At 63.6% G+C, this 334,719-nt stretch carries 299 protein-coding genes, 2 tRNA genes, 2 other RNA genes, 10 pseudogenes and 1 riboswitch; of the genes and pseudogenes, 196 read left to right on the top strand and 117 right to left on the bottom strand.

Annotated features, from left to right (window positions below):
- Positions 1–153: 153 nt before the first annotated feature.
- The 3 genes from FJ434_RS13685 to FJ434_RS13675 all read left to right on the top strand — a co-directional run bounded on the left by FJ434_RS13685 (position 154) and on the right by FJ434_RS13675 (position 2,564).
- Positions 154–1,401, top strand: coding sequence for an aconitase X (locus FJ434_RS13685; protein WP_140747741.1), 1,248 nt, complete (start codon positions 154–156; stop codon positions 1,399–1,401).
- Positions 1,398–1,838, top strand: coding sequence for a DUF126 domain-containing protein (locus tag FJ434_RS13680; RefSeq protein WP_140502271.1), 441 nt, complete (start codon positions 1,398–1,400; stop codon positions 1,836–1,838). The genes FJ434_RS13685 and FJ434_RS13680 overlap by 4 nt, the downstream gene beginning before the upstream one ends.
- Positions 1,839–2,000: 162 nt before the next feature.
- Entirely contained in the window at positions 2,001–2,564 is a 564-nt protein-coding gene (locus FJ434_RS13675; protein ID WP_246678284.1) for a hypothetical protein, read from the top strand.
- 54 nt (positions 2,565–2,618) lie between these two features.
- Here the strand turns inward: FJ434_RS13675 and FJ434_RS13670 are convergent, their stop codons facing one another.
- Positions 2,619–3,647 carry a LacI family DNA-binding transcriptional regulator gene (locus tag FJ434_RS13670; RefSeq protein WP_140747738.1) on the bottom strand — a complete coding sequence of 343 codons (1,029 nt, stop codon included), beginning with the start codon at positions 3,645–3,647 and terminating at the stop codon, positions 2,619–2,621.
- Between the two features lie 355 nt (positions 3,648–4,002).
- On the opposite strand from FJ434_RS13670, the gene FJ434_RS13665 reads away from it, so the two are divergent.
- The 15 genes from FJ434_RS13665 to FJ434_RS13595 all read left to right on the top strand — a co-directional run bounded on the left by FJ434_RS13665 (position 4,003) and on the right by FJ434_RS13595 (position 18,577).
- Positions 4,003–5,616 carry an extracellular solute-binding protein gene (locus tag FJ434_RS13665; RefSeq protein ID WP_140747736.1) on the top strand — a complete coding sequence of 538 codons (1,614 nt, stop codon included), beginning with the start codon at positions 4,003–4,005 and terminating at the stop codon, positions 5,614–5,616.
- Between the two features lie 81 nt (positions 5,617–5,697).
- Entirely contained in the window at positions 5,698–6,558 is an 861-nt protein-coding gene (locus tag FJ434_RS13660; RefSeq protein ID WP_140502275.1) for a carbohydrate ABC transporter permease, read from the top strand.
- Positions 6,555–7,514: a sugar ABC transporter permease gene (locus FJ434_RS13655; protein ID WP_140747734.1), complete on the top strand. Its 960-nt coding sequence runs from the start codon at positions 6,555–6,557 to the stop codon at positions 7,512–7,514. The genes FJ434_RS13660 and FJ434_RS13655 overlap by 4 nt, the downstream gene beginning before the upstream one ends.
- Positions 7,511–8,602 (top strand): ABC transporter ATP-binding protein, encoded by a 1,092-nt coding sequence (locus FJ434_RS13650; RefSeq protein ID WP_140502278.1) that lies wholly within the window; start codon positions 7,511–7,513, stop codon positions 8,600–8,602. Before FJ434_RS13655 ends, FJ434_RS13650 begins: the two co-directional genes overlap by 4 nt.
- Positions 8,603–8,605: 3 nt before the next feature.
- On the top strand, positions 8,606–9,676 hold the full coding sequence (locus FJ434_RS13645; RefSeq protein WP_140502279.1) for an ABC transporter ATP-binding protein: 1,071 nt from the start codon (positions 8,606–8,608) through the stop codon (positions 9,674–9,676).
- A gap of 34 nt (positions 9,677–9,710) precedes the next feature.
- The gene (locus FJ434_RS13640; RefSeq protein ID WP_140747732.1) at positions 9,711–10,808 is read left to right on the top strand and encodes a Gfo/Idh/MocA family oxidoreductase; all 1,098 of its coding nucleotides are present in this window, start codon (positions 9,711–9,713) and stop codon (positions 10,806–10,808) included.
- Between the two features lie 90 nt (positions 10,809–10,898).
- Positions 10,899–11,813, top strand: a complete 915-nt coding sequence (locus FJ434_RS13635) for a sugar phosphate isomerase/epimerase (RefSeq protein ID WP_140502282.1) — start codon at positions 10,899–10,901, stop codon at positions 11,811–11,813.
- Positions 11,814–11,869: 56 nt separating this feature from the next.
- Complete coding sequence (locus FJ434_RS13630) at positions 11,870–12,814, top strand: substrate-binding domain-containing protein (RefSeq protein ID WP_140747729.1); 945 nt, start codon at positions 11,870–11,872, stop codon at positions 12,812–12,814.
- 58 nt (positions 12,815–12,872) lie between these two features.
- Positions 12,873–13,877, top strand: coding sequence for an ABC transporter permease (locus FJ434_RS13625; RefSeq protein ID WP_246678283.1), 1,005 nt, complete (start codon positions 12,873–12,875; stop codon positions 13,875–13,877).
- 2 nt (positions 13,878–13,879) lie between these two features.
- Entirely contained in the window at positions 13,880–14,662 is a 783-nt protein-coding gene (locus FJ434_RS13620) for an ATP-binding cassette domain-containing protein (protein ID WP_140747723.1), read from the top strand.
- Between the two features lie 10 nt (positions 14,663–14,672).
- A complete protein-coding gene (locus FJ434_RS13615) occupies positions 14,673–15,854 on the top strand; it encodes an aldose 1-epimerase family protein (RefSeq protein WP_140747721.1) in 1,182 nt (393 codons plus the stop codon).
- 85 nt (positions 15,855–15,939) lie between these two features.
- The gene (locus FJ434_RS13610) at positions 15,940–17,022 is read left to right on the top strand and encodes a fatty acid desaturase family protein (protein ID WP_140747767.1); all 1,083 of its coding nucleotides are present in this window, start codon (positions 15,940–15,942) and stop codon (positions 17,020–17,022) included.
- 28 nt (positions 17,023–17,050) lie between these two features.
- Positions 17,051–17,362 (top strand): MocE family 2Fe-2S type ferredoxin, encoded by a 312-nt coding sequence (locus FJ434_RS13605; protein WP_140747718.1) that lies wholly within the window; start codon positions 17,051–17,053, stop codon positions 17,360–17,362.
- A gap of 58 nt (positions 17,363–17,420) precedes the next feature.
- Positions 17,421–18,221, top strand: coding sequence for a 3-methyl-2-oxobutanoate hydroxymethyltransferase (locus tag FJ434_RS13600; protein WP_140747715.1), 801 nt, complete (start codon positions 17,421–17,423; stop codon positions 18,219–18,221).
- Positions 18,222–18,277: 56 nt separating this feature from the next.
- Positions 18,278–18,577: a hypothetical protein gene (locus FJ434_RS13595; RefSeq protein ID WP_140725492.1), complete on the top strand. Its 300-nt coding sequence runs from the start codon at positions 18,278–18,280 to the stop codon at positions 18,575–18,577.
- Between the two features lie 7 nt (positions 18,578–18,584).
- Here the strand turns inward: FJ434_RS13595 and hutH are convergent, their stop codons facing one another.
- Positions 18,585–20,078: a histidine ammonia-lyase gene (gene hutH / locus FJ434_RS13590; protein ID WP_140747712.1), complete on the bottom strand. Its 1,494-nt coding sequence runs from the start codon at positions 20,076–20,078 to the stop codon at positions 18,585–18,587.
- A complete protein-coding gene (locus tag FJ434_RS13585; protein WP_140747709.1) occupies positions 20,075–21,076 on the bottom strand; it encodes an ornithine cyclodeaminase family protein in 1,002 nt (333 codons plus the stop codon). Before FJ434_RS13585 ends, hutH begins: the two co-directional genes overlap by 4 nt.
- A gap of 115 nt (positions 21,077–21,191) precedes the next feature.
- Between FJ434_RS13585 and FJ434_RS13580 the strand changes: the two genes are divergently transcribed.
- The 12 genes from FJ434_RS13580 to FJ434_RS13520 all read left to right on the top strand — a co-directional run bounded on the left by FJ434_RS13580 (position 21,192) and on the right by FJ434_RS13520 (position 35,734).
- Positions 21,192–22,655, top strand: a complete 1,464-nt coding sequence (locus tag FJ434_RS13580; protein ID WP_140747706.1) for a DHA2 family efflux MFS transporter permease subunit — start codon at positions 21,192–21,194, stop codon at positions 22,653–22,655.
- 240 nt (positions 22,656–22,895) lie between these two features.
- Complete coding sequence (locus tag FJ434_RS13575) at positions 22,896–23,882, top strand: ABC transporter permease (protein WP_140747703.1); 987 nt, start codon at positions 22,896–22,898, stop codon at positions 23,880–23,882.
- A gap of 88 nt (positions 23,883–23,970) precedes the next feature.
- The gene (locus FJ434_RS13570) at positions 23,971–24,996 is read left to right on the top strand and encodes a sugar ABC transporter substrate-binding protein (protein WP_140747699.1); all 1,026 of its coding nucleotides are present in this window, start codon (positions 23,971–23,973) and stop codon (positions 24,994–24,996) included.
- A gap of 91 nt (positions 24,997–25,087) precedes the next feature.
- The gene (locus FJ434_RS13565; protein WP_140747696.1) at positions 25,088–27,211 is read left to right on the top strand and encodes an SMP-30/gluconolactonase/LRE family protein; all 2,124 of its coding nucleotides are present in this window, start codon (positions 25,088–25,090) and stop codon (positions 27,209–27,211) included.
- Positions 27,208–28,260, top strand: coding sequence for an SMP-30/gluconolactonase/LRE family protein (locus tag FJ434_RS13560; protein WP_140747693.1), 1,053 nt, complete (start codon positions 27,208–27,210; stop codon positions 28,258–28,260). Before FJ434_RS13565 ends, FJ434_RS13560 begins: the two co-directional genes overlap by 4 nt.
- Entirely contained in the window at positions 28,260–29,756 is a 1,497-nt protein-coding gene (locus FJ434_RS13555; protein WP_140713639.1) for a sugar ABC transporter ATP-binding protein, read from the top strand. The genes FJ434_RS13560 and FJ434_RS13555 overlap by 1 nt, the downstream gene beginning before the upstream one ends.
- 397 nt (positions 29,757–30,153) lie before the next feature.
- Positions 30,154–30,564 (top strand): carboxymuconolactone decarboxylase family protein, encoded by a 411-nt coding sequence (locus FJ434_RS13545; protein WP_140747690.1) that lies wholly within the window; start codon positions 30,154–30,156, stop codon positions 30,562–30,564.
- A gap of 145 nt (positions 30,565–30,709) precedes the next feature.
- Positions 30,710–31,546, top strand: a complete 837-nt coding sequence (locus FJ434_RS13540; RefSeq protein WP_140747687.1) for a metallophosphoesterase — start codon at positions 30,710–30,712, stop codon at positions 31,544–31,546.
- The gene (locus FJ434_RS13535; protein ID WP_140747684.1) at positions 31,543–32,700 is read left to right on the top strand and encodes an ABC transporter ATP-binding protein; all 1,158 of its coding nucleotides are present in this window, start codon (positions 31,543–31,545) and stop codon (positions 32,698–32,700) included. Before FJ434_RS13540 ends, FJ434_RS13535 begins: the two co-directional genes overlap by 4 nt.
- Positions 32,693–33,616 carry a sugar ABC transporter permease gene (locus tag FJ434_RS13530; protein WP_140747681.1) on the top strand — a complete coding sequence of 308 codons (924 nt, stop codon included), beginning with the start codon at positions 32,693–32,695 and terminating at the stop codon, positions 33,614–33,616. Before FJ434_RS13535 ends, FJ434_RS13530 begins: the two co-directional genes overlap by 8 nt.
- Entirely contained in the window at positions 33,613–34,443 is an 831-nt protein-coding gene (locus FJ434_RS13525) for a carbohydrate ABC transporter permease (RefSeq protein WP_140747678.1), read from the top strand. Before FJ434_RS13530 ends, FJ434_RS13525 begins: the two co-directional genes overlap by 4 nt.
- 25 nt (positions 34,444–34,468) lie before the next feature.
- Complete coding sequence (locus tag FJ434_RS13520) at positions 34,469–35,734, top strand: ABC transporter substrate-binding protein (RefSeq protein ID WP_140502302.1); 1,266 nt, start codon at positions 34,469–34,471, stop codon at positions 35,732–35,734.
- Positions 35,735–35,782: 48 nt separating this feature from the next.
- Here the strand turns inward: FJ434_RS13520 and FJ434_RS13515 are convergent, their stop codons facing one another.
- The 11 genes from FJ434_RS13515 to FJ434_RS13465 all read right to left on the bottom strand — a co-directional run bounded on the left by FJ434_RS13515 (position 35,783) and on the right by FJ434_RS13465 (position 45,946).
- Positions 35,783–36,670, bottom strand: a complete 888-nt coding sequence (locus FJ434_RS13515; protein WP_181165916.1) for an amidohydrolase — start codon at positions 36,668–36,670, stop codon at positions 35,783–35,785.
- Positions 36,670–37,806 carry a VWA domain-containing protein gene (locus FJ434_RS13510; protein WP_140747672.1) on the bottom strand — a complete coding sequence of 379 codons (1,137 nt, stop codon included), beginning with the start codon at positions 37,804–37,806 and terminating at the stop codon, positions 36,670–36,672. The genes FJ434_RS13515 and FJ434_RS13510 overlap by 1 nt, the downstream gene beginning before the upstream one ends.
- 73 nt (positions 37,807–37,879) lie before the next feature.
- The gene (locus FJ434_RS13505) at positions 37,880–38,761 is read right to left on the bottom strand and encodes a MoxR family ATPase (protein ID WP_140713622.1); all 882 of its coding nucleotides are present in this window, start codon (positions 38,759–38,761) and stop codon (positions 37,880–37,882) included.
- A gap of 9 nt (positions 38,762–38,770) precedes the next feature.
- Complete coding sequence (locus tag FJ434_RS30490; RefSeq protein ID WP_140747669.1) at positions 38,771–39,775, bottom strand: molybdopterin cofactor-binding domain-containing protein; 1,005 nt, start codon at positions 39,773–39,775, stop codon at positions 38,771–38,773.
- Between the two features lies 1 nt (position 39,776).
- Entirely contained in the window at positions 39,777–41,144 is a 1,368-nt protein-coding gene (locus FJ434_RS30485; RefSeq protein WP_140747666.1) for a xanthine dehydrogenase family protein molybdopterin-binding subunit, read from the bottom strand.
- A gap of 11 nt (positions 41,145–41,155) precedes the next feature.
- A complete protein-coding gene (locus FJ434_RS13490; protein WP_140502308.1) occupies positions 41,156–41,638 on the bottom strand; it encodes a (2Fe-2S)-binding protein in 483 nt (160 codons plus the stop codon).
- A gap of 53 nt (positions 41,639–41,691) precedes the next feature.
- Complete coding sequence (locus FJ434_RS13485) at positions 41,692–42,480, bottom strand: FAD binding domain-containing protein (protein ID WP_140747663.1); 789 nt, start codon at positions 42,478–42,480, stop codon at positions 41,692–41,694.
- Positions 42,481–42,491: 11 nt separating this feature from the next.
- Positions 42,492–42,935 (bottom strand): SRPBCC family protein, encoded by a 444-nt coding sequence (locus tag FJ434_RS13480; RefSeq protein ID WP_140747660.1) that lies wholly within the window; start codon positions 42,933–42,935, stop codon positions 42,492–42,494.
- A gap of 115 nt (positions 42,936–43,050) precedes the next feature.
- Complete coding sequence (locus FJ434_RS13475; RefSeq protein ID WP_140747657.1) at positions 43,051–43,878, bottom strand: AraC family transcriptional regulator; 828 nt, start codon at positions 43,876–43,878, stop codon at positions 43,051–43,053.
- 273 nt (positions 43,879–44,151) lie between these two features.
- On the bottom strand, positions 44,152–45,150 hold the full coding sequence (locus tag FJ434_RS13470) for an ABC transporter permease (RefSeq protein ID WP_140502312.1): 999 nt from the start codon (positions 45,148–45,150) through the stop codon (positions 44,152–44,154).
- A gap of 52 nt (positions 45,151–45,202) precedes the next feature.
- Complete coding sequence (locus FJ434_RS13465) at positions 45,203–45,946, bottom strand: ATP-binding cassette domain-containing protein (protein WP_140502313.1); 744 nt, start codon at positions 45,944–45,946, stop codon at positions 45,203–45,205.
- 449 nt (positions 45,947–46,395) lie between these two features.
- Here FJ434_RS13465 and FJ434_RS13460 point away from each other — a divergent pair, with 449 nt between their 5' ends.
- Both FJ434_RS13460 and FJ434_RS13455 read left to right on the top strand, forming a co-directional pair.
- Complete coding sequence (locus FJ434_RS13460; RefSeq protein ID WP_140502314.1) at positions 46,396–47,385, top strand: sugar-binding protein; 990 nt, start codon at positions 46,396–46,398, stop codon at positions 47,383–47,385.
- Positions 47,386–47,571: 186 nt separating this feature from the next.
- A complete protein-coding gene (locus FJ434_RS13455) occupies positions 47,572–48,354 on the top strand; it encodes a FadR/GntR family transcriptional regulator (protein ID WP_140713611.1) in 783 nt (260 codons plus the stop codon).
- Positions 48,355–48,375: 21 nt separating this feature from the next.
- Here FJ434_RS13455 and FJ434_RS13450 read toward each other — a convergent pair whose 3' ends face one another.
- Positions 48,376–49,365 carry an NAD(P)-dependent oxidoreductase gene (locus FJ434_RS13450; protein ID WP_348640969.1) on the bottom strand — a complete coding sequence of 330 codons (990 nt, stop codon included), beginning with the start codon at positions 49,363–49,365 and terminating at the stop codon, positions 48,376–48,378.
- 68 nt (positions 49,366–49,433) lie between these two features.
- On the opposite strand from FJ434_RS13450, the gene FJ434_RS13445 reads away from it, so the two are divergent.
- The 3 genes from FJ434_RS13445 to FJ434_RS13435 all read left to right on the top strand — a co-directional run bounded on the left by FJ434_RS13445 (position 49,434) and on the right by FJ434_RS13435 (position 51,814).
- Positions 49,434–50,330 carry an NAD(P)-dependent oxidoreductase gene (locus tag FJ434_RS13445; RefSeq protein ID WP_140747651.1) on the top strand — a complete coding sequence of 299 codons (897 nt, stop codon included), beginning with the start codon at positions 49,434–49,436 and terminating at the stop codon, positions 50,328–50,330.
- 101 nt (positions 50,331–50,431) lie between these two features.
- Entirely contained in the window at positions 50,432–51,208 is a 777-nt protein-coding gene (locus FJ434_RS13440; protein ID WP_027141552.1) for a FadR/GntR family transcriptional regulator, read from the top strand.
- Between the two features lie 162 nt (positions 51,209–51,370).
- Positions 51,371–51,814 (top strand): SRPBCC family protein, encoded by a 444-nt coding sequence (locus FJ434_RS13435; RefSeq protein ID WP_027141553.1) that lies wholly within the window; start codon positions 51,371–51,373, stop codon positions 51,812–51,814.
- A 41-nt stretch (positions 51,815–51,855) separates the two neighbouring features.
- On the opposite strand, the gene FJ434_RS13430 is transcribed toward FJ434_RS13435, so the two are convergent.
- Positions 51,856–52,146 (bottom strand): DUF3175 domain-containing protein, encoded by a 291-nt coding sequence (locus tag FJ434_RS13430; protein WP_140747648.1) that lies wholly within the window; start codon positions 52,144–52,146, stop codon positions 51,856–51,858.
- Between the two features lie 174 nt (positions 52,147–52,320).
- Between FJ434_RS13430 and FJ434_RS13425 the strand changes: the two genes are divergently transcribed.
- The 7 genes from FJ434_RS13425 to FJ434_RS13395 all read left to right on the top strand — a co-directional run bounded on the left by FJ434_RS13425 (position 52,321) and on the right by FJ434_RS13395 (position 60,286).
- Positions 52,321–53,550 carry an MFS transporter gene (locus FJ434_RS13425; RefSeq protein ID WP_140747645.1) on the top strand — a complete coding sequence of 410 codons (1,230 nt, stop codon included), beginning with the start codon at positions 52,321–52,323 and terminating at the stop codon, positions 53,548–53,550.
- A gap of 160 nt (positions 53,551–53,710) precedes the next feature.
- On the top strand, positions 53,711–54,739 hold the full coding sequence (locus FJ434_RS13420; RefSeq protein WP_140747764.1) for a LacI family DNA-binding transcriptional regulator: 1,029 nt from the start codon (positions 53,711–53,713) through the stop codon (positions 54,737–54,739).
- Between the two features lie 284 nt (positions 54,740–55,023).
- On the top strand, positions 55,024–56,151 hold the full coding sequence (locus tag FJ434_RS13415) for a sugar ABC transporter substrate-binding protein (protein ID WP_027141557.1): 1,128 nt from the start codon (positions 55,024–55,026) through the stop codon (positions 56,149–56,151).
- 76 nt (positions 56,152–56,227) lie between these two features.
- Positions 56,228–57,775 (top strand): sugar ABC transporter ATP-binding protein, encoded by a 1,548-nt coding sequence (locus FJ434_RS13410; protein WP_140747642.1) that lies wholly within the window; start codon positions 56,228–56,230, stop codon positions 57,773–57,775.
- Complete coding sequence (locus tag FJ434_RS13405) at positions 57,772–58,752, top strand: ABC transporter permease (RefSeq protein WP_140747639.1); 981 nt, start codon at positions 57,772–57,774, stop codon at positions 58,750–58,752. The genes FJ434_RS13410 and FJ434_RS13405 overlap by 4 nt, the downstream gene beginning before the upstream one ends.
- Positions 58,749–59,735: an ABC transporter permease gene (locus tag FJ434_RS13400; RefSeq protein WP_140502324.1), complete on the top strand. Its 987-nt coding sequence runs from the start codon at positions 58,749–58,751 to the stop codon at positions 59,733–59,735. Before FJ434_RS13405 ends, FJ434_RS13400 begins: the two co-directional genes overlap by 4 nt.
- A 2-nt stretch (positions 59,736–59,737) precedes the next feature.
- Positions 59,738–60,286, top strand: a complete 549-nt coding sequence (locus FJ434_RS13395) for a gluconokinase (RefSeq protein ID WP_140717668.1) — start codon at positions 59,738–59,740, stop codon at positions 60,284–60,286.
- Here the strand turns inward: FJ434_RS13395 and FJ434_RS13390 are convergent.
- The 3 genes from FJ434_RS13390 to FJ434_RS13380 form a co-directional block, all read right to left on the bottom strand.
- On the bottom strand, positions 60,281–61,432 hold the full coding sequence (locus tag FJ434_RS13390; protein WP_140747636.1) for a hypothetical protein: 1,152 nt from the start codon (positions 61,430–61,432) through the stop codon (positions 60,281–60,283). The genes FJ434_RS13395 and FJ434_RS13390 overlap by 6 nt on opposite strands.
- A gap of 9 nt (positions 61,433–61,441) precedes the next feature.
- On the bottom strand, positions 61,442–61,891 hold the full coding sequence (locus FJ434_RS13385) for an Rrf2 family transcriptional regulator (protein ID WP_140502327.1): 450 nt from the start codon (positions 61,889–61,891) through the stop codon (positions 61,442–61,444).
- Positions 61,892–62,143: 252 nt separating this feature from the next.
- Complete coding sequence (locus FJ434_RS13380; RefSeq protein ID WP_140502328.1) at positions 62,144–63,130, bottom strand: sulfate ABC transporter substrate-binding protein; 987 nt, start codon at positions 63,128–63,130, stop codon at positions 62,144–62,146.
- A gap of 244 nt (positions 63,131–63,374) precedes the next feature.
- On the opposite strand from FJ434_RS13380, the gene FJ434_RS13375 reads away from it, so the two are divergent.
- Complete coding sequence (locus FJ434_RS13375; RefSeq protein ID WP_140747633.1) at positions 63,375–63,656, top strand: DUF1778 domain-containing protein; 282 nt, start codon at positions 63,375–63,377, stop codon at positions 63,654–63,656.
- Positions 63,656–64,135, top strand: coding sequence for a GNAT family N-acetyltransferase (locus tag FJ434_RS13370; RefSeq protein WP_140747630.1), 480 nt, complete (start codon positions 63,656–63,658; stop codon positions 64,133–64,135). Before FJ434_RS13375 ends, FJ434_RS13370 begins: the two co-directional genes overlap by 1 nt.
- Before the next feature lie 57 nt (positions 64,136–64,192).
- Here FJ434_RS13370 and FJ434_RS13365 read toward each other — a convergent pair whose 3' ends face one another.
- The 7 genes from FJ434_RS13365 to FJ434_RS13335 all read right to left on the bottom strand — a co-directional run bounded on the left by FJ434_RS13365 (position 64,193) and on the right by FJ434_RS13335 (position 76,721).
- Entirely contained in the window at positions 64,193–65,233 is a 1,041-nt protein-coding gene (locus FJ434_RS13365; protein ID WP_027141566.1) for a sulfate/molybdate ABC transporter ATP-binding protein, read from the bottom strand.
- 12 nt (positions 65,234–65,245) lie between these two features.
- Positions 65,246–66,130: a sulfate ABC transporter permease subunit CysW gene (cysW, locus tag FJ434_RS13360; protein WP_140502329.1), complete on the bottom strand. Its 885-nt coding sequence runs from the start codon at positions 66,128–66,130 to the stop codon at positions 65,246–65,248.
- A complete protein-coding gene (gene cysT / locus FJ434_RS13355; protein WP_027141568.1) occupies positions 66,123–66,974 on the bottom strand; it encodes a sulfate ABC transporter permease subunit CysT in 852 nt (283 codons plus the stop codon). Before cysT ends, cysW begins: the two co-directional genes overlap by 8 nt.
- Before the next feature lie 22 nt (positions 66,975–66,996).
- Positions 66,997–68,025 carry a sulfate ABC transporter substrate-binding protein gene (locus FJ434_RS13350; protein WP_027141569.1) on the bottom strand — a complete coding sequence of 343 codons (1,029 nt, stop codon included), beginning with the start codon at positions 68,023–68,025 and terminating at the stop codon, positions 66,997–66,999.
- A 214-nt stretch (positions 68,026–68,239) separates the two neighbouring features.
- On the bottom strand, positions 68,240–68,917 hold the full coding sequence (locus tag FJ434_RS13345) for a M15 family metallopeptidase (RefSeq protein WP_246678282.1): 678 nt from the start codon (positions 68,915–68,917) through the stop codon (positions 68,240–68,242).
- Positions 68,918–69,041: 124 nt separating this feature from the next.
- The gene (pbpC, locus tag FJ434_RS13340) at positions 69,042–71,132 is read right to left on the bottom strand and encodes a penicillin-binding protein 1C (RefSeq protein ID WP_246672946.1); all 2,091 of its coding nucleotides are present in this window, start codon (positions 71,130–71,132) and stop codon (positions 69,042–69,044) included.
- Between the two features lie 108 nt (positions 71,133–71,240).
- Entirely contained in the window at positions 71,241–76,721 is a 5,481-nt protein-coding gene (locus FJ434_RS13335) for an alpha-2-macroglobulin family protein (RefSeq protein ID WP_140747624.1), read from the bottom strand.
- 280 nt (positions 76,722–77,001) lie between these two features.
- Here FJ434_RS13335 and FJ434_RS13330 point away from each other — a divergent pair, with 280 nt between their 5' ends.
- The 6 genes and pseudogenes from FJ434_RS13330 to FJ434_RS13305 form a co-directional block, all read left to right on the top strand.
- Positions 77,002–78,930 carry an autotransporter assembly complex family protein gene (locus FJ434_RS13330; protein WP_140747621.1) on the top strand — a complete coding sequence of 643 codons (1,929 nt, stop codon included), beginning with the start codon at positions 77,002–77,004 and terminating at the stop codon, positions 78,928–78,930.
- Between the two features lie 2 nt (positions 78,931–78,932).
- Positions 78,933–84,989, top strand: a complete 6,057-nt coding sequence (locus tag FJ434_RS13325; protein ID WP_140747618.1) for a translocation/assembly module TamB domain-containing protein — start codon at positions 78,933–78,935, stop codon at positions 84,987–84,989.
- 252 nt (positions 84,990–85,241) lie between these two features.
- Entirely contained in the window at positions 85,242–86,900 is a 1,659-nt protein-coding gene (locus tag FJ434_RS13320) for an ABC transporter substrate-binding protein (protein ID WP_140502334.1), read from the top strand.
- Between the two features lie 149 nt (positions 86,901–87,049).
- Positions 87,050–88,084 carry an ABC transporter permease gene (locus FJ434_RS13315; protein ID WP_140502335.1) on the top strand — a complete coding sequence of 345 codons (1,035 nt, stop codon included), beginning with the start codon at positions 87,050–87,052 and terminating at the stop codon, positions 88,082–88,084.
- Between the two features lie 11 nt (positions 88,085–88,095).
- Positions 88,096–89,253, top strand: coding sequence for an ABC transporter permease (locus FJ434_RS13310; RefSeq protein WP_140747615.1), 1,158 nt, complete (start codon positions 88,096–88,098; stop codon positions 89,251–89,253).
- A gap of 48 nt (positions 89,254–89,301) precedes the next feature.
- Positions 89,302–91,515, top strand: a pseudogene (locus FJ434_RS13305) (ABC transporter ATP-binding protein); the annotation flags it as partial.
- A gap of 593 nt (positions 91,516–92,108) precedes the next feature.
- Here the strand turns inward: FJ434_RS13305 and FJ434_RS13300 are convergent.
- Positions 92,109–92,699, bottom strand: coding sequence for a transglycosylase SLT domain-containing protein (locus tag FJ434_RS13300; protein ID WP_140717642.1), 591 nt, complete (start codon positions 92,697–92,699; stop codon positions 92,109–92,111).
- Between the two features lie 216 nt (positions 92,700–92,915).
- On the opposite strand from FJ434_RS13300, the gene FJ434_RS13295 reads away from it, so the two are divergent.
- Together FJ434_RS13295 and FJ434_RS13290 are read left to right on the top strand one after the other, a co-directional pair.
- Positions 92,916–94,454 carry a trimethylamine methyltransferase family protein gene (locus tag FJ434_RS13295; protein ID WP_140747609.1) on the top strand — a complete coding sequence of 513 codons (1,539 nt, stop codon included), beginning with the start codon at positions 92,916–92,918 and terminating at the stop codon, positions 94,452–94,454.
- 79 nt (positions 94,455–94,533) lie between these two features.
- On the top strand, positions 94,534–96,975 hold the full coding sequence (locus tag FJ434_RS13290; protein ID WP_140747606.1) for an FAD-dependent oxidoreductase: 2,442 nt from the start codon (positions 94,534–94,536) through the stop codon (positions 96,973–96,975).
- Positions 96,976–96,995: 20 nt separating this feature from the next.
- Here FJ434_RS13290 and FJ434_RS13285 read toward each other — a convergent pair whose 3' ends face one another.
- Complete coding sequence (locus tag FJ434_RS13285; RefSeq protein ID WP_140502341.1) at positions 96,996–97,391, bottom strand: DoxX family protein; 396 nt, start codon at positions 97,389–97,391, stop codon at positions 96,996–96,998.
- A 202-nt stretch (positions 97,392–97,593) separates the two neighbouring features.
- Between FJ434_RS13285 and FJ434_RS13280 the strand changes: the two genes are divergently transcribed.
- Positions 97,594–98,085, top strand: coding sequence for a hypothetical protein (locus FJ434_RS13280; protein ID WP_181165915.1), 492 nt, complete (start codon positions 97,594–97,596; stop codon positions 98,083–98,085).
- Between the two features lie 45 nt (positions 98,086–98,130).
- Here the strand turns inward: FJ434_RS13280 and FJ434_RS13275 are convergent, their stop codons facing one another.
- On the bottom strand, positions 98,131–98,907 hold the full coding sequence (locus FJ434_RS13275) for a VOC family protein (protein ID WP_140502343.1): 777 nt from the start codon (positions 98,905–98,907) through the stop codon (positions 98,131–98,133).
- A 175-nt stretch (positions 98,908–99,082) separates the two neighbouring features.
- Between FJ434_RS13275 and FJ434_RS13270 the strand changes: the two are divergent.
- The 7 genes and pseudogenes from FJ434_RS13270 (at position 99,083) to FJ434_RS13240 (ending at position 104,997) form a co-directional block, all read left to right on the top strand.
- A pseudogene (locus FJ434_RS13270) lies at positions 99,083–99,729 on the top strand (gamma-glutamylcyclotransferase).
- Positions 99,730–99,928: 199 nt separating this feature from the next.
- Complete coding sequence (locus FJ434_RS13265) at positions 99,929–101,284, top strand: NAD(P)-dependent oxidoreductase (RefSeq protein WP_140717634.1); 1,356 nt, start codon at positions 99,929–99,931, stop codon at positions 101,282–101,284.
- Positions 101,285–101,289: 5 nt separating this feature from the next.
- Positions 101,290–102,132 (top strand): methyltransferase domain-containing protein, encoded by an 843-nt coding sequence (locus FJ434_RS13260; protein WP_140747600.1) that lies wholly within the window; start codon positions 101,290–101,292, stop codon positions 102,130–102,132.
- Between the two features lie 12 nt (positions 102,133–102,144).
- Positions 102,145–103,458, top strand: a complete 1,314-nt coding sequence (gene preA, locus FJ434_RS13255; RefSeq protein WP_140747597.1) for an NAD-dependent dihydropyrimidine dehydrogenase subunit PreA — start codon at positions 102,145–102,147, stop codon at positions 103,456–103,458.
- A gap of 113 nt (positions 103,459–103,571) precedes the next feature.
- Positions 103,572–104,090, top strand: coding sequence for an Rrf2 family transcriptional regulator (locus tag FJ434_RS13250; RefSeq protein WP_140502348.1), 519 nt, complete (start codon positions 103,572–103,574; stop codon positions 104,088–104,090).
- Positions 104,091–104,118: 28 nt separating this feature from the next.
- Positions 104,119–104,577 (top strand): carboxymuconolactone decarboxylase family protein, encoded by a 459-nt coding sequence (locus tag FJ434_RS13245; protein ID WP_140747594.1) that lies wholly within the window; start codon positions 104,119–104,121, stop codon positions 104,575–104,577.
- Positions 104,578–104,643: 66 nt separating this feature from the next.
- Positions 104,644–104,997: a DoxX family protein gene (locus FJ434_RS13240; RefSeq protein ID WP_140747591.1), complete on the top strand. Its 354-nt coding sequence runs from the start codon at positions 104,644–104,646 to the stop codon at positions 104,995–104,997.
- A 678-nt stretch (positions 104,998–105,675) separates the two neighbouring features.
- Here the strand turns inward: FJ434_RS13240 and FJ434_RS13235 are convergent.
- On the bottom strand, positions 105,676–106,398 hold the full coding sequence (locus FJ434_RS13235) for an SDR family oxidoreductase (RefSeq protein WP_140747588.1): 723 nt from the start codon (positions 106,396–106,398) through the stop codon (positions 105,676–105,678).
- Positions 106,395–107,234 (bottom strand): SDR family NAD(P)-dependent oxidoreductase, encoded by an 840-nt coding sequence (locus tag FJ434_RS13230; protein WP_140747585.1) that lies wholly within the window; start codon positions 107,232–107,234, stop codon positions 106,395–106,397. The genes FJ434_RS13235 and FJ434_RS13230 overlap by 4 nt, the downstream gene beginning before the upstream one ends.
- Positions 107,235–107,337: 103 nt before the next feature.
- Between FJ434_RS13230 and FJ434_RS13225 the strand changes: the two genes are divergently transcribed.
- Positions 107,338–108,219, top strand: a complete 882-nt coding sequence (locus FJ434_RS13225; RefSeq protein ID WP_140747582.1) for a helix-turn-helix transcriptional regulator — start codon at positions 107,338–107,340, stop codon at positions 108,217–108,219.
- 134 nt (positions 108,220–108,353) lie between these two features.
- Here FJ434_RS13225 and FJ434_RS13220 read toward each other — a convergent pair whose 3' ends face one another.
- Complete coding sequence (locus tag FJ434_RS13220) at positions 108,354–108,989, bottom strand: TetR family transcriptional regulator C-terminal domain-containing protein (RefSeq protein WP_140502355.1); 636 nt, start codon at positions 108,987–108,989, stop codon at positions 108,354–108,356.
- A 226-nt stretch (positions 108,990–109,215) separates the two neighbouring features.
- Between FJ434_RS13220 and FJ434_RS13215 the strand changes: the two genes are divergently transcribed.
- The 4 genes from FJ434_RS13215 (at position 109,216) to FJ434_RS13200 (ending at position 113,763) form a co-directional block, all read left to right on the top strand.
- Positions 109,216–110,544: an aspartate aminotransferase family protein gene (locus FJ434_RS13215; protein WP_140502356.1), complete on the top strand. Its 1,329-nt coding sequence runs from the start codon at positions 109,216–109,218 to the stop codon at positions 110,542–110,544.
- 70 nt (positions 110,545–110,614) lie between these two features.
- Positions 110,615–111,865, top strand: a complete 1,251-nt coding sequence (locus FJ434_RS13210; protein WP_140747579.1) for a Zn-dependent hydrolase — start codon at positions 110,615–110,617, stop codon at positions 111,863–111,865.
- A gap of 66 nt (positions 111,866–111,931) precedes the next feature.
- Complete coding sequence (gene hydA, locus FJ434_RS13205) at positions 111,932–113,383, top strand: dihydropyrimidinase (RefSeq protein WP_140747576.1); 1,452 nt, start codon at positions 111,932–111,934, stop codon at positions 113,381–113,383.
- A 2-nt stretch (positions 113,384–113,385) separates the two neighbouring features.
- Positions 113,386–113,763, top strand: coding sequence for a hypothetical protein (locus tag FJ434_RS13200; RefSeq protein ID WP_181165917.1), 378 nt, complete (start codon positions 113,386–113,388; stop codon positions 113,761–113,763).
- A gap of 26 nt (positions 113,764–113,789) precedes the next feature.
- On the opposite strand, the gene FJ434_RS13195 is transcribed toward FJ434_RS13200, so the two are convergent.
- Positions 113,790–114,194, bottom strand: coding sequence for a cupin domain-containing protein (locus FJ434_RS13195; protein WP_015317160.1), 405 nt, complete (start codon positions 114,192–114,194; stop codon positions 113,790–113,792).
- A gap of 139 nt (positions 114,195–114,333) precedes the next feature.
- Here FJ434_RS13195 and FJ434_RS13190 point away from each other — a divergent pair, with 139 nt between their 5' ends.
- The 5 genes from FJ434_RS13190 (at position 114,334) to FJ434_RS13165 (ending at position 119,097) form a co-directional block, all read left to right on the top strand.
- Entirely contained in the window at positions 114,334–115,125 is a 792-nt protein-coding gene (locus FJ434_RS13190) for an ABC transporter ATP-binding protein (RefSeq protein WP_140502361.1), read from the top strand.
- Positions 115,126–115,418: 293 nt separating this feature from the next.
- Entirely contained in the window at positions 115,419–116,297 is an 879-nt protein-coding gene (locus tag FJ434_RS13180) for an ABC transporter permease (RefSeq protein WP_140747572.1), read from the top strand.
- Positions 116,294–117,448 (top strand): ABC transporter permease, encoded by a 1,155-nt coding sequence (locus FJ434_RS13175; protein ID WP_140747569.1) that lies wholly within the window; start codon positions 116,294–116,296, stop codon positions 117,446–117,448. The genes FJ434_RS13180 and FJ434_RS13175 overlap by 4 nt, the downstream gene beginning before the upstream one ends.
- A 40-nt stretch (positions 117,449–117,488) precedes the next feature.
- Positions 117,489–118,460: an ABC transporter substrate-binding protein gene (locus FJ434_RS13170; RefSeq protein WP_140747566.1), complete on the top strand. Its 972-nt coding sequence runs from the start codon at positions 117,489–117,491 to the stop codon at positions 118,458–118,460.
- 193 nt (positions 118,461–118,653) lie between these two features.
- Entirely contained in the window at positions 118,654–119,097 is a 444-nt protein-coding gene (locus FJ434_RS13165; RefSeq protein WP_140502367.1) for a CHRD domain-containing protein, read from the top strand.
- Positions 119,098–119,151: 54 nt separating this feature from the next.
- On the opposite strand, the gene FJ434_RS13160 is transcribed toward FJ434_RS13165, so the two are convergent.
- The 3 genes from FJ434_RS13160 to FJ434_RS13150 all read right to left on the bottom strand — a co-directional run bounded on the left by FJ434_RS13160 (position 119,152) and on the right by FJ434_RS13150 (position 123,005).
- Positions 119,152–120,801 carry a thiamine pyrophosphate-binding protein gene (locus FJ434_RS13160; protein WP_140747563.1) on the bottom strand — a complete coding sequence of 550 codons (1,650 nt, stop codon included), beginning with the start codon at positions 120,799–120,801 and terminating at the stop codon, positions 119,152–119,154.
- On the bottom strand, positions 120,798–121,973 hold the full coding sequence (locus FJ434_RS13155; RefSeq protein WP_140747560.1) for a CaiB/BaiF CoA-transferase family protein: 1,176 nt from the start codon (positions 121,971–121,973) through the stop codon (positions 120,798–120,800). Before FJ434_RS13155 ends, FJ434_RS13160 begins: the two co-directional genes overlap by 4 nt.
- 99 nt (positions 121,974–122,072) lie before the next feature.
- Entirely contained in the window at positions 122,073–123,005 is a 933-nt protein-coding gene (locus tag FJ434_RS13150; protein WP_140747557.1) for an alpha/beta hydrolase, read from the bottom strand.
- 186 nt (positions 123,006–123,191) lie between these two features.
- Between FJ434_RS13150 and FJ434_RS13145 the strand changes: the two genes are divergently transcribed.
- A complete protein-coding gene (locus FJ434_RS13145; protein WP_140747554.1) occupies positions 123,192–124,199 on the top strand; it encodes a ribonuclease in 1,008 nt (335 codons plus the stop codon).
- A 49-nt stretch (positions 124,200–124,248) separates the two neighbouring features.
- Here FJ434_RS13145 and FJ434_RS13140 read toward each other — a convergent pair whose 3' ends face one another.
- The gene (locus FJ434_RS13140) at positions 124,249–125,535 is read right to left on the bottom strand and encodes a GGDEF domain-containing protein (protein WP_140747551.1); all 1,287 of its coding nucleotides are present in this window, start codon (positions 125,533–125,535) and stop codon (positions 124,249–124,251) included.
- Positions 125,536–125,784: 249 nt separating this feature from the next.
- Between FJ434_RS13140 and ettA the strand changes: the two genes are divergently transcribed.
- The 3 genes from ettA (at position 125,785) to FJ434_RS13125 (ending at position 129,490) form a co-directional block, all read left to right on the top strand.
- On the top strand, positions 125,785–127,434 hold the full coding sequence (gene ettA / locus FJ434_RS13135) for an energy-dependent translational throttle protein EttA (protein ID WP_140747548.1): 1,650 nt from the start codon (positions 125,785–125,787) through the stop codon (positions 127,432–127,434).
- 45 nt (positions 127,435–127,479) lie between these two features.
- Positions 127,480–128,250 carry a trans-aconitate 2-methyltransferase gene (gene tam / locus FJ434_RS13130; RefSeq protein ID WP_140747545.1) on the top strand — a complete coding sequence of 257 codons (771 nt, stop codon included), beginning with the start codon at positions 127,480–127,482 and terminating at the stop codon, positions 128,248–128,250.
- Positions 128,251–128,368: 118 nt separating this feature from the next.
- Positions 128,369–129,490 carry a beta-ketoacyl-ACP synthase III gene (locus FJ434_RS13125; RefSeq protein WP_140747542.1) on the top strand — a complete coding sequence of 374 codons (1,122 nt, stop codon included), beginning with the start codon at positions 128,369–128,371 and terminating at the stop codon, positions 129,488–129,490.
- 11 nt (positions 129,491–129,501) lie between these two features.
- On the opposite strand, the gene FJ434_RS13120 is transcribed toward FJ434_RS13125, so the two are convergent.
- The 3 genes from FJ434_RS13120 to FJ434_RS13110 all read right to left on the bottom strand — a co-directional run bounded on the left by FJ434_RS13120 (position 129,502) and on the right by FJ434_RS13110 (position 131,035).
- Positions 129,502–130,068 carry an isoprenylcysteine carboxylmethyltransferase family protein gene (locus tag FJ434_RS13120; protein WP_140747539.1) on the bottom strand — a complete coding sequence of 189 codons (567 nt, stop codon included), beginning with the start codon at positions 130,066–130,068 and terminating at the stop codon, positions 129,502–129,504.
- A 116-nt stretch (positions 130,069–130,184) separates the two neighbouring features.
- Positions 130,185–130,601, bottom strand: a complete 417-nt coding sequence (locus FJ434_RS13115; RefSeq protein ID WP_140747758.1) for a glyoxalase/bleomycin resistance/extradiol dioxygenase family protein — start codon at positions 130,599–130,601, stop codon at positions 130,185–130,187.
- Between the two features lie 11 nt (positions 130,602–130,612).
- Entirely contained in the window at positions 130,613–131,035 is a 423-nt protein-coding gene (locus FJ434_RS13110; protein ID WP_140717598.1) for a hypothetical protein, read from the bottom strand.
- 119 nt (positions 131,036–131,154) lie between these two features.
- Here FJ434_RS13110 and FJ434_RS13105 point away from each other — a divergent pair, with 119 nt between their 5' ends.
- Both FJ434_RS13105 and FJ434_RS13100 read left to right on the top strand, forming a co-directional pair.
- Positions 131,155–131,796, top strand: a complete 642-nt coding sequence (locus FJ434_RS13105; RefSeq protein ID WP_140747536.1) for a TetR/AcrR family transcriptional regulator — start codon at positions 131,155–131,157, stop codon at positions 131,794–131,796.
- Positions 131,797–131,800: 4 nt separating this feature from the next.
- A complete protein-coding gene (locus FJ434_RS13100) occupies positions 131,801–132,418 on the top strand; it encodes an MOSC domain-containing protein (protein ID WP_140502382.1) in 618 nt (205 codons plus the stop codon).
- A 74-nt stretch (positions 132,419–132,492) separates the two neighbouring features.
- Here FJ434_RS13100 and FJ434_RS13095 read toward each other — a convergent pair whose 3' ends face one another.
- From FJ434_RS13095 to tsaA, 4 genes are all read right to left on the bottom strand, one after another.
- The gene (locus FJ434_RS13095; protein WP_140747533.1) at positions 132,493–133,332 is read right to left on the bottom strand and encodes an SDR family oxidoreductase; all 840 of its coding nucleotides are present in this window, start codon (positions 133,330–133,332) and stop codon (positions 132,493–132,495) included.
- A gap of 154 nt (positions 133,333–133,486) precedes the next feature.
- The gene (locus tag FJ434_RS13090; protein ID WP_140747530.1) at positions 133,487–134,443 is read right to left on the bottom strand and encodes a D-amino acid aminotransferase; all 957 of its coding nucleotides are present in this window, start codon (positions 134,441–134,443) and stop codon (positions 133,487–133,489) included.
- A 133-nt stretch (positions 134,444–134,576) separates the two neighbouring features.
- Positions 134,577–134,891, bottom strand: a complete 315-nt coding sequence (locus FJ434_RS13085) for a DUF2293 domain-containing protein (protein WP_140747527.1) — start codon at positions 134,889–134,891, stop codon at positions 134,577–134,579.
- Positions 134,888–135,412, bottom strand: coding sequence for a tRNA (N6-threonylcarbamoyladenosine(37)-N6)-methyltransferase TrmO (gene tsaA / locus FJ434_RS13080; protein ID WP_140747524.1), 525 nt, complete (start codon positions 135,410–135,412; stop codon positions 134,888–134,890). The genes FJ434_RS13085 and tsaA overlap by 4 nt, the downstream gene beginning before the upstream one ends.
- A 242-nt stretch (positions 135,413–135,654) precedes the next feature.
- Between tsaA and FJ434_RS13075 the strand changes: the two genes are divergently transcribed.
- Together FJ434_RS13075 and metF are read left to right on the top strand one after the other, a co-directional pair.
- Positions 135,655–136,677 (top strand): metalloregulator ArsR/SmtB family transcription factor, encoded by a 1,023-nt coding sequence (locus tag FJ434_RS13075; RefSeq protein WP_027141621.1) that lies wholly within the window; start codon positions 135,655–135,657, stop codon positions 136,675–136,677.
- A complete protein-coding gene (gene metF, locus FJ434_RS13070) occupies positions 136,677–137,594 on the top strand; it encodes a methylenetetrahydrofolate reductase [NAD(P)H] (protein ID WP_140747521.1) in 918 nt (305 codons plus the stop codon). Before FJ434_RS13075 ends, metF begins: the two co-directional genes overlap by 1 nt.
- Positions 137,595–138,033: 439 nt before the next feature.
- Here metF and FJ434_RS13065 read toward each other — a convergent pair whose 3' ends face one another.
- Positions 138,034–138,951, bottom strand: a complete 918-nt coding sequence (locus FJ434_RS13065) for a DMT family transporter (RefSeq protein ID WP_140747518.1) — start codon at positions 138,949–138,951, stop codon at positions 138,034–138,036.
- Positions 138,952–139,260: 309 nt separating this feature from the next.
- Here FJ434_RS13065 and FJ434_RS13060 point away from each other — a divergent pair, with 309 nt between their 5' ends.
- Positions 139,261–140,481: an alanine racemase gene (locus tag FJ434_RS13060; RefSeq protein WP_140747515.1), complete on the top strand. Its 1,221-nt coding sequence runs from the start codon at positions 139,261–139,263 to the stop codon at positions 140,479–140,481.
- Here FJ434_RS13060 and FJ434_RS13055 read toward each other — a convergent pair.
- Positions 140,478–141,209 carry an SDR family oxidoreductase gene (locus FJ434_RS13055; RefSeq protein WP_140747512.1) on the bottom strand — a complete coding sequence of 244 codons (732 nt, stop codon included), beginning with the start codon at positions 141,207–141,209 and terminating at the stop codon, positions 140,478–140,480. The genes FJ434_RS13060 and FJ434_RS13055 overlap by 4 nt on opposite strands.
- 121 nt (positions 141,210–141,330) lie before the next feature.
- Here FJ434_RS13055 and FJ434_RS13050 point away from each other — a divergent pair, with 121 nt between their 5' ends.
- Entirely contained in the window at positions 141,331–142,239 is a 909-nt protein-coding gene (locus FJ434_RS13050) for a LysR family transcriptional regulator (protein ID WP_140717576.1), read from the top strand.
- 19 nt (positions 142,240–142,258) lie between these two features.
- Here FJ434_RS13050 and FJ434_RS13045 read toward each other — a convergent pair whose 3' ends face one another.
- Positions 142,259–143,437 carry a lytic murein transglycosylase gene (locus tag FJ434_RS13045; protein WP_140747509.1) on the bottom strand — a complete coding sequence of 393 codons (1,179 nt, stop codon included), beginning with the start codon at positions 143,435–143,437 and terminating at the stop codon, positions 142,259–142,261.
- Positions 143,438–143,854: 417 nt separating this feature from the next.
- A complete protein-coding gene (locus FJ434_RS13040; RefSeq protein WP_140502396.1) occupies positions 143,855–144,655 on the bottom strand; it encodes a GH25 family lysozyme in 801 nt (266 codons plus the stop codon).
- A gap of 287 nt (positions 144,656–144,942) precedes the next feature.
- On the opposite strand from FJ434_RS13040, the gene FJ434_RS13035 reads away from it, so the two are divergent.
- Entirely contained in the window at positions 144,943–146,448 is a 1,506-nt protein-coding gene (locus FJ434_RS13035; RefSeq protein WP_348640968.1) for a serine hydrolase, read from the top strand.
- Here FJ434_RS13035 and FJ434_RS13030 read toward each other — a convergent pair.
- The 3 genes and pseudogenes from FJ434_RS13030 to FJ434_RS13020 form a co-directional block, all read right to left on the bottom strand.
- Positions 146,336–146,989 (bottom strand): annotated as a pseudogene (locus FJ434_RS13030) (class I SAM-dependent methyltransferase); the annotation flags it as partial. The gene FJ434_RS13035 and the pseudogene FJ434_RS13030 sit on opposite strands and share 113 nt — an antisense overlap.
- Positions 146,986–148,284 carry a DUF3419 family protein gene (locus FJ434_RS13025; protein ID WP_140747503.1) on the bottom strand — a complete coding sequence of 433 codons (1,299 nt, stop codon included), beginning with the start codon at positions 148,282–148,284 and terminating at the stop codon, positions 146,986–146,988. The gene FJ434_RS13025 and the pseudogene FJ434_RS13030, both read right to left, overlap by 4 nt.
- Positions 148,285–148,316: 32 nt before the next feature.
- Positions 148,317–151,949: a hydantoinase B/oxoprolinase family protein gene (locus tag FJ434_RS13020; RefSeq protein ID WP_140747500.1), complete on the bottom strand. Its 3,633-nt coding sequence runs from the start codon at positions 151,947–151,949 to the stop codon at positions 148,317–148,319.
- A 184-nt stretch (positions 151,950–152,133) separates the two neighbouring features.
- On the opposite strand from FJ434_RS13020, the gene FJ434_RS13015 reads away from it, so the two are divergent.
- The 3 genes from FJ434_RS13015 to FJ434_RS13005 all read left to right on the top strand — a co-directional run bounded on the left by FJ434_RS13015 (position 152,134) and on the right by FJ434_RS13005 (position 153,967).
- Complete coding sequence (locus FJ434_RS13015; RefSeq protein ID WP_140502402.1) at positions 152,134–152,346, top strand: hypothetical protein; 213 nt, start codon at positions 152,134–152,136, stop codon at positions 152,344–152,346.
- Positions 152,347–152,495: 149 nt separating this feature from the next.
- Positions 152,496–153,215, top strand: a complete 720-nt coding sequence (locus FJ434_RS13010) for a DnaJ family molecular chaperone (protein ID WP_140502403.1) — start codon at positions 152,496–152,498, stop codon at positions 153,213–153,215.
- Positions 153,212–153,967, top strand: coding sequence for an N-acetylmuramoyl-L-alanine amidase (locus FJ434_RS13005; protein WP_140502405.1), 756 nt, complete (start codon positions 153,212–153,214; stop codon positions 153,965–153,967). Before FJ434_RS13010 ends, FJ434_RS13005 begins: the two co-directional genes overlap by 4 nt.
- Positions 153,968–154,175: 208 nt before the next feature.
- On the opposite strand, the gene FJ434_RS30220 is transcribed toward FJ434_RS13005, so the two are convergent.
- Entirely contained in the window at positions 154,176–154,394 is a 219-nt protein-coding gene (locus FJ434_RS30220) for a hypothetical protein (RefSeq protein WP_246673665.1), read from the bottom strand.
- Here FJ434_RS30220 and FJ434_RS13000 point away from each other — a divergent pair.
- Complete coding sequence (locus tag FJ434_RS13000) at positions 154,315–154,899, top strand: transglycosylase SLT domain-containing protein (protein ID WP_246673663.1); 585 nt, start codon at positions 154,315–154,317, stop codon at positions 154,897–154,899. The genes FJ434_RS30220 and FJ434_RS13000 overlap by 80 nt on opposite strands.
- A 65-nt stretch (positions 154,900–154,964) precedes the next feature.
- Positions 154,965–155,364, top strand: an RNA gene (rnpB, locus tag FJ434_RS12995) — RNase P RNA component class A.
- Positions 155,365–155,774: 410 nt separating this feature from the next.
- Here the strand turns inward: rnpB and FJ434_RS12985 are convergent.
- Positions 155,775–156,890, bottom strand: a complete 1,116-nt coding sequence (locus tag FJ434_RS12985) for a cystathionine gamma-lyase (RefSeq protein WP_140747497.1) — start codon at positions 156,888–156,890, stop codon at positions 155,775–155,777.
- Between the two features lie 407 nt (positions 156,891–157,297).
- On the opposite strand from FJ434_RS12985, the gene mraZ reads away from it, so the two are divergent.
- The 23 genes from mraZ (at position 157,298) to FJ434_RS12870 (ending at position 184,681) form a co-directional block, all read left to right on the top strand.
- A complete protein-coding gene (gene mraZ, locus FJ434_RS12980; protein WP_140747494.1) occupies positions 157,298–157,771 on the top strand; it encodes a division/cell wall cluster transcriptional repressor MraZ in 474 nt (157 codons plus the stop codon).
- Positions 157,768–158,784: a 16S rRNA (cytosine(1402)-N(4))-methyltransferase RsmH gene (gene rsmH, locus FJ434_RS12975; RefSeq protein ID WP_140747491.1), complete on the top strand. Its 1,017-nt coding sequence runs from the start codon at positions 157,768–157,770 to the stop codon at positions 158,782–158,784. Before mraZ ends, rsmH begins: the two co-directional genes overlap by 4 nt.
- Before the next feature lie 4 nt (positions 158,785–158,788).
- Positions 158,789–159,184, top strand: a complete 396-nt coding sequence (locus tag FJ434_RS12970) for a hypothetical protein (protein ID WP_140502412.1) — start codon at positions 158,789–158,791, stop codon at positions 159,182–159,184.
- Positions 159,181–160,905, top strand: a complete 1,725-nt coding sequence (locus tag FJ434_RS12965) for a penicillin-binding protein 2 (RefSeq protein ID WP_140502413.1) — start codon at positions 159,181–159,183, stop codon at positions 160,903–160,905. Before FJ434_RS12970 ends, FJ434_RS12965 begins: the two co-directional genes overlap by 4 nt.
- Before the next feature lie 54 nt (positions 160,906–160,959).
- Positions 160,960–162,408, top strand: a complete 1,449-nt coding sequence (locus FJ434_RS12960) for a UDP-N-acetylmuramoyl-L-alanyl-D-glutamate--2,6-diaminopimelate ligase (RefSeq protein WP_140747488.1) — start codon at positions 160,960–160,962, stop codon at positions 162,406–162,408.
- Complete coding sequence (locus tag FJ434_RS12955; RefSeq protein ID WP_140747485.1) at positions 162,405–163,886, top strand: UDP-N-acetylmuramoylalanyl-D-glutamyl-2,6-diaminopimelate--D-alanyl-D-alanine ligase; 1,482 nt, start codon at positions 162,405–162,407, stop codon at positions 163,884–163,886. The genes FJ434_RS12960 and FJ434_RS12955 overlap by 4 nt, the downstream gene beginning before the upstream one ends.
- A 17-nt stretch (positions 163,887–163,903) precedes the next feature.
- Positions 163,904–164,986 carry a phospho-N-acetylmuramoyl-pentapeptide-transferase gene (mraY, locus tag FJ434_RS12950; RefSeq protein WP_140502418.1) on the top strand — a complete coding sequence of 361 codons (1,083 nt, stop codon included), beginning with the start codon at positions 163,904–163,906 and terminating at the stop codon, positions 164,984–164,986.
- Between the two features lie 8 nt (positions 164,987–164,994).
- Positions 164,995–166,395, top strand: a complete 1,401-nt coding sequence (gene murD, locus FJ434_RS12945; RefSeq protein ID WP_140747482.1) for a UDP-N-acetylmuramoyl-L-alanine--D-glutamate ligase — start codon at positions 164,995–164,997, stop codon at positions 166,393–166,395.
- Positions 166,395–167,546 (top strand): putative lipid II flippase FtsW, encoded by a 1,152-nt coding sequence (ftsW, locus tag FJ434_RS12940; protein WP_140715825.1) that lies wholly within the window; start codon positions 166,395–166,397, stop codon positions 167,544–167,546. The genes murD and ftsW overlap by 1 nt, the downstream gene beginning before the upstream one ends.
- A gap of 1 nt (position 167,547) precedes the next feature.
- Positions 167,548–168,675, top strand: coding sequence for an undecaprenyldiphospho-muramoylpentapeptide beta-N-acetylglucosaminyltransferase (gene murG, locus FJ434_RS12935; protein WP_140747479.1), 1,128 nt, complete (start codon positions 167,548–167,550; stop codon positions 168,673–168,675).
- Positions 168,672–170,072 (top strand): UDP-N-acetylmuramate--L-alanine ligase, encoded by a 1,401-nt coding sequence (gene murC, locus FJ434_RS12930; protein ID WP_140747475.1) that lies wholly within the window; start codon positions 168,672–168,674, stop codon positions 170,070–170,072. Before murG ends, murC begins: the two co-directional genes overlap by 4 nt.
- The gene (gene murB, locus FJ434_RS12925) at positions 170,069–171,034 is read left to right on the top strand and encodes a UDP-N-acetylmuramate dehydrogenase (protein ID WP_140747471.1); all 966 of its coding nucleotides are present in this window, start codon (positions 170,069–170,071) and stop codon (positions 171,032–171,034) included. Before murC ends, murB begins: the two co-directional genes overlap by 4 nt.
- Positions 171,035–171,334: 300 nt before the next feature.
- Positions 171,335–172,261 carry a D-alanine--D-alanine ligase gene (locus FJ434_RS12920; RefSeq protein ID WP_140747468.1) on the top strand — a complete coding sequence of 309 codons (927 nt, stop codon included), beginning with the start codon at positions 171,335–171,337 and terminating at the stop codon, positions 172,259–172,261.
- A complete protein-coding gene (locus FJ434_RS12915; RefSeq protein ID WP_140715834.1) occupies positions 172,249–173,190 on the top strand; it encodes a cell division protein FtsQ/DivIB in 942 nt (313 codons plus the stop codon). Before FJ434_RS12920 ends, FJ434_RS12915 begins: the two co-directional genes overlap by 13 nt.
- Positions 173,187–174,494 carry a cell division protein FtsA gene (ftsA, locus tag FJ434_RS12910; RefSeq protein WP_140747465.1) on the top strand — a complete coding sequence of 436 codons (1,308 nt, stop codon included), beginning with the start codon at positions 173,187–173,189 and terminating at the stop codon, positions 174,492–174,494. Before FJ434_RS12915 ends, ftsA begins: the two co-directional genes overlap by 4 nt.
- Positions 174,495–174,560: 66 nt before the next feature.
- A complete protein-coding gene (gene ftsZ / locus FJ434_RS12905) occupies positions 174,561–176,246 on the top strand; it encodes a cell division protein FtsZ (protein WP_140502428.1) in 1,686 nt (561 codons plus the stop codon).
- Positions 176,247–176,526: 280 nt separating this feature from the next.
- The gene (gene lpxC / locus FJ434_RS12900; RefSeq protein WP_140747462.1) at positions 176,527–177,477 is read left to right on the top strand and encodes a UDP-3-O-acyl-N-acetylglucosamine deacetylase; all 951 of its coding nucleotides are present in this window, start codon (positions 176,527–176,529) and stop codon (positions 177,475–177,477) included.
- A gap of 261 nt (positions 177,478–177,738) precedes the next feature.
- Complete coding sequence (locus FJ434_RS12895) at positions 177,739–178,608, top strand: outer membrane protein assembly factor BamD (protein ID WP_140747755.1); 870 nt, start codon at positions 177,739–177,741, stop codon at positions 178,606–178,608.
- A gap of 178 nt (positions 178,609–178,786) precedes the next feature.
- Entirely contained in the window at positions 178,787–180,460 is a 1,674-nt protein-coding gene (gene recN / locus FJ434_RS12890) for a DNA repair protein RecN (RefSeq protein WP_140747459.1), read from the top strand.
- A 134-nt stretch (positions 180,461–180,594) separates the two neighbouring features.
- The gene (ligA, locus tag FJ434_RS12885; protein WP_140747456.1) at positions 180,595–182,799 is read left to right on the top strand and encodes an NAD-dependent DNA ligase LigA; all 2,205 of its coding nucleotides are present in this window, start codon (positions 180,595–180,597) and stop codon (positions 182,797–182,799) included.
- Positions 182,796–183,491: a TIGR02453 family protein gene (locus FJ434_RS12880; protein ID WP_140747453.1), complete on the top strand. Its 696-nt coding sequence runs from the start codon at positions 182,796–182,798 to the stop codon at positions 183,489–183,491. Before ligA ends, FJ434_RS12880 begins: the two co-directional genes overlap by 4 nt.
- A 168-nt stretch (positions 183,492–183,659) precedes the next feature.
- On the top strand, positions 183,660–184,388 hold the full coding sequence (locus tag FJ434_RS12875; RefSeq protein ID WP_140502434.1) for an AzlC family ABC transporter permease: 729 nt from the start codon (positions 183,660–183,662) through the stop codon (positions 184,386–184,388).
- On the top strand, positions 184,385–184,681 hold the full coding sequence (locus tag FJ434_RS12870) for an AzlD family protein (protein ID WP_140747450.1): 297 nt from the start codon (positions 184,385–184,387) through the stop codon (positions 184,679–184,681). The genes FJ434_RS12875 and FJ434_RS12870 overlap by 4 nt, the downstream gene beginning before the upstream one ends.
- A 29-nt stretch (positions 184,682–184,710) precedes the next feature.
- Here the strand turns inward: FJ434_RS12870 and FJ434_RS12865 are convergent, their stop codons facing one another.
- The 3 genes from FJ434_RS12865 to FJ434_RS12855 form a co-directional block, all read right to left on the bottom strand.
- Positions 184,711–186,555: an aminopeptidase P family protein gene (locus FJ434_RS12865; RefSeq protein WP_140747447.1), complete on the bottom strand. Its 1,845-nt coding sequence runs from the start codon at positions 186,553–186,555 to the stop codon at positions 184,711–184,713.
- 195 nt (positions 186,556–186,750) lie between these two features.
- A complete protein-coding gene (locus FJ434_RS12860; RefSeq protein ID WP_140502438.1) occupies positions 186,751–187,623 on the bottom strand; it encodes a 50S ribosomal protein L11 methyltransferase in 873 nt (290 codons plus the stop codon).
- 11 nt (positions 187,624–187,634) lie between these two features.
- The gene (locus FJ434_RS12855) at positions 187,635–188,213 is read right to left on the bottom strand and encodes an SCO family protein (RefSeq protein WP_140502440.1); all 579 of its coding nucleotides are present in this window, start codon (positions 188,211–188,213) and stop codon (positions 187,635–187,637) included.
- 195 nt (positions 188,214–188,408) lie between these two features.
- On the opposite strand from FJ434_RS12855, the gene FJ434_RS12850 reads away from it, so the two are divergent.
- From FJ434_RS12850 to FJ434_RS12840, 3 genes are all read left to right on the top strand, one after another.
- Entirely contained in the window at positions 188,409–188,927 is a 519-nt protein-coding gene (locus tag FJ434_RS12850; protein ID WP_140747444.1) for a CreA family protein, read from the top strand.
- Between the two features lie 83 nt (positions 188,928–189,010).
- Entirely contained in the window at positions 189,011–189,652 is a 642-nt protein-coding gene (locus FJ434_RS12845) for a DapH/DapD/GlmU-related protein (RefSeq protein WP_140747442.1), read from the top strand.
- A 320-nt stretch (positions 189,653–189,972) separates the two neighbouring features.
- A complete protein-coding gene (locus FJ434_RS12840; protein WP_181165913.1) occupies positions 189,973–190,401 on the top strand; it encodes a low affinity iron permease family protein in 429 nt (142 codons plus the stop codon).
- A gap of 3 nt (positions 190,402–190,404) precedes the next feature.
- Here the strand turns inward: FJ434_RS12840 and FJ434_RS12835 are convergent, their stop codons facing one another.
- On the bottom strand, positions 190,405–191,271 hold the full coding sequence (locus FJ434_RS12835; protein WP_140747439.1) for an SDR family NAD(P)-dependent oxidoreductase: 867 nt from the start codon (positions 191,269–191,271) through the stop codon (positions 190,405–190,407).
- Positions 191,272–191,405: 134 nt separating this feature from the next.
- Here FJ434_RS12835 and FJ434_RS12830 point away from each other — a divergent pair, with 134 nt between their 5' ends.
- Positions 191,406–191,687, top strand: a complete 282-nt coding sequence (locus FJ434_RS12830; RefSeq protein ID WP_023792142.1) for a hypothetical protein — start codon at positions 191,406–191,408, stop codon at positions 191,685–191,687.
- Positions 191,688–191,768: 81 nt separating this feature from the next.
- Here FJ434_RS12830 and FJ434_RS12825 read toward each other — a convergent pair whose 3' ends face one another.
- Positions 191,769–192,344, bottom strand: coding sequence for a TMEM175 family protein (locus FJ434_RS12825; RefSeq protein ID WP_140747436.1), 576 nt, complete (start codon positions 192,342–192,344; stop codon positions 191,769–191,771).
- 238 nt (positions 192,345–192,582) lie between these two features.
- Here FJ434_RS12825 and FJ434_RS12820 point away from each other — a divergent pair, with 238 nt between their 5' ends.
- Together FJ434_RS12820 and FJ434_RS12815 are read left to right on the top strand one after the other, a co-directional pair.
- Entirely contained in the window at positions 192,583–192,990 is a 408-nt protein-coding gene (locus FJ434_RS12820) for an SH3 domain-containing protein (protein ID WP_140747433.1), read from the top strand.
- Between the two features lie 212 nt (positions 192,991–193,202).
- Positions 193,203–194,408, top strand: a complete 1,206-nt coding sequence (locus FJ434_RS12815; protein ID WP_140747430.1) for an MFS transporter — start codon at positions 193,203–193,205, stop codon at positions 194,406–194,408.
- A 24-nt stretch (positions 194,409–194,432) separates the two neighbouring features.
- Here FJ434_RS12815 and FJ434_RS12810 read toward each other — a convergent pair whose 3' ends face one another.
- On the bottom strand, positions 194,433–195,905 hold the full coding sequence (locus FJ434_RS12810; protein ID WP_140747427.1) for an MATE family efflux transporter: 1,473 nt from the start codon (positions 195,903–195,905) through the stop codon (positions 194,433–194,435).
- A gap of 177 nt (positions 195,906–196,082) precedes the next feature.
- Here FJ434_RS12810 and FJ434_RS12805 point away from each other — a divergent pair.
- Positions 196,083–196,836 (top strand): annotated as a pseudogene (locus FJ434_RS12805) (L,D-transpeptidase).
- A 56-nt stretch (positions 196,837–196,892) separates the two neighbouring features.
- On the opposite strand, the gene FJ434_RS12800 reads toward FJ434_RS12805, so the two are convergent.
- Positions 196,893–198,362 carry an esterase-like activity of phytase family protein gene (locus FJ434_RS12800; protein ID WP_140747424.1) on the bottom strand — a complete coding sequence of 490 codons (1,470 nt, stop codon included), beginning with the start codon at positions 198,360–198,362 and terminating at the stop codon, positions 196,893–196,895.
- Positions 198,363–198,593: 231 nt separating this feature from the next.
- On the opposite strand from FJ434_RS12800, the pseudogene FJ434_RS12795 reads away from it, so the two are divergent.
- The 3 genes and pseudogenes from FJ434_RS12795 to FJ434_RS12785 form a co-directional block, all read left to right on the top strand.
- Positions 198,594–198,773: pseudogene (locus FJ434_RS12795) on the top strand (glycine cleavage T C-terminal barrel domain-containing protein); the annotation flags it as partial.
- A gap of 13 nt (positions 198,774–198,786) precedes the next feature.
- On the top strand, positions 198,787–200,340 hold the full coding sequence (locus tag FJ434_RS12790) for a trimethylamine methyltransferase family protein (protein ID WP_140747421.1): 1,554 nt from the start codon (positions 198,787–198,789) through the stop codon (positions 200,338–200,340).
- Positions 200,341–200,464: 124 nt separating this feature from the next.
- Positions 200,465–200,779 (top strand): hypothetical protein, encoded by a 315-nt coding sequence (locus FJ434_RS12785; protein WP_015317239.1) that lies wholly within the window; start codon positions 200,465–200,467, stop codon positions 200,777–200,779.
- Between the two features lie 31 nt (positions 200,780–200,810).
- Here FJ434_RS12785 and FJ434_RS12780 read toward each other — a convergent pair whose 3' ends face one another.
- Positions 200,811–203,600, bottom strand: a complete 2,790-nt coding sequence (locus FJ434_RS12780; RefSeq protein ID WP_140747418.1) for a UvrD-helicase domain-containing protein — start codon at positions 203,598–203,600, stop codon at positions 200,811–200,813.
- A gap of 258 nt (positions 203,601–203,858) precedes the next feature.
- Here FJ434_RS12780 and FJ434_RS12775 point away from each other — a divergent pair, with 258 nt between their 5' ends.
- Complete coding sequence (locus FJ434_RS12775; protein WP_140747415.1) at positions 203,859–206,174, top strand: glucose/quinate/shikimate family membrane-bound PQQ-dependent dehydrogenase; 2,316 nt, start codon at positions 203,859–203,861, stop codon at positions 206,172–206,174.
- Between the two features lie 27 nt (positions 206,175–206,201).
- On the opposite strand, the gene FJ434_RS12770 is transcribed toward FJ434_RS12775, so the two are convergent.
- Positions 206,202–206,636 carry a hypothetical protein gene (locus tag FJ434_RS12770; RefSeq protein WP_140502457.1) on the bottom strand — a complete coding sequence of 145 codons (435 nt, stop codon included), beginning with the start codon at positions 206,634–206,636 and terminating at the stop codon, positions 206,202–206,204.
- A 9-nt stretch (positions 206,637–206,645) separates the two neighbouring features.
- The gene (locus FJ434_RS29775) at positions 206,646–206,798 is read right to left on the bottom strand and encodes a hypothetical protein (protein WP_181165911.1); all 153 of its coding nucleotides are present in this window, start codon (positions 206,796–206,798) and stop codon (positions 206,646–206,648) included.
- 255 nt (positions 206,799–207,053) lie between these two features.
- Between FJ434_RS29775 and FJ434_RS12765 the strand changes: the two genes are divergently transcribed.
- Complete coding sequence (locus FJ434_RS12765) at positions 207,054–207,941, top strand: dienelactone hydrolase family protein (RefSeq protein WP_140747412.1); 888 nt, start codon at positions 207,054–207,056, stop codon at positions 207,939–207,941.
- Here FJ434_RS12765 and FJ434_RS12760 read toward each other — a convergent pair.
- Positions 207,938–208,891, bottom strand: a complete 954-nt coding sequence (locus tag FJ434_RS12760) for a DMT family transporter (protein WP_246678280.1) — start codon at positions 208,889–208,891, stop codon at positions 207,938–207,940. The two genes, FJ434_RS12765 and FJ434_RS12760, sit on opposite strands and share 4 nt — an antisense overlap.
- An 89-nt stretch (positions 208,892–208,980) precedes the next feature.
- Between FJ434_RS12760 and FJ434_RS12755 the strand changes: the two genes are divergently transcribed.
- Positions 208,981–209,460 (top strand): Lrp/AsnC family transcriptional regulator, encoded by a 480-nt coding sequence (locus FJ434_RS12755; protein ID WP_140747409.1) that lies wholly within the window; start codon positions 208,981–208,983, stop codon positions 209,458–209,460.
- A gap of 27 nt (positions 209,461–209,487) precedes the next feature.
- On the opposite strand, the gene FJ434_RS12750 is transcribed toward FJ434_RS12755, so the two are convergent.
- Both FJ434_RS12750 and FJ434_RS12745 read right to left on the bottom strand, forming a co-directional pair.
- On the bottom strand, positions 209,488–209,685 hold the full coding sequence (locus FJ434_RS12750; protein ID WP_015317249.1) for a hypothetical protein: 198 nt from the start codon (positions 209,683–209,685) through the stop codon (positions 209,488–209,490).
- A gap of 259 nt (positions 209,686–209,944) precedes the next feature.
- Complete coding sequence (locus FJ434_RS12745) at positions 209,945–210,424, bottom strand: thioesterase family protein (protein WP_140502461.1); 480 nt, start codon at positions 210,422–210,424, stop codon at positions 209,945–209,947.
- Positions 210,425–210,526: 102 nt separating this feature from the next.
- Here FJ434_RS12745 and FJ434_RS12740 point away from each other — a divergent pair, with 102 nt between their 5' ends.
- Positions 210,527–211,942, top strand: coding sequence for an FAD-linked oxidase C-terminal domain-containing protein (locus FJ434_RS12740; protein ID WP_140715871.1), 1,416 nt, complete (start codon positions 210,527–210,529; stop codon positions 211,940–211,942).
- A gap of 100 nt (positions 211,943–212,042) precedes the next feature.
- Positions 212,043–212,561 carry a hypothetical protein gene (locus FJ434_RS12735; protein WP_140747406.1) on the top strand — a complete coding sequence of 173 codons (519 nt, stop codon included), beginning with the start codon at positions 212,043–212,045 and terminating at the stop codon, positions 212,559–212,561.
- 57 nt (positions 212,562–212,618) lie between these two features.
- Here the strand turns inward: FJ434_RS12735 and FJ434_RS12730 are convergent, their stop codons facing one another.
- Complete coding sequence (locus FJ434_RS12730; protein ID WP_140747403.1) at positions 212,619–213,581, bottom strand: Dyp-type peroxidase; 963 nt, start codon at positions 213,579–213,581, stop codon at positions 212,619–212,621.
- A 133-nt stretch (positions 213,582–213,714) separates the two neighbouring features.
- Between FJ434_RS12730 and FJ434_RS12725 the strand changes: the two genes are divergently transcribed.
- Positions 213,715–217,713 carry an AsmA-like C-terminal region-containing protein gene (locus tag FJ434_RS12725; protein WP_140747400.1) on the top strand — a complete coding sequence of 1,333 codons (3,999 nt, stop codon included), beginning with the start codon at positions 213,715–213,717 and terminating at the stop codon, positions 217,711–217,713.
- A gap of 45 nt (positions 217,714–217,758) precedes the next feature.
- On the opposite strand, the gene FJ434_RS12720 is transcribed toward FJ434_RS12725, so the two are convergent.
- From FJ434_RS12720 to FJ434_RS12710, 3 genes are all read right to left on the bottom strand, one after another.
- Positions 217,759–218,640: an RNA polymerase sigma factor gene (locus tag FJ434_RS12720; protein WP_140747397.1), complete on the bottom strand. Its 882-nt coding sequence runs from the start codon at positions 218,638–218,640 to the stop codon at positions 217,759–217,761.
- Positions 218,641–218,671: 31 nt separating this feature from the next.
- Entirely contained in the window at positions 218,672–218,977 is a 306-nt protein-coding gene (locus FJ434_RS12715) for a hypothetical protein (protein WP_140502469.1), read from the bottom strand.
- A gap of 104 nt (positions 218,978–219,081) precedes the next feature.
- Positions 219,082–219,513 carry a helix-turn-helix domain-containing protein gene (locus FJ434_RS12710; protein ID WP_181165910.1) on the bottom strand — a complete coding sequence of 144 codons (432 nt, stop codon included), beginning with the start codon at positions 219,511–219,513 and terminating at the stop codon, positions 219,082–219,084.
- 164 nt (positions 219,514–219,677) lie between these two features.
- Between FJ434_RS12710 and FJ434_RS12705 the strand changes: the two genes are divergently transcribed.
- Complete coding sequence (locus FJ434_RS12705) at positions 219,678–221,480, top strand: chloride channel protein (RefSeq protein ID WP_140502470.1); 1,803 nt, start codon at positions 219,678–219,680, stop codon at positions 221,478–221,480.
- Between the two features lies 1 nt (position 221,481).
- Here FJ434_RS12705 and FJ434_RS12700 read toward each other — a convergent pair whose 3' ends face one another.
- The 4 genes from FJ434_RS12700 to FJ434_RS12685 form a co-directional block, all read right to left on the bottom strand.
- Complete coding sequence (locus tag FJ434_RS12700; protein ID WP_140502472.1) at positions 221,482–221,706, bottom strand: ribbon-helix-helix domain-containing protein; 225 nt, start codon at positions 221,704–221,706, stop codon at positions 221,482–221,484.
- A complete protein-coding gene (locus tag FJ434_RS12695; protein ID WP_140747394.1) occupies positions 221,703–221,954 on the bottom strand; it encodes a DUF4169 family protein in 252 nt (83 codons plus the stop codon). Before FJ434_RS12695 ends, FJ434_RS12700 begins: the two co-directional genes overlap by 4 nt.
- An 11-nt stretch (positions 221,955–221,965) precedes the next feature.
- Complete coding sequence (locus tag FJ434_RS12690) at positions 221,966–222,502, bottom strand: SspB family protein (RefSeq protein WP_140747391.1); 537 nt, start codon at positions 222,500–222,502, stop codon at positions 221,966–221,968.
- A 146-nt stretch (positions 222,503–222,648) separates the two neighbouring features.
- A complete protein-coding gene (locus tag FJ434_RS12685) occupies positions 222,649–223,338 on the bottom strand; it encodes a TetR/AcrR family transcriptional regulator (RefSeq protein WP_140747388.1) in 690 nt (229 codons plus the stop codon).
- A gap of 184 nt (positions 223,339–223,522) precedes the next feature.
- Between FJ434_RS12685 and FJ434_RS12680 the strand changes: the two genes are divergently transcribed.
- On the top strand, positions 223,523–224,728 hold the full coding sequence (locus FJ434_RS12680; RefSeq protein WP_140747385.1) for a multidrug effflux MFS transporter: 1,206 nt from the start codon (positions 223,523–223,525) through the stop codon (positions 224,726–224,728).
- Between the two features lie 142 nt (positions 224,729–224,870).
- Here FJ434_RS12680 and FJ434_RS12675 read toward each other — a convergent pair whose 3' ends face one another.
- Positions 224,871–225,308 carry a VOC family protein gene (locus tag FJ434_RS12675; RefSeq protein WP_140502479.1) on the bottom strand — a complete coding sequence of 146 codons (438 nt, stop codon included), beginning with the start codon at positions 225,306–225,308 and terminating at the stop codon, positions 224,871–224,873.
- A 328-nt stretch (positions 225,309–225,636) separates the two neighbouring features.
- Positions 225,637–225,997, bottom strand: a transfer-messenger RNA (tmRNA) gene (ssrA, locus tag FJ434_RS12665).
- A gap of 167 nt (positions 225,998–226,164) precedes the next feature.
- On the opposite strand from ssrA, the gene FJ434_RS12660 reads away from it, so the two are divergent.
- The 6 genes from FJ434_RS12660 (at position 226,165) to FJ434_RS12635 (ending at position 230,734) form a co-directional block, all read left to right on the top strand.
- The gene (locus FJ434_RS12660; protein WP_140502480.1) at positions 226,165–226,476 is read left to right on the top strand and encodes a DUF2853 family protein; all 312 of its coding nucleotides are present in this window, start codon (positions 226,165–226,167) and stop codon (positions 226,474–226,476) included.
- Between the two features lie 173 nt (positions 226,477–226,649).
- The gene (locus FJ434_RS12655; protein WP_140747746.1) at positions 226,650–227,444 is read left to right on the top strand and encodes a thymidylate synthase; all 795 of its coding nucleotides are present in this window, start codon (positions 226,650–226,652) and stop codon (positions 227,442–227,444) included.
- Between the two features lie 240 nt (positions 227,445–227,684).
- Positions 227,685–228,479 (top strand): molybdate ABC transporter substrate-binding protein, encoded by a 795-nt coding sequence (gene modA / locus FJ434_RS12650; protein ID WP_140502481.1) that lies wholly within the window; start codon positions 227,685–227,687, stop codon positions 228,477–228,479.
- A gap of 26 nt (positions 228,480–228,505) precedes the next feature.
- Entirely contained in the window at positions 228,506–229,210 is a 705-nt protein-coding gene (modB, locus tag FJ434_RS12645; protein ID WP_027141703.1) for a molybdate ABC transporter permease subunit, read from the top strand.
- Positions 229,207–230,319 carry a molybdenum ABC transporter ATP-binding protein gene (gene modC, locus FJ434_RS12640; protein ID WP_140747382.1) on the top strand — a complete coding sequence of 371 codons (1,113 nt, stop codon included), beginning with the start codon at positions 229,207–229,209 and terminating at the stop codon, positions 230,317–230,319. Before modB ends, modC begins: the two co-directional genes overlap by 4 nt.
- Positions 230,320–230,392: 73 nt before the next feature.
- Entirely contained in the window at positions 230,393–230,734 is a 342-nt protein-coding gene (locus FJ434_RS12635; RefSeq protein ID WP_127279684.1) for a winged helix-turn-helix domain-containing protein, read from the top strand.
- A gap of 58 nt (positions 230,735–230,792) precedes the next feature.
- Here FJ434_RS12635 and cobF read toward each other — a convergent pair whose 3' ends face one another.
- Positions 230,793–231,554, bottom strand: coding sequence for a precorrin-6A synthase (deacetylating) (gene cobF / locus FJ434_RS12630; RefSeq protein ID WP_140747379.1), 762 nt, complete (start codon positions 231,552–231,554; stop codon positions 230,793–230,795).
- Between the two features lie 180 nt (positions 231,555–231,734).
- Between cobF and FJ434_RS12625 the strand changes: the two genes are divergently transcribed.
- The 5 genes from FJ434_RS12625 to FJ434_RS12605 all read left to right on the top strand — a co-directional run bounded on the left by FJ434_RS12625 (position 231,735) and on the right by FJ434_RS12605 (position 235,714).
- Entirely contained in the window at positions 231,735–232,748 is a 1,014-nt protein-coding gene (locus tag FJ434_RS12625; RefSeq protein WP_140747376.1) for a DUF4424 domain-containing protein, read from the top strand.
- The gene (locus tag FJ434_RS12620) at positions 232,748–233,266 is read left to right on the top strand and encodes a dihydrofolate reductase (RefSeq protein WP_140747373.1); all 519 of its coding nucleotides are present in this window, start codon (positions 232,748–232,750) and stop codon (positions 233,264–233,266) included. Before FJ434_RS12625 ends, FJ434_RS12620 begins: the two co-directional genes overlap by 1 nt.
- 166 nt (positions 233,267–233,432) lie before the next feature.
- Positions 233,433–234,548 carry an FtsH protease activity modulator HflK gene (hflK, locus tag FJ434_RS12615; protein ID WP_140502488.1) on the top strand — a complete coding sequence of 372 codons (1,116 nt, stop codon included), beginning with the start codon at positions 233,433–233,435 and terminating at the stop codon, positions 234,546–234,548.
- A 2-nt stretch (positions 234,549–234,550) separates the two neighbouring features.
- A complete protein-coding gene (locus FJ434_RS12610) occupies positions 234,551–235,519 on the top strand; it encodes a protease modulator HflC (protein ID WP_140502769.1) in 969 nt (322 codons plus the stop codon).
- Positions 235,520–235,525: 6 nt separating this feature from the next.
- Positions 235,526–235,714, top strand: a complete 189-nt coding sequence (locus tag FJ434_RS12605) for a DUF2065 domain-containing protein (RefSeq protein WP_027141711.1) — start codon at positions 235,526–235,528, stop codon at positions 235,712–235,714.
- Between the two features lie 30 nt (positions 235,715–235,744).
- Here the strand turns inward: FJ434_RS12605 and FJ434_RS30480 are convergent, their stop codons facing one another.
- Positions 235,745–235,870: a hypothetical protein gene (locus FJ434_RS30480; RefSeq protein WP_281406446.1), complete on the bottom strand. Its 126-nt coding sequence runs from the start codon at positions 235,868–235,870 to the stop codon at positions 235,745–235,747.
- Between FJ434_RS30480 and FJ434_RS12600 the strand changes: the two genes are divergently transcribed.
- On the top strand, positions 235,860–237,377 hold the full coding sequence (locus FJ434_RS12600) for a DegQ family serine endoprotease (RefSeq protein ID WP_140747370.1): 1,518 nt from the start codon (positions 235,860–235,862) through the stop codon (positions 237,375–237,377). The genes FJ434_RS30480 and FJ434_RS12600 overlap by 11 nt on opposite strands.
- Before the next feature lie 44 nt (positions 237,378–237,421).
- Here the strand turns inward: FJ434_RS12600 and FJ434_RS12595 are convergent, their stop codons facing one another.
- Positions 237,422–237,994, bottom strand: a complete 573-nt coding sequence (locus tag FJ434_RS12595; protein WP_140747367.1) for a GNAT family N-acetyltransferase — start codon at positions 237,992–237,994, stop codon at positions 237,422–237,424.
- Positions 237,991–238,878, bottom strand: a complete 888-nt coding sequence (gene serB / locus FJ434_RS12590) for a phosphoserine phosphatase SerB (protein WP_140747364.1) — start codon at positions 238,876–238,878, stop codon at positions 237,991–237,993. Before serB ends, FJ434_RS12595 begins: the two co-directional genes overlap by 4 nt.
- Between serB and miaA the strand changes: the two genes are divergently transcribed.
- Both miaA and FJ434_RS12580 read left to right on the top strand, forming a co-directional pair.
- Complete coding sequence (gene miaA / locus FJ434_RS12585) at positions 238,868–239,833, top strand: tRNA (adenosine(37)-N6)-dimethylallyltransferase MiaA (protein ID WP_140747361.1); 966 nt, start codon at positions 238,868–238,870, stop codon at positions 239,831–239,833. The two genes, serB and miaA, sit on opposite strands and share 11 nt — an antisense overlap.
- A 105-nt stretch (positions 239,834–239,938) precedes the next feature.
- Entirely contained in the window at positions 239,939–240,733 is a 795-nt protein-coding gene (locus FJ434_RS12580) for a GGDEF domain-containing protein (protein WP_027141716.1), read from the top strand.
- Positions 240,734–240,934: 201 nt separating this feature from the next.
- Here the strand turns inward: FJ434_RS12580 and FJ434_RS12575 are convergent, their stop codons facing one another.
- Entirely contained in the window at positions 240,935–242,767 is a 1,833-nt protein-coding gene (locus FJ434_RS12575; RefSeq protein WP_140502770.1) for an ATP-binding protein, read from the bottom strand.
- Between the two features lie 154 nt (positions 242,768–242,921).
- Between FJ434_RS12575 and FJ434_RS12570 the strand changes: the two genes are divergently transcribed.
- From FJ434_RS12570 to FJ434_RS12560, 3 genes are read left to right on the top strand one after another with little or no spacing between them, the layout of a single operon-like run.
- Positions 242,922–243,485, top strand: a complete 564-nt coding sequence (locus FJ434_RS12570; RefSeq protein WP_140747358.1) for an XRE family transcriptional regulator — start codon at positions 242,922–242,924, stop codon at positions 243,483–243,485.
- Positions 243,486–243,489: 4 nt separating this feature from the next.
- Entirely contained in the window at positions 243,490–243,798 is a 309-nt protein-coding gene (locus FJ434_RS12565) for a hypothetical protein (protein ID WP_140715913.1), read from the top strand.
- A 42-nt stretch (positions 243,799–243,840) separates the two neighbouring features.
- Positions 243,841–244,371 (top strand): GNAT family N-acetyltransferase, encoded by a 531-nt coding sequence (locus FJ434_RS12560; RefSeq protein ID WP_140715915.1) that lies wholly within the window; start codon positions 243,841–243,843, stop codon positions 244,369–244,371.
- 6 nt (positions 244,372–244,377) lie between these two features.
- Here FJ434_RS12560 and FJ434_RS12555 read toward each other — a convergent pair whose 3' ends face one another.
- Positions 244,378–245,265, bottom strand: coding sequence for a LysR substrate-binding domain-containing protein (locus FJ434_RS12555; protein ID WP_140747355.1), 888 nt, complete (start codon positions 245,263–245,265; stop codon positions 244,378–244,380).
- A gap of 118 nt (positions 245,266–245,383) precedes the next feature.
- Between FJ434_RS12555 and FJ434_RS12550 the strand changes: the two genes are divergently transcribed.
- Together FJ434_RS12550 and FJ434_RS12545 are read left to right on the top strand one after the other, a co-directional pair.
- Entirely contained in the window at positions 245,384–246,535 is a 1,152-nt protein-coding gene (locus FJ434_RS12550) for a gamma-butyrobetaine dioxygenase (RefSeq protein WP_140747352.1), read from the top strand.
- A complete protein-coding gene (locus FJ434_RS12545) occupies positions 246,532–247,116 on the top strand; it encodes an HD domain-containing protein (RefSeq protein ID WP_140747349.1) in 585 nt (194 codons plus the stop codon). The genes FJ434_RS12550 and FJ434_RS12545 overlap by 4 nt, the downstream gene beginning before the upstream one ends.
- Before the next feature lie 188 nt (positions 247,117–247,304).
- Here FJ434_RS12545 and FJ434_RS12540 read toward each other — a convergent pair.
- The 3 genes and pseudogenes from FJ434_RS12540 to FJ434_RS30475 form a co-directional block, all read right to left on the bottom strand.
- A pseudogene (locus FJ434_RS12540) lies at positions 247,305–249,106 on the bottom strand (NAD(P)/FAD-dependent oxidoreductase).
- 281 nt (positions 249,107–249,387) lie between these two features.
- Positions 249,388–250,272: an AraC family transcriptional regulator gene (locus tag FJ434_RS12535; RefSeq protein WP_140747346.1), complete on the bottom strand. Its 885-nt coding sequence runs from the start codon at positions 250,270–250,272 to the stop codon at positions 249,388–249,390.
- 122 nt (positions 250,273–250,394) lie between these two features.
- The gene (locus tag FJ434_RS30475; RefSeq protein WP_140747343.1) at positions 250,395–250,511 is read right to left on the bottom strand and encodes a helix-turn-helix domain-containing protein; all 117 of its coding nucleotides are present in this window, start codon (positions 250,509–250,511) and stop codon (positions 250,395–250,397) included.
- A gap of 376 nt (positions 250,512–250,887) precedes the next feature.
- Between FJ434_RS30475 and FJ434_RS12525 the strand changes: the two genes are divergently transcribed.
- The 9 genes from FJ434_RS12525 to FJ434_RS12485 all read left to right on the top strand — a co-directional run bounded on the left by FJ434_RS12525 (position 250,888) and on the right by FJ434_RS12485 (position 261,662).
- The gene (locus FJ434_RS12525; protein ID WP_140502505.1) at positions 250,888–252,684 is read left to right on the top strand and encodes an acetolactate synthase 3 large subunit; all 1,797 of its coding nucleotides are present in this window, start codon (positions 250,888–250,890) and stop codon (positions 252,682–252,684) included.
- A gap of 76 nt (positions 252,685–252,760) precedes the next feature.
- Complete coding sequence (ilvN, locus tag FJ434_RS12520) at positions 252,761–253,336, top strand: acetolactate synthase small subunit (protein ID WP_013894763.1); 576 nt, start codon at positions 252,761–252,763, stop codon at positions 253,334–253,336.
- 120 nt (positions 253,337–253,456) lie between these two features.
- Positions 253,457–254,053: a LysE family translocator gene (locus tag FJ434_RS12515; protein WP_140747340.1), complete on the top strand. Its 597-nt coding sequence runs from the start codon at positions 253,457–253,459 to the stop codon at positions 254,051–254,053.
- Between the two features lie 239 nt (positions 254,054–254,292).
- Positions 254,293–255,546, top strand: coding sequence for an efflux RND transporter periplasmic adaptor subunit (locus FJ434_RS12510; protein WP_140747337.1), 1,254 nt, complete (start codon positions 254,293–254,295; stop codon positions 255,544–255,546).
- On the top strand, positions 255,543–258,704 hold the full coding sequence (locus FJ434_RS12505) for an efflux RND transporter permease subunit (RefSeq protein WP_140747335.1): 3,162 nt from the start codon (positions 255,543–255,545) through the stop codon (positions 258,702–258,704). Before FJ434_RS12510 ends, FJ434_RS12505 begins: the two co-directional genes overlap by 4 nt.
- A 79-nt stretch (positions 258,705–258,783) precedes the next feature.
- Positions 258,784–259,389, top strand: coding sequence for a nitrile hydratase subunit alpha (gene nthA / locus FJ434_RS12500; RefSeq protein ID WP_140747333.1), 606 nt, complete (start codon positions 258,784–258,786; stop codon positions 259,387–259,389).
- The gene (nthB, locus tag FJ434_RS12495; protein WP_140502513.1) at positions 259,386–260,045 is read left to right on the top strand and encodes a nitrile hydratase subunit beta; all 660 of its coding nucleotides are present in this window, start codon (positions 259,386–259,388) and stop codon (positions 260,043–260,045) included. Before nthA ends, nthB begins: the two co-directional genes overlap by 4 nt.
- Positions 260,032–260,397: a nitrile hydratase accessory protein gene (locus tag FJ434_RS12490; protein WP_181165909.1), complete on the top strand. Its 366-nt coding sequence runs from the start codon at positions 260,032–260,034 to the stop codon at positions 260,395–260,397. The genes nthB and FJ434_RS12490 overlap by 14 nt, the downstream gene beginning before the upstream one ends.
- A gap of 137 nt (positions 260,398–260,534) precedes the next feature.
- Positions 260,535–261,662: an ATP-dependent RecD-like DNA helicase gene (locus tag FJ434_RS12485; RefSeq protein ID WP_140747331.1), complete on the top strand. Its 1,128-nt coding sequence runs from the start codon at positions 260,535–260,537 to the stop codon at positions 261,660–261,662.
- Between the two features lie 30 nt (positions 261,663–261,692).
- Here FJ434_RS12485 and FJ434_RS12480 read toward each other — a convergent pair whose 3' ends face one another.
- Entirely contained in the window at positions 261,693–262,121 is a 429-nt protein-coding gene (locus tag FJ434_RS12480; RefSeq protein ID WP_140747328.1) for an STAS/SEC14 domain-containing protein, read from the bottom strand.
- 160 nt (positions 262,122–262,281) lie between these two features.
- Here FJ434_RS12480 and FJ434_RS12475 point away from each other — a divergent pair, with 160 nt between their 5' ends.
- From FJ434_RS12475 to FJ434_RS12460, 4 genes and pseudogenes are all read left to right on the top strand, one after another.
- Positions 262,282–263,022 (top strand): pyridoxine 5'-phosphate synthase, encoded by a 741-nt coding sequence (locus FJ434_RS12475; RefSeq protein ID WP_140747325.1) that lies wholly within the window; start codon positions 262,282–262,284, stop codon positions 263,020–263,022.
- Between the two features lie 95 nt (positions 263,023–263,117).
- The gene (locus FJ434_RS12470; RefSeq protein WP_140747322.1) at positions 263,118–265,031 is read left to right on the top strand and encodes a potassium transporter Kup; all 1,914 of its coding nucleotides are present in this window, start codon (positions 263,118–263,120) and stop codon (positions 265,029–265,031) included.
- 192 nt (positions 265,032–265,223) lie between these two features.
- Positions 265,224–267,143, top strand: a complete 1,920-nt coding sequence (locus FJ434_RS12465) for a potassium transporter Kup (RefSeq protein WP_140715947.1) — start codon at positions 265,224–265,226, stop codon at positions 267,141–267,143.
- A gap of 37 nt (positions 267,144–267,180) precedes the next feature.
- Positions 267,181–268,220 (top strand): annotated as a pseudogene (locus FJ434_RS12460) (aldehyde reductase).
- A 34-nt stretch (positions 268,221–268,254) separates the two neighbouring features.
- Here FJ434_RS12460 and FJ434_RS12455 read toward each other — a convergent pair.
- Positions 268,255–269,145 carry an SDR family oxidoreductase gene (locus FJ434_RS12455; RefSeq protein WP_140502519.1) on the bottom strand — a complete coding sequence of 297 codons (891 nt, stop codon included), beginning with the start codon at positions 269,143–269,145 and terminating at the stop codon, positions 268,255–268,257.
- 135 nt (positions 269,146–269,280) lie between these two features.
- Between FJ434_RS12455 and FJ434_RS12450 the strand changes: the two genes are divergently transcribed.
- On the top strand, positions 269,281–269,691 hold the full coding sequence (locus FJ434_RS12450) for a helix-turn-helix domain-containing protein (RefSeq protein WP_140747319.1): 411 nt from the start codon (positions 269,281–269,283) through the stop codon (positions 269,689–269,691).
- 54 nt (positions 269,692–269,745) lie between these two features.
- Positions 269,746–271,010 (top strand): annotated as a pseudogene (locus FJ434_RS12445) (NAD(P)/FAD-dependent oxidoreductase).
- Here FJ434_RS12445 and FJ434_RS12440 read toward each other — a convergent pair.
- Positions 270,958–271,695: a glutathione S-transferase family protein gene (locus FJ434_RS12440; protein WP_140747316.1), complete on the bottom strand. Its 738-nt coding sequence runs from the start codon at positions 271,693–271,695 to the stop codon at positions 270,958–270,960. The pseudogene FJ434_RS12445 and the gene FJ434_RS12440 overlap by 53 nt on opposite strands.
- Before the next feature lie 101 nt (positions 271,696–271,796).
- Between FJ434_RS12440 and FJ434_RS12435 the strand changes: the two genes are divergently transcribed.
- Positions 271,797–272,255 (top strand): MarR family winged helix-turn-helix transcriptional regulator, encoded by a 459-nt coding sequence (locus FJ434_RS12435; protein ID WP_140747313.1) that lies wholly within the window; start codon positions 271,797–271,799, stop codon positions 272,253–272,255.
- Between the two features lie 29 nt (positions 272,256–272,284).
- On the opposite strand, the gene FJ434_RS12430 is transcribed toward FJ434_RS12435, so the two are convergent.
- Positions 272,285–272,716 (bottom strand): DUF1772 domain-containing protein, encoded by a 432-nt coding sequence (locus FJ434_RS12430; protein WP_181165908.1) that lies wholly within the window; start codon positions 272,714–272,716, stop codon positions 272,285–272,287.
- Between the two features lie 154 nt (positions 272,717–272,870).
- Here FJ434_RS12430 and FJ434_RS12425 point away from each other — a divergent pair, with 154 nt between their 5' ends.
- Positions 272,871–273,524: a TetR/AcrR family transcriptional regulator gene (locus FJ434_RS12425; RefSeq protein WP_140747307.1), complete on the top strand. Its 654-nt coding sequence runs from the start codon at positions 272,871–272,873 to the stop codon at positions 273,522–273,524.
- Between the two features lie 27 nt (positions 273,525–273,551).
- Positions 273,552–274,571: a ketol-acid reductoisomerase gene (gene ilvC, locus FJ434_RS12420; RefSeq protein WP_013531065.1), complete on the top strand. Its 1,020-nt coding sequence runs from the start codon at positions 273,552–273,554 to the stop codon at positions 274,569–274,571.
- A gap of 102 nt (positions 274,572–274,673) precedes the next feature.
- Here ilvC and FJ434_RS12415 read toward each other — a convergent pair whose 3' ends face one another.
- Complete coding sequence (locus FJ434_RS12415; RefSeq protein WP_140715965.1) at positions 274,674–275,279, bottom strand: BA14K family protein; 606 nt, start codon at positions 275,277–275,279, stop codon at positions 274,674–274,676.
- 189 nt (positions 275,280–275,468) lie between these two features.
- Between FJ434_RS12415 and FJ434_RS12410 the strand changes: the two genes are divergently transcribed.
- The 4 genes and pseudogenes from FJ434_RS12410 to FJ434_RS12395 all read left to right on the top strand — a co-directional run.
- Positions 275,469–276,581, top strand: coding sequence for an endonuclease/exonuclease/phosphatase family protein (locus FJ434_RS12410; protein WP_140747304.1), 1,113 nt, complete (start codon positions 275,469–275,471; stop codon positions 276,579–276,581).
- 50 nt (positions 276,582–276,631) lie between these two features.
- Positions 276,632–277,348, top strand: a complete 717-nt coding sequence (locus FJ434_RS12405) for a hypothetical protein (RefSeq protein WP_140747301.1) — start codon at positions 276,632–276,634, stop codon at positions 277,346–277,348.
- 55 nt (positions 277,349–277,403) lie between these two features.
- Positions 277,404–277,669: pseudogene (locus FJ434_RS30215) on the top strand (plasmid stabilization protein).
- Positions 277,666–277,866 (top strand): annotated as a pseudogene (locus tag FJ434_RS12395) (PIN domain-containing protein); the annotation flags it as partial. The pseudogenes FJ434_RS30215 and FJ434_RS12395, both read left to right, overlap by 4 nt.
- A 42-nt stretch (positions 277,867–277,908) precedes the next feature.
- Here the strand turns inward: FJ434_RS12395 and FJ434_RS12390 are convergent.
- From FJ434_RS12390 to FJ434_RS12380, 3 genes are read right to left on the bottom strand one after another with little or no spacing between them, the layout of a single operon-like run.
- On the bottom strand, positions 277,909–279,126 hold the full coding sequence (locus tag FJ434_RS12390) for an ABC transporter permease (RefSeq protein WP_140502533.1): 1,218 nt from the start codon (positions 279,124–279,126) through the stop codon (positions 277,909–277,911).
- A 2-nt stretch (positions 279,127–279,128) separates the two neighbouring features.
- On the bottom strand, positions 279,129–279,836 hold the full coding sequence (locus FJ434_RS12385) for an ABC transporter ATP-binding protein (RefSeq protein WP_140747298.1): 708 nt from the start codon (positions 279,834–279,836) through the stop codon (positions 279,129–279,131).
- Positions 279,837–279,840: 4 nt separating this feature from the next.
- Complete coding sequence (locus FJ434_RS12380; RefSeq protein ID WP_140747295.1) at positions 279,841–281,127, bottom strand: efflux RND transporter periplasmic adaptor subunit; 1,287 nt, start codon at positions 281,125–281,127, stop codon at positions 279,841–279,843.
- Between the two features lie 101 nt (positions 281,128–281,228).
- On the opposite strand from FJ434_RS12380, the gene FJ434_RS12375 reads away from it, so the two are divergent.
- Together FJ434_RS12375 and FJ434_RS12370 are read left to right on the top strand one after the other, a co-directional pair.
- Positions 281,229–282,137 (top strand): PhzF family phenazine biosynthesis protein, encoded by a 909-nt coding sequence (locus FJ434_RS12375; RefSeq protein ID WP_140715975.1) that lies wholly within the window; start codon positions 281,229–281,231, stop codon positions 282,135–282,137.
- Positions 282,138–282,265: 128 nt separating this feature from the next.
- Positions 282,266–282,341: transfer RNA gene (locus FJ434_RS12370), tRNA-Lys, on the top strand.
- A 110-nt stretch (positions 282,342–282,451) separates the two neighbouring features.
- Here the strand turns inward: FJ434_RS12370 and FJ434_RS12365 are convergent.
- The 8 genes from FJ434_RS12365 to cbiE all read right to left on the bottom strand — a co-directional run bounded on the left by FJ434_RS12365 (position 282,452) and on the right by cbiE (position 289,389).
- Positions 282,452–282,763 carry a hypothetical protein gene (locus FJ434_RS12365; protein ID WP_140747292.1) on the bottom strand — a complete coding sequence of 104 codons (312 nt, stop codon included), beginning with the start codon at positions 282,761–282,763 and terminating at the stop codon, positions 282,452–282,454.
- A gap of 286 nt (positions 282,764–283,049) precedes the next feature.
- Positions 283,050–284,060, bottom strand: coding sequence for a nicotinate-nucleotide--dimethylbenzimidazole phosphoribosyltransferase (cobT, locus tag FJ434_RS12360; protein ID WP_140502540.1), 1,011 nt, complete (start codon positions 284,058–284,060; stop codon positions 283,050–283,052).
- A 38-nt stretch (positions 284,061–284,098) separates the two neighbouring features.
- Positions 284,099–284,875 (bottom strand): adenosylcobinamide-GDP ribazoletransferase, encoded by a 777-nt coding sequence (gene cobS, locus FJ434_RS12355; protein WP_140747289.1) that lies wholly within the window; start codon positions 284,873–284,875, stop codon positions 284,099–284,101.
- 3 nt (positions 284,876–284,878) lie between these two features.
- A complete protein-coding gene (locus FJ434_RS12350) occupies positions 284,879–286,192 on the bottom strand; it encodes a cobyrinate a,c-diamide synthase (RefSeq protein WP_140747285.1) in 1,314 nt (437 codons plus the stop codon).
- Positions 286,189–287,007, bottom strand: a complete 819-nt coding sequence (gene cobA, locus FJ434_RS12345) for a uroporphyrinogen-III C-methyltransferase (protein ID WP_140747281.1) — start codon at positions 287,005–287,007, stop codon at positions 286,189–286,191. The genes FJ434_RS12350 and cobA overlap by 4 nt, the downstream gene beginning before the upstream one ends.
- Positions 287,004–287,768 carry a precorrin-4 C(11)-methyltransferase gene (gene cobM / locus FJ434_RS12340; RefSeq protein ID WP_140747278.1) on the bottom strand — a complete coding sequence of 255 codons (765 nt, stop codon included), beginning with the start codon at positions 287,766–287,768 and terminating at the stop codon, positions 287,004–287,006. Before cobM ends, cobA begins: the two co-directional genes overlap by 4 nt.
- The gene (locus FJ434_RS12335) at positions 287,765–288,151 is read right to left on the bottom strand and encodes a cobalamin biosynthesis protein (RefSeq protein ID WP_140747275.1); all 387 of its coding nucleotides are present in this window, start codon (positions 288,149–288,151) and stop codon (positions 287,765–287,767) included. Before FJ434_RS12335 ends, cobM begins: the two co-directional genes overlap by 4 nt.
- Positions 288,148–289,389, bottom strand: a complete 1,242-nt coding sequence (gene cbiE, locus FJ434_RS12330; RefSeq protein ID WP_140747272.1) for a precorrin-6y C5,15-methyltransferase (decarboxylating) subunit CbiE — start codon at positions 289,387–289,389, stop codon at positions 288,148–288,150. The genes FJ434_RS12335 and cbiE overlap by 4 nt, the downstream gene beginning before the upstream one ends.
- Before the next feature lies 1 nt (position 289,390).
- Here cbiE and FJ434_RS12325 point away from each other — a divergent pair, with 1 nt between their 5' ends.
- On the top strand, positions 289,391–290,158 hold the full coding sequence (locus FJ434_RS12325; RefSeq protein WP_140747269.1) for a cobalt-precorrin-6A reductase: 768 nt from the start codon (positions 289,391–289,393) through the stop codon (positions 290,156–290,158).
- Here the strand turns inward: FJ434_RS12325 and FJ434_RS12320 are convergent.
- The 8 genes from FJ434_RS12320 to FJ434_RS12285 form a co-directional block, all read right to left on the bottom strand.
- The gene (locus FJ434_RS12320; protein WP_140747266.1) at positions 290,122–290,886 is read right to left on the bottom strand and encodes a precorrin-3B C(17)-methyltransferase; all 765 of its coding nucleotides are present in this window, start codon (positions 290,884–290,886) and stop codon (positions 290,122–290,124) included. The two genes, FJ434_RS12325 and FJ434_RS12320, sit on opposite strands and share 37 nt — an antisense overlap.
- A complete protein-coding gene (locus FJ434_RS12315) occupies positions 290,883–291,641 on the bottom strand; it encodes a precorrin-2 C(20)-methyltransferase (RefSeq protein ID WP_140747262.1) in 759 nt (252 codons plus the stop codon). Before FJ434_RS12315 ends, FJ434_RS12320 begins: the two co-directional genes overlap by 4 nt.
- Positions 291,638–292,270, bottom strand: coding sequence for a precorrin-8X methylmutase (locus FJ434_RS12310; RefSeq protein WP_140747259.1), 633 nt, complete (start codon positions 292,268–292,270; stop codon positions 291,638–291,640). Before FJ434_RS12310 ends, FJ434_RS12315 begins: the two co-directional genes overlap by 4 nt.
- Positions 292,271–292,272: 2 nt before the next feature.
- Positions 292,273–293,610: a precorrin-3B synthase gene (cobG, locus tag FJ434_RS12305; protein WP_140747256.1), complete on the bottom strand. Its 1,338-nt coding sequence runs from the start codon at positions 293,608–293,610 to the stop codon at positions 292,273–292,275.
- Positions 293,607–296,984 carry a cobaltochelatase subunit CobN gene (cobN, locus tag FJ434_RS12300; RefSeq protein ID WP_140747253.1) on the bottom strand — a complete coding sequence of 1,126 codons (3,378 nt, stop codon included), beginning with the start codon at positions 296,982–296,984 and terminating at the stop codon, positions 293,607–293,609. Before cobN ends, cobG begins: the two co-directional genes overlap by 4 nt.
- Before the next feature lie 18 nt (positions 296,985–297,002).
- Entirely contained in the window at positions 297,003–298,040 is a 1,038-nt protein-coding gene (gene cobW / locus FJ434_RS12295) for a cobalamin biosynthesis protein CobW (protein ID WP_140747249.1), read from the bottom strand.
- Positions 298,037–298,471, bottom strand: coding sequence for a DUF1636 family protein (locus tag FJ434_RS12290; RefSeq protein WP_140502558.1), 435 nt, complete (start codon positions 298,469–298,471; stop codon positions 298,037–298,039). Before FJ434_RS12290 ends, cobW begins: the two co-directional genes overlap by 4 nt.
- A 37-nt stretch (positions 298,472–298,508) precedes the next feature.
- Positions 298,509–298,716, bottom strand: a riboswitch (cobalamin riboswitch).
- Positions 298,717–298,745: 29 nt separating this feature from the next.
- Positions 298,746–299,945, bottom strand: a complete 1,200-nt coding sequence (locus FJ434_RS12285) for a winged helix-turn-helix domain-containing protein (protein WP_140747246.1) — start codon at positions 299,943–299,945, stop codon at positions 298,746–298,748.
- Between the two features lie 335 nt (positions 299,946–300,280).
- On the opposite strand from FJ434_RS12285, the gene FJ434_RS12280 reads away from it, so the two are divergent.
- The 17 genes from FJ434_RS12280 (at position 300,281) to FJ434_RS12200 (ending at position 318,659) form a co-directional block, all read left to right on the top strand.
- Complete coding sequence (locus FJ434_RS12280) at positions 300,281–300,646, top strand: NADH-quinone oxidoreductase subunit A (protein ID WP_010910112.1); 366 nt, start codon at positions 300,281–300,283, stop codon at positions 300,644–300,646.
- Complete coding sequence (locus FJ434_RS12275) at positions 300,637–301,218, top strand: NADH-quinone oxidoreductase subunit B (RefSeq protein WP_027145296.1); 582 nt, start codon at positions 300,637–300,639, stop codon at positions 301,216–301,218. Before FJ434_RS12280 ends, FJ434_RS12275 begins: the two co-directional genes overlap by 10 nt.
- A 4-nt stretch (positions 301,219–301,222) precedes the next feature.
- Positions 301,223–301,825, top strand: coding sequence for an NADH-quinone oxidoreductase subunit C (locus FJ434_RS12270; protein WP_140502561.1), 603 nt, complete (start codon positions 301,223–301,225; stop codon positions 301,823–301,825).
- Complete coding sequence (locus FJ434_RS12265; RefSeq protein ID WP_027145294.1) at positions 301,826–303,016, top strand: NADH-quinone oxidoreductase subunit D; 1,191 nt, start codon at positions 301,826–301,828, stop codon at positions 303,014–303,016. It abuts the gene before it with no gap.
- A complete protein-coding gene (locus tag FJ434_RS12260) occupies positions 303,017–304,300 on the top strand; it encodes an NADH-quinone oxidoreductase subunit E (protein WP_140502563.1) in 1,284 nt (427 codons plus the stop codon).
- 11 nt (positions 304,301–304,311) lie between these two features.
- Positions 304,312–305,616: an NADH-quinone oxidoreductase subunit NuoF gene (gene nuoF / locus FJ434_RS12255; RefSeq protein ID WP_015317342.1), complete on the top strand. Its 1,305-nt coding sequence runs from the start codon at positions 304,312–304,314 to the stop codon at positions 305,614–305,616.
- A gap of 65 nt (positions 305,617–305,681) precedes the next feature.
- The gene (locus tag FJ434_RS12250; RefSeq protein WP_140747243.1) at positions 305,682–306,377 is read left to right on the top strand and encodes an NADH-ubiquinone dehydrogenase; all 696 of its coding nucleotides are present in this window, start codon (positions 305,682–305,684) and stop codon (positions 306,375–306,377) included.
- Between the two features lie 73 nt (positions 306,378–306,450).
- Positions 306,451–308,532, top strand: a complete 2,082-nt coding sequence (gene nuoG / locus FJ434_RS12245) for an NADH-quinone oxidoreductase subunit NuoG (protein ID WP_140716009.1) — start codon at positions 306,451–306,453, stop codon at positions 308,530–308,532.
- A 2-nt stretch (positions 308,533–308,534) separates the two neighbouring features.
- A complete protein-coding gene (nuoH, locus tag FJ434_RS12240; RefSeq protein ID WP_023763315.1) occupies positions 308,535–309,578 on the top strand; it encodes an NADH-quinone oxidoreductase subunit NuoH in 1,044 nt (347 codons plus the stop codon).
- On the top strand, positions 309,578–310,069 hold the full coding sequence (gene nuoI, locus FJ434_RS12235) for an NADH-quinone oxidoreductase subunit NuoI (protein WP_027025978.1): 492 nt from the start codon (positions 309,578–309,580) through the stop codon (positions 310,067–310,069). The genes nuoH and nuoI overlap by 1 nt, the downstream gene beginning before the upstream one ends.
- 123 nt (positions 310,070–310,192) lie before the next feature.
- Positions 310,193–310,813 carry an NADH-quinone oxidoreductase subunit J gene (locus FJ434_RS12230; protein ID WP_027145289.1) on the top strand — a complete coding sequence of 207 codons (621 nt, stop codon included), beginning with the start codon at positions 310,193–310,195 and terminating at the stop codon, positions 310,811–310,813.
- A gap of 1 nt (position 310,814) precedes the next feature.
- On the top strand, positions 310,815–311,123 hold the full coding sequence (gene nuoK / locus FJ434_RS12225) for an NADH-quinone oxidoreductase subunit NuoK (protein WP_027145288.1): 309 nt from the start codon (positions 310,815–310,817) through the stop codon (positions 311,121–311,123).
- 10 nt (positions 311,124–311,133) lie between these two features.
- Positions 311,134–313,107: an NADH-quinone oxidoreductase subunit L gene (nuoL, locus tag FJ434_RS12220; protein ID WP_140747240.1), complete on the top strand. Its 1,974-nt coding sequence runs from the start codon at positions 311,134–311,136 to the stop codon at positions 313,105–313,107.
- Positions 313,107–314,612: an NADH-quinone oxidoreductase subunit M gene (locus FJ434_RS12215; RefSeq protein WP_140747237.1), complete on the top strand. Its 1,506-nt coding sequence runs from the start codon at positions 313,107–313,109 to the stop codon at positions 314,610–314,612. The genes nuoL and FJ434_RS12215 overlap by 1 nt, the downstream gene beginning before the upstream one ends.
- 19 nt (positions 314,613–314,631) lie before the next feature.
- Positions 314,632–316,068 carry an NADH-quinone oxidoreductase subunit NuoN gene (nuoN, locus tag FJ434_RS12210; protein WP_140747234.1) on the top strand — a complete coding sequence of 479 codons (1,437 nt, stop codon included), beginning with the start codon at positions 314,632–314,634 and terminating at the stop codon, positions 316,066–316,068.
- A 4-nt stretch (positions 316,069–316,072) separates the two neighbouring features.
- The gene (locus FJ434_RS12205) at positions 316,073–316,894 is read left to right on the top strand and encodes a biotin--[acetyl-CoA-carboxylase] ligase (RefSeq protein ID WP_140747231.1); all 822 of its coding nucleotides are present in this window, start codon (positions 316,073–316,075) and stop codon (positions 316,892–316,894) included.
- A 94-nt stretch (positions 316,895–316,988) separates the two neighbouring features.
- Positions 316,989–318,659 (top strand): ribonuclease J, encoded by a 1,671-nt coding sequence (locus FJ434_RS12200; protein WP_140747229.1) that lies wholly within the window; start codon positions 316,989–316,991, stop codon positions 318,657–318,659.
- 15 nt (positions 318,660–318,674) lie between these two features.
- On the opposite strand, the gene FJ434_RS12195 is transcribed toward FJ434_RS12200, so the two are convergent.
- Entirely contained in the window at positions 318,675–319,538 is an 864-nt protein-coding gene (locus FJ434_RS12195) for an MBL fold metallo-hydrolase (RefSeq protein WP_140502573.1), read from the bottom strand.
- A gap of 125 nt (positions 319,539–319,663) precedes the next feature.
- Here FJ434_RS12195 and mce point away from each other — a divergent pair, with 125 nt between their 5' ends.
- The 6 genes from mce (at position 319,664) to FJ434_RS12165 (ending at position 325,982) form a co-directional block, all read left to right on the top strand.
- Positions 319,664–320,068: a methylmalonyl-CoA epimerase gene (mce, locus tag FJ434_RS12190; RefSeq protein WP_140502575.1), complete on the top strand. Its 405-nt coding sequence runs from the start codon at positions 319,664–319,666 to the stop codon at positions 320,066–320,068.
- Positions 320,065–320,349 (top strand): DUF1467 family protein, encoded by a 285-nt coding sequence (locus tag FJ434_RS12185; protein ID WP_140502576.1) that lies wholly within the window; start codon positions 320,065–320,067, stop codon positions 320,347–320,349. The genes mce and FJ434_RS12185 overlap by 4 nt, the downstream gene beginning before the upstream one ends.
- 664 nt (positions 320,350–321,013) lie before the next feature.
- On the top strand, positions 321,014–322,342 hold the full coding sequence (gene proS, locus FJ434_RS12180; protein WP_140747227.1) for a proline--tRNA ligase: 1,329 nt from the start codon (positions 321,014–321,016) through the stop codon (positions 322,340–322,342).
- Positions 322,339–323,625, top strand: a complete 1,287-nt coding sequence (locus FJ434_RS12175; RefSeq protein ID WP_027145278.1) for a lipoprotein-releasing ABC transporter permease subunit — start codon at positions 322,339–322,341, stop codon at positions 323,623–323,625. Before proS ends, FJ434_RS12175 begins: the two co-directional genes overlap by 4 nt.
- On the top strand, positions 323,625–324,305 hold the full coding sequence (locus FJ434_RS12170; protein WP_027145277.1) for an ABC transporter ATP-binding protein: 681 nt from the start codon (positions 323,625–323,627) through the stop codon (positions 324,303–324,305). The genes FJ434_RS12175 and FJ434_RS12170 overlap by 1 nt, the downstream gene beginning before the upstream one ends.
- 426 nt (positions 324,306–324,731) lie before the next feature.
- Positions 324,732–325,982, top strand: a complete 1,251-nt coding sequence (locus tag FJ434_RS12165) for a site-2 protease family protein (RefSeq protein WP_140747225.1) — start codon at positions 324,732–324,734, stop codon at positions 325,980–325,982.
- A gap of 7 nt (positions 325,983–325,989) precedes the next feature.
- On the opposite strand, the gene lipB is transcribed toward FJ434_RS12165, so the two are convergent.
- The 7 genes from lipB to FJ434_RS12130 form a co-directional block, all read right to left on the bottom strand.
- The gene (gene lipB, locus FJ434_RS12160; RefSeq protein WP_140747223.1) at positions 325,990–326,733 is read right to left on the bottom strand and encodes a lipoyl(octanoyl) transferase LipB; all 744 of its coding nucleotides are present in this window, start codon (positions 326,731–326,733) and stop codon (positions 325,990–325,992) included.
- Positions 326,734–326,873: 140 nt separating this feature from the next.
- A tRNA-Leu gene (locus FJ434_RS12155) sits at positions 326,874–326,958 on the bottom strand.
- Between the two features lie 188 nt (positions 326,959–327,146).
- Positions 327,147–328,046 (bottom strand): succinate--CoA ligase subunit alpha, encoded by a 900-nt coding sequence (gene sucD / locus FJ434_RS12150; RefSeq protein WP_140747221.1) that lies wholly within the window; start codon positions 328,044–328,046, stop codon positions 327,147–327,149.
- A 14-nt stretch (positions 328,047–328,060) separates the two neighbouring features.
- A complete protein-coding gene (locus FJ434_RS12145) occupies positions 328,061–329,245 on the bottom strand; it encodes a malate--CoA ligase subunit beta (protein WP_140747219.1) in 1,185 nt (394 codons plus the stop codon).
- Positions 329,246–329,296: 51 nt separating this feature from the next.
- Positions 329,297–330,247 carry a CoA ester lyase gene (locus tag FJ434_RS12140; RefSeq protein ID WP_140502585.1) on the bottom strand — a complete coding sequence of 317 codons (951 nt, stop codon included), beginning with the start codon at positions 330,245–330,247 and terminating at the stop codon, positions 329,297–329,299.
- 11 nt (positions 330,248–330,258) lie between these two features.
- Positions 330,259–331,449, bottom strand: a complete 1,191-nt coding sequence (locus FJ434_RS12135; RefSeq protein ID WP_140502586.1) for an aminotransferase class V-fold PLP-dependent enzyme — start codon at positions 331,447–331,449, stop codon at positions 330,259–330,261.
- Positions 331,450–331,572: 123 nt separating this feature from the next.
- On the bottom strand, positions 331,573–332,241 hold the full coding sequence (locus FJ434_RS12130) for a response regulator transcription factor (protein ID WP_140502587.1): 669 nt from the start codon (positions 332,239–332,241) through the stop codon (positions 331,573–331,575).
- A gap of 376 nt (positions 332,242–332,617) precedes the next feature.
- On the opposite strand from FJ434_RS12130, the gene mgtE reads away from it, so the two are divergent.
- Together mgtE and FJ434_RS12120 are read left to right on the top strand one after the other, a co-directional pair.
- Complete coding sequence (gene mgtE, locus FJ434_RS12125; protein WP_140747217.1) at positions 332,618–334,036, top strand: magnesium transporter; 1,419 nt, start codon at positions 332,618–332,620, stop codon at positions 334,034–334,036.
- Positions 334,037–334,174: 138 nt separating this feature from the next.
- Positions 334,175–334,561: a MerR family DNA-binding transcriptional regulator gene (locus FJ434_RS12120; RefSeq protein WP_006203215.1), complete on the top strand. Its 387-nt coding sequence runs from the start codon at positions 334,175–334,177 to the stop codon at positions 334,559–334,561.
- Positions 334,562–334,719: the final 158 nt, after the last annotated feature.

The raw sequence follows: 334,719 nt of genomic DNA, 5'->3' as shown, positions 1-334,719 counted from the left end.
CTTCGCTGGACTGCCTTCCCAAAGAATCTCTTCTCAGACCAATTTCAACTCCCAAAACGCCATATGCGATTCCCCTGCCCTCGTGGGGGAGATGCCCGGCAGGCAGAGGGGGGCGCTGTCCCGCCAAAGGTTGGTAGAGTCCGGAGCACACCGATGACTTTGGAACTGAGTGCGCTGGACAAATCCATGCTCGGCAGTGAGCAAGGCCCTTCCGTCGTCGCCGCCATGAAGATCCTCATCGCCTTTTCCAAAGCCATCGGCGCCGGCAGCCTGCTCGACATCACCGGTGCCCATATCGATGGCTGCCTCTACCACGGCAAGGCAGGACTCGATTTCGTCGAACGGCTGGTCGAGGGCGGCGGCCGTGTGCGTGTCCCGACGACGCTGAATGTCGGCTCGTTCGACCTTATCCATCCCGGCATGGTGAAGATGACCGTCGCGGAAGAAGTGCCGGCGCGGCGGTTGATGAAGGCGCATCTGGAGCTTGGCTGCCAGGCGACCTTCACCTGCGCGCCTTATCAGACCCGCTTCCGGCCTGAATTCGGCCAGCAGATCGCCTGGGGGGAATCCAACGCCATTGTCTTTGCCAATTCGGTGATCGGCGCGCGCACCAATCGCTATGGCGATTTCATCGATCTGTGCTGCGCCATGACCGGGCGCGCACCGGCCTGGGGCCTGCATCTGAGCGAGAACCGGCGCGGCCGTGTCCTGTTCGAACTCGACGCCGGTTCAGAGCCGAGCGACAGTCTGTTTGTCGGCGTCGGACTAATTATCGGGCAAGCCTGTGGCGACCGCGTTCCGGTGATCGCGGGCCTGCCGAAGCCGCGTGACGAGGATCAGCTGAAAGCGCTTGGTGCCGCGGCGGCAACAACTGGCGCGGTGGCGCTGTTCCATGCCGTTGGCATCACGCCGGAGGCCGGAACCGTCGACGAGGCCTTTCAAGGCACGGTGCCCGAGGAGATTGTCCACATCAACCGTGCCGACATCGACCATGCGTTGTCCAGGCTGTCGATGGTGCCCGATGGCGCGCCGCTCCGCGCCGTGTCGCTGGGCACGCCGCATTTCTCGCATGACGAATGGATGCGCTTGCTGCCGCTGCTGCGTGCGGTCGCGCCTGACAGGGGCATTCCGATCTATGTCAATACGGGCCGCGCGACGCTGAGCCGGCTGCGGGAGGAAGGGTCGCTCGACGGCATGGAGGCGTTCGGCCTGATCCCGGTCGCCGACACCTGCACCTACGTCACCTCGATCCTCGAGCGGCTCGACGGCGTGGTGATGACCAATTCCGGCAAATGGGCGCATTACGCGCCGGGCAATATCGGTGTGACCGTCGCCTTCGCCGATATGAAGGACTGCATCCAGTCCGCCGCAGCCGGCCATGTCGTGCGGGGTGTGTCATGACGCAGCCGATTGAAGTGAAGGTGGTTGAAAGAGCAGGGACATTCCAGCTGACCGGCGCCGCCGAGGGGGAGGCTTTGGTGTTTTCGCAGCCGCTCAGCTTCTGGGGCGGCATCGATGCCGAGACCGGCAATATCGTAGATCGTTCGCATCCGGGCCTTGGCCAGAATGTCGCTGGCAGGGTCCTCATCATGCCAAGCGGTCGGGGATCGTCATCCTCATCCTCGGTCTTGGCCGAGGCGATCCGCAGAGGCACGGCGCCCGCGGGTATTTTGTTGGAGCGGCCGGACCCGATCCTGGCCGTCGGCGCCATCGTCGCCGAGTTCCTCTACGGGATCAGCATGCCGCTGGTGGTCTGCGGGGTTGCGGAGATCGTTTCCGGTGATCGGATCTTCATCGGTGTTGGTGAGGATGGTGGAGCGATCATTCGCAAGGTCTAGGAACCTGCATTCCCGATGAAGGTTGGCGCGAACGTTGCGGGTGAAAGTCGCCGCTTCGAGAGCCGTTTTTCCTTCCCAAATCTCATTTCTTCCAAGACCGCCTTCTCTCGAATACTTGCCGGCTTGGCCCGAAACATTGGCACGATATTCTAAGCTGCCCGGTTGACCGTAAATGTCCAGGTATCGAGGCGCTGGCGGCTCGGCCTGTGCAAGCCGGCCGCGAAGGTGGCAATCACCTTCTATTCCTCGGTGTTCTTTCTCCTCGTCAATACGATCGACGCCATTGTCGAGACGGATTCGACGGCGGCCAAGCTGGTCGATACCGGCGAGGCCCGCGTCCTTTTCGACACCGGCACACATCCGGAATGGAACGTGCCCGACGTCATATCCGTCAACGGCGCCTTCGCCGCCAATCATCCCGACCTCGTCAAGCGGCTGCTGAAAGTCGATATCGAGATTTCACGATGGGCCGACGCTCATCCCGACGAGACGATCAAAAACCTTGTGGAGGCGACCAAGTCGTCGGAAAAATCCGTACGCAAGACCTATGCCGGTGGGGTGTTTCACCAGGATCCAAAACTCACCGACGACGCGATCGAAGCTCTGAAGGGCGAGGAAAAATTCATGGCAAGTGCCGGGCTTTTGAAAGGCTCGATCGACTACGGCAAATGGGTCGACAAAAGCTTTGTCAATGCCGCGGAGGCGGAAGTCGCTGTCGTTCAGTAGACCGAAGCGTCGAGCCGCGCGGCGCCCTAAAATAGGCCCGCTCGTCTGGATCGGTCAAATCTCCGGGATGTTCTCCTTGAAGATTACCTGCAGCCTCGGCTGGTGCAGCTCATAGGTTTGGCCCCTGACCGCATGGGTCAGGATGTTGAGCGCCTCGCGGGCCTCGACGCGCGGATTCTGGTCGATGACCGCGTCGAGCGTGCCGTCGAGCAGCAGTTCCTTGGTGCCGTCCGTCGCCTCGTGGCCGAGGAAAACCATGGATTGCGCACGGCCGCGCTCCTTGAGCGCGCGCGCGATGCCGGTGTTGCCGGCGCCGACATTGTAGATCGCGGCAAGGTCGGGATGCCGTTCCAGAAGGGCCGACGCCTCCGAATAGGCTTTTTCGCGATCATCGAGCATTTCGCGCATCTCGACGATCTCGAGATTGGGCGATTCCTCTGTCAATATGTGCCGGAAGCCCATCTCTCGTTCCTCATGGCCGCGATAGGAGAGCGAGCCGGCGAACAGCGCCACCTTGCCGGGGCGCCCAGAACCCATGAAACGGTTGAGCAGATAGCCGGCCAGCCGCCCGGCGGCGCGGTTGTCGATGCCGATATAGGCGACCCTCGGCACATGCAGAATGTCTGAGGCGATGGTCACCACCTTGACGTCGTTGGCCGACAGCGAGCGGATCGCTTCACGCACCGTCGGATGGTCGAGTGCGATGACGCCGACGCCTTGCGTCTGGCCGCGCAGATCCTGCAGCAGGCGGGCGAGCCGGTCGGGATTGAAGCCCTCTATGGTGGCGATATGGACGTCGAGATCGGGGCGCGCCAGGGCCTGCGCCTCGATGTGGTGGTGCAGCATCTTGATGAAGGAATTGGTGCCCGCCGGCAGCGCGAAGTCGAGCCGGATGATCTCGCCGGGCATGGGTCGCAGCGACGCTCCGTTTGGGCTCTCGGCGATGTAGCCGAGGCGCTGCGCCATTTCGAGCACGACCTCGCGCGTGCGAGCCCGCACGCCGGGGCGGTTGTTGAGCACGCGGTCAACGGTGGCGGCGGAGACGCCGGCTTCCCGGGCTATGTCAGTCAGGGTGGAACGCACCGTCTTTCATCTCCTAATGCATCAAGATCAAGCAATGCCGGCTGCAGGCCTGATGACGTCAGCCCTCGTTATCCGCGATTCTGATGGGAAATGATGTATCCGGCCTTAGCCGATGCGCAAGCCATTGGGCTAAAATCGAGTCGCCCGGTACGATCATGCAGGGAAAGGAAACACATTTCCCATCAGATCGAGGCATCTGGAGAGGTATAGGAATCCCGGTATGGTGCATTTCCCTGCTTCGTTGCCATGTTGTGAGGTATTTTGATTATTTATGATGTTGACAGCCTTCCGATAGTGCCGTCAATATCCCTCATGGGCTCGTGGAGGAAACATTGGGCCTGAGGGAGGAATTCCAATGTCTGATCTGATCCGCATCTCGCGGCGCCGGTTGCTGGCGTCCGGAGGAAAGGCGGCGGTATTCGTAGCCGCTGCAGGTATTGCACCCCAATTCATCCGTCCCGGCCGCGCTTATGCTGCCGATGCCCTGGCGCCCGGCATGATCGGTGGGCCGACCGGCTTCGACGGCGCCGAGCGCTACCAGTATGGCGCCAACACGCCTGAGGGTCGCGCCGTCGAGGCCGCCAAGGCGCTGAAGGGCGCCGGCAAGGCGCCGGCCAAGATCGTGCTTGGCCTGTCGGACGGCTCGATCGGCCAGCTCACCCAGCCTTTCCCTGCCGGCGCGCCGTCGATCAAGGAGCTCTGGGAAAAGGAAACCGGCATCCCGATCGAGATCGTCGGCCTGCCGAATGGTCAGGAATTCACCAAGACCATGCAGGACATCTCCACCAAGGGTGGGGCCTACGATATCTATTCGACCGAGTGGAACCGCCTTGGCGATCTCGCCGAGACCGGCGGCATCGCCAAGCTCGACGATTTCGTCGCCCAGTACAAGCCCGAATGGGACGATCCCAAGACAGGCTATGTCGACGGTGCCAAGGGCGTGTCGCTGCTCAACAAATATCGCGGCTCGAACTATGGCGTGTCGCTGGACGGCGACTTCCAGACCTGGGTCTACCGCACCGATCTGTTCGGCGACGAAGCCGAGAAGAAGGCCTTCAAGGACAGATACGGCTATGATCTGGCGCCGCCGAAAACCTGGAAGCAGCACGGCGATATCGCTGCCTTCTTCCAGCGCCCGGACAAGGGCCTGTTCGGATCCACCGACCTGCGCAACCAGGGCTGGGGCTACACCAACTGGTACCAGCGCTATGTCTCGATGGCCTCGCCCAACCAGTTCCTGTTCGGCGACGACGGCAAGCCGCTGATCAATTCCGAACATGGCATCGCCGCCACCAACGAATATGTTGAATCGCTTGCCCATCATTCGCCGGACGCCATTTCATGGGGCTGGCCCGAGCAATACGGCAATTTCGCCAAGGGCGGCACGGCGATGACCTGCGCCTTCTCCAACCTGCCGAAATTCCTCGACAATGCCGGCAACAAGGACTCCAAGGTCACCGGCAAGATCGGCTCGATGCTGCCGCCCGGCCGCGAGATCGACGGCAAGCTGATCAGCCGCTCCGTGCTCTGGTTCTCACTGACCGGCATGGTCTCGTCGCAGTCGAAAAACCAGGAAGTCGCCTATCTCCTGCTGCAATGGCTGGGTTCGGCCCGCATCTATGCCTGGATGAGCGCCAACCCCGGCGGCTATCTCGATCCGTTCCGGCTTTCGGACTTTTCCGATCCGCTGGTGCGCCAGACCTATCATGCATACCACATGGACGTGGTGCGCGAGACGGTCGCCCGCACGGTACCAACCATCAACTATCCCGGCGCCACCGCCTTCCACAACGCGCTGGATGAAAACCTCATGGCCTCGCTGACCAAAGCCAAGACGTCGGAGCAGGCGATGGCCGACACGGAAGCCGAGTGGAAGAAGATCGCGCGGCGCATCGGCGAAGACAAATTGCTCGAAGCCATCAGGACCAACAAGGAGGCTTGGCCGACCGTTCTCGATCCGATCAGCTGATCCGTCTCCCTGGATCAGAGACGGAGGGGAGGGGCGAAAGTTCTTCCCCTCCGCAACCGACGCCACCAGCAAAGCAGCCAGATGAAGCGTTCCGTCCCCTTCGAGATATTCCGCTACGCCGCGATCCTCGCGGCGATGGCTGTTACGCTGGTGCCCATCTTGTGGATGGTCTCCATGGCCTTCAAGCCGATCGCCGAATGGTCGGCGACCGGTGCCGACCTGACATGGTGGCCGAAGAACCCGACGCTCAGCAACTTCCAGTTCGTATTCGGCGAGTCCACCAACAATCTGATCGTCGCGCTCGACCGCACCGCGCTGAAGCCGATCCTGTCGTCGCTTCTGTCGGCGGTGTTCGGCACCGCGATCGCCATGTCAGCCGGCACCACCGCCGCCTACGGCCTGTCGCGCTTCGGCTCCGGCCAGAACCTGCCGTTGGCGCTGATTCAGCTCAGGCTGTTTCCGCCGATGGCCGTGATGATCCCTGTCATGATCATGTGGGCATTCCTCAACTTCACCGACAGCTGGTGGGGGCTAGCGCTGATCTACGGCATCGTCACCTTGCCGTTCGCCTTTTGGCTGATGAAGACCTTCTTCGACGACATGCCGCGCGAGATCGAGGAGGCCGCCCTTGTCGAGGGCTGCTCGCGGCTGCGCGTCTTCACCCGCATCACGCTGCCGATGATGCGCGCGCCGCTGGCGAGCGCTGCCCTCTTCGTCTTCATCCTCAACTGGTCGGACTATCTGATCGCGTTGCTGCTCACGACGCGCGAATGGGTGACGATCCCGGTCTACATGGCCTCGCTGTCGTCCTCGATGACCGGCCAGCTCTACGGCGCCAAGGCGGCGCTTGGGCTCGTTGCCGCCGTGCCGCCGGTCATCATGGGCATCGCCATCCAGCGCCATCTGGTGCGCGGGCTGACTTTCGGAGCGCTCAAGCAATGAGCGCCGTGACCGTAACGATTTCGGAGGACGAGATGAGCGCCGCGCGCGGCAGGCCAGCCCTGCGCGACGAGGGCATGCGGTTGGGCTTTCGGCTGACCTTGCCGGCGCAGATCCTGGTGCTGTTCATCTCGGCCTTTCCGCTCTTGATGCAGCTCTACATCAGCGTCACCGACTGGTCGCCGCTTTCGGGCCTCGGCTGGTGGAACGCCTGGGAGATGTGGAACAGTTTTGCCAACTACACCGATCTCGCCGCCGACGCACGGTTCTGGAGCGCGCTGAAGCGCACGGCCATTGTCATGATCGTCTGCGTGCCGGCGGAATTCCTGTTGGGCCTCGCGCTGGCGACGCTGTTCGCCGACGATTTTCCCGGCAAGCGCATCTTCTATTCGATCCTGCTGATGCCGATGATGGTGGTGCCGGCGGTGGCCGGCTATATGTTCTTCATGCTGTTCCAGTCGGGCGGCCCGGTGAACGACATCCTGTCGGTCATATCCGGCACACGCGTCACCATCGCCTGGCTGTCGGACCCGACCCTGGCGCTCATCGCGGTGATGATCGCCGACATCTGGCAGTGGACGCCGCTGATGTTTTTGATCCTGCTTGCCGGCCTGGTCGGCGTGCCGGAGGACCAGATCAAGGCGGCGACCTTGCTCGGCGCCAATCCCTGGCAGCGCTTTATCACCATCGTGCTGCCGAAAATGAAGACGATCATCATCATCGCGCTGGCGATAAGAGTGATCGAGAACTTCAAGATCTTCGACACACTCTACATCATGACCGGCGGCGGGCCCGGTGTCGCCACCGAGACGATCTCCGTCTACATCTACAAGGTCACCACGCAGGACCTGATCTGGGGCTATGTGGCGGCGATCGCGCTGGCCATTCTGGTCGTGCTCTCCATCGTTGCCGTGTTCGCCATGAAGCGCATGGCGCGGGCAAGGCAGGTGCCGGCATGAGCACGATCCAGCTCAAGCACCTCACCAAGACATTCGGCAACTTCGCGGCGCTGAAGACGATGGACCTCGACATCGCAGACGGCGAGTTCATGGCGCTGCTCGGGCCGTCCGGCTGCGGCAAGTCGACGACGATGAACATGATCGCCGGCATGGAGGAGCCGACCAGCGGCAAGATCCTGTTTGGCGAACGCGACATGGCCGGCGTGCCGATGGGCCGGCGCGGCGTTGGCTTCGTGTTCCAGAACTATGCCATCTTCACCCACATGACAGTGCGCCAGAACCTTGCCTACGGGCCGAGGATGCGCGGTGCAGCCAAGGCCGAGATCGACCGCCGCGTCGGCGCGATCGCCGAGCTGCTGCAACTGACGCCGCTGCTCGACCGCAGGGCCGACCGGCTCTCGGTCAACATATTGCAGCGCGTGGCGATCGGCCGGTCGGCGATCATGGAGCCGGCGATCTTCCTGCTCGACGAGCCGCTGTCCAATGTCGACGCGGCCTTCCGCGCGGTCATGCGCACCGAGCTGAAACAGCTGCAGCGCCAGTTCAGGCAGACGATGGTCTACGTCACCCACGACCAGCTCGAAGCCATGACCATGGCCGACCGCATCGCCGTGATGGACCACGGCGTGCTGCAGCAGGTCGGCACGCCGCTCGAGGTCTACAACAATCCGGCCAATGTCTTCGTCGCCCGTTTCATCGGCGCGCCGGGCATGAACCTGCTCAAGGGCAGACCGGCGGAGAGTGACCGGGGTCTGGTCGTCGATCTCGGGCCTCTGGGTGTCACACCGCCGCTGCCGGACGAGCTGGCGACCAGCTTGCGCGGCGCACGCGGCGAGGTTCTCTACGGCTTCCGGCCGGAAGAGGTGACCCTGGCGCAAGACGGGCGCGGGCTGGCCATGCATGTCACCTTCGTCGAGCGCATCGGCGCGCGCACCATCGTTCATCTCGGCCAGGGCGAGGGCGCCGTGAAAGCGGTGTTCGACAATGATGTCGGGTTGTCGATCGGGCAAACCGCAGTCGTCGCGCCCACGGCGTCATCGGTGCGCGTCTTCGACGCCGCCAGCGGCGTAGCGATGAGGGCGGGCTGAACCATGGCCGACATCGTCTTCCGCAATGTCACCAAACGCTACGGCACGACGCTTGCCGTCGATGACGCCTCGTTCACCGTCAACGACAACGAGTTCTTCTGCTTCTTCGGGCCGCCGCTGTCGGGCAAGTCGACAATCCTGCGCCTGGTGCTCGGGCTGGAAACGCCGGATGCCGGCGAAATCCTCATCGGCGGCAAGCCGGTCAACGCGGTGTCGCCGGCCGAGCGCAACGTCGCCATGGTGTTCCAGAACCTGGCGCTGTTCCCGCATATGAGCGCGCTCGACAATGTCCGCTTCCCGCTGGTCGAGCGCCGGGTCGCCGAGCTCGATATCAAGAAACGCGTCGCTGACGTCGCGGCCAAGCTGCATATCAGCCATATCCTGCACAAGCCGCCGGCGCAGCTTTCGGGCGGCGAGCGGCAGCGCGTGGCGATCGCGCGTGCGCTGGTGCGCGATCCCAATGCCTATCTGATGGACGATCCGATCTCGGCGCTCGACGCAAGGTTGCGCGAGGAAACGCGCGTCGAGCTGAAGCGCATCCAGCGCGAGCTCGGCAAGACGCTGATCTATGTCACCCACGACCAGGAAGAGGCGATGTCGATCGCCGACCGCATCGCCATACTGGACAATGGCCGTATCAGGCAGATCGGCGCGCCGGCCGAGATCTATGACCGCCCGGCCAGCACTTATGTGGCGCGGCTGCTCGGTTCGCCTGTCATGAATATCCTTAAATCCGTTCGCGGCGAGGGCAGTGTCGAGGCCGCCGAAGGTGCGCTCAGCATCGCTGACCGCGCGGCGCCGGCCGACGCCGTTGAGATCGGGCTGAGGCCGGAGGATATCAAGGTCAAACCTTGGAGCGGCAATGAGAAGGCGAGCTCGGGTCGCCCGGCGCGGGTGTTCGAGGTCGAGCCGCTTGGCGGCTACACCGTGGTGACGCTCGCCGCCGGGCAGGCGCGGCTGAAGGCCTTGCTGCGCGGCCAGTCTGACATCAGGCCTGACGCGATGGTGGCAATATCCTGCGAGCCGGCACGGGTGCATTATTTCGGACAGGGCGGAGGCGCGTTGGCAAGATGAATGCGGCGCGAGGACAGGATTTCGGGAGGAAGGCATGACAGACAAGGGCTTCGAGCCGGATGTGAAGGTCCGCACGAAGGAATACCGGATCGGCTGCGTCGGCGCCGGCATGATCATGGCCGAGTGCCATTTGGCTGCCTACAAGGAGGCGGGATTCCTGGTGGTGGCGATCGCCTCGCGCACCAAGGCGAATGCGCAAAAGGTCGCCGACCGTTGGAACATCCCGACGGTCCACGACACACCGGAACAGCTGATCGAGGATGCAAACGTCGACATCATCGACCTCGCCTTTCCGCCCGACCAGCAGCCGGCGCTGATCCGCCATGCGCTGAAGCAGAGCCACATCAAGGGGATCCTGGCACAGAAGCCTCTGGCGCTGTCGGTCGAGGAAGCCGTCAGGCTGCGCGACGAGGCGGCGAAGGCCGGCAAGATCCTCTCGGTCAACCAGAACATGCGCTACGACCAGTCGATGCGCGTGTTGAAGCAGATCATCGAGAGCGGCGCGCTCGGCGACATCGTCTTCGCGCAGATCGACATGCATGCCATCCCGCACTGGCAGACCTTCCTTCAGGGCTATGGCCGGCTGACACTCGCCAATATGAGCGTGCATCACCTCGACGTGCTGCGCTTCCTGTTCGGCGATCCCGACGAGATCACGACGCTGACGCGCAAGGATCCGCGAACGACATTCGACCATTCCGACGGCATCACCGTCTCGACCCTGCGCTTCCCGTCCGGCGTGCTCGCCGTATCGCTGGAGGACGTATGGTCGGGTCCGCGCCAGGACGGCTACAAGGACGATCAGCACATCAACTGGCGGGTCGACGGCACCAAGGGCGTTGCCAAGGGCACGATCGGCTGGCCGACGGGTGCTGCCTCGACACTGACTTACGCCTCGGCCGACACGACCGGCGGCGAATGGATCAGCCCAAGCTGGGAGACGATGTGGTTCCCGCATGCCTTCATCGGCGTGATGGAGCAGTTGCAGCACGCCGTGAAGACCGGCACGCCGCCGGCGCTAACCGTCGCCGACAACGTCAAGACCATGGCGCTGGTCGAGGCGGGCTACCGCTCGATCGCGTCGGGCCGCACCGTCAAGCTCTCCGAAATCTCGACCAACTCAATCAGCTGAAATCACTGGCAGCTGAAATCACCGGCAGCTGAAATCACCGGCAGCTGAAATCACTGGCAACTGAATCGCTTACTGGGAGGAATTCACATCATGATGCAGGCAGGCATTTTCACGGGCTATTTCCCGTACGGTCTCGAAGAGACGGCGAAGAAAATCCGCGGGCTCGGTTTCAACACGGTGCAGCTCGACCTGCATTTCAGGGATGTCGACCTGTCGGCCGGCCAGATCACCAAGGACAAGGCCAAGAAGGTGCGCGACGTCTTCCGCGACCACAACCTGCCGGTCTGCTGCGTGTCGGGCTACACCAACATCATTCATCCCGACAAGGCCGAACGCGAGAAGCGCGTCGGTTATCTCAAGGAGATCATCCGCAATGCGCGCGCGTTTGGCTCGCCTTACGTGATTTCGGAAACCGGCACCTACAACACGGAATCCGACTGGGTGCATCACCCCAAGAACAAGACCGAGGAAGGGTTCGAGGAGTGCCGCAAGGTGATCGCGGACCTCGCCCAGACGGCCTATGACCACGGTGCGGTGTTCCTGCTCGAAACCTATGTCAACAACGTCGTCGGCTCGGTCGAGGAGACGGTGAAGATGTTCGCGCAGGTCGACCATCCCGGCCTCGGCCTTCTAATGGACCCGACCAATTATTTCGAGACCCACAACATCGACCGGATGGATCAGATCCTGAACCAGGTGTTCGACACGCTGACCGACAAGATCAAGATCGCGCACGCCAAGGACGTCAAGCGCTCGGGCGACGACAAGTCGGAGAAGCATGCCGACATCGGCGACGCCGACGCGATGGAAAGCCACACCTTCCGCGGCGTTGGCGAGATCGAACTGCCGGCGCCCGGCCTCGGTTCGCTGAACTACGACCTCTATCTCCAGCGGCTGGCCGAGAAGCATCCGAACATCCCTGTGATCATCGAGCATCTGTCGGAGGACGACGTACCGCGCGCCAAGACATTCCTTGACGGAAAATTCCGCGCCAACGGTCTGTGATGGCCGGCCGCGCCGCCCGATGCACGGCGGAGCGGCTTCAAACAAGGGAGGAAAGAATGTTGAAATTCGCATTGAAATTGGCGGCCGCCGCGACAGTGCTCGCCGGCGTTGCCCTTGGCACGGCGGCGCAGGCGCAGGACGGCCAGAAGACCTTCTATCTCTTGTCGCATGGCGGTCCGTCGGATGCGTTCTGGATCGACTGGAACGCCGGCGCGACCAAGGCCTGCGACCAACTCAAGGTGACCTGCAAGATCTCCTTCAGCGGCGGCGACATGGCGGCGCAAAAGGAGGCCTTCAACTCGGCGCTTGCCGCCAAGCCCGACGGCATCGCCACGACGTCGGCGCAGCCCGGCCTTTGGACCGAAGAGGTGAAAGCGGCAAAGGCGGCCGGCATCCCGATCGTGTTCTTCAACACCGACGATCCAGCGACAGGACGCCAGGCCTATGTCGGGGCCGACCTAAGGGAAGCCGGCGTCACCTGGGCCAAATATCTGGTGGACCAAAAGATGGTGAAGCAGGGCGACAAGGTCTTCCTGCCGGTCGAGGTTCCCGGCGCCAGCTACCAGCAACTCGAGACCGAGGGCATCGCCAGTGTTTTCGATCCGTTGGGGATCAAATATGACGTGGTTGACTGCGGCACCGATCCGGCTGGCATCATCGCCAAGATGACCGACTACATGGTCGCCAACAATCCGCCGGCGATCATCGCGCTCGGCGATTCCGTGGCGGCCAGCGTCAAGCGCGTCTTCGATGGCGCCGGTGTGCCGGCAGGCAAGATCCCGGTCGTCGGCTGGGGCAATTCCAAGGAGACGGCGCAGGCCGTCAAGGACGGCTTCGTCAACGCCGCCGCCTGGCAGTACCCGTCGGCGCAAGGTTTCATGCCGGTGGCGCTGCTCGGGCTTGCCGCCTCTGGCGAGCCGATCGGCTACGACGTCCACACTTTCGGTCTCTACGATGCCTCCAGCGTCGAGCCGATCCTGAAACTCTACGACAAGAAATGAGAAAACCAGCGCCCGCTGCCAAGGCGGCGGGCGTCTTTCAAGCATGGTCCAAGCAGTCATGACAATTGCCGCAGAAGACGACGCGCCGAGAGTGAAGGGCAGATCGCGCCTGATGCGCTCGCCGCAATTCTCCTCCTTCGTCATCCTCATCATTTTGCTGGCGGTGTTCGCTGCCGCCGACGCCAATTTCCTGTCGCCGCTCAACATCTCCAACATGATGGCATTCCTGCCCGAGCTCGGGATCATCGCGCTCGGCATGACACTGCTTTTGACGGCAGGCGAATTCGATCTTTCGGTAGGCGCCGTGTTTGGACTGGCGCCAGTGGTGGTGATGCTGCTGGTGCAGAATGGCGGCGTGGATATAGGTGTCGCGCTTCTGGCCGGACTAGTGCTGTGCATCTCGATCGGCGCGATCAACGGGCTGATCGTCACCAAGATCGGCATTTCCTCCTTCCTGGTGACGCTGTCGATGCTGCTCGTCGTGCGCGGGGCAGCACTCTACATCACGCAAGGCTTTCCGCTGAAATCCTGGGACCAGCCGGGCTTCTTCGTGACGCTGCTCGCCGGCAGCTTCAACATCGGTTCGTTCCGCTTCTATACCTCGCTGTGGTGGTTCATCGGCCTGTCGCTGTTTGCCATCTACATCCTGCGTTACGCCAAGCTCGGCAACTGGATCAGCGCCATCGGTTCTAATCGCAACGCGGCGGTGGCGCGCGGCGTTCCCGCCGACACCGTGAAGATCTGGCTGTTCATCGCGACCTCGGTGCTGGCCGGCCTTGCCGGCATGATCAGCGCCTTCCGCATCTCGGCCGCCTCGCCGGTGGCCGGCACCGGCTATGAGCTGGAGGTGATCGCTATGGTGGTGGTCGGCGGCACGGCGCTGACCGGCGGACGCGGCACGATCCTCGGCACAATCGTCGGCGCGCTGATGCTGCGTGCCATCCGAAACGGCATCGTGCTGATTGGCGTGCCGGGGCTCGCCTACAACATCTTCGTCGGCCTTATCATCCTCGCCATGCTCATCCTGCACGCTTTGCTGCAGAAGAACGCCGCAAGGGGCTGACGATGATGCAAGAAGTACTTCGGCTGCAGAACCTGCAAAAGTCCTTCGGTAGCGTGCGGGCGCTGAAGAATGCCTCGCTGACACTGCGGGAAGGCGAGGTGGTGGCGCTGCTTGGCGACAATGGCGCGGGCAAATCGACGCTGATCAAGGCGATCTCGGGCGTGTTCCCTGTCGACCGGGGCGATATCTTTGTGCGTGGCGAGAAGGTCTCGATCCGCTCGACGCGCGATGCGATGGATCTCGGCATCGAGACCATCCACCAGGACACGTCGCTGGCGCCGGACCTCAGCATCGCGCGCAATCTTTTCCTCGGCCGCGAGCCGGTCAATTTCGGTTGGCTCGGCGTGTTCGCGCCGCTCGATCTTGCAAAGTTGCGCAAGGCCGCTTCCGAATTGCTGAAACGCGTTGGCATTTCCAAAAAGCTCGACGCCGACGCGCTGGTCTCGACGTTGTCGGGCGGCGAGCGGCAGTCGATCGCCATCTCGCGCGCCATGCAGTTTGCCGCCAAGGTCATCATCCTCGACGAGCCGACCAACAATCTCGGTGTCGAGGAAACCCACGGCGTGCTGCGTTTCGTCAAGGAGGTGCGCGACGCCGGCCATTCGGTGCTGCTCATCACCCACAACATCCACCATGTCTTCCAGGTCGCCGACCGCATCGTCGTCATGCGGCGGGGCGAGATCGTCGCCGAACAGACGGTCGCCGACACCGATCTTCTGACCGTGGAGAGCATCATCACCGGCGCCGACATGTCGGCCTTGCTCAGGGAGGCGAGGGCAAAGTGAAGGGCGTCGCATGGTAGAGCTTTACGGCAAGACGCTGTCGCGCCGGCAAGTGGCCGAGCGATCAGGCATGCTGTCGCAATTCGCCGGCGTGCGGCTGATGACGCTCGGCGACGGTGTGGAGCGCGGCATCCGCATGCTCGAATTCCGCACCGGCTCGGGCCTGCGCTTCACCGCGCTGGTCGACCGGGCGCTCGACATCGCCGATTGCGACTATAGGGGGCAGGCGATCGGCTGGCATTCGCCGAGCGGTTTTCGCAATCCCGGCCTGCATGAGTATGAAGGGGAAGGGGGGTTGGCCTGGGCGCGCTCTTTCTCCGGCCTGCTGGTCACCTGTGGCCTCGATCATATTCTGGCCCGCGAAGACGTGCCGGCCGACAGCTACAACTACCCGGGCAAGAAGACGGTGCTCCATTCGCTGCATGGCCGTGTCGGTACGATCCCGGCGCGGCTCACCGGCTATGGCGAGCGTTGGGACGGCGACCGCTGCGTGCTGTGGGCCGAAGGCCTCGTCCAGCAGTCGGCGGTGTTCGGCGAGGATCTGCATCTCGTCCGGCGCATCGAGGCCGATGTCGGCGGCAACGAAATGCGGCTTTCCGACCGTGTCGTCAATCACGGCTTCAACCGCACGCCGCATATGTATTTCTACCACGTCAATGTCAGCCATCCCTTGCTGGATGAGGGCTCCCGCTATCTGGCACCGATCCGCGACGTCGTCTGGGCCGGCCATGCCGGCGAGCGCTACGAGGCGCAGAGGGTCGGCTATCGCACGGTGCCGGCGCCGCAACCAAGCTTCAGCGAACAGGTCTGGCAGCATGAGATGGCTGCCGATGCCCATGGCGAGGTGCCGGTGGCCGTCGTCAACGACCGTATTGGGCTCGGTCTCGAACTGGTGACGCGCAAGGACCAGTTGCCGTGTGCCTATCAGTGGCAGAATTTCCAGGCCGGGCAGTACGCGTTGGGCATAGAGCCATCGACCCACCACGTGCTCGGTGATCTCGCCGCCCGCGAGCGCGGCGAGATGATCTGGCTGGAGCATGGCGAAAACCGAGCGTACGACGCGGTGTTCCGGGTTCTCGATGGCGCCGGTGAGATCGCAGCGGTCGAAGCCAGGATCGCGGCTATCGCCCGACAGCCCGCGCAGGATTATCCTCAGCCTTCCGGAAACTTTCCAAGACTGGCCGGCAGGACATGAGTGCGACATTTATCCAAAGCAAGTCCTCCGGCCGGCGGACCGGATTGCCAGCGGTGCGCGACGGTTGGAGGTCAGTGTGACGACGATGGCAAAGAAGCGCGACTACAGCCTTGTCGGCGAAAGCACCAGGGCGGCGATCGAGACCGGGCTTGCCTCGGCCGAATGGTACCATACCGACGTCCCACGCAAGGCGATGAAGGAACTGATGCAGCGTTCCGACGGGCCGGCGATCCGCGACACCGTCATCTGGATTGTCGCGATCGTCGGTTCGGCCGCCGGTATCGTCTGGTTCTGGGGTTCGTGGTGGATGGTGCCGTTCCTGTTCGTCTACGGCGTGCTCTACGGCTCGTCGAGCGACTCGCGCTGGCACGAATGCGGCCATGGCACGGCCTTCCGTACGCGCTGGATGAGCGATGTCGTCTACCACATCGCCTCGTTCATGCTGATGCGCAATCCCGTGCAATGGCGCTGGAGCCATGCCCGCCATCACACCGACACCATCATCGTCGGCCGCGATGCCGAGATCGCCGTCATGCGTCCGCCGGATCTGTTGAAGGCCGCGCTTGCCTTCACCGGCATTCTCGATTTCCGCTATTCGCTGCCGACGCTGGTGCGCCAGGCATTCGGCACGCTGTCGGACGAGGAGAAGAGCTATATCCCCGAGATGGAACAGCATAGGGCCGTGGTCGCCGCCCGCTGGCACGTCGCGATCTATGTGGCGACAATCGCCCTCGCGATCGCGCTGAGGTCATGGATACCGCTGGTGCTGATCGGTCTGCCGCGCCTCTACGGCACCTGGCACATGGTGACAACCGGCCTGCTGCAGCATATCGGCTTGGCCGACAATGTCGTCGACCATCGGCTCAACACGCGCACCGTCTACATGAACCCGATCAGCCGGTTCATCTACTGGAACATGAACTATCATGTGGAACACCACATGTTCCCGATGGTGCCCTATCATGCGCTGCCCAGGCTGCACGAACTGATCAAGCATGATCTGCCCGCGCCCAATCCCTCGATGTGGCATGCCTATCGCGAGGTCTGGCCGGTCCTGCTCAGGCAGCTGAAATACGAGGATTACTACCTCAAGCGCGAATTGCCGCCGACGGCGAGGCCCTATCGCGGCGAATTCCACGAGGTCGATATGTCGGCGGCGGCCGAATAGCGATCGCGAATGGTTGCAGGAGATCGAGATGGCCGATTGGGTTGAAGCTTGCGCGGTGGACGATGTCGAGGAAGAGGATGTCATCCGCTTCGACCATGGTGGGCGGAGCTTCGCGATCTATCGCTCCCCGGACGACGAATTCTTCGCCACCGATGGTTTTTGCACGCATGAAAAGGCGCATCTGGCCAACGGGCTTGTGATGGACGACATCATCGAATGTCCCAAGCACAATGGCCGCTTCAATTACAAGACCGGCCAGGCCAAGGGCGCGCCGGTCTGCGTCAACCTCGCGACCTATCCGGTGAAGGTCGAGGCCGGTAAGGTGATGATCCAGATCTGAAGCGGGGGCATGATCAACCGATCGGCATCGCGATGGTAACCAACAGAGGGACGTTTTAATGAGCCGAAAGAGACCGACCGTCGCCGATTTGCGCGCCATGAAGGGCAAGCGGCAACTGACCATGCTGCGGGTGCTGACCCTGGACGAGGCGGAGGCCGCCGAACGGGCAGGGGTCGACATCGTCTCGGTGCCGCCCGAACTGGTGCTCAATCCGCAATACCGCGATGCGGCACCCAGCCTGTTCACCATGCCCGGCGACAATTTCTTCGAAATCGGCACCGCGGATGATTTCGTCCGCTGGGCCTTCCGGCTCTATAAGGCCGGCGCCGACGCGGTCTATTGCAGTGCCGGCTACGCAACCATCAAGCGGATGGCGGACGATGCCATTCCCGTCATCGGCCATGTCGGCCTCATTCCTTCCCGCGCGACCTGGACCGGCGGCTTCAAGGCGGTCGGCAAGTCCGCCGACACGGCCATGCAGGTCTTCGAGGCGGTGAAGCAACTGGAGGCGGCCGGCGCCATCGGCGCCGAGATCGAGGTGGTGCCGGTCGAGGTCGCCAAGGCGATCTCGGAGCGCACGTCGCTGATCATGCTGTCGATGGGCGCGGGCACGGGCTGCGACGCGCAATATCTGTTCGCCGACGACATCCTTGGCCAGAACAGGGGTCACATGCCCCGCCACTCCAAGGTCTATCGCAACTTCGCCGCCGAGTATGACCGGCTGCAGGCGGAACGGGTGGCGGCATTTTCCGAATTCGTCGCCGACGTCAACGGCGGCGCCTATCCCGAGGACAGGCACATCGTGCATATGGACCCAGCCGAGCTAAAGCTGTTTCTGGACAAGGTAGGCCAGTCGTAAGGTCGCTTGCTGGTATCCTGTGGCCGAGCCACACGATTTTCGGGAGCAATGCGTCAATGAAAAATGTTCAATTGATCGATGGAGCCATCAATTCGGCGTATAATATCTATGCAGTGTCGGATGAGGACTTTGAATTGATGTTTCCGAACGGTCAGGATATAGAATTCATTGAAGATTTCTTTAAGCGCGTTGGAAGTAAGAGAGGCAGACGATTTCAGGATTCCTTAAATAAGGGTCGACAAAAGAAAACTGAAGTCAACGGAATACATGGAACACTGTTTTACGGGCTGAAGTGGCAGAAGAAGCATCTCTACCCAAATAAAAAATTTTCTGATGACCCTTCGTCGGCATATTGATGACATGTCAGAAACGGCATAAGGCCTGCCATGTGCCGCCGGTCAGCGCGGCGTAGAGTGCTTCGGCGTAGATGCCGAGAGGCCTGTCTTCCTTCAGGGTTGAGACGAGCCCGCGCACGGCTGTTTGAACCGCTGCGGTGCGTGGCGCCAGCGTCAACCCTTCACGCAAGTCGATTGCCTGTGCCGCGGCCATCAGTTCGAAGGCGATCAGCCGGCGCCACAGCGCGATCATGTCCGCGCATTTCGATATCGCCAGCGGCGTCTGCGTGGCGTGATCCTCGACGCCTTCCGAAACCGGCAGGAAGTCGAGCATCACCGGATTGGCCTTGTGGCGGATGGCGGCCAGGATCGACGTCACGGTCTTCTGCAACGGCACGAAGCCGGCCGAGGCGCCACCGACCGGCGACAGGTATTTGGGCAGGCCGTTGCGGCCCGAACCGGTGAGCTGGATGAAGCGGGCGGCACTTGCGGCGGCGCATTGCGCGATTGCGAGGCCTAGCGTCTCGAAGGCGAGCGAGAGCGCCGCCGTGTGGAAGTTGCCAGTCGACATCACCACGCCGTCGTCGCCCAGCACCAGCGGATTGTCGGCGGCGGCATTGAGTTCGATCTCGACGGCGCGTCTTGCCTGGCCGATCGCCTCGATCAGTGCGCCATGGATCGAGGGCATGCAGCGGATCGACAGCGGATCCTGTATGGTGGTGGGCGCCGGCGCTTCGTCGCGGGCGAGAAGATCATGCAGCGCCTTGGCGGCTTCCTGCTGGCCCGCGGCCGGCCGCGCCATGTGCAGGCGGGGATCGAGGATGGCGCGGTTGGCGCCGATCCCTTCCATGGTCAACGCGCCAGCCTGCTGCTGTTGGGCCAGAGCCGACAGCGCGTCCGTGACAACAAGCGCGCCGCTGCCGGCGGAGACGGCGGATGCGTTGATCAGCGACAGCCCATCCTTGGGCGCCAGGCCGATGGGGCCGAGGCGGGCCATCATCAGCGCCTTGACCGCCGGCATGCGCCTTCCCTGATAATCAGCCTCGCCTTCGCCGATCAGCAGGCGAGCAAGCGCCGTCATCAGCACAAGGTCGCCGGCGCCGATCGAGCCCAGCGACGGCATCACCGGATGGACGCCGGCGTTGAGCGCATCGGCCAAGGCGACAAAGACTGACGGGGAGAGGCCGGATCCGCCGGCCGACAACATTGTCAGGCGGGCGAGCATGGTGGCACGCACGGCTTCGACCGGCAGCGCTTCACCGACCGCGCCGCTGCGGCCTTCCAGCAACTGACGCTGGAAGGCGCTGGCGTCACCCTCGACCGATGTGCCGAGATTGGCGCCCAGCCCGGTGTTCAGGCCGTAGATCTGCTGGCCGGAGGCCGCGGCCTGATCGAGCACTTTTCGCGCCTTCTCCAGCCTGCCAATGACATCGGGTCCGATTTCCACCTTGCGCGCCTCGCGGGCGACGGCGGCGACATCGCCGATTCTGACGCCAGCCCCGGTGAGGACGAGCGCGCTCATGCGAAGCGCAGCCTTTGGCCGATGCCTTGCGCCTTTGCCTTGGCCAGCATCGCCTTGCCGAGCGCTATGTCGGACAGCGACAGGCCGCGATGCCAGAACAGGATTGTTTCGTCGTCACTTTGCCGTCCTGGCTTGAGTCCGGCGGCGATCTGGCCGAGTTCGGCATGCAGCGTTGCTTCGCTCAGCCGTCCGGCCTCGACATGGGCGCGCAGCGAGCCGAACTTGCCGCCTTTGCACTGGCCCCAATCGTCGACGACCATCTTCTGCATGATGTCGGTCAGCGACAGCTCCACCGCGCTCATCGTGCCATAGGGGACGACCAGCGCGCCCGACTTGATCCATTCTGTCTTCAGCAACGGCTGCGGCTCGGGCAGGCGCGATGCTTCGACGACAATGTCGGCGCCCTTGACGCAGCTCTCCCAGTCGGCGACCGCAGTGACGGGTTTGCCAAGGTCGGCGGAGAGTTTTGCCGCAAAGCCATCGCGGCTTTCCGGCCGGCGCGAATGGACGCGGATCTCGTCGAAATCGAAGAGATGGTCGAGCAGGCGCACGTTCCAATAGGCGGTGCCGCGTGCGCCGATATGAGCGAGCACCTTCGAATTCTTGCGAGCTAGGTGTTCGGCGCCGATCGCGGTGACGGCGCCGGTGCGCATGTCGGTGATGACGGTGGCGTCGAGGATGGCGCGCGGCGCGCCGATGCGCGGGTCGAACAAATTGAGGATGCCGAATTCCGACGGCAGGCCATGAAGATAGTTGTCGACAAAGTCGCCGACGATTTTCACGCCGGCCGCGTCGAGCGGCGCCACGTAGCCGCGCAAGACATTGAAATGGCCGTGGAAGGACGGGTCGGGTTCGAGGTGGACACGCGGCTCGATCACTGTCTGGCCCTTGCCTTGCGCAACGAGCCCGGCCTCGACCGCGCCGATGATCTCGGCATCGGTCATGGCAAGCGCTTTGATGTCCAGGGCATTGAGATAGTCGATATAGATGGGCTTCATGCGCACGCTGTTCCTCGGCCACCCCGCCCATCCATAACAGGCCGCGGCGCGACACGAAAGTTTGTTGGCTGTTGTCTGGACGCAGTCGGCCAAATGCTGTTCAAAGCGGTCCGTCATGACAGCCATTTCCGAGACCGAAGCTTCAGCCGACCCAGCCGGGAATTCGCGGCGTGTGGCGCTGATCGTCGCCATCGCCTTTTTCATGCAACTGCTGGATTCCACGATCATCTCGACCTCGCTGCCGCAGATGGGCGCCTCCTTCGGCGTGCCGGCGGTGGCGATGAGCATCGGCATCACCGTCTACATGCTGACCATGGCGGTGTTCGTACCGCTGTCGGGCTGGCTCGCCGACCGTTTTGGCGCACGCAACATCTTCCTCGCGGCAATCGCGCTGTTCACTCTGGCTTCGCTCGCCTGCGGCTTTTCGCAGAACCTGACCGAATTTGTCGTTGCCCGTGCCGTGCAGGGCCTGGGCAGCGCGCTGATGACACCGGTCGGCCGCATCCTGGTGCTGCGCAACGCGTCGAAATCCGAATTGCTCAACGCCACGGCGCTGATCACCTGGCCGGCGCTCTTCGCGCCTGTCGTTGGGCCGGTGCTTGGCGGCTTCATCACCACCTATCTGTCCTGGCACTGGAATTTCTTCATCAACATCCCGCTCGGCATGATCGGGCTGGCGCTGGTCGCCCGTTTCATCCCGGGCGACCGTGAAGCCGATGCCAAGCCACTCGACTGGCCGGGTTTTTTCCTGACCTCGCTGGGGCTGGCCTGCCTGCTCTATGGTCTCGAGCGCATCGCGCATCCGGAAGATGGCGTCTGGCCGACGGTGGGGCTGATCGTTGCAGGCATCGTCGTCGGCTGGGTAGCGGTGCGGCATCTCCGTCGCGCGCCGCATCCGCTGCTCGACCTCTCCTCGTTCAAGGTGCAGACCTTCGCCATCTCGACGCTCGCCGCCGGAACCATCTTCCGGGTGGCGATCAACGCCACGCCATTCCTTTTGCCGCTGCTGTTCCAGGTCGGCTTCGGGCTATCGCCGGTCGATGCCGGCATGATGATCCTGGCCTATTTCCTCGGCAATCTCGGCATGAAGACGGTAACGACGCCGACGCTGCGCCGCTTCGGCTTTCGCTCGGTGATGGTCGTCAACGGCATCATCGCGTCCGCATCGATCATGGCGTGCGCGGCGATCTCGCCACAGACGCCCCAGGCCCTGGTGGTGGCGCTGATGCTGATCGCCGGCCTGACGCGCTCGATGCAGTTCACCGCGCTCAACACGCTGGCCTTCGCCGATATCGCGGCTGGTCAGCGCAGCTCCGCGGCGACGTTATCCTCCATGCTGCAGCAGGTGGCGATGCTGTTCGGCGTTGCCGTGGCGGCGGCGATCCTCAACCTGTCGCAGATCGCCAGCGACCGGCCGGCGCTCGATCTCGTCGATTTTCGAGCAGCCTTCCTGGTGATCGGCGTCATCGGACTGGTTTCGTCGTTCCGTTTCCTGGGGTTGCCGAAGACCGCCGGCGCTGAGGTCTCGGGCCATATTGCCGGAACTGAAATCGAATTTTCCCGCCGACCGCAGGGTTAAATCCGTCTTCGCCTTTCGCCTTGGTGCTGTATATCCGCAGGCACGGACGATGACACAAACAATTGCCAAAAGCGCAGGAGTTTCCGGGCATTGCGCCAGATTCGGCAATCGACGCGTCCACTTTGCGAATCTCATCGCCAGCCCGCCTTTTGAACGCGGATTCATTTGACGAAGCGGCGCTGAGCCGATTAGCTTTCTCTCCCAGGGACGGCAGCGCTGCCACCGGGGTGAAAGCAGACAATGAACATGGGCGGCTGGCTGAACTTCAGGAGCCTGAATCAGGAAGGCATTGTCTTTGCCATAGCGGTGGTGCTGTTCGTTGCAGCGGCTATAGCCCTGCCTCGCTTCATAGATCCCAACAATCTCGTCGCCATCGTCCGCTCAGTCTCGGTACTGGGTATTCTGGCGCTGGGCATGGCGGTCGTCATCATCGGCCGCGGCATTGACCTGTCGGCGGTGGCGATCATGGCGATGTCGGTCGCCTGGTATCTGCAACTGCTCAATACCGGAACGCCGGATGGGCTGGCCTTCACCTATGTGCTGGCCGGCGTGCTCGGCATCGGCCTGCTCAACGGCTTTCTCGTCGCCTACGCCGATGTGCCGGCGATCTTCGTCACGCTGGCGACCGGCTCCTTCGTCTTCGGCTATGTCCGTTCGCAATTGATCACCCAGGACGCGGTGCCGGTGCCGCAGGGCCATTGGGTGGAACTGCTCGGCGGCCTGCGCTTCCTCGACGTCCCGATCGAGGTGTTCGTCTTCGCGGGTCTCGCCTTCCTGTTCTTCCTGTTCCTGCGCTACACCAAATGGGGCCGCTATATCTATTTCGCCGGCGACAATCCGGTCGCGGCGCGCAATATCGGGATTCCGGTACGGCCGATGCTGGTGCTGCGCTATGTGCTGTCCGCTTTCGTGGCACTGATCGCCGGCCTTTTGACCGCGGCCAGCCTGCATTCGATCAATACGCGTGTCGTCAATTCGACGCTGCTCTACGACATCGTGCTGGTGGCGGTGATCGGCGGCATCGGGCTGTCGGGCGGGCGAGGCGGGGTGCGCAACGTGCTGGTCGGGGCAGCACTCATCGGCGTCCTGCTCAACGCCATGACCATCATCGATATTCCGCTGCTCTACCAGAATCTGATCAAGGCGGCGATCCTGCTCGGCGCCATCATCGTCGACGGCATCATCAATCCACGTGACGAACAGACAGCGCAGCAGGGCGACATTTAGAGCAGATGGGCTAGCCCATCTTGCTCGGGGTACCCGGCGCGATCGGGGGCGATCGGCCGGCAATGAAAACCGAACCAGAGGATGACACATGAAACTGATCAGAACACTCGTGGCGGCGGCCACGGCCCTTGCCGTCACTGCCTTCGTGGCGCCGACCTTCGCCGCCGACGATCCAGGCCCCGCTGCCTATGCGCAAGCGCTGAAAGGCAAGCGCGTCATGCTGGTGCCGCTGGCGATGGGCTTCGACCTGGCGCAGGGCTGGGCACATTACCTGAAGAAGGAGGTCGAGGCCTGGGGCGGCACGTTCGAGACGCGTGATCCGAACTGGGTGGTCGATGCCGGAGCGCAGGCGATCACCGATGCGATCTCGTCGGACACGAGGCCCGATGTGCTGATCATCCATGCGCCGGACCTCAACTCCTATTCCAAGCTGATGAAGAAGGCGCAGGCCGCCGGCACCTATGTGATCCTCGTCGACAATCCGGCGAATTTCCCCGCCGACGCCTTTGTCGGCAGCGACTGGGACCGGCTCGGCCAGCTCGAAGCCGAAGCCGCGATCAAGGGCTGCGGCGAGAACTCGTCCAAGAAGATCGGGCTGGTGCAGGGCGACCAGGCCAACTCTTCCAGCCTGTACCAGTATGCCGGCATCATGAAGGTGCTGGACAAGCATCCCGACTTCAAGGTCGTGGCCAAGCCCGACTCCAACTGGGACGCCACGACCTCGCGCAACGTGACGACGACCATGCTGCAGCAGAACCCGGACATCTGCTCGATCATCGACTTCTGGGATGGTGACGCGACCGGCGCATCCGCCGCGATCCGCGACGCCAAGCTCGACGGCAAGGTGTTTTTGGTCACGACCGGCGGCGGCGAAAAGGCGGCCGACTGCGACAAGCTGCAGGACGGCACTTACGGTGCTGTCGTCATGACGGAACTTGCCCGGCAGTCGGGCGACATGAACGCTATCATCAAATTCCTGCTGCAGAGTGGCCAGCCGGCCGGCACCTCGCACACCTACATCTATACGCTGGAGAAGGCGACGACGAAGGCCGATCTCAAGCCGGATAGCTGCTGGGACCTGAAGGCGCTGCAGGCCGAAGCAGCGGCGAAGTAAGCCGATTGCCTTCAGCTGGTATCAGCGAGGTGGCCGGACAATTCCGGCCACCTCTTCTCTTTCCTTGTTCTCTCGTGCCCGCAGTGACCCGATGACCTTTCGCGAACGCCTGCAGTCCTGGCGCTACAATCTCGTGCCCGACCATCTGGTCGGCGAGATCCTGACCAAGCGCTGGACCGACAACGCCATTCCGTTCCTGGCGCTGGTGGCGACGCTCGGCGTGTTCGGCGCGATCATTCCAGGCTTCTTCAAGCTCTCCTCGCTGCAGGAATCGACCCGGCAACTCGGCGAATTCTCGATGGTGGTCACCGGCATGACCGTGGTGATGCTTGGCGGCGGCATCGATCTCTCGGTCGGCTCGATCTTCGCGCTGTCCTGCTTTTCCGCGGTCTATGTCTTCTTCATCCTTGAACAATCGATCTGGCTGGCGCTGGCCGCCTCGCTCGCCACCGGTCTAGTCTTCGGCGCGATCAACGGCTATCTCGTCGGCTACCTGCGGCTGCGTGCCTTCCTCACCACGCTCGTCACCTTCATCTTCGGGCGGGCGCTGTTCGACATCCTAGTCACCACCTATGCCGCCGACGTACAGCTTTCGACCGCTACGTCCGACGTGCTCGATTTCATCGGCGACAGCACTTTCTGGGGCCTGTCCGTTTCGGTGTGGCTGGCGATCATCCTTGCCATCGTCACCCATATCGCGCTGACACGTTCACGTCCCGGCTGGCATGTGCTGGCGGTGGGTGGCTCCCGGCGCTCGGCGCACAATGCCGGCATCCGGGTGCGCCGTACCGTGTTCATGACCTATGTCTTTTCCGGTTTCTGCGCCTCGATCGGCGGCTTTCTCATCGCTTGCCGCCTGAGCGGGGCAGGGCCGGGCACAGGCCTCAACCTCGAGATCATGGCGCTGACCGCGGCGGTGGTCGGCGGCGTCAGCCTCGGCGGCGGGCGCGGCTCGGTGATCAAGGGCCTGATGGGCGCCATCATCGTGCTCACCATGACGAATGGGCTGATCCGGCTTGGCTACGGCACCGGCACCAACCAGATGGTACTGGGCATCATGCTGGCGGTGGCGGTGACCATCGACATCCGCTGGCTGAAGAACCGCCACAAGGTGCTCAACGAGGTCTATGTCGCGCCGGTCTATCTTAAGATGGGCAAAACACAGTCCGCGGTGCCGGGCTCCGGCACACCTTATGCCCTCGACAACCGACTATCGGCTGCGGACCATATCGGGCTCGGTGAGCTGGAAGGGCCAGAAGACGTCATCCTCGACCGCGATGACGATCTCTATTGCGGCACGCGCCATGGCGAGATCGTCCGCTTCTTCGCGCCGGACTATGTCAGGTCGGAAGTGTTCGCCCATATTGGCGGGTTTCCGCTGGGGCTGGCTTTCGACAAGTCGGGCAATTTGATCAGCTGCGTCGGAGCCATGGGGCTGTATTCGGTTTCGCCGCAGCGCGAAGTGAAACGGCTGTCGGCGGAGACGTCGCGCTCCTGGACGTCGATCGTCGACGATGCGCGGCTGCGCGATCCCAATGATTGCGACATCGCTCCGGACGGCCGCATCTATTTTACGGACTCGACCAAGCGGTATGATGCCCATGATTGGGCGCTGGATTCGATCGAAAACCGCGCCACAGGCCGGCTGCTGGTCTACGATCCGAAGGACGGTTCCACGAAGACGCTGCTCGATGGCTACCGCTACACCAATGGTGTCTGCATGGCGCATGACGGCAAGTCGCTGTTCTTCGCCGAAAGCTGGGCCTGCCGGGTGCACCGCTATTGGCTGGAAGGGCCGAAGGCCGGCACCGCCGAATGCGTCATCCGCGACATGCCGGGTTACCCCGACAACATCAACCGGGCGTCGGACGGCAATTACTGGATGGCGTGGCTGGGCATGCGCACGCCGAGCTTCGACCTCTCGCTGCGCCATCCCGACATGCGCAAGCGCATGACGCGCCGGCTGCCGCAGGACGAATGGCTGTTTCCCAACATCAACACCGGCGGCGTGGTGAAATTCAACGAAAAGGGCGGCATCGTCGAGGCGATGGGCGACTTGACAGGCGGGGCGCACCCAATGGTCACCTCGATGCGCGAGCACAAGGGATATCTCTTTGTCGGCGGCATCCTCAACAATCGCATCGGCCGCTACAAAATTGCCGGCGCCGACCCGAGCTGGACCAGCCCTGCCTCCTACTGGGGAGCGAAGCCATGATCCTCGATCCGATCCTGGATATGTTTCGTGGCAAGGCGGTGACTATCCCGCCGCTCGACGGCGCCTTCCGCCCCAACACGCGGCTCGATGATGCGCCGGCGTTCGCCGAGCTGACCGAGCCGGACAATCTGCTGGTTGCCGATGGCCGGCTGCTGGCCTCCAGCGGCAACGCCGTCTATGCGATTGCCGTTGGTGTGGAACCTGCCGTGGTCGGGACCTTTCCATCTCCCGTCACGGCGCTGACGCTGTCGCCTTCAGGCGAACTGACGGTGGGGCTGGAGAGCGGCAAGCTGTTGATCGCGGGCAGGGAGTTGTCCTTGCCGGCAGGGATTGGCTGCATCACCGCGCTTGCCTATGCAGGAGACGGTACGCTGTGGCTTGCCAATGGTTCGGCCGAATTCTCGCCGTCGCAATGGGCCGCCGACCTGATGAAGAAGGGCGCGTCCGGTTCGCTTTGGGGGCGGGCGGCGGGTGGCGAGTTCCGCAAGGTGGCTGGCGACATCGCTTTTCCCTATGGACTTCACATCCTTGGCAGCGATGTGCTGGTCAGCGAAAGCTGGCGACACCAGCTTGTCCGTTTCGATGGCGCGACCGGCAACCGCTCGACGGTCCTGACGCATCTGCCCGGCTATCCCGCGCGGCTGTCGCCTGCTGGCGATGGCGGGGCGTGGCTGACGCTGTTCGCCCCACGCAACCGGTTGATCGAATTCGTGCTGCAGGAGACGCATTACCGTCAGGACATGATCGACCAGGTGCCGCCGGCCTACTGGATTGCCCCGGCGCTGGTATCAAACCGCAGTTTCCTCGAGCCGCTGCAATGCGGCGGCATCCGCACGATGGGCATTCACAAGCCGTGGTCGCCCAGCCGCTCCTACGGGCTGGTGGTCCGGCTCGACCGGGAGATGCAACCACAATTTAGCCTGCACAGCCGCGCCAACGGCACGCGCCACGGCATCTGCAGCGTGGTGGAGAAAGGCGGCGAGCTGTTCATTGCTTCCAGGGGTGGTGATTGCGTGCTGGCCGTCGATCTTGCCTCGGGAGGTTTCTGATGGAACCGATCGTTCGCCTCGAAAACGTCACCAAGAATTACCGCGGCGTGCCCGCGGTGAAGAACGTCAGCTTCGAACTGCGCAAGGGCGAAATCCATGCGCTGCTCGGCGAGAATGGTGCCGGCAAGTCGACACTGACCAAGATCATCGCCGGTGTGGTCGACGCCACGTCAGGCAGGATGTTCCACAAGGGGCGGGAGATCGCCTACGCCTCGCCGCATGCGGCGCTCGAGGCCGGCATCGCCATGGTGTTTCAGGAGACCAGCCTGGTGCCGTCGATGACGGTGGCGCAAAACCTCTATCTCGGTACTGAAAAATTCCTCAACCGGCTGCGCGGCACGTATATTTCAGCACAGCAGTTCCTGCAGTCGCTGAATTTTCCGGTCGACCCCAACGCCATGGTGGCGACACTGGGTGCTGCCAAGCGGCAGATGGTCGAGATCGCGCGCGCCGTGCACCACAATGCCGAGATCATCATCTTCGATGAACCGACGGCGACGCTGACGCCGGAGGAGAAGCGGCATTTCTTCGCGCTGATCCGGCGGCTGAAGGCGAACGGTGTGTCGATCGTCTTCATCAGCCATGCTCTCGAAGAGGCTCTGATGATCGCCGACCGCATCACCATCCTGCGCGACGGCGAACTGGTCATCACCGACGACACATCAACCTTCGACCGCGACAAGATCGTCGCCGCCATGGTTGGGCGAACGCTGTCGGGACAGATTTACCGCCAGCGCGACGAAGCCAAGCTGCGCAAGGCCGGCAAGAAGGTGCTCTCGGTGCAGGACATCTCGATGAGCAATGTCGTGCGCAACAATTCCTTCTCGATCTTCGAAGGCCAGATCACCGGCGTGTTCGGGCTGATCGGTTCCGGCCGCACCGAGACTTTCAAGATCGTGTCGGGCATCTACAAGCGCGATTTTTTGCGCGGTGGGGCGATCGAGCTGGACGACAGGCCGGTGCGCTATCTCGTGCCGAGCGAAGCCGTGGCGGACGGCATCGTCTATGTCACCGAGGACCGCAAGAGCGAAGGTATCTTCGAAACGATGGGCATTGCCGAGAACCTGTTCGGCGGGCTGCTGGCGGCAGGCCGCGAACAGTCGTGGGTGATCAACCAGCAGGAGATGCGTCAGCTTTCGGCCGAATGGACCAAGACGCTGAACATCAAGGCGATCAACGACAATGCGCGCGTGGTCGAGCTGTCCGGCGGCAACCAGCAGAAGGTGGTGATCGGCAAGGGGCTGGTACAGAAGCCGCGCATCGTCATATTCGACGAGCCGACGCGCGGCGTCGATGTGGGCGCCATCGCCGAGATCCACCAGATCATCAACAGGCTGGCCGACGAGGGCCTCGCGGTCGTTGTCATCTCGTCCTATTTGCCGGAGATCATGAACCTGTCGGATCGCATTTTGGTCTGTCGGCAGGGCCGCATCGTCGAGGAGTTTTCCCCGGCGGAGGCGACGGAGGAGAAGATCATGTACGCGGCGGTGCATTAGGGTGTGTTCGAGGAATACCCGATATATCTGACAATCTTTGCTGCAGGCTTCAGGATTAGCCGACACGACGACCACTTCGTCATCCTGGGGCGAAGCAAGGAGCGAAGCGACGCGGCGCAGACCTCAGGATCCATGCCGGGACTCCGGTGCGTTGCCACGGGGCAGGATTCTGCTCCGCTGCGCTCTACAACTAAGGTCGCCGCATGGATCCCAGGGTCTCCGCGACGGAGCTTCGCTCCTGCTTCGCCCAGGGATGACGAAGTTTTAGGTGCTTCGGCCAACCTTCAAGGTCCCGTGCATTGAGCGCCAAAACTGAGTCAAAAAAGTTGGTTAGCCGTATTTGCTCGAGACGTGATTCAACGGGCTAATTCATCGATCCAAACGAAAGGACCAGACCATGGCCACCACAAGACTCCTCAGCGATGCCGAGGTGGAGAAGATCCCGGTAGTGAAGGCGGTGTTCGACGACATCAGGGCGACGCGCAAATCCGATTTCGTCAACAATTTCTGGCGAGGGCTCGCCAATGATCCGGCGGCGTTGAAGCGCATCTGGGAGCAGCTGAAGGTGGTGATGGTCGCCGACAGCGCCATCGACCCATTGACCAAGGAAATGATCTATATCGCGGTATCGACGGCCAATGGCTGTTCCTACTGCGTTCATTCGCACACGGCGGCGGCGCGGGCCAAGGGCATGACCGATGTACAGCATGGCGAGTTGGTATCGATCATCGGGCTCGCCGGCCTGACCAATCATCTGGTCACGGCCATGCAGATCCCGGTCGATACGCAATTCGAGGTGAAGAGCTAATCTAGGAGTCAGCCAGCCAATCGGCGTGGAAGGAAAATTTGTCTCCAGCCTGTTAAGGAAGTGACATGTAACAGCTCTAAGGAGACCCCACGTGAAGTCGCTCGCCGGGGGTTTTCCGGCAGCCGGCTCTCGCAGTGGAGCCGGCATGAAAATCGTCCAGATCACCGATACCCATTTCAGCCCGACCAAGCCGCATTTCAACGACAATTGGGAGCCGCTGGCCGCCTGGATCGCGCAGAGCGGCGCCGACCTCGTCATCCACACCGGCGATCTTAGCGTCGATGGCGCCGACAAGGATGCCGACATCAGCTTCTGCATGGAGCTGATGCGGGAAATCTCGGTCCCGATGCTGCTGGTGCCCGGCAATCACGATGTCGGTCATCTGCCCGGCTCCTTGCAGCCGGTCAACGCGGAACGCCTCGAGCGCTGGCGCCGGCTGGTCGGTCCTAATTACTGGATGGAGGACGCTGGAAACTGGCGATTTATCGGCCTCGACAGCCTGCTGATGGGCTTTGATGATGCCGAGGAAGAGGCTCAGTTCGAATGGCTGCGTGCGGCGTTGGAAAGCCGTGGCGGCCGGCGCATCGCGCTCTTCGCCCACAAGCCGCTGTTCATCGACGAGCCCGGCGAAGGTGACACCGGTTACTGGAGCGTCCGCCCGGCACAGCGGCGGCGTCTCTACGATCTCATCGATGCCCATGACGTGGCGCTTTTCGCCAGCGGTCACCTGCACCGGGCATGGCAAGGCAAATACGAAAGCACCGCGCTGGTATGGGGGCCTTCGGCGGCCTTCGTCGTCGGCGACATGGAGCGCGACATGCCGGGCGAGCGGCTGCTCGGCGCGGTCGTGCATGAATTCGGCGACACAGTCACCAGTGAGATCGTCGCGATCCCAGGCATGAGCGTCCATGTCCTCGACGAGGTGGTCGAGGAGGTCTACCCGGACGAGGCGCACAAGGTCCGCGGGAAGGTCGCATCATGAGCGCGCTCTCGCTTCGCGATCTGAACAAGTCCTTTGGCGGCAATGCCGTCCTGAACGGCGTCAGCCTCGACGTCGAAGCAGGCGAGTTCATCGCCCTGGTCGGCCCCTCGGGCTGCGGCAAAAGCACCTTGCTGCGCATTCTGGCGGGGCTTGATCATGCTGACAGCGGCGAGATTTTCGTCGGCGGCAAGGACATGTCGGCGGTCGCCGCGGCCGATCGCAACATCGCCATGGTCTTCCAGTCCTACGCGCTCTATCCGCATCTGACGGCCGGCCAGAACATCGCGGTTCCACTGGCCATGAAGCGGCTGAGCCGGACGCAGCGGCTGCCGTTGGTCGGCTCGGTCCTGCCGGGCCAGAAAGAGATCCGCGCCGGCATTTCGCGCGATGTCCGCGAGATGGCAACCGTGCTGAAGATCGACCATCTGCTCGACCGCAAGCCGGGACAGATGTCGGGCGGGCAGCGGCAGCGCGTGGCCTTGGCACGCGCCATGGTGCGCCACCCCAGCATCTTCCTGATGGATGAGCCGCTTTCCAATCTCGACGCCAATCTGCGCGTCCATGCCCGCGGCGAGATCGTGGAACTGCACCGCCGCGCCGGCGTGCCGACGCTCTATGTGACGCATGACCAGGCCGAAGCGCTTTCTATGGCCGATCGCGTGGCGGTGATGATTGGCGGCAACCTGCTGCAGCTGGCCGCGCCCGAAGCGATCTACAACGATCCCGCCCATATCGAGGTTGCGCGCTTTGTCGGCCAGCCGAGGATCAACATTATACCGGCACGCGCCGAAAACGGCCGTGTCGATTTCATGGGCATCCGGCTGGCCTTGCTGGAGAAGGTGGCGGATGGCGCTGTCAGCCTCGGCATCCGGCCTGAATTCGTCAAACTGTCTCCCAGCGGGCGGAGCGGCCTTGCCGGGCGGATCGAGCGTCTGGAATTCCTCGGATCGGAGGTCGTTGCCCACTGCCGGCTCGACGTGACCGGCGACAATGTCATCACCAAGCTGGCACCGCACGAGGCGAAGGACTTGATCGCGGGAATGCCGGTGGGTGTCCTTCTGTCACCCGAGCAGGCCATGGTGTTCGGGCCGGAGGGAAGGCGGCTGCGCACGGCGAGTGCCGCGCCCGCACGCCAGGAGCCGGCCTATGTCTAGTATCGCGCTGGCGGGCAATGTCCCGAGCGCCGCGGCCCTCCACAGGCGCAGCGAAGATCGCACCGCCTGGCTGCTGGCGGCTCCCGCGATCGTGCTTTTGCTGCTGTTCGTGCTGCTGCCGGTGGTTGCCGTTATTTTTCTCGGCTTCACCGATTTCGAGCTCGGCTATGGCAAATTTCGCCTGGTCGGCTTCGAGAACTACGCGCATCTCCTGACCGACCGCACCTTCCGCAGATCGCTGTGGAACACGTCAGTCTATACCGCGATCGTGGCACCGGTCTCGATCGTGCTCGGTCTCGGCGTTGCCTTGCTGATCGAAGGCGAACCGCGCGCGCGCGGCTTCTTCCGTACCGTCTATTTCCTGCCTGTGGCTTCGCTGATCGTCGCCATGGCGACTGTCTGGCAGTACCTCTTCCATCCGACGATCGGACCACTCAACGCGCTGCTTGCGCACGCCGGCATTCCCGGTCCGAACTGGCTCGGCGCCTCGAGCACCGTGCTCTACAGCCTGTCGATCATCGGCGTCTGGCAGTCGGTGGGCTTCAACATGGTGTTGTTCCTGGCGGGCCTGACGGCGATCCCGCGCGAACTCTATGCCGCCGCACATGTCGACGGCGCGAAATCGGCGCTCGACCGGTTCTTCCTGGTCACCTGGCCGATGCTCGGGCCGACGACGCTGTTTGTCGTCACCATCAGCATCACCAATGCGGTGAAGGTCTTCGAGACTGTGAAGATGCTGACCGACGGCGGACCTAATAAAGCCTCCGAAGTGCTGCTGTTCACCATCTACCAGGAAGGTTTCGTCTATCTGCGCGTCGGCTATGCCTCGGCAATGACGGTCGTCTTCCTGGCGATCCTCGTCGTGCTGATGCTTCTCCAATATCGCGTGCTCGACCGGCGGGTGCATTACACATGACCAGTATCCCGACCGGCCGCATCATCCGTTTCGCCCTGCTTTCGCTCGGCGCGCTGATGATCCTTGCGCCCTACATTTTCATGATCTCGACCGCGGGCAAGACGCAGAGCGACATCTTCACCTCGTCGCTGTCGCTCATCCCCGAGCGTTTCTACTTCGGCGAGAATTTCGCCAAGGCGCTGAACAAGGTGCCGATGGCAACGCTGCTGTGGAACGGCGTTGTCGTCTGCGGCCTGATCTTCTTCTTCCAGGTGCTGGTCGCCATTCCTTGCGCCTACGCCATGGCTAAGCTGAAGTTCCGCGCCGCTCGGCTGATGATGGTGCTGGTCATGCTCGGCCTGCTGGTGCCGATCCATGCCACGGCGCTGCCGCTCTACGTCGCCTTCGATAGGATGTCGCTGCTCAACAGCTACACCTCGCTGGTGGCGCCGTTCACCATCTCGGTGTTCGCGATCTTCATGTTCCTGCAGTTCTTCCGCGCCATGCCCGACGACCTCATCCACGCGGCGCGCCTCGACGGCATGTCCGAACTCGGCATCGTCGCGCGCGTCATCGTCCCCAACGCCTGGCCGGCCGTCACCGCGTTCGCGATCTTCTCGGTGGTCGCGCACTGGAACGATCTCTACTGGCCGCTGATCGTCGTCAGCAAGCAGGCCTACGCCACGCCGCCGCTCGGCCTGATGTATTTCCGCGCCGCCGAGGCAGGCGACGACTATGGCGCGCTGATGGCCGCCACGCTGATCATCACCCTTCCACTCGTCGTCGCCTTCCTGTTCGCACAGAAGCGCTTCGTCGAAGGCATCACCATGACCGGTCTCAAAGGCTGACCGGTTCGAACAGGAGCACGAGCATATGAAGCAACTTCCCAGGATTCTCGCAGCGGCGGCGGTTTCGCTGGCGTTCGCCCTTCCGGCCTATGCTGACACGACGCTGACGGTTCATTACCCGATGCCCGGCTTCTTCAAGAACGTGATGGACACGATCTCGAAGAAGTTCATGGAAGAAAATCCTGACATCAAGATCCAGTTCGCCAGCCCGTCCGCCACCTACGAGGAAGGCATCCAGACCATCCTTCGCCAGGCCGGCACCGACGAAATGCCCGACATCACCTTCATCGGACTCAACCGCCTGCGGATGCTCAACGAGCGCGACGTTGCCGTCGATCTTGGCCCGCTGGTCAAGAAGGAAGGCAACATGGCTGAGCTCGGCTTCTCCGACACGATCCTGAAGTTGGCGCAGGTCAACGGCAAGCAGGTCGGCCTCGCCTTCGCCACCTCGAACCCCATCATGTACTACAATGCCGACCTGGTGAAAGCCGCCGGCGGCGATCCGGACAATCCGCCCAAGACCTGGGACGAGGTGATCGCGCTCGGCGGCAAGATCAAGGCGCTCGGCAATGGCGTCGACGGCATCGACTTCCGCTGGCAAGGCGACGACTGGATGTTTTCGGCGCTGCTGTTCGGCGCTGGCGGCAAGATGCTGAACGAGGACGAAAGCAAGGTCGCCTTCAACGGGCCGGAGGGCGAGAAGGCAATGGAAATCCTGCAGCGGATGGTGAAGGAGGGCGGCATGCCGGTCTTCACCAAGCCGGCGGGCGAGCAGGCTTTCGCGGCCGGCAAAGTCGGCTTCGAGTTCCAGACCACCGGCGCCCTGGTCAACACCATCAAGAATGTCGGTGACAAGTTCACGCTGCGCACGGCCAAGATCCCGCTGATCGATCCAATCAACGGCCATCTTCCGACCGGCGGCAACGCCGTGGTCATCCTGACCAAGGATGCGGCAAAGCAGGACGCCGCCTGGAAGTTCGCGAAATTCGCCGCTGGTCCTTACGGCGCGTCGGTCGTCGTGCCCGGCACGGGCTATGTCCCCAACAATGAGCTCGCGGCGAAATCGCCGGAATATCTCGGCGATTTCTACAAGAAGAACCCGCTCTTCCAGGCCGGGCTCAGCCAGATGCCGCGGATGATACCGTGGTATGCTTTCCCGGGCACCAACGGTGTGAAGGTGACGCAGACCATTGTCGACAATCTGTCGCGGATCGTCGACCAGTCGGCGACCCCGAAGGAAGCGCTCACTGACGCGGCAAGCGATGTCGAAGGCATGCTGCCGACGCAGTAAGGGCTGTGCAGGGTATCGCCGCGCCAATGGCGCGGCGGTCCCGGGCGATCAAACCGGCCGGTAGACCCGCTCCGCCGTGTTCCAGAAGATATCCGCCTCGGCGGCCGCACCATGCTTTGCCACGGCATCGCGATGCGCCATGATCAACTCGGCGTGGCTGGTCCAGAGTTTCTCGATGGGGAAGTTCGAGCCGAACATCAGGCGATCCGCGCCTAATATCTCGATCGCGTTGTCGACGATATAGCCGATCAGCGCCGGGTCGTTGCGGTGGACGAAGGTGCCCAGACCGGACAGCTTGGCGTAGAAGTTCGGCGCCGCCGACAGCGTGCGCAGGCCGGCCTTCCAGGCTTCGGTGGTTTCCGCGTCCATGCCGGTCAGCATGCCGGCATGGGTGAGAATGAAATTGGTTTGCGGGTTCTCGCCGACCAGCGTCAGTCCGTCCTTCATCTGGCCAGGAAAGAGCTGCAAGTCGAAGGACAGGCCGTAGTCTTTCAGCCGGGCGACATTGGCGCGTACTTTTGGATCGATGACCTGATCGGCCGAGACAGCGAAGCGGAAGGCGGGCGTCTCGTGCCAATGCAGTTGCATGCGCACGCCGCGCAGCAGCGGATACTTTTTCAAGCGGTCGATCTGGGGCCTGACATCGTCCACCGTCATGTCGGTGTAGCCGACGATGGCGTGCGGCCAGCCTGTCTCGTCGGCCGTTTTCTGCAGGAAGGCGACTTCCTTTTCGAAATCCTCCTTGGCCCAGTTGGTCTGGACATAGACGGCCTTCTCGACACCCGAACCCTGCTGGTCGGCGAGAAACTCCTCGATCGGATAATCGCGGCGGATCGGCTCGTAGGGGCCGAAGATGCGCGGCACCATCGGCCCGACCAGCCAGGGCTGATCCTGCTGGCGCCAGATGTGGAAATGCGCGTCGATGGCTTTCTGCATCACGATACCCTTTTCCAGAGTGTCGCCGCCCGTGGAGCGGGGCGGGCGAGCGACAGGATGAAATCGGTGAGGCTGTTCACCGACGAGCCGTCCACCAGATCGTCGAGCACTGGCAGCATAGCGCGAAGCGCCGCCGTTGCCGGCTGGAAGCGCGGGTCGCCGGCCAGAGGTGTCGCCAGCGACAGCCGGAAGGCGCGGGCGCTCAGCCGGCGCATCGCCGTCTCCAGTTCGGCATGGTCGCCGCGCTCCAGCGCGTCCGAGAGGATGACCACTGCCGCACCGCGCGCGAAGGACGAAAAGCGCGGCACCGACAGAAAAGCCAGCAGCGTCGGTCCCATGCGGGTCCCGCCGTCCCAGTCGTCGACCTGGGCGGCCGCGCGCGCCAGCGCCTGGTCGCAGTCGCTGATGCGCAATGCTGATGTGATGCGGGTCAGACGCGTGCCGAAGGTGAAGATTTCCGCCCGGTCAGCGCCCTGCACGGCGGCATGCGCGAGCTTGAGGTAGTCAGCCGTGTGAAGCTTCATCGAGCCTGAGACGTCGATGAGGATCAGCAGCTTGCGCGGCACTGTCTGGCGGCGGCGCAACAAGGGCGAGGGGATATCGCCATCGGCGCTGACGATTTCCCTGAGCGAGCGGCGCAGGTCGAGCTTGCCGCGCGAATGAGTGCGCACCATGCGGAAGGAGCGGCGCGCGGGCAAGGCGCTCGACAGTCGGCGGCGAAAGACGGTCAGCCTGTCGCCGTCGCGCTGGAAGTCGCGGCTGCTCAACTGCTCCAGCGCCGAGGAAAGCTCACCGCCTTCCTGTCGCTCCTCGGCCTCGATCCGCTTGTCGTCGGCGCCGCCATCATCCTTGATGCGGGTTTCCTCGTCGGCGTCGCCTTCCACCACGGCTGATGTGTCGCCATAAAAATGGCTCTGGAAATGCGCCTCGAATTCGTCGCGACGGTCAGGTGGCGGCGCCAGGGTGGCCAGTGCTGCTTCGCGGATATCCGCCATCGAGCGTGGTCCAAGCAATGTCACCGCCTGCATGAAGCCGGAGACTTGTTCGGGGGCGATGGCGAAACCGTAGCGACGCAGCAGCCGGGCGAAGCCGAGGAAGGGTGCGGCGGCACGGGGCAAGCTTGTTTCGCGCATCATTGCGTGTCCCGCCAGCGCTGCGGAACACGCCGGTGAAGCCGTCCCGCCGAGAGCAGGGAGAAGGCATCGCGCATCACGCCAGCGCCTCCTCGACGATGCTGCCAAGCTCGGGCGCGATGTAGGAGAGGTCTTCCTCGTCTTTGATCAGCACGCCGATGGCGCGGCGGAAGGCTTCCGGCCACGGACTGCCGCCTTTTTCAAGAATGGTGGCCGCGTTCGCCCATTCGACCGCCTCGGCGATGCCGGGGGGCTTGGCCAGCGGGCGAGCTCGGATGGTCTGCACCGCTGTCGCCACGGCGCGTGCGGTGGCCTGGGCGACATTGCCGGCGCGCAGCATGATGATGGCGGCCTCCCGTTCGGCGTCGGGATAGCCGATCCAGTGATAGACGCAGCGGCGACGCAGCGCCTCGGCAAGTTCGCGGGTGCGGTTCGAGGTCAGGATGACGATTGGCTGTGCCTCGGCGCGGATGGTGCCGCGCTCGGGAATGCTGATCTGGAAGTCGGACAGGAATTCCAGCAGCAGCGCCTCGAATTCATGGTCCGAGCGGTCGATCTCATCGACCAAAAGCACGCGTTGCTGCGGCGCCTTCAACACCTGCAGCAGCGGCCGGGCAATGAGGAAACGGTCGTCATAGATGTCGATCTCATGCTCGCCGGCATGGCGGATGGCGAGCAGTTGGCGCTGATAATTCCACTCATAGAGCGCGTGCGCGGCGTCGATGCCTTCGTAACATTGCAGACGCACCAGATCTCGGCCGATCAGTTCGGCGATCGCCTTGGCAGCTTCCGTCTTGCCGACGCCCGGCGCGCCTTCGAGCAGCAGCGGCTTGCCGAGCCGGATGGCAAGGAAGATGGCGGTGGCGAGGCTGTCGTCGGCCAGATAGCGCGAGGCGGCGAGATGCTGTGCCACCGCCTCCGGCGAGGTCGCGACAGTCTCGGTGTTCACATCGGGCATTCTCAGCACTCAGTTGGAACCCTGCGCCTTCAGCGCGCGCAAAATGCGCTCGGGCGTGATCGGCAGCGTGTCGATGCGCACGCCGACGGCGTCGAAGACGGCATTGGCAACCGCTGGTATTTGCGGGTTGGCGCACATTTCGCCTGGCCCCTTGGCGCCATACGGTCCGTCGGCCGAGGGACGCTCCAGCACGATGATCTCGGTCTCGGCGAGGTCGCCGGGGCCAGGCATCAGATACTGGTTGAAGTCGGTGCCGCCATGGTCGCGGTTGGGATAATAGGGCTCGGTCGTTTCGTAAAGCGCGTGGCTGATGCCCATCCAGGAGCCGCCGACCAGCTGCTGCTCGACCATTTTCGGGTTCAGCGCGCGGCCAATCTCGAAGACGTTCTTGACGGTGAGCACCGTGACTTCGCCGGTCTCGTCGTCGACCTCGACTTCTGCGACCGTGCAGGCATGAGCGTAGCAGGTCGATGGCTTCATCGCGCCGGTTTCCTTCTCCGGATAGGAGCGCGGGATCAAAAACATGCCGCGGCCGGAGATCGAGCGGCCGCGCTTGAAATGCGCCGACAGCGCGACATCGAAGATCGAGATGGATTTCTGCGGCGCGCCCTTGACCAGCACGTTGCCCTGGCCGTCGGTTTCGAGGTCTGACGCGTTCACCTCCAGCTCTTCGGCCGCCACTTCCAGCATCACCTGGCGGGCTTCCCTGGCGGCCTGGATGACGGCATTGCCGGCGCGGTGGGTGCCGCGCGAGGCGAAGGTGCCCATGCAATGCGGGCCGGTATCGGTGTCGGCGGTGTCGACAACGACGCGGTCGGTCGGTACGCCGATCGTCTCTGCGCAGATCTGCGCCATGATCTGCTTCATACCCTGGCCGAGATCGACCGACGACAGCGTCACCATGAAGTTGCCGGTCGGGGTCGAATGCACCAGCGCCTGAGTCGGGTCGCCGCCAAGGTTCATGCCGGTGGGATAGTTGATCGCGGCGACGCCGCGTCCGCGCCTGATCGCCATCTCAAGCTCCGTTCTTGTAGGAGGACATCGCCATGTATTTCTCCGCGACCGGCCAGTTGGCGACGCGCGAGGCTTCCTGCATGCACTCGATCAGCCCCGCGCCCTCCGTCGGCTGGCGATGCGCCTTCATGTCGCCGTCGCGATAGGCGTTGATGAAACGGAATTCGAGCGGGTCCATGCCGATCAGCCGGGCCAGCTTGTCCATCTGCACCTCCAGCGCGAAGTCGCCGATGGTGACGCCGAAGCCGCGCATGGCCGATGACGGCGTGCGGTTGGTATAAACGCAGTAGGTGTCGATCCAGACATTCGGGATGGTGTAGGGACCGGGATAATGGCCCGCCCCCTTCTGCGCGCCATAGGGCGAGTGGCGGGAGTAGGCGCCGGCATCGGTGTACCCTGTGACTTTCCGCGCGACGATACGGCCGTCCTTCATGACGCCGTCCTTGATGACGACTTTTTCGGCCGCGCGGGGCGATGAAATCTGCATCTCCTCCTCGCGGCTGTAGATAAAACAGACCGGTCGCCCGGTTAATTTTGCGCCGAGGATGGCGATCGGCTCGACGATGACATCGACCTTGCCGCCGAAACCGCCGCCGACAGTGCCGCCGACGAAATGCAGCTTGCTGCCCGGCATCTGCAGGATGATCGATGTGTTGTCGAGGGTGAAGAACATCGCCTGCGTGTTGGTGTAGCAGGTGAAGCGGTCATTGCCTTCAGGCGCCACCACGCAGCCGGTGGTCTCGGTCGGCGCGTGCTCGATCGGCGAGGACTGATAGCTTTGCTCCAGCACGTGATCGGCTTGAGCAAAGCCCGCCTCGACATCGCCGAAGCGCACCTTGCGGCACGCGCCGCTGTCATAGAGGTAATAGTTCTGGCCGTGATATTCGTTGACGATGGGCGCGCCGGGCTTCAGTGCTTCTTCCATGTCGAAGACGGCGGGCAGCACCTCATAGTCGACCTTGACCTTGGCGGCCGCTTCCTGGGCGGCACGCTCGGTTTCGGCCAGCACCGCCACCACGGCCTCGCCCTTCCAGCGCACCTTGCCGTCTGCCAGCACCGTCTCGTCCTCCGGTCCGACCTGGATGAGGATCAGGATGGTGTAGACATTGTGCGGCACGTCCTTGGCCGTCAGCACCTTGATAACGCCTGGGTGTTTTTCGGCCTCGGAGGTGTCGATCGAGCGGATGCGGGCATGGTGGTGCGGGCTGCGCACCATCTTGAGGTGCAGCATGCCGGGGAAATTACGGTCGGCGAAATAGGCGGTTCTGCCGGTGACGTGGCCGGGCGAATCCGAGCGTGGCCGGGGCTGGCCGATCTCGTGCAGATCGTCCTTGCGGATATCGGCGAAGTAGCTCTTGCGCAGTTCCATTCTTTGGTCCCTCAAGCCGCGTTCTGCGAATTGGCGCGGGCGGCGGCGAGCACCGCCTGGATGATCGGCTCGTAGCCGGTGCAACGGCAGATGTTCCCAGACAGCGCCTCGACGACGTCCTCGCGGCTGGGATTGGGGGTGTGGTCGAGCAGCACCTTGGCCGCCATGATCATGCCCGGCGTGCAGAAGCCGCATTGGGTAGCGAATGTGTCGAGAAAAGCCCGTTGCAGCGGGTGCAGCACGCCGCCTTCGGCAAGGCCCGACGTGGTGGTGATCGTTGCACCATTGCAGGTCTCGGCCAGCGTCAGGCAGGAGAGCCTCAACTCGCCGTCGATAATAACGGAGCAGGCGCCGCACGTGCCCTGGTGGCAGCCGCCCTTCGGCGAGGTGTCGCCGATCTTGTCGCGCAAGGCATTGAGCAACGTCGTGGCGCTATCGATGAACTCGGCCTTTTCAGACCCGTTGAGCGTGAATTGAACCGGAACCTTTGCCATTCTTCCTCCTTGCGCGCCTGCCCCGCAGGGCAAGCGCGCGCCCCCACGTGTGATTAGCTGAGCAACAGCCTGCCGAGATGGACCGGCAGGACTTCAGCGCGATACCAGGCGCTGGCGATGGGATCGGTGATGGGCGCGGTGCCTTTGGTGGCGGCGGCCAGCGCTGCCGCGACGCCGTCCGGATCGAGCGTCCTGCCGAGCAGCGCCTTTTCCGCTGCCTTGGCACGCATCGGCCGATCGGCCATGCAGCTGAGCGCGATCCGCGCCGAGGACACGGTCCCGTCTCCAGCCTGTTCCAGAACGACCGCGATGCTGAGCACCGCGACCCCCTTGGGCTTGACCCGCGACACTTTGAGGAAGCGGAAGCTGTCGGCCTTCGTGAAACTGACCGACGTGACGATGGCGCGACTATCGTCCCGTCCGGCCAGGAAGGTCTCGATGGGCGTTTCGCCCTCATCGGTGCCGACCGTAGCATCGAGCGCCAGCAGGGCGACGGCGAAATCACCATAGGGCGCCGGTGCGAACAGATTGCCGCCGACGGTCGCCATATTGCGGATCGCCGGACCGCCGACGGCGCGGGAGGCCTTGGCAAGTGCACCGAGTTCCGGATGGCGGCCGATCTCCGCCATGGTTACCGAGGCGCCGATGCGGACCTTACCGCCGCTGACCGCGATGGCCGACAGCGCCGGGTCGGTCGACCTGACAAGGCCGGAGACCGAGACATCGCCTTCATTGGCCGCGCGGACCACGAGTGTACCCCCGCCGAGATAGCGCGTGCCGGCGGACTTGAGGGCGGCATCCGCGTCCTTCACCGTCGAGAATGTCTGCAATGCCAGCGCCATGGCCCGCTCCTTCAGCTCTGGCCGGCGAAATGGCTCTTCAATGCATTGAAGCCGCCTTGAAAAACATTGGTACCCATGCCCTCGGCCAGCTTGTCGGCTTCCTCCGGGGCCGCGTCGAAGCTGGCGGTCCATTCGGCATAGGTGCGGTTGCCGTCGGTGACGCGCCTGAGCTGCAGCGTCGCCTTGTGGTTGGTGAGCGGCTGCGGTGTTTCCAGGATGGAATAGCTGACCAGGAAATCGTCATCCGAAAAATCGACCAGTTTTTCGCGCAGGCGGGCGCCGCTGGCGAGCTGGAAGTTGCGCACGCAGCCAATCGTGGTGGAATCCTCGCCGTCTTCGATATGGCTTTCGACCATGCGCGGATGCCAGCCCGGCAGGCCGTTGAAGTCGCGTATGCGCGCCCAAACCTTTTCGACCGGCGCGTCGATGACGCTGGAGATGGTGACTTTCGCCATAAAATGTTCCCTTCCGAATGATCGTTGCGGCAAGGGTAGGGCGCCAGAGCGGGCAGCGCTTATCAATGCGTCTTGAGTGTGTATCAACCAGTCTGAAAAACAGATGGCTGCCGGTTCAGGCCGTCGCCCGCGCGGCTTCGCGGTAGAGCGTCGGCGGCACGCCGACATGATCGCGGAAGAAGCGCGAGAAATTGCCTTGCGTGGTGAAGCCGAGATTGCAGGCGACAGAGATCAGCGGCTCCCGCGACCATTGTAGCTGCCGCACCGCTTCCTCCATGCGCAGCGTGTTCCAGTAGACGTTGGGCGTCAGATTGGTCTGTTCTTTGAACAAGGCGAAGAAATGCGGCCTAGACAGGCCAACGGCGCGGGCGACGTCATCGAACGAGATCCGCTCGCAGACATTGGCCTTCATCAGCTGGATCGCCTTGCGGACGCGGAAATCCTGCATCGTGTTTATGCGGCCGCGCGCCTCCTGCGGTGCCGAAGCGTCGGCGGCATCGAGCACGGAGTCGATGAAGCGCTCGATCTCGTAATTGGCGACATCGTCGACGCTTTCATCGTCGGTGAGATGATCGAGCAGGCTGGCGGCGGCCTGGTGCAGCCAAGGCTCGAGCGCGATCGCCGCCTGCGAAAACAGCGGCGCGCTGGACGGCAGGTCGCGGCGCCGGCGCGCCCAGTCCGGGTCGATGTAAAAGGCCAGGAACAGACCCGGCCTGCCATCCTGGGACAGGACGTGGCTATGCGGCTGGAGCGAGTTGATGCCTGCGGCGGTGTCCGGGCCGAGGCGGACCGTCTCGCGGCCGATTGTCATCTCGCCGGCGGTGCCTTCGAGCCAGATGATCAGATGTGCCTCGACATGGGCATGGGTGACGAAGTCGCTCGCGACATTCAGGACAGAAACATGTCCGAACCGGCCCCAGTAGAGCCTGATCGCTTCCGTCATGGGTATATCCTCCCGCAAGCGACTGGCCTCCCTTCGCCTGCAGGGGGATTGTGCGGCTGAGTGCTGGCTCGCGTCAAGCTACGGGCCCGGGGCGTGCGCTCGCAAGGGTTCTTGGCGACGGATTTTCAGACTGAGCGATAGGAGGCGAAAGGAATAGCGCTCCGGCGCGGTGTTCCAGCGGAGTGAGGCGTTGGTATTTCCTGGAACACCCCTCATCCGACCTCGCTTCGCGAGGCCACCTTCCCCCACAAGGGGGGGAAGGTGGATGCAGCGCTAATCGCTGCGCCTGAAATTGCGGATGCGGTCGAACAAAACCGCCAGCAGGATGGCGCCGCCGATGAAGGTGCCTTGCCAGAAGGCGTTGATGCCAAGCAGGCCAAGGCTGTTGCGGATCACCTCGATGAGGGCAGCACCGACGATGGCGCCAAAGGCGGTGCCGACGCCGCCGGCCAGATTGGCGCCGCCGATGACGGTGGCGGCGATCACTTGCAGTTCCATGCCGTTGCCGAGATTGGTGGTGACGGCGCCGAGCCAGCCGGTCTCGATGATGCCGGCAATGCCGGCCGACAGCGCCGAGATCATGTAGACGGCGACCTTGATCTGGCGCACCGGCACACCGGTCAGCGTCGCCGCGTGCTCGTTGCCGCCAATGGCGAAGATATGACGGCCGAACTTCGTCCAGCGCAGGATGAAACCGGTGATCAGCGCCAGCAGGATCATGTAGAGCACCGGATTGGCGATGCCGAACACCCAGGCGCCGCCGCCAAGCGCCAGCAGCTTGTCGTGGTCCGGCCCGAACTGGAACACGACGGTGTTGTTGGAGGCGACCATGGCAAGGCTGCGGGCGATCGACAGCATGCCGAGCGTCACCACGAAGGGCGGAAAGCCCAGGTAGGCGATAAAAATGCCATTGAAGGCACCGATGACGAGCGCGGTGGCGATCGAAGCCAGAATGCCGATCTCGATCGAATAGCCGGCATGCATGGTGACGGCCAGCACCATCGAGCACAGGCACAGCACCGAGCCGACCGACAAATCGATGCCGCCGGTGATGATGACGAAAGTCATGCCGAGCGCGACGATGGCGACGAAGGTGATGTTGCGGGTGATGTTGTAGAGGTTCTTCGAGGTGGCGAAGGCGTCGGTGGCGAAGGACAGGAAAATACAGGCCAGGATGACGGCGATCACCACCCAGAAAGTCTGGCTGGAGAACAGGCGCGACAGGAAGCTGTGCTGCTTCTGCGCGATCGTCTGGTCAAGGGTGACTGCCATTATAGACCTTTCCTGCGCTGCCGATGCGCGGTGAAATCCGGGGTCGCCATTGTCATGCCACCTGCTCGATGGCGCCGGTGATCAGCCCGGTGACTTCCTCGGGCGAACTCAACGCGATCGCCTTGTCGGCGACCTTCCTGCCGCGCCGCATGACGATGACGCGGTCGGCGACGTCGAAGACGTCGGGCATACGGTGGCTGATCAGCACTACCGCGATGCCCTGGTCGCGCAGATGACGGATGAGGTTCAGCACTTCGGCCACCTGCCGCACCGAGATTGCCGCCGTCGGCTCGTCCATCAGCACGATCTTGGCCTGCGACAGCATGGTGCGGGCGATCGCCACCGCCTGGCGCTGGCCGCCCGACATCTGCTTGACGAGGTCGCGCGGGCGGGTCTCGGATTTCAACTCGGCGAAGATCTGACCGGCGCGCTTGTACATCGCGGCATAGTCGAGGATGCGGAACGGGCCGACGCCACGGCGCAATTCGCGCCCGAGATAGACATTGGCCGCCGCCGTCAGATTGTTACAGAGCGCCAGGTCCTGGTGGACGATCTCGATGCCGTGCTGGCGCGCCTCGACCGGCTTGTGCAGGATCAGTTCCTTGTCATCCATCCGCATCGTGCCGTGGCTCGGCCGGAAGTTGCCGGCTATCATCTTGACCAGCGTCGACTTGCCGGCGCCATTGTCGCCCATCAGGCCGACAACCTGGCCCGGTTCGATCGACAGCGACACGTCGTTGACAGCCTGGATGGCGCCAAAATGCTTCGAGATGTTGGTGAGTTCGAGAACCGACACCCGTCTTTGCCTCCCATGTCTGGCCTATCCGCCCACGGACAGGCGACGGCTTCCATCGGCTTTCCCCAGCTCCTCCCGGGGACAGCGATGCGGTCATTTACGCGAATGGCGTCGCGGGCGTCAATTGTCGAACAGGCAATTGTCAGACGAATAGTGCCGTGCGGATTTTGAAAAATCCGTTTTGTAGGACAAATAGCATTGACGTTGGCGGCAAGCCGTTATTAGTTGAGCGTCGGAGGAAGACATGCCGGCTTTGACGACGCCATCGGCGGCGCCAGCGGCAAGAAGGTTTTGGCGATCGTGCAGCGTCGTCGCTGGGAGGGTCGCATCCGAAAATGCTTATCGGCCCGGCCGGATTGAATGGGCGCACGCGTCTCAGTCATCTCGCATCCTGGCTGGTTTGTGTGGCGGGCACGCCGTGTCCGTCTGGTTGCAAAGGGAGGACTGACATGAGGAAAACAGTATTGCTCGCCGCCGTCGCCGCCATGGCGTTGGGCGCCGGGCCGGCTTTGGCCAAGAAGCAGCTCGTCATCGTGGTGAAAGGTCTCGACAATCCATTCTTCGAAGCCATCCACCAGGGCTGCGAGAAATGGAACAAGGAAAACGCCAGCTCGGAATATGAATGCTTCTACACCGGCCCGGCATCGACTTCCGACGAGGCCGGCGAGGCGCAGATCGTGCAGGATATGCTGAGCAAGGCCGACACTGTGGCGATGGCGATCTCGCCGTCCAACGCGCCGCTGATCGCGCAAACGATCAAGAGCGCCAATCCGTCGATCCCGATCATGACCGTCGACGCCGACCTCGCCAAGGAAGACGCGGCACTGCGCAAGACCTATCTCGGCACCGACAACTATTTGATGGGCAAGAAGATCGGCGAGTACATCAAGAAGGCCAAGCCGAATGGTGGCACGATCTGCACCATCGAGGGCAATCCGGCGGCCGACAACATCCTGCGCCGCGCGCAAGGCATGCGCGACGCGCTGACGGGCAAGGAAGGCCTCACGGCACTTGCCGGCGAAGGCGGCTGGACGGAAGTCGCCGGCTGCCCGGTGTTCACCAATGACGATGGCGCCAAGGGCGTTCAGGCGATGACCGACATCCTCGCCGCCAACCCCAAGCTCGACGCGTTCGGCATCATGGGCGGTTGGCCGCTGTTCGGTGCGCCGCAGCCCTATCGCGACCTGGTCAAACCGCTCAAGGACCGGCTGGCCAAGAACGACTTCGTCATCGGCGCCGCCGACACGATCGGCGACGAGGTGGCGATCGCCAGGGATGGCCTTGTCACCGCGCTGGTCGGCCAGCGGCCTTTCGAAATGGGCTACAAGGCGCCATCGGTGATGATCGACCTGGTCGAAGGCAAGAAGGTCGACGATCCGGTGTTCACCGGTCTCGACGAATGCACCAAGGACACGGTCGACACCTGCATCCAGAAGTAGGCCGCGATTTCGGGGCGCTCGCCAACGAGCGCCCCGTTTCCTCAATTCTTCAACAGGACGCCATGGTTGGGGCAATCGGGCCCCGGCTTTGACGCGTCAGTGGTTTGGATTTTCGGCAACGGGATCGGTGCGCCGCGCGGGTTCGGATCAATCCGGGTGACTGGCGGCCGACCTATTGGAACGTGGATGCCGGACGAGAAGGCAAAGAAAAAAACCGGCCGGGCCAAGGCGCAAGCCAGCCACGACCCGGCAGCCATGCGCAGGGCGGATGCGGCGCACTTTCCCGGGTCCAGCGTCCATGCCTCGCTCGCCAGCGAGATTGGTCTCAGGATCGTACGCGGCGACTATCCGCCTGGCAGCATCCTGCCCAATGAGGCCAAATGGGCCGAAACCTTCAATGTCAGCCGTTCGGCGGTGCGCGAGGCAATCAAGATGCTGATGGCCAAGAGCCTTTTGGCGTCGCGGCCAAAGATCGGCAGTTGGGTCGAGCCGAAGGAGCGCTGGAACCTGCTCGACCGCGACGTGCTGGCCTGGTACGCGACCGCGCCGGATCGCGAAGCGTTCCTTCGCACCGTGCAGGAATTTCGCCACATCATCGAACCGGAAGCATCCGCCTTTGCCGCCATGCGGCGCAGCGACGAGCAGATGGCCGAGATTAGCCTGGCTTGCCGCGAGATGGGCGAGGCGGCCAACCTGCCCGAGCGCATTCGTGCCGACACGCGTTTTCATCTCGCCATCCTGCGGGCCTCGGGCAACGACCTTCTGGTGCCGCTCGGCGTGCTGATCGAATCGGCGCTCGACCATCTCTTCGTCTTCACCACGCGCCAGGTCGGCGATCAGCGGCGGGCGCAGAAACTGCACGAGGCGATCGAGAAGAGCATCCGCCTGCAGCGGCCCGCGGCGGCGCGCAACGCCGTGCACAAGCTGCTTGCCGACACCGATGAGGGGATCGGAAGGGGCCGGCGGTAAGGCCCGCCGGCGGTCCGGGTCTCAGATCGTCTGCTTCTTTCCGTCCTTCATCGGCATCAGGTCGACGCCATTCACTTTGGCGATGTGCGTGGCCAGCATCGGCACGAACTGCTCGGCCGGACCGGTTGCGTGGGCGCCGGCGAAGGAGTTCTTGGTGGCGTTGCCGAGCGGGTTGGCGATGCCGGCCGCACCGGCCATCGATTCCAGATAGGTCAGGTCCTTGAAGGCGTTGGCGATGGTGAATTTGTGGGCGTCGCGGTCGCCTTCCAGCGTCCAGCGCATGAACGTCTGGTAGAAGCCGCAATCCATGCGGCCGTTGCGGATCACGCTGTCGAAACGCGGCGGCGAGATGCCGACCTTCTCCGCCAGGGCCAATGCCTCGGAGTAGATCGCGGCATAGCCCAGCGAGATGAAATTGTTGAGCAGCTTCATGCGGTGGCCGTCGCCGGTGTCGCCGATATGGACGATGCGGCCGGCCCAGGTGTCGATCACCGGCTTGACCCTGGCGAAGACGGCGTCGGGCGCGCCGACCATGGCGTCGAGCGTGCCTTCCCAGGCTTCCTTCGGGGTGCGGCTGAGCGGCGCGTCGACATAGTCGACGCCAAGCGCGTTGAGTTCTGCGGCAAGCGCAACCGTCGAGACCGGATCGGAGGTGGAGCAGTCGACGACGACCGACCCCTTCTTTAACCCCTCCTTGAGGCCGCCGGGACCGCGAATAATGGCCTCCACCTCGCGCGAACCGGTGACGCAGATGAAGACGATATCGGATGCCGCCGCCACGTCGCGGGAGGTCGATGCCTCGTGGGCGCCTCGGCCGAGAAGATCTTCCGCCGGTTTGCGGTTCTTGCGGCCGAGGAAGGTCAGGGAATACCCCTTGTCGACGATGTTCTTGGCGATGCCGTGACCCATCAGGCCAAGGCCGACAAAGCCGATCTTCTCACTGGTGGCGGTGGTGTTCATGCTAGCTGTCCTGTTTGCAATTATCGATAATGTTGCCGCTGTTTTAGCCATAGACGGTTGCGGAAAGCAATATTGTCTGACAATACACGTCAATCCCAGGACTTTCGTGGAGACCAGAAATGACGAAGCGGATCATGTTCACCGGCGGCAGCGGCAAGGCTGGGCGCCATGTCGTGCAATATCTGGTGGAGCAGGGCTGCCAAGTGCTCAACATCGACACCAGGCCGCTCGACAATCCCAAGGTGCGCACGCTGATCACCGACATCACCGACAGCGGCCAGGTGTTCAACGCGCTGTCGAGCTATATGGGGCTGCACGAATTCGATCCGTCGCTACGGCCGCAGCCGGTCGACGCCGTGGTGCATTTCGCCGCGATCCCACGCATCATGATCACGCCCGACAACGAGGTGTTCCGCATCAACGCGATGGGCACCTACAATGTGATCGAAGCTGCGGTGAAGCTCGGCATCCGCAAGGTGATCATCGCTTCCAGCGAGACGACCTACGGCCTGGTGTTCGCCAACGAACCACGCGACCCCACGCATTTCCCGCTCGACGAAGATTACGATGTCGATCCAATGGACAGCTATGCGCTGTCCAAAATCGTCAACGAGAAGACGGCGCGCGCCTTCGCGCAGCGCAATGGCACAGACATCTATGCCTTGCGCATCGGCAACGTCATCGAGCCGCATGAGTATTCGCTGTTTCCGAAATGGTTCGCCGATCCGGGCTTTCGCAAACGTATTGCCTGGAGCTACATCGACGCGCGCGACCTTGGCCAGATCACGCTGCGCGCCATCGAGAAGGACGGGCTGGGCTACCAGGTGTTCAATGCCGCCAATGACGACACCTCGTCCGATTTGCCGACCGCCCAACTCCTGAAGCGGTTCTATCCCGGCGTGGCGGTCAAGGGCGAACTCGGTGAATATGAGACGCTGCTGTCGAACCGCAAGGCGCGTGACATGCTCGGCTTCCGGCCCGAGCATAGCTGGCGCAAATACGTCAAGACAGGCTGAGCGTGGTCGAATCACGGCTGGGTTGTGCATAGAAGCCGGCTTTGCCGCCCCACGGCCGCACCGCGCTTGACAGCTTCCCTAAACCGGCCTTTCTGGAACTCATGCGGGACGCGAGGCCGAACAAGGAAAAATCGCCCAAAAAGGCTGTAGCCGCCGAGCGCCCGACCGGCGCTCGCCGGCCCGACGCGGCGCGTATCCCGGGCTCCAGTGTGCATGCGTCGCTGGCGAGCGAGATTGGGCTGCGGATCGTGCGCGGCGATTATCCGCCCGGCACCATCCTGCCCAATGAAGCGAAGTGGTCGGAGACCTTCAGCGTCAGCCGGTCGGCGGTGCGCGAGGCGATCAAGATGCTGATGGCCAAGAGCCTGTTGGCATCGCGCCCCAAGATCGGCAGTTGGGTCGAACCGAAGGAACGCTGGAACCTGCTCGACCGCGATGTGCTTGCCTGGTACGCGACGTCGCCGGACCGCGAGGTGTTCTTGAGGACGGTGCAGGAATTCCGCCACATCATCGAGCCGGAAGCGACCGCCTTTGCCGCCATGCGGCGGACCGACGAGCAGATGGCCGAGATCAGCCAGGCCTGCCGGGAGATGGGCGAGGCGAAAAGTTTGCAGGAACGGACCCGCGCCGACACCCGCTTCCACCTCGCCATCCTGCGCGCCTCGGGCAATGATCTGCTGGTGCCCCTCGGCGTGCTGATCGAATCCGCCTTCGATCACCTGTTCACCTACACGACCCGGGAACTCGACGATTTGCAGCTCGCCCAGAAGATGCACGAGGCAATCGAAAAGAATATCCGCCTGCAGCGGCCCGATGCGGCGCGCAATGCCGTGCGCAAGCTGCTGGCCAATACCGACAACGTCATACGTTCGCGGTAGAATTCACCGACATAGCCATTCGGCACTCAGGCGTTTCCGCCTTGCAGGCCTTCGAAGCAATTCAGGCCGGCATCGCCAAAAAATTCGAGAGCCTGTGTCGGATGGGCTTTGTGGTCCCCGTCCTTGGGGTATTGAACAGGAAACCAGGAAGGAGAATTTGACATGCCCAGCACCGTTCGTCTGCATCGCGTTCTGACCACCAGCCCGGAGAAGGTCTACCGCGCGTTCCTCGAAGCGGATGCGCTTGCCAAATGGCTTCCGCCGAACGGCTTCACCTGCACGGTCCATCACTTCGAGGGCAAGGTCGGCGGCACGTTCAAGATGTCGTTCCGCAACTTCACCACTGGCGACAGCCACTCGTTTGGCGGTGAGTATGTCGAACTCGTCGCGGGCGAACTCCTGCGCTACACAGACAGGTTCGACGATCCCAACCTGCCCGGCGAGATCGAGGTGACCGTGACGCTGAAGAAAGTGTCCGTGGGCACCGAAGTGAACATCACCCAGGCCGGCATCCCTGATGTCATTCCCGCGGAAGCTTGCTATCTCGGTTGGCAGGAGTCGCTACGGAACCTGGCCAAGCTCGTCGAACCCGAGATCAAACAATAGGGCGCCCCATTTAGTCAGGTGCCATTGGCGGGCGAGGGCGGCTAATCCTCCTTTGGACGCCCGAATGCGGCGCGCAGTTCGTCCTTGGCGTCCTCAAGGACCTTCTTGCGCGCCGCGGGCAGGTTTTTGCCGGCCCGGTTGATGTAGAAATTCAGCATCGACATGGCGGACTGGAAGGGCTCGGCCTTACGGCGGTGGCTGTGTTCGGCCGACCGCTTGAGCGAGGCGGCGATCTTCTTGGCGTCGTCGGATTCGAAGACATGCTCCTCGAGATCCATCGCATTGCTGTGCTCGGTCACCTCGGCCGACCATTTCTGCTTGGTGGCGGTCATAGCTGGGACTCCTTTGCAAGGTTGCTGATCGGAAACTCCAGATGTTGGGCGTCGGTTCCCGCATTCGTACCGGCCTGGAGCCACGGATTTGCCCGCTGTGGCGCTGCTGTGCGCCGAGAATGCGTCGATAGTGGCCAAAACAGCAACGATTGAGACCGCCGACAGGAAACGCCTTTGACGCGAACCGACGTGAGCCGGCCCAGCCCCGGCATCGACAGTTCCTATGCCTGGATGCGGCTGGCCATCTCGATGCTGCTGGCGACGATCGGTGCGGTCGGCATGTGGGCCGTTGTCGTCGTGCTGCCAGCAGTACAGGCCGAGTTCGGCGTCGACCGCGCCGCGGCATCCATGCCCTACACCGCGACCATGGTGGGCTTCGCCGCCGGCAATGTGCTGGTCGGCCGCGCCATTGACCGCATGGGCTACTGGATACCGGCGCTGTTTTCCTCGATCGCGCTCTCCGCCGGTCTCCTGCTCGCGGCTCTGTCGACCTCGATCCTGCAATTCACCCTTGCCCAAGGGGTACTGATCGGCGTCGGCACATCGGTGATCTTCGGGCCGCTGATTGCCGATATCTCGCACTGGTTCAACCGCCGGCGCGGGGTCGCCGTTACGGCGGCGGCGGCCGGCAATTACCTCGCTGGAGCGATATGGCCCACCGTCATGCCGACGTTGATCAAGGCGGAAGGCTGGCGCTTCACCTATGCCGCCATCGGCGTCTTCTGCCTAGTCACCATGGTGCCGCTGGTGTTGTTGCTGCGGCGCGGCGCTCCGGAAGCGACGGCCGCCGGCTCGCCCGGAAGTCGGCCGGTGCAGCCGATTTCATTGTCGCCGGCGATGCTGCAGATATTGCTGGTCGTCGCGGGACTGGGCTGCTGCGTGGCGATGTCGATGCCGCAAGTGCATATCGTTGCCTATTGCATGGACCTCGGCTACGGCATGGCGCATGGCGCCGACATGCTGTCGATCATGATGGCCGCGGGCGTCGTCAGCCGGCTTGCCTCGGGCTTTGTCGCCGACCGAATCGGCGGCGTCAAAACGTTGCTTATCGGATCTGTGCTGCAATGCCTGTCATTGCTGTTCTATATCCCGTTCGACGGGCTCGCCTCGCTGTATGTCGTGTCGCTGGTCTTCGGCCTGTCGCAGGGCGGCATCGTGCCTTGCTACGCGATCATCGTGCGCGAATACCTGCCGGCCAAGGAGGCCGGCCAGCGCATCGGTATCGTCATGATGGCGACGATTTTCGGCATGGCGATCGGCGGCTGGATGTCGGGCTGGATCTACGACCTGACGGGCTCCTACGCCGCCGCGTTCCTGAACGGCATTGCCTGGGACCTGCTGAACATACTGGCGATCGGGCTGTTCATGTGGAACGCGAGGCACAGGGCGGCCGTAGCGGCCTGACGAAGGCCAAGCACAGCCACTCAATGGCTCAGCTTGACAACAGGTAGTCACTGCGCGACGCCAGGGGCCGATGGATGCTGAAACAGGCCGGTGAGATGGCGACAGCTGGAAAGATCGCATTGCGGGCGTGCTTGAATGGCCAGGCGCATGGGCCAAGGCCTTGATCAAGCCGCGCTCGCGCCGGGGCGGTGGCCGCCCGACCATATCTGACGTGGCACGCAAGGCCGGCGTCGGCGCCATCACCGTTTCACGCGCGCTGCGCGAGCCGGAGCGCGTTTCCGAGGAACTGCGCCGCCAGATCCTGGCCGCCATCGAAGAGCTCGGCTATGTGCCGGATCCCAACGCGCGGGCATTGGCCTCGGCGCGGGCCGAGGTGTTCGGCGTGCTGGTGCCTTCGCTGACCAACAACGTCTTCGCGGAGGTGGTGCGCGGCATCTATGACAGCCTGTCGGACAGCCCGTTCCGCATCCAACTCGGCAACACGCACTATTCCGGACTGGAGGAAGAGCGGCTGCTGCAGGTGTTTGGCTCCCAGCGACCGGCAGCGCTGATCGTTGCCGGCATCGACCAGACACCTACCTCGCGAAAGCTGTTGGAAAATGCCGGTTGCCCGGTGGTTCAGGTGATGGAGACCGGACCCGATCCCGTGGACATGATGGTCGGTTTCTCGCATCTCGAAGGCGGCATGACGGCGACCCAGCACCTGATCGAGGCGGGGTATCGCCGGATCGGTTTCATCGGTGCGCGCATGGACCCGCGCTCGCAGCGGCGCCTGGCTGGTTACCGGCTGGCGATGGAGAAGGCCGGCCTGCTGGACCCGCGCCTGATCACCACCACGCCGGTACCTTCCAGCGTGCCGCTTGGCCGCGAGCTATTCCGCGATGCGCTTGCCAAAATGCCGACGCTCGACGGCGTGTTCTGCAACAATGACGACATCGCGCTCGGCGTGCTGTTCGAATGCCATCGCGCCTCGATCGACGTGCCGAAGACCATCGGCATTGTCGGCTTCAACGATCTCGACATGATGCAGGTAGCCTTTCCCTCGATCACCAGCATCCGCACCCATCGCTACGAAATCGGCAGGCGCGCGGTCGCCATGGCGCTGGCGGCGATATCGGGTGACAGGCCGGAACAGCGGGTCGTCGACCTTGGCTTCGAGCTCAAGTGCCGCGAGAGCACGGCACGGTGAAGCAGTTTAGAACCTGCTGAAATCAGCCTTTACAGGCATTCCTGGTAGCGCTACCATTCTAGCCAGCGTGAAGTCCAACTGCTGTTTATTATACATAAGCGACAGAATGTTCCTTGTTTATTATTGATAATATGATACTTTCGTTGCAGCTTAAGGAAGCAACGAGGAGGAACAGGTCGGCCGGGGCCACCTGACGTGCGTGGCGGGCCAGGGCGGGAGGTGCTGGGGCGAACATGTACTGCAGCTAAACAAACAAGTCAGAACTGCAACTGGGAGGAATATCGATGATCAAGTCACTCGTTGGTGGCATCGTTGCCGCCACTGCATTCGTCATGTTGAGCTCAGCGGCGATGGCCGCAGGCCCAGAAGTCGTCAAGGGACCAGCAGCCGAGCCGGACTGCTTTGCCCCCTGGGCAGCCGATACGCAATTCTTCAAGTTCCCCAAGAAGGCCGGCCCATACCGGATCGCGCTCGCCAACGGCTATATCGCCAACACCTGGCGTATCCAGATGGTGCAGACCGCCAAGGCGTATGCGGCACAGCCGGATGTCGCCAAAAAGCTGAAGGAATTCAAGGTTGTGTCGACCGGCGAGGACGTCCCGGCGCAGATCTCCGCGATCAACAATTTCATCGATTCCGGCTTTGACGCGATCGTCGTCAACGCGCAGAACCCGACCGCCTTCGGGCCAGTCATCAAGCGCGCCAAGGAGGCCGGGGTCGTGCTGGTCGCCTTCGACAACATTCTCGACACCAAGGATGCCATCAACGTCAATGTCGACCAGAAGGGCCTTGGCGCATTGTGGGGCAAGTGGTTGGTCTCACATGTCCCGAACGGCGGAAAGGTGCTCGAAGTGCGCGGCGTCGCCGGCACTTCCGTTGACACGGACCGTCATGCCGGCATCCACGAAGTGCTCGACGGCTCGGGCAAGAAATGGGAAGTCACCGAAGTGGTTGGCAAGTGGGACGACGGCGTTGCCCAGAAAGCTACGGCGGACGCGATCGCCACCAATGGACCCTTCGACGGCATCACCGGGCAAGGCGGCGACACCGGCATCGTGCAGGCGATGATGGATGCCAAGCATCCATTTGTTCCGTTCGGCGGCGAGACGGAGAACGGTTTTCGCAAGTTCTGTGCCGCGCATGCCGCCGACGGCTTGAAGTGCTCTTCCGCCGGCACCGGCCCCGCCCAGGTGGCCGTGGCAATCAAGACGGCAATCGCGGCCCTCGAAGGCAATGTCGTGCCGCAATCGGTGAAGCTGCCGCTGGCCATTGTCGAGGATCCGAACTTCAAGGCAGGCCAGGATTTCTTCCCCGACCAGTCCGACAATTTCTTCGTCGGCAACTCCTTCCCGACCTGCGGCATCAATTTCAGTGCCCAGGAAATCATGGGGCAGAGCAAGGAAAACCAGTAGTCACTGGCTATCATCTGGCGCCGCGGATGACCCCGCGGCGCCAGCCTGCAATCCCACAATCGCCCGGGGAGGGTTGATGGACGGTGCGGCTCCACTCTTTCGCATGGAAGGCATTTCCAAGCGCTATGGCGGCGTACGGGCGCTGGAAAAGGCCGAGCTGACGGTTTCCACCGGCAGCATCCACGCCATCCTCGGTGAAAACGGCGCCGGCAAGTCGACATTGATCAAGGTCATGGCCGGTGTCGTGGCGCCCGACGAAGGCCGCATGATGCTGGATGGCCGCGAAGTGACCTTCGCCTCGCCCGGTGCGGCAAACAAGGCCGGCATCGTCTGCATCTTCCAGGAATTGTCGCTGATCCCCGAACTCAGCGTCGCCGACAACATCGTCATTTCCGATCCGCCCAAACGCTTCGGCATGATCGACCGCAAGGCGCAGCGGCGCATCGCCGAGGACGCGCTGGCGCGCGCGGGTGCCGGCGATATCCATCCGCTGGCCCTGGTCAAGGACCTGCCGCTGTCACGGCGCCAGATGGTGGAGATCGCCAAGGCGCTGGCCAGGAAACCGCGCATCCTCATCCTCGACGAAGCGACCTCGGCGCTGACGGCGGCGGATGTCGCGAAGATCTTCGGCGTCTTGAAACGACTGCGCTCGGAAGGGCTGGCGCTGCTCTACATCTCGCACCGCATGAACGAGATCGCCGAACTGGCCGACCACTGCACGGTGTTCCGCAACGGCCGTAATGTCGCCAGCTACAAGGCCGGCTCGAAGAGCGACAACGAGGTGGTCGAGCTGATGATCGGCCGCGAATACAGCCATATTTTTCCGCCCAAGCCGGCGGCGGCACCGGCCAGCGCCGCCCCCCGGCTCGAGGCGCGCAAATTGTCCTGGGCCGACCGGCTGGATAACATCTCGCTCACCGTCAGGGCAGGCGAGGTGGTCGGTCTCGGCGGGCTCGACGGCCAGGGCCAGCGCGAATTGCTGCTTGCTTTCTTCGGTGTGCTGCGCGGCCTCTCGGGCGAGGTGCTGATCGACGGCAAGCCGGTGACGATCACCAGTCCAGCGGTGGCCCGCGAGGATGGCATCGGCATGGCGCTCATCCCGGAAGACCGCAAGACCGAAGGACTGATGCTGCCGATGACGGTGCGCGAAAACCTGTCCTTCGCCGCGCTCGACCGGCTGTCGAAAGGCGGCATCATCGATCGCGCCGCCGAACAGCGGCTCATCGACGACATGGTCGGCCTTCTGGCGATCAAGACGGCGGGGCTCGATATTCCGGTCGGCGCGCTGTCGGGCGGTAACCAGCAGAAGGTGGTCATCGCCAAATGGCTGATGCGCCAGCCGCGCATCATCCTGCTCAACGATCCGACGCGCGGCATCGATGTCGGCACCAAGCAGGAAATCTATCAACTGATGCGCAAGCTGGCGGACGCGGGCGCGGCGATCCTGTTCTATTCGACCGACTATGACGAGCTGATCGGCTGCTGCGACCGGGTGCTGGTGCTCTATGACGGGGCGGTCAAGCGCGAACTGGTCGGCGCCGAAATCACCGAACGAGCGCTGATAGCGAGCGCGCTCAACATCCATGGCGAGGAGAGCCCCGTGGGCCTGGGAGCAAGCGTGTGAAAGATTGGCGCTATTGGCTGGCCGAGCAGCGCGGAACGCTGCTGGCGCTCGGCATCTTCATTGTCATGTTCGTCATCTACACCTCGAACCATCCGGCGGGCTTCACCGCCAATGTCGTGCAGACGGCGGCGAACAAGGGCGTGCTGCTCGCCTTCGTCGCCATGGCGCAGACGCTGGTCGTCATCACCTCCGGCATCGACCTGTCCGTCGGCATGATCTTCCTGCTCACCAACTGCCTGGCCTCCTGGCTGGTGGTCGGCACGCCGATGCAGACCACGCTCGGCGTCATCGCCGTGCTGGTGGCGGGACTTCTGTGCGGCGCCATCAACGGCGCCATCGTGATCTATGGAAGGCTGCAGCCGATCGTCGCGACCATCGCCACCGGGGCGGTCTATTACGGCATCGGTCTTTTGCTGCGGCCCTTCCCGGGCGGCTCGGTCAACGAGGATCTGGCCGACGCCATGACAGGACGTTTGTTCGATCTGGTGCCGGCAAGCCTGATCGTGCTGCTGGCGGTCGTGCTGTTGATTTGGGTGCCGTTCAGCCGCTCGGTACTCGGCCGTGCCGCCTACGCGGCCGGCTCTTCGGAAACGGCTGCCTATATGTCGGGCGTGCCGATAAGGCGCGGCAAGTTCGCCGCTTACACGCTTGCGGGGCTGCTGGCCGCGATCGGCGGGCTGTTCCTGACCTTTTTCACCTATACGGGCGAGGCCGCCTATGCCAGCGGCAACGCCTATACGCTGTTCTCGATCGCGGCCGTGGTGCTGGGCGGTGTGTCGCTGTTCGGCGGCAAGGGAAGCGCCATCGGCGCCATCTTCGGCGCGCTGGCCTTCCGCACCATTGGCGACCTTCTGTTCGTGTTCGATTTCGATCCGCTCTGGCAGCCGCTGTTCCAGGGCGTTATCCTGCTGGTCGCCGTCAGCCTCGGCGCCTTTGCCCTGTTTCGGGTCCGCAACCGGCTGGAGTGGTTCCTGTGAGCGATACGACCTTAGGCGGCATTGCCGGCCGCATGCCGAAATTCATCCGCCGCGCCGATCCGGCGGTGCTGACCGCCTTTGCCTGTATCGTGGTGCTGCTGTTGGTGGGCAGCCTCTATTCGCGCAGCTTCCTGTCGCCTGAATATCTCTTGCAGCAGCTCAAGGTCGCCTCGTTCCTGGGCGTCATCGCCACCGGCATGATGCTGGTCATCCTGCTCGGCCAGATCGACCTGTCCGTGCCGTGGTCGGTGGCGGCGGGCGCGATGATGGCCTGCGCGGCGGCCGCCTACGGTCCGGCCGGGGTGGCGCTGGCGATCCCGTTCGGCATCTTCTGCGGCGTGCTGATCGGCATCGTCAACGGCATCGGCGTCGCCTATCTGCGCATCCCCTCGATGATCATCACGCTCGCCACCAACGCCGTCGCGCAAGGGCTGATGGTGGTCTACACCGGCGGTTTCTCGCCGCAGGATTCGGCCACCGGCGCCATGCGCTACCTGGCCACCGGCTTCACCATTCCGGGCGTCCCCAACGCGGTCATCATCTGGGCGCTGATCGGGGCCGCAATGGTGTTCGTGCTGACCCGTAGCGGCTTTGGCCGCGCGGTCTATGGCATCGGCAACCGCGAGCGCGCTGCCTATCTCTCCGGCATCGACACAAGACGCGTGGTGATGATCGCCTTCGCCGTCTCCGGCGGACTCTCCGCCTTTGGCGGCGTGCTGCTGGCCGGCTACGCCTCCAAGGCGGCGCAATCGATGGGTGACGCCTATCTGCTGCCGTCGATCGCGGCCGTGGTGCTCGGCGGCACCTCGATCCTCGGCGGGCGCGGCTCCTATCTCGGCACGGTCGCCGGCGTGATCCTGATCACGCTGCTGCAATCCATCCTGTCGGTCATGCAGATGCCGGAAGCGGGACGGCAGATCATCTATGGCGTCGTCATCGTCGCCATGCTCCTGCTCTATGGCCGCGCCCCGGCGAGCCGCTGACGGTGGACGAAAACGCAGTGCAGGCGCCGACGGGCGCTTCCGGTTTGGCGCCTTCGGCCATCGTGGTGATGGGCGTCGCCGGCTGCGGCAAGTCAGCCGTCGGTATCGCGCTGGCCGACGCGCTGGGGGCCGTCTTCATCGAGGGCGACAGGCTGCATCCGCCCGAAAACGTTGCCCGCATGGCGCGGGGCGAACCGCTCACCGACCAGCTGCGCGAAGGCTGGCTCGACGCGATCGGCGAGCGCATCGCGGCGTCGATCGCCAAGGGACAGGGCGTGGTTGCAGCCTGCTCAGCGCTGAAGCGCGGCTATCGCGAGCGTCTGCGCGGTTTTTGCCAGGACATCACTTTCCTTTACCTGGAGATCGACCAGGCGACGGCAAGGCAGCGGGTCGCCGGCCGCAAGGGCCATTTCATGCCGGCAAGCCTGGTCGACAGCCAGTTCGCAATTCTCGAGCCGCCAGGTGCCGATGAGCGGGCATTGACGCTCGACGCGACGCGGCCGGTCGACGAACTCGTCGGCCAGGCAATGCGCTCGATGCGCCGGTCATGAGCCTTCTTCTTCGCTGAAGCCGATCCTGTCCTGAGCTTCTGTCAACCGTTCATGGCGCGACCAGGACATCACCTGCTCGGGGCACTGCTTCAGTGCCTTCAGCAGGCAGTCGCGTTTCAGCAGGATATAGTGTGCCTGCAGGGCCATGTTCTTGGCTCCGTCCCTGGTGGTGTCCACTGCCGGGAGTGCCGATGCCGCCGGCATCAGTTCCGGGCTCAAGACGGCCCGGTATTCCCGGAAGGGCACCACCTCGAAAGTCGACATGGCAAACAGGGCCGTCTTGCCTCGCGCGGCGAAATTCGCCGGCGCCGAGGCAAGGTGTGTCCAGCCGCTTTCGCCCAGGGCGGTTTCGGTGAAGGTCGAGCCGGCGTGGATGGTGTTGGTCATCAGCACGACGCCGTTCCGTTTCAGCATCTTTTGAATGTGGATGGTGACCTGATAGGCGCCGTCGCGGTCGAAGACGATCCGGCTTTTCAGGAACCGGTTCTCGACATGAACCATTGGCGGGTTGAGGAAGCGCTGGCCGAATGCCGTCTCGGACACGCCATGCGTGTTGACGCTGACCTGATGCGCTTCGATGCCGGCCTCATATATGGCGCGCTTGCCGATTATCGTTTGGGCGGTGAATTGATCGCACCAGAGGATCGCGCCGTGGCCGCGTTGCAAGGCTGCCTGCAAGCCCTCGAGCCCTTCCAGCCGGATCGTCGGCGTCCAGCGGCCGGCGACCAGATGCGCGGCGAGTTGCATGCGGCGGCGATGGCGTGCCGCGAGCAATGCCTCGAACAGCTCGCGTGCATCGATGCCGTCGCCGAGCACCGCGCACGTTGCGGCGGCATAGAAGCGGAAATCCTTGCGCATATGGCGCTTCAGGCGAAATCTCGACGCCCAATCGCAGATCGGCGACCACCAACGAACCGGCAGTGCTGCCGCGACCGCGAGATAAAAGAAAGCAATCAGGCTCTCGCGAAGATCCCTGGTGGAGAAGCGGCGGAGCCTGCCGGGATTAACTACCTTGCGGCTGAAAAAGCGCACGTCCTCGGCATATTCGGGGACAAAGACGTCGGCGATGATCTCGGTGCGAAAGCTGGCTATCGATGGCTGCTTGCGTGCGGCTTTTCGGGATCTCGTAAACCTCGACAGCCTCATCCACCGGCTCTAGATCTGCGATGTCAACTCGACTGGGAAATCGTCATTGTCGGCATCGCGCATGGCGGCGAGGCTACGGTTGTCCAGCACCTCGGCAATCGCCTGGCGCACTTCCAGCATCATGTGCCGGACCTGGCAGGTCGCTTCGTCGCAATCCTCGCAGCGCTGGTACTGCGTGCGGCTGGCGCAAGGTATCGGCGCCAGCGGCCCGTCGAGCACGCGCACGACGTGGCCGATCTTGATCTCGGAAGCGGGGCGCGCGAGACGGTAACCGCCTTCCTTGCCCTTGCGGCTCTGGACGAAGCCGGCGTTGCGCAATTCGCCCAGGATGGCATCGAGGAATTTCTTCGGGATGTTGTTGGCGACGGCGACGTCGTTGACGAAGGCCAGTTGGCCAACCGGAAGATTGGAAAGATGCACGAGGGCCTTGAGGCCGTATTTGCCTTTTTTCGTCAGCATGCCCGAGTCAACCCGTTGAAGCCCCAACCACCCCCGCATCTGGCGGCTGTTTGTGTGCAAATGATGACGGCGTTGCTTCCGCACGCCGCCGTTTCGCGAAACAAAGCCATTGGAAGGCATGTCAGGCACAAACGCGTTGATTCTTTGTAACGTTTTGCACGAAGGGCGCCGGCTTTACCCTATCGGCTGAATAACGAGGAAAGCCGGCCCGGGGCCGGCTTTCCTCGATCTTTCCATCGGGCAGCGGAGACTTTACCGGCTGCCATAAGCTTGGTCGAGCAGGCCGCCGGCGGCGAAATGCTCTTTTTGGACCTTGTCCCAACCGCCGAAGACGTCTTCCACCGTCAGCAGGCGCACGTCCGGAAAATCAGCCTTGTATTTGGCCGCGACAGCCGCGTCGCGTGCGCGCAGGCCATTGTCGGCGGCGATGCCCTGGCCCTCGGGTGTATAGAGGAAGTCGAGGTAGCTCTTGGCCAGATCGCGCGTGCCGTGCTCGTCGGCGACTTTGTCGACGATCGCCACCGGGAATTCCGCCAGAAGGCTGACCGAAGGCGTGACCTGCTCGAATTTGTCGTCGCCGTATTCCTTGCGGATGCCGCGTGTCTCGGATTCGAAGGTGATCAGCACGTCGCCGATCTCGCGCTGCACGAAGGTGGTGGTCGCTGCGCGCCCGCCAGTGTCGAAGATCGGCACGTTGTTGAACAGCTTGGTGATGAATTCCTTCACCTTCGCGTCGTCGCCCTTGAAGGCTTCCTTGGCGTAGGCGGTGGCCGCCAGATAGGTGTAGCGGGCATTGCCAGACGTTTTCGGGTTGGGGAAGATCACCTGCACGTCGTCGCGCACGAGATCGTTCCAGTCCTTGATGTGCTTGGGGTTGCCCGCGCGGACGAGAAACGAAGGCAGCGAATAGAAGGGCGAAGCGTTGTCGGGAAAATCCTTCTGCCAGTCGGCCGAGACGAGGCCCTTCTTGACCAGGAAGTCGACGTCGGTGACCTGGTTGAAGGTGACGACATCGGCACCGAGGCCTTCGGCGATGGCGCGCGCCTGCGCGGAAGTGCCGGCATGCGACTGGTCGATGCTCACACCCGGGTGCTTGGCGATAAAGGCCTTGTTGACCTGCACGAAGAGTTCGCGGCCGACGTCATAGGAGGCGTTCAGCAGCTTGTCGGCCGACCAGGCTTGGGGAGATGCGAGGAGGAGGCCGGCGGCGGCGGCAACGCCGATAAAAAATCGCTTCATGAAATGGCTCCGGGTGTCATGCTCTATTACTGGACCATAGCCGGGGCGCAGAGGAGCGGCGAGGCATAGATTCAGGGCTTGGCGATTGTTGCTAGAAAACCGTTTCCCACACGCGCACATCGTAGTTTTTTCTTTCAAGCGGAGTCATCTTTTTGGGGCCGGTCCTCTTCAGTCTCTTCCGAGAGGCGACAAATGGATACACATTGTGTATGCCCTATGTTATGATGTTCGAAAGGAGTCTTCCATGGCGAAAGCCGCACCCGAAACCCGCGCCAAGCCCGTCAATCTGCGCATCCGAGAGGACATACGTATACTGATTGACCGTGCCGCAAAGATACGCGGGAAGACCCGTTCCGACTTCATGATCGATGCCGCTTATCGTGCGGCCGAGGATACGCTGCTCGACCAAACATTGATCAAGGTGGATCCGGAGAGTTACCGGCATTATCTCGACATCCTAGATGAACCGCCAAGCGGGGAAGGCTTTGCACGCCTTATGGACGTGCCCAGGCCTTGGCGGGACTGATGCCATCGGCGCCCACGCCGCTGGCGGAACACCACGATCTCGAATTTTTCCAAAGCGAAACAGAAAGCCTCGATCAATGGCTTCGCCGTCGAGCACGGGCCAACCAGGTCAGTGGCGCATCGCGGACCTACGTGGTGGCGGAAGGCACACGCGTTGTCGGCTACTATTGCTTGTCTTCGGGCGGGCTTGATCTGGCGGTAGCGCCTGGCATCATTCGCCGCAACATGCCAGATCCCATTCCAATGGTCGTGCTCGGACGTCTCGCGGTGGATGCAAGCTGGCAAGGGAAGGGGCTGGGTGCTGCGCTTCTGCAAGACGCCGTCCTGCGCGCCGCTCGAGCCGCGACGATCCTGGGGATTCGCGGAGTTTTTGTTCATGCCATATCGGATGAAGCGAAAGCCTTTTACGAGCACTACGGCTTTGCGGCTTCCCCGAAAAATCCCATGACCTTGTCGTTGAAAGGCCAGATGAAAGGGTAAGCGAGCGCTACCAGACCAGGATATTCGCTGGTGACGAGATTCACAGTGGTCCGATCGCTAAGCAGCCGGGAACAGTTTCCAGCGCCCCGGCCGGAAGGCCACCCGGCTCTTCTGTGCCGCCGGATGATCGACCGGCAGTTCGATCTCGACCCGCTGGCGTTCGCCACCGATTTCGAGCTCGACGCGCCGTGTGCCGGCAACGCGGCGGCTGGCGGCCACGGTGCCGGCGATGCAGCCGCTGCAGCCGTCCAGCAGTTCGACATCATGCGGGCGAAAATACAGCATCGCATCGCCCTGGGGCGCGTGCGGCGCCGACAATCCGATCGGACGGTCGGCGAGCCAGATCTCGCCATTCTCGATCTTCACCGGAAGCGAACTCGATTCACCAATGAAGCCGTAGACGAAGGGCGAGTTCGGCGTGTCGTAGATGTCGTCGGCGGTGCCGACCTGCTCGACGCGGCCCTGGCTCATCACCACGACGCGGTCGGCAAGCTCCAGCGCCTCTTCCTGATCGTGGGTGACGAAGACGGTGGTGTGGCCGGTAGCGTCATGGATTTCGCGCAGCCAGCGGCGCAGTTCCCGGCGCACCTGCGCGTCGAGCGCGCCGAACGGCTCGTCGAGCAGCAGCACCTTGGGTTCGATGGCCATGGCACGGGCGAGCGCCACGCGCTGGCGCTGGCCGCCCGAAAGTTGCGCCGGATAGCGTTTTTCCAGACCCGACAGCTGGACGAGATCGAGAAGCTCGGAGGCGCGGCGGCGGATTTCGGCCGCGGGCGGCCGCGTCGGCCCGTGCCGCACCTTGAGGCCGAAGCCGATATTGTCGGCCACCGTCATGTGCCGGAACAGCGCGTAGTGCTGGAAGACGAAGCCGACATTGCGTTCCTGGATCGACTTTTGCGAAGCGTCCTCGTCGCCAAAGAAAATTTTTCCACGTGTCGGGCGCTCCAACCCGGCGATCAGCCTGAGCAAGGTCGTCTTGCCAGAGCCGGACGGTCCGAGCAACGCAATCAGTTCGCCCGACTTGATGTCGAGCGACACGTCGTGGAGCGCTGGAAACCGCTCGAATTCCTTGCGCACGTTGGCAACGCGAACTTCCATGCAATGAACCTTCTAATGTCCGCGCGTCGCGGCGAGTTCGGCGCCGTAGCGCATCTCGAGCAGAGTTTTCAAGATCAGCGTGACGAGCGCCAGCCCGGCAAGCAATGAGGCGACGGCGAAGGCGCCGACGGCATTGTACTCGTTGTAGAGGATTTCGACATGCAGCGGCATGGTGTTGGTCAGGCCGCGTATGTGGCCCGACACCACGGAAACCGCGCCGAACTCGCCCATAGCGCGCGCGTTGCACAGAAGCACGCCGTAGAGCAGGCCCCATTTGACATTGGGCAAGGTCACATACCAGAACGTCTGCCAGCCATTGGCCCCTAGCGAAAGAGCCGCTTCCTCGTCGCCATTGCCCTGTTCCTGCATCAGCGGGATCAGTTCGCGGGCGACGAAGGGGAAGGTGACGAAGACGGTGGCCAGCACAATGCCCGGCACGGCGAACAAGATCTGGATGCCATGTGCCTTCAACCACTCGCCGAGCAGCCCCTGGGCGCCGAACAGAAGCACGTAGACCAGACCCGAAATGACGGGGGAGACCGAGAAGGGCAGATCGATCAACGTGGTCAGGAAGGCCTTGCCCTTGAACTCGAACTTGGCGATCGCCCAGGCGGCCGAGATACCGAAGACGATGTTGAGCGGTACCGAGATCGCCGCCACCAGCAAGGTCAGGCGGATCGCCGAACGTGTGTCCGCATCGCTCAGCGATTCCAGGTAGGTGCCAACGCCCTTGGCGAAGGCTTCCTTGAAAACGATGATCAGCGGCAGCAACAGGAAGACGGCGAGAAAGACGAAGACGATGGTCATCAGCACGGCCCGTGCCGGCCGGCTTTCGGTCACTGCCGCCGAGCGGCTTTCATGGAACGGTTCGTAGGATTTGATCTCGGGTTCAGCCATAGCGTTTGCGGCTCCATGTCTGCACCAGATTGACGATCAACAGCATGATGAACGACAACGCCAGCATGATTGCCGCGATCGCGGTCGCCGCCGGGTAATTGTATTCCTCGAGCCGGATGACGATCAAAAGCGGCGCGATCTCGGATTTGTAGGGCAAATTGCCGGCGATGAAGATGACCGAGCCGTATTCGCCGACGCCGCGCGCGAAGGCCAGCGAGAAGCCGGTGATGATGGCCGGCGCCAGGCCCGGAAAGAGCACCCGGGTGATGATCTGAAAGCGGCTGGCGCCGAGCGTGGCGGCGGCTTCCTCCACTTCCTTGTCGATCTCTTCCATGATCGGCTGCACGGTGCGCACGACGAAGGGCAGGCCGATGAAGATCAACGCGATGACGATGCCCAGCGGCGTGTAGGCGACCTTGATGCCGAGCGGCATCAGCAGCTTGCCGATCCAGCCATTCGGCGCGTAGAGCGTGGTCAGCGCGATGCCGGCCACTGCCGTCGGCAGCGCGAATGGCAGGTCGACCATGGCATCGACGATGCGGCGGCCGGGAAAACGATAGCGCACCAGCACCCAGGCGACGAGCGTGCCGAAAACGACATTGACGACAGCCGCGATGAAGGCGGTGCCGAAGCTGATTTCAAGTGCGTTGAGCGTGCGGCGATCGGTGGCGATGGCCCAGAAATCGGCCCAGCCGAGAGCGGCCGAACGCCAGATCAGCCCGGACAGCGGGATGAGGATGATGAGGGTGAGGTAGGCAAGCGAGAAGCCGAGCGTCAATCCGAAACCCGGAATGACGCTCGGCTGTCTGAACCGCCACCCCGCCTGCGCGGGTGCTGTGGTCATGTCGTCCCGATCTAGGTTTAGCTCACTGGGCCGGTTTGTAGATCTGGTCGAATATACCACCGTCGCCGAAATGATAAGGCTGTGCCTTCTTCCAGCCACCGAAAAGCGGGTCGTCGATGGTGATCAGCTTGATAGGCGGCAGCTTGGCGAGATCCTCGGGCGGAACCAGATCGGGCTTGGACGGCCGGTAGTGGTTCTTGGCGATGATGGTCTGGCCTTCCTTGGAATAGAGGTAGCTCAGATAGGCCTCGGCCACCTTGCGCGTGCCCTTGGCGTCGACATTGGCGTCGACCACAGCCACCGGCGGCTCGGCCAGGATCGAGGTCGGCGGATAGACGATGTCGAAATTGTCGGCGCCAAACTCGTCGAGCGCCAGATAGGCATCGTTTTCCCAGGCGATCAGCACGTCGCCCAGGCCTTTTTGCGCGAAGGTCACGGTCGAGCCACGCGCGCCGGTGTCGAGCACGGGAGCATTGGCGTAGAGCTTGCCGACGAATTCCTTGGTCTTGGCTTCGTCGCCGCCATCATTGGCGTTGGCATAGGCCCAGGCCGCGAGATAGTTCCAGCGCGCGCCGCCCGAGGTCTTGGGGTTGGGCGTGATCACCTGCGTGCCGTCCTTGATCAGGTCGTTCCAGTCGTGGATGCCTTTGGGATTGCCCTTGCGGACAAGGAAGATGATCGTCGAGGTGTAAGGCGCTGAATTGTTTTCGAATTTGGTGCGCCAGTCGGGATTGATCTTCTTTGACTTGGAGACGATGGCGTTGATGTCGCCTTCGAGCGCCAGCGTCACCACATCGGCGTCCAGGCCGTCGATCACGGCGCGGGCCTGGGCGCCCGATCCGCCATGTGACTGCTGGATTGTCACCGTCTCGCCGGTCTCGGTCTTCCAATGCGCGGCGAAGGCCTCGTCATAGGCCTTATAAAGCTCGCGCGTCGGATCGTAGGACACGTTGAGAATGGTGGTGTCGGCAAACGCAAAACCGAGCGTGCCGAACTGGACCGATGTGGCGACCAGTGCGCCGAGCAGTTTCCGGAAATGAGGTTTGGTCATTTCTGCCTCCATTGAACCCGTGCCAAATCTACCGAATTGATAGAAATAAGATGCATTCAATGTTTGCCTTTTTTGCCTTCCTGAAGAAAATCTTCGGCGATCTGTTGCGGCATTGGGAAAATATTTTCCTTGCAGCTGCTCCGCACCCGGAGCCGGTCCGCCATCCGGCCTATCTAGGGATGCACGGCTGCCGGGCAAGTCTGCGTTGGGCAGCTTACTCGGCGGTCACAGGGAAATCGAAGCGCTGCTTGGGAAACGGCTCGTGGGCGAGCGCAAAATGCCACCATTCGCGGGCGTAGTTCTTGAACCCGCCAGTACGCATGGCATCGACGAGCAGCTTGCGGTTTGCCGCTGCTTCGGTGCCGAGCGGGCGATGCGCGGTCTCGCTCATCGTGTCGAAACAATCGAAGCCGGCGCCGAAATCGAGGGTGTTGGCATCGACAGCGCCGCAGGCCGGTTTCGGCACGGACGGACTGTCGGCAGGCGCGATAGCGATATCGACGGTTGAGCCGCGCGAATGTGCCGACCGCCGGGCGACGTAGCCCTCAGTGATGAGGTCGCTGCGCTTGACCTTCGGATACCACTGCGGGTCCGGCGGTCCACCCGCGGTCGTCCAATCGCCCATGTCGGCCACCGCGCGGGCAGGACGGTAGCAGTCGAACACGACCAGCGTCGTGCCCCTGGCGATCATCGCCTTCTGAACGCTGGAGAGTGCCTTCGCCGCCTCCTCGGTGAGGATGCAGACAGGTGCGTTGTAGCCGTTCACCTTGCGGTGCAGGAAATTGTTGGAGCTGGCGTAGCGAATGTCCTGGCGGATGGATGGGGCGATATCGGAGAGGCGGACGAAGCCGGCAGGGAGGGGATCGGCGAAGGCAGAGAAAGGGATTGTCACAACGAACGCTGCCGCAGCTAACGCTATCGACAATCGAGGATTGCGCGAGGCACCAGGCATCAGGCGAGCTATCCTTCTATCCCCGGTCTCAAAAAAGCCAATGCGCTGAATCCCTTGACGCACTCTACTCAACGAACACTTTCACACTCGCCGCTCGTCCGGCCGCATCGATGACGGTCAGCGTCGAGTAACCCGCGCCGTCGGGCTGCCATGTCGCGGTGCGGCGGCGGTCGAGGCCGATGAGGGGCTTGCCGTTGGCCAGCCAGCGGAACGGCGCACGGCCACCTTGCAATTTCAGCACCAGCGGCGAGGCGTCGGCCGAATTGGTGGCGAGATCGACGCGGGCGCCGTCCGGCGGGAAAATGATGGTCGGCGCGGGTTCGGTCGGCGTCGCCTGCACTAGGCCATCCGCGCCGGCGCCGAAGCGGGCAAGCGTTACCGGAAGGTCCTCGCGCTTGGGGGTAAAGGCGCCAGGCGGTTTGCCCGGTAGCGGCACGGTCGCCAGCCCCGAGCGGACAAAGCCCTCGAACAGAATCGGAGCGGCCGAGACATAGCCGGAAAGACCCGGCACCGCGCCGGCATCGGGCCGGCCGACCCAGACACCCAGCACATAGCGGCCGTCGAAGCCCACCGACCAGGCGTCACGGTAGCCGTAAGAAGTGCCGGTCTTGTAGGCGATGCCACGCTGCAAAGCGCCTTCGGGTGGCTTCACACCCGAGAGGATGTCGATGATCTGCCAGTTGGCCTGGTCGTTGAGGATGGTGGTGGTCGAACTCACGGCGTTGGCCGGTTCGGTGCCGTCGCGCAGCGAGTGCGTCTTGCCGCCATTGGCGAGCCCTGTGTAGAGCTGGACCAGGTCGCGCAGCGTGACGCCGACGCCGCCGAGGCCGATGGCCAGGCCCGGCGCTTCGTTGACCGGCAAGATCGGGTTGACGCCCGCCTGGCGGAAGCGCGCTGTCAGCCGCGCCGGGCCGACCGCGTCGAGCACGCGGATCGCCGGCACGTTGAGCGACAGTTGCAAAGCCTGGCGGATGCTGACATCGCCCTGGTAGCCCATGTCGAAATTCTTCGGCCTGTAGCCGCTGAAATCGACTGGGCTGTCCTCTATCAGCGTTTCCTGCGCCACCAGTCCCTGCTCGAACGCGAGGCCATAGATGAACGGCTTCAGCGTCGAGCCGGGCGAACGCACGACCTTGGTCATGTCGATCCAGCCGGAACGGCTGGCATCGAAGAAATTGGCCGAGCCGACTTCGCCCAAAATGTCGCCGGTGCGGGCATCGGCCAGCACCATGGCGACGGAGAGACGCGGCCCGAGCTTGGTGGCGGCGTCGCGCGCCACTTGTTCCAGTCCTTGCTGGACGCTTTTGCGGATCGTCAGCTTGAGCGGCTGACCGGGGACGGCCTTGGGAAGCATCGCATAGGAGGCATGCGCGGCAAGCGCCGGCAAGGTGCGCCGCAAGCCTGACACGTCGTCGAGTGCTGCGCGTGCCGCCTCGCGTTCGCCGATCAGGCCTGATGAGGCCATGCGGCTCAGCACACGATCGCGCGCTGCATGGGCGATCTGGAGATTGCGGTCGGGCCGTCGCTTTTCCGGCAATTGGGGAAGGGCGACGAGAAGGGCGGCCTCGGAAACGGTCAGCCGCTTCGGTTCTTTGCCGAAATAGGCGAGCGAAGCGGCGCGCACGCCCTCCAGATTACCGCCATAGGGCGCCAGTGTCAGGTAACGCTCGAGGATCTCGCGCTTCGACAGCCGCCGTTCGATCTGGATGGCGCGCAACATCTGCTTGATCTTGGAGCCGAGGCTGCGGCTCTCGCGCGGCTCGATCAGGCGGGCGAGCTGCATAGACAGGGTCGAGCCGCCAGAGACGATGTGGCCGCTGGTGGCGAACTGGCCGGCTGCGCGGGCCAGCGCCAGCACATCGACGCCCTCATGGCCCCAGAAGCGCTTGTCCTCATAAGTGACCAGCATGTCGACGAATTGCTTGTCGACCTGGTCGAGCCGGGTTTCCAGCCGCCAGTAGCCGTCCGGCGTGGCGAAGGCGCGCAACAGCTGGCTATCGCGGTCCTGGACTTCAGTGGAAACGGTGAGCTTTTCAGGAAGCGGGGGCGGGAAGGCGCGGTCGAGCTCCCAGAGGGTGGCGGTGACGATTGCGATGAACCCGGTCAGGGAGGCTGCCACGATGGCAGTGCGGCGGAGCAACCTTTTGGTGAGCATGGCGCTGCCCCTCATCCGCCTGCCGGCACCTTGTCCCCGTATAGAGACGGGGAGAAGGTAGCTGTGATGAACGCAACCGCCATGTGCATGATCGTTACCATCAGCACCTTACGGTGCCTTGATCTCCATCATGCCGGTGGCGGTGCGGGCCGAATATTGCGGCCGGTACATGTCCTCCACCGTTGCCGCCGGATGGGCGTAGGTGCCCGGCGTCACGGCGCGCACGACATAGGCGAGCGTCAGATTGTGATCGTGGTCGCCGTCGGCCGGGTTGAATGCCGCGACGAAGCGGTCGTCGCGGAATTCCAGATGCGCGGCGTCGGTTTGTGCCAGCCAGGAGAAGTTCGACAGCTGGGCGCTGGAAACCAGGCCTGGATTGTCGATCTCGAAGCCGGCCGGCAACAGGTCGGTGACCAGCAAGCGCGACGGCCAGCTGTTCTGTTCCGTCACCTTGAGCACGACGACATAGCGTTCGTTCTGGGTTGCCTCGGTCACATTGGCTTCGGTGCCGTCGAGCTTGTAGTAGGTGCGGTTGATGGTGAAGCCGTCGCCGCCGGCCGGCAAGGGCTGGATCGGCGACGCCACGGTGGTGACGACGGCCTGCAGCGGGGTCTTGCCGGTGTTGGCGATTTCGAGCGGGCTGTCGACCAGTTCCGAGCCGTTCACCTGGTTTGAATAGCCGCCGGAATGCGGCGCGCCATTGACGGTCAGCGTGATCGAATCATTGCCCTCCTTCAGCGCGCGGGCCGCCAGCAGCATCCAGGAATCGTCCTGGGTGCTGGTCCAGCGGGCTTCGGCGCGTTTCCTGGTGACCAGTTTGATCAGTTCGGGCACGATCGTCGATACCGGCTTCGATTCCGCCGCCAGCGACAGCATCGCCGCGCCGTCACGCAACGCCGAGCCGTAGTCGGAGCGGTACCAGTCGTAGTCGGTGCTCGACTTGGCGAGCTGCAGTGCGGTCTTGAACGTCGCCTCCGAACGCTGCGTGTCGCCATAGAGCGCCAGGCTCGCCGCCAATTGGGCAACGGCCATCGGGCTCGAAAAGGCTTCGAGCTGGGTGTCGGCGTAGTAGCGCAGGTCGCCGATCGAGGCCTTCTTGTTGCGGGCCAGCACATAGAGGGCGTAGGCGATCTCGCTGCCACGGTCCTGTACGCTCTGGTCGTAGCCGAGCGAGTTCTGCAGGTTATTCAGGGCCTGGTTCATCGCAAGAGCCGGCACGTCGTATTTCTGCTCCCGTGCCCTGGTCAGGAACTCGCTGACATAGGCGTCGAGCCACAAATCGCCGGAGCCCGGACCCCACAGGCCGAAGCTGCCGCTCGAGGACTGGTAGCTCAGGACCTTGTAGATCGCATCCTGGATGCGGCCGTGCAGGTCAGGGTCGCTTTCCATGCCGATGCCCGATGCCATCTCGTTGACGTAGAGAAGCGGCATGGCGCGGCTGGTGGTCTGCTCGGCGCAACCATAGGGGTAGCGATCGAGCGTCATCAGCAGCGACGGCACGTCGAAGGCCGCCGCCTGCGAAACGCCGACGCTGACCGAAGCGCCCTCGAGCAGGCTTGCGGCCAGCAATTCCTTGTCGACGCGCAACGCGCCGCCGTTGCCCTTGAGATCGACCACAAGGCGCGTGGTGACCGGCAACTGGGCCGGGCGCACCGGCACATGGAGCGTCTGCTCGACCTTGGTGCCGTCGGCGTGTGCCAGCTTGATGGTGAGCGAGGCATTGCCCGCCGTCTTTGCGATCAGCGGCACCGTCAAGGTCTGGCGCTTGCCCTGGGCGAGCGTCAGCTTCTGGGGCAGAGGCTTGTCGCCTGTCGATAGGTCGCCCGTCGTATCGATCGACAGCGCATAGTCGCCGGCGGGGCCGTCCGTGTCGGCTACGTCGAGCCGCATGACGGCATTGTCGCCAGGCGCCAGGAAGCGCGGCAGGCCGGCGGTGATCACTACGGGATCACGTACGATCACGTCCAACTGGGCATGACCGACCGCCTCCTTGGTCCAGGCGACGGCCATGACGCGCACGGTGCCGTTGAACTGCGGAATGTCGAAGTCGATCCGTGCCTTGCCATCGGCATCGAGCTGGACCGGGCCGGAGAAGAAGGCGACCAGCTTTTCGGTGGGCGGGCTGCCTTGCGCCTGCATGTTGGCGCCGTCGCCACCGGTCCTGAGCTTGCCGGTGGTGCCCAGCGAGCCATCGATCAGGCGGCCGTAGATGTCGCGGATCTCCATGCCCAGCATGCGCTGGCCGAAGAACCAGGTCTCCGGATCCGGCGCCTTGTAGTTGGTCAAATTGAGGATGCCGACATCGACGGCGGCAACCATGACATAGGCGTTGGTGCCCGGCTGCACGCCGGCCACGGAAACCGGGATCGACAGCTGCTGGCGCGGCACGGTCTTGTCAGGCGGCGTGAGCGTGAGGGCGAGCTTCTTGGCGCCCGGATCGACCGTCAGCCATTTCACGCCGATGGCGCGGGCGGGCATGCGGGTTTCCTGCGCATCGCCCGGCCGGAACAGGGTTGCCGTGACATAGGCGCCGGCGCCCCAGTCGTCACCGACCGGGATGTCGACGGTGCTGCCGCCGGCCGGCACGGTCGCCGTGATGGTCTTCAGCAGCTTGTCGGAGCCGATGTTGATCAGAAGTTCGCCGGCAAAATGCGGCGAGATTTTCAGCTTGGCCACTTCGCCGGCGGTATAATTGTCCTTGTCCAGGGCAATCTCCAGGCCGTCGGGCGTTTCTGTGGTGGTCGAGGCGACATACCAGCCGGCGTCGAACTCATAGCTGGTGGCGGGCCCCTCCGGCTCCGATGTCTCGACCTCGAGCCTGTACTGGCCCCAATCGACCGGTACGGAAACGGTTGCGTCGCCATCGGCGGCGAGGTCGAGCTGACCGTTGGCGATCGACTTGGTCAAGGTCACCGGCTCGTAGTTCCAGGAGTTGTTGGAGCGATACCACTGGTAGTTGCGTTCGACCTTGACCAGCGTCCACTGCGCGCCTTTCAGCGTCTCGCGCTTGCCGTCGGGATCGACGGCGATCAGGCTGAACTTGGCGGTGCCGCCTTGTGGCACTTCACCGTCGGCGAAGTCCGGACGGATGCCGATCATATGGCCTTGCGGGCGGATGCCGATGTTGAGCGAGCGCTCGATGGCGCGGCCGCCGGTTTCGCGCATGCGCACCGTCACCTTGCCGTCGACCAGCTTGGTGGTCGAGGGCAACTGGTCGACGGTAACAGGGAAGGTCGCCTTGCCGTCATCGCCAACCACCGGCAGATCGGTGAGCGGCGTGACCGTGGGCTCCGCCGACTGCTCGTCGGCGAGGCCGAAGGAAAAGTTGGGGAAGCGGTCCCAGTCGCGCGACGTCGACAGCGTGAGTTCGCCTTCCAGCGCCAGGCCCGCCGCCGGCGCGCCGTAGAGGAAGCGGCCGTCAATGTTGATGTTGGCGGTTTCGCCCCGCGCAATCTCCTGCTTGTCGGCCTTCATGTCGAATTCGATGCGATCCGGCACGAAGTCCTCGACCAGGAACATCTGGCTGGCAACCGCCGGCTGCTTGGGGTCGGTGTAGATCGACACCGACCATGTGCCGCGCATGGCGTTGGGTTCGAGCGGCAGGTCGACGGCGTGGCCGCCGGCCGAGGCGCCGTCGCTGACGATGCGGCGGTCCTCGACGCCATCGGGGCGCGAGAAGATGAAGGTCAGCGGCAGGTTCTCGACCGCCTTGGCCGCACCGTCGCGGGCAAGGGCGGCGACGTGGACGTCCTCGCCGGCACGGTAGATGCCGCGTTCGGTCCAGGCATAGACGTCGAGCGCGCCCGGTGCGGCGCGTCCGGTGACGCCACGGTCGGACAGGTCGAAGCCGGCCTTGGCCATGTCGAGGAAGACGAAATCATTGTCGCCCTGTTTGGCCATCAGCACGGCCGGCACCATGCCGCCGTCACCGCGCGTCAGGCCGGGGTTGAAGACGGCGTGGCCGTTCGCATCGGACGTCGCGGTGCCCAGAACCTCGTTGTTTCGGGCAACCAGCGTCAGTTCGGCACCCGCTATCGGCTTGGCGCTGCCCAGCGAACGGGCAAAGACATTGAGCCCGTCCTGGCCGGTATAGGTCGACAGGCCAATGTCGGAGACGACGAACCATTGCGTGGCCAGCGAACCGTAGTCGTCGCTCTTGTCGTTGACGGGTTGCGCGGTCAGCACATAGACGCCGGGCTTGCGCTGCGGCAGCGCTTCGTCGACCGGGAACGAGGTGGTGACCTCCTTGTTGAGATCGTTAACGATGTCGAGCTGGCCCTGCCAGACCGGCGCGCCCATCTGCTCGGAGATGTTGGAGATGTCATAGCCGTCGAGCTGGTGCAGGAACTGGTAGCCCGACAGAAGCTGCGCCAGCGAACGATCGCCGATGCGGTAGAGCTTCATTTCGGCGGCGTTCATGTTGACGGTGACGATCGGGATGCCGCGGCGCGCGCCGGCCGGCAGCACGAAGCTGTCGCCGGTGAAGCGGGCGGACGGCGCGCGGTCCTGCACATAGATCGACAGCACCACGGGGGCGGCGGTCACTTCGCCGATCGCCGCCGGCAGGCCGGCGCGGAAGGTGACGTCATAGTGCTGGCCGTGTTCGAGCCCTTCGACGCAGATCTGCTTGTCCTTGGCCTCGACGCCCTTGGGCGGCGCGTTGTCAACGGTGACGAACTGCGTGTAGTCGATGCCGGTCTTGACCAGATCCTCGGAGAATTGCGCGCAGATGCGCGGCGCGCTGGTGTCGGCATCGACAGAGTGATCGATGACACGGAACCCCTTGCGGGCCTTCAGATCGGCATAGTCGGCCTGCACCGCGGGCGCGCTTTCCAGCGCAAGGCTGGCCTCATAGGCTTGGAGCGCCGGCCGGTAGAGATCGCGCTTGTCGAGACCATTGCCGAGCAGCGCCAGCACTTCGGCGCGCGTCTTGGTGGTGCGCAGCAGCTTATAGGCGTTGAAGGCGGCCGACGTGCCGTTTGCCGGCAAAGTCGAGGCTTCGGAGGTGCTGGCTGCAGGCTGCACGGCCAGCGTTTCGCGAGCCAGCTTGAGCCAGAGCTGGCCATCGTCAGGCATGACCGAGACCGCGGCCTCGTATTTCTGCATGGCGGCGCGATGGTCGCCGGTCAATACGGCCTGTTCGGCGGCATTGGTCAGTGCCGCCATGCCCTCCGTCGGCTTGTCGAAGGCCGGGCCAAGCAGCTTGTTGCGATATTGCTGGGCCTGGTCGGCCATCCAGTTGGGAAAGAAGCCGAGTTCCGGCGGCGCGCCGATATCGGGATCGCCGTCGATGTTGACGACCTTGCCGGCGATCGCGCCGGTGAAGGATTTTAACTGGTTATAGTCGGATTTGAGAAAGCACCATTTGGCCTTGGTGTTGTAGGTGAAGGCGCGGCAGGCCGGATCGCCGAGACATGTCGTCTTGCACTGGTCGAGCGTGACGTTCTGGTCCGACCTGAGGTCGAAACCGAAATAGTCGGAATTGTCGGTCGTTGCGATTCGCCGGGCCTCGGCCGCTTGCGCGACGCTGCCCCAGGCGAAGAAGAGAAGGACGAGAATCGACAGACCACGAGCCGCGCGCATTGCCATTACACCCTCCAGACAATTGCAGACGTCCGGGCATGATCAAGCTTCAGCCAGGCTTGTCAACGCGCGAACGCGGCAGGTGCCGCCTGCCGACGGTTTATTTTCCGGCCAAGGACCGGTATGCGGACAGTAACCTCCATAGGACAGGGGATCACGCATTCTTGCGGAAACGCAGAAGGTGTGAATTCCAAGCCCGTCCTATTTCAGACAATTGGATTGTGGCCCCTTTACGAGCGCTTCAGAACTTCATTCCAATTTTAGGTTTACGAACTAGGTTATCTTAATGCCGGCGCATGAAGAGCAGATGTCAGGAGGGACCGCGCCAGGGCGCGTGCTTCCGCGCGCCCTGCTTTTGGCCATGATGTGTTCGTCGGCGCTGCTTTGCGAAGCGAGGCACGCGGCCGCGTTCGAGCTTTTCGGCATCAAGCTGTGGGGATCCTCCAGCGACGAGGACGCCGATATTGCCGATCCCCTGCGTTACGCGGTGACCATCTCCGCACCCGATGCCGACAAGGACCTCGTCAAGAAGCTCGAAAACGCCTCGGCGCTGAAAGGCGATGAGGACCGGCCGGTTTCGGGCTCGCTCGGGCTGATGGCCAAGGCGCGCAGCGACCGGGAACAACTGGTCGCCGCACTTTATGCCGATGCCCGCTATGAAGGCGTCGTCACCATCACCATCGACGGCAAGCCGCTCGACGAACTGCCGCCGGACGCCGAATTCAAGGGTCCGCAGCCCATTCCGGTGGTGATCACCATTTCGGCCGGCCCCAAATTCACTCTTGGCAATATCAGGCTGGAGGGCGACGCCGCGGGGCTGATGAGCGCCGACTATGGGCTGATATCTGGCGGCGACGCCGGATCGGGCGCGGTGCTCAAGGCCGAGGCGCTGATCGTGCGGACGCTGAAGGAGCAGGGCAGGCCGCTGGCCAGGGTGACCGACCGGCAGATCGTCGCCGACCATGCCACCTCGACACTCGACGTGACGCTGACGGTCGCAGCCGGGCCGGTCGCCGGCTATGGCGCGACCACCGTGGAAGGCACCGAGAAGATCGACCGCGATTTCACCGAATACATGACCGGGCTGAAGCGTGGCAAGCAGTACTCGCCGCAGGAGATCAGCGACGCGCGCGACAGGCTGCTGGCGCTCGAGGTCTTCAACAGCGTGACGTTCAAGGAAGCCGACAAGCTCGACGCCGAAGGCAACATCCCGATCGACGTCCAGGTCAGCGAGCGCAAGCCGCGCTTCTTCGGGCTCGGCGGCACCTTCTCGAACACCGAGGGGCTTGGCCTGGAGGGGTACTGGGGCCATCGCAACTTGTTTGGCCGTGCCGAAAAGCTGCGCATCGACGGCGCCATCAGCGGCATCGGCAGCAACAATCTGTCCGAACTGAACTACAATGCCGGCATCATGTTCGAGAAACCCGGCGTCATCGGGCCGGCGTCGAAATTCTTCGCCGGCGTGAAGACCGTGCTCGAGCATCCGGACGCATACGACCATTTCTCGGTCAAGGGCAGCACCGGCCTGTCCTACGAACTCGACAAGAGGCAGACCGTATCGGCCGAGGTCGCGCTCGATTATTCGCGCATCCACGACGCTTTCGGCAAGCACACCTACCTGATCGCCAGCATTCCGCTGCAATATGTCTACGACAACAGGGACAACAGGCTGAACCCGACCAGGGGCTTCAGGGTGCTCGCCTATGCCGAGCCGAGCTACGACATATTGAGTGGTGCCGCCTTCCTCAAGCTGAAGGGCGAGGGATCGGCCTATCAGTCGCTGGACACGGCCTCGAAATTCGTGCTGGCCGAGCGTGTCGCCATCGGCTCGATCGTCGGTACCGGGCTGCAGAGCGTCCCGGCCGACCGGCGCTTTTATTCCGGCGGCGGCGGCTCGGTGCGCGGCTATGCCTATCAGGGCATCGGTCCCAAGGATTTCACCGGCCAGCCGATCGGCGGCCTGTCGTTCTTCGAGACCTCGGTGGAGATGCGCATCGCCGTCACCGACACGATCGGCATCGTGCCCTTCGTCGATGCCGGTACGGTGTCGACCAAGTCGGTTCCCAATTTCTCCGACGTCAAGGTCGGTGCCGGCGTCGGCCTGCGCTACGTCACGCCGTTCGGACCGTTGCGCATTGACGCGGCCGTGCCGCTCAACCGTGATCCCGGCGACCCGCATTTCGGCATCTATGCCGGCATTGGCCAGGCGTTCTGACGATGAAAACGGTCTGGCGCATCCTTCGCATTGTCCTCTACACGCTGCTGATCGTGCTCGCGGGTGCGATCGGCGCGCTCGTCGTGCTGACCAAGACCGAGCGCGGGCGCGACAACCTCGCCGGCATCATTTCGCGGCTGGCCTCGAGCGATGATCGCAAGGTTACCGTCAGCGGTATCGACGGCATCTGGTCGGGTAATCTCAGCCTCGATCATGTCGTGCTGGAGGACCGCGAGGGCGCGTGGCTGGTGGCGCGCAAGGTAGCCGTCGACTGGTCGCCGACGGCGCTGCTGTCGAAAAGCTTCAGCGCCGATCGCATCGCGGCCGAGCGCATCGAACTGGCGCGCCTGCCGGTGGCCGGTACGCAGCCGCCGGCGCAGAGCGGCACGACGACGCTGCCGGTCTCCATCGACATCAAGCAGATCGACCTGCCGGAAATCGCGCTTGGCGAGCAGCTGGCCGGCAGCGGCATCGCCGAGCTCGCGGCCAAGGGAATGCTCAAGGCCGATGCCGCGCCACTGGCGGTCCAGACGGTGCTCAACGTCACCCGCCACGACGGTAAACAAGGCAATGTCGATGCCAAGATCCATTTCGCACCCACCGACAACAAGCTGGACCTCGACCTCAAGGCGTCGGAGCCGGCCGGCGGCATCATTGCCAATCTGCTCAAGCTACCGGATGCGCCACCGGTCGATATCGCGGTTTTGGGCAGCGGGCCGCTTGCCAACTGGAGTGGTGTCGGTACCTTCCTCGTCGACCATCGGATCGTCACCCAGCTCACCGGCCGCCATCAGCTCACCGACAAGGGCAATCATGTCGAGGCAAAGGGCGACGGCGATTTTGCGCGCTTCCTGCCGGAAAACCTGAAGTCGCTGTTTGCCGGCAAGACCAGCTTCGATATCGCGGGCACCGCCACATCGGCTGGCGGCATCAGCATCGACCGGGCCAGCATCGAGAGCGATGCGGTGCACGGCACCGCCTCCGGCATAGCCGATCCCGCCGGCGCCAGCGACCTGTCGGTCGAACTCGCCGCCAAGGGCCCGCCCGTGGTGATCAGCGTCGGCAGCAAGGCGCAGCCGATCACGCTGGCGATCAAGAACGCCACCGCGCGGGCCTTCGGCGACGGCAAGGCGCCGATCGTCGACATTGGCGCCTCCTTCGTTTCGATCGTCGTCGGCGGCACGAGGCTGGACGATCTGGCGGCGCAAATTCATTCCGATGGTTTCGATATCCAGAACCGCGCCGGCCCGGTTGCCGTCAAGCTGGAGGCTGGCGGCCTGAAAACCGACGTCGCGACGTTGGCGCCGCTGGTCACCGGCAAGGTCAATGTCGATCTGGCCGGTTCAATCAGCAAGGACGCCATTGTTGCCATCGACCAGGGTACGCTGCGCTCCGATGCGCTCAATGCGTCGCTGACGGCGACGGTAGCGCTCGCCGACATGTCGATGCAGCTCAAAATGAACGCCGATGCCGTGGCGACCGCGTTCCCGCAGCAGATCGCATCGGTGCTCGGCGGGCGGGTGAAATTCTCGGCCACGGCATCGCGCGATCCGCAGGGCTCTTTCGCCGCGAACTCGATCGAACTCACTTCGGGATCGCTCAGCGCCAGCGGTACGGCCAGCATGCAAGGCACGGATATCCAGGCCGACATCAAGGGCAAATTGGGTGACGTTTCAGTGTTGTCGCCTACGGTCGGCGTACCGGTTACCGGCGGGGTCGATTTCGCACTATCGGCATCCGGCGCGATCACCGCGCCGGATTTCGCTGTTACCGCCGACAGCGACAGCCTGACCGCTTCGGGCCGCACGGTGAAGGCCATCAAGCTGACTGCCAGCGGCAAGGCCGACATAACGAACCCTTCCGCCAATGTCTCGCTGACCGGTGCCGTCAACGACCAGCCGCTCGACATCAAGGCTGCCCTGGTGACCAGCGAGGGCAAGCGTTCGATCAACGGCTTCCTGGTCTCGCTGGGCGACAACAAGGTCTCGGGCGACCTGGCGCTCGACAACAAGTTCATGCCCTTGGGAACGCTGACGCTCGCCGCGCCGGCAATCGACCAATTGGCCGCGCTGGCCGGCCAGGCAGTGACCGGCGACATCAACGGCACCATCCTCTTCGCCAAGGACGGCGACGCACCCTCCATTGCCATCGATGCCAAGAGCACGTCGGTCGCGCGTGGCGAGGTGACGGCCAAAGCGATCGCCATCAATGCGCTGATCGCCAATTATCTCAAGGCGCCGGCGATCTCGGGCACCATCAAGGCCGATGCAGTCACTTCGGGAAGCACAGAAATCAGCGGCATCGGCGTCGATCTCAAGCGCGACGGCGACTGGACCGATTTCACCGGCGGCGCCACGATCGCGGGCATTCCGGCGACCGCTGCCGGCCGGGTGAAGATCGCCGAGGGCACCACCAGCGTCGAGATTGCCTCGGGCGACGCCACTATTCGCGGGATCAAGGCGGCGATTGCCGAACCGTCGGCTCTGACCATCGCGGACGGCACAGCCAACATCGACAAGCTGGCGCTCGATATTGACGGCGGCAAAGTGGCGCTTTCGGGCAGCGCCGGCGAGACGCTCGATCTGGCGGCACAGGTCTCCGCTTTGCCTGCCACGCTTGCCAATGCGTTTTTGCCAGGCCTGGATGCTACGGGAACGCTTGATGGTATCGCTGAACTGAGCGGCGCCCCGGCAGCTCCCGACATCCGGTTCAACGCGAAACTGGCCGGCGCCGAGACCAGCCAGACCCGACAGGCAGGGCTCGGACCACTCGCCGTCGATGCGGTCGGCAGCTACACCATTGCCGGCGGCGTCGCCCTCGACCGTGCCACCCTCTCCGGCGAGAAGGTCTCCGGCCAGGCCGCCGGCACCATCAACCCGAACGGGGCCAGCGATTTCGCGATCGATCTGACCTCGTCCGGCCCCAGCCTGCCGCTGACGGTCGGAACTACCGAGAGCCCGGTCAAGCTCGAGGTCCGATCAGTGTCGGCCAAAATTGCGGGTGAAAGCACGCATGCCCGGCTGGACTTTTCCGCGATCCTGCCCTCAGTCGTCACCAGCCCGGCGAAGGTGGACGGACTTACCCTGACGCTGCACTCGGACGCATTCGATCTCAAGAACCGCGCCGGGCCGGTTTCCGGAACGGTGTCGGTGGACAAGGTTGGGCTCGACAATGCAACGATCGCGCCGCTCATCGCAGGCAAGGTCACGGCGGCGCTCAGCGCCCGGCTGAGCGCCGACGCCGTCGCCATCGACAGCGGCACGCTGAAAAGCGATGCGCTCAGCAGCCAGGTCGCCGGTCAGGTATCGCTGCGTGACGGTGCCATCGATCTCAACCTGAAGGCGGATGCGCCATCGTCGGCCCTGCCGGCGGCGGCACGCGGCATGCTTGGCGACCGCGCCCAGATAAGCGCCACGCTGAAGCGCGAGCCCAACGGCAATCTCAACATAGGCGGATTGAAGCTCACTTCGGGCGCACTGAGTGCCGACGGCCAGGCAAGCCTTGCCGACAACAAGGTGACCGCCGACATCAGGGGGACGCTGAGCGACATCTCGCCATTGTCGAAGGATGCCAAGGGCGCCATCGCTTTTGCGCTGAGTGCGCAAGGGCCGGCCATGGCGCCGGACCTGTCGCTTACCGTCAACAGCGACAAGCTCTCGGTGGCATCGCGCGAGATCACCGGATTGAAGCTCACGGCGACCGGCAAGGCCGATGCCGCCAACCCTGCAGCCAATGTGCAGCTCACTGGCATTGTCGCCGGCCAGGCGCTGCAGGGGAGTGCCGTGCTGGCAACGGCGGACGGCAAGAGCGCCATCAACGGCCTGCTCCTCTCGCTTGGCAAGAACAGGATTTCAGGCGATCTGGCGCTGGACGACAAGTTCGTACCTGAAGGCACCATCTCGCTCGACCTGCCCGATATCGGCCCGCTCGCAGCGCTGGCCCTTGAAAAGGCAGAGGGCGATGTGCGCGGCACGATCGCCTTTTCCAGGAATGGCGCGGCGCCCCAGGTCGCCATCAAGGCGACTACCGCCTCGATCACGCGTGGCGATCTCCAGGCGAAGGCCGTTTCCATCGATGCGTTGATCGCCAACTACCTCGCCGCGCCAGTTATCTCCGGTAAGATCCACGCCGACACCGTCACATCGGGCGGCACCGTGATCAGCGGCATCGATGTCTATTTGAAGCGCGATGGCGACTGGACCGGCTTTTCCGGCGGCGCCACGGTCAAGGGCATTCCGGCGAGGGCCGCCGGCCGCGTGAAGGTGGCCGGCGGCACCACCACCATAGAACTCGCTTCGGGGCAGGCGACGGTCCAGGGCATCAAGGCGGCTATCGCCCAGGCCTCGACCGTCAGCATTGCCAATGGCACGACGACGCTTGACAGGCTGGTGCTCAACCTTGGCGGCGGCACCGCGACGGTGACCGGCAAGGTCGGGCAGACGCTCGACATCAACGCAGTGCTGGCGCGCGTCCCGATGTCGCTCGCCAACAGTTTTTCGCCCGGTCTCGATGCCGCGGGTTCCATCTCCGGCACGGTGAAGGTGACGGGCGCACCGGCGAGCCCCGCCGTTGCCTTCAACATCGACGCGGCCGGCGTGCAGACATCGCAGACCCGCGGCGCGGGCGTCGGCGCGGTGAGTGTTTCCTCGTCGGGTACCTTTGTCGGCAACAAGCTGGCCTTCAACGCCAATATCAGCGACGGAGCCGGGCTTGGCCTCAAGGGCGGCGGCACGGTGACGACCGCGGGCACGCCCGCGCTGGCGCTCGATTTCAACGGTGCCGTGCCATTCGGCCTCCTCGGCGAGAAGCTTGCCGCGCAGGGCCTGGCGCTGACCGGCACCGCCAACGTCAATGTCCAGGTGCGCGGTCCGGCGACATCGCCCGTGATCGGCGGCAGCGTCAAAACCTCGGGCGCGCGGCTAGTCGATGCACGCTCGGGCCTTGCGGTCAACGATATCGCGGCGGACGTCTCGATAGGCAACGGTGTTGCCAGGATCAACCGGTTGACCGGAACGCTGTCGACGCGCGGCAGCCTGTCGGCCAGCGGTACGGTTGGCATCAATCCGGCGCAAGGGTTCCCGGCCGACCTGTCGATCAAGCTCACCGATGGCCGCTACACGGATGGACGCGTGGTGACCGCAAACCTTGGTGGCGACCTGACGATCAAGGGGCCGCTGACTTCGGCACCGGCCATCGCCGGCACCGTCAACCTGGCCAAGACCGTCATCACGGTTCCGGACAAATTGCCGGGCTCGCTCTCGGCACTCGACGTCAAGCACAAGAACGCGCCGGGTGCGGTCAGGGCACAGGACAAAGCGCTGCGCCCGGCGACGACCAGCGGCAAGAGCAGTGGCAGCGGCCTTGCGCTCGACGTTACCGTCAATGCGCCGAACCAGATTTTCATCCAGGGCAGGGGTGTCGACGCCGAACTCGGCGGCTCGCTCAAATTGACCGGCCCGGCCTCGTCGCCGCAAGCCGTCGGCTCCTTCACCTTGCAGCGTGGCCGGCTGTCGATCCTTGGCAAGCGGCTGACCTTCACCGAAGGCACGGTCGGATTCTCCGGCTCACTGGTGCCTTACCTCAACCTGACGGCGACGACGACCACGACCGGCGCAACCGTCACCATCGTGGTATCGGGCGAGGCGACCAATCCAAAATTCACCTTCAGTTCAGTGCCGGCGCTGCCGGAGGATGAAGTGCTGGCGCAACTGATCTTCGGGCGGTCGATGTCGAACCTGTCGCCGCTGCAGATCGCGCAACTGGCAGAAGCGGCCGGGCAACTGGCTGGTGTCGGCGGCTCGACGTCGCTACTGGAGAATCTGCGCAGCGCCATCGGCGTCGACGATCTCGACGTCATCACCGACGACAAGGGGGGCACGGCGGTCTCGGCCGGCAAGTATCTCAACGACCGCACCTATGTGACTGTCCAGAAGGGCGACAAGCCGGGTTCCGGCAAGGCGACCATCGACCTCAATGTCGGGCGCGGAGTCAAATTGCGCGGCGAGGCGACGGACGCCGGCGAAGCCAAGGGCGGAATATTCTACGAGAAGGAATATTGACGATCTGGCCCTCGTTCTGGCCGCAACTGGCGCTGTCGTAACCGGTGCGAACGTCTCAGTTTAATCGCCCGAAGAGATTTTGGCGAAATCTGGGCGCACTAGCAATTTTGCGCCAAGACTGTCGCTATCACGCGAACTGCTCCCCTTTCAAAGTTGCACATTCGCTAACATGTTCCCAATCCATGTCGTCTTTGACATCATGGCCTGGATGCGGAATGTTAATCGGCGGAAAGCCAACAATGGGAGTTAGTCATGACAATCTATAAGAGCAATGGCGACAGCGTTCCGGATCACATCCTGGCGATGGCCGAAGAAGCCAAGTCGGGCAAGGTCGACCGCCGCGAATTCCTCGCGCTCGCCAGCGTCTTCGGCGCCTCGACGGCCATGGCCTACGGGCTGCTCGGCCTTGCCGCTCCGACCCCGGCCAAGGCCGAGGACGTCCAGGGCAAGAAGGGCGGCGTGCTGAAGGTGGCCATGTCCGTCAAGGATCCCAAGGATCCGCGTACAGCAGACTGGTCCGAGATTTCCAACGCCGAGCGCCAGGCGCTCGAGCCGCTGGTGAAATACACCAAAGAGTACACCTTCGCGCCATATCTGCTGGCAAGCTGGGACATCAACGACGACGCCACCGAATACACGCTGCATGTGCGGCCTGGCGTCGAATGGAACAATGGCGACAAGTTCACCGCCGATGACGTGATCTACAATTTCACCCGCTGGGCCGACAAATCAGCGGAAGGCAACTCGATGCCGGGACGCCTTGGCAGTCTCGTCGATGAGACGACCAAGAAGTTGCGCGAAGGGGCGATCGCCAAGGTCGACGACATGACCGTCAAGTTGAAGCTGTCGAAGCCCGACATCGCCATCATCCCGAACCTGTGCGACTATCCCGGCCTCGTCGTCCACAAGACCTTCGACGAGAAGGGCGCCAACTTCAAGAACTGCCCGATCGGCACCGGTCCGTTCGAGCTCGTCTCCTATGATGTCGGCCAGAAGGTGGTCTACAAGCGCCGCACGACCGGCAAGTGGTGGCAGGGCGAAGCCTTCCTCGATGGCGTCGAGTTCATCGACTACGGCACCGATCCGGCCGCGACGGTCTCGGCCTTCGAATCGGGCGAAGTGCAGACCAACCACGAAACCACGGCCGATTACGTCAAGATCATCGAAGGTGTCGGTGCGCCGGCTTCGGAAGTCGTGACCGCGGCCACCGTGGTCTCTCGCTTCAACATCAATGCCAAGCCCTATGGCGACCAGAAGGTGCGCCAGGCGATGTGCCTCGCCGTCGATAATTCGGTCGTGCTGCAGCTCGGCTATGGCAATGCCGGCACGCCGGCCGAAAACCACCATGTCGCGCCGATCCATCCGGAATATGTCGAACTGCCGAAGATCAAGCGCGACATGGCCAAGGCCAAGCAGATGCTGACGGAAGCCGGCGTGATCGATTTCGAGCACGAGCTGATCAGCAATGACGAGGACTACCACAAGAACACCACCGACGCGATCGCGGCCCAGCTGCGCGAGGCCGGCATCAAGGTGAAGCGCACCGTGCTGCCGAGCTCGACCTTCTGGAACGACTGGACGAAATACCCGTTCTCGGAAACCAACTGGAACATGCGTCCGCTTGGCATCCAGGTCATCGCCATCGCCTACCGCTCCGGCGAAGCCTGGAACGAGACCGCTTATGCCAATCCGGACTTCGACAAGAAGGTCAACGAGGCCCTCGGCATCGCCGATGCGGAGAAGCGCAAGGTCGTGATGAAGGACATCGAGACGATGCTGCAGGAGTCCGGCATCATCATCCAGCCTTACTGGCGCAAGCTCTACATCAACATCAAGCCCGAGGTGAAGAACCACTCGATGCACCCCACCTACGAGCACGACTTCGGCAAGGTTTGGCTCGATCAGGCGTGACCCACAGCTTGACGAATACGAGGGGCGACTGGCCCCTCGAATTCGCGGGATCGTCGCCGTTGCACCGGATGCAGCGGCGGCGTGACGTCGCAAGGTTTTCGAAACAGGGTTGACCATATCTGACCCCAACCCGGCCGGCAGGGGGTACAATGTTCTCATTCATCATCAGACGCATCGGCACTATACTGCTCACGATGCTGTGCCTGACGCTGGTCGTTTTCTTCCTCGTCAATCTCGAACCCAATCTGAAGAAGCTGGCGATCAGCCAGACCGAAATGCACACATCGGCCGAGCAGCTCGAAAGCTGGCTGGTCAATCACGGCTACCGCCAGAACTTCTTCGCTCGCTATGGCCAGTGGCTCGGCGTCGTGCCCAAGCAGCCGATCACGGATCCGGCGACGGGGAAGACGACACAGCGCTTCTCTTTCTGCAACGACCCGACGGTGCCGACATTCTCCGGTGTCATCGAGGGCGATTTCGGCTGCTCGACCAAGTTCAAGACCACGGTTGGGGCCAAGCTGTTCCCGGCGCTCGGCGCCACCGGCATCCTGATGTTCTGTGTGCTGGCGGTGATGGTGCCGGTCTCGCTGCTGATCGGCATTCTTGCCGGCATGCGCGAGGGCTCGCGCACCGACCGCGTGCTGTCGGTCGCGTCGATCGCCTCGACGGCGACACCTGAATATGTGTCGGGCGTCATCTTCACCGTCGTCTTCGCCTCATGGCTCGGCTGGCTGAACGGTTCTGCCGCCTCGGCAAGCCAGGGTATCACCTTCTACAATTTCACGCTGCCGGTCATCACTTTGGCGATCTACGGCATCGGCTACATCGCGCGCATGACGCGCGCCTCGATGGTCGAGGTGATGACGCAGCAATATATCCGCACGGCACGCCTGAAGGGGCTTTCCTTCAAGAGTGTCGTGGTCAAGCACGCGCTGCGCAACGCGTTGATCGCGCCGTTCACCGTCATCATGCTGCAGTTTCCATGGCTGCTCACCGGCGTCGTCATCGTCGAGGTGATGTTCCGCTACCAGGGCTTCGGCTACACGCTGGTCGAGGCCGCGGGCAACAACGACATCGATCTTCTGCTCGGCTGTTCACTGGTCTCGGTGTTCATCGTCTTGATCACGCAGCTCATTTCCGACGTCGGCTACGCGTTCCTCAATCCGCGCATCCGCGTTCAGTAGGGAGAAGGCGCATGCAAGCTCAATATATCGGCGCCTCCACCGTCATGCTCGAAGTGTTCTGGCGCTTCTGGCCGGTCTGGGCCGCGCTTTTCATCGTCATGGGCGCGAGCTTTCTCTACAAGAAGAAGCTGGCGCTCTATGGCCAGCTGTTCGACAGCGGCGTCGGCATAGTGGGCGTCTTCATCTGCCTGTTCTGGCTGTTCACGGCGATCTTCGCCTCGACCATCTCGCCTTTCGATCCGCTCGGCCAGGTCCCGATCATGAAGGACACGCTGCCCGGCGCCATCGAACCGCAATCGGGGCTTGTCTACCTGTTCGGCGGCGACAAGCTGGCGCGCGATGTGTTCTCGCGCATGGTCTATGGCAGCCAGATCGTGCTGATCATCGCACCCGCAGCGACCGGTTTCGCGCTCATGGTCGGCATCACGCTCGGCCTGCCGGCCGGTTATTACGGCGGCAAGATCGATTCCATCCTGTCGTTCCTGGCCAACCTGGTGCTGGCTTTCCCGGTGATCCTGCTGTTCTACCTGCTGGTGACGCCGGGCATCATGGACACGCCGATCCCCTATGCGCTGGCCGGTGTCTTCTTCCTGTTCCCGATCATCTTCTTCAGCGTGCTGTTCTGGACCCGCTACAAGAACCGGCCCGACCGGATCTATATCCTGCTTGGCCTGACGCTGATCATAGGCGGCTGGATCTACCTCGGCCTGGTCTTCGACAGGGATCCGCTGCACATCGTTCACATCGATCCCAACCAGCTCAACATTTTCGTGGCTGTGGTGTTCGCCTCCAGCCCCGGCGTGTTCCGCATCGTGCGCGGCCTTGTGATGGACATCAAGACGCGCGACTATGTGGCGGCGGCGCAGACGCGCGGTGAATCGCCGTGGTATATCATGCTGTGGGAAATCCTGCCCAATGCGCGCGGACCGCTGATCGTCGATGCCTGCCTGCGCATCGGCTACACCACGATCCTGCTCGGCACGCTGGGCTATTTCGGCCTGGGGCTTGCGCCCGAGAGCCCGGACTGGGGCACCGCGATCAAGGACGCCAGCCGATTGCTGCGCTCCTTCATCCATCCGGCGCTGCCGCCGACGATCGCGCTGATGTCGTTCGTGCTGGGGCTCAACCTGTTGGCCGATTCGCTGCGCGAGCAATCGATGAAAGACTGATTGACGGGCCTTGACCCGCGTCTGGTAAAATTTGGATCGGAGCGACCCATGAACGAGGCAGTTCGAAATCCCGCCAAGCCGACCAATGGGCCGACCAATGGGCCGATCATCGAGATTGAGAACCTGTCGATCTCCTTCTTCACCCGCAAGGGCGAGATACCGGCGGTGATGGATTTTTCCTGCACGGTCATGCCGGGCGAGGCGATGGGCATCGTCGGTGAATCCGGCTGCGGCAAGTCGACCGTATCGCTCGGCATCATGCGCGACCTGTCCAACATCGGAAAGATCGTCGGCGGCAAGATCAAGTTCCAGGGCAAGGACATGGGCGAGCTCTCCGACGAGGAACTGCGCGCCATCCGGGGCAACAAGATCGCCATGATTTACCAGGAGCCGATGGCCAGCCTCAATCCGGCGATGAAGATCGGCCAGCAGCTGATGGAAGTGCCGTTGATCCACGATAAGGTGTCGAAGGAAGAGGCCTACTCCAGGGCGCTCGAAATGGTGCGCTCGGTTAAGCTTCCCGATCCCGAGCGCATGATGCGCTCCTATCCGCACCAGCTTTCCGGCGGCCAGCAGCAGCGCATCGTCATTGCCATGGCGCTGCTGTCGAAGCCGGCGCTGCTTCTGCTCGACGAGCCGACCACCGCGCTCGACGTGACCGTGGAAGCGGGCATCGTCGACCTGGTGAAGGGGTTGGGCGAGAAGTTCGGCACCTCGATGATCTTCGTCTCGCACAATCTCGGCCTGATCCTTGAAACCTGCGACCGCATCACGGTGATGTATTCGGGCGAGGCGGTGGAGACGGGCAAGATCAAGGACGTCTTCGACCGGATGCGCCACCCCTATACGCAAGGGCTGTTCCGTTCGATCCCGCTGCCGGGCGCCGACAAGAACTCGCGGCCGCTGATTGCGATTCCCGGCCAATTGCCGCTACCGCACGAGCGGCCGAAAGGCTGCAATTTCGGCCCGCGCTGCCACCATTTCGTCGAGGGCGTCTGCAACGCCGCCGAGATCCCGATGATCGAGGTCGCGGGTCACGAAGGCCATTTCTCGCGTTGCGTACGCTTCAACGAGATCGACTGGGACGCGCTGCCGCCCGGCGCCAAGAAGATCAATGAACGTGTCGTGCCCGGCGCGCCGGTGCTCAAGATCGAGGACCTCCGGAAATATTATAAGGTCGGCGGCAGCGAGGTGTTCGGCTCGAGCGAAGGCCGCGTCGTCAAGGCCAACGAGACGATCTCGTTCATGGCGCGCGAATCCGAGACGGTCGCCATCGTCGGCGAATCCGGCTGCGGGAAGTCGACGCTGGCCAAGGTGCTGCTCGGGCTGGAGACGGCCAGTTCCGGCAGCGTGACGCTGGGCAACAAGGAAATCCAGTCGACCGGCATCGAGAAGCGCAGCGTCGACACTGTGTCGTCGATCCAGATGGTGTTCCAGAATCCATTCGACACGCTCAACCCCAGCCATTCGGTCGGATCGCAGATCATCCGCACGCTGGAAAAATTCAATGTCGGCAAGACCGTTGCCGACCGGCGCAAACGGATGCTGGAACTGCTCGACCTGGTGAAACTGCCCAGGGCGTTCGAGACGCGCAAGCCGCGCCAGCTTTCCGGCGGCCAGAAGCAGCGTATCGGCGTGGCACGCGCCTTTGCCGGCGACGCCAAGGTAGTCGTGGCCGACGAGCCGGTTTCGGCGCTCGACGTTTCGGTGCAGGCGGCGGTGACCGAACTGCTGATGGACATCCAGCGCAAGAACAAGACGACAATGCTGTTCATCAGCCACGATCTGTCCGTCGTGCGCTACATCGCGGACCGCGTCGTCGTCATGTATCTCGGCTATATCGTCGAGCAGGGCACGACCGACCAGATCTTCGCACCGCCCTATCATCCCTATACCGAGGCGCTGCTGTCGGCGATCCCAATTGCCGATACCAGCGTGGTCAAGAAGCACATCGTGCTGGAGGGCGACATACCCTCGGCGATGAACCCGCCGTCCGGCTGTCCGTTCCAGACACGCTGCGGCTACAAGAAGTTGGTTCCCGACAATTTGTGCGAGACCAAGGTGCCGCCGGTCAAGAATCTCGGCGACGGCCATATGAGCCTGTGCTGGCTTTCCGACGACGTGCTCAAGACCATGGAGCCGGTGATCAAGTTCGACAAGGAACACGCCGCCCATGAGGGCGTGCCGGACGATGCGCCGCATGGCGACGGTCCGGGCTTTGCCGGTACGCCGCCCAACCGACCACATGGCAAGACGGCCAGTGCGGAAGCCGACGCCGTGGGGGAGGCCGCCGAGGAGGCCGAAGCCGTTTCGCGGGCTCGCCGCCACGAAGTTCGGGACGAGGTCTCCGAGACCGGCGATGCCTCTCCGAAGCCCGCCAACGCCACCTCCGCGCCGTTCAGTCCAAGGACGCTTGGAGACGGCCGCCAGGCGGAGAACGCACGCGTGGCACCAATTGGTGAGCCTGCGGTGAGGCAGACCAAATCAAGCCAAAGTGCGACAAAGGCGAGCGCGACTGCGGAGCCAGCCCGTCTGGCCGGCGCAAATGTCGACAAGAATCGCCCGTCCGGCATCGCCAGGCCTGCCAAACCCGATGACCTCAAGCTGATCTCCGGCGTCGACCCGAAGACGGAGGGCATCCTCAATGGCCTCGGCATCTTCACCTACGCTCAGGTCGCCGCATGGAAGAAGGCAGAGCGCGAGTGGGTTGACGATCATCTGAGATTCCACGGCCGTATCGAGCGCGAGGACTGGGTCAGGCAGGCAAAGGCGCTAGCCAAAGGCGGCGAGGCTGAATACATCAAGGTGTTCGGCAAGAAGCCGCGCTGAAAGGCCACGACCGTTGCGGCAACCCTTTAGTTGCCGCACTGGCTCAGTTGCTGTGCATAGTCGCGGGCCATCTTGTCGGTGGCCCTTGCATAGCCCTGGACGCCGGCATCGCCACGATTGCCTCGGCCATAGGCGGTCCAGCCGAGATAGTAGGCGAGATAGAGGTTGTAGGTGTCGCTGCGCGCGACGCCGTATGCGTCTGATGTCTTGGAATGATACCAGCCGACGAAGTCGACGGCGTCGGCGAATTTCGTCCGCCGCGCCGCCCAGTTGCCGGTCTCGCTCTGATATTGCGACCAGGTTCCGTCCAGCGCCTGCGAGAAGCCAGTGGCCGAGGAGACATGTTTCCACGGAATGAAGCCAAGCAGCTTGGTGCGCGGCGGCCGGGCGTTGCTCTTGAAGCCGGATTCCTTGCGCACGGTGGCCATCAGCACCGGCACCGGCACGCCGTATTTCTGGGAGGCGCGTTCGGCGGCCGACTGCCAATTGTCGAACCAGCCGTCATTCTGGTCGAAGACGGCGCAGACATTGTTGATGTGGCTGGGCGCGGTGGCGCAAGCCGAAAGTGCCAGCAGCGCGCACACCGCTACAATTTTACTAAAACTCGACCTACGCATTGGATGAGCAATAAGCCGAAATCATAAAGGGAATCTTGCTGCCGCCGTTAACGCACGGTCGGCACCAGCAGGTGAGAAAATGCGATATCGGTATTCCGACGCCAATTGTCGTCTTTTCTAGACAGGCATTGCAGATGTGCCGCCTTGGCTAAAATCACGCCGGCAAACGGCGTATTTCTGACAGACCGGCCGCGCTGCCGAAGCTTTGATGCCGGCATGACCGAACCAAGACGCAAACGCGGCGCCGAGCGTACCAGCAACAGGGGGCCAGCGCCCATCGCGCAGCTGCCGCCCAGACGGGTGACGAATCCGTATCCGCCGATGGCGTTGCTGTCACCAGACCAGATCGAGGCGATCCATCAGGCGTCGATGCATATATTGGAGAATTTCGGCATCGAGGTGATGAGCCCGCGTGCGCTGTCGCTGTTCGAGAAAGCCGGCGCCAAGGTCGATCTCGCCTCGGCCAATGTGCGCATCGATCGCGGCATGGTCGACGAGGCGCTGAAGACGACGCGATCTACCTATACGCTGACCCCACGCAACCCGGCCAAGTCAATCCATCTCGGTGGCAGCACCATCAATTTCACGCTTGTGGCCGGTCCTCCCAATGTGCACGACATGGAGCGCGGCCGCCGTGCCGGCAATCTGCGCGACTATGCCGATCTCACCCGGCTGGCGCAGCATTTCAACTGTATCCACATGCTTGGTAACCAGGTCTGCGCGCCGGTCGAACTGCCGGCCAACTCACGCCATCTCGACACCTACCTCACCAATCTGACGCTGACTGACAAGGGCTTCCATGTCTCGGCGATCGGCCGGGGCAGGGCTCTGGACGGCATCGAGATGATGGCGATTTCGCGCGGGCTGACGCTGGATCAGATGCGGGATGATCCCGGCATCGCCACCATCATCTCGGTCAACTCGCCGCGCCGCTTCGACGAGATGATGGCCGAGGGGCTGATGACCATGGCGGAGTACGGCCAGTCGGTGGCGGTGACACCGTTCACGCTGATGGGGGCGATGAGCCCGGTGACGCTGGCCGGCGCCTTGGCGCAGCAGAATGCGGAGGCGCTGTTCGGTGTTGTGCTGACGCAACTCGTGCGTCCCGGCGCGCCTGTGATGTACGGCGCCTTCACGTCCAATGTCGATATGAAGTCCGGCGCGCCGGCTTTCGGCACGCCTGAAAACACCAAGGCCAACATTGCCTCGGGTCAATTGGCGCGGCGCTACGGTCTGCCATACCGGACGACGCCCGGCTCGGCTTCCAACGCCGCCGATGCGCAAGGCGCCTATGAGACGCTGATGGCGCTGTGGGGCGCGGTGCTTGGCCATGGCAATCTCGTCTACCACGCCGCCGGTTGGCAGGAAGGCGGGCTGACGGCGTCGTTCGAGAAATTCATCATCGACGTCGAGATGATCCAGCACATGATGGAGTTTTTGCGCCCGATCGTGGTCGACGAAGCCGAGCTTGCCGTCGAGGCGCTGGGCGCGGTGCCGACCGGCGGCCATTTCTTCGGCGAGCCGCATACACTGGAGCGCTATGCGACCGCCTTCTACCAGCCAATGCTCTCCAACTGGCAGAATTTCGAAGCCTGGCAGGAAGCCGGCGGCCTCGACGCAACCGCGCGCGCGACGCGGCTGTGGAAGAAGGCGCTGGCGGATTATGTCGAGCCGACAATGGATATTGCCGTACGTGAAGAGCTCGAGGCCTATGTGGCCAAGCGCAAGGAAGCGATCGGGCAGGGCGAGCCGTGATTTCCTTGGCGCCGGCGCGCGGCTCCTGCTGTCCCGATTCATATCTCCCATCCAACTCACTGATATCAGAGAAAAACCCATGAAATCGCATGCAAAAGTCGTGGTCATTGGCGGTGGCGTCGTTGGGTGCTCGGTGCTGTTCCACCTCGCCCGCCATGGCTGGACCGACATCGTGCTCCTGGAGCGCGACGAATTGACATCCGGCTCGACCTGGCACGCGGCCGGCGGCATGCACACGATCAATGGCGACCCCAACGTCGCCAAGCTGCAGAAATACACAATCAACCTCTACAAGGAGATCGAGGAGCTGTCGGGGCAGGCGACCGGCGTCCACCTGACCGGCGGCGTGCTTCTAGCTGCCACCGAGGCGCGGCTTGACTGGCTGCGAGGGGTCGTCGCCAAAGGCCGTTATCTCGGCATCGAGCTGGAGGAAATCTCGCCGAAAGAGGCGGCCGAGCTGATGCCGCTGCTCGACCCCAGCCAATTCGTTGGCGCCGTCCGCAACAAGGAGGACGGCCACCTCGATCCCTCGGGCGTCACGCATGCCTATGCCAAGGCGGCGCGAAAGCTGGGCGCCGAGATCGAACGTTTCACCAAGGTGGAGGATATCGTGCGCCGTCCCGACGGGATGTGGCGCGTCATAAGCAACAAGGGCGAGGTGGTGGCCGAGCATGTCGTCAATGCCGGCGGCCTGTGGGCGCGCGAAGTCGGCCGCATGGTCGGGCTCGAACTGCCGGTGCTGGCGATGGAGCACATGTACCTGATCACCGAGGATATGCCGGAGGTCGCGGCCTGGAATGCCAAAACCGGCACCGAGGTCATCCATGCGGTCGATTTCGACGGCGAGCTCTATCTGCGCCAGGAGCGCGGCGGCATGCTGATGGGAACCTATGAGAAGGCCAACAAGCCGTGGTCCGAGTATCAGACGCCGTGGAATTTCGGCCATGAGTTGCTGGCGCCCGATATCGACCGCATCGCGCCGTCGCTCGAGGTCGGGTTCCGACATTTCCCGGCTTTCCAGAACACCGGCATCAAGCAGATCATCAACGGGCCTTTCACCTTCGCGCCCGACGGCAACCCGCTGGTCGGGCCGGTGCGCGGCCTGCCGGGCTTCTGGGTCGCCTGCGGCGTGATGGCCGGCTTCAGCCAGGGCGGCGGCGTCGGGCTCGCGCTGTCCAACTGGATGATCGAGGGCGACCCCGGCGCCGATATCTGGGCGATGGACGTGGCGCGCTACGGCGACTGGGCGACCATGGCCTACACCAACGCCAAGGTGCGCGAGAATTACTCCAGGCGTTTTTCGATCCGCTTCCCCAATGAGGAATTGCCGGCCGGGCGGCCGCTGAAGACGACGCCCGTCTATGATTTGTTGTCGGCCAAGGGCGCGCAATGGGGCGTCGCCTATGGGCTGGAGGTGCCGCTCTGGTACGCACCGGAAGGCGTCAAGGACGAGTTCTCATGGCGGCGCTCGAGCGACTTCACCCATGTCGCCGCCGAAGTCGCGGCGGTGCGCTCAGGCGTCGGCCTGTCGGAGATATCGAGCTTTGCCAAATACAAGGTGACGGGCGAGGGGGCGGCGGCCTGGCTCGACCGGATGCTCGCTTGCAAGCTGCCGAAGCCCGGTCGCATGACCCTAGCGCCGATGCTGAAGGAAGACGGCAGGCTGATCGGCGATTTCACGCTGGCCAATCTGGGCCCCCAAGATCGGGAAGAAGGGGGCTGGTTCCTGGCCGGCTCCGGCATTGCCGAGCAATATCACATGCGCTGGTTCGAGCAGCATCTGCCTGATGATGGCTCGGTCCATATCGAAGCGCTGGGGCAAAGGCTCACCGGCCTGTCGATTGCCGGTCCCAGGGCGAGGGTCGTGCTGGCGAAAGCCACGCGCTCCGACATATCGAACGCGGTGTTTCCCTTCATGGCCATTGGCAAGATGGATATCGGCATGGCGCCGTGCCTGGTCGGCCGCGTCAGCTACACCGGGGATCTCGGCTACGAGATCTGGGTGGCGCCGGAATATCAGCGCGCCGCCTACCAGGCGCTGATGGCGGCGGGAGCGGAATTTGGCATCGGCCTGTTCGGTTCGCGCGCGCTCAACGCGCTGCGGCTGGAGAAGAACTATGGTTCATGGGGGCGCGAATACCGGCCGATCTACGGGCCGCTGGAAGCCGGACTCGATCGTTTCGTCGCCTACGGCAAGGACGCCGATTTCATTGGCAAGGCGGCGGCGCTGGCCGAGCGAAAACAGGGCGGCAAGTTGCGGCTACGCGCCTTCATCGTCGATGCCAAGGATGCCGACGTCATCGGCGACGAGCCGATCTGGTTTGGCGGCGTGGTGCGCGGCTGGGTGACGTCGGGCGGCTACGCCCATCATTCGAAGAAGTCGGTCGCCGTCGGCTACGTGCCGAAGGAGATCGCCGACGAGAGCGACGGCTTCGAGATCGAGGTGCTGGGCAAGCGGCATGCGGCGCGCATGCAGGCGGCGCCGCTGTTCGATGCTAATTTCGAACGGATGCGGGGGTGAGAGCGCACCCCCGCATGGGATCATGCGTTGCGGCGGGTGTCGAGCGCAAAGGCGCCAGCGCCGGCGAAGACCAGATAGAGAAAGATAAAGCAGAACGAGATCGCCGAATCGCCGCCGTTGTTGACGGGGAAAAAGTCGCGCGGCATATGCGCCACGAAATAGGCGATCGCCATTTCGCCGGCCAGAAGGAACGCGACCGGGCGGGTGAAAAGGCCCAGTGCCAGCAGAATGCCGCCGAGGAATTCGAGGATGCCGGCTGCCAGCGGCAGTCCGCTCAACGCGGCGGCGGCGTGCTCGCCTGCGGGGAAATTGAACAGTTTCTGGCTTCCGTGCTCGACGAACTGCAGCGCCGTCATAATGCGCAGAACGCCAAGCGCCTGCGGCTGGTATCTGGCAAGGCCATCGAAAAGCTTCATCCAAAACTCCATTTGGCTTCTCGGCTCGCCCATAGGTTATCGCCCGGCTATGGACCATTCACTTCCCTTGGCCTGCCCTCAACAATTGGTGATTGGAAATGTTCCCCAGCCTGACCTCTGATATTGTGCCCGTTAGGGTTGCAATTATATCGCTATGGTTGTATTAATTTATGGACACTCCAGACATGTGGGTCCCCTCGCCATGAAAAAAGTCACCATCGGCCTGTTCGCAATCCTTATGGGCACCACCAGCTTCGCCATGGCCGAGGACGCCGGCTGCGAGGCCTTCAAATGGCCGGTGACGCGCGAACAGGCGCTGTTTGCGGCTGCGCCCTCAGCGCCGTCCGGAGCGACGCTCGCGGTGGGTGCCGCTGCGGATCTGGCGCTGGTGCCGGCCGAGAAGGCCGGTTTCGCGGTGCCGCCCGAACGGGCCCCCGCCGAGGGCACGTTCGGCGCCGTAGCCAGCGTGGCGGTTCCGCCGGAGGGAGCCATCCAGATCAGCCTGTCGGGCGAGGCCTGGATCGATGTGATCCAGGACGGCCATGCCGTGAAATCGGCGGGTTATAGCGGTGTCAAAACCTGCCCCGGCATCCGCAAGAGCGTGCGCTTCAAGCTGGCGGCGGGCCAAGCCACCGTCCAGTTCAGTGGTGCCAAGAAAGAGACCCTCAAGGTCGCGGTGCTGGCGCCGGAATGAGCCGACGCCAGCAGGCGTGATTTCAGTGGTTGGCGTAAGCGCTCGCTACCGCACCGGCGCCATCAGAGCGAAATGCGCGCCTTGCGGGTCCTGGCATTGCACGACCCAGCTGCCTCCGGGCACCTCCATGGGTCCCATCAGGATCTTGCCGCCATTGTCGGTGACGCGTTTGGCGGCCGCGTCGATGCCGGTGACATTGAAATAGAACTGCCAGACCGGCACCGGTATCTGCTCGGGCTTGTTCATGATGCCGCCACCGGATTCAGGGCCGGCGGTAAAGGTCTGATAGATGCCCATCGGGCCCATGTCGAATTCGCCGGCATTGGTCCAGCCGAACTGGCTGGAATAGAAATCGAAGGCGGCCTTCCAATCGCTCGTATAAAGTTCGTGCCAGCCAATATGGCCAGGCGTGCTGGCCGGCACAACCGGCTGGTCGGGGCCGTTCGGCTGCAGGAACATGAACGTCGCGCCTTGCGGATCGGCGACGACGGCGAAGCGGCCGACGCCTGGAATGTCGTCGGGCTGGCGGTGAACGGCACCACCTGCCTTTTCCAGCGACGCGGTAGCGGCATCGACATCCCTTGCATGGATATAGCCCAGCCAGGCGGGCGGCATACCCATATTGGCCGCATCCTCCGGCATCGTCATCAGGCCGCCGACGCCACGCTCGCCGACATTCATGACGATATAGCGCGGCATACCTGGGGCCTTGTCGAAGGGCTCGGCCCTCCAGCCGACCACGGTTGTATAGAAAGCCTCCGCGGCGTCGAGGTCCGACGTCATCAGTTCGTACCAGAAGAAGGGCATCGGGGATTTTGGCATGGTCGGTCTCCTCACCGTTGTGCACCGATCGTCGTTCGATCCATCCTAGGACGATCTCGACGACAGAAATCCGACATCTGGGCTAGAAATCGGGAACGGCAAGGCCAGCCTCCTGGTATCTTGCGCGCCTTGCGATTTTCGCCTTTGCTTGGCCACGAGAAGGGGGCCTCGATCCATGCGGCAGATGTCGCTTACAGCCGAGCTTGTTACACTGTGCCATCGCGAGGAGGCCGATCCCGGGCCCAGCGGCAGCTGGACGCAGCTGAGCGACGAGGATTTCCGGGTCCTTTCCGCGCGGCTGTCCGATGAAGCCGATGCGGGGCCGCTATGGGTGTTCGCCTATGGCTCACTGATCTGGAAGCCGGCTTTCGAGTCCGTCGAACGCCAGCGCGCCACCGCCCATGGCTGGCATCGCTCCTTCTGCATCGACATGGTCCGCTGGCGCGGCAGTGTCGCGCAGCCAGGACTGATGATGGCGCTCGAACGCGGCGGGCGATGCGATGGTGTGATCTATCGTCTACCGGAAGGGGAGAAGGCTGCTCAGATCGAAAGACTGTTGCGGCGCGAGATCGACGATCACGAGAGCGTCGCGTCGGTCAGTGGGTCCCGGTGCGTACGGCGCAAGGGCATCTGCGGGCGCTGGGTTTCTGGGTCGGGGTGACGGGCAGAGGCACTTCGCTCGGGCAGCCGCTGGAGACAGTAGCACGGGTGCTGGCGCGCGCCTGCGGCCATGTCGGCTCCGGGGCGGAATATCTTTACAACACGGTCAGCCACCTCGAGGAATTCGGCATCCGCGACCGCAATCTTTGGACGTTGCAGTGATTGGTCGCCGACGAGATCAGGTCGATCCACGGCAATGGCAGGGGTGGCGACCTTATCCCAGCGTCATCGTCATCATAACATGAATACAGTTGTCATGTTTTCTTCCAGCCTTTTCAATATTTTGCGCCAAAAATTGACCAATTGATAAAAAAACAAAACGTGCTAGCCTTCCCCAAAACGAAAAGATGGGGAACTGAAAATGCCAGAGGGCCAGTTCAAAGAAGGTATTGTCGGCGGCCGGCTCCTGCCCGACCAATATGCGGACAATTTTTCCGACCTGCACCCGCCGCTCGATCATCACGAGGCGCTGGTCGAATCCGACCGCTGCTATTTCTGCTACGACGCGCCGTGCATGAATGCATGTCCGACCTCGATCGACATTCCGATGTTCATCCGCCAGATCTCGACCGGCAACCCGATCGGGTCGGCCAAGACCATCTTCGACCAGAACATCCTGGGCGGCATGTGCGCCCGCGTCTGCCCGACCGAGACGCTGTGCGAGGAGGTCTGCGTGCGCGAGGTGGCGGAAGGCAAGCCGGTGCAGATCGGCCGTTTGCAGCGCTACGCCACCGATGTCGCGATGAGCGAGAACAAGCAGTTTTATCCACGCGCCGAGCCAACGGGCAAGACGGTCGCCGTGGTCGGCGCCGGCCCGGCCGGCCTTGCCGCGGCGCACCGGCTCGCCCGCCACGGCCATGACGTGACCATCCTGGAGGCGCGCCCGAAGGCCGGCGGTCTCAACGAATATGGTATCGCCGCCTACAAGAGCGTCGACAACTTCGCCCAGGCCGAGGTCGACTACGTCACCGCGATCGGTGGCATCGACATCCAGAACGGCAAGGCGCTTGGCCGCGACTACCAGTTCTCCGACCTGATCCGCAACTACGATGCGGTGTTCCTCGGCATGGGGCTTGGCGGCGTCAACGCGCTGCGCGCCGATGGCGAGGATGCCGCCGGCGTCACCAACGCGGTCGAATTCATTGCCGAGCTGCGCCAGGCCAGCGACCTCTCAGGCTTGCCGGTTGGCCGCCGCGTCGTCGTCATCGGCGGCGGCATGACGGCGATCGACGCCGCCGTGCAGTCGAAGCTGCTTGGCGCCGAGGAGGTGACGATCTGCTACCGGCGCGGCCAGGAGCATATGAACGCCTCCGAGTTCGAGCAGGACCTGGCCGCCGCCAACGGCGTCACCATCCGCCATTGGCTGCAGCCGAAGCGGGTGATCGCTGAAGGTGGCAAGGTCAGTGCCATCGAACTCGAATACACCGCGCTCATCGGGGACAAGCTTGCCGGCACCGGCGAGACGCTGACGCTGGTTGCCGACCAGGTGTTCAAGGCCATCGGCCAGAGTTTTGTGCCGGTCGCACTCAACGGCAGCGGGGCGTCAATCGACCTCGAAGCCGGCCGTATCAAGGTTGACGAGGAAGGGCGCACCTCGCTGGCCAAGGTCTGGGCCGGCGGCGACTGCATTTTTGGTGGCGACGACCTGACCGTCTCGGCCGTGGCGCAAGGGCGCGATGCGGCCGAGAGCATCCACAGGAGCCTGACCCAGGGATAAGGATCATGGCCACGGTGGAACCGGGCATTGCCCGTCACTACGAGATTTCAGGGCTGGAGCAGCGGATTCTTGCCGCGCTTGCCGATACTGGCGTGGAAATCGCCCTTCTGAGCGCCGACGATCTCGCCGCAGTCGACGAATTCCACATTGGCGGCGTGGCCGCCACCAGGGAACTCATCGACCAGATGGGGCTGAAGCCTGGAGTCCGGCTTCTCGACATCGGTTCAGGCATCGGCGGTCCGGCCCGTTTTGCCGCGAACAATGCCGGCGCCGACGTCACCGGCATCGACCTGACGCAAAGCTATGTCGACATCGCGGCCAGCCTGTCGAAACAGGTGGGAATGGACGGCAAGACGCGCTTCGTGCAGGGCAGCGCGCTGGACATGCCGTTCGACAAGGCCAGCTTCGATGCGGCAATGATCCTGCATGTCGGCATGAACCTGGCCGACAAGCGCAAACTGATGAGCGAGGCCGCCCGTGTGCTCAAGTCCGGCGGCGTCTTCGCTGTCTACGACGTGATGCGGCTCAAGGACGGCGCGCTGACCTATCCGCTGCCATGGGCATCCGACGAGACCATGTCCTTTGTCGCCACGCCAGACAACTATCGTTCGACGGCCACCGCGGCGGGCTTTTCGGTGACCGCGGAGCGCCCGCGCGGTGCTTTCGCCATCGAATTCTTCGCGAAGATGCGGGCCCGCATGGCGGCCGCGCAGGCCGAGGGCAAAAAGCCGCCGCCCGGCGTCGGCCTCGTCATGGGCGAGGATGCCCGCACCAAGATCGCCAACCTCACCGCCGCGCTTGAAGGCGGCATTCTTGCTCCCGTGGAAATGCTCCTTCGTCTCGGTTGAAAGGGACCTGTCATGGCTGACATCCGCAACAATTTCGTCGGCATCAAATCGCCCAATCCGTTCTGGCTGGCCTCGGCGCCGCCGACCGACAAGGCCTACAACGTCATCCGCGCCTTCAAGGCGGGGTGGGGCGGTGTGGTCTGGAAGACGCTGGGCGAAGAGGGGCCGCCGGTGGTCAACGTCAACGGCCCGCGCTACGGTGCGATCTGGGGCGCCGACCGGCGCCTGCTCGGCCTCAACAACATCGAGCTGATCACCGACCGCGATTTGCAGACCAATCTGCGCGAGATGAAGCAAGTCAAGATGGACTGGCCCGACCGCGCGCTGATCGCATCCATCATGGTACCGTGCGTCGAGGAAAGCTGGAAATCCATCCTGCCGCTGGTCGAGGAGACCGGAGCCGACGGCATCGAGCTCAATTTCGGCTGCCCGCACGGCATGTCGGAGCGCGGCATGGGGGCGGCCGTCGGCCAGGTGCCGGAATATATCGAAATGGTGGTGCGCTGGTGCAAGCAATATACGCGCATGCCCGTGATCACGAAGCTGACGCCCAACATCGCCGATATCCGCAAACCGGCGCGGGCAGCGCATGCCGGCGGCACCGACGCGGTGTCGCTTATCAACACCATCAATTCGATCACCGGCGTCGACCTCGACAGTTTCGCACCGATGCCGACCATCGATGGCAAGGGTTCGCATGGCGGCTATTGCGGCCCGGCGGTGAAGCCGATCGCCATGAACATGGTGGCCGAGATCGCGCGCGACCCCGAAACCCGCGACCTGCCGATCTCCGGCATCGGCGGCATCACCACGTGGCGGGACGCCGCCGAATTCATGGCGCTTGGCGCCGGCAACGTGCAGGTCTGTACGGCGGCGATGACCTACGGCTTCAAGATCGTGCAGGAGATGATCGCCGGCCTCGAAAACTGGATGGATGAGAAGGGCCACCGCTCGCTCGACGACATCATCGGCCGTGCCACGCCCAACGTCACCGACTGGCAGTACCTCAACCTCAACTATGTCGCCAAGGCGCGTATCGACCAGGATGCCTGCATCAAATGCGGCCGCTGCCACATCGCCTGCGAGGACACCTCGCACCAGGCGATCACCAGCATGGTCAACGGCGTCAGGCATTTCGAGGTGATCGAGGCCGAGTGCGTCGGCTGCAATCTGTGCGTCAATGTCTGCCCGGTCGACAATTGCATCACCATGGAGCCGCTGGCGGCGGGCGCGTTGGACCAGCGCACCGGCAGACCGGTGTCGCCGGTCTATGCCAACTGGACGACGCATCCGAACAACCCGATGGCCAAGGTGGCGGCGGAGTAGCGAGCAGACATTCGACGAGAAAAGCGGCGTCTTCGGGCGCCGTTTTTTCATTTTCCTATTGCAGATAAAAATTATCCACGATAAAAGGTATCCATGAATGGGAGATTGGCATCATGAAGCTGGGCGAGGGCGTTGAAGCGGCCATTCACTGCGCGGCCACGCTGGCCAGTGTCGAGGGCAACAGCACGATACCGGGCGCGGCCCTGGCGGAGGCCTTCGGCCTGTCGCCGACCTATCTCCTGAAGCATCTCAACATGTTGAGCGCGGCGCGGATCCTGGAATCGGTGCCGGGTCCCGCCGGCGGCTACCGGCTGGCGCGGGCTGCCGAGCGCATCACGCTGCTCGACATCGTGCTGGCCGTAGAAGGGCGCGAGCCGGCGTTTCGCTGCGGCGAGATCCGCCGCAACGGTCCGGTCAAGATCGACGCCTCGGCCTATGTCAAACCCTGCGGCATCAATGCCGCGATGCTGAAGGCCGAGCGCGCCTACCGGGCAGCGCTCGCAGAGGTGAAGCTGTCCGACATCGTGGCGGATTACGCGGCGGAAGGCGACCCCAGATCGTTTGCCGCGAGCTGCGCCTTTGTCGAGCGTCATCAGCGGCCGCAGAAATCCCGTTCAACCAACCAAGCCTAACCTCCCCAAAGATGCGAAAGGAAAGACGATGAAACAGAGACTGCAGTTTTTCGCCAAGGCGCCGGAAATCATGAAGGCGGTGACGGCACTCAACAAGGCGGTCGACGAATGCGGGCTGGAGGTAACCCTGCTGCACCTGATCAAGCTCAGGGCCTCGCAGATCAACGGCTGTTCCTTCTGCGTCGAGATGCACAGCCGCGAAGCCAGGCGCGACGGTGAGACCGAACAGCGGCTCTATCTGGTCGCTGCCTGGAAGGAATCGCCGCTCTTCTCCGAGCGCGAACGCGCCGCCTTCGCCTGGACCGAAGCGGTGACCCTGGTCGCCAGCAACGGCGTATCGGACGAACTCTACGCCCGCACGCTCGAGCATTTCTCGGAAGAGGAACTGGTCAAGCTCTCCGTCGCGGTCGGCATGATCAACACCTGGAACCGGCTCTGCATCCCGTTCCATGCCATCCATCCGATGCCGGCCGCCAAGGCGGCCTGACAGTCCTGGTGTCTATTGGAGCGCCGAGGAAAGCGGCGCTCCTACTGTTTTCAAAGGGAGAATTTAATGCCCGTCGATTTGCCTTCGACCTTGCTGTTTCTTGGCCGCCTTCTGCTCGGCGGCGCCTTTGTCTTCGCCGGCCTGCGCAACATCCAGAACGCCGCATTCCTGACCGGTTTGATGGCCGCGCGTGGCGTGCCAATGACTCGGTTGGCGCTGTGGGCCGGCATTGTCCTGCAGATCATAGCCGGCGCGCTGGTGATGGCCGGCCTCTGGACGGTAATCGCCTGCGCGGTGCTGGTGCTGTTCCTGATCGTCGCCACGCCGATGTTCCACAATTTCAGGGATCATCAGGGTCCAGACCGCGCAGCGCGCATCAACGGCCTCGTCGGCAATGTCCCTCTGAGCGGAGGTTTTTGACGCTGATCGCGCAGTCGCTGTGGGGGATCGCTATTTTGGATGGGATGGCCCTCACAATACTAAGCTGCCCCCTTCGTCGACGCTGCGATCGACGCAGCCCAGCTGGTGCCGATGATGTCTTTGTCGCTGGAACGAAATGGCTTCAAAGTCTCGATCATCTGCAGCAGGTTGGCCCTTCTGTTGGACGGATTTCTGGGAGTAGGCAATGAGGCTGCATAGCCCTCTACTTCCTCGAATGTGCAAATATCAACGTTCTTGTAGACGAGCTCTCCGTGTTCATTAGGTACCCGAATCTGGGGGGAGACGTTAAAATTTCCCCACATTGTGAGCTGGGTTGTACCCACACTTGCAGGGCCTCTCTCGCGAGCGCGCGAGAGTTCTCTTGCGAGAGCCATCCTCACAAGATCAGCTCTCGCTTCAAGCACAGCCTCGGGGTGTTCCTTGAGCACCGCAGCAACGACAGTGTCTGAAGAAGCTCCGGGGTTTCCCAATTCATTAGCTTTAGCGATGAGTAAGTTGCGTACCTTTGCCAGCGCTTGCCGACGAGTGCGCTATTCCGATAATGCATTGAATACGCTTACATAAGTTAGTTAATGCTCCGCTAACTGTGCCCTGTCGAGGCCGAGCAGCAACGCCGTGGCTTAGCGGCGGTCCCCTAACACTGGCCGTGTCATTTATTCAAGCCGCGAACCGCAGTCCGCCATCGCAGGTCAGCACCTGGCCGGTCATGAAGCTGTTGGAGACGAGGAAGGCTATCGCCGAGGCGACGTCCTCGGCACGGCCGATGCGGCCGACCGGCGTTTTCCCCGCATATTCGGCAAAGACCGCCTGCCGCTGCTCAACCGGTAGAAAATCCCACCACGGCGTGTCGATGACGCCGGGCGCAACCACGTTGACGCGCAGCGGCTTCAGTTCCACCGCCAGGACCGGCGCGACGGTCAGCAGCATGCCGTTGATGGCGCCGATGCCGGCGACGCCCGGCATCGCGACCTGGGCCGACACCGCCGAAATGAATGTGACCGATCCCGATTTGTTCAGCGTCGGCAAGGCTGCCTGCAGGCAGGAGAGTTGCGGGCGCACTTTTTCGTCGACGCCCCCGGCGATGTCTGCAAGGTCGAGGGTCTCGAATGGACCGAGGCCCTTGCCGCCGCTGGCCGCCAGAACGAGATGGTCGAACGGGCCGAGGCGCTCGAAGAACTGGCGTACGTCATCCGGCTTCGAAGCGTCGAAGGCGGCCTTGTCGGCAGCGCCGCCAAGGCTCTTCCAGGCGCTGACGAGCTTGTCCTGGTTGCGCCCGGTGATGGTCACCTTCATGCCCGGGCCGAGCAGTTTGCGCGCTGTCGCCAGGCCGATGCCGGACGAGCCGCCGATGATGACTGTGTGTTCGGTTCTGTCGTTCATGACTGTTCTTCCTTCGATTTTGGCGAAGCCAACCCGACGAGGTCGAGGCTCCGGCTGCGCAATTGCCGTCTTGCCCTGGCGTCGTAGGCCTGGGCGTGGGCGCGGGATTCGCGCAGGCCGTCGAAATAGAGGCCGCTGCGCCCTTCGAGCGCGGATGAGGTGGCGAGGTTCAAGATAGCTTCGGCGCCGGTTTCGACGGAGCTCCACGGCGTCACGCCCGCCTGTCGGACCATGGTGGTGTTCATGTAGCTCGCCGGATGCAGTGCGTTGACGGTGACGCCGCTGCCTTCCAACTGCTCGGCCAGATCGACGGTGAACAGGATCTGCGCCAGCTTGCTCTGGCAGTAGGCGCGCACCCCGCTATAGCCGCGGGTCAGCATGACATCGTCGAAATCGATCGGCTGCTGGCCGGCGGACGCGACATTGACGATGCGTGCCGGGGCGCTCGCCTTCAGCAGCGGCAGAAGCTCCGAGGTCAGCAGGAAGCCGGCGAGATAATTGACGGCAAAGCGCAACTCGTAGCCATCGGCGCTTGTCTGTCGCTTGTCGCCAGCAGTGCCGACGCCGGCATTGTTGATGAGGATGTCGAGGCGGGTTGTGCTGCCGCGCACGGCCTCGGCGAGGCGTCTTACCTCCGCCAGCGAAGCGAGATCGGTCGCGAGAAACTCGGCCTTGCCGCCGGCGGCTTCGATATCGGCGATAACGGCCTTGCCACGGGTTGCATCGCGGCCATGCACCAGCACCCGTGCTCCGGCGGCACCCAGCCTTTGCGCCACGACCCGGCCGACGCCGTCGGTCGAGCCAGTGATGAGGATGGTCTTGTCTTTCAATTCCATGTTCAGAGCCTCCTGTTGTTGCCCTGAACGCAAGATGGGGCGCTTCGCCCATGTCAAACAGTTCAAACTTTATCCTGGTATCAATACTGCTATAACAGTCGGCGTGAACGCTCCCGCTGCCTCCACCCGATCAGCCGACGAGAGCCGCCGGCGCGAGCTCGGCGCCTTCCTGCGTTCGCGCCGGGAAAGACTGGCGCCGTCGGCCACCGGCATCACGACAGGTCCGCGACGGCGCACGCCGGGTCTGCGGCGCGAGGAAGTGGCGATGATCGCCGGTGTCGGCACCACCTGGTACACCTGGCTCGAACAGGGCAGGGATGTGCGGCCCTCGGTGGAAGTGCTGGCGGCGCTCTGCGAGGCGCTTCGCCTCGACGCCGTCGAGAAGCGGCATCTGTTCATCCTGGCCGGCCGCCAGCAGCCGGAGCGTCGTGTGGCGGCGCCGGAAAAGGTCGACGCCACGCTGTTGCATATGCTGCAAAGCCTGGTGCAGCAGCCCGCCTACGTCGTCGGCCGGCGTTGGGACGTTCTTGCCTGGAACGAAGCGGCCGTGGCGGTGTTCGGCGACTACGGCCTGCTGGAGGGCGATAGCAGAAATATCGTCCACATGGTGTTCACCAACCCGCACCACCGCCGCCTGCTGGTCGACTGGGAAGAACTCGCCCGCGTGGTGCTCGCCTCGTTTCGTGCCGAAAGCGCCAAATATGTCGGCGATCCGGATTTCGAACGGCTGATCGCGCTGATGATGAACTCAAGTCCCGAGTTCCGTGACTGGTGGCCCCGGCGCGACGTGGCGCGAAAACTAACCGGCGTGAAGCACATCCGGCATCCCAAGGCTGGCTTGATGGCTTTCGAGCATATGAGCCTGTCGATCGACGACGGCTCGGACATGCGGCTGATCGTCTACACGCCGCTCGCCGAGCAGAACTCGATCGCCAAGCTGCAGCAATTGCTCGACGCGATGCCGGCCGAACGACGCAGCGCGTGAGACCCCTCAGCTTCGTCGTCCTCGGGTCTGCGCTGCGTCGCCACGCTCCTTGCTCCGCCCGTGGATGACGAAATAATGAGCGCCTCCGCTAACCTCCACGGTCAGCAAGAACCAAACAACCGGTGGGTCGGCCGCTAGCCGTTTGGCTTCAGCCCATCGAGGAACAATTGCTCCAGGAAGCGGGCAGCGTCCTCGAAGCGGCCGTCGCCGCCGCGGTTCGACCCCAGAACGGCGCGGACCTGGACGTCGAAATCGGCATAGTGCTGCGTCGTTGCCCAGATCGCGAAGATCAGGTGCCAGGGATCGGTCCGGGCGATCTTGCCGGCGCGCATCCAGCCCTTGATGACGGCGGCCTTCTCGTCGACCAACGTCTTCAACTCGCCCGCCAACAGCGGCATGATGCGCGGCGCTCCCTGCAGGATCTCGTTGGCGAACAGCCGGCTCTCGCGCGGAAAGTCGCGGGCCATTTCCAGCTTGCGCCTGATGTAGCTCCTGAGTTCGGTCATCGGATCGCCGATGTCGTCGAGTTCCCTGAGCGGCGCCAGCCAGGTTTCGAGCAGCCGTTCCATCAATGTCTCGTGAATGTCCTCCTTGCGGCGGAAATAGTAGAGCAGGTTCGGCTTCGACATGCCGGCGGCTTCGGCGATCTGGTCGATGGTCGAACCTCGGAAGCCGTTGGTGGAAAACACTTCGAGCGCGGCCTCCAGGATCAGTTCGCGCTTTTCCACCTGGATGCGGGTGCGGCGAGGGGCTTGCGTGCTCGTGGTCACCGTTGCGGACCCTCGCATCGACGGTCATCTGGACCAATTCTCTGGACCAGTTTTTCTCCAACCTGTGGAACGCACTTCAGGAGCCGCATTTCCGCTAGTAATCCATTGACCGCCGACATGGCGGTGCTAACGTTTGTCCAATCGGTCAAAATTTGCGTAGCATGAAAGCGCGGCAAAGACCAAGCGTTGGGCGCAGCGAAACAGGTTACAAGGGGAAGTCTTGGTCATGTCCAACCGGCTGAAAGTCACGCCGAACGATCTCAGCGCATTCTGGATGCCGTTCACGGCAAACCGGCAGTTCAAGCAGGCGCCGCGCATGTTCGTGTCCGCCAAGGACATGCATTACACGACCAGCGACGGCCGCAAGGTGCTGGACGGCACCGCCGGCCTGTGGTGCGTCAACGCCGGCCATTGCCGTCCGAAGATCACCGAGGCGATCCAGCACCAGGCCGCCGAACTCGACTACGCCCCGGCCTTCCAGATGGGCCATCCGATCGTGTTCGAGCTGGCCAACCGCCTGGTCGACCTCGCGCCCAAGGGCATGGACCATGTGTTCTTCACCAATTCCGGTTCGGAATCGGTCGAGACGGCGTTGAAGATGGCGATCGCCTATCACCGCGTGAAGGGAGAGGGCTCACGCACCCGGCTCATCGGCCGCGAGCGCGGCTATCACGGCGTCAATTTCGGCGGCATCTCGGTTGGCGGCATCGTCACCAACCGCAAGATGTTCGGCACGCTGCTGGGCGGCGTCGACCACATGCCGCACACGCATCTGCCGGAGAAGAACGCTTTTTCGAAAGGCGTGCCGGAGCACGGCGCGGAACTCGCAAACGAGCTGGAGCGGATCGTCGCCCTGCATGACGCCTCGACCATCGCGGCCGTCATCGTCGAGCCGGTCGCCGGTTCCACCGGCGTTATCCTGCCGCCGAAGGGCTATCTCGAGAAGCTGCGCGAAATCTGCACCAAGCACGGCATCCTGCTGATCTTCGACGAGGTCATCACCGGTTTCGGCCGCCTTGGCGCGCCGTTCGCCGCCGACTATTTCGGCGTCACGCCCGACATCATGACCACCGCCAAGGGTGTCTCCAACGGCGTCATCCCGATGGGTGCCGTGTTCGTGAAGAAGGAAATCCACGACGCCTTCATGACTGGCCCCGAGCACATGATCGAGTTCTTCCATGGCTACACCTATTCGGGTAATCCGATCGCTTGTGCGGCCGCACTCGGCACGCTCGACACCTACAAGGAAGAGGGCTTGCTCACCCGTGGCGAGGAACTGGCACCTTATTGGGAGGATGCGCTGCATTCGCTGAAGGGCGAGCCGCATGTCATCGACATCAGGAACATCGGCCTGATCGGCGCGATCGAGCTCGCGCCTATCGCCGGCAGCCCGACCAAGCGTGCGTTCTCGGCTTTCGTCAAAGCCTTCGAGCGCGGCGCGCTGATCCGCACCACCGGCGACATCATCGCACTGTCGCCGCCGCTCATCATCACCAAGGGCCAGATCAACGAACTGATCGACCATGTGCGGGAAGTACTGCGGTCGATCGACTAGACTTGCCTTTACTGGGTAGGTGGCGATGGGAACCGCCACCCGCCCAGAACATGAAATGGAAGGACTTTGAATGGCCGCACCCGGCGAAAATCTGCGAATCAATTCAGACCGTTTGTGGGATTCCATCATGGAGATGGCGAAGATCGGCCCCGGCATTGCCGGCGGCAACAATCGCCAGACCGTGACCGACGAGGACGGCGAGGGCAGGCACCTGTTCAAGCGCTGGTGCGATGCCGCCGGGCTCGAAATGGGCGTCGACGAGATGGGCACCATGTTTGCCCGCCGCGAAGGCACCGACCCCAGCCTGCCGCCGGTCTATGTCGGCAGCCACCTTGATACGCAGCCGACCGGCGGTAAGTATGACGGTGTTCTCGGCGTCCTCGGCGGCCTGGAGATCGTGCGCTCGCTCAACGATCTCGACATCAAGACGAAGCACCCGATTGTCGTCACCAACTGGACCAACGAGGAAGGCGCACGCTTCGCCCCGGCGATGATGGCGTCCGGCGTGTTTGCCGGCGTGCTCGACCAGGCCGATGTCTACGAGCATACGGACAAGAACGGCAAGAAATTCGGCGAGGAACTGGAGCGCATCGGCTGGAAGGGCGCCGAGAAGGTCGGCGACCGCAAGATTCACGCCTTCTTCGAACTGCATATCGAGCAGGGCCCGATCCTCGAGGACGAAGATATCGACATCGGTATCGTCACCCACGGCCAGGGCCTGAAATGGCTGCAGGTGACGCTGACCGGCAAGGAGGCGCATACCGGCTCGACGCCGATGCCGAAGCGCCGCAATGCCGGCCTCGGCATGGCCCGGGTGATCGAACTGGTGCACGAGATCGCCATGGACTACCAGCCCGACGCCGTCGGCGCGGTCGGCCACATGGAAGCCTATCCCAATTCGCGCAACATCATCGCCGGCCGCACCGTCTTCACCATAGACATCCGCTCACCGGAGAAGGAAATGCTCGACGCCATGGATGGCCGCATCCGCGAAGGCATCGACACGATCTGCGACGCGCTCGACATCCGATACGAGATCGAGCAGGTCGGTCATTTTGATCCGGTCACCTTCGACAAGGGCTGCGTCAAGGCGATCCGCGACGCCGCAGAGCGGCTTGGTTACACGCACCGCAATATCGTCTCCGGCGCCGGCCACGACGCCTGCTGGATCAACCGCGTCGCGCCGACCGCGATGGTGATGTGCCCTTGCGTGGATGGATTAAGCCACAACGAGGCGGAAGAGATCACCAAGGAATGGGCCGCGGCCGGCGCCGACGTTCTGTTCCACGCGGTGGTGGAGACGGCCGTCATCGTGGAGTGAATTTAGAGATTTACCTTCAACGCCGCTCACCAAGAAGCGCGAAGAGAAGAACAAGGGAACAGCAAAATGACCAAAGTCATCAAGAACGGCACCGTCGTCACCGCCGACCGCACCTGGAAGGCCGACGTGCTGATGCAGCACGGCAAGATCGTCGCCATCGGCTCGGACCTGCATGGCGACCATGAGTACGACGCCACCGGTTGCTATGTCATGCCAGGCGGCATCGATCCGCATACCCATCTTGAAATGCCCTTCATGGGCACTTACTCAGCCGACGATTTCGAATCCGGCACGCGTGCGGCCCTGGCCGGCGGCACGACGATGGTGGTCGATTTCTGCCTCCCGTCCCCGCAGCAATCGCTGCTCGAAGCTTTGCAGATGTGGGACAACAAGACCTCCAAGGCCTCATGCGACTATTCCTTCCACATGGCGATCACCTGGTGGGGCAAGCAGGTGTTCGACGAGATGGCCACCGTCGTCGACAAGGGCATCACCTCGTTCAAGCACTTCATGGCCTACAAGGGCGCGCTGATGGTGGACGACGACGAGATGTACGCGTCGTTCCAGCGCTGCGCCGATCTCGGCGCACTGTCGCTGGTGCACGCCGAGAATGGCGACGTGGTCGCCGCCCTGTCGCAGAAGCTGCTCGCCGCCGGCAACAATGGCCCCGAAGGACATGCGTATTCGCGCCCACCGGAAGTGGAGGGCGAGGCAACCAACCGCGCCATCATGATCGCCGACATGGCCGGTGTGCCGCTCTATGTCGTGCACGTCTCCTGTGAGCAGAGCCACGAGGCGATCCGGCGGGCGCGCCAGAAAGGCATGCGGGTGTACGGCGAGCCGCTGATCCAGCACCTGACGCTGGACGAGAGCGAGTATTTCGACAAGGACTGGGATCACGCGGCGCGCCGCGTTATGAGCCCGCCCTTCCGCAACAAGCTGCATCAGGATTCTCTGTGGGCGGGCCTGCAAGCCGGATCGCTGCAGGTGGTGGCGACCGACCATTGCGCCTTCACCACCGAGCAGAAGCGTTTCGGCGTCGGCAATTTCACCAAGATTCCCAACGGCACGGGGGGCCTCGAGGACCGGCTGCCGGTGCTATGGACCAAGGGCGTCAACACCGGGCGACTGACGATGAACGAGTTCGTCGCGGTGACATCGACCAACATCGCCAAGATCCTCAACATGTATCCAAAAAAGGGCGCTATCGTCGAAGGTGCCGATGCCGACATCATCGTCTGGGATCCGAAGCGCAGGAAAACGATTTCTTCGAAGAAGCAGCAGTCTGTCATCGACTACAACGTGTTCGAAGGCGTCGAGGTGACGGGCTTGCCGCGCTTCGTCTTCTCGCGAGGCGAGTTGTCGATCGAGGAAGCCGAGGTGAAGGCAAAGCCCGGTCATGGTGAGTTCGTCGGCCGCGAGCCGAACGCCGCGGTCAACCGGGCGCTGTCGACCTGGAAAGAGATCACCGCGCCGCGCAAGGTCGAGCGGACCGGCATTCCGGCGACCGGGGTTTGACGGTGAGGCGCGCGGGGTTCTATCTCACCGCCGTTCTTGTTCTGGCTGCCGGCTCCGCCTCGGCGGCCGGCATCGACCTGTCCAAGCCCTATGGCAACAAGACCGGCTGCATCAACAAGAATGGTCAGAAGGTCTATGCCGAGGACATGCTGCTGCTGACCGATACCGACTTCATCACCATCGCCAGCGCCTGTACCTTCATTGAAAAGCAGGTACAGGCCGACGGTTCGCTGGTGGCGAAGGCGCAATGCCAGGCGGAAGGCGAGGAAGGCCAGTCGACGATCCGGTTCACCATCAAGCGCAGCGCCAAGAACGCCAAGAAGCTGGTGATTGCCGACGAGGACGGTACCGTCTACGGGGAAGTGTCACGGTGCCGATGACGGCCAGCGTCCCTCGTTCGAGGATATCAAGCGACCAGTGCATCCAGTTCCGGCAACAGGACGACACTTTCCTGTTCGTTGGGGTCGGTGCGGGCGATGACGGCCGACGAGGGGGCGTTGCTCAGATTGGCCGGCAGATGCGGCACGCCGGCCGGAATGTAGAAGAGGTCACCGGCCTTGACGACGATGTGATGCTCCAGCCTGTCGCCATACCAGGTATGGACCTCCCCGGAGAGCACGTAGATCGCCGTTTCATGGTTCTCATGCAGATGCGCCTTGGCGCGGGCGCCGGGCGGCATGGTCAGCACATGCATGCAGATGCCGGAAGAGCCGACCGACTCGGTGGCGATGCCTGCGAAATAGGTTAGACCCTGCTTGCCTTCATAAGTGCTTTCAGGGCGGATAAGATGACAAGTGGGTTTAGGCGACATCGGGGAAACTCCGGGCGTCGATTGAGTGGGACAAGCTCAGCAGGGCTGGGGCCAATGGGACGGGTCGAATGGAAAACAACATCGCGATAAAAGCAATCGGAATCGGGACGGCGCCGCGGGAACAGGCAGGCCGCAACCGATGACGGGAACTTCGCCAGCCGTCGTTTCGGCAAGCAAGCTTGGGCTCACCTTCCAGACCAATGACGGGCCGGTGCAGGCGCTGTCCAATGTCGACCTGACCATCGGCAAGGGGGAGTTCGTCTCCTTCATCGGGCCGTCGGGCTGCGGCAAGACCACTTTGCTGCGCGTCATTGCCGATCTGGAGAAGCCGACCTCGGGGGCGATTTCGGTCAACGGCATGACAGCTGAACAGGCGCGCGAGAAACGCGCCTATGGCTATGTGTTCCAGGCCGCCGCCCTGTTTCCCTGGCGCACCATCGAGCGCAATGTCGCGCTGCCGCTGGAGATCATGGGCCTGTCCAGGGCCGAGCAGGCGGAGCGCATCAAGCGCACGCTCGACCTCGTCAATCTCAGCGGCTTCGAGAAGAAATATCCCTGGCAGCTTTCCGGGGGCATGCAGCAGCGCGCCTCGATCGCCCGTGCGCTCGCCTTCGACGCCGACCTCCTGTTGATGGACGAGCCGTTCGGCGCGCTGGACGAGATTGTTCGCGACCACCTCAACGAGCAATTGCTGGAACTGTGGGGACGGACGAACAAGACCATCTGCTTCGTCACGCACTCCATCCCGGAGGCGGTCTATCTGTCGACACGCATCGTCGTCATGTCGCCACGTCCGGGCCGGGTCAGCGATGTCATTGAATCGACGCTGCCGAAAGAGCGGCCGCTCGGCATCCGCGAGACGCCGGAGTTCCTGGCGATCGCCGCACGGGTGCGGGACGGGTTGAGGGCAGGGCATAGCTATGATGATTGAAGCGGGTGACAAGCGCACGGCGTACTGCGCCTTCGTCATCCTAGGGCGGAGCAGGCGCGTAGCAGCCTGCGCAGACCCTAGGATCCATGCCGCGACATTGGCCGAGGGGCGTAAGCAGCTGAGAATACCGGCCAAACAGAGTGGGGCGCAGGGAGCCGTATTCCGCACCGCTGCGGAGCGGAAATGTAACGGCATGGATCCTAGGGTCTGCGCCGCGTCGCTCCGCTCCTTGCTCCGCCCTAGGATGACGAAGGCGCATGTGACGAAGGCGTGTGATCCGCGAGACTTCGCCCATGGATAGCTTCCGCTCCAAGATCGTCCCCGTAACCTCCATCCTTCTGGGCGTCGTCGTGCTCTGGTACGTTTTCGCCGTCTTCCTCAACGCGCCCTTCCAGCGCGATCTCGACCGGCGGGCCAGCGAAACCTCGACGTTCAGCGAACTCATCGGCAAGACGTTGTCGCAGCCGAAGCCGACGCTGCCGGCGCCACATCAGGTGGCGGTGAATTTCTTCGAGAATACGTTTCTGCGGCCCATCAATTCGAACCGCAGTCTTGTCTACAACGCCTGGGTGACGCTGTCCTCGACGCTGCTCGGCTTTGCCTTCGGCACTGCGCTGGGCATCGTCATTGCGGTGGGCATCGTCCATGTGGCGACGCTCGACCGCAGCCTGATGCCGTGGATCATCGCCTCGCAGACCATTCCGATCCTGGCGGTGGCGCCGATGATCATCGTCGTGCTGGCGGCGGTCGGCATCACCGGCTTGGTCCCGAAGGCGATGATCTCGACCTACCTGTCGTTCTTTCCGGTAACGGTCGGCATGGTGAAGGGGCTGCGCTCGCCCGAGATCATGCATCTCGACCTGATGCACACCTACAATGCCAGCCAGGCCCAGACCTTCTGGAAGCTGCGCGTGCCGGCCTCGGTGCCGTTCCTGTTCACCTCGATGAAGGTTGCGGTGGCGGCAAGCCTTGTCGGCGCCATCGTCGGCGAACTGCCGACGGGTGCTGTCGCCGGCATCGGCGCCAAGCTGTTGGCCGGCGCCTATTACAGCCAGTCGATCGACATCTGGTCGGCGCTGGTCGCCGGTTCGATCGTGGCGGGGCTGCTTGTGATGGTGGTTGGCATCGCCGGCCGCCTCGTCGACCGCGCCATGGGCGGGAGGCCGGCATGAACCGGCTGAAACCTTCCTGGCAAGCGGCGTTGGCGATCCTGGCGTGCCTGATCGCCGTTGCGCTCGGAGCGATCGCAGCGCCAAAAGTTGATCCGCTGGCGCAGCCTGCGGGGACGTTGATCTATCCCTATGCCGCGACGAGCTGGCTGATCTTCGGCGCGCTGCTTCTCGCCGCTTTGACCCCGATGGCCAAAGTGCCGCCCATGGCCGAAGCTGTCGTGCTTTTCATCGGTGCGCATCTGGCGGCCTGGCTGCTCATCGGGGGCATTGCCGGCTTCGAAGGTCTGGCGCGGGCGCCATATTTCCTGCTGCTCGCGGCCGCCTGGCTGCTTGGCTGGCGTTGTGTCGCGGTCTTGTCTGGACTGCGCCCGACGGACGGCTCGACGAGGACCGCTTTGCGTCTGATCATTCCGGCGATCTTCGGTGCCTGGATCCTGATCATCTGGGAGGCGGTAACGCGTGGCGCCGGCATTCCTTTCATCCTGTTGCCGCCGCCGAGCGCCATCGGCGCGCGCATCGCCGGTTCGCTGCCGATCCTCGGCGCCGATGTCCGGCAGACCATCTTCAAGGCAGTTCTTTTCGGCTATGTCGTGGGCAGCGGTGCGGGCTTCGTCACCGCTGTTCTCGCCGACCGCGTGGCGTTCCTGCGGCGCGGGCTCTTGCCGATCGGCAATATGGTCTCGGCGCTGCCGATCATCGGCGTGGCGCCGATCATGGTCATGTGGTTCGGTTTCGACTGGCAGTCCAAGGCGGCTGTCGTCATCATCATGACCTTCTTCCCGATGCTGGTGAACACGGTCGCCGGGCTCGCCGCGTCCGGCCATATGGAGCGCGATCTGATGCGCACCTATGCGTCTAGCTATTGGCCGACGCTCATCAAGCTGCGGCTGCCGGCGGCAGCGCCTTTCATCTTCAACGCGCTGAAGATCAACTCGACGCTGGCGCTGATCGGCGCCATCGTCGCCGAGTTCTTCGGCACGCCGGTCGTCGGTATGGGCTTCCGCATTTCGACCGAGGTCGGGCGGATGAACATCGACATGGTCTGGGCCGAAATCGCAGTTGCAGCACTTGCGGGTTCGGTCTTTTATGGCGTGGTCGCCCTTGTCGAAAGGGCCGTCACGTTTTGGCATCCCTCTGTCCGTGGTGGATAGGGGCGGTGGGTTCAGGGCACTAACTTCAGAGGGTAAAAAAATGAAAAGACTTATTATTCCAGTTCTGGCCGGCGCGATGTCGCTGGCCGCGTTCCAGGCAATGGCCGCCGACAAGGTGACCTTGCAGCTGAAATGGGTCACGCAGGCGCAGTTTGCCGGCTACTATGTCGCCAAGGCGAAGGGTTTCTATGACGCTGAAGGCCTCGACGTCGAGATCAAGCCGGGCGGTCCCGACATCGCCCCCGAGCAGGTGATCGCCGGCGGCGGCGCCGATGTCATCGTCGACTGGATGGGCGGCGCGCTCGCCGCGCGCGAAAAGGGCGTGCCGCTGGTCAACATTGCCCAGCCGTTCAAGAAGGCCGGCATGGAGCTGGTCTGCCCGAAGGACGGCCCGATCAAGAGCGAAGCCGATTTCAAGGGTCATACGCTGGGCGTCTGGTTCTTCGGCAATGAATATCCGTTCTACGCCTGGATGAACAAGCTAGGCCTCAAGACCGATGGCGGTCCCGATGGCGTCACCGTTCTCAAGCAGAGTTTCGATGTGCAGCCGCTGATCCAGAAGCAGGCGGACTGCATCTCGGTCATGACCTACAATGAGTACTGGCAGCTGATCGACGCCGGCTACAAGCCCGAACAACTCACCGTCTTCAACTACTCGGCCATGGGCAACGACCTGCTCGAGGACGGCCTCTATGCCTCGGAAGACAAGCTCAAGGATCCGGCCTTCGAGGACAAGATGGTGCGTTTCGTGCGCGCTTCGATGAAGGGCTGGAAATACGCCGTCGACAACAATGACGAGGCGGCAGGCATCGTCATGGACGGCGGCGGCCAGGACGAAAACCACCAGAAGCGGATGATGAGCGAAGTCGCCAAGCTGATCGACAACGCCGACGGCAAGCTCGACCCGGCGACCTACGAGCGCACCGCCAAAGCGCTGCTCGACCAGAAGATCATCACCAAGGAGCCGAAAGGCGCCTATACCACCGCCATCACCGACAAGGCGGTCAAATAAGCCTGGCAGGCGCAATCAACTGCGCCTGCGAGCGGTTCGACGGCTGACACCAAAAAGGGGCGGGCGACCGCCCCTTTTCCATTCGCTCCGATCACAAAACCGTGTGCGGGGATACATTGTGCCAACCAGCCGTTGCATTGAAGCATGCGCGCGGCGGGGAGCCGCGACGCATAGCTTCAATTGGAGGTTCTTCATGCGCGCACACTCCTTCCTGCCGGCGCTATCGGCGCTCGCCATTTCCACCGCTTTCCTGTTCGCATCACCGGCCATGGCCGAGATGGTAAAATACAAGGCGACCCTGGATGGCGGCCAGCAGAGCCCAGCCGTCACAACCAAGGGCAAGGGGACGGCCACTCTCACCTTCGACACCACGAAAAAGAAGCTCAGCTGGAACGTGAAGTATTCCGGCCTCAGCGGCCCGGCGTCGGCTGCGCATATCCACGGCCCGGCGGCAATGGGTGAAAACGCGGATCCCGTGATCCCGTTCAAAGGCAAGCTCAAGAGCCCGATCAAGGGGTCGGCGACGCTGACGGATGCGCAGGCCGCCGACCTGGAGGCCGGCAAATATTATGTCAACGTACACACGGCGGCCCACAAGGACGGCGAGATCCGCGGTCAGATCGAAAAGGCGATGTAGGGGCCGAAGGCCGGCGGGACAGAGGGAGGCGCCAGGGAACTCGCCTGGCGGCTCTCAGGCCTTGTCGCGTATCTGCGTCATCGTCCGGGTCGGCGTTATCGCTTCGGGATCGAGCCTGATCTCGACGATCGCCGGCTTGCCGCTGGTTCGCGCGCGCTCGAAGGCAGGCGCGAAATCAGCTGTTTTCTCCACCGTCTCGCCATGGCCGCCATAGGCGCGGGCAAGTGCTGCAAAATCGGGGTTCTTCAGATCGGTGCCGACGACACGACCGGGATATTCGCGCTCCTGATGCATGCGGATGGTGCCGTAAATGCCGTTGTTGACGACGATCACCACGATCGGCAGGTCGTACTGCACAGCAGTGGCGAATTCCTGCCCGTTCATCAGGAAGCAGCCGTCGCCGGCGAAGGCGACCACGGTGCGCTCCGGATAAAGCGCCTTGGCCGCGACCGCCGCCGGCGTGCCGTAACCCATCGAGCCCGACGTCGGCGCGGCTTGCGTGCCGAAGCGGCGGGAGCGGTGGAAGCGATGAACCCAGGTCGCATAATTGCCGGCGCCATTGGTCAGGATGGCATCGTCGGGCAACACCTTTTCCAGATAGTCCATGATCGGACCCATCTGGACCGCGCCGGGGCCGGTCTGTGGTGGCGTCGACCATTCGAGATAGGCCGCGTGATGCCTAGGCGTCTCGGCCGCCCATGATGGCGTTCCGGCGGGCTTGCGCTTGGCGAAACCCTCGACGAAAGCCGCTGGCGAGGCGTTGATCGCCAGCGTCGGGCGGTAGACCCGGCCGAGTTCGCCGGCATCGGCATGGACATGCACCAGTGCCTGGTCGGGATAGGGGCTCTTCAGCAACGTGTAATCCGAAGATGGCATCTCGCCCATGCGGCCGCCGATCAAGAGAACGACGTCGGCCTGCTTGATGGCCGCCGCTAGCTTCGGATTGATGCCGATGCCGACATCGCCGGCATAGTTTGGATGAAGATGGTCGAACAGCATCTGGCGGCGGAATGAACAGCCGACAGGAAGCGACCAGACCTCGGCGATCTCATGTATCCGCGCCACGGCATCCGCGTTCCAGCGCGTGCCGCCCAGGATGACGAAGGGACGCTTCGCGCCGGCAAGCAGCATTTCCAGTGCGTCGAGTTCGGCCTCCCCGGGATAGGTCTCGACGGGCGTGTGCGGAAGTGCTTCCGGCGCTTCGACCATGCTGGTCAGCATATCCTCCGGCAGCGAGATGACGACCGGGCCGGGACGGCCCGACGTCGCCACGGCGAAAGCGCGGGTGACGAATTCAGGGATGCGCGAGGCGTCGTCGATCTCGACCACCCATTTGGCGATGTCGCCGAAGAACCTGACGTAATCAACCTCCTGAAAAGCCTCCCGCTCCTTGGCGTGGCTGGCGACCTGGCCGATGAACAGGATGAGGGGAACCGAATCCTGCATGGCAATGTGGATGCCGGCCGAAGCGTTGGTGGCGCCAGGGCCGCGGGTGACGAAGCAGATTCCGGGCTTGCCGGTCAGCCGGCCCTGACAGTCGGCCATCATGGCAGCACCGCCTTCCTGGCGGCAGACGATGGTGCGGATCGAGGAATCATGCAGCGCGTCAAGCACCGCAAGGTAGGATTCGCCCGGCACGCAGAAGATACGGTCTGTGCCGTTGGCTTCGAGGGCGTCGACGATCAGTTGTCCACCGGTCTTCATTTCCCAGACTTCTCCAGTTCGGCAAGGATTTCGTCAGTGTGCTCGCCAAGGCGCGGCGAGGGGCGCTCATAGGTGAGCGGTGTGCCCGACATCACCATCGGCGCGCGCACCGACGGCAGGCGGTTGCCATGGCCATCGTCGAGGTCGAGCCGCATGCCGCGGGCAATGGTCTGCGGATCGGCGAACATCTGGCCGATCGTATTGATCGGACTTGCCGGCACGCCCGCGGCTTCGAGCTTCGCCAGCAGCGGATCGCGATCCCAGGTCTTAAGCGCCTCGATGATGCGTGCGCGAAGGTCTACGCGGTTGGCGACGCGGGCCGGATTGGTGGTGAAATCGGGATTGGCCGGCAAATCGTCCAGCCCGACCGCGGCGCAGAATTTGGCGAACTGGCCGTCATTGCCGACAGCCAGGATGATGTGGCCATCCCTGACCGGAAGCACTTCGTACGGGGCAATGTTCATATGCGCATTGCCCATCTGCACCGGCGACTTGCCGGAGACGAGATAGTTGAGGTTCTGGTTGCCAAGCGCCGAGATCTGAGTGTCGAACAGCGCCATGTCGATGTGCTGGCCTTCGCCGGTCTGTTCGGCATGGCGAAGCGCGGCCTGGATGGCGATGACCGAATAGAGGCCGGTGAAGATATCCGAGATGGCGACGCCGGCCTTCTGCGGCTCGCGGCCGGCCTCGCCGGTGATCGACATCATGCCGGCCATGGCCTGGATGATGAAGTCGTAGCCCGCGCGGGGCGCATAAGGCCCATCCTGACCAAAGCCGGTGATGGAGCAGTAGACCAGGCGAGGGTTGATCGTCTTCAGGCTGCCGTAGTCGAGCCCGTATTTCTTCAGGCCGCCGAGTTTGAAGTTCTCGATCAGCACATCCGCCGTCGCGACCAGCCGGCGCACCGTCTCGGCGCCTTCCGGCGTCGAGAAGTCGATGGCGATGGAACGCTTGCCGCGATTGCAGGAATGGTAATAGGCGGCCGACAGGTTCTCGCCGTCATGGCTCATGACGAAGGGCGGTCCCCATTTGCGAGTGTCGTCGCCGCCATCGGGGCTCTCGACCTTGATGACATCGGCGCCGAGATCGGCAAACAACTGCCCGGCCCAGGGCCCGGCAAGAATGCGGGCGAGTTCGACGACGCGGACGCCTTTCAGCGGGGGTTCAGCCATAAATCACCGTGTTTGCCGCAATCATCCTGATTGCTGCGAAAGCAGAGCCTCTATCAAGCCCGGCAGCGGCTGTCACGGTCCTTGCAATGGGCCAACCCGTCACGCGTTCAAGACAGTGTCCGCCCAGTTGGCGAAATCGTCCATGACGGTGTCGCGGTTCACCTCGTTCAGGCTTTCGTGGCGGGTTTCGGCGTAAACCTTTGAAACCAGATTCGAAAAGCCCATCCTGCGCATGCGACTGGCGAGATGGGTGATGCCCTTCCCGTAGTCCGAGGCAGGGTCTTTTTCGCCGCCGACGATGGCGACGGGGATGTCGCGGCGAACGGCGGCAAAGCCTGCATCCTTGCCGCCGTTCAGCGCCAAGGCGACCACATCGCGCCACATCGAGATGGAGGCATCCCAGCCGCAGAGCGGATCGGCGATATATTTCGCTACCTCCGCCTCGTCGCGCGACAGCCAGTCGAACAAGGTGCGATGGTTGGGCACCGCCTTGCCCCAGGCCTGGAAGGTAAGTTTCGGCAGCAGGCGCGACGGGACATCGGACCCCAGCCGCATCCGTTCCCAGGCAAGGATACCGAGCGCCACCTGGCCGAGCAGGCCTTGCGAGAAATTGCCGTTCCAGATCGCGGCGGCATGGATGCGTTGCGAGTGGTGTAACAGGTAGCTCAACGCCACGGAGGCGCCCATCGAGTGGCCGAAAAGGATCACCGGCAGGTCAGGCCGCTCGCGGGCGATGAGATCGTGGATGACGTCGATATCGGCGATCACCTTGGCCGGGCCGTCTTTGTCGGCGAATCTGCCGAGCGGCGCGTCGGGCGCCTTGGTCGCTCCATGGCCACGGTGGTCATGGACATAGACATGGAAGCCCCGGGCGGCGAGGAAACCGGCGAAGCGGTCGTAGCGCGCGGCGTGTTCGGCCAGGCCATGATTGATCTGGACCACCGCACGCGGAGAGCTGTCGGCCTGCCGGACGAACAGATTGAGGTCGGCGCCGGTCGGCGAGCGAACCACGCGCTGCTGGCTGAATGGCATGCCGGCCGGTCTCTCCCTGGTTCCGCCCTCGTGATGTCCAAACTGTGTGCGCCGGTGCCAGATTTGCGTCAATCCGGCCTGCGGGCTTTTCCGCGACGATCTTTCTTGCCACGAGCCCGCAAAATATCGCAATTCTGACATGGAGACAGCTTCAGTCTGTCGCCACTTTCCAGCAGGGGATTCTCCATGCGCATTGCTGTTGTTCTCGGATTGGCCTTGCTGGCGGGATCGCTGGCGGGCGCGGCGCATGCCGACGTCAAGATGCGCGGCACCTTCGTGGCCGACGCTGCCTGTCCGGCGACGCAGGCGATCAAGAACGGCAAGAACCCTGGCAATGTCTCGACGGATGCGGGCAAGACCTACCAATTGCTGGCCGGCAACAAGGACGCTCCGACGCACTACCTCATCCTGGTGCCGGGCGCCGATCCCGAGCGCCGCTGGGTGAAGGTCAGCTGCGGCCATCTCTCGGGCAGCAGTGCCGCGACCGTGCCGGCGGCACCGGGCGGGCAAGGCAAGCCCGCGCCCTCGGGGAAACCCGAATACGTTTTCGCGTTGAGCTGGCAGCCGGCCTTCTGCGAGACCAAGTCGAACAAGACCGAATGCAAGGCGCAAAACCCTAGTGAGTTCGATGCCACCAACTTCACGCTGCACGGTCTGTGGCCGCAGCCGAACGGCAATTTCTATTGCCAGGCTTCGGCCAGCGACAAGGCCAATGACAATCCGGCTCACTGGCAGGACCTGCCACCGGTCAACCTCGATGCCGACACCCGCACCGAGCTCGACAAGGTGATGCCCGGCACGGCCTCGAAGCTGGAACGGCATGAATGGATCAAGCATGGCACCTGCTACGGCAAAAGCCAGCAGGAGTATTTTTCCGACGCCCTTCATTTGATGCGTGAGGTCAACAGCTCGCCGGTGCGCGACCTCTTCGCCAAAAATATCGGCGGCAAGCTGACCGCGGATCAGATCCGCAGCGCCTTCGACCAGGCCTTCGGCGCGGGAGCAGGGGACCGGGTGCGGGTGTCCTGCCTTATCGATCCGTCGAGTGGCCGGCGGCTGGTCGGCGAACTGACGCTTGGCCTTGCCGGCCCGATCGGCCCGAACAGTTCGCTCAAGGACCTGCTGCTGGCCTCGGTGCCGACCAACAAGGCCGGTTGCCCGACCGGGACGGTCGATCCGATCGGCTTCCAGTAAGTGCGGGATCGCCGCTTCCGGTAAGCCGGCGCGGCCGTCGCGGAGAGAGCTAGATCTGGGCTGACCTGGTCCAGGCAATGGCGGCGTCGGCCTCATGCCCACCGGGTTCGCCGACGACGCGGTCGCGTCCGGTCGATTTCGCCTTGTAAAGGCGCTGGTCGGCGAGCGCGAACAGATCGGCCAGGCACTGCGTCGTTTCGCTGACGGTGGAAACGCCGGCGCTGACGGTCAGCTCGAAGCGGCTGGTGGCGGCCGATGCCTTGAGCGCGGTGCGGACGCTTTCGCCAAACAGCCTGGCGACGGAATGCGGACGCGAACTCAGGATGGCGAATTCCTCGCCGCCGATCCGGAACACCTGGTCCTCGGCGCCTGCCGCCTCGCAAAGTACGGTTGCAACCGCCTTCAGCACCTTGTCGCCCTCGGCATGGCCGAAACGGTCGTTGATCGACTTGAAGTGGTCGACATCGACGATGAGCAGGCTGAGCGGTCTCGCCGTGCGCAGGCTGGCCTGGACGGCGGCTTCACCGTCGGCATCGAAGCGTCCCCTGTGCAGCAGGCCGGTCAAGCCGTCGCGGCCGACATGCTCGACCAGCGCTTCGTAGCGTTCGCGATAGGTCAACGTCTCGAAAATGTCGGTCAGGCCGCGCGGCATCTGGACGTCCCGGACCTCGAACCATTTGAGATAGGCGACCAGCATGGCACTGAAAGTCAGTGCCGCCGCCATCTTGGCGAACCAGCCGCCGAAGAAGACGGCAATCGGGGCGCCGGCAACAAAATGCAGCGCGGTGAAGAAGCCGGCCTGGTCGAAGGTGAGCACGCAGGCAACCGAAACCAGGATGCGCACGAACCGCGCCTTGCGCAGCGTACGCCCAAGCTTTTCATAGAGCAGGATGATCAGGATGGCGTCGATGACCAGCAGCGTCGTGCCCCACACCATCAGCCAGCCCATCTCGTCGATGAAGCCGATGTCGGGGAGCCGGCCATCGGGAAGCGGAGCGATGGCGTGCAGGCGCAGGAGCAGAACCAGCCCGATCATCAACGCATTGCCGAGCAGCAGGCCATAGATCGGCTGACGCACGGTGGCGGCATCTTCCTTCATGTAGAGGAGAAGGAGCATCACGAGCTTGCCGGAAAAGAGCACCGCCGAGCCCGGCGACACCATGCCGAACGGCAGGGCGACATAAAAGACGCTGGCCAGATAGGTCTCCAGGAAATGCATGACGCCAAGCGCGCAGACGAAGACGCCAAGGCCGATGCGCTTGCGGAAGCGGAAAAGCGTCACCATGACGCTGAAGTAGACGACCGCTTCGGCAAGGAGCAGGAAGCTGTTCAGCAATGCCGTCGATCCGATCTCTCTCTGGAAATCGCGGCAAGCCGGCGATTCCACCCGATCCTGTTTTGACGCGGAAGGGTTAACCAGGGATTTCCGTGCGCAATCGACCGGTTGAAAACTTGGCTGTCGGTGCACACTTGTCCGTGTGGTTGGCTCGATGTGGCAAAAGCGATTGCCGTCCGGCGTCGCATCGCCTACATAGCGGCCAACCTCCATTCAATTCGACAAATCTAGTCATTCAGGGAAGCGCGCGTGGCACGCCAGTTCATCTATCACATGGCCGGCCTCAACAAGGCCTACGGCACCAAGAAGGTGCTCGAGAACGTTCATCTGTCCTTCTACCCCGACGCCAAGATCGGCATCCTCGGCCCGAACGGCGCCGGCAAGTCGACGATCCTCAAGATCATGGCCGGCATCGACAAGGAGTGGAGTGGTGAGGCGTGGCTCGCCGAAGGCGCCACGGTCGGCTACCTGGCGCAGGAACCGGCGCTCGACCCCGACAGGACCGTGTTCGAGAACATCATGGAAGGTGTCGCGGCCAAGACCGCCATCATCGAGCGCTACAACGAATTGATGATGAACTATTCCGACGAGACGGCCGACGAGTCGGCCAAGCTCCAGGACGAGATGGACCGGCTGAACCTTTGGGATCTCGAACAGCAGGTCGAGATGGCGATGGAAGCGCTGGGCTGCCCGCCCAAGGATGCCAATGTCACCAAGCTGTCGGGTGGCGAGCGCCGCCGCGTCGCGCTCTGCCAGCTGCTGCTGCGCCAGCCTGATCTTCTGCTACTCGACGAACCGACCAACCATCTCGACGCCGAGACGACGGCGTGGCTGGAAAAGCATCTGCGCGCCTATCCCGGCGCCGTGATGATCATCACCCACGATCGCTACTTCCTCGACAATGTCACCGGCTGGATCCTGGAACTCGATCGCGGCCGCGGCATCCCGTATGAGGGCAACTACACCAAATATCTCGAAGCCAAGGCCAAGCGCCTCAAGCAGGAGGGCCGCGAGGATGACGCCCGCCAGCGCGCCATCGGCCGCGAGCGCGAGTGGATCCAGTCGAGCCCGAAGGCCCGACAGACCAAGTCCAAGGCGCGTATCCAGGCGTTCCAGGACCTGCTGGATGCAGCCGACAAGCGGCGGCCGACGGATACGCAGATCGTCATTCCGCATGGCGAGCGGCTCGGCAACGTGGTCATCGAGGTCGAGGGCCTGTCGAAAGGCTTCGGCGATACGCTGTTGATCGAAGGCCTCGAATTCAAGCTGCCTCCGGGCGGCATCGTCGGCGTCATCGGCCCGAACGGCGCCGGCAAGACGACGCTGTTCCGCATGATCACCGGCCAGGAAAAGCCGGATGCGGGTTCTGTCCGCGTCGGCGAGACGGTCAAGCTCGGCTATGTCGACCAGAGCCGCGATGCGCTCGATCCGTCGAAGACCGTCTGGGAAGAGATCTCGGGCGGCGCCGAAGTGGTCAAGCTCGGCAAGTTCGAGGCCAACACCCGTGCGTACTGCGCTTCGTTCAACTTCCGTGGCGGCGACCAGCAACAGAAGGTCGGTAATCTCTCCGGTGGTCAGCGCAACCGCGTGCATCTGGCCAAGATGCTGAAGACCGGCGGCAATGTGCTGCTGCTCGACGAACCGACCAACGATCTCGATACGGAAACGCTGGCGGCACTCGAAGACGCGCTGGAAAATTTCGGCGGCTGCGCGGTCATCATCTCGCACGATCGCATGTTCCTCGACCGTCTGGCGACGCACATCCTCGCCTTCGAGGGCGACAGCCATGTCGAATGGTTCGAAGGCAACTTCGAGGACTACGAGCAGGACAAGATCCGCCGGCTCGGGCCCGAAGCCGTCAACCCGCACAGGATGACGTATAAGAGGCTGACGCGGTAAGGGGCACCGGGGCGGCGAACTCTCAAGCTGGCATGAGGAGCTCGAATGTCTGATTGGTCCGCCGCCCAATATCTGAAATTCGAGGACGAGCGCACACGGCCGGCGAGTGATCTCGCAGCCCAAGTGCCGGTGGATTTTCCGCGCCGCGTCGTCGACATCGGCTGCGGGCCGGGCAATTCGACCGAACTTTTGGTCGAGCGCTGGCCGGATGCGCAGGTGAGCGGCTTCGACACGTCTCCCGACATGATCGAGAAGGCGAGGGCGCGCCTGCCCAATGTCAGCTTCGACCTCGCCGATGCGTCGACATGGCAGCCGGCCGAGCCGGTCAACGTGATCTTCGCCAACGCCGTCTTCCAGTGGCTGCCGGAGCATCCGGCGGTGTTCCAGCGTCTGATGGGTTTTTTGGCGCCCGGTGGCGCGCTGGCCGTCCAGATGCCCGACAATATGGCCGAGGATTCGCATCGCCTGATGCGGGAAACCGCCGCCGAAGCGCCTTTCGCGGCAAGGATCAGGGATGCGGCCCGTGCGCCGCTGCCGCCGGTGTCGTTCTACTACGACCTGCTGTCGCCGCTCTCGGCTCGCCTCGACATCTGGCACACCATCTACAACCATCCGCTGGCCGATGCCGAGGCGATCGTCGAATGGGTGAAGTCGACAGGGCTGAAGCCCTTCCTCGATCCGCTGGACGCGGACGAGCGCAAGCTGTTCCTCGACAACTACACGGCCAAGGTCGCCAAGGCCTATCCGAAGACCGCCGATGGCAAGGTGCTGCTGCGTTTCCCCCGCATTTTCATCGTCGCCAAGCGGGCGGGATAGGCTGGCGTAAACCTTGGTTTAAGCCTGCGTAAACCGGCCGAGTGAGAAAAGTGTTGCGCCGAAGCGTTTCGGCGCCCACATGAAGCCGCAATGCCCGCGGACGGGACGGACTGGAAACATGCATCGCGTCATCATCAGCGGCATCGGCGCTGAAATACCCAAGCCTGTCATCACGAATGAGGAACTGGTCGCCAGCTTCAATGCCTGGGTCGACACCGAGAACGCGCGGCGCCAGGCTGCCGGCGAGACGCTGCTGCAGAAATCCGATGCCGACTTCATTGTCCATGCCTCGGGCGTGCGCGCCCGCCATGTGATCGAGCGGCAAGGCATTCTCGACCCGACCCGCATGGCGCCGCGCATTCCGGCGCGCCCGGACGACGCGCTCTCGCTGCAGGCGGAATTCGGTGTCGCTTCGGCCAGGAAGGCGATCGAGCACGCCGACATCGAGGCGTCGGACATCGATCTGGTGATCTGCTCGTCCTCGCATCAGCAGAGGCCGTATCCGGCCATCGCCATCGAAATGCAGGAGGCGCTGGGCACGAGGGGCGCCGGCTTCGATATGGGACTTGGCTGTTCGTCCGCGGCGGCTGCGCTGCACATGGCGGTCAATCTGGTGCGTTCGGGCGCGCACAAGCGCATCCTGGTGACCACGCCCGAGATCATCACCGGCCATCTCAATTTCCGCGACCGGCAGACGCATTTCATCTTCGGGGACGCTTCGGTGTCGATGGTGGTGGAAGGGCTCGCCCAAGGCGAGAAGCGGCCGGGTCGCTTCGAGGTGCTGGACACGCGTATCTGGACGCAGATGTCGAACAACATCCGCACCAATCTCGGCTACCACACCCGTACCGCCCAGGACGATCCCTACATGATCAACCTGGAGGGCAACCTCATCAAGCAGGTCGGCAACAAGGTGTTCAAGGAAGTCACCGTCGCCGGGCACAAATTCATCGTCGAATTCCTGGCCGAGCATGGGCTGACGCCACAGGCGGTCCGACGCTTCTGGCTGCACCAGGCCAATGCGCGCATGAATGCCATGATCCTGAAACTGGCCTTCGGCCATGATGTCGGCCATGACCGCGCGCCTATGGTGCTGGAGCGGCTCGGCAACACGGCGGGCGCCGGTGCCATCATCGCGCTGTCGGAGAATCATGCGGATATGAAGCCCGGCGATTTCGGTCTGATCTGCGCCTTCGGCGCCGGGTATTCGATAGGCGGCGCGCTTATCAGAATGCTTTGAGTAATGTCGCGTCAGGCCGGCGCGAACGGAACCAGCATCGGCACCCGCCTGGCGTAGTCGTCGTAGGCGGGGCCGAGTTCGTCGCGCAGGAAATGCTCCTCCAGCCTCGCCTTAATGACGACGCCGATGATGAGCAGGGCCGTACCTGCGATGCCCCAGAGCGTGCCCTTCGCCACCATGGTGGCGAGCACTGCCAGAAGCAGCCCGGTATAGATCGGATGACGGACCAGGCGATAGGGGCCGGTGTCGACCACGCGATGATCCGCCTTGGCGGTGACCGTGGCGGACCACAACCGCCCGAGATGGATTCGCGCCCACCACGCGAAGCCGATGCCGACCGCGATCAGGGCAACGCAGGCCCAGGCTTCGGCAAGCGTCGGCGTCCACAATCTCAGCCTGCCTTCATAGCCATGCGCTGGAACGAACAGCAGGACGGTGCCTGCCAGCCAGAAGACGCGATAGCGAGCCTCCGCCCCGATGGTGGCGCGCTTTTGCGCCGGATCGGCCCATAGGGCAGCCGCCATCCATGTGACTACCCAGATCAACCAAAGCGCTGCGATCGCCGCTCCGGGACGCATGAGAACCTCCGTCGACGGTCCGGGCTTCACCATGAAGCCGATGCAGCGCGGCGACAATGCGGCGCGGCGCCGTTTTTCGGTAAGAAGGTTGTGATCGAGCGGTCTGCGACCGGCGTCTATTCTTTGGAGCAACTGAACATCCACTGCACGCCGAAGGCGTCGACCAGCATGCCGAAGCTGGTCCCCCAATATTGCCGGGCAAACGGCACTGTGATCCGGCCGCCCTCGGCCATGTGTGCGAAAAGCTCCTCGCGGGCGAAAACCCCTGGTGCCGCGATCGGTCCATCGAATTCCAGCATCATGGCGGAGCCCTTCATCGGCTCCGCGTCGTCATTGTCCGAGGCGTGGAACAGCACACCCGGACCTTCGAAGCGTGCATGCAGGACTTTTCCGCGCATGGCTTCGGTGCACACCGGCATATTGTTGTCGCCCCAGCGCAGCAGGATCGTTGCCCGACCAAGGCCGCATTGTTCGTAGAAGGCCAGCGCGGGCTCGCAGTTGGTGGTGAAGAACAGCGAAGGGGAGAGCCGCATCATCCTGTTCATCACCGCGCGGCGGCGGTGGCGGCCGCGATGAGCGCGTCGCCGGTATATTGCCTGTCACCGATGCCCCAGCCGCCGTCGGGCGCGTTGACGATGTTGATCCAGGTGTTTTCCGGCTTGTGGCTGGGTACGCAGAGTTCGCCGACAATCCGGGCGGCGGCGGCAATGAAGATCTTGCGGGCTTCGATTGAGCCAAGGGCGATATTGGGCAGCTTCAACTCGACCATGACGACCGGCCGGTTGGCGCCACCTGCATAAATGTGGCGCGGCGGCAGGATATGGACGGTGCCGCCGACGATCGCGGTGAAGAATGAATTGCCGGTGGCGCCGGAGGCTTCGATGAGGGCAGCGCTCAGGCGTGGCAGGATTTCGCGCTCTCCAGCGGGAATGAGTACGCCTTCCGGTGCGGTCACGGTGATCGGCATTGTTTTTCTCCTTGGGTTGCACGGCTCTCGCCGGGAGGTCATCTTCCGGTTTGCCTGGTTGCGTATCGATTGATATGTTATGAGGGAAAGGTGAGTCAACAGGTTTCGTATCGATCGCTATGGAAAACTCGGACAAACCACGCGGCGGCCGGCCGCGCGCATTCGACCCCGACCGGGCGCTCGACGCCGCGATGCATCTTTTCTGGGAGCACGGCTATGAAGCGACGTCGCTGGCCATGCTGCGCGAAGCGATGGGGCTGACGCCGCCACAGATCTACAACGCCTTCACCGACAAGGAGACTTTGTTTCGCAAGGCGTTGAAGCGCTACCACGAGACCGAGATAGGCTTCGCGCTGGAAGCGCTGAGCGCGCCGGTATCGACGGGGGAGGCGATCCGGCGCTTGCTGCTGGGCGCCGCGGCGGCCTATTCCAGGCCCGGCAAGCCGGGCGGGTGTCTTTTCGTCAGCGGTGCGCTGGCGGCCTCGCCGCAGGCACAAGCCATTGCGGATGAACTCAAGGCCTATCGCAAGGCGAGCGAGGCGGCGATCGCGGCGCGGCTGGCCAAAGGCAAGGCAGAAGGCGATGTGCCGGAAAACCTCTCCGTCGAAGGCTTCGCCAAATATATTGCAGGCGTCATGAACGGCATGTCGATCCAGGCACGGGACGGCGCATCGGTCGAAGAGTTGCGCGTTTTGGCCCGAACCGCTCTCGCGGCCTTGCCGGATGGAGGGCAAAGCCAGGGCACATCATCCAAGGAATGAAGCCATGCTGGATCTCTTTCCTGAGGCTGAAAAGCCGGTCGAAATCATTCCCTCGAAGAAGCTTGCCGGCCGCGCGGCGGCGCTGTATGTCGCGCCAGCGGACGATTTCCAGACGCGTCCGGTGGACGAATTGCGGCTCGGCTTCGACGGCATTTCAGGCGACTTCCATGCAGGACCGACGCGCCGTTCCGGCGGGCGTGAACCCTGGTATCCGCGCGGCACCGAGATGCGCAACGAACGGCAGATATCGATCGTGGCGGCGGACGAATTGGGCATCGTCGCTGAACGGATGGAACTCGCCGAAATCAAGCCGGAATGGATCGGCGCCAATCTGGTGATCGAAGACGTGCCGCATCTGTCGATGCTGCCGGCCGGCACGCTACTGTTCTTCAAGGGCGGCGTGACGCTCAAGGTCGACGCCCAGAACGGGCCATGCCGCTTCGCCGGGCGATCGATCGCTGAAAACGCTGGAATGGCCGACATCGAAGCCGGCGCGCTGTTGTTTCCCAAGGCGGCGAAGCGGTTGCGCGGCGTGGTCGCCTGGGTTGAAAGGCCCGGCATCGTCAGGGCCGGCGAAGAGATTTCGGTGCGGGTGCCGGAACAATGGATTTATCAGGTATAGCCGCGCGCTCACGTCGTGGCGGAGGGGTAGGAGCTACGCCGCCAGCGAGGCGGCGTAGCAGAAGTCGCCGGGCTTTAGCCCTTGCGGTTCTTGTTGGCGCCTTGCGCCATGACGGAGACGTGGTCCCACTTGTCCCAGGTGGCGAGGCGGTTGGCGTATTCCTGGCGTATCATCGGCAGGCCGCCATCGCCGAAGAATACCCGCAGCGGCGGCTCGTCGGCATCGACGATGGCCAGCATGGCCGGACCGGTCGCCTCGGGATCGCCGGCGACCGAGTTGGCGCGGCGCTCGGCCATCCTGGCGCGGGCAGGCGCATAGGCCTCGATCGGCTTGGAAACCTTCGCCGATGCTCCCGACCAGTCGGTGGAGAAGCCGCCCGGCTCGACCAGCGTGACATGAATGCCGAATTCCGCGACCTCGATGCTGAGCGACTGGCTGAAAGCTTCCAGCGCCCATTTCGAGGCATGATAGAGGCCAAGCGAGGCAAAGGCGTTGACGCCGCCGATCGACGAGATCTGGATGATGTGGCCGGACCGCTGCGCCCGCATGATCGGTAGGGCGGCCTGGGTGACCCACAGCGCGCCGAACACATTGGTCTCGATCTGGTCGCGGGCTTCCTGCTCGCTGACTTCCTCGATGGCGCCGAAATGGCCGTAGCCGGCATTGTTGATGACGACGTCGAGCCGACCAAAGCGCTTGTGCGCCTCGGCGACAGCGGCATCTACGGCTTTCTTGTCGGTGACGTCGAGCTTTAGCGCGGCGATGTTGTCGCCGTATTTCTCGACCAGATCGGCGAGCGTGCCGACGTCACGGGCGGTCGCGGCGACGCGGTCGCCGCGCGCCAACGCGGCCTCCGCCCAGACGCGGCCAAAGCCTTTCGACGATCCGGTGATGAACCAAACCTTTGATGTCATGATGTGGAATCCTTGCCCCTGCGGGCGCAATTTCTGGATGGAAGCGGAGGCTTCTCCGCTTCCGGGCATATACGGGCTGTCCCGTGATTTTCCAGAGGCGGGCGGAAATCTTTTTGAACTTGGGGCTTTCCAGTAGAACAAGAAATCGTGTGAATCAGGGGTAGTTCACCAAACTCGACCAGGCCGGGTCGTCGTGCTTTTGCCAATAGAGCGCCATCAGCCGGCTGGTGATCGGCCCGACCTTGCCGTCGGCGATGTCGGCACCGTCAATCTCCGTCACCGGCATGATGCCGCCGGCGGTCGAGGTGATGAAGACTTCGTCGGCGCCGCGCAGCATGGCCACGCTAACATTCATGGCCGTCGCCGAGAGTCCGATCTCTGCGCAAAGATCGAAGACGGTGCGGCGGGTGATGCCCGGCAGCACGCCGATGGCCGGTGTCGACAGTCTGCCGTCCTTGACGCAGAAGACGTTGAAGCCAGGACCCTCGGCGACATTGCCGTTGAAGTCGAGAATGAGGGCCGTCTCGGCGCCGCGATCATAGGCATCGTAGAGGCCGCGCACGAGGTCGAGCCAGTGATAGTTCTTGATCGTCGGATCGATCGAGGCCGGCGGAATGCGCACTTTGTCACTGACGGCGACACGCAGCCCGCGCTGCAACTGCTCCGCATTGGCGACCGAGCCGAACGGCACGGCGAACGCCATGAAGCGGTTGATCGCCTGGCGCGGGTCGCGGCTGAATGTCGGCGAGGCGCCGCGCGTGCACAGCATCTCGACATAGGCGGCGCGATGGCCTGACAGCGCAACGCAATTGTGCAGGATCTCGGCCACGCCATCGTGATCGAACGAGATCGTCATGCGCAGCTTTTGCAAGCCGTCGAAGAAACGGTCGAGATGCAGATCGAGGCGGAAGAAGCGGCCGTTCCAGACATGCACTGTATCGTAGGTGGCGTCAGAGTGCAGAAAACCCCAATCCAGCACCGAGACCTTGGCTTGTGACATCGGCACATACTGGCCGTCGAGGAAGGCAATGCCGTCGGGATAGGCGTGCGGGTCGACATGACTGTCGCCCACCACAGGCAGCGGCGGTGTATCCTGTGCGATTTGGCTCATCGGCAGCTCCTTGCCATGGGGTCACAAGCTATCGGCGGCGGGCCGAGTGCATAGAGCCAGCACTCCGACTTCACTCATCCTCAAGGATCCCGCCGGCATTTACGAGTGAGCACCATTCCGCCCGGCAATAGCGTCATTCCTCCTCGTCATCGGCGTCGAGCAGGCGGGTGGCGCGCCAGCGCGTGAGCACGATGTTGGTTTGCTCGATGACGAAGAAACGCGCCGAGTCGCGATCATAGCCTTCGGCCAGCAGCTTTTCGTAGTCGGTGTGCATGTGACGGATATGGGCAATCGTCGCCAGCCAGACCGCGATTGTCGGCGGCAAGGTCTTCATATGCACGGAGCCGGCGTCGGTGCGGATATTCTCCATGTCGGCATAAGGCGCCAGCGGCAAAAGTGCTGTCAGCGCCTTGGCGATGGCGCGGCGGCGGCCGGTCGGCGCGCTCATCGCTCCTCGCGCCCCTCGACGATCGCCTCCGATATAGCGTCGGTCGAGGCGAAATATGGCTTGATGTCGATGACCGGCGTGCCGTCGAGCACGTCGATGGCGTCGAGATCGATGCGCCCGGTGGCAATGTCCAGACCGACGAGTTTGGCTACATGCAGGCCGATCGGGTTCGGCCGGGCCGGGGAGCGCAACCCGAATACACCTTTTGCTTCAGCCGCATGGCGGGGTTTTTGAACGATCAGATTCCGCGGCGCGTGATGCAGCCAGGACAGGATGACGACGTGGCTGGCGCGGTCCAGCCCACACAGCCCTTCGCGATAGGGCGCTTCGATGGTGAGCGCCGCCGGTTGTCCCGTTTCGCGCGCGGCGCGCATGTTTTTCGGGCAGCTTTCCCGGGTAGTCCATGGCGAGGCGATACGGCCGATGAAGACGATGCCGCTATCGGGTGGCATCGTTGCCGGATCCTGGTCCAGCCTCTGCTCGCCTTCACGTGCCTCGAACATGTCACGCTGTCCGGTCATTGCCTGTCTCCGTGCCGGGCCTGTCTCCGTGCCGGGCCTGTCTCCGTGCCGGGCCTGTCTCTGTGCCGGGCCTGACTCTGTGCTGGTGCCTGCCATTGTCTCAAACCGCTTGACGTTTCGGGTGACCTGGACTGGGAAATCACGCATGCGGCATTTTCTGGTCCGGAAGCGACATAGCGCTTGCAAGGTTGCCAAAATCGACATAAACATATGTTTATATCTTTTTCAAAGAGAATACGCTGATGCATGTCTCGCTCGACACCATGGTGGATACGCTTAAGGCGGCGGCCGAATCCAGCCGCCTGCGCATATTGGCACTGTTGTCGCGCGGCGACCTCACCGTTTCCGACCTTACCGAAATTCTCGGCCAGTCGCAGCCGCGTGTCTCGCGACACCTGAAACTGCTGCTCGAGGCCGGGCTGATCGGCCGCTACCAGGAAGGGTCGTGGGCATTCTTCCGCCTGTCGGACGCAGATTCGGCGCGAGACTTCGTGATGGGGCTGGTTTCCAGCATTCGCGGCGCCGACCCGCAGGTCGAGCGCGATCTGGAGCGGCTGACCTCGGTCAAGCGCAAGCGTCAGGACCGCGCCACCGCGTATTTTTCGCAGAACGCCGCAAGCTGGGATCATATCCGCTCGCTGCATGTGCCCGACCGCGCCGTCGAGGCCGCGATGCTGAAGCTGGTCGGCAAGCGGCCGTTCCAGTCCATGCTCGACCTTGGCACCGGCACCGGGCGGCTGCTCGAAATCTTCTCGCCGCTCTACCGGCGCGGCATCGGCATCGACATGTCGCGCGAGATGCTGACGGTGGCGCGCGCCAATCTCGACAAGGCCGGCGTTTCGAATGCGCAGGTGCGGCAGGGCGATATTTTTTCGCCGCCTGTCGAGCGCGATGCCTTCGATCTCGTCACCATCCACCAGGTGCTGCACTATCTCGACGATCCGGCCCGCGCCATCCATGAGGCGGCGCGGCTTTTGCGCCCGGCCGGCCGTCTGGTCATCGTCGATTTCGCGCCGCACGCGCTGGAGTTCCTGCGTGACGAGCACGCGCATATGCGTCTCGGCTTTTCCGACCGGCAGATCGGGGACTGGTTCTCCGAAGCCGGCCTCGATCTTGAGGATGCCCAGGAATTCGAACCGCGCAGCGGTAACGAGGCCAGGCTCACCGTCAAGCTTTGGCTTGGCCGCGACCGGCGCCTGCTGATCGCCGATCCCGCCAACGCCAGCCAGCAGACCAGAGTGAGCTCGATAGGGGAAATCGCCTGATGAACCAGTTTCGTTTTTCCCGCCGCCCCGGTATCGGCGACAAAGTCAGGGTTTCGTTCGAGTTCTTCCCGCCGAAGAACGACGAGATGGAAGCGAGGCTATGGGACACGGTCACAAGGCTGGAGCCGCTGAAGCCTAAATTCGTCTCGGTCACTTATGGCGCCGGCGGCTCGACACGCGAGCGCACGGCGCGCACCATCGGCCGCATCCTGAAGGAGACCAGCCTGACGCCGGCCGCGCACATGACCTGCGTCGATGCTGCCCGCCATCAGGTCGATGCGGTGATCCAGGAATTCACCGACATGGGCGTCAAACGCTTCGTCGCCTTGCGCGGCGATCCGGCCGCGGGCGTCGGAACCGCCTACCGGCCGCATCCGGATGGCTACGCCAATGGTGCCGAGCTGGTCGGGGCGCTGAAGGACGCCGGCGATTTCGACATCTCGGTTTCGGCCTATCCGGAAAAGCATCCGGAAAGCCCTGACTTCGCCACCGACATCGACATGCTGAAGCGCAAGGTCGACAATGGCGCGACACGGGCGATCACCCAGTTCTTTTTCGACAACGATCTCTACGAGCGTTACGTCGAGCGCGCGCGCCGCGCCGGCATCTACATCCCGATTGTTCCCGGCATCCTGCCAGTGCACAATTTTACCCAGGTCGCCAATTTCTCGGCGCGCTGCGGTGCGCTGGTGCCGGCATGGCTGGCCGAGCGCTTCGACGGTCTGCAGAACGATCCGCAGACGCATGCGCTGGTGGCTTCCGCCGTGGCGGCCGAACAGGTGCTGGACCTGGTCGAGCGCGGCGTTGGCGATTTTCATTTCTATACGATGAACCGGGCCGATCTGGTGTTCGCCGTCTGCCACATGATCGGCATCCGCTCGCATGAGGCGGAGGTGGCGGGTTCCGCTGCTGCGTAAGGCTCGGCTGGAAAAGCAAAAGGCCGGGTAAAAACCCCGGCCTTTCGAATTGGTTAGACTATCTGGTGCTGGTCTTCCCCATCTTGGCGGGTTCAGGGAAGGACGCCCATAATGAGGGCGCCGATGAAAGCAAACGCAGCACAAATCATCAATGCGTTGATTGGCCTCGTAAGTCCCATGACATAGCCTCCTCTTAAAGAGCTATGCCCTGGAGTCTAGGTTCATTTGTGCCACAGGCAAGCGGAAAATATGCTGCATTGCGACGTGATTGTGAGATTCGCGACCTCTGTTTTGCCTTTAACCGTTGAAACCCTTCGGGAAAAACCCGCTTTAGGCCTGTGTATAAATTATGGCGGTGGCGTGTCGATGCTGTGTCATGGCAGCGCTACCGCCGCGAAAGTCGCATTCGACTTTCGCGGCGACCATCCCTCGCCCGGCCCTAACGGCGACCGAACACTCGTCCGTCGATTGTGAGAAGACCGAGTCCGATAAGCACCACGCCGCCGATCTCGAACAATTCCAGCCGTTCGCCAAGGAACAGAAAACCGAGCAGCATGGCGCTGGCCGGCACGATCAGCGTGACCAGCGAGGCGTTGGTGGCCCCGGCCGAGGCGACGAGATTGAAGTAGAGGATGTAGGCGAAGGCCGTCGACAGAAGCGCCAGTGCCAGCACCGCCGTCCACACCGGCGGCGAGGCCGAGAACAAGCCGGCCGGGCCGTGGGCGAAGAGCACGATCGGGATCATGATGATGGTCGAAGCCGTCAATTGTCCGGTGGCGACGACCGGCGAGGGCACGCCCTTGAAGCAGCGGGCGACCATCAGCGCAACGCCATAGGAGAGCGAGGCGCCGATCAGCGCGAATTTGGCCCAGACCGGGCCGCCAAGCCCCGCGAGCAGGCCGGGACCGATCATCACAGCCGTGCCGGCGACACCGAGGGCGATGCCGGCGAGCTTGTTCCAAGACAGCTTTTCATCTGATGTCAGAGCGTTGGCGAGGATCAGCGTCCAGAACGGCGTCGTGGCATTGAGCACGGAGGCGACGCCGGCACCCAATTGAGTCTGGCCGGCGAAGATCAGCGAGAAGGGGACGACGTTGTTGGTGAAGGCCAGCAGGAAGAACAGGCCGGCATACGGCAGGGCGGGACGGAAGGAGGGGCCGCGCAAGCCGAGATAGAGCTGCAGCGCCAATGCGGCAATGGCGACGCGAAACAGAACCAGCACCAGCGGGTGAAGTTCAGCCACCGCGATGCGGGCGAAGAAGAACGAGCCGCCCCAGATCGCGCCGAGCAACAGCAACTGCCCCCAGTCCCTGAGCGTCATCGGTCCGCGTGCTGCAGATGCCGCTGCCATAACCATGTGATTTATCCTCCCCGGACGGCTCGAATGCCGGCCAACCAGGCAGAAGCCATATCGGGTCCGGCGGCAAGGGCCACCCGAAACTTGACCGACAGCCAAGCTTCCCGGCAAAAGGCTAGTGCCGCACCGTCAGCAGCGCGAGACACAGAATTGTTTTCATTGCAGCGCCGCGCGTCTCCAGAGACGCGCAAAGGACGCTGCGAGATTCATTCCTGGCGCATGATCCTTTCCGAAAGTCGAATTGACTTTCGGGGTCATGCGCTAGCCGCTAGCTTGGATTAATTATGCGAGCTGAAGTCGGGGATTCGTATGCAGCGATTCGAGAATGCAAGCGAGGCGGCACTGGCGCTTCGCCCGGACGACCCGGTCTACTGCTTCCGCCCGCAGGTGCTCAAGGCCGACGCCTTGCAGTTCATGGGCATGTTCCCCGGCAAGACCGCCTACGCGGTGAAGACCAATGGCGAGCAGATCGTGCTGAAGACGCTGGTCGAGGCCGGAGTCACCGCTTTCGACGTCGCTTCACCAGGCGAGTTCGCCGCCGTGCGCGCCATCTCGCCCGATGCCGAGATGCTCTACATGCACCCGGTCAAGGCGCAGTCGGACATCAAGCTGGCGCTGGAAAAATACGGCATCCGCGTCATTTCGCTCGACCATGAGGACGAGATCACCAAGCTGACCCGGGTGGTGCGGGCGCTCGATATCGACCCAGGCGCGGTCAGCGTCTTCGTGCGTGTGCAGACCAAGGGACATGCCGCCTACGAACTGTCGAAGAAATTCGGCGCCGGGCCGGCCTATGCGGTCGAACTCGCCGAGCGGCTGAACCGCACCGGCTATAGGGTCGGCCTCTGTTTCCATGTCGGCAGCCAGATCGAGGATCCCGACACCTATGAGCGGGCACTGGCCTCGGCCGACTGGGTGCGTAACCGGCTGACCTTCGACATCGCAGGGCTCGATGTCGGCGGCGGCTTTCCGGCCGAATACGGACACGATCCCAACCGCAAGCAAATCGAGATGCCGTCGCTCGGCCAGATCATGTCGCGGCTCTCCGGCGACCTGAAGGAATATCAGTTCGACCAGATTCCGCTGGTGGCGGAGCCGGGCAGGGTCATCGTGGCGCGCTGCCTGTCGCTGATCGTGCGCGTGCTCCTGCGCAAGGGCAAGCGGCTCTACATCAATGACGGCATCTGGGCGTCGCTGTCGGATTCATGGACCGGCAAGATCACGCTGCCGGCACGCTTCATCCCCGATCCGGCGATCCGCGCGCGCAATGGCGACGAGAACAAAATCGTGCCGTTCAAGGTGTGCGGCGCGACCTGCGATTCTGTCGACATCCTGTCGCGGCCGTTCTGGCTGCCGGAGACCGTCGATACCGGCGACTGGATCGAGATCGGCCATATCGGCGCCTACTCGCTGTCGCTCAGGACTCGCTTCAACGGCTTTTATCCCGACACATTCGTCGAGGTGACGACGCCCTTCGACGAGGGCGACGCGCCGCAAGGGTTTGCGAGCCTGGAGACGATGGCGGATTAAGCCACGCCACCGCCGGCCTGGATGTTCTCGCCAGTCAACCAGCGGGCCTCCTCGCTGGCCAGGAATACGGCAACGTCGGCGACATCGCGCGGCGCACCAATCCTACCGAAGGGCGACATGCCGGCCGCCACGGCGCGATCGCGCTCCGGCAGCAGGTCCGTGTCGGTGAAGCCTGGCGATAAGCTATTGACGGTGACGCCGCGTGGACCAACCTCGCGCGACAGCACGCGCACGAATTGTTCCACGGCGCCCTTGCTGCCGAGATAGAGTGCGGTGTGGGTGAAGAACATTTTTGTCCCGCCCGTGGAGACCGCGATGATGCGACCGCCGTCCCGCACACGGCGAGCGGCCTCCTGAAGCGTGAAGAACGTGCCTTTGGCGTTGGTATCGAAAACAAGGTCGAAATCCGCTTCACTGGCCTCGACCAGCGGTTTGATCACGGCGACGCCGACATTGGCGACGACGATGTCGAGACCGCCCAATTGGCTTTCTGCTTCGTCGAACAAACGGCGGACGTCGGAGGCATTTGAAATGTCGGCCTGGATGGCGATTGCCTTGCCACCCTTGCTGATGATGGCCGCCACAACATCGTCAGCGGCCTTGGCATTGTCGACATAGTTGACGGCGACGCTGGCACCGTTGGCGGCGAGCCCTTCGGCAATGGCGCGGCCGATGCCGCGCGAACTGCCGGTGACGATCGCGGTTTTGCCCTGAAGCGTTTGAGACATGATCAATTCCTTTCGACCGTTCGTGACCGCGCGATGTGGCTTCCACGGTCGAAAATAGGCCGAAGCTATTGATCGTATAATGGGCTATTATCTGACCTGCCTGTTAAGCCTGGGATACACAATGCGCGGGTCTGAATTTTCCGAACTCAAGGCATTCGCGACGATCGTGGAGGAGGGCAGTTTCATCCGCGCTTCCGCCAGGCTCAGGATTTCGCCGCCGGCCCTCAGCCAGACAATCCGGCAGTTGGAGGCACGTCTCGGTGTCCGCCTGCTCAATCGCACGACACGCAGCGTATCGCCGACCGCGGCCGGCGATACGCTGTTCACGCGGCTTGGCCCCGTTTTCAGGGAGTTGGAAGGCGCGGTCGCCGATATTCATGCCTCGCGCGATCAGCCGGCGGGTTCGCTGCGCATCAACGTGCCGCGCGTGGCCGCGATGCGGTTCATCGCGCCGATCCTGGGCGATTTCCAGCGCGTCTATCCCGATATCAGCCTGACGGTCATCGTCGACGACATGCTGACAGACATTGTCGAAGGACGCTTCGATGCCGGCATTCGGCTCGGCGAGCGGCTGGAAAAAGACATGGTGGCGGTGAAGCTGAGCGGGGACCTGCAAATGGCCGCGGTGGCCGCTCCCGCCTATCTCGCGGGACGCAGCACGCCTCGTCATCCCGGCGATCTGCACCAGCATCGCTGCATCAACTTCCAATGGCCAGGCGGCGGCAACATCTACCGATGGGAGTTCGCGCGTGGCAAAAGGGTGCTGGAAATCGCGGTCGAAGGCAGGCTGACCGTCAACGACACCGACTTGCTGCTCAACGCGGTGCTGAGTGGTGCCGGTATTGCATACATGATTGATTATCAGGTCCGTCCCTGGATCGAGAACGGTCAGCTGGTCCGGTTTCTGGAGGCCTGGTCGCCCAGCTTCCCCGGCTTCTATCTGTACCATCCGAGCGTGCGGCATGTGCCGCCAGCCTTGCGGGCGTTCATCGATTTTGTGCGGGAGAGGAAGGGAGTGTGTGGTGGGTAGCTTGCCTATCGACCTTCGCTTACAACTTTCCCAGCAGCTCCGGCGTCGGCCAGCCATCCACCGGCAGGCCTAGCCGCATCTGCTCCTTGCGGATGGCTTCGCGGGTGTTGGTGCCCAGGATGCCGTCGACCGTGCCGACGTCGTAACCCCTGGCCTCGAGCTTCGTCTGCAACGCCTTCATCTGCTCGTTGTCGAGACCCGGCTCGGGATTGCGCGGATCGAGCGGCGGCGTGCCGGCCAGCCGCGCGGCAAGGTTGGCCGCGGTCAGCGCGTAGGTGAAGGACTGGTTCCATTCGAGATAGACGTCGAAATTGTCGTAGGTGAGGAAGGCCGGACCCTTGCGGCCCATGGGCAGCGCCAGGCCGGCCTTCAGGCCCTTGTCGATCAGCGGCGAACCGTCGGGGTTGGTGACGCCCCACTGCGCCCACTGTGTCAGCGGCAATTTGTTGGTGCGGCCGGTCTGGTCCCACGGCATCTCGTCGGGCACGCGCACTTCCTGGATCCAGGGCTCGTCGCGCTTCCAGCCGCGCGACAGCACCTTGTTGCCCGTGGTCATGATCACGTCCGGCACGCTGTTTCTAAGGTCGATCTCGCCGTCGCCGTCGCCATCGACGCCGCGCGCAAGATAGTCGGACGGCAGGATCTGCGTCTGGCCGATCTCGCCGGCCCAGGCGCCGGTGACATCGGCCGGCAGCACGCCGCGATCGATCAGTTCCAGCAGCGGCACCAGTTGCTGGCGGAAAAGCTGCGGGCGGCGGCAGTCATGCGACAGCGTCACCAGTGCGCTCAGCGTATGGAAGTCGCCCTGCACGGCGCCGAAATCCGTTTCAAGCGCCCAGAAGGCGGTGATGACAGGCGCCTGCACACCGAACTGCTGGTCGGCGCGGGCGAAGACATCGGCGTATTTCTTCATGTTCGCCGCACCTTGCTTCAGCCGGTAGGCAGAAATCATGCGATTGGAAAATTGGATGAAGGTTTGCGTGAAGACGCCCTGCGCGCGGTCGCGCGCCAGAGCCCTCTCGTCGATCCTGGCGTCCTCCAGCGCATCGAGACCGACGGCGCCGACACCAGCCGCCTTGGCTTCCGCCGCCACGCCCTGTTTCCAGGTTTCGAAATCGCCGCCGCATTCCTGCGCCATCGCCGGCAAGGCCGTGGCGCACAAGAATAGCGCCGCGAGGGCTTGGGAACGCAGTCGCATCAGCTTCCTTTCGAAACGAAGAGGGCATTATCGTGCTAGGGCATTATCGTGCCTAGAGCCCAACGCCCTGCGGTTGCACTCTTACCGCTGGCAGTGTCGAAAAGCAGGCGGCAGGCCCGGTGTCAACGGGTCTTCTGCCGCGGCCCCTCTTCGAGGCGGGTTCGCTGCCGTTGCCACGGCGTCAACGGGTCTTCTGCCGCGGCCCCTCTTCCAGGCGGCTTCGCTGCCGTTGCCACGGCGGCAACGGGTCTTCTGCTTCAGCCCTATTTGAGGCGCCCTTGCTGCCGTTGCCACGGTGTCAACGGGTCTTCTGCCGCGGCCCCTCTTCCAGGCGGCTTCGCTGCCGTTGCCATGGTGTCAACGGGTCTTCTGCCGCGGCCCCTTCTTCCAAGTGCCTTCGCTGCCGTTGCCACGGGGTCAGCGGGTGTTCTGCCGCAACCATTTATTCCAGGCGGCTTCCGAGCCGTTGAAGACGTTGATGTCGGACTTGCCGGTCATGCCGGGGACGATGCCGGTTCCGGTGTACTGCCAGAAAGTGAAGGGGTGGCTGCCATATTTCTCGCGCGGGTGCCCGGCGACGGAGCGCAGCCAGTAGGGATAGCCGCGGAAGCTCGACAGTTCGTTGTCCTCGAAGAAATCGACCGAGGTGTAGATGATCGGCTTCTTGCCATAACGCCGCTCGACGATCTCAAGGAAGGTGGTCATCTCAGCGCGCACCGTGGCTGGGTCGGGGCGCAGGTGGCAGGTCGGCGAGTTCGGGTTCCATTCCATGTCGAGAACCGGAGGCAATGCGGAGCGGTCGACGGGGACATTCTGGATGAACCAGCGCGCCTGCACGGCGGCGGGCGTGCAGAAATAGAAGAAATGATAGGCCGCGCGTGGAATTCCGTTGGCTTTCGTGCGCGCCCAGTGCTCGCTGAAATATTCATCGAATCGGTCGCCGCCTTCGGTTGCCTTGATGAAGGCGAAGGAGATACCGCTGGCCTTGGCGGTCGGCCAGTCGATCGATGTCTGGTATTTGGAGACGTCGGTGCCATGGACGGCATAGTTCCACGGCGCGCCGCTGTCCCACTCATGCGGCTTGGAATCGGCAAAGCGCGGCGCGCGCACGGCCACCGTCGGACTGCTCGACGCGGACGGCGACAGCGGCGAGAGATCGTCCACGGTCGAGCAAGCGCCGAGCAGCGTCAGCATGAAAAGGACCGCAAGACGGCGCATCGCAACTTCCAAGCCGGAATCAGCCGGTCGCTGATGGGTCTGTGCACTTGATGGCCGAAGTTGGTCTGGCCCCTCCAGGCGATCGCCCCACGCATCGCCCAGCCTATTCGTTTTTCGTGCATGTCGTCGTCGCAAAACCGCTGCGCACTTTGGGCGACATGCATCCCTGTGATCGCCGATCATGGTTGATATCTGGTTTATGGCGCTCGACAAGAAGCCCGATTTTGCGGAAGCAATGGCGGCAATTCGATGACATAAACGTCAGGCGAGTGTCTGGGAGGCAATGGATGCGGATCATCGTCAAGATCGTCAAATGGCTGCTTGGCCTGATCGTGCTGGCTATCGCCGCGCTGGTTGCCTGGCTCTATTTCGCGCCGCCGGAACTCATCCGCGTCGGCTCGGGCTATTCGGCCAAGATCGTCTGCTCCAACGTCTTCATCGCCGGGCGCGACCCCAACGAGGTGCTGGCCGTCGATGTGCAGGCGCCCGGCCATCCGCTACTGCGCTTGATGCGGGTTTCCGTCGACAAGAACCGGGGGACGGTGTCGGCCGGCCTGCTTGGTTTCCTCGGCAAGAGCGAGGCGGTTGCCCGCGACGGGCTGGGCTGCGCCTCGGTTCCCGACGGCGATGTCGGCAAGGCGCGGCGCACCGCGGTCTATGCCGAACCCGCGGCAACAAGCCAGGATGCGCTGTGGCCCGAGGGCGAACGGGTCGATGCCTCGCAGAACCCTGAAATCTTGAAGATCGTCGCGGACAATGCGATGGCCGGCACCGGCATGCGCGCGATCGTCGTGGTCAAGAACGGGCGGGTCGTCGCGGAACGCTATGGCGACGGCTTTTCGGTCAAGACGCCATTGCTCGGCTGGTCGATGACCAAGACGGTGAACGCCGCCATCGTCGGCACACTGATCAGGGACGGCAAGCTGGCGGTCGACAACAAGGGCCTGTTCACGCCCTGGAAGGTGGATGGCCGCGCCGCGATCAGCCTTGCCGACATGATGGCGATGTCGAGCGGCCTGGAGTTCAACGAAGACTATGGCGACGTCGCCGATGTGACGCGCATGCTCTACCTCGAACCCGACATGGCGGGTTTTGCCGGCTCCAAACCCCTCACCGGCGAGGTCGGCAAGGTGTTTTCCTATTCCAGCGGCACGGCGGTGATGCTGTCGCGCCTCTGGCAGGACGCGATCGGCGACAGGGCCAAGGCATTGACGTGGCCGCGCATGGCGCTGTTCGAGCCGCTCGGCATGCACAGCGCGGTGCTCGAAACCGACGAGCAGGGCACTTTCGTCGGTTCGTCCTATCTCTACGCCACGGCGCATGACTGGGCCCGGTTCGGCCAGTTCCTGCTGCAGGGCGGGGTATGGAATGGCAATCAGGTCCTGCCGGCCGGCTTCGTCGATTGGATGCGTGAGCCGGCATCCGCCTCGAAAGTCTACGGCAAGGGCCAGTTGTGGATCGAAGCACCGGGCGACGAGGAAAACCCCGGTGCCGGCGTCGCCGCCGGTCTGCCGAAGGACACTTACTGGATGGAAGGGCATGACGGGCAGACCGTCGCCATCATTCCATCCGAGCAATTGGTGGTGGTGCGGCTCGGGCTAACGCCGGCCAAGCTCAATTATCGGCCGCAGGCGTTGGTGGGGGCGCTGGTGAAGGCGCTGCATTTAACTAGCTCCGTGGCCCGATCACGGCCAGCCAGGCATAGCCACGATAAAGCGTGCGAAAACGGAAGGTTGCGCCGGTTCGCTCGGCTTCCGATTCCAGAACGTCGCACAGGGATTCGCGCGGCGTGACGTGGAATTTTTTCAGCCAGCCGCGCAGCAAGGTGCGGAACCAGCCCGGCAAACCTTCCTGCTGGCCGAAATCGACTATGTGCAGCGAGCCCGTCGGGGCCAGCGCGGCAAGTGCTGCCGAGACCGTCTTCTCCCAGCCCGGGATCATCGATAGCGAATAGGATACGAAGATGCGGTCGAACCGTTCGCCGCCATAAAGCGCCTCTGAATCGAAATCGGTGGCGTCGCCCCTTGCCAGCGTGACGCGATCCGAGAGGCCTTCGCGGTCGATTGCCTTGCCGGCCGTTTCCAGCATTTCGGCCGAAATATCGAGGCCGAAGAAACGGGTGTCGGGATAGGCGCGGGCGGCGAGGATGATGTTGCGGCCGGTGCCGCAGCCGAGCTCCAGAACGGTGCCGCCTTGCGGCACGTCCAGCCCCGCGATCATCCGGTCGCGGCCGAGCAGGTAGTATTTGCGGGTCAGGTCGTAGATATGGCGCTGCCAGCGGTAGACGCCGTCCATCAGTTCGGCATGGCTGGCCGGCAGCTCCGTCGTGCTCATGCCGCGCGCTTCACATAGAGGTGGAAGCCGCCATAGATGGCGGAGCGGTCGCGGGCCGAGAATTCGCGCGATGCTTGGTTCTGATAGTCCCACTGATCGAGCAGCGATGTCGAGACGCGCCCCGGCAGCAGACTCGGCTCGGCGGCGGTGCGGAAGATGACGCGGGCCCCGGCGGAGGCGGTGCGGGTGATCTCCAACCACAGCGCGTTGAGCTGGTCGTCGGTCATCCAGTCCTGTGCGTCGAGCAGGATGAAGCGGTCGACGGCGCCGGCATCCTTGCCGGCGAGGAATTCGATCAGGTTGGCATGGTGGATGGCGACGCGGTCGATATTGCCGCGGATGGTCTCGTAGTTGCGCTTTTCCAGATAGGCGGGCAAGGCGGCCTCGCCGGGCTCGGGATAGCGGCGGGCGAAAGCCTGCCAAGCGAAGTAGTTATTTTCCAAAGGGAAATCGCAGGCGAGCTTTTCCAGCCGGGCCTTCAGCACGCTGGCCATGGTGCCGTCGCCGGAGGTGATCAGCGAGTCATACTGCGCCGGAGGGATGCCGAGGCCGAACAGCGAGGCTTTTCGCGACGTCGCCCATTTCAGAAGCTTCTTGTCGAAGACCGGCGCCAGCTCCTCGTTGAAGAAGCGGCGCTGTTCGCCGATGTTCCTGGCTTCCATCATGCGGGCCGGGTTGACGCCGAAGAATTTCGCCGTGCGGTGGCCCATGGCGATGAACAGGCCGAGCAGACCGGTCTGGTAGAAATTGCGGTCGAAAACGCCAATGCGCCTGTTGCCACGCCAGTTGCGGCGCTCCCAGTAATGACGGCTGACCGGATCGAGGTGCGGGGCGATGAAGCGATCGTAGGCTTCGGAATTGTGGCTCATGTCCGCCGCACCGAAGAAACGGAACAGGTCACCTTGCGAAGGCAGATGGCGAACCGCCTCCAGCTTCATGCGGTTCAGCGCGATGTGGGCCGCGTTGAGATCGACGGCGTCGATCTGTGCCGGCGAGCGGGTAAGGTAGGCGAGGATGTTGCAGCCGCCCGAGGCGATGGTGACGACGCGGTGGCCCTGGCCAAGCTGCATCGCGTCCATGTCGACGTCAGGGTCTTCCCAGATCTGCGGATAGACGAGGCCGGAAAACAGGAAGGCGAACAGCCGCTCGGAGATGCCGGCTTTCGAAAGCGGGCGGTTCTGGTAAACGGCTTTTCCAACTTCCTTGCCGCGGCGAAAAACCAGATCTGCGGAGACGTCCGTCATGGCAAAGTGATTCCCCATTTGCTTTGGCGCAAGCGGGTAACGCAGGGTCATGACAGGCCGGTGACAGCCTGTTGACGCCTTCTTTACAGCGTACCGAACCCGCCCGGCGTCGGCGTGGTCACGATGACGGCCTCACCGGCGTCGAGCACGGTCTGATCGCAAGCCTTCAGCACGTCGACCGTGCCGTCGTTGCGGCGCACCTTGGTCGAGCCGACCTCGCCGTCGCCGCCGCCGTCTAACCCTTGCGGCGGGCGGTTGCGGTGCGAGGACAGGATCGCGCATTCCATCTTCTCGAGGAAGCGAATGGTGCGTTTGGTGCCGTCGCCGGCGTTCCATTTGCCCTTACCGCCGGATCCCTGGCGGATGTGAAAATCCTCCAGCACCACGGGGAAGCGCAGTTCCAGCACCTCCGGGTCGGTGAGGCGCGAATTGGTCATGTGGGTGTGGACGCCGGAGGTACCGGCAAAGCCGCGGCCGGAGTTCATATGGCCGGCCGGCGAGCCGGAGCAGATCGTCTCGTAATACTGATACTGCTTGTTGCCGAAGGTCAGGTTGTTCATCGTGCCCTGCGCGTTGGCCATCGCGCCCATGGCGCCGAACAGGGCGTTGGTGACGTGCTGCGAGGTCTCGACATTGCCGGCGACGACGGCGGCAGGGTAGGTGGGCTTGAGCATGCAGCCGTCGGGAATGACGATATTGATCGGCCTGAGGCATCCCGCATTCATCGGGATCATGTCCTCGACCATGACGCGGAAGGCGTAGAGCACGGCGGCACGGGCGACCGGCTCGGGCGCATTGAAGTTGTTCTTCATGACAGGCGACGTGCCGGTGAAGTCGACGGTCGCCTCGCGTTTTTGCCGGTCGACGGTGATCTTCACCTTGATGACCTGGCCGGTGTCGGTCGGATATTCATATTCCGACGTGTCCGGCAGCCGCTCCAGCACGCGGCGCACGCTCTCGGCCGCGTTGTCCTGCACATGGCCCATATAGGCTTCGACGACGTCGAGGCCGAAATGCCCCACCATCTTGCGAAGTTCCGCCACGCCTTTCTCGTTGGCGGCGATCTGTGCCTTCAGATCGGCGATGTTCTGGTGCGGGTTGCGGGCTGGGTAGCGGTGGTCCGTGAGTAGCGTGTGCAGCTCCTTTTCGCGGAATTTTCCGCGGTCGACGATGCGGAAATTGTCGAACAGCACGCCTTCCTCGTCGACCGTGGTGGCGAGCGGCGTCATCGAGCCCGGCGCGGTGCCGCCAATGTCGGCATGATGCCCGCGCGAGGCCGCCCAGAAGAGAATGCTTTTCCGGGCATCGTCGAAGACCGGCGTCACCACGGTGATGTCGGGCAGATGCGTGCCGCCATTATAGGGGGCGTTCAAGGCAAAGACGTCGCCGGGATGAATGTCGCCGGAGTTCAGCCGGATGATGGTTTCGACTGAACGGTCCATGGAGCCGAGATGCACCGGCATGTGCGGCGCATTGGCGACCAGCGCCCCGGTGTGGTCGAAGACGGCGCAGGAAAAATCGAGCCTTTCCTTGATGTTGACGGAGTAGGCGGTGTTCTGCAGCGTCACGCCCATTTGCTCCGCGATGGACATGAAGAGATTGTTGAAGACTTCGAGCATCACCGGATCGGCCTCGGTGCCAAGGGCAGCGGCGCGCGCTTTCTTTTCCGTACGGCGTATGACAACGTGATTGAGGTTGGTGATTTCGGCTTGCCAGCCCGGCTCGACGACGATGGTCTGGTTCGGCTCGATGATCATGGCGGGCCCGGCGACCAGATTGGACGGTCCGAGGGTCTCGCGACGGTAGACGCCAGCTTCACGCCACCGGCCTTCCGTGTAGATGCGCCGGGTCTCGGAAGTGGCTGACTTGACCCTTGCAGGTCCGGCAGGCGCAAAGGCCCCGGCGCTGGTCTGGCCGGTTTCGGTGCCTTCGACGCCGACGGTCTCGACGATCATTGGCTTGTCGTCATAGACGAAGCCGAATTGTGCCTTGTGGGCGATTTCGAAATCGCGCCTGGCCTGGAAGATCGAGTCTGCCTCGAAATTCACCGGCAGTGCCGTGTCAGTGCCGTCATAGCGAATGTGCAGTACGGGCCTGGTGGAAACCGAGCCCTCGGCGATGCCTTGCGCCGCCAACTCCGCGATCACCGCCTTTTTCAAGGTGGCGATGAGGCCGCCGATTTCTGTTCTGGATTCTTCGGCGAGAGGCTTCAGCAGCGCCTGCTGGCGCGAGGCAAAGATCGAGGCCAGGCCGATCCCATAGGCCGACAGCAAGCCGGAGAAGGGATGGATCAGCACCGCCTCCATGCCGAGCGCGTCGGCGACCAGGCAGGCGTGCTGTCCGCCGGCGCCGCCGAAACAGTTCAGGAGATATTCGGTGACGTCGTAGCCGCGCTGCACGGAAATCTTCTTGATCGCATTGGCCATGTTCTCGACCGCGATGGTGACGAAGCCTTCGGCGACCGCTTCCGCCGAGCGGCCGTCACCGATCCCGGCGGCAAGAGCCGTGAATTTCGCGCGCACGGTTTCCGCGTCGAGCGGCGCGTCCTGGCCGGGGCCGAAGATCGACGGGAAGAAATCGGGCCGCAGCTTGCCCAGCATGACGTTAGCATCGGTGACGGCCAGCGGGCCGCCGCGCCGGTAGGCGGCGGGGCCGGGATTGGCACCAGCGGAGTCCGGTCCGACGCGGAAGCGGCCGGCCTCGTAATGCAGGATCGAGCCGCCGCCGGCGGCGACGGTGTGGATGCGCATCATCGGCGCGCGGACACGCACGCCGGCGACCTCGGTGTCGAAGGCACGCTCATACTCGCCGTCATAGTGGGCGACGTCCGTGGACGTGCCGCCCATGTCGAAGCCGATGACCTTGTCGAAACCGGCGAGCTTCGCCGTCTCGACCATGCCGACCACGCCGCCGGCCGGGCCCGACAACAGCGCGTCCTTGCCCTGGAACATGTCGGCGGCGGTGAGGCCGCCAGAAGACATCATGAACATGAGGCGAGGGGATTCGTCGTTTTCTCCCGCCGCACCCAGTTCTCCCGCCACCCGTTGTACGTAGCGTGAGAGGATGGGTGACAGATAAGCATCCACCACCGCGGTGTCGCCGCGGCCGACCAGTTTGATCAGCGGCGAGACCTCGTGGCTGACCGAGACCTGGCCGAAACCAAGCTTGCGGCAGACCTTGGCCACCGCCTTCTCGTGATCAGGATATTTCCAGGCATGCATGAAGGCGATCGCAACGGCATCGATGCCATCGGCTTTCGCTTGTTCTATGGCCGGCCGGCAAGCTGATATGTCGAGCAACCGTTCGACGCAGCCGTCGGCGAGCACACGCTCGTCGATCTCGATGACGCGCTCGTAGAGTTGCTCGGGGAGGATGATCTCCTTGGCGAAAATGTCGGGTCGTGCCTGGTAGGCTATCCTGAGCGCATCGCGAAACCCCCTGGTAATGAGCAACAAGACGCGGTCGCCCTTGCGTTCCAGAAGGGCGTTGGTGGCCACCGTGGTTCCCATCTTGATGTCGCCGATCAGGCCGGACGGGATCGCGGCGACCGTGTCAAGGCCGAGCAGGTCGCGAATGCCTTGAATGGCGGCGTCGGCATAGGCTTCGGGATTCTCAGACAGCAGCTTGCGCGGATGCAGCCCACCTTGCGGGTCACGGCCGATAATATCGGTGAAGGTGCCGCCGCGATCGATCCAGAAATCCCATTTCGCGGTCATGCGGCTGTCTCCGGTATTCCATTTCCGGTGTCGTTGTTAAAGCGCCGAAGCGCCGGCAGCAATAACGCTTGCATGCCATTGATGTTACGGGTGGAAATGCAACGTTACGAAACCCATGGCAATCTCGGGCATTTGTGTCTCGACCGTTCACCGCAACGTGAACGTGTGTCGAAGGAGAGATGTAATGAAAAAGCTCGTTCTTGCTTCCCTGTCCGCCCTTGCCCTGCTGGGCGTCGCGGCCTGCAGCGACAGCGGCACAGGCACCGACAACACCACAACGCAGAGCACCAATCCGCCGCCTGCCGAGCAGCCGATGAAGCCCGCGGCTCCGGCTGACAATTCGACCAAGCCTGCCGAGCCGGCTCCGGCAACGCCTGCTCCTGCGCCCGCGCAGTAGTTTGTAAGCAGTAAGTGCCTTGGGAGAGAGGCCGGCTCTACGCCGGCCTTTCTCGCATAGGCACCGGCAATGCGCCTCTCGTTCACAGACCCGACAGATGGCTGTTATTGACTTGATAGCGGGGATCGGTTGGCTCTATGAAGCGGGCCATGTCGATTTGGGACCGCCTCGGCGACTTCATCACGCGGGTTTCGTCTTCAACCACCTCTGGTGTCGCCGATGTGGTCGAGGCTGTGCGCACGGTTTTTTCCGGCGACGCCGACTTGCGCCGCCGCGTCGCCTTCTCGGTGGCGATGATCGCGCTTTCGGCCAAGATGGCCAAGGCCGACGGCATCGTCACCCAGGATGAGGTACGCGCCTTTCAGGAAATCTTCGAAGTGCCGCCGAAAGAGACGCGCAACGTTGCGCGGCTGTTCGATCTCGCCCAGCGGGACGTGGCCGGTTTCGAAACCTATGCCGAGCGCATGGCGCAGCTCTGCGGCTCCGGGCACTCCAATTGCGTGATGCTGGAAGACATACTCGACGGCCTGTTCCACATCGCCAAGGCCGATGGGCTGGTGCATGAGCGCGAAGGCATCTTCCTGCATCGTATCGCCGAGATCTTCCGCATCGATGAGACGCATTACGAATCGATCTTGGCGCGGCACGTCAATCTTGGCGCAGGCGACCCCTATGTCGTGCTCGGCATCGAGCGCGGCAAGCCGTTCGAGGAGGTTAGAAAACGCTATCGCAAGCTGGTGTCGGACAACCATCCGGATCGGTTGATCGCGCGCGGGTTGCCGCAGGAATTCATCAAGATCGCGACGACCAGGGTCGCGGCGATCAACGCCGCTTATGAGATGATCGAGCGGGGCCTGCGGCACGCATGACCGGCTTCCTGCCCGACGAGCCGAGCGCCGAGGTCAGGGTATCGCCGAATTTCGGGCCAAGGCGCGACGCGCAGAAGCCCGACATGATCGTGCTGCACTATACCGGTATGGCGAGTGGTACCGGGGCCGAAGCCTGGCTGTGCGACCCGGCGAGTGAAGTCTCGTCGCATTATCTTGTCCATGAGAATGGCCATATCGTGCAGATGGTCCGGGAAAGCGACCGCGCCTGGCATGCCGGCCAGAGTTCCTGGTTCGGACGCACCGACATCAATTCCTGCTCGGTCGGCATCGAAATCGTCAATCCGGGCCATTCACTGGGCTATCCCGGCTTTCCGAAACGTCAGATCACGGCGGTCATCGAGCTGTGCAAGGGGATTGCCGCGCGGCATGCGATCGGCGCCGAGCGGGTGCTGGCGCACTCCGATGTGGCGCCGGGCCGCAAGATTGATCCCGGCGAGAAGTTTCCATGGGCCGCGCTGTTCAAGGCAGGGGTCGGCCATCTCGTGCCAGCCTCTCCCGTCAGGCGCGGAGCCGCGCTGAAGCCCGGCGACCGCGGTGCCGATGTCGAGACACTGCAGTCGATGCTGTCGCTCTATGGCTATGGTGTCGAGATATCGGGCGTTTTTGACGATCGGACACGGGTCGTGGTCGAGGCCTTCCAACGGCATTTCCGGCCGCGCCGGATCGACGGAGTTGCCGACGGCTCGACGATGCGCACACTGCAGAAGCTGCTTGCTTCCGTCAGGAGTTGACCCTGGGTCAATTCCTGATTGAAGTAATCTTCCCTGGCCCTAAAGTTACAAACTGTCACTTAAAGTGACTTGCCCCGCCTTTATTGGCGCCAAATCGGGCTTCAAAGGGCCTTTCGTACAGTTTGTCGGACGTCCAGCCCCTCGGGTGTTCCGATATTGATCAAGCGATGCCACGCGAAGATCTTCGCGCGGTCCCAACAGAACAGGATCACATGCAGAAATTGACGGTTTTAACGGCAGCTCTTGCTGCCGGCGTAATGAGTTTTGCCTTCGGTGCGGCCGACGCCGCGCCGTTCAGCCCGCGGGCCGACCAGGGCTTCGTCGCGGCACCCGCCAAAGGCAAGGCCATTTCGGCCAAAAGCAGCAAGAGTGCTAAGGCGACGACGAAGCACGCTTCCGCGAAAGTGGAAAAGGCAAGCTGGACCAAGGCAAGGAAATCCTCTGCCAAGAGGCAGACAAAGCGCGGTCGCAAAACCGTGGACATGACGACGACGGCATCGATCGGTCTCAGCAACGTCGCTGCGGCGACCGCGGCAGTGACGAGCGGCGGCCAGTATTCCGCGATTGTCGCCCGCTATGCGGCGAGCTACGGCGTTCCGGTGTCGCTGGCCAACGCCGTGATCCAGATCGAAAGCAACTACCGGCCGAACATGGTCGGCGGCGCCGGCGAGATCGGCCTGATGCAGATCAAGCCGGCAACCGCGCGCATGATGGGTTACAGCGGGTCGGCCAAAGGCCTGTTCGATCCCGACACCAACATCAAATACGGCATGAAGTACCTCGCCATGGCGCGCGACCTCGGCGGTGGCACGACCTGCGGCACGATCCTGAAATACAATGCCGGCCATGGCGCCACCCGGATGAACCCGGTTTCGGCGGCTTACTGCAGCAAGGTCAAGGTTCAGTTGGCGGCCGTCGGCGCGCCGGCTTGACAAGAACCGGTCACGACCGGCTTTTTCGGTTGCGTTTTGTGGTGTGAACCCCTTTATACGCCCTGCCAGCTGGCCGGGCGGCCGCACCCGCAAACGCCGAAAGGCCGCGGGTGAGGAAAGTCCGGGCTCCATGGAGACACGGTGCCGGTTAATGGCCGGCGGGGGCGACCCCAGGGAAAGTGCCACAGAAAGCAAACCGCCACGACTTTGTCGGGGTAAGGGTGAAAGGGTGGGGTAAGAGCCCACCGCGCGACTGGCAACAGGAGCGGCACGGTAAACCCCACCGGGAGCAAGACCGAATAGGGGCGGTGCGAGGGGAAACTCTCGAGGGCTGTTTCCAGCTCACCGTCCGGGTAGGTTGCGTGAGGCGCATGGCAACATGCGCCCAAGATGAATGGCCGCCACGTTCTCGTCTCGCAAGGGGCGAGGGCCATACAAAACCCGGCTTACAGGCCAGCTGGCAGTTTCTCTCCGCTACATCTAGGAAGGTTGCACCCATGGGTGCAGCTTCTGATCCAACGGCGCGGCGCTGCTGTTCGCCTCGTGGATGCGCTGGAAAGACGTTGGGATTTGCTGACCTTGCATCCCTTCTCAGGTGCGCCGCGCGACGACATAGCGCCGGGTATCCGCCATCTGATTGTCGGCGAATATCTCACCTTGTACCGGTCGGCGGTGATGCGATCGAAATTCTTCGCGTGCTGCATGGTCGTCGCAACATCGAAGCCGATGACCTCGGCTCGTAGAGCGATTCCAGGAAAGCGCGTAGCGCCTTTCCCGGGAAAAGCGCGTAGCGCTTTCCCTTGCGGAATTGCGTAGAGACAAAGAGTTAGAGCGGTTCAGTGAGTCTATCAAACACTGAACCGCTTGTCGATTTGTCAGCCGCTGATCCTGCCCAGCGAGGCCTCGATCGCCTTCCAGAGTTCTTCCACGGGCTCACAGCCTACCGACAAGCGAACGAAGCCGGCCGGAACCGCATCGCCTCGCTTAAGCCGCCGCTCAGCCGAAGTGTGGACGCCACCGAAGGAGGTCGCGGCCTGCATCAGGCTGCAATTGTTGATGAAATCCTCGGCTTTCTGCTCGGAAGCGAGTTCGAAGGAGATGAGGAAGCCGAAGCGCTCCATCTGGGCGCGGGCAAGATTGTGCGAGGGATCGCCGTCCAGTCCGGGATAGCGCAGGCCGGTGATCGCCCGATGCCCCTGCAGGCGCCGCGCGATCACTTCCGCCGATGAGCACATACGGTCGAAGCGCACATCGAGTGTTTCCAGGCCGCGATGCACCAGCCAGGCTTCGAATGGCCCGGGGATGCTGCCCGAGACCTCGCGCCAGCCGGTCACGGCGGCGATGATATCCGCATTGCGGCTGGCGACATGGCCGAACAGCACGTCGGAATGGCCATTGGGCGCCTTGGTGTCGGCGGCGACAAGGATATCGGCGCCGTGATCGAGAGGGCGCTGGCCGAAGGGCGTCATCGTCGTGTTGTCGACCACCAGCAGCGCGCCGGCCTTGTGAACGGCTTCGGCGACAGCTGCGATATCGCAGATGTCCAGCCCCGGATTGGCTGGCGTTTCGACGAAGGCCAGGCGGTAGCCATCGAAGCCGCCGTCGAGGAAAGTCGATGTCGGTCTGACATCGTAGGTGACGCCGAGCGGCTTCAGGAAACGATCGGCCAGCGCCCTGGTGGTATGATAGCCGTCCGAAGGCAGCAGGATATGGTCGCCGGCCTTGAGCACGGCAAAGAATGCCGCCGAGATCGCCGCCATCCCCGAGGGAAAACCGACGCAAGGCGCGTCTTCCAAATGAGACAACATGTGTTCGACGGCATCCCAGGTCGGGTTGCTGAAGCGGCCGTACTGGTTGAAGCCGGTGGCATCGCCCGGAGCATGGAAAATGGCGGCCATGGTCAGGGGCAGGGGAATGGAATCGCCCATGGCAAACCCGCCGCGACGCAAATGGGGAAGGGCTGCAGCGCGCGACTTCGCAGTTTCAGACATCGATTTCAAATCCCTTGGTGTTCGGTGAGAAGGGCGAGACGCTATGCCCGGCCGCGGCTCGCGGCAAGCCGCCTCAAGTTGGGCCAGGCAGGCTCTAAACGGTTCGTTAGGCTTAATAGACCATAAAGACGAGACGTGCTGTCTAAGCCTTTTTCGTCGGCATGATGCGCGTGTTTGAGAAGCCTATTCCCGTTGACGCCCATAGTGCCCCATGATATCCCATCCAGACATCAAAGCCTTCGTTCCGCGTCAGGGTAGAGCGCACGCCAATCGGGCAGCCGCGGCGGCTGCGCGTTTGCCGGTTTTCGCCCGTGTGGACGAGGTGGGTGCGGGGCAGGCAATGCGCGGCGGTGGCGCGTGCGACACGATGAAGAGGGGTGCGGCGGCGCAAGCGGCCGCAACGTGTGATGGACCGGTTTCTGTCGAACACGGTGAGCAGGATCGATGCGAAGGGGCGGGTGTCCGTTCCCGCGCATTTTCGTGCCGTGGTGCAGAAGCGCGGCTATTCGGAGCTCTACGCGCTGCGCTGCCTGGACCTGCCGGCGATGGATGTCGGCGGGCTCGATCTGCTCGACCGCTACGAGCAGCGCATCGCGCGGGAAGACCCGTTCCTGCAGACTGCGGACGACATGTCGTTCTTCTGCCATGGCGACGGCGCATTCCTGAAACTCGACCAGGACGGCCGCATCACCATGACCGATTTCATTCGCGAGCATGCCGGCATCTCGGCGGAGGTGGCCTTTGTCGGGCGCGGCAATTTCTTTCAAATCTGGGAGCCGGGACGGCTTGCGACCTATGGAGCGCAGGCGCGGGCCAGGCTTTTGCAGCTTCGGCAGGGGACGAAGGCTCACGAGGCCAAGGCTGGGGAGCGACCGGAATGACGGTGGGCCACGGCGATGATATCAACGCCGTTGGCGGATCGGTCCGCCACATTCCGGTCCTCCTTGGCGAAGTGCTGGAAGCGCTGGCGCCGGCAGAGGGCGACATCATCATCGACGGTACGTTCGGCGCCGGCGGCTACACCAAGGCCATCCTGGCGGCCGGCGCGTCCGCCGTTGCCATCGACCGCGATCCGGATGCCATCGCGGCCGGCCGCGACCTCGAGGCGCGGTCCGGGGGCCGGCTGCGGCTCGTGCAGGCGCCGTTCTCGACGCTCGACGAACACGTCGAAAGCGCCGACGGCGTCGTGCTCGACATCGGCGTCTCCTCGATGCAGCTCGACCAGGCCGAGCGCGGCTTTTCCTTCCGCAACGACGGACCGCTCGACATGCGCATGGCGCAGGCGGGACTGAGCGCCGCCGATGTCGTCAACAGTTTCAAGCCGGGCGACCTTGCCCGCATCTTCGGCTTCCTCGGCGAGGAGCGTCACGCCGGCCGTATCGCCCGCATGATCGAGGCGCGCCGGGAAAAACGCCCGTTCGAGCGAACGCTGGAACTCGCCGACGCGATCGAGACGCATATCGGCCGCGCGCCGAAGGACAAGATTCATCCGGCGACGCGCGTCTTCCAGGCGCTGCGCATCTTCGTCAATGACGAGCTTGGTGAATTGGCCAGGGCACTGTTCGCGGCCGAACGCGCGCTGAAGCCCGGCGGCCGCCTTGTCGTGGTGACGTTCCATTCGCTGGAAGACCGCATCGTCAAGCGTTTCATCGCCGACCGCGCCGACGCCATGACCGGCTCGCGCCACATGCCGGAGGCGCAGGCGCGCACCGCGACTTTCCGCAAGGCTGGTGGCGGCGTGACGGCAGGCGACGCCGAGGTTGCGGCCAACCCGCGCGCCCGCTCGGCCAGACTGCGTGCGGCGATCCGCACCGAGGCTCCGGCGCGCAGCGGCGATTTCTCGATCTTCGGTCTTCCAAAACTTCCTGGCATCGACCGGCCGGGGGAGAGGTAAGCACGTGTTTCGTACCAGCGATATTGTCCTGATCGCCGTCATGGTTTCGGCCGCCGCCCTGACCTACAAGGCCAAGCGCGAGGCCGAGGACCAGTTGGCGGCCGTGCAGAAGATCCATGCCGAGATACGTTACGAGGAGGACACGATCGACCTTCTCAAGGCCGACTGGAGCCTGCTCACCCAGCCGTCGCGGCTGCAGAAGCTCGCCGAGCTCTACAAATCGCAGCTCGCGTTGGAGCCGGTCAGTGCCCGGCAGATCGTGGGCCTGGGCGACCTGCCGGCCAAGGCCCTCGACATCCAGGACATCCTGAACGGGCGCCAGGGCGCCATGGCCGACAATTCCGACAAGGCGCCCTTGGGCGACAAGGATCCCGTCGTGACCGGAGACATCGCCCAATGATCGGCAAACTGCTGAAACGCTTCGCCACGGTAGGCCGCGCCAGGACGGGCGAGGACGGGTCGATCGTGGTCGAAGGCGCCCGCAAGGCGACCGGCGGCAAGGGCAAGGCGCGCATCGTGATGACGATGGCGGTATTCTTCGGCATTTTCTCGACTATATCCGGACGGCTGGTCTATCTCGGTTTCCAGACACCCGACCTGTCGGGCGGTCCGCAAAGCCGGGTGACCGCGTCACGTCCCGACATTGTCGATCGCAACGGCGAAGTGCTGGCCACCGACATCAAGACAGCGTCGCTGTTCGCCGAGCCGCGCCGCATCGTCGATGCCGACGAGGCGATCGAGAAGCTGTCGACGGTGCTGCCCGAGATCGACTATGAGCAGACCTATCACAAGCTGAAGAGCGGCGCCGGCTTCGTCTGGCTGCAGCGGCAGCTGACGCCCAAGCAGCAGGCCGACATTATGCAGCTCGGCATTCCCGGTTTTGGCTTCCGCACCGAAAAGCGGCGTTTTTATCCGAGCGGCGAAACCTCATCCTACATTGTCGGCCTGACCAACATCGACAACCAGGGCATCTCCGGCATGGAGAAATATATCGATGAGCAGGGCCTGAGCGACCTGCAGGCGTCGGGCCTGGCGGTGGCGAAGGATCTCAGACCGGTCAAGCTTTCGATCGATCTGCGCGTCCAGCATGTGGTGCGCGACGAGATCGCCGCCGGCCTGGAACGCTATCGCGCCATGGGGGCTGGCGCCGTCGTGCTCAACGTCAAGACCGGCGAAGTGGTCGCCATGGCGTCGGTGCCGGATTTCGATCCGAACAATCCATACAATGCGCAAGACAAGGACCGGCTCAACCGGATGTCGGCGGGACTCTATGAGATGGGCTCGACGTTCAAGAGCTTCACCTCGGCCATGGCGCTCGATTCCGGCAAGGCGACGATGTCGAGCCGCTTCGACGCTTCGCATCCAATCCGGGTCGGCCACCAGGCCATTCACGATTTCCACGGCAAGAACCGCGTGCTGTCGTTGCCGGAGGTGTTCCTCTATTCCTCCAATATCGGGTCGGCCAGGGAGGCCGAGCTGGTCGGCATCGAGGCGCATCGCGAATTCCTGCATCGCCTCGGCATTCTGGAGAAGATGCAGACCGAACTGCCCGAAGTTGCCCGCCCGACCGAGCCGAAGGTCTGGAAGCAGGTCAATTCGTTCACCATTGCCTTCGGCCATGGCGTGTCGACGACGCCGCTGCAAGCGGCTGTCGGCTGCGCGGCGCTGGTCAATGGCGGATTCCTGATGCAGCCGACATTCCTGGTCCGCAGCCAAGAGGATGCGATGGCGGCGGCCAAGAAAGTGGTTGCCGAAAAAACTGTCGAGGGCATGCGCTACCTCTATTCGCTCAACGCCGAGAAGGGTTCGGCCAGAAACGCCCGGGTTCCCGGCTACCGCGTCGGCGGCAAGACCGGAACGGCCGAGAAGGTCATCAATGGCCGTTACTCGAAGGAGTTGAATTTCAACACCTTTGTCGCCGCCTTCCCTATGGACGATCCGCAATATCTGGTGTTCACGATCGCCGACGCCCCGCATCCGGAAAAGCCCGGGATGACCGACGTTGCGGCCAACAATGCAGGGGTAATGGCAGGCAATATCATCAGGCGTGCAGCCGCCATGCTTGGCGTGAAGCCAGATTTCAGCCATGAAAATGGTGCAACGCTGGTTTCCTATCAGTGATTCTTGGGGCGCGCCGGCAACTGCGCGCTATTTTGTTGCGGTGAACGGGACTCGATGAAGCTCAAAGATCTAGCCGGTATCCTGCCAGTCGAAGGAACAGCTTCCGCCGATCTGGAGGTTTCCGGCATCTCGTCGGATTCCCGCCAGGTAAAACCGGGCGTCCTCTTTTTCGCGCTTGCCGGCACCAGGGCCGATGGCGCCAGCTACGCCGCCGACGCGGCCCGGCGTGGCGCTGCCGCGATCGTCGCGGGCAGCGCCCTTGCCGATTTGCCGGTTCCGGTGCTGGCGGTCGATGATCCGCGCCTGGCACTGGCGTTGAGTGCCGCCCGCTACTTCCGCAGACAGCCGCAAACCATGGTCGCCGTGACCGGTACCAGCGGCAAGACGTCGGTCGCCGCCTTCACCAGGCAGATATGGGAGCAGGCGGGATACGCAGCCGCCTCGATCGGCACCACCGGCGTGGTTGCGCCCAGCCGCAACGAATATGGTTCGCTGACGACACCCGATCCGATCGCCCTGCACCAGTTGTTGAGGGAATTGGCCGATGCCGGCGTTACCCACGCCTCGATGGAGGCCTCCAGCCATGGGCTCGACCAGCGGCGCCTCGATGGGGTGAAGCTCTCGGCTGGCGGCTTCACCAATCTCGGCCGCGACCACATGGATTACCACCCGACGATCGAGGATTATCATCGCGCCAAATTGCGCCTGTTCGACACGCTGCTGCCGAAGGGCGCACCGGCCGTTGTCTTCGCCGACGATCCGTGGTCGGAACCGACGATAAAGGCGGCGCGGGCCGCTGGGCTCGACGTGCTGACGGTCGGCCGCCATGGCGATTTCCTCAGGCTGAAGCGGGTCGAGCATGAGCGTCATCGCCAGCGTGCCGAGGTCGAGGCCGACGGTGTGATCCACGAGATCGACCTGCCGCTCGCCGGCGATTTCCAGATAGCGAATGCGCTGGTTTCGGCGGGGCTTGCCATTTCCACAGGAACACCTGTCGCCAAAGCCTTGGCGGCATTGGAGAAATTGAAAGGCGCGCCGGGCCGGCTAGACCTGGTCGGCTCCACGGCGAGCGGCGCGCCGGTCTATGTCGATTACGCCCACAAGCCCGATGCGCTGGAGAATGTTCTGTCCTCGGTGCGTCCGTTCACCACCGGGCGCGTGATGGTCGTGTTCGGCTGCGGTGGCGATCGTGACCGGGGAAAACGACCGATCATGGGCGAGATCGCGACCCGGCTCGCCGATGTCGTCATCGTCACCGACGACAATCCGCGCTCCGAAGTGCCCGAGACCATCCGCGCCGCCATTCTCGCCGCCGCGCCCGGTGCCATCGAGATCGGCGACCGGCGCAAGGCAATCCACGAGGCTGTCGGCATGCTGCATGCCGGTGACACGCTGATCGTGGCCGGCAAGGGCCATGAGGAAGGCCAGACGATCGGCTCTGAAACCCTGCATTTTTCCGACCATGAGGAAGTGCGCGCCGCGCTCAGGGAGCGTGCCGCATGAGTTTGCTGTGGACATCCGAAGCGCTCGTTGCCGCCACGGACGGGCGGCCGCTCGGCCCCATGCCCGAAGGCATATCGGGCATTTCGATCGACAGTCGCAGCCTGCAGCCGGGCGAGGCCTTCTTCGCCATCAAGGGCGAGGCGATGGACGGCCATGACTTTGTCACCGCCGCCATCAAGGCCGGCGCCGGCGTGCTGGTGGTGGCGGAAGGCAAGTTGCCGTCTCTTGGCCGGCTGACGGCGCCGATCATCGTCGTCGAGGACGTGCTGGTTGCGCTCGAAAAGCTCGGTGTCGCGGCGCGCGCCCGCTCGCAGGCCAGGATCATTGCGGTGACCGGCTCCGCGGGCAAGACCACAACCAAGGAGGCGCTTCGCCACGTGCTTTCGGCCGTTGGCAAGGTGCATGCCTCGGCGCAGTCCTTCAACAACCATTGGGGGGTGCCGCTGACCCTGGCGCGCATGCCGGCTGACTGCGACTATGCCGTGTTCGAGATCGGCATGAACCATCCCGGCGAGATACGGCCGCTGGTGAAGATGGTGCGGCCGCATGTCGCCATCGTCACCATGATCGCGGCCGCGCATCTTGGCTTCTTTCGCAATCTGGACGAGATCGCCAAGGCCAAGGCCGAGATTTTCGAGGGTCTGGAGCCCGACGGTGCCGCGGTGCTCAACCGCGACGATGCGCGTTTCAAGCTGCTGGACAAGATGGCACAGGCTGCCGGCGTCGAGCATGTCTATGGCTTCGGCGAGAATGCTCGCTCGACCTTCAAGCTGGTCAAGTGCGAGTTGCATGCCGATCATTCCGACATCGCCGCCAGGATCAGCGGCCACGATATGATCGCCCGTATCGGAGCTCCCGGCCGGCACATGGTGCAGAACGTGCTGGCGGTGCTTGGCGCCGCGCATCTGATTGGCGCCGATCTCGACAAGGTTGCATTGGCGCTGGCCGATCTCTCGGCCGAGCGCGGGCGCGGCAAGCGCCACGTGCTGCGGCACCCCGGCGGCTCGACTTCGGGCCAGCCCGGTGGCTCGGCTTCGGACCAGCCCGGTGGCCAAATCACGCTGATCGACGAGAGCTACAACGCCAATCCGGCCTCGATGGCGGCCGCCATGGCGCTGCTCAATGCGACGCCGGTGACGGGCGAGGGCAGGCGCATCGCCGTGCTTGGCGACATGCTGGAGCTCGGCGACCACTCGGCCAAGCTGCATGCCGCTCTTGCCGATCTCATCGTCGGCACGGGCACGCGGACAGTCTTTCTCGGCGGGCCGGAAATGCGGTCGCTGGCGGAAGCGCTGCCGGGCGATATCAGGACGGAATACCGCGCCGGCGTCGAGGAGTTGAAGCCGGTGCTGCTCGCCGCGCTGAAGCCGGGCGACGTGGTGATGATCAAATCGTCGAAGGGCATCGGTTTTGCAAAACTGGTCGATGCGCTGCTGGGCAAATTCCCGGCCAAGACGATAACCAGTAACCAGACCTAGTCGGGGAACGAAAGCGCATGTTCACACTGCTGGTCGATTTCGCGGACAAGGTCTCTGTCTTCAATGTCTTCCGCTACATCACGTTCCGCACCGGCGGCGCGCTGATCACCTCGGCGCTGATCGTCTTCATCTTCGGGCCGACCATCATCAATTCGCTGCGGCTCAGGCAAGGCAAGGGTCAACCGATCCGCGCCGACGGGCCGCAGACCCATTTCAAGAAGGCGGGCACGCCGACCATGGGCGGCCTGATGATCCTGTCCGGCATCATCGGCTCGTCGCTTTTGTGGGCGAACCTGTCGAGCATCTATGTCTGGGTGGTGCTGTTGGTGACACTCGGCTTCGGCTTGATCGGCTTCTACGACGATTATCTGAAGGTGACGAAGCAGTCGCATCTCGGCTTCTCCGGCAAGGCGCGGCTTGCGTTGGAATTCATTATCGCCGGCATCGCCGCCTGGGCGATCATGCACAATGGCCAGGCGCCGTTCTCGTCGTCGCTGACCTTCCCCTTCGCCAAGGAATTCATCATCAACCTCGGCTGGTTCTTCATTCCGTTCTCCTGCTTCGTCATCGTCGGCGCCGGCAATGCGGTGAATCTGACCGACGGCCTCGACGGTCTGGCGATCGTGCCGATCATGATCGCGGCGGCGTCCTTCGGCGTCATCGCCTATCTCTCGGGCAACGCGGTGTTCGCCGAATATCTGCAGATCCATTTCGTGCCCGGCACCGGTGAACTGGCGGTCGTGCTTGGCGCGGTCATCGGCGCCGGCCTCGGCTTCCTCTGGTTCAACGCGCCGCCCGCGGCGATCTTCATGGGCGACACCGGGTCGCTCGCCATGGGCGGTCTGATCGGCACGGTCGCGGTCGCCACCAAGCACGAGATCGTGCTCGTCATCGTCGGCGGCCTGTTCGTGGTCGAAATCCTCTCGGTCATCATCCAGGTCGGCTACTTCAAGATGACCGGCAAGCGCGTGTTCCTGATGGCGCCGATCCATCATCATTTTGAAAAGCTCGGTTGGACCGAAAGCCAGGTGGTGATCCGCTTCTGGATCATCGCCGTCATCCTGGCGCTGGTCGGCCTCTCCACCCTCAAGCTCAGATAGGCCGCCATTTGATCCCCGCCGCATCCTTCGCAGGCAAGCGTGTTTCGCTCTTCGGGCTCGGCGGCTCGGGGATCGCCACGGCGCGCGCGCTGATCGAGGGCGGCGCTGAGGTGCTGGCCTGGGATGACAATCCCGACAGTGTCGCCAAGGCGGCCGCCACCGGTATCGCCACTGGCGATCTGCGTGGCGCCGACTGGGCTGGGTTTTCCGCCTTCGTGCTGTCGCCCGGCGTGCCGCTGACCCATCCCAAGCCGCACTGGACCGTGGAATTGGCGCGCGGGGCGGGCGTCGAGGTCATCGGCGATATCGAGTTGTTCTGCAGGGAGCGGACGCAGCGTTCGCCGGATGCTCCCTTCATCGCCATCACCGGCACCAACGGCAAGTCGACAACGACCGCGCTGACGGCGCATATTCTCAAGGCCTCCGGACGCGACACGCAGATGGGCGGCAATATCGGCCGCGCGGTGATGACGCTCGATCCGCCGAAGCCCGATCGCCACTACGTGGTCGAATGCTCGTCCTACCAGATCGACCTTGCGCCCTCGATCAATCCGACGGCCGGTATCCTGCTCAATCTGACGCCCGACCATCTCGACCGCCACGGCACCATGCAGCACTACGCCTCGATCAAGGAGCGGCTGGTGGCAGGCAGCGAGACGGCGATCATCGGCATCGACGATTCCTGGTGCGCGCAGATCGCCGATCGGCTGGAGCGGGCAGGGCGGCAGGTCATCCGCATTTCCAAGCGTCTGCCGCTGACCGACGGCTATTTCGCCGACGGCACCAACATGATGGAGGCCGTGCATGGCCGCTACAGCCGGGTCGCCTTCCTCGAAGGCATCGGCTCGCTGCGTGGCCAGCACAATGCGCAGAACGCTCTAGCCGCCGTCGCCGCCTGCCTCAAGGTCGGGCTCGACCTCGGCGAGATCCAGTCCGGACTGGAAAGCTTTCCGGGTCTCGCCCATCGCATGGAGCAGGTTGGCCGCAAGGACCATGTGCTGTTCGTCAACGATTCCAAGGCGACCAATGCCGATGCCGCGGCACCCGCGCTGTCCAGCTTCAGCCGCATCTACTGGATCGCCGGCGGCCTGCCGAAGGAAGGTGGCATCGAGCCGCTGCGCGGCTTCTTCCCGCGCATCGCCAAGGCCTATCTGATCGGCGAGGCCGCACCCGCCTTTTCGGCGACGCTCGGCGAGGCCGTGCCTTATGAGATCTCGGGCACGCTGGCCGCCGCGGTCGAGCACGCCGCGCATGACGCAGCCAAAGACGACAGCGGCGAGGCAGTGGTGCTGTTGTCGCCGGCCTGCGCCAGTTTCGACCAGTTCAAGAATTTCGAGGTCCGCGGCGAAGCCTTCAGGCAAGCTGCGAGCGCTATAGATGGTGTCAAACCCATCGGAGGGGCACGATAATGCAGAGCCGTCTCGACAAAAGTCCGGTCGCAACCTGGTGGTGGACCATCGATCGCTGGTTCCTGGCGGCGTTCCTGTCGCTGATGGGGCTCGGCATCGTGTTGTCCTTCGCGGCAAGCCCCGCGGTCGCCGAACGCATCGGCCTCGACAGTTTCCATTTCGCCACCCGACAGATCATCTTCACCGTGCCTGCGCTCGGCGTGATGCTGGCGGTCTCCTTCCTCGATTCCAGGCAGATCCGGCGCATGTCGCTGATCATGCTATGCCTCATGCTGGTGCTGATGGTGGCGGTGCTCTATGTCGGCGTCGAGGTGAAGGGCGCGCGCCGCTGGGTGTCGCTCGCCGGCCTGTCGATCCAGCCTTCGGAATTCCTCAAACCGGCCTTCGTCATCATGTGCGCCTGGCTGTTCGCCGAACACAAGCGCCAGCCCGACATCCCCGGCAATCTGTTCGCCATGCTGCTCCTGGTCTTGGTCGTGTCGCTGCTGGTAGCGCAGCCGGACCTTGGTCAGACCATGCTGACCACCGGCACCTGGGGCATTATGTTTTTCATGGCGGGACTGCCATGGCTTTGGATCATCGTGCTGGGAGCCGCCGGCGTCGGCGGCGTCTTCGCCGCCTATACGGTGTTTCCGCACGTCGCGCTGCGCATCGACAAGTTCCTCACCGGCGAAGGCGACACGTTCCAGGTCGACATGGGCCGCGATGCGCTGATCAATGGCGGCTGGTTCGGCGTCGGGCCGGGCGAGGGCACCGTCAAACGGGTCATCCCCGACAGCCATGCCGACTTCGTCTTCTCGGTCGCGGGCGAGGAGTTCGGGCTGATCATGTGCTTCTTCATCATGTCGATCTTCGCCTTCATCGTGCTGCGCGGTCTCAACACGGCGCTCAAGGAGCATGACGACTTCACCCGCTATGCCGTCGGCGGTCTGGTCACCGTGTTCGGCTTGCAGGCCGTCATCAACATGTGCGTCAACCTGCAACTGGTGCCGGCCAAGGGCATGACGCTGCCCTTCATCTCCTATGGCGGCTCCTCGCAGATCGCCATCGCCATCTCGATGGGCATGGTGCTGGCGCTGACGCGCAAGCGGCCGGAAAAGCGCAAGCAGATGGGCTTTGCGCTGCCGCAGCGCACCGTGCCGGCGGAGTGACATGGCCAGAGGCGTTATCCTTCTCGCGGCGGGTGGAACCGGCGGACATCTGTTTCCAGCCGAAGCGCTGGCACACGAACTGATCGAGCGCGGCTGGGCGGTGCATCTGGCGACCGACACCCGGGCCGAGCGGTTTGCCGCCCGTTTCCCGGCGGCGGCCGTCCATCCGATCCAGTCGGCGACGTTAGGCTCGAAAAATCCCTTCGCCCTGCTTGGCGCCTTCTGGAAAATCTGGAGCGGCGTGCGTCAGGCCTCCGCCATTATCGGCAGGATCAAGCCGGAGGCCGTCGTGGGCTTTGGCGGCTATCCGACCTTGCCGCCGCTCTATGCGGCGACGCGGCGCAAGGTTCCGACGCTGATCCATGAGCAGAACGCGGTGATGGGGCGCGCCAACCGGGCGCTGTCGGGCCGTGTCGATGCGATAGCCGGCGGCTTCCTGCCGCAGGATGAGAGTGCGGCCGGCGCCAAGACGGTGACGACCGGCAATCCGGTCAGGCCGGCTGTGCTCGAAGCAGCCAGGACACCTTACGTCGCTTCAACCAGGGATGAGCCTTTCCGCCTGCTGGTGTTCGGCGGCAGCCAGGGCGCCCAATTCTTTTCCGATGCGATGCCGGGGGCAGTCGCGCTGCTTTCCGATGCACAGCGCAGACGCCTTGTCATTACTCAACAAGCTCGCGCGGACGACGTGGCGCGGGTGAAGGCAGCCTATGCCGCGCTTGGCGTCGCCGTCGAGGTCTCGCCGTTTTTTACCGACATGGCGGCGCGCATTGCGGCGGCGCATCTGGTGATCTCGCGTTCCGGCGCCTCGACTGTCTCGGAGATCGCAGTTATCGGCCGGCCGGCGCTGCTGGTCCCCTATCCCTTTGCGCTCGACCACGATCAGGCAGCGAATGCGGCAGCGCTCGCTGCCGCTGGCGGCGGCGAAGTGCATGTGCAATCGTCGCTTTCGTCCGAGCGTATCGCGGCACTGCTCGGCGCCCTGATGGACCAACCGGAGCGGCTTGCGACGATGGCCGCCGCGGCCAAGTCGGTCGGCAGGCCCGACGCGGCACGGTTGCTCGCCGACCTCACAGAGGCTATTGCGTCCCGCAAAACAGTATCGGATTTCAGGAAGGGAACGCACCCATGAAGATGCCGCAGACCATTGGCCTCGTGCATTTCATCGGCATTGGCGGCATCGGCATGAGCGGCATCGCCGAGGTGCTGCACAATCTCGGCTACAAGGTGCAAGGGTCCGACCAGGCCGACAGCGCCAATGTGCAGCGGCTGCGCGACAAGGGCATCGAATGCTTCGTCGGCCACAAGGCCGAGAATCTCGGTGACGCCGAGGTCATCGTCGTCTCGACCGCGATCAAGAAGTCGAATCCCGAACTGAAGGCGGCGCGTGAAAAACTGTTGCCGATCGTGCGCCGCGCCGAGATGCTTGCCGAGCTGATGCGTTTCCGCCAGGCTGTTGCCATCGGCGGCACGCATGGCAAGACGACGACTACCTCGATGGTGGCGACACTGCTTGAAGCCGGTGGGCTCGACCCGACCGTCATCAATGGCGGCATCATCAATGCCTATGGCACCAATGCGCGCATGGGCGACGGCGAGTGGATGGTGGTCGAAGCCGACGAAAGCGACGGCACCTTCCTCAAGCTGCCGGCCGACATCGCGGTCGTCACCAACATCGATCCCGAGCATCTCGATCATTATGGCAATTTCGACAATGTGCGCGAAGCGTTCCGGCAGTTCGTCGAGAACGTGCCTTTCTATGGCTTCGGCGTGATGTGCACCGATCACCCGGAAGTGCAGGCGCTGGTCGGCCGCATCGAGGACCGGCGCATCATCACCTATGGCGAGAACGCACAGGCCGACGTGCGCTTCACCAACCACCGCATGGCGGGGGCGACCTCGGAGTTCGATGTCATCATCCGCGACCGCAAGGGGCGCGGCCAGACAACGATAGCGGGCCTGCGCCTGCCGATGCCCGGTCACCACAATGTATCCAACGCGACGGCCGCGATCGCGGTCGCGCACGAACTCGGCCTCTCCGCCGAGGCGATCAAGAAGGGCCTGTCTTCCTTCGCCGGCGTCAAGCGCCGCTTCACGCATACCGGTTCCTGGAATGGTGTCGACGTGTTCGACGACTACGGTCACCACCCGGTCGAGATTTCGGCGGTACTGAAGGCGGCGCGCAGCGCCACCAATGGGCGTGTCATCGCCATTGCCCAGCCGCACCGCTTCACCCGGCTGCACGATCTGTTCAATGAGTTCTCCGCCAGCTTCAACGATGCCGACACGGTGATGGTCGCCCCGGTCTACGCCGCCGGCGAAGAGCCGATCGACGGCGTGACCTCGGACGCGCTGGTGTCGCGCATCCGCGCCGGTGGCCATCGCGACGCCCGCTATATCGAGGGTCCGGCTAATATCGCACCCGTCATCCGTGACATCGCCAAGCCCGGCGACTTCGTCGTCTTCCTGGGCGCCGGCAATATCACCCAATGGGCCTATGCTCTGCCGAAGGAGCTTGCCGCCTCATGATGAACGGCCAGGCCCTGATCGACAGACTTGGCGACCGGCTGGCCGGCCTGCGCGGTCGCATCACGCCGAATGCCGAGATGGACAAGATCACCTGGTTCCGGGCAGGCGGCCTTGCCGAGGCGCTGTTCCAGCCTGCGGACGAGGAGGACCTTGCGGCGTTCCTAAGGGCGGTTCCCGAAGAGATCCCCCTGACGATCGTCGGCGTCGGTTCGAACCTTCTGGTCCGCGACGGCGGCATCCCGGGTTTTGTCGTCAGGCTTACCGCGAAGGGCTTTGGCGAGGTTGAAGTCATTTCCCCGATCAGGATCAAGGCAGGTGCCGCCACGCCCGACAAGCGTGTGGCGGCGGTGGCGCTCGAGGCCGGCATTGGCGGCTTCCATTTCTACCACGGCATTCCAGGCGCCATCGGCGGGGCGCTCAGGATGAATGCCGGCGCCAATGGCGTCGAGACGCGCGAGCACGTCGTCGAGGTGCGGGCGCTCGACCGCAAGGGCAATGTCCAGACGCTGAGCAATGCCGAGATGGGATATGCCTACCGCCATTCGGCGGCGCCCGTCGGGCTGATCTTCACCTCGGCCGTTTTCGAAGGCTTTGCCGAGGACAAAGCGGTGATCAAGACGGCGATGGATGCGGTGCAGAACCATCGCGAGACCGTGCAGCCGATCCGCGAGAAGACCGGCGGCTCGACCTTCAAGAATCCGGAAGGCACCTCGGCCTGGAAGGAAATCGACAAGGCGGGTTGCCGCGGCCTAATGATCGGTGGCGCGCAGATGTCGCCGATGCACTGCAACTTCATGATCAACACCGGAACCGCGACCGGCTACGATCTCGAATATCTCGGCGAGACGGTGCGCGCGCGGGTGCTCGAGCATTCCGGCATCCGGTTGCAGTGGGAGATCAAGCGCATCGGCGATTTCCGCTCCGGGCATGCCGTGCAGGAGTTCCTCGGCCAGCTCCTTTAGCGCATCTTGAAGTTCACGTGATGCGTGAACTTCAACAGAATCAAAATGCCGTGAAATCGTTGCTGCAAAGACTCAGCGACACGGATTTCGCATCCATTTTCTCAGAAAGTGAATCTCTCGGAATCATAAGTACTTGCCAGTGAATCAACTCTCTGATTCTCTGCCCTAAAGCGTTTCCTGATTTGAGTCGTTCGACGCGTTACCCGCGTTTTCCGTCTGGGGGGCAACCTGCCGGGAGACTCGGACTCAATGTTGCGGAAATCTTGGATTTTGGTCCGCCGTGAGAGGGGATGACGGGGAATGAAAAACAAGCATGTGGCCGTATTGCTGGGAGGTTTCTCGTCCGAGCGGCCCGTGTCCTTGTCTTCGGGAAAGGCCTGTGCCGATGCGCTGGAGCAGGAAGGGTATCAGGTCACCCGTGTCGATGTCGGGCGCGATGTCGGCTCGGTGCTTGCCGAGCTCACGCCCGACGTCGCCTTCAATGCGCTGCATGGACCGTTCGGAGAGGACGGTACTATCCAGGGTATCCTTGAATATCTCGGCATTCCCTACACCCATTCCGGCGTGCTCGCCTCGGCGCTTGCCATGAACAAGGAGCAGGCGAAGAAGATCGTCAAATCGGTCGGCGTTCCCGTTGCCGAATCGAAGGTCGCCAACCGCTTCTCTATCCAGAACAAACACCCGATGAAGCCGCCCTACGTGGTCAAGCCGGTCAGCGAAGGGTCGAGCTTTGGTGTCGTCATCGTGTCGGAGGGGCAGTCCCACCCACCGCAGGTGATCGGGTCGTCCGAGTGGAAATATGGCGATACCGTCATGGTTGAGCGCTACATCCATGGGCGCGAGCTGACCTGCGCCGTCATGGGCGATGTGGCGCTTGGCGTCTGCGAGATCATCCCGACGGGCCATTCCTTCTACGACTATGATTCAAAATATGTCGCGGGCGGATCAAAACACGAATGCCCCGCAAAAGTTTCACCGAATATTTACCAAAAAATACAGACACTGGCGCTCAAGGCTCACCAAGCCGTCGGCTGTCGGGGCGTTTCCCGGTCGGACTTCCGTTATGACGATCGTCACTCCGAAAATGGCGAGGTTGTATGGCTCGAGGTCAACACTCAGCCGGGCATGACGCCGACGTCTCTGGTGCCTGAAATTGCCGCCCATGCCGGGCATTCGTTTGGTGAACTGTTGAGTTGGATGGTGGAGGACGCTTCGTGTCTGCGTTGAAATGGGGGCAGGGCAAGGTGAGGGGCGCGGCCGGGCCGTCGCTGTTCGGCCTGCCATTGTCGTTGGACCATTTCGTCCTGCCGCGCGTGCTTCGCCGCCCGGTGCGCATCCTGACGCGCCTTGGAGATGGTGAATTCCAGGCGCCGCGGTTCTCCGTCGCGATCATGTCGTCGGTGCTGCTGGCTTCGAGCGGGGCCTATGGCGCCTACCTCGGCGGTCATGCCGACGGCATCATTCAAAGCATCACCGCCCGCACCGGCTTTGCCGTTGATCAGGTCAAGGTGGTCGGCAACCGTCAGACTTCAGAGATCGACATTCTCGACAGGCTTGAACTCGATGGCTGGACTTCGCTGATCGGCTTCGATGCCGAGGCCGCGCGGGAGCGCATCGCGACCTTGCCGTGGATCCAGGTCGCCGCGGTGCGCAAGGTCTATCCGCATACGCTCGAAGTGCGCGTCGAGGAGCGCGCGGCTTTCGCGCTCTGGCAGCAGGGCAACGACCTCTCCGTCATCGAAAAGGATGGCGCTGTCATCGCGCCGTTCTCGGGCGGCAAGCAGGTGCTCCTGCCGCTGTTGATCGGTACCGGCGCGCCCGCCAAGGCGCCCGATTTCCTGGCCAGGATCGAACAGTATCCTGACCTTGCCAGTCGCATCAAAGGCTATGTCCGCGTCGGCGAGCGGCGCTGGGACCTGAAGCTGGACAACGGCATCACCATCAAGCTACCCGAGGATGACGAGGAACAGGCGCTCGCCGAGCTCGTCAAGATGGACCATGACAAGGGCCTGCTGTCGCGCGACATCGCCGCCGTCGATATGCGCCTGACAGACCGGCTGGTCGTGGAGCTGACGCCACAGGCGGCGACGCAGCGCGAAGCCGCGCTCAACGAGAAGCCGAAAACCCTGAAACGCAAGCCGGAGACGAAGATATGAGCTGGCTTGGCGGTTCTGGCGATGCCTCGTCGCGCCGGTCGGGCACCCTGACGGTGCTGGATGTCGGCTCGAACAAGGTCTGCTGCATGGTGGCCAAGCTCAAGCCGAACGATGACGGCAAGCTCCTGCGCGGCCGCTCGCACCGCATCCAGGTCATCGGCATCGGCCACCAGAAATCGCAAGGCGTGAAGTCGGGTGTCATCGTCGATCTCGATCGTGCCGAGCATGCTATCCGCCTTTCCGTCGACGCCGCCGAGCGCATGGCCGGGCTGACGGTCGATTCGCTGATCGTCAACATGACCGCAGGACGGCTGAAGAGCGAAAGCTTCTCGGCCACCATCAACCTTGGTGGCCACGAGGCCGACGAGGCCGACATCAAGCGCGTGCTCGGCGCCGGCGCCAAGCAGGCGCTGAAGGCCGAGCGCGAGGTGGTCCATTCGCTGCCCGTCGGCTTCTCGCTGGATGCCGAGCGCGGTGTGCGCGATCCGCGCGGCATGGTGGGCGACACGCTTGGCGTCGACATGCATGTGCTGACCGGTGATGCCGCGCCGATGCGCAATTTGGAGCTTTCCATCAATCGCTCGCACCTGTCGGTCGAGCGCATGGTGGCGACGCCCTATGCCAGCGGGCTGGCGGCACTCGTCGACGACGAGCTGGAACTCGGAGCCGCCTGCATCGACATGGGCGGCGGCACGACGACGATCTCGGTGTTTTCGGAAGGCAAGTTCGTTCATGGCGACGCCATCGCCATTGGCGGCAACCATGTCACGCTCGACATGGCCAAGGGACTTTCGACCTCGCTCGATGCCGCCGAACGGCTCAAGGTGATGCACGGCTCGGCGTTGCCGGGCAGTGCCGACGACCGCGACCTGGTCTCGATCCAGCCGATCGGCGACGATGGCGACGTGCCGCTGCAGATCCCGCGTTCGGTGATGACGCGCATTGTGCGCGCCCGCATCGACGAGACGCTCGAACTCCTGCGCGACCGGTTGAACAAGTCCGGCTATGGCAATGCGGTCGGCAAGCGCGTCGTGCTCACCGGCGGCGCCAGCCAGCTGGCCGGCCTGCCGGAGGCGGCGCGCCGCATCCTGGGGCGCAATGTACGCATCGGTCGCCCGCTCGGCGTGGCGGGCTTGCCCGAAGCGGCGAAAGGTCCTGCTTTCTCGGCCGCTGTCGGGCTTCTGATCTATCCGCAGATGGCGAGCTTCGAGAGCCATCCGGCGAAAGGCATTTCCGGTCTCAGGATGACCGGAACTGGTGGAAAACTGCATCGCATGGGTCAGTGGTTGAGAGACAGTTTCTAATTGACGGGGACAGCCCCATAGGCGGCCGCTGCGGCGAAGCGGCGTGAAAGGCAAAGGACGGAGACAATGACCATCAATCTGCAGAAGCCGGACATCACCGAGCTCAAGCCGCGCATCACCGTGTTCGGTGTCGGCGGCGGCGGCGGCAATGCCGTGAACAACATGATCACCGCCGGACTGCGCGGTGTCGAGTTCGTCGTGGCCAACACCGACGCGCAGGCGCTGACCATGTCGAAGGCCTCCCGGCTGATCCAGCTTGGCGCGCATGTCACCGAGGGGCTCGGTGCCGGATCGCAGCCGGAAGTCGGCCGCGCCGCGGCGGAAGAGTGCATCGACGAGATCCTCGACCATCTCACCAACACCCACATGTGCTTCGTGACCGCCGGCATGGGCGGCGGCACCGGTACGGGTGCTGCTCCGGTTGTTGCCCGCGCGGCCCGCGAGAAGGGCATCCTGACCGTCGGCGTCGTCACCAAGCCGTTCCACTTCGAAGGCCAGCGCCGCATGAAAACGGCCGACTTCGGCATCGAGGAGTTGCAGAAATGCGTCGACACCTTGATCGTCATCCCCAACCAGAACCTGTTCCGGCTGGCCAATGACAAGACCACCTTTGCCGACGCCTTCGCGATGGCCGACCAGGTGCTCTACTCCGGTGTCGCCTGCATCACCGACCTGATGGTCAAGGAAGGCCTGATCAACCTCGACTTCGCCGACGTGCGTTCTGTGATGCGCGAGATGGGCAAGGCGATGATGGGTACCGGCGAGGCTTCGGGCGAGGGCCGTGCGATGGCGGCGGCGGAAGCCGCGATCGCCAACCCGCTGCTCGACGAGACCTCGATGAAGGGCGCCAAGGGCCTGCTGATCTCGATCACCGGCGGCCGCGACCTGACCCTGTTCGAAGTCGACGAAGCGGCGACCCGCATCCGCGAGGAAGTCGACCAGGACGCCAACATCATCCTGGGCGCCACTTTCGACGAGGAACTCGAAGGCGTCATCCGCGTCTCGGTGGTCGCCACCGGTATCGACAAGTCGGCGGCTGAAATCGCCGCCGCGCCGATTTCGATCCGCACCGCTCCGCCGAAGCCGGCTGCCCGGCCGGCCGTCGCCCCGGTGGAAAGCCGCCCGGCACCGGTCCAGCAGGCGGTGTATGAACCACGCGCCGCCGATCCGGTTGCCGAAGCCATCCAGTTGGCCGAAGCGAATGCCGCGGCCATGGCGCAGGCTCGTCCGGCTCCGGTCGCCCATGCGGACGATTTCCGCCCGCAGAGCAAGATCTTCCAGGCGCCGCCCGCACAGCCGCAGCCGATGGTGCAGCCGGTCGTCCAGCAGATGATGCAGCCGGCTCCGCAGCCGCGCGAAATGCTGCGTGAGGTTCAGCAGCCGGTCGCGATGGCGCCGCAGCGCATGCCGCGCGTCGAGGACTTTCCGCCGGTCGTGAAGGCCGAGGTCGACGCCAAGAGCCGTCCGGTGGACCATGAGAACAGCGGCCCGATGGGTCTCCTGAAACGCCTGACCAATGGCCTGACCCGTCGCGAAGAGGAACCTGCACGGCTGCAGCCGGCGCAACCGCGCGAGCCCAAACTGCGCCAGGCCGCACCGGAAGTGCGCCGCCTCGCCAGCCAGGACGCGCAGCTCTACGCGCCGCGCCGCGGTCAGCTGGACGATCAGGGCCGCCTGACACCACAGACCAGGGCGACTCAGGACGACGATCAGTTGGAGATTCCGGCGTTCCTGCGCCGCCAGGCCAACTGAGCCGTTAACGGACTGTAACAATTGTTAACAGGCAGGCAAGGAATTGCTTGCCTGTTAACGTTTAAAATACAGCATAATCAATTGGTTATGGTGCCGTACATGTTCCAGTTCGCGGTTACAAAGAGTAAGAAACCGTGATTTGGAGTCTCCTTGCCGGGACATTATCTTCGCGGCCTACCATAGTCGGCATGCCGGGATTTCGGGGGAAGTAGCCCTGCCTGCCGATTTAACAAGAGCCGCGCCCTCGGGCTGGAGAAGCGGACCTAGGCATTACGGGCTCATGGGGATTGTCTTGCACGACCACCAGACGACAGTGAAGACGCGCGCGTCGCTTACAGGCACCGGCGTTCACAGCGGCAAAGAAGTTTCCATCAGTTTCCTGCCCGCGGATGCCGATACCGGCATCGTGTTCCAACTCCTTAATGGCGATGGGCAGGGCCGCGAATTCCGCGCCCTGTTCTCCGAGATCGGCGCCACCGACCTTTGCACAATGCTCGGCGATCCCTCTGGCGAGCACATCGCCACGGTCGAGCACATCATGGCGGCCCTGTTCGGGCTCGGCATCGACAATGTCGTCATCGAGATCGACGGCCACGAGGTCCCAATCCTTGATGGCAGCGCCATGGCGTTCGTCGAAGCCATCGACCAGGCCGGCATCGAGGTGTTGGCCGTCAAGCGGCGATATATCAGGGTGGTCAAGCCGGTCCGCATCGAGAACGGCGCCTCCTGGGCGGAGTTCAGGCCTTATGACGGTACCCGTTTCGAGGTCGAGATCGATTTCGAAAGCCCGGCGATCGGCCGTCAGCTCTTCGCATCGGACATCAATGCCGATATTTTCCGCCGCGATATCGCGCGGGCCCGCACCTTCGGCTTCATGAAGGACGTCGAGCGGCTGTGGGCCGCCGGTTATGCGCTGGGATCCTCGCTGGAAAATTCCGTGGTGATCGGTGATGACAACCGCGTCATCAATATGGGCGGCCTGCGCTATCCCAACGAATTCGTGCGCCACAAGACGCTCGACGCCATGGGCGACCTGGCGCTGGCCGGTGCGCGCTTCATCGGCTGTTTCCGCTCCTATCGCGGCGGTCACAGGCTGAACGCCGCCGCGCTGCGGCGCCTGCTGTCGGACCGCACGGCCTTCGAGATCGTCGAGACGACACGCCGGGAGCGTGGCCGGGCCGCCGAGATGAACGCCGTCAACGCGCCGCTCTATGCGCCCTGGATGATCTGATTTTCTTAATCTTTTTCGGATTCCATGGGGCATGGGTGTTGCATGAATGCATCATCCGTCAGCGAAATTGCATAGATTTTCACGCCACGGTCCACCGCCACAAAAATGTGCGATTGGCTGGACATAGCGTTGCCGGGCAAGGCGGTTATGGTTTATGGCTGCGGCCGTCTATTAGTGCATGTCGCTCAAAAGTGGGGATCAGTTTTGGGACAACAGCATGCAAGAGGCATTGAAATAACGCCGAAAGGGCGCAATCCAATCATGTTCTTCAAGCGAGTCGGTCAATCGAAAGCGCCGCAGCGGTCTGTTTTCCTGGCGCTTTCGGTGGTTGTTCCATCGCTCTTTCTGTCGGCCTGCATGTCGTCGGAGAAAGATATCGACTTGTCGACCTATGTCGACCAGACCGAGCCGGCCGACGTTCTCTACAATCAGGGCCTCGCCAACATGAATGCGGGACGCCTGGACGAGGCGAGCAAGAAGTTCGACGCCGTCGACCGCCAGCACCCCTATTCGGAGTGGGCGCGCAAATCGATGGTGATGGGCGCGTTCGCCGACTATCGAAAGGGCAGCTACGACGACGCGATCCAGTCGGCAAAGCGGTACCTGGCGCTTTATCCGTCCACGGATGACGCCGCCTACGCCCAGTACATCATTGGTCTCAGCTACTATCGCCAGATCAAGGACGTGACGCAGGACCAGAAGGAAGCACGCCAGACCGTGCAGACGATGCAAGACCTGGTGACGCGCTGGCCGACGTCGGAATATGTCGACGATGCCAAGCAAAAGATCCGCTTTGCCAACGACCAGCTCGCGGGCAAGGAAATGCAGATCGGCCGCTATTATCTGGAACGCCGCGAGTACATCGCCGCCGTCAAACGCTTCCGCACAGTGGTCGAAAACTATTCCAATACCCGCCATGTCGAGGAAGCGCTCGCGCGCCTGACCGAAAGCTATTACGCGATGGGATTGACCTCGGAGGCCCAGACGGCCGCCGCGGTGCTCGGTACCAACTATCCCGACAGCTCGTGGTACAAGGATTCCTACAAGCTGCTGCAGAGCAATGGGCTGGCGCCGCGCGAGAATGCCGGATCGTGGATATCCAAGGCCGGGAAGCTGATTACCGGCGCCTGACCTCCGAGCGAAGCGCGCAGCGCGCTTTTTCGGATTGATCCGAAGCTCAAACAAAAAGATAGTGCGGCGCTGCGACTCCAACTGTCGGGTGCCGCTCTAAATCTTTTTGTTTTCGTGCCTGTCGTTATCCCGAAACCGGGTCCACTTTTTGGGCGGCATGCAATAGGTCCGGTTTCTCATGCTTTCCAGACTGTCGATCCGAGATATCGTCCTGATCGAAAAGCTGGACATCGACTTCCAGCCTGGTCTTTCCGTGCTGACCGGCGAAACCGGCGCCGGCAAATCCATCCTGCTCGACGCCCTGTCGCTGGCGCTCGGCGCGCGCGGCGATGCCTCGCTAGTGCGCCATGGCGCATCCCAGGGGCAGGTCATTGCCGTGTTTGATGTTCCGCGCAACCATCCGGTGCGCGCGCTGCTTGCCGAAAACGCCATCGAGGATGACGGCGACGTCATCCTGCGCCGCGTGCAGACGGCGGACGGACGTACCCGTGTGTTCGTCAACGACCAGCCGTCCAGTGTGACGCTGATGCGCGACGTCGGCCGCGCGCTGGTCGAGATCCACGGCCAGCATGATGAACGCGCTTTGGTCGATCCCGGCGCACACCGCGATGTGCTCGATGCTTTCGGCGGCCATCTGGGTGCCGTCCGCTCGACCGGCGAGGCATGGCGGCACTGGCGCGCCTGCGAGCAGGAGCTGACGCGCCATCGCGCCAAGGTGGCGGCCGCCGCGCGCGAGGCCGATTATCTGCGCGCCGCGGTCGCCGAACTGACCAAGCTCGATCCGCAGCCCGGCGAGGAAACCGAACTTGCGGAGCTGCGCGCCCACATGATGCGCGCCGAGAAGATCGCCTCCGAAATCCACGATGCGCAGGATGTGCTGTCGGGTCCATCCTCGCCCTTGCCGCAACTGGCCAGCCTGCTGAGGCGGTTGCAGCGCAAGGCGACGGAGGCGCCCGGCCTGCTCGAGGACGTGGTCAAGTCGCTGGATGAAGCGATGTTGTCGCTCGATGCGGCGCAATCGGGCGTCGAGGCCGCGCTTCGGGCCACGGAGTATGATCCACAGCGGCTGGAAAAAGCGGAAGAGCGGCTGTTTTCGCTGCGCGCGGCGTCGCGCAAGCACAGCGTCGCCGTCGACGATCTGGCGCAGCTGCGCGACACGATGGTTGCCGATCTGGCCGATCTCGATGCCGGCGAGGAGCGCCTGCACGGCCTGGAAAGGCAGGCGGCGGCCGCGCGCGAAACCTACGACATCGCCGCCGCACAGCTGTCCTCGCTCCGCCATGCCGCGGCGGTCGGTCTGACCAAGGCTGTGATGGCCGAACTGCCGGCGCTGAAGCTCGAACGCGCGGCCTTCATCGTCGAGATGAAGAGCGAGGCCGAGACGCGCAAGGAGGAGGGCATCGACCAGATTGAGTTCTGGGTGCGCACCAATCCCGGCACGCGGCCCGGGCCGATGATGAAGGTCGCGTCCGGCGGTGAGCTGTCACGCTTCCTGCTCGCGCTGAAAGTGGCGCTGGCCGATCGTGGTTCGGCGCCGACACTGGTTTTCGATGAAATCGACACCGGCGTGGGCGGCGCGGTGGCCGACGCCATCGGCCAGCGGCTGGCGCGGCTGTCGAAGCGCGTCCAGGTGCTTTCCGTCACCCACGCGCCGCAAGTTGCGGCGCGCGCGGCGACACATTTCCTGATCTCCAAATCGGGCAGCACCGACCGGGTCGCGACAGGGATTGCCGAGATGGACAAGACGGCGCGGCAGGAGGAGATCGCCCGCATGCTGGCCGGTGCCACGATCACCGACGAGGCGCGCGCCGCCGCCGAGCGGCTGCTGCGCGAGAATACAAACGCGGCATGAGACTATCCGGCGTCATGGGGCGAGTCAGGATATGGCTCCATCCTGCTGTTCAGGAATGATCTTTTCCGAAAACCGGTTCCCACTTTTCCGGATCATGCTCTATGGTGACGCGCCACCGTTCAGGGACAAAAAGCATGGCCGAAAAACCTGTCGATTCGCTCAGCGAAAGCGAGGCTGAAGCCGAACTCCAGCGCCTTGCCGAGGAGATCGCCGGTCACGACCGGCGCTACCATGCCGAGGACGCGCCTGTTATCACGGACGCGGAGTATGATGCTCTGCGGCGGCGTAATCTTGCCATCGAGGAGCGTTTTCCCGGGCTGGTGCGTGAGGATTCGCCCTCGCTCAGGGTGGGTGCCGCACCGGCGGAAGGCTTCACCAAGGTGCGCCACGCCGTGCCGATGCTCAGCCTCGCCAAGGCCTATACCGACGCTGACGTTGCCGATTTCATCGAGCGCGGCCGGCGCTTCTTCGACCGCGACAAGGACCTCGACATCGCCTTCACCGCCGAGCCGAAGATCGACGGGCTGTCGGCGTCGTTGCGTTACGAAAAAGGCGTGTTCGTGCAGGGGGCGACGCGCGGCGACGGCGCTGTCGGCGAGGACATCACCGGCAATCTCAGGACCATCGCCGACATCCCAGCAAGGTTGAAAGGTTCGGGCTGGCCCGAGATCATTGAGATACGCGGCGAGGTCTACATGACCTATGCGGAATTCGAGGCGCTCAAGGCGCGCTCGGCGGCTGTCGGTGGCCAGGATTACGTCAATCCGCGCAATACGGCGGCCGGGTCGCTGCGCCAGAAGGATCCCTCCGTCACCGCCAGCCGCAATCTCAAATTCTTTGCCTATGCGTGGGGTTATACGACGGCGGATCCGGCACCAACGCAGTACGAAGCGGTGCAGAAATTCGCCGATTGGGGTTTCAAGATCAGTCCGCTGATGGTGCGGGCGAAGTCGGTCGAGGAGCTGGTCGCGCATTATCACCGGATCGAGGAGCAGCGCTCGTCGCTCGGCTATGACATAGACGGCGTCGTCTACAAAGTCGACCAGCTGGAGTTGCAGCGCCGCTGGGGCTTCGTCACCGGTGAGCCGCGCTGGGCCGTCGCGCACAAATTCCCGGCCGAACAGGCGATGACGACCGTGCAGAGGATCGACATCCAGGTCGGCCGGACCGGCACGCTGGCGCCGGTGGCGCGGCTGGCGCCGGTGACGGTCGGCGGCGTCGTGGTGGAAAACGTCACGCTGCACAATGAAGACTATATCAAGGGCCTGGACAGCACCGGCCAGCCGATCCGCGACGGCATCGACGTGCGTATCGGCGACACGGTGGTGATCCAGCGGGCAGGGGATGTCATCCCGCAGATCGTCAGCGTCGTCGTCGACAAGCGTCCGCCCGATGCCGTGCCGTACGAATTCCCGCACTCTTGCCCGATCTGCGGCTCGCCGGCGACGCGCGAGATCAACGAAAAGACCGGCAAGGAGGATTCACGGCGCCGCTGCACCGGCGAATTGATCTGCCCGGCGCAGGCCGTGGAGGGGCTGCGCCACTTCGTGTCGCGCGGCGCCCTGGATATCGAGGGGCTGGGCGCGGAGAACATCGATACTTTCTTCAATGCCGGGTTGATCAAGACCGCCGCCGATATCTTCACGCTCAGGGAGCGCCGGCCCGCCGTGACGAAGGCGCTGGCCGAGCGGCGCGAGGAGCAGGCCAGGCAGCGCGAGGCAGCGTCCGGCAAGACCCGCAAGAACGTGCGCAGCGTCGAGGACCGCAACTATGAGGGGCTCGACAAGCTGTTCGCGGCCATCGATTCGCGCCGAGAGCCGGAGCTCGACCGCTTCATTTTCGCGCTCGGCATCCGCCATATCGGCGAGACAACGGCTGCCGTGTTGGCCCGGACATTTTCAACCATCGAGGAGTTGATCCGCGTCGGCAAGGAGACGGCGGCGGCGGAGGATCCGCATGCCGTCTTCCCATCGATCAACGGCATTGGCGATACGGTGATCGATGCGCTGCGCGATTTCTTCGGCAATGAGCGCAATGACGACGTGCTCGAGAAGCTGCTGGAGCAGGTCAAACCGAAGCCGTATATCGTCACCGTCTCGGCCGACAGCGAGGTCGCTGGCAAGACGATCGTCTTTACCGGCTCGCTGGAAAAGATGACGCGCTCCGAAGCCAAGGCAATGGCCGAGCGTCTCGGCGCCAAGGTGGCCGGCTCGGTTTCGGCCAAGACCGATCTGCTGGTGGCGGGACCGGGTGCGGGCTCCAAGCTCAAGCTTGCCAGCGAACTCGGCGTTGAAGTCATCGACGAGGACACCTGGCTGCAGCGGGTCGGCAAGTCGTGACGGGCGAAGCGTTCAAGGGGTTCGGCTCCAAGGCAATTCCGTTCCTGAAGGCATTGGATTTCCACCAGAGCCGCGAATGGTTCCTGGAGAACCGCGAACTGTTCGAAAAGGAATTGCGCGATCCACTGGGCGATCTCGTCGACACGCTTACGCAGCGATTTGCGGAAGCCGGCCTCGGCCTGCGCGGCGACCGCAAGAAGTCGATGTTCCGCATCAACCGCGACGTGCGCTTCGCCAAGGACAAGCGACCCTATAACCGACATCTGTCGGCTATCCTGTCGCCGGACGGCACCAAGATGGAGCAGGGCGTGTTCTTCGTCCGTATCGGGCTTGAGCGCTGCTTTGCCGGCGTCGCCTGGTGGCAGCCGGCGCCGGAACTGCTGACGGCCATGCGCAAGGCCATCACGAGCCATCCCGATACGTTTCGCGCCGTGGTGGCGGCGCTGAGGAAAAATGGCCTCGAACTCGATGCCGAAGGCGGCATGAAACGCACGCCGCGCGGCTTCGAAGAGGTCGCCGACGAGGATCTTGTCGCTGCCATCCGCAACCGGCATTTCGCCGTCCGCCACGCGATCGATCCGGCTGGTATCCACGGGCCGGAGCTGGTCGAGGAACTTGTCGATTTCACCTTGCGCGCCAAGCCGCTGCTCGACTGGGGCAGGGCGATCGAGGGCAAGACCGCGAAGGACTGAGCTTCCACGCAAGCGTCGACGATCATTTCCGCTGATCGTTTGGCTCAAGCGAATTCGTGTGACACGGCAACCCATGCCACCTAAATACCGCCACTCCTTTTGTTGTCGTGCATGTCGTTGTCCCAAAACCGCTACGCAGTTTTGGGCGACATGCATCAGGAGTGGCCGATGGCGACGGACGTGATTTCTGAGAGCGGCGGCAAAAGCGATTTCTGGCAGGGCGTACGGCTCTCCATGCCGGTCGTGGTGGCGTCGGCGCCGTTCGCCGTGCTGTTCGGCGCGCTCGCCGTCGACAATGGCTTCTCGGTCCTTGAAGCCTTCCTGATGAGCGCGCTGGTCTATGGCGGCGCCAGCCAGATGGTCGGCATCCAGCTGTTCGGCCAGCATGTCGCGCCGTGGCTGGTCGTGCTCTCGATCTTCGCCGTCAATTTCCGCCACGTGCTCTATTCCGCCGGCATCGGCCGGCGCATCGCGCACTGGCCTGTCATCCAGCAGGCTCTCGGCTATTTCATCCTCACCGACCCGCAATTCGCGGTCGCGGAGGCGCGGGCGCAATCCGGACAAACGGTCGGCTTCGCCTGGTATCTGGGGCTTGGCCTGCCGGTCTATCTGTTCTGGATCGTGGAAAGCGCGCTCGGCGCGCTGTTCGGCAAGCTCATCCCGGACACCCATGCGCTGGGCATCGATTTCCTGCTGCCGATCTATTTCCTCGGCCTCGTGATGGGCTTCCGCAAGCGCCCCTTGTGGTTGCCGGTGGTCGTCGCCAGTGCCTGCGCCTCGATCGTCGCTTACAAGACGGTGGGTTCGCCCTGGCACGTCTCCATAGGCGCCGTCGCCGGCGTGCTGCTCGCCGTCATTCTGCCGCCGCGCCACAGCGGCGTGGAGGCAAGGTCATGAGCACAACATTCTGGATCATCATCGCCGGCGCGATCGCGACCTATCTCACGCGCATCGGTGGCCATCTGGTCATCTCCCGCTTCGATCACATCCATCCGCGCGTGGAAGCCGGTCTCAACGCCGTGCCGGCTGCCGTGCTGACGACGCTGGTGGCGCCGGAACTGTTGAATGCCGGACCGGCGGAGTGGGCAGCCCTGGTCGTCACGGCGGTGGTTTCGCTGCGTGGCGGGCTGATGGCGATGTTTCTGGCGGGCGCGGTGGCGCTGATCCTGGCACGGCAGTTCGTGGGGTAGGGCGCATCGCCCTTCAGCGCCTCAAAAATTCAAATCTTCGCGTCGTGCGGCAGCGGTGCTGTCGCCTTTTCCAGCCAGGCGAGCGTTTCGCCGTCGAGCATCGGACCGATCTCGGACAGCACGCGGGCGTGGTAGGTGTCGAGCCAGTGCAGTTCGTCACGTGTCAGCAGGTCCGATCGCACCAGCCTGACGTCGATCGGCGCCAGCGTCAGCGTCTCGAAGCCGTGCATGGCGATGTCGCCGCCCTCGATCTGTTCGGCCGGCGTCACCAGGATGAGGTTCTCGATGCGGATGCCGTAGGCGCCTTCCTTGTAATAGCCCGGCTCGTTGGACAGCATCATGCCCTCGAGCAGCTTTTCGGTGCCGGTGCGGGCGATGCGCTGCGGACCCTCGTGCACAGCCAGGTACGAGCCGACGCCATGGCCGGTGCCATGGGCGAAGTCGCAGCCATGCTTCCACAACGCCATGCGGGCGACGGCGTCGATCTCGGAGCCGCGCGTGCCGGCGGGGAAGCGCAGCGTCGAAATGCCGATCATGCCTTTCAGCACCAGCGTGAAGCGCTCGCGCATCTCCTCGGTCGGCTGGCCGATTGGTACGGTGCGGGTGATGTCAGTGGTGCCATCCTGGTATTGCGCGCCGGAATCGAGCAGGAACAGCTCACCAGCCTGCAGCTTGCGGCTGGTGGCGCGCGAGACGCGGTAATGCATGATGGCGCCGTTCGGGCCGGCGCCGGAAATAGTGTCGAAGGAGACGTCGCGCAGCGGCATCTGGGTTTCCTCGCCGGTCTGCCGGCGGGTCTCTTCGAGCCTGGTAACGACCGCGATCTCGTCGAGGGAGCCGGGCTGCTGCCGGTCGAGCCAGCACAAAAGCTTGGCCACCGCCGCGCCGTCGCGGCGATGCGCGGCGCGTGAGCCGTTGATCTCGGCCTGGTTTTTGGTGGCGCGCGGAATACGGGCGGGATCGGGCGCGGCAATCACCGTGCTGCCATTGTCCTCGACCAGCACGCGCAGACGGTCGGCCGCCAGCACCGGATCGAGCGCGATTTTCGCGCCGCTTTTGGCAAGCGCCACGATCGCGGCCTCGAATTCGCCGGGCTCACGCGGATCGGCGAGCTGGGTGAGGTAGGCCGCCACCTGACGCGAGAACTTGCGTCGATCCATGAAAAGCTGGTGCGATCCGTCGGCGGCGAGAATGGCGAAGCCGAGCGCCAGCGGCGTATGCGGGACGTCGCCGCCACGAATATTGAAGGCCCAGGCGATAGAGGAGGGGTCGGTCAGCACCGCATGGGTGGCGCCGTCCTTGCCGATCGCCGTTGCCAGCCGCGCCAGCTTGTCCTTGGCGAGCTCGCCGGCAAAGCCGATCGGGTGCAGTTCGACCGGGGTTACGGGTGCGGCGGGCTGATCCTTCCAGATGATGTCGATCGGGTTCCTGTCTAACGGCACCAGCACCGCGCCGGTCTTGTCGGCGGAGGCCTGCAGCGCCTTGACCTCGCCGATCGTGTGCAGCCAGGGATCGAAGCCCAGCCGCGCCCCTTTGCCAATGTTGTCCCTGAGCCAGACAGCGGGCGGATTGTCGACCAGGCTCTCGATCGAAAAGATGCCGAGGTCGACTTCGCCCCGCACCTGCAGCGTGTAGCGCCCGTCGACAAAGACGAAGGCGCGGTCGCGCAGCACGACGGCGACGCCGGCCGAGCCGCTGAAGCCGGTCAGCCATTTCAGCCGTGCAGAACGATCGGCGACGTATTCGCCCTGATGCTCGTCGGCGCGCGGAACGATGAAGCCATCGAGGCCATTGTCGCTGAGCCATTGGCGCAGCAACGCCACGCGTGGCTTGCCGACTGCCGGATCGCCCGCGGAATCGAAGGTCTGGAACATGATGGGCCTCCTGATATCAGCTTGACCGTAGCGCATGGGCCTGGAAATCGGAATCGATTTCCGGCTGGCGCAACCTGCTACAGCATTGCCTGGCTGACAACCAAATGGGGCTGGTCCAGACTTGGCCTGACGGCGCCGGCATTCTCTTGGCGGTGCCTTGCCGACAACCATTGATCGGCAATGGCTTTGCCGGCCTCAGCGCTTGAGGTGGATCGTCACCCAGCCTTCGCGGTGTAAGGTGCTGATATGGCGGAAATTCTGGCCGACATAGGCCGATACCACCGCATCACGCTGGCGGTCCAGGATGCCTGACAGCACGATCGAGCCGCCAAGCGCGATATGCCCTGCCATTTGCGGCGCGAGCCGCATCAGCGGCCGCGCCAATATGTTGGCGACGATGAGGTCGAAGGGTGCGCGCCTGGCGAAGATCGGGTGATGAAAGCCCGGCGCGGTCACCGTCTCGATGAGCGCCTTGACGTGGTTCAGCCGCGCATTGGCGGCGGCGACCTTGACCGCCACCGGATCGATGTCGGTGGCCAGCACCGGAATATGCGCCAGCTTGGCGACGGCGATCGCCAGCACCGCGCTGCCGGTCCCGAGGTCGAGCGCGTTGCGCGGGTGCTCGCGCCGCACAACTTTCTCCAGCATTTCGAGGCATCCGGCGGTGGTGCCGTGATGGCCGGTGCCGAAGGCAAGGCCCGCCTCGATCTCGATGGCGAGCTCGCCGCTATGGCGCTTCCTGCTGTCGTGCGCGCCATGGACGAAGAACCGGCCGGCGCGCACCGGCTTCAGGCCTTCCAGGGAACGTGCCACCCAGTCGATGTCGGGCAGCGCCTCGCGCTCGACCGGTCTCGACAAGGCGAGGCCGGCGAGAATGTCCTTCAGCCGCGCCTCAACCGCGTCGACGTCGCCATCGGCATAGAGCGAGACCTCATGGATGTCGGCGTCTTCGTCGACCTCCAGCACGGCGATCGGCAGGCCTTCATCCTCGAAGGACGTTTCGAGCGCCGCGAAGATGCGCTCGGCCTCGATCTTTCCGGTGGTGAAATGGAGCCGCGTTTGGGTCATGTGAATTCTGGTCAGCCGTTCGCGGCGAGGCGCTTCAGCTTCTCCACGGCGGTGTCGGCGCTCTCGCCATAGGCGATCGTGCCGGCAAAGTCGCCCTTGGCGTTGAGCAGCAGCACCGAGGCGGTGTGGTCCATGGTGTAGTCGCCGTCGCCGGTGTCGACCTTCTTCCAGTAGATGCCGAATGCCTTGGCCATGGCATGGACCTTGTCAGGGTCGCCGGTAATGCCGGTGATGCGGTCGGAGAAATTGCTGACATAGGCGTTCATGACCTGCGGTGTATCGCGCTCCGGATCGACCGAGACGAAATAGGCGTGCAGGTTCTTGCCGTTGTCGCCGAGCGTCTTCAGCCAGCCGGAGAGTTCGAACAGCGTGGTCGGGCAGACTTCAGGGCAATGGGTGAAGCCGAAGAAGACGACGCTGGGCTGGCCCCGGAAAGCGGCCTCGGTAATCGGTGCGCCTTTCTGGTCGACCAGGGTGAACGCCGCACCGAACGGCTCGCCGCCATAGTGGCCGCGATACCAGTCGAAGGTCAGCCAGCCGATGCCGGCGGCCATCAGGACGAGAATGCCGACCAGGATAGAACGCATCATCAGAAAAGTCCGTCTGTAATGTCATGGCGCGCCAGCCAAAGCCGTGCGCCCCTTGTTCGGCCATAGTCTTAGCGGTTCAGCCTCGCACAGGCAAAGTGCCGCGTTGCCGCAACCGCTGTGGTGTTGACCCATCTGCTTGCAAAGCCGCACAGCCCGCCCCACCTGAGACCGGCAACTCGAACCGAGGAGGCTTCTTTGCTCGAACTGATTGGGCTCAAACTGACTGGGCGGAAACTGATCGGCGGCGCGTTGGCGGCATGCGTTGCGCTTGGCGCCGGTAGCGCCGTTGCCGAGGAAGTCGGCAAGGTCGGCGTCGACTGGGTCGGCAACGACATCATCATCGACGCGATCAAGGACCCGAAGGTGGATGGCGTGACCTGCCATGTCTCCTATTTCGACCGAAGCATCATCGACCGCCTGCACAAGGGCAATTGGTTCGAGGATCCCAGCGACTCCTCGATTTCCTGCCGCCAAACCGGGCCAATCACCATCGGCGACATCGACATGAGCGAGGGCGGCGAGGAGGTATTCAAGCAAGGTCTCAGCCTGATCTGGAAGAAGCAGGTGGTGAACCGCATCTACGACAAGAAGAACGAGACGCTGATCTATCTGTCGCACTCGCGCCAGGTGCAGAACGGCTCGGCCAAGATGTCGGTTACGACGGTGCCGCTCTACGGCCAGAACGTGGTGTGGAGCAACAGCAAGCCGAAATAGGCGGGCGAACTCTTCCTGGTGCTACTCTGACGATGATCGGCTCCTGCTTGCGGGACCAGTCGACCTGACGTAAAGCCGCCGGCATGGACCGTTCCGAAGATCTCGTCGCGAAAGACCCCGAGCCGCGCATCCATCCAACGGCGGAGATGAAGGGCTGCAAGCTTGGCCGCTATGCCGTGATCGGCGAACGCGTCGTGCTGCGCGAGGTCATCGTCGGCGATTTCTCCTATTTCGAACGTCATGCCGAGGCGATCTATACGACGATCGGCAAATTCTGTTCCATCGCCGCCAACAGCCGCATCAACGCGCTGGAACATCCGATCGAGCGGCTGACCCAGCACAAGGTCAGCTATCGGCCGAACGAATATTTTCGCTGGCTGGGTGTCGATGCCGCGTTTCGCGACCGGCGGCGATCGAAGGCCGTGACCATCGGCAATGATGTCTGGGTCGGCCACGGCGCGGTCATCTTGCCTGGCATCGCCATCGGCAATGGCGCGGTCATCGGCGCCAATGCGGTGGTGACGCGGGACGTGCCGTCCTACACGATCGTCGCCGGCGTGCCGGCGAAGCCGATCAGGCTGCGCTTTGCCCCTGAAATAGCGGCACGCATCGAGGCTCTCGCCTGGTGGGACTGGCCGGTCGAGACACTCGCCAGGGCGGTTCCCGACATGCAGGCAATGCCGATCGAAGCCTTCCTCGACCGCTGGGAAAACGACGCCGTTTAACTCCCGTGGAGAACGGTTTGGGCCTCGCCGTCACGGCTGCGCAGGGAACTATTCTTGACGCTCTCCGGAATGAAACCCCTTCCGCCATGCGGGGGTGGCGCGGCGGAAGGGGCTGGAGGTAACCCGCTGTAAAGCGGAAGGAACAGGCTCTTGCCTGCGCGGCTACCATGACATTGAACCGATAAGGTGTGTTTTGTGCCGAATGCGCGCTTCGCGTGCATTTAATTGCATCGGTTGTATTTTTTGCCCGCGGGAACCTGAAATGGCTGCTGGTTGTTTCCTCTTGTGCCCACACGGAGCCGCGCTGTCTGAGGGAGTTCATGATCGAGAAACTTTTCACCAAAATCGCCAACCGGGTGGCTCACCTTGCTGGCCTGTCGCCCACGTTCGCACTCTGTTGCCTGATCGTCATCGTCTGGGGACTAAGCGGGCCACTCTTCGCGTTCTCGGACACCTGGCAACTGGTGATCAACACCGGGACGACAATCATCACCTTCCTGATGGTGTTTCTCATCCAGAACACCCAGAATCGCGACGGCGCGGCGATCCAGGCCAAGCTCGATGAGCTGATACGGGTCAGCGCGGCCAAAAACACCTTCATCGGCATCGAGCACCTGACTGAAGCCGAGGTCCAGGAGATCCGCGCCAAATGCGAGCGGGCGGCTAAGCGGCACGACGAGAAGATCGCCACCATGGCGGCCAAGAAGGCGGTTGCCCAGAAGCGGGGCGCGAAAAAGAGCGTGGCTTGAGGCTCAGCCTTTCATGAACGCCGCGAACGCATCCTTGTGGTCGGGGTGCCAGCGCGACAAGGCAGGGCGGTTTTCGATAATGTCGCCGATCGCCCAGGCCATGCGCTTTTCGTCCAGCGGCCGCGCGGCCTCATTGTCGGGACACAGGACGTAGAAGTCACCCCTGACCAGCGATTCCAGCATGAAATCAATCACCTGCTCACCGGTCCACGCTCCCGCCGGCTTTTCCGTCGCGCCTTCGGTCAGGCCGGTATAGGTGAAGCCGGGGATGAGCAGATGCGCCGACAGGCGGGCGCCAGGCTCATTCCTCAGCGCATGCGCCAGGCCCTCGGTAAAGGTCTTCACGCCGGCCTTGGAAACGTTGTAGGCGAGGTTGCCGGGCGGCGTGGTGATGCCTTGCTTGGAGCCGGTGTTGACGATCAGGCCCGGCTTGGCCGATGTGAGCATGCGTGGCGCGAAGGCTTCGACGCCATGCACGACGCCCCAGAAATTGATGTCGAGCAGCCGTTTCCAGCCGTCGCGGTTGTCCCAGGGTTTTCCCGGGTTGTCGCCGACGCCGGCATTGTTCATCAGCAGCGAGACGGCGCCGAAGGCGCCGAATGCCCGGTCGGCCAAACGATCCACCTCATCGGCCTTCGACACGTCCGATGCAACGGCAAGCACGGCGTCGTCGCCGGCAATCGCGGCAACGACTCGCGAGGCATCGTCGAGGCGCGGGCCGCCAATGTCGGCGAGCACGATCTTCATGCCCATCAGCGCCAGCCGTTTGGCCGCCGCAAGACCAATGCCGCTGGCGGCACCGGTGATGACGGCGGTATTGCCTTGGCCAAGCGCGGGCAAGGCGGTCTGGATCTCGGTATCGGGGATCATCGGCGATGCTTTCCTTTTTCGATGGCGCCGAACTTAGCGCCGGAACGGGCTTGTGCAAGCCGCCGTCGGGCTTGTCGGGTTGACCAGTCCGGTCGTGGCTGCGCATGCTGCGATGCCAAAAGGGAGATTTGCGATTGACGGATTGGGTTGCAATTCTGAAGGAGCAGACCGCCACCGGCGACCAGATGGGGCGCGAGGTGCCACAGATGCTGGCCAACCCGGATATCAGCGAAGCCCAGGTGAAAACCTTGTTCTCCGCATTGGAAAAACAAGCGGAGTTCGTCGAGAAGCTGCGCATGGCGCTGGAGAAGTTCGGCCATGATTTCTCGATCATCAAGGCGGCGGAGCGGCTGGAAGAGCGCTATGCCGACCTTGCCGCTTCCGTGGCGGAGAAGCTGAAGGCGATGCGCGGTTAAGCAATTCCAGGAGAGGCGTGAGGCAGTTTTCCCGGGAAAAGCGCATAACGCTTTCCCTAGGGAATTGCGCTGGACAAAGAGCTATTTTTCGAGAACGCGCGAAAAACGCGTGTCCGGGACCAGCCAGACCAGGGCGACGGCGACATAGAGCGCGACGCCGATCCACCGGTCGAGGAAGGTCAGCCCAACGGCCGCTATGTAGGCGGCAAGCGAAATCCTTCCCTTGCGGTCGCGGCCGATCGCCTTGGCGAATGCGGTATCCGGCCCATGCAGCCGATGCAGCGCAATGACTAGGATGCTGTAGGCGGTCGCACACATTACAAGGTCGAAACCGTAAACCGCGACGGGAACCGTGGCGAAATGGTTCTCGCCCATGAAGGCGGTCGTCATCGGCATCAGGGACAGCCAGAACAACAGATGCAGGTTCGCCCACAGCACGTGGCCGTCGACACGCTGCACGGTGTGGAACATATTGTGCAGATTGTTCCAATAGAGGCCGACATTGATGAAGGAGAGCACGTAGCACAGGAAGATCGGCCACTGCGGCAGCAGCGCCGAAAAATCCTCGCCTTCCGGCACCTTCAGTTCCAGCACCATGATGGTGATGATGATCGCCACCACGCCGTCGGTGAATGCCTCGACCCTGCCTTTGCCCATGATCACCACCCCAGTCCGCGATGAGTTGCCGAAAGATAGTAAATCGTTAGCGGATGTTGGCGCGCCGATAAACAGTGTGAGGAAAACTCCTCACTATATCAGGGGAAACTTCCACGCAGGAACGGTGATCGTGGTGATCGGCCCTGGCAGCTTGTTGACTTTTCTTGCCGCGGCCTCTCCCGTTGCGATGCTGTCCCGGCCGAAGCGGTCGAACGGCCGGCACTCGATGGAGGGACCGATGAGATTTCGATTTCTGCTTGCGATAGCGACCATTCTGGACGCCGTCTTCGGGACGTCCGCCGCTGCCTTCGCCTACGGCGCCCATACCACGACCAGCCTCAACGTGCGTACCGGGCCTGGCGCGGAATACGCCAAGGTCGGGACGCTGCCGGCCGGCTTCCGGGTTGACGTGACCGGCTGCCAGCCTGGCTGGTGCAGGATCCATGGCGGCGGTGTCAGCGGCTGGGCCAGCTCCGGCTATCTCTCGCGGGCCCAAGTCGTGCATCCGCCGGTTATCATCGTAGGCGCGCCGCATCGGCCGCCATACTGGCACCACCGGCCTCATCACCGTCCTCCGCACCACCGCCCGCCGCACAAGCCGCGTCCCGGCAAGTGCAAGATCGCGCCCGGTTTTTCCTGCAAGTAGGCCCGGTTTCCTGCAAATAGACTGATTGCGTCTGATACGGCACAAGGGGTGCCGTGATGGATCGGGGCCGCTGGCCCCGATCCGCATTTGTGCGTTCATCGGCCTGGTCAGGCAAGGCCCACCGTGGTGTCAGGAGCGTGGCCGTTCACTGGAACGCCGGCGGGAAGGGCGCGTTGACGTCGCGATCCCTGAAACTGATGACGAGGTTGGCCATGGCCTTTCGTGATTTGGCGCAAACTCAGAACGAGGCCGTCGACGTCCTCGCGATCCCGACTGTCGCGGCGATGATCGCGGTGCTGTTTGCCGGCAGCACGGCGCTGACGCCGCTCTATATCATCTACAAGCAGCAGTTCGGCTTTTCGCAGATCACCTTGACGCTGATCTACGCGGTCTATGTTGTCGGCAATCTCGGCGCCCTGCTGGTGTTCGGTGGCGTGTCGGATGTTGTCGGGCGCCGGCCCGCAGCGCTGGCGGCGATGATCGTGGCCATTGTCAGCGCGCTTATCTTCCTGTTCGCCGGAAATGTCGTCTCGCTCGACGTGGCGCGCATCCTGAGCGGGCTTGGCATCGGCGTTGGCGCCGGAACGGGAACCGCATGGATTGCCGAGCTTCTCCCCGCCGCCGATAAATCGCGTGCCAGCGTCATCACCACCAGCACCAATTTCCTCGGTCTCGGTTTCGGGTCGCTGATATCGGGACTGTTGGCTCAATACGAGCCCTGGCCCCTGCGGCTGGTGTTCATCGTCTATCTCATGGCACTCGCGGTGGTGGCGGTCCTGGTCTGGCGTACCCGTGAAACGGTGGCGAAGCCGGGTGGCCTCGAGCGGATTTCGATGCGGCCGCGCCTCTCCGTGCCTCAGAAGATACGCACGCGCTTCGTCGCGCCGGCGGTGACCGGTTTCGGCGCGATGGCGCTGGTCGGCTTCTATGCCGCGTTGGCGCCGAGCATCCTCGCGCAGCAGCTGCACGAAACGAACCATGCCGTTGCCGGCGCGCTGTTCTTCGAACTGGCGATCGTCGCGGCGGCCAGCATCGTGGCGCTGATGCGGGTGCAGAGCAGCAAGGCCATGCTGGCCGCTCTGGCCTTGATGATCCCAAGCGTGTTGCTGGTGGTGGCTGCGCAGATTCTGGCCTCGATGGCACTGATGATCGTGGCGACGGCCTGCTGCGGTGTCGTGGCCGCGCTTGGCTACCGAGGCGGCCTGCAGGTGGTGAACGAGATCGCGCCACAGGATCGCCGTGCCGAAGTGGTGTCGAGCTTCTTCGTCTGCTGCTTTGTCGGCAACGCCTTGCCTGTCATCGGCATCGGCGTCGTGTCGACCTATGCCAGCCCCGTCGACGCGAGCCTGGCCTTCGCGGCCATGATCATCGTGTTCGCGCTGGTGGCGCTCGCCTTCGGGCTCCGACAGAGGCGCTGAAACCGCCGCGCCAGCACGTGCGCTTCAGCCGTTCGGCGTTTCAGGTGCCATGTTCGCGCGCTGGCGCGGCACGCCGAGCCCGGTGTCGGGCGGTTCGCCGGCAGCCGGCCTGTTCTCGATCATGTGCAAGGTGCGCCAGCCGCCGAACCGGTAGTAGGCCGCCGCCAGGACCAGCGAGGCGATCGAGCCGGCCGGGAAACTCCACCACAGCGCTTCCTCGCCGATCACGCCGCGCATGTAATAGGCAAAGCCGGTGCGCACGATGAGCACCGAGATCACCAGGATGATCAGCGGCGGCATCACGGCACCCGTGGCGCGCACCGTGGCGAACAGCACGATGGTGATGCCGAACAGGATGAACGACCAGGATGCTACGGTGTTGATGTGGGCGGCGATATCGATCGCGGCGCTGTCACTGCTCAGGAACAGGCCCAGGATCGAGCGGTCGAAGACCCATAGCAGCGCGACGAGGGCGCCGGTCAGGACGAGGTTGAAGCCGACGCCGGAGGCGGCAACGCGGCCGATCCGGTCCCAGCGGCCGGCGCCGACATTCTGCGCCGCCATGGAAGAAACCGCGGCGCCGATGGCGAGCGCCGGCATCTGGATGTAGGTCCAGAGCTGCGCGGCGATGCCGTAGGCGGCGGCGACTTGCGAACCATAGGAATTGACGATGCCCATCACCGTCAGTGCCGCCGCCGAGATGACGATCATCTGCAGGCCCATCGGCACCCCCTTGAAGACGACGATGCGCAGCAGCGCCGGATCCGGGCGCAGCAGGGCGAGATTTGTGCCGGCCAGCCGCAACGGATGCTTGCGCGCGTAGAGCACGACGAGGATGGCGATAACGCTCACGGTCTGGCCGATCAGCGTCGAGGTGGCGGAACCGGCGATGCCGAGTTCGGGAAACGGGCCGATGCCGCGGATGAGCAGGGGATTGAGCACGATGTCGAGCACGACCGCCAGCGCCATGAAGATGAAGGGCGTGCGGGAATCGCCGGCGCCACGCAGCACGGTCATGACGAAGGACAGAAGGTTCATCATCGGCACGGCGACGAAGATGATGCGCAGGTAGGAGCGTGCGAGCGGCAAGGCGTCGGCCGGCGTGCCAAGCGCGCCCAGGATGGCGTCGACCCAGATCCAGCCGCAAACCGCGAAGACCACCGAAACGAGGAAGAAGAAAGTGGCGCTGGTGCCGACGATGCGGCGTGCCTCGGGCAGGTCGCGGGCGCCGACCGACTGCGCCACCAAGATGGTGGCCGCCATGCCAATGCCGAACACCGTGCCGAGGATCAGGAACAGGACGAGGTTGGCGTTGGAGGTCGCCGTCAGCGCCGATTCGCCGAGGAAGCGGCCAACCCAGACGGCATTGACCGAGCCGTTCAGCGATTGCAGCACGTTGGAGCCGAGCACCGGCAAGGCGAAGAGCAGCAGCGTGCGTGGGATCGGGCCGCTGGTCAGGTCGCCGGTGCGCCGACGCGCGGGCATTTTTTCGTTCATGGCCGACAAAGCCTATCTCGAGTCCGGTGCGCGATGATTGCAGATTCAACCCGACAGGTCGATGCGGGGGCGCGAACGGTCCACGGTGCTCACGCCATGATCCATCCTGTTCTCAAAGTTTGCGGAATGGGATATTGATCCCATGCGCGTTGGACCGCGTTTCTCACCGGGGGGTTCATGTCCGATATTCCGCTTGTTGCTGAGCGCCTGAGCCGGCGCGCGTTTCTTGGCGCGTCCGCTTTGGGCTGCGCTTCCGTCCTTCTCTCGGCGTGCACCACGACCGATGTGGCGCCGCCGGCAGTGGCGCCGGTCCCGCCGTCGGCTGCGCCAAGCGAGCCGGCTGTCGGCGATACCGCAACCATGTATGCGGCGCGCACCGACGAGGGTTATCAACTGCCGGCCATCCCGGTTGCCAAGCTCGATCCGAAGTTCGTGCGCCAGATCGTGGCCGATCCGACCGGAGAGAAGCCTGGCACGATCGTCGTCGATGTTTCCGAGCATCTCCTCTATCTGGTGCGCGACGGCGGAAAGGCCATCCGCTACGGCGTCAGCCTCGGCAAGGCCGGTTTCGGATGGACCGGCAGCGCCGTGGTCCAGGCGCGCAAGAAGTGGCCGGTGTGGACGCCGCCGCCCGAAATGATCCAGCGCCGGCCGGAACTGGCGAAATACAAGGACGGCATGCCGCCCGGATCGCAGAGCCCGCTGGGCGCCCGCGCGCTCTATCTTTTCCGCGACGGCAAGGACACGATGTACCGGCTGCGTGCGCTTCATGAATCGGGACATCATCGACCTCTACAGCCGCGTCAACGGCCCCGCCCAGGTCTTCGTGCGGCCCAACCTGTCTGCCGGCGGCAAGATCATGGCCGTGTCAAGCAGGACGGCCGAGCCAATCGATGCGGGCGTGCCGAAGGACGCCGAGTTCTTGAAGTAAGCCTTCACGACCTGCACAGGCGGACGCGCCAGGCGCGCCCGCTTGTGCGGTGATCGTTACTTCTTGCCGAGACCCGGCAGCGTGACCTGATAGACCAGGAACATGGTGTCGACATCGGCGCCGTCATCGGCCTTGTAGGGCGCGCCGACCTGGAAGCCGTCCTGGGCGAGGAAGTCGTTGTCGTTGCCGACGAACAGGAAATAGTCGTCGGGCAGCTTCGGATCGAGGACGCTGGCGACCGACATCGCTTCCCATTTCTCCGAAAGCTCGTTGTGGTCCTTCGCCCCACCATTGTGCAGGCCGAAGCGGCCAAGCTGGGCGGCGTCATTGATATCGATGAACGGCGTCAGCTTGGCCGGCGTCACCGAGGGATCGAGCACGCCCTTGGGCGCTACCGGCTTGTCGGCCACGTCGAAGGCGCTGCCCGCGATGTCGGTCGCGCCGGACACGTCGACGATGTTGATCTGACGGTAGAGCGACGCGTCACCCTTCTTCAGGCCCTGGCCGTTGCCGCTGTCGCGCGCCAGCATCAGGAAGGATGTGTCCGAAAGCGCCACGATCTCGCTCTGCGCGGCGACCTTGGTCTTGCCTTTGGCATCCTTGAACATCGGCAGCGGCACGACGTATTCATGCGCGAGCTTCAGATGGGCGAGGTCGGAGGCATCGTAAACCAACGCCCGGGTGTTCTGGCGCGTCGAGGGTGAATCGCCGCCGTCCTGCCTCGGCGCCGACTGCAGCACGGCGATCAGGAACTTGCCGTCCGGCGTCATCGCCATGCCTTCGAGGCCCTGGTTGTTCTGGCGCCCGGTTTCGGGATCCTTCGGATCAGGGTCGGCGGCACCCGGACCGGGATTGTCGGAGGAGAAGTTCGGCGTTCCCTTGCGCATCGGCACGAGGGCTGCCGGCGGCTGGGTCGCCGACATCAGGCGGCCTTGCGCGGAGAACCTGTAGATGTTGGGGCCGTACTCGTCGGAGATGAACATCGAACCGTCGGGCAGCCGCACGATGGCCTCATTGTCGAGAGCGAGCTTGCCGTTGGTGGCGACGGGCAACATCGGCATGTCGCCGGCGGCAGGGCGTACATCCGACAGCGGATCGAGGCCGGTGGCATCGGCGCCCTTGTCGTCGGTGAGAAGCATGGTGTCGGCAAGCGTCGCCTTGACGCCCGTCTGCTCCTGGCCGGCGGCGGGAGCCGCACCCGGTGCGACAGGCGTGAACTCGATGCCGATGGTGTTGAGGCGCGGCCGGTAGTCGGTGGTGCCAGCGACATTGTAGCCACGGTCGGGCAGGAGCCAGAGCGATCCCTTGTAGGTGCCGGCATCTTGCGTCCAGCCTGTAGTGTCGATTGCCATGCCGGAGCCCGAGCCGAAGGTCTCGCCGAACTTGTCGCGCTGAGCAGCCGGCATGCGGCCGACGCCGACCAGGCCCTTGTTGATGTAGGCCACGCCGTCGGCAAGCGCCGGTGTCAGGGCGGTGAACAAGGCCAGCGCGACGCCGAGCGAGGCGGTTCGGTGCGGGTGTTTCATGGACAATCCTCTTTGTGACGAGCATGCCGGAGCGGCCGAAGGACAAAAACGGAAAGAGGTGCCGCATCGACGATGCCGCGCGAGCCTCCCCAAAAGCGATCTAAGGCGTGAACATGATGCTTGCGTGACAGTGCGCGATGCCGGTCCGCCAGCGTATTGGACATTTATGTCTAGTACATATAGGGTGCCGGCTTCGAACTGACCGGAAGGGAAGCCTTGAGGCCGCCGCGCGGCTTCGTCACCTCGGGCGGATTTGGCTACACGATCAAGAGCGTCGCGCTGGCGTTGGTGGACGACGATTTCGCCGGGGAGGGGACGCAGCTTTGCGTGCACATTGTCGGCGTCAAACGGACGGCGCGGGTCATCGCGGCCTCGCCCCACGATCCCCAGGGCAAGGCGATGCGGCAATGAGGAGGAGTTTCTGATGGTCGATGACGCTGCACGGGATACGAGGCGCGAACGCCGGCGCGGACGCATGGGCGAGGCCGGCAGCGAATCAAGCCGCAAGCCCAATTACCGCTCGCTGAAGAATCCATTCCTGCCGCAGCCGATCTTTTCCGACGACCAGGTGGCGTCGATCCACGACACGGCGCTGCGCGTGCTGGAAGAATTGGGCATCAAGGTGCTGCTGCCTGAGGCGCGCGAAGTGCTCGCCCGCGCCGGCGCCCTGGTCGATCCCGACACCGACATGGTGCGCATCGGCCGCGACATGGTGGTGGCAGCCCTAGCCTCGGCGCCGCGATCGATCCACGCCAATGCAGGCGCGCGTGCTCGTGATCTGTCGCTCGAACTGGGCTCGATGACGTTCCTGGCGGGCTCCGGCGCGCCCAACATCACCGATCTCGACCGCGGCCGGCGCCCCGGAACGCTGGTCGCCTTCGAGGAGCTCATCAAGCTGGTGCAGCATTTCGATGTCTTGCACATGCTGGGACCGTGCATCGAACCGCAGGATATCGACAATCATTTTCGCCATTATGCCGTCAATCGGGCGCAGCTGACACTGTCCGACAAGTTCCCATTCGTGTTCGCGCGCGGCACGCCGCAGGTCGATGACAGTTTCGAGATGATCAGGCTGGCCCGCGGGCTGTCCGAGGACGAGTTCCGCTCGGGCGCGCATTGCTACACCGTCATCAACACCAACTCGCCGCGCCAGCTCGATGTTCCCATGGCGCAAGGTATCATCGACTTCGCCAAGGCGGGCCAGGTCCTGATCATCACGCCGTTCTGCCTGGCCGGTGCGATGGCGCCGATTACGGTGGCCGGCGCCTTGACGCTGCAGCATGCCGAAGCGCTGGCCGGGCTGACGCTGGCGCAGATCGTGCGGCCGGGCGCGCCGGTGGTCTACGGTTCCTTCTCCTCCAATGTCGACATGAAATCGGGCGCACCGGCCTTCGGCACGCCGGAGCACGTCAAGGCCACACTGGGTGCAGGCCAATTGGCGCGCTTCACCGGTCTGCCCTGGCGCTCGGGCGGCGGCAGCGCTGCCAACATTTCGGACGCGCAGGCCGCGCACGAGACACAGTTCGCGCTGTGGGGCTCGGTGCTTTCGGGCGCCACCGTCTGCATCCATGCGGCCGGCTGGCTGGAAGGGGGCTTGAGTGTTTCCCTGGAAAAGCTGGTCACCGACATCGAAGCGCTGCAGACGGTCGCGGAACTTTGTACCGCGACGCCCGGCGACGACGACGCAATCGGCTTCGAGGCCATCGCCGAAGTGCAGCCGGGCGGCCATTTCTTCTCGGCCAGCCACACCATGGCACGCTACCGCACCGCCTTCTACGAGCCGCTGGTGGCCGACTGGTCGAATTTCGGCAACTGGACGCAAAGCGGCTCGAAGACCGCGACCGAACGCGCCACCGGCATCTGGAAGCGCATCCTTGCCGATTTCGAGCCGCCGGCCGCGGCCGCCGCAACGTCAGGCGTGCTGGACGCGTTCATCGCGCGGCGGACGGAAGAGGGCGGCGCGGCGCCAGTGTCGTGAGATAGTTCGCGGATCCATCATCCCGAATTGTGGCCGTGGTCCCGGAACCCGCGGCGCGTCCCACGCATTCATGGGTGCGGGCCAACGCCTGGCTCCATCCGCGAGCCGTTGAGGGGAGGACGACATGGGTTTCGACCAGTATCACGAACCGCCGGAAGAACTGTCGCAGGAAGTGCGGACCTTTGCCCGCATGATCACCTCGCTGATCGAGGAGGCGGAAGCGATCAGCTGGTACGAACAGCGCATGTCGGTCGAGAAGAACCCACAGGCCAAGGCGATCATGAAGAACGCGCAGAGCGAGGAGTTCAAGCATTTCGGCATGGACCTCGAATTCCTGCTGCGCCAGAAGACGGATTGGCGCGTGGAATTGAAGGAAATCCTGTTTACGACGGGGGATATCGTGAAGGCCGGGGAGCGGGGCGAGAAGAAGGTGGATTGAGGCGGGACGTCAGTCTTCGAGGCTGGCAGCCTCACACCGGCAGGACAAACCCGTCCAGCACGCGTTTCTGGCCGGCCTTGTCGAAGTCGATGGTCAGCTTGTTGCCCTCGATGGCTGAAATATTGCCGTTGCCGAATTTCTGGTGGAAGACGCGGTCGCCGACGCTGAAGGCGGACGGCGTGTCGGAGACGGATTTGGCGACCAGTTCGCCGTCGATGGTGCGGCCCTTGACGCTGGTGCGGCCGGCGCCGTAGCCGGAGTCTGTTTCGCCATAGCCGATGCGTTCGACCTGATGGCCCGAACGCGTGCCCCAGTTGCGGTCGGTCGCTTCGGTGCGGTTGGCCTGTGCGCGCTGCCAGCCAGGCGTCGAATAGGTGTTGGAGAAGGCGCCGGACTTTTCCCCGCCGCCCGAATTGCCGCCAATATTGTCGAAGCGCGAGGCGCCATACGGGTTCTGTCTTCCTGCCCCTTGGCCGCCGCCACGGCCGGACGCGAACGAGCCGCCGCCATAGGGATTGCCGTAGCCGCCGTAGGAATTGCCGGCTTCCGCGACCTCGACATGGGCTTCCGGCAATTCCTCGAGGAAGCGTGACGGGATGGTCGATTGCCAGAGCCCGTGGATGAGGCGGTTGGAGACGAACCAGATATGCAGGTTCTTCTTGGCCCGCGTCAGGCCGACATAGGCGAGCCGCCGCTCTTCCTCCAGGCCTGAGCGGCCGCCTTCGTCCAGCGCGCGCTGGTGGGGAAAGAGGCCTTCCTCCCAGCCGGGCAGGAAGACGGTCTCGAATTCGAGGCCCTTGGCCGAGTGCAGCGTCATGATGGAAACGGCATCGAGCCCTGCATTCTGCTCGGCATCCATCACCAGCGCGACATGTTCGAGGAAGGAGCGCAGCGATTCATACTCCTCCATGGAACGGATCAGTTCCTTGAGGTTCTCGAGCCGCCCGGGGGCTTCGGCCGAGCGGTCGTTCTTCCACATGTCGGTGTAGCCGCTCTCCTCGAGAATGGTCTCGGCGAGTTCGGTGTGCGGCGTGGTTTCCAGCGCCTTTTGCCAGCGTTCGAAATTGGCCGCGACCTCGCGCAGCGCGGCGCGCGGTTTCGGCTTCAGCTCGTCGCTTTCGGCGAGCGTTCCCGCCGCCTCCAGCATCGGGATGCGCAAGCCGCGGGCCGTGTCGTGGATCTGGCGGATGGTCGCTTCGCCCAAGCCGCGCTTGGGCACATTGACGATGCGCTCGAAGGCGAGGTCGTCGGTGCTGTTGGCGACGACCCGGAAGAAGGCCAGCGCGTCGCGGATTTCCATGCGCTCGTAAAAACGCGGACCGCCGATGACGCGGTAGTTAAGGCCGAGCGTGATGAAGCGGTCCTCGAAGGCGCGCATCTGGAAGGACGCGCGGACAAGGATCGCCATGTCGTTCAAATCATGCTTCTGGCGCTGGTAGGCCTCGATGGTCTCGCCGATGGCGCGGGCTTCCTCCTCCGAATCCCAGGCGGCGTGGACGTTGACCTTGCCGTCCTCGGGATCGTTGCGATCGGTGAACAGCGTCTTGCCGAAACGGCCCTCATTGTAGGCGATGAGATGGGAGGCGGCGCCCAGTATGTGCGCGGTCGAGCGGTAATTGCGCTCCAGCCGGATGATGGTGGCGCCCGGAAAATCCTTGTCGAAGCGCAGGATGTTGTCGACCTCGGCACCGCGCCAGCCATAGATCGACTGGTCGTCATCGCCGACACAGCAGATGTTTACTTTGTTTTCGCTCACGGGCTGTTCCGCGCCTGCCGGCGCGGGCCCTCCGCGGGGGCCTCGCAACGGCTCGGACGCCCGGTCGGGCTTGCGGCCTTCGGCCGAAGCAGCCGATCCATGGCTATGCTCCAGTGGGTCTTCTTCAGGCGCTGGAGGCCTATAGCGCCCTGCTTCTGTTCTGTCGATGACTGACGAATTGGACGCGGTGGGAGCGCGACCGCCCGGAGAACCACTCCTTGGCGCTTCGGGCCTCTGCGCCAGAAGCCGCAGCCACATGTATTGGGCGGTGTTGGTGTCCTGGTATTCGTCGACGAGGATGTATTTGAAGCGCCGGTGATAGTCCCTCAGCACATCGGGATTGGCGCGGAAGATGCGGATCGGGTGGCAGAGCAGGTCGCCGAAGTCGCAGGCGTTCAGTGTCTGCAGCCGCTCCTGATAGGCCTTGTAGAGCTCGCGGCCCTTGCCGTTTGCGAAGCTGCGCGCATCGCCCTCGGCGATGTCGGCCGGGCCCTGGCCCTTGTTCTTCCAGCCGTCAATCATCTGGGCGAACTGTTTCGCGGGCCAGCGCTTGTCGTCCAGGCCGTCGGCCTGGATCAGCTGCTTGATCAAGCGCACGACGTCGTCTGTGTCGAGGATGGTGAAGTCGGATCTCAGGCCGGCAAGCTCGGCGTGGCGGCGCAGCAGCTTCACGCCGATCGAGTGGAAGGTGCCGAGCCACGGCATGCCCTCGACATTGCCTTCGCCGATCAGGATGCCGATGCGCTGCTTCATCTCGCGCGCGGCCTTGTTCGTGAAGGTCACGGCCAGGATCTGCGAGGGAAAGGCCCTGCCGGTGGCGAGGATGTGGGCGATGCGGGTGGTCAGCACGCGGGTCTTGCCGGTGCCGGCGCCGGCCAGCACCAGAACCGGCCCTTCGGTGGTCTCCACCGCCAGCCGCTGCTCGGGATTCAAGCCCCTGAGATAGTCAGGCGCATTGTTTTGGCCGCCGCGGGCAGCCATGGCGCGCGCGGCAATGCCCGACGGGGCCGTGGGCCGCGCATCGGGTTCGTCGAAAAAGGGCATGTCTTCGGAAAAGCCGGACATCGCCCCCGAATGTAGTGATTCGGTAGCGAAAGACCAGAACTGTCTACGTTTTGTTCCGGTAAAGTGCCTGATACGGCCGCTTGAGCGACATGGCGGCCGGCGTTGTGAACAACCTCAGGCGGAAGAAGGTTGCTGCCGCGGACCCATGACCTATGCTTGACAGGCGCGGCGGTCGGGAGAAAGTTGCGCAGGGGGCGGCACACAATGCCGGGTTGCCCAAGGCCGCCTCATGCGCGCAACAGTCGAAGGAGTATCATCTTGGCTGTCACCATCGCCTCCCTCGTCCTCTTCCTCATAGGCCTGGCACTTGGCGCCGGCGGCATCTGGTTAGCTTCGCTGGGCGGCAGCTGGTACTACATCATTGTCGGTCTAGCCTTCCTGATCACCGCCTGGCTGCTCTACCGGCGCCGTTCCACGGCGCTCTGGCTCTATGCGGCGATCGTGATCGGCACCCTGGCCTGGGCGGTATGGGAAACCGGCTTCGACTGGTGGGAGCTCGGCCCGCGCGGCGGCATCATCGTGCTGGTGGCGCTGTGGCTGCTGACGCCGTGGGCGCGGCGCGGCCTTGCCGGTCCGGACGGTCGCGCGCCTCTGATCCTTGCCGTGCTGGCATCGCTGGCGGTGGCCGGCTATTCGATGACCACGGACCCGAAGGACATCGGCGGCGCGCTCGACACCGACAAGGTGATCCCCAACGCCAATCTCGGCGGCGATGTGCCCGCGGGCGAATGGCACTATTACGGGCGCACCCAGTTCGGCCAGCGCTATTCGCCGCTCGACCAGATCACGCCCGACAATGTCGCCAATCTGCAGCCGGCCTGGACCTACCGCACCGGTGACGTGAAGGGCCCGGACGATGTCGGCGAGACCACCTACCAGGTGACACCGCTTAAAATTGGCGACACGCTCTATATCTGCACGCCGCACAACTTCGCCATCGCCGTCGATGCGGCGACCGGCAAGGAGAAGTGGCGCTACGATCCCAAGGTCAAGCTCGACAAGGACCGCCAGCACCAGACCTGCCGTGGCGTTTCCTATTATGCCGATGCCGCGGGCGCCGCCGGTCAGCCCTGCGCTGCGCGCGTCTACCTGCCGACCTCGGATGCCCGGCTGATCGCGCTCGACGCCGCCAACGGGCAGGTTTGCCCGGCCTTCGCCGAGGGCGGCACGCTCAATTTGTTGGCCAACATGCCGTATCCGAAGTCGGGCTACTACTACTCGACTTCGGCGCCGCTGATCGCGGGCGGCAAGATCATCGTCGGCGGCGCGGTCAACGACAATTATTCGACGCAGGAGCCGTCCGGCGTCATCCGCGCCTATGATGCGAGCACCGGTAAACTGCTGTGGAACTGGGATTCCGGCAATCCGGACCAGACGACGCCGCTGCCGGCCGACCAGACCTACACCGCCAACTCGCCGAACATGTGGTCGACGCCGAGCGCCGACGACAAGCTCGGCCTGCTCTACGTGCCGCTCGGCAACCAGACACCGGACCAGCTCGGCATGGGCCGCAGCGCCAATGTCGAGAAATTCTCCTCCTCGATCACCGCGCTCGACCTCAACACCGGGCAGTTGAAATGGGTGCGCCAGACCGTGCACCATGACCTCTGGGACATGGACGTGCCGGCGCAGCCGAGCCTGATCGACATCACCAAGGCTGACGGCTCCGTCGTGCCCGCCCTCGTCGGGCCGACCAAGCAGGGCGACCTCTATGTGCTCGACCGGCGCACCGGCGAGCCGGTCATCCCCGTCAAGGACGTGCCAGCGCCGGGCGGCGCCATCGGAGGAGATCACACATCGCCGACGCAGCCGGCATCCGACCTTTCCTTCAGCCCGCCGCCGCTGACCGAGGCCGATATGTGGGGCATCACCATGTTCGACCAACTGGCCTGCCGGATCGCGCTCCATAAATTGCGCTATGAAGGCCGCTACACGCCGCCCTCGCTGCAGGGATCGCTGGTCTACCCCGGCAATTTCGGCACTTTCAACTGGGGCGGCGTGGCGGTTGATCCGGTGCGGCAGGTGATGTTCGGCATGCCGACTTATCTCGCCTTCACGTCCAGGCTGATCCCCCGCGCCGACGTGCCGCCGCCGGGCGATACCAAGGGCAGCGAGCAGGGGCTGAACCGCAATGACGGCGCGCCCTATGCGGTGGTGATGGGACCGTTCCTATCGCCGCTCGGCATTCCGTGCCAGGCGCCGCCCTGGGGCTATGTCGCTGGCGTCGATCTTCGGACCGGTACCATTGCCTACAAGCACCGCAACGGTACCGTCTACGACATGACGCCACTGCCGTTGCCGCTGAAGGTCGGGGTGCCCGGCATTGGCGGACCGATGATCACGGCCGGCGGTGTTGCCTTCCTGGGTGCCGCCGTCGACGACTATCTGCGCGCCTACGACCTGACATCGGGCAAGCAGCTCTGGCGGGCGCGGCTGCCGGCCGGGGGGCAATCGACGCCGATGACCTATACGGTCGCCGACGGGCGGCAGTTCGTGGTCATCGTCGCCGGCGGCCACGGCTCGGTCGGCACCAAGCCGGGCGATTATGTGATGGCCTACGCGCTGCCGAAATAGGCGGTGCCGGGTTCGGCGATCCGACGATCAGCGGAGCCCCAGATGGGCCTTCAGGCTGGGCACCGAACCGAGCACCTGGTTGGTCAAATCGGGGCCGGCGGCGGCCTCGGCCTGCTGGACCAGCGTCTCGCCGGCCTTCTGGATCTGCGCCATGTCGAGGCCGGATGCCTTGAGCGCGGCGAGGCCGTTGACCAGTGCGCCGGCTTTCTCGCCGAGAACGCCGCCAAGCGCGCCTTGCAGCGACGACAGGAAGCCGCCGCCGCCGGCCGGCGCGGCGGCCATGACGTCATATTGGTGCGCAAGGTCGTCGGCGCCGGGAATCTTGGCGAAAAACGAAGACGCACTGGTGCCTTCGGCTTCGTGCTCCAGCACCGAGAGGATGGTGCCGACGACCTTTTCGGTCGTAGCCTGGTCAAGCCCGGCCTTCTGCGAGACGGTGTTCACGATGTCCTGGACGTTCATGACTTCACCTCAACTTGGGTTTCGTGTTTGTGCGCTGACGCCGGCGCTGCGAACCTTGACCATGGACTTGCGGCTCGCCGCGACAACAGCCGCGCGCATCGCCAGAACGGCCGCCACTGCTGCCACGAAGGCGCTTGCCAGGATCGGCGAGGTCATGGTCATCGGTACTGTTCCTTTCAGATCGGGCCTATAGGACCGTGGCCGCCAAAGGCGGCCGGCAAGCCAGTTTCCCCCACTATTGTGGCGGCGCCATCAAGATTTGTCACCGATGACAAAAACGTGATGATCTTCCGACCAACCGACCGACTGGCGGCCGGCAGGACAGCGAGATGTCACGGTCCGGTGACTGGACGATGAGAGGCTCGCCCCTATCTTGCGACCGGCAAGGACACCGAAGCCGAGAGAGCGAGGAAGCTGATGGCTAACGTCACCACCAAACCCGTCATCACCCAGGCGATGATCGATGCTTATGACGAATACACGCATCTGACGCTGGATCGCCGCCGCTTCATGGAGCAGTTGACCAGGCTTGCCGGATCAAGTGCTGCGGCCGCCGCGATCGTGCCGATGCTGGCGGCGAACTCCGCCCAGGCGGCGATCGTGGCCGAAAACGATCCCCGCGTGAAGGGCGAGGACATCACCTATCCCGTCAGCGGCGGCGAGATGAAAGGCTATCTGGTCAAACCGGCAAACCAGACCGGCAAGCTCGGCACCGTCATCGTCATCCATGAAAACAGGGGGCTCAACCCGCATATCCGCGACGTCGCCCGGCGCGTGGCGCTGGAGGGCTTCTTGGCGCTCGCGCCCGATTTCCTGTCGCCGCTCGGCGGCACGCCCACTGATGAGGACAAGGCGCGCGACATGTTCGGGAAACTCGATGCGGCGCAGACCGTTGCCAACGGCGTGGCGACGGTCGCCTTCCTCAAGGCCGACAAGGACGGCAATGGCAAGGTCGGCGCCATCGGCTTCTGCTGGGGCGGCGGCACGGCCAACATGCTGGCCGTCAACGCGCCCGATCTCTCCGCCAGCGTCGCCTATTACGGCATGCAGCCCAAGGCCGCCGACGCGTCGAAGATCAAGGCTGCGCTGCTGCTGCATTATGCGGGCTTGGACGAGCGCACCAACGCCGGCATCGATGCTTTCAAGAAGGAACTCGACGCCGCGCATGTCGAATACACGGTCTATGTCTATGAAGGCGCCAACCATGCCTTCAACAACGACACCTCGGCGGCGCGCTACGACAAGAAGGCGGCCGACCTCGCCTGGGGCAGGACGATCGCCTTCCTCAAGCAGAAGCTGGCCTAAGTGCGATCGGCTTCGCGATCAGCCACTGGTTTGTGGAAGGCAACGCCGGCCACGACCAGCGCGATGCCGAGGCAATCGGTCGGGCCGGGAATCTGGCGCAGCACGACGATGCCGATCAGCGTCGCGGTGACCGGCAGCAGCGACAGCATCAGCGCAAAGCTCGCGCGCGGCAACCGCGCCATGGCGAGCTGATCGCAGATATACGGAATGACCGAAGAACAGATGCCGACGCCGATGGCGGCGATGAGCAGCGGCGGCGAGAAAAAGGCGGGCAGCGCGTCGGTGACACCGATCGGAAGCACGACGACGAAGGCGACCGCCATGGCAGCACCCAGGCCGGCGATGCCGTCGCCGGCGCCCGCGCGGGCGACGCGATGGCCAAGCACGATGTAGCCGACAAAGAGCGCGCCGTTGAGGAAGGCCCAGAACAGCCCGACGGGGTCGCTTGACCATTTGACGTCAATCAACAGCAAGGTGCCGGTGACGGCGATGGCAAGAGCGGCCAGATTGCGGGCGCTCCTTAGGCCGACCAGCGCAATGCCGATGGTGCCGACGAACTCGATCGCCGCCACCAGCGAGATCGGCAGGCGGTCAAGCGCCAGGTAGAACGAGCAGTTCATCACCGCCAGGCAAGCGCCGAAGGCAATGAGCAGGAGCCGCGTCCGAGGGCCGGCACGGGCGAAGGTTCGCCAAGGGCGGGTCAGCGGCGCGAAGATCAGCGCCGCGGTGGCGATGCGCAGCCAAGCCATGCCGAGCACGCCGACATGCGGGAAAAGCAGCACGGCGAAGGCCGGCCCGAGATAGTGGAAGACCGCGCTGACCGCGAACCAGACATGCGGCGGCAGTCTTGTCGCCAGCCCGGTGAGTGCGGGGCCGGCAAGGGCCGGGCGGACAGCAGTAGGGCTGACTGCGGTAAAACCGGAATGCGGTGCTTGCCTCGGGTCGTCCATGAGACCAGTATCGTAGCCGATCGTCCCGACTTATATGGATGATGATCCGCTTGTCCGATCATTTCTTACCCGGAAGCAAGGAGTTTTCCATGAAACGCCTTCGAAGCGAAAACATCAACCTCGATGCGGCCGACATGAAGATCCTGCGCCTGCTGGAAAAGGATGCGCGCGCCAGCACGGCGGAACTGGCGCGCTCGGTCGGCCTGTCGGCGCCGAGTGTGGCCGAGCGCATCAAGCGGCTGCAGGAAAACGGCGTGATCGAGGCCTATTGCGTCAAGATCAATCCCGCGGCGCTTGGCCTGAAACTATCGGCATGGCTGCGCATCCGGCCGGTGCCTGGGCAATTGGCCGTCGTGGCCGAGATCATCCGAGACCTGCCGGAAATCGCGCAATGCGACCGGGTGACCGGCGAAGACTGTTTCATCGCGCTGGCGCATGTCGGCTCGGTCGCCGAACTCGAACGGGTGATCGACCGCATCATCCCCCATGCGATGACCAATACGGCGATCATCCAGTCATCGCCGGTGATCGCGCGCTCACCGCTGGCGGCGATCAGGCGGCAGCCGTGAAGCTGGGGATTTGATCCCTCCGCCTCGCTATGCATGGCCGCGCTTCAGGCGGGCGCGCTTCAGGATGCTGCGCCAGCGGATCATGTCGAATGGAATCGGTTCGTTGTTGTTGGCGATGTGAAAGATCTCGTTGTCGACATTCTTGAGCGAACGCCAGAAATCGTAGTCTGATATGCGCGGATCGGCGGCCAGCCTGTCCACCTCGACCTTGATGTCCGTTTTCATGCACGTTCCTCGAACCGGCTTCGCCCCGCCGCCCGCTAAAACAACCCTTGTGCGGACGTTTTCGACCGCTCCGCTGAGTCGTTCAACGGCTCAATTGGCTTGTTCCCGTTAAAACCTCGGTAAGGTTAACGTCGGTGCGAACCCGCTTCAAGCGCGGGTGCCGGCGGTTATCCGATGTTCTGCGATTTTGAGTTTCGGGTGTGGCTTTGAAGCCAGCCCGGTCTCCCGCTAATGAGGCGAGATGGATGCCGGCTCCGCCCTACCTGCGCTTGATTCCAATCGAGCGGCCGGCGCGTTCGGGCATCGGCAGCACCGAATGGGCGGCGCGCATGGCTTGGATCCTCGCCAGCACATCGGCCGGGAAGGGCGCCACCTTCGGCCCCGACATATCGACATGCAGCGACAAGGTCTCGGACGTGGCGGCGAGCCAGCCGTCGACATGGCGGATTTCCTGGTAGGCCCGCAGCCGCTTCTCGTCATGCTCGATGAGCTGGAAGGAGACCGTGACCTTGTGGTCCAGGTGCAGTTCCTGCACGTAGCAGACATGGACTTCGGCGGTGTAGATGGTGAGCCGCCGCTCTTTCACATAGTCCAGCCCCATGCCCATCGCCTCGAAGGCCTCGTCCGAGCAGCGGTCGAACAGCACGTTGTAGTAGGCCATGTTGAGATGGCCGTTATAGTCGATCCAGTCCTTCTCGATGTCCATGGGCCTGGAGACGAAGGGGGCGGGGATGGACATTGAAACTTCCTTGTTCTGGTGCTGGACAGAGCGTGGTCGCGGAGACTACGCATCCATAATCGCATAACAAGCATGCATGCTGGTCCATTCGCGGAGGATTTCATGGCTCTGAGCGACCTCAATCCGGTCGAACGCAACGAGGAAGGCATCGCGGCGGTGCTCGGCATCCTCAAGCAGCGGCTGGGCGAGCGCTTCCAGACCGGCCAGGCCATCCGCTCGCAGCACGCGCATACGACGACTTACATTCCGACGCAGGCGCCCGACGGCGTGGCTTTCCCCGAGACCACGGCCGAGGTGCAGGAGATCGTGCGCGCCTGTGCCGCGCACCGCGTGCCGGTGATCGCGTTTGGCGTCGGCTCGTCGCTCGAAGGCCACACCAATGCGCCGGGTGGAGGCATTTCGGTCGATACGTCGCGGATGAACCGCATTCTTTCGGTCAATCCACAGGATCTCGACTGCACGGTCGAGCCCGGCGTGACGCGCGAGGACCTGAACCGGCATTTGCGCGACACCGGGCTGTTCTTTCCGATCGATCCGGGCGCCAATGCCTCGCTCGGCGGCATGGCGGCGACGCGGGCGTCCGGCACCAATGCGGTGCGCTACGGGACGATGCGCGAGAACGTGCTGTCGCTGACCGCCGTCATGGCCGACGGCGAGACGGTGACGACCGGCAAACGGGCGAAGAAGAGTTCTGCGGGCTATGATCTGACCCGGCTGCTGGTCGGCTCGGAAGGCACGCTCGGCATCATCACCGCGCTAACCTTGAAGCTGCAGGGTATTCCGCAGGCGATCTCGGGCGGCGTCTGTCCGTTTCCGAGCGTCGAGGCGGCCTGCAACGCCGTCATCGCGACGATTCAGATGGGCATTCCGGTGGCGCGCATCGAACTGGTCAATGCACTGCAGATGCGGGCGATGAAGACTTATTCCAAGCTCGATTATCCCGAGAGCCCGTGCCTGTTCGTGGAATTCCATGGCAGCGATGCCGGTGTCGCCGAGCAGGCCGAGACCTTCGGCATGATCGCGGAAGAGAATGGCGGCGGGCCGTTTCTGTGGACCAGCGTCGCCGAGGAGCGGACAAAATTGTGGAAGGCGAGGCACGACGCCTACTGGGCGTCGCTGACCTTGCGGCCGGGCGCCAAGGGGCTTTCGACCGATGTCTGTGTGCCGATATCGCGCTTTGCCGAATGCGTCATGGAAACCGAGGCCGATATCGCCGAGATGGGGCTGATCGCGCCGATCGTCGGCCATGCCGGCGACGGCAATTTCCACGTGCTGGTGCTGATGGATGTGAACGATCCCAAGGAAATCGCGCTGTCGGAAAAATTCGTCGCGCGGCTCAACATGCGGGCGATCGCCATGGAGGGCACCTGCACCGGCGAGCACGGCATCGGCCAGGGCAAGATCGGCTTCCTGCGCCATGAACTCGGCCACGGCGTCGACGTCATGCGCACCATCAAGCAGGCGCTCGATCCGCAAAATATCATGAATCCGGGCAAGATCCTGCCTGACGCGGGCTAGGGCGTCGTGAAGAGCGCGTCTTGACCGCGCGGCCATTCGGGTCGAGGCTCCCGCAGTGGCAAGCCTGGAAAGACAGGCGTGCCGGCTGAGGAGGACTGTCATGGCCATTTCACGCAGGGAAGAAGCGCGAGCGCTGAGCGCCGACGAACACGAGATGGTGGAGAAATCGCACCATCCGGTGGTGCAGGAACTTTCCGATACCGACCTTTCCGGCCTGGTCAAGCTGTTGCGGGAACGGCGTGACAAGGCGCAGGCCGAAGCGCATCGCAGGCGGCGCGAGATACGCGGCAAGGGCGCGCCGAAAGGCGCGGCACCCTCAAAGGCCGATGGCGGTTCACAAGTGAAGCTCGCGGTGCTGGCCATGGCGATGCGGCGGCTGAACGGCGAGGCCGAACGGCGCCGCCAACTGGCGGCCCGCATTTCGCTGGTTGACAATGCACGCAAGGCGCTGGCCTTGAAGCAGAAAGCCCCGGACGGTCCCGCGCACAATTCGCGAACGGCGCACAAGGGCATGCGGGCCGTCGCCAACCAGAAGGTTCCAAGTCTTGTTCGACCGGCGGAACTTGGCCGCCAGCGCAAAGCGGCCAAGGTGGCGCAGGCGAAACGCGACGCACGCTGAGGGACCGCGGATAGAGGCCACCAGCCGCTGCTCTACCGTGCAGTGGAGTAGCTTGTCTTACTTCGCCTGCACAAGCGTCTGCAGCATGGGACGGGTCGGGGCGAAGAAGGTCGTGCCGGTGTGCGGTGTCGAGACATCGAGCAGCCGGTCGTAGGCGCCCGGCGGGTCGCCGACATACATACGCTGCAGCATTTTCTCGGTGACCCAAAGATATCTGCTGTAGCCGATGAAGTAGGTGCCGAATTCGTTCTGCCCGGGCCTGCCGAACGGCATGTTGTCGCGCAATATGTCGTACTCGTTGCCGTCGGCATCCTCGATGGTGGCCAGCGACTTGTGCGATTTGCGGGGCGCATCGTCATCATCGATTTCGATGTTGTCGATCTTGGTGCGGCCGATGATCGTCTCTTGCTCGGGAGTCGGAATGCGCGCCCAGGCCTGCATATCGTGCAGATATTTCTGGACCACGACATAGCTGCCGCCGGCGAAGTCGGCATCTTCGTCACCGACCAGCGCCGAGGCTGGCAGATCGAGGCCGGTCGGGTTTGCAGTGCCGTCGACAAAACCGAGCAGGTCGCGGGCATCGAAATAACGAAAGCCCGCCACTTCGTCGACGACGGTCACGCCGGGACCAAGCCTGTCGAGCAGGATACGTTCGAATTCGAAGCACATGTCGGGCCGCTCGGCGCGGATGTGGAAGAGCAGGTCGCCCGACGTCGTTGGCGCCGAATGGACCGCGCCCTTGATCGGCGCGAACGGCTTCAGCTCCAGCGGTCGCCGGCCGGGGCTGAGCCGGTTCCAGAGATCGCTGCCGATGCCGGCAATGCACGACAGGCGCCCGCCAAGATCGCGGAATCCGACAGTCTTGACCAGGTCGTCGAGCTCGCCGAGCACGGAGCAAACCCTGGCCAAGGCCGGCTGTTCGCCGGCGACGGTGACGACAAGGAAAATCGCCGACTGCGATAGCGGGGCATCGACACTCTGTGCATCGATCGGCACGCGATCCCAGTTTTTGCCCGACATCCGAGAATCTCCGCTTTTCCCAGAATTTGTTTCAGATCGTCCGACGTGACGCAACACAGGATGAATTGCCTCTTTATCGACACGCGGATGCGGGTAGAGTGCAGCAGAATTTCAATCAACCTGTTCGGAGCGGATGCTCGCACGCCTGTTCGTGATCTTCGGTGGCATGTTCGTTCTGGTGCTGCTTGCGGCGCTGGTGGTGCCGTATTTCGTCGACTGGACCGGCTACCGCGCCGAGTTCGAGCGCGAGGCAAGCGCCATCCTCGGCCGCAAGGTCACCGTGCAGGGCGACGCCACGGCAAGGCTGTTGCCGTTCCCCTCGGTGACCTTTTCCAACGTCGCCGTCGCCGGTGGCCCCGACGGCCAGCCGGCCATGACCGTCGAGACGTTTTCGATGGATGCCGAACTGGCGCCCTTCCTGCGCGGCGAGGTGCTGATCTTCGACATGCGGCTGGTGCGGCCGAAGGCGACCATAGACATCGCCGCCAATGGAACCGTCGACTGGGCGATGCGCCCGTCCTCGCCCTTCGACCCCGGCCAGATCTCGATCGAGAAGCTGACGGTGACGGAAGGGCAGGTCGAACTGCGCCATGCCGCCGGCGGCCGCAGCCACATCTTTTCCGAGATCAATTCGACCATTTCGGCCAAGTCGCTGGCCGGTCCGTGGCGCATGGACGGCACGTTGCGGCTGGACGGGTTGCGGACCACGGTCGCGGCGTCGACCGGCAAGGCCGAACCCTCCGGGCAGATGCGGTTACGGGTGAGGGCGGACCCCGAAGCCTATCCGCTGGTTATCGAGACCGACGGCAATGCCGGAATCGTCAACGGTGCCGCCGTCTATTCCGGCCTGTTCAAGATTTCGGGTGCCGACAAGGATGGTGCCGGCAAGAATTCAGCCGAGCTGCGCGGTACGGATGGCGAGACGGTCAAGGTCAGCGCCGGCAAGCCCGATCCGGGTTTCCGGCTGAACGGCAAGTTCTCGCTCGACCACCAGAAGCTTGGTGTCGATGAATTCCGTTTCGAAACCGGTCCGCTCGACAATCCCTACACCGCCGACGGCAAGGCTTCGGTCGATCTCGGCCAGAAACCGAGCTTCGCCATCGAAGCCAACGGCGCACAGGTGCAATTCGACGAGGCGGTGGGTGCGCCGGCGGGTGCGGGCCTGACGCTGGACCAGCGTATCGCCGGGCTCGAGCAGGCGTTGCTCGATGTGCCGAAGCCGACCATTCCCGGCACGGTCGAGGTCAAGCTGCCGGCGGTGGTGGCCGGCGACACCACGGTGCGCGACGTTCATCTTTCCGCCGAGCCGGTCGGTGACGGCTGGTCGGTGAAATCGCTGGCCGCGACCTTGCCGGGCCGCACCAAGCTGGAAGCCGATGGCAAGGTCATGCTCAACGTGCAGGGCCATTTCGGCTTCACCGGCTCGTTGCTGCTGGCCGTGGCGCAACCTTCGGGTTTCGCAGCCTGGCTGTCGAAGGATGTCGACGAAGCGATCCGCCGTCTGCCTGCCGCCGGCTTCAAGGCCAAGGTCGATCTCTCTGAAAACCATCAATCCTTCAGCGATCTCGAATTGATCCTGGGCAAGGCGAAGTTTTCCGGCCGCATCGATTCCAGCCAGCCTGACGACGCAAAGCCCTCGGTGCTGATGCGGCTCGAGGGCGGTGACCTCGATGTCGACGGGCTGGCGGCCTTCGCCTCGATCTTCGTCAGCGACAAGGGCGCCAACCGTTTTGCCAGCAGCGACCTCGATTTCCAGATCAAGGCCGGCCCGGTCAGCGCCGGCGGCTTGACCGCCGACACGGTCGATACCGCTCTCAGGCTGCGGGACGGACTGCTCGAAATCGACAGGCTTTCGGTCGGCGGACTGGCCGGTTCCTCGATCAGCGCCACGGGCCGGATCAAGGATTTTCCGGCGGGCCCGACCGGCAAGCTCGACGCCTCGGTGGTCGCGGTCGACCTGAAGCCGCTGATCGACGTCGCCGCGCAGCATTATCCTGACAATGCCGTGCTGAAGGGGCTTGCGGGCCGCGCCGCCGCTTATCCCGACCTGTTCCAGGATGCGCGCATCGACCTCGTGGCCAGTGCCGCCGACAATGGCGACGGCACTACGGGTCTGGCGGTCAGCGGGCAGGGCAAGGCCGGCGGCTCGGCGTTTTCGGCGTCGCTGTCGGGAAGGGGCGCGGTGAACAAGCTTGCCGACGCGCCGGTGACCCTGACTTTCAATGCAAGGAACCCGGACGCAACCGCCTTGCTGGCGCTCTATGGCCTGCCGGCGCTGCCGCTCGGCATGCTGGGTGAAGCAAGCACCGATATCCAGGCCAAGGGCACGTTTGGCGGCGGCCTGGCGACGAGCTTCAGCCTTGCCGGCAACGACTTCAAGGCCGGCTTCGAGGGTACGGTCGCCGACACGCAGCAAGGTCCGACGGCCAAGGGCAAGGTCAACCTCGACGCCGCCGACATCGAACCTTGGCTGATGACGACGGGCATTGGCCTGCCCGGCATGGGCGCCGGCATGTCGACATCGCTGGCCGCGCAGGCCGATTACGGCAATGGCCTGCTGGTGCTCTCCGGGCTTAGCGGCGCCATCAACGAGGCGGCTGTGTCCGGCGACATCAACCTCGATGTCAAGCAGGGGGTCGACGGCAAGGATGGCGTGCCGCATCTGGCCGGTGCGCTGGCGCTCGACGAACTTGACCTCGATCCGATGGCGGTGGCACTGTTTGGCGATTCCGCTTTTCTCTTGGACAAGAACGGCGCCGGCAAGAGTGACAATACCGACAAGAGTGAGAAGGCCGGCGCATGGCCGTCGGCGCCGTTCAGCCAGAAGTCCAGCCTGCCGTTCACCGCCGATCTCGACCTGACCACGGCTTCGCTGGCCGCCGGCCCGTTGGCCACCGCCTATGACGCGGCCTTCTCGCTCAAGCTCGACCCGGAAGGCATTCGGGTGGCCGATCTCAAAGCCAAATTCCTCGGCGGGGCGCTCTCCGGCCTGTTCGAGTTGAAGAACAATGAGGGCACCGGGCTTTTCACCGGACAGATGAAACTGGCGGGTGCCGACCTGGCTGATGTCTTGCCGAATGCGGGCATCAGCGGCAGTGGCGATTTCTCGACGACGATGTCGACCAGCGGCAAGTCGGTCGACGCGATGATTGCCGCTCTGTCGGGATCCGGCACGGCGACGCTGAAGGGCTTGCAGATCGCCGGCGTCAATCCTGACGCGTTCGGCGCATTCCTCGCCAAGGCGGATGCGATCGGCCGCGATATCGACGCGGCCAAGACCGCTGGCTTCGTGCCTGACATCGCAGCCGACGGCAGCTTCGCGGCAAAGGACGCCGAGGTCACCTTCACGATTGCCGGCGGCATGCTGCGAGCGCCCCCGATCAGCCTTGAAAATCCGGCGGCGACCTTGTCGGCCGACATCACGGCCGACCTCAATGCCAGCACGGTTTCGGCCAAGGGCGCGGTCACCTATCGGCCCGGCGACGAAGCGCTGGTCGGCTCCGAGCCGGTCGTGAATTTCACCGCCGAGGGGCCGTTCGGTGCCGTGAAACGGCAGTTCGACAGCGAGCCGCTGGCGCAGTTCCTGACCCAGCGCGCGCTGGAAAAAGAACAGCAACGCGTCGAGGCGATGCAGGCCGCGCTGCTTGAGAAACAGCGGCTGCGGCGCGAGGTGCGCTACTACGCGGCACTTCAGGATGCCCGCGACAAGGCCGCGGAAGAATTGCGCCAGCAGGAGGAAGCGGCGCGCCTGAAAGCAGAAGCCGACGCCAAGGCGAAAGCGGAAGCCGACGCTCAGGCCCAGGCTGAAGCGGATGCCAAGGCGAAGGCCGACGCGGAAGCGAAAGCCAAGGCGGATGCAGACGCGAAAGCCAAGGCCGATGCCGATGCGAAGGCGGCGGCGGAACAGCAGGCAGCGGACGAGGCGGCCAAGGCGCAGGCCGAGCAGGAGCGCCAGAAGGCGGAGGAGGCGATGCGCATTGCCTCTCAGGAAAAAGCCAGGCTCGAAGCCGAGCGCAAGGCGGCGGAACAGGCGCCCAAGGCCGAGCGGGTGCCCGCCAACGACAATCCGCCTCCGGCCAAGCCGAAAGCCAATCCGTTCACTGTCGACAATCTGCTGAAGTCACTGCAGTAGGCGGTAGGACTGGGCTTTCCGGTTGCTCGCCGTCTCGCAATCGTCTCAAAGAAGAAACGTTTCGGCGCCGTCAGCGACGTATCTGGCGTGGCGGAAGTCGCGGATGGTGGCAAGCTTGTCGCCCTGCCAACCCAGCAGGATGAAGTATGTCGGCGCTGCCCCAGGGTCGTTGGGATCACGCACGAGGATTGCCGGACGGTCTTCGACGAAACCAGGCGCGAAATGCCAATCCCGCACCCGGGAATAATTGCCGAAATAGGTGGCCACCTCCTTGCGGTCGTTCAGCCTTGCCCTGGCCACCAGTTCCAGCCGCACTTCATCGGCCAGCATGTCCCGCACGGCGTCGAAATCACGGGCGTTGAAGCGATCGACATAGGTGTCGAGCAACAGGCGCTCCGATGCACTCAGCCTGGGAACAGGACGATCGTCCTGTTCATTGGCGAACTGGCGCAACCGGCCTCGGCCACGGTGCAGCGCGGCCTTGATCGCGGGGATGCTGGTGTCGAGCATGGTGCTGATCTCCTGCAGCGAATAGCCCAGGACGTCCATCATGATGACGCTGCTTCGTTGCGCGACGGGAAGGCGCATGAAACTGTGCAATCCGGCTGCCGCGGCCTGCCGGTCGGCGATGGAATTTGCCGGGTCGGCGATCATGTCCGGCTCCTCGTCGGAGAAGGCCCTCTCGCGGGCGCGGCGGCGCAGGAAATCGAGCGCCGCATTGTGGGCGATGCGGAACAGCCAGCCTTCGGGATTGGCGATCGGGCCGGCGTTGGGCAAGGCCTCGAATGCCTTGGCCAGCGCCTCCTGCAAGACGTCCTCGCCATCGACGACCGAGCCTGTCATGCGGGCGCAATAGCGGTGCAGCTTGGGGCGCAATTCGCCGAACAAGCGGTCGAAAGGCTCGCGGACTTCGCCTTGACTGTTCATGCACCGCCCGTTCTTGAGGTGGTTTATTCAGCTACTCGTCCAGCATCCGATAATGGCCCACCACTGTCATCACGTCACGGTGCGGCGGGTCGATGCAGCGATCCCTGATGCCATTTTGGAAGGCCTCGAAAGCGGCAAGCCCGGGGATGACATCGGCATGCTCGTCGGTTTCGATCTCGACGAGATGGACGAAAGTGCCGTCGCCGGAGCGCCAGGTCATGTAGCGAACGCCTTCCGGCGATTTGCCGCGCAGTTCCTCGAACACGGCCTTGACCAGGCGCTCGTTCTCGTCGGCCCGGTCCGGCTTCGTCTTATAGCGTATCAAATGGTGTTTCATCGCATCGGTTCCTCGGCTCTCACCTGTCCAGGACGCAGCGGCCAGGCCAAAGGATTCGGTTTCGAAAAAAATATTTCGGTATCGGCCCGCGCGGACGCCGGGCGTCAGTCTTGGCCCCCATCGAGCAGGCGCCGCAGCATGGGTTCTATGCGGGAGAGCTCGTCGAGATGCGCGGCCGACAGTTCGGCCAGGCAATCGTCGGCGCGTTCGGTCAGCCGCAGCAGTACGCGGCGATGATCGTCCTTGTCCTGATCTCGTGCGACCAGTCCTGCCTCGCCGAGGCGGTTGACCAGTTCGACGGCGCTGTGGTGGCGGATGCGCAGGCGTTCCGCCAGGTCGCCCACCGTCACCGGCCCGCCGCCCGGATAGCCCTTGATCGCCAGCAGCGCCTGGTGCTGGCGTGGGGTCAGGCCGGCACCCTCGGCCTGCACCTGGCTGAATTCGAGGAAGCGGCGGATCAGGTAGCGGAATTCGGACAGCCGCTCGTAGTCGGATTGCCTGATGGCGGGGCGTCGTGTCTTGGGTGACTGCGTCATATAGGAGATGTCTTCGTTTTCCGGAGAAAGCTCAAACGAAATTTCGGACGGAATGAGCTTGAACAGATATATCGTGTTACGATACATAGCCGACCGACAACCGGCTGGCCCCTTCGACCGTGCCGCAGAACCAGATACGGCCGCCGCCGGGAAGCAACGCAACCATGAAGACCCACAACTCCAATCCCGGTCATCTCAGGGATTTCACCACGGATGCCCGAGTGCTGCTCGTCGCCGCGATAGCGGTGGTGGTGGCGACCGCCGGGCTGTTTGCCGGCATCGTGCTGCTGAAGCTGATCCGGCTGGCCACCAACATCGCCTATTTCGGCCAGTTCTCGCTTGCCGAGCTGAAGCTGCAGGATACGCCGCTCGGGCTTGCCGCCGTCATCGTTCCGGTCATCGGCGCGCTGATCATCGGCCTGATGGCGCGCTATGGCAGCGAGAAGATCCGCGGTCACGGCATTCCCGAGGCGATCGAGGCGATCCTGCTCGGGCGTTCCAGACTGGACGCGAAGGTGGCAATCCTGAAGCCGCTGTCGTCGGCGATCTCGATCGGCTCCGGCGGGCCGTTCGGCGCCGAGGGGCCGATCATCATGACCGGCGGCGCCATCGGCTCGCTGATCGCGCAGATGCTGCCGGTCTCAGACACCGAGCGCAAGACGCTGCTGGTCGCGGGAGCGGCGGCCGGCATGACCACCGTGTTCGGCACGCCGATCGCGGCCATCATGCTGGCGGTGGAACTGCTTTTGTTCGAATGGACGCCGCGCAGCTTCATTCCCGTGGCGGTGGCGGCCATCGTGGCGGAGGTGGAGCGCACGATGCTGCATATGCCGGGGCCGATCTTTCCGTTCCAGGGCAGCATGGCGGTTTCCTTCCTCGGCCTTGGCGGCTGGGTGCTGGTCGGTATCTGCGCCGGTCTTTTGTCCGGGCTGCTGACGCAGATGGTCTATGCGTGCGAGGACGGCTTCCAGAAGCTGCCCATCCACTGGATGTGGTGGCCGATGCTCGGCGGCCTGGTGGTCGGCATAGGCGGATTGATCGACCCACGGGCGCTCGGCGTGGGGTATGACAACATCGCCGACATGCTGGACGGCCGCACGATCGCGACCGCGGCGCTCCTGCTGCTGGTGGTCAAGGCCGTGATCTGGTCGGTGGCGCTCGGCTCGGGAACCTCGGGCGGCGTGCTGGCGCCGCTGTTGATCATGGGTGGCGCAATGGGCGCGGTGCTTGCCGGGATCCTGCCGGCGGCGGACCCGGGCTTCTGGGCGCTGCTGGCCATGGCCGCCACCATGGGCGGCACAATGCGCGCGCCGCTGACAGCCACTTTCTTCGCCGTCGAGCTGACCGGCAACACGCATGTGCTGGTGCCGCTGATCGCGGCCTGTGCGGCGGCGCATGCCGTCACCGTGCTCCTGATGAAGCGTTCGATCCTGACCGAGAAGATCGCCAGGCGAGGGCACCACCTTGTGCGCGAATATCGCGTCGATCCATTCGCGCTCACCAGGGTGCGCGAGGTGATGACATCGGAAGTCGAGAGCGTGCCGGCGACGATGACGCTGCATGGCGCGGCCGCCTTCCTGACCGCGCCGGAAACCCGGCATCCGAGTTTTCCCGTGGTCGATGAAAACAGGCAGGTGCTCGGGCTCATCGATCCGCCGGCGATCCTGCGCTGGCGCCGCGCCGGCAAGCACCGGACGACGACGTTGGGGGAGTTGTTGGCCGGAAGCAAGGTGACGCTGGCCTATCCCGACGAATATCTGGAAGGTCTTTCGGACAAACTGTTGACGGCCAATGTCTCGCATCTGCCGGTCGTGGCGCGTGAGGACGGAAGGCTGGTCGGCTATGTCGGCTGGAAGGATCTGATGCGCGTGCGCTCGCGCAAGCAGGCCGAGGAGCGTGAGCGCTCGACCTTGCTCGGCTTCGGCACCAGACGCAGGAAAAAGGCAGACGTGGCTGACAGTGCCTAGTTCAGGCGTTCGTCCCGTGCTTCGCCCACTCCAGGACATAGAGCCTCAGCGCCGAGGACAGGTTGGCACCGCGCGGCCGGGTCTCGTCAATTTCGGCGACAAGGGCGGCGAGTGTCAGCTTTCTCGCCGCCGCGATGGCGAGGAGGTCGTCATAGAAGGGTTTTTCGAGGGAATAGCTGGTGCGATGGCCGCGAATGGTCACCGAGCGCTTTTCGACGGCGCTCATTGACCGTCAGATTGGCTGGAATCGTCAGATTGGCTGCGATCGTTAGGTTGGCTGGGGTTGCCTGGTTCGCCGGGCTTTTCGCGGTGATGGCCCGCGACGAACCTTTCGCTCTTGTCGGCGATCACACGGTCGCGTTGCTTTTCGGCCTTGGTGCGGCCGTGCAAGGCGCGATTCTGGCTGGCCATTTGTTCCTTGTCGGCTCGCGCCTTCTGTTTGCGGAGCTGACGAAGGTTGACGATATCGGCCATGGACCGCGAGCCTATTTCTTGCGGAAGGCGTCGAGCGAGACCACTTCTGCGCCCTTGGTGCCGGCATCGGCGGCGGCGGGCTTCTTCTCCGCTTCGGCGGAGGCCTTCTTCTCGGCCTTCGGCTTCTTCTCGGAGACGATGGTCAGCGGCTCGGGAGCCGGTGCTGCCGGTTCCTCGTCGGGCTGCGCGTCGGTCTTGACGTCGAATTCGAGTTCGAAATTGACCGAGGGATCGTAGAAGCCGCGCACGGCCGAGAACGGGATCTCGAGTTTCTCCGGCACGTCGGAGAAAGAGAGACCGACCTCGAAGCCGGTGTCGGTCACCTTCAGGTCCCAATACTGGAACTGGATGACGATGGTCATCTGCTCGGGATAGCGCTCGCGCAGGCGCGACGACACGCGCACGCCGGGCGCGCCGGTCAGGAAGGTGATGAAGAAATGATGATTGCCGGGGAGGCCGGTGCGCGCGACCTCGGCCAGGACCTTGCGCATGACGCCGCGCAACGCCTCCTGGGCCAGAATGTCGTAGCGGATGTGGTCGTCGGCCATGAGGTGGTCGGGTTCCGTTGAATCGTCCGCATAGCTGTAATCAAGCTTGGGCGCGGCGTAAACCTGATATAGACCGCCGCCGCGCCGAAGCGAAGACTATTGCCAACGATTTGATCGGCAAGGCGGCTTCGCCGCAACCGCAAATGTTATGCGTTAGCCAGCGCAGTGTGCTTTTTCGCGCCGGCCGGGGAAGGGCGCTTGCCGAAAGCGCGCAGGAAGGTGCGCACGCCGTTCGTTGCCGATTGCACCACCTCGTCCTCGCGCGGCGTGCCGCCAAGCATGAAGGTGGTCTGCAATTCGGCATTGACGAGACCGAGGAACTGGCGTGCCGCGACGTCGGGATCGTCGATCGTGAGATGGCCGCTATAGGCGAGGCGGGCGAAACGGGCGGCGATTGCCGGCCATGTCCGGCCCGGGCCCTGTTTACGCCACTCGGCAAAGAGCTCGGGATAGCGCTCGCCTTCGGTCTGGATAAGCTTGCGCAGGAATTTTCCGTCGCGGTTGCAGATGCAATTCTGGTTCAGGCGCACGGCAAAACCGATCAGGTCCGCTTCGATATCCCCGGGCTGATCGGGGAAGGTGGCAATGGTGGCGAAGATGCCGGCGTTGCAGCGCTCGGTCAGGTCGCGCACGACGGCGATGAACAGCTTTTCCTTGTCGCCATGGTGGTTGTAGACGGTCTGGCGTGACACGCCCGCCTCAATCGCGATCAGGTCGATGTTGGCACCGGCGAAGCCTTCTCGGCAGAACACTCCGGCGGCGGCGTCGACGATCGACAGGCGCTTGGCCTCGTGGCCGCGTGGCGGGAAAGTGTCAGGAGAAACGCCCGGTCTCATGAAAATCTATATAGAGGTGATTGACGATTTAGACAAGTCTGTCTAAATTTGTGGACACGACATAAGGGGATTTCACTCCAGAGGGACGAATAAATTCTCCCCAGGAGTCGGAATCCCACGGGATGGAACGTCCTGGGGTAGACGTCGCCTGGCGGCGATAACCAGATCGAAAGAAGCCAATATCATGAGTCCCAAATTCCTCCGCATCGCGGTCGTACTCGGCCTGTTGTCCGCCATCGGCCCGTTCGCCATCGACATGTATCTGCCCGCACTGCCGTCGATCGGCACAGATCTGCATGCCGGCACCGCCGCCGTGCAGATGAGCCTTTTGATCTTCTTCCTGTCGATGGGCTTCGGCCAGATCGTCGTTGGGCCGATCTCCGACATGGTCGGCCGCAAGCTGCCGCTCTATGGCGGCCTGGCGCTGTTCATGGTCGGCGGCATCGGCTCGGCAATGGCGCCGACCATCGAGTGGCTGATCGCCTTCCGCTTCCTGCAAGGTCTTGGCGCCAGCGCCGGCATGGCCATTCCGCGCGCCATCGTGCGTGATCTGCACACCGGCAATGAGGCCGCCAAGCTGATGTCGCTGCTGATGCTGGTGTTTTCGGTGTCGCCGATCCTGGCGCCGCTGACCGGCAGCCAGATCATCGAGAATTTCGGCTGGCGCGCCGTATTCTGGACGGTGACCGGCGCGGCCGTGCTCGCCACCATTCTCCTGGCCACCTCGCTGAAAGAGACGCGGCCGGCGGAAGAACGGGTCGGTTCCTCCTTCGGAACCGCGCTCGCCGGCTACCGCTTCCTGATGGGCGACCGTAATTTCCTCGGCCTGGTGGCGATCGCCGGCTTCGGCATTGCGAGCTTCTTCGTCTACCTGTCGAGCTCGTCCTTCATCCTGATCGACCATTATGGGCTGTCGCCTTCGGTCTATAGCGTGTTCTTCTCGATCAATGCGGTTGCCTTCATCGGCATGTCGCAACTGACCGGCCTGCTTTCCGAACGGTTCGGGCTGAAGCGCGTGGTGTGGGTGGCGGTGACCGGCTACGCCACGACGATGGTTGTGCTGTTCGCCATCATGGCGACGGGCGTCGACCGGCTCGATGTGATGGCGGCCCTGCTGTTCGTCGGCTACGGCTTCCTCGGCCTGGTTATCCCGACCACATCGGTGTTGGCGATGGAAGAGCATGGCGAGATCGCCGGCACGGCGTCGGCACTGATGGGCACGCTGCACTTTGCCATCGGCGCGCTTGCCATGGGCGTTGCCGGCGTGTTCTTCGACGGCACGCCGTTTCCGATGGTCGCCGGCATCACGCTCTGCGCGGTGATATCGTTCGCGCTGGCGAAGGTCACGCTTGGCCGCTCGCGGGAAGCCGTCGAAGCGCCGGCGGAATAGGCAAACCCTCGATGAATCAGGAAAGGCCGGGTCGATCCCGGCCTTTTTTGTGCCGGAGGCATTGCGGACGACACAAGCTGCAGTCGTTTGTCCCGGCGCAAAAACCGGCGTTTGCCCGGGGTTCACGACTGCTCTCTGGCGCTCAGCTGAGTTCCTGGGCGAGTCCGATGAGAAGCCCTTCGGGCCCACGGATGTAGCAGAGCCGATACACATCCTTATACCGGACCACTTCACCCACGAGCTGCGCGCCGCGCGTGCGGAGCCGTTCAAGCGTATCGTCGATGTCGTCCACGGTGAACATGACGCGGAGGTAGCCCAGGGCGTTGACCGGGGCATTCCGGTGATCCGCGACGACAGGCGGCGTGAGGAAGCGGGAGAGCTCCAGCCGGCTGTGGCCGTCCGGCGTGCGCATCATGGCAATCTCGACATGCTGATCGCCCAGTCCGGTGACACGCCCGGCCCATTCTCCTTCGATCGTGGCCCGCCCTTCGAGCTCGAGGCCGAGTTCGCGAAAGAAATCGATCGTCACTCCGAGGTCCTCGACGACGATTCCTACATTGTCCATCCGCTTGAGCGCCATGTTTCCGATCTCCAAGATGTCGGTTCAATCCACAAGGTTTCGCCGGGTTCCAACAACGCGCATGAAAGGCCGGGCCGGTGGTCCGGCGCTTTATGCTCGCGATGTCAGCGACAATCCAGCCGCGTCGAGGAGGAAGCGCACGCGCTCCTCGACTGGCGCCAGCGGCAAGGTCACCAATTCGTAGCCAAGTTCGGCACAAACGCCGGCCACTGATTGGCAAGTGCGCTCGGCCTCGTCGAGCGTTTGCCTGCGCTCTTCGTCCTGGGTGAAGAGGCGCGAAGTTTCGTCGGCACGAGCCGTTGTGCGTGACGCAAATTGAAGGGGGAGAAGTGGAGGTTTCTGTTGCCAGGTACCTCCGAACCCCGCCTAGAAGTGCGAACCCCTAGGGCTTGATTTGAAGCTATCGCACTGCATTAAGCAGCGAGACGTGCTTCCGCATAGTTGTCGTTGGCAACTATAAGTTTAGCCCGATAACGGTGGTACAATGCCGGGCAAAAGTACGATCTTTACACCTTCGTCGATCCTATTTCGCCCCCAGCAAAAACCGCCCTATCGTCGACAGCGGCTTTTGGTGGAGGCGCCGGGTACCGCCCCCGGGTCCGAACGGCTTATTTCATCGCCCATTTATCGCCATAGTCGGTCAAGCCGACAAAACGAATATAGGGGGCGTTGCGTGGAAATGAAAGGCCGCAATGGTGGTTTGTCCCTGTGTCAAATCGCGACGCCGAGGGTTGACTTGGGCGCGGTCTCAACCGAAGCTTTGCGAGCGGTGAGGAGTTACCGACCTAGCGCACAAGTTGCCAAGCGCCACAGCCCTCATCGATCGGATCCGTGGCGCCGACGAGGGGGAATTTTGATGGCCGACTATCTTGCGGATGTGAAGAAGTATGACGCCGCGGCAAACGCCGATGCGGTCGAAAAGATCGTCAAGCATCTCGGCATTGCGCTGAGGAACCGCGATTCCTCGCTGGTGTCCTGCACGGACCCAAAGGAATTGGCGCGGGTCAAGGAGAGCTGGGTGGCCAAGAAGCTCGGCGTCAGCGACGGGGCGAAAGCCGACGCTGCGATCGAGAAGACCTGCAAGGCGATGCACGCCGACAACACCAAGAACCGCGTGACCTTTTACTATCTGGTGGCCAAGGATCTGGGCAAGCTCAGCTCCCTCTAGGACTTTTTTGGGTCACTCCATTCTGGCGGCCGGCTGGCGACTTTCCGCGTTTCCGGTTCGCCAGAGCAAGCGCTGAAACAGTTTCTCCCCTGGATGAGGAAACTTCAGACAAGCGTGGCGTCAGCGCCTACATGCGCTATGATCGGCGAAATCTCGAATCGAGCCCGGAACCGATGCGCCAGTATCTCGACCTCTTGCAGCACGTGCTCGACAACGGCGCCGATCGCGGCGACCGTACCGGTACCGGCACGCGCTCCGTCTTCGGCTACCAGATGCGCTTCGATCTCGCGCGCGGTTTTCCGGTCACCACCACCAAGAAGCTGCACCTGAAGTCGATCATCCATGAACTGCTGTGGTTCCTGGCCGGCGACACCAACATCAAGTACTTGACGGACCATGGCGTTTCGATCTGGGACGAATGGGCCGACGAGAATGGCGACCTTGGTCCGGTCTACGGCAAGCAGTGGCGGTCCTGGCCGGACGGCCACGGCGGTTCGATAGACCAGATCGCCAATCTTCTCAAGGAGATCCGCCGCAATCCTCAATCGCGGCGACTGATCGTCTCGGCCTGGAATCCCGCCGAGGTGGAAGCCATGGCGTTGCCGCCTTGCCACAGCCTGTTCCAGTTCTACGTGTCCGAAGGCCGGCTTTCCTGCCAGCTCTACCAGCGCTCCGCCGACATCTTCCTCGGCGTGCCGTTCAACATCGCGTCCTATGCGCTGCTGACGCTGATGGTGGCGCAGGTGACGGGGCTGAAGCCAGGCGATTTCGTCCACACGCTCGGCGACGCGCATCTCTACTCTAATCATTTCGAGCAGGCGCGCGAACAGTTGCAGCGCACGCCGAGGGCGCTGCCGACGATGTGGATCAATCCGGAAGTGAAGGACCTGTTCGCCTTCCGCTTCGAGGATTTCCGGCTGGAAAACTATGTCGCCGATGCCTCGATCAAGGCGCCGATAGCGGTCTGAGCCGCGGCTTTTCAGTCGATGCCGACCATCACGTCCGAAGCCTTGACCACGGCATAGGCCTCCTTACCCTTTTTTCGAGCTTGAGGTCGCGACGGCTTCGTTGGCGATCGAAGATCTTAGCAGAACACCCTCGAACAGGTGCATTCCGGCAATGCCAGGCCTTCCCTTGTTATATCCATGCGGATATATCGGTCTGCAGGCTTCGAGCCGACCGGATTTCAAACCCAGGGAGAGTTTTCGGTGACGCGCAAAGGTTTCGGGTTGAGGACGATCGCCATTAGCGGTTTTGCAGCGGCGTTGATGGCGGCTATGCCGGCAGCGCACGCGGAGGACAAGGTCGTGGTGTTCGCGGCTGCCAGCCTCAAGGACGCGCTCGACGCGGTGAACAAGGCCTGCGAAGCCGATGTCGGCGAGGCCGCGACCGTCTCCTATGCCGCGAGTTCGGCGCTGGCCAAGCAGATCGAGGGCGGGGCACCGGCCGACGTCTTCATCCCGGCCGATCTCGACTGGATGAAATATCTCTCCGACAAAAAGCTGACCAGGCCCAATACGGAAGTGAAGTTGCTCGGCAACAAGATCGTGCTGGTGGCGCCGAAGGATTCGACTGTCGAAGCCAAGATCGAGAAGGGCTTCGACCTCGCCAAGCTGGTCGGCGACGGCAAACTCGCCATGGGCGACTTCAAGGCCGTGCCGGCCGGCAAATACGGCAAGGCGGCACTCGAATCGCTCGGCGTCTGGTCCTCGGTCGAGGGCAAGGTGGCGCAGGCCGAGAATGTCCGTGCGGCCCTGAAGCTGGTTTCGACCGGCGAAGCAGCCCTCGGTATCGTCTATGCCACCGACGCGCACGCCGAAAAGGGCGTCAAGGTGGTCGGCACCTTCCCAGAGGATTCACACCCGCCGATCATCTATCCGGTTGCCCAGACCGCCGATTCGAAGGACAAGGATACACCGGCCTTCCTGAAGTGCCTGCAATCCGCCAAGGCCGGCGCACTCTTTAGGGAACAGGGTTTTACCGTGCTCACGCCGAGCAACTGAGCTCGAAAAGGCCCCGATACCGCAACATGACCTGGCTGCTGGACCTCACTCCCGACGAATGGAATGCGGTCCGGCTGTCCATCAAGGTGGCGACGGCTGCGATGCTGGCCAGTCTGCCGCCGGGCATAGCGATCGCGCTGCTGCTTGCCCGGGGGAAATTCTGGGGCAAGACACTGCTCAACGGGCTGGTGCATCTGCCGCTGATCCTGCCCCCCGTGGTGACCGGTTATCTCTTGCTTTTGACTTTCGGCAGGCGCGGCCCGGCCGGTGCATTCCTCGCCGAACATTTCGGCATCGTCTTCTCGTTTCGCTGGACGGGTGCCGCCCTTGCCTGCGGCGTCATGGGCTTTCCCCTGATGGTGCGCGCGATTCGGCTGTCGATCGAGGCGGTGGACCGCAAGATGGAGGCGGCCGCGGGCACGCTCGGCGCCAACCCTCTGTGGGTGTTCGGCACCATCACGCTGCCGCTGATCCTGCCCGGGCTGATCGCCGGCGCCATCCTGTCCTTCGCCAAGGCGATGGGCGAGTTCGGCGCCACGATCACTTTTGTCTCCAATATCCCCAACGAGACGCAGACGCTGCCGACGGCAATCTACACCTTTACCCAGGTGCCGGGCGGCGACGAAGGGGCGCTGCGGCTGACGCTGATTTCCATCATCATTTCGATGGCGGCACTGGTCGCCTCGGAAGTGTTGGCGCGGCGCGTCGGCCGGCGGATGGACATCGAATGAGCGTCCTTGTCGACATCGGACATCGGCTTGGCGATTTCGCCATCGACGCCCACTTCGAGAGCGCCGGACGGCTGACGGCGCTGTTCGGGCCATCCGGTTCGGGCAAGACGACGCTGATCAACATGATTGCCGGGCTGATCCGGCCGGACCAGGGGCGCATCGAGGTCGACGGCCGCGTGCTGGCCGACACCGGTGCCGGCATTTTCGTGCCAAGGCACAAGCGCCGCATCGGCATGGTGTTCCAGGATGCGCGCCTGTTTCCGCATATGAGCGTGATGAGCAATCTGCGCTACGGCCGTTGGTTCACGCCAGCGGTGGAACGCTACGCGGATATGGACAGTGTTGTCGAACTGCTCGGCATCGGCCCGCTGCTTGGGCGACGGCCGGCAAAACTCTCGGGCGGCGAGAAACAACGCGTGGCGATCGGCAGAGCGCTGCTTGCCAGCCCCAGGCTGCTGCTCATGGACGAGCCGCTGGCCTCGCTCGACGAAGCCCGAAAGGCCGAGATCCTGCCCTATATCGAGCGGCTGCGCGACGAAACGAAGATCCCGATCGTCTATGTCAGCCATTCGGTTGCCGAGGTGGCGCGGCTGGCCAGCGACGTGGTGATGCTGGCGCAGGGCAAGGTCATCGCCAGCGGGCTGACCGAGGCAGTCATGCAAAGGCTCGACCTGTTGCCGGCCGAAGAGCGCGGCGAGGGTGGCGCCGTGCTGGATACGAAGGTGCTGCGTCACGACGAGACTTTCGGCATGACCGTGCTCGGTTCGGTCGCCGGCGAGATCCGCGTGCCGCGCCTTGAGATGAAGCCCGGGGCTCCGGTGCGTATCCGCATTCGCGCTCGCGACGTGATGATCGCCACGGAAAAACCGACGGGCCTCAGTGCACTCAACATCTTGCCGGGCACTATCGTCGCGATCAGCCCGGGCGAAGGGCCGACGGTCGAGATCGGCATCGACTGCGATGGCGCAACCGTGCTGGCTCGCATCACGGAACAATCGCGGCAGGCGCTGAAGCTGCGGCTTGGCGACAAGGTCTTCGCGGTGGTCAAGACCGTGAGCTTCGACCGGGCGAACACCGGCGCCGGCTTGCCGCTCGAGGTCGACGGCTGACAGGGGTGGTGATCGCCGCTATATTGTTTTGGAATAACGGTCGCCGAAGCTGAAGCGATCGCGGAGGAGCAAAATGCCGTCGCTGAGCTTGCGGATAAATCTCGATCCGGACGGACGGATAGGCCCTGGCAAGATCGAGCTTCTGGAGCACATCGCCACGTTCGGTTCGATCTCGGCCGCCGCGCGCGGCATGGAGATGTCCTACAAGCACGCCTGGGATCTGGTCGAGGACATGAACCGGGTGTTCGGCAAGCCGCTGGTTTCGGCGCAGACCGGCGGCCGCAAGGGCGGCGGGGCGCAGCTGACGACGGTCGGCCTGGCGGTGGTCAGCCGCTTTCGCGCCATCGAGCGCGCGGCGTCCGCCGCGGCGGCGACGCATATGGATGCGCTGCAGGCCGAGATTGAAGCGGGGTAGGGAACAGTCAGTAGTCAGTAGTTGGTTGGCTTCACTACTCACTACTCACTACTCACTACTACTCCTGCTTCCGCAGCAAATACGTGTCCATGATCCAGCCTTTTTCCCGGCGGGCTTCGTCGCGGCGCTTCTCGATTTCGGCGCCGACATCGCCCAGGCGGCCGGAGATGATGATCTCGTCCGGCGTGCCGAGATAGGCGCCCCATTGGATGAAAAGGTTCTGGTCGGCCAGCGTGTTGAAGGCGCATTTGCCGTCGAGCATGACGACGGCGCTGCCGGCATTGTCCGGCATGCCTTCCTCGGTCAGGCGGCGGCCGGTGGTGATCAGCACAGGATCGCCGATGCGGTTCAGCGCCGTTTTATGGCTGGCGGCCAGCGCCTGGATGGCAGTTATGCCGGGGATGACTTCCAGCTCGAAGGCGACACTGCCCCTCAGGCGCACACGCTCCAGGATGCGCAGGGCGCTGTCGTAGAGCGAGGGGTCACCCCAGATCAGGAAGGCGCCGCAACCGTCCCCGGCGATCTCGTCGCGGATCAGCCCCTCGTAGATGGCGGCGATCGCCTCATGCCAGTCGTCGACCGTCGAGCGATAGGAAGACGTTGGTTCGACGCGCACCGGCACGTCGAACTCGACCCGGCGTGAGGTCGGGTTGGTGACGAAGCGGTCGCAGATGCCGCGCCGCAGGTCGGCAAGGTCTGTCTTGTCGGCGCCCTTGTCGGGAATAAACAGGACGTCCGCCCGGTTCAGGCCCGATATGGCCTGAACCGTCATATGGTCGGGATTGCCGGCGCCGATGCCGATGACGAGAAGCTTGCGCATGCGGCGAACTCCTGCCCGATCGTAACCTGTTAGTCCAGACCACATGCGTGTCCAGACCGCAGGGTTGTCCAGACCGCGTACGTGCCCAGACTGCGTGCGTGAGCACTGACGCGGAAGGGCTTTGAAACGCCGCATCGAAAGGGCTAGGGTCCCGCGGGCATTCTCGCCGAGGGGGCTTTCATGCTGCGATATGTTTTGACCACCGTACTGGCCCTATCGGGGGCGCCTGCATTGGCCAATGATTCGGTTGCCGAGCTTGGCACCGGCGGCCTGATCCTGTCGCGCAACGATGCCGTGGCGATGCAAAGTGAGGATCTTTTCATCTCGCCCGAAAAGGTGACGGTGGATTACGTCTTCCACAATAACACCAACAAGGATGTCGACGCGATCGTGGCCTTCCCGATGCCCGACATTTCGGGGGATCCCGAAGAGATGCCGGCGATCCCTGAAAACCAGAGCGACAACTTCCTCGGCTTCGAGGTGACGATCGACGGCGCGCCGGCAAAGCCGCAACTCGAGCAGAAGGTGCTCGCGCTCGGCATCGACATCAGCGCCGATTTGAAGGCGCAAAACGTGCCCTTCAATCCGTTCGGCGATGCCGCCAAGGCGGCGCTGGCGAAGCTGCCGCAAGCGGTGGCTGACGACTGGGTCAACCGCGGCATCATCATCGAGGATGCGGAGGCCGACAGTGGCCAAAAACCCGGCTATTCGCCGTTCTGGCAATTGCGCTCGACCTATTGGTGGCGCTCGGCCTTTCCGGCCAACAAGGACGTCCACGTCTCGCACCGCTACAAGCCGAGCGTCGGCGGCACGTCGTCTGTCAGTTTTTTCAATGAGGGCCAGTTCCAGGGCTCATACGCAGCCTACAAGACCCGCTACTGCATGGACAACACATTCGAGAACGCGGTGCGCAAGGCGGCGAAGGACAATGCGGACGGCTATCCCAAATTCTACGAACGCCGCATCGCCTATATCCTGACCACCGGCGGCAACTGGGCGGCGGGCACCATCGGCAAGTTCAAGCTGACCGTCGACAAGGGCAACCCGAAAGCCCTGGTCTCGTTCTGCGGCGATAACGTCAAAAAGGTCGGGCCGACGAGTTTCGAGATGACGGCGCACGATTTCTATCCCGAGCACGATATCGATATCCTCCTGCTCGAACCGTCGGACAGCAATGGCGGGGACGCAAATTGATGCATGTCGCGATCTACGTCGCCATTGCCGAGAACGGCGTGATCGGGCGGGATGGTGGGTTGCCCTGGCGGCTCTCCACCGACCTCAAGCGCTTCAAGGCCGACACGATGGGCAAGCCCATCATCATGGGCCGCAAGACCTATGAAGGCATCGGCCGGCCGCTGCCGGGCAGGCTGAACATCGTCGTCACCCGCGACAAGGCGTGGCGCGCCGAGGACGTCGAGGTGGCGCATACGCTGGAAGCCGCGATCCAGCTGGCAACGGTGCGCGGACGCTGCATGACAGGCGTCGACGAGGTCTGCATCATCGGCGGCGGCGAAATCTATGCCCAGGCGCTGCCGCTGGCGGACCGCCTGCACGTCACCCATGTGCTGGCCGCCGTCGACGGCGACGCGTATTTCCCGCCGATCGACCCTGATACATGGCACGTGGTCAGTTCGCAGGGGGTTCCGTCAGGAGAAAAGGACAGCCATGCGACGCGCTATACGGTTTACGAGCGCCGCCGCGAAATGGTTTGAAGACAAAAACGGCATTTAAGGACGACAAAGGGTCGCTACCGGCCCAAAACGGATGAAGTCGACGGGCATCGCGTTGAAAGCGTGCCGTGGCGTCCCTATAGAAGAACGACACTGGATTTGCGCCGTACCCGCGGCGCTTGAGGGAATTCCAAGCGAAAGGACATTCATGCCCTGGAACGACAAAGGTGGCGGAGGCGGCGGCCCATGGGGTGGCGGCGGCAACAATCAGGGACCCTGGGGGCAGGGACCCAAGGGGCCGAGCGGCCCGCAGGGGTCGCCTCCCGACCTCGAAGACATCATTCGCCGTGGCCAGGATCGGCTGAGGCGCGCGCTGCCCGGCGGCGGTGGCGCCAGTCCGGCCGTGTTTGGGCTGATCGCCGCGGTGCTGGTCGTTCTGTGGGCCTTCCAGGCGGTCTATACCGTTCAGCCCGACGAGGTCGCGGTCGAACTGCGCTTTGGCAAGCCGAAGGCCGAGCTTTCCCAACCTGGCCTGCACTTCCACTGGTGGCCGCTTGAAACCGTCGAGACGGCCAAGATTTCAGAGCAACTCGTCGACATTGGCGGTGGCAACACCAGCGGCAACGGCCTGATGCTCTCGGGCGACCAGAACATCGTCAATGTACAGTTTTCGGTGGCCTACCAGGTCTCCGACCCCCGCGCTTACCTGTTCGACGTTTCCGACCCGGACGGCATGCTGCGGCAGGTTGCCGAGAGCGCCATGCGCGAAGCCGTCGGCCGCCGGCCGGCACAAGACATTTTCCGCGACGACCGCCAGGGCATAGCGGCCTCGGTGCGCGAGATCATCCAGACGACGCTGGACGGCTACAAGGCCGGCCTCAACGTCAACGCCGTCTCCATCGAGGATGCAGCGCCGCCACGCGAGGTGGCAGATGCGTTCGACGAGGTGCAGCGTGCCGAGCAGGACGAGGACAAGTTCGTCGAGCAGGCCAATCAGTATTCCAACCAGAAGCTCGGCCAGGCACGCGGCGAGGCAGCCCAGGTCCGCGAAGACGCGGCCGCCTACAAGAACCGTGTGGTGCAGGAAGCCGAAGGTGAGGCCCAGCGCTTCATCTCCGTCTACGACGAATATGCCAAGGCCCCCGATGTCACGCGCAAACGCCTTTATCTGGAAACCATGGAGAGGGTTCTGAAGGACTCGAGCAAGGTCATCGTCGAGCAGGGCAACGGACAAGGTGTCCTGCCCTATCTGCCGCTGCCCGCATTGCAGCCGAAACCGCCGGCGCCGGCTGCCCCCGCCGCGCGCACGGGAGGTACCCAGTGATGATGGCCAACCGTCTTCCCATCTTCGTCGTCGTAGCGGCGGTCATCCTGTTCCTGATCTATTCCTCGGTCTTCGTGGTCAATGCGCGCCAGCAGGCGCTGGTGCTCCGTTTCGGCGAGATCGTTGACGTCAAGAGCGAGCCAGGCATCTACTTCAAGGCGCCGTTCTCCTTCTTCGACGCCGACACGGTGCAGCTGATCGAGAACAGGGTGCTGCGCTTCGATCTCGACAACATTCGCGTCCAGGTGTCGGGCGGCAAGTTCTATGAGGTCGATGCCTTCATCGCCTACCGCATCTCGGATCCGCGCGTCTTCCGTGCGGCGGTGTCGGGTCAGATCGAACTGGCCGAAGCGCGGCTCAGGACGCGTCTCGACGCTGCCTTGCGCCGCGTCTACGGCCTGCGCGATTTCGAGGCCGCGCTCTCCGAAGAGCGTGCCGTGATGATGCGCGAAGTTCGCGATCAGCTCAGGCCCGACGCCACATCGCTCGGCTTGCAGATCGAGGATGTCCGCATCCGCCGCACCGATCTGACGGCCGAAGTTTCACAGCAGACCTACGACCGCATGAAGGCGGAACGCCTGGCTGAGGCCGCGCGGCTGAGGGCACGCGGCAACGAAGCGGCACAGCGCATTACGGCACGCGCCGATCGTGAAGTGGTCGAGATCGTTGCCGAAGCGCGGAAGGAGTCCGAAATCCTGCGCGGCGAGGGCGAAGCCCAGCGCAGCGCCACCTTCGCGGGAGCCTATCAGCGTGATCCGGCCTTCTTCGACTTCTACCGGTCGATGAATGCCTATGGCACCGCGCTGGACAGCACCGGGACCACCATGGTGCTGTCGCCAAGCTCGGAGTTCTTCCGCTACTTCCGCGATCCCGACGGCAAGGAAGGGCCGGCGAAGCCGACATCGCCGGCACCCGCCGCGCCGGCGGCGTCACCCGCTGCGCCGACGACACAGCCCAGCACCGGCCAGTAACGGCCTGTGCAGGACTTCTTCGCGGCGATAGGCCTGGTCCTTGTCATAGAGGGCCTGGTCTATGGCGGTTTCCCCCGCTTTGCGAGGAAGCTCGCGGGCGAAGTGCTGTCGATGCCGGAGAATGCACTGCGGATTGGCGGGCTGGCCGCCATCGCCATCGGTGTCGGCATCGTCTGGCTGGTGCGGGGCGGGTAAAGGCGTCCGGTTTGCGGAATAACACTCGATTTACACTCCGCCGATAGCCATAGCCGCAAACGTGCCGTATTTCTTGCCATCATGGCGCGACATGGCGTTTTCGTCGAAGCGCTTTTCTCTTTCAGAAATGCCGGGAGGCTTCTCGATGACATCCAACACCCTTTTGCGCGCCGCTCGACGGACGTTGGTCGCCGGTACGGCAGCGCTTGTCCTGGGCACTGCCGCCATCCCGCCCTTCGTGACGACGACATTCGCCGCCGACGGGCCTGCCTCGGTCGCCGACCTGGCGCAAAGCGTGCTCGGCGCAGTGGTCAACATCTCGACCTCGCAGACGGTGAAGGGCACCGAAGGGCCGGGCGCCGTGCCGATGCCGCAGCTGCCCGAAGGCTCCCCCTTCCAGGACTTCTTCGACGACTTCTTCAAGAACCGCGGTGGCGACAAGGACAATGGATCCCAGAAGGTGCAATCGCTCGGTTCGGGTTTCGTCATCGACGCCGAGCAAGGCATCGTCGTCACCAACAACCACGTGATCGCCGATGCCGACGACATTGAGGTCAATTTTTCCGATGGCGTGACCTTGAAGGCGACCCTGGTCGGCACCGATACCAAGACCGACGTCGCGGTGCTGAAGGTCGATCCGAAAGGCCACAAGCTGACGGCAGTGAAATTCGGCGATTCCACCAAGATGCGCGTCGGCGACTGGGTGATGGCGGTCGGCAATCCGTTTGGCCTCGGCGGCACCGTCACCGTCGGCATCGTCTCGGCACGCAACCGAGACATCAATTCGGGCCCTTATGACGATTTCATTCAGACCGATGCGGCGATCAACCGCGGCAATTCGGGCGGACCGCTGTTCAACAGCGCCGGCGAGGTCATCGGCATGAACACCGCGATCATTTCGCCGTCCGGCGGCTCGATCGGCATCGGCTTCTCCATTCCCTCGCAGCTCGCCTCGGGCGTCGTCGAGCAGTTGCGCCAATATGGCGAGACGCGGCGCGGCTGGCTCGGCGTGCGCATCCAGCCGGTGACGGACGACATCGCGGAAAGCCTGGGCATGGCGACCGCCAAGGGCGCGCTGGTGGCCGGCGTCATCAAGGGCGGACCAGTCGACAACGGCACCATCCAGGCCGGCGACGTCGTCATCAAGTTCGACGGCAAGGACATCCATGAAATGCGCGACCTGCCGCGCGTCGTGGCCGAAAGCCCAGTGGGCAAGGCCGTCGACGTGCTGATCGTGCGCAAGGGCGTCGAGCAGACGGTGAAGGTGACGCTCGGCCGGCTCGAGGATGGCGAGAAGCTCGCCAGCGGCGAGAATGGCAACACCGACCAGAACAAGGGCGGCGACAAGGCTCCGGCTGTCTCGACCGCCGCAGTGCTTGGCATGACGGTCGGCGAACTCAATGACGAGACGCGCAAGAAGTTCAGCATCGCCGGAGATGTCTCCGGCGTCGTCATCACCGACGTGGCAAAGGACTCCGCCGCCGCCGAACGCGGTATCCAGCCGGGCGAAGTGATCACCGAGATCGCGCAGGAATCGGTCGCCACGCCCAAGGACGTCATGGACAGGATTGGCGCGCTGAAGGAGCAGGGGCGCAAGAATGCGCTGCTGATGCTGGCTTCGAAGACCGGTGAGCTCAGGTTCGTGACAATCCGGATGGATTGATGTCCGGCAGGACCTGCAAAACCTGATTTTGACGGAAAGGGCGGTTAGAGAGCCGCCCTTTTTCTTGCCTGCCAGTCTTGGCTAGAAAGCCGGTAGAACACATTCCGCTTGAGCGCGGGATGGCTGTCGGGAATGCCGGGATGATCGAAATCGGCGGAGGGATCGGCTGTCATGCCGAGACGTTCCATGACGGCAGTCGAGCGGCGGTTGTCGGCGACGGCGAAGGAAACGATTTCGTCGAGGGCCAATGTCTCGAAACCGTACGCCAGCCATGCCTCGGCGGCCTCGGTGACATAGCCCTTGCCCCAAAATTCGGGCGCCAGCCGCCAACCGATCTCGATCATGCTGGCCGGCAGGAACGGCAGGTGATCGGTTCCGGTTATGCCGACAAAGCCGATGCATTCGCCCGTGGCAGCGATCTCAGCGGCGGCGAAGCCAATGCCGTCGCGATCGATGGCGGCGCGGAACTCATCCATCTTGGCGTCGGCGGCGGCACGGTCGCGGCGAAACGGGAAGAACTCCATCACGCGTTCATCGGAATTGATGCGATGGAACAGTTGGCGGTCGCGATCCTCCCAATTGCGCAGGATCAGTCGTTTGGTACGGATTGGTTTCATTGCACGAATTCTTCCCGCCGGTAGCCCTGCAGATAGAGCAGCGCGGTCAGGTCGGCATGGTCGATCCGGACTTTTGCCTGCGCCGCGACGCTAGGCTTGGCATGGAGCGCGACACCGGTGCCGGCCAGGCGGATCATGTCGAGATCGTTGGCGCCGTCGCCAACGGCGATGGCATCGGCCGGCGTCAAGCCAAGGCGCGCGCAAATTTCGAGCAGCGCCTCGGCCTTGGCGGCGCGGCCGAGGATCGGCTCGCCGACCAGCCCGGTGAAGCGTCCATCCTGGTCGAGCAGGCTGTTGGCGCGGTTTTCCTGAAAGCCAAGCATCGCAGCGATGCGCGTGGTGAAGACCTCGAAACCGCCCGAGACGAGTGCAGTCCAGGCGCCGTTGGCGCGCATGGTCTGGACCAGCGCGCGGCCGCCCGAGGCCAGCGTCAGCCGATTGGCGACGATATGCTCGACCACGGCGGCATCGAGACCCTTGAGCAGTGCCACGCGCTCGCGCAGTGCCGGCTCGAAGGCGATCTCGCCATTCATCGACCGCGCGGTGATGGCCGCCACGTGATCCTTGACGCCGATCTCGTCGGCCAGTTCGTCAATGCACTCCTGGTCGATCATGGTCGAATCCATATCGGCGATAAGGATTTTCTTGCGGCGTGTTTCAGCCTGCTGGACGATCACATCGATGGGCTCAACGGCCAATGCGGCGCGAAGCCTTGCAGTCGTTTCATCAGCCTGCGCCTCTGGCGGCAGGGCAAGATCACAGGCAATGCCTTCGGCCAGCCAGACGACGGCGCTTGCGCCCACCGACCGTGAGGCCATATTCGCAAGCGACGGCGACAGAGCGCGGTCAGCGGAATGGGAAACAAGCGTGGCAATGAGCGGCATCGAGAATTCCGGCGCGGATGCGGGCGAAGGCCGCGTGAAGAACGCGATCCTGATAGCCGGACCAACCGCCAGCGGCAAGTCGGCGCTGGCGCTCGAATTGGCCGAACGCACAGGTGGCGTCATCGTCAACACCGATTCCATGCAGGTCTATTCGGTTCTCGACGTCCTGACCGCCCGGCCGGAGGCGGCCGAGCTCGCAAGAGCGCCGCATTTTCTCTATGGGCATGTCCATCCCGGCTCCGCTTACTCGACCGGCGCCTGGCTGCGCGACGTGATGAAACTGATCGATGACGGAACACTCTCGCGGCGGCCAATCTTCGTCGGCGGCACCGGCCTTTATTTTCGCGCGCTGACCGAGGGTATTTCGGAAATGCCCGACATTCCGCAGCGGATCCGCGATCGCTGGCGCTATGAGTTGAAAGAGCAAGGCGCGGTCAAGCTGCACGCCTTGTTGTTGCGTGAGGATTCGAGAGCCGCCATGCAGCTGAAGCCAACCGACAGCCAGCGCATCGTGCGGGCGCTCGAGGTGCTCGACGCGTCCGGCCGATCGATCCTGGAATGGCAGGCCGAGCGCGGCCGGCCGCTGATCGACAGGCAGAGCGCGCATTTCCTGGTCATCGAGCCGGATCGGGCGGCGTTGGTCGACCGCATCGAAAGACGTTTCGACCGGATGCTGGACAAGGGCGCGCTGGAGGAAGTCAAGCAGCTTGCGGCCCTTCATCTGGATCCGGACCTGCCGGCGATGAAGGCGATCGGGGTTCGCGAACTGCAGGCTGCGATGGCAGGGCAATCGAGCTTTCCCGAGGCGATCGAGCGCGCCAAGATCGCGACAAGGCAATATGCCAAGCGGCAGGGGACCTGGTTTCGCCATCAGCTGGGGCCGGAATGGCAGAGACTGCGCCCCGGTGACGATTGCGAAACCACGATCCAAACACTTGTTGCTAATGCAACCTAAAAAGTTGACCTTGAGGGCAAGGTTCCCGCCGAAGTTGCCGGAATTAACGCTCCGTAAGGCGGTCGCTGCCATAAGGTCGGTGGGCACTTTTCCATCGGGGAGCAGATGCGTTTCCATAAGGCGGAATCCGCTTTTTTCGTCTTTATTTTCGTGATCCTCGCTGCTGGCCTGGTGACGCTGCACGCCTATGGGCTCTTGCAATCCTTCGCCACCGAGCTCCATACGCCTTCGGGCCTGGACAAGGTCATCTACCTCAACAAGCTGTTGTTCGCGACGGGCGTTCTGCTCGCGACCGCGCTGTTTTTCGGCATCTTCTTCATCTACCCGCTGATCCGCAAACAGGCGACGGAAGAAGGCAAGCTGCGCGCCATGACGGTTTCGCTCAGTGCCCGCTCCGAGACGTTCGAGCATGCCGCCCTGACGGACGGTCTGACGGGCATGCAGAATCGCCGCTATTTCGACGACGCGCTGAAGGAATATCTCGAGGAGTTCCGGCGCATCGAAAAGCCGGTCGGGCTGATGATCCTCGATCTCGACCACTTCAAGCAGGTCAACGATACCCACGGCCACGACGTCGGCGACGAGGTGCTCAAGGCTGTCGCCAGATGCCTCAAGGACATGACACGTTTCCACGATGTGGTGGCGCGCCTGGGCGGTGAGGAGTTCGCCGTGGTCACGCCCAACATGGAGGCGGACCTCCTGGCCAAATTCGCCGAGCGCATCCGCAAGGCGATCGCCAACATGTCGATCCTCTCCGGCAACAATGTCCGGCTCAAGATCACGACCAGCGTCGGCCTCGCCGTCTGGGACCGCAAGGAAACCGCCGAGGAATTCTACCGCCGCGCCGACCGCCAGCTCTACGAAGCCAAGAGGCAAGGCCGCAATCGCGTCTGCGCCTAAAATCCCGTCACTAAATTCGTGATGCTGGCCGTTTGATGCCGACGTCTGCCCTTCCGTTGCTCACGGACCAAGAACCCGCTCCGCTCCGGTTCTCGAAGTCGACACCAATCGACTCAGCCTGACGAATTTCCTGACGGGATTTAGCCGAGCTTTCCGACGAAGCAGAACCACGGAAATTTGACGCGAAAGCAGCGCTCAGCCTCAATCGTTCTGCGGACGCAGGCCGAAGGTGGCTGGCTTGAGGCCGTAGCGCGTGTCGAAATCTTCGTCCGACTGCACGCGCGCCGCCGCCGGCGCTTTGCGGTAGTCGGGGTCGCCGGCCTGCCGGCCGGAATCGACCACCTCGGCGAAAGCCATTGCCTGGCTCTGCGGTTTCGGTACGTTGCGCAGCCGCTCGACGATCGCCACCAGATCGACCTCACCGGCCTTCGACGTCACTTCTTCCTCGCGCTTGGCCGTGCCGGGAAGCAGGTGAGCGGGCAATCTCTCGAATTTCAGCCGCATGGTGGTCGCCACGCCTTCGCCGAAGGCGATAGCTTCGCGCTGGCCCATGGAGGACAGGAACGCGAGCGTGGAGGCGGACGAGTCGGCGATTGCCGAGCGGATGATCGCCTGGTCCTGCTCATTGGCGAGCCGCATGGCGAAGAAGGTCGAGCATTGCGACAGGATGGTCGGGTCCAGCTCGCCTGGGCGCTGGGTGACGACGCCGAGATAACAGCCATATTTTCGGCCTTCCTTGGCGATGCGCGACAGCGCATGCCTGGTCGGCGCGAAGCCGAGGCGCGGATCGGCTGGCATATAGCGATGCGCTTCCTCGCATAAAAACAGGAGCTGCAGCTTGCCTTCGCTCCACAAAGCGAGGTCGAAGGCCAGGCGCGCCAGCACCGAACAGACGGAATTGACCACTTCCGAGGGCATGCCGGCCATCTCGAAGCAGGTTACCGGGCGGCCATGATGCGGCACGCGGAAGATGTTGCCGATCGTCTCGTGGATGGTGTCCTCGATCAGGCGCGAATTGAACATGAAGCGGTAGCGCGGATCGGCAGCCGCCGATTCGATGCGCGTCTTCAGCGATTTGAGGGTAGGACGATCGGTCTTGCTTTCGAGCATGCCCATGCGCTCGTCGATCTGCTTGAGCAGGTCGGCGATGCGGTAAGGTACCGGCGTATCGGCGGTCAGCGCATCGCTGCCGCGCCTCAGGTAGGCGCCTGAACCGGGGTTGCGATAGAGGTTCTTGGCGAGCGGAACGAGGTCGCGAAGGGCGTCGATCTCTTCCGGCACCGTTTCGCGTCCGCGAAACAGCACTTCGGCGAATTCCTCCAGCGTGAACATCCAGAACGGCAGGTCGAGCGTCTTGGAATCGACCCTTACGCAATATTCGGGCAGCGAGGCCGCGAACTCATTGTGCGGATCGAGGATCAGGATGCGCAGGTCCGGTCGCGCCGCGATCGACTTGCGCAGCAGCAGCGACACGGCGGTGGACTTGCCGACGCCGGTCGTGCCGACAATGGCGAAATGGCGCGCCAGCGTGTCGTCGATGGCGATGTTGGCGGCGATCGCCTCGTCCTGCGCCAGGGAGCCGATGGTGATGGAATGGCGGCCGGCCAGGTCATAGACCGCCTGCAGGTCGCGGGTGCGGATGCGGTGCGCGACGGCGCCGATATGCGGATAGCTGGTGATACCGCGGTCGAAGATCGGCTTGGCACCGGGCTCGGCGCCGTCGCGCACTTCGCCGATCAGCTCGATGCTGACCTCGATGGCGTTCTGGCCCTCATTGCTCCAGGCGCGATCCGACTTGCCGATCGCATAAACCAGGCCAACGGTGCGCGTCGTGCCCAGATTGATGGAGATCATCTTGCCCACCGTCCACAGGCCGGTGACCGCGCCGTCGACATCGTCGGCATAGGCGCTGATGGTGGCGCGCGCGCCGTCGCATTGCACGACGTTGCCCAGGATGCGCCGATCGTTCTGCTCTGCGTTGCGGCGCTCCTGCGATGTCGGTTCTCCGACGGAAGCCTCGCGTTCGACATACATGGACACGTCAATCCCCGTTTCCCTGGAGACCGGATGCTACAGGAACGGGGTTAAGGTCGGATGAGGTCGGATGGTGTAGATAGGATTAAGGCCTTCGTAAAAATTATCGTGAGATGGCTCTTCACTCGCGTTTTTGTTTCGTTATAATGGACGAATGGATGATATAGCGAACGATATTTCCTCGACCATCGGCAGGCGCATTCATGCCGAGAGGATCATGCGGGATTGGTCGCTGGCCGAACTCGCAGAACGGTCGGGCGTTTCCAAGGCGATGCTGAGCACGATCGAGCGCGGAATGACCAGCCCGACGGCCGCGCTTCTGGTGCGCATTGCGGCGGCCTTCGGCATGACGCTGTCGACCCTTATCGCGCGCGCGGAATTGCAAGGCGGCGGGCTGCTGCGCGCGGCCGACCAGCCGATGTGGCGCGATCCCGATACAGGCTATGTCAGGCGGCATCTGTCGCCGGCCTGCGACATGCCGCTCGAACTGATCAAGGTCCATCTGCCCGCGGGCGCGAAGGTCAGCTTGCCCGCGGCTTCCTATGCTTTCATCAAGCAGCAGATCTGGCTGATCTCGGGACAACTCGAATTCACCGAAGGCGATCAGGTGCACAGGCTCGAGCCGGGCGACTGCCTGGCGCTCGGGGCACCGTCGGACTGCACCTTCCATGCGCTGGGACCGGGCGCCGACTATCTCGTCGCTCTGGTCAAGGGCTGACATCATGGCAAGACGGCCAAAGCGCTCCCATAATGGGGGGCCGCCGCTTGACGACTACAAGGGGCCGCCATGGGGCAAGGGCGATCCTTACATCTTCCTGGCCTGGCAGACGGCGCACGCCAAGGCATGGAAGGCGCCGAGCCGCGAAGTGATGCTGATGCGCATGGACAAGGCTGAACGGCTGGGCCTGACCTATGAGGAATACACGCTCGAAATCCTTGAGCGCGGTCGGCATCTCAGGGAAGAGGACACCGAACGCATCAGCGCCATCAAGGCCGCACGCAAGCGGCGGCGTGCCAGCCATCTCGACTGACCAGCGCTATCGATACCAGCAATCGCTTCCAGAGGACCAGCTATGAATGCCATAGAGATCGGGCCGTTGACCGCCAGCCAGGAAACACTCGCACTGCTGACGGATCTGCTGGTCGAAACGGTTGCCGCCGGCGGATCGGTCAGTTTCATGCATCCGCTGGCGCCGGAGGCGGCAAGGGCATTCTGGGAGACGTCGCTGGCCGCGGCGGCACGAGGGCAAAGAGTGGTGCTTGGGGCATGGGACGGCGGGGCTCTGGTCGGCACTGTCACGCTGCTGCTCGACTGTCCTCCCAACCAGCCGCATCGGGCCGAGATTGCCAAGCTGATGACATCAGCCGAGCAACGGGGCAGGGGTGTCGGGACACGCCTGATGCGGGCCGCCGAACACCTCGCGGCGGAGAAGGGACGCACGCTGCTGGTTCTGGACACGGCGACGGAGGATGGTGCTTCAGGACTTTATGAGAAGCTCGGCTTCACCCTGGCCGGCGAGGTACCGGATTATGCGCTGAAGCCGCATGGCGGGCTGACGGGCACGCTAATCTACTGGAAGCGTATCGGCACAGCGTCGCCGTAGCGCCAGTCAGGTCCGGGCTTCTCCGGCAAGGCGCTTTAGCAGCCAGTGGCGGAAATCCTGCTCGGCACTGGTCAGATGCGCGGTCGACGGCCTGGTCAGAAAATGCCCCGACGTGCTGGGGAGCTCAAAATCGGAAAGCGGGACCAGCGCCCCGTCGTCGAGCGCCGCGTCGATCAAAGGACGGGACCCCAGCAGCACGCCGGCGCCGGCTCTTGCCGCCTCCATGGCGGCGACGAAACTGTCGAAACGATGCGACCGCTGGGAATGGCCGGCCAATCCGGCCGCCGCGAACCATTCCGACCACATCTCGCGCGCGCCGGCCACGAGAAGCAGCGGCAGCGATGTCCAATCGGCGGCACTGGCGAGGGCCGGACTTGCCACCGGCACAAGCCGCTCGGCGGTCAGCCTCTCGGCCTCGCGACCAGGAAAGGATCCGTTGCCGAAACGGATGTCGAGCGCCGAGCCCGGCAGATCGTAGTCGGTCGGCCGGTGGATCGTCACCAGATCGAGCTGGACGCGCGGCAGCGCCTCGGCGAGCTCCGGCAGCGCCGGGACCAATGCCAGCAAGGCAAACGAGATCGGCACCCGGATCGAGACGGTCCGGACGGCGCGCGGTTCGAACAATTCCGTGGTGCTGCTGCCAATGGTGGCGAAGGCCGACTGGATGTGCGGCAGGTAGGCGGCGCCCTCGGGCGATAGCGCGACTCCACGCGCCAGCCGCGAGAACAGCCGCGTCTTCAGCCGTTCCTCGAGCAGCCGGATATGCTGGCTGACGGCCGCTTGGGTCAGACCGAGTTCGGCTGCCGCCGCGGTGAAATTCGACAGCCGTGCCGCAGCCTCGAAACTGCGCAGCCAATCGAGTGGAGGCAGCGTGGGGATAGCTTTCCGAGCCATTATGAAATTTTGGCCTTTGGCTAAAAAATGATAATTTGAGTTATGCTTGGGGTCCGCTCAACATGCAATCGAAGCCCCGGATCTGGCCGTGGGCGGATAGACACAGGACCTGATCTCCATGTTGACCCACGCGCTGATCGGCGACGAAGGCAGAACGATCGAACTTGGCTGGCAGGACGGAAGGCGCACCCGCTTTCACGCCATCTGGCTGCGTGACAATGCGCTGGACGACAAGACGCGCAGCGCCGGCAATGGCCAGCGGCTCGTCACCATCCTCGACATTCCGGTCGGCACGAGAATTGGCGCTGCTTCGGTCAAGGCCGGGGCGCTGGAGATCAGCTTCGAACCGGAGGGAAAGACGGTCAGCTTTCCCGCCCATTGGCTGCGTGCAAACGCCTATGATCGCGACGAGACACGCCAGCCCGGTTGGACAGGCGATGTCATCCAGCGCTGGACCAGGGCGACGATGCAGAACTCGGTGCCGCGCGCCAGCTATCCGGCGGCCTTCCATGGCCGCGGTGTGCTGCGCGAATGGCTTTCGGCGGTAAGGACTTACGGCTTTGCGGTGATGGACGGGCTGCCGGCCGAATCCGGGGCGCTGTGCAAGGTGTCCGACCTGTTCGGCTACGTCAGGGAAACCAATTACGGGCGCTGGTTCGACGTGCGCGCCGAAGTCAATCCGAACAACCTCGCCTACACCAATCTCGGTCTGCAGGCGCATACCGACAATCCCTATCGCGATCCGGTGCCGACGCTGCAGATCCTGTCCTGCATCGAGAACACGGTGGAGGGCGGCGAATCCAGCGTCGTCGACGGCTTTGCCGTCGCCGCTGCCTTGCAAGCGGAAAACCCCGAAGGTTTTCGGCTGTTGAGCTCCCATGCGGCGCGGTTCGAATACGCAGGTTCATCCGGCGTGCGGCTGCAGTCCAAACGGCCGATGATCGAGCTTGGACCCGACGGCGAACTGATCTGCATCCGCTTCAACAACCGCTCGCTGGCGCCGACCGTCGATGTGCCGTTCGCCGACATGGATCGTTACTACGCCGCCTACCGCCGCTTTGCCGAGTTGATCGAGGATCCGTCCTTCGAAGTCACCTTCAAGCTTGAGTCCGGCCAGGCCTTCATCGTCGACAACACTCGCGTCATGCATGCCCGCAAGGCGTTTTCGGGCACCGGCAAGCGGTGGCTGCAGGGATGCTACGCAGACAAGGACGGCCTTTTGTCGACGCTCGCGGCGATCGAACACGGCTTCAAGGAGGCGGCGGAATGAGCAGCCATGATCTGAACACGGACACCATCGTCGAGTTCATAGCCGACATCTTCGAGCGCCGGGGTGCCGAATCCTATCTCGGCGAGCCGGTGACGATGTCCGAGCACATGCTCCAGGGGGCTTGGCTGGCGGAACAGGATCGAGCGCCCGAGGTGCTGGTGGCCGCCGCGCTGCTGCACGACATCGGCCACTACACCAGCGAGTTCGGCACCTATTCGCCCGACGATGTCGAAGACAAGCACCATGACGAGGCCGGCGGCAAGGTGCTGGCGCCGTTCTTCCCGCCGGTCATCGTCGAATGCGTCCGGCTGCATGTCGCCGCCAAGCGCTATCTCTGCGCCACGGACCCGACCTATTTCTCCAAGCTGTCGCCGGCTTCGGTTCACACCCTGTCGCTGCAGGGCGGACCGATGAGTGCCGACGAGGTGGCCGAGTTCCGCAGGAACCCGTTCCATGAGGAAGCGGTGCGGGTTCGCATCTGGGACGAGGGCGGCAAGGTCGCCAATATGCGGACGCGGGCGTTTCGCGACTATGTGCCGTTGCTGCAGCGCGTCGTGCACGATTTCGCCAAGCGCGCCTGACCAGTCACCGGGAGGAGACATGTGCCTCTGCTTCGATGGCGGAATGCGGTAGCCCGGAGACCTGCCGCGAGTGTTTGGCTGACGAGGGCGTTTCACGCCATCGCCGACCAGCGGTGAGCCCGGCGGGCTCACTCCCGCCGTTTCGTTCGGTGTCGCCGAAGGCTCACCATCGTGATGCGGGGATACGGCTATCCCTTGTGATGGACCTCCTGCAATCCGTAGACCGGTGTGGGCAAGCCAACCTGTCTGGCCTTCAGCTGCAGCGCCAGATATTGCGAATAGTGGCGCGACTGATGGAGGTTGCCGCCATGGAACCACAGCGCCTCCTGCTGGGTCGGCTTCCACATGTTGCGCTGCTCGCCTTCCCAGGGGCCGGGATCCTTGGCGGTGTCGGAGCCAAGACCCCAGACCTTGCCGACCTTGTCCGCCACCTCCTGGGAAATGAGGTCCGCGGCCCAGCCGTTCATCGAGCCGTAGCCTGTGGCGTAGATCACGAGATCGGCCGGCAATTCGGTTCCATCGGCGAATTTGACCGCGGTTTGCGTCAGCTCCTCCACCGCCGCGCCTGGTCCGCTCTTTAGCTTGATCGAGCCGTCGATGACGAGGTCGCAGGCGCCGACATCGATATAGTAGCCTGAACCGCGGCGCAGATATTTCATGAACAGGCCCGAGCCGTCATCGCCCCAGTCGAGCAGGAAGCCGGCCTTTTCCAGGTCCGCGTAGAAGTTGGCGTCGCGTTCCTTCATCTGCTGGTAAAGCGGGATCTGGAATTCGTGCAGGATGCGGTAGGGCAGGGAGGCGAAGATCAGGTCGGCCTTGCGCGTCGTCATGCCGCTCTCGACCGCTTGCTCCGAATAGAGCGCGCTCAGCCCGATATCCATAAGCGTGTCGGACTTCACGATGTGCGTGGAGGAACGCTGCACCATGGTGACGTCGGCGCCACCCTCCCAGAGAGCCGCGCAGATGTCGTGGGCGGAGTTGTTGGAGCCGATGACCACGACCTTCTTGCCGCGGTATTTGTCCGGGCCGGGATGGGTCGAGGAATGCTGCTGCTCGCCCTTGAAGATGTCCTGGCCCTTGTATTTCGGCCAGTTCGCCTTGCCGGACATGCCGGTTGCCAGCACCAACTGCTTGGGCTTGAGGACGATCTCTTCGCCGTCGCGTTCGACTACAACGGTCCATTCCTTGGCCTTCTCGTCGTATTTCGCGGATTTCGCCGAGGTGGAGGACCAGTAGTTCAGCTCCATCACCTTCGTGTACATCTCGAGCCAGTCGCCGATCTTGTCCTTGGGCGCAAAGACTGGCCAATTCTTGGGGAAATCGATATAGGGCAGATGGTCGTACCAGACCGGATCATGCAGGCAGAGCGACTTGTAGCGCTTGCGCCAGGAATCGCCGGGGCGCTCGTTCTTCTCGATGATGATGGCTGAAACGCCGAGCTGGCGCAGGCGCGCGCCGAGCGCGATGCCGCCTTGGCCGCCGCCGATGATCACGACATAGGGCTGCTTGCTGCGGCCGAGTTCAGCGAGTTCATCGTCACGCGCCAGGATTTCCTGTCCTTGCCGTGGCCGTGCTTGGCGCCGAGCGGCCGGGTGAAGCCCGCCTTCTCCTCATGGTCCTTGAGTTCGGCCATGGTGGTGAGCAAGGTCCAGATCAGCTCGCCCTTGAACCGCACCAGGCCGAAACCGCGCGCCACCTCGGTCTCGAAGGTGATCCAGGCGGTGGTGACGCCGTCCGCCTCGGTCGCCTCTTCGCCTTCGGCCACTTTCCAGTTGCTCGGCCGGGTCTCAGCCAGCGTTGCCTTCAGCATGTCGCGGACCTGGTCCTGGCCCTCCATCGTCCTCAGGTTCCAGGTGAAGGTGACGAGGTCGCGCCAGTAGCAATCCGCCTGGAAACAGTTGACCGCCGCGTCGATGTCGCCGGTATCCAGCGCCTTGCCAAACTTGTCGAGCAGCGCTTGCGCCTTCGTTGTGGGTGTTCTCTCGAGCATGGTTTCTCCTCCAGTTGTCAGGTTCATGGCGCCTCCTCCAGGCACCAGATGGTGCCTCAGGCCATCGCAAAGGGCATGCCAACTACGCTGCACGGTAGAAATCGTAGTGAAATCAGTCCGGCCCAACGAATTCCGGTATTGCGGGCCGTTGCAGCGGTGTTGCGTGCGCCATGGTACGCCACAGTCGATGCAACACCAGACCGTGAGCCCATAAAGACCGAGATTCGGATGAATCGCGGCCTGTCCACTTCTTGCGATCGGGGGGCAGGCCCGTCAGGGCGCTATTTTAGCGGCAGAAACAATTCCACGACGACGTCATGCACCGCCACGTTCGGGAAGAATGAAAAGTGTCGTCGGCAATAGATCGGGAAGTCACGCGCTTCCTCGCCGCTGGCAGGGAGCCAGTCGCGATAGAGGTAGAGCGCGGCGGGTTCCAGATTGTGGGTATTGTGGACGACGCGCAACACCGCGCAGCGCCCGCCAGGGATTACACCAGCCTTCATCTGCTCGTCATCGGCATCGATCGGCTGGTCGGTCCCGACGCACAGGTCCATGCTGTAGTCGGCTGGAACCGCGGGGGTTCTCTCGGAACGGAAGATGTTGAAGGTCGGGCTCGTCTCGGGCGACAGGCCAGCAGCCTTGCGCCAGGTGATGAACCGCTGGATGGTGTCGCCGAGTGTCGCCCGGTCGCCTCGATGCTCCATGATCGCCACCGGCGTTGGAGGCATATCGCGGATCGTGACGTCGTCTTGTTCATAGGTAATCTGCATGAGCTTGCTCCTTGCGTTGTCCAAGGGCCCGAAGGCCGCAAGCCACGGTGCCCAGTCGGGCGACTTCCGGAACGACGAGGGCGATTGCCCGAACCGTTGCCGAAAGGCGCGGGCGAAGGCGTCCGGTGCATCGTAACCGGCATCCATCGCTATATCCGTGACGCTCTGGGCCTCGTTCGAGGCCAGCCGGTGCGAAGCACGCTTCATACGGGCAAGCTGGACATAGCGATGCACCGACAACCCGAAGGTCGCCGTGAACTGCCGGTGGAAATGGTATTTGGAAAATGCCGCGATGCCGCTCAACGCGTCCAGGTCCAGATTGCCGTCCAAATGCTGGTCGATGTGATCCAGCACGCGTTGCATCCGGGCATGGTAGTTTTGAAGCGACGCCTTCATCGTTCCGTTCTCCGTGGCAGCACCAAATATGGGCAGGCAGACCTGAAGCGCTCGACCGATCTTGCGGTTTTGTCACAGGTCGCAGAACGGCGCCAAGGACCGTTTATGAGCGGGTCTACAGCCTAGTTGGGAGCATCGACCCGCAGCCGCTTCATGCGGCGATGCACCATCGTGCAGTCGCCGCCGAGGCGCCGCGCCGCCTCGGAGATGTCCCAGCCGGCGGCTACGAGAGTATCCATCGGCGACGCGCGCTCATCCTCGGGGGATGGAGCACGAGGCGCTGCCAGTCGGGCGGCCGGGGCAGGCGGCGTCGCATAGTGGTGTGTCGATGGGATGGGCTCAACTGTACTATGGTAGCGCGTAGCGAAGCCCTATCTCACAGGCGAGTGAATTCGCATCATCCCCCATTGACGACCCCGCGAGTTCGCCTTTATGGTCCGCCACCATGAAAACGGCACTCATTCTCGTAGGAAGGCGCGTGGGCAAGGCGGTGTAACCGCCGGGCGAAGACCTCCCATGCGCACCACACAGGCTCCCTCGGGGGCCTTTTTTATTGCCTGAAACACGACTAAACGACCAGCAACGCCCAAATGGCGACAGTACGGGACCAGACCGATGAGCAATGGACAGAACGAGCGGCGCGAAATGGCAAGCAGGGAAATGACTGGCGCCGAAATGGTGGTGCAGGCGCTGAAGGACAATGGCGTCAAGCATGTCTTCGGCTATCCGGGCGGCGCCGTTCTCCCGATCTACGACGAGATTTTCCAGCAGGATGAGGTCGAGCACATTCTCGTGCGGCACGAACAGGGCGCCGGCCACGCCGCCGAGGGCTATGCGCGCTCGACCGGCAAGGCCGGTGTCATGCTGGTGACATCAGGCCCCGGCGCCACCAATGCGGTGACGCCGCTGCAGGACGCGCTGATGGACTCGATCCCGCTGGTCTGCCTGACCGGCCAGGTGCCGACTTCGCTGATCGGCTCCGACGCGTTCCAGGAATGCGACACGGTCGGCATCACGCGGCCCTGCACCAAGCACAACTGGCTGGTGAAGGACGTCAACGAACTCGCCGCGACCATCCACGAGGCCTTCCATGTCGCGACGACCGGCCGTCCCGGCCCGGTCGTGGTCGACATCCCGAAGGACGTGCAGTTCGCCAAGGGCTTTTATGTCCCGCCGCAGATCGCGCCGCGCACCAGCTACCAGCCGAAGGTCCAGGGCGACCTGGACAAGATCAAGGCCGCGGTCGAACTGATGGCCACCGCCAGGAAGCCGGTCATCTATTCGGGCGGCGGCGTCATCAATTCCGGCGCGGAAGCGAGCCATCTCCTGCGCGAACTGGTGGACCTCACCGGTTTCCCGATCACCTCGACGCTGATGGGTCTCGGCGCCTATCCGGCTTCGGGCAAGAACTGGCTGGGCATGCTGGGCATGCACGGCACCTACGAAGCCAACATGGCCATGCATGATTGCGACGTGATGCTCTGCATCGGCGCGCGTTTCGACGACCGTATCACCGGCAGGCTGAATGCCTTCTCGCCGAATTCGCGAAAAATCCACATCGATATCGATCCGTCCTCGATCAACAAGAACGTCCACACCGAAGTGCCTATCATCGGCGATGTCGGCCGGGTGCTGGAAGACATGGTGCGGCTGTGGCGGGCAACCGCCAAGACCGACAAGAAGGCGCTCTATCCCTGGTGGGAGCAGATCGCCAAATGGCGCGCGCGCGATTCACTCGCCTTCAAGATGAACAACGACGTGATCATGCCGCAATACGCCATCCAGCGGCTCTATGAACTGACCAAGAACATGGACACCTACATCACCACCGAGGTCGGCCAGCATCAGATGTGGGCGGCGCAGCACTATCATTTCGAGAAGCCGAACCGCTGGATGACGTCGGGCGGGCTGGGCACGATGGGTTACGGCCTGCCGGCCGCGCTCGGCGTGCAGATCGCGCATCCCGATGCACTGGTCGTCGACATTGCCGGCGACGCCTCGGTGCAGATGACAATGCAGGAGATGAGTGCCGCCGTGCAGCACGACGCACCGATCAAGATCTTCATCCTCAACAACCAGTATATGGGCATGGTGCGGCAGTGGCAGCAGCTGCTGCACGGCAACCGGCTGTCGCATTCCTACACCGAGGCGATGCCGGACTTCGTCAAGCTGGCCGAGGCCTATGGCGGCCACGGCATTCGCTGCGACAAGCCCGACGAACTCGACGACGCGATCAAGGAGATGATCTCGGTCAGGAAACCGGTGCTGTTCGACTGCCGCGTGGCGACACTCGCCAACTGCTTCCCCATGATCCCTTCGGGCAAGGCGCACAACGAGATGCTTTTGCCCGACGAGGCGACCGACGAGGCCGTGGCCAATGCCATCGACGCCAAAGGCCGGGAACTGGTGTAGACGGCGAGCCAAGGCAGGGCTTGTCAAAAAGCCGTGCGGAAACAGATAATTAGATCCAGAATTTGAGATTCATGTCATGAACGCACAGCACCTTCAACCCACCGGTTCCGCCTACTTCATCGCCAAGGAAACGGAACGGCCGGAAAACCACACGCTTTCCGTGCTGGTCGATAACGAACCGGGCGTGCTCGCCCGGGTCATCGGCCTGTTTTCCGGGCGTGGCTACAACATCGAGAGCCTGACCGTCTCGGAGACCGAGCATGAAAAACACCTGTCGCGTATCACCATCGTGACGCGCGGCACGCCGCATGTGCTGGAGCAGATCAAGCATCAGCTCGAGCGCATCGTGCCGGTGCACCGCGTGGTCGATCTCACCGTGCGTTCGCACGAGTTCGGGCAGGAGCGGCCGCTGGAGCGGGAACTGGCGCTGGTCAAGGTTGCCGGCACCGGCGAGGCCCGGGTCGAGGCGCTGCGCCTGGCCGACGCTTTCCGCGCCAGCGTCATCGACGCCAACACCGAGCATTTCATCTTCGAGATCACCGGCAAGGGGTCCAAGCTCGACCAGTTCATCGCCATCATGAAGCCGCTCGGCCTGGTCGAGATCTGCCGTACCGGCGTGGCGGCGATGAACCGCGGCCCGCAGGGGATGTAGGCCGACTTAGCTCATCGGAATTTTTGTACGAGTGCAGGACTGGCGCGACCAACGGTCGGCACTGGCTTTTGTGCAGCCGTCGGAAAGAGACAATAGTACTGACGTATCTGGGAGGATATCATGTCCCTCGACGCATTCCTCGCACTGCTTGTCTACGCCTTCGTGACCTCGATCACGCCAGGGCCGAACAACCTTATGCTGCTGGCATCAGGCGTGAATTTTGGACTGGTCAGAAGCGTGCCGCACATGCTGGGCATCAGTATCGGGTTTCTTGTGCTGCTCCTGGCCGTCGGGCTCGGCCTGGGGGCGGTGCTGACCGCATTTCCCGCACTGCACACCGCGCTGAAGATCGCCGGCGCCGTCTATCTGCTGTACCTCGCCTGGAAGATTGCCATGTCGCGCTCGCTCAGCGGCAAAGGCGAGACGGATGCGCGGCCGATGCGGTTCATCGATGCAGCGGCTTTCCAATGGGTCAACCCCAAGGCCTGGGTGATGGCCATCACCGCGATGGCCGTTTACACCAATCCCGAACGACCATTCCTGTCCGTCATTCTGATTGGTGTGGCTTTCACCGTGGTCAACCTTCCCAGCGTCTCGGTTTGGGCTGGATTCGGCACGGCGTTGCGCGGTTTCCTTTCGGATCCGGTGCGGCTGAAATGGTTCAACATCGCCATGGGCGCGCTGCTGGCGGCGACGCTTTGGCCGATGTTGCGGTAGATTATAAGGCTGCCCTCTCGGAGACCATTTTTCGGAGCCCATCCGACCTCCGGCCGTTAATGATAGCCGGCTGCACAGCTATTGTGCAGTGCACATTAAATCTTCGTAATGCCGTGTTTTGGCCCTTTTCCGACAAACCCGCGTCCTATCTATTCGGCGAAATCGCGGCAATGAGCCGTGAATTGCGCTAGAATACGACCACCTGGCTATGGCGTGTCGAACGGAGAGGTCTTTTGTCGATGCGTGGAAAAGTCATTCTGTCGTTGCTGGCGGTCGCCTGTGCGGGTGCGGCCTGGCTCTATCTGTCGCCGGACGCGCTGAACAAGGCCCAGCAGATCATCGGCACAAAGCAGGTCGCCGCGACAGACAAGCCGGCAGCCGACAAGGCGGGCGGCAAACAGGGCGGTGGCGGCAATGGTGCCCGTTCGGCTTCTATCGTTTCGGCGACGGCAACGACGGCGGACTTTCCGGTCCGCCGCTATGCCATCGGCTTTGTCTCCTCTCCGGCCGTGGTCAACATCAACGCGCGCGTCTCCAGCCAGATCGTGTCGATCGACGTCAAGGACGGGCAGATGGTGAAGGCAGGCGACCTCCTGTTCTCGCTCGACGACCGGGCGCTGAAGGCGCAACTCGCCAAGGACCAGGCAGCGCTTGCCAAGGATCAGGCGCTGCTTGCCAGCTCGAATTCCGACCTTCAGCGCGCCAAGGACCTCGTCGCCAAGCAGGCCGGTACGCAGCAGACCTACGACCAGGCCGTTGCCGCGCAGAAGGCGGCGGCGGCGACCGTCGATGCCGACAAGGCAACGATCGACGCGGACAATGTCCAGCTCGGCTTTGCCGCCATCGCCGCGCCGATCGCCGGCAGGCTGGGTGCGGTGAATGTCGCCGTCGGCGACCTCGTGACTGTCAGCAACGGTAACAGCAGCACGGCGACGCCACTGGTGACCATCACCCAGATGGACCCCTTGCAGGTCAACTTCAATCTGCCGGAAAGCAACCTTGCGCTGCTGCACAAGGCGCTTGCCAATCCGCAGCAGAACGCGGTGACGTTGACCCAAAGCGGCGACCCGACGCCGATCGGCAAGGGGACGCTCGATTTCGTGGATTCCAGCGTCGACACCGCGTCGGGCACGATCGCCACACGGGCAAGTATTCCCAATGCCGATCTTTCCTTGTGGCCCGGCCAGTATGTGAATGTCGTCCTTGACGCCGGCATCATGCCGCAGATGACCTCGGTTCCGACCGTCGCGGTCCAGCCCAGCCAGAAGGGACCGTTCGTCTATGTGGTCAAGCCGGACAACACCGTCGAGATGCGGCCAGTGCAGGTGGCGCTGACCGAAGGCCAAAACAGCGCCATCAGCCAGGGGCTGAAAAGCGGCGAGAGGGTTGTCACCGAGGGCCAGACAAGGCTGAAGGACGGCGCTGCGGTGCATGAAGGCAAGGAAGCGCCCAAGGTTGCCCAGGCCAGCAACGCCGGCGAGGCAGGCCAATGATCTCCGAGTTCTGCATCCGCAGGCCAGTCGCCACCCTTCTGATGTCGTTCGCCCTCGTGCTGGGCGGGCTGTTCGCGTACAAATTCCTGCCGGTCGCCGCATTGCCGAGCGCCGAATTTCCGGTGGTCAACGTCTCGGCCTCGCTGCCTGGCGCGTCGCCGGAAACCATGGCCACATCGGTGGCGACGCCGCTGATCAAGCAGTTCGCCACCATCGCCGGCATCGATTCCATCTCGACCACCAACGCGCTCGGCCAGACCTCGATCGCCATCCAATTCGTCCTCAACCGGAATATCGATGCGGCCGCGGCCGACGTGCAAGCCGCGATCGCGCGCACCCAGAAATCACTGCCGCCGCAGATGACGTCGCCGCCGAGCTATCGGAAGGTCAATCCGGCCGATGCGCCTATCCTGCTGATGTCGCTGGTCAGCGATACGGTTCCGCTGACCGACCTCGATGCCTTCGCCGAAAACGTCATCTCGCCGTCGCTGTCGACCATCGACGGCGTCGCGCAGGTGTCGATCTTCGGCCAGCAGAAATACGCAGTGCGCATCCAGATCGATCCGACCGCCCTTGCCGCGCGGGGCATTTCTATCGATCAGCTGCAAGCGGCTGTGGCTTCGGCCAACAGCAACACGCCGCTCGGCGTGCTGCAGAACAACAAGCAGCAGCTGACCATCACCGCCAACACGCAGCTTACCGATGCAGCCGGCTTCTCCAACCTCATCATCGCCACCAAGAACGGTCATCCGGTGCGGCTGGGCGAGGTGACCCGTGTCGTCGATTCGGTGCAGACCACCACGACCGCAAGCTGGTACGAAGGTACCCGCGCGATCATCATGGCCGTGCAACGCCAGCCCGACGCCAATACGGTCGATGTCGTCGACAAGGTCAAGGCGATGCTGCCGTCCTTCCAGGACCAGATGCCGGCCGCCGCCCAGATCAAGCTGCTCAACGACCGCTCGAGCTCGATCCGCCAGGCCGTCGACGACGTGCAGTTCACGCTGCTGTTGACCATCGCGCTGGTGGTCCTGGTGATCTTCGTGTTCCTGCGCCGGGTGACGGCGACCATCATCCCGGCCGTGGCGGTGCCGATCTCGCTGATCGCCACGCTCGGCGCGATGTTCCTGTTCGGCTTTTCCATCGACAACATCTCGCTGATGGGCCTGACGCTCGCCGTCGGCCTCGTCGTCGACGATGCCATCGTGATGCTCGAAAACATCTTCCGCCACATGGAAGAGGACGGGCTGTCGGCCTTCGATGCGTCGCTGAAGGGCGCGCGCGAGATCGGCTTCACCATCATCTCGATCTCGATCTCGCTGGTGGCGGTGTTCATCCCGGTGCTCCTGATGGGCGGCGTGATCGGGCGCATCTTCAACGAGTTCGCCGTGGTGGTGACCGTCGCCATCCTGGCCTCGATGTTCGTGTCGCTGACGCTGACGCCGATGCTGTGCTCGCGGCTGCTGTCGGTGACCAAGGCCGACCGCGAGGCGCACGGCGCCGGCCACAAGCGCGATTTCATCACGCGCGGCTATGACTGGATCCTGAGCTTCTGCCTACGGCACACCTTCCTGGTGTTCCTCGTCTTCATCGGCACCGCGGCAGCCTCGGTGTGGCTGATCGAGGTCTCGCCGAAGGGCTTCTTCCCGCAGGAGGATATCGGCCAGATTTCGGTGACCACGATCGCGCGCCAGGACATTTCGTTCGACGCCATGGCCAAGCTGCAAGGGCAGGTGGCCAGCGTGTTCTCGAGGTCGCCCTATGTCGACCACGTGGCGTGGTCGGCGGGCAGTGGCAACAATGCCCTCAACCAGGGGCAGCTCTTCGTCCAGCTCAAGGGCAAGGACCTGCGTCCCGATATCGAGAAGGTGCTTTCGGACCTGCGCAAGCAACTGGCCGGCGTGGCGGGCATCGAGACCTACATGCAGCCGGTGCAGAATCTGCGGCTCGGTTCGCGGTCGTCGGCCAGTGCCTACCAGCTCGTGGTTCAGGGCCTCGATACCGGACAGACCGATATCTGGGCGCAGAAGATGAATGACGCGATGGCGGCCGACCATGCGACCTTCGCCGATGTCACCAGCGACCTGCAGAACAATGCGTTGCAGGCGTCGCTGGTGGTGGATCGCGACAAGGCCGCGCAGCTCGGCATCGACACCGACACGCTCCGCTCGGCGCTTTATGGCGGGTTCGGCACCGACCAGGTTTCAACGATCTTCGGCTCGGCCGACAGCTACGAAGTCATCACCGAACTCGATCCCAAGATCGAATGGTCGCCGGAGCGGATGCTCGCCATCCAGATGCGGACGGCGAGCGGCAGCCTGGTGCCGCTCGGCGCCTTCGCCCGGGTCGATCGCACGGCCGGCGCCTTGACGGTCAATCAGCTCGGCCAGCTTCCGGCCGTGACCATCTCCTACAACCTGCCGCAGGGCGTGGCGCTGGGCGACAGTGTGAAACGCATCGACGCGCTGAAAGAACAGATCGGCATGCCGGCAGCGATCTCCACGACCTTCGCCGGCACGGCCAAGACCTTCCAGGATTCGCTCGCCAACCAGGGCCTGCTGGTCGGCGGCGCCATCCTGACCATCTATATCGTGCTCGGCATTCTGTATGAGAGCTTCATCCACCCGCTCACCATCTTGACGGGCCTGCCGTCGGCTGTGCTCGGGGCGGTTGTCGCCTTGCGCTTCGCCGGCATGGATCTGTCCGTCATCGCGGTGATCGGCATCCTGATGCTGATCGGCATCGTCAAGAAGAACGGCATCATGATGGTCGATGTCGCGCTTGAACTGCGACGAGAAGGCATGTCGGCCACGGATTCGATCCACAAGGCCTGCCTGATGCGGTTCAGGCCGATCATGATGACGACGCTGGCAGCACTGATGGGCACGTTCCCGATCGCGCTCGGCACCGGCGCCAGCGCGGAACTTCGCCAGCCGCTGGGCGTAGCCGTTGTCGGTGGCTTGCTCGCTTCGCAAGCGCTGACTTTGTTCGTGACGCCGGTGATCTATGTCTACATGGAGAATTTCTCGGGCTGGCTGGTCGGGCTCATGCCGAAGCGCAAAGCCGAGTTGCATCTGGTCGAAGAGGGCGATCAGCCTTCGCTGTTCGGCACCAATGACGACATCCCGGGCGAGCCACAGAAGACGGCCGCCGAGTAGCGGGCGGACAAAGCTCCGGTCCCTGTTGGCCCAAGCCATGGAGCTTGCGGCCGGCGGATCGGAACCGTAATTTGCGGCCATGTCCCACGATCATGACCACGACAACGAACTCGATCCGTTTGCCGCGCGGGTGCGGGCGCTGGAAACCATCCTGATCCGCAAGGGGCTGATCGATCCGGCCGCGATCGACGTCATCGTCGATACCTACGAGACGAAGATCGGCCCGCGCAACGGTGCCAGGGTAGTGGCCAAGGCCTGGAGCGATCCCGCTTTTGCCGAGTGGCTGAAGCGCGACGCGACGCGGGCAATCGAATCGCTGAACTATACCGGCCGGCAAGGCGAGCACATGCAGGCGGTGTTCAACACCGGGGACACCCACAACCTCGTCGTCTGCACGCTGTGTTCCTGTTATCCGTGGTCGGTGCTTGGCTTGCCGCCGGTGTGGTACAAGGCGCCGCCCTATCGGTCGCGCGCGGTGATCGATCCGCGCGGCGTGCTCGAGGAATTCGGGCTGGTGCTGCCGGCCGGGACGAAGATACGCGTCTGGGATTCGACGGCGGAACTGCGCTATCTCGTCGTGCCAATGCGGCCGGAGGGCACCGAAGGCTGGAGCGAGGAGCGGCTGGCGGAACTGGTGAGCCGCGATGCCATGATCGGCACCGCGCTGGCGAGTCAACGGGCATGAACGGGCCGCAAGATCTCGGCGGACAGATGGGGTTCGGGCCGGTCGCGCCCGAAAAGGATGAACCCTATTTCCATGCTCCATGGGAGCGGCGGGCGCTCGGCGTGACGCTCTGCGCTGGCGGCATGGGCGCCTGGAACATCGACGAGAGCCGGCACGCGCGGGAATCGCTGCATCCGGCCGACTATTACAGCTCCAGCTACTATCAGATCTGGATCAAGGCACTGGAGATCCTGCTCAAGCGGCACGGCTTCGTCAGCGAACGCGACCTCGGGGCAGGCGAGGCGATCGATCCGGCGGCGACTCCGAAACGGGTGCTGAAGGCGGAAAACGTTCCGGCTGTGCTGGCCAAGGGCGGTCCGTGTGATCGGCCGGTCGAGACAGCGCCGCGCTTCAAGGCTGGTGATTCGGTGCGGACCAAAAACTTCAATCCGACCGGCCATACCAGGCTGCCGCGCTATGCGCGCGACAAGAACGGGACGATCGAGGCCGTGCGCGACGGCTTCGTCTTCCCCGACAGCAACGCGCATGGGCAGGGCGAGAATCCGCAATGGGTCTATACCGTGGTTTTCGACGGCACGGAAATCTGGGGCGAGGGCGCCGACCCGACACTGACCGTCTCGATCGACGCCTGGGAGAGCTATCTTGAACCGGCGTGAAGTGAAGGGGCCTGCCACCGGATTGCCCACCGGCCTCGACGCACCGGTTTTCGCCGAGCCATGGCAGGCCGAAGCCTTCGCCATGACGGTGGCGCTGCACGACAAGGGCCTGTTTTCGTGGAGCGAGTGGGCGGATGCCCTGTCCGCCGAGGTGAAGAAGCCAGATGCCGCGGCGGACGGCCATGATTACTACGAGCATTGGCTGACGGCGCTTGAAACCCTGCTTGCTTCCAAGGGGCTGGCCGCCAAGCCTGACGTCGATGCGATGGCGCGGGCCTGGGAGCGTGCCGCGCACGCCACGCCGCATGGCAAGCCGATCCTGCTGGACAACGACCCGCGCGCTGCCAACTGAATGCAGGCTGTTTCGTTCCCTTTACGTTCTTGATTGCGGCTGATAGCCTGGAACCACGGGGGGAGTTCGCCGCCCGCTATGTCGATGCTGGTGGCGGCTATCTTGTGTTTGCCTCGCGAATCCGGTCACACGATTAGATGGAATTTTCACCCCAACAGGATGAGGCGCTGCAAGCGGTCGCCCGCTGGCTGAAGACCGGCAAGCCGCAGCTGTTCCGGCTGTTCGGCTATGCCGGCACCGGCAAGACGACGCTGGCGCGCTATTTCGCCGAACATGTTGACGGCCAGGTGCAGTTCGCCGCCTTCACCGGCAAAGCGGCGCAAGTGCTGCGCTCCAAGGGCGCGGTCAACGCCCGCACCATCCATTCGCTGATCTATAGGCCCAAGGGCGAGGAATCGGTGGCCGACGAGGTGACCGGCAAGACGTCGATGTCGCCGACCTTTTCGCTCAACCGGCAGAGCCCGATCTCGCGCGCGAAACTGGTCGTCATCGACGAATGCTCGATGGTCGACGAACAGCTCGGCCGTGACCTGATGAGTTTCGGCACGCCGATCCTGGTGCTGGGCGATCCCGGCCAGTTGCCGCCGATCTCGGGCGGCGGCTTCTTCACCGATCACGAGCCCGACTTTTTGCTGACCGAGATCCACCGGCAGGCGCGCGACAATCCGATCCTGCGGCTGGCGCTCGATGTGCGCGAGGGCCGCGAATTCATGCGCGGCGACTATGGCAGCGCGCAGGTGATCGGCAAGGAAGACGTCAACCAGGAATTGGTGCTGAGGGCTGATCAGGTGCTGGTCGGCACCAACCGGACGCGGCGGCGCTATAACCAGCGCCTGCGCGAGTTGAAGGGCTTCAATGCGGATTACCCACAAGCGGGCGACAAGCTGGTGTGCCTGCGCAACGACCCAGCCAAAGGCCTGCTCAACGGCTCGCTGTGGAAGGTGATGACCTCGTCGCGCGAGACGGTGAAGCCCGGCATCAACCTTCTGGTGTCGCCCGAGGAGGACGATCCGGATCGTGGCGTCGCCAAGATCAAGCTGCTCAAGGCGGCGTTCGAGGATCCGGACGCCGAACTCCCCTGGCAGCAGAAGAAGCGCTTCGATGATTTCGACTATGGCTATGCGCTGACCGTGCACAAGGCGCAGGGTTCGCAGTGGAACGAGATCGTGCTATTCGACGAAAGCTGGGCCTTCAAGGAAACGCGCCAGCGTTGGCTTTATACAGCCATCACCCGGGCCGCTGAACGACTGACGATCGTCAGATAGAAGGGGTCGGCGGGTAGGTGGAAAACCGTTTCATCCTTTTTCTGGAGCGGCCGTGGCCTCCTGGCCCGTCGGTCGCGCCCCGAGCCATTCCCAGGCAGCAGCTTCGTCCTCGATCTTGAAATGCCTGAATTCGACGGGCGACGAAGCGGGCAAGGCGCGCCGTGCGTTCGGCGTCCAGTCAGGGGCGCCGATCGCCGCGCAACGGCCAATATGTTCCAATGCGTGGACGGCACCCTTCTTGATGGTCTCATCGGAGATGTCCGCCCAGTCGACGCCCTCGTGATCGACTATGCGCACGGCCACGTCGATTCTCTGATGGAGCAAATAGGCCGCCTCGAGCAGGCCAAACAGGTTCTCGGCATCGGCGGCCGAGACATGGCCAACCACATCGATGGCAAAGAGGTCGTCGCGGCTGGTATCGATGCGGCGGATCGCCGGCACGGATTGGAGGAAATTCAAGGTAGCGCCTCCTTTTCGTGGAGTATGTTGGTCTTCTGGAACACCGGAAAGGCCCTATCTGTTCCCGTTAAAGACGCTATAGATGTGCCGTCTCAAATGCGCCGTGCCGGAACGAATGAGCGTGGCGCGCCTCGATAGCCTGTTTCACGGACGCCAGCCCATGCCCGCCAAGCTTTCCGTCAACCTCAACGCCATCGCCATGCTGCGCAACCGGCGCGACCTGCCATGGCCCAGCGTAATCGGCGTCGGCCGCCTTGCCCTTGCCGCCGGAGCGCATGGGCTGACGGTGCATCCGCGCCCCGACGAACGTCACACCCGGCATTCCGACCTGCCCCAGATCAGGGCGCTGATCGACGACGAATTCCCGCAGGCGGAATTCAACATCGAGGGCTACCCAAACGAGGATTTCCTGGCGCTTGTGGAGAAGCACCAGCCTGAGCAGGTGACGCTGGTGCCCGACGATCCCTCACAGGCAACCTCCGACCACGGCTGGAACTTTATCGCCGATGCGGCGTTCCTGGCGCCGATCGTCAAGCGTCTGAAGAAGGGCGGTTTCAGGGTCTCGCTGTTTTCCGACGCCGATCCCGTCGGCATAGGGGCCGCGCGCGATACGGGCGCCGATCGTATCGAACTCTATACTGGCCCTTATGGCAGCTACCATTCCGATTCCGGTAAGGCGGCCAAGGAATTGGAAAGGCTGGGAAAAACCGCTGACGTGGCATTTGCCGCCGGCCTCCAGGTCAATGCCGGGCACGATCTGACGGTGGCCAATCTGCCCGCGCTGGCAAAGCGCATTCCGGCATTGGCCGAAGTGTCGATCGGACATGGGTTGACAGCCGACGCATTGGAGTATGGCATGGCCGGCACGGTGGGGCGGTTTCTCAGGGCTTGCGGCTGGTAGGGGTAATGCTTCGTACTGGTATGGCAGCCATCGCGTGCATTTGATATCGTGTCGCAGCATGGATAAAGCACCGCGCGCTAGTCGGAGAGTGGTCGATGGCCCTTGCCAATAGCGGGAGCGAGGCTGAAACCGTCGAGCAATCGAGCCATGCCGCGGTCGAGCAGCACAGCACCAAGGTTCTGATGCTGGGCGCGCTCGGTGTCGTCTATGGCGACATAGGCACGAGTCCCATCTACGCCTTCCGAGAGGCGCTTCACGCTTCGCCCGGCATCGCAACGCGCGTTCACGTGCTTGGCGTGCTGTCGCTGATCGTCTGGGCGCTGACGATCATCGTGACCATCAAATACGTCGCCTTCGTGCTTCGTGCCGACAACAAGGGCGAAGGCGGCACGCTGTCGCTGATGTCGTTGGCACGCAGCGCCTATCCCAAAGGCGCCCGGCTGATCCTTGTGATCGGCCTTTGCGGCGCGGCGCTGTTTTTCGGCGATTCGATCATAACGCCGGCCATCTCGGTGCTGTCGGCGGTCGAAGGCCTTACCGTGGTGACCCCAACGCTGGGCGCCTATGTCGTGCCGATCACGCTGGTCATCCTTGCCATCCTGTTCTCCGTGCAACGCTTCGGCACGGGAAAGGTGGCGGCGGTGTTCGGGCCGGTGACGGCGCTGTGGTTCCTTGCCATCGGCGTTGCCGGCATCTATCATTTGAAGGATGATCCATCGGTCCTGCTTGCCATCAATCCCTATTACGCGGTCGCTTATCTGGCCAGCACACCGACCGCCGCCTTTGTCACCGTCGGCGCCGTGTTCCTGGCGGTAACCGGGGCTGAGGCGCTTTATGTCGATCTCGGCCATTTCGGACGCAAGCCGATCGTGCTGGCATGGTTTTCCGTGGTTTTCCCCTGCCTGCTGCTCAACTATTTCGGGCAGGGCTCCTTTGTGCTCGCCCATGGCGGGAAACCGACCAATCCGTTCTTCCAGATGTTGCCTGACTGGGCACTGATGCCGATGGTGGGACTTGCAACGGCCGCGACGGTCATTGCCAGCCAAGCGGTCATTTCAGGGGCTTTTTCGCTGACCCGCCAGGCGGTGCAGCTCAATCTTCTGCCGCGCATCGAGGTGCAGCATACGTCGGAAATGCAGTCCGGGCAGATCTACATGCCGCGTGTCAACCTGCTCATCGCGATGGGGGTGATGCTGCTGGTCGTCGGTTTCGGCAGTTCGAGTTCGCTGGCGTCCGCCTATGGCATCTCGGTGACCGGCGAAATGCTGATGACGACGATCCTGCTGTTCGTGGTGATGCGCAAGATGTGGAAATGGAAGCTGGCGCTGGCCCTGGCGCTGACCCTGCTGTTCGGCGTCATCGACAGCGGCTTCTTCCTGGCCAATGTCGTGAAGATCGTGGAAGGCGGCTGGGTCTCGATCACCGTTGCCTGCCTGATGGGGCTGATCATGTGGACGTGGATACGCGGCACCCGCTATCTCTTCGACAAGACCCGCCGCAACGAAATCCCGCTCGATTTCCTGGCCGGCAATCTGTTGAAGAAGAAGCCGCAACTGGTGTCCGGCACCGCGGTGTTCCTGACCAGCGATCCGCTCAGCGCGCCAACCGCCCTGATGCACAGCCTCAAGCACTACAAGGTTCTGCACGAGCAGAACGTCATCCTTTCGGTGGTGACCGCGCCGCAGCCCGTCGTGCCCGACAGCGAACGCGTCAAGATGGAGACGGTCAACGAGTTGTTCATGCGGGTGACGCTGACCTTCGGCTACATGGAACAGCCCAACATCCCGCGCGCGCTGGCGATCTGCCGCAAGCAGGGCTGGAAGTTCGACATCATGACGACGTCGTTCTTCCTGTCGCGACGGTCGCTGAAAGCTTCGCCCAATTCAGGCATGCCGGTGTGGCAGGACCGGCTGTTCATCGGCTTGGCGCGCTCGGCGGCCGATGCGACGGAGTATTTCCAGATCCCGACCGGCCGCGTCGTTGAAATCGGCACGCAGGTCGCCATTTAACAGACACGTGCTCGCCGTCCCGCGGGTTTTGCCATGGGTCCGGACATGAGCCCGCGAATGTCGCATTGACCGGCATTCGCTCGAATTCGCCCACAAGAAGCCGCGCCGCCAACATGAGTGCCATAACGTTACGGCACTTGATATTGCATTGCAGCAAGCGTAGAGCACCGCGCGTTTATCGGAGTGTCGTACATGGCCCTTGCCAGTGCTGGTAGTGAGGCAGAACCCGTCGACCAATCGAGCCATCCCGAAATCGAACAGCACAGCACCAAGGTGTTGATGCTGGGCGCACTCGGCGTGGTCTATGGCGATATCGGCACCAGCCCGATCTATGCATTCCGCGAGGCGCTGGTCGCGTCGTCGGGCGGGCAAGTTGCCGACCGTGGCGACATTCTTGGTGTTCTGTCGCTGATCATCTGGTCGCTGACGATCATCGTCACCATCAAATACATCATGTTCGTGCTGCGCGCCGACAATCGCGGCGAGGGCGGTGTGCTGTCGCTGATGGCGCTGGCCCGCGGCAGTTTTCCGAAGCGCTCGGCGCTGATGCTCGGCATTGGCATCGTCGGCGCCTCGCTGTTTTTCGGCGACGCGGTCATCACGCCGGCGATTTCGGTGCTGTCGGCGGTCGAGGGCATGAATGTCGTCACCCCCACCTTCCAGCCCTATGTCGTGCCGCTGACGCTGGTCATCCTCGCCATGGTATTCGCGGTTCAGCGTTTCGGTACCGGTGGCGTGGGGCTGGTCTTCGGCCCGGTGACCGCGATCTGGTTCCTGGCCATCGGCCTTTCCGGTCTCAAGCACATCATCGCCGATCCGGAAATCCTGTGGGCGATCAGTCCGCACTATATCGTCGCCTTCCTGATCCATTCGCCCGACGTCGCCTTCGTCACCATCGGCGCCATCTTCCTTGCCGTGACCGGCGCGGAAGCGCTCTATGCCGATCTCGGCCATTTCGGCCGCAAGCCGATCGTGCTTGCCTGGCTTTCGATCGTGTTCCCCTGCCTGCTGTTGAATTATGCCGGGCAGGGCGCCTTCGTGCTGGCGAAGAACGGTGTGGTCGGGCACCCGTTCTTCGAGATGAACGAGGGTTGGACGCTGATCCCGATGGTGGTGCTGGCGACGGCGGCTACCGTCATCGCCAGCCAGGCGGTCATTTCAGGGGCTTTTTCGCTGACCCGCCAAGCGGTGCAGCTCAACATGTTGCCGCGGCTGGAAATCCTGCACACATCGGAAAAGCAGTCCGGCCAGATCTACATGCCGCGCGTCAATCTTCTGCTGGCCCTGGTGGTGATGATGCTGGTGGTCGGCTTCGGCGAATCGAGCAAGCTGGCCTCCGCCTACGGCATCTCGGTAACCGGCAACATGCTGGTGACGACGGTGCTGCTCTATGTGATCATGACCCGTATCTGGAAGTGGAAGCTGTCGGTGGCGATCCCGCTCACCGTGCTGTTCGCCTTCATCGATGTCGGCTTCTTCGCCTCCAACATCGTCAAGGTGTTCGAAGGCGGCTGGGCGTCGCTGGTCGTGGCCTTCACCATCGTGCTGGGCATGTGGACTTGGGTGCGCGGCAGCCGCTATCTCTTCAACAAGACGCGCCGCAACGAGATCCCGCTCGATTTCCTTGCAGGCAATCTGCTGAAGAAGAAGCCGCAGCTGGTATCCGGCACCGCGGTGTTCCTGACCAGCGATCCGCTCAGTGCGCCGACCGCCTTGATGCACAGCCTCAAGCACTACAAGGTTCTGCACGAGCAGAACGTTATCCTTTCGGTGGTGACTGCCCCTCAGCCGGTGGTGCCCGACAGCGAGCGCGTCAAGATGGAGACGGTCAACGAGCTGTTCATGCGGGTGACGCTGACTTTCGGCTATATGGAACAGCCCAACATTCCACGCGCACTGGCGATCTGCCGCAAGCAGGGCTGGAAGTTCGACATCATGACGACGTCCTTCTTCCTGTCGCGGCGCTCGCTCAAGGCCTCGCCCAATTCCGGCATGCCGCTATGGCAGGACCGGCTGTTCATCGGCCTGGCGCGCACGGCGGCGGATGCGACGGAGTATTTCCAGATCCCGACCGGCCGTGTGGTAGAAATCGGCACGCAGGTGGCGATCTGACGAGGTCGATCGCCTCGGCCTGAACGGGGAGGCTGAGATGGGCGGCGAATTGGTGCTTGTCACAGGCGGATCGGGTTTCCTCGGTGCACATTGTATTCTTGCCCTGCTGAAGGCGGGCTATCGCGTGCGCACGACGGTGCGCGCCGCCAAGCGCGAAGCCGACGTTATCGCCATGCTCAAGGCCGGCGGCGGCGAGCCGGGCGACAGGCTTTCCTTTGCCATCGCCGACCTCATGAGCGATGCCGGCTGGCCCGACGCTATCGCCGGCTGCGACTATGTCCTGCATGTCGCGTCACCGTTCCCGCCCGGTGTGCCGAAGCATCAGGATGACCTGATCATCCCGGCTCGCGAAGGCGCCTTGCGCGTGCTCAGGGCGGCGCGAGACGCCGGCGTCAAACGCGTCGTGCTGACATCGTCCTTCGCCGCCATCGGCTATGGCAAGATGCCGCCCGGCGGCCGGCCCTTCACCGAGGAGAGCTGGACCGATCCAACGGCCAAGGTCAGCGCCTATGTGAAGTCGAAGACGCTCGCCGAAAGCGCGGCCTGGGATTTCATCGCCGCCGAGGGTGGCAAGCTGGAGTTGGCCGTCGTCAATCCGGTCGGCATTTTCGGACCAGTGCTCGGGTCCGACCATTCGACCTCCACCGAATTTGTTCAGCGCATGCTGAATGGTGCCATACCTGGGTTGCCGCGCCTGTCCTTCGGTGTGGTCGACGCGCGCGACGTGGCGGACCTGCATGTGCGCGCAATGACCAATCCCGCCGCCAGTGGCGAGCGTTTCCTGGCCGTTGCCGGCGATTTCATGACCGTGCGGGAGATCGCCCAGACGGTGAAAACGCGGCTCGGCGCTGCCGCCTCGCGGGTCACGACGCGGGAGCTTCCCGATTGGTTGGTGCGGGTGTGGGGCTGTTCAACGCGGAAGCCGCGCAACTCGTGACGGAACTCGGCAAGGTCAAGAACGCCACCGGCGCCAAGGCGGTGCGCATGCTCGGCTGGGCGCCGCGCTCGCGCGAGGACGCGCTGGCCGCCACCGCGGAAAGCCTGGTGCGGCTCGGGCTGGTCAAAACGCCGAAATAGCGCGGCGGGAGAAAGACTTCCCGCCGCGCTGGTTTCAGCCTGCCAATGCGGACTTGTTGGCCTCGAGGAACTGCTTCAGCGGTACTGACTTCCGGCCGGAAAGTGTCTCTATCGAGTCCGTTACCATGCCAAGGTCGCCGGCGCGCGTGGCGGCGTCGAAGGACACGAGAAGCCGGGCGATGGGCTCGGGAAGGCCTGCGCTCTTCATCCCCTCGGTCAAGGCTTCGTCCGAGAGCTGAATGACCTGGATCGGCTTGCCGGTGACTTCGGTGACAAGTGCCGCGACTTCGGCTGACGTATAGGCCCTGGGGCCGGTCAGCGTATACGTCTTGCTTTCGGTGTTGTCCGACGCCAGCCCCGCGGCTATGGCGGCGGCGAGATCGTCACGCGCGCCATAGGAAATGGCGCCGTCGGCCGCGGACGTATACCATTGGCCCGAAGCGAGGATCTGCGGCATCGCCATGAACAGGTTCTCGTCGTACCAGCCATTGCGGAAGATCGTGTAGGGGATGCCGCTGGCCTTGATCGCCTGTTCGGTGTCGTAATGGTCGGGCGCAAAGAGCACCGGCGAACCCGGCTCCGTGTTGGGCAGCGAGGTGTAGAGCAGGTGGCCGACGCCAGCCTGCCTAGCCGCCGCCACGGCGGCAAGCTGCTGTTCGCGCCGCTTTCCCTGGATCGCCAGCTCGTTGGTCGAAATGATGAGCGCCCGGTCGGCGCCGGCGAAGGCTTTGGCGAGCGAGGCTTGATCGTCGAAATCAGCCTCGCGAACGGTGACGCCGCGCGCTGACAGGTCGGCAAGATTGGCGGGCGTGCGGGTCGTGGCGATGATCCGGGCCGCCGGCACCTCTAATGTGTCCAGCAGATGGTTGATGACGCTGCGGCCGAGTTGGCCGGACGCGCCGGTGACGAGAAGAGTTGCGGTCATGGAGGATCCTGACATTGCGCCGGAAGGGCGGTTCGGGTGGTGGTCTCAAAAAGAGACCAGCACTAAAATAGGAATTGACGCACCGCCGTAAAGAAGGCAGTTTTTGGGGAGGTAGGCACACGCAGGGAACCAGTCATGGACAGCCGGACCGTCAATCTGAAATCCAAACTCGAAGTCTACAAAGCGATGACCGAAGGCGGAAACATTGCCGATTGCCCGGTCCGTGACGTCATCCAGGGGCTCAATGGCAAATGGAGCTCGCTGTTGACGGCGGCGCTGGCAGAGCAGCCCTATCGCTTCGGCGAGCTGCGGCGGCTGGTTCCCGACATTTCGCAGCGCATGCTGACCCAGACGCTCTATGATCTGCAGCGCGACGGCTATGTACGTCGCGAGGTGTTTCCGACCAAGCCGCCCAGTGTCGAATACAGCCTGACCGACCTTGGGCGCTCGATGTTCGACGCTTTGCAGCATTTGTTGAATTGGGCTGAAAACAACCACGACGCGGTGCGCGACGCGCGCACTTCCTTTGATTCGACACAGGCTTGACCCAGCCGGTTAGCATTCGGTATCGCGACTTGATTTCATCCGGCGGCTGAAGGATTGTCCCGGCCAGTGCGGCTTGGGGGCAACGGCATTTCCTACGATATCGCAATTGCAGGCGCCGGTCCGGCTGGGCTGGCCATGGCGCTCTATCTCAGACGTACCGGGCACCGCGTCACCATCTTCGAGCGCTTTGAGGAACCGAAGCCGGTCGGCTCCGGGTTGATCCTGCAGCCGACCGGATTGACGGTGCTTGCCGATCTCGGCCTGCTCGACGACATCATGGCACTGGGCAGCAGGATCGACCGGCTGCATGGCGCCGATGCCTCGACCGGCCGCACCGTGCTCGACGTCCGCTACGACGCCCAGAACGGCGGTCGCTTCGGCTTGCGGTGCACCGGGCGGCTCTGTTCGGCGTGCTGTTTCGCGCTGCCCGGCGTGAGACCATCGCCATCGAAACCGGCGTCGAAATCGAGGCTTTGGACACCGGCGACCGGGCGACGCTGGTCCGTGGCAATGGACGAAGGGCGGGGCCGTTCGATCTTGTCGTCGACGCCAGCGGTTCGCGTTCGAAACTGCGGCAGTGCGCCGGCAATGCCGGGGCGCCACGACCACTCACCTATGGCGCATTCTGGGCATCGCTGGATTGGCGAGGCGAGGGCTTTGACGAGCACGCGCTTTTGCAGCGCTACGACAAGGCCAGCGTGATGATCGGCGTGCTGCCGATCGGCCGGCCGGAACCCGATGCCGAAAGGATGGCGGCCTTCTTCTGGAGCCTGAAAACGGCGGATGCCGATGCCGTGCGCAACCTTGGCATCGATGCCTGGAAGGAGCGGGTGGTGCGGCTGTGGCCGCAAGCCGAGGCGTTCACCAGCCAGATCGGCAGTTTCGACCAGCTCTCGCTGGCCCGCTATGGCCATCACACGATGAAGTCTCCGGTTGGCCGGCGGTTGGCCGTGGTCGGCGACGCCGCGCATTCGACCAGTCCGCAGCTTGGCCAGGGCGCCAACATGGCGCTGCTCGACGCCGCGGCGCTCAGCCATGCGCTGGCCCGAACGGGCAGCGTCGAGGCTGCTCTCGAAGGCTATGCGAAAGCGCGGCGCTGGCATGTGCGGGCCTTCCAGGCGCTGTCGCTGGCATTCACGCCCTTCTACCAGTCGGACTCCGTGGCGCTGCCTTTCATCCGCGACAGGCTGGTGGCGACGATTGCCAAGATTCCGCCGGCGCCGCGGTTCCTGGCCTCGATGGTGACCGGCACGGTGATCGATCCGTTCAGGCGAGCTGGGCTTGCCGAAGCGCGCTGGCCGGATCGCGTTGCCGAATGAGGCTCGATAGAAAAGACCCCTTCGCCCACAGGAAAGCATGCAGGCGCTGCGGATAGTCCGGCGCCACGGCTTGCCCGATTGACCGGCGGTCGCTCAATGCTTTGCGCCAGGCCTGGACAAGCGGCTTGCCGTCCAGGATGCCGAAATCGCCGATCCGGTCGAAAGCGTCGAGGTAGCGGAAGACCGGACCGTAAACGGCATCGACGAGGGAAAAGCGGCTGCCAGCGAACCATGGCCCGCTCCGCAGGGTATCGTTAGCGAGTTCAGCCTCAAGGCAGTCAAACATCGCCGACAGCGCGCTGGACTCGGCGAGGAATCCAGCCTCGCTCGGCGCTGAATAGAACCGGCCGATGGCGTTGAGGATGGCTGAGCCATACTCGATCCAGGCACGGTGCCGGGCGCGGGCATAAGGGTCGGCGGGGTGGAGGGGACTGGCCTGCGTTTCCTCGAGGAATTCGAGGATGACCGCGGATTCGAAGACTATCGTCTCGTCGCCATTTTGCCTTACGCGCAGCAATGGCACCTTGCCGAGCGGCGAGAGCGCCTTGAACCAGGCCGGTTTGTCGGCAAGGTCGATGTCGATCCGCTCGAAGGGCACACCTTTCTCGGCCAGCGAGATCGCGGCGCGCTGGACATAGGGGCAGAGCGGATGGCTGACGAGAACGAGGGTGTCGGCGGGTTTCATAGGAATGTGCCTTTCAACATCGATGCAATTGCATTTATGTAGATGCATATGCATTGATCGTCAAGCTTGATGCATCTGCATCTATCTCTTATGATGCGGCCATGACAGAGACAGCCATGCCTTCGCCGGATGCCATCAAGGTCTGGGCCCGCCTGATGCGGGTTTCGCGCCAACTGATGGAACGGGCCGAAGACGCGCTGAAGGAGGGCGGCCTACCGCCGCTCGCCTGGTACGATGTGCTGCACGAGCTTGCCGAGGCGGGCGAGGACGGCTTGCGGCCGTTTCAATTGATCGAACGCACCCTGTTCGCGCAATACAACATCTCGCGGCTGTTGGCCCGGCTCGAGGCCGACGGGCTGGTCGAGAAACTGCCGGTGGCCGATGACGGCCGTGGGCAAACCATTCGCATCACGGCCAGGGGACGTGAGACGCGCCGCCGGATGTGGGCGGTCTACGGACGTTCGATCGCCGAACTGGTGGGTGCCAAGCTCTCGCCGGATGAGTTGAGCACGGTCTCGGCACTGCTCGGCCGGCTGCGCCATCCGCCTGCCGCGGACTGATTCCGCAGGGACGAGCCCGGCCTGGCGGGTCAAGGCAGATGGCTGCCCCAGAGAAAAGACAGCGTCGCCAGCACACCGAGCGCCGCGCGAACTAGGTGCAGATTGCCCCATCTGACGATCAGCGCTCTGGCCAGCGGATTGGCCGCTTCCGGGTCCATTGCCTCCAGCACTCGATTGGTCGGCATCATCACAACAAGGGTCCACGGCCAGGGCAGGATGATCGTCACCGCGCCGCTGAGAAAGGCAAGCCCGCCGGTCTGCCACCAGGCGACAAGGCCGAGAACGCAGGCGACGATGGCGATCGATGCCTGCATGGCCGCACCGCGTTTGTAGGAAGGCTGCCATTCCTGGAGCAGGGACCTGTCATCCAGCCGCAACCGTGCCGGCTGCTCGGCCACGCTGACATAGATCGCCGCGCCGGTGAACACGGCGGCTATGGCCAAGGCCAGCAAACCGGCCAACATGTTTCTCCCCTTAGGATAACGGCAGCGAAGCCGTCCGAAGAGAAATAGGGCTTGCAAGGTTCGGTGCAATAGGCCATAGAGGAGGAAGCGAACCGTAACGTACGGTACGGCTGCCGAAAATGACTGGCTTGGCCGTCCGCGAGGGAAGAGCGTGTTGCACATCGTGCCCGACATCGACAACAGCGAGACGCTGACGGAGCGGCAGCAGGCCGTCCTGGATGCGGCACTGCGGCTGCTGGTCGAAGACGGCGACAACCTGACCATGACCGCCGTGGCCCGCCGCGCGAGCTGTTCCAAGGAAACGCTCTACAAATGGTTCGGCGACCGCGACGGGCTGCTGACGGCGACCGTGCAGTGGCAGGCGTCGAAGGTGCGGGTGGCGCAGGTTGACGGGAAGGGGCTCGACCTTGCCTCGCTGACGGCGAGCCTCGAGCGCTTTGCCAGCGACTGGCTCATGGTCATTTCGAGCGATACCTCGATCGCGCTCAATAGGGTGGCGGTTGGTCATGCGGGGTCGGGTAAGGACAACCTCGGCGCCGTCGTGCTGGAGAATGGGCGCTTTGCACTGGCCAAGCGGCTGAAGCCGGTGCTGGAAGCCGGCCGGCAGGCGGGGCTCCTTGAATTTACGGATGCCGAGATGGCCTTCCGGACCTTTTTCGGGCTGGTTGGCCGGGATGTGCAGATCCGTCTGCTGCTCGGCGACCGGCTGGAATTGACTGAGGCGGCGATCGGCGGCGATGCCGCGCGGGCGACGCAGCAGTTTCTAGCTCTTTTCGGAGCAAAAACCGGGCCGCAAGGCCTCTGATCTTAAAAAACGGGAAGGAAAACAAAAATGCGCGTCTATTATGATCGTGATGCCGATCTCAACCTGATCAAGGGCAAGAAGGTCGCCATCATCGGCTATGGCAGCCAGGGCAGGGCGCATGCGCTCAACCTCAAGGATTCCGGCGCCAAGGAGATCGCCATCGGCCTCAAGGCCGGCTCGGCGACCGCCAAGAAGGTCGAGGCCGACGGGCTCAAGGTGATGAGCGTCGCCGATGCCGCCAAATGGGCCGACCTGATGATGATGGCGACCCCCGACGAATTGCAGGCCGACATCTACAAGAACGAGATCGCGCCGAACATCCGCGACGGTGCCGCGATCGCCTTCGCGCACGGCCTCAACGTGCATTTCGGCCTCATCGAGCCAAAGTCGACCGTCGACGTCGTCATGATCGCGCCGAAGGGCCCGGGACACACGGTGCGCGGCGAATACCAGAAGGGCGGCGGCGTGCCGTGCCTGGTCGCCGTCAACCAGGACGCCTCAGGCAACGCGCTCGATCTCGCGCTGTCCTATGCCTGCGGCGTCGGCGGCGGCCGTTCGGGCATCATCGAGACCAATTTCCGCGAGGAATGCGAGACCGACCTGTTCGGCGAGCAGGTCGTGCTGTGCGGCGGTCTGGTCGAACTGATCCGCGCCGGCTTCGAGACGCTGGTGGAAGCCGGTTACGCGCCGGAAATGGCCTATTTCGAGTGTCTGCACGAGGTGAAGCTGATCGTCGACCTGATCTATGAAGGCGGCATCGCCAACATGAACTACTCGATCTCGAACACCGCCGAGTGGGGCGAATATGTCTCGGGTCCGCGCATCATCACCGCCGAGACCAAAGCCGAGATGAAGCGCGTGCTGAAGGACATCCAGACGGGAAAGTTCACCTCGGAGTGGATGCAGGAATACCGCGCCGGCATGTCGCGCTTCAAGGGGATCCGCCGCAACAATGACAGCCATCAGATCGAGGAAGTCGGCGCCAAGCTGCGCGCGATGATGCCGTGGATTTCCAAGAACAAGCTGGTCGACAAGGCCAAGAACTGAGCGAAATCGACAGGCTCGAAGCCCTCTAACTTCGAACGGTCAAAACCAAAAACGGCGCCAGGTGGCGCCGTTTTCATTTTCTCCACATCAGCCGCAGCCAGCTCAGCTATAGGGCGACCAGCACTGCTGGCGCGGGCCGTTATAGGGCTGGAACGTGTTGTCGTAGGCGCGATATGAACGGTAGCGGTTGTAGCACCACCGGACATGGGCGCTCGAAAGCCGGCCGGCGCGGTAGTAGCGGCGCGGCGCCGGCGTATAGTAATCGTAGTTGTTATAGTTGTTGTACATGCTGCCAAGGCCGAGCCCCAGACCAAGACCGAGGATTGCGGCGGCGCCATCATCGTAGTAGCCGCCGTGATAATAGCGGCGGCCATGGCGCCAGCGCCAGTCATCGCCGCGACTCCAGTTACCGCCACCATTCCAGTGGCGGCCGCTCCAGTTGCCTCCGCCATTCCAGTGGCGGCCGCTCCAGTTGCCGCCACCATTCCAGTGGCCGCCGTTCCAGTTCCGGCGCCATCTCCAATCGCCGCCATTGTTGTTGCCGCCGGCCCAGTCTTCGCGGACCGGGGTGACCGTTGGCGCGGTGCTGGCCGGGATCGATAGATCGGGCTGCAGGATCGGACCGGCGGCGGATGGCGCCGTGATACCGGAGACAATACCGAGCGCAATCAGCCCGGATTTGACAGTGGAAGAAAAGAGCGAATTCATTGCACTCTCCAAGAGATACAGGCCCCACGCCTACCCTGGGAATGAGCCTACTGTGGGCCTTTGCGTCTGAACGGCGGATGAACGGAAAGGTTCCGTCAACCATAGGGCGAAGGCCACCAGGACCAAAGCATCCCTGCTTGTGGTCCCGCGATCTTGTTTTCCGCCGCTCTTGCAGGCAAAGGTCAGGGCATGTCGCTGCGCCTTGCCACCTTCAATGTCGAGAACCTGATGAACAGGTTCGATTTTTCCGGCTATCGCAACCAGCTCAACGAGGATCGCACGCTGGCGATGTTCGATATCCAGAGCGAGGCCGAATACAAGATACTGGAGCAGGCGCGCGCCATCGCGCAATCCGACGACACGCGCCAGCTGACGGCACTGGCCATCGCCGCCACCCGCGCCGACATCATCTGCATGCAGGAGGTCGACAACATCGAAGCGCTGAAGGCGTTCGAGTACGGCTATCTGTTCAAGATGGTGGGGCAGGGTTACCGCCAGAAATACACCACGTCGGGCAATGATTCGCGCGGCATCGATGTCGCCGTGATGATGCGCAACGAAACCGCGCAGGGACAGCCGATCGAATTCGTTCGCATGACCAGCCACGCCTATGTCACCTACGAGCAGTTCGGGTTGCATACGCCGGAGCTGGCGGCCCTCGGCAACCAGTCCAATGAACGCATCTTCCGGCGCGACTGCCTGGAGGTCGACATCAAGGTGGGCGGCGCACCGATGACGCTTTATCTCGTGCACTTCAAGTCGATGGGCTCGCCCCGCAACGGGCTCGACGGACGCGAAGCGACAATGCCGGTGCGCGTCGCGGAAGCGCAGGCCGTGCGGCGCATCATCGAGGAGCGTTTCGGTGTGGATCATGCCGCCGACAAGCGCTGGGCGATCTGCGGCGACATGAACGATTACCGCCAGCGGGTGAAGATCGCCGGCGATGAGGTGGACGGCTACCGTTTCGAGGTGGTTGACGAGAACCTGTCCTGCATCAACGTGCTGACAGCGGGCGGCTTCTGCGAAAACGTGGTGGAGCGGCGGCCGGAAATGAACCGCTGGACCTTCTATCACACACGCGGACCCGAAGAGCGGCATCTGTGCCAGCTCGACTATATCCTGCTTTCCAGGGGACTGGCGGCGAAGAACGCCACCGCGGTTCCCGACATCATCCGCAACGGTCAGCCCTGGCGCACGATCTTTCCCGCGGGCCAGGAAGTCGAGCGCTTCCCGCGCGCCGGCTGGGATCGGCCCAAGGCTTCGGACCACTGCCCGGTGGCGATCACGCTGGACATGGCATGATGGGGAGTATGGGCCCGGGGCCTGATGGGCAGGATGGGGCCTGAGCCGACATGAGCTTTGATCTTCCACGCAATGTCATCCTGCCGGTCGACGCCATCGATGTGCGCCTCGATGCCGGCCCGCATCCCTTCGCGGTGGATAATGCCGGGGCGATCGCCGAGAACTGGCGGAGCGAGATCGAGACCAATCCGGCGCTCTTCGACGGCACCGTGGTTCTGCTTTCGGAACTTGCCTATCGCGACCGCAGTCTCATTGGCCTCTGCCATGCGGTCAACTACTCGACCTTCATGCTGTGGCGGAAGCGGCGCGAGAATTCCGGCGCCGAACACGCCTATGCCCATGCCGTGCTGGTGGCCGGCGACAATGCGCTGGTGGCGATTCGCATGGGGCCGCGAACCGTCAATGCCGGCCGGGTCTATTTCGCCGCCGGTTCGTTCGAGCCGACCGATTTCCGCGATGGGCTGGTCGATGTCGATTTCAACATGATCCGCGAGGTGCGCGAGGAGACCGGCCTCGACCTGTCGGATGCCAGGCGCGGGGTGCGCTGGCACGCGCTGTCGACGGCAAGCGGCACCGTCATCTTCCGCCGCTATCACGTCGACGAGCCTGCCGATGAGATAGCGCGCCGAATCTTGGCCTTCGTCGCCACCGAAGCCGATCCGGAGATCGAGGGGCCGGTGATCATCCGCCATGCCGACGACCTGCCGGACGGTCTGTCGCCGCACATGGAGCCCCTGATCGAGTGGCATTTCGCGAACGGAAATTAAAATTTCGTGCCGATGTCATGATCGCAGACGCGATGGTCTGAGTGGCTTCTTGCAGATGATAAAACCGTACACGGGCTGTTGCGCGCTCCGCGCCTTGAAGGTGCGGGCAGCGCACCACGGCCGCAACACCGAAGCCGAAATGCGTGAAATCCTGGAAACGGCTGTGCGGCCGACCAATCGGGTCAAACTCGGCTCCTGCTCGCCGCCATCGGCCGCGAGGCCGGATTGTCTCAAGAGGATGCCGGATTGTCTCAAGAGGATGTCGATACCTTGCAACAGCTTCGCGACAAAACACCGGGCGAGCCGGTGCGGTTCGAATGATCCTCATCGACACCAATGTAATTTCTGAGCCGTGGAAACCTGCACCCGATCCCCGTGTCACAGCATGGATCGACGCGCAGGCCGTCGAAACCCTGCATCTATCGGCCGTCACCGTGGCTGAGCTACGTTTCGGTATCACGGCGATGCCTGCCGGCAAGCGCCGCACGATCCTGCATGATCGTCTCGAGCAGGATGTGTAAAACCGGCGCGGAGTGCCGGGCGCCTTTGCAGCTTGCTCGTTACTCATGCCTTAGCGCGTCGATCGGGTCGAGCCTGGCGCCGCGCAGGGCCGGGAAGAAGCCGAACACCATGCCGATCAGCGCCGAGAAGCCGACGGCGAGCAGGATGACCGCCGGGCTCGGCGCGAAGGGTATGGTCAAGGTCATCGAGGCGAGGCCGGCCAGCGCCAGGCCAATCAGGATGCCGATGATGCCGCCGAGCAGCGACAGCACCGTCGCCTCGACCAGGAACTGGATGAGGATGTGCTTTTCATGCGCGCCGATGGCGAGCCTGATGCCGATCTCGCGGGTTCGCTCGGTGACCGACACCAGCATGATGTTCATGATGCCGATGCCGCCGACCAGCAGGCTGACGCCGGCGACCGCGCCCAGCATGCCGGTCATCGTCGTGGTTGCGCTGGCCATGGCGTCGGCGATCTGGGTCATGTCGCGGATGGCGAAATCGCTTTCGCGGTCCGGGGTTATACGGCGCGCATCGCGCAAAATATCCTCGACGCGCGGCTGCAATTCGGTGGTCGGCGTGCGGTCATCGGCGGCGATGTAGATGTTGTCGATATCGCGGTTGCCGGCGATGCGGCGCTGATAGGCGGCGAGCGGCATCAGCACGACATTGTCCTGGTCCTGGCCGAAGCCGGTATAGCCCTTCGGCTCGAGAAGGCCGACGATCTTGCAGGAGGTGCGGTTGACGCGGATGATCTCACCCTCGGGATCGCCGGTGCCGAAGAATTGCTGGCGCACCGTCTCGCCGATCAGGCACACGCCGGTGCCCGAACGGGTTTCGGAATCGCTGAACGGGCGGCCGGACACCAGTTTCCAGTCGCGCGCGTCGAGATAGGCGCTGTCGGTGCCGGTGACGCCTGAGGTCAGGCTTTCGGTGCCGAAGATGACGCGGACCTGCTTCTGCGATGCCGGCGAGATGGCGCGCGCGCCGGAGAGATGCGCAACCAGCGCCGCCAGGTCCTTTTCCGCCAGCGGCCGCACCGCTTGATCGAGCCCACCCGGACCTCCGGGACCGGCCGGGCGCCCGGCCCGGACGACCAGCAGATTGCTGCCGAGTTTGGAGATGTCGGCCTTGACCTTTTGCGTGGTGCCGGAGCCGATGGTCAGCATGGCAATGACGGCGGCGACCCCGATGACGATGCCGAGCAAGGTCAGGAACGAACGCAGCACGTTGCGGCGGATCGAGCGCAGCGAGAGGCGGATGGTTTCCCAGATCATGGTTATGCCGTCTCCATGTTCCTTGTGTCGGAGACGACATGGCCGTCGAGGAAGCGGATGGTGCGCTCGGCATATTCGGCGACATCGGCCTCGTGCGTGACCATGGCGACGGTCAGGCCAAGCTCCTTGTTCAGCCGCGTCAGCAGTTCCATGATTTCGTGGGTGCGAGCCGTGTCGAGATTGCCGGTCGGCTCGTCGGCGACGAGCAGCGTCGGCCTGGTGACGATGGCGCGTGCGATCGCCACGCGCTGCTGCTGGCCGCCGGAGAGCTCGGCCGGCGTGTGATGCTCGCGGCCGACAAGGCCGACCTCAGCCAGCGCCTGCATGGCAAGGTCGCGGCGCTCGCGGGCGGCGACGCCGCGATAGATCAGCGGCAGTTCGACGTTCTCCGCCGCGGTGGTGCGGGCCAAGAGATTGTAGCCCTGGAAGACGAAGCCGACATAAAGGTTGCGCAACATGGCGCGGCGGTTGCGGTCGAGCCGGCCGGCATCGACGCCCATGAAGGAGTAGGTTCCGGCCGTCGGCGTGTCGAGGCAACCGATGATGTTCATTGCCGTTGACTTGCCGGAGCCCGACGGACCCATGATTGCGACGAATTCGCCGCGCCGAATGGCAAGGTCGACGCCGGCCAGCGCATGCACCTTGGCTCCGCCTTGGCCGTAGCTCTTCCAGACCGTGTCGAAGATGATGAGGGGCGCGCCCGCGGCCATAGCCTCAGCTCCGCGACTGCGAGGCGGTGATGATCTGCGCTCCTTCCTCCAGGCCGGAGGTGATCTCTGTCAGTTCGCCATCGGTGGAGCCGATCTTGACGTTGACCGGATGCGGCCGGCCGTTCTCCAGCACGTAGAGCGTGCGAGAACCATCGGTGGGGGCCTTCGCCGCCTGGCGTTGGCGGTCGGGGCGGCCCATGCGGCCGGTGAACAGGTCGCCGAGACTCCAGCCACGCGGGGCCTGCTGCGCCGGTCGGTAGCGGAAGGCGCTGGCCGGCACGGTGAGCACATCCTTGGCCTGCCGGGTAACGATCGAAACGGTGGCGGTCATGCCCGGGCGCAGCAGAAGTTCGCTGTTGTCGACCTCGAGCCGCGCATTGTAGGTGACGACCCCATCCGTCGTGACCGAGGCATAGGAAATGTCGCGGATCTCGGCATCGAACGGCCGGTCGGGGAAGGCGTCGACGGTGAAGCGGGCATGCTGGCCTGATTTGACCGCGCCGATGTCGGCTTCGTCGACCGCCGCCACCAGCTCCATGTTCCTCAAATCCGCGGCGATGATGAACAGCACCGGCGCCTGCAGCGAAGAGGCGACCGTCTGGCCGGGGTCGACCGAACGGGTCAACACGATGCCGTCGATCGGCGCATAGATGGTGCTGTTGGCGAGATCGGTCTGCTGCGATTTCAAGTCGGCATTGGCGATGGCGAGATTGGCCTCGGCGCTGTCGAGTGCAGCCTTGGAGCGATCGCGGGTCGCGGTCGCGGCCTCGAGCGACTGGTCGGTGGCCATGCCGCGCTTGGTCAGGGCCGCCGCGCGGACACGCGCGCTCTCGTTCTCGGTGAGCGTCACCCGGGCGTCCTCGACATTGGCAGCCGCCCCTTTTGCGGACGCTTCGGCCCGTTCGATCTGGACCTGCAGCTTGGCGGTGTCGAGTGCAGCCAGCACGTCGCCCTTCTTCACCTGCTGGTTCTCGTTGACCGTGACCGAGCGTATGATGCCGGAGAGCTGGCTTGATATGTCGACCTGGGTGAGGGGTTGCAGCGTGCCAGTCGCCGAAACCTGGACAATGAGGTCGGCCTTGGCGGCCGGCACTGTCGTATAGTCGATCTTGGTCGGCGTGCCGGCATACCATTGGTAGCCGGCAAAAGTCGCGACGAGGACGATCAGCGCCAGCAGCGCGTAGAGCCAGCCGCGGCGGCGCGTCCTGCGCCGGCCGATCTGGTCGAGCCCTAGCGCCGTCTCAATGGCGGAATCCGATTCCGCCTTTGGCAGATTGACAATCTGGTCCACGTCGGACCCCTATTATGCGTAATGTCCCTGTCTGTGCACAGATCAGGCTTATCGGTTCAAATATCAAATTAAATTTCGCCCATGTTGGGATTGAGGCAGGAATGCAAACCCGGAATTACTTGCTTTACGATGTGTTTACGACCGAGCGACTGGCCGGCAACCCGCTGGCGGTGGTGTTGGATTGCAAAGGTCTGGACACCGCCGCGATGCAAGCCATCGCGCGCGAGTTCAACCTGTCCGAATCGGTCTTCGTGCTGCCGCCGGACAATCCCAAGCACCGAAACCGCATCCGCATCTTTACCCCCGATTATGAAATGCCGTTCGCCGGCCACCCGACGGTGGGCTCGGCAATCGCGCTGGCGGAACTGGCCGGTGAGGGCGGCGCCGGCATTTTCGTGCTGGAAGAAAACATTGGTCCGGTGCGTTGCGCCGTGAGCAAGCACGATGGCGCCACCTTCGCCGAATTCGACCTCGCCAAGCTGCCGGAGCCGCTGAAGCTCGACGCCGATCCGGAGGCGATCGGCGCGGCACTCGGCCTGACACCGCACGAGATCGGCTTCGAGAATCACCGCGTCGCCTTCTGGTCGGCGGGCGTGCCCTATGTGACCATCCCGGTCGCCAACCTCGAGGCGGCAGGCCGGATCCGGCTGGACAACCAGGCGTGGTCGGAACTGGCGCCGCGCAAGAGCGAATGGGCCTTCGCCAGCCCGTACGTCTATTGCCGTGAAACGGTGAATCACGAAAGCGCGTTCCATGTGCGCATGATCGTGCCCGGCACGCCGTCCTACGAGGACCCGGCGACCGGTTCGGCGGCGGCGGCCTTCGCCGGCGCCATCATGCATTTCGACGGCCCGACGGACGGGGTTTCGCAATTGTGGATCGAGCAGGGACTGGAGATGGGGCGGCCGTCGCGCATTCGCCTCGAACTGACCGTGCAAGGCGGAAAGCTGCAGTCCGCGCGCATTGGCGGCAACGCGATCAAGGTGGCGGAAGGCAAGCTTTTCGTCTGATCGCCTCCGCATTCTTTCCCGGCACGACAAGGCTTGATGCGATTTGTCGGGAAATGATTCCAGCAGGGCTGGACAGGACCGGTGTCGGCGGCTATATGCCCGCCAACGCCGGTTTTTGCCGGCCGAGTGGGTGCGTAGCTCAGTTGGTAGAGCAGCTGACTCTTAATCAGCGGGTCCACAGTTCAATCCTGTGCGCACCCACCAAAATCTAACAAAATCAATTTGTTGGACGAGGTGAGGGACCCCGATGGATGCAGGCGGAGGTCCGTGTCCAAATATTTTGGGCCAGCACCCACACTTTTCCGCATCATGCTCTAGATGCGTGTCACGCCATTCTCCCGGCTGCCAAAATGTCGCGCTGGCGGCGGCCGATCGGTGCTTGGCCCTTGGCCTGATCCACAGCCCACTTCGATGATTCCCACCAGTGCGCGAACAAACTCAACCATGTCGTTTGCCGTGATGGCTGCCTTGTCGGGGTTTTGCCCGATGTGCTCGGCGGCTTCGCAACATGAGCGGCGGATGAGATCGTAATGTATATCCCTTTCATCCTCCGGCAACGCCGCCAACTTCATGGCTCGGCTATGAATCAACCGCAGTAATAGTTCGAGAGCTGCTCCGACACTCATGCGTTTGCTCCGCATTGGTCGAGCGTCCCGGCGCTTGAGGGCGCGCGTTTGGAACGTCCGATGAGGAGGCGTTTCCCGTCCCCGCATGGAAGGCTGCATCACAGTCGTTAATATATTCTTTCCTGCTAATATTCTTCCTTCGTTGAGCCTGCGGAAAGGCCGAGCGGCGCCCGGGGCCGCTTCTTGCGGTCGAAATTTCACTCACTCCGAGCAAGGACATCGCGAACCCGCTGTTTTTGGGCCTCCGAAAATTTATGAGGGTTTGTACATCAAGGCGATCCGCGTATTACTTCTCCGACACGCCAGCCTCGGCAAAACTCGCCATTCTCGCATGGCACTCCAGCGCCGAGCGCACGATGTTGACGGCGAGGCACGCGCCGGAGCCTTCGCCGAGCCGCATGCCGAGATCGAGTAGCGGCGGCAGGGCGAGCGCTTCGAGCAGGCCGCGATGGCCCGATTCGGCGGAGACATGTGCGGCGGTCGTATGAGCAAGGCCGGTTGGGTGCAGCTTTGCCAGCGGCGCGGCGGCGGCGGTGCAGACGAAGCCGTCTAGCAGCACGGGTATGCCCAGATGCCGGGCGGCGAGCGTGGCGCCGAAGATGGCGGCGAGTTCGCGCCCGCCGAGGCTGGCTGCGACCCCCAGCGGATCGGCAAGGGCGGCGGCGTGGCGCTTCAGGCCGGCTTCGATGGCGACCACCTTGCGCTTCAGTCCGGCATCGTCGACGCCGGTGCCGCGCCCGGTCCATTTTTCGGCACCCCCGCCGAAAAGCGCCGCCGAAATGGCGGCGGCCGGCGTGGTGTTGCCGATGCCCATTTCGCCAAAACAGACGAGGTCCAGATCTTTCGTCACCGCGTCGTAACCGGCCGAGACCGCGGCGAGGAAGGGTTTCTCATCCATTGCGGGCACTTGGGTGAAATCGCCGGTTGGATGATCGAGGTCGAGCGGGATGACGTCGAGCTCGGCGCCGGCGATGCGGGCGAGCTGGTTGATGGCAGCACCCCCGCCAGCGAAATTCGCCACCATTTGCACGGTGACTTCCGAAGGATAGGCCGACACGCCTTGCGCGGTGACGCCGTGGTTGCCGGCGAAGACGAAGACTTTCACGCGGTCGAGCTTCGGCATGTCACGGCCCTGCCAGCGCGCCAGCCAGGCGGCGATCGTTTCCAGCCGGCCGAGACTGCCTTGCGGTTTGGTCAGCGTGTCCTGGCGGCTGGCAACGGCATTGGCGGCCGCCTCGCTGCCGGCGGGCAGGTCGAGACAGGCGGCGCGCAGTTCATCGAGGGATTTGAAGGGCATGGGGCAAGGTCTCCGGAAGGGAATCAGGCAAAAGGGGATCAGGAAAGAGCGACGGAAGCGACGAGAAGCACCGCGATCTCGCTCAATTGCTGCAAGGCGCCAACCGTGTCGCCGGTCTGGCCATTGATCTGGTTGAGGCAAAGGGCGTGAAAGGCAGCAAACAGCAGGCCGAGCAGGATGAGCGCGGCGATGGCGCCGCCGGAGCCAAGCAGGAGCAGCGGAATCGCGCCAAGCACGGCGCCGGCTATTGCCATTTCGAGTGAGACGGTGCCGGCGTCTGCCGAGAGGCCGTCGGATCGCGCTGGCGGCAAAAGATGCATAAAGGCGCCGAGCATGCCGCGCGAAGCGGCATGCGCCGCCACCAGAGCGAAGAGGGCTTGCGTGGGATCGGTGAGTTCCGAAAGCGTGCTCCAGCGGATCAGCAGCGATAGCGCCAGCGCCATGGCACCATAGGCGCCGATGCGGCTGTCGCGCATGATCTCGAGCTTGCGTCCGCGCGACTTGCCGCCACCGAAGCCGTCGGCGACGTCGGACAGCCCATCCTCATGCAGGCAGCCTGTGGTGAGCACGGTTGCAACAAGGGCGAGGGCGGCCGACGGTCCTATGGCAAGGCCAAAACGTTCCGCCGTGGCAAAGACGATCGCGCCGATCAAGCCGACGACAAGGCCGGCAATGGGGGCGGCCCAGATCGCGGCGGCGAGGCTGCGGCCACGAAAATCGAAGACGGGCAGTGGCAGGCGGGTGAAGAAGACCAGGCAAAAGGCGATGTCATCGAGGACTTGCCGAGGCGACAGGGTGATTCTTGGGCGCTTCATGGTCTAGGCCCGTGCAATGGCGTGGAAGAAGGTGCCACTGACATGGCCACGCCGGTAGCCGGAAGCGCCGAGCGGATTGCGCTGGCCGTCGGCGAGGTCGGCCAGCGGCTCATCATTGCCGGTGGCCGTCATCTGCGCATAGTGGAATTCGTGACCTCGGATCAGTGCGCCTTGCGGCCCCAGCGGAGAGTCGGCGCGCAGCCGTGCCTCACGGTAGCCGAGATTCATCTTGCGCCTGGCGAAGCTGGTGGAATGGCCGAGCAGGCCGAGCATGCGATGCGTTTCGCCGCCGGCATCCTCCAGCGCTTCACCAAGCACCATGAAGCCACCGCACTCACCATGGATCGGCCTCTTCTCGGCGAAACGCGCCATTCCCACATGGAAATTCGTGGCGGCGGCCAGCTTGCCGGTGTGAAGCTCTGGATAGCCGCCGGGCAGCCAGCAGACATCGCAATCCTCGTCCGGCGCTTCGTCGGCGAGCGGTGAGAACGGGACAATTTCCGCTCCTGCCTTGCGCCAACAGGCGGCAACATGCGGGTAGAGGAAGCTGAAGGCGGCATCCTCGGCCAGTGCGATGCGCTGGCCGGGCGGCCGCAGCGCGCCGGTGAAGTCGCCAACTTCCGGGGCCAGGGGTGTTGCCAGCGCCATGATCGCGTCGAGATCGAGCGACTTCTCCGCCATGTCGGCGAGCCGGTCGAGATGCGCCATCAGATCGTCATATTCGCCGGCCTGGACGAGGCCGAGATGGCGTTCGGGCAGGTTCAACGTGGGATCGCGCAAGATGGCGCCGACGACGGGCAGGCCGATCGCCTCGATGGCGTCGCCGGACAGCCGCCGGTGACGCTCGCTGCCCAGCCGGTTGAGCACGACACCCGCCATGCGCACATCCGGATCGTAAATGGCAAAACCCTTGGCGACGGCCGCCGCCGTGGTCGACTGGCCCGACACGTCGAGCACCAGCAGCACCGGCAGGCCGTAAAGCCGGGCAAGATCGGCGGCCGAACCGGTGCGCCCCGGCGAGGCCGGAATACCGTCGAACAGGCCCATGGCGCTTTCGAGGATGACGAAGTCGGTATCGTCGGCTGCCTGTGCCGCGAGCGCATTGAGCAGCGACGGTGACATCGCCCAGCTGTCGAGGTTGACGCCGGACAGGCCGGTGGCGGCGGTGTGGAAGCCGGGGTCGATATAGTCCGGGCCGGATTTGGCGCCGCGCACCTTCAGGCCGCGCCGGGTGAGCGCGCGCAGAATGCCGATGGTGACGCTGGTCTTGCCCGAGCCGGAGCGCGGCGCGCCGATGATGATCGCGCGCGCCGTCATGCTTGCGCTGCCAGTGCCGCGCGCATCGCGACGATGCCGCCGACGACGATCAGTGCCGGTGAGGCGAGCCCGGCAGCCGCCGCTTCCTCGGCAATGGTGGCGAGCGTGGCCACGACGGTTCGCTCCTGCGGTGTCGTCGCGGCGACAATCACGGCCGCCGGCGTCGACGGCGCCAGTCCGCCGTCGAGCAAGGCGGCTGCTATCAGTGTTAGATTGGCCATGCCCATATAGACGACCACAGGCTGGCCGGTGCGGGCGATCGCCGCCCAGTCGATGTCGTCATCGGTGCCGGCGGCATGCCCCGTCGCCAGGATGACAGCCTTGTTTATGCCGCGCATGGTGGCCGGGATGCCCGTGGCCGCCAGCGCGCTGAGGCCCGATGTCAGGCCCGGCAGCACACGGAACGGGATGTTTTCGCGCGCCAGCGCCAGCGCCTCTTCGCCGCCACGGCCGAAAATATAGGGATCGCCGCCCTTCAGTCTGACGACGCGGCGACCTTCACGCGCCAGCCGTACCAGCAGGGCGGTGATGTCGTCCTGCTTCATCGAGGGCTGGCCGCCGCGCTTGCCGGCAAAGAAAAGCTCGGCACTTGCGGCAACAGCGACGATATCAGGCGAAACCAGCGCGTCGTAGACCAGCGCATCCGCTTCGGCCAGCGCCGCCAGCACTTCCAGGGTCAGGCAGCCGGGATCGCCGGGACCGGCGCCGGCCAGCCAGACATGGCCCGGCTCAAGCGGACGAGGCTTGAAGTTCAGGCGCGCGAGCGCTTGTTCGAGCGTGGCATTTTCGCCTTTGTTTCTGGTGCTGCCGCTCACAATCCGTCCCGTCCGCGAAAACGCCGCTGATAATGGGCGTCGTATAATGAACTCTCGCCAAAGCCTTCCGCCGCCAGCGAGCGGCCGACGAAGATGAGCGCCGTACGCTCCATCGGATCGGCGGCCAGCAGCGCCTCGATGGTCTCCAACGTGCCGGTCAGCACCCGCTCATCCGGCCAGGAGGCCCGGAAGACGATCGCGACCGGGCAATCGCCGCCATAATGCGGCGTCAGTTCGGCGACGACGCGGTCGATGGCGTGGATGGCAAGGTGAATGGCCAGGGTGGCGCCGGTGCGGCCGAAGCCGGCCAGCGTTTCGCCGGGCGGCATTTTCGACGCACGTCCGGAAACGCGGGTCAGCACCAGGCTTTGCGCGACTTCGGGAATGGTCAGCTCGCGGCGAAGTGCTGCGGCGGCGGCGGCGAAGGACGGGACGCCCGGGGTCATCGTGTAGGGGATGCCATGCTTTTCCAGCCGGCGGATCTGCTCGGCCACCGCGCTCCACACCGACAGGTCGCCTGAGTGCAGACGGGCAACGTCATGGCCGGCCTTGTGGGCCGCCACATATTCAGCCTCGATCTCATCCAGCGACATCGGCGCGGTGTCGATCAATTTTGTTCCCGGCGCGCAATGCTGCAGCAATTCCGGCGCGACAATCGACCCGGCATGGAGGCAGACCGGGCAACTCGCCAGGAGCCTTGCGCCACGCAGCGTGATGAGGTCGGCCGCACCGGGACCGGCGCCGATGAAATGGACGGTCATGGCGCGTCTCCGCTGATGGCGATGGCGCAGGTGACCGCGCCGAGCACGGTGCGCGGACCAAGCAGGCTGGCGCCTTTGCCGGCGACGGCAAGGGCGGAGGCTTCCGAGACCGATGGGGTGCCGGCCAGGTCCCGCGAGAGGCTGGAGTTGCTGAGCGTCCGCGGCGAGGCGGCCTGAAGGGCTGCGTTATCGACGATGACGACGGGAAGGTTCAGCTTGCGACCAGCGGCAGCGATCGCGTCTTCGTCCTTCTTGAGCGCCGCGGTAGCCAGTGCCGAAAGAGCCGACATCGCCAGGCCATGCGCTTCGAGCGCGGTTTCTATCGCCGCGAGCACGTCCTCGACGGTGACGCCCTTTCGGCTGCCGATGCCCGCGACCATCATGGCTTCACCCAGCTCCATTGCGTGACAGGCATGGCCGGCCGCCATGCCTGCATGGAGCCGACCGGCGAAGCGCGGGAGATGCCAATGCGGGTGAGATCGCCGCCGCGCTTTGTGTGCTGGGCGAGAAGCAGGGCTTCCATTTCCAGCGTCACCGCGTTGGCGACAAGTCGGCCGCCGGCGCGCAAGGCCTTGGTGGCGGCGGTCAAGACGCCGGCGTCGCTGCCGCCGCCACCGATGAAGATGGCATCAGGTGTCTCCAGTCTGGCCAGGGCCCTGGGCGCGCTGCCTTCCACAATGACGAGGCCGGGAACGCCGCAGGCAACGGCGTTGTGGCCGATGCGGGCGGCGCGGGCCGGATCGGCCTCGATGGCGATGGCGCGCATCGAAGGGTGGGCGAGCATCCATTCGATGCCAATCGAGCCTGAACCGGCGCCGACATCCCACAGCAATTCGCCGCGCCTCGGCGCCAGCGCCGACAGGGTTACGGCGCGGATTTCGCGTTTGGTGATCTGGCCGTCATGCTCGAACAGATGATCGGCAAGGCCTGATGTGAGCGGCAGCACGCGCGCTTGCGGGTTCGAATCAATTTCGATGGCCAGCACGTTGAGTGGATTGATGTTTTCGAGGTTGAAGGCGTCGGCACGAACCGAACGCAACGTCTCCTTCGGCCCGCCTAACGCTTCCAAGACCGTCAACCGCGAAGTGCCGAAGTCTAGTTCGGTAAGCAGGCGCCCAATTGCAGCAGGTGCATCGCCATCCGACGTCAGCGCCAGGATGCGTGCGTTGGGCTGCAGCAGCGGGCGAATCAGGTCGATCGGGTGGCTGTGCAGTGAGATGATCTCGATGTCCTGCAGCGCCCAGCCAAGACGGGCGGCTGCCAGCGAAATGGCTGACGGCGCTGGGATGACATACATCTCGCGCGGGTTGACCTTGCGGGCGAGGGTGGCGCCGACCCCGTGGAAGAACGGGTCGCCGGAGGCGAGCACGCAGACGTTTCCGCCGGCAAGCGCCAAGACCTCGGCCATTCCGGCATCGAACGGAACCGGCCAGGGTCGCTGCTTGCCCCTGGCGAAGGAAGCGACGAGCGCCAGGTGCCGCTTGCCACCGAAGATGAACTCCGCCTCGGCGATCCGCCGCTTGGCCTCGTCGCCGAGACCCGCTAAACCGTCCTCGCCGATGCCGACGATGGTGAGCCATCTCGAGTTGAGCTTGGCGCCGCTCGGACCCTTAGCAGGCATGATGACCCACCGCATTCTGATCCTTGGCGGTACCACCGGAGCCCGGCAACTGGCCGGAGAACTGGCGGCGCGCGCCGATTGCTCGGTCACGCTTTCCTTGGCCGGCCGCACGCAAAGCCCGGTCGCGCAGGGTGTGCCCGTGCGAAGCGGAGGATTCGGCGGCGTCGATGGTCTGGCTGCTTATCTCAGCGAGACAGGCACTGGTCTGCTGATCGACGCCACGCACCCCTACGCGGCGCGAATCTCCGCCAATGCAGCGATGGCCGCGCGCAAGACCGGCGTGCCGATCCTCGCCCTGCGGCGCCCGGGGTGGGAGGCCGGCCAAGGCGACCGCTGGCTTGAGGTCAACAGCGTTGCCGAGGCCGCGCGGGCGCTTGGCGATGTACCGCGCCGTGTGTTTCTGGCGCTGGGCCGCCAGGAGGTCGCCGCCTTCGAGGCAGCGCCCCAGCACCATTATCTCATCCGCAGCGTCGATCCGGTCGAGCCGAAGCTGGCGGTTGCCGATGCCGCGTACCTGTTGGCGCGCGGACCGTTTGGCGAGACCGACGAGCGCGTGCTGCTCGAAGAGCATCGGATCGATGTCGTGGTATCGAAGAACAGCGGTGGCGCGGCGACACACGGGAAGATTGCCGCGGCGCGAACGCTCGGCCTCGAGGTGGTCATGGTGCGCAGGCCCGATCTGCCGGACGTGCCTTCGGCTGAAACCGTAGAAGCGCTGGCCGCGATGGTGCCTCATTTTGTGGAGCCCGATGCCGAGCGCGGCGTGTAGACCAGCGCCGGCTTGTCGCCGCGCTTGATGATCCGGGTCTCCGGCGAGCCGATGATGATACAGGTCGCCATGTCGGCCTTTTCTGCGTCGACATCGGCCAGCAGATAGACCTCGATGCGCTCGTCCGGGCGGCCGGCGGCGCGGCCGAAGATCACCGGCGTCGTGCCGGGCAGGATGGCGGTCAGGCATTCGAAGGCGCGGCCAAGTTGCCAGGGACGCGCCTTGCTGATCGGGTTGTAGAGCGCGATGACGAAGCCGGCGCCGGCCGCCGCCAGCAGACGCAGCTCGATTAGATCCCAAGGCTTCAGATTGTCGGATAGCGAAATGGCGCAGAAGTCGTGGCCGAGCGGCGCGCCGATGCGGGCGGCGACCGCCAGCATGGCGGTGACGCCAGGCACGATGATGACGTCGACCGCACGCCATTCGGCCGGACCGGCCTCGATCGCCTCACAGACCGCCGCGGCCATGGCGAAGACGCCGGGATCGCCACCGGATACCACGGCGACGTCGTGGCCCTCGGCTGCCTTGGTCAGGGCCTCCTTGGAGCGGGCGAGTTCCTCACGGTTGTCGGAAGCGACGCGGGTCTGGTCCGGGCGCAGGTCGAGCCGGTCGAGATAGGGCTTGTAGCCATAGAAGAATTTTGCCTCCGCGATAGCGCGGCTGGCTTCCGGCGTGACCTGGTCGGCATTGCCGGGCCCGAGGCCGATGACGGTGAGACGGCCGCTCATGCCTGCGCTCCAGCCACGCCGGGTCGACCGGACCAGCCAGCAACCAGCACGATGGCGAAATAGGGCGCCTTGTCGTCCGGTTTGTCGGCAAGCTTCATCGAGACGCTGCCGGCCATGGTGCCGCGCTCGACGTAGACGGCACGCGTCAGTTTGCCGGTCGCCTCCAGCGCGCGCTTGATCTTGGGCAGGTTGCGGCCGACCTTCATGATGACGGCAGCGTCGGTGTCGGCGAGGCGGCGCGTCAGGTCGAATTCGCTCATCGTGCCAGGCAGCACGGTCAGCACGTCGTCGCCCTGGACGATCGGCACGCCGGTCTGCGACCAGCAGCCGGACATGGCGGTGATGCCGGGAATGACCTCGGTCGGGTAGCGATGTGCAAGGCGCACATGCAGGTGCATGTAGGAGCCGTAGAACAGCGGGTCGCCTTCGGAGAGCACGGCAACCATCTTGCCGGCGTCGAGGTGCTCGGCGACCCTGTCGGCCGACTCCTCGTAGAAACCTGATATCTGCGAGCGGTAATCGTCGTGATCCTTGTCGATCTCGGTGGTCACGGGATAGAGCAGCGGCAGTTCCAGCATGTCGGGCCGGAAGCGCGCCTCGACGATGGCGCGCGCATTGCTGTTGTTGCCGCGTTTGGCGAAATAAGCCACGACATCGGCCTCGGCCAAGGTCCGTGCGGCCTTCAGCGTCAGCAATTCGGGGTCGCCGGGACCGGTGCCGACGCCGACGAGACGGCCTTTGGGGAGCGCGTTCACAGGCCCGGCCTCGCAAGTGAATTGAGCGCTGCGGCGGTCATCGCGCTGCCGCCAAGCCTGCCGCGCACGGTGGCGTACGGTACGCCATAGGAATTTTCGGCCAGGGCATCCTTGGATTCGGCAGCACCGACAAAGCCGACCGGCATGCCGATAATGGCGGCCGGCTTGGGCGCGCCATCGCGCAGCTTTTCCAGCAGGTAGAAGAGTGCGGTCGGCGCATTGCCGATGGCGACGACCGAACCGGCCATACGCTCGCCCCAAAGGTCGATCGCGGCGGCCGAGCGGGTGTTGCCGATCTCCCTGGCGATGTCGTGCGTGCGCGGGTCGCGCAAGGTGCAGATCACCTCATTGCCGGCCGGCAGCCGGGCACGAGTGACGCCATGCGATACCATTTCCGCGTCGCAGAAGATCGGCGCGCCGGCGGCCAGAGCGGTGCGGGCGGCGGCGACGAAATCGGGGGAGAAAACGAAACGACTTACTGCCTCGACCTGGCCGCAGGCATGGATCATGCGGATGGCGACATCGGCCTCGGCTTCGGAGAAGCGCGACAGATCAGCCTCGGCGCGAATAATGGCGAAGGAGCGCTCGTAAATCGCGGTGCCGTCGTGGATATAGTCGTAGGCGGCCATGCTCATTCCTGTTTGTAGGTCTCAGCGATGCCGGCCGGTCCTAGCCTTGTCAGGCAAGCGGCGGCGGTTTCGCCTTGAAATCGTGCGCTGCGGATCATCGCCGCGACGCGGCTGATGCCGCGCGCGGCGTCATAGCCCGGCCTGTAGCCGGCAGGAAGGCCCTTTGCCGTCGCGTTCACGACAAGTCCGGCTCCATTTTCACCGCCGACAATTGTTAGTGCCGCTGGGCCGGGATGTGCGCAGCCCTTGGCGCAGCCGGAAACGTGCAGGGTAAAGTCGAGGATGTCCGCGTTCTCGGCGGCAATCGCCTCGGCGATGTCGCGGGTCGCGATCCGGCCGGACGCGCAGGCCGGCGTGCCCGGGCAGGCCGCGATGCGCGTGCGCGGGTCGGCGGGGGAGGTGACGAAGCCAAGGGTGGCGGCGGTGTCATGAAGGGATTGTTTGGCGTCCGCCGGTTGGCCGAGGAACAGCAGGGCGCGGCCTGGGACGAGGCGGATTTCGGTTGCGCCGAGGGCGAGAGCTTTTTGCGCGAGGCCGATGATTTTGTCCGCCGGCATGCTGCCGTAGGCTAGGCCGATGCCGAGGGCGTGGCCTTTACCCAGGCTGAAATAGCGAATGGGCGAATGAAAGCGCTCTACGGCACCCCCCTCCGGCAGGACAGAGGGGGGCGCCGTAGAGTGCCAGCCTGCAAGAGACTCCAATTGCCGCCTCGACAAATCCCGCGTGTGCGCCTCGCGGCCTTTCTCGGCAACCATCCGCAACGCCGCGACAGCAATGTCGCGCGCCGCATCCTCATCCGCCACAGCGAGTGGCTTGGCGGTCTGCCCATCACCCGCGACGGACACCCGCCACTGGATCCCCACATCGGTCCGCGTTGCAGCGAGCCGCACATCCGCCGTCACCGCATCCAGCGTCAGTTGCCCACCGCCGTCGACGACCACCGCAACCTTCGGCCCCAACCTTATTGCCAGCCCGGCTTCTTCAATGCCCATCCGAATGCGCTCAGCCATCGGCCTCGGATCGGCGATCTCCCGCGGGTCAATGCCGGCCAGCGGGCCGGTCTCGACCGGGACGCCGGTGCGCACCGCGATGCCCAGCGCATCGACCTCCGCTGCCAGCAACGCAGCGCTTTCCATTGTCAGGCCGCGTATCTGCATGCTGCCGCGCGCCGTTACTTCCATGATGCCGTTGCCGTGCCGCAAGGCGGCTTCGGCCAGCTCGATCAAGAGCCTCGGCGATAGGCCTCCGGAGACCGGGTTGAGCCGCACCAGCAGGCCGTCGCCTGTCTGCATCGGCGCCGACAAAGCAGGGCAGGCGCCACGGCGCGAGAAGGCGTTCATGCCGCGACCCCGAGCGCGTTGGCCTCGGCAATCAGCGCGGCGAGATCGTCGTCGATGGAATTGCGCAAGGGATGCCAGAGGCCGCGCCGGCGTGCCGACAGGAAGCGCTCGGCGATGACTTTGGCGGCGGCGGGATTTTCGCGCAGGATGAAGGCGCGAACCTCGGCGTCACCGAGATAGGCATCATGCACGGCCTCGATCAACGCGCCTGAAATGGCATGGGTGGCCTCGGCGAAGCCGACCAGCCGGTCGACCGTCTCGGCGAATTCGGAGGCGCCGCGCGGACCGTGGCGCATCTGCCCTGATATGAAGCGGGCGTTGACGGCACGGGCACGCACCACGCGCGACACCGCTTCGCCAACCGATCGCGGTTTCGGCTTCTGCGGGTCCGTGGTGTCGAGCACGATGACGTCGGCGTTCCTGCCGAGTGTGGCCAAGGCGGCCGAAAAGCCGCCGATGAAGGCGACGTCGGCGGAACCTTCGAGAATGTCGCGGCCGGGGTCGTCGCCGGTGTGGACCAGAAGATCGGCTTCGGCGATGCGGCCTTCAAACGCTCCGGGTGCCGAGACCCCTTCGCCGCCGGCGCCGCCATAGGCATGCGAGGTGGCGTCGAGATAGGCGCGGCCGATTTCTTCGCGCGCCGCCCAGTCGCCGCTGGACAAAATCTCTTCGACGCCGGCGCCGTAAGTGCCGGGCGAGGTGCCGAAGATGCGCGGGCTGACCTTGCCGTCGGCGCGGGTCCTGGCGGCGAGCGGGTTTTCTGATTCGTCCTCATCGCGCGCTGCAACGGCGTTGGCGGCGGCGTCGATCAGTGCGATCTGGGTCGGGAACATGTCGCGGAACAGGCCTGATATGCGCCAGGTGACGTCGACGCGCGGGCGGCCGAGCGTCGCCGGCGGCAACACCTCGATGCCGGTGATGCGGCCGGTCGCGGTATCCCATTGCGGCCGGCAGCCCATCAACGCAAGGCCCTGCGCGATCTCCTCGCCGCCGGTGCGCAGCGAGGCCGAGCCCCAGAGGTCTGTCACCAGGGAGCGCGGCCAATCGCCATGCGATTGCATGTAGGCGCGCACCACTTCTTCCGCCGCCGCCTTGCCGAGATGATAGGCGGTCGGGGTCGGCATGGTGCGGGGGTCCGATGTGAACAGGTTGCGGCCGGTGGGCAAGACATCGGAGCGCCCGCGCGCGGGCGCGCCGGCCGGGCCCGCCTTGACGTGACGGCCATCCAGCGCGGCGAGCAGCGCGGCCTTCTCGGCTTCCGCGCTTTGCCGGCGCATGGGATCGGGCTCGTCGTCTGGGGCGCGACCATAGATATGCAGCCCGTCCTTGATGGCAAAATCCTTGAGATCGCAGAGCCAGGCGTCGATGCGGCGCAGCGCTTCGTCGGGCGCATCGGTTTTGGCGACGCCGGCCTCGGAGGCGAGGCCGGTCTTTTGCGCGGTTTCGACGATCAGTTTCGCCAGCCGGTCACGACGACGGCGGTCGAGGCCGTCGGCCTGGGCATATTCGTCGACCAGCCGTTCGAGCTTGTGCTGGTCCTCGTCCAGTCCGGCGCCTGTCAGCGGCGGCGGCAGATGACCAAGCGTGACCGCGGCAATGCGCCGTTTGGCCTGTGCCGCTTCGCCGGGGTTGGAGACGATGAAGGGATAGATGACGGGCAGGGAGCCGGTGACGATCTCGGGGAAGCAGGCTTGCGAAAGCGCGACGGTCTTGCCGGGCAGCCATTCCAGGGTGCCGTGGGCACCGACATGGATGAGAGCGTGGACGCCGAGCGATTCGCGCAGCCACAGGCCGAACGCGATCAAAGCGTGGCGCGGAGGCAGCGTCGGATCGTGGTAGTCGGCGCGGCGGTCCGCGGAACGGCCACGGTCAGGGGCGAGTGCGACGGTGATGTTGCCGAAATGCGCGGCGCGGAAGGCGAAGTGTTTTTTGCCTGATAGCGAAGGTCTTCGCGCCTCGCGAAGGCCTGTCTCATCATCCGCTCTGCCCCAAGCAGCCTCTACCGCAGCAATTGCCGTTGCCAGCAACTCTGTCGAAAAGGAGTGATAGTCGTCCAGCCTCAGCCCACCGTCGCCGCGCTCCAGCAAATCCAGCAATTCACGCGGCGTTTGCGGTATCGCGTCAACGGCATAGCCCTGTTCGCTCAAGTCCCGCAGCATGGCGATCACGCTGGACGGCACATCCAGTCCGACCGCATAGCCGGTGCGGCCGGGAGCACTGGGATAATCGGGAATGAGGATCGCAAGCTTGCGTTCGGCGCGCGGGGTCTGCTGCAAACGGATGAAGGCCGCTACGCGGCTAGCCACTTGCTCAACACGATCCAGTTCCGGCCGGTTGGCCAAGGCGCGGTGGCCCAGCGCCGGGTCGACATCGCTCTCGCCCTTGAAAGAGATGGCACCGGCAAGGATGCGGCCGTCGAGTTCGGGCAGCACGACATGCATGGCAAGGTCGGCGGGCGCCAGTCCGCGCTGATTGTTTTCCCACACGTCGCGGCGCGTGGTGGCGACGATGGCCTGGAAGACAGGCACGCCGGCGCGGTCGAACAGGGTTTCCACGCCGGGCTCGGCGCCAGAAGCGAAAGCGGTCGCGGTGATGATGGCGGCGGGTTTCAGCGATGCGATGGTATTTTCGACGAACGCCAGGGACACCGGATCCTTGAGACTGGAAACGAAGATCGGGACCGGTGCCAGTCCCTGGGAGTGTAAAGCCTCGGCCAGCGCATCGATCGGGGCGACATCGGCTGCAAGCAGCATCGATCGGTAGAAGAGAATCGGGATGATGGGAGTGCTGGCATTTGAAAGGTCCGGCTGTTCTGCGACCCCCAATCCAGATTGATAATAACCAGCTTTCGGCACGCTGACCGGACTGGCGACGGGCATATCTTGTCCAGCCAGGCCTGCCAGCCTGTGCACCAGGGCGCTCATATTGGCCGGGCCGCCCTCGCGGAAATAGCCGAGCAGGCCGTCGAGTTCGGCGCGCGGCAGCGTCGAGGCTTCGATCAGCCTGAGATCCTCGTCATGGCTTTCACCCGGAAGCAGCGCCAGTCTTATGTCGCGCTCGCGGGCGATTGCCGCGAGCTGGTCGCAGCCATAGCGCCACCAGTCGTAGCCGCCGAGGATGCGCACCATGATGACCTTGGCATGGCGGGCGACGCTGTCGATCCAGAGATCGACGGACATGGGATGGCGCAGGTCGCGCAGTGCGGCGAGCCGCATCGACGGCAGGCGATCGGCGTCGGCCTTCCATGCCGCCGCCAGTCCGGCGAGATCGCTGTCGGTGAAGGATAAGGCCACGATATCCGCCGGCGCCTGCCGGAGATCGACAGGCTCGGCGAGGTCGTCGAGCGAGGCGGAGGTCGTGGTGAGGATGTGCATCGCGGCCCGTGCCTGAAATCAGCCGGCGAGGATACGTTCGATCGCCGGACGGTTCAGCCCCTTGAGGCCGATGACGACGAGGCGCGAGCGGCGGTCGTCCCCGGCGGTCCAGGCCCGGTCGTAGTAATGATTGACGCGCGGGCCGACGGCCTGCAGCAGGAGCCGCATCGGCTTGCCACCGACCTCGACGAAGCCTTTCACCCGCAGCACGTTTTCCTGTTCGGCGGCGGCGGCGACGCGTTTTGCCAGTTCGTCGGGATTGGCGATCGAGGGGATGTCGACGATGAACGTGTCGAAGTCGTCATGCTCGTGGTCGAACGCGCCGTCATGATGGGATTTTCGGTTCTCGATGTCGTCCTCGACGGCGAGACCGAGCCCGAGCAGTACGGAGGGATCGACCTTGCCATAAGACGTCGGCACGATCTTCACTGCGCGGGCGGAGTGTTCGCCAATGATGGCATGGGCGCGGGCTGAGCCCTCGGCGTCCATCAGGTCGCTCTTCGACAGGATGATCAGATCGGCGCAGGCGATCTGATCCTCGAACACCTCCTCGACAGGATCATCATGGTCGAGGCTTTCATCCCCGGCGCGCTGCGCCTGCAGGGCGTCCATGTCGTTGGCGACGCGGCCTTCGGCAAGTGCGGGACCGTCGACCACGGCGATGACGCCGTCGACGGTCACCCGGCTCTTCACTGTCGGCCACTGGAAAGCCTGGACCAGCGGCTTGGGCAAAGCGAGGCCCGAGGTTTCGATCAGGATATGGTCGACCTTCGGCGTCAGCGACAGGATCTGGTCGAGCGCCGGCACGAAATCGTCGGCGACGGTGCAGCAGATGCAGCCATTGGCCAACTCGACGATGTTTTCCTCTGGGCAGGTGTCGATGCTACAGCCTTTCAGGATTTCGCCGTCGATGCCGATGTCACCAAATTCGTTGACAATGATCGCGATACGCTTGCCGCCGGCGTTTTCCAGGAGATGGCGGACCAGGGTCGTCTTGCCGGCGCCGAGGAAGCCGGTGACGACGGTGCAGGGAACGCGGGAAACGGATGCGGTCATATCAAGTCTTTCAGCATGTCGAGGGGAGGGATGCGGGCCACGAGGCCGCGCTTGAGGCTATCGGGCCGGCCCCGCCAGGGAATGAGGCCGTCGCTGGAGGTGGCGAAGAGTTTCGCGCCAGTGACGAGATCGGCGCCGCTAGTCGTGGTCAGATCGCCGAATACATAGCTCCAGCAGCCGTCACGCAGGATCGCGGCGCTCAGTCGACGTTTGCAATTGCCGAGGCATTCGACGGTGCGGATGCGGATGTTGTCGCCCGAGGCGGCTTGGCGCGTATCTTCGGCCAAAAGTTCGCCGGCCCGGGGACGGGCGTCGGAGCCGCTCTCGTCGCGACAGGAGGCGCAGACGATGACAGTGATGCCGGCCAGGGAATCATCCTCGCCGGACGAAATGTCCATTGTTTCAGCCGAAAAACTGCTGTCGCGATCCAAATCAGGCTCCTTGCCCGGAAAACCCGCCGGGCGATCGGATACTTGCATTCCAGACGGCAGGTCTCCTGGCTCGCGGGTCATCGCCTTGGGTAGCCGCCTTCCCGGGACAATCCCAGTGGCTTTCGGCCTTGGCTCTTCGCTCACAGTTGCGGGGACAGCCGCGGATTTGGGATTTTCAATCCCGCACCGCATTCCCTCTTGGCTCCTCCCTTTGCCGAGAGGAGACCGTCTGGATCCGATTTAGGCTCTTGCGGGCAGCGGTGTCAACGCGAGCTTACGACACCGCGATGTCGGACAGCGCCGGGCCCAGGTCGCCGGCAGGCGTCACTTCGATGCGTTCGAGGCCAAGCCAGCCCTGCATCTGCTTCAATTCCTCGAAGAGCTGAGCGGCGGTATCGGGCGGTGCGCCGGGCTCGGCGTAAGCAGCATGGGCACGCAGGACACTTGCCGGCCGGTCTGCCTTGAGGTCGACGCGCGCCACGATCCTGTCGCCGAGCAGGAAGGGCAGGACATAATAGCCGTATTGGCGCTTGTCGGCCGGCGTGTAGATCTCGATCCGGTAGTGAAAACTGAACAGCCGCTCTGAGCGCGAGCGCTCGAAGACAACGGGATCGAACGGCGCCAGCAGGGCGCGGGCCTCGATCTTGCGTGGCAATCGCGCGTCCCTATAGAGGTAAGCCGGCTTGTCCCAGCCCTCGACGCGGACCGGCAGCAACTCGCCGAGTTCGACCAGTTCCTCCAGCCGGCCTTTCATGTCGGCGGGGGAGAGTCGAAAATAGTCGCGCAGGTCGCCTGATGTCGCGATGCCGTGGGCGCGGGCGGAGATGCGCAGCAATTCACGATGCGCGTCCTCGGCGGCCGGTACTGGCAGGTCGAGAATCGCCTGCGGCAGCACGCGCTCCGGCACGTCGTAGAGGCGCTCGAAGCCGCGCCGGTGCGCCGTGGTGATGCGCCCGGCCCAGAACAGCCATTCGAAGGCATGCTTGGCGTGGCTCCAGCCCCACCAGCCGCCGGAGCCTTTCTGGCCCTCCAGCGCGGAAGCGGCGACCGGGCCGCGCTGGACGACCTCGCGGTAGATCTCTTCTATGTAGGCGGCGTGCTCGCGGCCCCATTTGGCCAGCCCCAGATACATTTCATCGCCTTGCTCGGCGCGCTGCATGCGCCAGCGCATCAGCGGGTAGGTCTCGACCGGCAGGAACGAGGCCTCATGCGCCCAGTATTCGAAGACCGTGCGCTTGCGGGTCACGGCGGCGTTGTCGAGCAAAGCGAGGGGATAGGGGCCAAGACGCGAATAGAGCGGCATGTAATGGGCACGAACCACCGCACTGACGGAATCGATCTGCAGCAGGCCGGTGCGGGACAGAACGCGGGCGAAGTGGCGGCGGTCGGGCGTACCGGCGGGGCGGGGATCGAGAAACCCTTGAGCGGCGAGCGCGATGCGCCGGGCGGCGGCAAGCGAGATCTTTTCCTTCATGCGGATGCGTCCCTGATGGACCTGTCTGGCGTCGTTGCGAGGCGTGATTCCAGCCCATGCTAGCAGGGTTTTGGCGGCAACCCTGTCAGGAGAGAAAAGTGGAGTAAATGGCGAAGGAAATCAAACAGGAGCGTATGGGACCAGTTTCTCCCGGATTGCCGTCCAGCTCGGTGTTTTGAACAAGGTTTGACTTGCTTCACTGGAAGTGCTGCGCTAACCCTCGCCGCGTTGCAGCATAGGCTCCTTAAAACGGTTCAGCGGTTAAACTGTCACGCTTCCGCATTAAGGTCCGGTGCTGTAATCAACGTGGATTGGCGCCAACGGAAAGCCGCTGCATGAACGCACTCCTCAGTTCGTACCTGCCCATCGTCCTGTTTATCGGCGTGGCGCTGGTGGTCGGTCTGGCGCTGCTGGCTGCGCCCTTCCTGGTAGCCTACCGCAACCCGGACCCCGAGAAGCTGTCCGCCTATGAATGCGGATTCAACTCGTTCGACGATGCCCGCATGAAATTCGACATCCGCTTCTATCTGGTGTCGATCCTGTTCATCATCTTCGACCTGGAAGTAGCCTTCCTCTTCCCCTGGGCGGTGTCCTTCTCGAAGATTGGCATGCTCGGTTTCTGGTCAATGATGGTGTTTTTGGCAGTGCTGACCATCGGCTTTGCCTATGAATGGAAAAAAGGAGCGCTGGAATGGGATTGAACGACAGTTCAGGCACCCTCGTCGCGCCGAAGCCCAAGGGTATCATTGATCCCAACACCGGCAAGCCGGTGGGGGAGGACGATCCCTTCTTCCTCGAAATCAACAACGAGCTTGCCGACAAGGGTTTTCTGGTCACCTCGACCGAGGCGCTGATCACCTGGGCGCGCAGCGGTTCGCTGATGTTCATGACCTTCGGTCTGGCGTGCTGCGCGGTCGAAATGATCCACACCTCGATGCCGCGCTACGATTCGGAGCGCTTCGGTGTCGCGCCGCGCGCGTCTCCGCGCCAGTCCGACATCATGATCGTGGCTGGCACGCTGACCAACAAGATGGCGCCGGCGCTGCGCAAGGTCTACGACCAGATGCCGGAGCCTCGCTACGTCATCTCGATGGGCTCCTGCGCCAATGGCGGCGGCTACTACCACTATTCCTATTCGGTGGTGCGTGGCTGCGACCGGGTCGTGCCGGTCGACATCTATGTGCCCGGCTGCCCGCCGAGCGCCGAAGCCCTGCTCTACGGCATTCTTCTGCTGCAGAAGAAAATCCGCCGCACCGGCACGATCGAACGGTAAATCCATGGCCGCATCCCTTACCGAACTGTCGACCTATCTCGGCGAGAAGCTGATCGGCCGCGTCAATGACGCGGTGCTCGCCTATGGCGAGCTCTCCATCAATGTCGAGCCGCGCGACCTGGTCGAAGTGATGACCTTCCTGCGCGACGATGCGCGCTGCCAGTTCATCTCGATCATCGATGTCTGCGGCGCCGACTATCCGTCGCGGGCCAAGCGCTTCGACGTCGTCTACCATCTGCTGTCGCCGAAACAGAATGTCCGCATCCGGGTCAAGGTGCAGGCCGACGAAGAGACGATGGTGCCGTCGATCACCGGCGTTTATCCAGGCGCCGACTGGTTCGAGCGCGAGACCTACGATCTCTATGGCGTGCTGTTCTCGGGCCACCCGGACCTGCGCCGCCTGCTGACCGATTACGGGTTCGAAGGCCATCCGCTGCGCAAGGATTTCCCGCTGACCGGTTTCGTCGAAGTGCGCTACGACGACGAGGCCAAGCGCGTGATCTATGAGCCTGTGGAACTGAAGCAGGAATTCCGCAATTTCGATTTTCTTTCCCCTTGGGAAGGCACCGACTATGTGCTGCCCGGGGATGAGAAGGCAAAGCAGTAAATGGCCGAAACCTCCGTCCGCAATTTCAACATCAATTTCGGCCCTCAACACCCTGCGGCGCATGGCGTTTTGAGGTTGGTCCTCGAACTCGACGGCGAAGTCGTCGATCGCGTCGATCCGCATATCGGCCTGCTGCATCGTGGTACGGAAAAGCTGATCGAGGCCAAGACCTATCTGCAGGCGGTGCCTTATCTCGACCGGCTCGACTATTGCGCCCCGATGAACCAGGAGCATGCCTTCGCGCTCGCCGCCGAGCGCCTGCTCGGCATCGAGGTGCCGAGGCGCGGCCAACTGATCCGCGTGCTCTATTGCGAAATCGGCCGCATCATGTCGCACATCCTCAATGTGACGACGCAGGCGATGGACGTCGGCGCGCTGACGCCGCCGCTGTGGGGTTTCGTCGAGCGCGAAAAGCTGATGGTGTTTTATGAGCGGGCCTCCGGCTCGCGCATGCATGCGGCCTATTTCCGTCCCGGCGGCGTCCACCAGGACCTGCCGCGCCAACTGGTCGAGGACATCGGCAAATGGATCGACCCGTTCCTGAAATCGCTCGATGACCTCGACAAGCTGCTCACCGGCAACCGCATCTTCAAGCAGCGTAATGTCGATATCGGCATCGTTTCGCTGGCCGACGCCTGGGCTTGGGGCTTTTCGGGCGTCATGGTGCGCGGCTCGGGTTCGCCTTGGGACCTGCGCAAGTCGCAGCCCTATGAATGCTATTCGGAAATGGATTTCGACATCCCGATCGGCAAGAACGGCGACTGCTTCGACCGTTATCTCCTGCGCATGGAAGAAATGCGCCAGTCGGCGCGGATCATGCGCCAATGCGTCGACCTGCTGCTCGGCAAGGAGAGCACCGGTCCGGTGTCGAACCTCGACGGCAAGGTGGTGCCGCCCAAGCGCGCCGCGATGAAGCGTTCGATGGAAGCGCTCATCCATCACTTCAAGCTCTACACCGAAGGCTATCGCGTGCCGGCCGGCGAGGTCTATGCGGCGGTCGAGGCGCCGAAGGGGGAGTTCGGCGTCTATCTGGTCTCCGACGGCACCAACAAGCCCTACCGCTGCAAGCTGCGCGCACCTGGTTTCGCGCATCTGCAAGCCATGGATTTCCTCTGCCGCGGCCACCTGCTGGCCGACGTCACCGCCGTTCTTGGCTCCCTCGACATCGTGTTTGGTGAGGTCGATCGCTAAATGTCAGTCCGCCGTCTCGCAGAAGCCAGCGTCCAGCCAGCCTCCTTCGCCTTCAACCGGGCGAACGCGGCGGCTGCCAAGCAATGGATCAAGAAATACCCCAAGGGCCGCGAGCAGTCGGCGATCATTCCGCTTTTGATGCTGGCGCAGGAGCAGGAAGGCTGGGTCACCAAGGCGGCGATCGAGACCATCTCCGACATGCTCGACATGCCCCGTATTCGCGGGCTCGAGGTCGCGACCTTCTACACGCAGTATCAGTTGAATCCCGTCGGCACACGCGCGCACATCCAGGTTTGCGGCACCACGCCGTGCATGCTGCGCGGCTCGGAAGCGCTGATGGATGTGTGCCGTTCGAAAATCCATCACGAGCAGTTCCATACCAACGACAAGGGCACCTTGTCGTGGGAGGAGGTGGAGTGTCTCGGCGCCTGCGTCAACGCGCCGATGGTCATGGTGTTCAAGGACACGTTCGAGGATCTGACGCCGGAACGGCTGGCCGAAATCATCGATCTCTACGATGCCGGCAAGGGGGCCTCGGTGGCGCCCGGACCGCAGAATGGCCGTACAGGCTCGGAGCCGGCCTCCGGTTTGACGACGCTCAAGAGCGAAAAGGCTATCCTCAAGTCGACCCGCGATCGGGAGGCCCGGGAAGCAGCTAAGGCTGCCAAGGCAGCACCCGGCGCGATCATCGCGGCGCCGGTGCCGCCACCGGCGGCTGGTGCCCCTGTCGCGCCGTCCAATGCCAGCAAGCCGAAGACCGACGCGCCTGAGACCAGCCCGGTGTTGAAGACGCCTTCAAAGGCCAAGGTGGCGCCGGCGACGGAGAAGGCGGCGAGCGTTTCTGCGCCGCTGCATTCGGCCGCCAATGCCAACAAGGCGGCGCCGGAAGTGGAGAAGGTCTCCAAGCAGCGCAGTGGACCGACGGTCAGGGCCGAACCGGCATCGGCCTTCAAGGCGCCGGAAGCCAAGGTGCCAGTCGCAAAGCCGGCAAAACCATCGCTGGAGGACAAGAACCGTCCGGCCGGTATCGACAGGCCGGCCGCGGTCGACGATCTCAAGCTGATCTCCGGGGTCGGTCCGAAGATCGAGGGTATCCTGCACACGCTGGGCATCTTCACCTTCGCGCAGGTCGCGTCGTGGAAGAAGGCCGAACGAGAGTGGGTCGACGGCTATCTCTCCTTCCAGGGCCGCATCGACCGCGACGACTGGGTCCGCCAAGCCAAGGCGCTCGCGAAGGGCGGCGTCGCCGAATACATCCGCGTCTTCGGCAAGAAGCCGGTCTGAGGGACGAAAAAATGCTTCAGGACAAAGACCGCATCTTCACCAATATCTACGGCCTCTTCGACAAGTCGCTGGCGGGTGCCATGGCGCGCGGCGCCTGGGACAACACGCCCGGCATCGTCGCCAAGGGGCGTGAGTGGATCGTCAACGAGATGAAGGCGTCGGGCTTGCGCGGACGCGGCGGCGCCGGCTTTCCGACCGGCCTGAAATGGTCGTTCATGCCCAAGCAGAGCGACGGCCGGCCGAGCTATCTCGTCATCAATGCCGACGAATCCGAGCCCGGCACCTGCAAGGACCGCGATATCCTGCGCAACGACCCGCACACGCTGGTCGAAGGCGCGTTCCTGGCCGGCTTCGCCATGGGCGCGATTGCCGCCTACATCTATGTACGCGGCGAATTCATCCGCGAGCGCGAGGCGCTGCAGCGGGCGATCGAGGAGGCCTACGAGGCCAAGCTGATCGGCAAGAACAATACGTCGGGCTATGATTTCGAAATCTATATGCATCACGGCGCCGGCGCCTATATCTGCGGCGAGGAAACGGCGCTGCTGGAAAGCCTCGAAGGCAAGAAGGGCCAGCCCCGGCTGAAGCCGCCATTCCCGGCCAATGTCGGCCTTTATGGTTGCCCGACGACGGTCAACAATGTCGAATCGATCGCGGTGGCGCCGACCATCCTGCGCCGCGGGGCTGCGTGGTTCTCGTCGTTCGGCCGGCCCAACAATGTCGGCACCAAGCTGTTCTGCGTCTCCGGCCATGTCAACAATCCGTGCACCGTCGAAGAAGCGATGTCGATCCCGTTCCGCGAACTGATCGAGACGCATTGCGGCGGCATCCGCGGCGGCTGGGACAATCTGCTCGCGGTCATTCCGGGCGGCGCCTCGGTGCCGCTGGTGCCGGCGGAGCAGATCATCGACACGCCGATGGATTTCGACGCGTTGCGCGATCTCAAATCCGGCCTCGGCACGGCGGCCGTCATCGTCATGGACAAGTCGACCGATGTCGTGAAGGCGATCGCGCGGCTTTCCTACTTCTACAAGCATGAAAGCTGCGGCCAGTGCACGCCGTGCCGCGAGGGTACCGGCTGGATGTGGCGGGTGATGGAGCGGCTGGTGCGCGGCGAGGCGCAGAAGCGCGAGATCGACATGCTGCTCGACGTCACCAAGCAGGTCGAGGGCCACACGATCTGCGCGCTGGGCGATGCGGCGGCATGGCCGATCCAGGGCCTGATGCGGCATTTCCGCGGCGAGGTGGAGCGGCGTATCGACGAATTTTCGCGCAACGCGCACCGGGCCGAACCGGTGATGGTGGCGGCGGAATAAAAAAAACTTTTGAACTCGGGAAGAAAACGGGGCGGGACGAACGAAGAATCGACCAGGAGAACTCTATGGCGCCGTATTCGACACCCTACCCATTGATGCCCAATTTGGACCAGATCGAGAAGATGAACCAAGACCTGACCAGGATGCTGCCGAAGGAGATGGCCAACGCCGTCAACCTTTTCGCGCACCCTGTGGCGGGTGCGGTGGCGATGTCGGCGCTTGGCATGGGGCTCGCCAATCATGCGTTCGGCGTCTGGATGGGCGCGCTTTCGGGAGCCGCCGAGGCGTCACAGCGCCTCATGCAGCCGCTGATCGAGGATTTCGAAGCACGCGTCGAGCAATTCGAGGACGCGAACTCGTCATCCACCAGGGCGCGGGCGACGGCGAAGACCATGATTGCCGAGGCGCAGTCGTTCGCCCAGGAAGTCACCGATATCGCAGCCAGGGAAACCGCCATCATAGCGCCGACCGCAAGCGCCGCTCCGGCAACAAGCGAGGCCGCCGATGTGCTGCTGCCCGAGGATTTCCGTCAGCCCAAGGCCATGGCGAAGCCCGCGAAGCCGTCCGACCTCAAGGCGATATCGGGCATCGGTCCGAAGCTGGAAAAAGTGCTGAACGGTCTCGGTATCTGGACGTTCGCCCAGATCGCGGCATGGTCGCCGCAGGAGATCGCCTGGGTCGACGATTATCTGTCGTTCAACGGCCGTATCGGCCGCGACGGCTGGACTGCCCAGGCCGCGGCGCTGGCCGCCAAGAAGTAAACGGAATATCGGGCGCTGGTTCTGTCGCGTCCGGGAAATGAGATTGCGGGAAATCCGCAGGGGTTTGAGACAAATGGCAAAGCTCAAGGTCGACGGGAAAGAAATCACTGTACCCGACCATTACACGCTGCTGCAGGCGGCCGAGGACGCGGGCGCGGAAGTGCCGCGCTTCTGCTTCCACGAGCGGCTGTCGATCGCCGGCAATTGCCGCATGTGCCTGATCGAGGTGAAGGGCGGGCCGCCCAAGCCGCAGGCCTCCTGCGCCATGGGCGTGCGCGACCTGCGCCCCGGTCCGAACGGCGAGCCGCCGGAAATCTTCACCAACACGCCCATGGTCAAGAAGGCCCGGGAAGGCGTGATGGAATTCCTGCTGATCAACCACCCGCTGGATTGCCCGATCTGCGACCAGGGCGGCGAGTGCGACCTGCAGGACCAGGCGATGGCCTTCGGCGTCGATTCCTCGCGCTACCACGAGAACAAGCGCGCGGTGGAAGACAAGTATATCGGCCCGCTGGTCAAGACGGTGATGAACCGCTGCATCCACTGCACGCGTTGCGTCCGCTTCACCACCGAGGTAGCCGGCATTTCCGAACTTGGCCTGATCGGCCGTGGCGAGGATGCCGAGATCACTACCTATCTCGAGCAGGCAATGACCTCGGAACTGCAGGGCAATGTCATCGATCTCTGCCCGGTCGGCGCGCTGACCTCGAAGCCTTTCGCCTTCCAGGCGCGGCCGTGGGAGCTGACCAAGACCGAATCCATCGACGTCATGGATGCCGTCGGCTCGGCGATCCGCGTCGATAGCCGCGGGCGCGAAGTGATGCGCATCCTGCCGCGCGTCAACGAGGCCGTGAACGAGGAATGGATTTCCGACAAGACCCGCTTCATCTGGGACGGCCTGCGCACGCAGCGCCTCGACCGCCCCTATGTGCGCAAGGACGGCAAGCTGGTTCCGGCGAGCTGGGCCGAAGCGTTCGCATCGATCAAGGACGCGGTTTCGAAGACGACGCCTGAGAAGATCGGCGCGATCGCGGGCGATCTCGCGGCGGTCGAGGAAATCTTTGCGCTGAAGCTTTTGATGGCTTCGCTCGGTTCGAAGAACATCGATTGCCGCCAGGATGGCGCCGCGCTCGATCCGGCGCTCGGACGCGCCAGCTATATCTTCAACCCGACCATCGAAGGCATCGAGCAGGCGGACGCGGTGCTGATCATCGGCGCCAATCCGCGCTTCGAGGCTTCGGTGCTCAATGCCCGCATCCGCAAGCGCTGGCGCCTCGGCAATCTGCCGGTCGGCGTCATCGGCGAAGTCGGCGACACGCGCTATGGCTACGAACAGCTGGGTGCCGGGCCGGATTCGCTGAAGGATCTGGCGGATGGCAACGGCAAGTTCTTCCAGACGCTGAAGAAGGCGACACACCCGCTGATCATCGTCGGCCAGGGCGCCCTGGCGCGCGCCGATGGCGCGGCCGTGCTCGGCCAGGCGGCCAGGCTCGCCGCTGCCGTCAATGCTGCCCGCGCCGACTGGAACGGCTTCGCCGTGCTGCACACTGCAGCCGCGCGCGTCGGCGGCCTCGACCTCGGCTTCGTACCGGGCGAGGGCGGCAAGGCCGTTGCCGGCATGCTGGGTGAGACGGACGTGCTGTTCCTGCTCGGTGCCGACGAGATCGACATGAGCAAGACCGGCGGCGCCTTCGTCGTCTATGTCGGCACGCATGGCGACGCCGGCGCACACCGCGCCAATGTCATCCTGCCGGCGGCGGCCTATACCGAAAAGTCGGCCACCTATGTCAACACGGAAGGGCGCGTGCAGCAGACCAACCGCGCCGGCTTCGCACCGGGGGATGCGCGCGAGGACTGGGCGATCCTCAGGGCACTGTCCGACGTGCTGGGCAAGAAACTGCCGTTCGATTCGCTGCCGCAACTGCGTGCCAAGCTTTATGGCGAATACCCGCATCTCGCCCGCATCGACCAGGTCGCGGCTGGTAATGCCGAGGACATCGCCAGGGTCGCGAAGCTAGGCGGACGGCTGAACAAGGGCACCTTCACCTCGCCGGTCAAGGATTTCTATCTGACCAATCCGATCGCGCGGGCATCGGCCGTGATGGCGGAATGCTCGGCACTGGCCAAGAGCGGCTTCAAGCAGGCGGCGGAATAAGCATGGACACCTTCTTCTCCTTCTACGTGCTGCCGGCGCTGCTGATCCTGCTGAAGTCAGTCGTGCTGATCGTCGTGCTGCTGATCTTCGTCGCCTACATCCTCTACGCCGACCGCAAGATCTGGGCGGCCGTGCAGCTTCGCCGTGGCCCGAACGTCGTCGGCCCCTGGGGCACGCTGCAGGCCTTCGCCGATTTGTTGAAGTTCGTCTTCAAGGAACCGGTCATCCCGTCAGGCGCCAATAAGGGCGTCTTCCTGCTGGCGCCGCTGGTCTCGGCCGTGCTGGCGATCTCGGCCTGGGCGGTCATTCCGGTCAGCCAGGGTTGGGCGATCGCCAACGTCAATGTCGGCATCCTTTATGTCTTCGCCATCTCGTCGCTCGAGGTCTATGGCGTAATCATGGGCGGCTGGGCGTCCAACTCGAAATATCCGTTCCTCGGTGCGCTGCGGTCGGCGGCCCAGATGGTATCCTATGAAGTCTCGATCGGCTTCGTCATTGTCACCGTGCTGCTCACCGCCGGCTCGCTCAACCTCAGCGATATCGTGCTGTCGCAGCAGGGTGGGCTCGGTACGCGGCTTGGCCTGCCCAACACGTTCCTCGACTGGAACTGGCTGGCGCTGTTCCCGATGTTCATCATCTTCTTCATTTCGGCGCTGGCCGAGACGAACCGTCCGCCCTTCGATCTGGTCGAAGCCGAATCGGAGCTGGTCGCCGGCCACATGGTCGAATATTCGTCGACGCCGTTCCTGCTGTTCTTCCTCGGTGAATATGTCGCCATCGTGCTGATGTGCGCGCTGGCCACCATCCTGTTCCTCGGCGGCTGGCTGCCGCCCTTCGACTTCGCGCCTTTCACCTGGGTGCCCGGCGTGATCTGGTTCGTGCTGAAGGTTTGCTTCGTCTTCTTCGGCATCTCGATGGTGAAGGCCTTCGTGCCGCGCTACCGCTACGACCAGCTGATGCGGCTGGGCTGGAAAGTGTTCCTGCCGATCTCGCTGTTCATGGTCGTCGCCACGGCGGCCTTCCTCAAGATCACGGGGTTTGCGTGATGTCCGCTTTGTCTCAAGCCGCAAAATCGCTGCTGCTGCAGGATTTCGTCAGCGCCTTCTTCCTGTCGATGCGCCAGTTCTTCGCGCCGAAGGAGACGATCAACTATCCGCACGAAAAGGGGCCGATCAGCCCGCGCTTCCGGGGCGAGCATGCGCTGCGCCGCTATCCCAACGGCGAGGAACGCTGCATCGCCTGCAAGCTGTGCGAGGCGATCTGCCCGGCGCAGGCGATCACCATCGAGGCCGGCCCGCGCCGCAATGACGGCACGCGCCGCACGGTGCGTTACGACATCGACATGGTGAAGTGCATTTATTGCGGCTTCTGCCAGGAAGCCTGCCCGGTCGACGCCATCGTCGAGGGGCCGAATTTCGAATTCGCGACGGAGACGCGCGAGGAACTCTACTACGACAAGGACAGGCTGCTGGCGAATGGCGACCGGTGGGAGCGCGAACTGGCGCGCAACATCTCGCTGGATGCGCCGTATCGCTGACATTTGACGCATGGACGGGGCGAGGGGCCTCGTCTAAGGACAAGCAACTTGCCAGCCGGAGGCGGCGGCAGAAAATCGGATAGGCGCAAGCGTCGTGTCCGGACACAACCCGGGGGATCCCCAATGCTGAGTGGACTAGAGGCGGCCTTTTTCTACCTCTTCGCCTTTGTCGCGGTGGCGTCGGCGTTCATGGTCATTTCGTCGCGCAACCCCGTGCATTCGGTGCTGTTCCTGATCCTGACCTTCTTCAACGCGGCCGGCCTGTTCATGCTGACCGGCGCCGAGTTCCTGGCGATGATCCTGCTTGTCGTCTATGTCGGCGCCGTCATGGTGCTGTTCCTGTTCGTCGTCATGATGCTCGACGTCGACTTCGCCGAGATGAAGGAAGGAGCCCTGCAATACGCGCCGATCGGTGCGATGGTCGGGCTGATCCTGGCGGCGGAGCTGATCGTCGTGCTGGGCGGCTACACCTTCGCGCCGAAGCTCGCCTCGACGGTCGCAAAGCCCATTCCGGATCTCGCCGCGCGCTCGAACACGGCAGCGCTCGGCGACATCCTCTATACCGACTACCTCTACTACTTCCAGATTTCGGGCCTCATCCTGCTGGTCGCCATGATCGGCGCCATCGTCCTGACGCTACGCCACAAGGAAGGAGTCAAGCGGCAGTCGATCGCAGCCCAGGTCGGCCGCACGCCGGCGACCGGCATGGAAATCCGCAAGGTCAAGTCGGGCGAAGGAGTCTGAGATGGTCGTCGGCATCGCACATTATCTGGCCGTATCGGCGATCCTGTTCACGCTCGGCGTGTTCGGCATCTTCCTCAACCGCCGCAACATCATCGTCATCCTGATGTCGATCGAATTGATCCTGCTCGCCGTCAATATCAACTTCGTCGCCTTTTCGGCGGCGCTCGGCGATCTGGTCGGCCAGGTGTTCGCGCTGTTCGTGCTGACGGTCGCGGCGGCTGAGGCCGCAATCGGACTTGCCATTCTCGTCGTCTTCTTCCGCAACCGTGGCTCGATCGCGGTCGAAGACGTGAACGCCATGAAGGGTTGACGGAACCACCATGTATCAGGCCATCGTCTTCCTTCCACTGCTCGGCTTCCTGATCGTCGGCCTGTTCGGCACGTCGCTCGGTGCCAAGGCATCCGAATACGTCACCTCCGGCTTCCTGGTGATCGCGGCCGTGCTGTCATGGGTCGCCTTCTTCAGCGTCGGTTTCGGCCATGGCGAGGTGTTCACCGTGCCGGTGCTGCACTGGATCCAGTCCGGCGGCCTGGACGTCTCCTGGGCGCTGCGGATCGACACGCTGACAGTGGTGATGCTGGTGGTGGTCAACACCGTGTCGGCGCTGGTTCACATCTATTCGATCGGCTACATGCACCACGATCCGAACCGGCCGCGCTTCTTCGCCTATCTGTCGCTGTTCACCTTCGCCATGCTGATGCTGGTGACGGCCGACAACCTCGTGCAGATGTTCTTCGGTTGGGAAGGGGTGGGCCTCGCGTCCTACCTGCTGATCGGCTTCTGGTACAAGAAGCCGTCGGCCAATGCCGCCGCCATCAAGGCCTTCGTCGTCAACCGCGTCGGCGATTTCGGCTTCGCGCTCGGCATTTTCGGCCTGTTCGTGCTGTTCGGCTCGGTCAATCTCGGCACGATCTTCGCCAATGCGGCGACGTTCATTCCTGCTGAAGGCGCGCCGCAGGGTGCCGCCGTGCTCACCTTCCTCGGCCATGCGCTGGACAAGCAGGCGGCGATGACCGTCGTCTGCCTGCTGCTGTTCATGGGCGCCATGGGCAAGTCGGCGCAGGTGCCGCTGCACACCTGGCTGCCGGACGCCATGGAAGGCCCGACGCCGGTGTCGGCGCTCATCCATGCCGCCACCATGGTGACCGCCGGCGTGTTCATGCTGGCGCGGCTGTCGCCGCTGTTCGAATTGTCGCATTCGGCGCTGACGGTGGTGACCTTCATCGGTGCCTTCACCGCCTTCTTCGCGGCGACCGTCGGCCTGGTCCAGAACGACATCAAGCGCGTCATCGCCTATTCGACCTGCTCCCAGCTCGGCTACATGTTCGTGGCGCTCGGCGTCGGCGCCTATGGCGCGGCGATCTTCCACCTGTTCACGCACGCCTTCTTCAAGGCGCTGCTGTTCCTTGGCTCGGGCTCGGTCATCCATGCCGTCTCCGACGAGCAGGACATGCGCAAGATGGGCGGCTTGAGGAAGCTGATCCCGACCACCTACTGGATGATGGTGATCGGCACTCTGGCGCTGACGGGCGTCGGCATTCCGGTGACCGTTATCGGTACCGCCGGCTTCTTCTCCAAGGACGCCATCATCGAGACGGCCTTTGCCGGGCACAATTCGGTCGCGGGGCTGGCCTTCGTGGCCCTGGTCATCGCCGCCGGCTTCACCTCCTTCTACTCCTGGCGGCTGATCTTCATGACCTTCCATGGCGAGCCGCGGGCGAGCCACGAGGTGATGCATCACGTCCATGAATCACCGCCGGTGATGCTGGTGCCGCTGTTCATCCTGGCGGCCGGCGCTTTGTTTGCCGGCATCATCTTCCACGGCGCCTTCATCGGCGAGGGCTATGCCGAATTCTGGAAGGCGTCGCTGTTCACGCTGGCGGACAACCACATCCTGCACGAGATCCACGAACTGCCGCTGTGGGTCGAGCTCTCGCCCTTCATCGCCATGCTGATAGGGCTCGCGGTGGCCTGGCAGTTCTACATCCGGTCCCCGGAAATGCCGAGGAATCTCGCTGCCCAGCATCGCGGACTCTACGCCTTCCTGCTCAACAAGTGGTATTTCGACGAGCTTTACGACTTCCTGTTCGTGCGGCCGGCCAAGCGTCTCGGTTCCTTCCTGTGGAAGACCGGTGACGGGACCATCATCGATGGGCTCGGGCCGGATGGCATTTCGGCGCGCGTCGTCGATGTCACCAACCGCGTCGTCAAGCTGCAGACCGGCTATCTCTATCACTATGCCTTCGCCATGCTGATCGGCGTTGCCGCACTCGTCACCTGGATGATGCTCTGATGACCGCTTGGCCAATCCTCTCGCTGGTCACCTTCCTGCCGCTGGTTGGTGTGCTGCTGATCCTGTTCATCAACGATGACAGCGAAAACGCGCGCCGCAACATCCGCGCCATTGCGTTCATAACCACGGCATTCACCTTCCTGGTGTCGCTGTTGATCTGGACCGGCTTCGACAATTCGCAGGCCGGCTTCCAGTACGTCGAAAAGGTCGCCTGGCTCGACTCCGGCATTTCCTACCATTTGGGCGTCGACGGCATTTCCATGCTGTTCGTCATCCTGACGACCTTCCTGATGCCGCTTTGCGTCCTGGCGTCGTGGGAAGCGATCGAGAAGCGCGTCAAGGCCTACATGATTGCCTTCCTGCTTCTGGAAACGCTGATGATCGGCGTGTTCTGCGCTTTGGACATCGTGCTGTTCTACGTCTTCTTCGAAGCCGGCCTGATCCCGATGTTCATCATCATCGGCGTGTGGGGCGGCAAGCGGCGCGTCTACGCCTCGTTCAAATTCTTCCTCTATACGCTGGCCGGCTCGGTGCTGATGCTGCTCGCCATCATGGCGATGTTCTTCCAGTCCGGCACCACCGACATCCCGACGCTTTTGACGCACAACTTCCCGGCCAACATGCAGACCTGGTTGTGGCTCGCCTTCTTCGCCTCCTTCGCGGTGAAGATGCCGATGTGGCCGGTACATACCTGGCTGCCCGACGCGCATGTCGAGGCGCCGACGGCAGGCTCGGTCATCCTGGCCGCCATCCTCTTGAAAATGGGCGGGTACGGCTTCCTGCGCTTCTCCCTGCCGATGTTCCCGCTGGCGTCCGAGATGTTCGCGCCGCTGGTGTTCACGCTTTCGGTCGTCGCCATCATCTACACCTCGCTGGTGGCGCTGATGCAGGAGGACATGAAGAAGCTGATCGCCTATTCCTCGGTCGCCCATATGGGCTTCGTCACCATGGGCATCTTCGCCATGAACCAGGAAGGCGTGCAGGGCGCGATCTTCCAGATGCTCAGCCACGGCCTGGTCTCGGGCGCGCTGTTCCTGTGCGTCGGCGTCATCTATGACCGCATGCATACCCGCGAGATCGCCGCCTATGGCGGCCTCGTCAACAACATGCCGAAATACGCCACCGTGTTCATGATCTTCACCATGGCCAATGTCGGCCTGCCTGGCACGTCAGGCTTCGTCGGCGAGTTCCTGACCATGCTCGGCGTGTTCCGCGTCAACACCTGGGTGGCGTTCTTCGCCGCCACCGGCGTCATCCTGTCGGCCGCCTACGCGCTTTGGCTCTATCGTCGGGTGATCTTCGGCGCACTAACCAAGGACAGCCTGAAGGGACTGCTCGATCTGTCGACCCGCGAGAAGGCGATCATCTATCCGCTGGTCGTGCTGGTAATCTTCTTCGGCGTCTATCCCGCACCCGTCTTCGACGCGACGGCCCAGTCGGTCAAGTCGCTCGTCACCAATGTCACCGCATCCATCGGCGCCGCGCAGACCGCGGCGGCGAACTGACCCAGGGGTTTTGCGAACCATGACGCCGGACCTTCTCTCCAGCCTGTCGCTCTCGACGCCCGAGCTGATCCTTGCCATCGGCGCGCTCGCGCTGCTGATGATCGGGGCCTATTCGCGTTCCAACACCGCCAATACGGTGACCGGCCTTGCCGTCGCCGTGCTGGTGATCGCAGGCGCCTGGCTGATCTTCCACGCCGGGCAGGGCACCGCCTATGGCAATGCCTTCATCCAGGATTCCTTCGCCCGCTTCATGAAGGTGCTGGCGCTGGTCGGTTCGGCGGTGACGCTCATCATGTCGATGCGCTTTGCCAAGGCGGAGCGTTTCGACAAGTTCGAATATCCGGTGCTGATCCTGCTTTGCACGCTCGGCATGATGCTGATGATCTCGGCCAACGGCATGATCGGGCTCTATCTCGGCCTCGAACTGCAGTCGCTGGCGATCTACGTGCTGGCGGCGATCAACCGCGACAATCTGCGTTCGACCGAGGCAGGCCTGAAATATTTCGTCCTCGGCGCGCTGTCCTCGGGCATGCTGCTCTATGGTATCAGCCTGGTCTATGGTTACACCGGCAACACCGGTTTCCAGGAGATCGCCACCGCACTTGGCGGCGGCGAGCGCCAGCTTGGGCTCGTCGTCGGCCTCGTCTTCGTGCTGGCCGGGCTTGCCTTCAAGATCTCGGCGGTGCCGTTCCACATGTGGACGCCAGACGTCTATGAAGGTGCGCCGACGCCGGTGACGGCCTTCCTGGCGGCAGCGCCGAAAATGGCGGCGATGGCGCTGATCGTGCGCGTCACCATGGGCGCGTTCAAGCCGATCGCTTCCGACTGGCAGCAGATCATCGTCTTCATCTCGATCGCCTCGATGGCGCTTGGCGCTTTCGCCGCCATCGGCCAGACCAACATCAAGCGGCTGATGGCCTATTCCTCGATCGGCCATATGGGCTACGCGCTGGTCGGCCTCGCCGCCAACAGCCAGGCCGGTGTGCGCGGCGTCGCCATCTATATGCTGATCTACCTGGTGATGACGTTGGGCACCTTCGCCTTCATCCTCGCCATGCGGCGCAAGGAGGGCAATGTCGAGCAGATCAGCGATCTCGCCGGCCTGTCGTCGACCAACCCTGTGATGGCGACGATCCTGACGGTCCTGATGTTCTCGCTGGCCGGCATTCCGCCGCTCGCCGGCTTCTGGGGGAAGTGGTACGTCTTCCTCGCAGCCATCAACGCCAATCTCTACGCGCTGGCGATCATCGGCGTGCTGGCCTCGGTGGTGGGCGCCTACTATTATCTGCGCATCATCAAGATCATGTGGTTCGATGAGCCGGTCGGCGGCTTCGTGCCGATGGCCAGCGAATTGCGTGTCGTGCTCGGCGTCAGTGGCGCGTTCGTGCTGTTCTATGTGCTGATCGGCGGGCCGATCGGCACCTATGCCGAAGCCGCCGCCAAGACATTTTTCTGACGGGATGGCATTTCGGCTGGCTCCAACCTCGGCGTCGGAAGGGTTCCGGCTCGAAGCGCATGACAGTGTCGGCTCCACCAACGGGCTGGCGCTGGACCATGCCCGGGCGGGCGACCCGGGCAAGCTCTGGGTCGTTTCCAAAAAACAGGAAAGCGGGCGCGGCCGGCGTGGCCGTGCCTGGGCAACGCCGGAAGGCAATCTGGCGGCGACGCTGCTTGTCATCACCGCTGGCGAGCTTCGCCTGGCCGCGACGCTCGGCTTTGTCGCCGGGCTGGCGCTGGCGGACGCGCTCGACGCGGTGGTGCCGAAGAGCCGCATCGCGATAGGTCTCGACGGTGCGAGCCAGGGACGGAACCGCTTCGAGCTGAAATGGCCAAACGACGTGCTCGCCTCCGGGGCCAAGCTCGCCGGCATCCTCTTGGAGTCGGCGATGCTTGATGGTGGCCGTTTCGCGGTGGCGGTAGGCATCGGTGTCAACGTGGTGGCGCACCCGCAGGATTTGCCGTATCCCGCGACATCGCTTCATGCGTTGGGTGCGGCTTGCGATGCCGAAACGCTGTTTCTGGCACTGTCGGATGCCTGGAGCGAGAATGCCCGCCTTTGGGACGAAGGGCGTGGCCTTGCCGCCATCAGGAAGCGTTGGCTGGCCCGCGCAGCTGGCCTTGGCGGCGAGGTTGCTGTCAGAATCGACGGTAATGTGGTGCGCGGCGTCTTCGAGACCATTGACGAGGACTGCCGTTTCGTGATCCGCGACGATGAAGGGTCTGTTCTGACGATCGCTGCCGGCGATGTGCATTTCGGCGCGGTCGCGTCCGCGCGGGTATAGTTTTGTTCTTGAGCAATTCCGGGCTGAAAACGGTTAGACACTTTTGCTGGAATTGCTTTAACGGCTTGGCCTGAGGGCCAGGAAGGGAAAAATCATGGCGAAAGCGGACAACGCCGAACTCGTCTTCGTGCCGCTTGGCGGCGTCGGCGAGATCGGCATGAACTTCGCCCTCTACGGCTACGGCCCGCCGAGCGCGCGCGAGTGGATCGTGATCGATGTCGGCGTCACCTTTCCCGACGCGGCGCATCCGGGCGTCGACCTGATCCTGCCCGACACGCGCTTTATCGAGGAGAACCTCGCCAATTTGCGCGGCATCATCATCACCCACGCGCATGAGGACCACTATGGTGCGCTGCTCGACACCTGGCCGAAGCTGAAGGCGCCGGTCTGGATGACGCCATTCAGCGCCGGGCTGCTGGAAGCCAAGCGGCAGGGCGAGCAGGGCGCACCGAAGATCCCGCTGTCGATCTACCGGGCCGGCGAAAAGTTCACCGTCGGTCCCTTCGAGCTCGAAGCCATTCCGGTGGCGCATTCCATCCCCGAGCCGATGTCGCTGGCGATCACCTCGCCGGCCGGCACCGTCATCCATACCGGCGACTGGAAGATCGATCCGGAACCGACGATCGGACCCAAGACCGATGAGGCGCGTTTCCGCGCCTATGGCGACAAGGGCGTGCTGGCGCTGATCTGCGATTCGACCAACGCGCTGCGCGAAGGCGATTCACCCTCGGAAGTGGCCGTGGGCGAGGGCCTGAAAGGTGTCATCCAGGCCGCCAAGGGCCGCGTCGCCGTCACCACTTTTTCCTCCAATGTCGGACGTATCGTCTCGATCGCCCGGGCGGCGCGCGATGCCGGCCGCCAGTGCCTGGTGCTCGGCCGCTCGCTGAAGCGCGTCATCGATGTCGCTGACGAGCTTGGCTACATGGACGGTCTGCCGGAGTTCATCGCCGAGGAGGATTTCGGTTTCATCCCGCGCGAGAACCTGGTCATCATCTGCACCGGCAGCCAGGGCGAGCCGCTGGCGGCGCTGGCGAAACTGTCGCGCGATGAGATGAAATCGGTGTCGCTGACGGCGGGCGACACGGTGGTGTTTTCTTCGCGCACCATTCCCGGTAACGAAAAGGCGATCCTCGAAATCAAGAACCGCCTGATCGATCTCGGCATCAAGATCATCGAGGACGGCGATGCGCTGGTGCATGTCTCCGGCCATCCCCGGCGCAGCGAACTGCGCAAGATGTATGAATGGGTGCGCCCGCAGATAGGCGTTCCCGTACACGGCGAGGCCGCGCATCTGGTGGCGCAGGGTTCGCTGATGTCGATGTCGGGCATCGGCCAGGTGGCGCAGGTGCGCGATGGCGACATGCTGCGGCTGGCGCCGGGTCCCGCGACCATCATCGACCAGGTGCCGTTCGGCCGCGTCTACAAGGACGGCAATCTGATCGGTACCGACCAGGCGATGGGTATTCGCGACCGGCGCAAATTGTCCTTTGCCGGTCATGTCGCGGTCAATGTCGTTCTCGACGATAAGTATGAACTGGCCGGCGATCCCGATCTGGTCGCAATTGGCGTCGCCGAGGCCGATGCCCGTGGCGAGACGCTCGAGGACCTGATGATCGATGCGGCCGTCGGCGCGGTCGATTCGATCCCCCGTCAGCGCCGCAAGGACCTCGACCTGGTGCAGGAGGCGGTGCGGCGCGCGGTACGCGGCGCGGCGAACGAAGCCTGGGGCAAGAAACCGTTGGTGACTGTTTTCGTCACCCGTTGAGAGGGGCAGGTCTGGTCAGACGTTCAACTGATAGCTGACCGGAATCCAGCGAAAGGACCCGCCTATCTGCCCGACATAGCCCAGGCCCGGAAACGGCATGTGATGACCTGCGACGAGCAGGCGCCGTTCCGAAGCCATCCTCAGCAGCCGCTTGCGGGTCTCGATTGCCCTTTCCTTGTCGTCGTCGAAATCGGCATGCCACTCCGGATGCTGGATGGACACGACATAGTGCAGGAAAGCGTCCGACCAGATTAGCAATTGCTGCCCGCCGCTTTCGACAAGGAAGGCCAAAAGCCCGGGAGAGTGACCGGCTGCATCGATGGCAGTGATGCCCGGCACCACTTCGTCTCCAGGCGCTATGAATGTCGCGCGATCGGCCAGTCCGGTGCAAATCCGCCTGAAGAGATCACGGTTGGCCAACCTGGCCGCGCGCACAGCATTTCCTTCGGTCCAGAAGGCGAATTCCGCCGCGCCGAATACATAGCGCGCCCGGCTGAAAACCGGTTCGCCGTTCCGGACAAGCCCGCCAATGTGGTCCGGATGCCCGTGCGTGATGACCACGACATCGATGTCATCGGGGCCGAGCCCAAGGGCTTGCAGACAGCCCAGGAGTGAACTGTCTTCATCTCCGCAGCCAGTGTCGAACAGGATCTTTTCGGAACCGGTGTCGACCAGCGTCGGGACGAAGCAATGTTCGTAGCGATCCGGGTCGATGAAATTCGAGACCGCGAGTTCGTGCACGGCCGCCGGCGGCTGTCCGGCCGCGAAGGCCGATGCAAGCTTGTCTCTGATATCAACGGCGTCGAGCAAAGCGGCAACTTTGAACGACCCGAGATCGAAAGTGAACACGCGGGCGCGGGCAGGGCTGATTCCGGACATTGCCGTTTGTACTTCGCTGATGTCGTTTGCAACAGGTGCGACAGTGCGCTCCTCGTGAAAGGCTGTCGGTCTCGGTTGATTTGACGTATGACGCCAACCTTGGACCTGGGAGAAAAAAGCTCGCCATGCTCGGACGACTGAACCATGTCGCGCTTGCGGTGCCGGATTTGACTGCCGCCATTGCCGCTTACCGCAACACACTCGGCGCCGAAGTGACCGAGCCGCAGGCTTTGCCGGAGCATGGCGTCGCCGTGGTGTTCGTCAATGTCGGCAACACCAAGATCGAATTGCTGGAGCCGCTCGGCGAGAACTCGCCGATCGCGGCATTCCTGGCGAAGAACCCATCGGGCGGCATGCATCATCTCTGCTACGAGGTCGACGATATCCTGGCCGCGCGCGACCAGCTCAAGGCTGCCGGCGCCCGCGTGCTTGGCGACGGCAATCCCAAGTCAGGTGCGCATGGCAAGCCGGTGTTATTCCTGCATCCGAAGGATTTCTTCGGTACGCTGATCGAACTGGAGCAATCATGAGCTGGGTCTCGTTCACCGCCCTGTTTTTCGCGACTTGGTGGGTGGTGCTGTTTGCCGTTCTGCCGTTCAGCGTCAAGACGCAGGATGACGATCATGACGTGACGCTGGGCACGGTTGCGAGCGCGCCGCGCGGGCCGCATATGTTGCGTGCCGTGATCCGCACCACCATCGCGACGGCGATCCTGATGGGCATTTTCTACGGTTTGACGCACGGGCTGGGATATAGCCTCAACGACATCCCGCACATCGTGCCGGATTTCGGCCAGACCCCAGCGAAATAGAGCGCCCGGTAAAACTGCTCCCCAAAGGTGCTCCAACGAGATCGGAGCGCTGCGGATGATATTGAGATGCCGCCCCGTCTGCCGGCCACGGGCTGCTGACACAAGGTCATGTAGCCTGGTAATTCGCGGCGCTAACCAGATGATTGCACAAAAAAAATGCAAGGCACAAGGCCTTGCAATTAAACGCGTCCGATCTGTTTCCGGTGTCCGGCGGCAGCGAATAACCGCGCCTAGATCGCATCCTCCCAAGACTTTGACCGCGTAGGAAGGCAGATTTGTTTCTGCCCTCTCGGTTATCGGGGCACATTAGCCTAACGGAAATGAAAATGTCACGAAGAATTTTGCCTTGAAACGGGCATTCTCGTGCTGCACTGCACAATAGTGCGGCAGGCTTTGCTTTTGAAACGGATAGCCAGGGTTGATAGAGCCTTTGCGGCATGTTCGCGATTGACGCGCGCAAAGAATTGGTGGGCAAATCCGAAGAGGATCGGTGCGTTCCATTGTCGGCGCGGACTGATCCGAAGCGCGGGATTCCGGGACGGAAGGGGCTGATGTGGTGGGATGGCCGGGTTTCCATTCGGTCATGAAATCGCTATGAAGCCGGGGCAAGCAAGCCTGCGCCCCGCCGATTCTGGCGTGGCCATTCTCATTCACGGACCAGTCCATGCGTTTGTCGCGCTATTTCCTGCCTATCCTTAAAGAAAATCCGCGCGAGGCCGAAATCGTCTCGCATCGGCTGATGCTGCGCGCCGGCATGATCCGACAGCAGGGGCAGGGCAGTTTTTCCTGGCTGCCGCTGGGCAAGCGGGTGCTGGACAAGGTCTGCAAGATCATCCGCGAGGAGCAAAACCGCGCCGGCGCGCTGGAGATCCTGATGCCGACCATCCAGTCGGCCGATCTGTGGCGCGAGAGCGGCCGTTACAACGACTACGGCAAGGAGATGCTGCGCATCAAGGACCGTCAGGACCGCGACATGCTCTATGGACCGACCAACGAGGAAATGGTCACCGAGATTTTTCGCGCCTACGTCAAGTCCTACAAGGACCTGCCGCTCAACCTCTACCACATCCAGTGGAAGTTCCGTGACGAGGTGCGGCCGCGCTTCGGCGTGATGCGTTCGCGCGAATTCCTGATGAAGGACGCCTATTCCTTCGATCTCGACTTCGAGGGCGCGCGGGCCGCCTATAACAGGATGTTCGTGTCCTATCTCCGGACCTTCACCCGCATGGGCCTGCAGGCAATCCCGATGCGGGCCGACACCGGACCGATCGGCGGCGATCTCAGCCATGAGTTCATCATCCTGGCCGATACAGGCGAGAGCCAGGTTTTCTGTCATCGCAATTATCTGTCGCTTGCCGTGCCTGGCGCGAACACCGACTTCGCCAATGACGGCGAGATATCGGACATCGTCAAGACGTGGACGACGCCTTACGCCGCCACCGACGAGATGCATGACGAGGCGGCCTGGGAGAAGGTCCCGACAAGTGACCGGGTCTCGGCGCGCGGCATCGAGGTCGGCCATATCTTCCACTTCGGCGAGAAATACTCCAAGCCGATGGGCGCCAAGGTGACCGGCCCCGACGGCAAGGATCATTTCGCCTCCGGCGGCTCCTACGGCATCGGCCCGTCGCGGCTGGTCGCGGCGATCATCGAGGCTAGCCACGACGAGAACGGCATTATCTGGCCGGAAGCGGTGGCGCCGTTCGATATCGGCCTGATCAACATGAAGGCGGGCGACGCCGACTGCGACCGCGTCTGCGACGAGCTCAACGCTGCCTTCACGGCCGCCGGCAAGGACCTGCTCTACGACGATACGGACCAGCGGCCGGGCGGCAAATTCGCCACCGCGGACCTGATCGGCCTGCCCTGGCAAGTGATTGTCGGGCCGCGCGGCGTGGCCGCCGGCGAGGTCGAGATCAAGAATCGCAAGAGCGGCGAGCGCGTGACGCTGCCGATCGCCGACGCGGCAAAACGCTTCGGTGCCGCCGCATGAGCGAGGCGGCGGCAGCGAGATCGGCGGGCGCCGGCCCGTTCTCAATCTTCGAACGCACGGTTGCGTGGCGCTATTTGCGCTCGCGGCGCAAGGAGACGGTGATCTCGGTGATCGCCTCGATCTCCTTTCTCGGCATCATGCTGGGCGTCGCCACGCTGATCGTGGTCATGGCCGTGATGAACGGGTTCCGCGCCGAGCTTTTGACGCGCATACTCGGCGTCAACGGCCATCTGATCGTGCAGCCGCTCGATTCGCCACTCGAGGACTATGCCCAGGTCGCCAGCCGCATCAACGGCGTGTCCGGCGTCAAATACGCTATTCCGCTGATCGATGGCCAGGTGCTGGCGCAAGGCAATGTCGGCGGCGGCACCGGCGCGCTGGTGCGCGGTATCAGGGGCGAAGACCTCGGCAAGATCGCCATCGTGGCCAGCAACATCAAGCAAGGCACGCTCGCGGATTTCGATACCGGCGAGGGCGTCGCCATCGGCAAGCGCATGGCCGAGAATCTCGGCTTGGCGCTCGGCGATACCATCACCTTGATCTCGCCGGACGGGGATGTGACGCCGCTCGGCACCACACCGCGCATGAAGGGCTACAAGATCGCCGCGATCTTCGAAGTCGGCATGTCGGAGTATGACAGCTCCATCGTCTACATGCCGTTCTCCGAAGCGCAGCTCTATTTCAACATGGATGGCCGGGCGCAGACGATCGAGATCTATGTCGACAATCCCGATGATGTCGATGCGCTGAAACCGAAGGTGGAAGAGGCGGCGCAACGCCCCATCGACCTCGTCGACTGGCGCCAGCGCAACGAGACCTTCTTTTCCGCCCTTCAGGTCGAGCGCAACGTGATGTTCATGATCCTGACGCTGATCGTGCTGGTGGCGGCGCTCAACATCATTTCCGGACTGATCATGCTAGTGAAGGACAAGGGGCATGACATCGCCATCCTGCGCACCATGGGCGCCTCGCGCAGCGCCATCCTGCGCATCTTCCTGATGACGGGAGCGGCGATCGGCGTGACGGGCACGCTCGCCGGCGTGCTGCTCGGCGTCCTGATCTGCACCAACATCGAATCGATCCGCCAGTTCTTCTCCTGGATGACCGGCAAGGTGCTGTTCAATCCGGAGCTGTATTTCCTCAGCCAGTTGCCGGCCAAGATGGATCCGCGCGAGACGACCTACGTCATCATCATGGCGCTGGCGTTGTCCTTCCTGGCAACGGTGTTTCCAGCCTGGCGGGCGGCCCGCCTCGATCCGGTCGAAGCGTTGAGGTATGAGTAGTGGCCGAGGTCATTATCGAGCTGAAGAGCGTCGAGCGGCACTATGTCCAGGGGCCGCGCAAGCTCACCATCCTGAACGGCGCCGACTTCTCGCTGCGGCGCGGCGAAATGGTGGCGTTGGTGGCGCCGTCGGGCACCGGCAAGTCGACGCTGCTGCATACGGCGGGCCTGCTGGAGCGTCCAGACGCCGGAGACGTGATCTTGTCCGGCCGCGCCTGCGGCCGGTTGTCCGACGACGAGCGCACCTCGATCCGCCGCAACGATGTCGGCTTCGTCTATCAGTTCCATCATTTGCTGCCGGAGTTTTCGGCGCTGGAAAACATCATGATGCCGCAGCTCATCAAGGGGCTGCCGCGCAAGGAAGCGGGCGAGCGCGCCGCGCAACTGCTCGACTACATGCAGATCGGCAAGCGGGCGTCGCACCGGCCATCCGAGCTGTCCGGCGGCGAGCAGCAGCGTGTCGCCATTGCGCGAGCTGTCGCCAATGCGCCGCTGGTGCTGCTCGCCGACGAGCCGACCGGCAACCTCGACCCGGTCACAGCCTCCTATGTGTTCGAGGCGCTGGAGGCGCTGGTGCGGCAATCGGGTCTCGCCGCGCTGATCGCCACCCACAATCACGAACTGGCATCGCGCATGGACCGGCGCGTCACGCTCTCCGACGGCAAGGTGGTGCCGCTTTAGTCTGTGCGTCAGGTGTTGCCGGCCTGACCTGAAACTCAACACCTGCGTGTTTCGCGAGTGCCCGACGCCCGCCATTTCCCCTGCCTGTTGATAGGCGGCGGGCTGTCAACCTTTTCTTAACTCTGCCGATCTGATCGCCCGGAGATTTTGGATGCGGTCGGATTCTGTTCGTTGACAATGGAACAAAATTAGAACAAATTAGAAACATATCCACAACAGGAGAGAGTTATGACCGATTTGGTTCAGGATGTCATCTCACTGGTTTGCATGAGTGCGTTTCTTGTTTCCATGGCGATCTGGATCGGAGCCATGTGAGTTGGCGGCATCCGCCATCGCTATTTCCCGATTGCCGTAAGCCGCTCCGCCGTTAAGCTTTTCTTGCCGCCGCGACGTTAGGGTGCGCCTCCAGGCAGGAGCAACGTCCAGGTGTCGCCCATCGTCACGGCCATTCTCGTGGCCAGCAATTTCGGGCTGATCTTTCTCTTGATGACCGTGCCGCTCGGTTTGCGCACGGTCCGGTCGAGCCGCGTCATGGCAATGGACCGGCAGCGCCTGTGGCAAGCGCTGTGGCCACTTGGCAGCGATGCCGGCTGGTCCGGCGAGATCCTGTCGGCGCAACCGCTGGACGAAGGGGGCGTGGCCCGCATCATGCTGTCGTGGGAAGGCCGCGACGGCAAGCCGATCGAGCGCAGGGCGCGGTTTGAAGACGTCGTCGAGGGCAGCCGCTTCTCGATGCGGGTGATCGAGGACACCGCGCTCGATGGCTCGTTCTGGAAGGATTATGGCGAGACCGCCGAACTGGTTTCGCAGGGCAGCGGCACACGCGTGACGCTCAGCCGCACAGACCGGTATCGCGGCGTCGCTTTCCTGGTGTTCCGTTACTTCGCCATGCGCCGCGAGCTCTCCAAGCTGCAGTGTTGGGCAAGGACCGGGCAGTACCGCAAGGGCGGCTGGTTCGAGCATCCGCTGAGCCAGGTCGGCTTTGCCGTGCTGTCGGCGTTGATGCTGTGGCCGTTCTTCGGCCTTCACCTCGGCGGGCTGGCGCTGGCCGCGATCCTGACGTCGGTGGTGGCACTGCACGAACTCGGCCACATGGCGGCGTTTCGGCTGACGGGCCATCGCAGGGCGCGGATGATCTTCATCCCGCTGCTTGGCGGCATCGCCATTGGCGGCAGGCCCTACAACAGCCGTTTCGAAGTGGCCTTCGTGGCGTTGATGGGGGCGGGGTTCTCAGCCTTCCTGGTGCCGATCGTCATTGCCGCGAGCGTGCTTGCCGGCGGCGAGGGCCACAAGGCCGCGGCCGCGCTGCTGGCCGCGCTTGCGGGCTGCGTGGCCCTGTTCAACATCGCCAATCTGGTGCCGGTGTGGAAATTCGACGGCGGCCAGGTGCTGCGCCAGATCTGCCCGGGGCCAATCGTCCTGGCGCTGGCGTCCTTCTCGCTGCTTTCGGCCTTTCTGGCGCTCGGCTGGCGGGCTGGTTTTTCGTCGGGCTTCCTGCTGGCGGCCGGTGCGGTGTTTTCGATCCTCAGCCTGCTCACCGTCGGCAGCGGCGTGAAGCCACGTCACGAACTGGAGCCGATCGGCACCGTCGACCGTCTCGTCATCGCAGGGGCCTTGCTGGCGGTGTTCGCCATCCATGGCTGCGGCGTGTTGTGGGCGTCGGCCCAACTGATCTGACGCGCGGTCAGCCGGTCTTGCGGGCCACTTCGGCGGGCAAGGCCACGGTTGCACCGAACACATCCTTGAACGCGGATTTCAGCGCGAGATCGAGATCGGCCATCGTCACGGGAAGGCCAAGGTCGACGAGGCTGGTGACGCCATGGTCCTGCACGCCGCAGGGCACGATGCCGCCGAAATGGGAAAGGTCCGGCTCGACATTGATGGCTATGCCGTGAAAACTGACCCAGCGCCGCAGCCTGATGCCGATTGCCGCGATCTTGTCCTCGCCCAGTGAGCCGTCCGGCAAGGCGGGGCGATCGGGCCGCACCACCCAGACACCGACCCGGTCCTCGCGGCGCTCGCCGCGCACGTTGAAGGCGGCGAGCGTACCGATGATCCACTGTTCGAGTGCGGCGACGAAGGCGCGCACGTCCTCGCGCCGGCGCTTCAGGTCGAGCATGACATAGGCAACCCGCTGGCCGGGCCCGTGATAGGTGTATTCGCCGCCGCGACCGGCCGCGAAGACCGGAAAGCGGTCAGGCTCGATCAGGTCCTCGATGCGGGCGCTGGTGCCGGCGGTGTAGAGAGGCGGATGCTCGACCAGCCAGACCATCTCGCCGGCGGCTCCGCTGCGGATCGCCTCGGCGCGCGCCTCCATGAAGGCCAGCGCATCGGGATAGGCGGTAAGGCCAGGTTCGACCAGCCATTCTACCGGCGCCGAACCGGGCAACGGGAGGAACGACGTGGCGATCTGGCTGCGTTCTGTCATGGCGTCTCTCTTGTCGCCTTCCATATGGCGATATCAAGCAGAAACGTCCAGTTCGCCGTGCGCTTAGGCGCCGCATCGACGCGCCGGCAAGACAATGAGTGCTTGCTGGTTCAATCCGCAGCTGTGTCGTCAGGATGATTTGGTGCGGTCGAGAAGACTCGAACTTCCACGGGTTGCCCCACAGCGACCTCAACGCTGCGCGTCTACCAATTCCGCCACGACCGCACGTGGTAGAGCCGGAACCGACCGGCTCGCGGCGTGTAGCAAATCGTTTCCAGCGAAACAAGTGCGCCACGAGTATTTAATCGCTGGGAATGGCTATAACGGATCAATCGCTTTGCGCACCCCGAAACGAAGGCGGCGGCGCGTCTTGGAGGCTGCGTCGCCGCGTCGGCTTTCGCCTGATCCCGCGGCTACGCGGCCTGTTTCCTCCGAGCCAGCGTATCGGCCACCACCTCGCCGAAGGATGACGGGGTCGGCACGATGATCACCCCGGCCTCTTTCAGGATCTCGACCTTCTCCTGCGCCGACTCGCCGAAGGCCGAGATGATGGCGCCGGCATGGCCCATGCGGCGGCCTTTCGGGGCCGAAAGCCCGGCGATGTAGGCGATCAGAGGCTTGCGCATATTGTCACGCGCCCAGATCGCGGCTTCCGCTTCCTGCGGTCCGCCGATCTCGCCGATCATCACCACTGCGTCGGTTTCGTCATCCTGCTCGAACAGCTTCAGAACGTCCTTAAAGGAGGAGCCGTTGATCGGATCGCCGCCGATGCCGACGCTGGTCGATACACCGATGCCGAGCGCCTTCATCTGCGAGGCGGCCTCGTAGCCCAGCGTGCCCGAGCGGCCGACGATGCCGACGCGGCCAGGAAGGTAGATCGAGCCGGGCATGATGCCCATCAGCGCCTGTCCGGGCGTGATGATGCCGGCGCAATTCGGCCCGACCAGCCGCATGCGGTCCTCGAAGCGGTAGCGGCGCATGTAGCGCTTGACCTGCATCATGTCCTGCGAGGGGATGCCGTCGGTGATGCAGACGCAGAGCTTTATCCCCGCATCCGCGGCCTCCATGATCGAATCGGCGGCGAAGGGCGGCGGCACGAAGACGATGCTCGCCTCGGCGCGGGTTTCGCGCACCGCGCCCTTGACGGTGTTGAAGATCGGCAGGCCAAGATGCGTCTGGCCGCCCTTGCCGGGGGTGACGCCGCCGACGAGCTTGGTGCCGTAGCGCTTCATGTCCTCGGCATGGAAACTGCCGATCTTGCCGGTGAAACCTTGCACGATGACGCGCGTGCTGCGGTTGAGCAGGATTGCCATTTTTCTGTCCTCCCTCAGGCTGCTTTTTTCTTGGTGGCCGCGCGCCACGCGGCGACGGCTTTTTCGGCGGCTTCGGCGAGCGTGTCGGCGACGATCACCGCCTCGCCGGAATCGGCCAGGATCTTGCGCCCTTCCTCGGCCCTGGTGCCGGAAAGCCGCACCACCAGCGGCACGTTGACGCCGACCTCGCGGATCGCCTTGATGATGCCTTCGGCAACCCAGTCGCAACGGTTGATGCCGGCGAAGATGTTGACCAGGATGGTCTCGACGTTCTTGTCGCCGAGCACCGCGCGGAAGGATTTCGCCACCCGCTCGGGCGAAGCGCCGCCGCCGATGTCGAGGAAGTTCGCCGGCTCGCCGCCGGCGATCTTGATCATGTCCATGGTCGCCATGGCGAGCCCGGCGCCGTTGATGATGCAGCCGATATTGCCGTCGAGGCCGACATAGGAGAGGCCACGGTCGCTGGCGAAGGTTTCGCGCGGGTCTTCCTGGCTCTTGTCGCGCAATTCGGAGATTTCGGGCCGCCGGAACAGCGCGTTCTCGTCGAACGACATCTTGGCGTCGAGGGCGACCAGGCTGCCGTCGCGGGTCACCACCAACGGATTGATCTCCAGCATCGAGGCGTCGTAGTCGCGGAACACCTGGTAACAGCTGAAGATGGTCTCGGTCGCCTTGCCGATCAGGCTGTCCTCCAGCCCGAGCCCGAAGGCGATCTCGCGCGCCTGGAAGCGCTGCATGCCGACGCCCGGATCGACGGTGGCACGGATGATGGAATCCGGCGCTCTTTCGGCAATCTCCTCGATCTCAATGCCGCCGGCGGCCGAGGCGACGATCATGACGCGCTCTTCCTTGCGGTCGAGCACGAAGCCGAGATAGAGCTCCTGCGCGATGTCGACGGCTTCCTCCAGATAGAGGCGCGAGATCAGCTTGCCGCGCGGGCCGGTCTGGTGGGTCACCAGCTTGCGCCCGAGCATGGCCTCGGCGGCGCTGGAGATCTCCTCGTCATTGGCGCAAAGCTTGATGCCACCGGCCTTGCCACGGGCACCGGAATGAACCTGCGCCTTCAGCACCCATTTGCCGCCGCCGATCTCGCGCGCCCGGTAGGTCGCCTGTTCGGGACTGTAAGCCAGGCCACCGCGCGGCACATGCACTCCATGCCGGGCGAGCAGTTCCTTGGCCTGATATTCGTGGATGTCCATTTTTTCTCCTCCCCAAATCGTCGAAGTGCCGCGACGCGCGGTTCTCGTTGGCTAGTTAAGCTGGCCGGCGCGTTCGATGGCGTCATTAACCACCAGCACGTTGCGCGCCATGCGTTCCGATGCGGCGTCGATCATCTTGCCGTCGAGCGCGGCAGCACCCTTGCCCTGCGCCTCGGCTTCCTTCAGCACTTCGAGGATGCGGCGGGCGCGCGTGACTTCCTTCTCCGGCGGCGAGAACATCTCGTTGGCCAAGGCAATCTGCGAGGGATGGATCGCCCATTTGCCTTCGATACCGAGTGCGGCCGCGCGCCTGGCGGCCGCCTTGTAGCCTTCCGGATCGGAGAAATCGCCGAACGGCCCGTCGATGGCGCGCAACCCATAGGCGCGGCAGGCGACGGTCATGCGCGACAGCGCGAAATGCCACTGGTCGCCGGGATAGTCGGGGTTGAGGCCGCCGATATTGACGGTGCGTGCCTTGTTGCTGGCGGCATAGTCGGCAACACCGAAATGCATGGCTTCCAGCCGGCCTGGCGTCGCGGCAATCGCCTCGACATTGGCCATGCCGAGCGCGGTCTCGATCAGCGCTTCCAGGCCGACACGGGTCTTGAATCCCTTGGCCATCTCGATCTGGTTGACCATGGCCTCGACCATATAGAGGTCGGCCGGCACGCCGACCTTCGGCACCAGGATGGTGTCCAGCCGGTCGCCGGCCTGTTCCATCACGTCGACGACGTCCCGGTACATGTAATGGGTGTCGAGGCCGTTGATGCGCACCGATACGGTCTTGCCCCTGGCGCGCCAGTCGATGTCGTTCAGGGCCTGGATGATGTTCTTGCGGGCGCGTTCCTTGTCGGGCGGGGCGACAGCGTCCTCGATGTCGAGGAAGACGAAGTCGGCGGCGCTGTTGGCCGCCTTGTCGATCATCTCCGGGCTGGAGCCGGGAACCGCCAGCTCGCTGCGCTGGAGCCTGAGTTTCTTGAGGTGGTTGATGGTGTGGCTCATCTTCTGTCCCCTCAGGCCGCTTCGGCGACCGGCATTGCCGCCGAGGCGCGGAAATGCTGGATGGCGGCACCGACGCCGGAGCCCGGCGCCAGCCGCACGCCGCAATCGAGCAGCGCCATTTCAGCTGACGACAGCGAGGCCAGCACCATCACCTCGTTGAGCCAGCCGAGATGGCCAATGCGGAAAACCTTGCCGAACACCTTGTTGAGGCCGCCGCCGAGCGACGTCTGGTAGGCCTGGTAGGCGCGCTTGACGACGTCGCCGCTGTCGATGCCATCAGGCACGAGGATGGCGCTGACCGTGTCCGAATGCCATTTCGGCGCCTTGGCGCAGAGCTTCAGGCCCCAGGCATCGACCGCCTTGCGCACGCCTTCGGCGAGGCGATGGTGACGGGCGAAGATGGCGTCGAGCCCTTCATCCTCGATCAGGTCGAGCGAGGCGCGCAGGCCGCGCAGGAGCTGTGTTGCCGGCGTGTAGGGAAAATAGCCGGCATCGTTGGCACGGATCATGTCCTCGAAGGAGAAGAAGCAGCGCTGGTGGGTGGCGGTTCTGGAAGCCACGAGCGCCTTCTTGCTGACCGACAGGAAGCCGAGGCCGGCCGGCAGCATGAAGCCTTTCTGCGAACCGCTGACGGCGCAGTCGACACCCCATTCTTCCTGGCGAAAGTCGATCGAGCCGATCGACGAGACGCCGTCGACGAAAAGCAGGGCAGGGTGGTTCGCATCGTCGAGCGCTGCGCGGCAGCCGGCGACGTCGCTGGTGACGCCGGTCGCCGTCTCGTTCTGGGTGCAGAAGATCGCCTTGATGCGGTGCGTCTTGTCCGCCTTCAGCCGCTCGGCATAGAGGTCAAGCGGAACGCCGGTTCCCCATTCGCAGTCGATCACGTCGACCTCGAAGCCGAGCCGCTCGGCCATGTCGACCCACAGATGGGAGAACTGACCGAAGCGAGACATCAAAACGCGGTCGCCGGGGCTGAGCACATTGGTCATCGCCGCTTCCCAGGCACCGGTGCCGGAGGACGGATAGATAAAGACGCGGCCGGTCTCGTTCTTGAAGACGCTTTTGATGTCTTCGAACAGTGGCAGGGTGAGGTCGGGGAAGGTGGCCGCGCGCATATCCTCCATCGGCAGGTTCATCGCCTGCCGCACCTGTTCGGGGATATTGGTCGGCCCGGGAATGAAAAGATGGGTGAAACCGGCCATGTGCGAACTCCTCCTGATCCAGCAAAGCGGTGGTGGGGAGTTTCGTTTCGATGGCTGATGTCAACAATACCTTGGCGGGTAAGAACTTGCCGCGTGCGGGTGGGTATGGCCTACCCGGTTGCCCTACCCGAAAGGCTGCTTCTGGCTGCGCCTCTCTCGTGAATAGAGCGCGACCGCCATGGCGCGGTTGCGGACGTCCAGCTTGTCGTAGAGATTCTTGAGATGGTACTTCACCGTATTCTCGGAGATCCCGGTCCGGGTCGCGATCTGCAAATTGGTCCAGCCATCTGACAGTACCGCCAGCAGTTCACGCTCGCGCACGGTAAGCCGGGACAGAGGCGTGTCGTTGACCTTGTTGATGTCGATATAGGGGATGCAGATGCGGCCGTGCGCGACAGCCAGGATCGTGTCGAAAATGATGGCGGGATCGTCGAACTGGAAGCAGTAGCCTTGCGCGCCGAGGCGCACACACTGTTTCAGGATGCCGATGTCATGGTCATTTGAGAAGACCGCGATGCGGATGTTGAGCTTGCGGCCCTGGACCTCGGCCAGGACGTCCGCGCCGTCCATGTCGGAGAGCTTCCAGCCGATCACGGCGACATCGAACTCCTGTACCGCTGCAAGCTCCAGGAAATGCCTGCCGCTTTGTACCGAGGCCAAAAGTTCGAAGCGCCCGTCGCAGTCCAGCATTTCGCGCAGAGCCGATATGACGAGCGGATTGCGTTCGGCCACGACCACGCGAACGCGCCGCTCTTCGATTGCCTTGTTCTCTGTCCGTGACCTGATCTTCAAGGGCTTCCGGCTTTTTGTTGCGGCCTGGCGGGGCCAGCCGATGCCTGGACCTGCATCATGACAATTCTGCTCCAATGGCGCGGGGGTGCTCTTTCCCCAGCGACATCGGCTGTCGCGCCGCAGGAAGCCGAAGCGTGGCCTGCTTTTGATGAAATCGACAGTTCGCGCGGGCACGACAACTCGGCATCGGTGAGCGGGCAAGCATGTGTTTGGCCTGAAATTCCCGTGCGTTGGAAGGACATGTTGCGAAGTTGAAGCGTTCCGGGTCGCCGTCACTTTTGTATGGGCACCGGACCGAAAACCGGTTTCCACTTTGCGGACTCATGGTCTAGACCTGATTTGCACCTTTTCCGGATTCTGATGGCGGGAGGCGCTGGTGGAAGGCCAGGACGAACGGACGACCGGCGCCAGGGCCGCCGACGAGCACCACGCTGATATCTATGGCGAGGACGGTGCCGTCCTATCGTCCTTCCTTGCCCAGATCGATGCGGCGATCGCCGATCGCGATACGCTGACCCTCAAGCGCCAAGTCGACGACCTGCATCAGTCGGAACTTGGCGACCTCATCGAGGCGCTGCACCCCGAACAGCGGCGCGCGCTGGTCGAGCTGCTGGGCGCCGACTTCGATTTTTCCGCGCTGACCGAAGTCGACGAGGCGATCCGCATGGATATCGTCGATAACCTGCCCAATGCGCAGATCGCGCAAGCCGTGCAGGCACTCGATTCCGACGATGCGGTCTACATCCTCGAAGACCTGGAGCCGGAAGACCAGGACGAGATCCTGTCGCAGCTGCCGTTCACCGAGCGGATCAGGCTGCGCCGTTCGCTCGACTACCCGGAAGAGACCGCCGGGCGGCGCATGCAGACCGAGTTCGTCGCGGTGCCGCCTTTCTGGACCATCGGCCAGACCATCGACTACATGCGCGAGGACAAGAACCTTCCCGACCGCTTCAGCCAGATCTTCGTCATCGATCCGACCTTCAAGCTGTTGGGCGCCATCGATCTCGACCAGATCCTGCGCACCAAGCGCGCGGTCAAGGTCGAGGAAGTCATGCATGAGACGCGGCACGCCATCCCGGCCACCATGGACCAGGAAGAGGCGGCGCGGGACTTCGAACAATACGACCTTTTGTCGGCCGCCGTCGTCGATGAGAACGAGCGGCTGGTCGGCGTGCTGACCATCGACGACGTCGTCGACGTCATCCAACAGGAAGCGGAGGAGGACCTGCTGCGCATGGGCGGCGTCGGCGACGAGGAGCTCTCCGACAGCATTCTGGCGACCTCGCGCTCGCGCGTTCCCTGGCTGCTCGTCAATCTGCTGACGGCATTTTTGGCGGCATCGGTGATCGGCCTGTTCGATCGCACGATCGAGCATATCGTCGCCCTCGCCGTGCTGATGCCGATCGTGGCCGGCATGGGCGGCAATGCTGGTTCGCAGACCATGACCGTCACCGTGCGGGCGCTGGCGACCAGGGATCTCGACATCTACAATGCCGGCCGCATTATCCGCCGCGAAATGGGCGTCGGCTTCATCAACGGCATCGTCTTCGCGATCCTGATCGGCATCGTCGCGGCTGTCTGGTTCCATGACCCCAATCTGGGTGGCATCATCGCGGCGGCGATGATCATCAACATGTTCGTGGCGGCCCTTGCCGGCATCCTGATCCCGTTGCTGCTCGACCGGTTCAAGGTCGATCCCGCGGTCGCTTCGGCGGTTTTCGTCACCACCGTTACCGATGTCGTTGGATTCTTTGCCTTCCTCGGCCTCGCGACCTGGTGGTTCGGCGTCCGGTAAGCGTCTTAATTGACTTTTACGTAAATGCCGTGCGAGGCTCGTGCGGGGTGCCGCGTCGATTCCGGCGGGCAAGGGTTTGGTTCGGGACAGATGGGCGACGCCGCAGGCGATCACCCGGAATTCCGGCATGGAGTGACAATGCGGGAATATTATTCGATCACCGAACTGACCCGCGAATTCGACGTGTCGACGCGGACGCTGCGTTTTTACGAAGACGAGGGACTGGTGCAGCCGGTGCGGCGCGGCCGTACGCGGCTGTTTCGCCCTTCCGACCGTCACCTCATCCGGCAAATCATGCGCGGAAAACGGCTCGGCTTCTCGATCAACGAGATCCGCGAGATCATCCAGATGTACAAGGAGCCGCCGGGCGAGGTCGGGCAGCTCAAGCTGATGATCAAGCGCATCGAGGAAAAGCGCGAGGACCTCAGGCAAAAGCGCCGGGACCTCGAGGAGACGCTGGCCGAACTCGATCAGGCCGAGGAGTCTTGCGTCGAGCGGCTGGTCGAGCTCGGGGTCAACACCTAGCCGAAATTTCGAGATGTTGGCGGGACAGCGCCCAGGACAGCGCCCCCCTCTGTCCTGCCGGACATCTCCCCCCCGTCGATCCAGGGGAATCGCATATGGCGTTTTGGGAGTTGAAATTGGTCTGAGAAGAGATTCTTTGGGAAGGCAGTCCAGCGAAG

Source organism: Mesorhizobium sp. B2-5-13 (genome assembly GCF_006440535.1).
Lineage (GTDB): Bacteria > Pseudomonadota > Alphaproteobacteria > Rhizobiales > Rhizobiaceae > Mesorhizobium > Mesorhizobium salmacidum.
This window is presented reverse-complemented; position numbering and strand designations above follow the sequence as displayed.

What these genes read in the sequence shown, in the direction of transcription:
- FJ434_RS13685 (WP_140747741.1), top strand. Translation starts at nt 154, where the DNA reads ATGACTTTGGAACTGAGTGCGCTGGACAAATCCATGCTCGGCAGTGAG.
- FJ434_RS13680 (WP_140502271.1), top strand. Translation starts at nt 1,398, where the DNA reads ATGACGCAGCCGATTGAAGTGAAGGTGGTTGAAAGAGCAGGGACATTC.
- FJ434_RS13665 (WP_140747736.1), top strand. Translation starts at nt 4,003, where the DNA reads ATGTCTGATCTGATCCGCATCTCGCGGCGCCGGTTGCTGGCGTCCGGA.
- FJ434_RS13660 (WP_140502275.1), top strand. Translation starts at nt 5,698, where the DNA reads ATGAAGCGTTCCGTCCCCTTCGAGATATTCCGCTACGCCGCGATCCTC.
- FJ434_RS13655 (WP_140747734.1), top strand. Translation starts at nt 6,555, where the DNA reads ATGAGCGCCGTGACCGTAACGATTTCGGAGGACGAGATGAGCGCCGCG.
- FJ434_RS13650 (WP_140502278.1), top strand. Translation starts at nt 7,511, where the DNA reads ATGAGCACGATCCAGCTCAAGCACCTCACCAAGACATTCGGCAACTTC.
- FJ434_RS13645 (WP_140502279.1), top strand. Translation starts at nt 8,606, where the DNA reads ATGGCCGACATCGTCTTCCGCAATGTCACCAAACGCTACGGCACGACG.
- FJ434_RS13640 (WP_140747732.1), top strand. Translation starts at nt 9,711, where the DNA reads ATGACAGACAAGGGCTTCGAGCCGGATGTGAAGGTCCGCACGAAGGAA.
- FJ434_RS13635 (WP_140502282.1), top strand. Translation starts at nt 10,899, where the DNA reads ATGATGCAGGCAGGCATTTTCACGGGCTATTTCCCGTACGGTCTCGAA.
- FJ434_RS13630 (WP_140747729.1), top strand. Translation starts at nt 11,870, where the DNA reads ATGTTGAAATTCGCATTGAAATTGGCGGCCGCCGCGACAGTGCTCGCC.
- FJ434_RS13625 (WP_246678283.1), top strand. Translation starts at nt 12,873, where the DNA reads ATGACAATTGCCGCAGAAGACGACGCGCCGAGAGTGAAGGGCAGATCG.
- FJ434_RS13620 (WP_140747723.1), top strand. Translation starts at nt 13,880, where the DNA reads ATGATGCAAGAAGTACTTCGGCTGCAGAACCTGCAAAAGTCCTTCGGT.
- FJ434_RS13615 (WP_140747721.1), top strand. Translation starts at nt 14,673, where the DNA reads ATGGTAGAGCTTTACGGCAAGACGCTGTCGCGCCGGCAAGTGGCCGAG.
- FJ434_RS13610 (WP_140747767.1), top strand. Translation starts at nt 15,940, where the DNA reads ATGGCAAAGAAGCGCGACTACAGCCTTGTCGGCGAAAGCACCAGGGCG.
- FJ434_RS13605 (WP_140747718.1), top strand. Translation starts at nt 17,051, where the DNA reads ATGGCCGATTGGGTTGAAGCTTGCGCGGTGGACGATGTCGAGGAAGAG.
- FJ434_RS13600 (WP_140747715.1), top strand. Translation starts at nt 17,421, where the DNA reads ATGAGCCGAAAGAGACCGACCGTCGCCGATTTGCGCGCCATGAAGGGC.
- FJ434_RS13595 (WP_140725492.1), top strand. Translation starts at nt 18,278, where the DNA reads ATGAAAAATGTTCAATTGATCGATGGAGCCATCAATTCGGCGTATAAT.
- hutH (WP_140747712.1), bottom strand. Translation starts at nt 20,078, where the DNA reads ATGAGCGCGCTCGTCCTCACCGGGGCTGGCGTCAGAATCGGCGATGTC.
- FJ434_RS13585 (WP_140747709.1), bottom strand. Translation starts at nt 21,076, where the DNA reads ATGAAGCCCATCTATATCGACTATCTCAATGCCCTGGACATCAAAGCG.
- FJ434_RS13580 (WP_140747706.1), top strand. Translation starts at nt 21,192, where the DNA reads ATGACAGCCATTTCCGAGACCGAAGCTTCAGCCGACCCAGCCGGGAAT.
- FJ434_RS13575 (WP_140747703.1), top strand. Translation starts at nt 22,896, where the DNA reads ATGAACATGGGCGGCTGGCTGAACTTCAGGAGCCTGAATCAGGAAGGC.
- FJ434_RS13570 (WP_140747699.1), top strand. Translation starts at nt 23,971, where the DNA reads ATGAAACTGATCAGAACACTCGTGGCGGCGGCCACGGCCCTTGCCGTC.
- FJ434_RS13565 (WP_140747696.1), top strand. Translation starts at nt 25,088, where the DNA reads ATGACCTTTCGCGAACGCCTGCAGTCCTGGCGCTACAATCTCGTGCCC.
- FJ434_RS13560 (WP_140747693.1), top strand. Translation starts at nt 27,208, where the DNA reads ATGATCCTCGATCCGATCCTGGATATGTTTCGTGGCAAGGCGGTGACT.
- FJ434_RS13555 (WP_140713639.1), top strand. Translation starts at nt 28,260, where the DNA reads ATGGAACCGATCGTTCGCCTCGAAAACGTCACCAAGAATTACCGCGGC.
- FJ434_RS13545 (WP_140747690.1), top strand. Translation starts at nt 30,154, where the DNA reads ATGGCCACCACAAGACTCCTCAGCGATGCCGAGGTGGAGAAGATCCCG.
- FJ434_RS13540 (WP_140747687.1), top strand. Translation starts at nt 30,710, where the DNA reads ATGAAAATCGTCCAGATCACCGATACCCATTTCAGCCCGACCAAGCCG.
- FJ434_RS13535 (WP_140747684.1), top strand. Translation starts at nt 31,543, where the DNA reads ATGAGCGCGCTCTCGCTTCGCGATCTGAACAAGTCCTTTGGCGGCAAT.
- FJ434_RS13530 (WP_140747681.1), top strand. Translation starts at nt 32,693, where the DNA reads ATGTCTAGTATCGCGCTGGCGGGCAATGTCCCGAGCGCCGCGGCCCTC.
- FJ434_RS13525 (WP_140747678.1), top strand. Translation starts at nt 33,613, where the DNA reads ATGACCAGTATCCCGACCGGCCGCATCATCCGTTTCGCCCTGCTTTCG.
- FJ434_RS13520 (WP_140502302.1), top strand. Translation starts at nt 34,469, where the DNA reads ATGAAGCAACTTCCCAGGATTCTCGCAGCGGCGGCGGTTTCGCTGGCG.
- FJ434_RS13515 (WP_181165916.1), bottom strand. Translation starts at nt 36,670, where the DNA reads ATGCAGAAAGCCATCGACGCGCATTTCCACATCTGGCGCCAGCAGGAT.
- FJ434_RS13510 (WP_140747672.1), bottom strand. Translation starts at nt 37,806, where the DNA reads ATGATGCGCGAAACAAGCTTGCCCCGTGCCGCCGCACCCTTCCTCGGC.
- FJ434_RS13505 (WP_140713622.1), bottom strand. Translation starts at nt 38,761, where the DNA reads ATGCCCGATGTGAACACCGAGACTGTCGCGACCTCGCCGGAGGCGGTG.
- FJ434_RS30490 (WP_140747669.1), bottom strand. Translation starts at nt 39,775, where the DNA reads ATGGCGATCAGGCGCGGACGCGGCGTCGCCGCGATCAACTATCCCACC.
- FJ434_RS30485 (WP_140747666.1), bottom strand. Translation starts at nt 41,144, where the DNA reads ATGGAACTGCGCAAGAGCTACTTCGCCGATATCCGCAAGGACGATCTG.
- FJ434_RS13490 (WP_140502308.1), bottom strand. Translation starts at nt 41,638, where the DNA reads ATGGCAAAGGTTCCGGTTCAATTCACGCTCAACGGGTCTGAAAAGGCC.
- FJ434_RS13485 (WP_140747663.1), bottom strand. Translation starts at nt 42,480, where the DNA reads ATGGCGCTGGCATTGCAGACATTCTCGACGGTGAAGGACGCGGATGCC.
- FJ434_RS13480 (WP_140747660.1), bottom strand. Translation starts at nt 42,935, where the DNA reads ATGGCGAAAGTCACCATCTCCAGCGTCATCGACGCGCCGGTCGAAAAG.
- FJ434_RS13475 (WP_140747657.1), bottom strand. Translation starts at nt 43,878, where the DNA reads ATGACGGAAGCGATCAGGCTCTACTGGGGCCGGTTCGGACATGTTTCT.
- FJ434_RS13470 (WP_140502312.1), bottom strand. Translation starts at nt 45,150, where the DNA reads ATGGCAGTCACCCTTGACCAGACGATCGCGCAGAAGCAGCACAGCTTC.
- FJ434_RS13460 (WP_140502314.1), top strand. Translation starts at nt 46,396, where the DNA reads ATGAGGAAAACAGTATTGCTCGCCGCCGTCGCCGCCATGGCGTTGGGC.
- FJ434_RS13455 (WP_140713611.1), top strand. Translation starts at nt 47,572, where the DNA reads ATGCCGGACGAGAAGGCAAAGAAAAAAACCGGCCGGGCCAAGGCGCAA.
- FJ434_RS13450 (WP_348640969.1), bottom strand. Translation starts at nt 49,365, where the DNA reads ATGGCTAAAACAGCGGCAACATTATCGATAATTGCAAACAGGACAGCT.
- FJ434_RS13445 (WP_140747651.1), top strand. Translation starts at nt 49,434, where the DNA reads ATGACGAAGCGGATCATGTTCACCGGCGGCAGCGGCAAGGCTGGGCGC.
- FJ434_RS13440 (WP_027141552.1), top strand. Translation starts at nt 50,432, where the DNA reads ATGCGGGACGCGAGGCCGAACAAGGAAAAATCGCCCAAAAAGGCTGTA.
- FJ434_RS13435 (WP_027141553.1), top strand. Translation starts at nt 51,371, where the DNA reads ATGCCCAGCACCGTTCGTCTGCATCGCGTTCTGACCACCAGCCCGGAG.
- FJ434_RS13430 (WP_140747648.1), bottom strand. Translation starts at nt 52,146, where the DNA reads ATGACCGCCACCAAGCAGAAATGGTCGGCCGAGGTGACCGAGCACAGC.
- FJ434_RS13415 (WP_027141557.1), top strand. Translation starts at nt 55,024, where the DNA reads ATGATCAAGTCACTCGTTGGTGGCATCGTTGCCGCCACTGCATTCGTC.
- FJ434_RS13410 (WP_140747642.1), top strand. Translation starts at nt 56,228, where the DNA reads ATGGACGGTGCGGCTCCACTCTTTCGCATGGAAGGCATTTCCAAGCGC.
- FJ434_RS13390 (WP_140747636.1), bottom strand. Translation starts at nt 61,432, where the DNA reads ATGAGGCTGTCGAGGTTTACGAGATCCCGAAAAGCCGCACGCAAGCAG.
- FJ434_RS13385 (WP_140502327.1), bottom strand. Translation starts at nt 61,891, where the DNA reads ATGCTGACGAAAAAAGGCAAATACGGCCTCAAGGCCCTCGTGCATCTT.
- FJ434_RS13380 (WP_140502328.1), bottom strand. Translation starts at nt 63,130, where the DNA reads ATGAAGCGATTTTTTATCGGCGTTGCCGCCGCCGCCGGCCTCCTCCTC.
- FJ434_RS13375 (WP_140747633.1), top strand. Translation starts at nt 63,375, where the DNA reads ATGGCGAAAGCCGCACCCGAAACCCGCGCCAAGCCCGTCAATCTGCGC.
- FJ434_RS13370 (WP_140747630.1), top strand. Translation starts at nt 63,656, where the DNA reads ATGCCATCGGCGCCCACGCCGCTGGCGGAACACCACGATCTCGAATTT.
- FJ434_RS13365 (WP_027141566.1), bottom strand. Translation starts at nt 65,233, where the DNA reads ATGGAAGTTCGCGTTGCCAACGTGCGCAAGGAATTCGAGCGGTTTCCA.
- cysW (WP_140502329.1), bottom strand. Translation starts at nt 66,130, where the DNA reads ATGGCTGAACCCGAGATCAAATCCTACGAACCGTTCCATGAAAGCCGC.
- cysT (WP_027141568.1), bottom strand. Translation starts at nt 66,974, where the DNA reads ATGACCACAGCACCCGCGCAGGCGGGGTGGCGGTTCAGACAGCCGAGC.
- FJ434_RS13350 (WP_027141569.1), bottom strand. Translation starts at nt 68,025, where the DNA reads ATGACCAAACCTCATTTCCGGAAACTGCTCGGCGCACTGGTCGCCACA.
- pbpC (WP_246672946.1), bottom strand. Translation starts at nt 71,132, where the DNA reads ATGCTCACCAAAAGGTTGCTCCGCCGCACTGCCATCGTGGCAGCCTCC.
- FJ434_RS13335 (WP_140747624.1), bottom strand. Translation starts at nt 76,721, where the DNA reads ATGGCAATGCGCGCGGCTCGTGGTCTGTCGATTCTCGTCCTTCTCTTC.
- FJ434_RS13330 (WP_140747621.1), top strand. Translation starts at nt 77,002, where the DNA reads ATGCCGGCGCATGAAGAGCAGATGTCAGGAGGGACCGCGCCAGGGCGC.
- FJ434_RS13325 (WP_140747618.1), top strand. Translation starts at nt 78,933, where the DNA reads ATGAAAACGGTCTGGCGCATCCTTCGCATTGTCCTCTACACGCTGCTG.
- FJ434_RS13320 (WP_140502334.1), top strand. Translation starts at nt 85,242, where the DNA reads ATGACAATCTATAAGAGCAATGGCGACAGCGTTCCGGATCACATCCTG.
- FJ434_RS13315 (WP_140502335.1), top strand. Translation starts at nt 87,050, where the DNA reads ATGTTCTCATTCATCATCAGACGCATCGGCACTATACTGCTCACGATG.
- FJ434_RS13310 (WP_140747615.1), top strand. Translation starts at nt 88,096, where the DNA reads ATGCAAGCTCAATATATCGGCGCCTCCACCGTCATGCTCGAAGTGTTC.
- FJ434_RS13300 (WP_140717642.1), bottom strand. Translation starts at nt 92,699, where the DNA reads ATGCGTAGGTCGAGTTTTAGTAAAATTGTAGCGGTGTGCGCGCTGCTG.
- FJ434_RS13295 (WP_140747609.1), top strand. Translation starts at nt 92,916, where the DNA reads ATGACCGAACCAAGACGCAAACGCGGCGCCGAGCGTACCAGCAACAGG.
- FJ434_RS13290 (WP_140747606.1), top strand. Translation starts at nt 94,534, where the DNA reads ATGAAATCGCATGCAAAAGTCGTGGTCATTGGCGGTGGCGTCGTTGGG.
- FJ434_RS13285 (WP_140502341.1), bottom strand. Translation starts at nt 97,391, where the DNA reads ATGAAGCTTTTCGATGGCCTTGCCAGATACCAGCCGCAGGCGCTTGGC.
- FJ434_RS13280 (WP_181165915.1), top strand. Translation starts at nt 97,594, where the DNA reads ATGAAAAAAGTCACCATCGGCCTGTTCGCAATCCTTATGGGCACCACC.
- FJ434_RS13275 (WP_140502343.1), bottom strand. Translation starts at nt 98,907, where the DNA reads ATGCCAAAATCCCCGATGCCCTTCTTCTGGTACGAACTGATGACGTCG.
- FJ434_RS13265 (WP_140717634.1), top strand. Translation starts at nt 99,929, where the DNA reads ATGCCAGAGGGCCAGTTCAAAGAAGGTATTGTCGGCGGCCGGCTCCTG.
- FJ434_RS13260 (WP_140747600.1), top strand. Translation starts at nt 101,290, where the DNA reads ATGGCCACGGTGGAACCGGGCATTGCCCGTCACTACGAGATTTCAGGG.
- preA (WP_140747597.1), top strand. Translation starts at nt 102,145, where the DNA reads ATGGCTGACATCCGCAACAATTTCGTCGGCATCAAATCGCCCAATCCG.
- FJ434_RS13250 (WP_140502348.1), top strand. Translation starts at nt 103,572, where the DNA reads ATGAAGCTGGGCGAGGGCGTTGAAGCGGCCATTCACTGCGCGGCCACG.
- FJ434_RS13245 (WP_140747594.1), top strand. Translation starts at nt 104,119, where the DNA reads ATGAAACAGAGACTGCAGTTTTTCGCCAAGGCGCCGGAAATCATGAAG.
- FJ434_RS13240 (WP_140747591.1), top strand. Translation starts at nt 104,644, where the DNA reads ATGCCCGTCGATTTGCCTTCGACCTTGCTGTTTCTTGGCCGCCTTCTG.
- FJ434_RS13235 (WP_140747588.1), bottom strand. Translation starts at nt 106,398, where the DNA reads ATGAACGACAGAACCGAACACACAGTCATCATCGGCGGCTCGTCCGGC.
- FJ434_RS13230 (WP_140747585.1), bottom strand. Translation starts at nt 107,234, where the DNA reads ATGGAATTGAAAGACAAGACCATCCTCATCACTGGCTCGACCGACGGC.
- FJ434_RS13215 (WP_140502356.1), top strand. Translation starts at nt 109,216, where the DNA reads ATGTCCAACCGGCTGAAAGTCACGCCGAACGATCTCAGCGCATTCTGG.
- FJ434_RS13210 (WP_140747579.1), top strand. Translation starts at nt 110,615, where the DNA reads ATGGCCGCACCCGGCGAAAATCTGCGAATCAATTCAGACCGTTTGTGG.
- hydA (WP_140747576.1), top strand. Translation starts at nt 111,932, where the DNA reads ATGACCAAAGTCATCAAGAACGGCACCGTCGTCACCGCCGACCGCACC.
- FJ434_RS13195 (WP_015317160.1), bottom strand. Translation starts at nt 114,194, where the DNA reads ATGTCGCCTAAACCCACTTGTCATCTTATCCGCCCTGAAAGCACTTAT.
- FJ434_RS13190 (WP_140502361.1), top strand. Translation starts at nt 114,334, where the DNA reads ATGACGGGAACTTCGCCAGCCGTCGTTTCGGCAAGCAAGCTTGGGCTC.
- FJ434_RS13180 (WP_140747572.1), top strand. Translation starts at nt 115,419, where the DNA reads ATGGATAGCTTCCGCTCCAAGATCGTCCCCGTAACCTCCATCCTTCTG.
- FJ434_RS13175 (WP_140747569.1), top strand. Translation starts at nt 116,294, where the DNA reads ATGAACCGGCTGAAACCTTCCTGGCAAGCGGCGTTGGCGATCCTGGCG.
- FJ434_RS13170 (WP_140747566.1), top strand. Translation starts at nt 117,489, where the DNA reads ATGAAAAGACTTATTATTCCAGTTCTGGCCGGCGCGATGTCGCTGGCC.
- FJ434_RS13165 (WP_140502367.1), top strand. Translation starts at nt 118,654, where the DNA reads ATGCGCGCACACTCCTTCCTGCCGGCGCTATCGGCGCTCGCCATTTCC.
- FJ434_RS13160 (WP_140747563.1), bottom strand. Translation starts at nt 120,801, where the DNA reads ATGAAGACCGGTGGACAACTGATCGTCGACGCCCTCGAAGCCAACGGC.
- FJ434_RS13155 (WP_140747560.1), bottom strand. Translation starts at nt 121,973, where the DNA reads ATGGCTGAACCCCCGCTGAAAGGCGTCCGCGTCGTCGAACTCGCCCGC.
- FJ434_RS13150 (WP_140747557.1), bottom strand. Translation starts at nt 123,005, where the DNA reads ATGCCATTCAGCCAGCAGCGCGTGGTTCGCTCGCCGACCGGCGCCGAC.
- FJ434_RS13145 (WP_140747554.1), top strand. Translation starts at nt 123,192, where the DNA reads ATGCGCATTGCTGTTGTTCTCGGATTGGCCTTGCTGGCGGGATCGCTG.
- tam (WP_140747545.1), top strand. Translation starts at nt 127,480, where the DNA reads ATGTCTGATTGGTCCGCCGCCCAATATCTGAAATTCGAGGACGAGCGC.
- FJ434_RS13125 (WP_140747542.1), top strand. Translation starts at nt 128,369, where the DNA reads ATGCATCGCGTCATCATCAGCGGCATCGGCGCTGAAATACCCAAGCCT.
- FJ434_RS13120 (WP_140747539.1), bottom strand. Translation starts at nt 130,068, where the DNA reads ATGCGTCCCGGAGCGGCGATCGCAGCGCTTTGGTTGATCTGGGTAGTC.
- FJ434_RS13115 (WP_140747758.1), bottom strand. Translation starts at nt 130,601, where the DNA reads ATGCGGCTCTCCCCTTCGCTGTTCTTCACCACCAACTGCGAGCCCGCG.
- FJ434_RS13110 (WP_140717598.1), bottom strand. Translation starts at nt 131,035, where the DNA reads ATGCCGATCACCGTGACCGCACCGGAAGGCGTACTCATTCCCGCTGGA.
- FJ434_RS13105 (WP_140747536.1), top strand. Translation starts at nt 131,155, where the DNA reads ATGGAAAACTCGGACAAACCACGCGGCGGCCGGCCGCGCGCATTCGAC.
- FJ434_RS13100 (WP_140502382.1), top strand. Translation starts at nt 131,801, where the DNA reads ATGCTGGATCTCTTTCCTGAGGCTGAAAAGCCGGTCGAAATCATTCCC.
- FJ434_RS13095 (WP_140747533.1), bottom strand. Translation starts at nt 133,332, where the DNA reads ATGACATCAAAGGTTTGGTTCATCACCGGATCGTCGAAAGGCTTTGGC.
- FJ434_RS13090 (WP_140747530.1), bottom strand. Translation starts at nt 134,443, where the DNA reads ATGAGCCAAATCGCACAGGATACACCGCCGCTGCCTGTGGTGGGCGAC.
- FJ434_RS13085 (WP_140747527.1), bottom strand. Translation starts at nt 134,891, where the DNA reads ATGAGCGCGCCGACCGGCCGCCGCCGCGCCATCGCCAAGGCGCTGACA.
- tsaA (WP_140747524.1), bottom strand. Translation starts at nt 135,412, where the DNA reads ATGACCGGACAGCGTGACATGTTCGAGGCACGTGAAGGCGAGCAGAGG.
- FJ434_RS13075 (WP_027141621.1), top strand. Translation starts at nt 135,655, where the DNA reads ATGCATGTCTCGCTCGACACCATGGTGGATACGCTTAAGGCGGCGGCC.
- metF (WP_140747521.1), top strand. Translation starts at nt 136,677, where the DNA reads ATGAACCAGTTTCGTTTTTCCCGCCGCCCCGGTATCGGCGACAAAGTC.
- FJ434_RS13065 (WP_140747518.1), bottom strand. Translation starts at nt 138,951, where the DNA reads ATGGTTATGGCAGCGGCATCTGCAGCACGCGGACCGATGACGCTCAGG.
- FJ434_RS13060 (WP_140747515.1), top strand. Translation starts at nt 139,261, where the DNA reads ATGCAGCGATTCGAGAATGCAAGCGAGGCGGCACTGGCGCTTCGCCCG.
- FJ434_RS13055 (WP_140747512.1), bottom strand. Translation starts at nt 141,209, where the DNA reads ATGTCTCAAACGCTTCAGGGCAAAACCGCGATCGTCACCGGCAGTTCG.
- FJ434_RS13050 (WP_140717576.1), top strand. Translation starts at nt 141,331, where the DNA reads ATGCGCGGGTCTGAATTTTCCGAACTCAAGGCATTCGCGACGATCGTG.
- FJ434_RS13045 (WP_140747509.1), bottom strand. Translation starts at nt 143,437, where the DNA reads ATGCGACTGCGTTCCCAAGCCCTCGCGGCGCTATTCTTGTGCGCCACG.
- FJ434_RS13040 (WP_140502396.1), bottom strand. Translation starts at nt 144,655, where the DNA reads ATGCGCCGTCTTGCGGTCCTTTTCATGCTGACGCTGCTCGGCGCTTGC.
- FJ434_RS13035 (WP_348640968.1), top strand. Translation starts at nt 144,943, where the DNA reads ATGCGGATCATCGTCAAGATCGTCAAATGGCTGCTTGGCCTGATCGTG.
- FJ434_RS13025 (WP_140747503.1), bottom strand. Translation starts at nt 148,284, where the DNA reads ATGACCCTGCGTTACCCGCTTGCGCCAAAGCAAATGGGGAATCACTTT.
- FJ434_RS13020 (WP_140747500.1), bottom strand. Translation starts at nt 151,949, where the DNA reads ATGACCGCGAAATGGGATTTCTGGATCGATCGCGGCGGCACCTTCACC.
- FJ434_RS13015 (WP_140502402.1), top strand. Translation starts at nt 152,134, where the DNA reads ATGAAAAAGCTCGTTCTTGCTTCCCTGTCCGCCCTTGCCCTGCTGGGC.
- FJ434_RS13010 (WP_140502403.1), top strand. Translation starts at nt 152,496, where the DNA reads ATGTCGATTTGGGACCGCCTCGGCGACTTCATCACGCGGGTTTCGTCT.
- FJ434_RS13005 (WP_140502405.1), top strand. Translation starts at nt 153,212, where the DNA reads ATGACCGGCTTCCTGCCCGACGAGCCGAGCGCCGAGGTCAGGGTATCG.
- FJ434_RS12985 (WP_140747497.1), bottom strand. Translation starts at nt 156,890, where the DNA reads ATGTCTGAAACTGCGAAGTCGCGCGCTGCAGCCCTTCCCCATTTGCGT.
- mraZ (WP_140747494.1), top strand. Translation starts at nt 157,298, where the DNA reads ATGGACCGGTTTCTGTCGAACACGGTGAGCAGGATCGATGCGAAGGGG.
- rsmH (WP_140747491.1), top strand. Translation starts at nt 157,768, where the DNA reads ATGACGGTGGGCCACGGCGATGATATCAACGCCGTTGGCGGATCGGTC.
- FJ434_RS12965 (WP_140502413.1), top strand. Translation starts at nt 159,181, where the DNA reads ATGATCGGCAAACTGCTGAAACGCTTCGCCACGGTAGGCCGCGCCAGG.
- FJ434_RS12960 (WP_140747488.1), top strand. Translation starts at nt 160,960, where the DNA reads ATGAAGCTCAAAGATCTAGCCGGTATCCTGCCAGTCGAAGGAACAGCT.
- FJ434_RS12955 (WP_140747485.1), top strand. Translation starts at nt 162,405, where the DNA reads ATGAGTTTGCTGTGGACATCCGAAGCGCTCGTTGCCGCCACGGACGGG.
- mraY (WP_140502418.1), top strand. Translation starts at nt 163,904, where the DNA reads ATGTTCACACTGCTGGTCGATTTCGCGGACAAGGTCTCTGTCTTCAAT.
- ftsW (WP_140715825.1), top strand. Translation starts at nt 166,395, where the DNA reads ATGCAGAGCCGTCTCGACAAAAGTCCGGTCGCAACCTGGTGGTGGACC.
- murG (WP_140747479.1), top strand. Translation starts at nt 167,548, where the DNA reads ATGGCCAGAGGCGTTATCCTTCTCGCGGCGGGTGGAACCGGCGGACAT.
- murC (WP_140747475.1), top strand. Translation starts at nt 168,672, where the DNA reads ATGAAGATGCCGCAGACCATTGGCCTCGTGCATTTCATCGGCATTGGC.
- murB (WP_140747471.1), top strand. Translation starts at nt 170,069, where the DNA reads ATGATGAACGGCCAGGCCCTGATCGACAGACTTGGCGACCGGCTGGCC.
- FJ434_RS12920 (WP_140747468.1), top strand. Translation starts at nt 171,335, where the DNA reads ATGAAAAACAAGCATGTGGCCGTATTGCTGGGAGGTTTCTCGTCCGAG.
- ftsA (WP_140747465.1), top strand. Translation starts at nt 173,187, where the DNA reads ATGAGCTGGCTTGGCGGTTCTGGCGATGCCTCGTCGCGCCGGTCGGGC.
- ftsZ (WP_140502428.1), top strand. Translation starts at nt 174,561, where the DNA reads ATGACCATCAATCTGCAGAAGCCGGACATCACCGAGCTCAAGCCGCGC.
- lpxC (WP_140747462.1), top strand. Translation starts at nt 176,527, where the DNA reads ATGGGGATTGTCTTGCACGACCACCAGACGACAGTGAAGACGCGCGCG.
- FJ434_RS12895 (WP_140747755.1), top strand. Translation starts at nt 177,739, where the DNA reads ATGTTCTTCAAGCGAGTCGGTCAATCGAAAGCGCCGCAGCGGTCTGTT.
- recN (WP_140747459.1), top strand. Translation starts at nt 178,787, where the DNA reads ATGCTTTCCAGACTGTCGATCCGAGATATCGTCCTGATCGAAAAGCTG.
- ligA (WP_140747456.1), top strand. Translation starts at nt 180,595, where the DNA reads ATGGCCGAAAAACCTGTCGATTCGCTCAGCGAAAGCGAGGCTGAAGCC.
- FJ434_RS12875 (WP_140502434.1), top strand. Translation starts at nt 183,660, where the DNA reads ATGGCGACGGACGTGATTTCTGAGAGCGGCGGCAAAAGCGATTTCTGG.
- FJ434_RS12870 (WP_140747450.1), top strand. Translation starts at nt 184,385, where the DNA reads ATGAGCACAACATTCTGGATCATCATCGCCGGCGCGATCGCGACCTAT.
- FJ434_RS12865 (WP_140747447.1), bottom strand. Translation starts at nt 186,555, where the DNA reads ATGTTCCAGACCTTCGATTCCGCGGGCGATCCGGCAGTCGGCAAGCCA.
- FJ434_RS12860 (WP_140502438.1), bottom strand. Translation starts at nt 187,623, where the DNA reads ATGACCCAAACGCGGCTCCATTTCACCACCGGAAAGATCGAGGCCGAG.
- FJ434_RS12855 (WP_140502440.1), bottom strand. Translation starts at nt 188,213, where the DNA reads ATGATGCGTTCTATCCTGGTCGGCATTCTCGTCCTGATGGCCGCCGGC.
- FJ434_RS12845 (WP_140747442.1), top strand. Translation starts at nt 189,011, where the DNA reads ATGGACCGTTCCGAAGATCTCGTCGCGAAAGACCCCGAGCCGCGCATC.
- FJ434_RS12840 (WP_181165913.1), top strand. Translation starts at nt 189,973, where the DNA reads ATGATCGAGAAACTTTTCACCAAAATCGCCAACCGGGTGGCTCACCTT.
- FJ434_RS12835 (WP_140747439.1), bottom strand. Translation starts at nt 191,271, where the DNA reads ATGATCCCCGATACCGAGATCCAGACCGCCTTGCCCGCGCTTGGCCAA.
- FJ434_RS12825 (WP_140747436.1), bottom strand. Translation starts at nt 192,344, where the DNA reads ATGGGCAAAGGCAGGGTCGAGGCATTCACCGACGGCGTGGTGGCGATC.
- FJ434_RS12820 (WP_140747433.1), top strand. Translation starts at nt 192,583, where the DNA reads ATGAGATTTCGATTTCTGCTTGCGATAGCGACCATTCTGGACGCCGTC.
- FJ434_RS12815 (WP_140747430.1), top strand. Translation starts at nt 193,203, where the DNA reads ATGGCCTTTCGTGATTTGGCGCAAACTCAGAACGAGGCCGTCGACGTC.
- FJ434_RS12810 (WP_140747427.1), bottom strand. Translation starts at nt 195,905, where the DNA reads ATGAACGAAAAAATGCCCGCGCGTCGGCGCACCGGCGACCTGACCAGC.
- FJ434_RS12800 (WP_140747424.1), bottom strand. Translation starts at nt 198,362, where the DNA reads ATGAAACACCCGCACCGAACCGCCTCGCTCGGCGTCGCGCTGGCCTTG.
- FJ434_RS12790 (WP_140747421.1), top strand. Translation starts at nt 198,787, where the DNA reads ATGGTCGATGACGCTGCACGGGATACGAGGCGCGAACGCCGGCGCGGA.
- FJ434_RS12785 (WP_015317239.1), top strand. Translation starts at nt 200,465, where the DNA reads ATGGGTTTCGACCAGTATCACGAACCGCCGGAAGAACTGTCGCAGGAA.
- FJ434_RS12780 (WP_140747418.1), bottom strand. Translation starts at nt 203,600, where the DNA reads ATGTCCGGCTTTTCCGAAGACATGCCCTTTTTCGACGAACCCGATGCG.
- FJ434_RS12770 (WP_140502457.1), bottom strand. Translation starts at nt 206,636, where the DNA reads ATGAACGTCCAGGACATCGTGAACACCGTCTCGCAGAAGGCCGGGCTT.
- FJ434_RS29775 (WP_181165911.1), bottom strand. Translation starts at nt 206,798, where the DNA reads ATGACCATGACCTCGCCGATCCTGGCAAGCGCCTTCGTGGCAGCAGTG.
- FJ434_RS12765 (WP_140747412.1), top strand. Translation starts at nt 207,054, where the DNA reads ATGGCTAACGTCACCACCAAACCCGTCATCACCCAGGCGATGATCGAT.
- FJ434_RS12760 (WP_246678280.1), bottom strand. Translation starts at nt 208,891, where the DNA reads ATGGACGACCCGAGGCAAGCACCGCATTCCGGTTTTACCGCAGTCAGC.
- FJ434_RS12755 (WP_140747409.1), top strand. Translation starts at nt 208,981, where the DNA reads ATGAAACGCCTTCGAAGCGAAAACATCAACCTCGATGCGGCCGACATG.
- FJ434_RS12750 (WP_015317249.1), bottom strand. Translation starts at nt 209,685, where the DNA reads ATGAAAACGGACATCAAGGTCGAGGTGGACAGGCTGGCCGCCGATCCG.
- FJ434_RS12745 (WP_140502461.1), bottom strand. Translation starts at nt 210,424, where the DNA reads ATGTCCATCCCCGCCCCCTTCGTCTCCAGGCCCATGGACATCGAGAAG.
- FJ434_RS12740 (WP_140715871.1), top strand. Translation starts at nt 210,527, where the DNA reads ATGGCTCTGAGCGACCTCAATCCGGTCGAACGCAACGAGGAAGGCATC.
- FJ434_RS12735 (WP_140747406.1), top strand. Translation starts at nt 212,043, where the DNA reads ATGGCCATTTCACGCAGGGAAGAAGCGCGAGCGCTGAGCGCCGACGAA.
- FJ434_RS12730 (WP_140747403.1), bottom strand. Translation starts at nt 213,581, where the DNA reads ATGTCGGGCAAAAACTGGGATCGCGTGCCGATCGATGCACAGAGTGTC.
- FJ434_RS12725 (WP_140747400.1), top strand. Translation starts at nt 213,715, where the DNA reads ATGCTCGCACGCCTGTTCGTGATCTTCGGTGGCATGTTCGTTCTGGTG.
- FJ434_RS12720 (WP_140747397.1), bottom strand. Translation starts at nt 218,640, where the DNA reads ATGAACAGTCAAGGCGAAGTCCGCGAGCCTTTCGACCGCTTGTTCGGC.
- FJ434_RS12715 (WP_140502469.1), bottom strand. Translation starts at nt 218,977, where the DNA reads ATGAAACACCATTTGATACGCTATAAGACGAAGCCGGACCGGGCCGAC.
- FJ434_RS12710 (WP_181165910.1), bottom strand. Translation starts at nt 219,513, where the DNA reads ATGACGCAGTCACCCAAGACACGACGCCCCGCCATCAGGCAATCCGAC.
- FJ434_RS12705 (WP_140502470.1), top strand. Translation starts at nt 219,678, where the DNA reads ATGAAGACCCACAACTCCAATCCCGGTCATCTCAGGGATTTCACCACG.
- FJ434_RS12700 (WP_140502472.1), bottom strand. Translation starts at nt 221,706, where the DNA reads ATGAGCGCCGTCGAAAAGCGCTCGGTGACCATTCGCGGCCATCGCACC.
- FJ434_RS12695 (WP_140747394.1), bottom strand. Translation starts at nt 221,954, where the DNA reads ATGGCCGATATCGTCAACCTTCGTCAGCTCCGCAAACAGAAGGCGCGA.
- FJ434_RS12690 (WP_140747391.1), bottom strand. Translation starts at nt 222,502, where the DNA reads ATGGCCGACGACCACATCCGCTACGACATTCTGGCCCAGGAGGCGTTG.
- FJ434_RS12685 (WP_140747388.1), bottom strand. Translation starts at nt 223,338, where the DNA reads ATGAGACCGGGCGTTTCTCCTGACACTTTCCCGCCACGCGGCCACGAG.
- FJ434_RS12680 (WP_140747385.1), top strand. Translation starts at nt 223,523, where the DNA reads ATGAGTCCCAAATTCCTCCGCATCGCGGTCGTACTCGGCCTGTTGTCC.
- FJ434_RS12675 (WP_140502479.1), bottom strand. Translation starts at nt 225,308, where the DNA reads ATGGCGCTCAAGCGGATGGACAATGTAGGAATCGTCGTCGAGGACCTC.
- FJ434_RS12660 (WP_140502480.1), top strand. Translation starts at nt 226,165, where the DNA reads ATGGCCGACTATCTTGCGGATGTGAAGAAGTATGACGCCGCGGCAAAC.
- FJ434_RS12655 (WP_140747746.1), top strand. Translation starts at nt 226,650, where the DNA reads ATGCGCCAGTATCTCGACCTCTTGCAGCACGTGCTCGACAACGGCGCC.
- modB (WP_027141703.1), top strand. Translation starts at nt 228,506, where the DNA reads ATGACCTGGCTGCTGGACCTCACTCCCGACGAATGGAATGCGGTCCGG.
- modC (WP_140747382.1), top strand. Translation starts at nt 229,207, where the DNA reads ATGAGCGTCCTTGTCGACATCGGACATCGGCTTGGCGATTTCGCCATC.
- FJ434_RS12635 (WP_127279684.1), top strand. Translation starts at nt 230,393, where the DNA reads ATGCCGTCGCTGAGCTTGCGGATAAATCTCGATCCGGACGGACGGATA.
- cobF (WP_140747379.1), bottom strand. Translation starts at nt 231,554, where the DNA reads ATGCGCAAGCTTCTCGTCATCGGCATCGGCGCCGGCAATCCCGACCAT.
- FJ434_RS12625 (WP_140747376.1), top strand. Translation starts at nt 231,735, where the DNA reads ATGCTGCGATATGTTTTGACCACCGTACTGGCCCTATCGGGGGCGCCT.
- FJ434_RS12620 (WP_140747373.1), top strand. Translation starts at nt 232,748, where the DNA reads ATGCATGTCGCGATCTACGTCGCCATTGCCGAGAACGGCGTGATCGGG.
- hflK (WP_140502488.1), top strand. Translation starts at nt 233,433, where the DNA reads ATGCCCTGGAACGACAAAGGTGGCGGAGGCGGCGGCCCATGGGGTGGC.
- FJ434_RS12610 (WP_140502769.1), top strand. Translation starts at nt 234,551, where the DNA reads ATGGCCAACCGTCTTCCCATCTTCGTCGTCGTAGCGGCGGTCATCCTG.
- FJ434_RS12600 (WP_140747370.1), top strand. Translation starts at nt 235,860, where the DNA reads ATGACATCCAACACCCTTTTGCGCGCCGCTCGACGGACGTTGGTCGCC.
- FJ434_RS12595 (WP_140747367.1), bottom strand. Translation starts at nt 237,994, where the DNA reads ATGAAACCAATCCGTACCAAACGACTGATCCTGCGCAATTGGGAGGAT.
- miaA (WP_140747361.1), top strand. Translation starts at nt 238,868, where the DNA reads ATGAGCGGCATCGAGAATTCCGGCGCGGATGCGGGCGAAGGCCGCGTG.
- serB (WP_140747364.1), bottom strand. Translation starts at nt 238,878, where the DNA reads ATGCCGCTCATTGCCACGCTTGTTTCCCATTCCGCTGACCGCGCTCTG.
- FJ434_RS12580 (WP_027141716.1), top strand. Translation starts at nt 239,939, where the DNA reads ATGCGTTTCCATAAGGCGGAATCCGCTTTTTTCGTCTTTATTTTCGTG.
- FJ434_RS12575 (WP_140502770.1), bottom strand. Translation starts at nt 242,767, where the DNA reads ATGTATGTCGAACGCGAGGCTTCCGTCGGAGAACCGACATCGCAGGAG.
- FJ434_RS12570 (WP_140747358.1), top strand. Translation starts at nt 242,922, where the DNA reads ATGGATGATATAGCGAACGATATTTCCTCGACCATCGGCAGGCGCATT.
- FJ434_RS12565 (WP_140715913.1), top strand. Translation starts at nt 243,490, where the DNA reads ATGGCAAGACGGCCAAAGCGCTCCCATAATGGGGGGCCGCCGCTTGAC.
- FJ434_RS12560 (WP_140715915.1), top strand. Translation starts at nt 243,841, where the DNA reads ATGAATGCCATAGAGATCGGGCCGTTGACCGCCAGCCAGGAAACACTC.
- FJ434_RS12555 (WP_140747355.1), bottom strand. Translation starts at nt 245,265, where the DNA reads ATGGCTCGGAAAGCTATCCCCACGCTGCCTCCACTCGATTGGCTGCGC.
- FJ434_RS12550 (WP_140747352.1), top strand. Translation starts at nt 245,384, where the DNA reads ATGTTGACCCACGCGCTGATCGGCGACGAAGGCAGAACGATCGAACTT.
- FJ434_RS12545 (WP_140747349.1), top strand. Translation starts at nt 246,532, where the DNA reads ATGAGCAGCCATGATCTGAACACGGACACCATCGTCGAGTTCATAGCC.
- FJ434_RS12535 (WP_140747346.1), bottom strand. Translation starts at nt 250,272, where the DNA reads ATGAAGGCGTCGCTTCAAAACTACCATGCCCGGATGCAACGCGTGCTG.
- FJ434_RS30475 (WP_140747343.1), bottom strand. Translation starts at nt 250,511, where the DNA reads ATGGATACTCTCGTAGCCGCCGGCTGGGACATCTCCGAGGCGGCGCGG.
- FJ434_RS12525 (WP_140502505.1), top strand. Translation starts at nt 250,888, where the DNA reads ATGAGCAATGGACAGAACGAGCGGCGCGAAATGGCAAGCAGGGAAATG.
- ilvN (WP_013894763.1), top strand. Translation starts at nt 252,761, where the DNA reads ATGAACGCACAGCACCTTCAACCCACCGGTTCCGCCTACTTCATCGCC.
- FJ434_RS12515 (WP_140747340.1), top strand. Translation starts at nt 253,457, where the DNA reads ATGTCCCTCGACGCATTCCTCGCACTGCTTGTCTACGCCTTCGTGACC.
- FJ434_RS12510 (WP_140747337.1), top strand. Translation starts at nt 254,293, where the DNA reads ATGCGTGGAAAAGTCATTCTGTCGTTGCTGGCGGTCGCCTGTGCGGGT.
- FJ434_RS12505 (WP_140747335.1), top strand. Translation starts at nt 255,543, where the DNA reads ATGATCTCCGAGTTCTGCATCCGCAGGCCAGTCGCCACCCTTCTGATG.
- nthA (WP_140747333.1), top strand. Translation starts at nt 258,784, where the DNA reads ATGTCCCACGATCATGACCACGACAACGAACTCGATCCGTTTGCCGCG.
- nthB (WP_140502513.1), top strand. Translation starts at nt 259,386, where the DNA reads ATGAACGGGCCGCAAGATCTCGGCGGACAGATGGGGTTCGGGCCGGTC.
- FJ434_RS12485 (WP_140747331.1), top strand. Translation starts at nt 260,535, where the DNA reads ATGGAATTTTCACCCCAACAGGATGAGGCGCTGCAAGCGGTCGCCCGC.
- FJ434_RS12475 (WP_140747325.1), top strand. Translation starts at nt 262,282, where the DNA reads ATGCCCGCCAAGCTTTCCGTCAACCTCAACGCCATCGCCATGCTGCGC.
- FJ434_RS12470 (WP_140747322.1), top strand. Translation starts at nt 263,118, where the DNA reads ATGGCCCTTGCCAATAGCGGGAGCGAGGCTGAAACCGTCGAGCAATCG.
- FJ434_RS12465 (WP_140715947.1), top strand. Translation starts at nt 265,224, where the DNA reads ATGGCCCTTGCCAGTGCTGGTAGTGAGGCAGAACCCGTCGACCAATCG.
- FJ434_RS12455 (WP_140502519.1), bottom strand. Translation starts at nt 269,145, where the DNA reads ATGACCGCAACTCTTCTCGTCACCGGCGCGTCCGGCCAACTCGGCCGC.
- FJ434_RS12450 (WP_140747319.1), top strand. Translation starts at nt 269,281, where the DNA reads ATGGACAGCCGGACCGTCAATCTGAAATCCAAACTCGAAGTCTACAAA.
- FJ434_RS12440 (WP_140747316.1), bottom strand. Translation starts at nt 271,695, where the DNA reads ATGAAACCCGCCGACACCCTCGTTCTCGTCAGCCATCCGCTCTGCCCC.
- FJ434_RS12435 (WP_140747313.1), top strand. Translation starts at nt 271,797, where the DNA reads ATGACAGAGACAGCCATGCCTTCGCCGGATGCCATCAAGGTCTGGGCC.
- ilvC (WP_013531065.1), top strand. Translation starts at nt 273,552, where the DNA reads ATGCGCGTCTATTATGATCGTGATGCCGATCTCAACCTGATCAAGGGC.
- FJ434_RS12415 (WP_140715965.1), bottom strand. Translation starts at nt 275,279, where the DNA reads ATGAATTCGCTCTTTTCTTCCACTGTCAAATCCGGGCTGATTGCGCTC.
- FJ434_RS12410 (WP_140747304.1), top strand. Translation starts at nt 275,469, where the DNA reads ATGTCGCTGCGCCTTGCCACCTTCAATGTCGAGAACCTGATGAACAGG.
- FJ434_RS12405 (WP_140747301.1), top strand. Translation starts at nt 276,632, where the DNA reads ATGAGCTTTGATCTTCCACGCAATGTCATCCTGCCGGTCGACGCCATC.
- FJ434_RS12390 (WP_140502533.1), bottom strand. Translation starts at nt 279,126, where the DNA reads ATGATCTGGGAAACCATCCGCCTCTCGCTGCGCTCGATCCGCCGCAAC.
- FJ434_RS12385 (WP_140747298.1), bottom strand. Translation starts at nt 279,836, where the DNA reads ATGGCCGCGGGCGCGCCCCTCATCATCTTCGACACGGTCTGGAAGAGC.
- FJ434_RS12375 (WP_140715975.1), top strand. Translation starts at nt 281,229, where the DNA reads ATGCAAACCCGGAATTACTTGCTTTACGATGTGTTTACGACCGAGCGA.
- FJ434_RS12365 (WP_140747292.1), bottom strand. Translation starts at nt 282,763, where the DNA reads ATGAGTGTCGGAGCAGCTCTCGAACTATTACTGCGGTTGATTCATAGC.
- cobT (WP_140502540.1), bottom strand. Translation starts at nt 284,060, where the DNA reads ATGCCCTTCAAATCCCTCGATGAACTGCGCGCCGCCTGTCTCGACCTG.
- cobS (WP_140747289.1), bottom strand. Translation starts at nt 284,875, where the DNA reads ATGAAGCGCCCAAGAATCACCCTGTCGCCTCGGCAAGTCCTCGATGAC.
- FJ434_RS12350 (WP_140747285.1), bottom strand. Translation starts at nt 286,192, where the DNA reads ATGACGGCGCGCGCGATCATCATCGGCGCGCCGCGCTCCGGCTCGGGC.
- cobM (WP_140747278.1), bottom strand. Translation starts at nt 287,768, where the DNA reads ATGACCGTCCATTTCATCGGCGCCGGTCCCGGTGCGGCCGACCTCATC.
- FJ434_RS12335 (WP_140747275.1), bottom strand. Translation starts at nt 288,151, where the DNA reads ATGATGGTCGCGGGCATCGGCAGCCGAAAGGGCGTCACCGTCGAGGAC.
- cbiE (WP_140747272.1), bottom strand. Translation starts at nt 289,389, where the DNA reads ATGCCTGCTAAGGGTCCGAGCGGCGCCAAGCTCAACTCGAGATGGCTC.
- FJ434_RS12325 (WP_140747269.1), top strand. Translation starts at nt 289,391, where the DNA reads ATGACCCACCGCATTCTGATCCTTGGCGGTACCACCGGAGCCCGGCAA.
- FJ434_RS12320 (WP_140747266.1), bottom strand. Translation starts at nt 290,886, where the DNA reads ATGAGCGGCCGTCTCACCGTCATCGGCCTCGGGCCCGGCAATGCCGAC.
- FJ434_RS12310 (WP_140747259.1), bottom strand. Translation starts at nt 292,270, where the DNA reads ATGGCCGCCTACGACTATATCCACGACGGCACCGCGATTTACGAGCGC.
- cobG (WP_140747256.1), bottom strand. Translation starts at nt 293,610, where the DNA reads ATGAACGCCTTCTCGCGCCGTGGCGCCTGCCCTGCTTTGTCGGCGCCG.
- cobN (WP_140747253.1), bottom strand. Translation starts at nt 296,984, where the DNA reads ATGCACATCCTCACCACGACCTCCGCCTCGCTCGACGACCTCGCCGAG.
- cobW (WP_140747249.1), bottom strand. Translation starts at nt 298,040, where the DNA reads ATGACCGCATCCGTTTCCCGCGTTCCCTGCACCGTCGTCACCGGCTTC.
- FJ434_RS12285 (WP_140747246.1), bottom strand. Translation starts at nt 299,945, where the DNA reads ATGAAGGAAAAGATCTCGCTTGCCGCCGCCCGGCGCATCGCGCTCGCC.
- FJ434_RS12280 (WP_010910112.1), top strand. Translation starts at nt 300,281, where the DNA reads ATGAACGCACTCCTCAGTTCGTACCTGCCCATCGTCCTGTTTATCGGC.
- FJ434_RS12275 (WP_027145296.1), top strand. Translation starts at nt 300,637, where the DNA reads ATGGGATTGAACGACAGTTCAGGCACCCTCGTCGCGCCGAAGCCCAAG.
- FJ434_RS12270 (WP_140502561.1), top strand. Translation starts at nt 301,223, where the DNA reads ATGGCCGCATCCCTTACCGAACTGTCGACCTATCTCGGCGAGAAGCTG.
- FJ434_RS12265 (WP_027145294.1), top strand. Translation starts at nt 301,826, where the DNA reads ATGGCCGAAACCTCCGTCCGCAATTTCAACATCAATTTCGGCCCTCAA.
- FJ434_RS12260 (WP_140502563.1), top strand. Translation starts at nt 303,017, where the DNA reads ATGTCAGTCCGCCGTCTCGCAGAAGCCAGCGTCCAGCCAGCCTCCTTC.
- nuoF (WP_015317342.1), top strand. Translation starts at nt 304,312, where the DNA reads ATGCTTCAGGACAAAGACCGCATCTTCACCAATATCTACGGCCTCTTC.
- FJ434_RS12250 (WP_140747243.1), top strand. Translation starts at nt 305,682, where the DNA reads ATGGCGCCGTATTCGACACCCTACCCATTGATGCCCAATTTGGACCAG.
- nuoG (WP_140716009.1), top strand. Translation starts at nt 306,451, where the DNA reads ATGGCAAAGCTCAAGGTCGACGGGAAAGAAATCACTGTACCCGACCAT.
- nuoH (WP_023763315.1), top strand. Translation starts at nt 308,535, where the DNA reads ATGGACACCTTCTTCTCCTTCTACGTGCTGCCGGCGCTGCTGATCCTG.
- nuoI (WP_027025978.1), top strand. Translation starts at nt 309,578, where the DNA reads ATGTCCGCTTTGTCTCAAGCCGCAAAATCGCTGCTGCTGCAGGATTTC.
- FJ434_RS12230 (WP_027145289.1), top strand. Translation starts at nt 310,193, where the DNA reads ATGCTGAGTGGACTAGAGGCGGCCTTTTTCTACCTCTTCGCCTTTGTC.
- nuoK (WP_027145288.1), top strand. Translation starts at nt 310,815, where the DNA reads ATGGTCGTCGGCATCGCACATTATCTGGCCGTATCGGCGATCCTGTTC.
- nuoL (WP_140747240.1), top strand. Translation starts at nt 311,134, where the DNA reads ATGTATCAGGCCATCGTCTTCCTTCCACTGCTCGGCTTCCTGATCGTC.
- FJ434_RS12215 (WP_140747237.1), top strand. Translation starts at nt 313,107, where the DNA reads ATGACCGCTTGGCCAATCCTCTCGCTGGTCACCTTCCTGCCGCTGGTT.
- nuoN (WP_140747234.1), top strand. Translation starts at nt 314,632, where the DNA reads ATGACGCCGGACCTTCTCTCCAGCCTGTCGCTCTCGACGCCCGAGCTG.
- FJ434_RS12205 (WP_140747231.1), top strand. Translation starts at nt 316,073, where the DNA reads ATGGCATTTCGGCTGGCTCCAACCTCGGCGTCGGAAGGGTTCCGGCTC.
- FJ434_RS12200 (WP_140747229.1), top strand. Translation starts at nt 316,989, where the DNA reads ATGGCGAAAGCGGACAACGCCGAACTCGTCTTCGTGCCGCTTGGCGGC.
- FJ434_RS12195 (WP_140502573.1), bottom strand. Translation starts at nt 319,538, where the DNA reads ATGTCCGGAATCAGCCCTGCCCGCGCCCGCGTGTTCACTTTCGATCTC.
- mce (WP_140502575.1), top strand. Translation starts at nt 319,664, where the DNA reads ATGCTCGGACGACTGAACCATGTCGCGCTTGCGGTGCCGGATTTGACT.
- FJ434_RS12185 (WP_140502576.1), top strand. Translation starts at nt 320,065, where the DNA reads ATGAGCTGGGTCTCGTTCACCGCCCTGTTTTTCGCGACTTGGTGGGTG.
- proS (WP_140747227.1), top strand. Translation starts at nt 321,014, where the DNA reads ATGCGTTTGTCGCGCTATTTCCTGCCTATCCTTAAAGAAAATCCGCGC.
- FJ434_RS12175 (WP_027145278.1), top strand. Translation starts at nt 322,339, where the DNA reads ATGAGCGAGGCGGCGGCAGCGAGATCGGCGGGCGCCGGCCCGTTCTCA.
- lipB (WP_140747223.1), bottom strand. Translation starts at nt 326,733, where the DNA reads ATGACAGAACGCAGCCAGATCGCCACGTCGTTCCTCCCGTTGCCCGGT.
- sucD (WP_140747221.1), bottom strand. Translation starts at nt 328,046, where the DNA reads ATGGCAATCCTGCTCAACCGCAGCACGCGCGTCATCGTGCAAGGTTTC.
- FJ434_RS12145 (WP_140747219.1), bottom strand. Translation starts at nt 329,245, where the DNA reads ATGGACATCCACGAATATCAGGCCAAGGAACTGCTCGCCCGGCATGGA.
- FJ434_RS12140 (WP_140502585.1), bottom strand. Translation starts at nt 330,247, where the DNA reads ATGAGCCACACCATCAACCACCTCAAGAAACTCAGGCTCCAGCGCAGC.
- FJ434_RS12135 (WP_140502586.1), bottom strand. Translation starts at nt 331,449, where the DNA reads ATGGCCGGTTTCACCCATCTTTTCATTCCCGGGCCGACCAATATCCCC.
- FJ434_RS12120 (WP_006203215.1), top strand. Translation starts at nt 334,175, where the DNA reads ATGCGGGAATATTATTCGATCACCGAACTGACCCGCGAATTCGACGTG.